Here is a 461,373-nt window from a genome sequence, read left to right on the forward strand (position 1 = left end):
GAAGTTGTTTAAGAATTAACCCATATAATTAACCACATAGAGACCTAGAATTTGTTTAAGCATAAATAAGATGTGACAGTTTAAACACTTGATACTAAGAAAATATTGAGGTAAAAACAGGCTACAAAAATGTAAAACAGATTTATAGAGGACTTAGTTTCGCAATTGCTTCAATGGCATATAGTTCTAAGGCATATAGTTCTAAACTGTTTCAATAAACTAATTTTTAAACAACTTCCAGGCGTAGCATTTAAAATTAAACTGTTGTTTTAAATTTTGTTTTAATTAGTTTTGGGCTTTCCAAATTTATACATTTGCTCTAAAGTACTTTGGTTAATACTTACGGGGTATTTAGTTTTAAGGTTTTTAACCCATTCTTCTTCTAAAGTCCGCTGAAAGTCGGATATTACAAAACCTCGTGCCTCGTTAAGTTGTTTGGGGCCGGGGGGTATAATTGTTTTTATTTGTATAAATTTAAAGCTTGTACCTTCTTCAATAATTTCGGAAATGGCATTTTCTTTCCATTCCATTTTGTCTAAAAGTGGTATTTGGCCTTTTTCGTTAATGGTTTCGTGGGCGGTGGGGTGTTGTATTTTGGTGTCGTTGCTTGGCGGGGCAATTTTGGCAATAGTTTCGTTGGGTTTTTGGTTGGGGTTAGCCTTAACGGCGGTTTGTAGTTGTTGGGCTTGTTGTTTGGTGTTGGCGGTAAATTGTATTATGCTGGCGCGTTGTGGCCATTGGTAGTTTTTTTGATTAGCTTGGTAAAAGGCTTCCAATCCGGCTTCGTCTTTTTGGGCTTTTTTCCATACCTGGTCAATGGCTTCAAACAGTATGGTGCCATCTCTAAACTCTTTTAGCAAGCGGGCATATTCGGGTTTTGTATATACCATTTGGTGTTTTTCGGCATCGGTTAAAATAGTTTCGATATACATTTTGTAGAGGTTCGAAAAGGTTTGTTCTTTGCTTGCACCGCGCCCGCGAGCTTGATTTTTTTCGATGTAATGGGCAAAATCTTGTTGGGTATAGCTTTGTTTTTGGGCATTGCCTTTGCCGTCGGCGTTGGGCAGAGTTAGCTCGCAAATAACGGCATTTAATCCGGATAATTCGATGGCTAAAAATTTTCCGGAATTAATATTGGCACTAATTTTACGCTCCATTTCTTTGCGGGCATCGCTCATCTCTTTAAGTTTATACACCTCGCGCATTTGTTGTATAAACACCTGTTGGGGTATTTTGCTTCGGTTACTGCGTTCAATGCGGCTTTTTATTTTGTCGTGCATTTCTTGGTAGCTGCTTAAGGTGTTGCGTTTAGTTAAATGGATAATGTACCAGCCTAAATCTGTTTTTATAGGTTTCGACACTTGGTCTATTTTAGTGAGGGCAAAAAGGGCGTTTTCAAAGTCGGGCAAGGTGCTGCCTACGGTAATTGGCTGGTCAAATTTGCCTCCTTTTGCTGCTGTTTCTTTGTCTTCGGAGTTGGTTTTAGCTGTTTCTTCAAAAACAGATAGGGGTTGTTTTTTTAGTTTTTTGTAAAGAGCTTTAATTTTTTTCTTGGCTGCTTCTTGTTTGGCGGCATCGTCTTTGGCAGTCGATTTTATAAAAATGGTGGCTGCCTCAACACTTTCAACATCTAATTTTTTTACATCGGTTACCTTTATTAAATGGTAGCCATACTTGGTGCGCACTGGTTGCGAAACCTTCCCCACTGGGGTATTGTAAGCGGCTGTTTCGAAGGCGTAAACGGTGCTAAAGGCGGTAATATAAATGCCCAGGTCGCCCCCTGCATTGCGCACGCTTTCGTGGTCTTGGCAATGTTGTTTGGCTAATTCGGCAAAGTCGGCGCCTTGGTCTATTTTTGTTTTTAGGTCGCTAATAATTGTCCAAGCGTTTAGGGTATCGTTTGGGCCTGCGTTTTCGTCGCATTTAATTAAAATATGGCTTACGCGCAGGCGTTTATGCAGGCGGTCGTATGCCTCGCGAATAAGTTGTTCGTTAATTTTATCGTCACGCATATAACTCGACTCAAGCTGTGCCCGGTACTTGTCTAAATCGGCTTTAACCGAGGGTAAAGTGTCTAAGCCCATGGCCTCGGCCTCGCGCACCTTTATTTTAAAATTAATATAGAGGTCTAAATAGTCGTCAATTGATTTTTTGCTGTATAAGTTAGCATCGTTGGCATTTTGTTTTTCGTAAACGTGTTTAAACTCTGACAATGTAACCGATTCTGAACCATAATTAAATAAAACCGGACCGTTGTTGCTATTATTATTGGCTGTTTTTTGGGCAAAGGTGTTGGTAGTGTTAGCACCAAACAAAAAAACATTAAACAACAGCACAATGGCGTAAAATTTTAAATGACATTTCATAACTTACTATTTTTTATAAATATATATAGATAAACAGATTTAATGGCTTAGAATTAAGTTGTAAACAAAAATATAGGATTTGTTTTTATCCGGATATTTTGACGGGTTGAAACTAAATCAGAATTTAAGTTTAAATAGCCGGCAAAATTAGCTATAATTATAAGTATAATACCCATTTTATTTGGGTTGGCAAAGTCATTTTTAAACAATATTAACAATTAGTACAAAGCGATACTTTATTTTATTAAAGTTACAAAGCTATATTTTAAGGTTGTTTTTGGTATTTTAATTAGGTGTGGGCAAACTATAGAGCATAAAAATAATTTAAACGAACTACCTCTTTAAAGCCTTGCTGACAAGCCTTTTTGCGTCTTTACCTGCCATTTTTTTTAAAAATTGCTGCGAAATGTGCTGGCATTGGCAATATAAAATATTGTACTTTTGCTGCATCAATTATAGTTAAACACACGTATACACTTGCTCAAACAAGTTTACAAACATGAAACTACCACTACAACACCTTATTGCCCGTGCTTATGCCACTTTATTATGCTGCTTTTTGTTTTTTGCCCCTTCGGCTGGGCAGTTAAAACTTTGCGCACAAATAATTCCCGACCAAACTGCCGTAACCCCAACAGACGAAGTAGTACCTAAAAGTTTATCTATACCACCCACGCCCGCCTTTGCTTTATTGGGCATTACCCCCTCGGAGGTTATTAAGCCCGGCACCGTGCGCGATTTTAAAGTAGATTGGAGTCTTAAAAGCTATAGATTAGCGCCAAACCTTGCTTTAGAAGCACAGCCTCTTTGGTTATTGTACCGCTATAATTTAGACCGTTACAGTAAAGCGAGTTGGATAGAAAAAAGTCTTTCAACCCTTAGTGTTTCGGCAGGCACAAATGTAAACACCTTCACAAACAAAATTACAAAATCAGACAGCTTGGTATATCAACTGGCTTATGCTTTAAAATTAAATCTTTTCCACGAAAAAAATAAATTAGTCGAAAAAGTTTACGTTGATTCACTGATGATGGCCTATAAAGATGCTCGCAAAAATTATAAATTGAAAGAGCGCGAAGTAGCCAAACAACTCAAAAAAACACGCGATAAAAAGAAAATTTTTGAACTTGAAACAGAGTTGGCATACGCTAAACGCGAAATGAAAGAAACCCGTAAATCTATTAGCGACGAATACCTTAGCCATGCCGACGACTACTCGAAACGCCGTTGGAATGCCTCGATGTTAGAAGTTGCCGGTGGCCAAGTGTTTAGTTACCAGCGCGAAACTGTTGATAGCCTAAACTTAAAACGTGCCGGATATGGTGTTTGGCTAAATGGCGGCTATGGCGTTGGCAATAATTGGTATTTTACAGGCATGTTAAAATATGCCGCTTTTCCGAAAACCGACACCTTGATAGTATCATTACAGCCGGTAAAAGATATTTTAGCCGGCATAAATATACGATATGGGTCGTTAAAATATAATTTTTTTATGGAGTGGTCAATGGACACCAAACTGTTTGACCCCGACCTTGAAATTGATGGTTTACGCCGCAACTCGCTTAGTTTTGGCGGCGACCTTAAAGTATCGCCCATTGTATTGCTTAGTTACGGCATTAGAACCGACTTTAATAAAAAACTACAGTTTAAAAATTTTATTCCAATAGCCAACGTTACTTGCCTTATGCGATAATTGATACTGTATTTTGAGCCCAAAACCAAAGTTTACAGGCGCTAATATCCGGATAAAATAAGTATAAATTCCACCGCTTGAAATCTTAAATAAATCCGGATATTAAAAAACATAATAAAAAAATAAATATCAGATCCGGTTTAAACAAACAAATAAAAAATAATCAAACAAGTTAGCACTTTTTTTTCTTTTTTAATTTTTCAACTTAAACATACCAAAACCAAACATGAAATCACTTACAAAAACAACTCGCGCATTTGCCTTTTTACTAATGTTTTCCTTGGCAAACTTGTATTTTTTTACTTTTAAAGCGGCAGCTCAAAATAAATCGCGGGATATTGCCCTTGCCGGCGATGTCAACAACGACAAAATTGTTAACCATTTAGACTATTTGCAGGTAGGTTTGTACTTTGGGCAAAAAACGACACAAACACCTCCGGCCGATAATGCTAACAACAACAACAAGGCCAAACTTCAGGCTATTATTAAAGCCGACCTCAATAAAGATGGCACGGTAAACGCCGCCGATACGAGTTTAATAAGCAAAAACTACGGAAAAAAATTAAATTTTTCGACTAAAGCACCTAAGGGCAAAACTATTAATTTTGGCGGGGCAAAAGCCCGGTTATTAGGCTATGTCAATACCAATAATGCAGCCCCTTTTAACGTATTGCCTACGGCAAAAAGCGCCGACTTGCCTATGGTTTTTGAAATTAAAAACTTAAAACAGCAAAATCTTAAAGATGTGTATGGACTGGCTTTTTCGGTAAAAGTAAATACCGATTCGGTTTTACAATTCATGCCTAATTTTAGCAACACGTTTTTGGCAAAATCTGAAAACGAAAATATTTTAACTGCAACCAAAAAAACATCGGCCAATAGTTGGGATGTGGCAATAGTGCGCACCAATCAAGAGGGAGTTTCGGGCACGGGTGGTCAGGCTTTTAGGGCATCGTGTATTGTAACGGTAGATTTTGGCTTACCGCAAAACCCCGGTCCGGCAGGTTTGCCCCAGCAGCAAAAAATTGCTTTTGAAGTAGAAAATTTGCAATTAATCTCAAGCGAGGGTATAATAATTCCTGTTGAGCAACCCAATATTGAAGTAACCATACAAGCCGCCGAATAATAATATTGGCATACTTGTTTTACTGCTTGCCAAAATACAAAATAACAACCCATATAACAAACAAACCCATTTATGAACGTATCAAAATTAAACCTCATAGTAACGGGCTTTATTTTACTGCAATTAGTAGTTGCTTGTAGCCAAACCAACAATACAAATACTAAAACAGAGGAAAAGCCAACAACCGCAACTATTGAACAGCAACAACCATCGCAAGCGGCTACCGCACCAGTACCCGACAGCACTTACACAGACGAAGATGGCAACGATGTAGCAAAATTTAGCGATTATAACGATGCCGCCGACCATTCTATTAAAGATATGCCTCGTACAACATTGACCGTAGTAGGAGGCAACGAGTACGATTTTGGCAAACACAAAGCCGGTAAAGAATTAACACACGTGTTTAAAATAAAAAATACCGGAAACGAGCCACTTGTAATAAGCAGCGCTCGACCCTCATGCGGTTGTACCGTTCCCACTTTTTCAACCGACCCCATCGAACCGGGCAAACATGGTGAGGTAAAAATAGCCTTCGACACCTATAGCCGAGATGGAATGCAAGTAAAAACAATACGGTTAAACACCAACGCCACGGATAACCCTACTACGCTAACCATTAAAGCCGATTTAGAGTAGAAAAATCCGGATGAACTTAGGTTTAAAATAAATCCTAATTATTTGCTTACACTTGTTTTTATGGCAATACTTACTCCGGATACCTAATTTTAAAACAAGCAAATGGTTAATTTTTAAATTCAACTAATACACGCAGCCAGTCAGCTAACAAATCAAATGCTTTGACGTTTTAACACACCTATTTTGTTATGATTATATTTCGACCGGTGTATATGCTTATAATAACACTAACTGCCCTATTTGGTGTTAGTAGCTTTTGTTGGGTGTTTTCCAAACCATCGGATAATACGACTTATGCTACGCCGGCTGAGGTTAGCATTAATATCCCTCCGTCTTTACCATTAATTAAAATGTTGCCCGATCAATTATACGATACGGTAAAACAAACCAACAGTTTTGCCTTTGTATTTGCCCACTCAAACAAATGCGTTAACTGCCAATACTTTTATTCTAATTTTAGCAATATTGAAGAAAACAGTTTTTATAAAAAGCATTTTATAAATGCCGAGTTCGACACAAATACGCCCGAATTATTATATTTCGACAAGCTATTTCAACTTGAAAACAACTCGAAACTTTTTTACATGAACAGGCTTGGTTTTTTTCAAATATGTTATATAATGCCAAATAACACAATTGATTTAAAAAACTTAGCCGAAAATTTTACTTATATTAACGATAGGCAAAACGCCGATACGTTGGCTGTGTATGGCAATATGCGTACTAGGTTTATTAATAACACCTTAAGCCAAAATGATTTAAGAAACTTTTTATATTTATCGTATAAATTAGGGCAGTCGTACCGAAAACCTGCCGAAATGTATTTTCAATCGCTTACCGAGCAACAAATTTACCAGGCCAACAACGTAAACCTGTTTTGGAAAATAGCCATTAACCCCGAAGCTTTCGATTTTAACCAACTCCTTCAATACCAAGAAATTTACAAACTAACAGCAGCTTTACCCCCGAAGCGGTAAATGATGCCATTATACTGTCGTTATACAATGGCACTATGCTGGCAGCCATGAATCCCCAAAAAACTGCGTTTTGGAGCGATATTAAAGGCCATTTGGAAAGCATTCCTATGGAACAGCGCCAAAACGAAATAAAATTTTGTTTAACCGCCGAGTACTACCGTTTAACCAAAGATTGGCTGAAATTTGCCCAATTAAACGAAGCCTATTTAAATATAGTAAAAGACGACCCGCGTTTGTTACACGATATATCGGCTATTTTTTATAATAATTTAAAATTTAACCGAAGCAGTTTCCGCCCCAAATACCTCCGGAAAGCTTTTGAATGGACAAAACAAGCCCTTGACCGCGCAGGCACCGGCTCGTACTATGCAATAACGGCTGCTAAAATTGCTATTGAATTGCGCGACTACGAGGCCGAAACATTTGATATGTTAGACAAGGCCTTAAAATACGCCGAAGATAACAAAGATGATGACAAGGTGAAAATTGTTGAAGATTTACGCCAACAATTTTACGAAGTTTTGAGCATTCCAAGATAGCCGCTGCACATCAAACAAACAACAAAAAAAATTAAGCCCTATCTTTGCAGAGTTATTTTTTTAAAATTAGCGCGAGTTGCGTAAATAGCTCAACTTATGGCAAACTTACTTGATAAAAAGAACCACTTGTTTTTAGTAGCATATTGGTTTTTTTGCGTTATGGTAATAGTAGCCAATTATGTGCCTTATTTTAGTAGCGCGGTATGGATGTTTAAACCTCTTCTAATGCCCTGTTTGGCAGTTTGGTTGTGGCAAAACCTAAATCACTACCAAACTAATAATATACCAAAGACTTTTAAATATTACCTTTTTGCTGCCCTGTTTTTTTCGTGGGTGGGCGATATTAGCCTGATGTGGTCAGCTACAGAATCCGGATTTTTATCCGGATTAGTTGCTTTTTTAATAGCACAACTTATTTACATCGTGCTGTTTAATAAAACAAGTCGCCCTTATCGAAAATCAGAACTACATAAAAATCCCTGGAAAGTTTTTCCGTATATTGCCTACGGTTTAGGGCTAATTTATTTTTTATACCCCAATTTAGTGAAAAATAATTTACTTTTGCCTGTTATATTTTATGCCGTTGCCATTTTAACTATGGCTACTATGGCTGTTAACAGGTATGGGCGCGTACCATATCAAAGTTTTAAATTTTGTTTTGTTGGTGCGGTTTTATTTGTTTTTTCCGATTCGATAATTGCTGTTAACAAGTTTTACGCACCCTTTGACTTTGCAAATATTACCATTACCTTAACCTATTGTTTAGCACAGTACTTTATTATAAAAGGCCTGATTTTACAATTTTCGCTTAAAATAGCCAATTAATATTTATACATTATAAAAACTGAAACCCATGAAACGTCTTTTTATAACACTTATAAACAAACTGCTTGTATTGGCAATGCTATATGCCCTTACAAGTTTTATGACCATAAGCCATCAATTCTTAAAAGCCCAAATGGTTTGGACGGCTTATGCCGACTCAGTTAGCTGTTTTGGTTCGCCCAAGGCCCACGACCTTAACAAAGATGGTACTGACGATATAATTTTTGGGGCTGGCGTTATAGATAGTGTTCGTTCTAACGGCGTTTTGGCTTACGATGGCGCAACCGGAGAGCTTTTGTGGAATGTACCCGCACATACCCAGGTTTTTGGCAACCCACTATTTAAAGACCTAAATAATGATGGCACCGACGATGTAATAATAACTGGACGGCATGCCCTGATGTGGGCTATTGACGGCAAAACCGGCAACAAAATTTGGGATTTTTACCCCCAAAGTGCCTTAATTGACCCTGCTAAAGACACTATTTTTAATTTTTTTAGTCCACAGTGGGTACCCGACCAAGATGCCGACGGTTTTGATGATATATTTTGTGTTAATGCCGGCAACCACTACGCCTCTCCGTTCGACTCGCTCTCGCGCCCACCTGCCCGACTAATGATTATTAGCGCAAAAACTGGCAAAACACTATTTCAAATGCGCTCGCCCGATGGCGAAGAGACCTATATGTCGCCATTAGTTAATGATATTGACAACGATGGCGTTTTAGACATTATTTTTGGCACCGGAGGTGAAACTTTTGGTGGCAAACTATGGCGTATTACACTTCCAGACTTATTGTCGGGCGACTCAACCAAAGCTATTGCCTTGGTTTCCGGAAAGAAAAAAGGATTTATTGCGCCTCCCAGCCTTGCCGACCTTAACAACGATAGCGTGCTTGATATTATTACTTGCAGTTACGATGGGCATACTTATGCTATTGATGGCCAAACCAATGCCGTTATTTGGCAACACACCTTGACCGGCTGCGAAATGTTAGCCAACCCAACCATTGGTCGTTTTTTACCTAACGATTTTTTGCCCGATGTATTTGTAACCTACGCACATGGCATAGGCCCTGTTTTCGACAAGTTTGTACAAGTAGCACTTGATGGCACTACCGGAAAACCCTACTGGCAAGATACACTTGGATTTTTTGAGTTTAGCTCGTCATTGGCTTTTGATTATAACGCCGATGGCTTCGACGAAATATTAACCATGATAAACCTTGCTGGCGGAACCTTTAAACACGATATTTTATTAATTGACTTTGCCAATAAACAAATGGCTTCGTTGATAGGTGGGCCACAAGAGGGTAGTAATCTATCGTCAACGCCACTTTTAGCCGACCTTGATGAAGACGGCAAACTCGACCTTATTTATGTTGCTAATAGTAATGGCAAAGAGTTTAACAGTATTAAAAATATTGCCACCCGCCGCGTTGCCTTAAACACGGCTATAACCGAAACAACAATTGCCTGGGGTGGCTATATGGGCACCAACACAAATGGTGTTTACACCGAGCCAAACACTACTTGCCTTAGTTTTAAAGGTGTTTTTTTAACCAATAACCCTACTTGTAACGACTTAAATAATGGCAGTATAAACGGCACCATATCAGGGGGCGCCCCCCCTTACGAGTTTTCGTATAATGGGGGTACCTACAAAAAAACAACGGGCAACGTTATTGCGGTGCCGGGCTTAGTAGCTGGCAGTTATACCCTTGCATTTAAAGATGCAAACGGTTGTATTATAAGTTGGGAGCATGTTTTAACCGACCCAATTGGGGCATGGCTGGCAAATATTACCGACTGCTCAAACGCCTCAACAAACGATGGCAGTATTACCCTTGCTACCGATGGCAAACCTTATACTGTAACATGGAGCCACGACCCCAATCTTAAAAGCTTGACAGCCGATAATTTGGTACCCGGCACTTATTCAGTTACCCTTGCCGACACCACCTTAAACTGCAGTATTACTTTAAATGCCAGTATAGCAGTGGTAGGAATAAACAACCCATCAAACAACGACAACCAACAATTGATAAATATAAGTTACAATAATTTTGGCGAAGTGCTGCTTAGTAATTTATCCGGATTAGCGTTAAAAGCAAGCTTGTTTAATATACAAGGGCAACCTGTTTTTACCCAGGTTTATCCCAGCGGTATATCAATATTAAACGCAAATGAGCTAAACTTACCTGTTGGTATGTATTGGTTAGTAGCAACGCATCCGGTAACGGGTAAAGCTGTAGCGCAAAAAATAATACGCCTTTAAAGCAGCACAGCAACAAAAATATGCTGCCTTAAATCTCGCAAGTTGAGCTAAAAATAATACCGCTTAGGGCAATATCTAAGGCAATTATGCAATGTAGTTGCCTTTATGTGAATCCGATTCTTATTTGAGATAAAGTTTTTTTATTCTCCGGATAGGCCCTGGGCATTTCTGTTGATGACATGCAATGCAGGTATTTACCATTCGATTGAAATTTTCTTTGCTGTTCTCATTTTCAGAGAAAACACGCTGTTGGGCGGTAATAAAATTATTAGCACACTCCTTAAAAATATCGTCCATATCAGAAGGGTCTGTTAAAACTGCAGAATGAATTTTCAAATAATCTGTAGGGAAGAACCCTAAATTGGAATTTCCTTGTTCGATTTGTTCTTTGATGATTTTATTTTCAAGGAACATACGTTGCATCAAAGCAGACATCTCTGACCTAAGGGGCTTCTCTAACTCCTTCTTACTTTGGTTTTCAGTTTTTGGAACTTCCTGACAACTGAAGATGAGTGTTGAGATAAACAGACATACTAAGAGTTTTTTCATTGTTATTTGTTTGGTTCAACAGTAAATTTACGCAATTAACTTAAAATAAAAACGATTGCTGTAATATTTTTTTGTAGTTAAAACGTGAATTCGGAAGATATTGTTGAGGAAACTGTTTAAGAATTAAACCATATAATTAACCACATAGACACATAGAGATTGTTTAAGCATTAAAAGGTGTGGCAGTTTTAACTCAGACAATAAGTTTTTAACTTAAACAGTTATTGAAATACTGTCTAATTTTTAAACAACTTCATTTTTAGAGCCGGCTATTTAAACAGTTTTTACATTTGCCAGCAAAGTAAGGTAGTAGTGATTTTTGGATAGTTTGCTTTTAAGCCACACCATATAACTTATAAACTCATTTGAGCCGGGCCTAAATACAGGCGAGCTACTAATATATTGCTCAATTTTTGCCTTAATTTTTGGATCGTTAAAAGGTTCGTAGGCCATACTAAAAATAGATAATAGTTTAATAAATTGAGCTTCGTGCTGGTAGTTTGCTTGTTTCAATAGGGCTTTGTTGCTTTGTTTAATATCGCCTAATCGGTAGGCAACATATTGCCAGTCGTTATTATCGAGGTGTAAAATAACTTCGAGCAAAGAAATACGCAACTGCAACTCGCCCGATAGCTTATTGTAAATATCTTTTGTCAGCAAAGGGGTAATGGCTTGCATTGCCAATGGCAACTGTTGCCTGCAATACAAGATAACAGCCAAGTTTCCGTGTATAAAAACTTTGTAATACATATTGGTTGTATCGTGGCGGGTTTGAGCCAAGTTTTCGAGCAGCAAAATACCGTCTTTAAGGTGGTTGGTATAAAAATACTGCGCAACTATGCATTGGTAATAAGTCCATTCGAATTGCGGATAAAAAAGTTTATTGTAGGCAAGTAAAGCCTCGTAAAGTTGTTGTGTGTAGGAGGGCATAAGGTTAATTTTGCCATTTCGCAGCAAGGTATTAATTAGCCACACCAACTGCACTATTTTATTTTGGTGGGTATCGCGTTTATACATTTTACGCGCTTCAAACTCGGCAAGATTTGCTATTAAAAAACTTTCGAGTGCTTCGTAATCATTGTTTTGGAGCAAAATACGCCGTATTGTATTGCTAACATCAAACTGAACTTTGGGCGCAGTGGCAACTGTTTTATTAATATTAAGTTGTTCGCTAATTTGTTGCAGGGCGTATTCAATGTCGGTGTTATGCCGTTCGTAGTTGGTTTGTAATAGTGCATGAACCGTTTTATGAATAAGTTGGGCAATACTTATGCGGTCGGTGTAATTTGTTAAGTTTTGCCGTTGTTTTTTAAGGTAGTCTTCAATGTTTATTTCCGGATGATAAAAAGAAATACTAATTATACCCGCATATATATTTGTAAGCATATCAAAATTGCCACCTTTTAAACCAATTTCTTCTGCTTCAACCAGGGTTTGGTAAGCAAGTTTGTACAGCGATTTTTTAGTATATATTTCGGCCAAACGCATTAAATTGCTCATTATTGCGCGGTCGCTTGCAGTATGATGAAGAAGCAATAAACTTTTTTCGAGCGATTCGAGCAACCGGTTTTTTAGGCGATAGTAAGCGTTTTTATTTTCCGGATAAAAATACTCGGCTATTTCATTTTCTGTTTCAAATTGTTTTTTGTTTATGGCATCAAATAAATTGACAACCAAATTTTCGCCTTCGTAAGGTGCTACCCGATTTAAGTATAGTTTAAAGTGGCGCTTTTCTGCTTTATTTAAACCCGCAATAATTTCGAATAAATTTTTCATTTTTTAATTTTGAAAGCGTAAGATACGACTAATTTTTTATTAAACGCAACTTAATAGCATAGCCTATTTTTGCATTAGTTTTTTAACGGGCAACAGCAAACGCATTACAATTACCAGCTTTGGCTTTTGTTTTGTTGCCTTATTAAAATGCCATAATTATTATATACTATTTTTTAACTTTTTAAATTAAAACTACTTGTTTATGTTACAGAAAAATTTTTTAGTATTGCTTGCCGGATTTTTTCTTGGGGGTTTTGTTTTATTGAACAATGCCTGTAAGGACGAAACCGAAACTTTAAATGCCGATTGTGCAGGCAATACCGCTACTTACGATACCAATGTTAAAGTCATTTTGCAAGCAAAGTGTATGCCCTGCCACACCGCAGGCGGCATTGGGTTAGCATCGGCAGATTTAACCAATTACACTACCACTAAAAAATTAGCTGACCAAGGGAAAATTTTTGAAATCCTCGAAGCTAAATCTATGCCCCCAACAGGTATGGGTGTTGACCCGCTTACTGATGTCGAATGGGCCAATTTAGCTTGTTGGCACAACCAAGGGTACCTCGATAAATAAAAAAATTAAGGGCAATTTTTCCGGATATTTTACTTTGTTAGTCGGGTATCCGGAAAATTTTAAAGCTTAAATCCGGAAAATAAAGTTTTGAAACCGTAAGAAATGCCTTTAAAATAATTTGCAATGCCCATATCAACCGCCGTATCTTTGCACTATCAAAACAGTAAAACAATTTTAATCACCTCGATTATGAAAAATATATCAATCTTTTGTTTAGCACAATTTTTATTGTTAGTGCTATGCTTTCAAATAAGCTGCACCAAGGAACCCATTGTTTTAAACAACCCTACAAACAGCAACTCAAGTAATGCATGGAACAACCAATTTCCCGATGCTATTAATAATTATGTGGCAGCAAATTACCCTTCGCTACCTATTAAAGCAGTAGAGTTAAAAGATGGCACCACCAAAATGTGGGTGGCCGAGCTAAGTAATGGCACTATTTTATATTTTAATGAAGATGGAAGTTTTGCTTATATTGGGCAAGACACAAATATTTCGGCTGCCGAATTGCCAACCGTCGCCACTAACTATATTACAACCAATTACCCAACTGCAACCATACAAGAGGCAAACCATAAAGCTAACGGCAATTATGAGGTAAAACTAAACAACGATTTAGAGCTAAATTTTAGTCCACAAGGAAACTTTTTATTTGCCGACATGAGCGGTAACGACGATGGCACCGAAATAAACTTTAGCCAACTGCCAGGTAATGCGCAAAATTATATCAACACAAATTTTGCCAACGAAACAATAGATAAAATTAGAATTTTAGACGACAACGGCAACTATTTTGTAAAATTTGACAGCGATACAAAACTGTGGTTTAGCCCAACTGGCCAGCATTTGTTTACCGATGTGGATGAAGTTTTGCTGCCCGAAGAAATACCGGATTTTGTTTTAAATTATATAGCTACAAACTATCAGGGCGCAACCATAATTGAGGCCGAACTTAAAGATAATGGCATCATAAAAATTGAATTATCTAACAATATTAAATTGTTTTTTACCCCAAGTGGCGAAATTTTATACGACGGCGAAGATGCAAGCGGGTTGGGCATTAATACCATCATAAATACAAGCAATCTTCCGGATAAAATTGCAAATTATATCGAATCAAACTACCCAAGCCTAACGGTTGTTGAGGCAAAAACAAAATCTAATGGCGATTATGAAATTAGACTTGAAGGCGGTATAAGATTGCGTTTTGATGCGCAAGGAAATTTTTTGTACGAAATTACCGAGTTTGAACTTGAATTTACAGACATCGTTTTTCCGGATACAGTAAAAATTGGCGAAACAGTTGTGCTTTCGGGAAAAGTTCGCAATGCAGGAATTACCCCTGTTCAAAACAATCAAATTGCACTTAACATAGGCATAGAAGATGTTATGCCAACCGAGTTAAAAAATGTAGAAACTGACGGAACAATTATTGCCATGCCTCAAACGGAGGTGTTGTTGCCCGCCGAAAGTAAAAACTTTGCCCTATCTATACAAGTAACGGCGGCAAGGTTTAACCCTTCGACAAAAGATATTGCCGTTGTTTGGCCAGACATACCTACTTGTTTAAAACCCATTATTACCTCGCCCAATAGTGGAATTATTACCCTCGAAACTTTTGTAAAACCGTAGTAATTTACTACTACTAACAATAGTTTATCTCCGCGCTGACTGCTTATTTTTTTAAAATTCTTGCCACTAAACAGGACAAACCCTATTGCTATGCCTTTAAAATACAAAATGCTGTAAAAACTAAAAAATTCTTTTGCTTTTGTTATAAAAATCCTGTTGCAATATTATTAACAATTAAATTATAAAGTATCATGAAAAAATTATTTGTTTTATTGATGGTCGCTTGTTCGGCTATGTTTTTTGTTGCCTGCGAGCACAACGTAATAGATGACGATTTGTTATCCGGGCACAACACTACCAATTCGGGTGATGATAATATAACTCAATACCCCGATGCTATTAATAGCTACGTTGCGGCAAATTATCCCGGCGCAACTATTACCGAGGTCGAAAACGAAAACAGCCCCATTAACCCAAACGTGGCATTTAAAGTGCATCTTAGTGATGGCAACGAACTTTATTTTGATGCTAACGGAGGCTTTTTATTTGCAGACGACAACGGAACCGATGACAATATTTTAATATCGAACCTGCCTTCAGTTATTATAACTTATGTGCAAACCAATTACCCCGGTGTAACCATAACCGAAGCCGAGCAAAACCCTGCCACCTTAATTTATAAACTGCATTTAAGCAACGGTTTAGAGTTGTATTTTCAAGGCAATGGCACATTTATTGGCGCCGATACAGACGACAACGGTAGCGGCGGAGGTAATAATATACCAATTGCTGATTTACCCCAAGCTGCCTTAGATTATATTGCCGCAGTTTACCCATCGGCTACTATTGTTGAGGCCAAATTGTTAAATAATGGCAATTATAAAGCCGAACTTAACACCAATATAGAACTCATTTTTGACCCCAATGGGCAGTTCTTATTTGTTGACGACGATACAAACGGCAGCGGGTCAGGCATTCCAATTAGCGAGCTACCTGCCAATATTATATCGTACATTGAAACAAACTACCCAACTGCTACCATTGTAGAAGCTGATATTGAAGACAACGGATTTTATAAAGTACACCTAAACAATGGCATGGAACTAATATTTGATGCAAATGGCAATTTTATCGGCTCAGACAATGGCACCTTGCCCCAAGTAATTGTAGATTATATTGATGCCAATTATTCCGGAATTAGTATTGTTGACAACGAACAATTTGCTACCACCGTTTATAAGGTAGATTTAAGCAATAACTACACTTTGTTTTTTGAAGGCGATGGCACCTTTATTTTTGAAGATGCCGAAAATGACGTAAATATTTCGTTTAGTGCTTTGCCAACGGCTGCACAAAACTATATTAACAGCAATTTTGCAGGCGTACCCATAGACCAAGTTAAAAAATGGAACAACAGTAACCACTACCGCGTAAAATTAGACGATGATGAAGGTACGCGCGTATATTTTCGCCCTTCGGGCGCGCATTTAGGCACCGATAATTAAAGTGGCAACACGCCTATATGGCAATTAGCATAGGAATTCAATCCGGCAGTAGATAATTGGTTGTTAAAAAATCAAACTGCTGCCGGTTATTTCAAACCCAAACCAAACTTAAAGCAAACAATAAATCTAAATTACAGACAATAAAAATGAAACACTTATACCATAAAATTGGGCTTTGTGCATTATATGTAGTGCTTTTTTCAGTAAAATTAAGCGCGCAATGTCATTTGCAACCCCTTAGTTTAAAAGAAAGGGTACAAAGTGCCGATTTTGTTTTTGAAGGTAAAGTTATCTCCAAATATAGCTTTTACGATACTAATCAATCGCATATATATACAGCCCACGAAATTGTTGTTTTTAAAGATTTTAAAGGCAATTTAACTTATAAAACTATTCAGTTTGTAACAAAAGGCGGTATAATTGATGGCGCTGTAGAAGTGGTAAACCCTAACCTGACAATAGATTTAGGAGAAACAGGTGTATTTTTTGCCACTGCGCCCTACGCCATGGACCCCAATAATATGATGCAAAACAAGGCAGTACTGTCGCCATACGCCGAGGCGCAAGGAATGGTGAAGTATGACGAGCCAACAAATACAGCCTATGATAATTTTAACGAATATGGAGGTGTTGAATCCGGATTGTATAAAGCAATTAAAAAATATACCGCCACAAATTTTATTGTTATATCGGTAAAAGAAGAAATACCTGCACCAAAGGGGCTTCCTACAATTTTATCGTTTACCCCTACTACTGTTGAGGCCGGAAATAATAAATTTATAACCATTACCGGCGATGATTTTGGCCCTTACACCGGATTAGCTACTGTTCAGTTCCGGAATCCGGATTACTACGGTTTAACTGTTGCCTATCAAAATGTTGCCTCGTCTAAAATTGTTCAATGGAGCAATACTTCTATTGTTGTTTATATTCCCGGAAAAGACCTGGCCTTAGGAAAAGCTGGCGCAGGCACCGGAAAATTTAGAGTGGTAAACAGTATAGGTGCTTATGGCGAAAGCGAAGAAGACCTAAACATTTTATACAACAAAACTAATATAAACAACCGCGAAATTGATTTGGTAAATGACAATGGGTCCGGAGGTTACACCCTTGCCTATAGCACCAATTTTACGAACACAAATGCCAAATTAGCTTTTGAAAACGCGCTAAACAATTATCATTGCCATATTGGGTTAAATATGTTTGTATCAAATACAACATCATCCAAAAAATGCCCGGCCAAAGATGCCGTAAATATTATTGCCTACGACAATGCTACTTGTCCATTGTCGGCGGGTCTGTTGGCGCAATCTACGCAGTGGTATATTGCCTGCGCTAATGGCGATGCTTATTTTGAAGAAATGGATTTAATTTTTTCAAGCACTGCGCAGTGGCATTATTTACAATCGCCTCCGAATATTGACAAAAAAGATTTTGAATCTATTGCTGTGCACGAAATTGGGCATTGTATAGGCATGGGGCACGTTTTAGATTATGGCAAACTAATGTATCCTTCCTTAACAGATGGGGCTTATATTCGCCATTTAGACACCGACGCTATAACCTGCGGGCTGGCAATTAAAGCCCATTCAACCGAAAATAATTCTTGTAATGGCAGCACAGCCATGCAACCAACGACAGCGTGTGATGTTAGGGTAAAAATTAAAATGTTTCTCGAAGGGCCCTACAACGGGGCTGGGCAAATGAACACCAATTTAGTATCGGCAATGCCAAAATCACAACCTTTTAATACCACACCATGGAATTATGCCGGAAACGAAACTACAACAACCATTCCTGCCAATATAGTAGATTGGGTTTTGGTTGAAATACGCAATGACGCAACTATTGTAGAACGCCGTGCTGCCTGGCTTCGCAAAGATGGAATAGTAGTTGAATTAGACCAAAGCGAAGGCGTAAAATTAGCATTAACAGCAGCAAACTATTCAATTATAGTGCGTTCGCGAAACCATTTGGCAGTAATGTCTAAAAATCAGGTAAGTTTGCCCAACAATACCCCTTTTGATTTTACCTGGGCACTAAACGTAAAAGGAACAGCGCAGGTAAAAGCGGTAAGTGGTGGGTATTATGCCTTGCATGCCGGCGATATAAACGCAGACGGCGTAATTACTGTTGCCGATTTTAATTTATATTCAACAGAAACGAGCAAAATAAACGTTTATTCGCCTGCCGACCTTGATATGAACAAAAATGTAACTGTTGCCGATTTTAATTTGTATAAGGCAAATTCAAGTAAAATTGGTATCCCCGAAATAAAATATTAACAGCTTGTTTTAAGATTTATTGTAAGTTTGGTGCCCCGCTTTTTATACAAAGGCGGGGCTTTGTTTATTTAGTTGAGCCTTAAAAGGGCTTCGGAGGTTTAAAAACCTTGGCTTGTTTGTTACCTTTTTCTGTTAATGACCTTCTTCTTGTGTTTGTGCAGAAGCCTGTGGGTCTTTTACCTTTGAGAAAAAGTAAGCACCCAATAAAAATAGTATAGAAATAACGGTAATACTCATGCGCGAGGCTGTATCATCCGGATAACCCATTTTTAAGAAGGTTAATCCGGCAAAACCCATTAAGGTTGGGCCAATTACGGCTGCAAATTTGCCAATCATATTGTAAAATCCAAAATACTCGCCCGATTTTTCTTTAGGTATTAAGCCGGCAAAATACGCCCTGCTTATGGCCTGAATACCACCTTGTACCAAGCCTATTACAAACGCCAATACATAAAAATGCCATACTTCGCTTATAAATGCGCCAAACATTGACAAGCACAAATAAATAAAAATAGCCAGGTAAATGGCCTTCCGCGAGCCTATTTTTTGAGCTAAAAAACCAAAGGCAAAAGCTGCCGGAAAACCTACAAACTGCACCATTAACAAAGCTGTAATTAAATCGGTGGTTTCAAAACCAATACTTTGCCCATATTTTACGGCCATGGTAATAATGGTATCGATGCCATCAATATATAACCAGTAAGCCAGTAAAAATAAAAATATATTTCGTTGCCCTCGTATTTCAGCAAAGGTTTGGCGCAATTGGTTAAGCCCCGCTTTTACAGCCTGTAAGCCGGTTTGCGGGTTTTCTTCGGGGGGCTCTTTAACGTTAAGCATAAGCGGCAGGGTAAATAAGCCCCACCAAACAGCCACCATTACAAACGAGTATTTTACAGCTTGGGCAGCATCGGCCAAACCAAACCAGGCAGGCTGTAGCGTCATGGCCACATTTACCGCCAATAGCAAACCACCCCCTAAATAGCCCACAGAGTAGCCATAAGTTGAAATTTTATTGTACTCGCTTTCGTTGGCTGCAACGCTGGTAAGCAGCGAGTCGTAAAATACAATAGACCCCGAAAATCCAATGGTAGCCAGTATATAACAAAAAGCCGCCATTTGCCATTCGCCTTGATTAATAAAAAACAAACCAAACGTCATAATTACCCCTAAGGCGCAAAAAAAGCCCAAAAATCGTTTTTTCGACATGCTGCGGTCGGCAATAGACCCCAAAACAGGTGCCAACAAGGCAATTACAATAAAAGCAAACGAGTTGCTAAAGCCCAAACGAGCCGTGCTAACTGTTTCTTCGACCCCCGAATTCCAGTACGAGCCAAAAAATACCGGAAAAAATGCCGAAATAACAGTTGTATTGTAAGCTGAGTTTGCCCAATCGTACATAGCCCAACTTAGTACTTCGCGGCGTTTATATAACGACTTTGACATAAATATTTAGTTTAGAATGATTGAAATGAGATGCAGTGGCAGAAAAAACAGTTTTGCGTAAGGCGCAAAGTTAGCAATATTATGTTAGGTGGTAATTTTATCCGGATTTGTTTGCCTTTTCCGGATAAAAAAACGTTGTTCAACTCTTTGGCCAAAGTATTAACTCTTTTTTAACCTCATAATTAGTTTACTGGTCTTAATTGCTTCAAAAAATGTATCTTTGTTGCTAAATTTACCATATATTATTGCAATACTGCATGTCGAAAATTAATATACAAATAAAAAGAAATGAGTAAAAAAATAAAATCGGTTACAACATTTACTACCGAAATGGCAAACCAACAACCCGCACACACCTATAAAAGCGACTACGAAGAGTACGACCTAAACAGCAACGTAATTAAAGATATATTTTGGGACGAGATGGGGCATGTGCTCTCATCGAATAGTTTTTTATACGATAGCGAGGACAATTTACTTGAAGAGTCGAGCTACGGCGAAGAAAATAAATTAATTATGCAAGTATATTACTACCGCAACACCAACGGCAAATTAGAAGGCTGCGAAACAACTTATGAAGATGGCTCGAAACTGTTTACCAAATATAGCTACAGCGCCGATGGCCTGAAACGCACCGGAAAGGTAACTACTGAAACCGGCGAATCGGACGGCCACGACGAAGAATGGCTTGACGACCGCGGCAACGTGCTGCAACTTAATCAATTTGACCCCGACGGCCACTTAGAGTACCGCGAAGAAAACCGCTACGACCAAGAGAGCCGATTGTTGCAAAGCGAACAATATGACGAAGACAGCAAACTAATGAAACGCTTAGAATTGCAATATGATGAACATGGCAACTGCACTTCGGAAATAACCAGCAACCCCGACGGCGATGTTTTAGAACGCATTACCCGCAAATACAACGATAAAAACCTGCTGGCCGAAGAAACAGCCGAAGATTTTGGCGTTGGTACCCAAACAGTAATGGAACGCACTATATACAAATACAACGAGCAAGGGCATTGCAACAAAGAAGAAACCTATAACGAACATAACCAAATTATTGCCAGCCGAATTAATGACTACAACGCCGACGGCCAAATTATTGCCGCCGAAAGCTTTGAACGTGGCTACCCCTACAACCTTGAGCCGGGAATACCGGTTAGCACCGATTTTCAGCATTTGCGGTTTACTTACGAATATGAGTTTTATGCCTAACAACGAATAAGCTTGGCCCGGCTATAAATAAATTTTATTCTTTTCCGGATGAAAATATAGGCCACACCAACCTAAAATGGCCAAATAGTATGCCTACGTACTGTTTTTATAGATGTTTGGCGACTCTAACTAATTTGTTATTTACAATAAATTTTATTTTTTATTTAATTGTTAATTGCCGTGCCTCCCGAAACAACAACTTACGACTACAAATTGGCCAAACTTATTGACCATACCTACCTTAAACCTAATACTTCGCTTGCCGACATAAATCGCGTGTGTGCCGAGGCAAAAAAATTTGATTTTGCCGCCGTTTGCGTGCCGCCCTGCTACCTTGAACGCTGCACCGAAATTTTATTGGGCACTAATATTGGTATTGCTACTGTTATTGCTTTTCCGATGGGTTATGCCGATGGCGTATCAAAAATTGCCGAAATAAACTTTGCTGCCGACAAAGGAGCCACGGAGGTAGATGTAGTTATTAATTTAGGTTTTGTTAAAGACGAACGCTGGAACGACCTTTTTTCGGAAATAAACACCCTTTGTGCCTTTGCTTTACATAAAAATTTGCTACTTAAACTTATTATTGAGGCCGGCACTCTAAATCCGGATGAATTATTGCGGGTGTGCCAAATTTGTACGCAGGCTAATGTGCCCTACGTAAAAACCTCTACCGGTATGAACGGCCCGGGCGCAAACCCCGATATGATACAAACAATGCGAAATGTATTGCCTTCGCATATACAAATTAAAGCATCGGGCGGTATTAACAACCGACAACAAGCCCTCGACTTGGTTTATGCTGGCGCTAACCGCTTGGGCTGCTCGCAAAGTGTAATGGTTATAACTGCCAACTAAATAACTCGGCAGATAAACAAAATAAAAATCAACAATGCCCCAGCTACTGCCCACCGATTTTTTATTAATTGCCCTTTTTATGGCATTATTATTAACGGCGGGTTATATTATTAAGCTATGGCGGTATCAAAATAATGCGGCAGGCAAATATTTTATGCGCCTGCTGGCTTTAAAACTTGTAGCCTCGTTATTATATGCGGGCATTTACGTGTATATATATGCCGGCGATACAGTTTCGTATTATCAACACAGCACCTTGTTGTACAACGAAATTTTAACCGACAATACCGGAAAAGCTTGGCAATTATTATATACTTCTAATTACCAACCCCAGTTGGCCACCAAACAAACCACTTTAGCCTTTAAGAACGGTTTTAAAGCGTCCAATACCTATATGGTTGTTAAAACAGCTACGCTTTTAAGCTTTTTATGTTTTAATAATTACTGGGTTTTGTCTATGATATTTGGTTTTTTTGCGTTTTTAGGGCTATGGGCTATGTATAGAGTTTTTTATTTACAGTTTTGGCAATTAGATAAGCATAAAACTATAATGGCAATTTTTTTAATGCCATCGGTGTTTTTTTGGGGGTCGGGCATAATGAAAGATACGCTAACGCTTGGAGCCTTAGGGTGGTTATTATGGGGTATATTTAACGCCTTTATTTTACAAAAGCGCTTTTTAATAAGTAGTATGGTTATGCTGCTTAGTTATTATACGATTGACACACTAAAAGGCTATGTTTTATTGGCTTTTATACCCTTTGCCTTAGTTTGGGTAGTTTTACATTTTTTTAAGTACAATGGCACGCGCTATTTGAGGGCAACGGTTTTTATGCTTGTTTTTGCCGTAGCCAGTTTGTATGTTTACCAAAATGCAAATATAATTACTAACGCAGGGAATATAGTATTAGAAAAAATTATTGACATGGCAATGGGTTACCAATCGTGGCACGAGTTTTTGGCTAATACCAAAGGCCAGTCGGGTTATACATTAGGAACAATTGTTTGGACAATCCAAGGCGTAATCAGCAAAATACCCGCATCTATTGAGGTGGCCTTATTTAGGCCCTATTTTAACGAAGTGCGAAACAGTTTTATGCTATTACTTAGTATTGAGAGCACTTTAGTACTGTTATGCACCATTTGGGTCGTATTTAGGGTGGGGCTGTTATACATCATCCGGATAATTTTTACCAACCCATTTTTGCTGTTTTGTTTGGGTTTTTCGTTAAGTTTTGCCTTTGCTGTAGGTTTTACCAGTTATAATTTTGGCGCACTGGCTCGTTATAAAATTCCGCTGCTGCCTTTTTACATGTTTTTTCTGTTTGCAGTATATCATTATGGAAAAAAACCCTCAAAAGCACAAGCTTTTACGGCTAATAGACCAATTTGAACCAATTTGTAATTTTAGTTAACAGTTAAGAAGTAACACTAAATCAAAATACCTCGACTTGTTAAATGGTAGTGCACGAATTATATGTTTAAAAACCCGCTATCTTTTTCCGGATATTAAGGCGGTAATTAAACCAATTACCAAGCCATTGATTGCACCCGTACCTAAATCGTCCCAAATATTTGTTCGGTCAATAACGGCAACATATATAATTGCCCCTAAAAACAGCCTTGCCAACAACAAGCCAATAGCCACCTGAATACGCGGCTGTAGCCAACCCAAAACTGCCCCAATTACAAGGCAGGCTATTGAAACATCGGTAATAATAAGCTGCGCCGGGCTGGCATTGGCCTTAAACATAAACGACTCGGCTACGCCTATTACAAAGCCAACTAAAATTCCAATAAAAATACTTCTCATAAAAATTACTTCCTTTTTTATTTATTTATGGTGTTTACATTAACAGTGTTTATCTGGTAAACAGTTATTTGTTTGGCTAAAAAGTGCCGCAAGTTAAGTAAACATTTGCGAAACAAGTTCATCTTTTTTTACCTCAATATGTGGCGGAACCTCATACTTCCAGTGTTGCATGGCAAAACCCCATTCGGCAAGTAGGCGGTCAAGTAGTTTTTGCGCCATAAAAAACTGGTTTTTTTTGTAGGTTTTTTGGCTGGTGGCATATTTTTCAAAAGCAGGGGCAGCTTGGTCAAAATTAGGCAGGTTTAATTGATGGTAAATACGGTGCATTTCGGCGGTAGGGTTTTGTTCAAAATCTTCAAACCGTACCTCAGCAAATTGCCCCGGCGGAATTAAATTCCGGGTATTTAAATACTTGCGTATTAATTGATTATAAACCAAAAATATATTGTTTGATATTAGTTCTGCCGGGGCATCTTCTAACTGCAAACTGGGTATCATACTGGTAATAAACTTGTAAGTCGAGAGGTAAACATCAACCGGATTGCGGTAAATATATATAAACCGCGCCTTAGGAAACATTTGCAGTAACAGCTCAATCCGGCCGGTATTGGGTGGGTTTTTTGAGACAAAAATTTTACCATCTGTATTGAGCAGTGCTTTTTTAATGAGCCGAACATATTCTGTTTTCCATGTATTCAATTCATCCGGATTAAGATTTTTAAAATCAATATACCGGTCGTAGTATTGCTGCGTGCGCGTAGGGAAATACCAAAAATTATAATAACAAAGTGCGTGTATATTGCCTAAAGCAAATTCTTCTTCCTGCGGATAATTGGCATCCATTACCACATTATCGCCTTGTCGTTTTTGGGGTAAGGCAAACCGCATAAATTTTTCAACTAAATATCGGGCAGGTTGTGCATATAACATATCTGGAAAAGCCGATTGGTAGGTCGAAACAAAACCCATTTGAGGGTCGAGGCCAAAAAAATTATGCAAATGGGTGGTGCCGCTCCGCCAATGTCCAATAATAAAAATAGGTGCGTTTTCAATCGGCTTTTCATCAAAAAAACGGTTGTAACGCAAGCGCTCATACGTTTTAAAAGGCTGTGTAAGCGCACTCAACAAAATACTTATAAAAAGGCGGTTGTAAAATTTAGGCTGCACCTTCCCCTGACGTATGGTTTTAAGCAAGGCACTAAAATTTCCGCCCACCATGGCAGGCAACGCAATTTCTTTTTTGTAGTTGGCAAAAGATTCTAAAAAGCTCATATAGTATAAAATTAATATTGTATTAATAGGTGCAAATTCGCCTTGTTTCTACCTATTCGATGATACAGATTAATTACTACTGTTGGCAGCAAAACTAACAATTTTGGGTTGTTAATTAGCTATATTTTTCAAAAAAAGAGTAGCGGTAATATATTTTTGCAATTTCGCGCTTGCTTCAAAAATAAAATAGTATTTTTGACGGCACGCAAACGGGTAAATTATTTCATCAAACAAAAAGACAATAAAAACAGCTATGCCGCCCAACCAATTTCCGGATGAATTTGAACAAGAACTTCATAATTTTTTAAAAACCTTTGGCAATTTTGAATCCGATATTACCGAATCAACAACAAAACGGCAGTTAAATTTTTCCGGATGGGGGGGCAACGAACAAGGAGGCAATAATAGCTCGTTTTATCGCAAAGCACCCAATACTCCGGTGCCCGATACCGTTCAGGCACGAATCGAAAAATTAAAAGCCATTATTCAGGCTATCGAAAAAAAATCGGAACAAACGCCCCCAGCCGAAATTCCACCTGGCAAAACATTTAAGCTCAACTACACTGGGCATTTAAACCCCAGCCAATTAGCTGCCGTTACCAATATTAAAGGCCCAATGCTTGTTATTGCAGGGGCGGGCAGTGGTAAAACCCATACCGTTACCTACCGCGTAGCCTATATGCTCGAAAACGATATTAGTGCCGAGAACATGCTGCTGCTAACCTTTACCCGCCGCGCTGCCCAACAAATTATACACCGCACCAACCGCTTATTGCAAAACACCCAAGCCGAGCAAATAATGCGCGGCACTTATCACGCTTTTGCCAATTATAGTTTGCGCCGTTATGCCAACCTCATTAATTTGCCTTCGAACTTTACCATTGTTGATGTGCAAGACTCGGAAGATATTATTGACCTCATCCGGAATGAATTTAAATTTGATGCCACCACCAAAAAAGCTTTCCCTAAAAAAGGCCGTCTGCAAGAAATTATTTCAAAAGCCCGCAACTGCGATATACCCATTGCCCAAGTAATTGACCGCGAATATACCGGCCTATACGAATATATTGAACCCATTGATAAAATAAGCAAAATTTACGCCCAATACAAAAAAGCCAACCGCATTTTTGACTACGACGACCTAATGGACGAACTGCGCAATGCCCTGCGAGACCACAAAACATTTAGGCGCAAAATGGGGCAGCAATACCAATATATTATGGTCGATGAGTTTCAGGACACTAATACCGTTCAAAAAGATATTATTGACCTTATAGCCGCCGACCATCAAAACGTAATGATTGTAGGAGACGATGCGCAAAGTATTTACGGCTTTAGAGGTGCTAATTTTGAAAATATTTTGCTTTTTCCGGAAACTTACCCCAATTGCCGGATTGTAAAATTGGAACAAAACTATCGAAGTACGCAACCCATACTCGATTTTAGCAATATTATAGCTAATAATGCCCGGATGGGCTACCAAAAGCACCTTTTTTCAGTACATAAAAGCCCCAATAAACCCACTATAACCCGCCTTGCCGACCAAGAAGACGAGGCCACTTATATTGTTGATAAAATAATGGCGCTGCACCAGCAAAACATTCCGTTTAGCCAAATGGCGGTTTTGTATCGCTCGTCGTACCATGGCAACTATATACAAGCCGAGTTGTTGCGGCGCAATATTCCGTACATTGTGGTAGGTGGGGTAAAATTTATTGAGCGGCGGCACGTTAAAGATATAATGTCTTTGTTGCGTTTGGTGCTAAACCCATACGACCCCGTTGCCTGGAACCGAAGTTTAAACTTATTGCCCGGCGTAGGCAAAGTAACCGCTAGCAAAATTTTAGCAAATATACGCAGCAACCAAGGACAACTAAACCCCCACGATTTTGAAAAAACTCGCTATGCCAGCTACTTAGAAGACCTCAAACAGGCACTTACCGCTGCCGCTAACCCCCGAAGCAGCGTAAGCAGCAAAATTGCCCGCCTGCGCCAATACTACCAACCTTTATTGCTGCAGTTAGAAGATGATGCCGAAACCCGTATAGCCGATTTGGATGTGTTAGAGCAAATGGCCTTAAAATACGAATCGCTCGAAAAATTTTTATCAGAGTTTGCCCTTGACCCCCCCTCAACACAATTTCAAAACCAAGCCCGCCCGCTTATTGACGAGTCTGAAGAGCCGCCGCTTACCCTCTCAACCATCCACTCGGCAAAAGGTTTAGAGTGGTACGCCGTTTTTATACCCCACCTGCTCGATGGCTTGTTTCCGAATGCACGCAGTATGCGAAGTTTTGAAGCCATTGAAGAAGAACGCCGGCTGTTTTACGTGGCCTGTACCCGCGCTAAAGAGCAATTATGCCTCACCATGCCCGCATGGGTAAGCAGTTTTGACGAGTATTTTAGTATGCCCTCGCGATTTGTTAGCGAAATACCCGACAATTTATACGAACATTAAGAGCAAAAATATTGCCGGCCATAGTTTTGACTTTTTTTTGATTGACACGACTTCTTTTCCTAAATTTTATCCGGAAAATGCTTAGAACTGCCCGGTTTTTCAAATAAAAAGAGCTTTTATTTCAATGCTTTGGTTTTTCCGGAATAAACCGCTATGTTTGTGGAATTGATAAAACATGATCCGTGGTTTCGGGCACATTATATTTACACTTTCTTTCATGTCCAATCCCAATTTTAAACAAGGAGACCAAGAAGAGGCGCAACAAAAATCTTCAAATTTTATAACCGATTCGGGCATACCCATTGCCCGCGTTTACCCGCCCCTACCTCCCGATTTTGAACAGCCGGGCGAGTTTCCGTTTACGCGCGGCATACATCCAAGCATGTACCGCAGCAAATTATGGACTATGCGGCAATATTCCGGATTTTCGACCGCCGAAGAAAGTAATCGCCGCTACCACTACCTGCTTTCGCAAGGAACAACCGGGCTGTCGGTGGCCTTTGACCTGCCCACCCAAATTGGCTACGACAGCGACCACGCCATGGCCGAAGGCGAGGTGGGCAAAGTGGGCGTAGCTATTTGTAGCCAACATGATATGGCCGCTTTGTTTAAAGGTATAAGCCTGCAACAGGTTACTACCAGCATGACCATTAACGCAACCGCTTTTATTTTACTGGCCATGTATGTAGTGGAAGCGCAAAAACAAGGCGCTGACCTGAAAAAAATATCCGGAACGATACAAAACGATATTTTAAAAGAATATGCCGCACGCGGTACCTATATTTACCCGCCGCGCTCCTCTATGCGCATTATTACCGATATTTTTGCGTGGTGCAGCCGCGAACTGCCGCGCTGGAACAGTATTTCAATATCGGGTTACCATATACGCGAAGCCGGAAGCACCGCCGCCCAAGAATTGGCTTTTACCCTTGCTAATGGCAAAGCGTATTTGTTGGCAGCGCAAACAGCCGGCTTAAATATAAACACGTTTGGCAAACGCTTGTCGTTCTTTTTTAATGCCCACAACCATTTTTTTGAAGAAATAGCTAAATTTAGGGCTGCGCGCCGAATATGGGCAAAAATTACCCAAAGTATGGGTGCTACCGATGCCGATGCCCAAAAACTGCGGTTTCATACCCAAACCGGCGGCTCGACTTTAACGGCGCAACAACCGCACAACAATATTACCCGCGTTACTTTGCAGGCTTTGGCAGCCGTTTTAGGCGGCACACAAAGTTTACACACCAATGGCTTTGACGAGGCACTGTCGTTGCCTACCGAAGAGGCCGCCCGTATTGCGCTGCGCACCCAACAAATTATTGCCTACGAAACTGGCGTAACCCAAACTGTTGACCCCTTTGCCGGCTCGTACTTTATAGAAACCTTAACCAACGAATTAGAAGCCGCCGCCTGGGCTTATATTGATAAAATTGATGCTATGGGCGGCTCGGTAGCTGCTATAGAACAAGGCTATTTACAAGACGAAATTGCGAATGCTGCCTACAAATGGCAACAACAGGTTGAGGAGGGCGAAAAAATTGTAGTGGGCGTAAATCAGTTTACTATGAATGAGCCTCCTCCGGCTAATATTTTCCGGATAGATGACAGTATCCGGAAAATACAAAGCGAACGATTAGCTCAAATTAAAGCAAATCGCAACGCAGCTAACGCAAAAAATGCTATTGATACAGTGATACAAGCCGCTAAAAACGATACTAATTTAATGCCGCCGGTAATTGCCGCCATTCAAAATGATTGCACACTTGGCGAAATTGCCGATGCCCTGCGAGGTGTTTTTGGCGAGTTTTAAACAATGGATTAGCTACTGTTATTTTATTGGTACAATTTCTATTCTATCCGGATATTTAAAGTCAGATATCCTTATTGAGCATCCGGGCAATATATTTTCCTAAAATATCGAACTCTATATTAACGGTATCGCCTGTTTTATACAGGTTAAAATTAGTGTGTTGGTAGGTATAGGGTATAATGGCCACCGAAAAATGCGAGTCGGTTGGCTCAATAACGGTTAAACTTACCCCCATCTATGGCTACCGAGCCTTTTGGAACAAGCAAATTTTTAAAGTCCGGAGGGTATAAAAAAGTAAACAACCAACTGCCATTTTGGTCGGCAATATTTACTATTTGGGCAGTAGTATCGACGTGGCCTTGTACAAAATGCCCATCGAGGCGGCCATTTGCCGGCAAGCAACGCTCTAAATTTATTTTGCTGCCAATTGTTAGTTGGCCCAGATTGGTTTTCTGCAGGGTTTGGTCAATGGCGGTAACGGTGTGTGTTGTTTGAGTTTGCGCTAAAACGGTGAGGCAAACGCCATTATGTGCCACACTTTGGTCTATATGTAATTGATTGGCTATTTTTGACGCTACGGTTATTTGTAGGTTTTGTTGCTCTTGCCTTAGTTGGGTTATAATACCACTTGTTTCAATAATGCCGGTAAACATGGTGCTAATTTGCTTTGTAGATATATTTTGTTTTTGAGGGCAAAAATACAGGTTTGCCTTGTATTTATTTTACTTCATCTTATTAATGTACTTGTAACGAAACATAACGTCTTATTTTGGATGTTGTTTATTTTGCTTGGTTTTTATTACTTTTGTACTGTATTTTTAAATTGCATTTATAACCACTAATACTATATCTTTTTTAAATTGATTGAAAAAATGAATAAACAAGTTTTCTTATTGAGTTTTGCTTTAATTACCTTGTGCTTTACATTTACCGGCTGTGGCACTGACGAACCTTCTGGCGACTACCCCGTAACGTACAAATTTAATAAAGTTGACAATGTTGGTAATCAAAAAACTACTGTTTCGGTTGCTGGCGCGCAACAACCAGTAGCCAACCCGCCCAGCAGTGTGGTAAATAACAAAGTATTTACCGAGCTTGCTACTGCCAATGCGGCCTACACAAGTATTGTGCTAACAAGTGCCGCTAACGCTGCCCTTACAAATAGCGACACTACTATAAATATTACCTATACTGTTGATGCCAATGGAATACATACTTTTAAAGTTCCGCTTTTGAGTGGTTTTAAAACCGTAGAGGCGCAGCTAACCGGCAATGATTTGAAAATGCCCATGATTGCTGCTGCCTGGTATTTAAATAATGGCAGCACCCCCTCAATTTTATCGGCTTATGGCATTACAAATAAAATTGACCCTTATGAAGGTATTAAAGATGGCGAAATTACCTCGTACAAACTTGCCGACCACCTATATATAAAAGATTAAGAGCGAAAAACAAGTTCAAAACAATAGGTGCTGTTGGTTTCTTTATTTATTTATTGTACCGTTTGCCGGCCAATACTATAATAAAAAAAACTGTGTTGCTGCATATCTTGAGGGTTAAACACATTGCGACCGTCAAAAATGGTTTTGGTTAATAGGTGTTTTGCAATGGTTTCAATGGGTATTTGCTTAAACTCGTCCCATTCGGTTAAAATTAGCAGGGCGTGGGCTTTGTCAAGTGCGGCTATGGCGTTAGAGGCAAACGAAATGCTGTTTTTTAAATTCGTTTGTTGTTTAATGTTTTCTATGGCTTGTGGGTCGTAGGCAGTAATGGCAGCACCTGCTTGTAAAAGGGTTTCAATAATATCAATAGCGGGGGCTTCGCGTATATCGTCGGTATTGGGTTTAAAGGCTAAGCCCCAAACGGCCAGTTTTATACCTTGTAGCTGATGATTAAAATGGGTTATTACTTTCTGTGCAAAATCTTGCCGTTGTGCTGCGTTTACGTTCATTACAGCCTCTAAAATCCGGAAATTGTAGTTGTTTTGGTTGGCCGTTTCTGACAGTGCCAATACATCTTTAGGGAAGCAACTTCCGCCGTACCCAATTCCCGGAAACAAAAATTTTGGGCCTATTCGAGTGTCCATACCTATACCCAAGCGCACCCAATCAATATTTGCACCTACTATTAGGCAAAGGTTTGCCATTTCGTTCATAAACGATATGCGGGTAGCTAAATAAGCGTTGGCGGCATATTTGGTAAGTTCAGCCGAGCGAATATCCATACATAAAATATCGGTTTCGGCATTTTTTACAAAGGGCGCGTATAGCGTTTTTAATAAATTGGCGGCTTTTGAGGTGTCGGTGCCAATTACAACCCTGTCGGGCTGCATAAAATCTTCAACGGCTGCCCCTTCGCGCAAAAATTCGGGGTTCGAGGCCACATCAAAAGGTTGTTTGGTAATGCTGGCAATTAAATTGGCTACTTTTTGGGCGGTATCAACCGGCACGGTACTTTTATTAACAATCAGCTTGTAGGATTTCATGTGTTCAGCTATTTGCCGGGCTGCCTGAAGCACGTATTTTAAATCAGCCGAGCCATCTTCGGTAGGTGGTGTTGGAAGTGCTAAAAATATAATATCGGCAAAATCAACGGCTTGTTCAAGGTCGGTTGTAAAGGATATTTTGTTGTTTTTAAGACACTGTGCCAGCAAGTTGTCAAGCTCGGGTTCGTAAATAGTAATTTGGCCCTTTTGCAGGCGTTCAACTTTGGCGGCATCAATATCAACGCCCATTACCTGATAGCCTTTGTAGGCAAAGCAAATACCCGTTACCGAGCCTACGTAACCTGTTCCGATGACGGCAATTTTCATATTAAGTAAAAAAGGGCTTAACCACTTGTTAGGTGGCTACAAATAAGCCAAAATGTAAGAAAACAAAAAGAGAAGAAATACTGAAACTTGTATGTTTTTATACCACAAAGGTACAACAATTTACAAAAAAATTTCCCGTGCATTTTGCTTTACTAACTAAAACAGGAGCGGAAAGAGTATAGATGTCGGCATTTATCCGGAAAACAAGTTTAAGAATAACTTATTGTGCCTTGGTTTTTTCTTATCCGGAGAAATACAGCGTCCCTGTCTTAATAAAATATGGGAGGCTACATAAAAAAGATAGTTTTAAAGTACTAAGTTTTGCCCTACTACAATGGTATTGCTGCGCAAGTTGTTTATTTGTTTTATCTCGTGCAGGGGTATATTGAACCGCTTCGAGAGCGAAAACAAGGTGTCGCCGGATTGAACGGTATAGTTGCCGGTGTATATTTCTTGGTTTTGTGAGAGTTGTTTTTTGTAGTTTGGTTGCTGTTTTTTAGCAGGCCGTACCTGTGCATAATAGGTTTGTTGGGGCTGGGCGGGCGAAGTGCCATAAAAAACACTTGGCGTATTGATTCCGTAAAGTTGGGCAATATCGCCAAGCCCGTCGGGGCGATTTTTGTAGGTGGGCTGGGTTGGGCTAAGGCGTTGAATTTTTGCAGGCGATTCGATAAATATCATTGAATTGGCCGGAATGATGTCTTCATCAACCAAATCGTTCCAGTCTTTTAAAAGTTCGGGGGCCAAGCCATAGCGTTTTGTAACATAGTCGAGTGCTATATCGCAGTTGAACATAATAATTTTAGCGCCTCTAAAGTCGGCCATCATGCCCATTACTACCTCCTCGCATTGGTCGCCTTCTTTCATAAAAATATCGAACTCGTAAAGGTCGTATTTTTCAACAATATCAATCAGGTACGATGCGTAGCGGTTATCTGTGGCATATCCGGCTTTTTTTAGCCCCTTAGCCCAGTTTCGGTAATCAATTTGCTGGCCTTCAAATAAAAAACTGTATCGGTCATTTCTTTGTAAAAAATTGGTATGGTCAACAAACGATTCGTAGTCGCTGGCGTATTTTCTAAAACATTCTTTTGGTTTTTCGTCTTTGGCGTAAATGCGTGGGCCTTGCCAGCTTCGGTGGCATTTAATGCCAAAATGGTTGTTTGCGTTAAGGGCAATATTGCTGTTACCCATTTGCGACTCGAGGATACCTTGCGCTAAGGTAATGCTTGCCGGCACCCCCGACCGTTGCATTTCGGTAACGGCTATACCTTTGTATTTTTCAATGTAGGTTTTTACTGCAGTGGGGCCGGTGGTGGGTTTTTGGGCTAAGGCGTTCAGGTTGTTAAACAATAAACAAAACAAGGCCAAACATAATGCTGCCAATACGTTGGTCATTTCTTTTTTCATAAAAGTGGGGTACTAAAATAGAGCTGTATGTGGTTTAAAAAAATAAGTTTTTGTGTTAGAAATTGATTTGAATAGGTATAAAATGTTGTTTTATTAGGATGTCTAATTTGTTTCTTATTTAATGGACTTAATCAATAATTGCTGGCCATTGCTTATTGGCGAGTTGCCTAATTTGTTTAATGCTCTGATTTGTTGTGGAGTAACGCCATATTTTTTGCCAATTTCGTTAAGGGTTTCGTTGGGTTGTACTGTATGGTATATATTGGCATTTATTAAATGATTAACTTCACTTTCTGTTGGGTTGGGGTTATTGGTTGTTGTAGGGGTGGTTGTATTTTCGGTGGGCAAGGGTTGGGTTAGGTTTGCAGATTTATTGTTGTTAGCTGGCAAACTGATATTAGCGGTTATAAGTGGCGCTTTTTTAGCTGATTTACGAAGTTGCAAGGTTTGCCCAGGCAAAGGTTGGTCGGTGGGGTTTAGTTTGTTAAGAAGGGCTAACTGATTAATACCCATACCATATTGTTGTGCAATTTGCCATAAGGTTTCGGCTTGCCTAACGGTATGCTTTTTGTGGTTACGTGCTGCCTTGTTTTTCTTTGGCTCTAAAAACCAAATTGTATTGGAGGGTAATAGCAAGTCGGGGGTGTTTATTTCGTTAAAACGGCATATTTCGGCAAGTGGTATATTGTAGGTTGCCGCTATTTGTGCAGCGGTAGTTGACTGGTAATAGCTTATGCAATGTAGGTTGTTAATAATAGTTTTTTGTTTAACCGTCAATTTTTGTGCCGAATTTGTAGCTAAAGGACTTGTTAGCGTATTTGCTTTATATTTTGAGCCAGCCGCCATGGCACTAAAATTAGCAGTTGGTTTGGAGTGTATCTTTCCGGAGGTCGTGGCATTTGCTTGTTCTTGATGGTATTTATTGTTGTTGCTGTTATTAATTGTTTGCGAGTAAACAGTCGCCTCGTCCGGAGGCCAGCTGATTTTGCCAATTAATGCAGACATTGTATTATTTTCGGGTTTACCCGAATAAATGAACGATGGCACATCAACGCTATTGCGGTTTATGGACTGGTTGTGATTTGAAAAAGAAACAGGTTTATAAACACCTTTATTACTTGATTTGATTTGGTTTTGTTTTTTAATCATTGCCTGACTAATGGCCTCGTCAATCGATTTTAGGTCGGTAATGGGTATGCCCGATGCCGCAACAGCGCGATGTTGCTGCGGTTTTATACTACCTTGGGGGGCATTTGCCTCTTTTCCTTCAGCAGTGGTGGCGGCGGCGGGCTTGTTTACCAGCGAAGATTGGCTATTTGTTGCTTGTATTGACTCGTAAGTCGGAATAGCGGCATATTCCGGAATTAGGTCGTATTGGTTGAGGTTATACCGTTCAATAATCATAATCAATTTTTCCGGATAATTGACGGCGGTGGCGTATCCGGCCATTTTTAGCCCATTTGCCCACGCTTTATAGTCGGTTATTGGCAATTCAAACAGAGCGGCATATTTTTGTCCACTGCGCAAAAACAACGACCTGTCTCGGTACGAATCTAATACGGTAGCGTATTTCCGGAAACATTCATTTGGGGCATCATCATCTTTATATACCACTTCTCCTTTCCAGTCGCTTTTACATTTTACCCCAAAATGGTTATTTGCTTTAAGGGCTAACTCGCTATTGCCAAACCCCGACTCGTACATGCCCTGAGCCAGGGTAATACTTGCGGGTATGCCGGCCTCGTGCATTTGCAAAACAGCCAGTTCGTTGTAAGTAGCAATATAGGCACGGGCTTGTTCGTCGCGGCTGGTTAGCAATTCTAAAAATGAATTGTCAAACGATTGCCAAAAGGCCATGAAGCTAAGGAGCAAAAGTTTCATAATAGTAGTTTTTTATGTTGCTATGTAGTAGAATATAGTTGGTAGGTGCTTAGTATTGTAAAACGGGTGGCTTTTTATTTGCTTTGGTTGTTTTGTTGTTTTTGCGCGATTTGTTTTTGCCACGTAAATATACTTTTTCGCCTTCGGTTAGTTTGTATCCGGTGGGCATATAATTGCGTTCAGCTAATTTTATTAAGTCAACGCCATAGTGTTGCGACACATCCCATAGGGTTTCGTTTGGGGCGGCATGGTAATATTTGTAGTTGCGTTTAGTTTTATTGCGTTTTGGTTCTAAAAAAATAGGTGTTCCGGTTGTAAACTGGTTTCCTGCCGACAGGTTGTTGTATATATATATTTGGGCTACGGTTAAATGGTATTTTTTGGCAACTTCGTTGGGGCTAACGGCGGCGTTACACTGTGTAACTAAACAATTATTAATTTGGCGTTCAAACCATACTAACCGAATTGGTTTTTGAGAGGGTTGTTGCTCGGCATTAGCGGCAACAGAACTTTTGTTTATTAATTGGTTGGAGTTTTGCCTTTGTGCTGTTGTTGTTGTTGGCTGTTGATATATTTGGTTTGGTTGGCTTTGTTGGTTATTGCCCTGTGCTGTTGGGGCAGGTAAAATGGCTATAAATTGGGTATTATTGTCGTTGATGTATTGCTGATTTTGCAATTGTGCTAAAGTTTCTTCGTTGTAAGCATCATATTTAGCTAATTCATAACGGCTAATTAAACTAATTAAAATTTTGTCGTAATTGGGGTTGGTGGCATAGCCTGCCTTTTTTAGCCCTATGGCCCATTCTTTGTAGTTGTTGGCTGGCAGTTCAAACAGCGAGGTATAGTAGCCTTTAGGGTGGTTAAATAAAAACTCTGAATGGTCGGTGTACGATTCGGCTACCGAGTTGTATTTTCTGAAGCATTCATTCGGCGAATCGTCTGTTAGTTGTATGGTGTCTCCTTGCCAATAGCTTTTACATTTAATACCAAAATGATTATTTCCTTCCGTCATGAGGCGGCTTCGGCCAAAATCTGTTTCAATTAATGCTTGTGCCAGGGTAATACTGGCCGGAATTCCGTACCATATCATCTCTTGAATTGCGTATATTTTATGGCTTTCAACGTAGGCATTTGCGCGTATATCTTTGTCGTTGTTGTTATTATTATTGTTATTGTTATTTAAATAATTGTAATGGGTAAAATTAATAGTTGTATAAATAGGGCTGGCGGAGCTTTCGAGTGTTAAAATAGTAAGAACTATAGCAACTGTAAAAAAATTTTGCCGCGGCAAACAAGTGTTTACAAGTAATATTAGCCTGTCAACAGGAAGTAAATAAAATGGGTTGGGCATGAAAACTTAAAATGTGTAATAAATTTAATAATTTGACTTTATGTTTATATGAAAAATGAATATTATGCGCCTAACTAACAAAATTGCAATACGTTTAATAACTAAAATAAATCCGGCAAAACCTATATATAAAATGCACCAACTATGTTTTTTTACGAATTAATGTCATTCCATCCCGAAGCGGCAACATTAAATTTTCTACCTGAGGGTCGGCTTGAACGGCATCATTAAATTGGCAGATGGCCAACGTGTCTTCATCGTTTGGTTTGGGGCTTAGCACTTTACCGCTCCACAGCACATTGTCAGCAATAATTAACCCTCCGGGCCGCAATTTGTCAATTACTAATTTATAATAATTTAGGTAGTTAATCTTGTCGGCATCAATAAAAATAAGATCAAATGTTTCGTTTATAGCAGGTATAAGGTCTAACGCATTGCCAGTTAATACTTTAATTTGATGTTTGCACCCTGCTTTTTCAAAATATTGCTCTTGAATTGGAGCTAGCTCTTCGTTAATATCAATAGTATATAAAAGCCCATCCGGATGGTTTAGCCCCTCGCATAAACAAATAGCCGAGTAACCCGTAAAAGTACCTATTTCAAGCACGCGCTTAGGTTGCACTAATTTCGACAACATGGCTAAAAACCTGCCCTGTACCTGCCCCGATAACATTTGAGGTGCTAATACTTTTAAATTGGTTTCGCGGTTTAAAGCTTGTAAAACGGCATTTTCGGGGCTTGTATGTTGCTTTAAGTAGGTATCAATAGCTTCGGAAACTAAATTCATATAAAATTAAAATATAATAATAAATATACTGTTCGGTTTAAAAATAACGAGCAAATTTACTAAAAATATCATTAAAACTAAATTTTGCCTTAAAACCATGCCTATTAATTATACAACAAAGACCTAAAATGTTACAATTTGCCTGGCTTGATTTTATCTTTAACTAAAGCAAAACTTTGCAAACTGTTTCTCCAGGGTTAAACAGCTCATCAGCAAAGTAAACACCCAAACATAGTAGCGTAAATCTAAATAAATTCTAAAGTAAATCTAAATAAAAACCGAATTAACATTTATAACACAACTATTTTACAATCTATTGCGTTATCTGTTAAATTTTGTTCAAAAAAATGCTTATTTTTCGAGCTAATTCAACTCATTAAACCCTTTCATAAATTCTGCATCTAAAAAAAAACAAAGGTAACCTGCCTGGCCAAATAAATAAAAAATTAAAAGTTGGACATAGATATAGCTGTGTGCGAAGCCCAAAGTAAAATTTGGGCTTTTGCTTTTTTTAGTCCTAATCAAAAGCGACCTGACAAATAATATTGCAGTTTAGTTTATTTATTGCACTGCTACTTTTACCGTGTTGCCATATTTGCCACCTGCTTGTATATAGTAAATGCCTGCGTTTAGGTTTTGGTTAGGCAATTGAATAATGTCGTTGTTTTTTGGGTTGGCAACTTCGTATTTTTGTATCAACTGCCCTTGCGCATTACTTACCGCAATAGGCAGCGTAAAGCTCGAATTAGTGTTGTTTTGCCCATACTTGTCGGCAATTAGTAATTTGAGCGCAATGTTTTGCCCCCGCGCCACATTAACCGGATTTTGTAAAACCACCCCTTGCACCGGCTCCATATTATTAACGCTGCTATATTGGTTTGCTATCCCGGTTGTGAACGCTTCGGCACAAAGCCAAACCTTATAATTACCTGCATTGGTTTGAAGACTTAGGCTGGCATCAAAAACGGCGTTGCCGGGCGGGTAAAAACGCACTTGCAAATTATAGGTTTGCCCTGGCGGTATAGTTATTGGCTCGTTTGCCCAGTTGTCGAACAAAAAAGCATAGCTTACAATATTGAGGTTGTTTAAAATTAAATCGGCGGTGCCGGCGTTGGTAATGGCAATGGTTTTTATTTCGCCCAAATCATCTAAAGGCAGTTGTACGGGCTTAAAGCAAAGGGTGTCGGGGGTAATTTGCGCCACAGGTTGGGCGGGGGTGGCGTTAATAGCGTATTTATACAAAGTTTTGTAGGCATAAGCACTTGGGCCAACACGGTCGGCAATTAGCCAAAGGTATTGCCCGTCATAATGAAGCCCTTGTGGGCGTTGGTCGCCGTCAGGGTCGGCAAGTGGCCAGGTAAACAGCGTGTCTTTTTTGGTGCGCGAGTAGGCCCATATCCGTTCGGGGTCGTCATCTAAATTATCGGTAACATAAAAAATGGTATCGCCCTTGGTGGCTATGCCATAAACCTGTTTGCCATACAGCGGAATGGTGTCGGTAATTTTTTCGGTAGCCAAATCAATCCGGTAAGCATGGTTGTAGGGGTACACGTCAAAATCCGGATAATAAATTGTAAACCACAAGCCATTGCCATCGGCATCAAGGTCGCCCACGCCGCTGGGTTTCCCTTCAATTACATTGGGCAGTTTAAGTGTATCGGTTGTTTTGCCATCTTGGTTTACGGCATACAAGGCTACGCCCTGAGTTTGGTAGTCTTGTGCCAGCCAAAATTGGTTGTTTACCCATGCTAAGCCGTGGTTAAAATCGAAGGCTGTTTTTATGGTTTTTATAGTGTTGCCAGCTTCGTCCATTTTAAGGATGCTGCCCGTAAAGTCCGAGCCTAAGTATAAAAAACCATCGCTAAGGCGGGTAAGCCCCCAAGTGTAGGTATATTCGTTTTGGCTTGGCAACGGTATAGTGTCTATTAAAGTTTGAGCAATACCATTAACACTAAAGACAATAAAAAAAAGGGCGGCTATAATTGTTGTTTGAAGGGAGTTTTTCATGCGATTTAAAATAATATGTGTATGCAAATAGTTGTAGGCCGTAGTTAGTATTTATCCGGATAAATTTATATGCCACCCGCGCTCAAACCATTAAAACTTTGTACTATATTTAAGGTATTTATTTATCCGGATTTTCTTTTGCGTCATCTTCCTTTGTTTCAGATTTTGGTGGCGGAGCGTGTAAATTGGTGTTGTTTTTATAAGTATCCGGAAAAATTAACACCCTGTGCGGGTACGGAATAAGTATATTATGTTGTTTAAAAGTTTTAAGCAGGGTATAGTTCATGTCAAAAGTAAGGTCAATGGCATCGTTATTATTGGCTGTCCATGCCCAGGCGCGCAGGCGTATGCCCGACTCCTCGAGTTGAATTATTTTTACCCGCACTTTGGGTTTTCCTTTTACAATGTCGTCGGCATTGCGGTTGTCAATACAAAGGGGGTGGTTGGTTATAATTTGCTGTATCAATTGCATGGCAAGGTCAACATCTTCGTTATAGCCAATGGTAATTTCAATAAATTTACAAATTTTTAAGTCGTTAAGTTGGGCGTTTACAATTACCTGCTGGCTTATTAACGAGTTTGGCACTACCATCCGGCGGTTTTCGGGGGTGCGCAATATGGTGTGGCGCAGGGTAATATCTTCAACAATGCCAAAAATATCGCGGTCAATAAACAAATGGTCTTTAACGTTAAAGGGCTTAAAAACAACAATAAACAGCCCACTGATAATATTTGACAAGGCCTGCTGCGAGGCTAAACCAATAGCCAAAGCCAATATGCCCGCCCCTGCCAATAACGATTTTGATACGTTGCGCAGCGCCGGGATATGGTAAACGGCCACCATAATGCCAATAACATAAATAATGGCTCTAAGGCTGTGCTTTATAAAATGGTACGAGCTGGTATTTAACAAGTTCGTTAAACGCGAGATGCGCAAAATGCCGTTAAAACTTTGGTTGACAATGGCCGCCACTAACCAGGTTGAAAGCAAAATAAATGCCTCGAACAGCAAAAACCAAGGCATTTCTAAATAGGTTTTTTGCTGGTAAAACTCAGTTAAATCTTTCCAAAAATTTTGCAGGGCATCCATAAACAGTTTTAAGCGGGCAATAAATGCGGGTAGCGTTTTTTGCGTTTGTACTGCAAAGATAACATAAAACCAAACACTATTTGAGTTACAAACCTTTTGTGTCCTTTGCGGTAAAACACTAACCGCAGAGTTCGCTAAGATTTCAACCGCTAAGTTCCGCTAAGCCCTTTTGTGTCCTTTGCGGTAAAACACTAACCGCTAAGTTCGCTAAGATTTCAACCGCTAAGTTCGCTAAGTCCTTTTTTGCCCTTTGCGGTAAAACACTAACCGCTAAATTCGCTAAGATTTCAACCGCTAAGTTCGCTAAGTCCTTTTGTGCCTTTTGCGGTAAAACACTAACCGCTAAGTTCGCTAAGATTTCAACCGCTAAGTTCGCTAAGCCCCTTTGTGCCCTTTGCGGTAAAACACTAACCGCTAAATTCGCTAAGATTTCAACCGCTAAGTTCGCTAAGTCATTTTGTGCCCTTTGCGGTAAAACACTAACCGCAGAGTTCGCTAAGATTTCAACCGCTAAGTTCGCTAAGCCCTTTTTTGCCCTTTGCGGTAAAACACTAACCGCTAAATTCGCTAAGATTTCAACCGCTAAGTTCGCTAAGTCCTTTTGTGCCTTTTGCGGTAAAACACTAGCCGCTAAGTTCGCTAAGATGTCAACCGCTAAGTTCGCTAAGCCCCTTTGTGCCCTTTGCGGTAAAACACTAGCCGCTAAGTTCGCTAAGATTTCAACCGCTAAGTTCGCTAAGTCCTTTTGTGCCTTTTGCGGTAAAACACTAACCGCTAAATTCGCTAAGATTTCAACCGCTAAGTTCGCTAAGCCCCTTTGTGTCCTTTGCGGTAAAACACTAACCGCTAAATTCGCTAAGATTTCAACCGCTAAGTTCGCTAAGTCCTTTTGTGCCTTTTGCGGTAGAACACTAACCGCTAAATTCGCTAAGATTATACTCCATTAGCTACACGTTTTATTCCTTGCTTTAAAAGTGCTACATTAAAGTTGATGAGCAATCCCAACTTAAACTCACCCAGCTTCAAATAGGTTAGGGTTTGTGCAAGATGAACATCATTTAGTGCTTCAACGCTTTTTACTTCAATAACTACTTTATTTTCTACCAGTAAGTCCATTCTATAACCACAATCTAATTTCACTTCTTCAAATACCAATGGCATAGGCTTTTCCTTTTCTACCTTCAGTCCTTCTCTCTGCAAAACATAATAAAGGCACTCCTGATATGCACTTTCAAGCAAACCAGGACCAAGCGCCGTATGTACTTTAATCGCTGCACCAATTATTTTATTTGATATTTCATTTTCTGTCATACTTATTTATATTATTCTTTTTGTTTACTTTGCGAAAACCTTTGTGCCCTTTGTCGTACAACAAAACGACAAAGTTACACAAAGTTTATTCTTTAACAGCGGTTAAACTTAAAATTTCAGGTTAAACGCATTAAAATAGTGGTTGGATTAATTTGAGGAGATACATATCGTTCCAAGCGGCGATGTGTCTTCGTTTTTTAATACTGTTTTTGTCGTCATTTTGGGTTAAGATTTGTAGGGCTATTTTTCTGAGAGTAGCAAAGTTTTCAGCAGCATATTTGGTTCTGCTACGATTATGGTCTTCATTAAAGACAACATCGAGCATCCAGTGTAGGTTGTTTTCAATACCCCAGTGGTTTCGGCAAATTGTCAAAGCGTTTTGTGGACTTATATCGAGACTGGTGAGGTAATAGCGAACTTCCTGAGTAGTTTTTTCGGGTTGGTTTTTCAAAGTTCGCTCGGCAATAATACGAATAATTGATTGGCAATCCTTGAATTTTGCAGCCGAATCGACAAAAAACAATTGATTTAGCACCGTACAGGTGCGTTTTTCGATGCGTCCGCCGTTGTACTCCACTTTTTCGAAACTTGGCAGTTGAGCAGCTAATGATGAAAATCGGCTGACGGTTTCTTCAAACAAAACACCTTGGTTCTTTTTCAGTGCCAGTACATAATCTGCCTTTTTATTACGGATTTGCTCGGCTATATGGGGCTGACAAGCAATGGCATCTATACTAACTATGCTGCCTGCCAGTTCGAGAGCATCCAAAAGTTCGGGGATTGCCGTCTTTTCGTTGCTCTTTGCTGCCACCTTTTGCTGCCCCAACACCAAACGCTGCTCACACGCCCAAGCAGTTACAATGCATATACCGCTTTTTTTTGACCCTGAACGGTCGGTTCCGCATAAAACCTTGCCATCAATACAGACCTGTTTGTCGGCTAAAAAACCTAAAAGTTCCTTCGACCAACGATATAAACTTGACGAAAACGCATCTTTGTCTAAGTGCTGAAATACTCGGTTGAAAGTGTCGTGAGAGGGAATGCCGTTGGGTAATTCCATAAATGTCTTTAAAAAAGACAATTTTTGACGACCATACTCGGCTATTTCCTCAAAATCCTCCGCACCACTTACCACTGCACATAAACTAATAAGCAATATCTCAGGCAGGCTATACAACTTCTTGCGGTTTATACGAAAATCCTTTACTTCGGCGAAAAATTTAATTGTTTCCATGCCGCAAAAATAATTCCTATCTGGCTTTCTTTTATTTTTAATGCGTTTAACCTGTTAAAATTTCGTCAATCTCTTTTTGATTAAAAATTCCTCTGATGCCTTCGGGATGGAGCATGGTAAAAAGAGGTTCAATCAGGTTTCGTTTGTTCACATCGCCTTTATTAGCTGTTAGGCATTGCCTTCAAGATGCACTAACGAAAACAACCTAAATTCCGGAAGCTAAGTTTTTCCTCCGGAAAGCTAAACAAACCACCCTCCGGAAAAAAACAAGAAAAATTTTGTCCCTGTCTGTGCAACCTTTTAATTAACAACTCACCTTTACGGCATACAAAGCACTGATAATTGTTGCGCAACGTTTTTTTATTTTATGATAGATAATAGTGCTGTAATAAACCACATTAGTTCATTTAAGTTAAAAAAAGTAAAAACAAAATTTGTATGAAAAAACTATTGATTGCCCTTTTTGTAGCAGCCACGTTTAGCTTGCTATGGGCGTGCCAAAAAGATTCTTTTTTGCCGAACAACAACGACGCTGCTGACACCGAATTGATGACCGAAATTGCCAACACAAGCCAAAAAACCGAGATTGATGTAACCACAATGCCAAACGAACTTAAACAATTTGTAGCAATTTATTATAACCCAATACAGGCCGCTAATGCCTATATAGCACCTCAGTTGGGTTACGAGCTAATTTTAGAAGATGCCACAACTGTTTATTTCGATTTAAATAGCAATTTTTTAGGCAACGACACAAATTACAAAGGAGGTAAACCCGACTTGTTAAAAAATGGAAAAGGTTGCCACTGCTTAAAAGGCGACTCGGTAGCACTCGAAACCCTTCCCGCCACTATTACCGATTATATTACAGCTAACTATCCTAGCCAAACCATTGTTGCTGCCGTAGTAAAACCAAGCGGAAAATATGGCATCAAATTATCGGGCGGCGACGTACTGCTTTTCGATGCCGAAGGCGGTTTTGTTAAAGTGTGTGGCCCACCACCCGGCGACCACCCCCACCACCCCAAAGATTCGACCGTTGTTATTAACCACTGCTTAAAAGGCGACTCGGTAGCACTCGAAACCCTTCCCGCCGCTATTACCGATTATATTACAGCCAACTACCCCGGCCAAACTGCGGTATCGGCAGCCACTAAACCCAACGGCAGCTTTGCGGTGCTAATTTCGGGCGGTCAGGTGCTTATTTTTAAATCCGACGGCAGTTTTGCTTTTGAATGTACTGCCATGAAACCCAAATGACACGGACCCGGACACGGCGGGCATGGGCACGGACATGGAAAAGGTAAGGGAGGCTAAACCAATAATTTTAGTCTTAACTCATCAGTTGCCTTGTAAATTTAAGACCAATCAAAAAATAAAAAGAGATAGCATTTTTTAGGTGTAGCACTAACAAGGGATTTTTTTAGGCCTGTCGGGATAAAAACCGCAGGCCTTTTTTTATTCCGGAATATTATTTTTAGAAATACCGAAATTTAGTTGGCTTTTATCCGGATAATTAGCTGCAAAATACCCAAATTTGCAACTTGCTACCTTTTTAATTATCTGGAGGTAGTTTTAACATTTATTAATCATTATTTATTTTGTGTGTATGTCCAAAAAATTACGCTTTTCGTATTATAGTGTTGCACTATTTGCCCTTGTTTTGTTAACCACTTTTAACGCCCAAGCCCAAATACAAGGCGAGGTAAGTGGCATTTGGACAGCCGCCGAAAGCCCAATTTGTGTTACCGGCGATATTGTGTTGCCAGCCGATAAAACTTTAACTATTGAACCAGGTGTAGAAGTGGTTTTTCATGGCAACTACGCTTTTAATATTGATGGCGCACTAAACGCCACAGGCACCGCGCAAAACTGGATAAGTTTTGTACCCGTTGATACCGAAGAAGGCTGGGGCGGTATTCGCATATCGGGGCTACCCACCGATACCCTGCAATTTGCTTATTGTTATATTGCCTATGCACGCCAAACAAGTCCCAACAAAACAGGGGGCGGCATGTTTGTGGGCTGCAAATACATTGCACTTGACCACTGCTGGTTTGACCATAACTACGTACAAACACATGGCGGCGGAATGCAAATTACCAACAACCTTTCGGATGCTTATTGCACCATAAAAAACTGTATTTTTAGCTTTAATACTGCTATTGATGATGGCGGCGGCATAGCTACCATGCACGGCCATAATATTGTCATTGAAAATAGTTTGATTTACGGCAACTCGGCTGGCGACAAAGGCGGAGCAGTAGGCGGCGGCGGCATTAGGTTTCATGGTTATGGCAGCCCGGTGGTAAAAAACTGTGTTGTTACCAATAATTATTGTGTGTCGGGCGGAGCGGGCATAAGCTCGTACTGGAACACCAACCCTATTATTACCAATTCTATTATTTGGGGCAATAATGGCGACAATTTGTGGGAATCCAGCCCGCCAGTTGTAAGCTATTGCTGTGTGCAAGGCGGCTGGCCGGGCACCGGAAATATTAGCACTAACCCCCAATTTATTGATGAAACCATTAATAATTTTGCCTTGATGCCCTCAAGCCCCTGTATTGACTCCGGAAACCCCGATTTATATAGCGCAACCGATATTTTAGGCTTCGCGCGCCCTGCCGGCAACTATCCCGATATGGGTATTTACGAAACAAGTGCCTCGTATTTTGGTATCTTGCTGTTTCCGCAGCTTAATACCTGCGCCAGCGCTTGTAATGGCTTTATAGATGCCATTGTTACTGGCGGCACCGAACCTTATGACCTTGTTTGGAGCGACGGCAGTACCGGAGCGCAACTTTACGATGTTTGCCCTAACGAATATACCCTTACTGCTACCGATGCTGCTGGTTTGGTGGCAACTTATACCTTTACTATGGACTATATTTTGCCTAATCCGCAAGCATTTTTTACTACCAATAGCACGCAACAATGTTTGCAAAACAATAGTTTTAGCCTGCAAAACCAAAGTACTATTAATTGTTTGGGTACACTTAAATATAACTGGACTTACGGCGATGGCTTCGACTCGGATGCTGAAAATCCCATCTACCATTATACCACGCCGGGCAATTACAATATTGCCCTTACGGCTACAAGCAACGAATTCGGCTGCTCAAACACTTATACCATGCCTGTAACTGTTGCGCAGCCCACCCTCGACCTTGGCCCCGACACGGCCCTTTGTGCCCCCGATGTTTTGTTGTACGACCTATCGCAAACTCCCGCCGATAGCTATCTTTGGAGTAATAACTCGGCCAACCCTATTTTATACATAGATACGCAGGGGGTTTATTGGCTTACAATTCAATGGCAAGGATGCACCACCACCGACACCTTAGTAGTAGCCAATAACTGCAAGCCGATTTTACCTGTTGAATTATTGTATTTTTCCGGATTTGCCCAAGCCACCACCAACGAGTTAAGCTGGGCTACAGCCAGTGAAACAAATACGCAACGCTTTGAAGTGTATGCTTCATCAAACGGCCATAATTTTACACTTTTGGGGCAAGTGCCGGCACACCAAAACAGCAGTACGCAACAGTTATACTCCTTAACCCATGCTTACCCGCCTGTAAATACTTACTACCAACTGCGCGACGTTACAACCGAAGGTATTACCCAAATCTTGCAAACAATATTTATTGACAGGAAAAACACATTAACGGCAACAAACAATACTTCCGGATGGGATTTAACAGCAAATACCGATGCTAAAGCAAGATTAGGCCAAACTATTAGCCTTTCAAACTATACGCAGCAAAGTCTTCGTGTTTTAATAAAAATATATACTATTGATGGCCGTTTGGTAGTCAATAATCTAATAAATGTCGAACCGGGGCAACAAAACTTAGACCTACCCTTTTTAGCAAATACTTTGCCCGGCTATTATTTTATTACTGCCACCGATGGGCAAACTAATCCCAAAACAATTAAATGGATAGCACATTAACAATAAAAAAAGTAGCAACTTATTTAGATGGTTTGCCTTTAAGTGAAACTTAATAGCGTACTTTTGCGGCCAAATCAAACTGCTGCTTATTTATAGCACAATCTAATACAATATCCGGTACAAATAACCTTAATTAGCCCTAATTTCAGTGAACCAAACCATGATGAACCAAATTTGGCAAAGTTTGGCTTATGACGGCAATAACCCCATGATTTTTAATAGTGGGCAGTTTTTGTTGTTTTTTTTGGTATTTATGTTGGGCTATTCTTTGGTTTATAAACATCAACTGCCTAAAGTAGTATTTATTACGGCGTTTTCGTTGTATTTTTATTATAAGTCAAGCGGGGTATATGTGGGTTTGTTGTTTGTTTCAACGGTTGTTGATTTTTATTTAGCCCGCGCCATACATGCCGCGCAACATAAAGTAGTGCGTAAATTTTGGTTAGTAGTAAGTTTGGTTGCCAATTTAGGCTTATTGGGTTATTTTAAATATACTAATTTTTTTGGCGAAATTTGGTCAAATTTATCCGGAGGCAATTTTATGCCTTTGGATATATTTTTGCCTGTGGGTATTTCGTTTTTTACTTTTCAGTCGTTGAGCTATACCATTGACGTTTACCGAGGCGAGTTAAAGCCCATAAATAGCTTGCTCAATTATGGTTTTTATATTTCATTTTTTCCGCAGTTAGTAGCCGGGCCTATTGTGCGCGCCCGCGACTTTATACCGCAAATAACCCAAGTGCCGCATGTTACGCAGGCAATGATGGGGCGTGCCGTGTTTTTAATTGCTGCCGGCCTATTTAAAAAGGCAGTTATCAGCGATTATATTGGGGTAAACTTTGTTGACAGGGTATTTAGCACGCCCCTGCAATACACCGGCCTCGAAAATTTATTTGCCATTTATGGTTATGCCTTACAAATTTATTGCGATTTTTCGGGTTACTCAGACATGGCCATTGGCATTGCTTTGCTGTTAGGATTTCATTTCCCGGCAAATTTTAACGCCCCTTATCAAGCGCGCAATATTGTCGATTTTTGGCGGCGTTGGCATATTTCTTTATCAACATGGCTGCGCGACTACCTCTATATTGCTTTAGGCGGAAACCGAAAAGGCAAAGTCCGAACCTATATAAACCTTTTAATTACAATGTTGCTGGGCGGACTTTGGCATGGTGCCTCGTTTAAATTTATAATTTGGGGAGGCCTGCACGGTTTAGCTTTGGCGGCACATAAATTTTATCATCACAACAAAAGGGCTATTTGGGGCAAAGCCATTGCATCAAATCATACTAAAGCCAATACTAATAGCGCAATAAAATATTTGAACCATTTTTTAGGTATGGTGGTAACGTTTAATTTTGTGTGCTTTTGCTGGATATTTTTTAGAGCGCCCGATTTAGAAACGGCACGACAAATAATAGAGCAAATACTATGGCAATTTCATCCGGAAGTTTTTGTTGAGTTTTTATCCGGATATACTCATATCTTATTGTTTATGGTATTGGGGTATTTTATTCATTTTATACCGCAACCTATTGAACAGTATTACCAAGATAATGTCACGCGGTGGCCATTAATAGCACAAGCATTATTATTAGTAGCCGTTATTTGGCTGGTAGTACAAGTAAAATCAGCCGATATACAGCCGTTTATTTATTACCAATTTTAGTTTTGGTTGGTTAGTTCGCCGGTTATGGATGGCGTTAATTAATTATCCCAAAACACTGCGAGCAATAACCATACGTTGTATTTCGCTGGTGCCTTCGTAAATTTGGGTAATTTTGGCATCGCGCATTAAGCGTTCAACGTGGTACTCTTTTACAAAACCATAGCCGCCATGTACCTGAACGGCCTCAACGGTATGGCGCATAGCAACCTCGCTTGCGTATAATTTAGCCATAGCAGCGGCTTCTGCATACGATTTTTGCTGGTCTTTTAAGTAGGCAGCTTTAAGACAAAGCAATCTTGCCGCTTCTATTTCGGTGGCCATGTCGGCTAATTTAAATTGTATGGCTTGGTGTTTAGATATTTCAACGCCAAATGCTTTGCGCTCTTTCGAGTATGCTAAGGCAAGTTCGTAGGCCCCCGATGCAATGCCCAACGCTTGCGAAGCAATGCCAATACGCCCGCCGTCTAAGGTTTTCATGGCAAATTTAAAACCAAAACCATCTTCGCCAATCCGGTTTTGTTTAGGTACACGCACGTCATTAAACAACATGGTATGCGTATCGCTGCCGCGAATGCCTAATTTATCTTCTTTTTTACCAACTACTACACCGTTCCAGTCGCGCTCAACAATAAAGGCGTTAATGCCCCGGCTGCCTTTGCTGCGGTCGGTATGTGCAATTACCAGGTACACCCCGGCATGGCCGCCGTTAGTTATCCAGTTTTTAGTGCCGTTAAGCAAATAGTAATCGCCCATATCAATGGCGGTAGTGCGTTGTTGCGTAGCATCCGAGCCTGCTTCGGGTTCAGACAGGCAAAATGCGCCAATTTTTTGGCCGGTTGCCAAAAGTGGTAAATAAGTTTGTTTTTGCCACTCTGAGCCAAATGTTTCAAGGCCCCAACAAACCAACGAGTTGTTTACCGACATAATTACCGAGCACGAGGCATCTACCTTCGATATTTCTTCCATAGCCAATACATACGAAATCGTGTCTAAGCCAGCACCACCATATTCGGGCGAAACCATCATGCCCAAAAAGCCCAATTCGCCCATGCGGTGCATTAGTTCGGTGGGGTGTTTTTGCAGGTCGTCTCGTTCAATTACACCCGGTTTACATTCGTTTTGAGCAAAATCGCGGGCTGCCTGCCGTATCATCAAGTGTTCATCGGTAAGGGTAAAGTTCATAAGCGGTAAAGGATGGCTAATTATTTAGGAACTGATTTGTTTATTTGTTAGGCCAACAAATTGAAGCTACAAAGGTACAAAAAAAACACAAAACAAGATGATGAAATTTGTTTTAATATTATTGATGGGCCATTAGCAGCAAGGCGACGGTAAGGCAGAGTGGTTTAGGCGATATTTTGGCCGGAGCTATGAATTTGGGGTAAATTTAAAGTCCATTCCGGAAATTGCTGGGTGTAAACTTTTAGGCTCTTAAAGGCCTCAAACAGATAGTAAAAACAATACGCCCTGCTAATTGTTATTAGATGTGTATGCTTAAAACAACCGACCTAAAGTTTTCTTACCCCAGTTCAAAGACAAAAACCAAAGATTCGACTTTGTTTGCTTTTCCGGATATTTTTTGTGCCGGAAAAGAGGCTTTGCTTATTTTGGGGCCTTCGGGATGCGGAAAAACAACCTTGCTCCATCTTTTATCCGGATTATTAACGCCACAACAAGGTCGCATCGAAATAGGTCAAACACCCATTAATACTTTGTCGGCAGCAGGTTTAGATCAATTTAGAGGGCAACATATTGGATTGGTTTTTCAGAAACCACATTTAATAAGCGCCTTAACTATTACCCAAAACTTATTGCTGGCACAAAATTTGGCAGGTATGCCCCAAAACGCGGCACAAATTGCCAAACTACTCGAACAATTACAATTAAGTCATAGAGCCAACGCCAAGCCGCAAGCACTAAGTCAGGGCGAGCAGCAAAGGGCAACCATAGCCCGCGCCGTGTTAAACCGCCCCCAATTGCTGTTGGCCGACGAGCCCACCGCCCATTTAGACGATGCCAACTGTTATGCCGTAGCACATTTACTTAAAAACCACGCCCATAATGCCAATGCTGCGCTGGTAATTGTAACCCACGACACCCGGCTAAAAAGCATTTTTACAAATCAGTTATTGTTAGCGTAATTTGGTTGTATTTTATGGCATAATATTGTATTACTATGCCATGCTATAACTATACCAACATTCGCATAGGATTTTCGAGCATTTCGCGCAAACTTTGCAAAAATTTAGCCCCCGTTGCCCCATCTACTACTCGGTGGTCGCACGAGAGGATAAGTTTCATATGGTTGGCAATTTTGATTTCGTTATTGACAACGGCTGGTACTTGGGCAATTTTACCTACGGCTAAAATGCACACATCGGGCGGGTTAATAATGGCGGTAAACTCGTCAATATCAAACATACCCAAGTTCGAGATGGTAAAGGTATTGCCTTGCATTTCGTCGGGTTGTAATTTTTTTGTTTTAGCTTTTTCGGCTAAGGCAACCGTTTGGGTCGAAATTTGGCTTAACGATTTTTGGTCGGTATTGGCAATTACGGGTACTAAAAGACCGTCTTCAACCGCCACGGCTACACCAATATTTATATTACTATGATACCTAATAACATCGCCTAACCACGAGGCATTAATTGCCGGATGGTGGCGCAGGGCCATGGCTGCCGCTTTTACAATAAGGTCGTTAAACGATATTTTAACGGGCGACATTTCGTTTAGGGTTTTGCGGGCTGCCATTGCCGCGTCCATAGTTACGGTTGTTTTGAGGTAAAAATGGGGGGCAGTAAATTTGCTTTCAGCCAATCGGCGGGCAATGGTTTTGCGCATTTGGCTTACACGCTCATCGCGGGCATTTGCATCGTTAGTGGCGGCGGGTGCAGCAGTGGTTTCGGTTTCGGGGGTGGTGGTGGTAGTTTGTTGTTGTTGGGTTTGAACAAATGCTTCTACATCGCGCTTTACAATACGGCCTTCGGGGCCGGTGCCGGCAATTTGGTGTAAGGGTACTTCACTTGCTTCGGCAAGCCGTTTGGCAAGTGGCGATACTTTAAGCCGTTCATTACTTGTTGTTGTTGTTTCGTTGGCAGGCGGCGACACCGTGGCAGGCGTAGCAGCAACAGCAGCGGGGTTTTCAGTAGTTTGGGTGGTGGTGGCAGGGGTAGGCGGGGTAGCTGTTGGTTGCCCGTTGGCAAACGAGGCTACAATAGCGGCTACATCTATGGTTTCGTCGGGTTCGGCAATAATAGCCAACAGCGATTTTACCTTAATTGGCTGCCCTGCTTCGGCATGATACAGCAAAACCCCATCTGAAGGCGCTTCAAAATCGAGGGTTGCTTTATCGGTTTCAATTTCGGCCAACAACTGGCCCGATTTTACAGTATCGCCCACTTTTTTATGCCAAATGGCTACAACACCCTCAGTCATGGTGTCGCTTAAAAGGGGCATGGGTATAATTTCAGGCATATTTAACAAAAAATAAACAAACGGTTATTTTACTATATTATATTGGGTAGTAAGGGTAATTTGGGCAAAGATAGGGCTTAATTATTGTGTTTTATAGTGCGTAGTGTAAATATATTGTACTAAATTGACAAAACTTGCCGAAATTTACCCCTTGAAAGCCAAAATTATGCCGGCTTTTGTGTTGTGAACGCAACCACGTTGGCAAAACAACCATCTTTTTCATCCGGATATTTTTATTATGGATACATTGTTTTAGTATCTTTATTTTTTTATCCGGAACAAGTTTATTTTAATCTCGGTATTATAATTTTAACCATATTACCGGTAAGCAAACTCACTAACCCAATAATTATTTTCATTTGTTTTAAAAAATGTCAGTCGAAATACAGCTTCCTGAGTTAATAGACAGTTCGCGTTTGCCGCAGCATATTGCTATAATTATGGATGGCAATGGCCGTTGGGCAAAACTACAAGGGCAAAACCGAGTTTTTGGCCATAAACAAGGGGCAATTACCGTGCGCGAAATTACCCAGGCTTGTGCCGAATTGGGAATAAAATACCTGACGCTTTATACTTTTTCGACTGAAAACTGGGGGCGACCAAGTTTTGAAATTACCGCTCTAATGGAGTTGTTGGTACAAATGCTGCGCTCGGAAGTAAAAACCCTGCGCAACAATAATATAAGGCTTAATGCAATTGGCAACCTAACACTGCTGCCCGACCGCATTCAGCGCGAAATTGACCAGTCTATACGCACTACCGCCTCGAACACCGGCATGGTGCTTACCTTGGCGCTCAGCTACAGTGCGCGGTGGGAAATTACCGAAGCGGCCCGCCAAATTGCCCGCGACGTGGCTGCCGGCGAACTTAAACCTGCCGATATTAACGAAAATATTGTAGGCAATTACTTAACCACCCGCAATATGCCCGACCCCGAACTGCTTATACGAACCAGCGGGGAATTGCGCATTAGCAACTACCTATTATGGCAAATTGCATATACCGAGTTATATTTTACACCCCAGTTTTGGCCTGCCTTTGACAAAATGGCCCTCTACGAGGCTATTTATGATTACCAACAGCGCGACCGCCGGTTTGGCAAGGTGTAATTATAATATTGTTATTCCTTTGCAAATATTAGCTTGGGGGTTTGTTGCGTTGCAGATTGTTGTATATTTGTTAAAAAAATCACCGTTTGTTCAGTAAACTATTTTACCCTAAGGAAATAAAAAATGATTGTATTGCGCTACTTGTTTACGGCTTGGGCTTTTTTATTGTTTATAGCCTTTATTTTGGTAGGTATTGTTGTTTATTTTTTTCTGTCTATATTTAAGCGGCAACATGCCCAGCGCGGTTACATGGCGTACAACCGCTTTTGGATGCGCTCGTGGGCTTTTTTGTGCGGTGTGCGTTTAAAAGTAGTGCCAAACCCCTTGATTGACCCCAACCGGCAATACATTTTTGCCCCTAACCATACTTCGCTGGGCGATGTTGTAATGGGGCCAGCCGCTTTTGGCGGTGCTTGTACTGCATTGGGTAAAATTGAGCTAAAAAAAATCCCTTTAATGGGGTATTTATTTGCTAAATCTTGTATTTTGGTTGACAGAAACGACCCTGAAAGCCGCCGGAAAAGTATTGAGCAAATGCGCCAAATAGGTAAAGATAATATTTCGGTTGTAGTTTTTCCGGAAGGCACCCGCAATGCTTCCGGATTTCCGCCTTTGCTCGATTTTCATAGTGGTGCTTTTCGTATTGCTATTGATTTGCAAATTCCGTTGGTACCATCCGCCATAATTGGCGCACGCAATTTAATGCCCAACGAAAAACCCCCGCTTTATCCTTGCCAAATAACCTGTATGTATGCCAACCCTATTGACACTGCCGGCCTCACCCACGATGATTTGCCCTGGCTGTCAAACAAAACCTATAATGCTATTTTACAACTGTTGGCAGAGCACGACCCTTTGTATGCACCACAAAAAGAGCAGATTTTAGCGCAATACCACAAAAAAAACGATAAGCCACCTATAAAATAAGCGCCTTAAATTTACTTTGCATATTTAATTACCAAACCCTAAAATTATTCTACTACAAATTTACCATTGCCAATAATTGTATTTTCGCTAAGCAAGGTAAAGAAGTAAAGTCCGGATGGCAGCCCTGAAATTTCAAATTTGGCCGCTGTGCCGGTTATAGTTTTGTAAGTTTGCACTTTTTGCCCCAAAGCATTATAAATTTGAAGGCTATGAAGGCGGTTTCCGGCATTTGAAAAGCTTAATATTGTAGTGTTTTTTGCCGGGTTAGGGTGTACCTGAAGGGTGCCCTCCGGATGATTTTCAGCAAAATCGGAAATGCCTACTGTTCCAAGTTCGCACAAGGAGGAAGTTCGCCTGATGTTTCGTTGAAACATCAGCCAGTCGGGGCCTGCGCCAACGCCTATTGAAAGGGCATAAGCTCTGCCATAATTATTCTGAAAGTCGGGGTATTTGGTGTCGCCGCCAATAATAAAAAGGTCAAGAATGCCGTCGCCATCAAAATCGGCAATTATTGGGGCATGGTTGATATCGAGGGTGTCGCCGTAATGTGCTGCAAGGTCAATAGACCAAATTGGCGCTCCGGTAGTACCTTTCAGGGCAATAACTGTTCCGGTGCTGGTGCCAAAAATCACATCGGGTTTATTATCGTTATCTACATCTGCCAAGGCGGCCCCACGAAATGCGCTTGCATAATCTGGAATTGAATATTGCCACAAAATACTGCTGTCGCTTTGCAAGGCTGTCATTTGAAACCATGCTGCAAAAACGACTTCACACGAGCCGTTGTCGTCTAAGTCGGCAATGGCGGCAGGGCAGCCGATATAGTAATCTTTGGGGGCGGTATGTGTCCATAATTCGGTTCCGTTTTCTCCGTTCAAGACGTGGAGTTTTCCGCTGTAATCGCCAATAACCAGTTCGGGTCTGTTGTCGCTGTCGAGGTCGGCTACGGCTGTTCCGTGGTAAACAACGTCTTCAACCTTGTGTTTCCAAAGCAGGGTGTGGTCATTACCTCTGTACGCATATACATAATTAGTATCTTGAGAAAATGCCCAGCTTGCCACTACAAAATCAAGTTGCCCATTGTTGTCAAGATCTACTATAGTGGGAGCGGTTTGTATCCACGAATTGCTGTTTACGGTTATTTCCCAAGCTACAGAGCCATCTTCGGCGTTAATACATATTACGTATCCGCCAAATTCGCCATGCAGTATTTCGGGTTTGCCATCCTTGTCAATATCGGCAATTGTAGGGGGCGAGTCGCTGCCGTGCGTAGTTGTTTGCCATTTTACCGCCCCGGTTGCGCCGTCAAAACAATAGGTTTTTGCATTGCACGAGCTTGGAACAATTACTTCCATGCTGCCATCATTATCTACATCGTAAATAATAGGTGCTACGTCATTGCAGCCCTCAAAACCTTCGGGGTGGGTATTGTATTTCCAAAGCAGGGTTCCGTTTTCGGCATTCAAGGCATACACCGAGCTGTCGTTGCGGTAGCACCCGAAAACCAGTTCAAGTTTACCATCGTTATCTATATCGGCGGCGGCAGTTTGACCAAATGAGGCATCATTTAAATTGTACCACCATTTAATTGTGGGTGTTTGGGCGGAAACCTTAGCCGAAAGGCAAACAGCGCAAATTAAGGCAAATAAAATTAATACTTTATTTGTTGGCATATAGTTTAGATTGAAACACAAATATAGCAATAAATCTTCGGTCAAATATTCCGGAAGTTTACTACTATAATGCCTCAACTCAATATTTTTTAGGTCAAGAATAAACAGTATTTTGAATAAAATTTTATTCAGTTCCAGACGGCTCGATTTCTACCGCTTTCCGGAAATTGTAAAGTATTAGCAGTGTCGATTTATAATATTTGTTTAGTGCGGAAGTTTTTCGCTAAAAAATCCGTAAACCCAAACTCCGGCAATGGCACTCAAAAGTGTAATAACAATAACTGTTACGCCGGCTCCGATTTGAGCAAAAAAAGGTCCGGGGCAGGCCCCGGTAATTGCCCAGCCAAAACCAAAAATCAAGCCGCCATAAATTTGTCCTTTATTGACTGGTTTGGGTGTAATGACGATGGGTTCGCCATGAATGGTTTTGATTTTAAATTTTTTAATCAGGAAAACGGAAATTATACCAACTATAACGGCAACGCCGATTATTCCGTACATATGAAACGACTGAAAGCGAAACATTTCCTGTATGCGAAACCAACTTATTATTTCGGCTTTAACAAGTATAATGCCGAATAGAATGCCTACAATCAAATATTTTAAATTATGATACCATTTAGGCGCTAAGCTGTTTTCGTTTGTTGGCGTTGCGTTTAATTCAGTGTTTGCTAAGCCTTTTTCTGTGTTTATGCTTTGTTGCATTTGTTTTTTAGGGCTAAAGTGAAAGAATAAGCGGTAAAATAAAATTTGCCATAATAAAGCCACCAAGCATAAAAAATATGGTTGCTATTAAAGAGGAAGGTTGTAAATTAGACAATCCCATAATCGAATGTCCGCTGGTACAGCCATTTGCATAACGTGTGCCAAAGCCCACTAAAAAGCCACCAACTACCATAATTAAAAAGCCTTTGAGGGTAAAAAGAGATTGCCAACTGATAATGTCTACCGTCACTAAATTATTGTAGTTTGTAATGCCGTAGGTTGTTAACTCTTCTGTTAATTTTGGGTTGATTTCAACGGGGTTTGGGTTGGCAAATAGGGCAGCGGCAATTACCCCGCCTAAAAATATGCCAAAGACAAAAAATAAATTCCACGCTTCTTTTTTCCAATCGTATTTGAAAAATGAAATATTGGCGGGTATGCAAGCCGCACAAATATGGCGTAAAGATGAGCTGATGCCAAATGGTTTATTTCCTAAAATCAATAAGGCAGGAACAGCTAAACCTATTAATGGCCCCGCTACATACCATGCCCAGGGTTGTTTTAAAAATTCTATCATGTTTTAGTTTTATTATAGGCTTTCGTGAATAAGTCGTTCTAATTCGTTTGCCGGAAAAACGCCAGCTTGTCGCCAGCGAATTTCTCCGTTTTTAAATATAATAATGGTGGGTACAGCGCGTATATTATAGGTGTTTGCGACTTGCGAGTCCTTGTCTATATCAATTTCGATGATATTTGCCTTGTCGCCCACCCGATTTTTTAATTCCTCTAAAACAGGTAAAATCTTTACGCAATAGCCGCACCAATTGGCTGAAAAATTTACTAATACGGGTTTATTTTGATTGATTAGCTCCTGAAAACTCATAGCGCTTTGTTTTTATCTTTCTGAAAAATTGAAAATAAAAGTCCGCCCATAACTGCACCATAAAGGGTGCTGTTTACAGGGTTTGACGTAATAGCGCAAGTGCCCGAACTACAACCTATAAATTGCCAATAGAAATAGCCCGCTGTTGCTCCAAGTAAAAGACCTATGATGCTTAGTAAATATTTTTTTAAAAAGATTTTCATTGTTGTTTGTTGATTTTTATTTTCCACATGCCTCTTAAATCGCCCATTTTGTAACCAGTGGCTTTATCATCCGGATATTTTTGGGCGATAATTTTTTGCGTGCTCTCAATGATGTCGGTCTTGTTACCGTGGCATTTGATACAAGTTGGCATGGCAATGGAAATTGGTTTGAAATAAACTACTGCTCCATCTTTGTCTTGTTCAATAAAGTGAGTTTTTTCTGTTTTTATTTTCTCCCAAGCCAAACTGTCTGCTTGTGTTTGAATAGTATTTTCCGGATTTCTGTTTTTATCACTCAAGCGCTGGATTTGCACTTTAAAATTTTTAGCAATGCTATCGGTAAGTGGCATGGCCCTAATATTACAAAACTCAACGGCAAAATCTGTTCCACCTTTTTGTATAGCTCCGGATACATTTTTTAGCAGTGTGTTTTGCATATCAACAGAAATACTGTCGCCCAAAAGTAGCCATGTATTTTTTTCTTCTTGAGATAAAAGTTTTTGTTTGTTACTGCTACACGAAGAAAATACAATTAGCGCCAACGAAAAAGCGATGCTTTTCAATAGTAGTTTTTTATGGTAGTTCTTCATAGGTTATATCATTAGTTTTCTTATTGCTTTTTGCTATGGGTGTGTTGCAACCCGAAGTACTACAACAGCCCATGTTTAGTAATGGCATTAATGTTAATAGCGCGCCCATTGCAACAAATATCCACTCTTTTGATAAAGCACCTTGCACCATAATAATTATACCTAAGGCCAATCGAAGTAGGCGCATAAAATTCCAATTTTTGAGATAATTGTCCATTATTTCATTTTTTTTAAGGTATTGATACCAAAAAGCAAATACAACGGGCAAAAACTAATGAAAGACGTGAGGGCAAGTACGAAGGCAAAAATGCCCAATACTATGGCTAATGTTCCGGAAATAGTGTTTGTGAAATATAAAACAACTATTAAAATTGCTATTAATATCCGGATTCTTTTGTCGGTTAATCCTATGTTTTTTTTCATTATTTTTATTTTTTTAATGATTAGTTAATTAATTGGTTTACATTTTGCCAGGTTCCGCCATTGATTACATTTTGAAAGCCGTTTTGTTCCAAAATACTTTTTGCCTGGCTGCTTCGGTTTCCGCTCCGGCAAAAAACAACGATGCTTTTTTTATTTTTAAATTTTGATAATTGCTTTTGTACATCGTCTAACGGAATGTTTACTGCGCCGTTTATGCTACCCCCCGAAAATTCGGCAGGCGTGCGAACATCTACTAAAAACGCACCATTTTTTAAAGCATTTTTCAGTTCGTTGTTGTCGGTTGGTGCGAATATATTTTTAAATAATCCAAACATTGTTAATATGGTTATTGAGATGAAAATTAGTTTAATACTTTGCTTTGACATACAAAATTGGTTGTTGGAATATTAGTTTTGGCAATGGCGTTAAAACCGCCGTCCACTTCGGTAAAATTGCGGTAGCCACGTGCCTGTAAAATACTTGCGGCAATCATGCTGCGGTAGCCGCCTGCGCAATGCAGGTAAAAATGTTGCTGCGGGTTTATGTCTTTAACCCAGTCGTTAATATTGGCCAATGGTTTGCTGTAAGCCTGTTCAATGTGTTCGGCGGCGTATTCGCTTTCTTTGCGCACGTCAAGGATGGTGTTTTCGGGTATTTTTACTTCGCTGGCAAATTGTTCGGCAGAAATACGGTTTACGGTATCAATTTCTTTTCCGGCATTTTTCCATGCGTCAAAGCCTCCGGCCAAATAGCCTAAGACGTTGTCAAAGCCCACTCGGCTAAGGCGGGTAATAGCTTCTTCTTCGCTACCTAAGTCGGTAACAAGCAAAATTGGTTGTTGCACGTTGGCAATAAGTGCGCCCACCCAAGGGGCAAAATCGCCGCGCAGCCCTATGCTTATAGCCTGTGGAATAAAACCATTTGCAAAATTGGTGCTGCTGCGCGTGTCTAAAATTAGTGCGTCTGTGGCCTCGGCGGCGGTTTCAAATTCGTGTGCCGATAGTGCTTTCATGCCTTGGCTCAACACGTTTTCAAAACTTTCGTAACCTTTTTTGTTCATGGCTACGTTCATGCCAAAATAGGCAGGCGGCGGCAACAAACCGTCTGTAACGGCTTTTATAAATGCTTCTTTGTTTGGTTGATTGAGGGCATAGTTCATTTTCTTTTGATTGCCCAAGCTGTCCACCGTTTCTTTCATCATGTTTTTACCGCAAGCCGAGCCTGCTCCATGTGCCGGATAAACAGTTATGTCGTTGGGCAAGGGCAAAATTTTGTTGTAAAGGCTTTCGTAAAGTAAGCCCGCTAATTCTTCTTGTGTTAAGTTGGCGGCCTTTTGTGCGAGGTCGGGTCGGCCTACATCGCCCAAAAATAAGGTATCGCCGCTAAATAAAGCGGTTTCTTTTCCGTTTTCATCAATTAATAGATAGCAAGTGCTTTCCATGGTGTGCCCGGGCGTGTGTAAGGCTTTAATTTTTATATTGCCCAATTCAAACACCTGATTATCATGGGCAATGATGGCTTCAAATTCGGGATTTGCCGTTGCGCCGTAAACAATGGGTGCGCCTGTTTTTTTGCTCAAATCTAAATGTCCGCTTACAAAGTCGGCATGAAAATGGGTTTCAAAAATGTATTTGAGTTTTGCACCGTCTTTTTCCAAACGGTTTAAATACGGTTGCGTTTCGCGCAGGGGGTCAATAATGGCTGCCTCGCCATTTGAAGTGATGTAATAAGCACCTTGCGCCAGGCAGCCTGTATAAATTTGTTCGATATTCATGTTAATTTACTTGTTTTATGGTTGTTTATTTGTTTGAGCTTACAAAATTCGGATTAGATTTTTTGGGTTCAGCTACTGTTAGTTACAAAATTAGTTAAAAGTTTAAAAATAGATATTTAAAAGTGTTTTTAATATCCGGATTTTTTAGTTTTTTCTCGTTTAATTCAACGAGTAATTTAAGGTGGATTCTGTTTTCATTGAATTGGTAACAAGGCATGCAGATTTAGCTTTTTCGGCTGCACGTATTGCTTTTTCGGTATCTTTTTCCGGATTTGCCAATTTAATTATGGGCAAAATTTCGGCCTGTGTTATTAGGTATTTGCCTTCTACCATTTCTAATTTTACAATGGTTTTGCAATTGAAATCTTCTAACTCTACCTTTAAGTTGTTGGCAATTGCCAAAAATGTTGCCATATAACAGCTATTGATAGCCGCTGCATACAAATGTTCGGGCGACCATATATTGGGTACGCCGTTAGGAAATTCGGGCGGCGTAGCACATTCGATGGTTGATGTGAGTGATGGGGAAGATAATTCGCCAATTCGCCCTTCTTTCCATTGAACGTTTACTTCGTAAAAATGTGTTTGTGACATAAATGTTTATTTAAAAAAGTTTATAATTTATTATCAATTGAGTAAGGTTTCTTTTATGATGATGTAAATGCCCATTACCAATACAAACCAACCAAATGCGGGCTTAAGTTTTGAGCCGTCAATTTTTTTAGCCAAAGCCATGCCGATAAAAATTCCGGTTATGGCAAAGGCAGTAATTTTTGCCAAAAAAAGCCAGTCAATTTGGGTTTCACTGCTTTCGCCCAAAAAACCAATCAATGATTTTGCGGCAATAATTACTAATGAAGTTCCAACGGCTTCTTTCATGGGAAGTTTGCTTAACACTACCAATGCCGGAATAATTAAAAATCCACCGCCCGCACCCACTAAGCCTGTAAGCATACCAACAACAATACCTTCAATAAAGATTAACGGATAATTGAATTTTTGTTTTTCCGGAGCTTTTTCGGTTGGTTCTTTCTCTTTTTTAATCATATTGTAGGAGGCAAAAATCATCAGCACAGCAAAAAGCAGCATCAGCAATATACTTTTTGTAACGATAAAGCTTGCGATGGTAAAAATTTTAGCCGGAATAGCTGGAACGATAAGTGCCCTTGTGAGAAAAACGGAAATGATTGAGGGAATACCAAAAACGACAGCAGTTTTGATATTAACTAACCCTTTTTTGAAGTAAGAAAATGAGCCTACAACACTTGTTGAGCCGACAATAAAAAGAGAATAGGCAGTTGCCAAAACCGCATCTACATTGAAAAGGTAAACTAAAACAGGGACGGTAAGAATACTGCCACCGCCACCGATTAGCCCTAATGCCATACCAATAAAAATAGATGCTAAACAGCCTGCAATATCCATAGATTTTTGAAATTGATGCTGCAAAATTACACTGTATCAAAAATCTGTACAGCTACTTTGGTTACACAAGGGTTATTTTATTTCGGCCTAATTTAAGTATCTTGTTTTCTTCAAGCTGTTTTAGCAGCCGGGAAACAACAACCCGCGCGGTTCCTAATTCATTGGCTAATTGCTCGTGGGTTGTTTGAATGGTTTTTGACTGGGCTAATTCGGCCTTCTTTTTGAGCAAATTCAATAGCCGCTCATCTACTTTTTTAAAGGAAACTGCATTGACAATTTCTAACAATTCTTCAAAGCGTTTATGATACAAACGGAAAATATAATCTAACCATTGTGGGTATTCTTTTATGAACAAGGAAACTTTATCAACGGGCAAAAACAAAATTTCGGCATCTTCTTCCACTTCGGCTCTTACTTTGCTTGTTTCGTTGTGTATGCCGCCCAAAAAAGACATAATACAACTTTCGCCTGCTTTGATGTAATAGAGTAATATTTCTCTGCCGTCTTCTTCTGTCCGGATAACTTTTAAGGTGCCTTGTGTAACAATGGGAATAGAGCGAATAGGTGCATTTTCGTTAAGTATTACGCTCCCGGACTGGTAGTTTTTTTGAATACCGTATTTGTATAGTTTCTCGACCAATTCGGGCGAGGATTTAAATTCGGTTATTTGGCGTAAATCTTCCATTTAGCGTAAAAATTAAAGGGGAGGCATCGCCATAATGATATAATGCAACATAAGGTCATGATGAGTGGTTTCTTTGACTATACTGTTTATTGTTGTTATATTTGGGCTGCTTGGTATTTTTTTTTCTCTTAAAACCCATGATGCAGGTTTTGCGGGTTTGAGTTTTAATCCGGTATGTTGTGTGGCATACCTTGAAATATGTTCTATCACTTCATCCGGATTATCGGAAAAAAGAATGAGGTTCAAATCTTCCTCACTAATTGCTTTTTCGTGCCACATGCGGTCAATATGGTCTTTAATGTGTTTGTAATATTCTAAGCCCATAACTACAATAGGCATTTTTTCAATTTTTTTTGTTTGAATGAGGGTAACGGTTTCAAAAAACTCGTCTAATGTTCCGAACCCACCCGGAAGGATGATAAAGGCAAAGGAATATTTGCGCAATAATTCTTTCCGGACAAAAAAATAGTCGATGGTTACAACTCGGTCTAAATAGGGGTTTCCTTTTTGTTCGTGCGGCAGTACTATATTGCAGCCAACAGATACGCCTCCGGCCTCTTTTGCCCCTCGGTTGCCTGCCTCCATAATTCCGGGCCCGCCGCCGGTCATAATTGCAAATCCTTGTTTTGCTAATTGGTAAGCTACTTTTCGTGCCAACTCGTAATACTCATTACCTTCGTTAAACCTTGCCGAGCCAAAGATGGTAATTGTAGGTCCTAAAAAATGCAAAACGCGAAACCCTTTTATAAATTGCACAATTACGCCTAGGGTGTATTTCAGTTCGGCCCAACGAGAGCGCGCACCTTTCAAAAAATCGCGTTCTTCTCTTACAAATGGATTTTGTTTAGTCATTAGAATTGATGTTTTTTTTTAATTGGTTTTCTTATAATTCAAAATTGCAAAACTGTTTAAAAGTACGGCAAACCCAATCATTATTAAAAAATGATTTTTGATGTCGGCAAAACTGCTTCCTTTTAGTACAATCATTCGCACCACTTCAATAAAATAAGTTACCGGGTTGCCTTTTGCTATCCTATAAGCCCAGTTGGGCATTCCGTCAATGGGGGTAAATAAGCCGCTCATTAACATAAATATCATCACGAAGAAAAATGCTACAGACATTGCCTGTTGCTGTGTTTCGGCAAAAGTAGAAATAAGTAGGCCAAATCCCAAAAGTGCAATTAAATAAATTGCCAAATAGCCATACAGCAGCCCTAAACTGCCAACAGGAACGATGCCGTAAACAAAACGCGCAACAAAAAACAAGCCAATGCTAAACACAAACATACCAATTACCCAAAACGGAATGAGCTTGCCCAATATAAATTCATATTTTTTAATAGGGGTAACGTTTATTTGTTCGATGGTGCCGACTTCTTTTTCTTTTACTATATTTAAGGCGCACATGTAGGAGCCTATCATTGTTACTAATATTACTAAAATTCCCGGAACCATAAAAAACGCATAGTCCATAGTTGGGTTAAACCAGTTTGATGAGGCGATGGAAATAAGGGGTGTGGCGTTAAATTTAGTTGGCTGCATCCATTGTAAACGAATATCGGCGTTGTAGGCGGTAATAATTTCACTAAGATAGGCGCCACCTAAGCCTGCTTTTACGCCATTGATGGCATTGATGGCAATAAATAATTTTTGCTCGTTTTCGCGCGTTAAATTTGCTTCGAAACCCTGGGGTATTTCTAAAATTAAATCAGATTTATCTTTTTCAATTTGTTTTAATGCCGAGGTAAAAGATGGGCTAAAATCTGCTAATTTAAAATATCCGGAAGCAGTTATTTTTGAAATTAGCTGTTGCGAATACGTTGAATGGTCGTGGTCAACTATTGAAATATTTATGTTTTTTACTTCGTAGTCGGCGGCCAGCGGCAGTAAGAGCAACTGTACTATTGGCACAACAAAAATCAATGGCAACAGCGCTTTGTTGCGGAATATTTGTTTGAATTCTTTTTGGAGTAAAAATTTTAACGTTCTCATGCCAACCGGATTTTAAATTTTTTGAAGCTCACTACCAATAAAAAGCAAGTCATGCTTAAAAGTACTAAAGTTTCTTTCCATATAGCACTAAACCCCAGCCCTTTAATCATAATTGATTTTACAATGGTGTAGTACCATTTTGCAGGAATAATATTGCAAATAAGTTGTAACGGAACAGGCATATTTTCGATAGGAAACATAAAACCTGTAAATAAAATAGTAGGTACTAACATGCCCATCATTGAAATAAGCATGGCCGTTTGCTGCGACTCTGTTACGTTTGAAATAAGCAAGCCCAAGGCCAGTGCCGTAATTATTAATAAAATACTCTCGGCAAACAGCAATAATACGCTGCCGTTAATTGGCATAGCCAAAAGGGTAACGCTTAAAACAAGTATTACACTAAGATTAATTAGCGATAAAAAAAAGTAGGGAATAGCTTTTGAAATGATAACCATAATAGGGTTAAACGGCGAAACCAAAAGTACTTCCATGGTGCCCATTTCTTTTTCTTTAACAATAGAAACAGCGGTCATCATTACACAAACCAACATCAAGACCAAGGCCATAATTCCCGGAACAAAATTTGTTGCCCCTTTTAATTCGGGATTATACAACATGCGAAGTTCGGGAACTATCCGGAGTGGCAGTGTATTGTTCTCCATCAACTCCCGCTGATAATCCATAATAATATTGGTGGCGTAGCTTGTTAAGGTATTAGCCGTATTTGGGTCAGATGCGTCGGCAATTAACTGCACTTGCGCCTTGTTTAAGTGTAACAAATCTTGGTTAAAATTAGCCGGAAAAATAATTGCTAATTTTATGTTTTCTGCTTTAAATGCTTCCTCAATTTGTTTGTGGCTCATTAATGTTTTCGTAATTTGAAAATTTTTACTTGCTGCAAATTTGCCAATAATTTGTTGTGTGGCTTCATCTTTAGCATAGTCGCAAATTACAATTTTTGAATTTTTTATTTCGTTAGTCAAGGCAAAACCAAACAAAACAATTTGCACAATGGGCACACCAAATAGCATGAGCAAGGTCCTGCTGTCTCGGAAAACGTGATAAAATTCTTTTCGTACAAATGATAGAAACTGTTTCATATTGTTGGCTGGTGGCTATTGGCTATTGGCTATTGGCTGATGGCTATTGGCTGATGGCTATTGGCTGATGGCTATTGGCTATTGGCTGTTGGCTGGGGGCTATTAGTCGCTGGCTCTTTCCGCGCCTCGGGCTAATTCATAAAATACTTCACTCATTGAGGTGGCCGAGTATTGTTGTTTTAAGTTTGCAGGCGAGTCTAATGCTTTTATTACGCCGTCCACCATCATAGAAATGCGGTTACAGTATTCGGCTTCGTCCATATAGTGTGTGGTTACAAAAATGGTTATACCCCTGTCGGCTGCTTGGTAAATTAAATCCCAAAACTGCCGCCTTGTTATTGGGTCAACGCCGCCGGTGGGTTCGTCTAAAAAAACAATTTTTGGCTCGTGCAAAACGGCTACCGAAAAAGCTAATTTTTGCTTCCAGCCTAAGGGCAACGAGGAAACTAATTTTTTTGCTTCGCTTTTTAGACCTAATGTTTCAAGGAGTTCATTGCTTTTTTCTTTCAACTGCTTATTGGGTAAACCGTAAATGCCGCCAAAAAAATGTATATTTTCTATTACCGTTAAATCTTCGTACAATGAAAATTTCTGACTCATGTATCCGATGTTTTTTTTGATTTTTTCGGTTTGCTTGTAAACATCAAAGCCTGCAATGGTTGCCCTTCCGGAGGAGGGTTTAGAAAGGCCGCAAAGCATTTTCATAGCAGTTGTTTTTCCGGCACCATTAGCGCCAAGAAATCCAAATATTTCGCCGGCATAAACCTCAAATGTAATTTCGTTGGCAGCTATAAAATTGCCAAAGCGCTTGGTAAGTTTATCTGTTTTTATTACTATTTCGTTTGTCATGGTTAACTATTTGCTTATAGTTGGTGGTTATTGGCCATCAACCCAATGAAACAATCTTCAATACTTGGTGCAATTTGTTTTAATTCAACGTCATAAAAATCATTATTGCGCAAGGTTTGTAATAGTTCGTTTTGCGTGTGCTCGTTGTCATTTTGAAGGGTTATATGATGAAAGTCGCCAAACGAAAAACAAGTTTTTATTTGAGCGTTGCTTCGCAAGACAGCAAGAAGCCTGCCCATATTTATTGCCTTTATTGCAAATAATTTATCCGGAAACTGCTTTACAATAATATCGGGCGCATCAATAGACATTATACTGCCGTTTTGTATCAAGGCAATGCGTTCGCAAAGGGTAGCTTCGTCCATATAAGGTGTAGAAACCAAAATGGTAATGCCCTGCTGCTTTAAGCCTTTTAGCATGTCCCAAAACTCTTTTCTTGAAACGACATCTACGCCTGTGGTTGGCTCGTCTAAAAATAAAACCATTGGCCTGTGAATTAAGGCACAACACAAGGCTAATTTTTGTTTCATGCCACCCGACAATTTTCCGGATTTGCGAGTTTTGAACGGCTCTAACTGAACATAAATGTCTTTTATTAAATCGTAATTTTTTGCTATGCTTGTGTTGAATAAGGTGGCAAAAAAGTTTAGGTTTTCTTCAACGGTCAAATCTGTATATAACGAAAATTTGCCGGGCATATAGCCTACGTTTTTGCGAATAATTTTATAATCTTTTACCACATCGCAACCATTTACCGAGGCCGTGCCGCTATCGGGTAAAAGTAAGGTGGTAAGTATCCGGAAAATGCTGGTTTTGCCCGCCCCGTCTGCCCCAATTAAGCCAAACAGCTCGCCTTTGTTTACTTCAAAAGAAACATTATTTACTGCTTTTACTTGGCCTTTATTGTAGGTTTTTACGATATTAGATAATACAACGTCTTTCAAAATTGACAAAGTTCGGTTTGGAGTTAATAATTATATATTTATTTGTTGAATATTATTTTTAACCACTCTGCCTCAAAACCAAAAGTGAAGTAACGAAAAAGTATTTTGTTTTCGCTTATAAACTTTCATTTTTTTCGTTTCAGCCATTTATATATTTCAAACCATAACACAACTGCCGATGCAATACCTGCCGCTAAGCCCAATTCCCTGATATGTAATTTAGTTAGATGGAAAAAGTTGGCAAATGGCGGAACATAAAGAATGGCAAAAAGTAAGACCAGCGTTAAGCCAATGACCATTAAAAATAAGTAATTTTTGTTTTTAAAACTTTCAAACATGCTGTAATAGAACGAACGATTGGCCAAACTCAACAAAATATTAGCAAATATTAAAGTTGTAAATACTATTGCCCTTGTTTTTTCTTCGCTGCCTCCATTTTGAACAGACCATTGATAAGCAAATAACACCCCTGCAGTAATCATTAAGCCCTGAATAATACTAATAGCAAGTTCTTTCCGGTTCAAAAAAGTATCGGTCATTTTTCGGGGTTTTTGTAGCATGGTGTTTTTTTCCATAGGTTCGTTTTCATAAACAATAGAACAGGTTGGCCCCATTATCAACTCGAGAAAAATAACATGAACGGGTGTAAAAATTTGCGGAAACACCCATCCCAGAAACAAGGGCAGAGAAACCGTAAGTATAATTGGTATATGAATAGAAATAATGTACTGAACAGCCTTTTTAATATTGGCATAAATTCTTCTCCCGGCGGCAATTCCAATAATTAGTTTTTCCAAATCGTCATTAGTAATTACCAAAGCAGCGGCAGCTTTTGCTATTTCTGTGCCTTTACTGCCCATTGCCACGCCAATATGAGCTGCTTTAAGGGCGGGGCCATCGTTTACACCGTCGCCAAGCATGGCAACCACTTCACCGTTTTTTTTCAGCGCATTTACTACGGCAAGTTTGGCTTCGGGAAACATTCTTGTAAACAATATCTTTTCTCCGGATATTTGCTGTACTTGTTCTTCTGAGTAGTCCATAATTTCTTTACCTTCAATGGCATCGGCAGTATTTATAATTCCGGCCTGTGCTGCAATGCTTTTTGTGGTTTCAGTATTGTCGCCCGAAATTACTTTTACTTTTATTCCGGCATCGTAAATTTGTTGAAAAACCTTTTTAATACCTTTTTTGGGAGGATCGTAAAACACTACTAAGCCAAGAAAATCAAACTTAAAATCCTGTTGCGAAGCTGGAAACTTATCGCCTTCAAAATTAGATTTGGCTACACCTAAAACCCGAAAACCTTTCTGCCCAAAAGTTTTAACAAGGCTTCTTAGTTTGGTTTTTTCGTTCTCAGATAGGGTAGAAACATTAAGAATGGCTTCGGGAGCACCTTTTGCCGCAATAATCCGTTTTCTTTCCGGATTTTCAAAAATATGTGTCATCATGGGAGGCCTACCTTCTAACGGGTATTCATAAAACATTTGGTAGTTTTTTCGCTCATCATATTTCTGTGTTTGTTCATATACTTTGTGCAGTATTTTTTCCATGGGGTCAAAAGGAACCGGCTCGCTACCCCACATAGCGTAATTAATCAGCATGGAAAGGGTAGGGTCATCAAAATTATTTTCATCGAAAACCTTATCGGTATTGTACGCATAAAGGTGCTTTAATTGCATGGTGTTTTCGGTAATAGTGCCTGTTTTATCGGTACAGATAACTGTTGTACTTCCTAAGGTTTCGACAATAGTACTTCTTTTTATGATGATGCCTTCGCGCATTAATTTCCAGGCACCCAAGGCCATAAAAGTTGTAAAGGCTACCGGAATTTCTTCGGGTAAAACAGACATGGCCAGGGTAAGACCTGCCAATAAACTTTTAAGAATATCGCCCGATTGTAAATAACTAAAGCTCCAAACTAATAAGAAAACAACAATTCCAATAATTGCCATTGACCGAACAAATTGTGTGATTTGTTTTTGCAAGGGCGAAATTTCCTCTTTTATATTTTGTAAAGATTGCCCGATTTTGCCTATACGGGTATTTTTGCCAATTTTTTCTACTTGAAAAACAACTAACCCCGAAACAACTAAGGTGCCACTATATACATTTTTATCGGCTGTTTCGGGATTTTTAAAAACAGGCAGGCTTTCTCCGGTAAGCGAGGCTTCGTTGACCGAAAAATCATTACTTTGTATAATAAGTCCGTCAGCGTTAATCACTTTCCCTTCTTCGGTAACGCAAAAATCGCCGACAACAATTTCGTGTGTGGGTATTTGAATTGATTTGCCATTTCGAATGACGGTACTTAGCGGCTCATTCAGTTTTTCCAAGGCTTCTAAGGCGTTCTTGCTCCGGTTATCCTGATAAAAAGAAATCGCTGAAACGGCAATAATTGCCAAAAACATAAATAATGCTTCGCCGTAATTGCCAACAATTAAATAAATACTCGATATGGCAAAGAGCAAAAGCAGCATTGGCTCTTTTAAGGTCTCTAACAGCAATTTTAGCCAACTGGCTTTATAAGCGGCTTCCATCCGGTTGTCCCCATATTTTTTACGGGCAGTGGCGACCTCGCTGTCATTAAGCCCTACAAGGTGGGAAGCAATACTGTTTTGCATAGCTATTTATTTCAGTTTTAATCGTTTTTTGTTTTAATTGTTGGGGTTCAAAATTTCATTTTTTGTATTCTTACTGCGTTTAAAATAGCCAATAAAGCCACACCAACATCGGCAAAAACGGCCTCCCACATGGTTGCTAAACCTCCGGCACCAAGCGCCAAGACAATTGCTTTTACCGCAAAAGCCATTACAATATTTTGCCATACAATTTTTTTCGTCTGTTTGCTAATATGTATTGCCATTGGAATTTTACTCGGCATGTCGTCTTGTATTACCACATCGGCAGTTTCAATGGTGGCATCGCTTCCTAAGCCACCCATGGCAATGCCTACATCGCTAAGGGCAACAACAGGCGCGTCGTTTACGCCGTCTCCTACAAAGGCTACGGTTTCGTTTTTTGCTTTTATTTCTTTTACCTTGTTTACCTTGTCTTCGGGCAGTAAGTCGCCAAAGGCATGGTTAATGCCCAATTTTTCGGCCACATATTTTACTACGCTCGATTTGTCGCCACTCAGCATGACGGTTTTTACCTGAAGCGTTTTCAGTTCGTCAATGGTAGCTTGTGCGTCTTCTTTTATGCTGTCGGCAATGGAAATATAACCGACAAATTTTTTATCGTAAGCCACCGCAATTGTAGTGTAAACAATGCTGCTGGGGTCAAGGTCGTATAGAACAGCAAACATGTCCATTAACTTAAAATTTCCTACCAATAACTCTTTTCCGTTTGCTTCGGCTTTTAATCCGTGCCCCGATATTTCTTCTATATTTTGCAGTTGGATATTGATATTTGTGCTACCAACATATTGATGGATGGCTGTTGCTACCGGATGCGAACTGTGGCTTTCCAGCGCATCTACCATTTGCAGCATTTCTACTTGGTTAACTGTTTTGTCAAAAACAATTTCTTGTACTTTAAATACCCCTTCGGTTATGGTGCCAGTTTTATCCATCACCATATTTTGCACTGTGGCAAGTATATCTAAAAAGTTGCTTCCTTTAAACAAGATACCATTTTTTGAAGCAGCGCCAATTCCGCCAAAATAACCTAACGGAATACTTATAACCAAGGCACAAGGGCAAGATATAACTAAAAAAATCAATGCACGGTACAGCCAGTGGGCAAACACATAATTAGCTGTCAGAAAGTACGGCAATACGGTAATTAAAATTGCCAAGAGGACTACAATTGGCGTATAAATTTTTGCAAACTTCCGGATGAATAATTCCGTAGGTGCTTTTTTAGTGGTGGCATTTTGAACTAATTCTAATATTTTGCTCAACTTGCTATCTGTATAAGCAGTTGTAACCTGTATGTGGGCAACGGTATTTAGGTTTATCATGCCTGCCAAAACCGTTTCGCCTTTAGTTTTAGTGTCGGGTGTACTTTCGCCGGTAAGTGCTGCGGTGTTAAACGATGCTTTTTCCGATAGTAATTTTCCGTCTAAACCTAATTTTTCGCCCGGCTTTAATTGTATAATTTCGCCAATTTTTACACTTGCAGCATCTACTGTTTGTGGCTGATTGGCAGCGTTTAAAATTGTTACTTCATCGGGTCGCTGGTCAAGTAACGATTTAATATTTGATTTGGCTTTTTTTACAGCCAAGGTTTGCAGCACTTCGCCAACAGCATAAAACAACATTACGGCAACGCCCTCGGGATATTCACCAATGGCAAACGCTCCGATGGTGGCAATGCCCATTAAAAAAAATTCCGAAAAAACTTCTCCTTTGATAATGCTTTTGAACGCTTCTTTAATAACAGGAAAGCCAACCGGAATATAGGCCAATACATACCAAACAATTTTTAACCAGCCAGCAAACCATCCGGATTTTAGAATATGGTCAAAGCAAATGGCGGCAAGTAATAAGGTTAAGGAAATGATACTTGGTAAAAACATCTTTATCGTACTACTGTCGCTGTGCTCGTGGTCGTGGTCGTGTCCGTGATGATGATGATGATGTTTTTCTTTTAATAATGCTTTTGCTCCGGCATTACTGTATATCTTTTCTTCCTGCGTGCAACAAAGTTGTTTGCCTTGCGCATCGTACGTGTGCTTATGATTTTTATCTGCATTTATCATTTAATCTTATTTAATATGTTTGCTTGATATTTGTTGCCACAAAAGTAAAAAAAATGTACCTTATAAAAACTAAATAACAAGGTTGCTGTCCTTTGTTACTTGGATACGCCAAACAAAACAAACTGTTAATAGGGCTTGGTGTATGTTTCGATGCTGTTGAAACTATACCACTTAATTTGAAGCAAGGAGTCATAATTTTTTTTTAGGGGCCATGGCCAACGGGGTAAAATATAGACATAGACGCAACCGATTATTGTTTGCTAATATGTTAATAAAAAGCATTTAACATTATTTCACAATTTATTTCATCTTATTAAAACAAGCCTGTATATTTGCCGGTAATTATTGTATCTTATAAAATAGGATATTTACTTTGTGTTCTTTGACCATCTAAAACAACAATTTTCAACTTTTCCGGATAATAGAAAATAGCAACGCCCCCGTTCAGACTGAGCCTTTGGCTTACCATACTGATATAGCAAGCACCCTTGGATGAAAAAAAAAGAAGACCAAGCAGCCAACCCATACTTGCATATAGTTGCCTACCAAAACCGAGTATAGTTAGTAAATTGTACCTATAGTGCAGCAGAAACTAGTGGCAGTATCCATATTATATTATTTGTAAACTTATTTAACGGGTACAAAGCCCATTGGATAGTTTATTTAATAACAAAAACGCGAAATAAATTGCGCATAAATAATAGTTGGCATCGATACCCCCTCCTAAAAACAAGACGCGCGTAGTTTGCAGGGGACGGGAGTTTAAGCCAACGGCGGGAGTTTCATCAGGATTGCGAACCGCCTTTGAATGTACGAACTTGGCACAGATAGCCGAAAATGGATTTAAGAGTAGGCAGGTTTAAATTATTTTTTTATGAAAAAGCAACTACTTTTGTTGTTTTGCTATTTGTTTGTTTCGAACAATTTGCTTATGGCACAACAACCTGCCTTATTTTCAGATAGTGTAACCTACCATAAACAACCAGTTGACTTGCAAACAGATAGCTTACTAATGGTTTTTAGAAACCCCATCCCTTTGACAACCTTGCAACTAAACAGCATAGGCAATATACAATATGTAGAATCGGTTGCCACAATAAACAATAACGACAATAGGTACGCTGTACGGTTTATGGCCGTTGCAATGCAAGCAAATATCGACCTGGCAAAAACACAAATAAAGCAAATAGCTCCACAACTAACAGAGGCACCTGTACTATTAAACTATGTACCCGATAGTTTTGCTTTGGCACGGCACAATTTTTATCCGGAAATGTTACACTACACCGAAGCCAAAAATAGCGTACTTGCCAATAATCACCAACGGCGATTTTTACCTGCCAAACGCTATACCATTGAGCTTACACCCATTGAGGGCATCGACGATTATAGCGCGGCATTTACAACCTTAGCGAACACCTATAATTTAACAGCCATAACCGACACCAACAATATTTTACCCGCTAATGTAAAGATATTCAATTTCGTTAGTTTGCAAAATTACATGGCATTTGCAAATACGCTAAACGCCATAAATAGTTTGCCTCAGGTAAACAATGCCTACCTACAACTCGAAAACGACAATGTTTATACCGAAAACAAACCTACCCTACCCGTAGGCACAAACACTTGTAGCCCCCAAAACGAAGGCTTTGTGTGGCACAACGATGCCAACGGCAAAATAGGCTCGTGGGCTATTGGTGCTAACGACCTGCAAATAGGTTTCGATAGCGACGGCGATGGCACCGACGAACTACTTAGTATTGCCGACAATGGCTGGGCAACCATACAACGTTATAACGAAGATGAATGGGAGTATGTTTGGAGCAATTACGGCAATTGGTGGCTTGGCGAGGTCGATTTAGGACGTTTAGCCGGATATGTAGTAATGCAAAATGGCGACTCGCAAGGCAAGGAACATATCTTGTTTCTTATGCATCCGGAAGGAGGCGGCATTGGGCAATTTAATAAATTAGTAGCCAAGCTATTGCGCTTTGGCACTACTAAATGGACAACGGCCGCATGGAGTTCGGGCTTGCAATTCTACGACATCAATAATAATGGACCCTACCAAATAAACATAAACCCCCGTTTCGCCGCCTTTGACCACGACGGCGACGGCAAAGATGACCTTTTTTACTTAGATGCCCAAGGCAACCCCATACTTTGGTATTTTACCCCCGGCAATGCCGGTAAATGGCACTTAAATACCCGCTACAACGGCAATGGCAATACTTTGATTGGCAATACCGACTTAAGCAATATACAAGCCATTTATGCCCTAAAAGCCGACTCTTTAGATACCGCAGACGAATTGCTTTGTATTAATACACTGTGGGCAAATATGGAAAACTACAACGCTAATTCAAATACTTGGACACAAAAATATACCAACCAAGGTAGTGGGCATTTAGATGATGTTGTAACAGATGTTCATACGCCCCGATACCATAAACTAAGTGATTTAGATTTTTATTTAGTTTCAAACTTAGATGGTAATGAAGTAGCTGAAGAAATTTTCAGCTTCGAGAAATATGCTAATAATAATTGGATTCAAATACAATCTTTTAATACACATCCAGTAAGAATTAAAGATGGGTTTAGCTTTAAATGGTGTAATTGGGGCGAAGGTAGCATTTATGATATATTTAAACTAAGTGATAGGCTAAACATTGTTTCTATTAAACTTTGTAGTTCGACAAATAAAGATTTAACACTTTTCTGGAGTTCGGAATCATATACAAAAATAAATGTTTTCCCTTTTACTTTTACCAAAAAAATTAAAGGTGCTGCTACTATTTTCAAGGTTTCTGATAAAGTTCATTATTACCTCAGTCACAAAACAAATTATGCTGAGTATGCTAACACTTTAATAAATAGCAATATTTACCCAAACCCTGCTATTAACTACACTAAACTAAGTCTATCTACTACGGTTTACATAAACGAAATGACTGTGCAAATTGCCAATTTGAGCGGGCAGGTATTGGTTAAAAAGACAATACCCATAGACCTACACCCCAACGAAGAGGCTACCTTTGGCTTAGATGTTAAAAGCTGGTTACCCTCCGGAAACTATATTATGAGTTTGCACTACCAAAACTATACCGTTGGTAGTCATAACTTAGTGGTTTTGTAAATTTTGTAATAAAAAACATATACAATAATGACTACAAAGGTATTTCTACCCCTCGGATTTGTTTTGCCTTGCATAATATTGCTTGCTTCAATAGCGTGCAATACACGTAGCAACCGCCAATCGTACTTAAATATACCCTGCGACAACGACAATTTAAACTTTGTTTCGCCCGAAGATAGTATAGCCGTTTTTAAACTAATGGACGAATTGGGTATTCCACGAGTTTCTAATATTAGAAACCCAGATGAACAATATATAGGTTTTGCCTTAAATTATTTGCTGCCTCGAGTTAAAAATGCCGATAATATTAATAAAAAAATTTATGATAGTGTAGCTCGCTTGTATTTACCATACAATTATACAATGTTTAATAAGACAATGTATGACTTAACGGTTGAAAGGTTTTTTACTATAGCAAACGCTGATGCGGTTTTTATCGGAAAAGTAATAAATATTACTGATACTTACGACACTATTAACTGTAAACATTTTAACTTAGACTATGAGGTTGCCATTGAAGAGGTTTTATATAGTAATAATAATATTGTTTTAGGCGATAAAATTGTTATAAAAAATACCTGGGGAAAATCGGCAGGATGTGCTAATGATAGGTCTGGTTTTAATAATATTACAAGGGCGGCAGACATTAGGTTAACAAAAAAAAACGATAAAAGACTCTTTGCTATTAATCTAAATGAATCGGCAAGATTATTTACCTTATACAAACTATCGGGCAGAATACCTCATAAATATAAAGATAAATACTGCGAAACAAGATTTATCCGCAATCATTTTTTAATAGAAAACAGCAATAGCGATACAATTAAAAATGTTAAAAAATTATTAAATATAATACATTTAAAATGAAATACAAATTCTTATCAATTATAGTTTTTTTTTCGCAATTAGTTTATGGACAATGTGATTATGAAATAGTTACCTCTGACCACGATGCTTTTTATATAGGAAGATGGGTTGATAGAACAGACCCTATAATGAAAAACTTTGGCCATCTGCAAATGCCTACAGTATAGCATTCTCAATTCATGAAAATTTGCTCTTTCCAGATAATTTTATCGAAGCAATAGACCGAGCCATGCAAAAATGGAATTTTGCAATTTATGATGGCGAGAAAGTGGCACCGAATTTAATTAGAAATTCGCCTACTGTTCAACTCAATGACTTTGTAAATGATTCAGATGGATTGAATATTATAGGTATAGACAATTTCGAAGAAGTTGAATGGATAGAATTTGATCCGGAACCATTAGCAATTTGTCATACTAAATTAAACAAGTGTGGCGAGTCTGATTTTGCCCCTGTCATTACAGACGCTGATATATCGTTTAACCCAAAATTCTACTTTCAAATTATGCAATCTATAATTATAGATGAATGTGTTGATATTTATGATTTCGAAACTGTATTGATACATGAACTGGGACATAGTTTCGGTTTAGGACATATTGAAAATATAAGTCTAAATTACACAGTTATGAATCCTTCTACTCGAAAGAATTCAATTAATTCTGATTTGTGGGGGGAGGATTTATGTTTTGCTTATGTTCTACATAATCACAATATACCCTGCGAGGATTTTGGTGACCCAGAGATAGACAAAGCTGAAGAACCCTGTGTTTGTAATTTACCCACTTGCAAATCTGGATATGCTGCTGCCTATAGTTCCAAAATTATTAGTGCTATTTTATACTTCGAGCGCAAATACCTCAATAATAAAATCCCTAAAATCAAAAAAACAATATTATACAATATAGACGCGTTAGAGAATACAATTTACAACACCTCGCCGCAAAGTAAAGCTTTAGCTACTAAATTAGATTCCTTACTATATAGTTACCTCGATAATGTAACCGAAGCATTCACAACAACACATAAAGGCGGTCTTTTAAACGAAAATGATATCGCCATTTTATACGATTTCTTGTATTCGCTACAACAACAAACTAACAATACCGAAATTATAGCCGCTTGTGAGTATATTATTAACTACCTGCCATATTTAAAAGGTAAGCCACTTAAAGAAGCACTTATTATTTTAGATAAAGGCGAAATACCCAATAATATTGGCTTTAAAGACCCCATTACTATTGTTGGCTTGCTAAACAACCATGTCCGCAGTACAACGCTATATTTAGATTATTTTTTAAACACCCAAGGCGAGTTTAGCTATCAAATTATAGACCTTAATGGTAAAATTGTAAACTCGTTTACCGAATATCAATATGCTGCCAAACACAGCCAACCCATAAGTATAAACAATTTGCCCAGTGGCATTTATTTTATACAGGTATCGCATAACAATAATCCGGTAAATGCTAAAAACAACAACCTACGCTTTATGGTTTCTAAGTAAGATAATTACCATCCTGTTTTTCATGTCCAATTTTGCAAAATGGTTACCACAGCAAACAGCCGATTGGTATATGTTTATGATGGGAGTAGCGGCATTTGTTAGTAGTTGTTTTTTACTTTGGTACCTAAAATATAGGCTAAACAAGGGCGTAAACCCAATTGCTGTCTTTGGTGTAGTTTTTATTTTAACAGCTATTGGTTTTATTGGCGCAAGGGTTTATTCGGTATTAGAGGATGTTGTTTTGCATGTAATAGATGGTAATAGAATTACAACCTACCCATTTTATGACAAACTTGCCAACAACGGTGGTTTTAGGTTTTATGGGGGGGTGCTCTTTGTTGTTTCGTTTTTACTTGTATGTTCTAAATGGTTCTCTATTATTAAAATTTTAGAACTATTAGATGCATTCGCTATAACAATTTGTATTGCCAGCATTCTCGGTCGTGTTGGCTGCCAAATATCCGGAGACGGTTGTTATGGCACCTATACCACATTGCCATGGGGTATGCACTACACAAATGGTGTTTACCCCAGTCTTTTACCTGTTCACCCCGTACCAATCTACGAAATGATTATAAGTTTTGGCTTGTTTGTTTATTTGTTTAGGCTCGAAAAACAGAAACAATTTGCCGGACAATTATTTTGCCTCTATTTAATCTTTAGTTCTATATCGAGGTTTTTATTAGAGTTTATACGCAACAACACCTCAATAGCTTTTGGTTTAACATTTACCCAATTAACTGCCCTACTATTTATAGTTTTGGGAACAATGCTATTTACACGTTTAAGTAAATTTTTAGCTCATTAGGGGTATATACATCATAAGAGTTTACCCCAACGAGCAGTTGGTAAAAAAATCAGATATTAACAAAAGCGACACCGAAAAATACCTATATTAAATGCCCGAATAAAAAACATTGCACAAAAGCCTTATCAATCCCATAAAAATTACCGTATATTTGTAGCACTAAACTTCTAACAAAAAACCCAGCAACGCTATCATAAAAAGAATAATAAGAACCTGCTGCAACAATCCGATTGAGCATACATGCTGCCCCCAATTTGCCGTATTTTAATTTGAAGCATTTTGTAAGGAAAACGAAGGGAAAAGGTCGCGTTTTCAAGCGTTTTGTAGAAGGAAAACTAATACCTCCAAAAATCCACACCGCTGCCAACAATGGCTTTGCGGTTAGGCGGGGTGACGTGTTTTTGGAGTGAAAATTTTTTAATAAAAGTTAAAAATGTATTGTAAATTTGTACTTCGTAAACCGCCCAACGCAAAGCCCGGGCATTCGCCGATAAATTAGCAGAAATTTTAGACAACGTAAACTATTTACATCCATTCAGAAAAGGAAACGGAAGAACGCAAAGAGAGTTTTTAAGACTGTTGGCATTGGAAAAAGACTTAACGCTACATCTTAACCCACCAGACAGCAAATTAGTTTACTACCTTAAATTAATATCTCAACTCCAATAAAAAGTTTTTCTGATTTAAAAAAAGAGTGCAAGCCACTTGATTTGTTTTACAAATATGATATTAAAACTATTGAAAATAAAACATATAACACATAAAGCAAGAATCATTGCTTTTTTGTTGGCAGCAATTTTTATTTCCGCCCATCATGCCGGCGCACAAACGTGGTGCCCTAAGGGGGCCGAATGGACTTATAACTTTTATAGTATGGCGCTTTCGGGCTATCAGAAATTAGTTTACGAGAAGGATACCATCATTTCATCTCAGCCATGTAAAAAAATTGTTGGAAACCTGATAATTCCTCATTACGATACATGGGATTCTCCACCAACAGGCGTTGATACGATACCAGTAAATCCGGTTTTTACTTTTTCGCAAGGCGACACGGTTTTTATGTTTTCTAACAATTCATTTCAACCTGTTTATTACTTCAATGCCCAAGTTGGCGACACCTTGCCGTATTACAACATCATGCTGCCCAATTTCACGGGCTGCGATACAATTCTAAGGCAAGTAGTAGATGACGCAGGAACGATTAGTATCAATAATGAAACATTGCGTTTTTATATAGCCCGGTTCATTGATTTTGATGACTATTTTTTCAGTCCTGAAACTGTTGCCGTTATTGAACGATTGGGGGCAACAAATAACTTTCTTATTCCGGAGTTTTATTGTTTTACAGATGCAGAGACGTACACACTTCGTTGCTATGGTGACGACAATTTCGAAACGTATCAAACAAAATCTACAACTGCTTGCGACTATATTTATACAGGCCTAACAGACCTTGAAAAGAGCACTATAACCATTAGCCCAAACCCTACACTCAATATACTAAATATTAGCAGTTCGTATAACACGAGCATTGAGCACATTAACATTTATAATATTGTTGGGCAATTACAAAAACGAATGAGTACCGGTAGCGGTCAAACAATTTTAACTATTGATGTTAGCAAGTTTCTATCCGGAATATATTTTATTCAACTTGTTACAAGAAATGGACAAGTAATGACAACAAAATTTATTAAACAAACACCTTGACACAAATAAATAAAACTGCCAACCGCTAATGCCGGATAACCATTTCCTTGTATCGTGTTTATTTTTTTATCCGGAAAATGTGTTGTTTTTTATGTTATTACTGTTTTAACACCGAGCATACTTTTTCCAAATCGGCTTCGGTTATATCTAAATGGGTAACTAAGCGCACTGTTTTAGGGCCAAACGCAATGGCTTTAATTTGGTTTTTTTGTAAATAGACCAAGAAGTTTTCGAGGGCTAATTCTGAGGCAAAATCGGCTACAATAATATTTGTTTCAACGGGGTGTATAGCAACAATATCCGGATAATTTGCCAATACCTGCCCCAAAATTTTAGCTCGCCTGTGGTCGTCTGTTAAGCGGTCAATATGGTTTTCTAAGGCATAAATGCCGGCGGCTGCCAATATGCCTGCTTGCCGCATACCGCCCCCATAACCTTACGCAAACGCCTTGCTTTTTTAATAAATGCTGCTGTACCTAATAACACCGAGCCTATTGGCGCGCCCAACCCTTTAGACAAACAAACCGAAATACTGTCGAACAGAGGGCCAACTTGTTGGGGTTTGATGTTTTGGGCTACCATGGCGTTAAAAATGCGTGCGCCGTCTAAATGGGTAGCCAATTGTAAACGTTTGCTTTCATTGCTAAGGGCTTGCATTTGGCTTAGGGTGTAACAAGCGCCGCCTGCTTTATTTACGGTATTTTCAAAACAAATTAAACGAGTAGCAGGCAGCCAGTCGTAGTCGGGGTTAATGGCAGGTGCTAACTGATGTGGCTGTATGCGTCCGGCGTTTCCGGAAATTAATTTAAGCGCCACTCCCGAATGGAAAGCGTAGCCGCCGGTTTCGTGGCAATGTATATGCGAAATTTCGTGGCAAATTACCTCATCTAAAGGTTGAGTATGTGTTTTAATGGCAATTTGATTGCACATGGTACCTGAAGGGCAAAACAAGGCCGCTTCTTTATTAAAAAGGTTGGCTATTTTGGTCTCTAAGGCATTAACAGTGGGGTCTTCGCCAAATACATCATCGCCTACGGGGGCAGCCATCATGGCTTTTAACATGTTGGCAGTTGGGCGGGTTACGGTGTCGCTTCGCAGGTCTATAAACATGTTTATTTAAGGGTTAAAGTTGTTGTTACGAGAAAAAGCTAAAAATGGTGGTGCCGTAGTTGCGGGAATGGGTAAAACGGGGATGCGCTGTAAATTTGTGGTTGGGGTTGTGTTCTAAAATAAAAAGCCCATCGGTAGCCAATAAACTGAACTCAAAAATTAAATCGGGAAGGGTGGCCAGTTGGGGCATTGCGTAGGGTGGGCCGGCAAAAATAATATCGTATTGCTGCTGGCAATTGCCAGTCCGGATAAATTTTAGCACATCTTGGGCCACTATTTGAAGTCCAAGCTGATATTTTTGGTTGTTGTTGTGTATAAATTTAAGGTTGCCCTTGTCAATTTCGACTAATGTAATATTGTTGCACCCGCGCGAGGCAAACTCGTAGCTAATGCTTCCGGTGCCACCAAACAAATCTAATACACGCAGGGCGCTAAAATCGTAGGTATTGTAGAGCATGTTAAACAGCCCTTCTTTAGCCATATCGGTAGTTGGGCGTGCGGGGGTATTTTTAGGTGGGGTAAAGCGATGCCCTTTTAGTCGGCCTCCAATTATACGCATGTATTTGTGTTAATTTTATTTTATTTTTATTGCCGTTATTTCCGGAGAAAAAAACAAGGTCAAATCTTGTTAACTACTCTTTGAAAAAAGTATGGTAGTTGGTAATAAATTTATCCCAGTCTTGTAACGAACTGCTAAAGGCAAACTGTGTTTGCTTATGGATGCTTGCAATATTTACATCTTTTATAAACGGATAAGCAAATTTAAGTAACTCGGTTATATTTCGTTCAAATTTAAGCGAGGGCAGGCACAACAGCAGTTGGTTGGCGGTAAAACAATGGCGTGTTATATTGTTTCTAATAAAGTCCATGCGCTCAAAATCAAATGTTTTTTTGGATAGTTCCTCTAAAAAAATGGCCATTTCTTTTTCGGAGAAAGGGTTTTGGCAGTTATTGCTATTTGCTATTTCCAATGGTTGTTTGGGCGCTGTGCGCAATTGGCGCACCAACCTTGTTGCTTCCTCTGGGGTAGTGGGTGCTTTTATGACTGGATTGCCCGTAGTTTTGTCGTTACTTGTGTTTGTTGTTGTGTTTTTTAATAAGGGTTGGTAAATTGTTGCGGCTCTGTTCGGCGGGGGGGCTAAGCCAGCTCGCCCGCGTACACGCCCGCGCGATATTGTTTTTTCGGCTACAAATACTAACTGCAAAGGGCCTTCTACGGCTTTGTGTTGAATTTTGAATTGCCAGTTACTGCCTTCTTTGATATACAACCGCTGAAACAATACTTCCGGATTTGGGCCATTTACAACTAACACAATATCGCAAAATGGGGCGGGTATATTGCGTATTACTATGCTGTCGTTGGGTGCATTGCCTTGTAATGCCTTGTTTACCCAAACATCAAACAACGGAAGGTCCTTTTCGCCACTTACAATCGTTAGGGTAGCTAAGGGCTGCGGCCCAAGCGATACTGTTTTTGCCCATGCCGGTAAATTTAATTGCCACCCCAAATATACTAACACTATTGTTGATACTACTAAAAAACGAAACTGCATACCTTGTTTTATTATTGTTAATAACAAACTTCAACAGCAAAATTAGGGCAATTTGCGGTAGAATTAATCATAACCCCATAAGCTAAACAATAAAAATGTACTGCCGTAAATTTAAAGGGCAAGGCTTATACTTTAAAAACTTATGGAAGCACCAATTAAAAAAAGTTAATTTTTGTGGTTTGTTTAACTTTCGCATGAACATTTTAAACAAATATAACGTTAAACAGAGCTAAATTGGTATTTAACCAAAAATAAAAATTATTATATTAATATTTTAAAAACTATGTTTAAGAGCAAAAAAAATCTTTTAGTTCCTTTTTTATTAGCAATTTTTGTATTAACAGCCTGCACACAAGCCCCCGATGCCCCAAAAGCAAAAGGCAGTGACCCACAACCAGTTGCCAGCACAACAACACCTGCCACAGCTACCCAAGCCACCTATAAAGTTGATTTGGCAAAAAGTGTTGTAAACTGGGTGGGCACAAAACCCACAAGCCGCCATAATGGCACTATTAATATTAGCGATGGAAGTTTTAATGTTGACAAAGGCGAAATTAAAACTGGCTCGTTTACCCTCGACATAAATAGTATTGCTGTAACTGACTTAACCGGCGATAAAAAAGCTGACCTCGAAAGCCATCTTAAAGATGCCGACTTTTTTGACGCGGGTAAGTTTCCGGCTGCCAAATTCGAGATTACAGGCATTACAGCCCAACCTTCAGCCGATAAAAAATATACCCATAATGTATCGGGCAATATGACAATTAAAGATATTACAAAAAATATCAGCTTTCCGGCAAATATTAAAGTTTCTGATACTGAAATCTCTGCTCAATCGGAGTTTAATATTTTGCGTACCGATTTTGGTATGACTTACAAGAGCGATAAATCTTTGGGCGATAAATTAATTAATCCGGAAGTTAACTTGGCTTTAAATATTACGGCCCGCAAATAAATTGAAGGTAATAGCTTGTTTCTTTTTTATTGGCAATAATAATATCTAGCTAAAATTAAAGAATACCTCGTTGAAAAATTAGCAGATTAGCCCTACCCGTCTCTTCGGGTACGCCATAATTTACTAAACCAATTCGCATCCTTTAAGCCTTGATTTCAAGTTTAAAGGATGCTTTTTTATTATATTCTTATGCTATAAGTTGTCATTACCTTACTGTTCAGACTTTAATAAAAAGTACTGCCATTGTAAATTAGCCTGTTGGTAATTGTTTATGCTTTGTAAAAATGCAACTTTTATGGCAAAAGCATCGCGCAGGGTTTGTAAATACACCAGGGCATCTGTTTCTCCGGCCATAAAAAAGCGGGTGGCCATAGTTGCAAGTTCGGCGGCATTTTGGTTGCCACTGCTTAAATAATAATTTAGCTCGTTTGCGCTTTGTTGTAATTGGGTTTTAATTTGAAGCTGGGCAATTTCAAGTTCAGTTTGGGCGGCAGCGCTTTGTTGTTGGGCTATGGCAATTTGGGTGGTGGCAGCCTGTATATTATTTTTGTATTGTCGCCACCATAAAGGCACACTAAGCCCTAAACTAAACCGGTTTTGTATGCTTGTATTTTTATCGCTTGGGTTTAGGTAGCCTATGCTAAATCCGGGCAATGCTTGCTTTTTGGCTAATTTTTTCTGCCAGTTAGCTAATTTAATATTTTGTGCGTGTAATTTAATTATCGGATGATATTGCAACGAGGCCGAGTCGGGGGGGTATTGCTGGGCATCGGGTGGCAGAGATATAGCAGTATCCGGAATAACCAATGGTTCAACGGCTTTTATTTCAGCTAATCCGGTATAAACGACCAAAACGGTTAAAGTATGTTTAACCTCGGCTTGTGCTGTTATTAATTGGTTGTGTATTTTGCCATATTCGGCAGCAGCATAGGTTTTCGCTAAAGCGGTTATTTGCCCCGCCTCGAATTGGCGGGTGGTGTTTTCTACAATTTTTTGGTAAATCGAGTCGGTGGTGCGGTATAACTCAACCTGTGCCTGCGCAAACTGGGCTTGCAAATAAGCAATTCTAAGCATTAAACTTATTTGCGCTTGGGTAACTTGCTTTTGAGCAGTTTGAATAGCTATTTGCTGTTTTGCTAGTTTTTTTTGCGTTTTATAAACTGTTGGCAGTTGAAACGCCTGACTGACCCCAATGGTATAAAAATCTCCGGTTGGGTTGGTAAAAGTGATTTCGGGATTTTGTAATGCTGCCGCGGCTTTAGCTTGTTGCTGACTTTGTAAAATGGCCAAGTCGGCGGCAATTATTTCCGGATGTTTTTTTAAACACAATTCTAACGCATTGGCTAAACTTAATGGTTGGGCGTTTGCTACCAAAATTTGAAATGATAAAACAAATATCAATGGCAACAATCTGAAACGAAAATATATTAATAAAAAATTATATTTGCTACTACTTTTAGTATTCATGATGCAAAATTAAATGGGTTTGTGCAGCAAATGGCATAAAATTTGACCTTTTTTTGTTCAAAACAGCGCGAATGACTGCAACATTGTTACAGGCAAGGAGCAAAAGTAAATATTTAATTGGTATGCATAATCAACTATCCGGAAATAAGAACACATAAACGGCTGTTTCGTTTATTGCTTATTTGAATAGTTAATTGGGTGTTTAGGTTTTCTTTTTTCTTATAAAACCCTTGGGCAAGGTTAAGGTGTATTCAATACCCCAAACATGTAAATAGGTTAATTCTGGTTTATTCATATTGCCGCTTAACTGGTAAAAAGTTCGCAGTTCGTTTTGCCTATTAAATATATGCGCCGCACCTAATTGATGTCTAAATTCGTCGAAGCCAGTTTCGCCTTTGTATGTGTTATAAAAATATTCTATACGCATATAGGGTTGGGTTTTTAAAGATTTTGGGCTATAGCGCACTATCAGGGTGCTTCGTATATGTGTTTGGTTGTGTGCCTCAAAGGGCAGTTTAAGGCCGTATTGAAACAGTTCGCGCAAACGAATATCTAAATTAACAGGTTTAATCCGGTGTTTAAGCGTAGCACCAACTCTAAATTGATGCGAGTTAAAATAAACATCGTTTTTTACCTTGAGACCAGTACGGTAAATTGCATGTAAAATTAAGGGCTTAACCGGATTGTAATTAAGGCTAAAATAATGGTAAAAGTTTTTTACTTGCGAAACGTTTTTGTGTGTCCTGAAATCGACTTGGTAAGTAGCGGTAAACCTGTTATTAATGGGCTTGTTTAAATAAAAGCCCGTCCAAACGCCAAAATCATTATGAATAGTTGTGCTTGTTTGGGCATTTGCCAAGGTATTAGCAAAAACGAGCGCACCTATTACAACAACTACAAAGCAAAAAGCTGTAGTTTTTGTAAAAATTGCCATAAAGGTTTAGAGACTGTCTAAAAATTAAAAATTGGCATGCCAGTCCTAAAAATTGATAGGAAAAAAGTTATTAAAAGAGATGTGAATAAAAGACTATCAGTTTGACGTTTAAATAATAATTCATAGCTTTATGAAAATCAAACACATAAAGTAAAATGAAAACCTACCCAAGCAGTCTCACCGATAGTCAATGGAGTGCAATATTAGGCATTTTAGACGACAAACGGAAACGAAAACACAGTTTAAGAGAAATTTTTAATGCGCTGTTCTATTTGCTTAAACTGGCTGTCAATGGCGCATGCTGCCGTTCCATTTTCCGTCATGGAAGCTTGTTTACTACTATTTTACCAAGTGGAAGAAGGATGGGACGATAGAACTCATCCATGAAATACTCAGGGATAAGACTCGAAAGCAAGCAGGCAGGGCTTCATCGCCAAGTGTTGGTATAATTGATAGCCAGAGCGTAAAGACAACAAGCGTCGGAGGCTTGTGCAGAGGGATTGACGGGGGTAAAAAGTTAAAGGCAGAAAGCGGCATATTATTGTAGATACAATGGGACTACTTTTAGCGGTTGTGGTTCATGCGGCAAATGAGCATGACAGTAAATCAGCCCCAATGGTTATAGCTGACCTCAGAGGCAGGTTTTGCAGATTGGTAAAGATAGTAGCTGATGGCGGGTATAGAGGCGAGTTAATTGAAAATACCCGCAAAACGTTTGGGTGGGTGGTTGAGGTTGTAAGTAGATCGAATACAGCCTCGAAATTCGAAGTATTGCCAAAAGATGGATTGTTGAAAGAACTTTTGCATTGCTCGAAAGCTATCGAAGATTGAGTAAAGACTTTGAGTTCCAAACCGAAACGAGCCAGACAATGATCCAACTTGCCATGATAAAATTGATGCTTAATAGAATTAGAAAATAAAATTTAGACAGGCTCTTAATTTACAAAGTAAAAAATTATTTAATAAAGAAGCAAATTTTGTTGCGGTATTATTGCTTACTTAACCAATAGTGCCTTAAAAACGTAAAATAAAAAGGCTGCCCCCGAAATACATACCGGAAGCGTTAAAACCCATGCCAGGGCAATATTGCGTACTGTTTTAACCCGCAGGTTTCTTAGTCCGCCTTTGGCTACCATAGTTCCGGCAACCCCCGAAGACAAGACGTGGGTAGTGCTTACCGGCAATTTAAAATTAGTAGCCAGCCCAATAGTCATGGCGGCAACAATTTCGGCACAAGCGCCTTGTGCGTAAGTTAAGTGTTCTTTGCCAATGCGTTCGCCAATGGTAACTACAATACGTTTCCACCCAACCATAGTGCCAACACCTAGCGAAACCGAAATAAGCAATACTATCCAAAACGGTGCAAACTCAACATAAGGTTTAAGAAGTTTAATGTCGGTTTTTAATAATTTTGTTTCGTCGGCATTAAGGGGCAATATTTTGTCTTTTATAATTATATCTAATTGTTTGCGCAATACACTAATATCTTTGCGCATCGTATATTTATCGCGCGGCTCTATATTGGGCTTTTGCAATACGGTTTCCATTTCGGTAACAACTTTTAAGGTCGTTTGGTAAGTGCCAATTTGCTCCGAACTTAATGTGCTTGCATCAAATTTGGTTAAAACGGGTTTTATTTCGGCCATAATTTTGCCCACCTCTTGTATGTTTTTAGTGTGATTAAGGGCGTAAGTACCCGGCAAAAAACAAATTAAAACCAATAAAGCTAAACTAACCCCTTTTTGCCCATCGTTTGAGCCATGGAAAAAACTAACCAACGAGCAGGTGGTAATTAAAATGCCCCTAATCCATTTGGGGGGCGTTGAGCCATCCTTAGGGCTTTGAAAAATTAAATGCGCCCGCCCCAATAACCGTTTTAAAATAATCATCAGTAGCAAGGCCATACTAAACCCAAATACCGGAGATAAAAGTAAGGACAGAAAAATCTCTTGGGCTTTTTCGGTATTAACTTTTGAGAAACCATCAAAATAAGCAAACGAAAAGCCCATGCTTGCCCCTATAAGCGAGCCAATAAGCGTATGCGAACTTGAACAAGGAATACCAAAATACCAAGTGCCTAAATTCCAAACGATAGAAGTAATAAGTGCTGCTAAAATTACCGATATACTAACCATTACACCCGTATCGAGCATATCGTTTACAGGCAATAACTTAATAATACTGGTAGCAACGCCTATACCTTCGGTAAAAACACCTTCGTTGAACGAGTTTATTAAAATTTGAAACCCTTTGTACGACAACATGCCGCCGGTAATTACACCTAAAAAATTTAAAAACCCCGACCATATAACGGCTGTAGTAGGGTGCAACGATTTGGTATAAATTACAGTAGCTACAGCATTGGCTGTATCATGAAACCCATTAATAAATTCAAAAAAACAAACACAAATCAGGCAAAATACAAGTAAAATAGCTAACCCGGTAACAAGTCCAAACATATAAAGTAATTAGTTTATTGATAATATCACGTGCAAAATTACGAGGTATTAAAAATACCTACTTCATTGCGCATATTAAGTTTATGTTAAGAAATACCTTTGGAGTATTGTTGCCCTGTTTTGCAATTTGGCGTTTAAAGGATAGTATGAACTTGTAGCCGCAACATTTTAATCCGGATATTTTTTAAGCAAGACCAAAATTAATCTTATTATGGTTTTTTCTATTTTATCCGGAATAAAGGAATTTAACAATTAAAAACGCTCCAAGTTTTTTCTTAATTCTTGCTACTTCATCTGTACCTTTGCACTATATTTAATAAAAAATTAGTGTTTTACTAACTTTGATGTTTTTACATGAAAATTACCCAACATTTGTTGCGCCGGAAAGGCTCACTGTTCTCCTTTGAAATTTTACCCCCCCTAAAAGGCAAAAGTATTGAAAGTTTATACCGGATTTTAGATATTTTAATGGAGTTTAAACCGCCGTTTATAAATGTTACCTTCCATAGAGCCGAACAAAAATTCAGACAATTAGATAATGGCTACTACGAGAAAGTTTATGTGCGCAAACGCCCCGGAACCGTTGGTATTTGCGCCGCCATCCAATACAAATATGGCATAGATGCCGTGCCTCATTTGGTTTGCGGTGGATTTAGCCAAATGGAAACCGAAGATGCCCTTGTTGACCTTAATTATTTAGGTGTTGATAACGTTTTATTGCTGCGCGGCGACCCCGTTAAACCCGATACCCGCTTTGTACCCGAACCCGACGGCCACCAAAACGCCTTAGAACTTGTTAAACAGGCTGTTGCCCTAAACCAAGGACACTACTTAGACCCCGAACTATCAGACGGAGGCAGTAAAACCGATTTTTGTATTGGTGTGGCCGGCTACCCCGAAAAACACTTTGAAGCGCCCAATATGCAACACGACCTTGAATTTTTAAGGCAAAAAGTTGAGGCAGGTGCAAATTTTATTGTAACACAAATGTTTTTCGACAATAAATATTATTTTGACTTTGTTGCTGCTTGTCGAAACGCCGGTATAGAAGTGCCAATTATTCCCGGAATAAAACCTATTACCAGTGTAAACCAAGTACAAAATTTGCCCAGCACGTTTCATATAAATATTCCTAACGATTTAGCCCAAACTATGCTGGCTTGCGCTAATAACAAAGAAGCTGCCGAGCAAGAAGGTATCAAATGGACAATTAACCAATGTCAAGAACTAATAAAAGCAGGCGTGCCGTGTATCCATTTTTATACCATGAGTAACCCAAAACCTTTACAACTTATTATGCAGGGGCTTGCATAAATATTGGTTGCAATATTAACAAAATGTAATAAATTAGTGTTAACTATGTCGTTGCCGCCTTTGCCGCCTGCTATCACTATAAAACCTGCCAAACGAATAGGTTTATTCTTTGGCTCGTTTAACCCTATTCACATAGGGCATTTAATTATTGCCGAAACCGTAGCACAACAACCCAATATAAACGAAGTTTGGTTTGTAATATCGCCTCAAAACCCCTTTAAAGACGACTATAGTTTATTAGATGCTTATGACCGCCTGCATTTGGTAAATTTAGCGATCGAAGATAATCCAAAATTGCGGGCTTCAAAAATTGAATTTGATTTGCCGCGCCCCAATTACACCATTGATACGCTTACCCATTTGTACGATAAATACCCCAATTACGAGTTTGTATTAATTATGGGCGATGATAACCTACAACAACTACATAAGTGGAAAAATTACGAACAAATTTTGTTGCATTACCATATCATTGTGTATCCAAGAATTGGCCACGCTACCTCGCAATTTGACGAGCACCCTAAAATACAACGCTTGGCGGTGCCGCTGCTTAATATTTCGGCAACTTATATCCGGCAAGCCTTAAGCCAAAACAAATCGGTTCGTTATTTGGTACACGATAAAGTTTGGCAATATATTCAAGCATCGGGTTGGTGGAAAAGACAACAAAAAACCAAGAAACAAAAAACCGATTAACTAATATTTGTTTTTTCATTAAATAGATTCGTTGATGGGTACAGGCTTATTTAACCACCATTTTGCTGTAGCCAAGCCCTTTTTTATTGCCCAATTCAATTTGAAGCACGTAAACGCCTGGCAGTAATGCATCCGGAAGATATAACTGCTCATAACACAAACCCATTTCTTGTGGTACAATTTTTTTGCTGAATACTGTTTTTCCCATCACATCTTTTAAATAAATATTGCCCGCCAAATTAGGCTGGTAGCGGTAGTACTGCACATATAGTTTTGTGGTAAAAGGGTTTGGGTAGGCGCCTAAAATTAACACTTGCGGTTGCGCTTGTTGTGAAGGCGAATTTATGCCGGTATATCCATAAGGGTAAACAGGTGGTATAATGGCTAAACTGTTTGGTGGTGGTGCCAAAGTGTCGGCGGGTTGTAAATGGCTTTGATTTTGGGCTACAAAATAGCCGGCGGCATAATATCCGGTATCACTGGGGCTTGCAATAGTATTAACATAATACCAGTCGCCTTGTGCGCGGTCGGGGTTAAGGTCGAGTAAAATATAGCCGTGCTGGCTTAGGTTAGCGTATTTAATATGTGGGTTGAGTAGTTTGGCCAAGCCCTCGCCTCCCGGAATAGGCATTCCGGGCGAGGTTATGCTGGTGGCTACCATTTCAACGGCTACCGAGCCTTCTCCGGTTGCGGGCACATAGGTCGTATCATTTTTATAGGGCAAATCGTTGGCAAACGAAGAGTGTATATCGCCTGTAAGTACCACAACGTTTTTTACATTATTATCTAAAATAATATCGTAAAAGCGTTTTCGGTCGGCGGGGTAGCCATCCCATTGGTCGGGGTTTAAGCCAACGCCGTTAATACCTAAGGGGGCCATCATTACTTGCTGGGCAATAATTTTCCATTCGGCCTGGCTATTGGCCATTTGGTTGGTTAGCCAGTCTAATTGTTGTTTGCCTAAAATAGTTCTATCTTCTAAAAGTGCTATGGAGTCGATGGTAGTTGGCGCTTGCATATCTCGGCCTTCTAAACGGGTGTCAAGCAGTATAATATCGGCCAATTTTCCGTAGTTGGCAGTGCGGTAAATTCGCTCTTCGTCTGTTTGGTCGGGTGGGTTAATGGGCATCCACTCGTTATAGGCTCTAATGCCTGCGCTTTTGCGTTCAAACCAGTCGCCTTCGGTATCGCTATTATGGTTGCCAGCCCCGCCGTACCATGAGTTGTTGGCCGTTTCGTGGTCGTCCCAAATGCTCATAAACGGGTATAACTGATGGAGGCGGCGCAAATCGGGGTCGAGTTTATAATGCGAGTGCCTTATCCGGTAGTCGTCTAAGCTAATAATTTCGGTTCCGGGCTCAACCATCCGGATATTTCCGTATTGGCCATCGGCATACTCGTACAAATAATCGCCCAAGTGGATAATAGCATCTACATCGTTGCGGTTGGCCAAATGGCGGTAAGCATTAAAATAACCCTGCCCAAACCCCGCACACGATACTACACCAAAACGCAGTTGTGTTACGTCATCGGCAGTACTTGGGGCAGTTTTGGTGCGCCCTGTCAGCGACCAAGCATTTTTATGTTTAAAACGGTAATAGTAGTAAGTGTTAGATGCAAGCGAGGTTATAGCAACCTTTATACAATAATCGGTTTGGGCGGTAGCATTTACAGCACCTTTATCAATAATATTAGTAAAAGCGGTGTCGGTGGCTATTTCCCAACTAATTTTTTGGCTGGCAGTATCGGTTGTGGTTAAGCGCGTCCAAATGATAACGCTGTTAGCGGTTGGGTCGCCCGATGCTACGCCATGATAAAACGGTGCTAAGGCGGGGTCGGGGTCAAGGCGGTCGGTGCGATATTGAGCTTTTGTTTGAAAGGACAAAAAAACTGTTAGCAACACTACAACAAAAAGTAAGCGAATTGGCAACATAACACAACTATTTTTTTAAGAAACAAGTGTAGCAGCAAGCACAAACTTAAGCTTGGTTGTTGTTTATGCTTCTAAAGGCTAAAAGTACAATTTTACCCTAACAATATTGTATTTTTAGCTCACTTCTTTTTTTTGCATGTAACAAACTTATCTTGCATTTAAAACTCGCCCGTAGCCAACATAACAAGTGTGCAGGCAATAACTGGCACAATACCGTTTTGAAGGGCAATTTTTTCTAATTCAGGGTTTTCGGTTCCGGGATTAAAAATAATGCGCTTGGGCTTTACACTCAAAATAAAAGGATAAAATTCGGTTTGGTTTTGGGCATTAAGGTAAAGTGTAATGGTGTGTATAGTAGGGTTTAATGGTAGTTGGGGTAATTGCCTCATAATGGTAACGGCACCCATTTGCCCCTCTCGTTTGCCAATGGCAATAACTGCATGGCCATATTGTTGCAATTTTAGCGCAGCTTTATAGGCATATCGTTCGGGGTTGGGGCTTGCCCCTAAAACTATGGTGGGTTTTGACATTTTATATCTAATTTAATTATCTACTTAATTGCGAGAGGTAGCAAAAGCCTGCTACTATGTTTAATGCTTTGTCTGTAAGTGAAAGAAACAAAATTGCAACCTCAAAAGTTGTGAAACCATGATTGTAGTTAGTTTTTAACTCATTTGCCTTATCTTTGCAGCCACAATTTTAATCCGGATATTTTTTTTGTAAAATCTTAAATTTTGAAGTTCAAACATATTGTACACCATTAATACATGGAAATTTTAACCGAATTATTTGGCATCGAACCATACAGAGCGCTGCTTATTATTGTAAACTTAATTATTATAGAAAGTGTTTTATCTATTGACAATGCTGCAGTAATAGCCACTATGGTGCTTGACTTGCCCAAAAAACAACGCGGCAAGGCTTTAAAATATGGCATAATTGGGGCGTATGTGTTTAGGGCTATTTGTTTAGTTTTTGCCGCCTGGCTTATTGAGTTTTGGTGGCTTAAACCATTAGGGGGGTTATACTTATTATACTTAGGTATAGATTATTTTAGAAATCAAAAGAAAAAAGACAATCAAGCCGAAACCATTAAAGAAAAAAAACAAAGCTGGCTATACCAAATTACCTTAGGTAAATTAGGGCGGTTTTGGGCAACCGTCCTTATGGTCGAAATTGTTGATTTGGCGTTTTCAATTGATAATGTGTTTGCCGCCGTCGCCTATGTTGAAAATGTACCCCACCCCTACAATTTGCGTATTGTAATGATTGGCGTATTTATTGGCATTTTAGCCATGCGTTTTGTAGCACAAAGCTTCGTAAAATTATTGACACGCTACCCCACCTTGGCCGACTCGGCATTTTTGGTAATTGCTTTGTTAGGGTTAAAACTACTTATTGCCTTCCCGTGCCATTTTTTCGACAACTCGCAATGGTGCCAAATAGCGCAAAGCGAACATGCCGACTTAGGCGTCTCTATCATTACGCTTATGCTGTTTTTGTACCCAGTATTTCGGCAATACCTCTTCGATATTCCTAAAAAATAAGAACCTGCATTTTGCCGGCAAGTTAAACTGTTTTCAATTGATTTTTGATGAACCAAAATTTAACTATTCGAGCTCTTGGTAGTCTATTCCAAGCAGGTAAGGTCTGTAAACTTATACTATGGTTAATGTTTTTCCGGATTTTTCCGGATTATTAGCTAATTTTCTGTCTGTTTCAGCCCAAATCATAATAAATAAAAAATAAATTCTATACTACTATGCAAAAATCCTTTTTTTTGTTCTTCGTTCTTGTTGCCACCGTTGTGTTTGGCTGGGGGTGCTCATCGGCCAACCAGTTACTTAAAAATGCCGAAGACGTGTTAAATCAGCAAACCAACGGCAAACCCGTTACCAATTCCGAGATAATAATGGGCCTAAAAGAAGCCCTAAATTTAGGTATTGGCAAAGGTGCCGATATTGTATCGAAAAAAGATGGCTATTTTAAAAACGCAGCAATAAAAATTATTATGCCCGCCGAGGCGCAAAAAGCCGAAAAAACCCTGCGCGACCTTGGTTTTAACAAACTTTGCGATAATGCCATTGAAAGCATGAACCGCGCCGCCGAAGATGCCGCCATTAAAGCTAAACCAATTTTTATTGATGCTATTAAAAAAATGACAATAACCGATGCCCTAAACATATTAAAAGGTCAAAACAATGCCGCCACCGAATATTTGCGCAAAACTACCAGCAACTCCTTAACCAACGCCTTTAAACCCGTTGTAAGCGCCTCGCTTAAAAAGGTAAATGCCACCAAATTTTGGAACGATGCCTTTACCGAATACAACAAAATACCAATGGTAAAAAAGGTAAATCCCGACCTTGAAGACTATGTAACCCAGCGCGCCCTCGATGGCCTGTTTCACATGATTGCCAAAGAAGAAGCCAAAATAAGAAAAGACCCCTTAGCCCGCACAACCGAAATTTTAAAACGAGTTTTTAAACTACAAGATAATTAACACCCCCCCCCAACCTCCATCCGGAAGAAAAAGAAGAGGCTGCCCCAAAAGGATAGCCTCTTTTCTTTTTTGAACATTTTTTAGCCGTTATGCTGCAACCATAAAAAATGCCTAATTTTGTGGCTTCAAACAAATAAGCCAACAAACAAATTTTTGACGCTGCCGATTTTGTTAAATTTATTCCGGAAGAAAAAAGCAAAATAAATCGTTTGCCCAACGGTTTCCTTACCTCCAGAAAAAACTAAATCTTACTTGTTTCATTTTTAACTGCTTATTGTCATTTATTCCATTTACTTTATTTTATATACATGTACACCACCCCGTTTACCCATCTACATATAGCACTTGGCGCTAAAATGGCCGAGTTTGCCGGCTACAATATGCCTATTCAATATACTGGTATTACAGACGAGCATCTTTGCGTGCGCCAGCGTGTAGGCATGTTCGATGTGTCGCACATGGCCGAGTTTATTGTGCGAGGCCCCAATGCCCAAGCCTTTTTGCAATATGTAAGCAGCAATGATGTATCTAAACTTTACGAGGGAAAAATACAATACTCGTGTTTAATGAACGACCAAAACGGAATTGTTGACGATATGCTGGTGTATAATTTGCAACCTAATAGCTATATGTTGGTAGTAAATGCCTCGAACCGGCAAAAAGACTGGGATTGGCTGCTAAAACACTGCCCCGACCAAGGCGTTGAAATGATTGATATTAGCAACAGAACCGCTTTGCTGGCCGTGCAAGGCCCTTTGGCTGCCCAAACATTGCAAGGACTAACCGATATTGACCTTGCCAATATGGAGTATTACACGTTTAAAAAAGGTAAATTTGCCGGAATTGATAATGTTTTGGTGTCAGCAACGGGTTATACAGGCGCCGGCGGCTTCGAAATTTATTTTGATAACGAACACGCCGAGCTTGTTTGGAACGCTATTTTACAAGCAGGCCAGCCCAATGGCTTACAATTGGCCGGATTAGGTGCCCGCGATACCTTACGATTAGAAAAAGGCTACTGCTTGTACGGCAACGATATTAACGATACTACCTCGCCCCTTGAAGCCGGTTTGGGCTGGGTGGTACAACTTAATAAGCCCACCGACTTTTTGTCGAAAGGTTTATTGCAAGCCCAAAAAGCAGCCGGCCTTAGCCGTAAATTAGTGGGCATTGAGCTTACCGATAAAGGTGTTGCCCGCCACGGCTACCCCATTATTAACGAACAAGGCGAAATTATTGGCGAGGTTACCTCCGGAACCCAATCGCCCCTGCTTAAAAAATCAATTGCCTTAGGTTATGTAGCTACCCAGTATGCTAAAACCGGAACCACAATTTATATCGATATCCGACAAAAACCAATAGCTGCCGTTGTTACCAAAATACCATTTGTGTAAACACTAAACAAAATTTAATATTAGTTTAACATTTGCCTAACGTTTTAGTTAAGTTGCTGCCCTACCTTTACATAAAATTTACCTTAGCCATATTTAAATTGTTTAGTGAACCCGCAACAAATAAACATACTTATTGCCGACGACGAGCCCGATACGCTTGAATTTATTGGCTATAATCTTCGCAAAGAGGGCTACAAGCTTGCTACCGCAAATAACGGAAACGAAGTTTTAACCATCGCACCTATTTTCAAGCCTCATTTAATATTATTAGATATTATGATGCCCGAATTAGATGGCATTCAAACTTGCGCTGCCCTGCGCAAATTGCCTGATTTTGAAAATACCCTTATTGTGTTTCTAACAGCCCGAAATGAAGAATTTACGCAAGTTATGGCACTTGACACAGGCGGAGACGACTTTATTAATAAACCAATTAAACCCGGATTATTACTTAGCAAAATAAAATCAATATTGCGCCGACTAGACCAGAAGAATACTGCCGCAACAGCTAACAAAAATAATGCTACTAATCAGTCAGAGGCAAATAACGAGTCTGCTACTATTTATTTTTCCGGATTGGAAATTAACCGCGAGCGTTTTGTTGTAATTCAAAACAATACCACCTTTGAATTGCCTAAAAAAGAGTTCGATTTGTTGTACTTATTAGCAACAAAACCCGGAAAAGTATTTACAAGGCACGAAATATTGCAAAAAATTTGGGGTAGCGAGGTCATTGTAACCGACCGTACCATTGATGTGCATATTCGAAAACTGCGCGAAAAATTAGGCGAAAAACTTATTAAAACAGCAGCAGGAGTAGGTTATAAACTAAACGTATAATGTTTTTCACAAACCTAACAATCTCGAAGAGATTTGAGGTTTATGGAAAAAACATAGCTTAACAAGGGGCTGGCTGTCCAATTAAAGAGACATTTGCCGTTTAAACTCGCTGGTTGTATGAAAAACAATATCCGGATTGTTTTCTTGCTCGTTTTGCAGCATCCAAGGCGATGGTGCTAAATATACCCAGTTATTGTCTTTATCGGTGGCAATATTGCGGATTTTACGTTGTACAAAAGCATCTAATTTTTCGGGGTCGTCGCAGGTAAGCCAACAAGCCTTATAAAATTCAACGGGCACAAAGCGGCAAAGGGCTTTGTACTCAAACTCTAAGCGATATTGAATTACATCAAACTGCAATTCGCCAACAGTGCCTACAATGCGTTTATTGCCAAATTGTTTTTGGGTAAACAGTTGGGCTACGCCCTCGTCGGTAAGTTGTTCAATACCTTTGTCTAACTGTTTGGTTTTCATGGGGTCGGCGTTGATAAGTTCGCGGAAAATTTCCGGAGAAAAACTTGGGATGCCCTGAAATAAAAATTTATCGCCTTCGGTTAAAGTGTCGCCAATTTTAAAATTCCCCGAGTCGTACAAACCCACTACATCGCCCGGAAAAGCCTCGTCAATAATATTCTTTTTTTGTGCCATAAAGCTGGTAGGGTTGCTAAAACGCACCTCTTTGCCCAGGCGCACGTGGTAGTAAAACGTGTTGCGCTCAAACTTACCCGAGCATACACGCATAAAGGCTATGCGGTCGCGGTGGCGCGGGTCGAGGTTGGCATGTATTTTAAAAATAAAGCCGCTAAATTCTGCATCGCTGGGGTTAACTGTGCCTTGTGTGGTAGGGCGCGGCGTTGGCCAGGGAGCAATTTGGGTAAAGGTATCTAATAGCTCGCGCACGCCAAAATTGTTTACAGCGCTGCCAAAAAATACAGGTGCTAAATTTCCAGATTGGTAGGCTTCTACATTAAACGCATCGTAAACCGAGGTTATAATATCGGTTTCATCTCTAAGCACCTGAGCATCGGGTTTACCTATGGCTTTGTCAATTTGGGGGTCGTTAATATTGGTGGTGGTTAAAAGGTCGTCTTCTACACGCTGCGAGCTGGGCCTAAACAGCAATAACGACTGGTTAAACAAATTGTAAACCCCTTTAAATCGCTGGCCTATGCCAATGGGCCAACTTAAAGGGCGCACTCTAATTTTTAATTTGGTTTCTAATTCGTCTAAAAGGTCAAAAGGGTCGCGGCCTTCGCGGTCAAGTTTATTGATAAAAATAATTACCGGCGTATGGCGCATCCGGCAAACCTCCATTAGGCGTTCTGTTTGCTCTTCAACGCCTTTTACGCAGTCAATAACCAAAATTACACTATCTACGGCGCTTAGGGTGCGGTAGGTATCTTCGGCAAAATCTTTGTGGCCGGGGGTATCTAAAATATTAATTTGAAGGTCGTTGTATTCAAATGCCATTACTGAGGTTGCTACCGAAATACCGCGTTGTTTTTCAATTTCCATAAAATCGCTGGTAGCGGTTTTTTTAATTTTATTCGATTTTACCGCGCCTGCAATTTGAATTGCCCCCCCATACAGCAGCAATTTTTCGGTAAGTGTTGTTTTTCCGGCATCGGGGTGACTAATAATGGCAAAAGTACGCCGCTTTTGTAGCTCGGCAGCAATAATATTTGATGGTGAGGACGACATAATTTAATTTGTAGCTGGGGTTGTAGTAGTAGGTGGCCTTAGCATTGAACTGTGAAGGCCGTTTTGTCCGGATTTCCGGATAAATAAGGTGTTAATTAAATGGTTTCCGGAGCTAAAAAACAAATCCGGATAAAAAATTATGATGCAAATAGCTGGCAGGGCTTATCATTGCCTAACCCACCATTAATGTTAGGGCAGTTTACATGCTGCCTACCAATTTAGCAGCCATGCAAAGATGAGCGGCGCAACAATGGTAGCATCGCTTTCAACAATAAATTTTGGGGTATTAATATCGAGTTTGCCCCAGGTAATTTTTTCGTTGGGTACAGCCCCCGAATACGAGCCGTAGCTGGTTGTCGAGTCGCTTATTTGGCAAAAATAGCTCCAAAACGGAATGTCTTCCATTTCCATATCTTGGTATAACATGGGCACCACACAAATAGGAAAATCGCCGGCAATACCGCCCCCAATTTGAAAAAAGCCCACGCCTTGCCCGCCGCTGTTTTTAACGTACCAATCGGCCAGCCAAGTCATATACTCAATACCGCTGCGCATGGTAGTTGGTTTAATATCTTTTTTAATGCAATAGCTTGCAAATATATTGCCCATTGTGCTGTCTTCCCATCCGGGAACAATGATGGGCAGGTTTTTTTCGGCTGCGGCCAACATCCACGAGTTGCGCGGGTCAATTTGATAGTATTGCTCTAAAACACCGCTTAACAGCATTTTATACATAAACTCGTGCGGAAGGTAACGTTCGCCTTTGTTGTCGGCATCTTTCCAAAGTTGGTAAATATGTTTTTGAAGCCGCCTGAAGGCTTCTTCTTCGGGTATGCAGGTGTCGGTAACGCGGTTAAAGCCGTGCTCTAACAATTCCCATTCGTCTTGGGGGCTAAGGTCGCGGTAGTTAGGCACACGTTTATAATGATTATGGGCTACAAGGTTCATTAAATCTTCTTCTAAGTTGGCCCCGGTACAGCTTATAATCTGTACTTTGTCTTGGCGTATCATTTCGGCCAGCGATTTGCCTAACTCGGCTGTTGACATTGCCCCGGCTAAGGTAATCATCATTTTACCGCCTTTTTCTAAATGGGTTTCGTAGGCTTTTGCGGCATCAACGGTGGCGGCAGCGTTAAAATGCAAATAATGCGTTTGCATGAATTGGCAAATGGGGCCGGTTTTAAGGCTCATAACTTTACTAATTAATAGATTTGTTTAAAATAGTTGGCAGCGCAACAAATAAATAGAAACAAGTTAAAACAAAACAAGCCGCAAAATTACAACGATTTTGGGGGTATTTAGCAGGTTGATAGGATAAAATTTACCGGCACTCATATAGGATGCTTCCTTACTATTCATTTTTTAAATCATCCGGATACTATTGGCAAAAATTATTTTCAAGTTTGCCTTCCAATCATTTAGATTATGTTTTTGTCTATCAATAACATTTTACTCGAATCGGCAAAATCAATACCGGCCTCAGTAAGGGCAATATAAGCTGCTTCGTACAAATCGGTTGTAACCGTCGAGCTTGTAGCCGGTAAAATCCAGGGGCGCATAACCAAGTTTACCTCGCCGCTACTTATTCGAATAACCACTACCTGGGGCGGCGGGTCTTTATAAACCAACGAGTTTTTATCCATTACTTGTAGTAGTATTTGGCGCGCTTTTTCAAAATCAACTCCAAGTGCTAAATTAATGGGCAGTTGTAAGCGCAAAGTGCCAAAATGACTGTAATTTATCATGTTATTATTAGCCAGTTCGCCGTTTGGTATGTAAATGGTTGCCTTGTCGTTTGTTTCAAGTATGGTTACCAATAGCTGAATTTCTTTTACAAACCCCTCTTGACTTTGGGCTTTAATGTAGTCGCCCACTTTAATTGGCCTAAAAATCAGCAATAAAAAACCACCAGCTAAGTTCGATAGGCTGCCTTGTAAAGCCAAACCTACCGCTAAACCCGCCGAGGCCAATACGGCTAAAAACGAGGTTGTTTCTATACCCATTGTAGAAGCTACGGCCAAAAACAACAATATTTTTAACAATATAGTTGTAATTGAAGTAATTATAGGTTTTAGCGTAACCTCTAATTTGCTTCTGTTAAGGACATGAATTAATCCCTTCCGGATAAAACTAATGACAAGCCAACCTATTAATAAAAGGGCAAAGCCACCTAAAATTCTAAAACCGTATTGTGTAGCTAATTGGCTAACGGTATCCATAGCTTTTTCAAATGATTGAAACATAGTATTTTACGGGCAAAGATAGGTTGTTTTTCGCTAATGTTTATTCTTGAGTGCCCACCTTAAAAGCAATATTTCTGCCAACCTGAATTACTTCATAGCAATAGTTAGCTGTATAAAAAAATCTTTCAATAGGGTTTTACCCACATAAAGCCTTAAATTTGTGCCATGTTATTAACCGAGCTTACTGCCATTTCGCCTTTAGATGGCCGCTACCGCCGTCAATTAACGCCTTATGCTGCGTTTTTTTCGGAGTTTGGCCTTATTAAATATCGCGTTTGGGTTGAAATTGCTTATTTGCAAGCCCTTATCCGGATACCGTTACCGCAGTTACAGGGTTTTCCGGATAATGCCTGCGAGCAACTAACTCAAATTTATACTTCTTTTACTATCGAAGACGCATTGGCTATCAAACAAATAGAAAAAACGACAAACCATGATGTAAAAGCCGTTGAGTATTTTTTAAAACAAAAACTTACCCAATTAGGCTTAGAAAAATGGGTCGAGTGGGTGCATTTTGGGCTTACCTCGCAAGATATTAATAATACGGCAACACCACTTTTGTTGCAACACGCCATAACGCAGCTATTATTGCCGCAATTAAACACCCTAATTGAAAAACTGCAAACACTTGGGCAAACATGGGCTAATATTCCAATGTTGTCGCGCACACATGGGCAGCCCGCCTCGCCAACCTTGCTGGGTAAAGAAATTTTAGTATTTGAGCAACGCCTGCAACAACAAAAAAAAATGCTGTTAGCCATACCCTACACCGCTAAATTTGGCGGCGCGGTGGGCAATTTTAATGCGCATTATGTGGCTTTTCCGATTATTAACTGGCATGATTTTGCTCACAATTTGCTGCAATCCTTGGGCTTAACGCGCACCCCATTAACAACCCAAATTGAACCCTACGATAATTTGGCAGCCTTTTGCGATGCTTTAAAGCGCATTAATACGATTACTATTGACCTTTGCCGCGATGTTTGGACCTATATTTCGATGGACTATTTTAAACAGCAAATTAAATCCGGAGAAATTGGCTCGTCGGCTATGCCGCATAAGGTAAACCCCATTGATTTTGAAAACGCCGAGGGCAATTTGGGTATAGCCAACGCATTATTAGAACACCTAAGCGCAAAACTGCCAATTTCAAGGTTGCAACGCGACCTTACCGATAGTACCGTATTGCGCAATTTAGGCGTACCTATAGCACAAAGCCATTTAGCTTATGCCAACGCACTTAAAGGCTTAAACAAACTTATGCTTAACCAAACTGCCCTAAACCACGACTTAGCGAACCACTGGAGCGTGGTAGCCGAAGCCATCCAAACTATTTTGCGCCGCGAAGCCTTCCCTGAACCCTACGAAGCATTAAAAAATTTAACGCGCAAAAATGAACAAATTACCCAACAAACTATTATTGATTTTATAGCAGAATTACAAGTTCCCGAAAAAATTAAACACGAACTTCTCGAAATTTCGCCTTTTAACTACACCGGAAAAATGCCGGATTTTAATTAATTATTTGCTACAATATTTAAAAATGAACCTGCCTAAACTTATTGAAAATATACATTACTATATTGACAAAGAAACGGGCTTACTTACATTTACCGAACTATACTTAACCGAACGCAATTATTGTTGTAAAAATGGCTGCCGGCATTGCCCTTACGGATACAAAAAAACAAGTTCGGGCAAAATTAATGACAACAAAAATAAAAGCAAAGAAACCGAAAACGAGCCAACTAACTAATAACAGCTATTTTGGCTACTTGGGTTTGTTGGCCGGTGGCATCCACGCTAAAAACTAAATAAATACCACTTTTAACGCGCCGGCCTTGGTAGTCGGTGGCATACCAAACAGCTTGCGTGCCAAGTGCGTAAGTTTCATAAACTAATTGGCCATTTACATCGGTTATTTTTACATTGGCATTGGCCGACAGCCCATTAATGGCTATGGGGCCTATGTATTGGGGCCTCACCGGATTAGGGTAAACCAACACACCACCGGGGTTTATGGCGCCCTCAGTGGCATCACTTTTAAAAGATATAATGCCTTTGTCGGTAGCAATAATTACCTCGCCCGAATTTGGCTCAATGGCAATTGAAAAGACATAATTTGAGGGTAGCGGACTATTATCGGTGGTGTAATGGGCTATTTGTTGCGAGCCATCGGCGTTTAGTAAAAATAAGCCGCGCTCGCTGCCTATCCATTTGCGGTTAGCGCCGTCAACGGCAATGGCGGTTACGGTTTCGTTTTCCAATAAATAGGCGGGGTAGCCATCAACCTCAATAATGGGTTTTACTGTTTCGCATTTGCCTTCCATAACGGCGTAAGGGCAGTAAATAACACCCACCCCCGATGCCGTTCCGAGCCAAATAGCTCCGTCTTTATCTTTGGCCATGCAGTAAACTATGTCCGAGGGCAAACTGCCTTGGTCTTGCACATTTGTAAGGACGGCATAGTTATCGTCTGTGGTATTTTCAAGGCTTGTGCCGTGGTTAAATACAATAAGGCCTTTGTTGCGGGCAACCATCCATTTTTGGTTGTAGTCATCAACCAACATGCCATACACGCTGTTAAGGCCGGCGGCATCGTCTGCTAACTGATACGATTGCCAATTGCCGTTTGCTTTTTTACAGGCGATAATGCTATAGGCGCCAAAATTTGTAACCCATAAATTGCCTGCCGCGTCATAGTCTAATCCGGATATCCGGAAAGAGTTTGGGTCGCCCAAGGCAGATTCTAAAGTACTCCCTTCGTTATTGGTTATTACTTTAAACTGTATATCATCCGGATTTGCATAATTACACTCAACCAAGCCCCATCCGTAAGTGCCAAAATAAGCTATAGGGCGTGCGGGGTCAAAGGCGGCGCAAATATAGTCGTAGGTGTTTTGTAAGGTGGGCGTTAAGTTTTGGTTATAGGCAGTCCATGCGCCGTTGTTATACCTAAATATGCCCGTTGGGTTAAAGGTGTAGTTCCAACCCGAAGTAATACTGCCACCAACCGTCCAATAGTTTTTGTTGTGTGCATAAACGGCATATACCGAGTTGTTTAAGGGTCCGGGTGGATAAATGCGGTTGCCATACGAGCCATCTTTGGTAACAAATATTAAACTTGCCCAGTTGTCGGCCACCCAAAAATTGCCATCGGGTTGGCGGTATAAACTTGCCGGGCGTTGCATTAACCAATGGTAAGTGGTATCTGCTTGCTGGTTTTGAGGGTTTAGGGTAATTAGTCGGCGGTTTATCACGTCTTTGCCTTTATACAGCCACTCGGCCCAGTAAATTTGGTTGTTAGTGGTGTCGGCGTTTATTATTTTAATGGTGTAGCCCTGTTTCGATTTGTATTGACTGGCCCAAAGTTGTAATTTAGGGTTGTAACTAACTACGTTACTACCTATGGCTGTCCAAAATAAATTGTCAGAAAAGGTAACGCAATGTGAGGTTTGGTTTTTAGTAGTATCTAAAGGGCAGTAAACAGTTTGCCAAACATTAAAATTGCTTAGGTTAGTGCTGTTTAAATTAGCCCTATAAAATCCGTTAGCGGTAGCCGCCCAAATTTCGCCCCCTCCGGTTGCAACGTTTTCAATAGGCAGCGGCATATTGCCATCGTACAAAACATAGGTGTCTTTAAACTCTTGTTTTACCAAATCGAACACTACAATTCCAAAATTAAACGATAAATAAGCAAAATCGCCCGAGGGGTGTACGTGTGCTAATTTTTTTTGAGGCGCTATGAACGAGCGTTTTATGTCAGAAATATTCCGGATAGTGGCGTTGTTTTGCAGTAAGTCAATATTTCCGGAGTCGTAAACAATTAGCAATGTTTTAGTTGGCTCGTGCCAGTTCAGGCCAACAATATTCATTTCTGAAAGGCCTTCAACGGTCGAATAAGTTGTTATTTCGTGGGTGTTAATGTCGTAGCTAAACAAGCCTGTTTGCGTGCCAGCATATACCATTTGGTTGGTAACGGCAATGGCATTTACCAAGTCGTACGCTAAGTGCGAGCGCCATTGCCCAATTTTTAAAGGCTGTGCGGGCAGGTTTAAAACGGTAAAGCAGCCGCCAAAAATTATAAAAATGGCAATATAGCGAACTAAATGTGCGACAGTTGCGCTTGTTTTTTTCGAGCAAAAAAGTAATATCATAAAATACAGAATAGCCAACAAAATTACGGAAAACTACTAAGTTTGGTTTGGTTTAGTTTTTTTCAAGGATGCAATGTAAATACAAAACGTTGCAAATTTGCCCCCTTGTTTAGTTTTTTGTGGCCAAACTGCTTGCTGATTATTTAAATCCAAACCCGGCAAAGCTTAGTTTACCGCAATAAAGTAAGATTGCCTTTTTGTATTTCGGTTAATCCGGATAAAGGATTGGGGTAGGTCAGCATATAATCATAGCACACTTTTACCCAAGCGTGGGCAATATTTCTTTCTTTTTTTGTAACCTTTTTGTTTTTCACTTACTCAAATGGGGTATCAACAAGAAAATTATACGAATAAGGAAAATCAAATACATTTTTATAAAACAAAAAATAATAATTTAAATTCAACATGAAACACTTTAAATTTATTGCACTTCTTGCATTTGTATCGTTAATTTTTTTACAAGGTTGCAAAAAAGAAGAAGCCATTGACCCACTTACCACACCCGCTTATTATTCTTTAAAAGATGCCATGCGCAAACTATGGGGCGACCACATGAAGTGGACCTACTCAACTGTTGATGCCTATTACCACAACCAAAGTGGGTTGCAGGCACAACTTGACCGCCTATTGCAAAACCAAAAAGATATAGGTGCTGCCATTGTGCCTTATTACGGGCAGGCTGCCGGCGATGCTTTAACTGCCTTGTTAACCACCCATATTCAACAGGCCGTTCCTGTACTGGCCGCCGCCCAAGCAAACGACCAGCCCGCTTTAGACAAAGCCCTTGCCGATTGGTACGCCAATGCTAAAGAAATTGCCAACTTTTTAACCGCTGCCAACCCAACAAACTGGCCGGCAGCCGATATGGAACACGCCACCAAACACCATATAGAGCAAACCACCACTTATGCCGTTGATTTGCTGAAAAGCGACTATACAAACGCAGTAACCCACTATGATGAAGCTTTTAACCACATGATGGACACTGCCGATTTGTTGGCAAAAGGAATTGCCCTTCAGTTCCCCGATAAGTTCTAACTCATTCACCTACTCACGTTTATATATCCGGAGGATTTCCGCTGCAAAAAAGAAAAACTCCGGATACTTTTTTACCTCGCAAAACCCAGCTCAAACAAAAATAAATAATCGTTCAGAAAAAAAATTAAAATAATTACAAATGAATAATGCATCTTTAACCCAAACCTTCAACTTATTGAAATATACTTTTGGTATTGTGCCCATTGTGGCCGGCACCGACAAGTTTACCAATTTGCTTACCAACTGGGAGCAATACATTAACCCTTCTATTGCCAGCATCTTACCCTTCTCGGCCTCTGTATTTATGATGATTGTAGGTGTTATTGAAATAATTGCCGGCATTATAGTACTCATAAAAACCGAAATTGGCGGCTACATAGTTGCTGCATGGCTTACCGTAATTGCCTTAACTTTGCTGGCCGGATTTAACTACTTAGATGTAGCCGTAAGAGATTTAGTAATGGCTATTGCGGCTTTATCTATGGCTCGATTATCAAAAATTGTAGCATAATAAATTATGAACACCTATTCCAAATTAACAGAAATAGAAATAATTTCGCGAATTTTACAAGGAGAAAAACCGCTTTACGAAATTATTGTAAGGCGGTTTAATCCGACCTTGTATAAAATTGGACGCTCGTACAACTACAACCACCAAGACACCGAAGATTTAATGCAAGACACCTTTGTTGATGCTTATAAAAACCTTAAACAATTTGAAGGACGTGCCGATTTTAAAACATGGATAATCCGGATAATGATGAATAATTGTTTCCGGAAAAAACAAAAATATAGTTTTAAAAACGAATTATCAACCGATTATAACGAAACCGCTATTCCTATGTTTAACAACTCACAAAACGACGGACACCAATCATTTCAAAATCGCGAATTAGGTTTTATAATTGAAGATGCTTTGGGTACAATTCCGGAAAATTACCGGATGGTATTTTCTTTACGGGAAATAAACCAATTAAGTGTGGCCGACACCGCCACTTTGCTCAATATTAGTCAGGCAAATGTAAAAACACAACTTAACCGCGCTAAGGCTATGTTGCGAACCGCAATAGAAAAATCGTATTCGGCGAACGAAATTTTTGCATTTAACGAAATTTATTGCAACGCCATGGTAAATAGGGTAATGACAAAATTAAACGATTTAGATGGCCAATAATTTTTAAACTCGATAACAATATTAAAAATGAAACAAAAAACAGAAACAGATCCGGAAATAAAAATTTACCACAACCCGCAATGTAGCAAAAGTTGCAGCACGTTGGATACGCTACACGAAAAAGGCATAAATCCTCAAATAATAGACTATTTAAACCATCCACCAAGTAAAGAAGAGCTATTGGAAATACTGGCCATGCTTAATTATAAACCCTTGGCATTGATTAGAACAAACGAACCCCTGTTTCAACAAAAATACGAAGGGCATACCTACACAGACGAGCAATGGATTGACATAATGCTACAACACCCCGAATTAATAGAGCGGCCTATTGTAGTTGCCAACGGCAAAGCAATTATTGCCCGCCCGTTAGAAAAATTGTATTCTTTATTGCAATAAACGCAAGTCCTTGTAGCAAATGCCGCTCTAATAGGTTAAAAACACACCATTTGTCAAAAAAAATTAGTTTTTTTGAAATTTTATTTGTTATTGTTAGGCATCCTAACTATATTTGCACCGGCAATATTGCCACAACCCACTTTAATATTTAATATATAATGACAAAATCAGTTTTTTATCATGCAGGTTGCCCTGTTTGCGTAAGTGCCGAGCACGATATTATTACCCTTATTGGCGCTAACAACGTTGAAATAGTACATATTGGCGAAGCTCGCAGCAGAATAGACGAAGCAGAAAAAGCAGGTGTAAAATCAGTTCCCGCTTTGGTAACACCCAACGGAAATGTGTTGCATATTAACTTTGGCGCTTCTTTGGCCGATGTAAAAGGTTAAAAAAAATTTGCCCCATTAAGTTAGGACAACTACCTTTGTGGGGCATTTTTAATTGTTTATTGTATTTAAATCCAAAAATTAAATTTACCAAAATGAAAGTAGCAGTTTGGGACACCTATGTAACAAAAAAAGACAGCACAATTATGCACTTTGACATTATTGTGCCTGCCGAAACAGAAGATTCGACCGTTATTTACAACTACGGCAAAGAATACTTGAAAACCAAAAACCAAGAAGGGCAACCTCTTACATCAAAAGAATGCAAATTTTGCCACATTCAAGCAGTAAAACCTCAATGGGAAACCGAAATTATTGAAAATGGGTACTTTATTTATGAAATGGAAAATTGTGGCTAACAAAAACCACTTAAATTACAATAGTAGTAAATTAGATAGCGTGCAAAATTAAACCCGGATATGACAAAGTCGGACTTTGACTTAACACACCAAAACCAAACTATAGAAAGCAAAATTATAGCCTCTTTAGAAAGGATAGCTCAATCTTTTAGGGTTTTGTTGTGGCAACAAAGTATAGCGTTTTCGTTAAGCCCTATTCAGGTGCAGGTTTTGATTTTTTTGTTGCACCACAGCACCGAAAAAAGAAAAGTTAGCTACCTTGCCGACGAGTTTAACATGAGCAAAGCCACCATTAGCGAAACCATAAAAACCTTAGAACAAAAAGAACTTATAGCCAAAGAATACGAACAACACGATACCCGAAGCTATATTATTAACCTTACCGCAAAAGGCAAAATAATTGCCTCTAACACCTCGCTGTTCACAAAAGAAATCCGGATACCAATAGACAAATTGCCCCAAAGCGATAAAGAAAATTTATTGCTAAATTTGTTCGATATTATACACCACCTAAATCAGTCGGGTATCATTACCATTCAGCGAATGTGTACGACCTGCTCTTATTATCATCCTGCAGAAAACCAAGAGCAGCAACATTTTTGTAAGTTGTTAAACCGCGAACTGTTTGTTAAGGACCTCCGGATTGATTGCCCCGAACACAACCTCAAAACATGGACGATATAATTGCCAATATCAATCAAATAAATAACCGGATTGAGCTTGCCTGTCAAAAATCCGGACGAAATCGCAGCGAGGTAAAATTGCTTTTAGCTACCAAAACAGTTTCGCCCCAAAATATAAAAATTGCCTTAAACGCCGGGCAAACATTAATTGCCGAAAACAAAGTGCAGGAGCTTAAAGATAAATTTGAAGCCCTTAAAGAAACGCCGCACACCACTCATTTCATTGGCCATTTACAAACCAACAAAATTAAAGATGTTTTAAAATGCAACGTGTCGTGTATTCAATCGCTTGACCGCATAGACCTGGCCGAAAAACTACACCAACGTTTGCAATTTGAAAACAAAACCATAGAAGTATTAATACAAGTCAATACATCAAACGAAAAAAGTAAATTTGGAGCCAGCCCCGACCGTGTTATTGAGTTGGTAAAGCAGGTAGCCCAATTTGAAACCCTAAAAATAAAAGGTTTAATGACAATAGGTTTATTTAGTGCCGAAACCGAAAAAGTGCGCGCATGTTTTAAACTGCTAAAAAATATTCAACAACAAATTATTGCCTTAAATATACCCAGCGTAATTATGGAGGAGTTGTCAATGGGTATGAGCGGCGACCTCGAAATAGCCATAGAAGAACAAGCCACCATTATAAGAGTGGGTACTGCTATTTTTGGAGCGCGGGTTTACCCCGACTCTTATTATTGGAATGAAAATAAAAACTAAACCCGGATTAAATTATTTGGCACTATTGAAGCGGTGGTTATTATTTTACCAGCTAAATAATGGGAAATTACCCATAAAGTCGTTGATATTGTTTCTAATATCGGCCAAAAAGGCTTCATCATCCGGATTTTGAAGCGCGGTATCAATCCAGTCAACTATTTGAGGCATGTGCATTGTCTTAAGCCCGCGCGAGGTTATGGCCGAGGTTCCAATTCTAATTCCGGAGGTAATCATGGGTGAGCGTCCATCAAATGGCACCATATTTTTATTTACGGTAATATCGGCCTTGCCAAGCGCAATTTCGGCCTTTTTTCCGGATATATTTTTGTTGGTCAAATCAATTAGCATCAAATGGTTATCAGTACCACCCGAAACAATATGGTAGTTGCGCTTTAGCAGTTCGCTGGCTAATGTTTGGGCGTTATTAATTACCTGTTGGCAATACTGGGCGTACTGGTTGGTAAGGGCTTCGCCAAAGGCGATGGCTTTTGCGGCAATAACATGCTCAAGGGGGCCGCCTTGCGTTCCGGGAAAAACAGCACTATCTAAAAGGGCGCTCATGGGTTTGGTTTCGCCTTTAGGGGTTGTTTGCCCCCAAGGGTTATCAAAATCTTGCCCCATTAAAATCATGCCACCGCGCGGGCCGCGCAAGGTTTTATGTGTTGTAGTGGTAATGATATGGCAATATTGCAGCGGGTTACTAAGCAGCCCTTTGGCAATTAGGCCAGCGGGGTGGGCAATATCGGCCATTAATAAAGCCCCAACCGAGTCGGCAATAGCTCTGAAAGCGGCGAAATCCCAATCGCGCGAGTAGGCCGAGGCGCCACAAATAATAAGTTTCGGCTTTTCGGTGCGGGCTTTATCGGCCACCATGTTTAAATCAACGCGGCCTGTACTTTGTTCAACGCCGTAAAATGTTGGGCGGTATAATTTGCCCGAAAAATTGACTGCCGAGCCGTGCGTTAAGTGGCCGCCATGCGAAAGGTCGAAGCCCAAAATAGTATCGCCGGGTTTTAGGCAAGCCAACATAACGGCTGCATTTGCCTGCGCTCCTGAGTGGGCTTGCACATTGGCGTAAGCAGCGCCAAACAAAGTTTTTGCCCGCTCAATAGCTAAATTTTCAATTTCATCAACTACTTCGCAACCACCGTAATAGCGCCGCCCGGGGTATCCTTCGGCATATTTATGTGTTAGCACCGTGCCCATTGCTTTCCGGGTTTGTGGGCTAATAAAATTTTCTGATGCTATTAGTTCAATACCGCGTATTTGTCGTTCTTCTTCTTTCGAAATTAAGGAGTAAATTTGGGTGTCGTAAAACAATTCGTTGCTAATTTGCATAATACCTAAGGGGGGCCGGCAAACGGCAATTTGGTGAAAATTATGATGGGTTTATTTGGTGCTTAGTTATTTTTAGGTTTTTGTTGCTGGTTTTTGTAGTTTTCGCTATTTGGTTGTTGTTGGCCATCTTTTGGGGTGTCGCGCATGTGCTCGGGCAGTGTAACAGGGGCTTTTTCAATGGCGTTTTGACTTTTTTTATTTTGTTCTATATCAATAATAGTTGATTCGGCCTCATTAGTGTTTTTATCTAACGACTTTTGAACCGTTTCCAATTTAGTTTTCATTTCGTTTAGTTCCTTTTCAATTTGTGCTATTTTAACTTTCATTTCGTCTTGTTCTTGTTTTATACTTTTACGCTCGCGTTCAAGTCGGTACAAGGCCATGCGCGACTCGTGCAAACGTTCGCTAATTACTTTAAGTGACGATATCCGGGCAAAATTAAAGACATAAGTTGAAAAAGTATTAAATTGCTGGGCATGTGCCATTGGTTCTAAAAATGCGCCACCTAAATCAACATAAATGCGCATAAAAACTCCTTTTTCTAAAGGCCCGTCTGAAAAAGTAGTGTACACATCAAATTCGTGGTCGCTAACTTTAAGCATCCGGCAGTTGTCGGCAAATAGGTAGTTGCCCGATTCGTGTTTTTTTGTGGTTGTTCTTCCGCCCATGGTATCTAACACTTCGTTCCATTGGCTTAGCACCTCCTCTATATTACCTAAGGGTACATTTACCTGCAAATATGGCTGCACACCTTTTATCATGGCACCCTTGCCAATAGTCATTTCAATAGTTGGTGGGCTTTTAAGTTTGCCTATTATGCTCTCGGGCAAGGCCTCGGTTTGTTTTGTTTGGGCTTGTATATTGTTATTATAAGTGTTGCCTATTGTATATAACACCATTAATGTTAACAGCTTACACATTAACAAACAATAATTTTTAACTCTAAAGAACAACATGGTATATTGTAATTAAATTAAACGTGTTAATGACTAAAAGAAATTGGTTTTTTCGTATGATTATTTTTTTTAAACGAGGTAAAACCTATTATAAAACAGTAGGAGAAACGGGTGTAAAGTTAAGTAAATTACTATAATTTGTTTCTTCAGTGATATGTTTGGTTAAAATTAATAAATAGCAGATGGCAAAAGTGGTTTTATCCGGATGGAGATATTGGCAAACCATTTGCGAAACAATTATTAATTCTTAAAATACATCAAAAGTTTAACTATTCTGCTTTTAAGCTCACTTCGGGGAACTATCATGTCTAAAAATCCATGGTCTAATAAAAATTCTGCCGTTTGAAAACCTTCGGGCAAATCGCGTTTTATTGTTTCTTTGACCACACGTGGGCCGGCAAACCCAATTAGTGCTTTGGGCTCGGCCATATTAACATCGCCAAGCATGGCAAACGAAGCCGATACACCGCCGGTAGTGGGGTTTGTCATTAACGAAATATAGGGCAATTTAGCATCGCTAAGCAGGGTTAGCTTTGCCGAGGTTTTGGCCATTTGCATTAACGAAAACGCCGACTCCATCATGCGCGCGCCCCCCGATTTAGAGATAATTAGCAAAGGTAATTTATTTTTAAGGCAATGGTCTATTGCCCTCGATATTTTTTCGCCAACTACCGAGCCCATTGAGCCGCCAATAAATTCAAAATCCATACAAGCCACTACCAATCCATGCCCTTCAACTCGGCCAACGGCTACTTGCATTGCATCATCTAATTGGGTTTTTTGTTTGGTTGCTACTAAACGCTCGGCGTAAGGTTTTGAATCGTTAAACCCTAAAAAATCTACAGGTTGTAAATTGGTAATAATTTTCTCGCACGATTTTTCATCAAAAAGTATTTCAAAATAGTTGTCAGAACTAATTTTATCGTGGTAGCCACAATGCTGGCAAACAAACAAGTTAGCTTTTTGTATGCGGTACATTGTAATTTGCCCGCAGCCATCACATTTTATACTCGATTTGTCGGGAACACTTTTGCGTTCTTCGGCACGGGTGAAAATATTTTTTTGTATGCGTTTATACCAGCTCATAAATTTTACTTTTGGTTTTTACTTTCAGCTAAATGGTGCATTGGGCTAAAAATAGTTTTGTCAATATAAAAAGTGCCAAAGGGCAAAAAGCACGAAATTAACACTTTTATCGTTGTTTTAAAAAATGACCAGTTTTGAAGGGCTGCAAAACGCAGCACGTAAACAACAAAAAGTATTACTAAGGCGCCATGGATAGAACCTATCACTTGCACCCATTTGGGATTTTGCCATATATATTTAATTGGCATGGCAACGCCTAATAATACCAACAACGATAAGCCTTCTAAAAATCCAAGCAGACGCAAACGTCCAATCGCTGAGTTAAAATATCGAATCATTAATTATTTCTTTCAAGATTGAGAATAAAATGTAATTTAATTCTTATGTGCTTTAAATCTTCACAACAATCCGGATATTGGAAAAAAAATTGGCTTTAGATTAAATCACACAAAAAAACCTGCAAAAATACGAGCATCGCGCTTTGTTTTGTTACGAAACGGCAAAAAAATAACAAAATCAGTTAATTATTAGCTTTTTTGCCCTAACAAACTCAAAATTAAGGCAATATAGCTTAAGTTTTACAAGCTGGCACAATATTTTTAGACTACATAAAACATTTGTTTCATTAAAAAGGTTTATTTTTTTAGTCCAAAAGCAAATTACCGTACTTTTACCTTATGAATAGTACTTCTAAACAGCACAAATCTTCGTTTTTTGACCAAGTGTATATGGTTGTCCGCCTCGTGCCTTATGGCAAAGTAACAAGTTATGGGGCTATTGCGCGGTATATTGCTTCGGGTGGTAGCAGCCGTATGGTTGGATGGGCTATGAACAGTGCCCATACTGTGATTGCAAACCCTGTTCCGGCACACAGAGTTGTAAATCGAAATGGGGTGCTTACGGGTAAACAGCATTTTGGGCATCCGTTGGCCATGCAAAATCTACTCGAAAGCGAAGGTGTAAAAATTGAGAATGATACCGTTTGTCATTTTAAACAAATTTTTTGGGACCCATGTGTAGAGTTGCCGCCTATTGAAACCTTAAACAATTAAATAATATACTTTTAACCTACAACAAGAAGGAGATAGGATAATCTAAAACCCAAAGACTTTAGCACTTAACCTTAATCTCAGGGTTATTTTAGCGATAATTTTATCCGGAAAACAGTTTTTTTATATCTTTGTAGGCAATTAATTGCATTTGTTTTCATTTTACCAATTGTACCTTATGCACACTGCACCCGATTCTTGGAACCAAACCGATTTTTTGGCCTTTTTATTGGTTTATGCTGGCCACACCGACTTTGAGTTTTCGGCACGCGAACAGCAATTTGTTATTGAGCAAACCAACGAAGAAGCGTGTATTAAAGCGCTTAATTTATACCGCCTTCAATCTGACTACGATAATATTGAAACGATTGAGCTTAATATAAACCGTTTTTACACCACACAAAGCAGTCGCGAGCAGTTGTTTACCCAAATAAAACAGCTATTTGAATCTGATGCAGATTTTTCGACTATAGAGAAAAATACCTGGCGCATATTGCACCATATTTTAGACGACGAATAAGAAGAAGAAAAACAGGTAAAACGAGTAATACCCACCAAATAAAGCGTTCGCTTAGTTTTTCAGTTAACATAACTTTACTTAACATAGCACTTTAGTATAGTTGTACTATGCTGCGTTATCTTTGCAGTATCAATACAAGCTAACATAAATTATTGCTATGGCCAATGCCAATATACCTAACCCCTTGTTGCCGCCATTGCACCCGCCCCAATACCTGCTACTTTTCGAGCGATTACTGAGCCGGCTGGCACAACACAACGAAGGGTTTATTATTGGCGTTGATACGCATTTGCGCATTCATAATTTATTAAATGCCTTAGCCGATAAACCCACCACCACTTATCAGTTAAAGTACCTGTTGTCGCCAATTTTGGCTACCAATCCCGCACAACAAATTCGGTTTTACCAAATTTTCGACGAAGAGCTTCAAAGCTACAACCTGCATGTAAGCTCTAACGCCCCTGCTGCTCCTCAAAACAACAATTTAAACTATAATCGTAGCAATAATAGTAAACAGCAAGATGCCAATAAGCACTGGTTTGAAAGAATAAGCAGGTTGATACCCAACTGGCGGCAATTTTTATCCGGATTTGGCATTGCTGCCCTGTTTATAGCCGTGCTTTTTTTTGCTTGGTGGTTGTTTTTTAAAAACACATCCGAAAATCCAAACGAAAATCCACTCAATTTAACCAAAGGCAGTACCGCCAATAAAACCACCCTCGAACCACCCCCCAATACCGTACAAAAATTGTTTCATATTGAAGGCATTAATACTGACGATTTTGTACAACACAACGAGTTAGCCGATTTAGATAATAATACTTTTCATAGGTTAAAAAAATATTTTCCTTATTTAAAATGGCTAATTTTATCCGGATTATTGATTTGGTTCATCCGGCGCGAGTTCAATCATTTTAAAAACCGCAAACTTTTAATCAATATTAAACCACATACACGGCATTTGCCCACAGAAGGGCAGGCAGCAAACCACACCAAATCCACTACTGCACAACCCATACAATACCCGCCAGCAGTTTTGCAAAATAGTTGGCCTTCATTTTTTACCCTCGCACAAAAAATGCGTTTAAGGCAACAACACCCCTCCAATCAGTTTGCCATTGAACAGAGTATTGCAGCCACCATAACCCATATAGGATACCCGCAATTGCGTTATAAATTAGGAAGCCGACAAACCGAGTACCTAATTTTAATAGCTCAACAACCCAATACAAATAATAACCACAACAACGACCATTTGCATCATTGGTTTGGGCTGTGGTTGCAACAATTAAACGCAAAACAGGTTTTTTTTGAGACCTTTACTTTTAATTACCAGAACCCACTATTTTGCCAATATGGGCAAAGCGCATCAAATAATAATAAACCCAGCCAATATTATTACCAAACCAATACTATTGCCCTGGCCGAGCTTTGTTACCGCTACCCACACCACCATATTTTAGTGTTAGCTAATGCAAGTCTGTTGTTTAATGAGCCTGTAAGCACAATAGTGCAATGGGCCGAACTATTGGCAAACTGGCCTCAAGCCGCCATTTTAAGCCCAATATGGACGCAACAAGCCTTGCAAACCGCCGCCAAATGGCAACTACCTGCCTTACCTGTACACCCTAACGCGTTGGCATGGCCACATCTGCCCGTACCTAAGGCCATTTTAACGCCAAGCAACCAAGCTTATATACTAAACCAACAACCAAACGCAGAAAGTTTAGAACAGTTAAAACAGCAATTTCCGCCCTTTGTTTTTGACGTTTTATGTGCGTTGGCAATACTTCCTCAATTAAATTGGCAATATTTTAGGCCCTTGGTAAACTTAATTTCAACGCACCATGATAACAATGATAATATTGAGATTAAAAAAAGTGACGAAGCGGCTATTTGGCAAAGCCTGCTGCCTTTGGTTAGTTTGCCCTGGTTGCAGCAAGGCAATATTCCGGAAATTTGGCGTTTGGCGTTGGCACCGCAGCTACCGGTGGAGTTATCGCAATTAGTGCGGGCAAATTTAATCTTATGGCTGGCTCCCAATAAAAACAAGACAGATGAGGCAGAAGGAGCACCAAATTCAACAACCCATTTTTTCAACCATAATTGGTTAATTACAAGCGCCGCAGGTAAAAATCCGGATGCAGCAGCTACCAATAATGAAACGAACCATGAAAATAGCAATTCTCCATCATCATCACCTTCATCATCGGCGGCTTACCACACAAGTTTTTATTCAAATAAGAAAGCCAATAACAATACTTGGGCATTGTTACAATTTCGGTATCTTACGCCATGGTGGTCGGTAAAAAATAAACGCATCAACTGGCCTTGGCAACAGTTGGCGCATTGGTACCGCCAGTATTTTCCGCAGTGGTGGCAGCGGGTTAGCCTTAGAACTGGCTTGTTTTTAGTAGTTTTGGCTTTTATTTGGCAAGGCTTTTCATGGATAGAAGATGGTCCGGCAAAAATTGCTGCCGACCTCGCCAAAGCAGAGCAATTATACCTCAACAATCAATTCGACAAAAGTTTGGCCTATATGTATCACCATCGCGAATCGCCATTTTTTACCAGTTATGCCAACTATTTATGCGCCGATATTTTACTCAATGGTTACGGCAAACTTCCCGCCGACACAACAAGTGCCCTGCCTTTTTTGTTAAAAGCAGCCCAAGCCAACAACCCCGAAGCAGCTTATTTATTAGGAACATGGTTGGCTGACGGCATACATTTTCAAGAAGACCATGTGCAAGCAGATGCCCTGTTTGCTATAGCTTTTTCCGGATTGAGCGAAAAGGTTGGCACCTCGGCTATTGCAGCCAAACTCCTGACCGAAATGTATTTGCGAGGCAGGTATGGCTACGTTGACCAAGAGGCAGCATTGCAAACTTTACAAATTGCAGTAAGTAAAAATTACGCCCAAGCACAGTATTTATTAGGTCGGTTGTATTACGATGGTTACGCCGTAAACCCCAGCGAAACCGAAGCATTAAACTGGTTTACAAAAGCCGCGCAGCTTGGCTACCCGCCCGCAATGCAGGCTTTAGGTACTTATTTAGGAATGGGTATTGCGGGTAAAAAAAGCAACGAAGAAGCCATTTATTGGTTAGTAGCCGCCTTAAAAGCCGGAGACGAGGGGGCGGCAAATGCACTTAGCAATTTTATGCAACAGCATTTAGCTCAAAATGCCAACAACAACGAAGCCCAAATTACGGCCTTATTTGCACAAATTGCCAATGCAGGTTTTGCACCCGCACAAAATAAAATGGGCTTCGCCTACGAAAAAGGGATAGGCGTTGATGCCAATTTAAAAACCGCATTTGACTGGTATCTAAAAGCTGCTGAACAGGGCTATTTGCCTGCTCAAATGAACTTGGGCTATTTTTATAGCCATGGGCTTGGCATTACGCAAAATTATACCGAAGCTTTTAAATGGTACAATCAGGCGGCGGCGGCGGGCAACGCCGAAGCACAAAATAATTTAGCCTATTTATACGACATGGGTTTGGGGGTAGCAAAAAACGACCAACTGGCACTAAATTGGTACATGCAAGCAGCCACACAACACAACGCAGTTGCCCAATATAATTTAGGGCATCTATATTTGCGGGGCAAAGGTGCTGCCTACAACGCCAAAGAATCGTTTACTTGGTATAAAAAAGCAGCCGAGGCGGGTTATGCACCAGCTTTTACCGAAATTGGGTATGCTTACGAGTATGGAATTGGAGTTGAACCCCAATTTGACGAAGCCATAAACTGGTATAAAAAAGCAAAAACAGCCAATCAACCGCGCGCCGCTGCTTTATTAGACAGCCTGACAGAAAAAGTTAATCAAGTGCGGCAAGATGAAACACCAAACTAATTAATTGCCGGATATTTAGCCGGATATTTATTTGTTTAACCACAAACCGTTGCAATTTCGAACCGGTTGTGAACAAAATTATCGCGCTTATTTATTTTATTTAAACTGCGCAACAAAACCAAAAAAAACACCGACAACACGCTAAAAAATAAAATTGCTATTTGCCAACTTGCCGTGATACTTGCGCTTGAAACAGCCATCAATACAGCGACAAACAGCGCCATAAAACAAAGGATAAAACATATAACCAAACAAACTTTTAAGGCCTTACCCGCGTAGGCAGCAAACATTTGCCAGGCCAATTGCCATAAACCCCATACCGAGTAATTTGTTTTTCCGGCCATACGTGGCGTTTGCTCTAAATCTAAAATATGGCTTTTATAACCTTGCAACAAAGAAAGCGCAGCTCTAAAATTAAATTTTGCCCCAGGCGGTAATTCTGTTGTTTGTTGTATTAAATCTTTTATTACTTTTTGGCTATACCAACCAAAATTTGCAAGGTTGGGGTTTTGATTTGTACGTGTTAAGGCGGCAAATAAAAAATAAAAAATTTGACCCCCTAATTTCCTGTATTTATTAACTGTCCGATGCTGCCGGCTTACCCAAACCCAATCAGATGCCGTGTTTTGAGCCGTTTGGTGCAGCAAGGGCAAATAAGCCGGATTGTCTTGTAAATCGCAATCAATAAGGGCAACCCAAAGGCCACGCGCCTGCGTAAGTCCTGTTAAAATAGCGGTATGTTGGCCTACATTTTGGGCTAAGCGAATGCCGCGCACTTTTCCGGGATATTGTTTGCACAGCGCTTCAATTACAGCCCACGAGTTGTCGGGACTATGGTCATCTATTAAAATTAGCTCTACTAAAGGGTTAATTTGGGTGGCGTAGTGTAAAGTTTCGCGTACTAATTGAGGTAGCATTTTAGCACCATTATACACGGGCGATATGACAGTTACAACTAAACCCGATTCAGATATATTGACCATTGCGGGTGCAAAATTGATAAATTTCGGGCATAAAATATCCGGATGGGCTTATTTTGGCGCATCCGGATAAAAAAAATGACAGTGATGATATAATTAAAAAGGCATCATAGGTTAACAGTATTATGTTCTAAAAACCTATGGTAAGGTAAGCAAAAAGCCAATGGTAAAATTGGCATCCCAGTCAAAAACAAATTGTTTGCAATTAGTAGCATCGGCAATAGCTTTGTAAATATTTACGCCGGCCTTAACTTTAGCTGCCGTTTCGCTTGTGTAGGCATTGGGCAGGTTTAAAACGGTATAACGTTCTTTGCCGTTGCGAATTTTTTTGGCCAAGTCAAAGGGCACGCCGCCAATAATAAAACAGGTAGCGCGCTGCCCCGAAGGTATTCCCATAGATTTACTTTTTACTTCACTGTAAACCGTTTCATCGGGGGTATTACTTTGAAAATATTTTGACCCCGACGCTTCAATTGTTTTTATTTTGCCGCCCTCGCTCCAGGCAATTTTAGTATTAGCCGAGCCAATATCAACCGCAAATGATTTGGCGGCATAAGTAGCGGGCACAACGCTTTTGTAGGCCAACTCAGCCTCTTTTTGTGGGGTAACTTCGTTTACAAAATAGCCCATACCTTTTAGTACTTTGGTAATTTTTGTCGTAACATCGGCTTTGGCAGCTCCCGAGCTTACAACAAAATGAATGTCTTTGCCGCTTACACCAAAATCAAGCATTGTTGAAATATATTTTCTTAATCCAGACTTAATGTCCTCGTCAGTTGCCATGTTTTCGTGTACTAAGCTGGCGCCAAACTCCGATTTTTTAAGCTCCCAGTTTTTTTGAGCATCAACATTAATAATAAACGAGTTAAAGCCAGTCGAGCCTAACTCAACAACGCCCTTTAATCGCCCGCCCGATGGTGCAGCGGGGGTATAGGCAAATGGTGTACCGCGTTGCTGTTGCTGCGCAGCTGTGCTGCCGCCGCCTGCATCAGTAGTAGTGGTATTATTGGTAGTAGTAGTTGTGGTGCTGCTTCCCGTGCCTGTTGGCGAGCCTGCATCTGTTGTGGAGTTTGCACCACTGCCGTTAGTTTGCTCGGTTTTTGGGGCACCGACTCCACTTAAGATATTTGGAAAGAATTTGCGCACCAAAAAGAACAGGCCAACAACAATAGCTACAAAAATTAAAAGTTTTGATAGGGGGGTTAAACGACTCATATTTTTTTAGATTTAATTTAAAATACATCCGGAAGTTTTTTCCGTAAATACGCTATTAATTTCCGGATATTGCAAATAGTTCCATAAAAACTCCGGAAAGATACGAAAAATATTCAGGTTAAACCTTAGCTGGGCAGATAAATCTATGATTTAAGCTAAAGAAAGGCAATTTTCTATTTGCCAATACAAAATTTTGAAAAAATAGAGCCTAAAATATCATCCGGAACAATTTCGCTGCCGGTTATACTTCCTAAATGATAAAGTGCATCCCTAAGGTGGTGGGCTAACAAATCGGTGGTGAGTTTTGCCTTGATACCGCTTTGTACTTCGTTAAGTGCTTGGCTGGCGCGTAAAAGTGCTTCGTAGTGGCGGGCGTTGCTAATTACCATTTGGCTGGCATTATTTAAGGATTGATTTTCTAAAACAAGATTGTATAAAGTTTGCCGTAGTTGGCCAAGCCCTTGGTGATTAAGTGCCGATATTTGCAAAAAAACGTACTCAACTGTTTTTTCGGCATTGAGGTTCGTATTGCTTGTTTGCGGCAGGTATTTTAAGGGGTCAATGGCGGCGTTTTGGGGGTATTGCTTTTGCCAGGCATCTAATTTGTTGGCAACAACCAAACATTTTAGCCCCGATACTGATTGCGGCAAAGGTAATTGCATTAAATCGTCTTTTACTTGGGCGGGTGTAGTTAGCACGGCATCAAAAAGGTAGATTAAAACGGCAGCTTGTTCAATTTTTTGGTAGGTTTTTTGCACGCCCATTACTTCAATGGCATCTGTTGCTTGCCTAATTCCGGCAGTATCTATTAGCCTAAACGAAACGCCATTAATGTGCAGTACCTCTTCGATGGTATCGCGGGTAGTTCCGGGAATATCGCTTACAAGGGCACGTTCTTCGTTAAGCAGGGCATTAAGTAAGGTTGATTTTCCGGCATTTGGCCTTCCGGCAATTACGGTATTGACACCATTTTTTAAAGCATTACCCAAACTAAACGAACTCCGTAGGTTTTCAATATTTTGTTGCAAGTCGGTTACTAACTGTTTTAGTTGGGTGCGGTCGGCAAAGGTTACGTCTTCTTCGGCAAAGTCTAATTCAAGTTCAATTAAGCTGGCAAAATGTATTAAACTTTGGCGCATAGCTTGCAGTTGAAGGGCAAACCCGCCGCGCATTTGTTGCATGGCTACGGCGTGTGCCCCTTCTGACTCGGCGGCAATAAGGTCGGCAACGGCTTCGGCTTGTGCAAGGTTTCGTTTGCCATTTATAAAAGCCCGCAGGGTAAACTCGCCCGGCTCGGCAAGGCGGGCACCTTGTTGCAGTATGGCAGCTAAGGCTTGCCGTAAAATGTAGGGCGAGCCGTGGCAGCTAAACTCTACGGTATCGTGGCCGGTATAGCTATGGGGTGCTTTAAAGATGGTGGCAAGTGCTTCGTCTAAAATCTGCCCGTTAGCACTCATTAACAAGCCAAAATGTACCGTATGCGAAGGCAGTGCCGATAGTTCCACGTTTTTTTTGGAGTTGGGCAGTTTAAAAATGGCATCGGCAATAGGCAGGGCTTTAGCCCCCGACACTCGCAAAATGCCCAAAGCGCCTATTCCGGAGGGAGTTGCTATGGCGGCTATTGTATCGTCGGTTAAATTGTGGTAGGCCGGCATATTTTAAAATAAAACAGGGCGAGGTGAAGCATAAAAAATAAATTGACACCAAATATAGAAATTATTGCTTAAAAAGTGTGCAATTCTTTCTGGATAGTTTGTTCCACACTTTACGCTTCAATCAATAAGGTTTATGCCTTATAATAAGGTTATTTGCTAACTAAAGTGCCTATTTTTTCGCCTTGTATTACTTTTCTTAAATTGCCTTTTTTGTTCATGTCGAAAACTATAATCGGTACGTTGTTTTCTCGACAAAGGGCAAAGGCGGCAGCATCCATTACTTTTAAGTCTTTATTTAGTGCCTCACGAAAACTAATATTAGTATAGCGCGTTGCATCGGGAAATTTTTCGGGGTCGGCGGTATAAATGCCATCAACGCGGGTAGCTTTTAAAATTATATCGGCATTGATTTCGATGGCACGGAGGGCAGCGGCGGTATCGGTTGTAAAAAAGGGGTTTCCGGTACCGGCGGCAAAAATAATAACTCGGTTTTTTTCGAGATGGCGCACCACCCGGCGGCGTATGTACGGCTCGGCTACTTTTTGCATTTCAATAGCCGATACAAGACGAGTATATAATCCTAATTTTTCAAGAGTTGCCTGCAAAGCTAATCCATTAATAACTGTGGCTAACATACCCATATAATCTCCGGTAGCCCTTTCGATGCCCATTTTTTCTCCGGATATGCCTCTAAATATATTGCCACCGCCAATAACAATAGATAACTGAATTTGGTCAAATTTTACCACCTCTTTAATTTGCTCGGCGTATTCTAACATGCGCTCCGAGTCAATACCAAATTGCTGACTACCCATAAGTGCTTCGCCGCTTAGTTTTAACAATACGCGCTTATATAAGGATGGCGTGATGTTAGGTAACGATGTGGAGTTTGTGCTGTCCATAAATAGTAAAAAAACAGTATAATGATTAATGATGAATTATAAGTTAGAAAGAAACGGCCAATTAGGCAATTAAATAGTATATTTTTTTATATATTAATATTGCGCCGAACAAAGTAAAAGCAAATTATGCCGGATGATTAAAATGATGACTTTGGCCAATAAACTTAATAAATATAAAAAAAAGAGAACCTGCTTCGTTGTTTGCAGGTTCTCTTTTTAACTTTTTCTATATCAATAAATAATCAGAAATGAAATAAAACAACTTGTTTTGGTGGGTTGGTTCCATTTCCTTCATTCGGATTATTTTTTTAATTACGAGCCAATGGCTACACGGCAAAATCCAGTAGCAGCTAAATCTTTGTCTATGGTTTTTAAATATTGTCGTACTGTTAGCTCATTGTTTTTCACAAACTGTTGGTTAAGCAAGGTGCTATCTTTAAAAAACCGTTGTAATTTACCTTGGGCAATTTTGTCTAACATGTTTTCGGGTTTACCTTCTTGGCGGGCTTGGTCGCGGTAAATTTCCAGTTCTTTTTCAATAGTTTCTGGTGTAACCAAACTTTCATCTAAGGCTACTGGGCTCATGGCGGCAGTTTGCATTGCTATATCTTTACCGGCGGTTATAAATGCATCATTACCTTGTTTGTTTAGTGCAACTAATACGCCTATTTTGTTTCCGGCATGAATGTAAGGCACTACCAATTCGCCTTCTAAACGTTGGTATTTTGATACCTCTATTTTTTCGCCAATTTTGCCAACTTCGGCGGCAAGGCGCTCTTCAAGGCTAATTGAGCCATCGAACGAGGTGGCTAATAGCTCTTCTTTGGTAGCGGGGTATTTTTCTAAAGCCAATTGAGCCACTTGGTTGGCAAAAGCCACAAAGTCGGCATTTTTAGCTACAAAGTCTGTTTCGCTTGTTACAACCAAGGCGATACCCCGTTTGCCGTCAGCAGATGCAAGGGCAATTGCAGCGCCTTCTTTAGCTTCGCGGTCGGCGCGTTTTGCGGCCACTTTCTGGCCTTTTTTTCTTAGATATTCAATTGCCGCCTCAAAATCGCCCGCCGTTTCTTCAAGGGCTTTTTTGCAATCCATCATACCTGCACCGGTGGTTTGGCGCAACTCGTTGATTAAGGCAGCTGTAATTTTAACTTCAGCCATTTATATTTATCTTTGTTTATGGTTATTTTGCTTAATTAAATAAAACTGTTTTTTAGCATTCAAATTGATAGCTTGTTTCCGTCTGTACCTTATTATTAGATGGTTGTTACTATAACATTACTGCCTACTAACCGCGTGGGGGCCTTTTGCCGCCACCACGGTTACCCCCCCCTTGGCGGTCGTTGCTGTTGTTATTGTCTCCGCCACTACGTCTGCGGTTGCCACCTCTGCGGCGGTCGTCTTTTTCGTCGTCTTTACCACGTTCCGAAAAGCGTTCGTCCGAAAATTCCGCTTCAACTTCCTCGTTATTAGGGTTGTCAATTTGGTCTTGTTCGCGTTCTTTAAGGCCTTCCTCAATAGCAGCAATGATATAGTTGGTTATAATTGAAATTGATTTTGAAGCATCGTCATTTGCGGGTATGGCATAATCAACCAAAGTTGGGTCGGCATTTGTATCAACAATACCCACCGTAGTGAGGTTAAGTTTGTGGGCTTCGGCCAAGGCCAAATGTTCGTGCGATATATCAACAACAAACAATGCCGAGGGAGTGCGGTTTAGGTTGGCAATACCGCCCAAAACTTTGCTTAACTTTTCGCGTTCGCGTTCAAGCATTAAACGTTCTTTTTTTACCAAACCCACAGCACCTTCGGCAAGGGCTTTGTCTATTGTGTTCATTTTTTTAATAGACTTGCGTATGGTCGAAAAATTTGTTAACATGCCTCCTAACCAGCGGTCGGTAACAAAGGGCATGTTAATGCGGGTTGCGGCTTCGGCAATTATATCTTTTGCTTGTTTTTTTGTCGCCACAAACATAATTCTCCGTCCCGAGCGAGCTAACTGTTTAAGGGCTGCTGCGGCACGCACTAAACCTTCGTTTGTTTTGGCAAGGTCAATAATATGAATGCCTTTGCGTTCCATAAAAATATAGGGCAGCATTTTAGGGTTCCATTTTTTGCGTAAATGGCCAAAATGAACGCCAGCGTCTAACAACTCTTGTTGTGGTATGCCTTGAGGTAAACCTTCCATGTTATTTTATATAATAAATCTGAAATGACAGATATATATGGTGTTACAAATACGGTTAATAATAAAAAATTATACTAAGCAATGAAATTTGCCAACGGGCGGGGTTAATTAAACAGGCTAACTAATTAACTGTTTGTGAGGTTTTGTTTTTTTTGAAGTACTATACAATTTTTCCGGATAATCAATAATAATATTCAATTCATTGTTGTTTTATCCATCTTGGATTGCACTTTCGGTGTTACAGTTTTTATTCGGGATATATTTATTCTCCGGATAGTAAAAAAGTACAAGGCACAGCACAATATGCTTTTTGTCTGGCGTATTGTATTAGCGTTTACTGTACTGTTCTCTTTTACGTGCTTTGCGCAAGCCCGATTTTTTGCGTTCCACTTCACGGGGGTCGCGCGTCATTAAACCTTTGCTTCGCAGGGCGGGTTTAAGTTCGCTGTCCATAGCTACCAAAGCGCGGGCAATGCCTAAGCGAATGGCTTCGGCCTGGCCTTTAATACCACCGCCGTTAACATTTACTTTAACATCATATTTTCCTTCGCCCTCTACAGTGCGTAACGACTGCATTACGCTTTCGCGAAGGTAGTTAATGGGCATAAACTCTTCAAAAGTGCGGTCGTTAATAATAATACTCCCCGAGCCTGGCGATAAAAATACGCGGGCAATGGCAGCTTTACGACGACCTACGGCTACAAATTGTTCCATAATATAATAGGTGCAATAATTATTTATTTACTTATTTCAAAAATTTGAGGTTTTTGGGCTGCGTGTGGGTGTTGCTCGCCGGCATAAACAAACAGTTTTTTAATGATACGGCGGCCTAAACGATTTTTAGGCAACATGCCTTTAACGGCGTGCTCAATAACAAAATGGGGCTTGCGTTGCAACATTTGAGCTGGGGTAGCAAAGCGTTGCCCACCGGGGTAGCCCGTGTGCGACACATATTCTTTGTCGTGTAGTTTGCTGCCGGTAAAGCGAACTTTTTCGGCATTAATTACAATTACATGGTCGCCGCAATCAACGTGGGGAGTAAACGAGGGCTTGTTTTTGCCCCGTAAAATAGTAGCAATTTGGCTGCATAAACGGCCTGTTACCATGCCGTTGGCATCTATAATCCACCAGTTGGCTTTAACGTCTTCGGTACGAATTGATTTCGTCTTATAACTTAATGTATCCATTGGAATGAGGAAGAAAATCTATTTTTTTATTTCGGGCAGCAAAGATACAACTTTTTATCCGGATTTGTATCTGCGAAATGCCATTTTTTGAAATCTTTTTTTATAACTGCTTGATTATCAGGCAAATTTTGGCTAATTTTTTTTCAACCTATTAGGTCATAAGCTTTTTTTTATCCGTACTTTTGGGTAAATGCCTGCATTATTTCAGTTAAGTATTGCACACTTTTTAAAGGTATGGCATTGTAAAACGAAATCCTAAACCCACCAATGGTTCGGTGTCCGTCAATACCTGTAATTTGATTTTGAGCGGCAAATTGGGCAAAAACAGGTATTAAATCCGGATTTTTACAAGTAAAAACTGCGTTCATTTTTGAGCGATGCTGTGGGTGGGCATGGCCTTCAAACAAGGGGTTTTCATCTAACTCGGTATAAAAAGTTTGAGCTTTTAGCTGATTTTGCCGGGCAAGTTGCTCTAAGCCTTGTTGTTTAACCCATTGCAACATTAAATACGTGCAATACACCGAAAAAACGGGAGGGGTGCTGTATAAAGATTTGGCTTTTATATGTGCTTGATAGTTGAAGATATTAGGTAGTTGTTGGTTAGTTTGCGTTCCGGATTTTTGACTTTGCTGCAAAAATTCTTTCCGGATAGCTACTAAGGTAACACCTGCAGCGCCAATATTTTTTTGCACGCAGGCATATATAAAGCCTAAGCGTTCTATATTTTGCAGGGGTGCAGCCAATAAATCGCTCGAGGCATCGGCTACAATTGGGCAGTTTACAAGGGGCAGGGTTGCCCACTGCGTGCCATAAATGGTATTATTGGTAGTTAGGTGAAGGTAGGTGTATTGTTGTTTGTCGTTAAAATTTTGCGGCAGTTGGGGAAGGCATCGGTATTGTTGTGCTTCGGCACTATCAATTATTTGGCAGTTGGGGCGTATGCGTTGTGCTTCTAAGGCGGCCAATTTTGCCCAATGCCCCGATACTAAATAAGCGGCCTGCCCTTGAGGGTGCAGCAAATTTAACGGAACCATGGCAAACTGCTGACTTGCACCGCCAGGCAAAAGCAGTAGCTCAAAATCGGCGCTGGGTAATTGCAATAACTCTCGTGCCGTGTTTAGTGCTTCGTAAAGTATGGCTTTAAATGCTTCGCTTCGGTGCGATATAGATAAAATGCTAACACCGGTATTGTTAAAATTGGTAATTGCGGCTGCGGCTTGTGCATAAACCTGGGGCGGAAGGGCTGCCGGCCCAGCACAAAAATTATGAGACTGCATAAACTTGGAACAGGTAGTTGCAACTAACCGAATTAAGGACTTTAGATGAGTTGTAAGAAAGTGCCAGCAAAATTAAAGCATTTTTTTGAGCTTCTTAGAGGAGCAACCCGTTAAGATGTTTTATTTAAATCTAAACTAAAAAATAAAAGCCGAAGATGAAATTTATCATCTTCGGCTTTTATTTTTTTCGCTATTTAAATTCCGGATGTTTCCGGATAATAAATATTGTTTTGTAGTTCAGGTAAAAGAGCATCAAAATGCTGGCATAAATTATTTACCGGCAGGGGCTTTGCCACCTGGTTGAACTTGAATTTGCGGAGCACCACCAGCAGGAGCAGCAGCGGCAGCAGGGGCGTTAGGATCTGGAATAACGTTCGATTTGATGGTTAAGCGGGTTGGGTTAGGGTCGGTGTTGGCATTAATAGTAACGGTTTTGGTTTGTTGGTTCTTTTTGCCTTTCGAGTTAAACTCAACTTTAATTTCGCTGGTAGCGCCGGGGGCAATAGGTTCTTTGGGGAACGAAGGAACGGTGCAACCGCACGAGCCTTTAGCGCTGCTAATAATTAGGGGTTCTTTACCGGTGTTTTTAAATTTAAAGGTGTGGTTTACTACTTCACCTTCTTTAATATTGCCCCAGTCGTGTTCCATACCGCCTTCAAACTCAATAGTAGTTTTAGGCAAATTGGGGTCAACAGCATCTTCGGCGGGGGTAGCGGGGGGGGTAGCAGCGGTTTCGCCGCCGGGGGTAGTGGTGTTTTGTGTAGCAGCAGCATCGCCAGTTTTTTCTCCGCTCGATGCACCCGATTGGTTACAAGCAACGGCAAAAATGGCAACAACGGCCAATACTAAAAGGCTGAAAAATGATTTTTTCATGGTTGAAAAAAAGAAAATAAAAAATGATTTTGAAAATTGTTGTTAATAGCATAAAAACCGCACTAATTATACTTTGGTTCGGTTTCGTAGCACAAAGGTACGATGAGATTTTGGTTTTTCAACTAATCTTTTAGTTAAAAAACTATAAGAAGATTATTTTTTTCAAAAACAGCATATTTTTAACGATAATTAACAAATGAAACAAACTGAATTCCATGTGGTAACGTACAACGCGGGGCTGCTTCCGGAGAATAATAATTTCACTGTAATCACCTCCGGCTTAAACCGGCTTTACTAACAAACATCCGCTTCAACAGCCGTAATTTCTTAAACACAACCTTAGAAATTACCGCTGCTTGAAAAATTTATTTTCAAACCAATAAAAGTATTTGTTTACTTTTATTAAATATTGCCGTATCTTTGTGCCCGTACAACAAATTTATCATTTCAAAACAATAAATTCAATGGACACAATTGAAGCAGTAGCCAACAACGTACTTAACGTAACCTTATTAGAACCAAGAATGAAGCACCCAACCATTTTTGCATGGTTCGATAAACTTAATGAGGGCGAAGATTTTACCATCCATAACGACCACGACCCCAAACCGCTCTATTACCAATTGCTGGGCGAACGCGGAAATATTTTTACCTGGGAATACCTTGAACAAGGGCCAGAATGGTGGAAAGTAAAAATTGGCAAACGCAAACTCCACGATAACGATGAAACAATTGGCCAATTGGCTGCCAAAGATTTGCGCAAAGCTCAAATTTTTAAAAAATACGGCTTAGATTTTTGCTGCGGTGGAAAAAAAACAGTGAAAGAAGCCTGCAACGAAAAGGGTTTAGATGTTACCTTAATTGAACAGGAATTACAGCAGGCCGATAGAGCGCAAGACTTCCGCCCACTGCCCTACAATGAGTGGAATCTTGATTTTTTGGCCGACTATATTATTAATACCCACCACGCTTATATCCGGAAAAATCTTCCCGATATCAGAGCCTATGCCAACAAAGTTTTTCGTGTTCATGGCCAAAGACATCCCGAATTGGCAAAAGTATATCAATTAGTTGAGGCAGTAAACGCCGAACTTACAACACACCTACACAAGGAAGAGCAGATTTTATTTCCCTACATCAAACAGTTGGTGGCAGCCAAAAATAAGGTGCAAAACTTTGAACAAAGCCCCTTTGGAACGGTGCAAAACCCAATTAATATGATGGAAATGGAACACGAAACGGTTGGAAACGATTTAAAAGAATTGCGCCATTGCACAAATGATTTCGAACTGCCCGAAGATGCCTGTGCAAGTTACAGTTTGTTATACCGGATGCTCGATAAGTTTGAAAACGATTTGCATTTACATATTCACCTCGAGAACAATATTCTTTTTCCAAAGGCCGTTGAACTGGAAAAATCATTCGGCAAAAACTGATTTTACTTGTAAGCAATGGGCAAAATAAAGCATGTTTTTACAAATACAGCGTCTTTGTTTTGCCTATTGCCTGCTTAAAACAAAACTAAATGCTTTAATATGGACACAATAAATGCCAATACAAAAATTGCCACTATTTTGAAACAACACCCCGATGCTTTAGAGGCCATCATCAGCATTTCACCTAAGTTCAACAAACTCCGGAACCCATTGATGCGCAAACTAATTGCCTCGCGGGCTTCCATTTCTATGGCCAGTAAAATTGGTGGCTGCACAGTGGACGATTTTTTTAAAAAACTTCAACCACTTGGGTTTAGTGTAGATAAAACAACCACCGCCGATGATAATACCGAAATGAAAGAAATGCCCGGATTTATGAAAAACGCCTCTGCCGATAATATGGTTGAATTAGATGTGCGCAGCGTACTCGAAGGCGGTAAAGACCCGTTAAAACTTATTCTTGAAAAAACCAAGCAACTAAAAGCACAGCAAATTTTAAAGCTAATAAATAGTTTTGAGCCGATACCGCTTATTCAGTTGTTAGAAAAACAAGGCTACGAAACTTACTCCGAAGCCATTAACGACAATTTGGTTTATACGTATTTTTTTAAAACAGCAAATTCAAATAATGAAACGCCACAACTGAATAATAATTTCCTTGACTGGGATAAAATGGTAGCAAAATTTGAAGGAAAATTGGTAAATATTGATGTGCGTGCGCTTGAAATGCCTTTGCCTATGCTTACCATTTTAGATGAACTCGAAAAACTGCCATCCGGATACTGCCTGTATGTTTACCACAAACGCATCCCCGTTTTTTTGCTGCCCGAGTTAAAAGAAAGAAAATTTGAATATCGTATCAACGAAATAAGCGATGACGAGGTGCACCTTTTAATTTTCCGCACGTAAAATGTTTGCACCACAAATAGGAATGCCTACAACTAAAACTACTTCGTATAAAGTTATACTGCCGTTTTACCTGTATGCTTCGCTTTCGTTTTTGGCCGGATGTGTTTTGTTGTTCACCTCTAACCAAGCTTTTCTAAATCACTACTTCCACCCGCATATATTGGCCATTACACATACCATGGCCTTGGGCTGGGCCACCATGATAATATTAGGCGCAAGCCATCAGCTTGTACCGGTATTAATTGAAGGAAGGCTTTACAGCGAAAAACTTGCCTTTATTTCGTTTGTTTTTGCCGCAATCGGTATTCCCTTGCTTGTTTATGGATTTTACGTGTTCGATATGGGCACGCCAGCAAAATGGGGGGGGCATTTTATAGTACTTGCCGTGCTTACCTATCTTGTAAATATAGTGATAAGTATCCGGAGGGGTAAAAGCGAAAATGTTCATGCCATGTTCGTTTTTACGGCAACACTTTGGCTGTTTTTTACCGTGCTGCTGGGACTTTTGTTAGTTTATAATTTTACCACCCCAATACTTAATAAAGATTCGCTGCATTTTCTTTCCTTACATGCTCATGCCGGAATAGTTGGGTGGTTTTTGTTGTTAGTTGTTGGGGTTGCTTCGCGGTTAATTCCAATGTTTTTAATTTCAAAATATACCAATACCCGTTTGTTGTGGCGCATTTTTTATTTGATTAACGCCGCCATCGTCCTTTATTTGTTTGTTTTTTATAATGATTTTGGCGTAAAAGCAATTATTTTTGTTCCCGGATTGCTTGTGTTGAGCGCAGTTGGGCTGTTTATTTACTACTGCCGGATGGCCATCAAACAACGACTTCGCAAACAAATAGACGAGCAAATGAAAATGTCCCTAACATCGGTTGCCATGCTTTTGCTGCCGGTTGTGCTGTTGTTTATTTTTATTGGCATCTTGTTTTTTACTTCCGGAAACAAAATAAATCTGATTACAGCTTATGGCTTTTTAACCTTTTTCGGTTGGCTTACGGCCATCATTTTGGGCATGACCTTTAAAACATTGCCTTTTATTGTATGGAATAAAGTTTACCACCAACGCGCTGCATCCCAAAAAACGCCCAACCCCAAAGACTTGTTTAATCATCCGATATTCAAAATAATGAGTATCGTTTATCTATCCGGATTTTTACTTTTTGTTGTGGGCATTTTAGCATCGTGGCTCTTATTTTTAAAGGCAGGCTCCGTTTTTTTAATCGTAGCTGCCGTACTCTACAACTTGAATGTTTTTAAAATAATCACACATAAAGCCGTTATATAATGAATGTAATTACCAATTTTGAAATTAAGTGCAATATAGCCCTGGCAGGGTTAGAAAATGTTTACGACCCCGAAATTGGCCTTAGTGTTGTTGACCTTGGGCTAATCTACGAAATAAATTTTGAGGAAGACGGCAAAAAAATAATTTGCACCATGACGCTGACCACGCAGTTTTGCCCTATGGGCGAGTCAATTACCGATAGTGTCCGTCAATCTTTGCAGGCCTCCTTTGCTGACTACACCATAGAAGTAAACTTAAGCTTTGACCCCCCTTGGGATTACGAGCGAATTTCAGAAAACGGTCGCATATATTTAGGCAGATAAGCGTATGTTGAGTTTAACCTGTAAAGCCGCTGTTAAGGCAGTCGTATATTTAGGCGCTAAAACCTATCCGGAAAACAAAGCGAGCATAAAAGAAATAGCCGAGTACATCAATGAAAATGTGCATACAGTTGGTAAACTTTTACAAAAATTAGTAAAAGATGAAATTATATACAGCGTAAAAGGCCCATCCGGAGGTTTTTACATTACACCCAAGCAAAAAGAGCTGCCCGTAATCAATATTATTTATGCCATTGACGGTAAAGACGTTTTTAAGCAATGCGGTTTGGGGCTAAGTAAATGCAGCGAAATAAGGCCCTGCCCTTTTCATAACGACTTTAAACCCATTCGCGAGCTTTTTGAAAAAATGTGCACCGAAAAAAAAATAAGCGACCTGTGCGAAAATATTAACAGTGGGCTTGCCTATTTAATTGGATAAATTTTCGCCGAAACAAATAATCCTTCCGGAATTTGTTTGTTTGCCGGCATAAACACTTGTTCTCAGAAGAAAAAAAATAGTTTTACCTGAACCGACCCCACGTCGGCAATTTTATCTGAAAACTGAACAAAGCAAAAACGCATATTCAAAGCGGGCTAACTATAAAACAACCATCGTGCTGGCAAGCACATAACTATTGGTTTTAACGCTTACTTTGTAAGTGCCGGCTGTTAATGGCTGCGCAAGGTTTATAGTTATGCTTTGCTGCTGTGTGCCTCCAGTATTGTTTATATTTTGGGTGTAAATAATGCGCCCTGCCGAGTCAGCTACCTGTAAAATGGCCATCTGTGGTACGGCAGTAGCGGGCAAGCTAATATTTACGGCAAATTGCCCGTTGTTTGGGTTGGGTTGCACCTGTAAATAGCCTTGTTTGTGGCTGTTTGTATTATTGTTATTGGGTGGTTGGTTTAAGGCCGTAAGGTTTAAACAATCGTTAGGGGGCATGGTTAAAGTATCGGTGCGGTTGGGGTCGTTTATGGCTAAGGTATATTCGCCAAATTGCAACGAGGCAACCGTAAAACTGCCCATTTTGTCGGTTGCGCTGCCGCCTTTGTTAAGGGTGGCCGAGTTTAGTTTTTGCCAGTTAGCCGCGGCATTAGGCCTGTATAACAGCATTAGCGAGTTTTCGTTTAAGCCGCCAAACAAGGCAGCATCTAATAATCCGCCGTTATTAGAGCCATTATAATAAAAGCTGGCCTTTGCTTTAAAACTGCCCAAATTAACGCCGCCTATACGCCAATAATGGCGGTCGCTTAAAATCCATCCGGGCGGGGGTGTTTGTGGCCTGTCGGGGGGTGCCCAAATATGGTAAACATGCAGCAAATTAGTGTCCGAAACGGCATTAACCTCTAAATCTACTTGTGTATTGGGCAGCGTATAGTTGCCTGTTTTGGTTATCCAGCGTTGCGCTTGCAAACCTGCTAACGACAGCGTTTCGTTGGTATCAATGGCGGCGTAAATGGGGTAAAATGGCAGTTCAATATTTTGGGTAAAACTACAAGCCCCGCTCGAAAACACGCGGCGGGTAGTACTGTTAAGGTTTTGGTCGTAAAAAGTAATATCAACGGGTATGGCATTAAAATAATGATTTGTTTGATGCGTGTGCTGCCGCAAATAAACGGTAGCTACGGCATTGGTTCCTGCAAATTTAACGGCCATACTGTCTAAGGTTACGGCCACAAATCCGGGCTGAAAAACCCAGTCGTCAAAAAAATCGGTCAAATCCATGCCCGAACAATCGCTTAAAAAATCGCGCAGTTGGTAGCTGTTGGCGTTTTTAAGTGCAAAGGCAGCCGTATATTCTTTTAAACATTTAAAAAAGGCTTCGTTGCCCATATAGCCCCGCAGGGCATTTACCACTACGGCACCTTTGCGGTTAACGGTATTGCCATACGTGTACTCGGCAGGCACGCCCGCAACAGCGCGGTAGCCGTCGTCGGCAAGGTGGGCTTGGCGCAGCACATCTTCAAGGGTGGTGCGGCAGGCATCGCGGTAAGCCTGTGGCCCATAAACAAGCTCGGTAAAATAGTTTTCGCACCAGCTTGCCCACCCTTCGTTAAGCCACATATCGGCGGCAGTTTCGCAGGTTACTAAGTCGCCCCACCAATGGTGCGATAATTCGTGCGCCATTATAGCAGCTTCCCAGGTTAGGGTGCCATCAACAGCAAACAAAGGGTAGCCAATATTGGTGGCATGTTCCATAGCACCCGCATTAAAAGGTACTACGGTAAAACCTACGCGGGGCCAAATATAGGGGCCAAATGCCTGCTCGAAACCGCTGAACGCTTGGGGCAAATTTTGAAACGAAATTTTTGCATCGTCTAAATTTGCATCCGGAGCGGCAATGATGGCAGGAATTTTTCCGTTCATGCCCTCGTATTCGCTTTCAATGGTCGAAAAAGCACCTACGGCCACCGAAGCCAAATAAGTTGGTATGGGTACATCTAATTTCCAATGGGTAATTTTGGTGCCATCGCCCAATAAATCAATATTTTGAAGGGTGCCATTACAAAAAGCACTCATATTGCCTTTGGTGTGGATAGAAAATTGGTAAGTAGCGCGGTCTATAAAATTGTCGAGACAGGGAAACCAAGCACGCCCAAAATTAGGAGGGTCAATACCAATGCCTACGCCCATATTATAGGCGGTATTATTGCCAAAATAAAAGCCACCATACGTAGCAGTAGCGGGTTTGCCTTGGTACGATATGATAAAAGTAGCGGTGTCGGCGGCGTTTAGTGTTTTTTTGGTAAATATCCGGAGGAGTTCGCCTTGCTGCTCGTAATTTTCCGGATTTGTTTCATTGCCCCGGTAAACAGCACTAACGGCAAGGGCTTTAAGGTCGAGCAATATGGTATCTAAATTATTTATTTTTGAAGCCAAATGCACGGCGCAGGTTCCCGAAAGCTCTTTGCTGGCAAGGTCGGTCAGGTTTAAATTAAGGTGATAGTTTACTATATCGAGCGTATCGGAGCGCGAGGCGGCTGCCTGGGTTTTATTTGACTGGGCTGTAAATTTATGGTGGTTGTAAGCCGCAGAATTTTGATGATTGTGCTGGCAAGCGCCGGATATTGTTTGTGCATTTGAAGCGGTTAAAGCAAGCAGCAAAAATCCGGAAAAAAGGGCGGTAAATAGCTGTTTTTTCATGTAATTACATCTAAGTGTACGGTGGGCTGGCAAATTACGGTATTTTTTTGTTGTTCAGCCTATAATACTTGGTATTTGCGGGTATTTTTTTCGTTCAAAATTGCACTAACTTTGCGCAACATACAAATCAATTCCTTAGCTATAACTACTATTCAATTAATCAATAAATTAACGATGTACTTACTGCTTGTTATTATTGCTATTATTTTGGTGCAGTTTATTGTGCATAGTTGGCTTACGCGCCTAAATTTTAAGCATTGGCAGCCGCAGGTTCCCGAGTCTGTACGCGATGTATATACCTCCGAAGCCTACGGGCGGGCCCGCGAATACCAAGAAGACAACTATAATTTAAGCCAAAAATTAGGCTTTTTAAACTTGGCTTTAATGTTGGGCATGTTGCTTACAGGTGGGTTTGGCTGGTTAGACCAAATTTTATTAACCCAGTTCGGGCTAACTAATGAATTGCTGCGCGGGTTGGTATTTTTTGGTCTTATTGGGTTGGTAAGCGCAATTATATCGTTGCCGTTTGAGTGGTATAGCACTTTTACCATAGAGGCAAAATATGGATTTAACCGCAGTACGCCCAAATTGTTTTTTATGGATAAATTGCGTGGTATAATTATAAGCATTATAATTGGGCCTGCTATCTATTATTTACTGTATAAGTTTTATTATACCGCCGGCAATTTGTTTTGGCTCTACACATGGGCAGCTGTTACCATTTTTAGCTTGTTTATGTCTGCTTTTGGAGTAAAATTGTTTTTGCCCCTGTTCAACAAACTAAGCCCTTTAACCGACGATAATTTAAATACCTCCATTGAGCAGTATGCCAAAAAAGTACAGTTTCCGTATGGTAAAATTTTGGTTATAGACGGCTCGAAGCGCAGCACCAAGGCCAATGCCTTTTTTACCGGAATGGGCAGCACCCGCATGATTGTATTGTACGACACGTTGTTGGCCACCCAAACACACCCCGAAACCTTAGCCGTATTAGCCCACGAAGTGGGGCATTACAAGCGGTGGCACGTGTATAAAATGTTGTTAATAAGCACCCTTACAACTGGTTTTGCTTTGTTTGTTTTAGGTTATATTTTAAACAATTCGCAGCTAAGTACAGCCTTAGGGGCTGCGCAGCATTCGCTGCATGTAGGTTTGTTGGCTTTTGCTTTATTGTATAGCCCCATAAGCGAAGTGCTTAGTATTATTAGCAATATTTGGTCGCGGAAACACGAGTTTGAGGCCGATGATTACGCCAAACAAACTTATGGTGGAGAGGCTTTGGCCAGTGCGCTCAAAAAATTAACCGTTACAAATTTGGGCAATTTAACACCACATCCGGCATACGTTTTTGTACACTACAGTCATCCGCCGGTTGTGGCACGGCTGGCTGCTTTGGCAAAATAAAAAGAGTTGTTTGAATTTATATTATGGCCTATAGTTGTGCCCTATAAAATTAGGTAATATAATAAGTAGGCATCTTTTTTCCATTATCCAATAAATTATAATAACCCAACCTGTTGTTTACATGTAATTTTCAGTATTTTTGACAAATAATGAAATTATTTCAAAAAAATAAGAGCCTGTCTAAATTTTATTTTCTAATTCTATTAAGCATCAATTTTATCATGGCAAGTTGGATCATTGTCTGGCTCGTTTCGGTTTGGAACTCAAAGTCTTTACTCAATCTTCGATAGCTTTCGAGCCATGCAAAAGTTCTTTCAACAATCCATCTTTTTGGCAATACTTCGAATTTCGAGGCTGTATTCGATCTACTTACAACCTCAACCACCCACCCAAACGTTTTGCGGGTATTTTCAATTAACTCGCCTCTATACCCGCCATCAGCTACTATCTTTACCAATCTGCAAAACCTGCCTCTGAGGTCAGCTATAACCATTGGGGCTGATTTACTGTCATGCTCATTTGCCGCATGAACCACAACCGCTAAAAGTAGTCCCATTGTATCTACAATAATATGCCGCTTTCTGCCTTTAACTTTTTTACCCCCGTCAATCCCTCTGCACAAGCCTCCGACGCTTGTTGTCTTTACGCTCTGGCTATCAATTATACCAACACTTGGCGATGAAGCCCTGCCTGCTTGCTTTCGAGTCTTATCCTGAGTATTTCATGGATGAGTTCTATCGTCCCATCCTTCTTCCACTTGGTAAAATAGTAGTAAACAAGCTTCCATGACGGAAAATGGAACGGCAGCATGCGCCATTGACAGCCAGTTTTAAGCAAATAGAACAGCGCATTAAAAATTTCTCTTAAACTGTGTTTTCGTTTCCGTTTGTCGTCTAAAATGCCTAATATTGCACTCCATTGACTATCGGTGAGACTGCTTGGGTAGGTTTTCATTTTACTTTATGTGTTTGATTTTCATAAAGCTATGAATTATTATTTAAACGTCAAACTGATAGTCTTTTATTCACATCTCTTTTAATAACTTTTTTCCTATCAATTTTTAGGACTGGCATGCCAATTTTTAATTTTTAGACAGTCTCTAAAGGTAAGTTTGCACTTTTTGTAGCATTTTTACAATACAAAATCATATTTGTTCGTTTACCTTGGCAAAATATATTTAATAATTGCAAAATAAATCATATTAATTTGTTAGGCGAATAGCAAATAATTTCGTAAAAAAGAAGGCTAAGAATTGTATTTTCAATGTAAAAAAATTGTCATTATTTTGTCCTAAAAACAGGTCAGATGAAGAAAAAATCCGGAAGTTTTTGAACTAATACTTTCAAAATAATGTTTCCCTTTAATAGCAAAATGTTCAAGCTTTTTATTTTAGATGATATATTTTATTGATTATCTTGGAATCACGTTTTTTGGTATGTTTTTTGATGTAATAAATAGAACACAAACACTATAATTTAATACTCACAACTCTATTTTATTAAAACCTCCACAAGATTTAAATACATCGCAGTATGCAAAAAATATTTAGAAATAATGCTTTTTTAATGGTGCTTAGTTTTTTACTATCTCAGCCATTTTTAAGTGCCGACTCGCTTGAGTTGGCAAAGGAAAAGCATAATACCATGGCAGAACAATCGACAGCAAACATAGAAGTGTATAGTCATGTGGTAGTGGGTAGGGTTTTAGATATTGTAACAAAAAAGCCGGTAATGAGTGCATCAGTTGAAATTAAAGACTTTTTAAGCGATAATAAACAAGTTGCCTACTCGGATAAGTCGGGGCAGTTTACCTTTAGGTTAGAAGGCGGCAAACAATACCGACTAACAACCTTAAATAATACGGGCGAAATTGAAGATGCAAAAACTATAAGCACAATTGGTGCCGAACCTATAATTCAGGTTTTATTGTTTTGGAAAACCAATATCGAACAACCAGTTGTTTTAAAAAGAGGTACTAAAAACGAGATTAAATCTGATAATACCGCAAGCCCAATAAAAAAAGAAACGGAAAAAGTAAAAAAAGAAAAAGTAGTGTATAGAATTCAAGCTGGCTCTTTTTCAAAAGGCGGTCACAATTCAGCGGCAGCACGAATTGACAAATCTTTGACTATTAAAAGCGAAACAACAAACGGCGGCATGATTAGGTTAATGGTTGGCGAATTTTCAAATGTAAGTGATGCCCGCAAACTTTCGCACGATTTACAGAAAAAAGGCTTTGCAAAAGCATTTGTAGTTGTTTACGTTGATGGTTTGCGCACCAACCTAACTGCAACCCAAGCCGAACAAAAATATGAAAATAGATAGATAAAAGGAATATGTTAAACGAATCCGGATGAAACACCTTGTTGTTTTCTCCGGATTTTTTTATGTTACAATCTTTTGTCTAATTTTGTGGGTATGCTTAACACGCAAATTCTGCTTAACACGGCTGTATTGCACTACAATCAACCAAATTTTATTAATACCGACCCCATTTCGGTACCACATCGCTTTACACTTTTACAAGACCGCGAAATAATGGGATTTTGGGCAGCTATGTTAGCTTGGGGGCAACGGAAAACCATAATTGACAAAAGTTTAACCCTGGCCAACCTTATGGACAATGCCCCCTACGACTTTGTGCGCAACCATACCGCCAACGACCTAAAACCCTTTTTAAACTTTAAACACCGCACCTTTAATGCCACCGATGCCCTGTATTTTATAGCCTTTTTTAGCGATTACTATAAAAAAAACACCTCCCTTGAAACAGCATTTAGCCAATTTTTATTGCCGCAAAGTAAAACTATTGAGCCGGCCTTAATTGGTTTTCATAATTTGTTTTTTAGCCTGCCCGATTCCCCCGCCCGTACCCGCAAACACATCTCTACCCCCGCCCGCAGGGCTGCCTGCAAAAGACTGTGTATGTTTTTGCGCTGGATGGTACGCCGCGATAACCATGGCGTTGATTTTGGCCTTTGGCAGCAAATTAACCCTGCCCAATTATTATGCCCCTTAGATGTGCATGTTGACAGGGTTGCCCGTAAATTAAACTTATTAAACCACCCTAAAACAAATTGGCAAGCAGTACTTGAGCTAACCCAAAACTTGCGACAATTTGACCCCACCGACCCAGTAAAATACGACTTTGCTTTATTTGGCCTAAGCATTAACAACGAAATAATCTAAGAACAAGTTTTTTTCTCACATTAACAGTTGAAAAAGCAAACAAATGGCCAGACAAAAAAATTTAAAAAAGTCCCCATTAATGGTAGTTGGCAAACACCAAAATCGAAGAATATTTTGTTACAATTTTGTACCTTTGCTTGACAGATATTTTTTATCCAAAAACCTAAGAAAACCCTTAACCAAAGCACACCCATGAGCCATTTGCCCACCCTTATAGAAGAAACAGCACAATACCTTATAACCCAAACCAATAATTGGCAACCACGCTTTGCCATTATTTTAGGTACAGGTTTAGGTGGCTTGGTTCAGCAGGTTAAAATTGAATATAGCATAGATTACGCCCAAATTCCGCATTTTCCCGTTTCAACAGTCGAAAGCCACCACGGGCGCTTGGTATTTGGTTGGTTAGGTGGCCACAAAGTAGCTGTTATGCAAGGCCGGTTCCACTATTACGAAGGCTATAGTATGCAACAAGTAACTTTTCCGGTGCGCGTTTTTAAACGGCTGGGCATCGAAAAACTATTTATCTCAAACGTGTCGGGTAGCGTTTGCGAAGATTTGGATATTGGCGACTTTATGATATTGACCGACCACATCAACCTACAGCCCGAAAACCCTTTGCGAGGTGTTAATTATCCGGAATTGGGGCCGCGTTTCCCCGATTTTAGCCAGCCCTACGATCAAACGCTTATAAACAGGGCGCTTAGTATTGCCCAACAACAAGGCATTCCTTGCAAAACCGGCGTATATGCCAGCGTTAGTGGCCCAAATATCGAAACAAAAGCCGAATATATATGGCTTAACCGAATAGGGGCAAATGCCGTTGGCATGAGCACGGTTCCCGAGGCAATTGTAGCCGTACACACCGGATTGCCAATTTTTGCGGTCTCAATTATTACCGACGTAGGCTACCCACCTCACCGCGTAAAATCGCTTAGCCTCGAAGATGTTGTAGCCGTAGCCGCCCAAGCCGAGTCTAAACTTTGTATCCTTATGGAACAACTAATTGCCCAAGAAGAACCAATATAACTTTAACTTAATCGGTGCAACACCGCCAATACACCCTTGCTTGATTAAAAAAATAAAATGGAACTTTTTTAAACAGTTTTTTATTATACCATTTGTCCTTAAACAAACACAACATAATACAAGCAAAATTATTTGATTTATTGACAAGATGCCGATAAAATCATTCACTTTTTTTCCGGATATTTTTTTCCGGATGATTGAATGTGTTATAGGACCTGGTTTTCATTATTTTTAAAATATATTTTTTATTCAACCATAAAAACAAAATTATTCAAAATGGGATTTTTTGACAAATTTCGAGGCGAGTTTATTGATATAATCGAATGGCTCGACTCATCGCAAGACACTATGGTGTACCGTTTTGAACGCCACAACAACGAAATTAAAAACGGGGCTAAATTAGTGGTACGCGAAACACAAATTGCCGTTTTTGTTGACGAAGGCCGTATTGCCGACGTTTTTCAACCAGGTACACACTCGTTAGTAACTTCTAATTTACCAGTTTTATCAACGCTGCGTGGTTGGAAGTACGGCTTTGAAAGCCCCTTTAAATGCGAAGTTTACTTTGTAAACACCAAAATATTTACCGACAATAAATGGGGCACCAAAAACCCCATTATGATGCGCGATGCCGAGTTTGGCATGGTGCGTTTAAGGGCTTTTGGCAATTACAGTATGCGTATCCAAGATGCCCCCAAATTTATTAGCGAAATTGTAGGCACAAATGGCCATTTTACGGTAGAAAATATTGCCGAACAACTGAAGAATATTATTATTACCCGGTTTACCGATACAGTTGGCGAAAGCAAAATTCCGGTACTTGACCTTGCTTCAAATTACGACGATTTATCGAAGTTTATGGAGCAAAAAATTTGCCCCGAATTTGAAGTCTATGGGCTTGAATTAACTAAACTATTGGTCGAAAACATATCGCTGCCCCCCGAAGTGGAGGAAGTGCTTGACAAACGCACCAGCATGGGCATTGTTGGCGACTTAAGCAAATACATGCAATACCAAACCGCCAATGCAATGGAAAAAGCCGCCGAAAACCCCGGAAACGCCGGTATGGTTGTAGGCGTTGGTATGATGGGGCAAATGATGAACCAGGTAAATCAAACAAACCAGCAACAACAAAACACAAACGAGCGCAGCACAACACCACCCCCATTGCCCACTAAAAAATACCATCTTGGCATAAATGGCAATACAGCAGGCCCCTACACCATGGAAGAAATTGCGGTAATGGTAAAAACAGTTTCCAATTTTGAAATTACCCCCCAAACTTTAGTATGGACACAAGGTATGGAAAATTGGGCAGCCGCCGAAACAGTCCCCGATTTTCAGGCGTATTTTGCCAGTTTACCACCCCCATTACCACCACAATAATAGTGATACGTTAGTAATACGCTGCTATTTAGTTTTAATGCCTCCGGATAAAAACAGTAAGTTTCTTCCGGAGGCATTTTTTTTTACAAAAATCAAAACAATTTTTTAAATGTTTAAATAATTAAGCAACGAGTCGTACCGTTCTTGAAGGTCGGTATTAAAATTGCTTTCGGTATAAGCACCGTTAATAGTAATATCGTGGCGCTCAAAAGCAGCTAAAATAGCAGAAATATCTTGTGCATTAACTTTTAACGTAACGTTTAAAAGCATGGTGTCGGGGTTGGTTGTAGTGTAAGCGCTAATAACGGCAGCGCCGCACTCTTCAATAATACGAGCCAAATAAGCCAGCGAATAATCGCGTTGGTGCATTTCAACAACAATAATAGGGCCGGGCTCGTAAGCTGCGGTTAAATTGGCAAAATAATCTAATACTTTTTCAATAGTAACACAGCCTAAGTAGTCGGCATTTTGACTTAAAACAGGTACGGCTGTTATCCGGTAATCAATAAAAACTTTTAATAACTCACTTATAGGTTGATTTTCTATTACAAATGGGCGCAAATTGGCAAAATTCAACTCGGTTAACAAGTGGTGTTCGTGCAAATGCTCTATATCAATTAAAGCGTGTTCTTCAAGCAAGCCCAAATATTGCCCATTTTCGTCCACAACCGGTAAATGCTGCACATGAAAAGCAGTCATTGTTGCTAAGGCTTGTTCAAAATTATCGAGTGGGTTTAGGGTGGGTAAATTGCCAACTATTAAACTTTGTGCGTACATTTTTTGTTTTATTATTAGTTAATAGTAGTTTAAAATTATTGATTGTTGCGTATTATTAACTTAAAAATAGTTGCTTTTAGTGTGTTAAACTGAAAAAACAACAGCTTAATAACACGCACATCATTATGTTATATGTGATGAAAATGTTTATGTTTAAAAGTTAAAAATTAACCATATTTATGGCTGTCAATTAAAAAACATGCTTCAAATATTTTGCCAATAGCTGGCAAATTAGGAAAAATAGCTGGGGCTGCCAAGTAAACTTCATTTTATTTGATACAACAACTACCAAAATAAAAAGTTTTTTTTTCCGGATAGAACCCAATAAATAAACGAATGTACTAATATTATTTCAAACTTAACAATAAACATGACAGACAATTCAAAAAAGGGAAAATGCCCGGTTATGCACGGCGCAAACACCGACACAAGCAATCCTGTAACAAACTGGTGGCCAAATGCGCTTAATTTAGACATTTTGCACCAGCACGACACCAAAACAAACCCAATCGGCGAAGGCTTCAGTTACAGAGAAGCATTTAAACAATTAGATTTAGAGGCCATTAAAAACGACCTTAAAAACCTAATGACAGACAGCCAAAATTGGTGGCCAGCCGACTGGGGGCATTATGGCGGCTTGATGATTAGAATGGCCTGGCACAGCGCCGGAACCTATCGCTTAGCCGATGGTCGTGGTGGTGGCAATACCGGCAATCAGCGTTTTGCACCGCTCAACAGCTGGCCTGATAATGTAAGTTTAGACAAAGCCCGCCGACTATTATGGCCTGTTAAGAAAAAATATGGCAACAAAATTTCTTGGGCAGATTTGTTTATTCTTGCCGGAAATATGGCTTTAGAATCAATGGGTTTCAAAACTTTTGGGTTTGCAGGCGGACGCGAAGATATTTGGCATCCGGAAAAAGATATTTATTGGGGTGCCGAAAAAGAATGGTTGGCAAAAGAAAGATATGCCGACATGTCAAACGAAGAATCGCTTGAAAACCCCTTAGCAGCCGTTCAAATGGGCTTAATTTATGTCAATCCCGAAGGTGTGAACGGAAATCCTAACCCTTTAAAAACCGCCGAAGCCATGCGCGTTACATTTAAACGAATGGCCATGAACGATGAAGAAACCGCTGCCTTAACCGCAGGCGGCCACACCGTAGGAAAAGCACACGGAAATGGCAATGCCGCCGCCTTACAACCCAGCCCCGAAGGAGCACCTATTGAACACCAAGGACTTGGTTGGTATAACCCCAACGGAAAAGGAAATGCCGAGCACACGGTAAGCAGTGGCTTAGAAGGCGCTTGGACAACTTACCCAAACAAATGGAACCATACTTATTTTTATTTGCTGTTTACTTACGAATGGGAATTGAAAAAAAGCCCCGCCGGAGCTTGGCAATGGGAACCAATAAACATGAAAGAAGAAGATAAACCTTTTGATGCCCATTTACCCGGAATTCGCCGAAACCCAATAATGACCGATGCAGACATGGCTTTAAAAATAGACCCGGAGTACCGTAAAATAGCAGAACGTTTTTATAATGACCCCGAATATTTTGAGCAAGTATTTGCCAAAGCTTGGTTTAAACTCACTCACCGCGATTTAGGTCCCAAAAGCCGCTATTTGGGCGCCGACGTACCAAACGAAATTTTAATTTGGCAAGACCCAATTCCGGAAGTTAACTATACCCTGACCGAATCAGAAATTGAAACTTTAAAAACACAATTGCTAAATTGCGGCTTAACGGCCTCTGAACTCATCAACACGGCTTGGGATAGCGCGCGTACCTATAGAGGCTCGGACTACAGAGGCGGCGCTAATGGCGCAAGAATACGACTTGCCCCACAAAAAAACTGGGAGGGCAACGAACCGGAAAGACTTAATAAAGTGCTGGCAAAACTTAGCGAAATACAAGCAACGTTAACTAAAAAAGTAAGCATTGCCGACTTAATCGTTTTAGGTGGAACTGCCGCCATTGAAAAAGCAGCACAACAAGCAGGTGTAAATATTAAAGCTCCGATTACCCTTGGAAGAGGAGATGCAACCCAAGAAATGACCGATGTTGAGTCGTTTGCAGTGCTTGAACCCATACATGATGGCTACAGAAACTGGCAGAAAAAACAATATGCCCCCAAACCGGAAGAGATGCTGCTTGACAGAACACAATTAATGGGGCTTACAGCACCCGAAATGACCGTTTTAATTGGTGGAATGCGTGTTTTAGGAACAAACTACGGCGCAAGCAAACACGGTGTTTTAACTGACAGAGAAGGTGTTTTAACTAACGACTTTTTTGTAAATATTACCGATATGCGCTACAAATGGTTACCCATTTCGGAAGACTTGTACCATATTGTGGACAGAAAAACAGAAGAAGTGAAATGGACAGCTACAAGGGTTGATTTAATTTTTGGCAGCAACTCAATTTTACGCGCTTATGCCGAATTTTACGCACAAGACGACAATAAAGAAAAATTTGTACACGACTTTATTAAAGCTTGGGCAAAAGTAATGAACAACGACCGCTTTGATTTATTAAAATAAATTATGAAAACCAATCAAAGCTAAACTAATTTTGTAAATCATGGATCATGGCGGGGCATAGCAAACGTATTTACGCGCTACGCCCCGCTTTTGTTTCACCTCGCATTTTTCTTAGTAATTAAGGGAGCAAAATTTGCCGTTATTTATATGCTCCGATGATTTTTAGTATGCTATTCCGCTACGTAGTCTGCCGTTTCGTTTTCTATAAAAGGTATTACTTGTACGGTAGCTTGTGTACCCAAATAGCGCTTAACCACTTTTTCCATTAAATGGTGGTGGTTGCGCTTGGGCAATGCCTCGGCAATGGCATAGGGGGTATTAAGCCAGTTGGGATTAAAATAGCCAAAGGCCACCACAAGGCCATCTTGCACCAATACAGCCGATTTTTCATCGAAACTGCGACCTTCGTCAATAACTATAAAATTAATATCTTGAAAAAACTCGCCTCGCAAAGCCTTTTTTAAGCGATGGTTGTAAATGCGCGCTTTTTCTTTGCCACAACAAGCACCTAAACAATTCCCCAAATGAAAACTACTGCACCCCGACTTTGAATTTAATGGCCGCTCGAGGCCACATAAGGCCGGGCACAAATTGTGCTTTTGCACTTTTCGCTCTAAGTATTTTACGGCATCGGGGCGGCGGTTAAATTGCTGTAACGCTTCTTGCGGGCGGGCGGCCTTGTCTAAGGGCGATATTCTTAACTGGGTGTATCCAAACGAGTTGGTAGATTTAAAAATACCAAAATGCGGCATATTTGTACCCATCCGGTTAAAACTTGGCTGATGCTTGTTAATTTCTTCTAACTGTTCTAACTCGGCAATTAAAGTATTACCGCAAACCTCCCAACTTATTTCATTTACATGTTTAACAATATTTTCGCGGCGTTGCGCTTTAGGGTTGCGAAATGTTTTAAACGTTTCGCGGCGAATATCGGCGCTGGCATCAATATATATAATTTTACCTTTTTGATTATAATAGTAAACTTTGCCAGGCTCTTCGGGTATTTGGTTCAAATGTTGTGCCGAAATTTGGGGGGGCAATTTTTGAAAAACACTTTGGCTAAAAACCAATTCGTTTACCCAATGATGCGCTTTTTCGTGTGCAAATAAATATTTTAAAAGATGCAGGGTAGCTAAGGCATCGCTATAAGCGCGGTGGTGGTCGTCTAAGGGTATAGCAAGGTCGGTGCAAAGGGCATCTAAGCCAAAAGTAGTGCGGTGGGGCAACAACTCGCGCGATAGTTTTACCGTGCATAGTTTGGGCATGTTAAAGGCAATACCTAATCGTTTAAACTCCGAGCGAATAAAAGCGTAATCGTATTGGGCGTTATGGGCAACTAAAATGGCATTTTGCGTTATATTTAACAACTCTTGCGCTACTGCATCAAACGTGGGGGCGTTGGCAACCATTTCGTTGGTAATGCCGGTAAGCTGGGTTATAAACGGCGGAATTAGTACAGACGGATTTATAAGCGTGCAAAACTGTTGGGTAATAGTGTTGCCATTAAAACGGTAAACGGCAATTTCGGTAATACGGTCGCGTTGGGCGCTACCGCCCGTAGCCTCAATATCAACTACAGTAAATTCGTAATTGTCAACAAAATGCATAAAGATTTTTTAAAACGGCAAATTGTTTTGCTTAAAATTGTGTTTAATGAACAGGTAATAATGCAAAGGTAGCCAATGTTTTGGGCTGAACTATGTAAATTTTGTATTTTATTTTCAGAATTATAGTTTTAAACTATTTTTTAAATTAAGAGACGGCTGCCTGTATTTAGTTTTATCCGGAAAGATTTTAAAAACCTGTTATCCGGATAATTTTTCTCTGTTTTTACTTGGTATGGCAGCTCGTTTTTTTCATCTTGTTTAATTTAGGTATATTTGCCCAAAATAAGCCCCCACCTTTATTAATCTAATTGTTGTTTGTTTTATGAACGAAGCATTTTTAGCCTATATTTGGAAGTTTGGCTTGTTTGACCGGGCACATTTGACCACCACATCTGGAGAACCCTTAGTTATTGAACACCCCGGATGGGAAAACAAAACGTCTGGCCCCGATTTTTTTAATGCCCGTATTAAAATTGGCAGTACCACCTGGGCCGGAAACATTGAAATACACGTCAATACCTCCGACTGGTTTAAACACGGCCATCAAAACGATGCTGCTTACCAAAATATTATTTTACACTTGGTATTTAATGCCGATGTACCGCCCGTAACTAACGTACAAGGTCAGTCTATACCTACGTTAGCTTTAGAGGGGCGTATAAATCCCAAAGTTTATGCCCGTTTTCAGCAATTACATACCGCAAAAACAACTATTCCGTGCCAAAACCTGTTTGCCGAAATACCTGCTATAAAACGCCTGCAATGGACAGAGCGCCTACTGATTGAAAGATTAGAGCAAAAAATGGAGCCTTTACAACAAAGTTTGCATTTAAACCAAAATAACTGGCAAATAACCCTGTTCGAAGCCATTGCGCGCGCCTTGGGGGGCAACCTTAATGCCCAACAAATGGAAATGCTGGTGCGAAGTGTACCGTATCAGACTTTATTGCGGCAACAACCAACCCAAGCACCACAATTAGAGGCGCTATTATTAGGGCAAGCGCAATTGTTGCCGCCCACAGCCGCCACTACCCGCACCGACCCTTACGTTGCCTTATTGCTGCGCGAATATGAAGCCTTAAAAAACAAATATCAACTAACGCCGTTAATGCCTAAAATTTGGAAAACCAAAGGTTTGCGCCCACTTAATTCTCCAACCATACGCATAGCCCAGTTAGCCGCTTTAATACAACATGAACCACAACTTTTTGATAAAATTATTGCCGCCCAAACAATACAAGAACTATTTGAATTATTAGCTATTGCTCCCAGCGAGTATTGGCAAACTCATTACGTTTTGGGCAAACCAAGTGCCGCCAAACTTAAAACGCCCGGACAAGCCACTCTCGAAATTGTAATAATTAACGCCTTGGTTCCTTTGGTCTTTTTGTACGGTCGGCTTAGGGCAATGCCGCATTTAGAAGAACGCGCCCTAAATTGGCTACACCAACTGCCCCCCGAACAAAATCATATTACCCAAATTTGGCAAAACTTAGGCTGGAAACCTACTAACGCCGCCGACTCGCAAGCCATGATCCAACTAAAAAAGTATTATTGCGATACCAAAAAATGTTTGCACTGTGCCTTTGGGCATCAAATAATTAATTACAACCCCGCATTGGCATAACCGCCGGTATGTAGCAACACCAAAGAACTGTTTTTAGCAAAATAGCCTTGTTGCGCGAGTTGCAAAACGCCGTAAACCATTTTTCCGGAATAAACAAAATCGAGCGGAATGGCATAAGTTTCCTCAAACAGGCGCATAAAGTTCAATAACTCATCGTTTGTTTTGGCATAGCCCCCAAAAGTAAACTGGTCAAAAATAGTGAAATCACAGCCTTTATTATTGTAACCCAGCAATAGCGCATCAACTAAAGATTTTAAATAGCTACCATCATTAAGCACTGCAATACCAAGGGCACGGGTAGCAGACTGATGGCCATCAAGTGCAGTGGCCAAGCCGGCCAACGTGCCGCCCGTACCTACCGGACAAACAAAATAATTAGGGCAAAATCCTAATTGCTGGGTAATTTCGGGTATTAACTCGGCGCAGCCCTTAACCGCATAATGATTTGAGCCTCCATCGGGTAACCAATAGGGGTTAAAATTTTCCGGAATTTGGGCTTGTAGCTGGCTAAAAACATCCGGATAATATTTTTGGCGGTAAGTAGCTCTGTCAATATAAAAAAGCGTCATGCCCGCTTGTTGGCAAAACCTTAAATTTTGGTTTATAATTGCGCTGGGTTCGCCGCGCACAAAGCCAAAAGTAGCCAAGCCCAAGCCTGCACCTGCTGCCGCTACCGCCCTTAAATGGTTTGAGTAGGCGCCGCCAAAACTGGCTAAAGCGTTGCAGTTTTGTTGTTGTGCTGCTTGTAAATTGTATTTTAATTTACGCCATTTATTGCCCGATATGTTTGGGTCAATTAAATCGTCTCGTTTTATGTGAACGGTTAATTGGTGTGCGTCAAAAATGGGGTGCGTCAATAATTGTATTGGCGAGGGCAAATTTAACGACAACATATTATTTTATTTGCAAAAATACAAGCATCGCTTTAAATACAAGTGTTATTGCTTGCTTTTTATCCGGATGTTTTGGAGCGGCTTTGTTGTTTTTTGCTGTTCTTCAGCGAATAGCGCTAAACTAACTGCGGTTAAGCCTCTAAATATAAGGTTTAGTTAATTTACGGCTGCGTATGCTTGTTTGCGCTCGGCAGCTAATTTATTGGCACGCAAAGTATTTAGCAAAAGGGCAGCCACCGTCATGGCGCCAACCCCTCCGGGAACGGGTGTTATATAGCTGCAAAGTGGGGCAACGGCATCAAAATCAACATCGCCTACTAATTTACTACCATTGTCGTCAGTATTTATGCGGTTAATGCCTACATCAATTACTACGGCACCGGGTTTTACGTGTTGGGCGGTAATAAAATTAGGTTTGCCAATGGCGGCAATTAAAATATCGGCTTGTTTGGTGTATAAACTAAGGTCGCCCGATTTGCTGTGGCATAATGTAACAGTACAGTTGCCCGGGTTGCTGCTGCGCGATAGTAAAATGCTCATGGGTGTGCCTACTATATTGCTGCGGCCTACAACAACACAATGTTTTCCGGATGTTTCGATATTATAGCGTTTTAAAAGCTCTAAAATACCCATTGGTGTTGCCGGTATAAACGAAGGAAGCCCCAGCGTCATGCGGCCAATATTTGCCGGATGAAAGCCATCTACATCTTTATCGGGGTTAATGGCTTGTAAAACGGTGTCGGCATCAATATGGGCGGGCAGGGGCAGTTGCACAATAAACCCATCTATATTGCTTGCTTGGTTAAGGCGCTCAACTTGTGTTATTAGTTGGGCTTGAGTGGTGGTTTGGGGCAGCCTGATAACGGTATGCTCAAAACCAACTTCTTTACAAAAACGCACTTTGTTATTAACGTATGCGTGACTTGCGGGGTTGTCGCCAACAAGAATGGCACATAAATGTGGAATTTTTCCATCTTGCCGGGCAATATCGGCTACTGCCTGGCGCAACTCGTTTTTTATATCGTTTGATATGGCTTTGCCATCGAGAATTTGCATAAATAAAGCGATGGTTTTTTTGTTGTTTTGTTAAGTAATCAATTAAATAGTTGTTGGTGTAAAACGCACACAAAAGTACAACAAAATAAGGCAAAATTTACACTCGTTTTGCTTTTTATTTTATGATACAGGCCGAGGGCTTAAGGAGCAAAAAAATTGTGCGGCAGCTTTGCTGCCCAACTATAATAAAACCGGCCCCTGCCCCAGCACATTAGCCAATACCGTTTCGGATTGGCATAAGGGTTGTAAATTTGTTTTGATGAACGATTGAACTTCGGCGGCATAGGCATCCGGATATAAAACGTGTAAATTAGGTCCGGCATCTAAGGTAAAACAAACCGGAATTTTAGTATCACTCCTAAAATTGCGCAGTAAATTAATCATGCTTAAAGTAGTAGGCTCAAGCAAAATAAACGATGGGTTCGAGGTCATCATTAAAGCGTGTAGCATTAGGGCTTCGGCTTCGGTAATATTTATAAAAGTATCTAAATCGCCATTTTGCAGCGCTTGGCACAGCAAGGCCATGTTTTGCTCGGCCAACTGGTATCTGAGCGGTGCGAAGGGGTTGCCTTCCATTAGGGCGTGGCCGGCGCGGCTTGATACTTTTTTTTCGGTGCGGCTGGCAATTAAAATATCGTCATGAAAGCTGGTAAAAATAGGTGCTAAGGCGTGGCCATAAGGCACAGCATACTCGTTATGTGCTGGCTGGCAGGCGGCTGTTTGCCCCCATATAGCTGCCAAACCGTAAACCGACCTGCAAGCACTGCCCGACCCTAAGCGGGCTATATAACTTGCCTGCTGTAAAAAGGCAGCCATGTTTTGGCTTTGGTTTTGATTGTCATTGCCGTTGGTTTGCCCTGCTGTTATTACACGCTGCGCCAAACTGCACAAGCACAAAGCCAACGCGCTTAACCCCGATGCCGAAGAGGCAATGCCCGACGAATGTGGAAAAGTATTATGGGTTTCGATGCGCAGGTCTAATCCGGATAAAAAAGGAAAATAAGGCAGCATCTCCGTTAAAAACTGCTGTATTTTAGTGGCAAACTTTTCGTTTGGTTGCCCATCAAAACTAAACGCTAAGCTAATACCATCTTTGTTTGAGGCTTTGGGGCTATAATATAAAGTGGTATCGGTAATGGCCTGCGACAGGGTAAAACTTACCGAGGCATTGCGCGGCAATTGTTGCCCATATTTGCCCCAGTATTTAACCAAAGCAATGTTCGAGGGGCTTTGCCATCGTATAGCACCCGGCGGTAATTGTTGTATGTGTTTAGCCGATAAAAACTCGGATGAAATATTAAATAGTGGAAAATGCGATGAAACCATAATAAAAATTTTCGCGACAAAGGTACGTTTTTTACACCGCATAATTTTAATATTGCCCATCTGTGTAACAAATGGATAAGTCTTATCCTTAATTTGCTGCAAAAAAGCATTACTTTTGCCTTCGCATACTAAAAAACAAACCAATCTCCCCTCAAAACCACTTTCACTTTATACTAATGATGGTTTTTTTGCGCCTTATTCGATGGCCAAATTTGGTAATAGTGGCTGCTGTTCAGTTGCTAATACGTTACTGTGTAATTTTGCCTTTATACCAGCCTTGGATTAGCAACGAGGCACAACTAATTATTGCCGAACCTTCTTTGTCGGGGTGGCAATTTTTATTATTAGTACTCTCGACTGTTTTAATAACTGCTGCTGGCTTTTTAATTAACGACTATTTCGATTTTGAGTCGGATGCCACTAATAAGCCATATCGCAGTTTAACATCCGGAAAAATAACGGCTAAAACCCTATTCATTTGGTACTGGATTTTTAACGCCATAGGCATCGGTTTTGGTTTAGCCTGCGCCTTGTTTATGGGCAAGCCTATATTGGTAACGGTGCAGTTATTAACCGTTGCCCTACTTTGGTTTTATAGTGCTAAACTTAAAAAAGTGCTGCTTTGGGGCAATTTTTTAGTGGCGGGCGTTATAGCCATGTCTATATTTATGGTTGCATTTTACGAGATTGAACTGTTGCGGTACTTAAAATTTGATTTGATGGGTATGTTGCGCACAGGATTTCAAAATTTAACCGGATTGGAGGTGCAAGCCGTTAACGCTACCAAAATAAAAGCCCCCGAATTTTCGGCCTTAATTATGGAAATTATCGCCGGGTTTTCCTTTTTTGCCTTTTTGGTAACGCTTGCCCGCGAGTGGATTAAAGATGCCGAAGACTATGAGGGCGACTTAAAAGCCGGATACAGCAGTTTGGCCATTAAATATGGAATTCCTATTAGCAATTTATTGACCTCGGCAGTATTGATATTTGTTATTTATTTGCTGTTTAAGTTTCAGTTGGCGCAAATTAAACTACAACAATATGGAGCGGCTGTTGTGGCTTTGTTTGGGCAGTTTATTTTGGGCTATGTAATATTTAAGTTGCGTACGGCGCGGCAAAAAGATGAGTTGCGCAAATTAACACACTGGCTTAAAGCGGTTATGTTTTTGGGGCTGCTGTACTTACCCTATTTTAAAACTACCATTAACTACCAGCCCGGAACTATTGAACTGCCCAAAGGCGTACATGTGGACGATGTTACCGTAGGCTTTGACAATAATAATAACCAAGGCAATAATACACACCAAACAGACACAACCGCCAATTTAGACTCGATAATATTTAACACCCAAGATAAATTAGAAATAGAAGTTCCGGCCGAATCTATTCAATCTATTAATCGGTTTTTATTTAACGGTGTTACCGACTCTTCGCAAATTAAAAAATAACAAATCAGTAGTATATCCGGAATTAATTTTTTTGTTCGCCCATGGCCTTATCACCCCCCCCACCCCTTTCGCCAGTCATTACAACCTATAATCCGGCACAGTTAGAAACCCCCCAACTTTACGCCCTGCTTACCAGCACCATTGGGCCGCGCCCTATTGCCTTGGTTAGCAGTATAAACAATGCCCAGCAACCCAATTTAGCCCCGTTCAGCTATTTTAATATATTTAGCGCCACCCCCCCAATTTTAGTTTTTTCGCCCAATTTATCGGGGCGCACCGCCGCGCCTAAAGATACCCTGTTAAATGTGCGCCAAGTACCGCAGGTTGTTATAAATATGGTGAGTTTCGACATGGTCGAGCAAGTGTCGTTAAGCAGTTGCATGTACCCTGCCGAGGTAAACGAGTTTGTAAAAACCGGACTTACACCTGTACCCTCTGAAGTGGTGCAGCCTGCGCGCGTTGCCGAGTCGCCGGTTCAATTCGAGTGCCTTGTGAACGATATTATTGAATTAGGAAATAAAGGCGGTGCCGGAAACTTAATTATTTGCGAGGTAGTGCGCATACATTTAGCCAATTATATTTTGTTTCCGGATGGAAAAGTAAACCAGCACGCACTTCAGTTAGTAGCGCGGTTGGGCAGTAATTTTTACAGTAAAGCCTACGGAAATGCCTTGTTTGAAGTTACCCGCCCAGTTGGGCAAGGCATTGGTTTTGATGCCCTGCCTGCCAGCCTGCTGCACAGCAATATTTTAACAGCCAATAATTTGGCACAATTAGCCGTTGTAGAGGCCAACCTTTTGCCCACCCCGCCCGATGTTGATATATATAGCCAAACACCACAAGGGCAGGCAACCATAGCACAAGCCAAACAAAGCACAACCGCACTGCACCAAGCCCTTAAAACCCTGCTCGATGCGGGTAAAAACCGCGAGGCATGGCTGTTGTATTATAGTGTTACTAATTTTATTACAAGCAACTAAGTACCCAATTTTCTTATAAATTGCTAAAATTATTTTATATGTGGGCACTTAAATTGCATCCACTTTTCGAGGGTTTTAGCAAATGGAGGTAATAAACCCTATTCGTAAGCTATTCTGATGAATATATTAGCGCACTATAGCCAATTTCCGGATTTTTTTACCTCTACTCCTCCGGATTTATTAAACACAAAAAAACATTGCCTCAAAATTGCCCCTACTTCAAACTGATTACCTAAATTTGTCGAAAATTAACACTCTTTTCCAGACCCTTGTAATTTTGAAATGGATAAATTAAAGATACAAAATGGATAAGTTTCAACAAAAGCTAAATTTTGATTTCAAAACTAATCAGCAAATCGTCAAGCTGATAAGTTTTACCGATTCTTTTAAAGGAAAATGGAACCTTATTGAAAAAAAAGAAAATATTTATTTAAAGGAACTTAGGCGGATTGCTACTATTGAAAGTATTGGCTCATCAACACGAATTGAAGGGGCAAAAATGAGTGATTCGGAAGTAAAAGAACTACTTGATAATATTAAAATTACAAACCTAAAGACTCGCGATGAACAAGAGGTTCTTGGCTATTATGAAGTTCTGGAATTAATATATGAATCATTTAAAGATATTAAACTTACACAAGGACACATACAACACCTTCATAGTGTATTATTAAAATACAGTAAGAAAGATGATAGACATAGAGGCAGATATAAGAATTTGCCAAATACTGTTGTGGCAAATTACCCCGACGGAACACAAAGGATAATTTTTAATACGACTGCCCCTCATTTAGTAGAACCAGAAGTGAATGATTTGATTAATTGGGCGAATGAGCAATTTATATTAGAAGAAATACATCCGTTAATAGTTATAGGATTATTTATTTATGAGTTTCTGTCAATCCATCCATTTCAAGATGGCAACGGCAGGTTGTCGAGGTTATTAACAACCTGTTTACTACTAAAACAAGATTATCAATTTATTTTGTACGTATCTTTTGAAAGCCTTCTGGAACAGAAAAAAAAGCTTTATTACGAGGCTTTAATGGATGGCCAAAAAGATAGGTACAGCGAGAAGGAACGAATAAATTTATGGCTTTTATTTTTTTTACAATCATTAGAAATATTGATACAGCGATTAGAAAAAAAATATGATATTTTTAAAACTCGTGGCGGATATTTAAATGACAGGCAAAAGCTTATTAAGAAATATATAGACGACAATGAGCCAGTAAAACTTGCAGATTTAGATATAGCTTTTCCTGAAATATCCATCAATACCATAAAAAAAGATTTGATCTATTTAAAAAATGAGAAAATGATAAATTCGATAGGAAAAAACAGAGGAACCATATATATATCAATAGAAAAAAAAGAATAAACTTCACTGCTTAGCAACCTTTGGTACCTACACGCAGCTCGTCAAATTGCCTAAAAACTGCGATTTGGCAGCGTAGAAATGGCAAAAGATATTCCCCCCCAACCTCTCTTTCCTCCGGATTTTATAAAACCCAAAAAAATAATATGGTAGCAGAAGGAACAAGCGCAAACCCATTTATGATACATCCAACAAATAATGATTTTTTAACCTAAAAGAAGGGAGGAGAATGTTAATCAGAAAGGCAAAAGTCGAAGATTCTAATATCATTGCTGCTTATATTTTATTGGCAATGAATGACATAATTTATCATTTCATAGGAGAAAACTCCTCCGTAAAAGCTGTCAATTTTTTGAATTGTTTAATCCAAGAAAAAGGCAATCAATACTCGTATGAAAATTGCTGGATAGCAGAAACCGAAAATGAAATTGTCGCTGCTGCAATTGTTTATGATGGCGCAAAACTAAAAGAACTAAGGAAACCAGTTGCAAACACAATAAAAGCAATGTTTAACAGGGATTTCGCGCCTGAAGATGAAACGCAGTCCGGTGAATATTACATTGATTGCATAGGGGTCAATCCCAATCAACAAGGAAAAGGAATCGGCACTAAAATATTACAATTTTTAATCCACGAATATGTCAATCAAAGAGATAAAACGCTTGGTTTACTTGTGGACAAAAACAATCCTAAAGCTAAGCAACTGTACTTGAAAATAGGATTTGAAATTGTTGATGAAGTAATTTTTGTTGGTAAAGTTATGGAACACCTTCAAATGAGAAATAAAAAGCCCCGAAATTGATACATTCAATACTTTTGCCACCTACCGTTCCTCGAGGCCGACTAATTTTTTGTAGGCGTTTTGTTAGGCTTTTATCGCAGTTTTCTTTCCGGATTTTTTCCTCTCAAATCCTATTCCTCCGGATTGTTTAACCATTTAACCGCCACCACGCTTTAAGCCATCGGTTAGGCACATCGTCTTGGCAGGCCTGTTCGTAGTCGGCATACGAGCATGGCACATAATGAAAAACTGTTTTCCCCTTGTTTTTTATCGGTATTTTTAACCACCATCTGTCTGTGCGTTTACTTTTAACAAATAATAAGCGGTGGTCAGAGTTTTTAAAGTGGACAATATACTCTAAAAAATCGTGCTCGTTAAGGGCGTTGGGCGTATCGTTGCGCCGCACACTAACGCCTTCGGCAAAATACCAAATCATTTGCGCTGCTAATTGCGCAGTAATTGGGTGGGTTGGGTTTTCGTTGGGTGGGTAAACATCGTAAATACCAAATGATAAAACGTCGTCGCTTAATCCGGCATAACGCGCCAGGCGGCAGGCATCTTCACTGCTAAATCCATGTGCATAGCTATTGGCTACTGCGGGCGCATCTATTTGCTGTATGGCGGCCATATTAAAAGCTACCATTTGCGCGTGGCGTATTATAGGCTCGGCCTCTTCAATTTGTTGGCGCAAGTGCCCCAGATTATAACAATCGAAATGCAAATTTTCGAGTGTATCTATTACCTTAGGGTCAACCAAATGGCGCTGATAGCCCAAAATGGCAAAATTAAATAGATTGTTGTTTTTAGCTGTTAGCACATCGAACAGCCATGTTGGTTCGAGATTGCCTTCGGCGGGGGTATCTTCAGGAAAAACAGGTGCATACAACGCAATAGTTTCATCAAAAACAACCATATTTAATAACGATTCGTTTTGATGCCCCATAAATTGTCCGGATGTGATATGGTTTGTACCCCCTAAAATTACGGTTATTATATTTTGCACAACTAAGTGAGCTACTACTTCGCGCAAGGCAATTTGGGTGTCGCGCAGGGTTTGGCCGGGTAAAATATTGCCTAAGTCGGCTATTTTAAAATTAGGCAGCCAGTTATAAAACTGGTAAAGTTGCTGGCGTATGGCGTTGGGGGCATCGTGGCATCCGGCAGGGTTGTTAAAGCGGTCGTCGCAAACGCCAACAATGGCCAAACGTATGTTTTCTTGTTGAATTATATGGTTTAAATCATTTTCGTTGCGGTGTAAAATTAGCTGCCTGCCCCATTGATTGATAGGAAGATTATTGGCTAAGTTTACTAAGTGCGCAGGTATAGGCGATAATAATGTTTGAAACATGGGGCAAATTTAATCCGGAAAATGGTAATGCGGGCAAAAAATATGTGTGGCAGCTAACAGGCATTTTCTCCGGAAGTATCATATAAACGGTCAAACTGTTATAAAAGGTCTATATTTGCTTTAATTTGTTTTATCTGAAAAAAACCAATGCCCAAATTACTAAAAAACTGTTTAATAGTATTTGCCCGCAACCCCGTTTTAGGAAAAGTTAAAACCCGTATTGCCGCCACTCAGGACATTCACAAGGCATTACAAGTTTATAAAACCTTATTGGATTATACTTTAAATATGGTTGCCGAATGTAATTTTATTGATACCCGGCTACTGTGCTTTGCCGGAGGTTTTCCAAACCAAGCTTTGCCCCAACCACCCTTTGCACTTGCCCAACAAATACCGAACCCTAATTTAGGCGCGCGTATGCAGGCTGCTTTCGAGCAGGCATTTGCCCCCAATAACCAACACCAACGGGTTTGCATTATTGGCAGCGATTGCCCTTATTTAACACCAAATCACTTGCAACTTGCTTTTAAGGCGCTGCTTACACACAAGGCAGTTATAGGCCCCGCCGCCGATGGCGGTTATTATTTACTGGGCATCAACGGCAGTATGCCAACAGAACAGTTGGCGATTTTATTTAATAATATACCGTGGGGCACAGCTGTCGTTTTTGAGCAAACCCTACTGCGGTTCAAACAGCTAAACATAAAACCTCACCACTTGCCTACGCTTGCCGATATAGACACTTGGGACGATTGGATACAGTGGACAGGGAATGAAAAAGAAGAAGGAGCGTAAGCAAAAATGCCAACTTATACCAATTTGGTAGTTAAGAAATAAATAAATAAAGAGGGGCTTTGTTTTTTAAAACTCATCATCGGTAATAAAAACCTGCTTGGTGGGGTCGGTGTTTACGCCTGCTTTTTTATACTCCGATACCCTGCGTTCAAAGAAATTGGTTTTTCCGGGCAAACTTATCAACTCCATAAAATCAAATGGGTTGGTAACGTTGTATAATTTTTTGCAATTAAGCGCATACAAAAGTCGGTCGGCAACAAAACAAATATATTGTTTCATTAAGTCGGCGTTCATACCAATTAACGATACCGGCAGAGAGTCGGCAACAAATTCGTGTTCGTACTCAACCGCTTCGGCAATAATTTTATGTACTTCGGCTTCGGGCAGGGTTTGTTTAAGCATACTATAAAGCAAACAGGCAAAATCGCAATGCAGGCCTTCGTCTCGGCTAATTAGCTCGTTCGAGGTGGCTAAGCCCGGCATTAGTCCGCGTTTTTTGAGCCAAAAAATAGCACAAAAACTGCCGCTAAAAAATATACCCTCTACGGCGGCAAAGGCAATAAGCCGATGCGCAAAAGTAGGGGCCGACTCAATCCAGCGCAATGCCCATTCGGCTTTTTTAGTTACACAGGGCACGGTTTCAATGGCATTAAACAGGTAGCGGCGCTCGTCGGGGTCTTTAATATAAGTGTCAATTAAAAGGCTGTATGTTTCAGAGTGGATATTTTCGATGGCTATTTGAAATCCATAAAAGCAGCGTGCTTCGGGTATTTGCACTTCTTTCATAAAGTTTATCGTCAAATTTTCGTTTACAATACCGTCGCTGGCGGCAAAAAAAGCCAATACGTGTTTTATAAAATGTTGTTCTTGCTCGTTTAGTTTAGCCCAGTCGGTTAGGTCTTGGGCAAGGTCAAGCTCTTCGGCTGTCCAAAAACTGGCTTCTGCTTTTTTGTAAAATTCCCAAACATCGTCATATTTTAAAGGAAACAGTACAAAACGCTCTTTATTTTCTTGTAATAGTGGTTCGTTTTGGTTGTATCCTTCAAATGGGTTGGCGTTACTCATTGATAGTATTGTGTTAAAAAAAAATTAGTAAAATGGCCGGCAAATTTAGAACAAAATACCAATATTTTAAACTTAAACAGATTTTTATCCGGGAAGAACTTAGTGGGCGCAAAGGCACCCGGATAAAATAAATAAAGGCAAAGTTTTTTTTCCGGATATTGGTTTTCACATTAAACGTCTCCAAACAAAAAATTATCTAATATTGGCTTGAGAATTGTTGAAGCGGCAGACTTATGGTGCAAAAGTTAAATATATAAACAACTGTTGACCCTAGCACAAGTGTTTTACAGTAGTACTTCTGCCGTTATTTTGGCAATACCCTTGATATCGGTAGTGGTTCTTTCGGTCGTGTTGTTTTTCGTGTCGTGTTGTGCGTTTGTTTGGTGGTTTTTTTGCATTTTTAGTTTGGCTTTGTGCGGTTAGAAAAATGCAAATGTGCTACCAAAACCGTTGGCTGTCGTATCGTTCGTTAATTATCATTTCAAAAGTTTAATATTTTTGTTTGGTGTCTGTCTGCTTGGGTGCAAGTTTATACACTGTAGGAAATTTTGTATTGCCCTCAATTTTCGGAATTAAATTTCTCAATGCTTGATTAAAAATTCCGATTGCCCATTTTTTTCTGTCGGTAATGCGAAAAATAAAATCAACTTCGTCAGGTTTCCAAGTTGTTGGTGTGTTTGATTTTACGCCAAACGCTACGCCAATAATTATATTCCTAACATTGTCGTTTTTATCAATTACTTGTGCAACTACCAAAGTTTCTTTCAACGCTTCTTGCAATTTCTTGTCCGTTTTGTAACGCAAGATTTTTGCGGTGTCGTTTTCAATGACGGCTTGTCTGAACATTCCTTTACTTTCGTTTAGCAGCACATCAATTTTTGCGTTTTTACTTGGTGGCAAAGCAATAATGTCGGGATATTCACGAGGTTGTGCTTTTCCAAGTTTGGGATTGGGCAAAATTGCTCCGCCACCTTGCGAACCCGGATAAGAAATTGAAACAATTTTAAACTTGTTTGGAATTAAAACTCTGTGAGCAATCGCATACGTTACTTCATCTTCATCAACTTCGTTGCTTTCTTCAACAAGTGCGGAAGCACTTGTAAATTTTGTAGATGAAAAATAAGTTTTTAGTAAATCAAGCATTTCGCCTTTTCCGTTACCTAAAAGTTTTCGTCTGTCCCAAATAAGTTTAATTCCGTTGTGATTGAGATACATTCCGTCTAACAAAAACGCAATTGTAGCAACAACTTTGTTGTCCGAAATTTTGTTTTTGTGTTTTTCCCAAACCGATTGAAAGTTGATTGTTTCGTTTTGTGTTTTTGCACCTTTCGCAGCTTTAATCAACTCCTCTGTAAACCAACTTGGAACACCACCACTGTCTTTGGAAATCGCTTCTTTTAATTTGCTTCGTAGTGTTGCCAAACTATCCAAATCTTTTTTCAAAATTTCATTTCCTCTCGGACGAACCAAAGCGTAAATGCCGAAAATTTTGTGCGTTTTTGAAAACACAAACGAAATAAAATTCAAAATTCCCCTGTCAGGATCCATTGCGTGGCTGAAACGATTGATTTTTGCACCAACCCAATCTTTGTTTACGAAGTAACGCAACTTGTTTAAGTTGGTTGCTCTCCGGTTTTTCCACGTTTCCAATAATTCCTTTGCACCTGTTGCTTTATCAACTGCTTTACGATAAGTTTTGTAAGTTGTAGTTTGTTTTAATTCTTTGATTGAATTTTCAAACCAATTTTTCTCTGACTTCAAAAACGCTTTTACAATTGCTTGAATTGTGCTTTTTAAAATCGGAATTTCGGGTGGGCAAGATGGAAAATTTGGATTTCGTTGCAAAGTAAATTTGTTGTTTATTTCTGTTCCCCAGTCTGCAATAATGTAGCCTTCATAACCGAATTGGTCAATCAATATTTTGGGTGTTGAAAACGGGTTGTATTCTGCTCCGCCAAAAGCTTTTTCACTTTCTTTATATCCCGAAATTTTGATGTAAAAAGTTTCGGAAAGATACGATGCTGTCGCCCCATAGCTGCGTTGTAGTTCGTGGTCTTCCGTTTTTACGCATTCGGTAAATTCTATAATTGCTAACGGATATTCAATTCCGTTTTTTACTGCTATAATTAAAGCGTCTGGCGTAGTGAAAGACATTATTGAAAACAAAGCCCCACTTGGAAATTGGTTTGCCTTCTTTGGTCTTTTCACAAGTTTGATGTTCGTTCCTCTTGGAACAACTTCGCTAATCATTGGCAACAAATAATCATTGCCCTGTTCCAAACATTCGTAATAAAGCCTTATTTCATTCATTGTTTTAATCATCAATTAAACCAAATTGAAATTCATTGATTTTATAATCAACATTTTCTATTGGTAATATTTCGCCTATAAAGTCAAAACGCACTTTTAAGGCTTCTTTAATTTCGTTAATAGAAGAAAAAATGCCTGCGGGATTAGCAACACCATTGCTTAACCAAGACAACAAATAAACTTTTGATAGTGTATCCATAATTTTAAACTTTTTGTAAAATAATTAAATGTTCTTTTTTGCCTTTTTGGGCGTAAGTAGGATTAAAAATTCTTGAATGTTTTGACAAATCGGAAGATAAAATTTCATTCACTTTAAATCCGATTTTCGGTGCAAAGTCGGAAATTTCTCTTTCAATTTTTATCAATTCCTTTTTTATTACACTGTCGCCAATTACGATAAACGCAAAATGATTTGGTTTCAAAACTCTTTGCATTTCTGCAAAACATTTTATCAAATCTTCATTCCATTTTTCTTTTTTCTCTTTTAAACTTGAATACTCACGCCTTGAACCAATCTCATTGTATTGTGCAAATTTTACGTCAAGGTCAAGCCAACGTTTGCGGAATTTGTGATACAAATAGTAATCATAAGTGTTTGCATAAGGTGGTGATGTAATAATAATGTCAATGGAATTGTCAGGAATAAAATCTAAATTTCTACTATCTGCATTGTGTAAATGCAATTCTGTCGTATCGTGAACAAGCTCTGAAAATTCAGCCATTCGGGAATTATATTCTTTTGCTTTTTTACAAAATGTGTCAAGAGTGTAGCCGTTAGTAATATTTTTTTCAATGGCTGCAAATCTTGTATCGCTGTCTTGATTAGAAACTCTTACAATGATTGAAGACAAAACAATTTTCAAAAAATTCTCAATATCGGTATCTGTTTGTTCTGAGATTTCGTTAAGCAAAAAAGTTATTTCTTCCGAAACATTAGATTGAAACCAGTGCTCTTGCCCCTCAATTTCTTTAATTTTTATTTTTGGTCTTTTTTCAGATTTCCATTTCGGAATTTCGTTTTCAATTTTTGAAATAAACTCTTTTACCATTGAAAATTGTTGCTTGGTTAATGGTGTGGCTTTCACTTGTGAAAGCAAAACAGAAAGCCCATTTACATCAACACCGATTGCGTTTGCTCCAAAAATTCTTGCTTCAACCAACGTAGTTCCCGAACCGCAAAAAGGGTCAAGAACAGTTTGTCCTTTGAAAGCATAATCTTTCAAAATTTTTTTCGGTAGTTGTGGCGGAAACTTTGCAGGGTAAGGGTGCAAAGAATGTGTTAGATACGAAGTATCCTCGCCATTAAAACTAAACTGTGTTTCTCTTGTTTGTGGCATCATTATTTCGGCTTTCTAAATACTACAATAAATGAACAATTTTGATTTACATAAAATACGCTTGGATAGCCAAGCAACACTAATCTTCGTTGCCCTGTTTGGTCCCAAACTATTAAATCTTGATACAACCAACCCGATTCTTCTCCAACTCTTGCAAGGTCGGAGTGAAAAGGAATGTAAGGAATTTTGTTTTTTGTATCTCTGTAATCTTTCACAACCCAACACGAATAACCACCTGCTTTTGTAATTTCTAAATTGTCTTTGAGAATTTTTTTGATGCCTTTTAAAAAATCCTTGTATGGCAAATTACCAAAATCGTTTTCGTGTTCGCTGTATTGTTTTACAGTGCTGTTATTTTCGTGTTTGATAATTGATGTTTTATGAACCGTTGCACGGTCTTTCAAAGATTTTTGAATAAAGTCTGCATAAGGTGGCGAAGTAACTGTAAGTTGAATTTTGTCTTTGCGAATATGTGTTAGCATATTTCGGCAATCGTCATTTATTATTTTATAGTGGTGGTTGTTTGCAAAAAGTCCTTGCACATCGTCAAGCCATTGTTGGGCAATGTTTGCGAATTTTGGATTGAGTTCTGTCCCAACTCCGTGTCTATTCAATCCTTGAGCTGCGATAATTGTAGAGCCAATTCCCAAAAACGGGTCAAATACTGTGTCGCCCTCTGCCGAATACATTTTAATTAGTCGTTCCGCAAGTTTTACCGGATAAACTGCTCCGTGTTCAAGTTGGTATTTATTTCTTGGCGATGAAAGGTCGTTCCAAACAGGATTTAAAACGTCATCTTCGCACACAACATTTTTTGAAAGCAAAGCCCATTCACTTGGTGTTAGTCCATTAAAACCAAGCTTGGTTTTCTTTTCTTCTTTTTCAATTTCTCGTTTAACCAAATAGGGTGATTGTGGTTCTGCAACTATGTTCGTTTTATGTTCTTCATGAATTTTTTCAACGAAATTGTCCCAAATATCATTTTTAATTATTCGTCTTGCCCCCCCAATTTTTACAGATGGAATAACTTCTTTTGAAATGTATCGTTTGACAGAAATTTCCGAAACTTTCAGCAATTCGGCTGCTTCTTTTATAGTCAAAAGTTCTTCTCCATGTTCTGCTATTGCTTTTTTGTAAGCCATATTTTGTTGTTTTTATAAAAGTATCAAATAGTATCACAAAGATAATACAATGATACAAATTGATACAAATTTTTTACAAAAATTTTAAATAAATTTAGGGCGTGGAGGGTTTTGGTGCTGTTGGGGCAAAATTAAATGGGGTGAAATAGCGTTGGCTTTAAGTGTTTGCTTGCAACTCGTATAATTTTGTTACAAATAGCTAATCGGTTTTGCCGCAAGTTGTCAGGTGCTCAATTGTCTATTCAAAATTTTGATATGAGAACAGTCGCATACCACACCCAATATCACCTGTTTTGCTTTGGGTTATTGCGCTTTTGCGGTATAAATTATTTAAACTGCCGTTTTGCTACTGCATTCGTAAGGCTAATTTTGCAAGCTAAAATAAAGCTGTATGGGTATAGCCTTGTTAGCCTGTGTCAAAAAAATTGTAACTTTGCCATACATTATATAATATGTAGTGTAACTTTTAGTACCTAAACTTATTAACTGGTTTTGGAAGCGTTGTCAGATGTGCCTTTAGGATGGGCGTTTAGCCCTAATTTGTCCTATCATTTACCTATAAATTTAGCTTGGTTTTACTACTATATTTGGCCCGGATGGTGGATTGCCGCTTTGGTGCTGCTGCTGTTTAGTACTGCCCTTGCTTTTGCCGAAATTGCATTTTTTGGCCTCTCGCCCTATGTGCTTAGGCAACTGCGCAAAGAGCCAACCGCCGAAAACGAAACTTTGCGCTTGCTGCTTGAAAAGCCCTACCGCCTTTTAGCTAATTTGTTGCTTGCGCAGTACCTTTGTAATGCCGCTTTTGCTGTGTTGTTGTTCGAGGCGTTAGCCCTTTCAAATCCTTTACCTTTAAATTGGTATAATTGGGTGCTTTATGGCCTTATTGTGGCCGCTTTATTGGCATTGTTTACTAAACTATTGCCTCGGCTGTTAGCTGCCAACCAATCGGTACATTTGCGTTTGGCGCAGGCGGCAGCCAATCCGGTATTAGTAGTTAGCAAAATTTTATTGCCTTTTGCTGCCCTGCTCGAAAAAGCCATGCAGTGGGCCGAACTTCGAATTAATAACGCAATGGCCAACGAACCTTTAGACATTGATTCAACCTTAGACCGCGTTGCCGGAAGCGAAAACGTAAACCCGCAAAATATTAATTTACTAAAGGGTTTGGTAACCTTTAACGATATTTATGTGGCACAAATAATGCGGACACGTACCGAAATGTTTGCCCTTGATACCAACCTTAATTTTGAAGCGCTGCTGGCCGAAGTTGTGGACAATAGCTACTCGCGAATTCCCGTTTACACCCAAAGCCTTGACCATGTTACCGGCATTTTATACGCCAAAGCGCTGCTCGACCACCTGTCCGAGCCTCCCGACTTTAATTGGCATGTCTTGTTGCGCCCTCCGTTTTTTGTACCCGAAACTCAAAAAATAGCCGACCTGCTGCGTCAAATGCAACGAAACCATATTCATATTGCCATTGTAATAAACGAATATGGTATTACTTCGGGCTTGCTAACCCTCGAAGATATTTTAGAGGAAATTGTAGGCGATATAAACGACGAATTTGACGTGGCCGAAATTAAACACAAACAAATAGACAGCAACACCTTCGTTTTTGAAGCCAAAACTTCGCTGCAAGATGCCGCCCGAATTATGAATATTGATAGAGCCGAGTTTGACGACTTGGGAGGCGACTATGAATCGGTAGCGGGCTTGGTACTGCAATTAGCCGGATACCTGCCCGAACCCAACGAAACGTTTACCTACAAACAATTTAAATTTACCGTTTTAGAAAAATCTGAAACCCGAATTTTGCGCCTTAAAATTAAGATAAAAACGGCTAAATAATTAGCCGTTATCTTTTCTTTTTAAGGCAAGCCAAGCCATAGTTTTTACAGTAAAAACCCATTTATGAAAAACCGTTTCCTTGTTTTATGTATATTTTTTTTAATGGCCACCGCTATTGCCAGGGCGCAGGTAATTACGGTACAACCCGCTTTTCCAACTGCCAATGATGCCGTTGTAATAGTTTTTGATGCCAGTAAAGGCAGCGCCGGACTTAAAAATTATTCCGGAACCATATATGCACATACCGGCGTAATTACTAACAAAAGTGTTAATAACAGCGATTGGAAGTACGTTAAAACCTCGTGGGGGCAAAATACACCCGCTACCCAGCTAAAGAGTATTGGCAGCAATTTATGGCAGCTAATTATTGAACCCGATTTGCGCACCTATTACGGCGTACCCGCCTCGGAAGATATTTTGCAAATTGCCTTGGTTTTTAGAAGCGGCGAATTGGTAGGCAACGGCTATTTAGAGGGCAAAGGAGATGGCGGTACCGATATTTTTTATCAGGTTGAGCAAAACGCTAAGTTAAGCGTAAAAATTACCGCCCCTTATGCCCAGCCTACAATTGTTGAGCCAAATACCACCATTAATTTAAGTGCCAGCGCCTCGTTTGCAAACAATTTGCAGCTATTTTTAAACGGCAACCTGCTTGACAAAACCACAAACAATACCCTAGCCCAAACTTATGCCGCCGCCGAAAACTACGGACTACACTGGTTAAAGGCTGTTGCCCAAAACGATACCGCTACCGTAACCGACAGCATCTCGTTTTACGTGCGCCCACCTGTTGCCAACGAAGCCATGCCCGCCGGCCTTCATCAAGGGGTAAACTACCTAACCGATACAAGCGTAGCTTTAGTACTTTATGCGCCCTACAAAAACCATGTTTTTGCCATTGGCGAGTTTAATAACTGGGTAGCAAGCGATTATAACTATATGAAACGCCACACCGACGGGTTTACCTGGTGGACAATTTTAACCAATTTAACGCCCCAACAAGCCTACGGCTACCAATTTTTAATTGACGGAAACCTGCGCGTTGCCGACCCTTATGCACAAATGATTTTAGATAAATGGAACGATGGCGCCATTGATGCAGCAATCTATCCGGATTTAAAACCGTATAATTTTACCAAAACATCCGGATTAGTTAGCGTGTTACAAACCGCACAACCCGTCTATAATTGGTTGTATCCCAATTTTAAGCCCAAAAATCCACAAAATATGGTGGCTTACGAACTGCTAACCCGCGATTTTACCACCGAACGCTCGTTTAAAGCTATTGAAGACACCCTCAACTATCTGCAAAACTTAGGTGTTACGGCCATCGAACTAATGCCGGTTATGGAGTTTGAAGGCAACGATAGCTGGGGCTATAATGCCTCGTATTTTATGGCTTTAGATAAGGCTTACGGCACACCCAACGCTTTTAAAAAATTAATAGATGCCTGCCACCAGCGCGGTATAGCTGTAATTTTAGATATTGTGGTAAACCATGCTTTTGGGCAAAGTTCGCTGGCGCAAATGTGGTACAACGGCGATAAACCCGCCAATAACAACCCCTATTTTAACGTTACTCCCAAACATGATTTTAACGTGGGGAACGATTTTAACCACGAAAACAACTGCACAGTTACCTATTTTGAGGCGGTTTTAACCCACTGGCTCACCGAGTTTAAAGTGGATGGGTTTAGGTTTGATTTAAGCAAAGGATTGACTCAAAAAAATACCTTGGGCAATTTAAACGAATGGGCTAAATATGACGAATCCCGGATAAAAATTTTGCAAAACTACGCCGATACTTGCTGGGCAATAAACCCCAGTGCTATATTAATTTTAGAACATTTTGCCGAAAACAAAGAAGAAAAAGCCTTGGCCGAGTACGGTTTTTACTTGTGGGGCAATATGAACAGCCCTTACAACGAAGCGACAATGGGCTATAATAACAGCGGCAAAAGCGACCTTGCCTGGGCTTACTATGGGCAGCGCGGCTGGGCTAACCCCAATTTAGTTACCTACATGGAAAGCCACGACGAAGAACGGCTAATGTATAAAAACTTACAATACGGGGCAATTTCAGGAAACTACTCGGCTAAGGAAATTGGCACGGCATTAGCACGTATGGAGGCCGCAGCAAGTTTATTTATGGCCATTCCGGGACCAAAAATGATATGGCAATTTGGCGAGCTGGGCTACGATTATAGCATTGAATACGATTGCAAACTTTGCCCTAAACCCGTAAAATGGGATTATTTTGCTGAACCAAAACGTAACCGCTTGTACCAGGTGTTTGCCGCCCTTAACCATTTGCGCCAAACCGAACCGGCATTTAGCCCCGAAGCTACCGTGCAGCAAAGTGTTTCGGGGGCATTAAAGCGCATCAATTTAAACCACGCAAGTATGGATGTGGTGGTAATAGGCAATTTTGATATAAAAGTGGGCAATATTGTTCCTAATTTTAACCAAACAGGCATCTGGTACGACTATTTTACCGGCACAACTATAAACGTAACCGATTTAACGGCTACTATAACCTTAAATCCGGGCGAATACCATATTTATACCACTAAAGCTTTGCCCGTTCCGGAGATTAGTACCGGCATAACCATTTTTCCGGATAAAAATAAGGATGTCGCTTTGGGCATCTGCCCATGTACTTTGCAAATATCAAACAACAATAATAGAGCGTGGGAGTTGCAAACATCGGCATACTTGCCTACAAAACCTATATTTGCAAAACTACAAATATATAACCAATTAGGGCAAACAGTTTTTAGCCAAAACTTACAATTACAACAAAATACAAGTACTGCTTTAAACAATATTGAGTTGCCCGCCAATGGTTTTTATACTTATGCAATATTTGCCGCAGAGAATAATTTTCGGTGTAGCGGCCAATTTTTTATTTGGGGCGCCGGACAGTAATTTACAACAAAAACCTAATAATAAAGGGTAGCACTACGAATGGGGGATTATCCATCGGAGAAATAAATAAATCAATCGCCAGAGGTATCGCTGTAGGGGGTTTTGTTGCTACCGTCTGTGGTGGTGCGCGATATAGATTCGCGCATATTGGTATCGGCTTTTAGGTTTTGCAGGCGATAAAAATCAAGTGCACCAAGTTGGCCTTTTCGCAGGGCTTCGGCCATTGCCAGCGGCAGTTCGGCTTCGGCCTGTATTACGTTGGCACGGGCTTCTTGGGCTTTTGCTTTCATTTGCTGTTCTAAGGCTATGGCTTCTAAGCGCTTTTTTCGGCTTGTGTTTCGGCTTCTAAGCGGGCTACTGCATCGGCTTCGCGGCGAAGGCGGGTGCCTATATTATCGCCCACTTTAACGGTTGCAATGTCTATTGATAAAATTTTGTATCCGGTATTTTTATCACAAAAATAATCGCGCTCAACAGCATCGGCAATAACTTCAGGGCTTTCAAGTACAGTGCTGTGGCGCTCGCTCGAGCCTATTTCGCTTACGATACCTTCGGCAACCCTGGCAATAATGGTTTCTTCGCCCGGCGCGCCTAAAAAGCGGGTAAGTTCCGCGCGGATAGTAACTTTTGCTTCTGTGTTTAGCTCAATACCATCTTTGGCAACCCCTCGCACTGTTGTAGTCAAAACTACTTTTGGTTTAATGGCTGTTTGCACTACTTCCAACACATTATGCCCGGCTAAATCAATGGCTTTTAGTATTTCAAATAAGCGTAGCTGCGCTTGGTATTCGGTAGGCAAACTAAATTGTTGTTGAATTTGCCCTATAATATTAGCACTTTTTGCTGCCACCATAGCACTTACCACTTTATCTACGTCTCCTTTTGCCTGGTGGTGACTTTCTAAAGAAGAGCTGGTTATTTCATTTAATCCGGCTTGTTTTGCAGTAATAAGGCTTCGCACTATTTTATCGGGCGGTACGCCTCTAATACGCATACTTAACATACGCAGCGGCGAAATATTTACCCCCGACATAAATGCTGCCAGCCACAAACCCATAGGAACATAATAAAAAAGCACAAACACAGCTAAGGCAATAAGCAAAATGGGTAGGCCATAAGCAAGTAGTAAATTAACAATATTATCCATGGGTTTATGTTAGAAATGTTAACGTTTAGGAAGTAAACAAAAAATTATAGAACCCCTACTTCGTTTTCGACTAAAACAGTGCCATCGGGGGCAATTTGGTGTAAGCCCACGGTGGTGATTTCGTTTACTAAAAGTGGGTCGTAAGGGGTGGTTATTTTAATATAATTGTCGGTAAAGCCGTTCATGGTTTGGCCGTCTGTTTCGGCCTCGAAAAGTACCGGGCGAGTTGTTTTAAGGTGTTGTTCATAAAAAAAGCGGCGTTTTTTGTCGCTTAAAATATGCAACATTTGGCTGCGTTGCTGGCGTTGGCTGGCGGGCACTACCGGTTTTAAGGTTAGTGCGTGGGTATTGGGGCGCTCGCTGTAGGTAAACACGTGTAAATACGATACGTCTAACTCGTTAATAAAATTATAGGTATCTAAAAAATGTGCTTGTGTTTCGCCGGGGTGGCCAACAATTACGTCTGCCCCAATGCAGGCGTGTGGCATTTGTTGTTTAATGCGGGCTACTCGCTGCGCATAAAGCTCGCGTTGGTAGCGGCGGCGCATAAATTGCAAGATTTGGTTGTTACCTGCTTGTAGCGGAACATGAAAATGAGGCATAAAGCACCGCGATTCAGCTACAAAATCAATAATTTCGTCGGTTAATAAATTGGGTTCAATAGAAGATATCCGGATGCGTGGAACCGGCGCTTCGGCATCTAAAGTTTTAATTAAATCGAAAAAATTAGAGGACAATACTGCGGCCTCATCCGGATTTCCGGAAAAAACAGCATGGCCATAATCTCCAATATTTACACCGGTAAGCACAATTTCTTGTACGCCCATTGCGGCAATTTCGTGGGCATTTTTAATAATATTAGCTACCGAGTCGCTGCGGCTGCTGCCACGTGCTAAGGGTATGGTACAAAAGGCGCATTTATAATTGCACCCGTCTTGTATTTTTAAAAATGAGCGGGTGCGTTCGCCAATCGAAAAGGCATCGACAAAAAAATTAGCTTCGGTTATATGGCCTGCTACGGCGCGGCCTTGCCCTTTTGGTTGTTTGGTTAAGGTAGTTAAATGAGCAGGCAAGTTAAATTTTTCGGCGGCGCCCAAAACCAAATCAACCCCTTCAATTTGGGTAATTTCGGTAGGTTTTAGCTGGGCGTAACAGCCTATCACTACTATAAAGGCGTTGGGGTTGTATTTAAGCGCTTCGCGCACTACTTTTCGGCATTTTTTATCGGCATTATCGGTTACCGAACAAGTGTTAATTACATATACATTGGCCGCCTCATGAAAAGCAGCAATTTGAAAACCCGCCTGGTTAACCAACCGTCCTAACGACGAGGTTTCGCTGTAATTTAGCTTACAGCCCAAAGTGTAAAAAGCTATGGTTTTATGTTGGTTGGCAGTGTGCATAGTAGTAGGCACAAAAATACGGTAATTTTGGTGGTAGCAAACCATTAAGGGCGGCTATGCAGGCAAAAAAAGCGTATCTTTGTTTGTTTTTTATAAAAAAACCGGGCAAAAGCCACTATGAAGCCTAAAACTGATAATTTAAAGCCAATAGCAATCGGAATTTTTGGTGTAGGACACTTAGGCAAAATACACGTTAAGTTATTGAAAGAAATGCCGCAGTGGTTCCGGATATCCGGATTTTACGACCCCGATGAATCGGCTTCACAATATGCAAGCCGCGAGTTGGGGCTACACGGCTTTAATCATCCACTTGAATTAGTACAAGCTGTTGATGTCGTTTTAGTGGCATCTCCTACGGCTACACATTTTGACCTGGCTTTGCTATCCATTGAAAACAATAAACATGTTTTTATTGAAAAACCGGTGTGCGCCAACGAAACACAAGCCGCCGCTTTGTTGCAGGCAACCGAGGGTAAAAACTTAGTAATTCAGGTGGGGCATGTTGAGCGGTTTAACCCCGTATTTACTGCGTTGATGCCGCATTTGGGCAGTTTTAAACCCCAAAAAATGGTGGCGCAGCGCATTGCCCCCTTTACTCCGCGTGGTGCCGACGTTTCGGTAGTGCATGATTTAATGATTCACGATTTAGACCTTGCCTTTGCCATAGCGGGTAAAACAGCCGAGGTGGTGTTTATTGAGGCCACCGGCGAGGCCGTAGTAACGCCCACCCTTGACATAGCTCATGTACGTTTAATTTTTGATACCGGTTTTGAAGTCAACCTCGAAGCCAACCGATGTGCCCAGCACCGCGTTAGGGGTTTTAAATTAATGGATAACCAAACTTGTTTTAAGGCCGATCTACTGCATCAAAAATTGAGTTACTGGCATTTAACCGGTAAAAAACCAAATACGCATACCCCGGTTGAAGTAAAAATTACCAACCACAATGCTATTGCCCAAGAGTTAACGGCTTTTGCCTGCGCTATTGCCAACCAACACGAGCCGCCTTTGGTCAATTTGGCAACTGCCTATAAGGCAATGCACCTTTCAGACCAAATTTGCCAAATAATTTCGCAACAAAACCAAGTGCAACCATTGGTGTACAATTAACGTTTAATAATATTCTAATAGCAATAATAACTGAATAAAATGCTTGAAACCAACCAAAAAGTCTTTGAAGATGTAAAGGGAAGATACTATTTTGCCCCTATTAAAAAGAATTTTGAGCAAAAAGTGAAAGAGGTAGGAGCAGAAAAAGCCATCTCGTGTTTGACGGATATAATGCAAAAATCAACTGCGGAAGTTGAGAAAATTATCCAAAAACGTATCAAAAGTGGCGAAATAAATGACGCTTCACAGACGAGAAAAGCGGTTGCAGGAAATGGTTTTCAATGTTTAGTGGCTTATGCGTTAATTTATTTGCAGAATGAAGGTTTGATAAACAAAGATTTGGTGATAACACTTAAACCCAAAAAACATAAACTCATAGAAGATTACGCCACGATACAAGTAGGCGATGACGTTCAAAAACCAGATGTGGATTTGATGATATACCACAACAAAAAATTAGAAAAAGCACCTGTATTAATTTTCTCAATGAAAACATCTTTGAGAGAAAGAGTGGGGCAAACCTACAAATGGAAACTTTTAATGGACATTGCAACATCAAAGGACTGTATGCAAATCAAACAAAAATACGGTTTGAGTTTTGAAGTAAAAGCGGATTTTAGGGTAGGTTTCATCACGACTAATTTTTATGACGAAATTACGCAACCGCAGCAAATAGGAATGTTGAATTTCTTTGATTTTGTGTATCTTACCAAATCGGGTAAGTTCAAATCGCCTATCAACGAGTTTTCAAAAATTGTATCAGACCTCAAAACACTTTACAAATGATACTAACCGAGAAAAAATATACAGATTTTTCGTGGGACTTTGTAGGGGCAAATACCAAGCAATTTACGCATTGCTACCACAACTACCCCGCTATGATGATACCACAAATTGCAGAACGTATTTTGTCAAAATACGGTGAAGATAGTCATTTGCTTTTTGACCCTTATTGTGGTACAGGAACGAGTTTAGTAGAAGCCAATTTGAAAGGAATTAACGCTATTGGTACAGACTTAAACCCATTGGCAAGACTTATTGCAAAAACAAAAACGACCAAAATAAATCTACAAATTTTAGATTTGTATCTCAAAGATTTTAATGATTATATGTTTAGCTTGTTGTTTAATTTCAATACGGTAAGCGTAGTAGTTCCTGAAATAAAAAATATTGATTTTTGGTTTGATAGGGCAGTACAAGAAAAATTAGCTATTATTAAAACTTTCATTGACAAAATAGAAGAGCAAAGCATAAGCAATTTTTTTAAAATAGCATTTAGCGAAACCGTAAGAGAAAGTAGCTTTACACGCAATAGCGAGTTTAAACTTTTCAGAATGACCGCTGAACAGATGCAAAGATTCAATCCGGATGTATTTGGCTTAATGCAGAGCAAATTAGCTCGAAACCATAAAGGTCTAAATGCATTTTTAGGACAAGAAAAAAATGCAAATTCACAAATCTATGATTTTAATACAAGTAATGGAGTGCAGCATATTGAAAGTGAAAGTATTGATATTGTTGTAACTTCACCGCCTTATGGAGATAGCCGCACAACTGTTGCCTATGGGCAATTTTCACGACTTGCCAACGAATGGTTAGGTGTAGAAAATGCCAACCAAATTGACAATAACTTAATGGGTGGTAAAAGACAAAAAGAAGTTTGTAATTTTGACAGTTTGGCACTTAAAGAAAGCCTTGAAAAAATTGCATCGGCAGACGAAAAAAGAGCCAAAGAAGTTTCTTCGTTTTATTGCGACTATCAAAAGTCTATTGAAAACGTAGCCAAAACTATCAAAAAAGGTGGTTATGCTTGTTATGTCGTAGGGAATAGAAAAGTAAAAGGTGAAGTTTTGCCGACAGACGAAATAACCAAAGACTTTTTTGAAAATCAAGGTTTTTTACATATTGAAACTATTATTCGTAATATTCCTAATAAACGTATGCCAAGCAAAAATAGCCCTACAAACGAAACAGGAAAAAAAGACGAAACAATGAATAACGAGTATATTGTGATAATGCGAAAAGAATAAAAAAACAGCACAGGCAATTGCATTAAAAAAAAATTTAAGAACCCACCTGCCGCATATATTGTTATTTGATTTTACGAAATAACATAAATAATTTGCTGCACCGAAACTAAGACCATGCTAACCACAATACCATTTTTTATCCGGATAAAAAAAACACTGACCCCCGTTGCCTTTTTGTTGCTGCTGCTATTGCTAATTTTATGCCTGCCGCAATGTACGCCCAACGAAGACCCTCTGCCGGCGTATATAAAAATTGATTCTACCTTGTTTACCGCCGAACCCACACAAGGCACCGCCCAACAAAAAATAGAAGCGGTTTGGTTGTATAATAACAACGTATTACAAGGTGTTTACGAACTGCCAGCTACCATACCCATTATTGAAACCGGAAACCGCAATATTATTATCCAAGCTGCCGTAGCCAATAGTGGGCGCAACGACTGGCGACTGATTTACCCGTTTTTTACCGCTTGGGAAAACACCGTAAGTTTAACACCGCTTGAAACGGTTACCTTAACGCCAAATTTTACCTATAATAATTTTCCGACTTATTTTGATTTTTTGGGCGATTTTGAATTGGGTAACGATTTTCAAACACTTAATGATAGCGTGCCGCTTTTAATAACTGAAAATCCCAACGAAGTATTTGAAGGTAACCGAAGTGCCAAGCTAAGCCTAAACGCCGCAGCACCCCCAATTTGTAATTGCTACCATTGATAGCTACAATTTGCCCGCCGCCGGAAAACCTGTTTTTTTAGAATTACACTACCGTTGCGAAGCTCCTTTTCAAATATCCTTAATTTTTTTCCAAAAAACGGGCGATGTTGACAATTATCCGGTAATGTTTGTAAACGATAAACTTACTTGGAATAAAATTTATGCCAATATGGGTAACTCGGTTACTGATGTATTGGCTAATGGCGGTAAAAACATCCGGATAGCGATAACGGGCAACCTGCCTGATAGCCTATCAACTGCTAATTTTTATTTTGATAATATTAAATTAGTGCATCAAAACTAAGTCTTATGATGGTATTTTGTGTGTGTTTAAACTAACCATTTTTGCCAGCAGCCTTGTTGCTTTGCTAATATTGACGTGAGTTCGGAGATTTACTTAGTAAATTTTAGCAAGATCTACTTGAGGTTTATTGGGGTAAAACTGATAGGCTACCAAGCTAGCGACTATATGGACAAAAGCATTCTGTGGTTTTCTGTGTCTGGTATGTTCTAAGTCAAAAACCGAGGGTCAAAATATCATTAATGGCTTCAATCATAGGTCTTTTTTTCAATAAGAGCCTTTCTTCTAAGGACATTAGTCTGTTTTTCATATTCTTTTTGACTTTGGTAATTATTTTTAGTCCTTTTTCAAAAAAGTTGTTCCATAAGGTAGTCAAATAGCCTTTATCGCCAAACAATGTGCCTGATATTTTCTCTAATAGCTTGTTTAAGAGGTCTTTACTATTGTCTGCCACCTGTCCTGTAGTCAAAGCAAAGTCCACGATTTGTCCTTTGTGATTGACTATCAGGTGGAGCTTAAAGCCGAAAACCACCCCATAGAAGATTTTCCTTTCGAGGCGGTTTGAGCAAAAACTTTATGTTGCTTGGCTCGCAGCATGTCACAAACAGGTAGCGCTTTGGCATCTATGTAATAAATTCCTTTTTTTTCTGCTTGCTGGCAGGTTAATTTGGCTAAAATCGCCATAGGAAGAGCAACCCGTTCTATTAACTCTATAAAATAGTTGTAGGATGGGGCAGTAGGAAAATAGGTCTTTAAGTCATTCAAAACCAATGCTTTATAGTAATATTCAAAACATTTATAGCCCGAATAGTGGTAGAAAATCAGAATCGTAAGTATCTCACTTTCCGAAATTTTGGGCACACTACGAGGCCAGGCATTGTTTTACCTTCGCTAAGCCAATGCTGAGCAACCCATTGTTGCATCAGCAAACAGGCATTATCTACAAAAAAATAATTCAAATAACATGGACACATCAAATTTTGTATCTTTTGACTTCATAAAAACAGGGGGTAGTATTGTTTGCAGTTTTGGACACTACAAAGATAACTATGCTCCTGTTTTTATTCCTATCAACTATACTAATCCCCCTATTTTTTATAGCTTAGCTCCGAATTCACGTTAATATTGACAAGATACACTACCTTTGCTTTTTATTTATTAATTAATTAACTAATTATTGTAATTTAACACAAATCATGCCCTTTTTTAATCAGTTTTATAAAAAAGTTTTTTTATTGGGACTTGGCGTATTATTCATTTTTAGCGGCTGCGACCCCACCGCTACCACAGACGACACCTGCACCCTTAGTCTTAAATCGGTAACAATAAACCCCAGCACGGTTGCCGCCGGCGGCGATGTTTCAGCTACCCTTACCCTTTCGGGGACTGCCCTAACAAACGCCAACGACAATGTTATAAAAAGCTCAATTTCGGTTTACTTAGACAAAGATGGCAACCTAAATACTAACAGCGACCCTCAATTAGATGCCTTTGCCCCCGGCGCAATATCGGGAAGCGGGCAACTGTTTTTTGACCAAATTGTAATACCTTTTGGCACAAGTTCGGGAAGTTATAGCCTTACTTTTGTACTTGAGCCAGTAAGTTGTGGGTCGGGCAATTTATCATCGAGCGATAAAATATCGAAAAATGTTACCGTAAATTAACGAACTAAACAGGGCTGTGTTTAAGTAACACAAAAGGGACTAAACTGTGCCTGCCTTATTAGTTGTTTGCCTCTCTCTCTCGATTAAATTAAAATTATACTTATATTTTTTGATTTATTTTGCCTCCGACCTGCATTTAGGTAGCCCCAACCATGCCGAAAGCCTTGTGCGCGAACAACTTTTTGTACAATGGCTGCAAAAAGAGGTTGCACCTAACGCTACCGAGTTGTATATTGTGGGCGATTTGTTCGATTTTTGGTTTGAATATAAAACAGTAGTGCCGCGCGGGTACGTGCGTGTGTTAGGTGCGTTGGCACAACTGCGCGATGCTGGTTTGCCTATTTTCTTTTTCTCTGGAAACCACGACTTGTGGATGTTTGGCTATTTTGAAAAAGAACTGAACATACCCGTTTCTTCGCAACCGGTTATTAAAACCATTGGCAATCATAATTTTTATATTGCGCACGGCGACGGGCTTGGCCCCGGCGATACTGGCTATAAATGGATTAAAAAATGGCTTTTTACCAACCGTTTTTGCCAATGGCTTATGCGCGTGTCGCATCCGGATATTGCTATTGGGCTGGCCAATTTTTTTTCGACTAAAAGTAGGCAGCATAACCAAAAAAAAATTGAACAGTTATTATCTGCTGAAAGCAACCGATTAATAAATTATGCGCAAACTACTTTACAAACAAATCCGCACATTCATTTTTTTGTATTTGGGCATCAACACCACCCACAAACAACAGTTTTAAGCCCAACTTGCCAATACATTAATTTAGGCGATTGGATAACCCATTTTACTTATGCTGTTTACAATGGTCAAAACTTGCAACTATATACCTACAAGCCATAAAGCAGTTTTATGGTTTTGATTTAAATAAATAATAACTTTGTACTGAATATTTTTAATACTAAATATCATGAGAACCATTTTTTTCCGGATGCTTTTAGTAAAATACCTTTATTTGGGTGTGGCAGTTCTTTTTTTATCCGGATATAATTTAGCCGCAGGTAGTGATTCTTTTGCCTCAACACAAAAAAATACCGTCATGTCGGCTATTAATATCGGCAGTAATAATGGCAATAGCAACAGCAGCAATAACGACGAATTTAAATTAATAAATACCGTACCGCTAAAAGCTAATTTTATTACGACCGATTTTTTAAAAAACGCCTATTTTATTACGTCTAAAAACCAAGTAATGCGCTACGACTCAACGGGCAACGTAACCGGCGTGTACAGCGAAACCCAATACGGCCCCGCAGCTTTTGTAGATGCCAAAACCCCCTTTAATATTTTGGTTTTTTACAAAGAATTTGCTACCGTAGTTATGTTAGATATGCGCATGAACAACAAACGTATATTTAAACTGCCAAATATTGGTATTAGTAGTGTATCGGCGGCTTGCTTGTCAGATGACAACTATTTTTGGGTGTTTGACCAAAATGAACAACGGCTTAAAAAAATAAATAACAACTACGAGGTTATTCATAAAAGTATGGATTTAAGGCAATTATTGGGTGTAACCCTTAACCCGAATTTTTTAACCGAAAGCAATGGCTTAATTTACCTAAATGTGCCCGAATTGGGTATTTTAATGTTCGATATATTTGGCACGTTCTACTCGTCTATTTCTAATACCGATATTGATGTGTACGACCTTAAAGGTTTTCAGGTAATTAACGATAAATTAGTGTTTTATAATAACGGCGAACTTACCATTATTTCTCCCGCTTCTTTGCAGAAAGAAATTGTACCCATACCCCGAAGCAACAATGTAATAGATGTGCGCTTAGAAGCCGGTAATTTATACCAGCTTGAAAATAACGAAGCTAAATTTTATATGATAAGCAAGTAATAAAAGCACAGCCGGATAATTAGTTTGGCCTCAGCAGGCAAAAAAATATAAACACGTCTATTAACAGTTAAGTGGTTCGCTAAAATTAGTTTATACTACTGTTTGTGGTAAGTGCCTGATAATAAACCACTTCACTTATTGCATTATTCATTGTTAATTATTAATTGTCAATTACTTTAAACGCATCATTTTTGTTTATGCAACCAACCAATTGCCCAAGCTGCAATAAACCGGTACCATTCGAAAATATAAATATAAACACGGGATTTGGCAAATGCGACAACTGCCACTCGTTTTTCAGGCTCGAGCAAGTGTTGCCCCCGTCAGCAAGCCCAAGCGCACCGCTACAACGCCTCGAAGTTTTTTTACCCTTTGGCCTCGAAATTTTAAAACTTACCAACGAGTTAAATTTATATTTTTCGTGGCGTAAATCCATATCAGTTTTTTTGGTGCTGTTTGCCCTAATTTGGAACGGCGTATTGGCTATTTTTGTTGCTGCCGCATTGTTTACCGGCGAATATATTATTTTTGCATTTATTAGCATTCATCTATTGGTTGCAATAATTATAGACTATTACCTTATAGCCAGCATGGTCAATACCTCAACAATTTCGATACGCAGCAACGAAATTACCGTAGTACATGAACCCTTGCCCTGGATAAACCGAAACAAAACTTTTGATGCACGCGATATTACGCAATTATACAGCGAAACATACGAAATGGGAAAGCAAAACAATAATCCGGTATATGCTTTTAGGGTAATGATGCAACTAAAAGATGGCAAAACAACAAAACTATTATCCGGATTAAAAAATGCCGAACAAGCCTTGTTTATTGAACAGGAAACCGAAAAGTTTTTACGCCTTAAAGACCGGTCTATGCCAAACGAACTACCCCGGTATTAAGCCAATAGCCATCAGCCATCAGCCATCAGCCATCAGCCATCAGCTAACAGCCACCAGCCACACCAGCTATAAATTAATGTGCTACCAATATTTTTTGAGACCAGTTGCCAACTTTTATTGCGTACACCCCCGAAGGCCAATCTTGGGTATTTACGGTTAAGGTTTGCATTGGCAAATAGGGGTTACTGTATAGGATTTGGCCCAATACATTTACAATTTGAATATTTGACTGCTGATTTGTACTGGCAGTTTGCGTGTTTGTACTATTATTGGCTTGAGGTGTTGTTATATATAACACTTGGCCAGCCGGATTTGGGTAGGCTGCTATTGGTTGGCTCTCGTCAATAATAGTTAGTTGCGGGGCATCGGTTGAGAGTTGCACCGAGTAGGCATAAACGTTATGCTCGGCACCTGGCGGGTTATAGCTAACCGTATTGTAAGTATTGGCGGCTATTGCGGCCACATAAAAACGAACCCAAGTACCTGCCTCTTGTTCGGGTATTGTTGCGCCAAAAATTCCATCATTTGCCTGTAAATCGTTGTGCATACCATCGTCAAACATGGCGGTTTTGGTAAAATTACCTACTACATTATTACTGTAATACAGCCAAACTCCGTCAATATCGTCATCGGTTGCTGTTACTGTTGCCAGTACTGTTACGGTTTGTGTATTAGTGGGCTGTTGCCATAAATAATTATTAGTGTATGCGGCCACATCGGCAATGGCTGGGCCTTGTTGTTTTAGCTCGGTATTGCCCATTAAATAATCACGGCGGTCTTCAACAAATTGTTTAAGAGATTTAACCTCGCTTGTAAACTGGGTATAGGAATATAATTTTTTTGTATCGTCTTTAACATATTGGTCAATTCTTTGGGCGAAGGCATCCATATCGGCGGCGGCTTTGTCGGGGTCAAAAGATGTCTCGAGGATGGTGCGCATGTGTGCCAAATAGCGTTGGCGCAAGCTTTTAACATTTAGCAAACGGTTAAGTAGCGGATAATTTTTGTTATTAACATTATAAAAAGGCCCCCATTTATCAACTGCCTCTTCAAAATAGGCGCTATTGCCATCGAATTCTAATGGGGTCATCCGGCCGGTTTCAACATCGTGGTATAAGTAATAATCCATTTTTCCTTTATATACATAGCTATCGTCATCGGCAAAAACAATTTCGCAAGCCAAAAACCAAAGCGTGCGGTCAAGGTCAAAGTAGTTTGCCAAAACTGTTTCGGCATTATTGTTTTTAACGGTATCTAAAACATGGCAGGCGGTTACTAAAAAATCCCAAGGGTCCGTTTCCTCGGTGCTTTTTAGGGTATAGTATTTTTGATATTCGGTGGTATCGTTGCCTAAATAGTTAAAAGCGGCGGTGCCGTCTCCCCACGCAGGAAAGCCGCCCCCCATACCGTCTGGAACGTCGGCGCGCCAATTGGTGCCATTATTGGTTAAAAACCACTCTTTAAGAAACTTTTTGTTGAGTTGTTGCACATTGGGGTAAATGCCCCAGCTTTCGCCATTAATATACAGTTGCACGTAATTGGCCTTGGCTGCAGGGATATAATTCCGGATTTGGTTTAGGTAAAATGCTTCGCGCATCATCGAAGGGTCTTCGTAGCAGTTGTTTAGGTTTAGGGTGGTATAGCCCATTAAATCTTGCTTATCATCGGCGTAGTCTATGCTAAGGTTAAACGATTTTTTTTGTTTATTTTTAATTTGACTATATGAAGTTTGCCCTTTAAAGCGCACACCAACGCTATCGTAAACTTGCCCATTTACGGTTAAAGTAGCCGTAAGGTCAATTTTATTTTTATAGTTATTGGTTAAAGTTGTCCAGTAATTAGCTTGGTCAAACTGAAGGTATAAGCTGCGGATACTGTCAATGGCATACAAGCCTTCGGTAGGCGAGGCTCCGCCGTAGCTAAGGGTGTGTTGGCTGGAGTTATAAATTAATTCTTTAGGCCATTTTTGAGCCAAAACATTGGTTGTAGTAAAGATATTTAAAACAAACAAAGTGGCCAAAACATATAAAATTTGTTGCTGTTTGAACATAAGCATTATTTGATGAATTTATTTAATATTTTTGATTTTTTTTCTTCCGGATGAAAAATGAGGGCGTGTATGCCTCTGTGCGGTGTGGTTGGTTTGAAAAAGGGTAAATATAGTTAAAGTTAGGGTTGCTCTTGCTTTATTTCTTATATTTTGCCAGGTCTGTCAATAACACTACAGACCCAATGTTAAGCCCAATTGCCCACCCCAAGCCCATTCGCGAAGGTCTGTAAGGCTGTTGGCATTGTTGCGTTTTGTTAGGTTGGTGGTAAAAACAGGCGCGGCCTCAAGCGAAAGGCGCTTGGTAATATGCCAGTTAGCGCCCACCGAGGCTGCAAAGCCAATATCAACTTTTTTTGCTTCATTTTTGTATGCCTTGGTGTAAAAATATTTTTGATTGGCAATTAACTCGTTGTTTTCTAAGTTTGGCGTTGTTACTTGTAAATTGTTTTTAAGTAAAATATTGGCAATAATTCCGGTTTTAAGTAGAACGCCAAGTTTATGCCCTTGTAATTGATAGCCCACCTGTAACGGAATGCTTAAATTTTGTTGTGTTTCTTTTGTACTAAGGTTCATTTTTATGGGCAAATTTTCATCAATATCTTGGTATGGAGTTTTTTTACTGGCGTAAATATTAACATCAACTGACCCGCTTGGTGTAAACAACTCGTAATCAAAACTATAAACGTGGTAGCCATACGGATAATACCAGCTTTTTTTTCGGTCTTTAAATTTAAGTTGCGGCGTATGGTTTTTTTCGTAAACAGTTTGGGTTAAATTGCCACCCGTTTCAACAAAAAAGTTGTGATTTTTATTTTCTTTTGGCGCAAAATTATACCGTGCAAATACGGCAAACCCATATTTTTGTCCGGTTATTTTATTAGCCGCCAACAGTTTGATTTCATTGTGGTGGTGATGTTGTGGTTTACTTGTGTCTTCTTGGCCTCCGTCGTTGCTGTTCTGTTCATTCATAATAAACTTAATGTTTGGTGACATTGTTTGGGTAGTTTGTAATACTTGCCCATACACGCCTAATTGCCAGTTTGCTTTTTGTTGGGGGGGCAGCTTTGCAAAAACCACATTTTTATTTTCTGAACTAACCTCATCAGCTACGGCCTTTGTTTTATTTTCGGACAAATTGTTTGTTTTTTCGTTGTTGCTACTTACTGTATTGTTGCCGGTACTTGTTGCTGCTGCATTTTCAGTAGTTGTTTTATCAGTTTTCTGAGTTATTTCGTCTAAATTGGGCGTTGCCGGTGTTTTTTCGGGCAGTGTATTGCTGTTTGCTGCTGGCTGGTTGCTATTTATTGAAATGGCATCAGCGTCAATTTCCGGATTTGTATTTGCGGCCTTGTTATTTGACTCGTTTTTAACATTATTGTCTTTGTTTGAGGTGTTATTTTTATTCGAACTGTCGGTACTTATTGGATTGGCAGTTTGTTGTGCTGCCGCAGCCTCGTAATTAATATTAGGTTTTATATTTAGAGGGCTGTAATTAGTAGTTGTTTTTCCGGATTCGGCGGGTGCGAACTGATTTTCTTTGTTGTAATTAGTGTTTTTTAGTTTTTTATCATTAGCCGGATTTAAGAGTTGGGCGGCAGTTGTGTTTAAACCTGTAGTATTGTTGTCGTAAAAGTTGGTTAAGGTTGGTTGTTGTGCTTGCGGGTAGTTTGCTGCGGCAGGCTGTTGTAGCTCGTTTGTAAATGTGTTATTGGGTACATTTTGTTGGCTGGCACTAATACTTTGTTGTTCTTGTTGATGTTCTATTTGTGTTTGTAAATTGGCAATTTTTTGGTTCAAATACACGTATTGTCCCACAAATACGGCTAACACAGCAATAGTACTACCCGCAAGCCATGCTTTGGTTGTGCCAATGGCCTGCCAAACTGGATTATTCGGCACCACATTAGTAGCAGGTGTAGGGGGCAAAAAATCTAATCCGGCATCTATACGGTCCCAAACATCGGCGCTTGGGCTTTGGGTATAGTTTTCTATGGTTTTTTGCAAAAATGCCTCTAACCTGTCAGTTGGCATATTAGAGTTAAAATCAGAATTATTGCTATTGGGCATATTTTGTAAATTATCGTCCATGTAGTTGATTTAATAGTTGTAGGAATTAATTAGTTAGCGATTTATGCAGCGCCTCGCGCAGGTGTTTTTTTGCGCGGTTTAACTGCGATTTAGAGGTGCCAACCGAAATTTCTAATTGGTCGGCAATTTGTTGATGCGTGTAGCCTTCTAACACATATAAGTTCAATACCGTCCGGAAACCTACCGGCATGTTTTGCATTAATTGTATCAATCCTTTTGCCAAATGTTCGTTAAAAAGGTCATTTTCCTGTTCAGTTTGGGTGTCCTCCCAATTGTTGTTGTCCATAAACTCGTCTTCCGATTCAAATTTTAGTTTTCGCTGTTTTGTTACATATTGTAAGGCAACATTTAGTACTACTTTCCGCATCCATCCTTCTAAACTTCCGGCGCCTTTATATTGGTGTAAATCTCTAAAAATTTTAATAAAACCCTCTTGCAAAATATCTTCGGCATCGTCATGGCAATTAGCATAGCGCAAGCAAAGCACAAACAGTTTGTCTTTAAACTGCAAGTACAGTTGTTTTTGGGCGGTGCGGTCGTTGCGCAGGCAGGCTTCAATTAAGTGCAGGGCATTATTCATGCATTTTGATTGCTAAATAACTTCGTCAAAGGGATTTTTTTTGCCAAACAAGTAAACAAATTGCAACTTGTTTTGTGCCATAAAGGTAGTATTTTTAAAAAATGGTTGCATCTCGTTCCTAAAAAAGTATTTCTTACACGAGGCAAAACCGAATAGCACATAACTAGTAAGGCAATGTGTTTCGTTAACTGCTTGTTTTACTCGTCGTCTAACGGTTGGTTATCTAAATTTTGCGAGCGCAGTACCTGTTCAATAGCAGCTATTGCTTCGGCAGTTGCATAACCTTTGCCTACCAAAAAACGCAATAATTTAAGCCGTTTTTGTGCTGTGGTGTCGTTGGTTTTATTTAACGACTCCCATTTTTTTGTAGCAAGTAGTGCTATATTGTTTTGTGTATCGGTTTGTTGCACCACTTCTTCTAATGCCTCCTTAATTAAGCTGGCAGGTAATTTGTGCATTTTTAGCGCTGCGGTAATTTTAGCCGGTCCCCATTTTTTTAGCTTAAAATGCCCGCGCGCAAAGGCTTTGGCAAATCGTTGGTTGTTTACAAAGCCATCGGCTATTAAGTCTCGTAAAACTTGTTGGGCTATTTGTGGGGGCGCATGTAACAGTTTAAGTTTGCGCAAAACCTCATCTTCTGAGCGTTCTTGGTAGGCGCAATATTTTTGCAGCCGTTGCAGTAAATAAGGGTAGGTTGGGATGGTTTGCTGGTGATGATTAGAATTTAGCATGGCGGTAAACAAACAATAATCCGGATATTTTTTAAAATTGTTTCAGCTTAAAACAAGGTTAAAAGGACATCCGGATTAAATTGCGATTTAGATATTTCTTAGAAACAGTTCATCTTTAGAAACAAAAAGCAGTTCTCAATATCAACTTATACAACTACCGCAATAAATACATTTTGCCGTAGCCTTTGGTAAAATAGTCATCGGCAGAGGTTTTATAACGCTCCATATTTTGGCCATTTAATTTAGATATGACGCGGTACAAATATACCCCATTGCCCAGCGGGTCGCCGTATTGGTCGGTGCCATCCCAAGCAAATTCGGTTATGTTATGGCCTACTGCAATATGGCCTAACTCGTTGCGGTTAATTTCGCGCACTACGCGGCCACTGATATTCAATATTTGCAGGCTTAGGTTTTCAGGAACTTCTGAGCCGGTAAGTGTAAATACAAAACGGGTTTGGGTAGTAAACGGGTTTGGGTAGTTTACTAAATTGCTAATACTTGCCTTGGTAATTATCTCGAACAGTGTTTTGTAGACATTTTTTCCGGCAAAAGCGTTATTGGTGCGGTCTTTAGCCCTAACTACGAGGCCGTATTTTCCATCGGTGGTAAACTGTGGGTTAATTTGTATAGAGGCTATATTATTGCCTTGCCCTGCTTGGCCGGGGTTGGCGGGGGTAAACAGCAGCATGGGGCTGTTAAACGGCACTAATTGCTCAATAGTTGGCGTACCATTAGCATCGGGGTATAGCAAAACAATTTCGTAGTCGGTAGTATCATTTAAGGGCAAAAATAGATTTTCGTCTTTCATCCGGATATCAATTTGGGGCTTGGCCGATACTAATTCACCGTTTAAAATATGGCGACCATCAAACGTAATATCAATTACCGGATTTATTTTGTCGGTGGTAACAAAAAACGGCAAATATATAAGGTTGTTAAATTTAAACTTTTCGAGTTGGTTGCCTTCGCCTTCGGGGTTTACCTCGACCATTAATATATTACTACCTGCAAAGCCCTCGGTACTGCACTCAAAATGGCTTATTAAGGTTGTTTTGGGGGAAATGGGTGGTTGTTTAGGGTATTTTACTACGTGCGGCACATTATTTTGGTCTATAATGGTGTAGCGCACCCAAACGCTGTCGGCAGCCGAGGCCGAGGCGTTGGTAATGCCTAAATCGAGTTTAATTTTTTCGCCTTCTTGTACTGTGTCGTTGTAAAAGCTAAGATGTTTTTGGGCATCAACGGCTAATTCGGCGGCCATATCGTAATGTACGCGCCAATGGTTTAATTGCGGAGCGCTGCCTGCAAGGGTGTCGGCGGTGCGCAAAGCTAAGCGCATAAAGGGGTATTGCTCGGCATTTATTCCAGATAAACTTTGCGATTGTGCGCTTGTGTTAAGCAATAGCTTTTCTTGGCCGGCAGTATCAACACCAAAAACATCAACACTTACAATATCGTAATTTACATTGCCCTCTAAATTGCTGTAATCAACTTTAAGGTCGTGCCATTTTTTTGCTGGGCCAATAACGCTGGCGTTCATACTGCCTACATTTAGCCCCCCGCTAAAGGGTATATCCGATTTTACCATCCAAATAGTGTCGTTGCCTTTTTTGCCAAAATACTCTTTTTTTAAATTAACATGCGCGTTATACAGGTAGTTTTTGCGGCTAAAAAACACAAAGGCCTCGTTAGGTTTAATGGTATCAATGGCGGCGGCATTAATATTTAACTTTGTTTTAAAAAAGTTAACTATTTGCGAGTTGTAGTTGTAGAGGGGCTCCTTGTTATCTGTTGTATTAAGGCGGTGATTGCCTACGCTGTACGCCAATACATACCAACCGTTAGGTATTACATTGTTTACAAAATTTAGCATGTTTTCAATTTGGGTGGCATCGCTGGTATTCCATTCAAAAACGTTCACTTCTTTTAAATTGCATTGCAAATTGCCATAAGTGCCTATGCCATTGCATCCGGCAGTTAGGTTTTGGTTTTTAGTGGTCATGGGCAGCGCGTACTCGTCGGGGGCAAAAGCGGCAAACACTATGCCGCCGTTACACGTGTTTACTAAACACGAGCTTGTAGCTACCGAGTAGTTCACGTCAAGGTCAACTTTTATCAACCCAGGCGAGCCATTAGCAACAGGGATGCGCACCGCCAAAACGTGGTCAATATTTTTGTAGGCAAATTTACGGGTATCTGCGTTTAACTCTAATTGCTTTAGTTCATTATTTGTATATTGAAAATAATGTGATTGATTCCATCCGGCGGGTTCTTTTTCTTTGTATAAAAACGAGTTTACAATCCAGTTTGGCTCATCTCCGGGCGAGGGTTCTTGGGCTGCCCGCCATAGTAAACGGTATTATTTTGTAAGGTCAGGTTGGGTTTCCATTGCAATACCCCCGCCGAGCTGGTAATAGAGGTCGTTTTTTTAATGGTACTATTAAACAAGGCAGTACTATCAATTTCTATAATATAGGCTAAGTTTTCGGCATCGGGTTTGCCCGTCGAAGCCATAAGTGTTACATCGGGTTGGGCAACAATACTGTAATTACAAGGAGCAATAGGCACTAATAGTTCCGAAAAAACAAAACCGCTTTTGGCTACAAAATTATTGTCGTAGCAATCTTCAGTAACGGATTTATTGCCGTTTATATAAATGGCAAATTCGTTTTTTCCGGTTACAAGTTCGGGTTTTCCGGTTTCAAAATAAATTTGTAAGGTATCGCTTAATATTACCGGAGGAAACATTTTAGTTTTCTCTTGTTGTGTGCCGTTTGGCAGGGTGCGTACTACGGTGGCCGCCAGCGAGTCGTTGGTGGCTTTGCCTAAGTTGGTAACAACTATATTAACAGCAAACGAGTCGATGTTTGTGTTAAGATTAAGCGGTGTAAAATACACATCGTTATATTGGTCGTTCGATTCTATTATATATTCCGGATTGGGCGAGTTACCTAATTTTATGGCTGGGTCGCCTATGTAGGCAAATCCGTGCGCTGTAATTTTTATGCCGTCAACTTTCGGAAAATAGGTTTGCAACGAGTCTAAAGCAACTTTTATACAGCTACCTACTGGCTGGTAATACATGTTGCGGCAAAAGTTTTTATAAAACCGGCGCACGTAATCGTCCATATAAGTAGGAAACCCCCACTGCACAGGGGCAATAAAGCCAATACTGCCTAAATTGTCGGCCAGCACATAATCTTCAGACATGGTGCGTTTGTAGTCGGGCGCAAGTAGGGGGTTGTAAACATCGCCCACAAAGCACGAGCTTGCGATAATAAACGGAAATTTGCCGTAGTTTTTGTAGCGGCTTGGCGGGCCAATATCCATATCCCAATAAGAACCGCTAGCATGGCCTACAAAACTAATTAAGCCTAAGCCCTTATTAATTAAGGTGTCTAAAATTACGATGTCAATAGGGTCTTCGGTGGCCTTAGTGTAGGTGTGAATTACTTTTCCGGCAAAAGTACTGTCTTCGTAAATTTGCTTGTACTCGTTTAGGTTGTTTAAAAAAGAGGTTGCCTCTTTAATTTCTTTGCCGCCTGCAATATGAACCGCATTTTTGCGCCAAAGCCTGTCGGCGCGAGTACAAGGCAGCGGTGTTTCGTGTATTTTTACCTTTGCCAAGTAATAGCCCACTTCGGCGGCGGTGCGGGCTGGCACCCGCCCTGTGGCTAATTTTGGAACATAACTACCGTAATCGGCGGTAAACAGGCCATCGTTGGGCATGTGTCCCCAGGTAGGTACTAAATTTTGGCCATAACGATTGGGGTCGGTGCGCTGTTGGTTGTAGCTTAAGCCTTTGCCCAGCAGTAGTAAATATTGTGGTTTGTTCGTCCATTTTTCGAGTGCGTAATTTATAAACCCGCGTATAGCCATTGGGTGCGAAAAAATGCCATAAGCATATTGCCCGTATAAATCGTAAATATTGGCAACAACGGTTTTGTAACCTCCTCCGGCATCGCTAGCGCGGTACAACGCATACTCGGCTACGTTATTAACATCTCCTTGCATTAAAGTAGGATGGCTAATAATAATATAATTGCCTTGGTTTTCGGGCTTCGAAAAGTCGGTGAAATTAAACCCTTGCAGGTCGTTTTTAATAGTTGAGTGATATTTTACGGCCAGCGTATTAGTTGTATTGGTAAAAAACAGCGTTCGTTTGCTGCCGTTGCCACTTACCGGATGTAATAAAAATTGATAGGTACTGCCATTTTTTACGGGGGTAATACGCAGTTGATTGGTTAAGTCAAAAAGGATGGGAGCGGTGCCGCCGTCAAAATTGGTAATTTCGAGGTATTGCGAGGTGGTATTGTCTATGGTAAATTTATACGAGCGTTGGTTGTTAAAGTCAAAAGTATGGGGGTATTCGATGGTGGTATAAACCAAAGCACAGTTGTCAATGGTGTAATCGGGTTTTCCGGGTACGCCGGGGTCGCTGGTTTTCAGCACAATCGAGTCTTGCCCTAAAACCATATCTTCGGCGGGCACTAAAAACGAAAATTTGTAGTTTTCATTCCCTTCAAAAATGGTATCGACGTAGCTAATATTGTGCATAATAAGTTCCATGCGGTGGTCGGGTATTTTGGCGTAATTGTCTGACTGCCCTACTACAGATACGGTTAGGCGCACATCTCCGGCTCCGGAAAAAACAGAGGGAGTTTTTATTTTAAAGGTTTTAGGTTTGTCTAACTGAGCATTCAGGCTGATAAAAGTTTCGCCACTTTCAAAATCGCCGTAGTAATTGTTTAGACCACCTACTTTCCGGAAGGGTTCGCCCGGAAAAAACTGGTTAAAATAGGTTTCGGTAAACTGATAATCAAAATGCGTTTGCGCCGGGGGCGGGTTGTCAATAATATTGTCAGTTTTTAGGTAACGCATGTGTTCGCCGTAAGGCACAACAGCTAAAAAATAAATAGATGTATCGGTAAAAAGGCTGCGCTTGTCGGCCAAATGATATTCGGGTTTCAGGTATAGTTGTTTGTCAAAACTACCGTCGTTAATTTCGCCGTAAAATTCAATATAGTCGTTCTTGTCTAATGGCGTGTTCGATACATAAATAGGCACCTGTTTGCCATTTTTAAACAAGGCGTATTGGCTGGCATCTAAGGGTAATCCAATTTTTTCGAGGGTGTCTTTAACAATACGGTGCAAACCATTATTGCCTACCTTAACAGCGTAGTAGGTTAGGTTGTAGTCAATCCACTCGTTGTAGTAGGTCGTTTGTGCGCGGGTTTGGGTGCAAAAACACAAAAAAAACAACACAGATATTGTAGTATAAACGTATTTGCTAATGCTCATATAAACAAAAATATTTTTAAGTAGATGCATTTATTTGGTTGTAAACGAAAATAATAATTAATTTAGCAGGTAAACTAAAAAATTGTAACGGCAGGGGCGCAAAACAGGTAATTGCCCTTGAAAATAAGGCGGTCTGCTTGGGCAAAAGGGGTAGGGTTTATGGTTCGTTAGCTTAATTATAAAACACCAAACAAGAAATTAAGACGCAAATAAAGTGTATTTGGTTGGCAAAAATTTGGCACAAAAAAAATAAGGTTGCAAGTCTTAAAACAAATTTAACCGGCTGTTTGTTGCCCATACAACTAACAAAGGTAGGTATAAAATGGAAAAAAATGGAAAAAACAAGGATTGAACTTTTTTTCGGCTCAGAATATTATAAACCATATTGGCAAAATAGTATTGCCACTGTTTAGTCGCTTCTCCGGAAAATAAAACCGCCGCCCCACAACACATACCCAATGTTTTAACATCAAATAATTATAAATATCCAGCAATGAAAAAATCTGACATTAAACAAATGCCCCCCTATTTTGACCGGTATATTAATTTGGCAAAAGATGTTCCCCTGTTAGAATCGTTAGAAATAAGTTTATATGAGTTGGAACAAGCACCCATTGAAAAGTGGAAAACCTTGGGAAACAAAGTGTATGCCGAAGGCAAATGGACAATTAAAGACATTTTACAACACACCATTGACACCGAACGGGTATTTGTTTACCGGATAACAGCCATAGCACGCGGCGACAAACAAACCATGATTGCTTTTGACGAAGAGGCCTACGCCCAAAACACTACCGCCAACACCCGTACCATTGAAGACCTTTTGGCCGAGCTGATTTTAGTCCGAAAAAGCACTATTGCCCTGTTCAAATCGTTTAACGAGCAAATGCTCCACCAGTTGGGCAATGGTTTTAATGGCATTCAGTATAGCCCACTTGCCTTGGGCTTTATGTTGGCGGGGCATCAACGTTGGCATTTTAACGTGATTGAACAAAAATACCTGCCCTTGCTGGCAGCAAATTAGGCCGACAAAAGCAAAGATTGAACTTTTTGCTTGCTGCCCAACCAATACTCCGGATATATTTTTGCCAAATTTTATTCCGATTTGGCAGGTAATGATAGAAATTATCCAAAATTTGCTTGATTTTTACAAAATAATGCTTAAATTGCCTAACGTTTTTAACCTGTTTGCGTACAACTTTAAATGGAAACACGATTCTTAATTTTTTAACCATTTGTCCCTTTTACCAGACAACAACGACCTTAACATATCGCAACTGCACGATATTGTTAGGAACAAGGTGCTTATATTTTTAGCAAAAAATAAGCCCTTTTTAGAAACCGATTTAATAACTACTGCCGAAGAACTTACTTCGGAAGGCATTGCTTTATATTTAAAGCGGCTCAAAAAAAAAGAACTAAAACTAAAAGCGCCCCCCATTGGCTACGTTTTTAAAATTTGCCGCAACACATTTATCAACCAATACCGCAAACAAAAGAAATTACCCACAACAATAACCGATGATTTTTCGGCGTTTAAATATAATGATGCTAACCACGAAAATACGAATCCCGAGCTACAAGACGTAATTGACAGTTTACAACAAAACCTGCTTAAATTATTTAACGAAAGCCTGACCGACTCATGTAAACAACTTTTTTATTGGCGATATAAATGCGAATGGGATTTTGCCACCATTGCCCAAGTTTTAAATATTACCACAAATACCGCCCGGCAACGCCATTTCGCCTGCAAAACCAGTGTACAAAAACAGTTCCCAGAACATTTACAAAAAATAATTTACGACATAGCACCGCAAACCCTACCCGAACTACTTGAAGCCACACGGTTTTTAGATGACTGGGCAAATGATTTTAATCTTTAACCGATGCTTTATTAATCCACTATCTCAATTTAAGAACTCACATTTTTTAACCTGTTTAATCACCACCTCATTCAGCAATGAATATTGACCCTAAAGATGGCACCTTAATAGAAAAATATATTGAGCAAGCCATGACCCCTAATGAAAAAACCGATTTTGAAGAGCGTTTATCTAATAATACCGAGCTACTTAAAACTGTATTTATGGCCAAATTAGTTTCGGCTATATTTAAGCACCCAAAGGGCCAGCAATATCAGCAGCAACAGCGTTGGCAAAATACGACAACTATAGAATTACCCTATCCAACAAGTATAGCAACCTATACCCCCGATGAAATTAAGGCTATGTTTGCCCCCTTAGAGCACTTAGAAGGTGCATCGGCAACCCGTAATAACAGTGGCGGTGGCATTCAACAACAACAAAGTTTATTAGGTCAGCACATTATTGCCCCACCTAACAATACTAAAGTGGTAAACAAACCGGTGCAATTTGTTTTAAACCAGCCAATAAATTACGCCTTGACACTTATTGTGGTAAACAATACTGAGGTACTACAGTTTACCCAAACTATTCCACCCAATACCTTGGTTTTTGATGTTGATACCACTAATTTAAAACCAGGCCGCTATTATTGGCATTTGCGACTGGCAACCGATACACCCAGCGCAACAAGGCGGCAATATGGCTCGGCTTATGGCTCGTTTTTAGTAATGGGCAACTTGCCTTTATAGTAAAAACAACAATAATTATAGCAGCACAAGAATAGCTTAGGGGATTTGATTTAAAATTAAGTTCCAAGCAATACGTACCCCCCCCATTTTACCGGAGGCTTACCTTGGGCAATAAGGGCGCACTTGGCTTGCCGTAATGCTTCGGGGTAGCTGTATCCGTTGCTTAAAACCAATTCAAAAAAGGTTTTACAAAGCAAATACGATTCGTGGTCGTAAACTTTAAATAAGGTAAACAGTACATTTTGGGCTCCGGCAAATAAAAACCCTCTGTTTAACGCCATAACCCCCTCTCCAACAGCAGTTTTGCCAACACCGCTATCGCAGCAACTTAGCACCACTAAATCGGCTTTTAGCTGCAAACTGTAAACCTCGTTCATATATAGCAACGGATAAGTGGTTGTTTGTGCGCCTGTATAATCGTTGGTAGGGTGGTTTGCGGTATTTTCGTCGGCGGGCGAGAACATAATGCCGGTAAGTTCGGGGTATTGAGGGTTAATATTGCTGTGGCCGGCAATATGTAGGTATTTGTAATGTTGCGCCAACTGTTTAAACTGGTTAATAGTAGCTTGTTGGTGCAGTACCGTTTGTGTTTGTATTCTATGTTTGGTAAAAACCTCGCTAATAGCCATTACTTCGACCTCAGAGTAAGGCAGGGCAACACAGGTTTGCTCATTCGTTTGTAGGGGCGGCAAACCGATATTATTGTCTGCAGTGTTATGGCCATTAATGTTATTGTTTAAATTATAATAAACGGGTGCAAAGCCCACAAAACTTGGCTCGGCGGCGGCTTGGTAACTTTGTTTTTTTGCTTGATTATGCCAAAGCGTTGCCGAGTAATGGTACGATACTGCATATTGGCGCACCAAATAGGGTAGCGCTGCGTACGGCTTGGCGCTTGAAGGGCTTGTAAGTAATAACTCGAAGGGCAGTTTGGCTAAAATATCATCCGGAATGATGCGCAACAAACTATTTGGACTCGGGTTAAAATCGGCCAAAACGCCTGCTAATAATAGGTCATACAACTCGTACCCTAAAGTTTCAAAATCGGTTTTTATCCGGTCTTGAATGCCAAACAATAAAAAATCTTCAATGGCATCGGTTAGTTGGGCGGTTGTAAGGAGGTGCGAGGCGTAATTTTGCCGGTAAAACTGGTATTTTCCGCGTGTTACGGCAAAAATATATAAATAGTCATTAGTTACCTGATAAGTAATAAGTAGCTCGTTAGGTGGTATTGTTGTTAATAGTTGGCTTAAACCAATTGGCTGAGTTTGGTATTTAAGCAGGTAGTAATCGGGGTATTGGGTTTCAAAAGTGGTAATCAGGTGGTCAAAACTTTGTTTGGCATCAAAAAACACGCTTTGCAGCTCAGTTAGTTTAGCTGTTAGTTTTTCGATGGTGGCGGCATCTGTTTGCTGGGCTACTTTTTGTTTGGTTTCGTTAATAGTTTTTTCTAAATAGTTTAGCTCGACTTGTAAATTATAGGCGCTGGCTTGCAATTCATCCGGAATATTGGCGTTAATTTTTGCCTCTGACTCTTTAAACGAAGCTAATAATAAATTGGCTTTGCTTTTTTCGAAGAAATGAAAGGCAAGTTCAGTAGGATTTAGGTTTAAAACATAGCCTAAATTTGTTGCTACGGTTTGTAGGTTTATTTTTCCGGATATTTTTGTTGTTTGTATTAAATTTTGTGCCTCAAAACAAGCTAAAACAGCATGAGCATACATGTTTTTAGCGGTATGGGCCAATAATAGTTTACTGTCTTCGGTGCGAAACGATTGCCTTATTTGACTTACTAATTCATCAGCGCACTGGTAGTGGGCAAGAGCGGCCACTAAGTAATTTAGTTGGTTGTCTATTGGTTGGGGCTGCTGCTGTTGCTGGCATTGTGTATAAGCTAACCATAAAAAATGGGCTTTTGCGCTTAAAACTTCTAATAATGCCGCTTCGTTTTGATACTCGCTTATTGGGGGCAACTGCCATAACGAGCTAAACTGTATTTGTGGATTGCCAAGGCTTAGCAGTGCTTTTTGCTGTGTTTGCAAAATTGTTGTTATTGCCACCGCTGTTTGGCTTTGTATTTGCGCTATTTGCTGGTAAATGGCAGCAGTTTGAGGGTGATAACTGCCAAAATTAGCCTCTCCAATTGTTAATGCTTTTTCGTAAAAAAATATTGCCTTTTTGTAATGCTTTTTTTGCGCCAAACAATTGCCCACAAGTCTGTATGTATTAAAGCTGTTAGCATAATTATTGTTTGGTGCTTGCAGCGACTTGTGCAGGTATTGTAGCGCTTTTTTTACACAGCCCATACTTTCTAAAACGCTGCCAATTTTTCGATAGGCAAACGTTATTTCGGGGTGTTTTGCGCCAAAAATATTAATTTTTAAGGACAAACTTTTTTTATAATAAGTTAATGCCTCGGCATATTGATTTGTATTTATATAATAGCCGGCAATATTATTGTAACCAAAGGCAAGATGCAGGGGCGGGGCGTTGTTTTTTTGATAAATAGTAATGCCTTTTTGCAGGTAAAGCAAGCCCATTTGATAGTCGCGGCAGTATAAATACGATACGGCTATACTAAAAAAGCAGGCGGCAATATGGTTATGCTCGGGGCCAAGTAGGGCGCTATAAATTTCGATGGCCGATTTATAATAATTTTGGGCTTCTTTATGGTTGCCTTTGCGGGTATTAACTCCCGCCAAACTATAATTAAACTGTGCAATTATATCGGGCATTTCGGTCAAATGCAGTTTAGCCTCTTCCAAGCCTTTATTTAAAAAAGTTAGGCATTGGTTGTAATCTTCGATGGTTTTAAAATACAAGCCATGCACGTAGTAACAATTTACATAGTCAAAATCGGTTGGGTTTAGCCGTAATTGCGCCGTTTGCAGGGCAATTTGGGTATAATGGTAGCCTTGGGCAGGCAAGCCGTCATTAAAATAACACTCGGCAATATCGTTTGCCAATTTAACCCAAAGTTGCCAGTTTTGGTGCAACTCGTACACATACCAAGCACTTGTAAAGGCATCAATAGCGGCGCTATAATTGCCTTTTGCGTAGTAAGAGGCGGCAATATCGTACCAATTATCGGCTTCGTCAATGGTTATTAAGTGCAAATTAAGCGGCATATTGCTTTGCAATAATAAGAAGAAGCAACAAAGGTAAAAAATATAGAATTTTTTTAAAAAAAGTTGAACTAATTTTTAAAGAAAGTTCAATTCCGGATTTTGTTTTCTTTAATTAACAGGTATTGGCAGTTAGCTTAGTGCAAGATACTGCGAATAACATTTAAAATATCCGGAAAATAAAATAAAAACACCCGTAGATGGATAGAATTTGTAAATTATTTACATTTTTTGAACCTAAAATTTGTTTTTTTGTTCTTTTTATTCGTAAATTTGCCAACCACTTACAATATAAAAAAGAAAAAAATGATTATAAATTTTAGTATTCAAAATTTTGGCTCCATAAAAGACAAACAAATACTCTCTTTTGAGGCAGACAAAACAACACATCTTGAAGATACCTATATTGTAAATATTGGTGGGCATAGACTTTTAAAACTCGCCTTGATTTATGGCGCAAATGCATCCGGAAAAACAACGATACTTAAAGCACTTGATTTTTTGAGGAAACTTGTTATTGCCCCGCAAGAGAAAAAAACGAATATATTAAACTTTGAACCTTTTTTATTTGACCCCAATACGCCTAAACAACCTTCCGTTATTTCAATTGAGTTTTTTCAAAACGAGGTAAAATACTACTATGAAGTTGAATTTATAAAAAAGGCGATTTTGTCTGAGGAATTGTATTATTACAACCCCAACAAAGCCAATATTTTTAAGCGAAAAACCAATTTAGAGAATCAGGTTGCCAAAATAGAATTTGGCAGCAAAATTTCTATTGACAAAACAACAAAAAAAATACTTGAAGCCAATACAATTTGGAATAATACTGTTTTGGGTGGGTATTTGAAAACAAATATAGACCTTAAAGAATTGCAAGAAGTTAGTGATTGGTTTAAAAATTATTTATTCAAACTAATTGTTCCGGAAGATACTTCTTTGTTGAATAATTTTGTAAAAAGAATGATTCTTGGGAAACAAATCTCAAACGCTGACGTTGTTTCAATTTTAAAGAAAGCGGATTTTAATATCTCTGCTATTGATATTATAGAAAGAGACATAAGTGTTTTTGGTAATAAATTATCGGAGTTTCTCCTCGAAAGAAGCAAAGAATCCATGTATTATTTTGAAGTTGCGCACACAGTAAACAACACTAAATATACTTTGCCATTAGAGCTTGAATCGCAAGGAACCAACCGTTATCTCGGCTTTGCCGGCTTATTGGCTTATATAATCAAAAAACCAACAGCATTGCCTATTGATGAATTGGAAGCCTCTTTGCACCCCGATTTGTATTTGCATTTTTTGCTTAGTTTTCTTTTAAATGCCAAAAAATCTCAACTTATAGCAACAACCCACAACAGAGAAATTTTAGACAATAAAGACATTTTTAGAAACGACGCAATATGGTTTACCGATAAACAAAAAGGTAGCGCTACCCAAGTTTATTCTTTAGCCGATTTCGACAGCACGGTTATTCGCAACACCACAAATATTTTAAACGCTTACAAAACTGGTAAACTAAGCGCTACTCCTAATTTGGGCGACACTTTTATAGATTTAACCCATGAGAAAAACCAATAGAAACGTACCCAAAACAATCCCCGCTTTTGCCGTTGTGGTTGATGGAGAAACCGAGGTTTGGTATTTGCAAATGCTAAAACGAAACGAACGGGATATTCGTGTAAGCATAAAACCAGAAATTCCAAACAAAAAACGTGTAAAAGAACAATACGATTTAGTTTGTGATTTAGAGCCTGTCTAAATTTTATTTTCTAATTCTATTAAGCATCAATTTTATCATGGCAAGTTGGATCATTGTCTGGCTCGTTTCGGTTTGGAACTCAAAGTCTTTACTCAATCTTCGATAGCTTTCGAGCCATGCAAAAGTTCTTTCAACAATCCATCTTTTGGCAATACTTCGAATTTCGAGGCTGTATTCGATCTACTTACAACCTCAACCACCCACCCAAACGTTTTGCGGGTATTTTCAATTAACTCGCCTCTATACCCGCCATCAGCTACTATCTTTACCAATCTGCAAAACCTGCCTCTGAGGTCAGCTATAACCATTGGGGCTGATTTACTGTCATGCTCATTTGCCGCATGAACCACAACCGCTAAAAGTAGTCCCATTGTATCTACAATAATATGCCGCTTTCTGCCTTTAACTTTTTTACCCCCGTCAATCCCTCTGCACAAGCCTCCGACGCTTGTTGTCTTTACGCTCTGGCTATCAATTATACCAACACTTGGCGATGAAGCCCTGCCTGCTTGCTTTCGAGTCTTATCCCTGAGTATTTCATGGATGAGTTCTATCGTCCCATCCTTCTTCCACTTGGTAAAATAGTAGTAAACAAGCTTCCATGACGGAAAATGGAACGGCAGCATGCGCCATTGACAGCCAGTTTTAAGCAAATAGAACAGCGCATTAAAAATTTCTCTTAAACTGTGTTTTCGTTTCCGTTTGTCGTCTAAAATGCCTAATATTGCACTCCATTGACTATCGGTGAGACTGCTTGGGTAGGTTTTCATTTTACTTTATGTGTTTGATTTTCATAAAGCTATGAATTATTATTTAAACGTCAAACTGATAGTCTTTTATTCACATCTCTTTTAATAACTTTTTTCCTATCAATTTTTAGGACTGGCATGCCAATTTTTAATTTTTAGACAGTCTCTTAGCAAACAAAGAGTTTACAAAAGTTTTTTGGATAATTGATTTCGATACGGTTATTGACGAAGAAAAAAAAGGACCAAAAAGAGAAAAATCGCCACTAAAAACGTTTGAAGAATATAGAACAAACCTCTTCACCAAGTTTACAAACGTTGTTGTAATAGTAAACAATCCTTGCCTTGAGTTTTGGTTTCTGCTTCATTTTGAGAAAACATCAAAATTTTTCTCCACTTGCAAAAGTGCAGAAGCTGCCTTAAATAAACACATACCAAATTACGAAAAAACGCAAAAGTTCTATACGAAGCAAAACGACGATATTTATTTAAAATTAAAACCCTTCCTTTCAACCGGTTTGGCAAACGCGACTGCCCTTGGAAATTTTGACGAGGAATACCCTAAAAAGGCACTGTGCGAAATGGAGTTTTTATTTCACGCAGCCGAACTGAAAAAATACTTTGAATAAATGTCGAGCCTTATTACTTATCTCTTGATTTTGCAAGCAGCCTTAAAATTTCGATGTATAACCATATTATGGTAACCATTAGTCCAAAAGCGCCATACCACTCCATATATTTAGGTGCTCTTCTTTCGGCGCCTTGTTCTATAAAATCAAAATCAACTACTAAATTCATGGCGGCAAGCACCACCACAAACAAGCTAAAAATTATGCCGTTTATATCGTTTTGGTGTATAAATGGCAACTGAACACCCCAAAATGAAAGCCCCAAACTTACCATATAATATAAGGCTACGCCCATAGTGGCCGAGGCAACAATGAGTTTAAAGTTTTCGGTTACTTTAATAATTTTTAATTTGTAAATGACGAGTAAGACGGCAAAAATACCAAACGTGAGCAAAAGCGCCTGCATAACAATTCCCGGAAATTTGGAATTTACAAGCGCCGAAAGTCCACCCAAGTAAAGCCCTTGAAGCACTGCATATATCGGTGCTAAATATGGCGACCAGTCTTTATTAAAAACAATCACAAAAGCAAGCACTAAGCCGCCAAGGGTACCCGTCCAAAAATAGGGCATAATTGACGAAAAATCGTTGGTGGCAGTAAAAAGATTCCAGGTATAAATTGCCGGTACAATAACGGCAATTAAAAGTATTGCCGATTTGTTGACGGTGCCTTGCAGGGTCATTACATTATTGTCTTTGTAGGCAACCCGCTCTAAATTGTCGAAGGTGTCGGCGGTAAGTGCCGGGTTACCCGATTTGAATAGTGCCATAGTATTGTTATTTTTTAATTGCGTTTGCTTTGCTTGTGCTTGCTGTTTTGATGAGTGCTTGCGCAAAATTAGCAGGTGGCAAACATATAAATAAAATTGGTTAATGTTGAACTTATATTGCGCAGTCGGTATTTTTTGGATTTTTAAACCATTTTTCGGCTTTTGGCCTTCGGTGGGGGCATCCGGGCCAGCAGCAGGGTTGCCTTATTCCTTGTTTCAACTCTGCTATCATGCGGTCAATGTGTTCTGTGCGGGTTTCAGCTTTTTTGACGATGGTAACCCAGCAAATCCACTCATTGCGCTGAATGGAGGTAAGTTTATTCCATCTTGTAATAATATCGGCATCTAACCCCAGTGCGGCTTGTATATCATCCGGAATTTGGTGCAATATACCATCTAAAGGTTTTATTGTCATATCATATTGTGTTAATCAAAATTTTTCTTGCCGTTTATTTGGCTGGTTTTGCTTTGAATCAATTAAAATTCATTTCTTCGATAAATGTTTCTACAAAGTTAAGAATTTTACTCAAAATTCTGTCGCTAGTTTTTTTGTTGGGTTTAAAGTTTAAGCAAATTTATCCGGATAAATTTTTGGGGCGGGGCGGGTTTGTCAAGTTCTAAACCGGATGCAAAAAAATAATCCCTTGTTTGGGGTAGTTATGGAAAATAATATTACCTTTGTGTTTGTCATGAAAACATATTTTTGCAATATTTATGGCCGCTGGTTTTTTATTAGCTGGTTGGTAGCAACCATATCCCTAACCTATGCTTGTAATACCACTCGCGACAACACCCCGCAAACGGCAGCACAAACAAGCACCAATGCCAAGCCCAATATAACTACTAAAAATACCAAAAGCACCGATGCCGTTGACGATATAATTTTTGGCCAGCTTGACCCCTACCAACAATGGTTAAGTCTAACCCCCTCGCGCCGCAACTATATCCGCGAAAACTTGAACGATTTTCCGCAATACCGCGATTTTGCCTTAGCCGACCCAAACCTCGAAGCCGACGAAACCCAACAAACAAACACCCATAACGCCCTGCCCGATACTTTTGTAGCGACTTACAAAAATAAATTTGCCGACCGCACCCCCGCCGACTGGTGGAACAGTTTTAACGAAGCACGCAAACAACATATTCGCCAAAATATTGACCTGTATCCGGAGTTTAAACCCTTTGTCGAAAAAAAATAATCCGGAAACAGACATGAATAATATAAATGTTGCCACACGTTAATACACTAATTCAAGTCAAACGAAAAAAAACATAGTATCTATACAAGTAATTATCAAATAATAACAAGAAACAAAGGCCAAAATACTACTTCGTGCTAATTTTATCCGGATGTATTTGTTATTTTTGCCCAATAATAAATTTTTAAGTTAAAGTAAAATGAAAAAGTTTATACAATTAATCCTCATTTTTTGCCTGTCGAGCAGCTTGTTTGGCGTTGCTAATATTGCGGCGCAAGACTGCGCATCGTACTGTACATCGTACCCGCCCCCTTACCCCGAAGATTACCCCTGTATGCAAACCTTTTTGGCAAACTATACCTTTTGCTGCACCGATGTATTTGACGATTATTGCTATAACCAACTGATAGGTTTTTGCGATGACGGCAAAGCCTGCACCCTAAACCAATGCACTGTTGACGGGTGTAAAAATTTATACATGCCAAAATGCCCAAATATTTGCAACTCGTACTACAGCGATATGCCGCCACCCGGCCCCAACCCACCTATAGACCTCGAGGGCTTAATTGTGCAAGTAGTTTGGGTTGATGGCTATTGCTGCCAAACCAAATGGGACGTAATTTGCCAAAAACGCGCCGACAGTATTGCTGTTTCTATTTGTAACGACAAAGACCCCAATACTATTGACGGCTGCTCAACCGAACTTGGCTGCACCCACACCCCCAAAGTTAGTGGCTGCAACAACCCGGTATATGCCAAACTTAGGCTTTTGCTCGAAGGCTGCTATATAAGCGGCACCGGCACCATGCGCACCGACCTCCGCGACAAAAAACTATTGCCAACCAAACAACCGTTTAACAACTCGCCTTGGCTATACACAGGCAGCGAAAAAGTGGAGTCGGTAGATGCCATGCCAACCGATGTGGTGGACTGGGTATTGGTAGAACTGCGAAAACCACTAACCAAACAAACCGTTTTTAAACGAAAAGTGGGCGTTTTGCGCTCAAGTGGGCTTATAACCGATTTAGATAATAACGAAGCTATATCTTTTAGCGGTATTGACCCCAATACAAATTACTATGTAATTGTAAGGCCGCGCTCGCACGTTGATGTTATGAGCGCCATGCCTATATACTTGCCCAACCTTACTCCCTACGATTTTAGCGTGGGCGCGTACCAAGCCTTGGGCTATAATGCCGGCGACCAGGCTTATAAATTGGCATCTATTGATATTGATACTTTTAGCGTAAAACCTAGTTTTTGCCAATTTGGGGGGCTATTAGCGGCGATATGAGCGACGACGGGCGTATTGTAACCGGAGATTATAATAACCACTATTTGCCCAATGCCTCAAAATTAAACAAATACTTATCTGCCGATGTTAGTTTTGACGGCAATGTTACTATATTGGACTTTAATATATATAAAAAGAACGCGGGGCACATAGGTTATAGTGCTGTTTTATACTAAACTAAAGCCAATTGGTTTTTATTTGTAAAAGGAAATGAAAACGAGAGATGCGTTTATTTAAAATAACGTATCTTTCGTTTTTGTTTTTTTATCCGGATAATTTTTTGATTTTATGACTAATTCAGACGAAAATTTTATGCGAGAGGCAATTGCCTTATCTGTTTTAGGAATGACAAACAACGAAGGCGGACCTTTTGGTGCTGTTGTTGTTAAAGAGGGCAAAATTGTTGGCCGTGGCAATAATAAAGTTACCTCAACCAACGACCCAACCGCCCACGCCGAGGTGGTGGCTATTAGAGATGCTTGCAAAAATTTAAACAGTTTTCAACTCGATGGCTGCGTTTTATACACCTCGTGCGAGCCTTGCCCTATGTGCTTAGGTGCAATTTATTGGGCCCGACCTGACAGAATAGTTTTTGCCTGCACAAAAAATGATGCAGCGGCAATAGAATTTGATGATGCCTTTATTTACAAGGAAATAGAACTACCCATTGAAAACAGAAACATAAAAACAGAACAAATACTTAGAGAGGAAGCATTGGTGGCATTTAAAATGTGGGCAGAAAAAACGAACAGAACCGAATACTAAAAAAACACCGACACTATTTAAAAAAGATATATATCTCTTTAAAAACCCTGCCAGCTATCGAAACCCAAAATTAAACAGCCCATAAGTAATTGATAATTGATAATTAACAATGAATAATGCAATAAGTAGTTCATTATAAAGCATTTACCACAAAAAACTAATTTTAGCGAACCACTTAAAATAATTTGTTTCTTGCCGTTCCTCAAGCAATTTCCAAAATTAATATAGAAGTTGTTTAAGAATTAAACCATAATAATTAACCACATAGACACATAGAATTTGTTTAAGCATTAAATGGTGTGGCAGTTTTAAGGACTTGATACTAAGAAACTATTGAGATAAAACAGGCTGTAAAATGTAAAACAAATATATTGACAACTTAGTTTTGCAATTACTTTAGTAGTACATAGTTTCAAATTAGTTCAAGAAACTAATTTTTAAACAACTTCATACTTATACTTATACGGGAACCCCTTTGTTAAAAATATTCCGGATGAGTTACTTCATGGAGACGTAGCGTCTATTCGCCATTTTTTAAAATCTTTACCTTAAAAACTGTTCGCCCCTTTTGATGGCTAAACCGCTGGCCGTAGGCGCGGGCTATTTAAATTTATTTAACTCCTTTCCAAATCTTTCGTTGCCTTTAAATTCGTATTTTTCGCTGTATTCAAAACCATAAAATTTGCCATATACACGCCTATTTACATTTTTGGTCTCTACCGTATCAAGTGTAATGCCCCAATCGGTGTACTCATAAACAAGAATTGGCACGTAAGGCATTTTATGTCCATTTTCGCCCCCCATTTGATAATAGCTCATTATTCCGGCCAACTCAGGCTTGCCGTCAGCATCAACGTCTTTTGGTACCATTTCAAAATATGGAATCATGGCTTGTGAGGCAACCGTGTTGTTGTATATTTTTAGCAAAAGCAATTTATCAATATCAGGTCGGTCATTTACAAACAAAAGCATCTCGTAACCATTGCGTATTTTTCGCAGAGACGGGTATTTGTCTTTAACCTCAAACTCGGTTATAGAATCATTAAATAGGAGTGCATCGTCTTTGTACAGTTTTGTGTCCCAATAAGTCTTAAAATCGGTGTAATCTTCTGCCTGCCCAAAGGTAATTTTGAATCCATGTCCCAAATCTATCGAAGTTAGGGTGGTATCCGTATTTGCATTTGTTTGCGCAGTTTTATTTGGGTCGGACTTAATTAGGTTGCAGGATATCAAAATCAACCATCCGAAAATTAGAATCAGCTTATTCATAATTTTATTATTATTTTGGATGTTATAAAATTAGCTTACTAACAGATAAAGTTTTTGCCTTAGTACGGTTTATTAGGCAGAAAGGCAGAATTTATTAATTCCGGAAATAGGGGCAATACAAAATTAAGGTTTTTTTCGGGGGTAATTGTACCGGATTAAAAATTTGGGCTTAATGGACAAAAATGATGCTAAAATCGTCTGGAAAGCTTAATATTATTAGCTTTGAGGACAATCAAAGGTTATGAATAAAAAAAGTGCTTTTACTGCGGTAGTTCTGTTACCAAGAAAAATGGGTTAGTAAAGGTAAACAGCGATATAAATGTGCCTGCTGTAATAAACAATTTTTAGGTGGGCAACGCATCAATAACGAGCAAATATGGGAAGAATACAAAAGTGGTAAACAGACCTATTTGCGGTTAGCTCACAAGTATAATTGTTCTGTTAAAACGATTCAAAGGCGGTTAGACAAGATTAAAATAGTGGCTAGGAAAAAACAGGTAGAGTAGTCGTTGTATTAATGGACACCACCTATTGGGAGCGGGGTTTTGGCGTAATGCTTTTTAAAGATGCCTACACCAAAGAAAACCTTTTGAAATATTATGTGAAGACAGAGACAAATGGGCTGTATATAGAAGGAATTAAGGAGTTAAAAGGCGAGGTTTTACTATTTCGGCTATTGTTTGTGACGGAAGAAAAGGCTTAATTGCGTCGTTTAAGGGGTATTCCTGTTCAAATGTGCAGTTTCATCAAGCAGCAATAATTCGAAGATATTTGACCCGTAAGCCAAACTAAAAGCTGCACAAGAGCTGATGGATGTTGTAGATTTGATGAAGCAAACAGACAAAGAAAGCTTTGTCGGAGCATTAGGGCTATGGCTTGAAAAATGGAAAGTGTTTCTAAACGAGAGAACTGTAAATCCGACTACAAACAAATCGTTTTTATACGCATAAAAGGCTTAGAAGTGCTTATCGTAGTTTGAAGAATAATTTCGCCAGGTTGTTTACTTGACACGATAACAGGGACTTCAAATACCTAACACAACCAATGCTATTGATGGACATTTCGCAGATTTAAAAAACAAATTAAGAAACCATAATGGCCTATCAATGGGAAACGGAAAATGAAATTTATAGATGGGTTTTTAAAGGTATAAGGGCTTTCTGAAAATATCAAAGGCTTACAATATACAGTAAGCCTTTGATAAGTTATTCGTCAAGCATCTGTTTTATCCTGACAAGTTGCTCCCCAGCAGAGCTTGTTTCCGTTTTTACAGACATGCAAAGAAATAAAATATTCAAGAATAATGTAAAAAAGTGAATAAAAAAACAGCATTAAAAATGTCCACTTGAACCAAGCGTCTAAAAAATAGCATTAAAAATGTCCATTACTCCAAAATTTGCATCAGAGGTGTTATTTTTCTTTGCTGTTTTGTTTTACATTAACATAGTAAGTCTCCGGAAAATTAAAAAGCCGAAAACCCTTGCCATTTGTTTAAGGATTTCCGGCTCAAAAAAAATAGGGTTGTATATAAAATTACAAGTCCTTTTTTCTAAACTTTTTAAGCGAAATAATAAAAGGAATAATTATCCATAGTGCCAATATCCCGAATGATAGGAGCAGACCTCCGCCGCTACCAAAATTATCTTTAAAAACAGCTCCTGTCATTCCCAGCATTGCGGCTACATCTAAACGCAATAAAATTAAAATTCGGCACATATCTACCGGACTTAAAGCGCTTAAGCCAACTACAATTTTTTCGATGGGGTAGTCGGCAAACTGAAAGAACAGAAATAAAACCAACCCATCGAACAACAAAGAAAAATACAGCCATACAATAAGCGAAATACCCACTCCTTTGGCTTTGTCGCGTGTAAGGATGCTGCATAAAAATGCCACTGCCACAAAAATAATACTTAGCATTGAGCCAGCCACAATCATCATTAATGCCGTGCCTAAGTCGGCAAAAATTAGCAAAGGAATACCTGCCCCAACAATATAAGCCAATACCAAAGCCAATGATAAGCCTATGAACAGCGCAGTCCAAATTTTGCTTCGTTTAATGGGCTGGCTAACCAAAAGCTCAATAAATTCGCTGCTGTTGTAAACATAAATAGTAGAGAACAATACAGATACCAAAGGTACGGTCAGCAAAATAATATTTAGCAGGGTCAAAATGCCTTTTGCGGCATTGTCTTCAAGGCTAAACGCGCTCCATGCAAATAAAGCCAACATAACGGTGTAGGCAATTACGATTTTATTTTTCAGAATATCTAAGGCGGCATATTTCAAAACTTTGTTCATGTTTTTTGTGCTTTTAATAAATGAACAATAGATTTTGCAATGGTTTCTTGCCCGGTATAGGCGCGCAAATCGGCGGTACTTTTGTGCAAAATCAGTTTTCCCTCTTGCATAAATACTATTTGACTTGCAATGCCTTCTAACTCGCTTAATATATGAGACGTGATTAAAACCAAGCAGCCTTTTTTCTTCGCATCATTTATTTTTTCTTTTAGAATTTCGGAAGCTACGGGGTCTAAGCCTGCTGTTGGTTCGTCTAAAATGAGCACTTGGGTATTGAACATAAAAGCTAAGGTTGCACTTACTTTTTGTGTAGTGCCGCCACTTAAAGTCCTCATTTTTTTATCTAAGATTTTGCCTATTTCAAATTGCTGGTATAAATCCAAGTCTAATTTGTTTGGTGCAGACCGTATGCTTTGAATCATTTCAATAACATGCCCAATAGACATATTTTCGGGGTATCGCCCAATTTGTGGCATATAGCCTATTTTGCTTCTGTAGTTATTGTCGGCTTTTATGCTTTTTCCGGCAAAAAAAATGGTGCCCTCGTCGGGTAAAACCATTCCTAAAATAGATTTTATCAAAGTCGTTTTACCGCAACCGTTTGGTCCTATTAAAGCAATACATTCTCCAAGGTTCAAATTGAGGTTCAGTTTATCTATTGCGGTAAATTTTCCAAATCTTTTTGTCAGGTTTTTTATTTCTATCATAAGGTATATGGCAGCATTCTTGGCGTTTTGTCAACAAAATTTTCGGGCGTAAGTGAGGGTAAAACTTTCTCCGATTTATCTAAAAGCGAAATCATAAAACTTTGGTATAATAGCATTGCCGGAGGGTTTTTTTCTACAATAACGGCATACAAACTTAATGGATGATAAGGAACATCGCCAATAATGTCTTTGTTCAAATCGTAGCCCTGATATTTGTCCCAATAATTTTCGGCAAACTGGCTAAGCATTAGGGTTCCATTGGTTGTTACATCAAAAATATTTCCTAAAAAATTATTATGTTCTATTTTATTGTCCATACAATTTGCCTGCATGCGCAAGGCCCACCCGTTGCCTTTAAAAAGGTTTCTTTCGGCCACAATTCGGTTCGACCCATCAAAGAAAATACCCGTTGTATTTTTATAGAATATATTGCCCGAAAGATAGCAGTCTGACAGTTCTTTAAACAGTACACCATAAGCAGCATCGCCCCAGTTTTCTTCAAAGGTATTATTCATAAATACCACTTTTTTAGTAAACATTACGGCAACGCCGGCACCATTATTTTTAAAATAATTTGTAAAATAGGCGTTATTGTGTGCAAACATAAAATGCAGCCCGTAACGCAAATTGTTGTGGGCAATATTCCTCCAAATTACCGATCCGGTTACAAATTCGAAATAAATGCCATCGCGGTGCCCAAAAATTTTATTCCCGATTATTTGCAGGCTATCACTTTTCCAGCAGTGAACACCATTTCCGGATAAATATTCTTTTTCTTGCGAAGCAAACAGGTTGTTGTTTTTTACTTGGCAATTAGAGACATATTGAAGATAGATGCCAAAAAAGTTATTTTCCAACTCATTGTTTTCTATCCGGATATTATTGACGTTATATGCCTTTACCGCAGCCGGGTCGGTCATTGCCGACCTACCGCTATTGATAAGTTTAAGTCCAGAAATGGTTACGTTGCTGCATTTTATCGAAATGATTTCGTGTGCTAATTCTCCGTCTATTACCGGAAAATCTTTACCCATTATGGTTAAGGCTTTATCTATAATAATATTGCCTTCTTTGTATATGCCTTTGTAAATATTTACGGTATCTCCTTCTTGGGCACTTGTTAAGGCCGGTTTTATTGCAGTAAATAATTTACCGCTGCCCACATCAATTGTTTTTGCTGTTGTTATATGGCTGAACGCTATTGTAAGGCAGAACAGAAAGAATGTTTTATAAATGACATTCATTATTTTATTTTGGTGTTTCTTTCGCGGGGGCTGAAGATTTTATATCATTCCAGCTTTTTATTTGCGTTTGGTGCTGGGCCGCTAATTTTTCGGCTGCAGCCTTGTCGGCAAAGGCAGCAATTTGGCCACCCATTGGGCTACTAATATTTTCAGATTGCACATACCATGCGGTAGTGGCGTCAATTAATTCGTTTTCTTTGGTATAATCACCTACGTAAAAATTTGCTCCTTCTTCGCCTGCGTTTTCTTTGATGTGATTTTTTAAACAAAACATATCATCAAACTTATATGTCCTCCCTTTTTTTGTAATCAATTCAGCGGCAAAATTTCCTTGAGATATTGACATTTTGCAACTGCTACAAGTGTCTTTGTTTAACTGAATAGGGTCGGGGCCTCTATTTCCGCAAGATTGGAGCATAAAAAATAAAAGAAACATTGCTACAGTTCCTATTGTTTGTTTTTTTCCAAATTTTTTCAAATAGCCCCCTTCGTTCAATACGGCAATGATCAAAAAAATACCGACTCCAGAAAGCAGCCAGCCACCAACGTCGGGCATTGCAAATGCGCCGAAATTTAATAGCTTTTTATAGCCTATTAACGGCGGCTGATAAGCCATTCCGGGCACTTTAATGGCAGCATTCGGGTTAAGGTCATGGCCATAGTCATATTCCCATTTCCAAAAATCTATTATTGAAACAATGCCAAATGTTATAAATGACCAAAAAACGATATAAAGTAATTTTTTTCGTCCGATAAATGCAGTAGCTAAAAATAAAATGGCAAACCCCACGAGGAAGTAAGGAAGAACTTTAAACTCTATAAAATCCTCTACACGCAAGGTTTTCATTCCTATATAATGGTTAAGACCGTTAATTACATCAATATTGCCGGTTAAATTGTTTGCCCAAATCTGCAATTTTAGACCTTCGGGATATTGTGGGGCATCTAAATAAATAGTCCAAAGAGGAACAAATAAGGAAGCGACTGCAGCAACTGCAGCCATGATTAAAAGTCCTTTAGTTAAAGTTGAAAATTTCATTTATATATATTTTAAAGTTTGTATGATTGTGTGTGCTTGGTAAAAAAGGGCAAACAACTTTAACCCTAAAGTCGTCTGCCCTTACAATTAAAATTTTAATACTATAAACTACCAGTTTTATTTGGCAGACGACTTATCTCCTAATTTATAGGAAATTGGAACTTTACTGCCCTTGGGCGATACTCTTAGGTAGCCTGTCATTTCTTGGTGTAATGCCGAGCAGAAGTCGGTACAGTAGTAGGGGAAAATGCCAGCTCTATCCGGAGACCATTTCAAGGTAACTGTTTCGCCGGGCATAATTAATAGTTCGGCGTTGTTTGCTCCTTTAATGGCAAACCCGTGCGGCACGTCCCAGTCTTGCTCTAAATTGGTAACGTGGAAGTACACCTCGTCTCCAACCTGAATACCCTCAATATTATCCGGAGCTAAGTGCGAGCGAACGGTTGTCATATTTACATGTACTTTGTTGCCTTCGCGTACTACTTTTGTTTTGTCTTCTCCTTTTGCGGCATAAGGGTGGTTGTTGGCATTGATGTCAAAGATTTTCAATTGCTTGTCCATAATTAAACTTGCCGGTATGGCTTGTGCATAGTGGGGCTCGCCAATAGTTGGGAAGTCAAGGATTAGTTCCATTTTGTCGCCGCTGATGTCAAATAATTGAGCACTTTGCGACAGCTCGGGGCCTGTTGGCAAATAGCGGTCTTTGGTAATTTTGTTATAGGCTACAAGGTATTTGCCAATTGGTTTTTTGGTATTTCCGCCTACTACCATTAAGTGACCTACCGAGTAGAAGGTGGGCTGACGGTCTAAAACTTTCAAATCTTTAACATTCCATTTTACTACTTCTGAAGAAACGAAGAAAGAAGTATAGGCGTTTCCTTGGTCGTCAAATTCGGTATGCAAGGGACCTAATCCGGGTTTTTCTACTTCGCCGTAAAGGGCAGCTTCGTATTTTATTACGGGTACACCGCCAAATTTATCTTGTTCGAAAGTATTGTCGGCAATTGCTTTTTGGATTTTATCATAGCTAAATACAGGTAACAACGCAGCTAATTTACCGCTACCTACAATATATTCTCCGGATGGGTCAACATCACATCCGTGAGGCGATTTTGGACAAGGAATAAAGTAGGCAATATCCGGAAATTCTGTTATATCAAGTACAGTAACTTCATTTTTTATGGTAGATGTTGCGGTATGGGTATGCTCGTCAAATTTGTTGTGTGCATACTTTACAGTTTGTTTTTTGCCTTTACCAGCTTTAACGTATTCTTCGGCTTTTTTCCAGTTTACAGCCATAATAAAGTCTTTGTCGTTTTTAGAGGCATTAACCTCAAGTAAGGTATTAGCCTGCTCGGTATTGTAGCAACTAAAGAACATCCAGCCGTGCGATTTTCCTTTGCCTGCGCGCGCTAGGTCAAAGTTTACGCCGGGTGTTTTTAATTGAAATGCTAAATTCATATCTCCGCTTTCTTTATCAACGCTTACAAAGCTGATATGGCCTTTGAAGTTCTCTTTGTACGACTCGATTGGCACATCGCTGTTGGCATCTTCGGGAACGCTGAAGCGTGTACTGGCAACAATATATTCGGAATTTTCAGTGCCAAAGGGCGAACTGTGGTTTCCGGCACTATTGGGTAATTCTATAATTTCGGCAGTGCGGAAGGTTCTCAAATCTACACGGGCAAGACGCGGTGTATTATTTCCGTTGCCAAATGCCCATTTGCCATCTGCTACGCCGTTTGTCATTGACATTTCTACGTGGTGCAAATCGTCCCAAGGCACAAAGCCATGCGAAGTGTTTAACATGGGTTTGGTTTCTTCGCTGTAACCCCAGCCTTTTTCGGGGTCAACAGAGAAAACGGGGATTACGCGAAGCAGACGGCCACTTGGCAAGCCATATACGCTCATTTGTCCGCTAAATCCACCTGAAACAAAATTGTAAAATTCATCGTATTTGCCGGGGGCTACATACGCCTTGGCAGCGCCACCACCGCTCACAGCTTCGCTGGTGCCTTTCGGCTTACAACCAACAATAAGAATGCAGGCAAAAACCATTGCGGTAATTGCTATATTTTTGAATGTGTTCACGATTAAAATATTTTATTATTAAATAGATTTTATGATTTAATTTTTATTTTGCACCATCATTTTGGCGCATAAATTCAACAATTGACCGTGCCTCATCATCGGCAACATTTTGGTTAGGCATACGCACCAAACATATTTCTAATTGGGCTTGTACTGCGGGGTCTTTATCAATCATGGCATCTGGATTGGTTATAAAATTCATAATCCAATGTGGGGCTCTTCTTTGGGTAACGCCTTTCCAGCCTGGCCCAACTAACTTTTCGTCGGTAAGTCTGTGGCAGGCAAAACACTTTGTTTCGGCAGCAGTTTTACCCTTGCTGGCTAATGCAGCATCAAAACCAGCAATTTGTACGTTGGTTGCGTCAAACTTGCCTTCGCCTCTTTCAGGGTCATACGCGGGAGGGGTTTTAGCTTCGCTAGTGGTGCTGGTTTTGTCGTTAGTTGCAGGTGTTTCGGTATTTTTGTTTGTAGTATTATTACCGCCCCCTTGGCAAGCCACAAAAAGAAGTATGGGCAAACTAAGCAAGAAAATAATTGCTATTTTTTTCATATTGATTGTTTTTAATAAAATGTTTAATTAATATTGTGTAAATTTTTTATCAAATAAGAGTTCTACTAATTAAGTGTGATTAATAATTTGCTTTTTTTTATGAGTATTTCGACCGAGAGATTCAATAATTTTCTCTCTAATATAGCAGTATTTTATTTTTTCCTAAGCCTTGCCACAAAATGCCATTTCAATTCATTCATTCTATGGTAATTTCACATACAAAGGTCGGCACTTCCGGTCTAAGAAACAATGATATTTGTCATGTGGGAATGAGATTTTTATCAGTCGTTAATTATTGTATTCAACCGATAAGAATGGGCAAAAGTACAAAAAAATAACGTAATAAAATAATATAGGTAAATTTTATAAGAAAAGGAGCGTAAAACATGTAAATTTATGTTGTGTTTCTATTTCATTTTTAATTTGACAGCTAATCTACTGTGATTAATGCAATGAAACTAAAACCCTTAGGACTACTACTCTTTTCATTTTGGTATTAGCCGTGCTAGTATAAAAGCAAAAAAGTGCGAAACTTGCGTTTCGCACTAATGCTTATATGTTCACCCTATAAAAACTACTGCACTTTTATAGACGCAGGCTTTAAAAAAGGTAACCGCTTTTTTTAAATTATCGCGTTAAATTTTCTATGCTTCGCGCAACAAAATCGGTAAGTTCTTTGCCTTTTAGTAGATTTTGTTGCAAGCGGGCTAAATCGTACAAATATTGGCTGGCTTGGTTTTGTGCTTGCAAATCGGGAGTGGCCATTAGTTTTACAACAGCCGGATGATTGCCGTTTACAACAACGCTGTACATATCGCCAAACGAGTCGTACATGCCGGCATTGCCTGTTGTTTTGCTCATTTCCTTCATGCGGCGCATAAATTCGGGGCGGGTAATAAGCACCGGCGCGGCATCAGGCGGCAACGATTTTATTTGCACTGTAACCATTTTATTATCAATAATTTGGTTAAACAAATTTTGAATGGTTTCTTGTTGTTCGGCACTAATATCGGTGGCATTAGCATCGGGCTTTTCAATTAGCAGTTCGGGCGTATCGGCATCAACCCGTTTAAATTGCAATTTTTCTTCTTGTTGTTCAAGGTGTTGAATAAAATGAGGGTCAATCATAGTATCAAATTGCAACACGTCGTAGTTGTGGGCTTTAACGGCTTCAATAAAGGTATCGTGGTGCCCGTCTGGGGTGGTGTACAGGCAAATGGTATTGCCATTTTTATCGGTTTGATTGGCGGCAATTTTTTCGCGGTATTCGCTAACGGTAAAATAGTGGCCATCAATATTTTCGAGCAGGCAAAACGAGTCTTCTTTAGCTTTTTCGCGAAATTTATCGTTGCTTAGTACGCCATATTTTACCAGAACGCCAATATCTTTCCAACGTTCTTCGTAAAGCGTACGGTCTTTTTTAAATTGTTCAGCAAGTTTATCGGCCACTTTGCGGGTAATATGCTGGTTAATTTTTTTCACTTCGGGGTCGCTTTGCAAATAACTGCGCGATACGTTTAAAGGTATATCGGGCGAGTCAATAACGCCGTGCAGCATCAATAAAAAATCCGGAACAATTTGCTCTACTTGGTCGGTAACAAAAACCTGATTGCAATACAAATGAATGCGGTCTTTTTTTACTTCAAAAGTATTTTTAAGCTGTGGGAAGTATAAAATTCCGGTTAAATTAAATGGGTGGTCAACGTTCAAGTGTATCCAAAACAGAGGGTCTTCGGCATACGGATACAAGGTCCGGTAAAAGTTCAAATAGTCGTCGTCGGTAAGGTCGGCGGGCTTTTTTTTCCATGCCGGATTTGGGATATTTATAACCGTTGGAACTGTTGAGGCTGCGTCTCCTTCGCCTTCGGTATGGCTACCAAACCGGATGGGCACGGGCAAAAAGCGGCAATATTTTTCGAGCAGTTGTTTAATTTTATGGGTATCTAAATAATCTTTGCCATCTTTGCCAATATGCAGTACAATATCGGTGCCGCGTGTTATTTTGTCGCAAATATCCATTTCGTACTCGGTGCCGCCGTAGTTTGTCCAGTGGGCAGCGGGCGCATCGGGTTGGTATGATTTGGTAAAGATTTCAACCTTGTCGGCTACCATAAATGCCGAGTAAAAACCAAGGCCAAAATGCCCAATAATAGGGTTTGAGTCTTTGTATTTTTCTAAAAACTCATTTGCTCCCGAAAAAGCCACTTCGGCAATATAGCGTTGCACTTCGCTGGCGGTCATACCAATTCCATGGTCGCTAATAATAATTGTGCGCGCTTCGGTATCAAGTTTAATTTCTACAAATAGCTCGGATTCGTCAATAGCTACCTCGCCGCGGTTGGCCAATACGCGCAATTTTTGCGTCGCATCTACTGCGTTCGATACTAGTTCGCGCAAAAATATTTCCTGGTCGGCGTATAAATATTTTTTAATAATGGGCAAAATATTATCGGTATGAACACGAATACTACCCTTTTGAGCCGTATTAGCGTCGGCCATGTTTTCTGTTTCAATCATGCTAAATAAATAAAAATAAATGTTGCTGTAAGTAGTTAAAAAACCTATATACGCAAAGGGCGTGCCATGCCCAACGTGCTGCCAAATTGACAGTTTTTTAAAAAAACTAAGGCGTAATGCCATAATATTAAAATCCGGATATTTTTTTTATTTTCATCCGGAAGGAATAATTGATTAACCGAGTTTAAGTTCAAACATTATCGGTTTTATTTTCGGTTAAAAAATCGAGTATTATTTTTGTTACCAATTCGGGTTGTTCTTCTTGTGGAAAATGCCCGCAAGTGTCGAGTTGTTTTACCGTTGCCTGCTTAAATCCGGAAATAAATTTGTTTAAATAATGTGGTTTGATGACGGGGTCTTTCATGCCCCAAATAAACAAAATTGGCTTGGCAGCTATTGCCTCTTTTTTGTCCCAAAGTTGGCCAAACCAAACTTGGTCGGTTAGTAATGATTTGGCAAACGCCAAGGTGCCGTTGCGCTGAGTTTTGTTGGTAAATGGTTTGGTGTATTGGGTTAATAACTGCTTTGAAATTTTGTGGTCGCCAAACGAAGCTGGCAAAACGTATTTTGCCGAAAAATTAAAATGCCGATACAAAAAAGGCAAAAATGGGTTTTTTAATATTTTGCTGAACTTAATAAAATCTTTATCGGCTGTGCTGTCCCAAAGCCACGAATTAAGGACAACTATATTTTTAACTTTTTCGGGAAAACGAAGGGCAAAGTTTAGGCCAATTGGGCCGCCAAAATCGTGTACCACTAAGGTTATATGGTTTAAATTTTTGTGGCTAATAAATTTTTCGAGTGTTTTGCTGTGGTTTTGTGTTGAGTAGTCGTAGTCTTTGGGCTTGCTCGATAGGCCAAATCCAATATGGTCTATGGCGAGGCAACGAAAACTTGATTTTAAGGCTTTAATAATATGGCGAAAGTCAAAACTCCACGAGGGGGTTCCGTGTACAAATAATATTGTTTGGCCTTGCCCCTCGTCAATATAATGAAGTTGTTGGCCATTAACCTCAAAATAGTTTGGTGCAAATGGGTATTCGGTTTTATCGAGCCAATGGTTTGTCATAAGGGTTTTGTTTTTTTTTTGCAAAGTTCGCAACTGCTTTTCAAACAAATCTTGGTCTATACCAATATTAAAACCTTACATTATTAAACAACTTGCTAAAATTAGTGGGGTCAATACCCAAATAGGAGGCAATATATTTATGCGGAACAAGCCCAAGCAAATGCGGGCTTCGTTGGCAAAATGCTTTAAATCGCTCTTCCATGGTCAGCGAATGTAAGGCAGTATGTCGGTCAATCATTCCGGCCAGTAAAAACTCGGCTACTCTTCTAAAAAGCCGTTCTAACTGCTGCGACTGGTCAAATAGTTGTTGAAGTTCATTAAACGTGATGTATTCTAACTCGCTATTAGTCAGGCAAGTCAAAAAATATTTAGACGGTGTTTGAAATAAAAACGACTCAGGTATTGCACACAAGCTCGGAAAATAAGTAAATGCAATAACCTGTACTTTGTCTTTATTAGTTTCGAGGTATGACATTTGCACCCCAGTTTTTACAAAGTAAACTTCGCGTTGAATTTGTTCCGGAACAATTATTAAATCGCCTTTTTTAAAGGTTTTTACTTTAAGCTTTTTAGCAAGCAAGTCAAAGTCAGCCCTATCTATATCGTGAAAAAGTTTGAAATACTCGTATTGTTCCATAATTTACACCGGTAAAGATTTGTAGTTATACCGCTATATTGCTAAAAGCTGCCCAAACAGCATCGTTTGCGGGCAGGGGCGCTTCAATAAGTAGTTGTGTGCCTTGTACGGGGTGGACTAATTTTATTCTCTGGGCGTGTAAATGAATACTGCCGATGGCGTTGCTGCGCGGGTAGCCGTATTTTAAATCGCCCCGAATTGGGCAGCCCATTTGTGCTAATTGTACCCTTATTTGGTGATGTCGGCCGGTAAGTGGCTTTACTTCGAGCAAAAAATACCGCTCAGAGGCGGCCAACAGTTTGTAATGCAACTGCGCTAATTTTGCACCCGGAGTTTGGGCCGCCACTACCCTCGATTTATTAGTAGGCTCGTGTTTAAGCAAATAATTGGTTAAGGTGCCTTGTTCGGCAGGTGGGTAGTTGCCCACCACCGCCCAATAGGTTTTTTCGATACTTTTTTGCTTAAAACCTTCGTTAAGCCGGGCTAAGGCTTTGCTGGTGCGGGCAAACACCACCACCCCCGAAACAGGGCGGTCTAAGCGGTGGGCGACCCCCAAAAATACGTTTCCGGGCTTTTTATATTTGGTTTTAAGATAGGTTTTAATATATTGCCCTAATGGGTCGTCGCCGGTTGCATCGCCTTGCGCCAATAATCCGGATGGTTTATTAACAACAATCAGGTGATTATCTTCGTACAAAATAGCGTTTTGCAGCCAGTCGTCAGTCGCCATAAAAAGAACGAAATAAAAGAAGTAGAAGATTATTATTGCACTAAATACGTTTCGTAAGGCTGGCGTTTGGCAATAGAGCGCGCAAGGGTTAGCTCATCGGCATACTCTAACTCGCCGCCAAAAGCAATTCCTCGCGCAATGGCGGTAATTTGCACCTGTGGGTGGTTTTTAAGTTGCCGCGACAGGTAAAATATTGTTGTATCGCCCTCCATAGTAGGGTTTAGCGCCATAATTATTTCGCAGGTGGGCAACTGTGCTACGCGGGCAAGCAGCGAGTTAATATGCAGGGCATCGGGGCCAATACCGTCAATAGGCGAAATTACCCCGCCCAAAACATGGTAAACGCCGTGGTATTGCGCCGTTGACTCGATAGCCATTACCTCGCGAATGGTTTCGACAACGCAAATAGTTTGTTGGTCGCGGCGGGGATCGTTGCAAATATTGCAAAGCGCAGCATCTGAAACATTATAGCATTGTTGGCAAAACTGAATATCGCGCCGCATATTTAAGACGGCATTGCCTAATTTTTCTGAGGCTTCGGGGGTTTCTTTTAGTAAATGTATAGACAACCGCAAGGCCGTTTTTTTGCCTATGCCGGGCAGTTTCGACAGCTCGGTTACCATTGACTCAATTAGTTTGGAGGGGTAGTTCATGGGCAACAATTAACAAATACAAGACCTAATATTATGCACTATGTTATGGTGGTTGGCTTCGTTTTTTGCTTTAAACAGAATAAAAAACACAATAAAGCCCACAAAGATACAATTTTAAACGAGTATGCCGCTTGTTAAAGCAATACAATTTGAGGTTTGTATTTTTTATTTATCCGGATGAAACAATACAAACGCAAAAACAAAAAAGATTTTAATTACCCCACGCCAAAGTAGATTGAACATTTCTTATTCAACCTACTTCGCGGGCGTATTTTTTGAATTTGTGTAGCTTATCGAAATTATTTCGAGTAGGATTTCATGTCTAAATTAACTGCTACGGTTTTCCAAAATTTAATTTGTTTTGTTTCGGTTTTAAGGGTGCTATCGTATTTAGTATGCCCTTCGCTTAGTATTTTTCGCATATCAACAATTACCTCTATGTCGAAATATGCAACGCCTGTGCTGTTATTGGGGGCAAGGTAAGCTGCCTGAACAGGTAAATACAATCCTTTGCCCAAGGCTGGGTCGGTTAAGCCATACACATCAAATCCGTAATAGTTATCGAGGGTAAAAGCACCAATGAAGCCATCCCAAAAGTTTTGCCATTTTTCTTTATTGGTGGCATCTTCCCATTTTGAATAAGGTTTTAGTCCGCCCGATTCGCCGTCGTAGCAACCCGTCATGCGAATATTATGTGTTGCCGTATTGCCGTTCATGGTAGGTGGGTCTAAGGTATAGCCTTTTACGGTACGCGTAAATGTTTTGTTTTCGGTTTTGGTAAGGCCAAGGCCACCGGTTAGTCCTTCGTAGCTGGCATTAAGGTTTACGTTAAAAGTATTTTCGAGGCTCGATGTCATTTCTCCTGTCTCGGTGTTTTGCACGTTTGGCACTTTAACCAATTTTACATTGTTTGAGTTAACAATATTTACCTTAACGTTTTCGTAAAACCAAGCTCTTTCTTTTTTATTGTTTACCGTTAAATTGCCCGAATTTTCTCTTAAAATAGACCCGTCCATATCAAAAACTATTACTTGCGAGCCACTATTGCTTATGTGCATATTGGGTGTTACGGTTAGCGATAATTTTGTTTCTTGATTGCCCACCATTGTATTTTTTTGATTAAAAACGAGTGGGTCCATAAAGGCGTGTACTTCATCGGCAGAGCGTTTTCCGGTGGACATATTTTCAATTTGGCTTCCTTTTTGTATAAACGAAACTTCTTTTTTATAGGCGGCATCTTCGGTTCGGGGGGCAAGGGTTAGCAATGCGCCAGATTTTATAAAATGGTTGGGATAGTTAAACGCTTCGTACGAATTGCCCGTGCCTGCCAAGCCTGCAATTTGCCTGAAAGAGGCATCTGCCCGGTCTAAATCATTTGCAAGGGTTGTTAGCCTTATGTCTCCATTTTGGTGCCGCAAATAATGCCCAGGTTTGTTAACCGACTCAAACGAAATGCAATCGGAGCAATTAGCGCTAACACCTTTTACTAACAAAAAAGTGGCATCGTTTTTTTCGTTTTTATCTTCAATTTTGCCAATTCTAACCGCACCCGTAGGCAAATGTTTAACAAAAAAAGCATCGGGGTTGCTAATATGTGCCAACGAAACAAGTTGTTGAACCGGCGGAACAATGTAATTGTATTTTACATTATTTTGAGCAACAGGTGCGGCTAAAGTCCATTGAGCACTCCACCAACCCGGAGCACCTAAACTACCCGCTTCAAGTTTGCCGTTTTCGTTGTGTAAATATTGGTTTGTCCAGCGGTTTATAATTTGGGTGTATCCGTCAATGGGAGCAAGCGCCCACTGAGCACTCCACCAACCTTGGTCAATAGCTCCCGCGCCTAACTCTTGGTTGTTTTCGGTGTGTAAATAGGTGCCGGTAGCTTCGTTTTTCAGCCGCACAAAACCAGGTTCTGCCGGTTCTATTACCCAGTTATCGGTAGCAGTAGTAGCGCAATAGGGGGTTCCGTTTTGTAGCCCTATTTTATCGCCCGTCCAACGGTTTATAATAGTGGTTTGTGCTTGAACATTTAAGCAAATGAGCAAAACAGCACATAAAGCGAGGCAAGTAAGTTTGTCGAGTTTAAAAAAAATACTCATAAATAGTAAGTTAATTAATTTGTTAATGGTATTGTTTAAAAGTAACTAAGTTGTTTTTTGATTTATTGAGAAACTGCCTTTTCAAGTAAATTTGTTTGAAATACAGCTTCTTTTTTTGATGACACAAAATTACAATCACCAGTATCCGGATAAAAACCACATTTATACCTACTTTTTAAGCAGTATTTTAGCAATATGCTCTCTTTATTTTAAATAACAAACTGATAATCAATCTATTGCATGTTAAAATAAAGTTAAAAAACTATTGATTTTTAAAATAAACAAACCTGATATTTTAAAACTTATCTCATGTTTTATTTTTTTTCTTGAATTCACACAAATTATCCTAACAAAAATCTGTTTTATTCGTGTAAATATAGCGAACTTATATTTTTCCAAAACCAAAACTTCAAAAAAGTTTGTTTTTATATGTATATTTTGTTTTTTTGGTTGATTAATCTTTGCTGATTTGGCATTTAAACACTTGAACTTGGAACAAAATTTTCAAATATATTTGCCCCACTCACCTCTTCGGTTTCTTGCCTTGACGATACGGTTTTTTCGTTCACACCATTAAATCATACACTTACGCCAATGACCAACCGCATTCGACTACTACGCCCCGATGACCTACTTTGCTTAGAAATTGAGCCCATAAACCTTGAACTGCAAAACAATGCAGATTCGGGCTGGGGTTTGCAGCGTACAATTCCAGAGCAACCTGCCTTTATAATTGTTCATTTTCCGCCACAGGCTTTAGCCGAAGAGGCTTTTATGAAAGGCGAGTTTGGCAATAATAACACTCCAGAACCTTTTGAACATGAAAAAGTTAATAGTAAAAACAATAAACCATGCCCCGACTCTCCACCTCCTTCCAACACACCGGATGTGAATATTAATAATATAAATTTTGGTGATAAATTAATAGGTATTGTTAAACATTCTATTACTGAGGGAGGCTTGCTAAAATTAGAACTTGCCTATAAAAACAAAGAGCCTATTGCCCAATCAATACTAAGCGGACCAAGCAGGCTGGTTTTTAAACTGCCAGACGACCCCAGTTATACCATACCCTATACCATTGAAGGGCTACTTAACTGGCAAGATTTTACCTTAGTTGTTACCCCCGTTGCTGCCCTTGCCCTAAGCCCCAGCCAGCAGGCAATTGACCAGGCAGGCAGCACCCGCGCACCCCAGCCAACCGAAACCGCTATTGAATTTCCGTACAGGCTTATAATTTCGCCTAATAATTTGGTCCAATGGGCACACGCTAAACAGCCCATTACCCATGACGGCATTACCGAGCTTTGGCATACGCGCCTGCTAAAACCAATAAACGAACAAGAGCTTACCAATTTAAAAGAGTTGTCAGCCAAAAACAAAGCCCCGTTTAGAGCAGTTTGGTCGCCCGATTTTGAATTTAAAGAAAGAGATTTTAGTGATATATTGAACGACACCCCACCCAAACCAAAGTCAGGAATGGGGGTGGAGCATCCTTTCCGGATGTCGATGAACGCCTACGACCGGTTTTCAATTGTATTAAACACCACCGCATTTAGCAATTATGTAACAGAAAATAGCATTTTCCCTTATAAACCAGAACCTTTTTATGCCGAGCAATTTATCTTATCGCCATTAGGGGCATATATGCGCTCGCGTGGTAACTGGGAATTGCCTTATTACTTACAACGGCCAAAAAAAGAAAAACCGTTTTTTATCGAAGAATTAAAATCGAACAAAAAGATAGCTCCTCTCTTACAAAAAAGTATTACTAATTTCATAAAAATCCAAGAACATCATATTGATGATAACTCAATACCTATAATAATAAAAGCAGGCGAACGAGCTAAAGACTCCACCACCTCGCTCTCAGAATGGGTACACAGGGCAAGTTTAGGCCGCGACCACTACGTGCGTATTGTTTACGAAGGGTTTTTATACCCTTTTGGGCACAGAGCAGCCCTAATAAAAGTAACCGAACGCAAAATTGGGCCCATTAGCAATAATAATACCAACAAAAAACTATATGCCTATTTAGAACAAAGAATGTTTATTGTAGTGCGCGAGCCCGTTAAAGACTACACTAAATTAGATGGACATATTAATACAGGACTTAATACCGATTTTGTAAGGCATTTTCCGTTTAAAAACATAAAACTAACCACCTTAGTAACGCCCGATATTTCTAATGACGCAAGTGTAAAAATTGGCGATTTTTGTAAAGGTGATTTTGCTATTTGGATACAAAATACCAAAAACGAAGACATAAAATTTAACGCTATTGCCCAAGACTACAACAACCAATATATAGATTTTGCAGCCACGCTTATTTTTGTTGCCGCCGACAAAGTAGAAGCGACTAAGTCAAAAGTTGTCGCAACCTATGGCAAAGAAAAACAAAGCAGAAAAGTTTGCATAATAAACGGGCAAAAAATTAATTTTGTACCCGCCGAAACCAATAGCCAGCAACAAAATACCAATTTAGAGACCCTCGAATTACAGTTTCACGCTTGTGAATTTATTAACAACAAACCTAACTATAAAGGCTTTGCGCCCATATTACATACCGCCAAGGTAAACCTTGCCTCGTTAGAATCGGTTATAGGTCAGCGAAAACAAGTTACCATAAAATTTAACGATGACTACCTATTAAATGGGCTAACAAACGCCGGAAAAGTTTTTGCCGGCCTTGTAAAATACGAGGGCGATACAAAAACAGATGGTAGCGCCGCAAACCTGCCAAAATTACTCCCACAAATAGAACCTGCAACCTTTGCCGCCAAACAAGCCGGAGGGGTTGCTACCCCAAATTTTGATGTTAGCTGCCTTTCGCAAACCCAAGGTACCGCCGGCGGAAAAATACAAGACGCAGCAGCAAATAATTTTTCTCCAGCCGATTTTTTTAATGGACTTGATACAAAATTGTTTGGTACCATTGACCTTAAAGATATTGTGCTTGCAGGCATAAGTACCCAAGCACCAATAATAACCCGCAATGCAGGTGGCGAGATTAAACTCGTTTGGCAACCCAAACTCCAAGGCAACCAAAATTTTGTCTTACTAAAATTTAACGTTACCCCCGATGTTACAACTTTGTTAATACAAACAACTATAAACCGCGCAACTGCTAACAACCAGGCAAATAACGAGGTAACAGGTAGTTTGCAAAACTTTCAATTGGTATTTATTGGCGCTATCGAAATTAATTTTAAACAATTCAAATTTGTTGCCAAAAATGGCCAAAAACCCGACTTTGACGTACAATTAACAGACGAAACTCCACTACAATTTATAGATGACTTAGCGTTTGTTGAAGACCTCCGGAAAATTATACCGAAAGGTTTGTTTGGCAAAGGTGCAAGCCTCGACCTGTCGCCAACAGGTATCCGTGCCGGATTTTCGTTTGCCGTACCACCCGTTGCTATTGGTGTTTTTGCCCTTAAAGATGTTACATTGGCAGCCTATTTAAGTTTGCCTTTTACCACCGGTAAACCCACTTTCGATTTTGCCGTATCAGAAAGGCATAAACCCTTTGCAGTGCTGGTGGCATTTTTTGGCGGGGGCGGCTTTTTTCATGTACAGTTAGATACCAACGGGCTGCAACTATTAGAAGCCAGCATAGAGTTTGGTGCAGCTATTAGTATTAATCTCGGCGTTGCCAGCGGCGGTGTTTATGTTATGGCCGGAATTTACTACGCCTATAAAAATAAAAAATCATCACTTACCGGATATTTTAGATGTGGCGGCGAGGTGTCGGTGCTTGGTATTGTTTCAATCTCCATAGAGTTTTATATTTCGTTTACCTATACAGAGGAAGGCAAATGCAGCGGAAAAGCCAGCCTTACCATATCTATTGAAATTTTATTCTTTAGCTTTAGCAAAACCCTTACAGTCGAAAGGGGGTTTGGCGGCCAATCGGGCGACCCGGTATTTAAACAGGTAATGCCCACCCACAACTACTGGGAAAACTACGCTTTGGCTTTCGCATAGTAAACCAAGCATAGCTTATTTACTTGCAATTGTTATTTTAAAACCAATATTTTTTACACCACTCATATACTTTTTTTTTATATGCACCACACCATACTCTTTACCATTATACCACGCGGTATTACTACAAATTCAAGCACCCTGCCTGTTTCAATAACTGTTACACCCCGTTTATTTGACGGCAAATATTTAGGCAAATTCCCCGATTGGTTAAATTGGGCACAACATATTAAACAAAACGGGCTAAGCTTTGTAATTAAAGCCCAAAACGAATATTTTGAAGCGCAGGTAAACACCGAACCACTACAACCCGAACTATGGGAAAAACTTTTTAATGCCCATACCCCCGTAACACCGTACGAATTTCAAGATTACAGCGACCGAAATGTTTACTCGTATCCGGTTCGTAACGCTTTATCTATTATTAAAAACACCTACCAACAAGCAGCCGTTAGCTTGGCTTTACCCATTGATGACGACAATAAAGGGCAAAGAAAAGAAGGTGGTTTGCGTTTAGTATTAGATAAACTGTTAGGCAATTATCTCCCCGATCCGGAAATAAAACACAAGCGAGAGTACTTTGCCGTCAGTACTAAGGATATTGATAGCACAAGCATAAAGGATATTGGTAAGGAACATGTTTATACTAAATCAGCCCAACTCCAAAAGGAAGATTTAACCGCCGACGGACTACTAAAACCGTCCGCTATTGCCGAAACTAAACAAAAAGAAACACTCAACGCTTTTGCCGCATTTCAAGGAATGCCACAACCCGAACAAGAACGCTATAAACCACTAACCAAAGAAGCCCAAGATTTTGAAAAAACTTTCGATTTTCATCAGGCAATTGCCTCCCTGCAAGATTACCCCGCCTTGCAACGCGCCTTGGGCTTGGTTTTCGATATCGAAATCCCGGAACATTTAATTCCAACCACTGCAAATACTTTGGCAACAATGTGTGTGTATAAAGTTATGCCAGGGTGGGGCTGGGAAGTAGAACCCGAAGTGCCCGAACTTCATACCGCCTATTGGTATTTTAAACAAAACAAAGAATCTTATTTTTTAACCGCCGTTGATATTAGCCGTAAAAATTTAGGCGTTGGACTATTACATTTAAACCCCATGCAGTTTGGTATTGCCCAAATAGATGTTGATGGTGGCTTGCACAAACTTATACAGCAAGCCGAGTCGTTCCGCTCCGGAGATATTGAACACGGTTTGCACCAAACCCTTTTTGATAATACGGCTACGTTGCCAAGTTTGCGCTCGGGGGGTATTTCGTTGTTTGCCGATGAACGCGCTTTACAACTGCTTACAAAAATTACCCAAACCAACCAACATCAGCAAGACCTAACTACGCAAGGCAGTACCAATATTTTTTATGCCCAAGACCTTTTTAAAGGATACCGATTTGATATCTGGGACGATTTTACAAAAAAATGGCAATCCTTACATCAACGAAACGAGATATACACTTTTGGCGAAACCCCCAATCAACAATTACAATACAAAGCTATTGATCAAGAAGGCTACGTGCAACTATCGGCTACAAGCTCGGTGGTTGAAGCCGACAAGCAGGCATTTTATCTTCACGAAGCAATAATGCGCTGGGCCGGATGGAGTTTAAGCGTGCCATTTCCGAGTTTAGCTTTAAACAGCAGTGCCGACCCTAAAAAAGTCTTAGACCCGGAAGAGAAAAACGAAATGGCCACTACTTTTAAAATGCAGCCCCAGTTTTCGGTGGTGCCAGGTAGTTTGCCCGCTTTGCGTTTTGGACGAAGATACAAACTACGCGCCCGCTTGGTAGATATTGCCGGCAATAGCCTGCCCTTTGACCACCCGTTAACCACACAGTTTGCCAATATTTTTGCTACCCCAACTTTAAAAAATGCGTTGCCTTATTTGCGTTTCGAGCCAATTGATGCCCCTATTGTGGTTGTGCGCAAGGCCGAAGCTATTACGGGGGCAGGCTCGAAGTTGCTACGCATTGTAATACGCAGCTTTAACGACAGCCCCGAAAAAGACACAACAGTTGCCCCCGATTTAACCGCTAACGACAGGCTAATTTTACCCCCCCGAACAAGCGTTGAGGTAGGCGAACGTTTGGGTATGTTTGACGACCTTGTTACCGGCAAACTGCGCGCTGATGCTCAACTATATCAACTGTTGGCCACCCGCGATGGTGCCGAACTAAAAACTAAAAGAGTGAAAATAAACGGAGAGAGAAAACAAATTCCTTTTGAAGCCAACCCTATCATAAACGAATTGCCCTATTTGCCCGACATAATGGCACGCGGAGCCGCTTTCCGGAACCTGCCAGGCGCACCCGAATCTACTATTGGCAAATCAGATGAAGCACCACCAACAAGCGAAAACCCTATTCCCTATCAAATTTTATCCGGAGCCAACCCACGCAAAGGCTCGGCCACACTAATTTCATATAAAAACACCGCCGACTGGAAAAACAACACCCTTCCGTTCCGTATTGCTTTAAACGAAGGCAACCAAGCACCCTCATGGGATGAAAACAACCGCCTACTTACGGTTTATTTACCCAAGGGGCAACTAACCCGCAGCCTTGTAAGTAGTTATGCCCTGCCCACCGACCTTGAAAAAATGGGTATATGGCACTGGCTTAAATCGTATATTAACGATTTAACCATAAATAGCCCCGAAAATACTACCTTGAACAACAAAATTTCGATGGATAAAATTGAGCATATACTTCAACGCTGTGTTGAAGGAGGTCATTGGATGCTAACCCCGCCGCAGTTCATTACTTTTGTTCATGCTGTGCAACAACCCATTGGCACACCAAGTTTTGAGCAGTTACCCCTTTGTATTAATGACGGGCATCGTTATATTAATATCAATAAAGATGATGCTCATATTCTTTCCGGAAAAGCAAACCCCGTTTTATATGCCTGGCGCGAAATGGGGGCAACCGATTTATCGTTAGTGGGCGGCTTAAAACTACATTTGCAAAGCAGTGCCAAAGTTGAGATTTATGCTACATGGACAGACCCCATTGATAACCCAAGCAATGCAGCACCTACAACGGAAGTATTTAATGATATAGCCGATGAAATACCTTTGCAAGAGATTGAAGAAGAAGAATATATAAATAACGCAGCCATACCCACGCGACGCGTTGGGTATTTATTGCCCAACGAAGATTTAATAATTTGGGCTAAAGAACATTACTATTTGAAACATTACCAAAAAAATGAAATGCCTTTCAAGTTTTACTATTCGGCTACACCACAGCACCAACTAAACGATACCAAACACCATTTAATTACCTACACCGCTAAAGCTGCTTCGCGTTTTAAAGAGTATTTTGAAAACGCCGACCCCAACGATAAAAACTTTTTTACCCGCACAAGCGCACCCGTTACCATTCACGTTCCGGCTACATCACGCCCGGTGCTTCCTCAAATTTTATATATCATACCTACTTTTGGGTGGCAACGCCAGTTCGACACCGATACCAAACGTAGTGTTAGGTTTGGTGGCGGTTTACGCATCTATTTAGACCGCCCTTGGTTTTCATCGGGGGCTGATGAATTGCTGGGCATTGTTCATAATTCGGGAATTTTGCCTACCGCCGAAAACTTAGAAACTTATAAGCCTTTTATTACACAATGGGGGGGCGACCCGGTATTTACTGCCGTTAATAATTTTTACAGCTTACCAAGCCAAACACATTTTGTAAACTCGCACACAACCGAAAATGATTTGTATTTGGAGGAATTAGCAACAAAAAACCTAAACCAAACGGTAAACGTATCGGCTTACCAGCCACAGTACGACGAAACCCGCCAACTTTGGTATTGCGACATTACTGTTGATGTGCTTAGTGCCTATATGCCTTTTATTAGACTGGCATTGGCAAGGTATCAGCCTTACGCCCTACCCCAAGCTAAACTTTCGCAAGTAGTTATAGCCGAGTTTATACAAGTAATACCTAATCGCTCGTTGGTATTAATTAAAGACTCGTTTAATACAAACCTTACCCATTTTACTCTTTCGGGGGTTGCCCCCGATGGGCCTGTGCCTAACAAATCAAAACTAGTAACTAAAAAATTAAACTTCCCGCATCAATTGTTTGTTTCACTACAAAAATATAACCCCAATTTAACCGGCGAACTTGCTTGGGAAGATGCCCCTGCCTCTGATGGTATAGTTGTTGTAGAAACACCGATAAAAGCAGATGCAAGTTTTGAAGGTGTAAAAATATGGAAAGGTAGTGTAAATATTTCGGGCAATCTAAGTAATAATTACAGGCTGGTTTTTGAAGAACGAGTTTACCACGAAGGCGAACCAGTTTTAAACAGTAAAGGCGAGTTGGAATATCCAAGCCGAACTGTTTATTTAGAAACCATACCTTTGATGTAAAACTTAAAAACCCCACTTTAATTGAGCAATCATTAATTGATTTAAGACGCTTATTGGCTTTTTTCTATTTGTTCCGGAAAAATATTCTCCGGAACAAATAGAATATTGTGTCTATAAATTTAAAACCGCCGCCCTGTAAGTTGCTGTTCTAATATCCGGCAAAAAATATGCCCACCTTGGTTTATCTTGTAGTTTCCGAGGGTAACCATTGCTGATCAAACAGCCAAACTCTTTGCTGATATTGACTTATGAAGCTGCCTTATGAGCTAAAGATAATCAAGATAAAATAAAACATCGCGCTTAAAAAATAAAGTGCAAAGCAAACCTTGTTCCCTATTTTTTGTTTTGCACAGGTAAGCATTATTAAGTAATTTTGCCTGCTTTTACGACCTAACTTTATTTAAAATTAATGTTTAACTTTGCAAGGACGCTGCTGGCAATCGCACTAATAATAACAATAACAACAATGGTGGGCAGTGTTGTTGGCGGCAATAATAGCCTGTTTGCCCAAAATATTGCTACGCAATTTAACAACAGTGGCCTGCAAAAAGTAGCCCAAAAAGATTATACCGGTGCCTTAGACGATTTTACCAAAGCCATTGAGGCCGACCCCAATTACGCCCAAGCCTATTACAACAGGGGCAACGCATATTTTGACCTGAGCAACCTTACCTCGGCCATTGGCGATTACGGCAAAGCACTTACTCTTGACCCCAAATACAAAGAAGCCCTAAACAATATTGGTTTGGCCTATTACCAAACCGGGCAAATTGAGCAGGCTAATGCTTACTACGAGCAGGCTTTACAATTAGACCCCCGCTACGACAAAGCTTTATGTAATAAGGCCGACCTGCTGCTGCGGCAAAAAAATTATCCGGATGCTTTAGCTAATTACCAGGCAGCTATAGCTATAAATCCCAATTTTGCCAACGCACATTTAGGCTTAGGTATTGCTAATTATCAGCTTAAAAACTACGCTGCCGCCCTCGATAATTTTAATACTGCCGAGCGTTTGGCAGCCACCACCGCTACACCTTTGCAACGCCTGTATTTTTATCGAGGATCGGCACAACTTGCCCTTAAAAACTATACCAACGCCATAACCGACTACGACCGCGCCTTAGCCGAACAACCAAAAGATGCCGCTCAAATTTATTACTACCGGGGGCTGTGCTACCAACGCAGCCAAAAAACCGACCGCGCCATTGCCGACTACTCGCAAGCTATAAACCTACAAGCCGATTTTAACAAGGCCATTGCTGCCCGCGCTAATGCTTACTACGAAATTGGCCAATATGCCAAGGCCGAAAACGATTATACTACCCTAATTATAAGAGACCCCAAATTAGACGAAGCATGGAATAATCGCGGCAACTGCCGTTTTAAGCAAAATAATTTTGAACCCGCCGCCGCCGACTATACTAAAGCGCTTGAACTAAACCAACAAAACGCTAACGCATGGTATTACCGCGGCTATTGTTTTTTGCTTTGGGAGGATTACAACGCCGCACTAAACGATTTTAACCGCTGTATTGAAATTGACCCCAAAAATGCCAATGCTTACGACAAACGCGGCGATATAAAATTTAAACGAAAAGAATACAAAGCAGCCATTGCCGACTACGACCAGGCCCTTCAACTAAATCCTAAATTTGTAACTGCATGGTATAACAGAGGCTACTCGAAGTATTTATTACAACAATATAGCTCGGCCATAACCGATTTTGATAATTGTTTGGCACTCGACAGTAAATTTGTTGAGGCTTACAATTACCGGGGCAACTCAAAATATTTTTCCGGATTATTAGAAGAAGCCGAAGTCGATTATAATGCCGCCATAAAAATTGACCCACAATACCCTAAAGCTTACAGCAACCGCAGCATCATAAAACGCAAACTATACTTCGACTGGAGCGGCGCCTTAGACGACACCAATAAAGCCATAGAACGCAATGCGCAATTAAAACAAGCCTATGTAAACAGGGCTATTGTGTGGGCACACATGGGCCGCAACGCCGATGCCGAAGCCGATTTTAAAAGCGCCATAGAAATTGACCCCGATTATGCCGAAGGGTACGGCGCACGCGGCGAATACTATTTTAACGAAGGCCGTTTTGAAGATGCCTTGCGCAATTTAAACCGCTCAATTGATTTAGACCCCCTAACCTCCGAAACGTATTTTTGGCGAGGTATGGCGCTGGTGAAACTTGGCCAAAAGAGCCGCGCTTGCGAAGATTTTCAGCAGGCAACTATTTTAGGTTATGGCCCGGCAGCCAGCAAATATAAAGAGACTTGCCAATAAGAGGTTAATTTGTAAACAAACAATAAAAATAAACAACAGTTTTGTTTTTTACTATCTTTACTACAATAGCCCTCGTTTTAGCATTTTTTTATGCCGGTATTTTGTTGTGGTATGTTTACGGATGGGTAAAAACGCCCGAGTTTAAGCTATTACAAAACTTTGAACCCCAAACAACAATTAGTATTATTGTACCCGCCCGCAACGAAGCGGCAAATATTGTAGCTTGTTTACAGGGATTATTGGCACAAAATTACCCCAAGCATTTATTTGAAATTGTACTTATAGATGACCAGTCAGAGGATGAAACGGTTAATTTGGCAACGGCATTTTTAACGGCTAACAAGCAGCTACAGCATCCGGATAATCAGGACGGCAGAGTGCAAATTATAAAAATACCTGCTGATTTGGCAAAACCCAGTGGCAATCAATCATCCGGAGGAAAAAAAAATGCCCTAACACTTGGCATTGCCGCAGCCAAATATCATTTAATAGTTACCACCGATGCCGACTGTCAGCACCCGCCTACGTGGTTGCAATATATTGCAGGTTTTTATCAGCAGTATCAACCGCAAATGATAGCCGCACCTGTAGTGTTTAAGCCTCAAAAGGGGTTGTTTATGGCATTTCAGACGCTCGATTTTATAGGTTTAATGCTAACAACCGCCGCCTCGTTAAAATTTAATATTGGCAATATGTGTAATGGCGCAAATTTGGCTTACCCACGTCATTTATTTAACGCTGTTGGTGGTTTTGAGGGGCAGCACCATTTGGCATCGGGCGACGATATGTTGTTGATGGAAAAAATAAGGCAGCAACAGCCAAAGGCCAAACTATTATTTTTAAAAGCTAAACAAGCAACGGTGCAAACCAATCCAACACCAAATTTAAAACAGTTTTTTTGGCAACGTGTTCGTTGGGCTTCAAAAACAACAGCCTACCGAAATTTGCGTATACAGGTAATTTTAACCTTGGTTTGGCTTTTTAATTTTAGCATAGTGGCCGGCATGTTTGCGCTTTTAACTGTCAACCGCCATGTTTGGATGCCTGTTTTAGCCCTGCAATTTGCCCTAAAACTATTAGCCGATACTGTATTTTTATACACCGGAGCTGCCTATTTTAACCGAAAAAAATTATTGTGGCAATTCTTACCCGCACAAATAATGCATATTTTTTATATTGTGGTAGTGGGTGTGGCAGCAAACTTTAAAAGTTTGCCATTTGTATGGAAAGGCCGAAAAATACGCTAACTAAACAGCAACTAAATTAGTACTTTAACCTGTTGCACGTATTTTATCCCTAAAAAAATAAACTAATTTGCCCCAGCACTACTAATTTTGCACAAAAAACAATTAATTATTCAAATTTATTACACATGTTTAGGCGTTTATTGGGTTTAATTTGGGGCTTAATCTGGGCGCTATCTGTTCAGGCTCAGGCTAATTTTACCATTTTTACCGATACGGTTTCGGCATTTCCTAATTTGGCAGCATTACAATCGTTTGCCCTTGCCCAGCACAATGGCTTATGGCTTTTAGTGAGCGGGCGTACCGATGGTTTGCATCATCCATTGCCATTTGCGGCTTTTAAACCCGACCAGGCCAACGCCAATTTATGGGTCGTTGACCCTAAAAACTGGCAAGTTTGGAGTAGTGACCTTAGCAGCCTTAGCACCGATATTGCCGAGCAGTTGCAGTCCACTAACGCCCAATTTGTGCAGCGCGGCAACTATTTATACCTTGTTGGGGGGTATGGCTATAGCACATCTGCCGAAAAATTTGTTAGCTACCCCTACTTAACCGCCATTGATGTGGCAAATATAATACCGGCAATTAAAGACCAAACGGCCAATTTAGCACCATTTTTCAGGCAAACACCACCCGACACACTGATGGCTGTATGCGGTGGGCAAATGGGCATTATTAACAATGTATTTTATTTGGTAGGCGGGCACCGCTTCGACGGACGCTATACGCACAGCAAGGCCGGACAAGGAAGCGTGTTTTTTCAAACTTATACCAATGCCGTAAGGCGTTTTACTATTGATGACGACGGTATTAATTTAACTATTACCTACGACACCCCATGGACGGATGAGTTGCATTTGCACCGCCGGGATTTTAATTTGGTACCCCAAATTTTTCCGGATGGCAGCTCCGGATTTACCCTGTTTTCGGGGGTTTTTCAGCCGCAAAAAATAGGCGACCAAGAACACGTTAATATGCCCTACCTATATCCGGTCGATATTACAGCCAATGCCTACACCCCGCAACCCGGATTTAACCAGTATTTAAGTCAGTACCATAGTGCAAAAATTGCCCTTTTCGATTCGGTAGCAAATCAAATGCACACCCTGTTTTTTGGCGGCATGAGTCAGTTTGAATTTAATACCGACAACGAATTAACGCAAAATGACAGTGTGCCGTTTGTTAAAACCATAAGCCAAATAACCCGAGCCGCCAATGGCGAGCTAACCGAACTTAACCTACCCATAACCATGCCCGGTCTCCTTGGTACCAACGCCGAGTTTATACCTGCCCCCAATATAGAAAACGCTCTTGACCAGCAAGGTATAATTCAAATTCATAAACTTACCGCCGATACGGTTTTGTTAGGCTATATTATAGGCGGTATAACAAGCCCTAAGCGAAATCCGTTTTTGCTGTTTGCCACCGAAGAAACCGCCGCCAGCGCGCAGGTACACAGGGTTTACATGCACAAAATGCCCTATACCGGAGGGGTACAACCATTACCGGCTACTACAACAAACCGCGCCAATGTAATGACGCTGATGGCACTGCCCAACCAGTTACCCAAAGGCAGTTTGCAGCCAGTTAAAGTACAAACCAATTTGCCCGAGGCTGGTTATATTAGTTTTGTTTGGCAAAACGAACTGGGGCAAATAGTGCGTATTGATAAACAAGGAGAACGCCCCGCAGGGCTGCATGATTTTTTGTTGGATGCAAAAAATTTAGCATCCGGAAAATACGTGTTGAGCGTTACCTGTAAAGGCAAGTATTGGGCATCGGGCAAAATAATAATATGGTAAAACACTAATAAAAAAACAAATCTGAAAATAAAATGGGCTTCAAGAACATCCTCACCAAATACTGCAAAATTTCATTCGCTGAAAGAGATAAGGGCGATAGATTTGAACGGAAATAACCCGCAGGTAAGACCAAAATGATTTATAATAAGTATAGGAACAAAATTAGCTTATAGTATTATATCTGCAAATGTTCGATGTTTTGCTTTTTACCTTGTTTCATTATTATAAATAAAGACCACCCCTTATGAAACAAAAAACCTCGCCCTTATTAAGAGCGAGGTTGCATTTAAACGATAATCAATGTTTGTAGCTTGTGTTTTGATTGCGTTTTGTGGGTGGTTTATTTGCTTACTACCATTTGTTTGCTTTCAACGGTTTGGCCGTCAATAACTAAACTGTAAATATAAGTGCCGTTGGCAAAATTATTGGTGTTTATGTTTACGCTGCCTGCACCGTCGGTAATATTTACTTGTTGTAGGGTGCGGCCTGCCATATCGGTAATTACTATTTGGGCATTGGCAACATTTTCGTCAATTGCATAACTAATGCTGGTTACATCTTTGGCAGGGTTTGGGTGGTTTTGGGCTACCGAACCTTTGGCAATTTTAGCAACTGGGGCTACTGTGGTTTTGGTGTTTTCTGCTTTTGTAGGATTATCGGCGGGGGTGGCAACGTTTAATAAGGCTTCTAATTTGGCAAGGCGGGCTTCAAGTGCTTCGTTTTTGGCTTTTTCTTCTTTAAACGCTTCAACAAGTACGGGTATAATTTCGGTGTAGTTTACGGTTTTGATATCGGTACCGTCTAAGGGTTTTACTAATTCGGGCAACACACGCTCTACTTCTTGTGCTATAAAACCAAGGTGGTTTTGGGTGTTTGCAGCCATACGCTCGGCATTTTCGGGGGTATATCCGGGCAGGGCTTCGGGTATGTAGTCATAGCTAACACCACGTAGAGCTGCTATTTTGTCGCTGGCACTGTCAATTTTAACTACATTTGTTTTAGTTTTGGCATCGGAGGTTATTTGAATGCCCCCTACAAATAAAGAGTTAAAATGTCCTTCGAAAAAGCGGTTTGTAGCGTTGCCAAGTTTGCCAAAATTGTTAGCAGTGGGTCGCATCATTGGGTCTATGCTACTTGCTTCTACGATTAAATTATTTGCCGTACCTGGTGTGTCAAAAGTGGTAGTGCCAACAAGAAGAGCGTTTCCGGCAACGTGTAGGGTTTGAGTAGGCGCGTTAGTGCCTATACCTACGTTTCCGTTGGCTTTTATGCGCATTTTTTCGCTGTTAGAGCCTGCACGTAAAATTAGGTCGTGGTTTGTCATTACCGAAACGATACCGCCTGTTGCATCTGCACCAATTAATATTTCGCGGGTACCGTCTTTTATGTTGGCAAATGCTGCGCCCGCTTTTTCAATAGTTAGCTCGCGGTTGGGTGCAGTTGTGCCTATACCCACGTTGCCATTCTGTTTAAAAGTTACCCGGTTGGCAGTAGTGCCGTTGTTATCAGAAATGAAGGTAAGGTCTTGCCCGGCGTTAAGTGTGCCTAATTTGTAGCCACTTGTTGTTTGCCCTATACGTAAACTACCTAAAGCCGAGTTTATAGACACGTTTTTATTAAAAACGCTGTTACCGTTTACTTCAAAATCGCAAACAAAACCGCCCGTACTGCCTAAGGTATATTTGTTGGTTGCACCTGCAGCAAAAGTGGCAAACGCCCCGCCGTTGTTTTGAATTTTAAGCGAGCCGCCGCTTGCCAAATTTATAAAAGATGAACTAGTGGTGCTGGTGGTGTTGAGCAAAAAGCGGTCGCCATCGACGTGTAGTTTTGCAATAGGTGCAGTAGTACCAATGCCTACATTATCAGTATTGGTGGCTAGTCTAACAGTTGTGCCAGAATCAAGCCATTGAGCGTTGGCGTTAAAAACGTTAAAGAAAGAGCTAATAAGAGCTACAAGAACGAAAGTGTTTAATAAGTTTTTCATTGTAAAAGATAAAAAAATGGTTAAAAAAAATTGTAATTGATTTGATTGTTTGTAATTAAAAGCAATTTTGTTTTGTATTGCTTGATGACACAAAAGTACAATGGCCAGCAGGGCAACTAAAACCACATTCAAAGCCAATTTTTAAACCATTATAAGCATAATTTTTTTTCTCTAAAAACAAATAAGTAGCTGATAATCAACACATTATGATATTTAAAAGAAAAACACAGTTGCCTTGTTTTTAAAATAATACCTAGTTTTTTGTTTTAATTTGCCTAGTAAGTACAAGTAAAAACGGGTATTCAAGGCAAATAATCTTCTAATTAAAACAACAGGGTTTTAATTAAATGAAGCGAAACATAAGATAAGGTAACAGCAAAAAGAGTTCACTCAAAACTAAAAGAGAGTTAACTACCCCTTATAGGATTTTGAATAGGATTTTGCGAGGCAAAGGCAGCGAAAATTTATTCCGGAAAAAATAAATATCCGGATTGGGGCCAACGCATGCCACAGATCTGAGTAAGCCGGCTATTTTGTTTATATCGGCTCAATCTTAATAATTCCAACCGGGCAATTATTTGCCGCCCTAAGGTTTTGGTCGTATTCTTCTATGCCAACCAAAATCCGGTAAATTCCTTTTTTTTCTTTTCCGTTTATAAGATTACACCGGCCATCTTTTTTAGAGACGCGCCATCTTTCGGGGGCTGCTTCTACACAGGCATTGCAACCAATACATTTTTGCCGATGAAATATTATTTGAAACATTAGGCGTTTACAATTTTATATAGTTTTGAAGAAGGCCGTACAATTTCATTTATTTTTATCGAAAATATATCGCCTTTTATTACAGATTCGACGTTAAGGCCATCCACTCTTATTTCTTGGATTTCGGTTTTTACTACTCCGGTAGCTGGTCCGGTAACCATTATTTTATCTCCTCGCTTTAGGGTATGAGATTCCATTTTAAACTCACCCACGTTGCTTTTTCCGTAGTATTTAAGTCCTCGCGCAACAAAAATCTTTTTCTCTGTTGCCTTCGAGCCATACGAGTCGTTCCATTCGCCCATTTTGCGCCCTAAGTAATACCCATCCCAAAACCCGCGATTATATACCGTTGCCAGTCGTTTTGTCCACTCTTCAATTTTATCCGGTGTATAATTGCCTTCGTGCAAAGCCGTAACCGCCTCTTTGTAACAGCGCACAACCGTATCTACATAATCGGCAGAGCGGCCCCGTCCTTCAATTTTTAAAATATTTACGCCCGAGTTCAAAATTTTGTCTAAAAATCCAATGGTGCATAAATCTTTTGCGCTCATAATGTATTCATTGTCAATTTCTAATTCAACACCGTCTTCTTTATCTGTTACAATATATTGTTTTCGGCAATTTTGTATGCAGGCGCCTCTATTGGCAGAGGCATTATTTGAGTGTAAACTTAGGTAGCATTTTCCGGAAACAGCCATGCAGAGCGCTCCGTGGGCAAATATTTCTAATTTTACTAATTCGCCGGATGGCCCTTTAATTTGCTGCTTTTCTATTCCTCTCGATATTTCGGCTACCTGGCGCAGGCTTAATTCTCGAGACAAAACCATGACATCGGCAAATAGGGCGTAAAATGCAACGGTTTCTAAATTGGTTATATTGGCTTGCGTGGATATATGCACAGGCATTGAAACCGATTTGCAATAGGCCATAGCGGCATGGTCGGAGGCAATGATGGCAGTTATTCCATTTTCTTTAGCCTTATTTACTATTGTTTTCATCAGGCTAATATCGTGGTCATATAACACCGTGTTAAGGGTGAGGTAGGTTTTTACTGCCCGCTCTTTGCAAATACGGCTAATCTCTTTTAAGTCGTTTAAGGTAAAATTGACAGCCGAGCGGGCGCGCATATTGAGTTGTTCAATTCCAAAATAAACAGCAGTACAACCGGCGTTTAAGCCCGCCATTAATGCCTCGTAAGAACCCGCCGGAGCTAAAATCTCAACTGGTTTGAAATTCATTATTTAACCGTATGGATTTGGTAATTAAATATAGATTTGGTATTTTGCGAAAAAGAATACGGATTGTCCAAAATGCAAGAGTAATTTAAAAGTAAAGAATGCTATTGTGCAAGGGTTGCAACGGTTTAAATGCAAAACCTGTGGCAATAATTATAGGGTAGCTCAAAAATCAACAGCAGAAAGAAGACTTGGCTTGATGATGTATTTAGAGGGATTATTAGGATTTCATTCAATTGGAAGACTGCTTGGGTTCAGCCATGTAGCCGTTATCCAAGGGATTAAGAAGTATGGTAGTCAATTGGAGGGTATTAAAAATGAAACCTCTGTATCTATAATGGAAATGGATGAGATGGCGCACTTATATAGAGTCAAAAAAACTATTACAAACAAAAGCAGAAACCTATACTATTGGGAGCTATGATAGCAGAATCAGGCACTATTTGGCAAGATTTCGCAGCAAAACAAAATAATATTACAAAAAAATATACCTGATTAGATCTAACTTATCATTGTTGTTCCTAAAATTAAGCAATGAACTATCTATACTTAGTTACCAATGCCATTAATTCAAATTGGTTAGTAGTTATTATTAAAGGTATCAATACTTTCTTTTAGCGGGCAAAGCCAATAGCGCGTTTTTCGCGGATGACGGTTACTTTAATTTGTCCTGGGTATTGCATTTCGTTTTGTATTTTCGACGATATAAGCAGGGCTAAGTCGTCTGCACGTTCGTCGGTTACGTCGGTGCTGCGTACAATTACGCGCAGTTCGCGGCCTGCTTGTATAGCAAAAGCTTTTTCAACGCCTTCGTAGCTTTGGGCAAGGGTTTCGAGTTCGTTAATACGGCGCAGGTACGACTCTAACATTTCGCGGCGTGCGCCGGGGCGTGCCCCCGATATGGCATCGCAGGCTTGTATAATAGGCGAAATGAGGTGGGTCATTTCAATTTCGTCGTGGTGAGCGCCAATAGCATTTATTACGCCGGGGTGTTCTTCATATTTTTCGGCTAATTTCATGCCCAGCAAAGCGTGCGATAGCTCGGTTTCCTCTTGGGGCACTTTGCCAATATCGTGCAACAGTCCGGCGCGTTTAGCTAATTTAACAAGGTTGGGCTTTAAGCCTAATTCACTAGCCATAATAGCGCAGAGTTTGGCGGTTTCAATAGAGTGTTGGAGCAAATTTTGCCCATAAGACGAGCGGTATCTCATGCGACCTACCATCCGGATAAGCTCGGGGTTAAGGCCATGTATGTTCAGGTCTATTACTGTGCGCTCGCCGGTTTCTACAATTTGTTGATTAATTTGTTTGGTTATTTTGGCAACGACCTCTTCGATACGCGCCGGATGGATACGACCATCGGCTACTAAGCGTTGTAACGAAAGGCGGGCAATTTCGCGGCGCACCGGGTCAAATCCGGATATTACAATGGTTTCGGGGGTGTCGTCCACTATTAGTTCTACACCGGTTAAGGCTTCAAGCGTTCGAATATTTCTGCCTTCGCGGCCAATAATTTGCCCTTTAATATCGTCGCTTTCGAGGGCAAAGACCGAAACAGTATTTTCAATGGTATGTTCGGCAGCGGTGCGTTGTATGGCCTGAATGACAATTTTTTGCGCTTCTTTGGCGGCTTTGTTTTGTGCTTCGGCCATAATATCGCGCACATAGGCCATTGCTTCGGTTTCGGCTTTTTGAATTAAGCTGTCAATTAACTGCTTTTTGGCTTCGGCGGCGGTAAGTCCGGCCACTTTTTCAAGTTTTGCTTGCAATTCACTTTCAATTTTATTTTTAAGTGCATTTGCATCGGCCAGCATTTGTTCTATTTCTTGTTGTCGGGTGTCTAAAGCAGTGCGGCGTTTATCGAGTTGGGCAGTTTCGGCGGCGGCGGTAGCAACTGTTTTATCTACTTCGCTGCGGCGGCGTTCAAGTTCTTCTTTGCTGCGTTTTATTTCGTTTTCGCGCTCCGAAATGGTTGCATTGCGTTGGTTTAGTGTGGCATCGCGCTGTTGTATGGCTGACTCTCGTTGTTGTAATTTTTGCTGGGCATCTTCAATTTTTCGGCGGCTGTTGTTAACATACTGGTCGGTTTCAGTTTTTCGCTTCGAATTTTTTTCTTCTGCTTCGCGGGCGGCCTGCTGTTTTATGCTCTCGGCTTGTTCGTTGGCAGAGACAAGTATTTTTTGAGCCTGTATTTGTGCATCGGCTACCTGTTGGGTGGTTTTAGCAGCAGCAGCACTTTTAGCAATAAAAAAACCAAGGGCACCCCCGGCTGCTAACCCCACAATGGATAGTATAATAATTATTGTTATGTTCATGACGTTGTTTAATGAAATTCATTTTAATATATAGATGTAATATTTTTGTAATAGTTATGAAAGTGAAAAGATGAGGGTTGAAGATTACAATTTAAGTTTTTTTAGATTAGGTTTATTAAAATATCCGGAAAAAGATGGGTTTCATCCGGATTTACTTAGGTTCAGGATTTTAAAAAATCTGCTAAAATTTGGTCTAAATGGTCTATTTTATGTAGTAGTCCGGTATCGGCAACCGAGGCAATTTCTTCTTTTTCAAGTAGTTCAATGGTAGTCAATAGCGCACACATGGCTAAGTAGTCTTGTTTGTCTTTTGCTTCGTAAATTCCTTGCAGTTCAGTTAATTTTTCGCGCACCATATTGGCAGCTTTCCGCACTCGAATTTCATCATCGGGCTGCACTTGAAGCCGGTAGTTGCGGTCAGAAATATTTACGCGAACGTTAATGGTATCGGAATTTGGTGTAGATGGCATTTAATAGTATTAAGGTAAATTTTTAATTAAAATATCAGGCTTTTAGCTGGGTTATACACTGCTCAATTTCTATCAACAAATCATCGAGCAGTTGCCGCATATTGTTTTTTTCGTCAGGACTCATATCAATTTGCCGGGTCAGGGCTAACAGTTTTATTTTTTCTTCTAAGTAATCAATTTGTTGTTTTTGCTGGGCGGTTTGCTGTATTAACGCATTATGTGCCTCGGCAAGTTCAATATACTCTTTTTCAAGCTGAATATAGTCGTCTAAAATGGCGGTTATTTTGGCTATAACGCCATCCATTTTGCGCGATGCCGAACCAGTAGTTGTATAAGCATCTAAATCGAATAAAGGTAATTGGCCGGGTAATGACATTGTTAGTAGATTAGTTTAATTAAACGCCATTTAAGCCCTGATTTCGGCATTTAACTGGTTTTTAAATTGGTGAATAATTTGATTGACAACAGTTTCTACATCTTTGTCGGTAAGGGTGCGGTTGGCGTCTTGAAAAAACAAGCTAATAGCATAGGATTTTTTGCCTTCACCTAATTTTTGGGCATCTACAAAAATATCAAATAAATTAACTTGTTTTAGTAATTGTTTGCCTATTTTGATAGCAATATTTTCTAATTGTACATAGTCAATATTTTCGTTAATAATTACTGCAAGGTCGCGGCGCATACCCGGAAAACGGGGCACCTCGCTGAACCTGGGTTTATGGTTTGTAACTAATTGAAGTACTACGTCCCATTGAATATCGGCATACCAAACTTCGTTTGTTTTTATACCAAATTGTTTTAACAATGTAGGATTTACCAAGCCCAAAACAGCTAGTGTTTTGCCGCCTTTAACTTCAACGCTAAGGCCATAAGCCAAATGCTTTGCATCGGGCAGAGGGCAATTTGTTAGGTCGGTATTTGTTTTCAAGTTGTGCACCCCCATTGCTTTTAACAATCGCAGAACAACTTCTTTTAAGTCGTAAAAATTAGTTGGAAGGGTTTTGCCCTGCCAGCTTTCGGCTGATAGTTTGCCGCAAAGTAAAAGGGTTAAATGAGGGGTATGTGGGTAGTTTTTAACGCTTTTGTTTCCTGTGGCTTGTGTTTGTTGGTAAGTTTGGCCAAATTCAAACAGTTTTAGGTCGGTATTTTTATGATTTTGGTTGTGTAGTACAATTTCAAGGTTGCCCGGCAGCATACTTTTGCGCATGGCATCCATGTTGGCATTCAAACTATTTAGCAAAAGCACTAATTCGGGGTCGTTTTGAGGGTAATAATTGGCGTTTGTGATAGCACTGCATAACACTTCGTTAAAACCCATTGCCGATAGCAGTATAGCGGCTTGTTTTTGTAGCGCCACTTTATCGGGTACAGGTGTTGAGGTAAACGCTACTTGCTGGCCTTTAGGCAGTGGAATCCGGTCGAGGCCATAAATCCGGATAATTTCTTCAATTACATCCACATCGCGCATTACATCCGGACGGTTAGTGCCAACTAATAAAATCAACACATCGGGCAGTTCGTTTTCAATTTGTATATCAAGCTGTTGCAAAATCAGGCGGATGTCTTGCGGTTCAATGGTTACACCGGTTAATTTGTGCAGTTTTGCCAGCGACAAATTAATACGTGTACGTGCTTTGGGGTTTGGGTAAATATCGGTAACTGCCGAGGCTATTTTAGCCCCAGCTAACGATTGCAATAAAAGACTTGCCCTTTGCAGTGCGTACAAAGTTAAATTAATATCGGTTGTTTTTTCGAAGCGCTGGGCGGCATCGGTGCGCAATAAATGTCTAAACGATGTTTTCCGGATGTATTTGGCATCAAAAAAAGCACTTTCTAAAAAAATACGGGTAGTTTGTTCGGTTACACCCGAGTTTAAGCCGCCAAACACGCCTGCAATACACATAGCTTGTTGCTGGGCATTGCATATCATTAAGTCGTCTGCATGTAGTTTGCGCTCTTTGCCATCGAGGGTAACAAATGGGGTATCGGGGGCAAGGGTGTTTACCACAATGGCGTTTCCGGCAATTTTATCGGCATCGAAGGCGTGGAGGGGCTGGCCTAATTCGTGCAATATAAAATTGGTAATATCAACAACATTATTAATGGGGCGCACACCTATGGCTTGTAGGTTTTGTTGTAACCATTTGGGCGACTCGGCAATTTTTACCTCCTCTAAAAGTATGCCCGAATAGCGGGGGCAAGCATTGGCGTTTAATACTTGTACGGGGTAGGCCGGCGCGTTAGCTGGGGCGGCAAACGAGGCTACCGAAGGTATATTTAATGGTACGGGTTGGTTGTTGCGGATAGCGATGGCTGCTGCCAAGTCGCGGGCTACGCCTATATGCGAGTAGGCATCGCTGCGGTTGGGAGTTAAACCAATTTCAAATATATAATCGTTGGGTAAGCCAAGGACTTGCGCGGCGGGCAGGCCAATTGGGGTATGGTCGGGTAATACTAAAATGCCGTTGTGGCTTTGGCCAATTCCAAGCTCATCTTCGGCACAAATCATTCCTTCTGATTGTTCGCCGCGAATTTTAGCTTTTTTTAGGGTAATTGGGTCGGCATTAATGGGGTAAAGAGTGGCACCTACTAAAGCCACCACAATTTTTTGCCCTACGGCAACGTTGGGTGCGCCACAAACAATATTCAAAAGTTCGGCTTGGCCAATATTTACTTTGGTAAGCCTTAGGGCATCGGCGTTTGGGTGTTTTTCTACTTGTACAACTTGCCCGGTAATTACGCCTTCTAAACCTCCTTTAACGGCATGTATGGTTTCAACACCTTCTACTTCTAATCCGGTTGAGGTTAGCAAATCGGCAACTTCATTAGGGTTTGGCAGGGGTTGAGTAAAGTAATTTTGAAGCCAGTTATAGGATATTTTCATGCGATTTTACGAAAAAAATAAAAAACTTAATTTAAGTTCAATGTTAAAGAGCAAAGGTAATGAAAATTTTAATCCCACTATGTCTTAATGGGTAAAAAGGCAACAAATTATAAATAATAAGAATAATTTTTGTTATTGTTTGATGGTGTTAATTCGTTGTGCCGATTTAATGTAGTTTTTTTATTAACACATCCGGATAATATTTTTTGAAGTACACGTTTCCATAATTAACTCTTATATGCAACAAATTAGTCTAATTTGGTGTTTGTTGTAGTTTGTATTAATTTCAAAAAATATCAGCTTCAGGTGCATCGGCAGCATGTGGCGAAAAAACGAAACTTCGTCTTATCAATGGCAGGCATTTTGTTAAAGCTGTTTATGTTTAAGAATTAAACCATATAATTAACCACATAGACACATAGAAATTGTTTAAGCATTAATAATGAGATGTGGCAGTTTTAAACACTTGATACTAAGAAACTATTGAGGTAAAAACAGGCTACAAGCATGTAAAACAGATTTATTTACGATTTAGTTTCGCAATTACTTCAATAGTATATGGTTCAAAACTGGTTCAATAAACTAATTTTAAACAATTTCGTTGTTCTATCTAAATGAACCCAAACCAAGCCAAAATAAAAAACTTAAATACTGTTTTAAACTAACTAAACCGTTTTGTATCAAAAACACTGTAGCCCGCAAATAACAGTTTATTGCATATAACTACAATCCAAATTTAAAAAACAAATAAAAGCAAAACAAATTTTAATAAAATTACAATGAAAAAACTTATCGCCCTATTAGTAATTGCGCTTCTTGGTATTTCAGTATCACAAAATACTTTTGCCCAAAATTCCATGACCCGCGACACGCCCAAAAAGGAGGAAAGAAAAAACTCCGATAAAAACGACAAAAAAAATACCGAAGAAAAAGTTATCAGAAAAGGTAAAGTTAAAAGCGTTGAAGGCACCCAAGCCATGACCGTTGAAGAGCGCGCTCAAGACTACGCTAACTACTTAAACCAAAAAATTGGTTTAACCCCCGACCAGGTGCAGCAAATACAAAGTATTAACATTGATTGCGAAAACAAACTTGACAATGCAAAAGCTAATGTAATTACCGCTAAAAGCACCCAAAAAGAGTTTAGCAAATCTTCGCGTGCTGCGTTAGATGCTCGTGAAAATGCCATTAAGGCCATTTTAAATAAAGAGCAAATTAAAAAATACGACCAAATGATTAAAGAACTACGCGCCATGCGCAACTAATCAGTTAATTAATTAGGTTCGACCTGCATTTTGTAAGGCATAATTTTACAAATTCTTCATATACCGCCAAAGGGCTTGCTGCTAAAACAGTTAAGCCTTTTGGCTTTTTTGTTTTGCCAACTCAACAAAATTTATTAGTTTTTTAGGTTTATACACTAATTTTGTAGGCTGTTTTACTAAACCCAACAGAATAATTGGACCTAAAAAAAATATCGGTGGACAAAAAATCATTAGCCAACTTGTATTGCTCTTTACTTGGATGCCTTTTAACGACATGGCTTTTATTATCCGGATGCAGTTATAGCACCGAATGGCAAACAACCACTTCGGCTGATAATAACTTTCAAATAAGTTTGCCCGCTTATTTATCAAATGTATCGGCAAAAAAAACCTTACATCCAACTGCCCAACTGCAGTTTTTAAATTATTTCCGCAGTTTTTATGGCTTGGTACTCGACACGGTAGCCACTACAAACAAACCTAATTTAAGGAATGAAAATTGGCAAACCAATCAATACAACCAATTAGTGGGCAAACTTATTAAACCACAACAAATAGACAGCGTACAGCAAACAATAGCGGGCTACCCCGCCACCAAAATACAAGTAACGGGCACTGTTGGCGGCGAAGACGGCATTGAAGAGCGTATTTTTTACCAACTAACCTTTATAAATACACCCACACAACAATACGCCATTATTATTTGGACTTTAGACAAAAACCGAGAAGATTTTTTAGCCGATATAACAAAAATTCCGGAAACGTTTACCCTAACAAGTTCAAATAAGCCGAATGAAGTGCCCGAAATGAAAAAAAAATAACCTTTTTTTTTATTGGCAGGCAAGCTGTAATTTTGCCTCTTCCTTACCTAACCTTCAAACCCATATACTTATTTATTTATGCCTACAGCAATGCAACAAACATTAGCCGCGCCCATCCAATTCGAAGGCGTAGGCATACACACCGGAAAATCTGTTGCCATAACCCTGCAGCCCGCCCCCGAAAATCATGGCATTGTGTTTTGCCGTACCGACTTGCCTAACCAACCCTTAATTCCAGCCGATGCCGATTTGGTTGCCGATACCACCCGCAGCACCACACTTCAAAAAAACGAAGCCAAAGTAAGCACCATCGAGCATTTATTGGCAGCCCTTACTGGGTCGGGCATTGATAATGTGCTTATTAACACAAATAGCGCCGAAATGCCCATAATGGACGGCAGCGCACAACCATTTATACAAAAAATAAATGCCGTAGGTGTAAAAACCCAAAATACCGCCCGTGTTGTTTTTAGTCCAACCGAGCCTATTTATTTTCAAGACGAAGCCAAAGGCGCACAATACACCATTTTGCCGGCCAACAACCTGCATATTACTACCATGGTCAACTACCAGTCGAAAATATTAGGTATGCAGTATGCCCAAATGGATGGGCTTGAACAATTTAACGCGCAAATTGCCCAAGCCCGTACCTTTTGCTTTTTACACGAGTTACAGGCAATGTTGCAGGCAAACCTACTAAAAGGCGGCACGTTAAATAATGCCATTGTAGTTGTCGAAAACCCCGTTGACGATACGGCTTTGGCGCCGCTGGCAACAGCATTTAATTTGCCCCAGTTAAAAGTAACATCGGCGGGCTATTTAAATAATACCGAGTTGCGCTACATCAACGAGCCTTCGAGGCATAAACTGCTTGATTTAGTAGGCGATTTGACCTTGGTAGGATGTGCGTTAAATGCACATATTATTGCCAATAAACCCGGACATGCCAGCAATGTAGCCCTTGCAAAGCACTTAAAAAATATCCGGAAAAAAGCGGCTACCCCACCCGCACAACAACCACCGGCATACGACCCAAACGCTACTCCACATTACAATATCATAGATATTCAAAATACACTACCCCACCGCGCTCCTTTTTTGTTGATTGATAAAATAATGGAGCAAACCGACAACCACGTTATCGCTATAAAAAATGTAACCTTTAACGAGCCGTTTTTTCAGGGGCATTTTCCCGGACAACCCGTTATGCCCGGCGTGCTAATTATAGAGGCACTGGCGCAGGCAGGCGGCATGTTGTTGCTTAACACCGTGCCCGACCCTCAAAATTATGTTACCTTTTTTTTAAAATTAGACGAGGTTAAATTTCGCAAACCCGTTGTGCCCGGCGATACTTTAATTTTTAAATTAGTGCTATTAGGCCCCATTAGGCGCGGTATTTGCCAAATGAAGGGCGAGGCATTTGTGGGCAAAAACTTAGTAGCCGAGGGTATTTTAACCGCCCAACTGCAACGCCGAACAATCTGAGCTTTCTAATTTGTTGAGAATTTAACTTGCCTTCAGCATCCGGATGATATAAAAATTTGTACCAGGTCGGAGCAAAAATGCTATTTTCTATCCTCCTTCTCCGGAAATAAAATATCTACCTCATCGCGGCGCACATGAATAATGGCCTTGTTATTAGTAATTTTTTTGCCGTTCTCTAGTTTAAGAACACCGCGCGGGCAAACTGCTGCACAAATACCGCACCCTACACATGCCGCCCTCACTACATCTTGGCCGCGCTGCGCATAAGCGCGCACATCAATACCCATTTCGCAATAGGTGCTACAGTTGCCACAACTGATGCACTGCCCGCCATTGGTGGTAATACGAAAACGCGAAAAGTATTTTTGTAAAATACCCAAAATAGCCGCCATGGGGCAACCAAACCTGCACCAAACTCTACTGCCAAGCAAAGGGTAAAAACCCACGCCAATTACCCCCGAAAAAGCTGCTCCGATAAAAAATCCGTACCAACTGCTCAGTTTGTGCGAGTTTAAAAACCAAAGCGTTGCTTGTCCGGTAAAACGTGTATATAGCACCATTGCGGTCATTATAAAAACAAATATCAATACGCCATGAATTAGCCAGCGCTCAAGTCGCCATGCGTTTAATTTTTTGTTGCTTAAATGCCTGAATGGGTCGCCGGCAGTTTCGGCAAGCCCCCCGCAGCCACATACCCAAGAGCAGTACCACCTTTTGCCAAAAAAATACGTTAAAACAGGGGTTAAAACGATAATACTAAAAACACCCCAACCCAGCATAAACACACCTAATTTCCCGCTGCTTATAAGTTGGTCTATATGCCAATCGAAAAAAAAGTAGTAGTTAAGCGGCCATATATTTTTAAAGTCGAAATAGGGTTGTTGAAGGCGTTGCAATACCTCGGGCAACAAAAAGGCAAAACCTGTTTGAAAAAACATCACCGAAATTGTCCGGATTATTTGGTAGCGGTTATGTTGGTATTTTAGAATAAATTTTACACCCATTATAAAAATAGCCAACGTGTATAAGGTTCCGTAAACAAACCATTGGCTGGCAGGCTGTTTTTTTAAGGTCAAACTTAAGGGGTCAAAAAAGCCAATTAAGCCTGTGTTGGGTAGTTGTTTATTAGCTGCCAGCCCTAAATACTGCGGATACCAATACAACAAAACATAAAAAAACGTAAGCAAAACTGCCGTTATCCATGCTGCTGCCCCACGCGCCGTTAACGAAGCAAATATAAGTCCATTGTGGGGGTGCTTACCGCTAAGATTGCGCTGTTTATAGTAAAAAAAGGCAAAACCTATACCACCTATCATTAAGCTACCTAATGCAAATATCAAGTTTGAAATGCCTGTAACGAGGCCAAACCCAGCAAAACCCAATATCAGCAAGCCAATTGCGGTAAGCGCCAAACAAAGTTTTTCGGGTAGGGTTAGTGGTTGGGTGCTTGCATCGGTAGTTAATGCCATGCCTATGTTTAGCCACGCTTTGTTTTGTTGGTCAAATGCAGGTTTATTAGATGTGGACGGCATTACAAAGTAAAGAAATTAATAATAGTTTTTATACGTATGCCTGTGCGGGTTTAAGGGCAAAAATAGTATTAATTTATTCAAACAGTAACATAGGTTTTATTTGGTACAAAATTATTCGCTGTATATAGCTTATTTTTGTTCCTTCAATTCAAAAGGCACTTAATAAAATTTACCTTGTTATCACTCATTGAAAAGCCAACTTTATTGTTAAATCCTGCTATTGCCCAAGCAAATATTGCTGCTATGGCAAAAAAAATACAAGCAGCCGGGGCAGTTTTTCGGCCTCATTTTAAAACCCACCAATCGGCGGCGGTAGGGCAGTGGTTTAAAGCCAACGAAATTGGGGTAAAGGCCATTACCGTATCGAGTTTAGAGATGGCCAGCTATTTTGCCCAATCCGGATGGAAAGATATTTTGGTAGCCTTTCCGGTAAATTTGAGGCAAATAAACGTCATAAACTCCTTATTAGCTCAAAAAGTGCAGTTGCAAGTATTAGTCGAGTCGCCAAAAACCGCCTTGCAGCTTAACCAAGCGCTACAACACCCAATTACGGTTTGGATAAAAATTGACACTGGCTACCACCGAACAGGAATTGAAGCCGATAAATCTCCGGAGGAGCTGGCGCAGTTGCTAAATATAATCTCGGCGTGTAAAAACCTGAATTTTTCCGGATTTTTAACCCATGCCGGCCATACTTACACCGCTCAAAACGCCCAACATGCTACTACACTTGCGCAGCAAAGCCTTCAAAAATTATTAGCCCTTAAAAAAAACTACCCTAATGCGCTGCTATCGGCAGGCGATACCCCCACGTGCAGTTTGTTGGATAGTTTACAACATAACGGCATTGATCAATGGCGTCCCGGCAATTTTGTATTTTACGACCTTCAGCAGTACCGGCTAAGTGCGTGCAACCTATCACAAATAGCCCTATGTTTAGCCTGCCCGGTAGTGGCCGTTCATGCGCACCGCAACGAGGCTGTTTTATATGCTGGCGCTGTTCATTTATCGAAAGATGCTGCCGTTTTGCCCCAAACACAACAGTTGAGTTATGGGTTGGCTGTAGCTTTGAATGATGACGGCACCTGGTTTTTTCCGGATGAAGTAAATCCGGAGGCTAACTATATACGCGCCCTTAGTCAGGAGCACGCAGTTTTAGTGGGTAGCAGCCAGTTCATTAAATCGTTACAAGCTGGGCAATTAATCGGTATTTTACCCGCGCACGCCTGCTTAACGGCACAAGCAATGGGGCAATACATTTTAACCCAAAGCTTTGAAACCCTCGCAATGATGCGGTAATAATAAGGCGAAGGAGGGTTGTGTGCAACCCCGTTGGGTTCGAATTGCTTGTTAATTGGTTTTTTCTGTCAACATGAAATCCCTTCAGGATTGATTGGGCATGTTCAATTTTTGCGTTTGAACAAGTTTGGCTGTTAATAAAAAAAGTATGTTAAAATAAAAAATTTACTTAGTGTAATTATTACGTGAACTTTTGTTGCTATCTTTGCGTTTACTTAGTGTAATTAATACACAAAAACTAATTTTCACCATCTTAAACAAAGATAATTTACCATGCGCAAACAAAATGCCCTTTTAATTATTGATGCCCAGTACGATTTTTGCCACCCCAACGGCACTTTATATGTGCCCGGTGCCGACAAAGACATGGTGCGCCTTCAACAGTTTATTTTAAACAACCACCAAAACTTAGACCATATATGCGTTACCTTAGACTCGCATCCGGTAAACGATATTTCGCACCCTTCGTTTTGGATGGATAAAAACGGGCAATTCCCTGCTCCGTTTACCCAAATTACCTTATCTGACATTGAAGCTGGAATTTGGGCGCCGCGATTTTCGCCGATTGAAGCCACTAAATACGTGGCCGATTTGGAAGCCCAAGGCGAGTTTCCGCATTTTATTTGGCCAGAGCATTGTTTGATTGGCTCGAAAGGAGCATCGTTAGATGACCAGTTAATGGAAGCTTTAAAAGTTTGGACCCGGCCCGGCAAATGGTATCAAGCTGTAACCAAAGGCACCTACCCGTTAACCGAACATTTTGGTATTTTTATGGCTCAAGTACCCGTTGCCGACCGCCCCGAAACCCAATTAAACCAAGCCCTGATTAAAACTTTAGAAACCTACCAAACCGTTTATTTGGCTGGCGAGGCTAAATCGCATTGCGTTGCCACAAGTTTAAAGCAAGCGATGCAATATGCACCACAATTAGCCAATAAATTGGTTATTTTAGAAGATATTATGAGCGATGTTCCGGGTTTGGGGCACCTTGGGCAGCCTATTTACGCCCAAGCACAAAGCCGCAATATACGTTTTGCCAAAAGTACCGATGTGGTTTTGTAAACTGTACAAAAGGGGCAGCTTTATTAGCCTGTTAATAACCGCCGTTGAAAGCTAAAACCAAGTAAAAATTTTCCGGATTTTTAATTTGTTACGGCAAAGCTGCCTCTTGCTTTTTAAGCCTTTAAAACATTTTATCTGCTACTATTAATTTCTATTTAAACAAAATTCTTATTTATTTTAAAAAACATAAAAATATCATCATGAATAATCCTTTTTCAGACATTGACTTTAATATGTCGTTCCATAATTTTAATCCGGATGAAATACAAACCGACGAAACTATAAATTGTGTTTTTATTGTTGACGTTTCCCCTTCGGTAAGTTCTTATATTAAAGATCTTAATTTGGCTTTTGCCGATTTTATTGCCAGTCTGCAAAATTCACATTTAGCACACTCGTTATTGGTTTCGGTGCTTGAATTTAACGAAAATGTAAAGCCCCGCACCGGATTTCAACCCATACAGCACATAAAAAACATGCAATTTACCCCATCTGGCGGGGGCACCGCCCTATACGATGCCAGTTTGGCCGGACTTAAAAATGCCCTTAGCTACCGCAACACCTTGCTAACATCGGGCGTACAAACCAAAACTTTGATTTTTATTATTACAGACGGCGAAGACAACAGTTCGAGCTGTACTGCTGCCGAGGTAAAAAAACAGTTGGATGCCGTTATGGCTAACGAGCAAAATGCCTATTCGGTTTCGACGGTATTATTTGGGGTAGGCTCGGCGGCTAATTTTCGAAGGGCACAGCAAGAGATGGGCATTAACCATTTGGCAACAGTTGGCACATCGGGCGCTGATATAAAAAAGATGATAGGTTTTATTAGTCGCTCTATATCAAGTACTGCCGGCAACCAAGCCTTAGTGTTTTAGTGTGCAAACCTTAAGTGATACCACAACACTACTAAACCAATAATTTAAAACAGGGGCATTTATTATTACCACGACTTGTAAAGGCAAAATGCCCCTGTTATTTTATACCAAACTACACCTATAATGTTTAAAAATGAAAATATATAGCGCCATAAAACGCGGTTACTTACACGCCCAAACCTGCGATGACTATGCTTGCCATTATACAACTGCCAATGGCTTAGTAGTTGGCATGGTTGCCGATGGCTGCTCAAGTGGCGAGGACTCTTTTTTTGTATCGGCTTTGTATGGAAAAATAATTAGTATGCTGGCGGCAAAATTGCCTGCCCATTTACACCACCCTAACGAGGCTGGCGATTGGTTACTAAACGCATTTGTATCTATTTGCCGGCAACAGGCACAACAATTACAACTTACAACCCACCAACAATTAGCTACCTTGCTGTTAATGGTTGTTTGCCCTTTGCAAAAACAAGCTTGGGTAAATGTGTTGGGCGATGGCGTACTTGCTTGTAATGACCAAATTTACACTATTGACCATAATAATGAGCCCGACTATTTAGCCTACCACTTAACACAAGCTAAGCAAAGCCCACAAAATAAACTACAAAATTACCTTGCCAAACAAGTTTACCAATTTGATGCGGTAAATACCCTAAGCATTGCCACCGATGGGCTTACTACTTTTAATGTTTTACCCACAAATACCAACAAAACAATTTTTGATACCACCATAATAGAAGACAAGCAACCTAAAATTTTATCAAATGATGCCCCTCCATATTTATTATTCGATAAAACCATGGCCATTCACCAAGGCATGTTAAAACGCAAACTGTTGCGTTTAGAAACCCAGTTTGCCCTTGTACCCTTAGACGACTTGGCCATCCTGCGCGTAGATTTGGATAACTAATTTAGAAGTAAACAAAAGAACGAAGAAGCAAAAAAGGCAAAAAAAATAAAATAAATACAGTAGCACCCATCAAAAGTCCAAAACCAAACTAAACTAATTAACCACCATGAAGTACTACGCCCAAAACGGTCAAAATTATACCATTGACGACCACAACGAAATACATCGGGGAGGCGAGGGGCGCATAATGTTGTTGCCTAACAGCAATATGGTTGCTAAATTGTATTTTACAGGAGTGCAAACCTTACAGCTAGGGCATTTTAAGGCTTTGCAAAACCTAAATTCAGCGTGGTTTGCAACACCTAATGACTTGCTTTATGCCGACAAACATTTAACACAAATAGCCGGATACACTATGCCCTATTTAGGTAATCAAATGCAGCCTTTGGCAGCGTGGTTTAGTGCGGCGTGGCGGCAACGGCAGGGTCTGGGTTTGCCGCAGGTTTGGCAATTAGCCGAACAACTAACCCAAATTGTAGCACATGCCCACACACAAGGCATAATAATTGGCGATTTAAGCCCATACAATATATTGGTAAGCCCTAAAAACGAGTTAAAATTAGTAGATACCGACTCGTACCAAAGCGCAGCGCACAAGCACACAGGTATTCTTTACGACGAAATACGCGATTATTTATACAACGGGGTGGTAAACAAAGAAAGCGACTATTTTGCCCTTGCCGTACTGATTTTTCAGTTGTTAACAAATGTACACCCGTTTAAAGGGCAGTGCGCCCAATACCCCGCCTTGCGCGAGCGAATGATTCAAAAATTGCCAATTTTTGCCTCCAATATTAAAATTACTGCTCCCAAATGTTATGTGCCGATTAGTTTTCAGTTTTTACAACAACAGTTTGATGACTTGTTTTTACAAGGACACCGGGCACCGCTACAGTTTACTCATCCGGATAATATAAATAAAACCTTTAGTGCAATTACAAATCAAACTCCGGCAATACCCACCCTCATTACTTCCGGAAATTTATTGGCAAAAACCATTTATCAGCCACAAAAAAACGAGGTCATCCAAAAGATTACCGCTAATCAAAATCAGTTATTAATAAGCACTAATTTAGCCTGGTTGGTGTACAATGTAAGCGCGCAAGGTTATGCCCGCTTGTTGCACCAGTTTGAGCGAAGTTTGGGCGACGACCTTTTTATTGGGGAAAATAATATTTTGTTGTTGCGCAATAATTTACTGCACTTGCATAAAGAAAACGAGCTATTTAAAGCTTTAAAAAATGGGCAAATTACAGCTCGGAGCAGGGCAATATGTTGCAACAATTTATTAACCGTTGTTGATGATGATGTTTTTAAACAAATTTATATTGATGAATGTGTGGGCGGGTTTGTTCGCACTGAGGTTACACCTGTTTTTGGTGCCGGATTTAAAGCTGCCGCATCATCTGGTGCCGGATGGTTGCAGTTAGCAGGGGGGCAATCTTATTTGTGGTATCAATTAGGGCAAAAATTAGCCACTTTGCCTCTAAATGGTTTGCCCTGCCAAAATGCCTTTGTTTGTGGCGATGTGGGCATATTGGCCTTGCGCGATTTGGTTACAACAACAAACGCTGCAAACACACCTCAAAACATTATGGCCGCTACTAGTATGCGTTATGTATTTTTTAAAGCTAACGGTTTGCAGCTAAGGCTTGATACTAACCAAACCAACACCCCTCAACAACTTAAACATATAACACACCTGCCACATGCCCGCTTACTGCTTGAGCCCGCCGACAATGCCCTTTTAATACGCCGTACCGACGATTTTGCTCTTGTGCAGCAGCTAAATTGCCCCCTCATTAGCAACGACACCTGTTTATTTTATACTTCAGCTGGCATAGTTGCTTTAGAAGAAAATTGCTGTTATTTGCTAAACACAAATACAACCTAAACAACACAAAACAAGCAGCGAATTACTCCTTGTTTTGGCTTAAAACATTGCCATTTTTGGCGTTAAAAAAGCCTTAAACATGCTGGTTTACAATAATAATATAGTCAAGCATTTTATTTTTTTTGGCTATTATCCGGAAAAGGTTTGGTGATTTTAAAAATTAATTTGTCATTATTTTGTCATTTGAGGGTGCGATTAGTTTTGCTTGCTTTATCCGGAAAAGCTTATTGTGCAAGGGTTTCGACAAAACATTTAGGTCTCAAATATTATAAGTTGCGAAATTGGTTTTTTCCTCAAACTCCTTGGTTTTTAAATTTTGGCATCAAGTTTGACTATTTTCCTGCAAGCACCTACCCCATTTATGTTTTGTTATTTAAAATTTTATACAACAAACAAACTTGTTTGCTAAAAAAAACTAAGCATTGCCAACAAAACATAATAATATTTACTCAGCAACCATCTGACAAAGCAACTACCGATGAATACCTTTTTTGTTTTTTCATTACAAATAAAAAAATGGTCAGGCCGTTATGCCTTGGCTAAATTTACTGCCTGTTTATTATTTTTAATAGTAGTAAATTTAAGCGCCAGTTTATTGGCATGGGGGCAAAATAGCCCGCCAACCACCGAGTTTTATACTACCTGCACAACATCAATACCCATTAAACCAATTACCTTGTGTTTAACCGAAATAACCGACCCCGATGGCGATGCCTGGCAGGTAACAGAAGTTCATAGCACTTTCGATTGCAGCTTAAAAATACTAAACGATAATTGTGTAAAATACACCCCATTGCCCGGATTAGAAGGCGTTGATACGGTAAAAATAACTGTCTGCGACAAACAAACCCCTCCGGCTTGCTCTGAATCAATAATATTGGTTTATCTTGGGTGTTATGCCCCCAAAGCTGTTGCCGATGAGGTATTGTTTACCAAAACTGGTGTTATTTTTAATGGCAGTTTGTTAAATGCCAACAATAATTATAACGATGGCGCTTATTTGGCCGTTACCCAAAACGATGACGCTATTTGTGAGGCTATAGACCAAATAGCAAGCATTGTTAAAGCTCCGGAGCATGGTAGCTTTTCAATTCAAAATGGTGTTGAGGTATTTTATAAGCCCACCACCAACTATTACGGCACCGACGTTTTTGAATACGTTGTTTGTACCAATACGGCCACTTGTAATAAATGCGATACCACCCTTGTTAATATTACAATACAAGAACCCGATGCGCCTTGCAATACCGACCTTTACGAGTGCATTACCCAAACCGGAAGTGTTGATATTTGCCCGGCCTTTTGCACCCTGCAACCGAACGAAATTACCAAACAAAGTGCTACTACTAAAAAAGGTATTGTAAACCAACCTGTCTTAGGCTGTGCTACTTATTTTGCCAATCCATTTTTTACAGGTATTGATACCGTTGTATTTATAGCTTGTAATGCTGCCAACAGTTGCGACACCACCTTGGCTATTATTACCATTGACCCAAATTGCGGCACAAACCCACCCGTAGCCGTTGACGACCAAGCCACCACCGACCCTAACGTGGCCGTAACCATTTACGCGCTTAAAAACGATTACGATTTGGATGGGAACACCTTCTCGATTAATAAATTTACCCAACCAGCAAACGGGGTGGTAACAAAAACTGCCGATGGCTTTTTGTACCTGCCCAATCCGGATTTTATTGGCCAAGACTTTTTTACTTATACTATTTGCGATGCCAACAATATATGCGACGATGCAACAGTTACCATCTACATCAACCAGCCTTGTACTAATTATTACGAGTATTGTACGCCCAAACTAACGCCGGTAACTTTTTGTGCAGCGTTTTGTAATATTGCCGATTCGGAATCAAAAAAAATAATAGATGCCTCAACCACTTTTAATTGCAGTTTGCATATTTTAAGTGATACCTGTATTAAATATATTCCATTGCCCGGATTTGAAGGCGTTGATACCGTTACAATTATTGCCTGCGATACCCCAACCAATATATGCGACACCGTAAAAGTTGAAGTTAATGTAGGCTGTATAAAACCAACCGTTGTTGACGATGCAGTTGAAATAAATACCGCCCAAACTCCCAACGCCTCGATACCGGTTTTAAATAACGACTTTGATTTTTGTGGCTACAATTTAGAACCAACCATTATATTAAATCCTAAAAATGGAATTGCCAACGTAAATGCCGATGGAACCATAAAATACACACCAAACAGTAATTATATCGGAACCGATGTACTGCAATACATTGCCTGTAGCGATTGCAACAAAATAACCCCCAAGTGCGATACGGGTACCGTTACCATAAAAGTAGTGCATACGGCCTCGCAAACCGATGCCAAACCCGACGTAGTAACAACAACGCTTAATACTCCTCTTACCATAGACGTTAAAAACAATGATGTTTTTGAAGCCCCAGGTACTATTACCCTAAAAACTGCTCCAATGAATGGGTGGGCTACGGTACAGCCCAACGGCAGCATTAATTACGTGCCTAAAACCGGATACGCGGGCACCGATGCTTTTGTTTATATTTTATGCAACAGCGATAATGTTTGCGACGAAGCCTTGGTAAGTATAACCGTTTTAGACGACGGCAGCAACAAAAAACCCAACGCAATAAATGATGTTGCCAACACCGACCTAAATACAGAAGTAATTATTAATATTATGGGCAACGACAACGACCCGGAAGGCGATGTGTTAACCCTGCCCGAAATTATCGAAGTACCTAAAAACGGGCAATTAACTATTAACCCCGATGGCTCGGCAACATACAAGCCCAACAATGGCTATATTGGTACCGACCAATTTACCTACAAAGTTTGCGACCAGCAAGGCTTGTGCGATGATGCAGTTGTTGTTATTGCCATAGGTCAACCCTTGCCTAATGATGCCCCCATAGCTAACGACGACGTAGCAGCAGGCGCACCTAATGAATATTTGACCATCAATATTTTAAGCAACGATACCGACCCTAATCCACAAGACAAGCTAACGCCAAGTATAGTACTACAACCACAACATGGCACCGCTACAATTGACCCGCTAACCCATAACTTGGTTTATTTGCCTGCCGAAAACTATCAAGGGCCCGATGCAGTTACTTATATGGTGTGCGACAACGGCCTTCCCTCGTTGTGCGATACCGCTTATGTTCAAATTAGTGTAGGTAGTGTAAACGATGCCCCCATTGCCGTTAACGATACCGCTTTTACCGTAGTTAATCTTGCCGTATCGGTACTTGTGCTCGAAAACGACATGGATACCGACAACGATAAAGCCGAATTAACCATAACTATTATTACTCCGCCGGCAAATGGCAGCACTAAAATAATTGGTCAATTAGTTGTTTACACGCCTAATGCCGATTATATGGGTAACGATATTTTTACCTACTCAGTTTGCGACCCCTTAGGCGCGTGCGACACTGCTATTGCCTTTATTTATATGGCCGAAAAACCAAATGCTTTTCCGGATATTTACTATACCTTAAAAAATAATCCGGTAAGTTTTGACCCTATATTGAATGATACTGGCGAAATGATTTATATCAAAGCAACCGAAAAACCCACACACGGCAAAGTAGTTGAAAATCCGGATGGAACCCTTACCTATACCCCCAATCCGGATTATATAGGCTCGGATTATTTTATTTACGAAATTTGTGACCCAACCAATAACTGCGATAAATCATTGGTGACTGTAATTACCTTAAATCCGGATGCCAACGAACCTCCCGTTACGGTAAACGACCTGTATCAAACTAATCCGGATGAAGCGATAAACTTAGACGTTTTAGCCAACGATGCCGACCCCGAAAACGAGCCGCTTACACTTTCAAACCTCAATAACCCATCGAATGGCAATTTGCAGCAAAACGGCAACTTACTAATCTATACGCCCAACCCCGGCTTTACCGGCGAAGATATATTTACCTACGATGCCTGCGACCCACAAGGGCTTTGCACTACCGCTATGGTGGTGGTGCTGGTAGGCGACGGTACTGCTAACACCCCCCCAACGGCCAACGATGATGTAAAAACTACCCTCCCCGAAACACCCGTTAATATAGAACTGTTAAACAACGACACCGACCCCGACGCTGGTCAAACCCTAAGTGTAACGTTCATAACCAAACCCGTTAACGGATCGAGTATTTTGCAACCTAACGGCACAGTGAAATACTATCCTAATATAGGTTTTGAAGGCAATGATTATTTTGTTTATACCGTTTGCGACAACGGCAACCCATCGCTTTGCGATACGGCTTATGTTACAATTTATGTAGTTAACAGCAACCAAAATATAGATATTTACGCCGAAACTCCGGAAGATACCGATATTGAACTTTGCATAGATGCCTACATGACCTTACCCTTTGTAAGCGATACCATTATAGTACAAAATATGCCCCAAAACGGTTTCCCATATTTTCAAAACAATGCCAATAATTGTATCACCTACTCGCCAAACGCAAATTATAAAGGCAACGACGAATGGGTAATTATTGCCTGCGACGAAACTTTAACCCTTTGCGACACAATTAATATAAATATAAAAGTATTGCCCACTCCGGATGCTCCAACAGCTAACCCCGATGAGGCAACCTTAGAACAAGACACCGAAATTCTAATAGACGTATTACCCAACGACACCGACCCCGACGGCGATGTACTAACTGTGGACAGTATTACCCAGCCCACTAACGGACAAGTGGTAATTGAAAACGGTCAGGTAAAATACACCCCTAACCCCGGATTTATAGGTATTGACACCTTTACTTATACCATTAAAGATGAAAATGACAGCACCGCAACAACAACGGTAATTGTAACTGTAACCGAAAAACAACCTTCATCTGTTATAGTAATTGCCGAAGACGATTCTGTTGCTACCAAAATAAATAAACCTATTGATATTGAAATTTTAGAAAACGATACCTATAATGCCGACATGGCCTATGCCGTTCAAATTTTTGCCGACCCTATAAATGGCATCGCCGAGTTTGACCCTATAACAAACTTAGCCACTTACACCCCTTACATTGATTTTATTGGTATTGACTCGTTTAAATATATGCTGTGCATAGGCGATGTTTTCGACAAAGCAACCGTAATTGTAAACATTACTAAAAAAGACCAAACCAACGGCGGCGAAGATACTTTGTTAGCCATACCTAATGGCATATCGCCAAACGGCGACAATATTAACGACGAATTAATTATTGACGGATTAGACAATTATGATAATGTAAACTTATTTATTGTAAACCGCTGGGGCGATGCAGTTTATAAAATTGCCAATTACAACAATAATTTAGCATGGAAAGGACAATGGCTTAAAAACAATTCGCCAGTTCCCGATGGCACTTATTATCTTGTATTAGAGTTAATTAAAAACGGGCAAGCCCCCGAAAAGCGGAGTGCCTTTGTTGAAGTAGTAAGGTAAGCAAAGAAACATTTTTATAAAATTATATTCAGGGACGATTTATAATACAAAAACAGTCCCCCCACAAATTTGAGGTAGTGCTTTTTTTCATAGTTGCTTGAACTTAGCCCCAGTAAAATGGGGCTAAGTCTTTTTTGGGGAAGGTTTTAACAAGGGTAAGTGCCAAGCGGGTTGTTTTAGCTATGCTTTTGTAGTTAATAGATGCCACATTTTTTGAGCAACTCGTGCAGATGCACCCTCACCGCCTAAGGCTTGCCGTAATTGGTGGTAGTGTGCCAGTTGTTTTTTCCGGATGGGGTTATCCGGATGTAAAAGTGGTGTTAAATTATTTTTAATAGCATCAACGGTCATCTCGTTTTGTATAAGCTCGGGCAAAACAGGGGCATCGGCTATTAAATTTACCAACGATATATATTTAATGCCTCGCACTAACCACCGGGCAATTTTAAAGGTAAGGGCATTAGTTTTGTAACAAACTACTTGCGGGGTGCCAATTAGGGCGGTTTCTAAGGTGGCTGTGCCCGACGTAACCAAGGCAGCGGTAGCTATGTGTATCAACTCGTAGGTTTTGCCCTGTAAAATTGAAACAGAGCAGTTTTGGGGCAAAGTCTCTAAAAATTGTTGGTAATACGTAAGGGGCAATCCGGGAGCAGCAGCAATGGCAAAATGAAGGTCTTTAAAATAAGTGGCTGCTTGTAACATAACGGGTAGTATGCGTTGTAGCTCTTGTTTGCGGCTTCCGGGAAGCAGTGCTACAATAGGTTGGTTAGCAGGCAAATCCAAACTTTGGGGGCTAACTGTTTGTGACGAAGGCAAGCGTTGGGCAATAGCATCGAGCAGGGGGTGGCCACAATAAGTTACCTGCCATTGCCAATTTTGCTTGTAATATGCCTCTTCGAAGGGCAAAATAACAAACAAATGGTCAATATGTTTTTTCATAGCCTTAACACGCGAGCTTTTCCAAGCCCATACTTGCGGCGATATATAGTACAAAACTTTGTATCCGGCATTTTTGGCAAATTTTGCTATGCGCAAATTAAATCCGGGATAATCTATAAGTATTACAACATCGGGGTTAAACGCTTTTATATCTTGCTTGCAAAAGGTCAAATTTTTTAATATGGTACGCAAGTGCAGCGCCACTTCTACAAACCCCATAAAAGCCAAGTGGCGGTAGTGTTTTACTATATGACCACCGGCAGCCTGCATTAAATCGCCGCCCCAGCACCTAAATTGGGCGTTGGCATCGAGGGTTTTTAGTTGGTGCATAAGATTGGCCCCGTGCAAGTCGCCCGATGCCTCGCCCGCGATAAGATAGTATTTCATGGCTGTAAATGGTTTTTGGCTGGTGGCTATTGGCTGGTAGCTATTGGCTATTGGCTTTTAGCTATTGGCTATTGGCTGGTGGCTATTGGCTGGTGGCTTTTGGCTGGTGGCTATTGGCTATTGGCTGATGGTTTTGGGCTAATTATAAAATATAAAAACAATTAAAAATCAATTTGTTGGGGAGGAGGTGGCAATGCGCCGGCATTATCAGGCGGGGGTTGTGGGGTGGGCAGTTGTGGTGGGTTTAATTTTTGGTTGAGTTGGTGGCGTTGGGCATCGCGGTTTGTTTTTTTGGCAAAATTGCGGTGTGCGGCCTCCGTAAGGTCAATTCCGGTTTGGTTGGCAATACAGGTAAGTACAAATAATACATCGGCCATCTCGTCTGCTAAATTTTGGAGGGGCGCCTTAGCCGTATCGTCATTAGGTTTGAACGATTGCTCGCCGTGAAGCCTTGCCATAATACGAGCTACTTCGCCCACCTCTTCGGTTAAAATAGCCATATTGGTTAATTCGTTAAAATATCGAACGCCGGTGCTGGTAATCCACTGGTGTACGCTTTGCTGGTATTGGCGCAGGGTAATATCGTCGCTTAATATGGGCATGGTTTAGTTTTGAATTTTGAGTTTGGTTTGATTTTTTTGTTTCGATAGGTATATACGAGTTAAGCGGGTGCCTACGTGCGACAGCTTATCCGGAAAAATTGCTAACTATCCGGATGAACCAAAAAAACAAATAATTAATCATTTAATTGTCAAGGCAAAGGTAAGTTTTTTGTTTTGGTTTTAATCTTAGCTGCCTATTAGCTTTAAAACAAACAGGCAATTTTACGTGCTGATTAAGTTAATAAATTAAATATCTTCTGGTATTTGCCCTTTGGTGTTTATGTTTGCTAAAAAATATTGAGCAAAATACTATTTAGCTGAGGTGTTTTATGTAGTTTTGTCGCAACAACCAACTACTGCTAATTGTTTTGCGTTATGTACCATTAAATTAAGCCCTGTTAATATTCGCAATTGTATTAGTAGCTAAAAAAAATGTATATCGGACGAGTAAAACAAAAATTAACTTGCAGCACTTAAAAAAAATGTATCATTTAGTTTATAAAAAGGTGAGGTTGTTGGTAATAACACTTTTGTTAATGTGGTTGCCAACCGGCTTTTTTAATGCCGTTTTAGCACAAACATTACAATACTCGCGCCCGCAAAGCCTTTCGGGGCGTATTACCGATTTTGATGTTTTGGGCGAAACTGTCGAGGGTATTTTATTACTTAAATGGGGCGAACGCCAACAAATAATAGAAGCTTATGACCCAATTAGCCTTGATTTGCGCTGGCGCAAAGAGTTGCAGTTTGAACACAAAAGACTTCAGGTGGTGCAGGCAAACCTTACCGCCGAGGGCAACGTGCTGCTGTTTTTTACCACTACCCAACGCAAAAATAAAATTTTACACGCCTGCCTGATGCGCCCCGACGTACTGCCTATTATACGAGACGTAGCCATTGATACCGCCCTAATGCGGTTTGGCATAACCCCTACGCGCTACGAAATAACCGTTTCGCAAAACAAACAACATTTTGCCATCATCCGCTCGAATTACAGTTTTAGCGGCTTAGACAACGTAGAGGTATTAACCATTGACCCTGCAAACCTAACCCTTTTGCAAAGGCAAACAACCACTATACCCGAAAAATACGAATTTTTAGAGGTTTTTGCCAACAATAAAGGAACTGTATTTTTAACAAAAGCACAGGTTAGGCACACTATTTTAGACGATACCCGGCAATACAATAACCTGCAATTAGCTATTTTTGAACCTGCCGGCCAAAAAAAAGAAATTGAAATTGAAAAAGGCGACTATCAATTAACCGATATACGTTTTAAACCCGATAACAAAAATAACCGCTTAGTAGCCGCCGGATTTTACTCGGAAAAAAACCAAAATTATAGCAATGGTTATTTTTATATGTTTATTGATTTTGACAATTACACCCTAAGCCAAAAAATTTTTATGCCCTTTAAAACCGACCGCATAAACGATATACGCGATAAAATTAGCGTAAAATACCGCGACAGGGGCAAAATATACAGTTTGGCAATTAAAGATTTGGTATTGCGCAATGACGGCGGCGTTTTACTTGTCGGCGAATCGTTTTTTACCTCGCAGCAAAACCTGCCCCGCTCTACGTTCGACAATTACTATTCAAGGCAATCTATTACCATAACCAGCTATTATTACGAAGATATTTTTATTTTTTCAATAAATCCCGATGGCAGCGAACTATGGGACCAGGTACTTTTTAAAAAACAATACTCCGAGAAAGATGGCGGCTACTACTCATCTTTTGGGGTGGTAAATACCCGAAAAAACCTGCAACTATTGTTTAACGAAGACATTAACAGCACCACCAATTTAAACAGCTATCAATTAACCTATAAAGGCGACTATAAAGTGCTAACCCTGCTAAATACCCGCGAACGCAGCCTTACCATTGCGCCAAGGTATGTGCGTCAAATATCTGACAGCGAAGCCATATTGCCCGCTTTTACAAACCGAAACGAGTTGCTATTGGTTAAAGCAACCTTTAACAGCCCGTAAAAAAAACAACCTAATAAAAAAACATACCGACTGACTAAATAATATGAGAATTATTTTTTTTGAAACCAAGTTGTTTGATGGTTATAAACTCCGCAGCATTTATCTATCCGGATATATTGCCCCGGCCATTGCCCTGACAACTGTGTTTTTTATACTTGCTATATCCGGATTTGGATGTGTTAAACCCGAAACTTTTCCTGTTGAGCCAATTATCACGCAGGTCGAAATTTTGCCCGATACCATTAAACAAACACCCTTTGCCACCAACGAGCAAGAAACCAAATTTACTATCAGAATACATTTTACAGACGGCGATGGCGATATAGGGCAAATTTGCCCTAACCCGCCCAACCCCAACGACCCGCCCTGCCCCGAAGACAATACCTTTATTACCGACAACCGTACCGAGTTTACTTTTAAGTATAAAATACCGTATTTAACCCCTCCGGGCAAAAATAAAACCCTGCAAGGCTATATAGACATTGAAAAAAATGACGGTAGTTGTTGCCTTCCGGTAAACCCCGACGATGTGCCTTGCTCGCCAATAACTGAAGTGCTGTACCCGCCAGCCGATACTATTCATTATACCGTTCAAATTAAAGACCGGGCCAACCATTTTAGCAACCTTTTTAAGGCCCCACCTTTGGTATTAATTTGCAAATAAGCAGTTCTTAATCCATTTCGTTCAATTGGTATAATTATAAAAATGGAAATTGATAAATCAAAATTTAAAGTTTGGACTTGGAAGCAGCCATTAACGCTTCTTTGGCTTATTAATCCGGTAATTGCAATCAACGAATTATTTTTAGGGCAAAGAATCCCGAAAATAATGTTGGTAGAAAAAAACTCTTCGAAACTATTAATAGAAAAAACGAAAGTTCCCTGCCCTCACTGCAAAACTATTCATTCGGGGCTTAAATGGTCAACAAAAAATAACGCCTTCAAAAATTGGTTTGGGCTTTACTGCGATAATTGCGGCAAAACAATTCCTTGTTTGACTAATTTTACAAGTTACTTGCTGCTCGCCTTAACTTTTCCAATATGGATTTGGTTCAAAGACAAGTGGAAGAAGGCTTGGCTTAAAAATCAACCTGAAAGGTATAAAAACTTAGATTTAGAAAATGTTCCAAGCCCATTTGAAGGCTATGGCTGGGTGAGAAAAGGGCTTAACTGGGGCCTGTTTATGTTTATTTTTATGACCCTTATAGCTCCTTTAATTTTCAGCGAAAGTATTACCTTAACAAGCACAATCATTAAATTTTTTGGCTGGGCAATTGCCGGACTTATTTATGGATATACAATGAAACTATTAGCCAAAAGAACCAACCCCAAATAAAACCATATACCGGATTAGGTGTCATTTCAAAGGAAGATTTTAGGATGAAAAGCGGCAATAAATTGTAATTTTGCGCTTTGTAGTATTGCCCAACGCAAAATCTAGGCGTAAATTTAAGACCAACCACACTAAATAGTATTTTGTTTATTTGTTTATATTGTTTTTTACTTTATCTATGTCCACAACAACAACATCATCATCTTTAACAAACGAGCGTGCTGCTTTGCTACAAAGCATTGACCAAAAATACGTGGCTATTGACCAAAACACCGACACCCACTTAGAGGGGCTACTTTGGGCAAAACCTATTACCTATTGGGACTATATTTTAACCGACTCGTTGCTTAACCTGCAAATACAACGCACCACCCTACCCGATGAAATGGTATTTATTATGTACCATCAAATTAACGAACTGTTGTTTAAAATGATTTTGTGGGAAATTGACCAAATAAGCAATACAACCCAGCTTGAAGCAGCGTTTTTTATAGAAAAACTGCGCCGCATAAGCCGCTATTTCGATATGCTATCGAACTCGTTTGATATTATGGGCGACGGAATGGAAATTGCCCAATTTTTAAAGTTTAGAAACACCCTTACGCCCGCCAGTGGTTTTCAAAGTGCACAATACCGGATGATTGAGTTTGCCTCGACCGAGCTTATAAATTTAATTGATTACCGTTTTAGAGCAACCATTGACCGCAATACTCCCTACGAACATGCCTACGACCACCTGTACTGGCAAGCCGCCGGAAAAGACCACGCAACAGGCAAAAAATCGCTTCTTATTACTAATTTTGAGGCAAAATACAAAACCCTGTTTTTAAGCAAAATGGAGGGGTATAACACCACCAACCTCTATACCAAATACAAAACACTGCCCGAAGCCACCCGCAATAACCCCGACCTAATTGCCATGATGCGCCACTACGACTATACCGTTAATATAAAATGGGTTATGGCGCATTACCACGCAGCCTATAAATATATTGGCGGTGGGGAAGCCACCGGCGGCAGCGATTGGCGTAAATATATGTTGCCTAAATACCAAAGACGTATCTTTTTCCCAAGTTTGTGGAGTGCCGATGAATTGGCAACCTGGGGCGAAAACGAAGAAGCATAAATTGTAGCGCAGATAAAATAATATCCGGATAAACTAACCCAAGCACATTCGTACTGCATTAATTTTTATCCGGATAAAAAAAATTGGCTATTCTTACTTAAAGCACCTGTAAGCAAACAAGCCTAACAAGCAAGGTTAAAACTCGTGCACAACTAAACCGCTTCGCAGTTTAGGCTCAAACCACGTTGATTTTGGGGGCATTACCTGTCCGGTATTGGCAATATCTATAAGTTGTTTAATGCTAACAGCCGGCACCGAAAAAGCACAAGCCATTTCGCCGCTGTCAACCCTTTTTTGCAGTTCGGCCATACCCCGTATTCCACCTACAAAATCAATACGCTTATCGGTTCGCTGGTCTTTAATGCCCAAAATTGGCGCTAAAACATAGTTTGATAAAAGTGTAATATCTAAAGCGGCAATAGGGTCTTTGTCGTTATAGGTGTGGGGGTAGGCTTGCAGCTGATACCATTGTTTGTTCATGTATAAGCCAAACATGTGTTTTAAGCTTGGCTTAAAGGAGTTTGTCATTTTTTTTACGGCAAAATTGGCATCGAGCTGCGCTAAAAATTCATTGGGACTTAAACCGTTTAAGTCTTTAATTACGCGGTTATAGTCCATTATTTGCAATTGATTATCAGGGAAAAGTACCGATAAAAAATAGTTGTAAGCCTCAGTACCGTTATGTTTTGCATTTAGTTGTTTGTGTTGTAGTGCCACTTTAACCGACGAGGCTGCGCGGTGGTGGCCGTCGGCAATATAAATAGCAGGCACTTGGGTGGCAAACAGGTTTTCGAGCTGTTTTATGGTGTTTGGCTGGTCAATAACCCAAAGGTGGTGTTCAATTTTATCGGCAGTAGTGAACGAAAAAGCAGGCGGTTGGGCTGTTGTTACCTGGTTTACAATAGCGTCAATAGCCGGCAAAGCTTGGTAAGCCATAAAAATAGGCTCGCTGTGTAGTTTGGTGGCCATCATGTGGTTAATGCGGTCTTGCTCTTTTTCGGGGCGGGTAAATTCGTGTTTTTTTATCAAGTCGGCTTCATAATCGGCAACACTGTTAAGGCCGCAAATACCCGTTTGTGTGCGGCCATTCATAGTAAGCGCATATACGTACAAGCAAGGCGTGGCATCGCGAGTTAATATTTTTTGGGCTACAAAATTTTCAAAATTTTTCCGGGCTAAGGCATATACCTGGCTATCGTAAGGATTGGTGTCGGCGGGCAGGTCAATTTCGCTGCGGCTAATATGTAAAAACGACCATTCATTGCTTTCGGCTTTAGCTTCGGCGGTATTTAACACATCGTAGGGACGTGCGGCGACCTGGCTGGCAATGGCATCGCTTTGGGGGCGCCATCCGGAAAAAGATTTTAATACAGTCATAAATTAATTTTTAGGTTATTACTCCATCCATATTTAAACCCGGCACTTTATACAAGCAAGCAATAGGGGGGCAAAATATTTTAAACAGATGTGTTATATTATAAATGTTTCATTGTTAAAACAATAAAAATACAGTTTTGTTTTGTGTTTGTGCAATGTTTAGTTATTTTTGCCCTTCTTGTTACAGGACAAGGCAAACAAGCAACAAATAGTTTCATTTTTTTACTACCTATGGTGTTTAAAGGCCGCTACAATTACAGAAATACTTTAAGCACAGATACAGATTCAGATGCCAGTTTGTGGTATCCGGGATTTGTTGATTTATTTGCCGCTGCCTTTATAGTTGCCTTGTTTATGTTGGTATATCATTATTTTGCATCGGGTAGCACGCTTGAGTTATTGGGGGTGCGCGCCAAACAAGCTCAATTTTTGCAACTTTTTGAGCGCGAATTTGCCGCCGAAATTGCCGCCAACCAAGTAAACTGGCAGCTAAATGGCAATTTGCAACGCCTTAATTTTGGCGAAGAATTGCTTTTTGAGGTTGGCCAAGACACACTAAGCCGCCGCGGTATGTTGGCCTTAGATAGGTTTTTACAAGTGGTAAACAAAACATCCGGACAACTGCCACAACAACAGCTCACAAGTAGCACCGAAAATACCACGGCACTTTACCGACATATTCAGGTTGAAGGGCATACCGACTCGCTAACGGTGCATTACCACCCCAACAGCCCCTTGTCGAAGCGCGGTATTAAAGATAACTGGGACCTGGCCGCCGCACGCGCTAATAATGTTGTGCGATATTGCTTGCAAAAAAGTAAAACACTGCCGCCCAGCCTATTTTCGGCCTCTTCGTACTCGTGGTATCAATGGCTGCAAAATCCCGAACAGCCCATGTACCAAAACCGAAAAGTAAGCATTGTTTTAGTCTATACTTTGTAAATTTAAGACAAGACAGGGCAAGGCAATTTTTATTCATATCTATATACATCCGGAAAATTAAAAACAATCCGGACGCATCAAAATTAAATATCCGGATTTTAAAAACAATAAACACCTATTTTGTATTGTTACAAAATCATAACTTATAAATTGTTATTCTTTTTGTATGAAACGAACCTTAGCACAAATTAAAAACCTTAAGCGGCAGCGGGTATTGAAAGATAGTCTTTTTATTTTGGCGGGAATTGGCAGCGCAAGTATAGGGCTAAAAGGGTTTTTATTACCCAATAATTTTTTAGACGGCGGTGCTACGGGGGTTTCGTTGTTACTCGAAATGATAACCAAAATTGACGTCTCAATTTTACTTATTCTTGTAAACATACCTTTTATTTTTATTGGCTATAAACAGTTCTCAAAAGAATTTGCCGTTAAAAGCAGTTTGGCCATTTTGGGCTTGGCTTTGTTAGTACATTTTATTAGCTTTTGGACTATTACCGCCGACAAACTTTTGATTGCCGTTTTTGGTGGCTTTTTTTTAGGAGCGGGCGTTGGCTCTGCCATTAGAGGCGGCGCCGTTATTGATGGCACCGAAGTATTAGCGGTAGCCGTTAGCCGGAAATCGACCTTGACGGTAGGCGATTTTATTACCATTTTTAATGTAATTTTATTTTCTTTTTCGGCCTTTTTGGTAAGTGTCGAAACGGCCATGTACTCTATGCTAACTTACCTTTCAGCATCAAAAACTGTCGATTTTATTATTAATGGTATCGAAGAGTATATAGGCGTAACCATTGTGTCGTTGCAACACGAGGCGATACAAGTAGAAATTACCCATACCTTAGGGCGCGGCATTACCGTTTATCAATCCGAGAGTGGCTACGGCAAACAAGGTAGTGTTGATAATACAAACCGAAAAGTGTTGTTTTGTGTGGTTACACGCCTCGAGGTTAGCAAACTATTGCTCGAAATTGAAAAAATTGACCCCGAAGCTTTTGTGGTACAACACCCCATTAAAGATACCAAAGGCGGCATGATTAAAAGACGCCCCCTTCATTAATGCTCTAAAAAAGACCTTAGACCTTTAATTGTAGAGGCGGCGGGGTCAATCGCTCCCAAATAGTCATTTCAAAAGGGTAATCGTTTTTTTTATCCGGAGGATGGTGTTGGCTAAACGTTTTATGCCAAATAAGTTTGTCGTCTATTTCCGGAAAAAAAGTATCGCCATTTGGCACATCTACCGCTACTAAACTAAGGTAAAGTTTATGAGCATAAGGCATGGCAGCCGCATATATTTGTCCACCACCAATAATAAACACTTCGGTTTGCTGTAAGTTATGGGCAATTTTTAAGGCATTATTTAAATTATTGGCCAATAAACAATTGTTCGGCATTTTATAGTTTGTTTGCCGGGTAATAATTATGTTGGTGCGTTTGGGCAATGGGCTACCGTTGCCAAAGGTTTCAAAAGTTTTGCGCCCCATTATCACACAATGTCCCAAAGTAGTTTGTTTGAACCATTTTAAATCGGCACTTAAATGCCAGGGCATCTCACCCTCCAGCCCTATCACCCGGTTTTTTGATACTGCTGCAATTAACGAAATTAGCATGGTTAAAAATTTTGTTTCTAAGTTTGGCCTAAAATTAGTAAAATTGCGTCATCAAACCCACACTTTACATGCCCAAAGCCAAAATTGCCATTGTTTGCCCTTACCCGCAAGGTATTTCTCCGGGGCAACGGTTTAGGTTCGAGCAGTATTTAAATTATTTAAACCAGCACGATATTAACTACCAAATATTTGCCTTTTTAACACCCGATAGTTATGCCGTTTTATACCAGCCGGGCAACTATTTTGCCAAAGTGATGGCTGTTTTGCGCGGCTTTTTTATCCGGATATTGTTGCTCTTCAAACTATACCAATTTACCCATATTTGGCTTTATCGCGAGGCCACGCCGTTTGGCTTTCCGTGGTTCGAGTGGGTGGCAACTAAAATAGCGCGCAAACCCCTTATTTTCGATTTTGACGATGCCATTTGGCGGCCCCAATTTAACGACAAACAAGGGGCTAAAATAAACCAATGGTTTAACTGGTTTCGATACCACGCCAAAACAGCTAAAATTTGCAAATGGGCAAGTATTGTAACCTGTGGCAACCAGTTTTTATGTAACTGGGCTATGCAATACAATAAAAATGTGCGCCTTATACCCACAACTATTGACACAGACAACCTTCACCATCCGCAAAAAAATCATACCCAAGCACAAGCACCGCAGCCGCTTGTTATTGGCTGGACGGGCACACATACCACCCTATATTTTTTAGAGCCGCTTTACCCCGTTATAACCCAGTTGGTGCAAAAATACCCACATTTAAACCTGCAACTGCGCATTATTGCCAACACGCCTCCAAAATTTACTGCCCCATGGCTGCAATTTGTGAAATGGCAAAAACAAACCGAAATTGCCGACCTTCTTAGCTTTGATATTGGGGTAATGCCCTTGTATAACACCGAATGGGAACAAGGGAAATGCGGGTTTAAAGCCTTGCAGTATATGGCGTTGGGCATTCCGGCGGCGGTTTCGCCAGTAGGGGTAAATAATCAAATAGTAAAACACCAACAAAACGGGTTATTGGCACAAACTCCTGAAGAGTGGTTTAATTGCCTCGAAGCCTTAATTTTAAACCCACAAACAAGGCAAAAATTAGGGCAAGCCGGCCGGCAAACTGTTTTACAAAATTATTCGGTTCAAAGTAATAAAAATAAATATTTATTGTTGTTTACCAAGGAGTATATATAGCTCAATTTAACAAAAACTATAAATTTAAAACAATAATTTTGCCCCCAAAATAATTTTAGAACAAACTTAACACATTTTACATTACATTAATAACAAATAAAATAATGCGTATATACAATTATATTTTGTTTTGCTGTTTTTTTGTTGTTTTGCACCAAACTGTTTTGGCGCAAACTTTTAAGGGAGGTGCCATAATTGGCAGCAATTTTAGTCAAATAGATGGCGACGGCATGGCTGGTTACAACAAATTTGGGCTTCAGGCGGGGGTAACGGGGCAGTTTAAAATTAAAGGCAACTGGTCGCTGGGGCTTGACGTGTTGTTTACCCAAAAAGGCAGCGCTACCACCTTAATTGGCGCTAATAAATTTGGCCATAGTATGCTTAAATGGCATTATGCCGAGGTGCCGGTGTGGGTGCGCTACCACGACGCTAAAGGAGGGTTTTATTTTGGTGGTGGCTTGGCCTTGTCGCGGTTATTGTCGTACCAATATTTAACAGATGGCGAAGATTTTAGCGAGTTGTTTTACACACCTACCACGCCCAAAAAAATGGAAATAAGTTATTTTGCCGATGTGGCTTACCATTTTAAACCGTTTTTGGGTATTGGTTTTAGGTATCAGTACAGTTTGTTTCCGGCGGGGCGCATGTGTATTTATCCTTTCCCGCCTGAAAACGAACGCCAGTGCCGGCAGTTTAACAATTTGGTTTCACTGCGACTGATGTTTATTTTTAGCGCTTTGATGAGCAAATAAATGAACCAATATACCTAAAAAAAACACTGCCTATCCTTAGGCAAGCAAAGGCAGGCAGCGAACTGTTAATTTTGAGTAGGTGTTTATTAAAAGTAACAGCTATACAATAGTTTGTTTTTTACAACTTATTATCTTCCCGAACTTTCGCGCAGTAACTGCATAAATTCTTCTTCTGCTTTATAGAGTTTGGCAACTTTGTCTTCGCCAATTATAGATTTGAATTTGGCGTTATATTTGCGTTTAATTGTCAAACGTTTTTCTTCTTTAGCTATTTTTTTATCTGACTCGGCAATATTGGGGTCATTGTCAACCTCTTTGCGGGCTTTGCGCATTTCATCGTAATATTGGTCGTACACAGGCCAAAATTGCTGTGCTTCTTCGGCGGTAAGGCCAACTTGTGCCGTTATATAACTTAGTTTCATGGCTTTAATGCGCTCTAAGTCGTCTTGCAGTTGGTCGCCCTCAATAAAAACACAATTAGCAAACATGGTGCTGCCCGATGCGTAGTTGTTGCCATTACCAGCAAAAACAGTATAGTTGCCTACGCCTACATAAAGGGTTAAAAGCAGCAAACACATCCGGAAAAATATGGGAAAATTGATGGTGTGGTTTTTCATTGTAGTCATAAGGTCTTTTTTTTACTTAAATTTCGTCTAAAATTGCTTCGATGTTTTCTTCTTTTAAGACTTGTTTAATGGCATCCGGATTAATATCGGTTGGAATTATTTTTGATTTCAATTTATCCGGATTTGTTTTGCGCATTAATATATCTTCTGTTTCCCAATCTGTTTCGCCAAATTCCTCTAAATAAGTATCGATAGCATCTTTTGATAAAGTTGCCATTTGCATAACAAGTTCGGGGGGTATATTCGGCGAGAAATCGGCATTTGAGATGTCGGCTATTTGTTCGGTATTAGATTGGGTTGAATTGTTGTTATCGTTATTATTAAAAAACTGAATACCAAATACAAACATGGCCAGCATTGCCGCCGCCGACAGGCCATAACGAATAACTCGGCTTTGCCAAATTTGGCGTATAGGTACAATTTTGCCTGCTTTACCCACTTTATTTGGGGATTCGCTTTTTTGTTGTTGGCCTATACCAGCGGTTTGTTGTAAAATTTGGGTTTCTAATTGTTCAAAATAGTTGGCGGGGGTGCTAAATGGGCTTTTTTGGGCGGCATGGTTTAGCAAGGGGGTTTGTGGCTGCTCAAGCGCATTTAGCTGGGCTAACAGTTGGGTGGCAAACTCGCCATTAAAATAGTTAGCGGGTGTTGCAAATGGTTGTGTTTGTTGTTGCTGGTCTTGTTGTAATGGTTTTACAATGGCATCAATGGTTTTGGTGTCGGCATCGAGGTCGGCTTCGTTCAGCAAGTTTTGTTGTAGTTGGTTAAAGTAGCCGGTGGGGGTAGCAAATGATTGTTGGGCGGCAATTTGGGCCACTTCATTTGTTAGTTGCGCGGGGGCAGTAATGCCAACGGCAACAGCCACGTTTTGTTGTAACTGGTTAAAATAGTCGGTTGGCACGCTAAACGGCTGCTTATTATCGGCAGTTAGCAGTTCGGCTAAATAGGGCGTATTTTGTAGTAACTCGTTGTGTAGCGATATATTTACATTGGCTTTCATTTCTTAATTTCTTTACTCTTGCTTTGATGTTTTTTTTTACATAAGGTTTAAACTTCTTTCATGTATTTTTCAATTTTTTTAACTGCATGGTGAAATGATGCCTTGAGTGCGCCAACCGAGGTATCTAATACTTCAGACATATCTTCGTACTTCATTTCTTCGTAGTAGCGCATTAAAAATACCATCCGTTGTTTTTCGGGAAGGCCTGCAATAGCAGTTTGCAGTTTAATTTGCAGTTCGTTGCCATCAAAGTAAGGGTCGGCTTGTAGTTGGGCGGCGTAGTCGTACTCGTTGGTTTCAAGCGGGGCGGTATCGCGGCGTTTGCGTTGGTTCATAAAGGTAAGCGACTCGTTGGTGGCAATACGATACAGCCAGGTATAAAGTTTTGAGTTTTGCTGAAACGTGTGCAAATTATTCCAAACTTTAATAAATATATTTTGGCAAACATCATTTGCGTCTTCGTGGTCAAGCACAATACGCCGCACGTGCCAATATACCTTCTCGTGATATTTGTTTACCAAGGCTGTAAATGCGGCAGCTTTGGTACCATCGTGTGTAAATTTTTCTAAAATTTCTTGGTCGCTAATAAATGCCGACATGAGGTGGGTAGGAAATAAAATTATAAATAATGTATAAACAACTGCTTGGGCGCGAGGCTTCTTAGTCTAAAAACGGCTTAAAGGTACAGCTTTTTACTAATAGTTGCCATCTCAAATTAGTTCGCTTATTTATTATATTACAATTTTTAATTTCGCCAATACAAAAGGTTGTTGTGTTTGCAAAGCTGATTAAGATAAATAAAGTCCTTTTATCCGGATAGCGTAAACATTACCATTCAAATATTAAAAATATGCAATATACAATTTATTAACAATCATTATAGCCATTCACCGCCTTGAAAGGTGGAGTTAATAGGTAGCGCACACTCAAACGCTGTCCTTTAGTTCGGAGATACGTCAAACAAGATAAAAGGGGGGGCTTTAGTGCCGAGTAAAACAAAAAAAATTTAGACGACAACCTTGCGTAGTTACAAGTAAACTACGCTTATACCTATCTACCCACCCACCAACAAAATTTTACCCACTATTACAGGTTTTTTTTCCTTCTTCCGGATGATTGGGCGTGAAATGGTAATAATACATGCCTTGGGCTAAATTATTGGGCAAATTGTAAGCATTATATCCGGATGGAATAGCGACAACCGACCAAACCAACTGCCCCAGAGTATTGTACAAAGCCAACTGCCCTGCTTGGGGCGCGTGTATATTAACCGAACCACCCGCCGCAACTATGTTTGGAAACAAAGCCCACCCATCCGGCGGCTTGTAGCGCGTAGCCCTTTTACGGGTTGGTAGCCAAAGGTGTCTTGGGGATTGGTGGTGGTATCTTGGGGGTACATTTTTTTACAGTTAGCAATAGGGTATCGCTTAACACAAGGCTATTACATTTTTTATTAGTGGCATAAACCACATAATAGGTGTTTTCTGTGGGACAAACCGTAACCCCCGATACGTTTAGATTATTGCTATACCCTTCTGGAATACTGCTCCATGTAATGGTGTATAAACTTTTATCGAAACTATTTGAGGGAACCCATATTATTGTGCAACTGTCTTTGCAAATAGTGGTGTTCTCTGCTTGTAAATCAATAGCGGGATTGGTATCTATATAAATGGGTGATAAATTATCAAGCATTACTGCTGACGTTATGTTGGGGTCTACCTCACCTGCCTCAAATAGCATATAGGGGTAGTGTTGGTTGGGTATAAAGGTAATAGTATCTTTATGCCACATACTGCTTTCTAAACTATAACCCGATTTTGCGCCCGCCCAAAGCAGTTGGTCTTTAGCGCAGGGCTGCATACCCCCCCATAAAAATAAATTGCCATTTATAAGATTCGACGATTTCCCGGTATAATAGCGAAAGACATCTACATAAAAACTATGTTGACAGTGGGCAACTAAGGGGCAGCTAAGTTTTTGCATAAAACTTTCGTTTCCCCAATCAGGAAAATAAGCAATTTGAATATAACAAAGCCCATCTGTTGGCTTAGATAATGCAAAATCATAATATCCTACTAAATCGGGGGTTGGCATACAAACATCCCAACCTAATGCTATAGTGCCCTCCCATATCTCATTTTTTGGAACACCCTCAAATGATGGGTTTATAAACGGAATACTGTATTGCCAAAGCAATAATAAAAATAATTTCATAATAATAAGAATTTTTGCAAACACAAATTCTTATTTGCTTGCTGTAAACAGCAAGCAAATAAGAATAGCACTAAATGTTTATTGTAATATTATTTTTCCAGTTTCAACTGTATTAGTAGCAGTGTGTATTCTATACCAATACAACCCATTGGGCAAATGGCTTAAATCGATAGGCATATCGTTTAAGGTGCTTTGGGCTACTTTTCTGCCCAAAGCATCAAAAATTTCAAGGCTATTTATTGTAACAGCTTGTAAGGTATGTATATATAGTTGCTTATCAATTACCTTTAAAAGAATAGGCGAAGAATTGTTTTGCTTCGTACCAGTGGCTTTGTCTGAGGTATTGTAACTGCATAGAGATATATCGTTAAATGAAGTATTCGTTAAAGCCGCTGCCATATAGATGGCAGGCCCAGCCTCAAAAGGGCAGGTTTGGGCTATAGTCATTAACGTTTCTTTGGTTTCAACACTTAACTCTTCGTTATTGTTCTGTAGGGATTGCAGCCATGCACTAGATACATATTGTAAATTTTCTTCTTGTTTATTGCTCGGGGTTATAGCGGACAATGAATTACTAAAATTTTCAAAATATGTATTATCATATTGACTGCTTAAACTTTGCATTAATTGAGTTTGCCATTCGAATAGCTGACTAAGTGGACGTTCTTGCAGCGATAGGTAATAGTTGGCTAGTGTTTCGCTATAATTAACTAACTGGGGGCGTAGGCTCATTAGTTGGTAACTTTGCCAATCATCCCACCATGTTTGCTCGGCCTGGTATAACATATAGTTTTGTTCGTTATTAGCATAAATAGTTAAAGTTTCAGCCCATTTTCCGAGGTTCAATGAATCGCTTTCGGTGCTTATTACGCCATCAATTTCATTACATACATTACCAGCATAGGGCAATGGGTAAAACACCTGATCTATAACGAACAATTGAAATTCAGCTATTGCTATACTAGTTCCATCTGCACCAATTGGATTGGGGTTGTGCCAAGGCAAATCATTAAACCAAAAAATAGTAGATAAACTGCCATCTGTAAAAGTATGCGCATAACAATCTAAAGAAGCATTGGTTTTCCATTGATTAAAAGATGGATGCGATGGTGCAGAGCCTTGAGGGCCAATATTACCAGAAAAACCAAGCACTAGTCCTATAATATTATCTTGCATAACATTTACAAAAGTGTTTACTAGTCCATTATTTCCCCATCCGGCAAAACCCGCACCTAACCCTTTCATTTCATTATTTTTAACAAATCCACCTACATTTTGAACCATTTTTATGCCTGTAGATTCCTCAGAGTTAGAGTACAAACTATTGCCTGTTATGTAATTAAAGTTAATAGCCGGTGTTGTGCAACTTACTACTTTAATACCATCTAAAATAGTTGGCATTACACCACAATTTGAATTTATGTAAATTTCGTTCCCGTTTATTAATGGTGAGGTTAATGCTGCGCATAAAATATTAATTTCGTAATCAGTTACCTCATTGGCTTCTATGGTGTGCTTAGCACTGCCGGTCAAACCTAAATCTATTATACCATATTTAGATCCGGCATTGCAAGGGTCTGATTCGATTAAAGAATTACAGATTATTGAAGCTGTTGAGGTTCCACAGTTGTTAATAGATATACCATTAAATGCATTGACAAAGTCGTTCCGTTTTATTAAAATTGTATTTGCAAATATGCTTGAGCAAATAATACCAATATTATCGATGTTAAAAAACTCATTCAAATTAATTTCTACCATAACGGGGCGACTTATGTAAATGCCGTTATAGGAGTTGTTAAAAAAATTGGTAGAATTCTCTTCACCGCTGCCAATTAATATTCTTGAATCGGGTAAACTTCCTCCATCTGCTTCAGCTTTAATTGCTGCTTTTTTATCAAACAAAGGGTCGTTTACAATATCAGGATGAATATTATCAAATTGATTGTTGCGAATTTCTATTTGCGAATTTAGCGCGTAAATACCTATTTCTAAATTGTCGAAAACGTTTAAGTATATTGATAGTGTTTCATCGCCAATTACCACATCATTATCAACATTATCGCACTCGATACCTATGGTTGTACGCTGTAAAGGAAACGGATTGCTGCTATGTGGTACTATTAAAAACACAGCAGGAAAACCAGGGTGTAAACTTGCCGGAACTAATGTAGATTGGAAGGTATTAGTTCTTAACGTTACTGCTCTAGGTTCGGTGTAATTTTGAAGTTTTATATGTCTAAAGTTATGGTCAAACACATTTTCTTCAATGTATATGGCAGCATCCCCTTTAGCATAAACGCCAATTTCAGCATCATGTAGATTCGAGTATTTCATACGAAGCGAAGTAAGCGCATCGGCTGTAATTCCCTGCCACATTTCGTTTGTACATGCATGTAAGGTACATTGGGTAATTGCCAAATCACCTGCTCCTATTATTCGTATTTCAGCATTGGGACTTAGTTTTAAAGTACAGTTGCTAAAGGCTACGCCACCCGTAATTGTTAATATGCCATTAACCCCAATATCCATGTTTGAAAAAGAACCTCCAGAAATGGTGTGGTTTATCCAAACGGCATCTATTCCGGTGCATTGCCCCTTTGCCGTTGGGCTACTGCCCATAAAACCAATAAATAACAACATATATAAAAGGTACTTATACCCCCCCCCCATATATGTAAAAGTGAATAATGTGTTAGTTAATTTACCAACAAACGCCTGGCTGTATTGAAACAGCTTTTTGTTTTTGTAACACATAATTTTTAAAATTTAAAATGAAAATTATATTTAAACAGCGGCAAATTTAACGCATTTTTTATTTAGTTGCAAGGGGTGGTGATAAAAATATCCGGAAATATTGTTTGCCTAACGATAGTTGTTTATTTATGCGAAGTACGGCCTTAGGCAGGTAAAAAACATCCGGATAAAATGGTACAAAAATGAAAACTACCCATTATTATGTGTAATTTTGCGATTAGATTAGTAGGTATCAACTTGCTTTATCCTATCTATTCTTATGTTCATTATGTAATCAAAAAAAAACACTGCTGCTTTATGATGAAGAAAAATACATCTCTGCCAAATACCTTTTTGTGGTTTTTTATTTTAATATGCCACTTATTGCTTTTTACTGCTTGCCCAAGTAGCAAAAAAACCCAAACCAAGGCCAAACTTAGCGGTAAAAATGACGGAAAAATTGAAGTTGTATTGCTACAAATGAACGATGTTTACGAAATTACCCCCCTCGAAAATGGCAAAGTAGGCGGTATGGCACGGGTAGCACAACTGCGCAACCAGCTAAAACAAAAAAATAAAAACACCTTCACTATATTAGCTGGCGACTTTTTAAGTCCATCGGTATTAGGAACGGTAAAAAACGAAGGCAAACGTATTGCCGGGGCGCAAATGGTTGATGTTATGAATACCATGGGCGTTGATTTGGTTGTTTTTGGCAACCACGAGTTTGATATTAAAGAGGCCGACCTCCAAAGCCGCCTTAACGAATCGAAATTTGTTTGGGTGGCCAGCAATGTAAAACACGTACCCTCTGGAAAAGACCCGCAGCAGCCATTTGCCAAAATAGACGAAAACGGAAAAGCCACCCCTCTGCCCGAAGTTTATGTAATTGAGGCCGCCGATGCCGACGGCACCACCTTGCGCATTGGTGTTATTGGTGTTACCCTGCCTGCTAACAAAGCTAATTATGTGCACTACGACGACGCTTTTGTAAAAGCCCGCGAAATGTATAAACGCTTAGCTAAACAAACCGATTTTGTAATTGGCATAACCCACCAAAGCATTGAAGAGGATATGCAAATAGCGGCTCAAATACCCGAAGTTAAACTATGGCTTGGTGGCCACGAGCACCAAAATATGCTGCACAAAGTTGGCACCGCAAGTATTGCCAAAGCCGATGCCAATGCAAAAACAGTTTATATACATACCTTAAGCTACAATAGAACAAACAAAACCTTGCAAGTACGCTCAAACCTGCAAAGCATTACCGACAAACTATCTGACGACCCGGCAACAGCAGCCGTTGTAAATAAATGGGTTCAGATTGGCGAAGCCAATTTTGCAAGCCAAGGCTTTAAAACCGACGAAGTAGTAGCCGTTATACCCGAAAATGCCCCCCTCGAAGGCCGCGAAGCCTATGTGCGCATACAACCCACTAATTTGGCAAGCATTATTGCCAATGCCTTTTTAAAAGCCTACCCTACCGCCGATGCCGCTTTGCTTAATACCGGCTCAATACGCATTGACGACCAACTTGTAGGCAAAATAACCCAATACGATATTTTACGGGTTTTGCCCTTTGGCGGCGGCATCTCGGAGGTTGAAATGAAGGGCAGCCTGCTAATAAAACTACTTGATACCGGCGAAATAAACAAAGGAAGCGGCGGCTATTTACAATACGCCCAAATTGAAAAACAACAAAACACCTGGCTTATTAAGAAACAACCTGTTTCTGAAACTGCAACTTACAAAATTGTAGTTCCGGACTTTTTGCTTACCGGAGGTGAAAAAAATATGGACTGGTTTACCGAAAAAAATCCGGAAATAATAAAAATTAACAAGGCCAATACCGACATTACCAACGATACCCGCAAAGTTGTAATAACTTATTGGTAAAAAAATTCCGGAAGAATAAAATCAAACTGCCAAAACCATTTGCCATTTTATTTTAACTGTGCGCTCGGCTTGAACTTGTTAATTCAAACTGCCGCCAATAGGCTGCTTATAATATTATGCAACATATATTAGGCCATACTGCCATTAAACAGCATTTGGCAAACTCGGTGTTACGAGGGCGTATTAGCCATGCCCAGCTATTTATTGGCCCCGAAGGAAGCGCCGCTTTGCCTTTAGCCATTGCTTACGCAAGTATGGTAAACTGCCAAAATCCACAAACAACGGGGGGCTGCGGCAATTGCGATGCTTGTTATAAAAGTAGCAAATTTATACATCCCGATATTCATTTTTCGTATCCAACCGTTGGCACAAAGGCAAAAAGTACCGACTTTATTAAGCCATGGCGCCAAGCCCTTAGCGAAAACCAGCACCTTAGCACTTTTAATTGGCTGCAAACAATAAACGCCGACAATAAACAAGGCAATATTAACGTAGAAGAATGCGAAGACATTTTTAGAAAACTTAGCTTTACCGCTTTCGAAGGAAAATACAAAATACTAATTATGTGGAGACCCGAATTTTTAGGAAAAGAGGGCAACCGCTTACTTAAATTATTAGAAGAACCACCTGATAATACTTTGTTTATTTTGGTAGCCGAAAATCCGGATGCACTATTAAATACCATTGTTTCGCGCACACAAATCCTCCGAATTCCGGGCTATACCGATGCCGAAATTGCTCAATATCTGACTCAGTTTCACCAAACCTCGCCACAACAGGCAACACTTATTGCTGCCGTTGCCGAAGGCAATTTAAATACGGCCATCCACCTTTTAGATGCCCCAGAAAACGACTATCAAAACTTACTGCTGCAATGGTGGCAAGTATGTTTAAAACCCGATGTTGCCGGCATGTATAAAACCGTTGAAGCATTTGCCGAACTTGGCCGCGAAGCACAAAAACATTTTTTACAGTATAACCTATATTTTTTCAGGCACACCTTAACGCAAATATGGGGGCAAACGCAAGGCCCCGCATTAAATACCGCCGAGTGGCAAATGGCCAACCAAATTTCCCTAAAACTTAAACTCAATACGCAAGCCCCACAAGCGGTTGCTCAACTGTTAAATCAGGCTATTGGCCATATAGAGCGCAACGCTAATCCACGCATTTTATTTATGCACCTGTCGTTAATGTTGTATAAAACCTTTAAACCATTAAAATAATTGGCCTATATTTGTACCCAAATAGCATTTTGTTGAGGCAAAATGGCATTTTTATCTTATAATACTTACAAAACAGGGCTTTGCCCTATATATATATACATATAAATAATTATGGCTTGTGGAACCTGTGGTTCGGGGTGTGGCACCGGATTAAGCAAAGTAAAAGGCTGCAATAGTGGAGGATGCGCAACGGGTGGATGTAACCGTTTAAATACCTTCGATTGGTTATCAGATTTACCCTACTCGGCCTACAACGAACGTTATCGTATTGTAGAAGTAAGTTTTAAAAACGGCACCCGAAAAGGCTTTTTTAAAAACACCGCTAACCTTGATATTGTAACGGGCGATACCGTTGTGGTTGAAAGTCAAACCGGCGGCTACGATATTGGCCGGATAAGCCTTAGCGGCGAATTAGTGCGGCTTCAGATGCGCAAAAAACAAATGCAAGCCGAAACGGACGAAAACCCTCTCCCACGTATTTTGCGCCGCGCTGCCACCAACGATTACGAGCAACTACAAAGTATGAGGGCGCTTGAGTATGGCAGTATGCTAATGGCACGTGTTATTGCCCGCAACCTACAACTGCGCATGAAAATTAGCGATGTTGAATACCAAGGCGATGGCCGAAAAGCTACTTTTTATTATACCGCCGACGAACGTATTGATTTTAGAGAGTTAATTAAAGAGTTTGCCCGCGAATTTCAGGTGCGTATTGAAATGCGGCAAATTGGCATCCGCCAAGAAGCTGCCCGCGTTGGTGGGCTTGGCACCTGTGGCCGCGAGCTTTGCTGCTCAACGTGGATAGCAGATTTTCAGTCGGTTTCAACAACAGCTGCCCGCTACCAAAACTTAGCCCTCAACCAGTCAAAATTGTCGGGGCAGTGTGGCCGGCTTAAATGCTGCCTTAACTACGAGCTCGACACGTATTTAGATGCCCTAAAATCGTTTCCGCGCAACGCCGAAATTTTAAAATTGGCACAAGGTGCCAAAGCCCGCTTAGTTAAAACCGATATATTTAAACAATTATTATGGTATGTTGGCCCCGATAGCCCCGCGTATATTCCGCTTGAAATTGACCGGGTAAAAGAAGTGCTGGCTATGAACGCACAAGGCCAATACCCCGAAAGTTTGCAAGCCCTGGCTTTTGTAGAAAAAGAAACTTCAACCGTTGGCTTTCATGACGGGGTAGGGCAAACCAAATTAGAAGATATATTGCCGGCAAGCAAACGGAAAAAAAAGAAAAAAACCAACAAAGAAAAAAATAAGCCCTTAACAACTAATACCGAAGGTAACACAACCGTTACCCCTCCGGAAAATACAAAAACGCCGCCACCACCACCACCACCAAAAAATAACAATACAAATCCAAACCATCCACCAAAGGATAAAAATCCAAATCGGCCAAATAAAAACGACAACAAGAATTTTAACAAAAAAGATTCTACACCGCCTTCTTCACCACCACCGCCACCGCCGCCAGTAGGGTAAAAATAATAGTAAAGGCTAAGGGCTAATAGCTAATGGCTAAGGGCTAATGGCTAACGGACATTGGAATAGCGATTAATTTAACTGACAAATGGAATAAACCTCCGGAGTTAAAAAATGAAACTTCTAATATGTTTTCGTCCCTTACCAAATCCGGAATTTTACTTAACCAGCAGTATCTTACAACCTTTTTTGTTGCCGCATCATCTATCCATCTATCTATTTATTAGTTAGGTAATTACACAACAAATCACCGCTTAAAACAAAACTAAGTTTATAAAACCATGCCGTTTCACAAGCATATAAAAAAAAGCATTACGTGTTTTTGGGCTATTTTACTATTTGCCGGTGTAACCATTTTTGCTGCCTGCGATGCCAACCGCGTATTTGAGCAAACACAAAATATTAACAATACCGCCTGGCTTTACGAGCAAATACCACAGTTTAAGGCAAGCATTGCCGATACCAACCAATTGTATAACGTTGATTTACAAATAAGGCACAACGCAAGCTATTTATACAGCAATATTTACTTGAAACTAACCACTACCTACCCATCGGGCAAAAAAAGTACCAGCCAAATTAATTTGGTACTGGCTGAAAAAGACGGAAAATGGAAAGGTAGCGGTATGGGCAGCACTTATACTTTGCCTTTTAACATCCAACAAAATGCAAAATTCCCTGAAAAAGGCGATTATACTTTTGCTATTGAACAAGACATGCGCGACAACCCGCTTGCAGGTGTTATGGCCGTAGGCATCCGGATAGAAAAGGCAGTGAATAAATGATTGGAGCTGGCTATCATTCAAACACAAGAACAACAGGTAAAGAAAATAAATTTAATCCGGATAAAAAACCCTGAATACCCTAAATGGATGACCAAAACTCTTACCCCTGCCTTTCTACCTCCAACTAATCTAATTCTAAAAAAATGAACTACGTTTACCGCAACACTCTAGTTTTAAATAGCTTGGTTTTGGCCTTTGTTTGTTTGGTTATAAGCTGCGCAAAAAGCAACGACATAGCTATTACCGATTTGCAACCGCTTGAAATGCCCGACTGTTTTAACCCTAAGCAATTTGAAGTAGTAATTGACGATGTGCAAACCTATAATAGTTTAATTGAAATAACCTGCCAAGGGCAACAATTGCCCTATATTAAATTTGGACAGCAAACACTTTTGGGTAATCAAACATCTGTGGCGGGCTGCACCGCTTTTTACACCCGCACCTTAACTGCCGACAGCGAAGCCAAATTATATATTTACCACATTACCGTGAACGCCGAAGGCAGTTGCGAAAAAATACTAAGCCATAAGAACTGGGTGTTAGTGCCAAAACTTCCCGAAGGCTATACCGTTAAATTTGAGGTAGAATATTTATAAAATAGCAGGTTGTAATCTTTCGGGGGCAACCAAGGGCAAAGCGTTATCTTGGCAAAGTTCGGTAAGTACCCCATTGCAATTTTTAGGGTGAATAAAGCAAATCCATTTGTTATCTGCACCAGGTTTAGGGCAGGGGTTAAGCAGGGTAAACCCTTGCGCACTTAATTGCAGCATAGCCTCTACAATATTTGGCACGGCGTAGGCTATATGATGTAGCCCCTCGCCGCGTTTGGCAATAAAATTAGCAATTGGGCTGGTTGAGGTGGTAGCAGCTAAGAGCTCAATTTTAGTATTTCCGACCATAAAAAATAAAGTACTAACCCCTTCACTTTCAACCTCTTCGTGCTTGTAGGGCGGTGTATTTAGTAATTGGGTATAAACAAGACGGGCGGCAGTCAAATCTTTAACGGCAATGCCTATATGTTCAACATGGGTAAACAAATTAGTAGTTGGCATTTGTTTTTTTACTTTGTTTTGATTGAAGAATGAAAAAGTACAGTTTATGCACTCTTTTTGTAAAATTGAAAATATGCGCTTCGTTATAATTAAATTATGCCTAATTTTGTTGGCAGTTTTGCCCGCACGTTTTATTACTGCGCCTATAGCTATGCAAAATTTAACAAACAACTAACCAACCCATTTAGTTTTTTTAGCGTCAATTTATGCGGTGCCAGTTTATTTAATTTACCTGCCGCGCTTACTTGGTTAAGGTTTGATTTGTTTATTACTTAAGATTTTTTACACATGAGTATTGTTTTTTTGAATAAGTCGTTTTTTACTTCGCTTTTATTATTTCTGTTTTTATTATTAGCAACAGCCTCTCAGGCGTTGGCACAAAAAAACTTGCGCAAATATAGCAACGATTTTTTAAGCATAGGCGTTGGTGCGCGGGCTGCCGCCATGGGAAACACCCAAACTGCCACTGTCAATAATGTTAATGCCGGTTATTGGAATCCGGCCGGACTTACCCAGCTAAAACATTTTCAACTTGGGTTAATGCACAACGAATGGTTTGCCAGCGTAGCAAAATACGATTATGTGGCTTTTGCCACTCCAATTACCAACAATAAACGCGCCATAGGCTTTAGTGCCATTCGGTTAGGCGTTGACGACATACCCAATACCCTAAATTTAGTTGCCCCCGACGGCAGTATAAACTATAATAATATTACCACTTTTTCGGCAGCCGATTATGCCTTTTTGGTGTCGTATGCCCAAACACTTAAAAAAATTAGTATTGGAACAAATGCCAAAGTTATACACCGGGCAGTGGGTAAATTTGCCAAAGCCTGGGGCGTAGGCTTAGACGTGGCTTTATTATACAAAACCAAAAAACTTAATGTTGGCGTTACCGTTAAAGACCTAACCTTTACGCCAGTTCGCTGGAGTACAAGTTTTACCGAAGAAGAGCAAACACAACTGCAATTATCCGGAAATTTGATACCGCTGAACACCACCGAGTTGGCCGGACAAAAACTTAGCGCCGGCATAGGTTATAGGTTTCCAATGGGCAAAAAAGCAGGGCTAACCCTTGCCGCCGATTTTGACTTTACCTTCGATGGCAAACGCAATACCTTAGTAAGTTCTGACATCCTTAGCATTGACCCCCACGCCGGCCTTGAGTTTGACTTGAACAATATTGTATTTTTACGCGCCGGAATTAACAATATACAAAAAGTAATGGACGACGCCGGCAACCCACAAAGCACCACAGCCGTACAACCCAATTTTGGTGCGGGTTTTCGTGTTAAAGAAATTCAAATAGACTACGCCTTAGCTGCCAATCGTATGGCCGAAGGGATATACTCGCATATAATTTCGTTACAGTTAGATATTTTTAAAAGAAAAAATAAGCCCGCTGCGCCAAAAGCTGTACCCCTGTTGCAACAACCAAATCCGGAGCAACCCCTTACCCCCACTGATACCACCCCCGAAAACGACGACAACAAATAGAAAAAATATCGTTTTTTATCTGGGTAGATTAAAAAAAAGGCGGTAATAGTATTGTTATTGTTATGTTTAAAAGGCAAGTAAATTTTTGGCATTTATTTAATTGCTGCTTGCTTGTGTTTTACGTGCTCTTACCGTTGCTGCTAAAATGAAAATATTACTATTTTTTAGGGTTTTACTGCTGTGGCCTTTTGCCCAGTTGTATGGATTAGGGGTTTGGCTGCGAAACTATGCTTATAAAAAAGGCTATTTTGAAACTCAAAAGTTTGCCATACCTACCATAGTAATAGGTAATTTAATAGCGGGCGGATCCGGAAAAACGCCACATGCCGCTTGGTTATTAGCCCAATTACTACAAGCAGGGCTGCATCCGGCTCTGTTAAGCAGAGGCTATGGTCGGGCAACCAAGGGGTTTGTGCTAGCCTCAAAACAGAGTAGTGCTGCCCAAATTGGAGACGAGCCTTTAATGATATATCAACGATTTGCCCAACAACAACCTACAAGTCCCTTACCCGTGGCTGTTTGCGAGCAACGTACCGAAGGCATAACCCAACTATTGCAACACTACCCAAACTTAAATGCAATAGTTTTAGACGATGCCTATCAACACCGAGCTTTGGAAGCACATTTATACGTGTTGCTAACCCAATATAACAGGCTATTTACTGCCGATTATTTGCTTCCGGCCGGAAACCTGCGCGAGCCTGCCTGCGCTGCTAACCGCGCTCAGGCAGTAATTGTTACTAAATGTCCAAAAAATTTATCGCAGCACAACAAACAAAAAATTATACAACAATTGACTCCCTTTTTAAAGCAAAGGCAGCCCGTATTTTTTACACGGTATGTATATGGACAACCTTATGCTTTGCATCCATCATTAAACAACAATAATAACCAACCTGTTTTTAAAGGCTGGCATAACTACCAAGCAATATTATTGGTTTGTGGCATTGCCCAACCTAAGCCCCTACTACAATATTTACAAAGCCAACTGCGATTAAAAAACAAGCAAGGGCAACAAGTTTTTATCCGCTTTTTTGCCGACCACCATGTTTACACCTCAGCAAATTTTGCACAAATTGCTCATTTTTGCCATAAATGGCAGCTAAACAACCCCAAGAACCAACAAATTGCCGTTGTTACTACCCAAAAAGATGCCGTAAAATGGCAAGAGGCCACTTGGCCACAAGGCTTTAATTGCCCGGTTTGGGTACAACCAATTGACCTGCTTTTTGATGATGAACAAGAAGCCGGGCAGCTAACAGAAATGGTTTTAAATTGTATCCGGAAAGCAAATTATTAAGTATGGTTTTTTACTTCATCCGGATAATAAATATTGCCAAGAGTAGTCGTTAAAAACACTATTAGTTTCTAATAATTAAAGAAGTTATTGCTACAAATTGTTTAAAGCCTGCCGTATCAGCGTTTCAACATTGGCAATAGCGGGGTTTGCTTTTAGCACTTTTTGAATGGCTTGTACCGCAACTGGTTTGGCAATACCTAAATTAATAAGTGCTGCCAGTGCTTCGGCTTGAAAATTGTTTGTAGCGTTAGCGTTGCTGCCTCCGGATATTGGAGTAAGGGTTGCCAAATTGGTATCGGCAAAGGCTTTTCCAAGCTTGTCTTTTAGTTCAAGTACAATACGTTCGGCAGTTTTTGCGCCAATCCCTTTTATTCGTTTTAAACTTGTATGGTCGCCGGTAGTAATGGCAGTAAGCAATTCTTGGGGGCGCATAAATGATAGCATAACTTGTGCAGTACTTGGCCCAACGCCATTTACCGATACTAACTGTAAAAACAAATCGCGCTCGGCTTCGTCAAAAAAGCCATATAAAATATGGGCATCTTCGCGCACAGCTAACCAGGTAAATAGTTTGGCCTCGTTTAAATTTTGGATGGCGGTAAAGGTATTAAGGCTAATATGTAGCCAATATGCCACGCCGCCGCTTGTTTCGATAATAATTTGCGCAGGCGATTTAAACACTAACGCGCCCTTTATATATGCGTACATAAAACTAAATAAGCGGTTAAATTAGCAAGGGTTACTTTATGTGTTTACTTAATTTTTAAGGCTGCCTCTAAATCTTTGGTCAAAAGCGGGTCGCTGGGTCGGCGGGCATTGCCATCGTATAATTTGCCATTGCGGTCAATAATTACAAAACGCGGGATACCCGATATTTGATACGCTTCGTTAATACTTTTATTTGTTCCGGCCCAAATATGTGTTCCGCCAAATCCTTTTTCGTTGTCGTTTAAAAATTTTAACCAAGCATTTTTATCTTTATCAACCGAAGTGTATAAAAATACAATATCTTTATTATCTTTATATTTTTTTACTAATTCTTTCGAGTGCGGCATTTCTTTTCGGCAGGGTCCGCACCAGGTAGCCCAAAAGTCTAAATACACTACTTTTCCTTTAAAATCGGCGAGGGTAACCGTTTTTCCGGTACTGTCTTGGGCTGTAAAGTCAGATGCTGCTGTACCTCTTGCCATTTTTGCTGCTCGTTGGTAATATACATCCGTTATTTTAAGCAATTCGGCCGGAGGATTTGTTTTTTGAAGGTCGTCGTAATAGGGTAAAATATTATCGGGTTTGCCGTTGGTAATACCTTCAATAAAAACTCGCGCCAAGGCGTACTGTAAGGGTGCTCCTTTAAGCAAACTAATAGTAGATTTAGCCATATCGGCGTAAAAATCCGATGCATCGTATTTTGGGTTATTATCTATTTTTTTACCTACTTCGCTTAGCATATAGGTTTGCAAATAGTTGGTATAGCTTGGGTAATAAATCATTTCGTCATTGTGCAGCGGTGCTTCGGCATTATTTTGAAAGGCATAGTAGTTCACGTTCATATTGGTTTTTAAACCTTTATTTTTAGTGCTTCTTGCGTGTAAATAAGGGTATCCGGCAATGGCTGCGCCATGTGTGTAGTGTAAATCGCGTTTAGCAATGCGCTCAAAACCTGGGCTAACTTTATTGGTGGCAAAAAACGAAATTGCATAGTTTAGCTGAATGGTCAACAAACTATCGGCATACTTTTTATAATCGCCATAAGCAAGCGTTAATTTTTCGGGGTCTTCATATTTTTTTATCGTTGCTAAAAGGCTGCTTTGCTGTAACAAGTATATTTGCTCGTTAGCACTTGATCCGGTAAATTGTATATTGGTATTTTTTCCGGATGCTGGATGCATTGTCAGGTATAAACTATCGCCCGGAGCGGCATATATTGGCAAGGCACGCCCCTGATTTACAAACAATATTTGCATTGGCAGCGGTATTGTCGTTTTAATACAAAAATTGCCTTTAGCATCCATATTGTCTTTAACCTGTGTTTTTTGTGTTGGGCTAAGCGGATTGGTGGCCATTTGCAGGCTAACTACGGTATCGGCTGCATTGGCAATATTGCCGCAAATAATAAAATTGGGTGCTATGTGTTGATGTTGTTGTTGGTGGTCTGTTTTACTGCTGACGTTTGTTTTTGCAGTTACAACCGGTGTGTTTTGCGCGTTTGCTATAATTATGCTACAATAAGTTGTTAAGGTAAAAAAGGCGATACATTTGGTACCGGTATTTATAAATATGCGCTTAATAAAATTAAAATTAAAATGAAAATGAAACATTGACCTATAAGGAGATTTTTAACCTAACACATTAAAACTGTGTCGAGCTTTTTGGCAGAAAAATTTATAATTTAAAATAAAACGCAAAATTAAATTCTGTGTTTGGGTAAAACAAAGTTTGAGCTAACAAAATGGTAGTTTTAGCAAATTTTAGCAAAATATCGCTTGGATTTTATCGCACTTAAACACAGCAATCGTTATTTATCCGGATTAATTAGCAAAAAAGCCGGCTTAAAAATTAGCCGGCCAGATATCATTTTTATTCTTGCACTATGCCCTATTTGTTATTATCGGCCTATGCTTAATATTTCTAAGCGCAGTTTACCCGATGGAACAGCTATTTCTACTACGTCGCCTACGGTATGCCCTAAAATGCCCTGCGCAATAGGTGTTGAAATAGCAATTTTACCCAATTTTAAGTCGGCTTCTTTTTCCGAAACCAACATATATTCAAGCTCTTTGTTTATGTTGAGATTTTTAAGGCGTACTTTCGACAAAATCATCACTTTGGAGCTATCTATTTTGCTTTCGTCAATTAAACGGGCATTAGCCAACTCGGTTTCGAGGGCGGCAATTTTCATTTCCAACATTCCTTGTGCTTCTTTTGCGGCATCATACTCGGCGTTTTCCGACAAGTCGCCTTTGTCGCGTGCCTCGGCAATTTGACGGCTAATTTCTATCCGGTCTTTTGTTCTAAGTTTGTGTAGATCTTTTTTTAATTTTTCTAATCCTTCGGGGGTAAAATATTTGATAGTCATGTTTGGTTTTGGTTAATTTAAATGTTTAAACTTGTATTGTAGGGAAAAAGGGAGGGAGAGTTAAATTGATTAATATTTAGGTGTGTTAAATTTAATTATACATTCCGTTTATTATGTCATATAGTCCGGAAATGCAATCAATTTAAGAATGGGCACTGCATCTTTTGCATAGCTGTATAAAAAATAAAAACATTCGCCTGCTGTGGGAGGCAGGCGAATGTCGCATTTATAAAACGATTAATTAGGCTAAATAGTTCGCGTTTTGCTCAAAATTTGCCTTTCAAGTGCAAAGGTAAGGCATTTTTAGTAATTTACCAAATGAACCTACTAAATTAAATTTCAATACGCACCCCAATGGTATGCGAGCCACTGTAGGGGTTGGTGTGGCGGTAACCGTAATCAACACCAATTGAGGGGCCGTCGGTTTTAAGCGGTAAGTTTAGGCTTAATCCGGCACTTAATCCGGTATAAACAGTCATCCGGCTTTCGGTGCTAAAATCGCCCATACCGCCGGTTTCGTATTTATAACCACCTCGTAGTACTAATATATTTTTAAAAGCATATTCTAAGCCGCCGCCAAGTTGATCGCTGCTAAATGCGTTCGAGCTAAAATTGCCCATTATACTTAAACGGTGTTGCTCGGCCATTTTAATATCGTAGCCAGCTCCAATATTCAATTGGGTAGGCAATTCAAAGGATTCGGTGCGAAGGTTAAAAATTAGGTTACTGTTATTTGCCTGGGCTTGGTAGGTTAAGCCGTCTCCGCCAAACTGCAAGCCAGTGCCTACGTTGCGCAATGAGATACCAAAATGTATATTGTCTTGCGGGCCGGTAACATATTGTATGCCCATATCCATTGCAACCCCCGAGGCCGAGACGTTTGCTATGGACTCGTTGAGCAATTTAAGGCCAAAACCCACGTGAATACTGTTCGAGAAAGAGCGGGCATAACATAAGCCAATATTTAACAACTGAGGGCTAAAACTAGCACCCAACTCGGCATCGGGGTCAGAAACAAGCGTAACGGGTATATCGCCAAAACGCACCGATTGGATGGTTAAACCCAGCACATTTTTGCCATCTTCTCCGCCTAATTTAGCAGCCAAACCCAAGCCACTAATATTTACACCGCTGCCTTTAAGCCATTGGGTATTGGCAAAGGCAATATCGAGTTTTTTGGTAAAAGCTAAGCCGCCGGGGTTAAGGCTCATAGCCTCGAGGCCGGTAATATTGCTGGTAGCCATACCATGCAACCCCGACAAACGCCCCCACGACTGCATTTGCAACTCGCCAGCACCCGATTGGCCAGCGCGGTCTTTATTGCCTGCTGTAGCTGTTGGCCCCATTAAGCTAATTAAGCAAAGGGCGTACATACTTAGTAGCAGGTTTTTTACTAAAAATTGGAAATTTATGTACATAAAATTATTTTAACAAATTAAATGGTTGTTTACATTTTTTCCGGATATTTAACTTAAGTGATAAACTTTGTTTCATCCGGATGTTTTTTAGTGCTATTAACAAACAAAGCAGTTGATTTTTCGCACATTAATATTTTTTTACACTGATGTAAAAATCAACTGCTTGCTTGTTTGTCTTCTACTTTAATATTAGTCTATACTTCTTTGTTTATTAGAAAATATCTAAGTCAATTGGCCTTGTAATGCAGAACCATTTGAGGGTTACCTCTTTGCCTAAATCGGGTGCTTCAATATGAATAAGGTAAATACCGCTGGCAATAGGCACCCCTTTAAAGTTTTTCATATCCCAATCAACCGAGTTATACACTTTTTTGCCCTCTTTGTCTCCGGCGGCTGTATCTTGCCCGCCATTATCAACCTTAATAGTGCGCACTAAAGTGCCATCAACAGTAATAATGTTAATATTTGCTTTATTGGGCAGGTTGGTAATGCGCACGCGATTGTCTAACTGGCTTTGTTCGTAGGCCGAGTAGGCATAATACGGGTTGGGAACAATTCTAATTTTATCTAAAGCGGCTTCGGCAATGGCTTTTTGGTTCGTTTTTGGCACATAATTGTCTAAGTTAAAGCGGTACTTCAACTCGTTCGAATCGTCGCAAAGTTCGTAGGGGCGGGCAACATTTACGCTTACAGTAGTTTTGGTTGGTATTAAACCGTCTTTTAAAGATTTCAATTCAAATCCGGTAACACCATAAGGTAAAAACACCCACATGCCATCTTTCCAAACGCTGTTTTTAAGCGTAACCTTCTCTGTAGGGCTTTCGCTTATAGTTGAGGCAACTAATTGGTCGTGGTAGTATTGGCCGCCATCGTAGCGCGAGTTCATTACATACACAAAATGTTCGCCACCTAATTTAAACGAGAACGAGCCTGGTTGTACCAAGGTTGTGCTGGGGTTCCAAATCATATCTTTGCCATTATCGCTAATGAAAAAGCTATTTTCGCTAAAAATGAGGTTTAGTCGCTCGCCGGTATCGTGGTTAATGGCGTATCCGGGGAACCACGAATAACCAATTTTGTCGGTAGTAAATAGCTCGGCATTATTATTTAAGGTTGCGCTGGTAGCTTGGTCAATATCTTTGGCTATAAACATATTGTTTGCCAAACGTTGTACAGTAGCACCTTTATTATCGGTGTAGGTAATATAGGAGCTTGAGTTGCCACGAATATAATATTTTTGTCCGGGTTGCAAAGTATTACCTGCTGGCGAAGCATAAACGGGCTTGCCGTTGCCATCAATCGCGTTGGGGTCTTCCCAAGATGGGGCATTGCGCAGGCTGTTTTTAACTGCTTTTCCGTCAGCAATGCTGGGGGTACGTGCCATTTCGGTAACCACGCATTTTGTCCAAAGGGCTTTATTGTCGGTAAAAACTACTTCAACGCTGGCCATATTGTCAAGCGAATAGGTTGGGCTTCCGGTAAGGCAGTCGCTACAAGCAGGGTTAAGGCGGCCACCTTTTTCGTCAGAGCCTTGGTTGTTTACCAAACAATAGGGCGCAATAGTGCCACCTAAAATACTTTCGTAAACTCCTTGAGGGTCATAAAAATTATCCGGATTCCAGTAGTTATCTGCATACGAAGCATCGTTGTTTTCATCTACATTGTCGCCCGACCGAACCCAGTTAGTAATACTAGTACCTTCGCCATCATTTAACATAGACATCCAGGGTAAAAAGTTGTTTTCAAAGCGAAGCCCCGCCGATATTTTTACATCAACATCGCCCGAAGCTTGGGGTTGCTGGCGCATACTAATGGTAAAGCCTAGCGAAGGGTCGCCTAAACCGCCCATTAATTGCTCATCGCCTAATTTAATATTGCTTTCTGATTTCCACGTGTCGCCCGTGCCAATATTAGTAAGGGTCCAACGGGCAAACGGCGACAAAAAGTCCGACTGAATATCGCCTGTGTCGTTATCGCGTACAGCCAAAGCAGTTGAGGCGTTAGCAGGTACGGCCACCATGTCATCGTTGGCAATTACTGCATTAAAACCTAAATAAGGCAATTTATATACATCTACACTAATAACACCTTGGCTTACCGAGTCAATCTTTGCATCGGGGTTTTCAATGGTATAGGTTATGCGGTCAATGCCTATAAAGGCGGGTTTAGCGCGATATTTAATAGTTTTATTAACAGCATCAATACTAACGATAGTGCCGTGCTGTGATGTAGCAGCAGTAATGGTGGTATTAGCGCTTGTACTTACATCGTTAACCATTGGAGAAATAACAACAGTTGGGTAAGCACTAACATCGGCTTCTATTTTGGCAATCCACTCAACAGAGTAGGTGTCGTTATATGCTTTAACAGTGTCAATTTTAGCTGTACCAACTTCAAGGCGCACAAAGCCAATATCGGTATTACAGTTTACGTCGCTTACTTCGTAAGTAAAATAATCAAAGCCTTCAAATCCAGATTTGGGTGTGTATGTTAAAATACCTGTGTTTTGGTCAACCTGTATGGTTCCATTTTGGGGCTGGCTGTACGATGGGTAGATATTGTCTTGAAAACTCAACTCATAAGTACCACCTTTAACACTTAGCGGGTCAACAACTTTTACATCAATAGGGCCAGCGCCGCTTTGGTAAACGGGGTCGGCGGCAATATGGTTGGGGCTGGCTAAAATTTCATTTACCGTGGTTTCGGTTAGTTGAACGGCATTGCCACCATTACCTTTGCCACAAATAGCTGTAATTTCGGGGCCATCGCCATAAATACTTACTGGCTCAACACCGCCAAACTGTGGATCTTCAATATGTGGTACGCCCACATAAACGCCAATATTGCCACGGCCTTCTAAATACGGTTCAAATTGTGCTGTGGGGCTTGGCTCTAATTGCTTGTAGGGTTCGTGGGCATTATAGCTATACGATTTCACTGAAAAATAATACGGTAAATTGTTTGTTAGACGCTTGTCGCCGGTGGCAAATAAATCTTCAGTTATCCGGAAGCTTTTTTTGATACCACTATTTTTGGCATCTACTTTTAATTCCGGAACTAAAAATCCTGTGGTGCCATCAATAGACCAATTTATTAATCGGGTAACATCATCTTTAATATCTACTACTTCAACAATGCGGGCTTTGTCGGGATCATTATACTCAGAGGCCGAAACGAGCGGGCTTTTTAGTTGATAAACAACATATCCCTGAAAGTTATAAGTCGAATCCGGAAAACCTTGTTTGGCCAATACGGGGTCAATTTCTTGGTATAATTCAAAGGCGTTGTTCGATTTTAGCGAGTCATTATAAATGGTTAAAATTAACTCTCGGTTTAGTTCCCTTATAAATACATTGGGGGCATCGGGGCCATCTTTTAGTTTAAAATTGTTATCAAATAGGGCCTGAGCTTTTTTATCGGCGCGGGTTATGCCATCAAAACTGGGGCAGGGATATTGTAAGCCTTCGCCCGGTATCCATACCACACCAACAATTACTTCGTTAAAAGCACCTGGGTCAAGTCTGAATGGCCCTGCAGATTGTAAGAAGCGGCGGTCGGCGGGTTTGTTGTTTTCTGAGCATTCGCTCCATGCTGGTTTCGACAAGGTTGGGTCGCTTGGAAACATAAAGTCGCAACTATTGTCTGTACCGCCATACGCATTACCACCACAGGTAAATGGCGAGCCATCTTTCCATACACCGGCTAAGTAGCCGTAAAAGTGCGAAGCAATTTCGGGGTTTCCTATCACAGACCAGTCGTTATTATAATAAACAAATGCCGACATATTAAGAATTTCATAAGTAGGATTGCCATCTTTATCAACGCCATTTTGTTTGCGCGGGCCTTTAAAAAAGTCCACACACAACATTGGTGGGTTAGCACCGTATAGTTCGTCGTTTGCATCACCATTATACACAATACCTATACCCTCGCTGGGTACGCAACCTACATAGTCGTCGCCATAGTTACCAAGGTCGGGGTCAACCCATTGGCCAAAAAACACACTGTCTAATGGTTGCGTAGCCTTGTTTTCAATACCATATTTGTAAAAGGTCATATTATTTACTTCGTCATTAGTGGCAAAGGCAAAGGCCAAAGCATTAAGTTGTAAACCAATAGCTTCGCCGCCGGTTTCGCTATGCACGTCTCCCTTGTCGTTAAATACCCACCAAATCATTTGGTCGGCATAAACACCTTGGGTTTTCGAGTCAATTACCGGATAATCGCCTTTTGTGGGGTCGTAGTCGTTATCGCCGTCTCGGTCCCAAAATGGCGCTAAGTTTTTATCTTCCGGAAGCGAAATATCGGCGTAGGCATTATTGCGCCCTGGCCATTTTAATATGCTAAGTGGTATTGATCCAGCCGGAATAGTAACATCTGCACTGGCGTCGCCGCCATCTTGTGCTGAAACCAAGGCTAAGTAATCATCAATATCTTTTGACCGAACTTCCCAAAAGCGGTCAAATTGGCCGCAAACTTCGTCGTTAGTATTACCATCGTCGTCTAATGGGCCTGGCCAAAAGTCATTACCAGTTTGTCGATAGGTTTGGGCGGCAACTTTTAATTGGCCTAAGGCATCAATGCCACCAATCCAAAGCGCACCGGCAAATAACGAGTGGATAGAGGGACGCCCCGATCCTGGTTCAACTTTAGGTACTTCGTACCTCGCATCTTGGAGGTTCCACCACATATCGCCTGCCGATAACAGGCGGGTTCGAACATTGTTCACGTTCAGCTCAATGCTAGCTGTTGCCGGCGAACAGGCTGCCGCTGTTTTTCCCGAAATTGGTATTGGTTTTTGGGTTGGCAGGCCATTATTTTCGCGTGCTTGAGCAGTTGCGGCACTAAATAGCGTTAATACCAACAGCCATAACCAAAAATTTGTGTACTTGCTGTTCATGTTTTTATATAAATTTATTTATTATTATTTATTTGAATGTTATACAATTTGGCTTTCTAAAGTTTGGGTAGTATCGTTGTCAATGTTTTTGTTTTTTACCAATACTACCCATATTTTAGTGTTGCTATTGTTTTTTGTTAAAAATTAATTGCCATACCTAAACGTAGTCGGCGCGGTGCGGCATAGTTACCGGGTGTATTGTTGTAAATACCATACAAGTCGCGGAAAGCGCGTTCGCTGGCCAACTGGTTAATGAAGGTAGCAGCTTCGGGCGAGTTTAAATAGCCGTCATTTTCGGCACTGCCCGTAAAGGCATATACCCCCGATACGTTGTCGGCATCTAAGGCGTTCAATATTGTTAAGTAAACATTTAGAATTAAAGGTTTTTTGCCTTCTTTTTTGTTTGGATTCAACAAAAAGTCTTTATCTAAACGGGCATCTACTTGGAAGTTCCAAGGCAAGCGCGAGCCATTAATTGTGCCATCAAGGTCGGCGCGGGTTACAACGCCAAACTGCGCAGTTGGGGTTGGATTTGCCTGGCGGGTGTAAGGTGCACCTGAGCGGCCACGAGCGGTAACGTTAAGTCCTAAACCTGCTAAAATATTGCGGCCTTTAATGCGTGGACCGTTATATTTGCTGGCGTCGGTTGCAAAACGATAGTCAAACGACAGGTTAATCATATGCCGCGAGTCGTAGCTAAGCGGTATAATATTGCGCAAATTAGGCACACCAAAACTAATAAGGTTGGCTTGTGAGGCATCGCCCGAGCCGGTACCTTCGGCGAAAGACATAGTATAAGAAGCCAATAAGCGCACGTTTTCGGTTCGGCGAAGGTCGTAGGTCAATTCAAAACCTTTTGCGGTGCTAAAGTCCAAATTGCGGAAAGTAGAATAGGTAATGGGGTACGAGAATGTTACATTTGAAATTTGAACCATGTCGCGGCCTTCGCGGTAGAAACCGCTAAGGGTTAGTGCCGACTTGTCGTTAAGTTTTTGCTTGAAACCAATTTGATAGTCAATGGTTTTTTCGGCGCGTAAATTGGGATTATTATAAGTAGCTACGCTTTTGCCGGGCATATAATACCAATCATCGGGCAAGGTTAGCAAACGACCTTGAGGGCGTTGCGCCAATACGTCGTAGTGGGCAAAAAATATGGCCTCGTCAGATATTTCAAATGAGAAAGCAATACGAGGTTGTACTGTAACTTCGGGTTTGTAGTCTTCAAAAGCAAGGTCGGGGTTGTAATTTTTGTCGCTCACATCATTGCCAGGGTTATCATCCAATGGGTTTACCAACCAAGGCAAAATTTCGCCTCCGGTAGCCAACACCTGTGGGTCGCGCACGTAAAGGCCGTTGGCATCGTACCAGTCGTCTCCGCGGCGGAAGCCTTTAATGGTGCTTGGATTTACTTCGTTGTCCACGTAAACGGTATAATCGCTGCCTATTGTAGAAGGGATATTGAATTTGCTTTTTACCTCACTATCGCCGGCGTTATGGGCAGCATATAGTGGCGTGTAAATATCTTTGGGTACTTTTAAGTTGGCATCGAAGCGGTCAACACGAACACCTAAGTTAAAAATAAGGTCTTTCAATTGAAATTTGTCTTGAATATATCCGGCAACATAAATTGGCCTGAACGAGCCAAGCAGGCGGGTATATTCTCCGGTAGTTTCGTCTTTAGCCGTAAAAAAGTCGTTAAAAGCAGGTTGTTTGCTAAGTTTATTGCCTAAGTAGTCGTAGCCATAGCCGCTTACAATAGCTCCCCCGTCGTTTAGCAATTCATCGGGCGAAAACATATCGAGTGAGTATTGGTCGGGGCTAATGGCATGAACGTTCATAATGTCAATAGGGCTAAGTCCAAATTTTTTCCGGAAAGTTTTGTCAAAAAAGCCTTGTTCGCCCGTACGTACAAAATTATATTTAATAGTGTCATTTTCGCTAAAAATCATAGTATTGCCATCGTATTGGCTAAATGGAATTTCTTGGCCATCTATAACCAAAATGGGGTTAAGCAAGTCGCGCTCAATTTTGCTATTACTCACGTCTTGTAAGCCATCCATTAAGTTCCATAGGCTAAGGGGGCTAACGGTATAACTGCGGTCGTCTCGTTGTTCGTATTCAAAACCAAATTCAATAGCGTGTTTGTTAAGTTCGCTGGCCTCGGGGCGTTTAAGGTCAAACGAGCCATTAAATACCAAACGATATTGGCTGGTTTCGTTTTTGCGCCAAACGCTGTAAGCGGTTCCGGGCACATACCATAAGCTATATACGGCTTGGTACGAGCTACTTGGTGCGCCGTTTAAAAATCCGGTTAAATTGTCAAGGGTGGTTATTTTGCCGCCATAGCTTTTTACGTAATCAATTAGTTGTTGGGTGCGGTTAGCAAATCCGGGATTATTGTCGCTGGGTGTAAATACCAATGCGGTATCTTGCATACCTTGTAGGGTCCATCCGCGCAAATTAAAAGGTGTACCTGCTACATCTTCCATAAATACGTTATTATAAAGAGGGGCGCTGAAGACATCAAATTTACCTATATAACCATAATTGAACAAGTTGTCGCCATACACAGGGTCTTTATCGAGATAGTTGGTACGGTTAAAGTCGAATTGTAAGGAGTAGAAAGCGTTTTGCAAATACGAGCTTTGAGGTTTTGCATCTTCGGCATTGGCATTAACCGATTTATTTGCTCCAAAACGTTGGGTAAGGCGGGCAAAAGCGCGAAAACTGCGGCTGTTGTAGTCGCCGTTATGGTCAGAATTAAACAGCTCGAAGCGGCGTACATAAGCATTACCACTATCGTTGGTAAAGCTGCTGCCAAGGCTTAAGTTTACGCTGGGTACTGGTTGTATGTCAATTTTTCCGGTAGCAGTTATAAGGTTGGTTGCCGCATCAGGGCGTACAGATTGTGCCTCTAAGCTATCAAGACTCATATAGTCAATTGCTTTTAAAAAGCCGCCCTGGTCTGTAAATACTAGGGGGTTATCAACCAAGCGTTTATGAATATCGTCTTTTACTTTGTAAATTTGAACTGCCGAGGGGCTTGGGTCGTCTTGGTGGGTAATTTCGCCGGCAATAAAATAGCCAATAACGCTGCGTTCGGTGGTTTCGCTAATTTTCTTTTTAAGAATAGGGCCTGTTAAATTAAAATTCAATTGATGGAAACCATACGGTTCAAGGGCAACGGGTTTTACTCCGGATGTTTCGAACTGAAATCCGGCGCCAAATTTTTGCGAGGGGCCGCGTGTGGTAATGGCCGTTATACCTCCGGTTGCATCGCCATATTTAGCAGGCAAACCGCCTGTAATTACGGTTAGCTGTTCAATGGCGTTCGAGGGCAGGGCTAAACTTCCGCGCACTTTAATGCCGTCTATATAGTAGTCGGAAGACTCGGCGCGTGCACCTTTGATATTAAGGCCACCATCTTTGTTTTGATAAACGCCGGCGGTAGTAGATGCCAATGAGTTTACATCTTTGCGTGCCATTTTATCAATTTCTTCTTTGGTTACGGTTCCGCCTGTAGAGGTTTGGTCTTTTTCGAGGAGCGGAACTTTGTAGCTAACAACTTCAACGGTTTGAAGCACGTTGTCCGAGGCTCCTAATTGAATGTCTAAGCTGGTAACTTTATCGGCTGTTACGCGCACATTGTCAACCTGTTTAGCGGTATAGCCAACATACGAGGCGGTAACCGTGTACTCGCCCGGAGGTAGTGGTTTAACGCTATAAGCTCCGCTAAAATCGGTTTTTGCACCAATCAATGTACCCCCCACGTTTGTGGTTACATTGGCGAATGCAATAGGTTCTCCGGTTTTTGCATCGGAAACCACACCTTGTATTTCGCCAGTTTGCGCCCTTATTATTATCAGGGGGCTTCCCAGCAAAAACAAGGCTGTTAGTAGTAATAATCGAATCATACGAATAAGGTTTTATTATTTATAGTTGTTGTTTTTATTTTTTGTTTAGTTGGTTTATAATTTTAGTTGCCAAAACAGTTGCCATTTTAATATATGCTTGGTGGGTTACGCCGGCAATATGGGGCGTAAGCAGTACATTTGGTTTGGTTTGCAGTTGCTTAAACACGTTAAACCATGCTTGGGGTTGTGTGTTAGTGGCGGGTTCGGTTTCAAATACATCGAGGGCAAGTCCTAATATTTTTTGTTGTTCCAGTAGGGGTAACATCTCTTGGGTTAGCAGCACCTCGCCCCGCGAGGTGTTTATTAAATAAATAGGTTTTGTAAACTGTTTTACCCAGTTAGTAGTTACTAAATGGTGTGTAGTTTTGTTTAAAGGCACGTGTAAACTTACTATATCTGCTTGTTTAAAAATTTTTGCCATAGTTGCTTGTTTTGCCCATTGGTTGCCGTAGTTTGTTTTGTATTTATCATAAGCAAGCACTTGCGCATCAAAGCCTTGCAGTCGGCGGGCAAAGGCCATGCCTGTATGTCCATAACCTATAATGCCAATAGTTTTATTTGAAAGTTGGGTGCCAATATTTGCTTGCCTTTGCCAAATATTTTGCAGCATTTGAGCATTAGCTACGGCAATATTGCGCAGTAAACTTAGTAATAAACCAACAGTATGTTCGCCAACGGCATCGCAATTACCCTCGGGCGAGCTAAGGCAGGTTATACCCTTTTGGGTGGCATAAGCCATGTCTATTAATTCCATGCCTGAGCCTAACCGGCCAATAATTTGCAATTTTTTTGCCTTACTAATCAAAGAACGATCTGCTTTTATTTTGCTTCGCAACACTAAAACCTCGTAATTGGCTATTAAACTTTCAACTTCAGCTTGTGTGGCCTTTGGCAGGCAATGGCAAGTGCAGCCATGTTGGGTCAGCATTTGTGCCAAAACGGGGTCTATTTCCTCTACTACTAAAACATGCACCTTCGTAAACTTTTAACCAAACATTATAGTTTCACTCAATAAATAATCCTAAAACGAGCCTCAAAAATAGTGATTTTTACTTGTCTTTAACAGTATTTAACGCCTGACACTTGAAAAAACCTTAAAACAATTAAAAAAGAGCGTAAAACCGAAAAAAACATAGTAGTTATAAGTTTTACCGAAAGGTACAGCGCATATTTTAATTCAGTTGCATACTATTTTCATAATTTATCGTTAAAAAATTGCTTGAATACAAACATAACAGTCAGAAAATCAATTAGTTACAAACAATTCTAAAGTGTGCGTTTTCTTAAATTAGGTTAAATAATCCGGATAAAAAAGAACTATATACAGCCTGTTTCTATCAAATTCAAGGTAAAAAGTTGGGCATTATTGGTTTATTGTTACATTCGGGTAAATAACGTATCTTTGTCGCATTACTAACTATTTTATGTAGCTTGCACCCGATTAACCATCCCTTTTTAAATTACAATACGCACAAAAAAAATATGCCCCTAAATTCTAATATATCCAGAGAAACAACATTAACAAAAAAAACAAGTTCAAAAACAACAGCGGCCAAAAGCAAAGGTAAAAACAACCATATCGAGGTAACACCACTGCACAAGCATTTTTTACAAGCCTATCAAATTATGTGCAGCGTAAAGGCCATGTCTGATTTGTTTGACGAGCAAAAACTCATTGCCGCTAAATATGTACATGCCACCTCGCGCGGGCACGAGGCCATACAGTGTGCTACCGGACTACAGCTATTGCCCTGCGATTGGGTTAGCCCATACTACCGCGATGATGCCTTGTTGATGAGCATTGGTTTTACACCCGCCGAGCTAATGATGCAATTACAAGCTAAAGCAAACGACCCTTTTTCGGGGGGGCGCAATTATTACTCGCACCCGGCCAGCAATTTAACCGACCGGCCACGAATGGTCAATCAATCAGCGGCCACGGGCATGCAAGTTATACCAGCTACGGGTATTGCACAGGGCTTATTGTACCGCGAGCAGCAAAACCTAAACCCCAACAACACCACCGACCGCCCCGTTGTAGTTTGCTCGTTAGGCGACGGCTCAGTTACCGAAGGCGAAGTGTCGGAGGCTTTTCAGTTTGCAGCCCTAAAACAACTGCCCATCATTTTTTTGGTGCAAGATAACGAATGGGGTATATCGGTTAGTGCCGATGAAAGCCGAAGCATGAATGCCTACCAATATGCCGCCGGATTTGTTGGACTTAACCGGATAACCCTCGATGGCACAGACTTTGCCGCCTGCTATAAGGCTATGCAGCAGGTAATTGCCAACGTGCGCCAAACCCGGCAACCTATTTTAGTACACGCCAGCGTGCCGTTGCTAAATCACCATACTTCGGGGGTGCGCAAAGAATGGTATCGAACCGAAGATGACCTGAATGACCACCGCAAACGCGACCCCTTGCCCAAACTGTTTAGCTATTTACTCAAACAGGGTCAATTTCCGGAAAAAGAATTGACAAAAATAGCAAACAACATCGCACAGCAAATTAGTATTGATTTTGAAAATGTAGTAGCATCGCCCGATCCGCTGCCCGAGACTATAATGGAGCATATTTTTGCGCCAATACCCATAACCACCGAGCAAGGAGAACGCAGCCCCGCAAATGGTCAAAAAACAATTATGGTTGATGCTGCCCTTCATGCCATTGACGAAATTATGCGCCAATACCCCGATGCCGTTTTTTATGGCCAAGATGTTGGCCGGCGCTTGGGCGGGGTGTTTAGAGAAGCTGCCACTTTGGCCGAAAAATATGGCGACAACCGGGTGTTTAATACCGCTATTCAAGAGGCATATATCGTAGGCTCGACCATTGGCATGTCGGCGGTTGGTTTAAAACCAATTGTTGAAATACAGTTTGCCGATTATTACTATACCGCCATGAACCAAACGGTGGTCGAAATGGCAAAATCGTGCTATTTAAGTTGTGGCAAATACCCCATTCAAGCCTTAATTAGGGTGCCAATTGGGGCGTACGGCAGCGGTGGGCCTTACCATAGCGGAAGCATTGAAAGTACTTTGGCCACTATTAAAGGTATAAAAGTGGTGTATCCAAGCAATGCCGCCGACTTAAAAGGCCTGCTGAAAGCCGCATTTTTAGACCCAAATCCGGTAATAATGTTAGAGCATAAAGGCTTGTATTGGTCAAAAGTACCAGGAACAGAAGCGGCTAAAAGCATTGAGCCGGATGAAAATTATATCATCCCAATAGGTGTTGCCAATATTTATCAAGCCGCCGATGCCGAAAAAATAGCCGCAGGCCAAACAGCCGTAGTTATTACCTACGGTATGGGTGTGCATTGGGCGTTGAATGCCAGCAAACAACTGCCCGGCCAAATTGAAATTTTAGACCTACGAACAATCGCTCCGTTAGACGAAACAGCAATTTACAAAGCAGTTCAACGGCACGGAAAAGTTTTAATACTTACCGAAGACACCATTAGCAACTCAATAGCGCAGGCAATTGCCGGCCGTATAGCCCAGCACTGTTTTACTTATTTAGATGCGCCCGTTCAATGCTTGGGTGCTTTAGACGTGCCAGCTATACCCCTAAACACAGACCTTGAGCAAGCAGTATTACCCAACGCCAATAAGGTGGCAGCGGCCTTGCAAGACTTGTTGGCATGGTAACGGCGTAAAATGCACTCCTTATAGTACAACAAGACAGCTGCCACAATTAATTAATTAATTAATTCACTCAAGCACATGAAACAACAATACTACGCAAAAACAACACTTTTGCTCTTGTGTTTTTTAATAATTACAGGATTTTTGACCGGCTGCTCGCTAACAACATGGGCACAACAAGTTACTAATTTTAAAGGCAGGCTATTAGATGCCGAAGGGCGTGGCATTGGCGGCGTGCGCGTGGTAATACTTGGGCAGGGCGAAGGCACCAGCAACGATGAAGGTTTTTTTACCGTACCTATACAACAACAGGTTGAGGAGATAGAAATTAATCTTCCGGATAATTGGCTGCTAATTAGCCCTCGCTCAAAACGCGCCTTAGTGCCGCGCGGCAACCGAAGTGTTGAATTTGAAGTGAAAAAATTTGAACGCGATGACAGCGAACTTCGCAGGCAACTACAGGCAGCGCGGCAACAAACCGAGAAGTTAAAGCAAGATGGTCTGTTACAACAAAATCAATTAACTGCCCTTAAAGCCGCTTTAGAAGATACCGTAGCCGCCTGGGAAAACAGACACAACCTTGTTTTAAAAGAATTAACAGTTACCAATACTTTAATTGACCGAAAATTAGGTAAAACCGATAGCTTAGTTGCCGAAAACACACGTTTAAAAATACAAATTGCGCAGCTAACTAAACAACTACAACAATATATTGAGCAGCAACAAAACGAATATATTTTTCAAAATCAAGAAACAGCCTACGCACAAACATTTAAAGAATTTGACGTGTATTTAGACCGTCTTAAAACTACGCAACAGGCTTTAATTAGAGTTAAAGATGCGTTTTTAAATCCCGAGGCAGCCAAAAATTTTAATCAAACAATTGCGAAATATAATACCGCCCGCGATAGTTTAATACAAAACCAAAGCCAAAGACTTAGTCAAAACAGGCTATTTTGGAAAGACCCCGTAAAAGAGCTATTATTGCAATCCCTCTACAAGTCGGCAATAGAAGGTATACACGAGCAGCATATTTTACCGCTAAATCAAACAGTTATGGCCCCCATGAAGGCAGCCGCACTTGGCGAAATGCCCCGTATTAAAGCAAGCAAACAAGCAAGCAAGGCCGCGGCTATTACTTATAATCAGTTGCAGCACCCTATTGCCACTTTATCGGCTGATATTAAAACGGTATCCTTGCAACTTAAGCCGGTTAGGTAAGGCATGGCTAAATAAAATACCAAGTAACAAGCAAAAAAAAATTCTTTCTTTGTATTTTTAATGTTTTTGCAACTAATTTGCGTGTAAAATGTGTTTACAGCCTAAATTTAAGTTGGCAACAAATAAACAGTTTTAACGGTCAAACGTTTTACTTCGAGTGCAAGTTTTTTACTTCGAATTTTAATTACCCCTCCTCTAAGCACACAACAAATTAGTAGCTTCACTAGAATGGTAAAAAAGTTACTGTTTGATTGATTGATTAACCTAATTAAGTAAGATGCAACACAAAAATAATTTGCGCCAGTGGCTGGCTGCCGGAGAAGGCCCTACCCTCGATTTTAAGCAACATATTACCGCACCCGATAAAATTGCCCGCACTTTAGTAGCTTTTGCCAATAGCCGGGGTGGCCGCATAATAGTTGGCGTTGAAGACCACGGCCATATAATAGGAGTTGATGTTTACGAAGAAACCTATGAGTTAAACCGCGCTGCCACTTTGTATTGCCGTCCACAAATTGAATTGCAATACGAGGAGTACGAGACACAAGGCAAAATGCTGCTAATTGCACACATCCACGAAAGCCATATAAAGCCCCATTACGCCCTAGATAAAAAAGGTAATGCCACCTTGTATATTCGTGTTGCCGACCAATGTATTGTAGCCCCCGATTTTATTGCAGCCGCCCTAAAACAAGGCGACCTAAGTAGTTTATTGCGGCAACCTTATTTTTATTTTCAAAGCCAAAATGAACTGCTGCAGTTATTGCAATTACAAAAACACATTACCATTGACCAATATGCCAATTTAAAAAATGTATCAACACGCGCCGCACGCCGTACCCTTATTGATTTTTTGTTCGACGGCACTTTAACACTGCTTGATGATGGTTATACATTTGCGGCATCAAACCACCAGTCCTCCGGAAACAGCTATCATAAATCCGGAAAAATATTGTAGCTAACCCACAGCGCGTATCTTTTTTGTAACTTTGCCCAATCTTTTTACTGTTTTATTTTATTGCTACCAAACTGTTTAATTGCTTCGTCTGTCTGTTGGTCGAGTAACCAAATAAAACCCTTTTTCTTTTTTTTATTTAATCTTTGTGCGTGGAAAACAAGCCCTTATTGCCACAAACCCCTTTAGCTACACCAAGCACCCGGCGCAGCCCACGCGCTCAGGCATTATTACAAACAGCTTTAGTGCTGGCAATTATTTTTGCCCTCAATTTGCTGGCAACCCGCTTTTACCACCGTTTTGACCTTACCAAAGAAAAACGATTTACTTTAACATCGGCTACTCAAAAAATGTTATCGAACTTAGACGATGTGGTGTATGTGCGTGTTTTTTTAGAAGGCGACCTGCCCCCCGGATTTAGAAGGCTGCGCAATGCCACACAAGACATGTTAGACGAATTTAGGTCGTATGCACCTATTGAGTACGAATTTATTGACCCTACCGCCGATAACGATACCGCCCTGATAACCGATATTTTAAAAGCCGGACTTAAACCTACTCCGCTTATACAACAAAAACAAGGCTACTCCGAGCAATATATTTATCCGGGTGCATTGGTAACGTATAAGGGTCGTACTTTGGCCACCGATTTGCTCCAGCAACAATTAAATCGCGGCCCGCAAGAAACCCTAAACAATTCAATAGGCTTGTTAGAGTTTAATTTGGCCAATGCTATTAACAAAATTCAGCAAAACGACCGCCCTAAAATAGCCTTTTTGCGCGGCCAAGGCGAACTGCCCAACCAATACGTACAAGATATTGGCAACGATATTTCGAGATTTTATGTTTTAGATACATTTGACCTCAATAAAAACGATTTTATTCCAAAAACCTATCAGGCAATAATAATAGCCAAACCCACCCAACCGTTTAGTGAATTAAACAAGTTCAAATTAGATCAATATGTAATGAACGGCGGCAGAATATTATGGTTGGTAGAAAATGTACAAGCCAATATAGATAGTTTGCAGCGCGGCAGTTTGGTGGCCACTAACTACGAGCTAAATTTGGAAGACTTGTTATTTAAATACGGCGTAAAACTAAATTTCGATCTAGTAGAAGATGTACAATCGGTAACCGTACCTTTTATGGCCGATGCCACTAAAATGGTGCAACTGCCCTGGCCCTACTACCCGCTTGTAAGTAACCACAACAATGAGCACGTGGTTAGTAAAAACTTAGATGCTGTTTTGTTGCGCTTTGCCGGAACCATAGATACAACCACAAAGCTTAAAAACCCGATAAAAAGAACCCCCCTGCTAAAAACAACACCTTATACCCGGATAAAAACTGCGCCCATAGAAATTAACGCTGAAGAAAGCCGGCAAAAACCAAATCCGGCAGATTTTAACGGTGGCGAGCAAACGGTGGCAATGGCTTTAGAAGGCTCTTTTCCATCATTGTTTAAAAACCGCCTCGATGCCTCTACCCAACAAATTATAGACAACAATCCAAATTTAACCCGCCGCGAAGAAAGCCTGCCAACCAAAATGATAATAGTAGCCGATGGCGATGTTATTGCCAACGATTTAGACCGGCGCAATAACCGCAACTTGCCCTTGGGCTTTTACCGCTACACCAACCAAACATTTGCCAATAAAGAATTTTTAATAAACGCAGTCGAGTGGCTTACCGATGATTATGGCATTGTTGAAGCCCGAAACAAAGAAATAAAACTGCGCCTGCTCGATACCCAACGTATCGAAGGCGAGCGCACATTTTGGCAGTTTGTAAATTTGGTACTGCCTGTGCTTTTGGTACTTGTTTTTGGTGTAGCATATTATTTTTGGCGGCGAAAAAAATATGCGCTTTAATTTCGGTAATATTGGATGGAGTGCCTGCAAATAGGTCAAAAAAACTCGACACTACTAAAAATATCCGGAAACTAAAAAGCAAACAAACAAAAAACAGTGCAAGTTTTAGTCGTTTTTCCAGGTTTTATAAATGGAAGGCCTCCTCTGCTTTGTACGCTCTAACGACTGCTCGAACCGCCATGCTTCAATTTTAACATGGTTGCCCGACAACAAAATTTCGGGCACCTCAAGCCCCCTAAAAACCTCGGGACGGGTATAAACTGGTGGGGCAATTAAGTCGTTTTGAAAAGAATCATCTAAAGCCGATGTTTCGTTATTTAACACGCCCGGAATAAGCCTGCCCAAGGCATCTACCAATACGGCTGCCGCCAACTCGCCCCCCGACAATACATAGTCGCCAATAGATATTTCGCGGGTAATAAAATGTTGCCTTACCCGCTCGTCAATTCCTTTGTAATGACCACATAGCACTAATAAATTTTCTTTTAACGACAAATAATTACACAAAGGTTGGTTTAGCAATTCGCCGTCAGGACTCATGTAAATTATATCATCGTAGGCATATTGCAATTTCAATTGTTCAATACAATTTACAATCGGTTCCATCATCATTACCATTCCGGCGCCCCCCCCGTAAGCATAGTCATCAACTTGTTTATGGGCATAGGTGCTGTATTGCCGTAAATTATGGCAAGTTACCGTCAGTAATCCTTTTTCGTTTGCGCGTTTTAATATTGAGTGCTGAAAAGGTCCCTCCAGCAATTCGGGCAACAGCGTAATAATGTCTATGCGCATAATAACAATAAATAAATAGCGCGTTGTGTTGTTGTTTATTTATGTGTTTTATTATTACGGACGTATTGAGTTATTAACGTCGGTAGTAATATAAGCCGTATTAACACTGCTGTTGTATATTAGAAACAGTCTTTGGCTGGTCCGGCAAATAGTGTTGATGTCTTCAAAGGCATCCCAAGGGTAATACACATGAAGTAAATCGGTTTGTAAATTAGCAGCTTGATAGGCTAAGGGATTATCGGCAGCATAAAAGTGCAAAATAGCAAATTTATTGTCTTTGCCCGATGTATAAAGGTTTAAAGTAGCTATTTCTCCGGATGAGGCACTGCCCAAATAATCAATTTTATAGGCATTGATAGAAAATTTTGCCTCGTCGGTATTTAATCTAATGTCTGACTGAGTTTGCCAATTCTTGGGATTTACCTTTTGTACTTTGCCCGAATTTTCTAACTGCCGAATTTTTGTAGGGTCAATCATTTGTGCCGGATTTTGTGTTGCCGGCTTGGCGGGTTGTGGCTGGGTTTGGGCTTTGGCTAAAAATGGTATGCCAAGTAGCAAACCAAGTAATATTACAATTACACTTATTAATAAACGCATAGTTATGATATATATGGCAAAATATGTTTATTTTGAGTAGTTCATACACAAAGATACAAAAATAAGGTATGGTTTTATTGCGCTTTTTATTTTCAATAAATTAGTTTAGCTCAAATTTTGTTATTGTTGGTGTTTAATGCACTGTAAAATAGCCTCTTTAAGTTCGCCTTTGGTAATAGGTGTGCCTTGTATTTTATTATATTGTTGTATAGGCAGTAAATACAAATCGCGCAATAAGCGTGCTAATTGGCCATTGTTTATTTCGGGCACTAAAACAGTTTTATAGTTAAGCAGTAGTTGCCCTAAATTAGCTGGCATGGGTCTAATATGTCGTAAATGTGCGTGGGCAACGGCGTAGCCTTCGTTTAGCATTTCAATAACTGCCGATTGAATTGCGCCATACGTTGAACCCCATCCTAAAACCAGCACGTCGCCTTGTGGTGGGCCACTCAAAATGGTTTGTGGTGGCAGGTGTTGGGCAATTCCGGATATTTTAGCTTCGCGTATTTTAACCATATACTCATGGTTGGCCGCATCGTAGCTAACGTTGCCTGTTCCATCTTCTTTTTCTAAGCCACCAATGCGGTGCATAAGTGCGGGCGTACCAGGTAAAGCCCAAGGGCGTGCCAAATATTGGTTGCGCTCGTAGGGCATAAAAGGCTGTTCTAAATTGCCTGTATCGGGGTTTAGGTTGGGTTGGGCAAACTGAACGGGTATTTCGGCAATTTCGCTTTCATCCGGAACTTTCCATGGTTCGGCACCATTGGCAATATAGCCATCGCTAAGCAATACTACTGGGGTCATAAATTGGGTTGCAATGCGCACTGCTTCTATAACTGTATCAAAGCAGTCGGCTGGCGAAGAAGTGGACAAGACAGGCAGGGGGCATTCGCCGTTTCGTCCGTACAGTACTTGCAGCAGGTCGCTTTGTTCGGTTTTGGTGGGCAATCCGGTGCTGGGGCCGCCGCGTTGCACGTCAATAATTAGCATGGGCAACTCAAGCATAACGGCCAAGCCCATTGCCTCGGCTTTTAGGGCTATGCCCGGCCCCGATGTGCCTGTTACACCCAAGCACCCTCCATACGCTGCACCAAGTGTGGCACAAACGGCTGCAATTTCATCTTCGGCCTGAAAAGTGCGCACATCAAAATTTTTGTAGCGTGCCAATTGGTGTAATATATCCGAGGCGGGTGTAATAGGGTAGCTGCCATAAAACAGCGGCAAACCGCTTTTTTGCGAGGCGGTAATTAAGCCCAGTACAATGGCTTGGTTGCCCATAATGCCGCGATAAGTTCCGGGGGCTATTTTGGCTGGTTCAACTTTATAGCGGGTGGTAAAAGTTTCGGTTGTATCGCCAAAATTATATCCGGCCTGTAAAGCACTTAGGTTAGCATCTAATAAGTCGGGTTTTTTAGCAAATTTTTGGGTTAAAAATTGTTTGGTCGAGGCCATATCGCGGTTATACATCCAATACAAAAAGCCCAGCACAAACATATTTTTTGAGCGGTCTTTATCTTTTGTGCTAATGGTATGATTGGCCAAACACTCGCGTGTGAGGCGGGTAATATCGAATTGAAAAACCTGGTATCCGGATAAAGTATCGTCTTCGAGCGGGCTAATTGCCCCATCCGGATATTTAGCCAGGCGCATATTTTTTTTATCAAATCCGGCAATGTCGGCAATAATAATGCCCCCTCTTTTTACCCGTTTTATATTAGATTTTAAGGCGGCCACGTTCATGGCTACCAAAACGTCAAAAGTGTCGCCGGGGGTTAATATAGATACGCTGCCAAAGTGCAATTGAAACCCCGATACGCCTGCTAAAGTGCCTTGTGGAGCGCGAATTTCGGCTGGAAAATCAGGAAAAGTGGCAATATCGTTGCCTAACAATGCGCTATTGTTTGTAAATTGGTTGCCGGTTAGTTGCATGCCGTCGCCGCTATCGCCAGCAAATTTTATGGTAACTTCTTCTTTGGTTTCAATAATGTGCATAATGGCAGGTAAAAGTAGTATTTAAGTTTATTTGTTCTGATGTGTTTCTTTTAGAGTGGGGTAGTAAAAACGACATGCAAAGTTCGGGTATTTTTTTCAATTGAGGGCTTTTTTCGCTTTGAAAGCTTGAACTGAGCAAATACAAACAAGCGTAAAAAAGCAGAGAACCACTTTTTAAAGAAGCAATTCTCTGCTTTTTATTTTAAACATGTTATGTTTTGATTTAAGAATAAGATTATTTAACGATAATTTTCTTTATCACTACGTCTTCAACGGGGCGGTCGCCGGCGGCTGTTGGGGTGTTTGCAATGGCATCAACAACCTCTAAGCCTTTTGTTACTTTGCCAAATACGGTATGGCGGCCATCTAAATGAGGGGTGGCGGCGTGAGTAATAAAAAACTGCGAGCCGTTGGTGCCAGGGCCAGCATTTGCCATTGATAAAATACCGGCGCCGGTATGTTTAAGCGAGGGGTCAAACTCGTCTTGAAATTTGTAGCCTGGGCCGCCGCGTCCGGTACCGGTGGGGTCGCCGCCTTGTATCATAAAGCCTTTAATAACCCTATGAAAAATTAGGCCATCATAAAAACCGCGTTTGGCTAATTCAACAAAATTGCAAACTGTTTTGGGTGCTTTGGTGGCAAAAAGAGTAATTTCAATATCGCCTTTGTTAGTTTTCATTACTACATTAATATCCTTGTCGTATTTTGCATTGGCAATAAGCGTTTGCATTTCGGCGGGATTAATTTTGGCGGCATTACCGGTAGCTGCGGGCGGTTGCTGCTTTGGAGGGGCGGAGGGTGGCGGCGGCGGTGGGGTGGCAGCAGTAGTAGCTGTTGTTTTGTTTTCGGTGTTTTTTTCAGACGAGGCACTTTTTTTATTGCACGCACCTACTGTTAAAAGTACAGTTGCGGCTAATAGCACCATAAATAAGCGATACATAGTTTAATAAAGTTTGTTTTTTATTATATATAAATTCTATTTTTGTTTATAGATTGGCACTGTTGAGCAGGGTTCGCCGTACATTAAAGTTTTAACAACGGGTTGCAATAGACGGGTAATTTCGGCAAAGGCGGCAGCTGGTATGGTTTTGTCGCCGCAGCCTTTAACAACTACTCGTTTGTCGCGGTAAGTTTCGGGGTTAATTTGCTGGCTTAGGTTTTGAATAAAAATCAAGTCAGTTAAAACTTGTGTATTGGCAACAACGGCAAAATAATTAGCATATTGGGTAAGGTAGTTAGCTACTAGCATATAAGCCCAAAGCGGTATGATGGCATTGGCAGAGCAAGTTATTGCAATATTTTTACCTTGATATTGTGTCCAGTCGTGTTTGGTTAGAGCTTCTCTAAAATCTTTTTCTTTTAAAATTAAGCCCATAAATAAATAGTCTTTTAAGTCAAATAAAATCGCCTCGTTGTTGGGGTAGTAAGCCTCAAGATTTAAGGTAACAATACCGCTTTGGGCAACGCGGTTTACTATTGGTGGCTCGGTAGTGGGGGGCGAAAGCATAATTTAATTTAATAAAATTGATTATTTGGTTATTTTCTGCATTTATTTAATTCCGGAAAACTTTTATGACCCATACAACACAGTGCAGGCTATATCCGGATTAAGTTACAGACCATAAAACAGTCTTTATTTCAAATTATCCAAAATAATAAATTGTGTTATTTGTTTTGTTTTTTTACTTATAACATTTCGGCCTCTACCTCCTGTACTTCGGGCACCATGCGTTTAAGCAGGCCTTCAATACCTGCTTTTAGGGTTACGCTACTCGATGGGCAACCGCTGCACGAGCCTTGCATGCCTAAACGCAAAATGCCGTCTGCGTATGACCTAAATACAATACTGCCACCATCCATTGCAACGGCAGGCTGCACGTATTTGGTTAGTATATCTTTAATTTTGCGCACCGTATCATCGTCATCATCGGTAACAACATTGGTGTTTGTGGTAGATGCCTGTGTGTCCATTTGTTCGGCCAGTTTGATGGTATAAACAATGGGCTGGCCTGCCATTACATAGCCGCGCAAAAATTCGCGCAGTTCAGAGCTAATATCTAACCAATCGGCATCGGTGGTTTTGGTTATGGTAACAAAATTGTTCATTATAAACACCCCTTTTACCGTTTCGAAATACTCAAACAAAGCAGTTGCCAAGGGCGCTATCCCTTCGGCGCTGGCGGCAGTCGGAAAATCGGCGCTGTTTTGTGGCAATAGCATGTGGTTAAGCACAAATTTTTTGGTTTCGGGGTTAGGAGTATCTTCAATATATATGCTTACTATGCGGGGTTGGTTTTGCATGGTTAGTTTTGAATTTAAAACAGATAATTTATTTATTGTATTTTAGCACCAAAAAATTGGTTGCCAACAATAAACAACACCACAAAGATACGTTTGGTTTGCTAAGAATGCCAAAATAATATGTTAAAGTCAATAAAGCAAGTAAAAAAGATGCGAGCTAAAAGCTTAAAAGCTTTTAGCTCGCATCTCTCCGGATTAATTGTAATGGTTGGTTTTAAATTCCCGCACCTATTCCAACTTGAATTAGGGGGGCGTATTGTTGCGAGGGAAACTTATTGACGCCAAGGACTGCCTGCGCAAATAAATGTTTCCCAAAAATAAACCGTACCCCCGCCCCTCCAAAGGCAGAAACAGTTTGGTTGTCTTTTTCGGGCTCGTTTAGTTCCATGGCAACACCTTCTAACTCGGCATTAAATTTTGGTTTACCTAGTACCGCCAACTGAGCACCTGCCGTAAGAAACGGGCTAATTTTGCTTGACCAAAAATAATACGTGCCATTAGTGTTAAGCAAAAAATAAGATGCTTCTGATGCGATTGTTCCGTATTCAATGTGTTGTAGCGTTACCCCAAACGGAGTAACTGTTACCGGAAATGTTCCATTCCATTTTTGTTTTATAAATTTTACACCCACGCCGGCTTCAAAATTTTTGCCTATTGATTTGCTGAGTTGAGAGCCGAGTATAATTTTAGAAGAACTGCCCTCTAAATTAATGGGGTTTGAGGTGTTAGCGTAAAAAAAATATCCGGAAAATTTTTCAATTAAAATTGCATGTATTGAATCATCATTTAAAGCGTTGAGTACATCTTCTGGATTAACATGGTCGCTTTGTGTTTTTGCCACTGTAGTAGCAGCATTTACTGAAAGCGTAAAGCGAAGCCAATGAGGGGTTTTCAATACTTTTGCTTCTTTTGAGGCAATATCTATTTGATTCCAGTTTACTTGTGCAAGGCAAGGAAAAGATATTAACAGAAAGATGAGTATTAAAACTTGTGCCTTGGGTAATTTAAAATTATTCATAACTATAATTTGTATTAAAGTGATTCATAAATAATTATTTGCCGCCCTGGTTTTTGTATATTTTTTTAAATGTCTCTGCCCATTGCTTTCTTTTATCTTCCCAGACAAAAGCCTCTTTCATGGCTTTTTCGTGGCTACTGCCAAGTGCTCGGGCTGCCGCGTATTTCTCGTAACCCGGTTGAATGAGTATGGGCAATTCGTCTTCTTCGTCAATTTCATCTTCTTCATCCTCTCCCGAAATAGTTATTACTTTTGCCTCTACGCCAACAGCTTCAAAAGTGTTCCAAAAATTGGTAACTCCTGTTTCTACGTTCGATTTTGTTTGGGATGTAGCGGCATTAAAATTTTGCCCTCCTGCCTCAAACTGTTTGATGGTATTATTCCGGAAATCATCTTTTTCATAATCTTTTCCCTCCAAGGCGGCGGCATAAATCCAGAATGTTTGTTGAATTACCGCCTCTTTTTCTTTCTCGGGGTTTCCGGAAAAAGGAGTAGTAATTAGTCCTTCGTTTTTAAGCCCATCAAAGGTAGATGAAATAACTTTTATTGCTTCAAATAAAACCGGGGCTGCTTCTAACGGTTGTTTATTTACATTTATAGTGTGGCCTAAAGGAAGAGTATTTACTGGGTTTAAGGCAACAACATCGTTGGGCAAATTGCCAGCAGGAATGGGTATCCAGCCATTAACCGTATTAGGTTGCCAACCCGAAGCTATTGGGCCGGGTGTAATCCACTCATTTACCGGAGGAAATGCTTGCCCATCGGGTACGGGTGGCGTATGAATATCGGTGCAATAACCAAAAATTTTTGTGTTTAAAGAACCATTTGCCGGAACTATTACTTCGGGAATAGATGGAACAATATAAGGTTGATATTTCCCCGATGATGGAATAAGATACGGGCCTAATTCTACGGCAACATTTTCGTTTGATGTGTTTTTTATACTAAGGTTGGCAATATTCCCAGTAGTGCGCCCTGTCCCTGTTGCTTTGCAAACAAGTGTCTCGTCCGTTGGAAGTGCCATTGCTATAATTTTTATATCCGGAGATTTAGCGTCTTTTTTTGTGCCTAACCATATTGGCTTGGTAACATCGTTGTTTGTAAACCCTTGCGACCAGCGCCAGCTCTTTACTTCCGGAGTTGTGCCGTCATATGTTACACAAACTTTTACAGAGCCACCTCCGTTTGGAACGGTTCCGTCGTAATAGGTTTTATTGTTCGAGCCGTCTCCATGCCTTTGCTCGAAACTGCCGCTTACAGCACCGGCTGCGTTTTTTATTTTGGGGTCTTCTTTAGTTGGGCACGAGCCTTTGTTTAATTCAATATGAAGGTCGGTAGCTGCTGCATTCTCGTTGTTGGTAAAGGTAAAACACTTTGTTGAAGTTGAAGAGGCAAAAGCGGTAGAAGAAGTGATAAAAAGCGCAATAATTAGCGCAACAAATGATAAATGAACTAATTTTTTCATGGTGTTTTTTTTAAAAAATGTGAAAGAAAATAAGTAAGATGATAGTGTTGGACCATGATACTAATAGCTGTAATGTATTTTTATTTGCATTTAGGGCTAAAAAAAGTTTTCCGGATAAACTTTTATTTTCGCTGTAAATACTCTGTTTTCCTAAATATATTCCGTATTTTGTTTTGCAAAGACAAAGACTTCCTTGGCAAAGACTTATTTGCCTTGCTTTTCTTTGTGTCATCAAAAAATTGCCTTATTAGTTAGCCGAAACAAGTTTATTTGCGTTTGTCGGCTTGTCTGTAAAATCAGTCTAAAACTTGTTGAAGTGTAGAGTCTTAAATCTTAAAAAGGGTTGCCTGTAATCTTAAAATATTTATATGCGTATCAATAAAGCGCTTATACTAAGTATAACGGCAAAGGTATTTGAAAGGCTGCCTCAAAACACAAAAAATGTCAAAATTAAAAAAACAGCATATTAACAATAATTTTGTATATATATTTTCAAACAACAGACGAGTGTAATTGAAATGGCAATGCAAGGTTGGGAAACAAAAATCGCACAACGTTGTGGAGGCGGAGTTAAGAAACTCCGGAAACTTTAAACTTAAGTCCGGAAATTAGAAAGCATTATGTTGGGCTGTTTTACCTCTCAAATTAGCATAAATTAGAAATCCCATGCCAATATTTAAAATTAATTGACATGGGATTACTTGTATAGGTTAAATACATTTTATTTTTGTTGCCAAGCTTTGTTCATCCAAAAAACCAGGCGTTGCATTTGCAGCCACAAGTCGCCCGAAAAATAGTAGGGGGTATAGTCGGTTTTAGTTTGCCGGTCGTGGAAATAGTAGCGGTAGGCAAAATACGACACGTCTTCGACAGTATTTGAAGCGGCATTAAGCACCTTTTTATTGCCAAAAAATGGCTCGCGGCGCAATATATAGCGGTATTGCTGCACATCGGGGTATAGTTTGTTTATTTCGCCGGGGGCGCTCATGGCGTATTTATGATGGTAGGTTTTAAAAATGGCATCGGCTTTTTCATTGTAATTGTCGAGGTTTAGGTTTGTGGTATTTAAAAATTCAATTTTACGGGCTTCGTACTCCTCGTCCACATCGTCAAGGGTGTATTGTGGGTCGTAGTATTTAAATTGTTCAATAATAAGGGTCGTTGTTTGCAGGTCTTTCGGAATCCATGATTGCGCTGATAAAAGCTGGGTAAGAAATAAGAGAGGCGCAATGAAAAATATACTGTTTTTGTGCTGAAACATAAGGAAAAAATAATGTTAGTACAATTAAAATGGGTTGCAAAGATAAGGCTAAAACTATTACACCTGCTTAAAAAACCAAATAAGGCAAGAAAACAAGGCGCGGGGGCGGTTAGGCCTTGAATAAAATGATGTAATGGTTTTGATGTAATTAACACCCCTAAAGTTTAAACGCCGGATTTAATTTTTAATTTTACCTTAACCCTGTTTAATTTAACGATTGACGGTATAATTGGTTGCCAATTGCGAAGCAGTTCCGCGTCAAGTGCAACTACGCTGTGCTACGAACTGTACCCCTCGAAGGCGTATTACAGCGGCAATTAGCTAACGCTGCATATTAGGAGATTAGGTGCCTTGATTTTTGAGGTTTAATAAATCCGGAAGAATGGCGTTTGAGGCAGGAACAGCAAATAGGGCGTAAATTTATCCGGAAAATGGCCAAAATACAATTTTATCCGGAAGTATCGGACTTTGACAAGTCCAATCTAAGGCATTCAATAGTTCAAAATTGAGGTTTGCCTAAAACGCGGCAAATGCAGCTATGGCGGGCAGTTTAGCCCAAAAACTACCTTTGTTCATAAAGTCTAATATTTATGTTAGGCGTTTTGATTTGTCGGCAGCTTTAGTAAGCCCCATAAATAAAATAAATGCTAAAACTACGGCAAATGTCAACTCAAAATAGCTAAGTGTTTCCCATAGCGAAAACCTATCTATTATTTCTTGGTTTATGGTGTTTTCATATTGAATTGTTGTAAGTGATACTATTTCAGACGAGAAATAAAGAAACGCTGCTACTGCAATTAATACGTAGCCAGTCATTGCTATTAAAACATTTTTTTTTCGTTCTGTTTTCCAGCTTATGATAAGATTAATTATAAATAACAACAATGTTATTGGGTGAATTATCCTCCAAAATAACCCGGGATTAAGTTTATAATCGCCCTGAAACATAGTCAAAGATTTTGGTGGAGCTGCAAATGCGTTTGGCCATACTGCCAGATGCTCGTAAACTGAAGCTCCAAGAATAATTGAAAAACTTAGGCACAGTAAAAAATAGAGTATGTTTTTATAGTTTGTCATTTTAATAATAATTTAAAAGACAAAAATAAGCCTGCAAAGAGGTTCAAAATTGTATTTAATAGACATTTTCAAAGAGGTGTCCTTCGACATGGCTTTTGCGTTGCCTATACTCTTTTGGTGTAAGCATAGACAAGGACTTAAAAGTCTTAATAAAATGAGACTGGTCGTAAAAGTGGCAATCAAAAGCAATGCCAGTGAGTGACAATTCGGAAGATTGCACGAGGTGAAGCGCCTGCAAATACTTTTTGTAAAGCAAAGTCTGCTCTGTGTTTAGCCCAGTAAGTTCATTCAGCTTTCTTGAAAGTTGTTTTGATGAGTAGCAAAACTGACGTGCTATTTCTGAAACCGATAAATGGAGATTTGTATGCGAGGATAAGAAAATATTAATTGCCTTTTCTCTTTCGGTATATTGTAGCGTTCTCTCCATCAGCCATGCTGTAAAAATGGTTGTTCTAGCCTCAAAGGTAGTTTGTTCTCCCAACCGATGCCATAAATCATAAAAGGTAGTATCTATTACAGTTAAATCCACAACACAATTGTTAAACTCGGCAAGCTGAAATTGACAAATGTGTTTTACCGCAGTTGGTTTCAAGACAACACCAAAAAAAGTTTGTTGCCCCGAAAGGTTCAGGTGTATTGGAGAAGTGCTATATCCTTGAATAAAACACTTTGGAACGACTATGGCTTGCTTGTTTACTTGCGCATATAGTTTTTGGTTTTCAAAACTGAAAATTAGTTCGACAACTCCATTCGGAATTATAGTTTCATGTACAGCGGGATTATTTTGTCTGCGAACTTGCCATAATGAACAAACAGTGCCTTTGATGAGTGGTGAATGAGGTGTTGTAAAATAATTTTCCATCTATCTGCTCTACTGTGAAGGTTGTCAAAAGGTTTCTACCACCGGCAGCTTGGCAAAAAACGCTTAATTTTCAACAATTAAATAAAATAATCAGTTTCAAATAGAGGCGATTTAGTGGTTTAATCCGGAGGAATGGCGTTTCAGAGATGAGACTACACGCAGTTGAGAACTACGCAGGTATTTTTCTTCTCAATCGGGGGCAAAAAACTGTCCTTTGGAGCATTTTCCCGGCAGTGGCAAGCGCAGCGATTTAGTTTGTTGAAGCTAAAAAAATAGCTGCCCAATTTTACTTGGCTGGAGTAAATTTTTCTACTTTATTATTAACCGGACTAAGACTTTGAAGATAGTTGTATATTGCCGTCAGGTCTTCAGTATCCATGCCGGCGTACATAGTCCAAGACATAGTTGTTTGAAATTCTTTGGGTTTTACCTGCGGATTAATATAGGCACTGTCGGCATAGGTTTTGAAGCGACCTACAAATTTTTCAACCGTCCAGTCGCCAAGTCCGGTTGTTTTATCCGGAGTAAGATTTGCCGACCTTACAACTGAGCCATCCGGAAATTTAAATTCAAAACCTCCGGCATAAAGCTCCCCTACAAATTTACCTTTTTCTTGTTTAGTGTGGCAGCCCATACATGCCGAAGCTGTAATAATATATTTTCCGTAATTAAGTTTATCGGTTTTGGGTGGAATAGTAGTAAAAGCAGCTTTTTTAGGAATGGTATTAATGATAAAGTTCATGGGAAAATCGGAGCTTGAAATTTCATTTTTGCTTTCTATAGGCTTCAAACTTCTAATATATGCAATAACTGCCTCAATATCGTTTTTATCGAGCTGCCCGTAAAGGTGGTGCGGCATTATCGGAAACAAAGCTCTGCCATCTTTTGACACCCCTTCGGTTACCGCATGGAATATTTCCCCATCTGTCCAATCTTTAAGATGAAAAGGGGTTAAGTTGGGGGCAATATATCTGCCCGGAAATCCAAGATTTTGGTCAAAGACCGCGCCCCCTTTTCCCTCTGTGCCCGGCACCATGGGGCCTGAAAAAGAAGTCCAGTCGCGTGTAGAATGGCACTCCACGCAAAGCATTACATGATGCGCAAGATAGCTGCCACGCGCTATTTTTTCGGGGGTAATTTGAACCGTTAAATTGGGCGGAGGGCCAAGATTCGGTAATGCAAATTTTACATAAGAAAGCAGCGCGGCAATTACTACAAAAATAATTACGGCAACGTAGGCAAGGTATTTGAATACTTTTTTCATGAGTGTGTATTTGATTTTAAATTTATTTATAACAAATTACTACGCCAAATCCGGGTGCATTCAGCTTTTTTAAGCTTGCGCTTTTAAAGCCCACTTTTTGGGTAAAACTGTCTATTTCGGCTTTTGAATAGGTTTTACCGCCTGCTTGATGTAATAAATTTAATGCCATGTAGGAAGTGGTAGCCTTTGACATTTGCGAACTTCCGCCAATTCCTTTAATTTGGTCAAGAATTACATAAATGCCGCCTTCATTGAGCGAAAGGTATGCCTTCTTTGCCAATATTTCATTCTCTGAAGGATTTAGACCATGTATTATATTAAATGCAAGAATAACATCAACTCCTTTGGGGAGTTCGTCTTTCATAAAATCGGCGGGCAGGAACGAAACATTATTCGATGCGTTATTTTGTGCGACACATTCATCGGTATATTTTTTTACCGGAGGCAGGTCAATTACAGTAGCATTTAAGTTTGGGTTTCGCCTGCAAAGTTCAATACTGTATAAACCATGTGAGCCGCCAAGGTCGAGCATTTTTGTTGCTGTTTTTGAAACCGGAATTTTTCCGGCTACTTCTTTAAAATTCGTCTTTGCAATATCAATCATTGCTCTTGAAAATAGCTCCCATTCATAGTCGGTCATCTCTTCGAGCATATTAGATTGAGGTCTTTTCCCCAAGCGAATAGTTTCGTCTAAATTCAAATAGCCTTTGTATAAGAAGTCGCAAAACAAAATAAAATACCTGAAATTATCCGGAGATTGTGGCGATAAATTTTTAAAACCCCTTTTTGAAAAGGCATACTGGTTGCCATTTTTCTTCACATATCCCAAAGCATCAAGGCAGTCAAGAATTAATTCGGCACCTATCTCGCTTACATTTGCGTCTTTGGCAATTTGCTTTATATCTTTAAAATCTGTGGTTAGTTGGTCGGCTATTTTTAGCTTTATGGCACTTCCTAAAGCAAATCCAAGCCCAACAGAGGAAGAAGCATCGGCAAATGGATGGGGAATAATATCGTTCGATAAAAGAATTCTTTCGATTAATGAGAATTTGTAGATCATGATGTTGGCAATTATCGTTGAATAAATTCACAAAATTACTTCTCCCCAAACACAAAATAATTGTATAATTCGGACATTTTATACGCCTATCAGAATATGTCCCATATATTCAGTATTTGCTTCTCTATATTGTTTAGGTGTCATATCTGTAAAACACCTGAACCCGTGAATAAAATGCGCCTGATCATAATAGCCCGCATCTAAACCTATTTCGGTGAGGCTTTGCCTTGAATTGTGAAGCGCGTGTAAGCATTTTAAATATTTGCAGTAGCGAATAAATTCTTCTGTTTTCATCCCTAACCAATCCTGTGAAAAACGTCTGAGTTGCCGGTCGGAGAGGCAAATTTCCTGGCTGAGTTTTTTAACAGTAAGGTCATTATAGTACTTACAGCGAATTAATTTTTGAATCCGGTCAATTGAATTTTGAAATTTTTTGGTCGAAATTTTTTCTCTAATCCACGATAATATTATTTGAACCTGTTGGTTGAACACACTTTCGTGAAACAATTCATTTGCAATATCATCAAGTTGGGAGCATATTTCATTTCCGGGACAAACTATATTGTTAATTTCCTTGGCCGAAACGTCAAACAGCAGCCGAAGCCCTAAGCTATTCAATTGAATCCCCAAAAATTCTTGTCGTCCGGTTTTAATAAGCTCGAAGGGTTTAAAATTTAATCCGTTAACAAATGTGGCCGGCAAATTTTGGAGAACGTGAGAGGTAGGATTGAAGTAGCAAATCTTATCAGAGAAGTTAAAAATAATTTCTATTGTTCCTTTGGGCAGTATTATTTCCCTTCGGCAACACAAATCATCGTCCGATAGTCGCCAAATACTATTGATGAAGCACTTTTCGGGTTCACTTGTTGGGAAATATATGTAAGTGGACTTTGCCATACTGATAATTACATGCCGTCATTTCGGTTTTGCGTAAAACAGCCATTTTTTGCCCTAATTAGACAGCTTGTAAAGGGCAAAGTTATACTTTATTTCAAGTTTTATCATAAAGTTCTTCCTCTGAAATAATACTTCTCTTCACATTTTAACAAATTCGGTACAAAAAGCTGCTGTTTGGCAGCGGGTTGGTTTTGGTTCTTCTTAGTTTTACCTCAACTAAATGCTTGCTCTTCGATAATTTTAACGTTGAAGTTGTTTAAGAATTAAACCACATAATTAACCACATAGACATATAGAAATTTGTTTAAGCATTAAAAGATGTGACCGTTTTAAACACTCGATACTTAAAAACTATTGAGACAAAAACAGGCTACAAAAATGTAAAACAGATTTATAGATGACTTAGTTTCGCAATTGCTTCAATGGCACATAGTTCCAACCTGGTTTAGCAACTAATTTTTAAACAAGTTCGTTGTAAATTTTCCGGAAAAAATGGCCTATTTGTTTTCCCGACTTGTCCGCCTTTTAGATTTTAGAAAAAAAAGGTATTGATAATCAATTAGTTACGGTTTAAAAGCGCTAATTTTGTCGTACTAAGGATAAAAAAACTGCTTAAAAAACTCAGGTTGTGCACTTGTGCTGAACGTGTTGAGGTAACGGTTGCTCTTTGGTTAGCGGTTCGTGTTTTTCTGTCCACAAATAAGTTTTGTATTGTGTTTTCAATTTATCGGATGTCAGCACACTGTTCATATCCTCTCTGCGATAAATAGTCCACCAAATGTTGCGGTTACACAAAGCAACACAGTTCCAAGAACATAAAGCACAGAAGTTAAATTATGTCCTTGTTGGAAAAGCGTCAAGGTTTCGCTACTGAAGGTTGAAAATGTGCTAAAGCCGCCACAAAAACCAACTGTCAAAAATAATTTTGCTGTCGGAGAAAGCATTTGTCTATGGTCTGCAAGTCCGATTACTAAACCCAAAGCAAAACAGGCAACTACATTAACTATAAAAGTTCCGTAGGGAAAATGTTGGCTATGCCAACTATCAATCCACCTTCCAAGTCCAAACCGTGTCAGCCCACCAAGTCCACTACCTATAAATACTGTTAATAATTCTTTCATTATATTTTGGCTGTTGTTTGCTAATAATTTAGTTTTTGTCAGTTTATTTTTCTTGGTCGGTGGTCGTTACGCTGTCGCCATGCGCATGCTTGTAAGGTTAAAAAGTGCATTTTAATTGAAAATGGATTTAGGCTTCCATCCGGATTTTTTTGAAATTGTAGTTAAGTTAATTGGTTGATGCAAGCGGTCTTTAGGTGTTCAGGTTTTGGCATAGTCCTAAGCATCCGGAATTATTTTTATTTGGCTGTATCCATTCCCTACCCTTTCAAGCAGTGTTTGTACTGGCAGCCGCTCTTTCAATAGTTCAACGTGCGATATAATGCCAATGGTTTTGCCGTCTGCCTGTAGGTTTTCGAGGGCATTAAGGGCTGTTTCGAGGGTATTTTGGTCGAGGGTGCCAAAGCCTTCGTCAATAAACAAGGTTTCTATGCGCATACGGCTTTGGCGGGTGCCGGTAGCCAGGTCGCTAAGCCCTAAGGCAAGGGCTAAACTTACTAAAAAGGTTTCGCCCCCCGAGAGGCTGCGCACAGGCCGGGCGGTATTTGCCTGCCAGGTATCAATCATTTCAAGGTCAAGGTCGGTGTCTTTGCTTTCGGTGGCTTTGCGCAGTTGGTAGCGGGCATTAAGTTTGGTTAAGTGTTTATTGGCAAAACCTATTAAATGCTCGAGGGTAATACTTTGGGCAAAGCGCTGGTATTTTTGCCCGTCGGCGGCACCAATTAAGGCATTTAGTGCCTCCCAGCGCTGCTGCTGGTGTTGTTGGTTTTTAAGCTGTGTTAATAGTTGTTGGTGCTGGTGTTGCAAAGTATCGTCGTCGGTTAGCTGTTGTTGTACCGAGCCTATTTTTTGTTGTTGCTCGTTAAACTGCGTGTTTAGCTGGGGCAGCAAGTCGGTTTCGTTGGGCGAGGCGGGTGTAGCCGCCTTGTGCTGGTTTAGCTGGTTGTTTTTTGCCTGTATCAAGGCTTCGTTACTTGTTTGGGTATTTTGCAATTCGTTACTTGTTTTTTCAAGTTGCTCGGCTTGTTGCGGGGCAGTAATGTAGGCATTTTCAAGGTCGGCAAGGGTGGCAAAACCTGCCAATTTGTATTGTGTCAGCAAATTGTTAAATGCTTGGGTTTCAATATCATTTTTGTTTTGCAGGTCATTAATTGCGTTGTGGAGGTCGATTTTGGCTTGGTCTATTTGTTGTTTTAGGTTTTTAATATGCTGTGCAAACCGGGTTTTAAGTTCGGAGGTGGTTAGTACATTTTTTTGTAAGCGTGTTAAAATAGTTTGGGGTGCTTGGGTTGACTCGTTTTCGATTTGATAGGGTGCTAAAATTTGGGCAATTTGCTGTTGTTGGGCGGTATGTTTTTGGGTATTATTTGTTATTTCGTTTTCTATCCGGATTTTTTGTTTTTCTTCATTTTCAATATTGGTTTGAATTTTACCCATTTTTACTTCTATTTCGTTTAGCTCTTTTTCTAATATTCCTTTTCGTTCAGTGGCTTTTTTATGCTTTTCGTTGTAAGTTTGTAATGCCGTTATAATTTGGTTAGGTGCTTGTTGGGCATCTAAATCCGGATGAAAATACGATTTGTAGGGTTGGGTTAACTGGGCAAACTCGTTTTGTTTTTGGGCAATTGATGTTGTCAATTTTTCTATTTCGCTATTTAAGGTTTGTAGCTGTTTTGTAGCATTGTTTTGACGTTCGCTACTTACCGACAATTCTTTTTCAAGCTCATTTTTTGCCTGTTGTAATTTGTTCAATTGTTGTTGTACTTCTGCTATATTTTTAGTAAGGTTTTGGCGGTCGGCAAGCTGTTTATTAGCTGCTGCTTCGGCGTGGGTAGCTTGGGTTAGGGCTTGTTGCCAGCCGTCTAAATTGTTGAAAGGCAGGTGTAACAGGTTTAATTTTTGTGCTGTTTCGGTAAAGTTTTGTTCTTTGGTTTGCAGTTCTGTATTCAATTCAAGCAGCCGGTTTTCGTTGTTTTGGATATTGGTTTGGGCTTCTTGCAGTTCTTTGTTTTTTGTTTCCAATATTTGCTGCAAACTATGGTAGGCTTGTTTTTTTTGTTGCAAATTGGCCTCCGTTTCTGTTAGGTTCTGCATTTTTGGGTGTTGGCTACTGTTGGCATTATGCAGGTATGGGTGTTCGGTTGAGCCGCAAAGCGGGCAGGGGCTTTTGGGGTTAAAACTTGGCGGTCGTGCTCGTATTTGGCAATTAGCAGCTCGGCTTTTTGAAGTTTTTCTAAATCGTTTATATGCTGTTGGGTAATGGTTAAACTGTTTGTCTCAAGGGCAATTTGTTCGGCTAATTGCGAGGCAATTTGGCTATAATGCGTTATGTTTTTAGTTATAGTGTTTGCGTTGGTTTCTAATTTCAGGCATTCATTTGCCAAGTGAGTTTGCCTTTCGATGCCGTTTTTGCGGTCAAGGGTTTGTTGCCAAATTGTTTTATCATCGGCATTGTTGGCCTCCGGATGATTGTTTTGTTGTAGTAGTGCTTGTTCTAAACTTTCTAATTTTTGTTGTAAAGCTGTTAAGGGGGGTTCAATTTCGGTGTTTAGCTGGTTATTTAATATTTGCGCCTTGGCCTGCGTTTCGTCAATTAATTTTTGACCCTCGTTGCGGGCATTAGTTTTTTCGTTGCGGGCGGTTTTATCTGTTTCAATATGGCTGGCCAAAGTGGTTAGCTGTGGCAAAGCATCGGCAAGTTCGTTTAAAACTATGTTTTCGGCAAAATATTCATCTGCTTTTTGTAGCCTTTTTGTCAATTCGTTTTGTGCTTGCCCAGTTTCAGTTTTTTTTGTATTTATGTCGTTGATTTGTTTTTGATTGTTTTCTTGTTCTTCTTTTAGCCCGTCAATTTGCTGTTGCAGCAGGTTGGCTTTGGCTGCCAACGCTATGGCTTCTTGCAATTTAGGATTGGCATCGTCAAACAATTTTTTGGCTTCATTGTATTGCCTTATGGCATCGTTTTCGAAAGTACAGGCTGTTTTTAGGTCGTCATTTAGTTGCGGAATTGTTTGTTTTTCCAATATTTCATTTTTAGCCTGTGCTTCGTTGTTTTTTTCTTTTAGCTGTTTCCATGCTAACCATTCGGGTCTAATTTTTAAGGCTTTTCTGTGCTGGTCTAACCTAAATTGTTCGGGTGCAAAGTCTTCAATAGCGGTATTTATAGCTGTTTGGTTCTCTGTTAATTTGGCTAATTCGGTTTCAAGCTGGGCTAATTTTTCTGACCAGGCAATGTGTTCTTCGGCCTTATTTATGCGTGTTTGTAGTTCTTTTACTAATATTTCAACGATAGAAAGTTGGGTTTCTAATTCTTTTCGTTCTTCGATATTTAGCGGTGTTTTATATCCAATTTGGTTTTGCAGTTGTGTTGTTTTTTCTCTTTCTAATTTAAAGCGTTCAAAGGCTGCCTTCGATATGTCGCGGTAAAGGGCTGTTCCGGTAATTTGTTCTAAAACGGCTGCTTTTTCATCGGGTTTTGCTTTTAAAAATGCGGCAAACTCGCCTTGTGCCAACAATACGGCGCGGGTAAACTGCTCAAAGTTGAGGCCGGTAAGTTCGGCTATTTTGCCTGGCACTTTCGACACTCCGCTTTCGAGTACTTGCATGGTGGGCAGTTGGTACAATTCCATTTCGGGGGTTTGCAGTTCGCCTATGGTTTTACCTTTGCCTGGGCGGGCGCGGCGCATCATCCATTTCGACTGGTATTGCTGCCCGTTAGTTTCAAAGCTAACAACTGCCTTGCATTCGGTGGTATGGCGGGTTAAAATTTGCTCGGGGGTTTTGCCTGCTCCGTAGCGCGGTACCCGCCCGTACATGGCTAAGCAAACGGCATCAAGCAAGGTGCTTTTGCCCGCCCCGGTTGGGCCGGTTATTAAAAATAGCCCTGCCGAAACCAAAGGCGGTGCATTTAATGCTATGCGATGCTGCCCTTTTAACGAGTTTAGGTTTTCTACTTCTATTGTAAGAATACGCATTTTTTACGCCGTATTATTTTGTTTGTTCGTTTTGTTTATTGAAAGATGATGCCTCAAGTTTAGCCCCCAAATATCCGGATAAAAGGCGATTAAAAAAACTTTAATAACGCATGATTACTGCCTGCCCCCCGTCGTCTTACTTTCTTCCTCCGGATAAATAAATTACAAATTAACGGTCTCATCAATAATATAATATCAATTTTTAAAAAAACTTATTATAACTTTGTTCGTGGTTATAATTCCAATACTGCACTTGGTTCAATCAAAAAAGTTGGTATAAACGCACAAAAATTCAACCCTTTTTACAATGAAGTTGTTTAAGAATTAACCCATATAATTAACCACATAGGTACATAGAATTTGTTTAAGTATTAATAAGGTGTAACAGTTTTAAACACTTGATACTTAGAATCCATTGAGATAAAACAGGCTTCAAAAATGTAAAACAAATTTATAGAGGACTTAGAGACTGTCTAAAAATTAAAAATTGGCATGCCAGTCCTAAAAATTGATAGGAAAAAAGTTATTAAAAGAGATGTGAATAAAAGACTATCAGTTTGACGTTTAAATAATAATTCATAGCTTTATGAAAATCAAACACATAAAGTAAAATGAAAACCTACCCAAGCAGTCTCACCGATAGTCAATGGAGTGCAATATTAGGCATTTTAGACGACAAACGGAAACGAAAACACAGTTTAAGAGAAATTTTTAATGCGCTGTTCTATTTGCTTAAAACTGGCTGTCAATGGCGCATGCTGCCGTTCCATTTTCCGTCATGGAAGCTTGTTTACTACTATTTTACCAAGTGGAAGAAGGATGGGACGATAGAACTCATCCATGAAATACTCAGGGATAAGACTCGAAAGCAAGCAGGCAGGGCTTCATCGCCAAGTGTTGGTATAATTGATAGCCAGAGCGTAAAGACAACAAGCGTCGGAGGCTTGTGCAGAGGGATTGACGGGGGTAAAAAAGTTAAAGGCAGAAAGCGGCATATTATTGTAGATACAATGGGACTACTTTTAGCGGTTGTGGTTCATGCGGCAAATGAGCATGACAGTAAATCAGCCCCAATGGTTATAGCTGACCTCAGAGGCAGGTTTTGCAGATTGGTAAAGATAGTAGCTGATGGCGGGTATAGAGGCGAGTTAATTGAAAATACCCGCAAAACGTTTGGGTGGGTGGTTGAGGTTGTAAGTAGATCGAATACAGCCTCGAAATTCGAAGTATTGCCAAAAAGATGGATTGTTGAAAGAACTTTTGCATGGCTCGAAAGCTATCGAAGATTGAGTAAAGACTTTGAGTTCCAAACCGAAACGAGCCAGACAATGATCCAACTTGCCATGATAAAATTGATGCTTAATAGAATTAGAAAATAAAATTTAGACAGGCTCTAAAGATAGCGAGCAAAAATGGTTTGGTGGCGTTTTGGGTGGCCATGTTGGTATTGAGGGAGACAGCAACAAAATTGTAAACTTTTTGCCAAGTGGAGAATTTCATTGGTTTGCCAAAAAAAACAATAGGCATAGCAGGTATGCGGTTCATGCTGCCGACAATTTTTATGCAATTTTTGGCGGCAACCCCGATAGTGTAAAAAAGGCGGTTGTTTATATTCCGGTAACCATACAACAAAGGCAAAAGTTTGACAGTCTAACAACAGCTTACTTAAAGCAAACGCCTTACGATTATGCTTTTTTTGGAATGCGTTGTGGTGCGGCCACGCACGACATTTTAGGTCAGTTAAACATTTTACCCAATTACAGTTACAGCAAGACTTACAAAAAAATATTTTACCCAAAAAAGCTGAGAAAACGGCTGTTTAAAAAGGCAACGGCAAATGGCTGGACGATTATAAGGCAAAATGGCTCAACTAAAAGAAAATGGGAAAAAGACTAACAGAAAAATTTTTTCATCCGGTTTGTTATACTTTGTAGGCAAACTACGGCAAAAGAGATCCCAAATAATTCTTAGAAATAAATATTTCTGTATTTCTAACAACTAAACTTTTTTGGTTGAATTTTTCTATTTTGGCTTTATTTACTATATACGCCCGGTGTACCTGCACAAAGTTGCTGTCAGATAGTTCTTCTAATACTTGCTTAACGGTAGATCGCTGTTTGTATATTTTTTTATCGGTGTAAAACAGCAAATAATTCCCGTTTGACTCTATATAGTTAATTTCATCGGTGGAGAGTTCTACATTGTATTCTCCGTCTTTAACTAAAATTTTTGGAATATGTTTTTTGCCCGACTGTTTGAAGGCAATTTCTACTGAAGTAATCAAATCTAAGTTTTTGAACGGTTTAGTCAGATAAGAATAAGGTGTAGTGGCAACAGCTTTGCCTCTTACTTGAGGGTTGTCGTAGGCCGTTAAATAAATAAACGGAACAGACAATTTATTACTTATATGCTGCCCAAGCGATATTCCATCTTGTTCATTTTCGCCGAGGTTGATGTCGAGAATGGCAAGGTCAACAATTTCTTTTTTCAGGATTTCCAAAGCTTCGTGGGCATTTTTTGCCTCTAAAACCTTGTAATTATTCTCTGTCAATGCTTTTTTAGAAAGCCGTCTATTGAGAAAGTCATCTTCTACCAATAAAATTACTTTTTGTTCCATCTTTATTTGTAATTATTTAAAACATATAGTAAGTTCAAAACCGTTATTGCGTTTGGCTTCTACATTTCCACCTAATTGGTCAATCAGTCCTTTGATGATTTCTAAGCCCAACCCCTTTTCATTTACTTTATAAAAATCAAAACCAACTCCGTTATCTGCATAATATATTTGGTTTCCCGTTTCGTTTTTGGTTATTTCAATGCTAATAATTCCGATTTTTTGTTTTTCGAAGGCGTATTTCATACTATTGCTTACAAGTTCTGTAATTATTAAACCGATAGGCAAGGCTTTTTCTATAGAGATTGTTTCTATCTCGCATTTTACGTGAAGACTGACCTTCTTTTTGATGTTGTCGTATGAATCTTTAACTAATTCGGCAAGTTCGGAAATGTATATTTTCAAATCCACATCATTTACATTGTCTGTAACACTCAACTTTTTATGAAGCAAGGCCATTGAATGGATACGGTTCTGGTTTCCACGGATAAGCTCTTCTATATTGTTAAAATCGGCTGATTCCTTCTGAATTTCAAGAATACTGATGACGTGCTGTAGGTTATTTTTTACCCTATGCTGAAACTCAGATAAAAGTACTTGTTTTTGTTCCAATGTTTTAGAAAGTTCTGCCAATTGTGTTCTTATAACTTTGTTTTGTTCGTTAATTTGTCTGTTTTTTATGATTATTAAAACCGAGGCCACAGCAATTACGGCAAGCAAACTGCCTATAAAAATCAACTGTTGCTCTTTGTTTCTAATAATTGCTTCATTTTTGTCATTTTGGTACTGCTCCTCTAATTTTTTTGTTTTTACTTTCTCGTTTTCCCCTGCCCACTGTTGGTAACAATCTACATGTTGTTTTAAGTTATAATAAGACGAGTCTTTATTGCCCAAGGCTTCATATATTTTTGATCTTATTTTAAAAAAACTGCTATTATAGCTTAGGTTCGACGTTTTAAATACAATAGATGAGTCGCTATATTGCAATGCTTTATTAGTATTTCCCATTTTCAAATAGGTTTGGGCAATATTGTTGTAATAAACAAATATAGAGAGGGTATCGCCATTTTTCTTTTCTAAATTTAATAATTTTAAATAGTATCCTAACGTCTCTATATAATTCTTATCGCTGCTTGCCGCTGCCCCCAGCAAGAGGTACGAATCGGCCAAGTCTTTTTCGTTGCCGTATTTTTGGGCAAACACATTTGCTTTTTTTGCATAATACAGCATAGAATCAAGGTTGTTTGTGAACCGGTAATACGAGCTTATTCTGATGCAGTAAGTACTGTAAATACTTTCCAAATTATGCTCTTCATATACCTTGTAAGCTTTTTTTAAATAGTCGCGTGTCAATTCTAAATTATCAGATTTTTCGTAGCATAAGGCCATCAGCAAATAAACATGGTAAGAAAGGGAATACAAACGCGCCGCCTCAACTTCATCTATCATGTCTATCAATATTTTAAGTGACTCTGCCGGCGACTCCTCCTGCCTATCAATTATAAGTGCTTGCCGGTATTTTAGCTCTAATAATTGCGCTTTTTGCTCTCCGGTTTTTTGCAGGGCTAACTGTTTGTATAAACTGTCGGTTTTCCTTTGGGCAGTAGTTAATTGACGGCTTTGAATCAAACTGTCTATTACCTGTATTTCCTTCTCTGCAGCAAAATCCTGCGCTATTGCAAAATAGCTCAAAGCCAGCAAAGATATAAGAAACAAACACCTCATAAATAACTAAACGAATAAGCCTCAAAATTATAAAATTAAGTATATTGGCTGGTAATTGTAGGGATAAAAACCCATTTTGAGGGATATAAAATAAAAAAACTTTCAGGTTTTAACGCTGAAAGTTTTTTTTGTTGTACTATTAAAAAATGCAACCTACTCCTTACATTTTATTGTAACATGTTTATTAACTGCTATTATTTTCTTTCTACTCTAATTGATGAGGTAAAGTCATTGAAGTTTAAATTCTCAAGGGTGGGTGTGTCGGCGGTCAATACAAGCGGGGTTCCGGTAAACCTCCAATCGGCAAAAAGTGTAACTTTATACCCATTTAAAATTTTAACCGAACTGATGAGGTCATTAAATTCAGTCTCCGTAATATCGTAATCGCCTAAGCCAAAAGATTTTACTTTTCCGCCGTAGTTAATATGCTCGTAAACATTAAGTATATTGGTGCCACCTGTGCGACCTTGGGTTGGGGCAGTTGGAACAGTTGGGGCAATTTCTCTGCCGTTTACTTCTACCCGTATTCCGGAAATATTATTTTGGTTAGCGCAATCATCAAATTGAACCACTACAATACGGTTGTCGCCACGTACAACTTTATCTTTAAGGTTATGCGAAGAGAACTTTGCACCTTTGCCCACTAAATCTGAATTTGGGTCGAAAGTACCACCTAAAAAACTTTGATTAAAAAGATAAATCCTTGCTCCGTCATCGGCATTGTCGTAAGATACTTTAAAGTCTGTAACCATAGTATTTGCCGGAATATTAACATTGATTTCGAAATACGTAAAATCAACCTCCTGCTTGCATTTTACGGTAGAGCTTCTGCTCATAGACACATACCCGTTTTGGTCTAATGGCGCTGTTTTCCAACCGGCGTCAGTTGAGGCAGGAATAGTAGCCAACCTGTAAGCTTCAGGGTTTCCATTAAAGCTACTGTTAAAAGGTATAACGCCTTCGCTCCCTTCGTGTATGCGCCATGTTCCTACGGTTTGGGCATTGCTTGTTAATGCACCGAAAAAAATAAACGAAATTAAAAAAAATGTTGATAGTTTCATTACGTTATGTAAGTGAATATAATTTTATGCCTACTCTATAATAGCATTTTCGGCTTCCTGCGTTTGTAGGCACAAAGAAACCACGCTATTTTTTAAGGCTAAAATTTTAGGGATAAAATGCCAATTTTAGGGATAGAAAGTAAAAACCAAAGGAATTTTTCTTTTTTTATCCGGAAAAAATTAAGGAGACCATTTTAGAATCTTATTCATCCGGATTTTATTAATCTCCCGCAAAATAATCCGGCATTTAAAACGTATTTCCTAAATTTGTCGAATATTAAGGGTTTTAAATAAACTGCCGTTGGTGGTACAATAATATTTTGCCAAACATAAACCTAAACAACCCGGCAAACCCGCCCCCCTTTGCGTTTTATGCCCCCTGCAATTAATACCAAACCCACGCCCTTAGTAATTGGCATAACAGGGCATCGCGATTTAGTTGAAAACGATATACCAGCACTTGCAAATGCCTTTAAGCGCCTTGTTTTGCACTTGCAGGCAGCCAATAATAATGCGCCTGTAACAATACTTAGTTCGCTTGCCGCAGGTGCCGACCTCCTCGCTGCAAAAATGGCAATGTCTATGAAAATGGAGGTAATTGCCCCCCTGCCCTTACCCGTAGAAGATTACCTCAACGATTTCGATACCGAAAAAGATAAGGCAGATTTTTTAGAAGTGCTTAACCGCTGCAAGGCCCATTTTGTAGCAGAAGAGGTTTTGCCACCCCAAAATACAAACGGCAAACCTATAACAGCCCGCGATTTAGCCTATTTTTCGGCAGCGTTTTATGTGGTTGCAAATGCAAATATATTAGTGGCTTTCTGGAACGGAGAAGACAACGACTATTTAGCCGGAACGGCAAAAACCATTAAAATGATGATAGAAAAATATGTGCCCGTCAAACAAATAATACCAAATAATGAACCGTTTGCCCCCGAAATATCCGGATTTGTTTACCACATTAGCACACCACGTAAAAAAAGCAAAGTACTTACCCTGCCCGCATTCTCCATTATAAAACTATCTAATAGATAAATTTCGCTTTTGGGGCTAACTGGCTGCAAGACAAAACTTAAATTTAATTTGTCAAAATTTTACGACCTTTGCAAGGTAGGGCAGTAAACAAAACCTATATATTATTGAAGATATGTGCTTTTTCAAGATTAGTTTATATATTAAACTTGCAAATTTTCGCTTCCTGCCCTTGAGCGAAAATTTGCGCAACTCCGGAAAAATTAACCCACCCCTGCCCCTCCGAAGGAGGGGAATTTAATTGCTTCCGGATGCTTTTTACAGCTTGTTGTCTGAAATTCAAATAGTAATAGAACTAAAAACAAACTAAATTAAATTAAATCGCAACCTATTAACAAGCGCTTAAACCATGAACCACTTACTCGAACGATTAACAAAACCAGGACCCAAACGCATACTAACCATTGATGGCGGCGGTATAAGAGGGGCATTAGCAGTAGGATTTATCGAAAAATTAGAACTTATGCTGCGCCAGCGATACGGCAAACCCGATTTGCGGCTATGCGAATATTTCGACTTTATTGGCGGCACAAGCACAGGCGCCATTATTGCCTCTACCTTGTCGCTTGGGTTATCGGCAGCCGAAATTAAAAAATATTACCTCGAGGTTGGCAGCTATATTTTTGGCATAAAACGAAAAGTAAACAACCTTAAAGACTGGAAATATATTTGGCGAGGGCAGCAATACGACTACCAGCCCTTAGAAAAAACCCTCAAAGAGGCATTTAACGATATAAAAATTGGCGACCCCCAAATAAAAACCGGATTGTGTATTGTTGCCAAACGTGCCGACACACAAAGCACCTGGCCCATAATAAACCACCCCAACGGAAAATTTTACCCCCTAAACAAAGATATTCCCCTTTGGCAGGTAGTTAGGGCAAGCACTGCTGCGCCGGGCTTTTTTCGCCCCGAAATGATGCAGGTGGGCAACAACGAACCAGCCGTTTTTATAGATGGCGGAATGAGCATGTTTAACAACCCCGCTTTTTTGCTTTTTTTAATTGCCACCCTTAAAGGTTTTCCGTTTCAATGGCAAACCGGCGACGACAATTTGCTGCTCGTTTCAGTCGGAACAGGCATGTTTTCTACTAAACGAAATATTAAAAAAGCCTATAACCGAAAGGTTTTGGGAATTTTTAAAGACCTGCCAGCCATTTTTTTAAACGATGCCAACAAACTCAACCAAACGATACTGCAATACATTTCTAACTCGCCCACCCCACTCGAAATAGACGGCGAAATGGGCTACCTCGACAACGATTTGCTAACACCCAATCCCGCCCTTCATTACCTTAGGTACAACGTAAAATTAGAAAAAGATGCCCTCGAAAGTTTTGGCTTAAACTATCCGGCAAACGAAATTTATAATTTCAGAAAAATAGACAATATAGCAAGCACCTCAGAACTTGCCAAAATAGGCGAAATTGTGGCAGACAAAACCGTTTTACCCGAACATTTTCCTCCCCATTTCGATATTTATTAATTGCAGTTTACAAACAAATTTGCTACCTTTTTACCATGTCAAAAACAGATGTAAGAGTATTTTTATCCTCTACTTTCCGCGATTTGAAAAACGAGCGCGAAGTTTTGATGAAAAAAATATTTCCGGAAATTAAAGCCATTTGCCGCGCTAAGGGCATCACCGTAACCGAAGTAGATTTGCGCTGGGGAATTACAGACGAAGAAGCCATTTTGGGCAAAATTGTGCGTACCTGTATGGAAGAAATAGACCGTTGCCGCCCCTATTTTATTGGCTTTTTGGGCGGGCGCTACGGCTATATACCCGACTATGTAGAAATAAGCAAAGACGCCCACCTCTTAGCCGACTACCCATGGATAGAAGATGCCATTTTCGACGAAATGTCTATTACCGAAATGGAGTTTCGCTACGGCGGCCTCGACGACCAGGCAAAATACCCCAGAACCGAAGCTCTGCGCCCCAATCCTTTGTTTTATTTTAAAAAAACAACCGAAACAAACGAAGATACCCCCCGAATTAACGACCTGCGCAACGCAATTTTGCAAAAACAAATACCCGTTAAAGAATTTGCCGATGCCGAAGAGTTTGGCAAAATGGTTTACGACGAATTTTTAGCCCTGATTGCACGCGATTTTCCGGATGCACAGCAAGAAACCGACCTCGACCGCATAAGGTCGTACCACCGCGCTTTTGCCGAAAGCAGACGCCGCTCGTATATTCCTAATATGCAATATATAAAAGCACTTAACGAGTGGGCTAAGCCCGTTAATTTACCGCTTGAACTAAACAAAACTGCATATTCTCAAAACATGGTAGTTCATGCTGTATCGGGCACCGGAAAATCGGCCTTATTGGCTTTTTGGACAGACCAGTTTCGCCGCCGCAATCCGGATGTTTTAATAGTAGAACATTATGTAGGAATTGGTGCAAATACCGAAAGTCAATACGAAGCCATCACCCATTTACTTTCTGAAATAAAACAATATACCCAAATTGAAACCGAAATCCCAAAAAATCCGGGCGAATTAGAAAGAAGTGTGGCACAATGGCTTGGCTATTTAAAAAACAAACCAACATTATGGGTCTTAGATGGTATTGACCAGTTGTCTGAACATGCCCAACAGCTTGGTTGGCTGCCCCAATTAATTCCCAATAACATAAAAATACTGCTTTCAACTACCAATACGGCTACCATAGAACAGCTCAACAAGCAAGGCTGGGTGCCACTTGCCGTACAACCGCTTTCAGAACGCGAGCGCGAGGCACTAACAGTTCGCTACCTCTCGGAATACAGAAAATCATTAAGCCCCGAACTGATAAAAGAAATTGCTGCCAACGAAAAAACCGCCAGTCCGCTTTTTTTATGTGTTCTTTTAGAAGAGTTACGCCTGCATGGGCAACACGAAAACCTTACCGAAATAATTCAAAAACTTTTAAGCAACAACAGTATAGACGATTTGTTTCAAGATGTTTTGCACCGCTTAGAAAATTCGTTTAACGCAAGTGCCATCAAAAAAGTAATGACAAATTTGTGGGTATCTCGCTACGGTTTAAATGAAGAGGAACTGTCTGAGGTGTGTCAAATTTCCCGGATACGGCTTTCGGGCATTATTTCTGCTTTCGACTACCATCTTCACCGCAAAAATGGCATGTTTTCTTTTTTTCATGACTACCTCCGAAACGCAGTGCATAAACGCTACCTCGCCGAACAGGCTGCCGTTACAATGGCAACCCGAAACCTTTTACAATTTTTTGAACAAAAACTCCACAATATATTAGCTAACCGTATAAACACAGTTATCCCAACTGAAAGCACTTCTTTAGATTTGCGCATTTTAAGCGAAACTGGTTGGTTATTGCTTGAACTGCACGAGTATGAGCGTTTGGCGCAGTTTTTAGGTAACCTCCGGATTATGGAAATATTGTGCATTCAAAGTGATTATGATTTTATGCGGCTTTGGAGTCATTTAGAGCAAAATAACTTTAAATATTTCGACCATTATGCAAAAAGCTTTAAGGCAGAAGGCGTTGATATTACTGGCCAAGATAAAGACGGCAGGGCAAAAAGCCTTGAAATACTATTGCTACAACCAGCACTTGCAGACGTACTTCTCCTATTTCTCGAAACGCTATTAACTCGTAGTTTAGATTACAAATCAATACCTATAATTGAAATACTTTGCTCTTATTATCAACAAACAAATCAACCAAAAAAACTGATTGCGCTCTATATCAAATATGCCAGCGTTTTAATTGCTATCTCAGAAATAGAGGAAGCAGAAAAAAACACCAATATGGCTTTTGATTTGCTGACTGAAGAACCCGACTTGAATTTGTTATTAAACGCCTACACTCGTGCTGGTGATATTGCCCTAAATAAAAACCATTTAACAGCGGCAATGACTGCATTTTCTACAGCCTTTGACCTTGCCAAGCAGACCAAGAATGAAAAAGACATAGAGATGTGTCGTAAAAATATTGGCTTTGTTCATTATCGTTCAAAACGACACACAGAAGCATTAGATTGTTACCAACAAAATTTAGCTTATGCCCAAAGAGTAGGCGATAAGCGCAGTTTAGCCGAAGCACTCGCAAATATTGCCACAATTCAATCTGAAAAAGGGCTTCAACAGGCCGCAATTACAAGCAACGAGCAAGTAATAATTATTGCCCAAGAGCTTGGCGCGCCTCATGTAGTAGCACTTTGTAAGGGCAATTTAGCCTCTATATATTATGAAATAGGCCAAACTGAAAAAGCTATCGAATGCCACAACGAAAGCATTAAAATATTAAAGGCATTACAAATGAAAGAACATATTATTATTATGTTAATTCAGCAATCGTCCTTTATGTTAGGTATGATAGAAGCCGACAGGGAGGCAAACATGGTATTAATTGAAAAAATTGACCAAAACCTATCCGAGGCAGTAAGATATGCAAACGAAATAAAACGTCCGGATTTTGCTGCCGATGTTGAATATTTGTATTGGAGGGCAAACTTGTTGTTTAACCTTCCGGATGAAGCCGAAAAACACCGTCTTGCCGCCTTAAACCAACTGCTCGAAATAGGTGAAGAAAACCTCCGGATAGAACAAAAACAAAGAATTACAGAACTAACAACAAAAATAATAACACCACTATAATTGGCATTTATTTAGCTTGGATGCAAATAGTTTATTTCCGGATTAGGGAAATTTCAACCAGTATTTATTACCCCCATAAAACGTTTTCCGGAAAGTGTAAATTTAAGCAGCGGGCAGGTTTTTTACCAAGGTGCATACGGTTTGTTTGCCTTTGGGGTAATAGGTTACCTTATCCATAATGTGGTGTATAAGGCTAAGCCCTAAGCCACCGCGCTGGCGTTTTTCGGTAAAATCGGTAATATTGGGCTCGGTAGGTGGGGTTTGGTTTTTAGGGGCTATTTTGCCGGTGTCGCAAATATCAACTTGTATATAATTGGCAAAGGCGGCAAATCTTACTTGCAAAATATGGTGAGCGTTACACTTGTTGCCGTGAATAATGGCATTGGCGCAGGCTTCGTCAACGGCTAAAATAATTTTAAATTTATCGGTGTCTGAAAGGGGCAGGGCTTGTAGCTTAGCCTCCATAAAATGCCGTATTTTCGACAAGTTTTCGCAGCTACAAGGAATAGTGTAACTTTCTATAACCATAGCGTGCTTTTAAAGTTAGCGGTAAAAACCAAATATTTTTTGCCTTTACAACAAAGGAATTACAAATGTACAGTAAACCGCACCCTATTGCAAGTTTTTTGTACAAACCATAGCCAATTATTATACATTTATTTTTATTAAATACATAGAGCGCTTATTTCCAATATTGTTAGCTTTTGTTTGCCTCTTGTGTTAAAAACAGTTCGATACAATGATTTAACAGGTTTTCGCGCTGCAAAATATACTCAACAAATTCGCGGAAAACGCCTTGCCCACCTTTTTTTGATAGGGTTATATGCGCGTACTTGCGCACATACAAGGGCGCGTTGGCTGGGCAGGCCGAGAAGCCAACGGTTTTTAGCATTTGTATATCGTTAATATCGTCGCCAATATAGGCTACCTGCTGTGGGTCAATACCTAATTGCTGGCACAGTTGGCTTAGGTTTTGTACTTTATTTTTACAACCTAAAAATACATGCTCGATACCTAATTTTTTAGCCCGGCGGCTTACAATTGGGGTGTTTTCTCCGGTAAAAATGGCAACGGGTATTTGCAATAATTTACAAAAAATTACGCCCACCCCATCTGAAACATTAAATTTTTTAAGTTCGTTAAAATGCTCATCGTAGTACATGCCGCCATTGGTTAGCACGCCGTCAACATCGGTAGCTATTAGTTTGGGTAACATGGTTTTGTTGTTTTTGTGGAGGTGTTTATTTTGGTTTGAGTTTATTATTTGTTTGAATACAAGCAGCCCAATTTTAGCAGCACAAATGTACTACCTATTTTTATGTAATTAAACAGTGGCGGTAGTTTTCTTCCTCCGGAAAAGGTCAAAATGACAGTCTAAATTTGGCCTTATCCGGAAATAAAATGTATTACTGTTTTATAGGTCAAGCCTCAACTTCATTCTTTCTTCCTGATAGTCTAAAACCAACATCTTTTTATGAATGATTTCTTCATCAATTGTTGGTTGCGTCTTGTTTATTTGAATGAGATGATTTCTTTGCAAGTCTATGAGTTTGCAGTATATTTTTCCGCTTGACGCATCTAACTTAATTTCATCTTCTTCGTATAATTGCTCTTTCAAAGTGGTAACAATAGCATGAAATCTTTTACCTTTTTGATCGTCTTTAGAGAAGGTTTCATGGAGATAAGTCAATGATATTTTAAATAATTCTTTATCTAAAGCTACAGCGACTTTATGCTCTGGCTCAGGGTAATCTAATTCTTTTAATTTAGCTTTTTTAATAAAAAACGGAAGCGTTAATCCTTGAATGGTGAGCGTTAAAAGAATTACAATGAAGGTGATGAACAGAATTAAATTTCTTTGCGGAAACATTGCGCCATTGTCTAAATAAAGTGGAATTGACAAAGCTGCAGCAAGCGAAACAACGCCTCGCATTCCTGCCCAGCCAATGACTAAAGGGCCTTTGGTGCCGGGATTATTGGGGTCGGCAACTTTTATAAAATTCCGCAGAATTAGGGTAGTGCCTACTGCACCAAATGAACTGATGATGCGGATCAACATCACCACAATGGTTACTAATAGTCCATAACCAATGGCTGTTGATAGTTTAGTATCGCCTAATCCACCGGCAATTTGCGGGAGGTCAAGTCCAATAAGAATAAACACAATACCGTTAAGAAGAAAAATAAAACTCTGCCAAACATTAACGCCTCTAACTCTTGATGTTGAGTCTAAAAATTCATATCTTTTTTGAGATACGAACAAACCACCGGCAACGACTGATAAAACACCAGAGCCATGTACTTCTTCTGCTAAAATATACATTAAATAGGGTGTAATAAAGGTTATAATTACATCCATATTGGCATCTGTTGGCAATATTTTGTGCAGTTTGGTAAACACGTAACCTAATAAAACGCCGCACCCTACGCCACCTATAACCATCCATAAAAACTTAAGCAAAGCTTGGGGGGCATCAAAATTTCCGGTAGTAACGGCTATAATTGCAAACTGCATAATGATAAGCGAAGTTGCATCATTCAGCAAGCTTTCACCTTCTAAAATGGTAGAAAACCGTTTGGGAACTTTTACAAACTTTGTTATAGCATTAACACTTACTGCATCGGGCGGAGATACAATACCGCCCAATAAAAAACCCAAGGCCAAAGTAAACCCCGGAATAAACCAATAAGCCGTAAAAGCCACACTAATAGCGGTTATAAAAACTACTATAAAAGCAAAGCTGAGAATGATTCGACGCCATTTAAACAACTCTCTGAACGAGCAGGCCCAGGCTGCTTCGTATAATATAGGCGGAAGGAAAAGAAGGAAAACAATTTCGGGTTTTAATTCTATTTCAGGTAAGCCCGGAATAAAACTGATGAGTAAGCCTGTTATTACCAATAATACCGGATAGGCGACTTTTATTTTTTTGGCCACCATGATGATGCCAATAATGATTAGCAGCAAGAATAGAAATAGTAAAAATTTGTCAACCATGCTGAGCGTTTAAAATTGAATTGTTGTTTTAAATTTTGTTTTAATAAAGCTTTTAAGCTTCTTGTAATATACAGTTTATAATTTTAAAATGGGTTTAACACCATTGTTATTGGATTTGTGTTTACAGAGCACCAAGATGTTTACAGCTATAGAAGTGCAATAAAATAAATTAGGTGCAAGCGAAATTACCGTTTCTACAAAGTTGTTGTCCACCAAATATTGCCTGATTTTTTGTTCGGCACCGCCACGGTAAAAAATTCCGGGGAAACACACGATGGCGGCTCTTCCTTTTCCGGAAAGATAGCTCAAGGCATGGAGTACAAAGGCAAAATCGGCTTTTGATTTAGGAGCGAGTACTCCGGCAGGGGCAAAACGGTCGTCGTTAATCAAAGTTGGGTCGTCGCTACCTATCCAATTGATAGAATACGGTGGATTGGAAACAATGGCATCGAAAGGTTTTTCATCGCCCAAACCCGGTTGCAATAAAGTGTTGCCCAGCACAATATGGAATTTATCGTAATTGATATTGTGCAAAAACATATTCATACGGGCAAGGTTGTAGGTAGTGTGGTTTACCTCCTGCCCATAAAAACCTTCTTCAATATTATGGTTGTCGAAATTTTTTTTGGCTTGCAAGAGCAAAGAGCCCGAACCACAAGCGGGGTCGTAAATTTTGTTGACAGCGGTTTGCTTGTGCATTGCCAATTGAGCAATGAGTTTGGAAACCGTTTGTGGTGTAAAAAACTCGCCGCCGCTTTTTCCGGCATTGGCTGCGTAGTTGGAAATCAGAAATTCATAAGCATCGCCAAACAGGTCAATTTGATTGTCTTCAAAATTGCCGAAGTTCAGTTCTTCTACGCCTTTGAGTACGGCAGCCAAGCGGCTGTTTTTATTTTCAACGGTATTGCCCAATCGGGTACTGGTGGTGTCAAAATCGGCAAACAAACCTTTTATGTCTTGTTCGGATGGATAACCATTTGCCGAGCTTTCAATGGCATCAAAAATGGCTTTTAAATCGGTGTTGAGATTTTTATTGGTATTGGCCGTTTTGGCAATGTTTACAAACAGTTGCGAAGGATAGATGAAATAACCTTTGCTTTTGATGGCATCGTCTTTAATTTCGGGAGTGATGACATTATCTGGTAAGGTTGCATAGTCAATGCTATCATCACCCCCTTCAATGTAGTTGGTAAAGTTTTCGCTAATGAAGCGATAGAACAATGTTCCCAGCACAAACTGTTTAAAGTCCCAACCGTCCACCGAGCCACGCACATCGTTGGCTATTTTCCATATTTTGTTTTGTAGTTCTTGTCTTTGTGCTATGCTTGTCATTTTTTATTTTTAATAATTCTTGTGGATTAACTCCTAATATTTTTGCAATTTCAAAAAGCAATTCAAGTCTTGGCTGCTGTCTATTTTGCACATAGTCGTTGGCCATGTTGTAACTTTTGTCTAGTTTTTCGGTTAGCCAAGCCTGTTTGAAATCAGCCCGCTAAGATAGATTTAATTTTTCGACTATCTTGTTTTTCAATATAAAAACTGTTTGATTTATTGATGGTCTGTGCGGAGGCAAAAAATGGCTTTTTTTGGTTTGCGAAGGGTTGTTTTGTGTGTTGGGCAAAACCAAATGTGCTAAATGCGTGGTTGGCTTTCAGGTCATTTTTCGTTTGTTTAATGGTTGCACTGTCGGTTTACAATGACCGTTGGCGGTTTGGGTATTGGCGAAGTGGGGTTTTTTATTACAAAAGTTGAATAGAAGCAATTCTGCCGCCATTTTGGCAAACTGCTTGTTAGCGGTAGGTTTTATTGGTCATTTTAAAACCTGTCTTTGGATGCTCCCAATTTCCATATTTTGTCATTAAGTTCGTATTCAGCAAATATTTTTTTCGCATCGTCTATTGTCCACTTTGTCCATTCTGGGTTTAGATGATTTCCGTACCATTTTTTAGAAAAGTTCCAAATCTTTTCAATTGGCTGAATGTCTCCTTTTGGTATATTATGTTTCTTTGTCCAAGTGTCAACTTGTTGATGGTTTTCAAAAACCAACATATTGCTACACGTGTAAATTACATTGTCCCAAGCATTGGTCATTGGGATTGGAAAATGTATGAAGTAATTCTTTTCTTGTATTTCTCCGTCAATGATGTTGATTTCAACTTGTTTTGTTTCTGCTCCAATTGTTGTCGTGATTTTTACATTGTCATTAAGCAATGCTGCCACACCTAAAGAACACCAAGCACAATTTCCCCACCATTCTCCTTTGTTAGTTTTGACATAAAAGTTTGTCGGTGCTAACGAAAATGGATGTATTACCCAAACTTTTGGTTCGTTAGGATGCAAAACTACTCCGTGATATTCTTGCAAATCATACAAGCCTTGAATTACATATTGTTTGTCTTGGTCCAAGATTATTGCAAGGTCGTCTGCACTTGGCGCAAATCCTTTGTCAATTATGTGTTTGATTATAGAATAATGAAGGTTTGAATTTGTTACCATAATTTTTTTGAATTTAGTGTGGTTTAAACTTGCCGCTGACGTGGCGACGGATGTGCGAAGAAGCGGATTTCGGAGTACAAAACTGTCAATATACCACAAAAGTTGATGCGAGGTAGAATGTTCAATTAACCATTGAACCCGCTTTTTTGCAAACTCGCTGTTATGCCTTCGTTGTTCTTTTTCAGCAGGTCTTTCGTCTGCAATTCAAGTGATTTCATTATTGTTACGTCCGATTCAAAACCAAAAAGTCGGCTTATTCCTGTTTCTCTTGTTTGGATTAAGATTTTCTTTTTATAGTCTTTATCATAAGAAGCCTTTTCTAGTTTCTCAATTGCGTCTTCTATTGTTTCATATTCTCCTTGAATTTTTACCGGAACTGGCATACCTTCAAAATGGTCTTTTAAAAATCCGTCAATTCCGCTATTTCTTTGAACAGGAAAAGCATTTATGTTTTTTAAAATGGCTAATTCTTTTTCGGTTTTCTCTTGATATTCGTTTGTTCCCTTGTTTAAAAGATTGGATTCAGAAATTACCATTTCTTCTAATCTTGAATTTGCAAGTTCAACAGCGTCTTTTGAAATGTCAATTCCGATAAATTGTCTATTTAAAGATTTTGCAGAAACACAAGTTGTTCCGCTTCCACAAAATGGGTCAACAACCAAGTCGCCTTCGTCTGTAACAATGTTTAATATTTGATTAAGTAATAAAACTGGTTTTTGGGTTGGGTAACCTATTCTTTCCTTTGCTTTTGGATTTAAGTATGGGATTTCCCAAACGTCAGAAAGAGGCACACCTTTTTTCTCTTTACCTAAAATCACATTTCCGTTTTCATCTTTTTTATACACAGATTTCCCGTTTTCATCACGCGCTCTGTCTTGTAAAATTTGGTCAAGATTTGTTGTTACTGAATAATCTGTATAAAGAGTATTGAATTTAAAATCTTGCGATTTAGAATAAAAGAAAATTACTTGATGTGCATTTAACAGTCCTTTTTTGGCATTAGACCATCTTTTGTATGACCAAATAATTTCACTTTGGAAATTTTCACGTCCAAAAATCTTGTCCATTACAACTCTAATATTGTGTGATGCCGTTTTGTCGCAATGAAGAAATACACTTCCTGTGTTCTTTAAAACCCTTTTTGATTGTTTCAAGACATCTTCAACCAGTTCTAAATACTCTTCAATTGAATTGTATTTATCGTCAAATTCATACGTTTTAGAATTGTCTTTATTCGTAAGACTGTGTTTACGTTGGGTAAAAGGTGGGTCAAAGTAAATCAAGTCAACTTTGTTGGCTTCAATTTCTTTGAGTTTTTCAACACAATTTCCGTGGTAGATTTTATTAGTTTCCATTTTCGGGTGTCCTTTCGTTAGCAATCTGTGTCAAAATAGCTTTTAGGTCAACTCCTGAATAAGCCTTTAAGTATTCCCAAGCTTCATCTCCACCATAATATTCTCCTTCCACACCGGCATAAAGTGTTTTCAAAGTTTGTTGAATTCTAATGGCTTGTTCTCTTTGTGGATAGTAGAACATTATTCGTATTGGTTTGTGACCGTGAGCTTTTATTACTTGAACCCTTGTGTGCTCTTTGGTAATATGGTCTCCATCTGTCGTTGCATCACGCCATTTTACTTCAATGGCATCATTTTCATTTAGGAAATCAATCTCAAAAGTTTTTGGTTTCTGTCCAATTGTATTAACTACTTTGGTCTTTTCACCATCAGGAAATTTATATTTTAAACAAAGAGTTGCAGCTTCTTCAAGAAATGAACCCGCATACTTATATAGGAATCGTCCAACATTTTGATACTCATCTATTAACTGTCCTTCTTTTGTTGCAATACCCAAAACTCTATAAATGAGGTAATGAGAAGTATCGTCAGCCTTCATTTCTTCTTTTCTCTGCTCTATTTGGCTATTCAAATTAGCGGAATAAGTGTCGGCAAGGTATTTTAGTTTCTGTATTAATTCGTCCATTTATTTTTTGTCATTTTTCTGTTGCAAGATACAAAATTTCATTCGGTTGTCGGTCGCCCCTACAACGGTTTGCAGCTACCCGAAGGTGGCGATTTCGGAGCATAAAACTGTCAACCAAGCAAAAACTTTGATAGAAGCGCAAAGCTAGATTTAACAACTGAACCGCCACTTTTGGGTAGGTGCTGTTATAGGGCGTTTTTCTTGTCATCTTTTACTTGCAATTATGTCAATCAATTTTTGAGTTTCACTGTAGTCTTGGTTGTTTTTCTTTGCTATGTCAATTGTCTTTTTAGCTTGTTTAATTGCTTTTTTCTTTTCTCCTGACTTGTATAAAAGCCAAGCATAGGTGTCGTTGTTTGCAAAGTTGTTATCAAGTTCTATTGAACGGATCGAACATTTTATTGCAGTTCTAATTCTTTCATTATCATTGTGCTGAGGCTGTTCATAAACACCCCACGCAAAATTATTTAGTTCATCCGGATCATCCCATATCTTTGAAATATATATTTCTAATGTTTTAAAATAATTGGATTTGTCACCAATCTTTTCATAGTAATGAAGCATCGAAGAAAGAACAAGATTTTTACTTGTTATCATTCCCGTAATTCGTCCGTCCATTTCTTTAAAAAGATATTGCTCGCCATTGTCATACTCCTTTAAAGCTTTAAGTGCTTGTTTAAATGTTTCTTCATCTTTCTCTTCAATGGCCTTATAAATTGCATTGTTTAGTATCCATACAATTCTCGTTTTAACTTGATTGCTGTCAAGATATTCGTAAAACAGTTCTTTGTTGTTTACCAAGAAATTAAATCTCGGATTGTTATACGGTAGGAATATTTTGAAATTGTGAGAGACTGTCTAAAAATTAAAAATTGGCATGCCAGTCCTAAAAATTGATAGGAAAAAAGTTATTAAAAGAGATGTGAATAAAAGACTATCAGTTTGACGTTTAAATAATAATTCATAGCTTTATGAAAATCAAACACATAAAGTAAAATGAAAACCTACCCAAGCAGTCTCACCGATAGTCAATGGAGTGCAATATTAGGCATTTTAGACGACAAACGGAAACGAAAACACAGTTTAAGAGAAATTTTTAATGCGCTGTTCTATTTGCTTAAACTGGCTGTCAATGGCGCATGCTGCCGTTCCATTTTCCGTCATGGAAGCTTGTTTACTACTATTTTACCAAGTGGAAGAAGGATGGGACGATAGAACTCATCCATGAAATACTCAGGGATAAGACTCGAAAGCAAGCAGGCAGGGCTTCATCGCCAAGTGTTGGTATAATTGATAGCCAGAGCGTAAAGACAACAAGCGTCGGAGGCTTGTGCAGAGGGATTGACGGGGTAAAAAAGTTAAAGGCAGAAAGCGGCATATTATTGTAGATACAATGGGACTACTTTTAGCGGTTGTGGTTCATGCGGCAAATGAGCATGACAGTAAATCAGCCCCAATGGTTATAGCTGACCTCAGAGGCAGGTTTTGCAGATTGGTAAAGATAGTAGCTGATGGCGGGTATAGAGGCGAGTTAATTGAAAATACCCGCAAAACGTTTGGGTGGGTGGTTGAGGTTGTAAGTAGATCGAATACAGCCTCGAAATTCGAAGTATTGCCAAAAGATGGATTGTTGAAAGAACTTTTGCATGGCTCGAAAGCTATCGAAGATTGAGTAAAGACTTTGAGTTCCAAACCGAAACGAGCCAGACAATGATCCAACTTGCCATGATAAAATTGATGCTTAATAGAATTAGAAAATAAAATTTAGACAGGCTCTGAATACTGAATTCATAAATTAATTTGATATTCTTTTCAAGTTTATATTCGTTGTCATTTGTTACATCTAAGTATTGATTAACAACAGTTGAGTCTAATTCGTTTGCGTTACGTAACATATAAACATAATCAAACAAAAAGTCAGGTTGCCTATTTCCTATATTGTATAATCTTTTGTAGTTTGTCAAATTCTTATTAGAAAGTAAAGCGTTATAGGCTTGTCGATAGAATTCTTCTGGACTAAACACGCCTACCATTTTGTGTAATTCATTTCCTTTATTGTCAAAGAATAAGAAAGTAGGATGTAGTTGGACGTTGTATAATTTGTTAACCTCAATCCCTTTCCCTTTTCGGGTGTTGATTTCAAAATTGATAAAGTTTGAGTTGCAATAATCAAACACATTTTTGTCTTTGAAAGCCGTCTTTTCCATTGTCACACAGGCTCCACAACCGTCAAAGTGAAAATAAAGCATAACGCCTTTATTCTCTTTTTTTGCTAGTTCAAATAAGTCGGAATAGTCAACTTGTCGGAAAACGATTGTCGTGTCGGATGCTAAAGTAGTATAACTCCAAACAAAGAACATCAGTATTGTTAAAACAGGTTTCATTGTCGTCTTTTTAAAATGCCCTACATCGGTTGTATAAACGCAACTTTGTGTTTATTTCAGCAATATCCGGATGGTTTTGAACGAACCAAAACAATAATTTGCAATTTTTTGCAGGCGCGCGCTTTGATTTAACCCTATTGATATATATCCGGATTAATTAAACTAACGCAAAACTAAATCTTAATTCCTATATATCCAACTTATCCAATGGATTTTTTATTTGGTCAAATCCTTTGGTGGTTACATGTGTATAAACCTCAATTTTTAAGTTGGCAAGCTAACTAATTTGAAGCCACAACTAAGTCAAAAACATGTCTTTGCTTTCGTTAATAGCGTAGGGCAAACCTTCGGGATTTTTACCGCCTGCGGTAGCATAAAAGGGCTGTCCGCCGCCGCCGCCTTGTATATGTTTTGCCAAATTGCGTATAATTTGGGTTGCATTTAAGTTGGTGCTGGCCACAATTTCATCGGCTATCATTACGGTTAAATGGGCTTTGCCGTCAATTTCGGCACCCAATACAGCAATTAAGTTCGATACTTCGTTGCGCAGTTCGTAAGCTAATTTTTTTACCAAATCGGCGTTGGGCAAGGCAACTTGGGCGGCAATTAGCTGGTATCCGGCTGAGGTGGTTTGTGCCTGGCTAATAAGTTCGTTTTTAATGGCTACTGCTTTCTCGGCCTGCAGTTTTTCTAATTCTTTTTGTAAGCGGTTGTTTTCGTGCAATAGTTTTTGTGTTGCCTCGCTTATACTGCTGGGGTTATTTAACAAATGGCGCACGGTTTGTAGCTCGTCAATAGCGCTGTTTACCATTTGCGCAGCAGCTTGGCCGGTAATAGCCTCAATGCGGCGCACCCCCGCCGATATACTGCTTTCGGCGGCAACAAAACACAGGCCAATCTCTCCGGTTGCTTTTACGTGCGTACCTCCGCATAGTTCTTTCGAGTAGTTGGGGTCAAAAATTATAACGCGCACGCTATCGCCATATTTTTCGCCAAACAAGGCCATGGCTCCAAGTTGCATAGCTTCGTCAAGGGGCATATCGCGGCGTTCGTCTAAGGGTATATTTTCGCGAATTTTTTCGTTTACGCGGTTTTGTATGCGCTGTAATTCTTCGTCGGTAAGTTTGGCAAAATGCGAAAAGTCGAAGCGCAAATAGTCGGGGTGTACCAACGAGCCTTTTTGTTGCACGTGCGTACCCAACACTTCGCGCAGGGCGGCATGTAGCAAATGGGTTGCCGAGTGGTTGCTGTTGGTGGCTTTCCGGCGTTGGGTATTAACAATAGCATGGCAATCGGCTTGCATATTTGTAGGAAGCTGGGCTACTAAATGCACAATTAAATTATTTTCTTTAAGGGTGTTTAACACCGCAACCTTTTCATCCGGATGAAAATGCAGAAAGCCGGTATCGCCCACTTGTCCGCCGCTTTCGGCATAAAATGGGGTAATATTTAGCACAATTTGGTAGCCTGTTTCGCCTTTTTGTTTTACTTGTCGGTATTTTACAACGTGTGCGTTAGCCTCTAATTGGTCGTAACCTACAAATAAGGTGGTGCCGGCTTGTGGGTCAAGAATTATCCAGTCGCCGGTTTCAATTTTGCCGGCGGCGCGGCTGCGTTCTTTTTGCTGGGCAAGGGCGGCGTTAAATGCGGGTTCGTCTATAGATAAACCGCGCTCGCCAGCAATTAAGCGGGTGAGGTCAAACGGAAAGCCAAAGGTGTCTAAAAGTTCAAAGGCGTTTTCTCCGGAAATAATTTTTCCGGATGTTTGATTTTCAATTTGGGCAAATCGTTTTAAGCCGCTTTCTAAGGTGTGCAAAAAGGTTTGTTCTTCTTCGTGAATTACTTTGGTTATAAAGTTTTGCTGTGCGGTTAGCTCGGGAAAAACGCTGCCGAGTTGTTGGGTTAAAACGGGCACTAACTGGTATAAAATGGGTTGTTTGTAGCCTAAATAACTGTAAGCGTATCGAACGGCGCGGCGCAAAATACGGCGCACCACGTAGCCGGCTTTATTGTTAGAGGGTAGTTGGCCATCGGCAATGGTAAAGGTAATGGCGCGAATATGGTCAGAGAGTACACGGATGGCAATATCGGTAGGTTCGGCGCTGCCGTAGGTTATGCCGGTAATGGCTTCAATTTTCCGGATGATTGGGGTAAAAATGTCGGTATCGTAATTCGATTGTTTGTTTTGTAATACGCGCACCAAGCGCTCGAAACCCATGCCCGTATCTACGTGTTGCGCCGGAAGTTTTTCGAGGCTTTTGTCGGCTTTGCGGTTAAATTCAATAAACACGTTGTTCCATATTTCAATTACCTGCGGGTGGTCGTTGTTTACTAAACTGGCTCCGGGTATTGTTTGGCGCTCGCTGTCTGTGCGGCAATCAACATGAATTTCAGAGCAGGGGCCGCAGGGGCCGGTGTCGCCCATTTCCCAAAAATTATCTTTTTTGTTGCCTTTTAAAATGCGGTCGGGGGCGGCAAATTGCAGCCAGGTATCGTAAGCTTCTTGGTCGAAGGGTATATTATCGTCGGCGCTGCCTTCAAAAACGGTAACATACAGGCGGTCTTTCGGAATTTTATAGACCTGGGTAAGCAGTTCCCAACTCCAGGCGATAGCTTCTTTTTTAAAGTAGTCGCCAAAGCTCCAGTTGCCCAACATTTCGAACAGGGTATGGTGGTAGGTGTCTTTACCTACGTCTTCTAAGTCGTTGTGTTTGCCGCTAACGCGCAGGCATTTTTGGGTGTCGGCAACGCGGGGCCAGGGGGCTTGGCTATGGCCTAAAAAATAATCTTTAAACTGGTTCATCCCCGCGTTGGTAAACATTAGCGTGGGGTCGTTTTTAATTACAACGGGTGCCGAGGGTACTATTTGGTGGCCTTTGGCGGCAAAAAAATCAAAAAATGCCTGACGTATTTCTTGGGCGGTCATATATGTGTAATCGTTTATGTTTTATTTGATTTTGTTTGAAAAAATTTAAACTTGTTAACTTGTTAATAGGTTATCTCTTTAATAGTTTCGCCGTTTTTATATTCGCCAATTACTTTAAGTTCGCCTTGTTCGTTCCAAACTTTGTATTCGCCGTTGCGTTTGCCGTTTTTATAATGAATTGCGCGGCGTTTAATTCCGGTTTCGTAATAATCTTCGGTAAGGCCTTCTTTTTGGCCATTTTTAACCATGCTTACGGCCTGTAATTTGCCGTTGGCGTAGTAGGCTTTCGATTCGCCGTCTCGTTTGCCATTTTTAAAATTTACTTCAGATTCAACTTGTCCGGTTGGGAACCAGGTGCGGCCTATGCCCTCCTCTTTGCCCATTTTGTAAAAAACTTGTTTGCGGGCGCGGCCATTTTTATGTTTTTCAAGGGATTCTCCATCTTTAACACCATGCTCCCAAAATTCAATTTTTTCTTCAATTGGTTCGGCGCCTGCATCGGTGTAGTAATAGGCTAACCATTGGCCGTGTTTTTTGCCACTCAGGTAATTGCCTTCTTCTTCAACCACGCCGTTGCTATAATATTTGGTGTATTTGCCATCTTTAATGGTATCGTTGGCTCTAACAAAAAAGGTTGTTTGATACTGGCCGTTTGGATGGTAGTTTATTACACGGTCGAAAGTGGAAAAATTGCCAATTCCTTTAAAAAATTTTCCTTGTGCGGTTTCTTTATAAGGTGTTTTTTCGAAAAACTGCATGGCCTGTTCGTTGGCATGGGCGCGTTTTTGTTCGCGCTCGGTAAGTTGGCGGTTTGGGTTGGCTGGCTTTGTAGTATCGGCGGCAGTAGAATTGGCTGTTGCTGTTTTAGAATTGCCTTGCTGGGTGTTTTGCGAGCAAGCATCTAACAAAAACAAGAAGGCACAGCCTAAAAAAACAAGAAAATATGCTTTTTTTGTTCTTTGGGTAATTAACGAAAATATCATTGATGTAATAAAATAAGCTGCAAAGTTACGCAGTTTTTAGGTAAGTATTTACTTTAAGTTTTAGCTAGTTTGCAAACCATTTTTAACCGGAGCAAACCATCCGGAAGTTTTGTGTTGATAAAAGCCTTAACTTTACAAGTTCATCCGGAAGCACGGATGACGTATTTTTTTATTTCATTTTTTTATTTTTAAATCTACTTTTAATGACTTCTTTAAAAATTATTCGTCTAATTTATTGCTTGCTTTTTATAAGCATTATTGCCATTTTTACTACCGGATGTTTTACTATTACCGACGAAGTGAGTATTAAAAAAAATGGAGCAGGAACAATGACTACAACAGTTGATTTTAGTACAGCAATGAGTATGTTGGGTATGTTTATGCCCGACTCGGTAAAAGAAGGCCTTGATACTGGCCTTGACGAGGTGGTTGACCGCGACCTTAATGCTTATACGTCTATAAATGGCATTACCAACGTATCAATTACAAAGCCCGACCAATATATAATGCGCATAAGTTATGATTTTGCAAGTATTGACGCGCTGAATAAAGTGTTAAACCAAAATAAAAATGCAGCGGGAAGCATTTTAGGAGGCAGTACTAAATATAAACGAAAAGGCAATAAATTAGAACGTGTTACAACTGTAGAATTCGAAAACGGAGAATCGCCCATAGCTGCTTTGTTAGAAGGAGGAGATGAACAAACAGCCGAGTTTATGAAAATGATGCCTCCACCTACCTACAAAATTGTTTACTCGATGCCAAACAACGTTAAAAAAGCTACTATTAAAGGCATGGCCGCAAAAACAAACAAACAAACAAACACCTACGAGGTTGAATATAATGTATTTGAGTTGCTTAAAGGAAATCAAAAATTAGAACTCAAACATTGCCTTAAATATTAAAACACTCGCCTAATAAAAATTTGAATTTACGCTATTGTATGACAAAAATTTATTTATAGAATTGTTTATGAACAACGGCAATAATGGCAACTATAAATCGTTTAACAGTTAAATGCCATACAATAGCGCCTAATTCGCTACCTGAAACAAGTTTAAAATAACAAAATAAAACCTTGTTTTTGCAGTTTTTTAAGCTTAAATGACCGCTAATTTATTAGCAAAATATACCGACCGAAACCCACCCCGCAATACCCCAAATTAGCAATTTATTTTATGACAAGAGTTTTACTCCGCCTTACGAGTAGTATCTACGGTGTTATACCTGCTGCCATTGCTAGAAAAATAGTCAGTTTTTTTATTTTTTTGCTTTTTACCCTACTGACAGCAAAGGCAAACAACATAACAAGCAACGAAAACAACCAAGAGTTTATTGATTTTATTAATGGTGTAAAAAAAGCTGCTATTGAATTAGACTACGCTGACCAAAAAGAAGTTGACAACGGCAGTAGCAAGTATTTAGAAGCTTTTTCTGACTATCTTAAAAATGATATGGGCTTTGAAACGGTGGCGTTTACCAGCGCGGCCAAAGAAGAAATGTTTAGCCAGGTTGCCTCATTTTGCGAGGTAGCTCGCGTTAAGCCTAAAATTGAATATTACAACAACCTCTTTTTTACCAATTTTAAAATAGACTTTATAAGCTGCTTAGACCAAACATTTTCTTATAAATCGCAGGATACTATTTATTTATCTGAAAGTAGCAATTTATATGAAAGCTTAATACAGACGTGGGCAAAAACCTGTAACATAAAAAACAAAAAATACAATACTGCCAACCAGTTTAAACTGCCAATTGATGCTACTGGTTGGACGAGGGAAAAACTATATGCCAGCTTCGAGAACTTGCCGCCCGACGATGAACTTGCCGGAATTTATACCCAAAACCCCGAAGCACAATCAACCCAAGAATACCAAGTTGCCCTTGTACCGCTAAAAACCAATAAGTACCAAATTGTTTACCTCGATGGGGCTTCTAATTATTTAGACTGGCATGAAGGCGAACTGATAGGCGAAATAATAGCCTCATCTGTTGATAAAATATACAATGTAAGATGGCGCAAGCCAAATAAACTTAGCGACGAAACAGTTACCATCTCGCTTGACCCAAATGGAATTACTTTATTAACGAACGAAAAAAGACAATTAGGATTTACTAAGGCTTTTCCTAAAAAATCATCTTTAAACGACCGACCAATATCAACCGGAACCGGCATAGCTATCAGCACTGATGGCTATATCCTTACAAATACACACGTAATTGAAGGCGGCTCGCGTTTTGAATTCCAAATAACCGATGCTCAATCCGGAATAACCTCCATCTATAATGGCGTTTTAGAAAAGACAGATCCGCAAAACGATTTAGCCATTTTAAAAATTGTCGATATGTCGTTTAAGCCGTTACTTCCTGTACCGTATAAGTTTAACACCCAAATGGCCGACATGGCCGAAAAAGTTTATACCCTCGGCTACCCGCTTACCCAAACAATGGGTACAAGTGTAAAATTTCAGGATGGGACCATATCGGCATTAAACGGGTATAATGGCGATGCAACTACTTACCAAGTGGGTATGTCTGTTGAACCCGGAAATAGCGGCGGCCCACTATTTAATGAAAAGGGCGAACTTATTGGCATTATAAAAGCCCGCCACAGTAAAGCGCCAAATGCTACTTACGTCATTAAAATCAGGTATGCTGTTTCGTTAATACAGCGCCTTAAACACCCACCTACCCTTACCGAAGACAGTGCGCTTAGCTTGCTTAGTATTACCGACCAAATTAAAATACTGCGCCCTTATGTGTTTTTAATTAAGGTGTACGACAAGTAAGTAAAGAGCTTTTGTTTTCACGATGCCTAAATTAGCAAACTAATGCTAACTCGTCAACTAAAAAGAAAACTCAGCTAAGTTAAGTTCCGGAAAAAACAGGTTTGCGTTTTTCAACAAAAGCTGTTACTCCTTCGCGATAGTCGTTGCTTTGCCCGGCAATTTCTTGGCAATAGGCTTCGTATTGCAGTGATTCTTCTAAACTGCTGTTTGCACCTTTAGCCAACATTTTTTTAATCATACCGATAGCTTTAGTGGGCGCCGTGGCAAAATAAGCAGTTACCAACTCAACTGCGGCATCTAATTCGGCAGCAGGTACCACCTTATTTACCAAGCCCAATTGCAGCGCTTCGGCGGCAGTAACGGGGGTGGCCATAGCAGCCAGCTCGAAGGCTTTTTTTAAGCCAAGGCTGCGCGGCAAAAAATAGGACGACCCCGAGTCGAGCACCAATCCGGCATTTACAAACACCTCAATAAGTTTAGCCTCTTCGGCAGCAATTATCATATCGCAGGCCAAAGCCAGCGAGCATCCCGCCCCGGCGGCAACACCGTTTAGCCGGCAAATAACGGGTTTGGCGGTTTGGGCAACCTGTAAAATCATGGGGTTATATCGCTGTACAACCGACTCGCCAAGGCTGCGCTGCCCAACTTGCCCCTGAATATCTTTTAAATCTTGCCCCGAGCAAAAGGCTTTTCCGGCACCCGTAATAACCACAACGCGCACTTTAGTATCTTTTCCGGCCTTTTTAAATGCTTCGGTAACTTCTTGGTTCATGCCATCAACAAAAGCATTAAAGCGCTCGGGACGGTTAAGTGTTATAGTGGCCACACCGTTAGCAACTTCGTATAAAATATAGTTAAACATGTATAAGTTTTTATCTTTAATTCAAAAATCTAATTTAAGAGGTGCAAAAATAGCAAGATTAACACTAAACTATACCGCTTTAACCAGCAATTTAAAAATAAAAAAGGCGGTGCTACAACAATAACACCGCCCTTTGAGATGAAAACAGGAAGCAATTAGCCAATAACTGAATTGTCACGGGCATAAGCACCTGCATACATGAATGCACCACCAGCTATCATTAGATCTTTAATAAGCATACCCATGCTATTTTGGTCGCCACCCATTAAATTGGGTAAATGAAGGCCCAAGGCAAAAATTAATATCATAATGCCCAAAAGTGTGCCGGCTAATTTATCAAATTTGCCAACAAATACACTTACTATAAAAGCAAGCATAGCTAAACCGGTTAAATAAACCCAAATAGCGCCGCCGGGTATTGGCACCATGCCGGCCATAGCATCGGCACTGGTAAAATGGCCATAAACAAAACCAAGTAGTGGCAAGGCAAATAAGTATTTGCCAATTTTTAATAATGCGTTCATACTGTATAGTATTTAGGGAGCGTGAAAAGATATATTGTTTTTAGAATTGATTGAATAAGAGACGTGGAAAATATAGCACTTAAAACTATCTTTGTTGCTGGTTTTGAGGTTTGCGCCGCCAAGTTAAAATGTTTTTTTCAAATCCTGAAGGTTTTCTGAAGAAATTTTTAAAAAAAAAATAAAAAATTATATTTACCACCGAAAATGACTGCCTTTTTATCCGGATTATTTAAAAAATGGGCAAATATGCCTCCCGAAACAATTCAAGCCTTGCCCCCATCGGCATCGTACAGGCAATATTACCGGCTTAGCGCAAAAGGCAGTACCGCCATAGCCGCCATAAATGCTAACCAACCCGAAAACAACGCCTTTTTATATTTAGCCCAGCATTTTAAAAATGTAGGCTTGCCGGTGCCCGAAATTTATGCCAGCGACCCCAAAAATAATACCTATTTACAAGAGGATTTAGGCGACGAGTCGTTGTTTGAAATGATTAATACCTCCATATTAAAACATCCGGAAACTGACCCATTTCCTCAGCATTTACTTTCTGCCTACAAAGCATCTTTAGAGGTTTTGGCAAAAATGCAAATTCTAAGCGCTAAACACCTCAACTTTGAAAAATGCTACCCTAAACCCAATTTTGATGCCCAAACTATTTTATGGGATTGCCAGTACTTTAAATACTGTTTTGTAAAACCGCTGCAAATTAATTTTGACGAAGCAGAATTAGAACACGATTTTGAACAATTAGCGCAGTTTTTGCTCAACACCAACACTAGTTACTTTATGCACCGCGACTACCAGGCGCGCAATATAATGTGGTATAACCAACAACCCTACGTCATTGATTTTCAAGGAGGGCGGCGTGGCGCATTACAGTACGATGTGGCTTCGCTGCTTTTTCAGGCGCGTGCCCAATTGCCCTCGCCTATTCGCACCGAACTTTTAAACCACTATTTACAATTTGCCCAAACCTTAACCCCAATAAATACTACCGAATTTTTGCAATATTACAATGCTTATGTGTTAATACGTTTGTTGCAATTATTAGGTGCTTATGGCTTTAGAGGCTTGGTTGAGCGCAAACAGCATTTTATAGACAGCATTGTTTATTGTGTACAAAACTTAGCCTATTGGTTAAACGCTATGCCGATACCTATAAATTTGCCTGCGTTAACTAATGTATGTCGGCAAATTGTTGAACATACCGAACTTAAACTTCCGGATAAAAAATTAGCCCAAACAGCCCCCCTAACGGTTTCTGTTCATAGTTTTTCGTATAAATTAGGCATCCCTAATTACCAATATCCAAATGGCGGCGGATTTGTGTTTGATTGTCGTTCTTTGTTGAACCCCGGACGTTTAGCCGAATATCAATATTTATCCGGATTAGATAAGCCCGTAGCCGATTTTTTGCGCGCTCAATCAAACGCCGATGCCTGGCTTAGCCACGTAATAGCACTAACCGATACGGCTGTAAAAAATTGCCTCACAAATAATTTTGACCAGCTAACCATTGCCTTCGGATGCACGGGCGGCCAACACAGGTCGGTTTATTGTGCCCAAAAAATAGCCGACCGATTAGAACAGTTTTTTGGCGTAAAAGTAGTGTTAGAACACACGGCCAAAGCGCAATGGAAAAAATGCTAAATAATTAGCAAAATTGTTGCGCCAACTGATTTTAAGCCTTGCGTGTTTACCTTGAGCGTATGCCCTTGCGCTTTTCAAAGTCTTTATCGAAAAGGCTGGTTGTGCGATGATTTTTTTTCTTTTTGCTTTCCATAGCACTGGCATCGCCAGCAGGGCAGCCGTATTTTGCTTTGCAGGCAGGCGCTGCGGCAATTAAAAAAATAGCTAATAAGGCTAAAGCAAGGTTTTTAATGCGAAAACTAAACATGTTGTTAAACGTAATATAATAATGTGTTTTAAAAATCAATTGGTTTGTTCGTTCGATTTTACCGTTACCAATAAATCACTGTTGAAAATGGCAGCTGGCGAAATTACTGGCTCGTTCATTGGAATTTTATTGCCATAACGCTCTTTTATTTTTTTCTTAACCACTTCATTTGTCAAGTCAAAATCGCTAAGTTGTTCAAGTTTGCCAATTTCAATTCCGGTAGCTTGTTGGTATATTTTCCAAATTAATTCCGAGCAATAAATTTTATCATCAGACCACTCAAAAGTTAGATCGTAGTTTTTTCCGTTAAACTGGCTGCCAATTTGTTTCATTTTGGCAAGTGCGGAAGGCGTTAAAACCTGGTCGGCATTTTTGAGGCGTTTGATTATATATTTCCCTTCTTGACCGCGGGCAATCCACTTGTCGAGCGGTGTTTGTTTAACTGGCTGTATGGCTTCAAAAACAAAAAATTTATCTCCGTCTTTGTAAATAAGTCCGCAATGCGAATATTTTGATTTTGTTGCAAGCTGAATGGCTTTGCTTTGTTCGGAAACTGAGGTTTGAAAAATAAGGTCTCCATCTTTTATTTCGCTTGTATTGGCAGCAAGCTGTTTTACTGCCGTTTGTGAAGGCTCAAGCAACGGTTCCGGATGATACGACTTTTGCCGGGCGTAAAGTCCGCCTAAAATAGTTAGCCCTAAAAACCCAAGTATCCATATTATTTTATTCATTGTTGTTGTTGTTTCTGCGTTTAGTTTGGTTTTGGGACTATTTGGGGTTGTAAAGTTTGTGGCGAAGTTTAAAATACTAAGAATAACAAAACTTAGACCAAGTAAATTGGCGTTTGTTTATTTTTTGAAAACGGTGTTTGAGGCATTTTATTATGGAGTATAATCCGGAATAAATACAATAACCGCCCAAAGTTATAAAAGTTGTGCCATATATTATTATTTCATCGGTATTGAAAACAATTTGTTATAATGGCTGCTTGCCCAAAAACGACCATAGTTGCCGCATAGCCAACCCACGATGACTAATGGCATGTTTTTCGCTGTCAGTTAATTGGGCAAAAGTGCGAGTGTGCCCATCGGGAATAAAAACGGGATCGTAGGCAAAACCGCCGTTGCCAATAGGTTGGTGGGTAATTTGCCCTTGCACCTGCCCTTGAAATAGTACTGGTGGGTTATTATTATTTAATACAAGGGCAACTACCGCCCTAAACCGGGCTTTGCGGTTGGTAATGCCTTGCATTTTTTCGAGCAAAAAAAGCGGATTAGCTAAACTGCTGCCATGTAGGGCGGCATAGCGAGCGGTAAATACGCCGGGCTGGTTGTTTAAAGCTTCCACTTCAAGGCCGGCATCTTCGGCAAAACAAGGCAGGCCGTATTGCTGCCAAATTGTATTCAGCTTTTCAAGGGCATTGGCTTCTAAAGTGTCGTGTGGTTCGGGTATATTGTGGAGGTAGCCAATATCGTGCAGGCTAATTATTTTTATGCCGGGCGGGGCGGCAATTTGAGCTTCGTGAACTTTGTTTTTATTGTGGGTTGCAAAAATAAGCTGCATATAAAAAGAAATAAGTTAATTGATAAAAAAACTAAACGGAAAACAAATTGTGCCAAAGCTTTTTGTGCCTATACAAGCGAAAAAATTTGGTTATTTCCCTTTTTTGTTGAAACTTTGTGCTGTATTTTTAAGTTTTCAAAATTGATTTGTTAAAATTACACCTATCCGGAGAGATGCTGGAGTGGTCGAACAGGCACGCCTGGAAAGTGTGTAAACGCCAAAAGCGTTTCGAGGGTTCGAATCCCTCTCTCTCCGCCACTTATTACCCCGTTACAGACGGCCAAAAATTTAGTCGTCATTCCAAGACCGAATTCCTTGTTCGTTTAAGTTTTTTAACGCCTGCTGCATGGCATCTACTTGCTCGGCAGTGTGCCCGCTCCAAATAGTTACCTCGCCAACAACTTTAAATGGCCACAACGACCGGTAAGATTTTGTAGGGTTGCCCTCAAATTTTTTATCTGTTAAGTCGGGGTCGTCTTCTATGGGGCCGGTTGGTTCAACCAAATAAATTCTTTGGCGTTCATTGCCAGTGGCAAGCTCGCCCCCCCAAATAGCCGCGTCTAAGGTAGCAGTTAAAAAAATGTATTTTGAGGGCTTTTTTTGTCCATAGTTGGTGGCAAAACCTGCTTCAATAAAATCGCCAATTTTTAAGTCGGCTTTTGTGCCATGAAAATAGGTTTGTGCAAACGGAGTTGCGCCATTTGAACCTCCGGATGATTTTTTAGCCGTTTCATTTTCTTTCATAGTATTAAACTTGCTTGTACTGAAATAAAGTGCGAAGTTAGCAAGAAGTGTTCATGTCAGCATCCGGATAAGCAAAGCATCCGGATAAAACCTTTAGCCAAAGCGCACTTGCTACGCCTAAAAATCGTAATTTTGTGCCTATATTCTGTTTTGTTCCCCTAATTTCTTACATAAATTAGATTAAAAAAATATGGAATTTCAAACCTTATCATATTATAAATACATTAACCTGCCCGATGCGCCTCAAATGGCTGCCGACCATTTGGCTTTTTGTGTACAACTTGGCGTAAAAGGCCGCGTGTTTTTTGCCGATGAGGGTTTAAGTGGCACGGTTTCGGGAAGTGTTGAGCAGTGCAACGCCTACAAGCAGCAGCTAAACAGCCTGCCACCCTTTGCCGACCTTGAATTTAAAACCGACCCCAGCCAAACGCACTCCTTCAATAAAATTCATGTGCGATACCGCCCCGAAGTAGTGCATTTTGGCCACAATATTCGCCTTAACCCAGCGCAAGAAACCGCAAAACACCTTAGCCCGCAAGCGGTACTACAACTTAAAGACCAGCCCAACGTAGTGTTTTTAGATGCCCGCAACAAATTTGAATGGATAGTTGGCAAATTTAAAAACGCGGTTACCTTAGATATTGATACGTTCCGCGATTTTCCGGAAAAATTAGCCGAATTAGAGCCGCTCAAACAAAAAACAGTTATTGCCTATTGTACCGGAGGTATTCGGTGCGAAAAAGCGACTGCCTTTTTATTGCAAAATGGATTTAGCCGCGACAAACTTTTTCAAATTGACGGCGGCATTATTAACTATGCAGCCCAAACAGGCGGCACCGATTTTGACGGCAAGTGTTACGTGTTCGATAAGCGCGTTGTAATTGATGTAAATACCGTAAACCCAACCGTTGTTTCGACGTGTGCTACCTGCGGAAGCCTTGAGTCGAGAATGGTAAACTGTGCCAACCCCGAGTGCAACAACCATTATGTGCAGTGCAAAACCTGCTCAGACACATTAAATGGTGCTTGTAGCGTGGCTTGCAGCGAGCACCCGCGCATACGCCCTTACGATGGTACCGGCTATTATGCCCAAAGCGGCAAACAAATTTTTACTAAAAACACCAAGCCAAATTATCAGCAGCAGCAGCAGCAATTGTAGTAGTAGTAGAATTTGCAAAAGTAGTAAAACAGCCATTTACCCTACCTTTAATTAGCGCGCTATGCTCGAAATTATTTTGCTGGCGATGTATATTTTAGTCAATTTTTTGGCCTTGGGCTTTGCCCTATCCGGATTGATATTGGCTTGGCAGTGTCGCAAAGAAAGTTCAGCTAATGCTTTGCCCAACAAAATACAAACCTTGGCGGATTTGTTTCCGGATGAAAACCAATATCCGGAGATAACGGTACAATTGCCTATTTTTAACGAGTATTTTGTGGCAAAACGGGTTATTGATGCAACGGCAGCCCTGCATTATCCTAAAAACAAACTTCAAATACAAATTTTAGATGACTCGACCGACGAAACGGCTGCCCTAACGCAGGAATTAGCGCAAAATTATATGCAGCAAGGCTTTAAGGTGCAATGGCTACACCGCGCTAATCGGCAAGACTTTAAGGCGGGTGCGCTGCGCGAGGCTTTAAAAACGGCAACCGGCCAATTTATAGCCATTTTTGACGCCGATTTTATTCCAGATGTGCAATTTTTACAACAAACCCTGCCGTATTTTTATAGCCAACCACAAACAGGCGTAGTGCAAACGCGCTGGGCGCATATTAATGCCCGGCAATCGCTGCTAACAAGGGCGCAGGCTTTATTTTTAGATGCTCATTTTGCCATCGAGCAGTACGGACGCTTTGCCGGAGGCTGGTTTTTAAACTTTAATGGTACGGCAGGAGTTTGGCGCAAGACTACTATTTTTGAGGCCGGCAATTGGCAGGCCGACACCCTAACCGAAGACCTTGACCTAAGTTACAGGGCGCAACTTAAGGGCTGGAAAATAGTATTTTTAAGACATGTTTTATCGCCAGCCGAGTTGCCACCCAATATGGCTGCTTTTAAATCGCAGCAGCACAGGTGGGTAAAGGGCGGGGCCGAAACAGCCATTAAAATCTTACCCAAATTAAATAAATCGGAGTTTGGCGGGGTGAAAAAATTTATGGCTGCCGTGCATTTGCTTAGTAGTTGCATGTATTTGGTGGTTTTGTTTTGTTTTTTGCTGGGCTTACCCCTTATGCTTTTGCGAAATACTCAAATTATGTTTAACTACAGCCCTACTTTGGCCATCTTTTTACTGACAACCATTATTATTACTTCAATTTTTTACAAGGCACACCTTCTTACAGATTGGCAAACAAGTAAACGTCCCAGTTTTTGGCTTGCTTATTTTTGGTTCATGCTTATTGCTTCCGGATTGTCGCTGCACAACAGCTTAGCTGCTTTGCAGGGCTTGTTGCGGCAGAAGTCGCCATTTGTGCGCACCCCTAAATATGATGTTCAAACAACAAACCAAACAATTAATACACGCAATATCCACCAGACTAAACATAAATATAAAATAAGTACTAATAACTGGGTGGTTGCCGGCGAATTGCTGCTAACGGTATATTTTGCTGCTGGAATGGCATTGTGTTTTTATTACCTGGATTTTACTTTTTTTGCCCTGTTTTTATGGGCATTTTTGGCTTTCGGCACCGTAGCAGCGTATAGCTTGAGGACAGTAAAAATATAGCTCCTTTCTGTTTTTATTTTATGCGATATTAGAGACTGTCTAAAAATTAAAAATTGGCATGCCAGTCCTAAAAATTGATAGGAAAAAAGTTATTAAAAGAGATGTGAATAAAAGACTATCAGTTTGACGTTTAAATAATAATTCATAGCTTTATGAAAATCAAACACATAAAGTAAAATGAAAACCTACCCAAGCAGTCTCACCGATAGTCAATGGAGTGCAATATTAGGCATTTTAGACGACAAACGGAAACGAAAACACAGTTTAAGAGAAATTTTTAATGCGCTGTTCTATTTGCTTAAAGCTGGCTGTCAATGGCGCATGCTGCCGTTCCATTTTCCGTCATGGAAGCTTGTTTACTACTATTTTACCAAGTGGAAGAAGGATGGGACGATAGAACTCATCCATGAAATACTCAGGGATAAGACTCGAAAGCAAGCAGGCAGGGCTTCATCGCCAAGTGTTGGTATAATTGATAGCCAGAGCGTAAAGACAACAAGCGTCGGAGGCTTGTGCAGAGGGATTGACGGGGGTAAAAAGTTAAAGGCAGAAAGCGGCATATTATTGTAGATACAATGGGACTACTTTTAGCGGTTGTGGTTCATGCGGCAAATGAGCATGACAGTAAATCAGCCCCAATGGTTATAGCTGACCTCAGAGGCAGGTTTTGCAGATTGGTAAAGATAGTAGCTGATGGCGGGTATAGAGGCGAGTTAATTGAAAATACCCGCAAAACGTTTGGGTGGGTGGTTGAGGTTGTAAGTAGATCGAATACAGCCTCGAAATTCGAAGTATTGCCAAAAAGATGGATTGTTGAAAGAACTTTTGCATGGCTCGAAAGCTATCGAAGATTGAGTAAAGACTTTGAGTTCCAAACCGAAACGAGCCAGACAATGATCCAACTTGCCATGATAAAATTGATGCTTAATAGAATTAGAAAATAAAATTTAGACAGGCTCTAAATAAAATAGTATTTTTTATCAAAAAGATGACATTTTTTAGGCTTTTCCGGATTTTTTATACTTCCGGATATGCGTTTTGCGTTAAAAAGGTTTTTTAATGTCTTAAATTTAGCCCCTCCCATCATTTAGTTAATTAATTAATTGATTATAAAACAAACTAAAGCGTTAAAACAAGCTTTGTTTTTTTGAATTTATATTCTGCAAACACCTATGAACTGTTATTTTTTACTTACCCGGGCTTTTTTTGGCCTTCTGCTGCTATTTATTATTACCAATATTTTATATGCCCAAGAACCCTATTTAGAGCCGGGCAGCCCCGTACCCCCCGAAGAAAAAAACACTTCAAAAAACCCCGAAAATATTTCTATTGCGCAAGAACAAGCCCAGTTTTACAGCCAGTTTGCGGCTGAAACCGAAAACGAAGCCGACTATGACCACGTTCAGTTTGACGTGTTGGGCAATGTTCGCACTGGTTTAGTGCCGCGCACGTTGCGCTCGCCCAATTGCCGCCTCAATAAAATTGTTTACGGCTATCACCCCTATTGGTACGGCCCCGAAATTTACCAGAATTACGATTTGGGACTAATTTCAACGCTAAGTTATTTTTCGTACGAAATAAATCCGGCAACCGGAGCTTATAAAACCGTTCACAACTGGATGGATACCGAAGTTATTACCCAAGCGCAAGAAGCCGGATGTAAAGTTGAGCTTTGTATTACCAATTTTGGCGGCGACAATAACTATAAGTTTTTTAGATACAAAGGCACTTGGCAACGTTTAGCCAGCAACGTGGTTAAATTATTAGATGCCCGCGCTGCCAATGGCGTAAATATTGATTTTGAGCATATCCGGAAAAGCGACAAGGCTTATTTTATTAAGTTTGTACAATATTTACACAATTATTTTGCCCAATATCGTCCCGGCACCACCATATCTGTTGCGGTGCCCTCGATAGATGAAGACGGCATTTGGGATTTAAATTTGCTTGACCCTTATGTTGATTTGTTTGTAATAATGGCTTACGACTACCATTATGCCAACAGTAAAACTGCAGGCCCCGTTGCCCCCGTAAATGGCGGTTTGTTTTCAATAAAAACTACCCTTGACCATTATACCAGCTACAGCGTTTGCCGCGATAAAATTGTAATGGCCGTGCCCTATTATGGCCGCGAGTGGCAAACACAGTCGGGGTATGTGCCATCGGCTACTACGCAGCATTTGCAAGCGGCTACTTATGCAAAAATTAAACAATCGTACATGGGGCGTTACAGCCAACGCTGGGATGCCAACAGTGCATCGCCGTTTTATATTATGGGCAAAAAAGGCAATTTTAAGCAATGCTGGCACGAAAACGAAAAAAGTATAGCGGCAAAATACAATTTAGCCATGCAATACGGCTTGGGAGGCGTGGGTATTTGGGCTTTGGGCTATGATAATGGCCACCAAGAACTTTGGGATGTAATAGAAAGTAAATTTATGACCTGTGCCGATGCCAACACCTACTCCTCATCCGGAAGTAACGCTTTTCAGTCGCACGGCGCTTCTATCAACCCGTTTTACCAGCGCATTGTTGATGCCACTAAACAAATAATGCCCGCCGACAAGCCTAAAGCTGCCCCCGCTGTTGCCACCCCTAACGGAAAATCAGCTATTTACAACGGCAATAAATAATTATTAGCCCAAGCAAATAGATGGGTCTGAAGCGCAAACTTGCCAAACAATATCCGGAAGGTATCGATGCAATATTTTCCCTCAAAAAGTTTATTTATCCGGATTTTACCAACAAAAAACAAATTAAGGTATAAATTTGTTGAAATTTGAGTTTTTAGAAAGACTACTGTTGGCGGTCATTATAACGGATGACACAACCAGAAAACAAAAAATATAAATATGGACATGGTAACAACAACAAGCGACAGTTTGATTTTTAAGAACGGATATTCTGAGGTGAATGGACTTAAAATGTATTACGAAATTTATGGACAAGGTAACCCACTTGTTCTGATACATGGAGGTGGCTCAACTATTCAAACAAATTTCGGGAAGCTAATCCCTTTGCTTTCAAAAAATAGAAAAGTAATTGCTGTTGAACTACAAGCCCACGGAAGAACCAACGACCGCAATACTGACCTTACATTTGAGCAAGATGCTGACGATGTAGCTACGCTTTTAAAAAATTTAAAAATTGATAAAGCCGATTTTTTAGGGTTTAGCAATGGAGGAACAACAACCATACAAATTGCTATCAGACACCCTGAAATTGTGGCCAAAATGATTTTATGCTCTGCACTTGCAAAGCGAAACGGTGTTCCCGACTGGTTTTGGGGATTTATGGCACAAGCAAAATTGGAAAATATGCCTAAGCAACTGCAAGATGGCTACAAAAAGGTTGCAGCAGACACAAGCGGTTTGCAAAGAATGCACGACAGAGATGCAAAGCGAGTAATTAACTTTAAAGACATTCCAGACGAACAAATAAAGGCTATAAAAATTACTACCTTAATTATTATAGCCGACAAAGATATTATTACACCGGAACATGCCATTGAGCTTCGCCGACAAATTGCCAACTCAGAATTGGCCATCGTTCCCGGCGTACATGGACAATACATTGGGGAAATAACAACAATAACCCCTGATTTCAAAGAAAGCGACCTGGTGATTCCAATGATTGAAAAGTTTCTTTACAACAAGAGCGAATGAAATGATTGCTTAAACAAAAAGGAATACTAAAGAAAACCTTAACCAAATGGCAGCAACAAATATCAAATCTTTTAAATCCAAGAATACTTGGCGGAATTGGTTGGATAAAAACCAAGACTTGCCAGAGGGAATATGGCTTCAAGTGTTTAAAGTTGATTCAGGCATTGAATCCGTAACCATCGTTCAAGCATTAGAAGAAGCATTGTGTTTTGGTTGGATAGACGGACAAAGAAAAAGCTATGATGAACAATCTTATTTGCAGAAATACACACCTCGCAGAGCACAAAGCATTTGGTCAAAACGCAATATTGGTATTGTGGAAAAACTTATAGAAGACGGAAAGATGACCCCAAGAGGTTTTGCAGAAATTGAAAAAGCCAAAGCTGATGGGCGCTGGGCGAGGGCTTACGATTCACATACTACCATGCAAGATGCTGAAGATTTGCTGCAAGAATTGGCAAAAGACAAAAAAGCTGAAATCTTTTATCAATCGCTTAATAAGACCAATAAATTTGCCATTAATTTTCGGCTTCAAACAGCTAAAAAACCCGAAACAAGAGCCAAGCGAATACAAGAGATTGTGGCCATGTTAAAGGAGGGAAAAAAGCTTCATTAAAAATCAGATTAAAACCTACGATATAAGGTTTAACAGAGTAAGATAAATATGAACAACAAAATAACGGTAACTGCAACCATAAATGCAGACGCAAAGAAGGTTTGGGACTTCTACACCAACCCAAAACATATTGTAAATTGGAATTTTGCCGACCCAAGTTGGCATTGCCCAACAGCCACCAACGACATGAAAGTTGGAGGTGTTTACAAAGCAAGAATGGAGGCCAAAGATGGAAGTTTTGGTTTTGACTTTGAAGTCGTTTATACAGAAATACACCAGGGTGATAGTTTTACCTATGAGTTTGGTGGGCGGCAAGCATCTGTTGTGTTCAAAGAACAAAGCGGGCTAACCACAGTTACTGTAAAATTTGACCCTGAACCACAAAACCCAATTGAAATGCAACAGCAAGGTTGGCAAGCTATTTTGAATAACTTTAAAAAATACACCGAAACTAACTGACGAGCAAGAACAACGAACCACTAACGATGGTAACCGTTGCACAACTCAATTTTTTTCTAAGTAACTTTGGGGCTAAACTGCCCGTAGCGACTGCATTTGCGGCGTTTTAAACAAGCTTCAATTTTGAATGCCTTAGATGGAACTTACCAAAGTCCGATACTTCCGGATAAATTTACGCCCTATATTTTTATCCGGATAAAATTAAGGCAATCCCCCCAACCCGCTTATTTATCCGGATAGATTAAATAAAAAAGCCAATAAAATAGCCGCTGTTTAAAATTAATTATGTAAATTTGTTGAAATGTTAAAATTGCAAACCATGAAACACAAAATTATTGTATTATTGACCCTCCTAAATGCAATTAACAGAATTATCCGGATAGGTGGCGGAGATAATACGGCAAAGATTTAACATTTAAAAACGAGTTAAACAATTTTTAGAGCACCGGACGGGAAAACTAAAACTTATAACAGATTAACTTTTATAAAAGTGAAACCACAACAGATACTTAACCTCGAAAAACACTTAGGCTTCGAACTTACACCCTGTAGCTGGGGGCATACCCGATATGCCAGTAAAAGGTGTGCTTTTGATACGCAAAATAGAATAATTGCATTAAACTTAAGTCAATGTAATATTTCGGATATTTCTTGTTTACAAGGTTTGACGAGTTTGGAAGAGTTGCATTTAAATAATAATCAAATTTCGGATATTTCTTGTTTACAAGGTTTGACGAGTTTGAGAGAATTAGATTTACATTATAATGAAATTTCGGATATTGCTGGTTTGCAAGGCTTGACGAGTTTGGAATTTTTGCATTTAGGTAATAATCAAATTTCGGATATTGCTGGCTTGCAAGGTTTGCGGTGGTTGCGCATCTTGCATTTAAATAATAATCAAATTTCGGATATTGCTGGTTTAGAAGGTTTGACGAGTTTGAGAAACTTGTATTTACATAATAATCAAATTTCGGATATTGCTGGTTTACAAGGTTTGACGGGTTTGGAATGGTTGTTTTTAGGGCATAATCAAATTTCGGATATTGCTGGTTTGCAAGGTTTGACGAATTTGACAGTGCTCGGATTAGAGAATAATCAAATTTCGGATATTGCTGGTTTGCGAGGTTTGACGAGTTTGGAAGAGTTGAAATTACATAATAATCAAATTTCGGATATTGCTTGTTTGCAAGGTTTGACGAGTTTGAAAAACTTGTATTTACATAATAATCAAATTTCGGATATTACTTGTTTGCGAGGTTTGACGGAGCTGAGGACATTGTTATTACATAATAATCAAATTTCGGATATTGCTGGTTTGCAAGGTTTGACGGAGTTGAGGACATTGTTATTACATAATAATCAAATTTCGGATATTACTTGTTTGCGAGGTTTGACGGAGTTGAGGACATTGTTATTATATAATAATCAAATTTCGGATATTGCTGGTTTAGAAGGTTTGACGAGTTTGGAATTTTTGTATTTAAATAATAATCAAATTTCGGATACTTCCTTTTTAGACTATTTACCCAAGCTGAAAAAAATATATTTAGATGGCGAGGAAATTACGGATATTTCTTCTTTACCCGAAATCTTAAAAAGGAAAAAACGCTAATAAAGCGCCACCAAGAGCAAATCATTCCCTTTTTTAAGCAAAGCGATGATGAAATTTTGGCCTACCTGTTACAATATAGACCAAAGTCAAAACTTTTCAATTTCCGGAAAAAGGTTTTGCCTAAATACAAAGTCATCAATACCACTATCCGCGCCTTAGGGCTGTTGTAGGTTTACAAACGGAAAAACCGTTAAACAACAGGTCGCAGCACTTGATTTTTTGTTACTACTGCTTCGCAGGTTCACTTCACAACCTTGCCTTCGCAAGTTTGCCCGTTCATATAAATAAAAAAGATATAATAAAACAAAAGCCATATATTTTGTTCTTACAACAAAATAAAGCAATTCAGTTTAAGTTTATTGGGCTAATTATTTATTCATTTTGATGAAATACATTTGCCAAGTAGAATTTACAGTGCCACAATTAGTACAGAAGGCAGAAGAAAAAAGACCATCAAACTAATTGAGGTATAAACCTTGCTTAACAGTGCGGGCGATATAAATCTGTGTGTTTAAAGCGAATCCCCCCAACCCGCTTATTTATCCGGATAGATTAAATAAAAAAGCCAATCATCAAAATAAAGAACTCACTCAACAGTTTCTTTAAGGGCTTCGGGCAACATCAATAAAAACGGCAAGCATCTATCCCAATACAGCACATAGTAGTTATAGCCCAAAGCAATATTTTGATAATATTCAGGACGATTATCCCAATAATATTTTTCTGAATTTATAGACCAAGCCGACATGCCAAGTGTTGCCACTAAAAACCATTTTTCAAGTAAACGTGCAGAACGACCATTGCCATCCATAAATGGGTGGATTTTTGCAACCCATAAATGTATCATTGAAGCATAATAAAAAACTTCCTTGTGTGATAATTTGCGTTGCAAAAGTTCTGAAATATCGGCAAACAATTTGCCCAATTCCTCCTTTACGAATTGCGGCTCAACTGCCAAATAAACAGGTTTTAGCGTTTTAGAATCTCTAACCCCCACTTGCTCTTTCCTTAACTTTCCTCTTAAACCTACCGCCAATAAAGTTTTTGATAAAATTGCGTGCGCTTTCAAGAAATTGGTTTTATTCAAATTGTTTTCAGAGGCAAATTTGTATGCCTTTACCAAATCTTCAATTTCTTGCACCTCCTTTTTCTTAGGAAAACTTTTGTTTCCCCTGTTTCTAAAAAAACTGTTTGCATCGATGGTATTACCCTCAATCTTAGAGGAATAAAGTGATGATGCGATTATATAGTATTCAAAATCGTCTGCTGTGAATATTGATTTTGCCCGTAGTTTGTGAAATACCGCCAACCAATTTATTTTGCACGCTGACGAGTATTTTTCAAGGTATTTGAAAGAGATGAATTTTAAATGTTTACCCATAGTACAAATTTACGATTTTAAAGTATAATTATCGCCAAAGATTATACGGCAGGGCAAAAACCAATGCCCAAAGCAGTACATTTGCAACCCACCCAAAGCCACACCGAAACCAAAACCTACCATAAAATTGTTTTGTTGCCGAAGCTTATGAAAATTTCCGTGTAAATTTCAGAACTTAGCGCAAATAATCAATCCCCATGAACGAAAAAAAGCTATCTGAATTACAGAAAGAATACAGAATCTTCTTTTTAGAAAAGATGGAACGTTATGGCGTTAAATCACCTGCCGAGCTAACAAAAGAAGGAAAATATAAGTTTTTTACCGAAATAAAACAAGATTGGGCAGAATATAAACTAACGAAAATACGAGAAAAAGAAAGAAAACTCCAGCCAACCCCCACTGTAGAAGAGCCGGTTGAAAGCTATAGAAAAACCGAAAGTAAAAACAAGCAAACAAGTCCTAAAAAAGATTTGCCCGAACAAAAATCTATAAGCCAGCAGACGAATAATGAAGATAACCCGCGCTTAACCCAAAAAACACCTCAGCAAGAGGAGGAGGAAAAACCAAGGGAGTTTATAAGCCAAATAATTATGTCTGAACCCAATGAAGAACAAACAGATGATTTAAGAATTTTATTTGCCCCCAACAGTTATTTTGCACAAACAGAACAATACTTATATCCGGTAGTAAAAATGCCAAAACAAAATGCGGTGCTAAAACTTCCAAGGGCTGGTCGTTCAAACCAAAGGGGGTACACCGAAAATGGCTTTTTTAATCAGCTTAAATTATACATATCCGACCTTGAAATTACAAACAATGTACATTTGGTAATACCAAATTTTAAAAAACCCTACGAGCCAGATATTGTTTTGTTTGATAAAAATTTAAACCTCTATATTGATATTGAAATTGACGAGCCTTATGACGGTTATTACAGATACCCAACACACTATATTAATCCGGAAGATGAGGCAAAACAAGATAATATCAGAGATTTGTTTTTTACCGAAAGTGGTTGGATTCTAATACGGTTCACAGAAAAACAAATTCATTGCCAACCATTCGACTGTATTGATTATATCAAAAATGTTCTCAACTCAATTTATAATAGAAAATTCGTTATTGGTGCGGCTTGCCAAAGAGAAAACCAATGGGATTACAACCAATGCATACAGTGGCAAAAGGCTTATTACCGGGAAAAGTATTTAGGTATTGAAAGATTTAAAAAACAATTTAGCAACAAGGAAATAGCAATAGACACAACCCAACCCGAAAGCATAGAAAATGTAATTGAGAGAACCAAAAGATTCAAATTTGATAACTGGAGCAGCAATATTGCCTTTGACGAAGAATCGCATAAATACCTTCACCCAAAAGATGAAACAGGAAACGCCGAATATATTTCGGTTACAACGCTTATTGAACGTTTTTTTCCGTTTGATTTAAACAGGTATATCGAAAAAAAAGCAGAAGAGGAAAACAGACCGGAAGAAGATGTTTTAGATGAATATCTTTTAATGCGAGATGAAGCTGCCGAAAAGGGAACATACCTGCATAACCAAATTGAGCAGTTCCTGAAAAATACCGCTTTTGATCCGGATTCAAAGGAGTTTGCCTTGTTTCTTGATTTTTACCATAAGGAAATAAAACCAAGAGGTCTTAGGTTTTTTGATGCTGAAAAAATGATTTTTTCTGATAAATATCTTGTAGCCGGAACAATTGACTGTCTTTACAAAAAAGAAAACAAAGATGAGTATGTTATGCTCGACTGGAAAAGAAGCAAAAAACTCATTATTGATGGGCATCCGAGAATTTTTGGCTATGGCTATGCTTTATCAGAATTGAGCAATTTAGACAATTCGAGCTTTAACAGATATTGCCTGCAACAAAATATTTACAAGCATATTGTAGAAACCGAGTATGCCCTGAAAATATCTTCAATGAAACTGGTTGTTTTACACGAAAACTACCCCGACTATTATATTGTTAATGTACCGGTTATGAAAAAAGAAACACAAATAATTTTAAACTCATTAAAAGTAAAAATATAAAATGGACGTACTAAACGAATTTCAGGCAGCTATTGAAATTGAATTTGCAAAAAACCTTCAAGAATTTGAAGAACAACAAAAATTGCCCTTAGATGAAAGGGTTGCCAAAGGGGTAACAATGTCTAATTTGAAAGTTGAAATAGAATTTTATGACGGTTTACCCGATCGGTTTTGCCCTCGTTTACCAGAACCACACGAATACATTTATGCGGTAAAAGTATTTTGTAAAAACAACATATCGAAATTTAAAGAAGGCAATTCTGTTGTTTTAAGCAATGGCTCGTATCGTTTCGAAATGGAAATTGAGGAGGACAGTACGGAAAACTTTATACTAAAACCCAATGATTTTAACGTTAAGAATTGCTATATTGATAGTGTAAAATACCCCGAAAACAACTGGGAAATAAACGCAGTAAATACGAATATAAGCACAAAACTTTTACTAACTGCTGCCGAGGTATTAAAAGACGATACTACAATCCTTCGCAAAATTGAAAACTTCTTAAACGGCAGAACCCAAAACACCTACCAAGGTTATTCGAAAAAAGTTGGTTATTTAAACGATTCGCAAAACACGGCTTACCTTAAAGCCATAAATGCAAGTAATTTCTGCCTTGTTCAAGGTCCTCCTGGTACAGGTAAAACAGAAACCATTGGTAATATGGTAAAACATTTTGTTGATTGTGGGCTAAAAGTTTTTGTAACGGCACCAAACCATACCGCTATCAACAACTGTTTAAATGCCGTTGCTTCAAAAATTAGAGACAAATCTAAAGTTGTAAAAATTGGTGAAAAAGCGAACAACAAAGAAGTGCAGGAAAATCCTTTTGTGGCAAGGAAATCAAGGGTATCTTACTCGAGTTATAAAATTAATGCTAACTACAGTCAAAAAGGAATTGCAATTGGCTCAACCGCCTATTCGCTATGCTATCCGGGAAGTAAAAAATTAGATGGTTGGCTGTTCGATGTCTGTATTATTGACGAAGCCGCCCAATTAAGTATTCCGTTATCTGTTGCTGCAATGTGCCGAACCGGAAAGTATATTTTTGTAGGCGACCACAAACAACTCGACCCAATTATACCCAAAAAGACGGGTAATAAAATGTTTGCCGAGTCTATTTTTAGTAGATTGGCACGCATTTATCCAAGTGAGATTAACCTTTTGAACACCTCTTATCGCCTCAACGAATCGTTGATAAAAATACCAAATACGTTGTTTTACAACAACCTGCTTAAAGCTGCATCAACTACTCAGGAGGATAATAAAACCTATCAATGCAACCATCATTCCGGATTGCTAAACAGCGAATCGCACAAACTTATATTGCATAATGTTTTTGATTCGAACGGTCGTTCTCCGCACGAAGCAAAAATTGTGGCTGAATTGGTTTCAGACCTTATACAAAACGGGGTGGACATTAAAGATATTGGCATTATGTCGCCCTACCGGGCACAAGTTAGAGAAATTAAAAAAGCAGTTAAACAAGTCCTGCCCAATTCTATCGATAAGCCTTTTGATACATTGCTGGTCGATACCGTTGACGGAATGCAAGGGCAAGAAAGAAATTATATCATTTACAGTTTTGCCAATGCTCACCCTCTTGAATCAATGAGGCGGTTAGACTTTTTCTACAGCCCAAACCGATTAAATGTAGCAATAACGCGAGCCATTAAAAAATGTTTTGTTATCTCTAATTATAAGGTGTTCGACATTATAGATGAAGACCTAAAAGACCACGAAGAATACGACGAAATAAAAGACAGTTTAGATGTTTTTAAGCGGTATAAATCAATGGCTTCCATTGTAGAGATTAACCAAACTGATGATGATGAATGGTAAATGATTAAATCCACAAGCAAAGACACTGGGTTTTATGCTTTCCCACCTCACCCCCCCTATTCAATCCGGATTTTTTTAAGCGCAAAACCCACTAAATCGCCTGTTTTTCAAGCCTGTTTCCTAAATTTGCCAAAAGTTAAACGGCTATTAAACCGGCTGCCGTTGGCATCAATAAAAAATGCAAAAAAAGTTTAATTCTATTTTAGCGGTTTGCCTCGTATTGCTTACATTCGACGCCTGTAAAAAAGACAATCATGCGCCAGATGACCTATTCGCCCCTATGAACGTGCTCAACGACAAGTCAGGACGGGCAGCGGCAAACCCGATATTGTGGGCAAAGACAATTTTCTGAAATTCGGCACCATCTTGAACCTAAAAGTCTTTGAAGGCAGAGTTTACCTCGCCATTGGCAACAGACAAATAGGGGGCACTTTGCAGCAGATTTCGTTCCTGCGGGAAAAGTAAAATTTAAACAGGAGAAGGAATTCAATATAGAAAACCAACTTAAAAACAATAGCAAATAATGTCAACTAAATTTTTTACAAACAAGAGCGAACGAAGCATGTTCGAAAAATTCAAAGGAATTATCGATTATATGAAAGATTTGTATGCCTTTCATGCTGTTGTTGGCTATTTCCGTTCATCGGGCTACTTTGCCCTTCAAGATTACCTTAAAAACTTAAAAGAAATTAAAATTTTGGTTGGTATTAATGTTGACCAAATGTTTGCCGAATCGCAACGCAAAGGGCTTTTATACTTTGGTGATGCAGAAAAAACCAAAGAAGAATTTTTAAAATGGTTTATACAAGACATTAAAGAAGCCAAATATTCTAAAGTAGTTGAAGATGGTGTTTTAAAGTTTGTAAACGACTTAATTAACGGAAGAATTGAAGTGAGGGCACACAACTCAAAAGCCATGCACGCTAAGTTTTATTTGTTTTTACCCGAAAAACACAGCGAACATTCAGACGGGTGGGTCATTATGGGTTCGTCAAACCTAACAGAAGCAGGGTTGGGCAAAAAAAAATCTCCTAATTACGAGTTGAACATTGCGCTGAAAGATTTTGATGATGTTCAATTTGCTAAAGATGAATTTTCCATGTTATGGGATGACTCAGTACCTATATTACCTACCGACATTCAACAGTTTAAACAAAAAACGCATATAGGGCAAATTTTTACACCATACGAATTATACATCAAGTTTTTAATTGAATACTTTGGCAAAAATATAGACTACGACCCCGATACAGTTGGCGATTTGCCAAAAACCTACAAAACACTTTCCTATCAGGTTGATGCCGTAAACCAGGGTTTTCAAATGTTGATGGACCATAACGGTTTTTTTCTATCAGACGTGGTTGGCTTGGGCAAAACCGTGGTTGCCGCCATGATAGCCAAGCGGTTTTTGATAGCAAACGGCACTTTGAACACCAGAATTTTGGTAGTATTTCCACCGGCTTTGGAAAAAAACTGGATTAATACTTTCAGGCAATTTAATATTGATAAGCATTGTAAATTTATAACGAACGGGAGTTTAGATAAGATAGTTGAAGGAAAAGACCCTAAATACTGGGCAAAAGAAGATTACGACCTGATTTTAGTGGATGAAGCACACCGTTACAGAAACCACAGTTCGCAATCTTTTGCCTTTTTGCAACGCATTTGCAAATCGCGTAGAAACGGGGAAGGTTTGGTTCCGGGAGAAAAGAAAAAAGTAATTTTAATTTCGGCAACACCACTCAACAACCGCCCCCAGGATTTATACTATCAATTGCTTTTGTTTCAAGATGCAAGAAGAACTACTTTACCGATTGCCAATTCTAATCTACAGGCATTTTTCGGACCCATTATCCGGGAATTTCAGGAAATAATGAAAAAGAGTCAACCGGATATTAAACGCATCAGTGAACTGTATTCAAGCATTCGCGAAAAAATTATTTCTCAAATTGCCGTTCGCAGAACAAGGAGCGATTTAAGAAACTACCCGAAATATTTAGAAGATTTAAAAGCGCAGGGCATTGAGTTTCCCGATATTGCCGGCCCCAAACCAAAAATTTATACATTTGATACCAAATTGAGCAAACTGTTTTATCATACCGTTTTCTATCTTACAGACAGCGATAAAATTCAGTATTTTCGTTATCAAGCTATCAAATATTTGAAACCAGAACTGCGCGAAAACTATTACGAACAAGCCGTTTTGGTTTCGCAATCATTGGCGGGCATTATAAAAACCTTTATGATAAAACGTTTAGAAAGCAGTTTTAGGGCTTTTAAATCTTCTTTAAAAAATTTTACTACCGCCACCGGCAGAATGATTGAAATGTTTGACAAAGGCAAAGTTTTAATTGCCCCCGATTTAAGTGTAAACGACTTGATGGAAAAAGGCTTCAGCCTTGAAGAAATTGAAGAGAAAATAGCAGTAATTTCTATTGAAAACCCAAGAAACAACGTTTTTTCTCCGGATGATTTTGAAAGCAATTTTATTGAAGGTTTGCGAAAAGACTATCGGCTTTTGCAGGAATTGGTAAAAGAATGGAGCGAGATTGAGCAAGACCCCAAATTAGATACATTTCTACACGCTTTGAAAGAAGAATTTTTCAATAAACAAATCAACCCAACCGGAAAATTAGTTGTTTTTACCGAAAGCGCCGAAACGGCAAACTATCTAACAGAAAAAGTGGAGGCGTTTTTGAAAACCAAGGTATTGAGCGTTTCCAGCCACAACCGAAACAAAATTTTTGAAACCATTCAGGAAAATTTTGACGCTAACTACGATAAAGAACACAAAAACGATTACAACATAATTATTACTACCGATGTATTGGCAGAAGGCGTAAACTTACATAGAGCAAATGTAATTGTTAATTACGATACCCCTTGGAATGCCACCCGATTGATGCAACGAATTGGGCGGGTAAACCGTATTGGCAGCTCAGCAGATGTTATTTATAACTACAATTTCTACCCCTCGCAACAAGGCGATGAAGAAATAAAATTATACCGCAACGCTTTGGTTAAACTGCAGGGTTTTCATACTGCCTTTGGCGAAGACGCAAAAATTTATACCCACGAAGAAATGCTGGAAGAATTTGAACTTTTTAAAGAAGGCTCACCCGATGAGGAAGACAAACGCCTGTACTACCTGCGCCGCATTAGGGAATTTAAAGATAACTTCCCCAAAGAGTTTAAACGAATTAAAGCGTTTCCGTTAAAAGCACGTACTGCCCGTAAAAATAAACCAGATGGTACGAAAAACGGAACAATTGTTTTCCTAAAATCGGCTTACAAAACAGAATTTTACCATATTGATAACGAAGCAAAAGTACTGCCATTGACTTTTTTAGAAGCTGCCCAAAATTTTGAAGCAACCCCTGCCGAATTGCCTTTGCCCTTGCCCGAAACGCATTTCAAGCATGTGCAGGCTGCCCTCAATTCGTTTGAAGAAGACTTTTTGGGCAGCGTTGCCGAAAAAGTTACCGCTACCGACAAATCCGATGCCAATACCAAACAGGCATCAAAATTCTTGAAGGATTGGAAAAACGTAACGCACCAAAAAATAGTAAAAGATATTTGCCAAAACCTCATACCCATTGTTAATGACGGTATCTATACGCCATTAGCGCTTGAACTTGTAAAACTTAAACGAAAATGGGATAAAAAGCAAATCAACGTTGCGCAAGTGGAGTATTTGCTGATTGCCATGGCAAAAAAATATGATGCTTTTTCTGAAGTGGAAGAAGAACAAATAGCAGAAGAAATTGATGCAAATATTAATCCGGAAATTGTGCTTTCAGAAACATTTATTGATGGACAATAGTTGTTGCAACCGCTCGTCTCAAATTCTCTGGGGGCACAACTGCCTCATTGTTTCAAAAATAGCGTTACCGAAAAAATTTAAATCGCAGCTGCCTGCCTTGGGCAGTTAAAAAACCAACTAAACAAAAAAGAAAAAATGAACAACACAGCACTAAAAGAACTATTTTCTAAACCCTTCGACCTGCAAAACTGGATAGAAGTTTTACGAACTGTTTTTAGCGTAAAACACCTGTACCGGCTACCGCAAGCCATTCGCTTGCCAAACAACGACAAAGCCGAAGCCGCTTTTGAGTTGGGTAATTTTAATACCATTGACGACCGCCTTATTGGTCTTTACCATATAAAAATAAAACCAAATATACGGCTTGAACGCAACAAAGTAGGTTTGCGGGAACTGCTCCACAATATTTACAAAAATGATGTGGACGGCGCTATTATTGTTTTTGAGCAACAGAACAAATGGCGCTTGAGTTTTGTGAGCGATATTAAAGTGCGAAACAACGAAGGCGAAATTGTAACCCAAACCACCGAACCCAAACGCTATACCTATTTATTGGGCGAAGGCGAAAAAGTGCGCACACCTGCCGACAGGTTTTCTGCCCTAACAGGAAAAAAACTACACCTCGAAGATATCCGGAAACTCTTTTCCGTTGCCACACTTACCAAAGATTTTTACAACGAATTATTTAAATGGTACGAGTGGACACTATCAGACGAGGTAGGTGTTACTTTTCCTAAAAACACCAATACTCCCGAAGATAACCGCGAAAAATTAGAAGAGCAAATTATTCGCCTCATTACTCGCTTGCTTTTTGTGTGGTTTATCAAACAAAAAAAATTAGTCCCCGATAATTTGTTTAGTGCAAACGCGCTCAAACCAATACTTAAAAACTTTAAATCCAATGATGCCCAAAACGGTAACTATTACAACGCCATTTTACAAAACCTGTTCTTCGCCACACTCAACAAAACCATTACCGGGCGGGCTTTTGCCAAAGAAGAAAACACACGCGATATAAAAAATTTATACCGCTATGCCGAAATGTTTTCGATAAGTGAAGACGAAATTATTGAACTGTTTAAACCCGTTCCTTTTTTAAACGGCGGCTTGTTTGAATGTTTAGACAAAGAAATTTCTACAGACGGCATTAAATACCATTTAGACGGTTTTAGCCGAAATGATAAAAAAGTAAAAGAACAATTCAGCCACCGGGCATTTATACCCAACTGCGTGTTTTTCGACGAGCAAAAAGGTATTATTCCCCTATTAGAACGTTACAATTTTACCGTAGAAGAAAACGCACCCGAAGAGGTACAGGTAGCACTCGACCCCGAATTATTGGGCAATGTATTTGAAAATTTATTAGGCGCATTTAACAGCGAAACCAGAGACTCAGCACGGAAACAAAGTGGCTCCTTTTACACACCACGCGAAATTGTGGACTTTATGGTAAACGAATCACTATTAGAATACATCAAGAGTGCAGTTAGCATCCCTGCTGACATAAAAAGTACTTTGAGCATCCCTGCTCAAACTAAAGAGCAAGATACTTTTGAAGCATTTTTCAACCCCTACAACGAAATCGAAATTCACCAAGGCAACCTGCCACACTGGCAACAAGAAGAAGTTTGGTATTTCATCACATTTCGCTTAGCCGACTCATTACCTAAAGAAGTGGTAGAAGAAATAAAAATCAAAAGAGAAGAATGGCTTAAAAGGAGGAATGGTTTAAAGCCCGAAAACCTGTCTATTGAAGAAAAGAAAGAATATTATCGTTTATCTTCAGGTCGCATTGAAGAATTGCTGAGTGCCGGAAAAGGCTCATGTATTTTGAAAGAACCTAAGATTGCCAAAATTGTTGCCGATGCTTTACTGCATTTCAACAACAAGCGATATGTATTAGACGAATGGGTAATAATGCCCAATCATGTCCATATATTAGTAAAACCCTTGGCAAACCATAAGTTACCGGATATTCTTCATTCGTGGAAATCTTTTACTGCAAATGAAATAAACAAAGTAACTGGTAATAAAGGGCAATTATGGATGCACGAATCGTATGACCATATCGTAAGAAATGAGAAAGCCTTAAACGCTATCAGAAATTATATCAGGCAAAATCCGGTAAAGGCTAAATTAAAAGTGGGTGAATTTTTATTGAATGAAAGTAAGGATATGCTTGTAGTCAGAAGCAAGGATGCTTCTGGAACATTTGAAGCTCGTTTACGGGAGTTATTTTCTTATACCGAGACACCTAATACTTTTGACGAAAAAGAAACAAAAGCTATAATTGAAGCCATTAACAACTGTAAAATTCTTGACCCCGCCTGCGGTTCGGGGGCTTTCCCTATGGGTATCCTACACAAAATGGTGAATATACTTCAAAAACTCGACCCCGAAAACAAATACTGGAAAGACCTGCAACGCCAAAAAGCAATTGAAGAAACCGAGGCAGCTTTGAAAATTGGCGACAAAGAAGAAAGAGGCAAACGACTGGCTGAGATAAACGATGTATTTGAAAACAATGCCAGCGATTACGGACGTAAATTGTATTTAATAGAAAATTGCATTTATGGAATAGACATACAAACCATAGCCGCACAAATTAGCAAACTGCGTTTTTTTATATCCCTGATTGTAGAACAAGGCGAAATGGATTTTAATAAAGAAAATTATGGTGTAATTACCTTACCCAATTTAGAAACTAAATTTGTAGCCGCTAATACCTTAATTAGTATTGGTGCCGGAAATAGCGACCCACTCGATTTAAACAAAGCAGAATTGCTTAATATGAAAGCAGAACTTTGGAGTATTCGTGAAAAACATTTTTACGCCAAAGGTGCTAAGGAGAAAAAAAGTCTGCGCAAAGAAGATGAAAAATTAAGAGAAAAAATAAAAACTTATATTTGCGAAAATGCCTACAAACCCAGAGAAGATTTTATAGCCCTTTACAAGGAAGAAATTAGCAAACAGGAAGCAGAACGCAAAAAATATGAAGGGGAAAACTGGGTAGAAACAACCGAAAACAGTACCCAGGGCGATCTGTTTGAAGCACTACCAAAACAACAAATTCCTTTTAAAACAGACAAAAACAAAGAAGAAAGAACCCGTATTGATAAATTAATTAATAATTTAAAAGATAAAATAAAGTTGGAATATGAAAGAGAAAAACCAAAAGGCTTTGAAGAAGAAATTCAAAATTTAGCCGCCTGGAACCCCTACGACCAAAACAGCAGCTCGCCTTTTTTTGATGTAGAATGGATGTTTGGCGTAAAAGATGGTTTTGATATTGTAATAGGTAACCCGCCTTATGTACAATTGCAAAAAGAGGGTGGACGACTAGCCCAAATGTTTGAAAAAGAAGGATACCAAACTTTTGCACGTACCGGAGATATTTATAGTTTGTTTTACGAAAAGGGGCACGAACTATTAAAAGGCAATGGTAATTTATGTTTTATAACTTCTAATAAATGGATGCGTGCAGGCTATGGTGAAAACACACGCCAATTTTTTGCAGAAAATACCAACCCTGTTTTATTGATTGATTTTGCCGGGCAAAAAATATTTGAAAGTGCTACTGTAGATACCAATATTTTATTGTTGTCTAAACAAAAGAACCAACAAAAAACATTGGCTTGTATTGTAAAAGAAAAAGTGTTAAATGAATTGAGCGTTTTTGTTAGACAAAAAGGTACAGAATGTAGTTTTACCACTCAAGAAAGTTGGATTATTTTAAGCCCAATAGAACAAAGTATAAAACGCAAAATAGAAGCGGTAGGTACACCACTCAAAGATTGGGATATTAATATTTATCGTGGAATATTGACGGGATACAACGAAGCTTTTATAATAAATGGAGAAACCAAAGACAGATTGATTAAGGAAGATGCAAAATCTGCTGAAATTATACGACCTATTCTTAGAGGGCGTGATATAAAGCGGTATGGCTATGAGTTTGCAGACCTTTGGTTGATTGCCACATTTCCAAGTCTAAAAATTGATATTGATAAATACCCTGCGGTAAAAGCTCACTTACTTTCTTTTGGAATGGAACGTTTAGAGCAAACAGGTAACGAGCATTGGTAAATGGAGAAAAAATAAAAGCACGAAAAAAAACCAATAACAAATGGTTTGAAACGCAAGATAGCATAAGTTATTGGGAGGATTTTTCTAAACAAAAAATAATGTATTCTGAGATTGTTCGTGAACCTCAGTTTTATCTTGATAAAGAAGGAAAGTATTTTCCTGAAGCAACGAGTTTTATTTTAACTGGAGAAAATTTAACGTATTTGTACCATTTATTGCATAGTAAAGCAGTAACCTATTTTTTTAAAATGTTTTATGCAGGAGGTGGGCTTGGTGAAAGCGGTTATCGTTACAAAAAAGCATTTCTTGAGCTTTTACCTGTTCCAAAACCAAAGAACAAAATATATTTTAACGACAAAAATTTGGACACCGAAGTATATAAAATTTATCAACTGACAGAAGAAGAAATCACGCTTATTGAGAATCAATAAAAGCTATTTCTTCTTTCGTAAAGCCATATAAATCGTTTACAATTTCGTTGATTTTGGATTCAAGTTTAATTGTGCTTTCGACCTTCGATTTATCATCAATAATTTGCTGAACAAGTTTAGTGATTTGTTCGTTTTTATCAGGAATTGGAATTGGGATACTACTTAACGATTGAATATTCAACATCACATCACCTGCACCTGTTGTATCGCTATTATTCAAAATGTAATATTTTGCAAAAGAGCTGCATAAAAATCCAAGTAAATACAAATTTTGATTTGATGTAATAAATGAAGCGGGTGCAGTAATAAAAGAACCTTCTTCCAGCAATGAAAAAGCTAAATTTCTTCCAACGGCTTTCCAAACGATTTTCTGTTTAAAAAAATCCTCCATATAAGCACAGTTTCTTAAATTGTAAGGTGTTATGCCTTGGTCGGCACGTTTTTCAATTTCTTTCCAATAGCCATCTAAATGTTTTTTTATGGCTGGGTAATCCTTTATATTTATAGGTTTTATGCCTTTTTCCTTTATACCATTATGGGTATTTATAAGCCACAAATCGGCAAAGTCATAACCGTATCTTTTGATGTCTCTGCCGCGTAAAATCGGTCGTATAATTTCATCACTTTTGGGGTCTTGTTCTATTAATTCCTTACGTTTTGCACCGTCAATAATGAACGCCTCATTAAAACCTGTTTTTATACCGTAATTTATTTGTATGTCCCAGTCTTTTAAAGGCGTACCTATGCGTTCAATTTTTTCTTTTATGCTTCGTTCAATATCCGATAATATTACCCAACTATCTGCGGTATTAAAAGGGCAAATATTGCCGTTTTGTCTAACAAAAACGCTAATAATAAATATAAAATAATGGTCTAAGTTTTTTCTGTACGGTTTAGGTTTAAATTAAACAGCAATTTTTAGTATTAATTTAAACAAACAATTAAGTATGATTTACGGCTATATTCGGGTAAGCACCGACAAGCAAACAGTAGAAAACCAACGCTACGAAATTAACCAGTTTTGCCAAACCCATTTACATATTGTATATAAATGGATAGAAGAAACCATATCGGGCACCAAAAGCCTGCAAGACCGAAAATTGGGTCAACTACTCAAAAAAATGAAGAAAGGCGATGTTTTAATCTGTTCAGAGTTATCGCGCTTGGGCAGAAATTTATTAATGATAATGGGCATACTCAACGAATGTATGAACCGCGATATACAAGTATGGACAATAAAAGACAATTACCGCTTGGGCAGCGATATTAGTTCAAAAGTATTGGCATTTGCATTTGGTTTATCAGCAGAAATTGAACGCAATTTAATATCACAACGCACCAAAGAAGCCTTAGCTCGTAAGCGAGCTGAAGGGGTTATTTTAGGCAGACCCAAAGGAAGAAAATCAAGCAGAACAAAACTCAGTGGTCAAGAAGCGAAAATCAAAGAATTATTAAAAAAAAAGTTTCCTATTCCGCTATCGGTAGAATTTTGGGTGTGCATAGATTAACGGTTGCTTCTTTTGTAAAAAATACTGAATTAGGTGCAAAATTTTAATCCCATATTTAGGTTATCATTTAACGCATTTTCCGGATAAATTTACGCCCTGTATTTTTATCCGGATAAAATTAAGGCAATCCCACCTCAACCCCCTTATTCAATCCGGATTTTTTTAAGCACAAAACCCACTAAATCGCTGCTATTTGAAGCTAATAGCGTAATTTTGTCGAATATTAAGCGTTTTTTTAGACGCATTGCCGCTACAAGCAGGCGTAAAAGAAAAGACAATAACTTGAAAATTTACAAAATAAAACCAACTAAATTATTTGTAAATACGTCTATTTATCTATTAATGTATTTTTAAAACCCTGTTTTGCCATGAAACCCTCGTTTTTTAAACCTTGTCTTTGCCTTTTAATTGCCATCTTTACTTTAAGCACAACTTGGGGATGCGATGATACACTTTTCCCCGAAGGGCTGCAAAAACTACAAATAAGCAGCGACATACCCGTTAGCGACCCTATTGCCATTTCCAGTGCAATGGCCAATGGCTGCTGTTTGTATATAGAAGCAGGTTATAGCTGCGGCTGTAAAGAACACGAATTTGAGCTTTATTGGAACGGTAGCTGGAATAAAACCAATCCGCCAAGTGTTAATTTAAATTTTTACCATAATAGTAACGGCGAACTATGTGAGGCGTATTGTTTGCAAAAGTTTATGTTTAATATTGAAGCGGTAAAATATCAGGGCGCCGATAAAATTATCTTAAATTTATCCGGATATAATAAGCCCATAACTTATGTTGTTCAATAGTAAAATCAATAGTACGCCTTGGTTTTTAATATTTTATTTCGGCATCCTATTGTTGTTGCTAAGTTGCCGCTCAACCAACACAACCAACTCGCGCAATTTAATGTCAAACCAACAACAGGTAACACACCTCGATTATACCGATGGCAATGGCAATAATTATTATATTGGCCAAAACGAATTAATTTATAAACCTATTGAAGTACACGAAAGCTCATCGGGCGTGTATAGCGGCGGGCAGCCTGCGCAAATCCCCCTCGACCCTTCCCAATATGCCCAGCTTATAAAGCAAGTACAAGGCATGGAAACGGCCACCAATACGCATATACAAAACCGCCCCAAAGGTTCGGGGGCTTTTTCCATTTATCACAACGGCAGTACAAAATCAAAAACTCAATTTATAGTTCGGCCTAATAATCAGTTACTAAAGGCGTGGAACAACACCCTGAAACAGCTATTACAAAAGCCTTAAATTAAATCAACTGTTCAAATAGAATGGCCCAGCCAATAAAAATTGTTGGCTAATAGTTTACTTGCTTCGTGGGCGGTTAGCTATATTTTTAAGCGTTGCAGGTTTTAAAATGCGGAGTTTTGCCTTCTTAAAAATGCCATTTTTCACTTCAATTCCGCGCCATGTTTGGTTAGGGCAAAGGCAAGTTATAGTGCTGCCATATAATAGCAAAGTGCCGCCGGGCTGTACCAATATTTTACTGTTAGGAGGCATGTTTAAATGTGCATTTTGCAGTATCAAACATCCATTTTTAGCTATTACAATATCTCTTGGCATATCAACAAAACGGTTTAGGCGCAAGGTATCGCCGGCATAAATAGTTACAGTTTCGTTTGGGTTTTGGTTGCACCAGTTTGGTTGGGTGTATTTGCGTTGTGGGCTGTTTGGATTGGTAAAATTAGCGTGCATCCGGCCAAGTTGGCAAGGCGTTAAGGCTTCGCGCAGGGCGGTGTAGTCCATATAATTATTGCTTGGTGCATGGTCGGGGCAAACATCCCAGTTCCAGCATTGGGTATGTTGTGGCGTGTCGTCGCAGCCGTCGTTGGTATTCCAGGTATGCCAAAGCCCCAACGAGTGCCCCAGTTCGTGGCATAAAAGGCTCGATGCTTCGGCGGCAGTATTTTCTAAGGCATTGGGGTCGTTGGCATTAAGCAGTTTAAGGTAGGCGTGGTAGCTATTGGCCAATTTCACGTGGTTGGTGTAGCCAATTCCATCGTTCGAGGCTTTGTAGGTGCGGCTTTTAATGCTGTCGGGGTGGTGTTCAATCAAAAAAATATTTAACACCGAGTCTTTGTTTACCCCGTAGGTTTCAAACAAGGTTTTGTTATACAAACTTTTATCTTTTTTGTTAAACCAATAAAGCGAGTCGTTGGCATGAAAATAAATACCCTCCTCATTTTTTGCTTGATTAGTTTGCCCGGCTAATTCAAATTGAATTAAGATGGGCAAAACCGGGGTTTTATTTCCACCTTCCGGAAGGTTCATTTTTGTGTTTTTACTCCAGCGATAATTGACGTAAAAAATTAGCCGTTTTACAAATTCGCGGCCTGTTTGTTGGGTAAAATTTTTAGTGCTGTCGGTATTGTTTACTAGGTGTACATTTACGCGCACCAGCCGAGGGGGGGTAAGCCAAAGGCGCTGTGTGTCGGGGGCATATAGTGCCCAATTATCTAAAAAATTAGAGGATGACGATGTTGTTGTTGTTGCCGCAGTCGGTTGTGTTTTTTGCATTTTGTTGGCCAATTTGGCTGCAATATCTGCATTTTGTTTGGGCAGCGGCAACTGCGCCGTAGCGGTGTAATAGTGTTTGGTACAACCATATCCGGATAAAATGAGCGCAACCCAAACCACAATCAAACAGTAATAATATACAAGGCGATTATTATGAATAGTAGTGTTTTTCATACTGATTGATTGGCTGCGGATAAAATAAAATTTCCGGATTTTACGCCACCATAAGCAGCAACAAATCCGGAAATAAAAATGGTGTTTTTGTTTCTAAAAAAAACAGCGCAGAGCTTAATTTTTCTTAGGTTTATTTGTGTTTTTTGCCTTTTTCTTTTTCATCAAACTGTTTGATGCGCTCAAGTACGCGCTGCCGGCTGGCTTCTTGTTTTTGTTTTTGTTCTTCTTTTATAATTTCTTTTGCCTCTTCGGTGTCTTGCTCTAATTTGCGGGCATTAGCATTGTAGGCATATACCTGCGAGCAAAGCACATTTATCCAAGTTTTGCCGTCAACGTAGGCAAATTGGCAAGAGGGGTTTGTTTCGCATTTTTCTACTTTTACCGGTACTTCGCCCCCATCGGGGTTTATGGCAAACAACGAGTACGCCTTGATGGATGGGTTTAGGTAGGCTTTAAATTTTACTTTTGTTTTTTCGTCAACGTGCAATTCGTTTTCGCCGGCATTTAAGCCCATATAGTCAAGGTTAAAGTTTACAATTGCCCCGGCGGTTTCGGCGTTAGCGGGCGTTGGAAACTCGTTAATAGGAATGCCATAGTCAAAAGAGTCTTTCATGTTTGTTTTGCTGTCGGCTGCCGTGTTATTTTGGGCAGCGGTCATAAAAGCTACAAACGTGCATAAAAATAACGAAAAACAAATTTTGGAAAGATTCATGGTGTTAAGTTGTATAGTTAAAAAGTTTATTTTGTAAAATGTAAGTGCCAAATTGAAGTAACAAGAATGCGCTTTAATTGTTTGGCTTGCCAATTAGTTTATTTAGACACAATATTAATCCGGATGTTTAATAATACAGACGGCGAAACTTTGTTTTGTTACCTGTTTTGATTTTAAAATCTTTTAGGTTAGCTAAAAAACGAAAAACGCCGAACCTTATTATATCACTTAATTGATTGCTTGAAAGACAATATTTTAGGGCATCCGGAATAAAACTAAACCAAAACATGAAATTATAGTTTAGTTGTCTCTTTATTTTTAACATTCTTTAAAGAAGGTAGGCTTAAATCGAAAAAAATTCAATTTGGCAAGAGGTTTGTTAGAAAATACTATTCAGAATTGCGAAAAAACACTCAAATTAGGCAAATTTTGTTTTTTTTGACAAAATAATGACTTCAAAGTGAACGTTTATTCATTTTTCCGGATTATTTTTGCCCCCTTGCATTAAAATTACAATTTTTATTTTAAAACCACATAGTTAATATTAAAATCAAACACTAACCGAATTATGAAGTGTTCATTTACTTTTATTGTTGCTTTGTTTGTTAGTTTGCTTGCCATACAAGTACAAGCACAAACACAGCGCAATTGTAGCGCAAACGAAGTGCGCGAACGGCTATTAGCCGAAAATCCATGGCTGGCCGAAGCTTGGGAAGAAATTGAGCATCAAACGGCTCATTTTATTGCATCGGGCGCTGCCGAACAAAGCCGGGCGGTAATTACCATTCCTACGGTTTACCACGTAGTTTACCGCACCAGTACCGAAAATATTACCGACTCGCAAATTGCTTCGCAAATGACGGTTTTAAATGCCGACTTTCGCAAATTAAACGCCGACTGGACAAACACCCCCAGCGTATTCCAATCTTATGTTGCCGACTGCGAGATAGAATTTTGCATGGCTCAACGCGACCCTACTAACAACGCAACCACCGGAATTACACGCAAATATGTAAACAAAACCTCGTGGGGAACAAATGACGATGTAAAAAAATCCTCAAAAGGAGGTGTTGACCCCTGGAGTGCCGCTAATTACCTAAATATTTGGGTTTGCAATATTGGAGGCGGCATTTTGGGCTATGCTCAATTCCCAGGCGGCCCGTCCTCAACTGATGGCGTGGTTATTGACTACCGCTATCTTGGCACCGAAGGCACTGCTACCTATCCGTTTAACAAAGGCCGCACGGCCACCCACGAAGTTGGCCACTGGCTAAATTTATACCATATTTGGGGCGATGCTACTTGTGGCTCAGACTTGGTAAGCGACACCCCTACCCACAACACGGCAAACTATGGATGCCCAACTTACCCACACTACAGCACCTGCTCGGGCTCGCCAGTTGAAATGACCATGAACTTTATGGACTATACCGACGATGCCTGTATGTATATGTTTAGCACCGGGCAAAAAAACCGGATGCGCGCCGTACTTGAATCAGGAGGCTACCGATACAGCCTGCAAAGCTCGCAAGGCTGTGTTCCCGTTGGCGGCGGCGGAAGCTGCGGCACCCCCACCGGCCTAAATACTACCGGCATTACTAATACCAGCGCAACCTGTAACTGGACTGCTGTTTCGGGAGGCTCTACCTACAATTTACAATGGAAACTAAACTCGGGCAGCACCTGGACAACCGTTAGCGGCATTACTAGCACTACTTACACTTTATCCGGATTGACCGCAGGCACCACCTACAACTATCAGGTGCAAGCCGTTTGCTCAGGCACATCGGGCACCTACTCAAGCCCGGTTAGTTTTACTACTACCGGAGGCTCTTGTACAGATACCTACGAAAATAATAATACTAAAACTAAAGCCAAATCTATAGCTGCCAATACCACAATTAACGCAAAAATTGGCACCAACACCGATGTTGACTGGTTTAAATTTAGCAATACCAGCTCGCAAAAACATATTAAAGTTACCCTAACCAATTTGCCTGCCGACTACGACATGCAATTAGTTAGCAGCAGTGGCACTGTTTTGGCTACCAGCGAAAACGAAGGTACTACTGACGAGCAAATTATTTATAACAACGGTTCGGTTAAAACTTATTATATAAAAATTTACGGATGGAATGGCGCTTACAGCAATACTGCTTGTTATGCCTTAACACCAAGTATTTCAAGTTCAACTTGGCGCACTTCGGGAGAAATTGAAGAAATGAAGCCCGCAGCGCTTCCGGTTCTTACCGAATTAAGTGTTTCCCCCAATCCGGTAAGTAATGGCCAGGTAAATGTTAATGTTCAGCTTCTTGAAACAGAAATAAACGCCACCATAGATATTATTGACTTAACTGGCCGAGCCCTTGTAAGCCAACGACAACTATTAACCAAAGGCAATTCAAAAATTACAATGGATGTAAGCCATTTGCCAGCCGGCATATACATGGTTCGGGTAGCAGACGGCACAACCTCACGCATGACCCGACTTGTGGTTAGCCAATAGCGTAAAATAAATATTGAAAAATATTTAGCAAAATAGCCCGCAGATTTAGTTATCTGCGGGCTATTTTTTGTTGGTGAAGCCATTTTTTGCCTCAAGTTAATTTGCAAGCTAAATAGCTGGCTAATTTTTATTGTTCTAATACTTGTTTTACCTTTTCGGCGGCTTCGCGCAGCAAAATAGCCGATTGTACTCGCAACCCCGACTCGTCAATAATTTGTTTGGCAAGGTCGGCGTTAGTGCCTTGAAGGCGCACAATTATGGGTACATTTATTTGGCCAATTTTGCGATAAGCCTCTACAACACCATTGGCAACCCGGTCGCAGCGCACAATACCGCCAAAAACATTGAGCAAAATAGCTTTTACGTTGGGGTCTTTTAAAATTATTCTAAATCCGGCTTCAACAGTTTCGGCGCTGGCTTTACCTCCTACATCTAAAAAATTAGCGGGTGCACCCCCTGCCAATTTAATAATATCCATAGTAGCCATAGCCAAACCTGCACCGTTTACCATGCAGCCCACGTTGCCGTCAAGCTTAATAAAATTAAGGTCATATTTATCGGCCTCAACTTCGGTTGGGTTTTCTTCGGCTAGGTCGCGCATAGCGGCCAGTTCGGGGTGGCGATATAATGCCGACTCTTCGATGGCCATTTTACAATCGACAGCTAAAATACGGTCGTCGCTGGTTTTAAATAAGGGGTTAATTTCAAGCAACGAGCAATCTGCACCGGCATAGGCAGTATATACTTTTTGTAAAAACTGTTCCATATTAGTAGCAGCCACTCCGGTTAAGCCCAAATTATAGGCCATTTTACGAGCTTGGTAGGGGCGCAGAACGTCTCCGGGCTGAATCCACTCTTTAAACAATTTTTCCGGATGATTTTCGGCCAGTTCTTCAATATCCATACCGCCTTCTGCCGTATAAATAATAACGTTACAACTTTTAGCTCTGTCAAGTAAAATACTCATGTAAAACTCTTTTGCTTCCGAGGGGCCGGGTGCATAAACGTCTTCAGTAATAAGCACTTTCCGGATTAGTTTTCCTTCGGGGCCTGTTTGTCTGTTGTACATGGTCATGCCAATAATAGCGGCAGCTTTTTCGCGCACTTCGTCTAAATTTTTCGCCAATTTTATTGCCCCAGCCTTACCGCGACCTCCGGCATGTACCTGGCCTTTAACAACATGCCATTGTGTGCCGGTAGCTTGGGTTAGCAGTTGGGCAGCAACTACTGCCTCATCGGGGGTTGTAGCCATTATGCCACGTTGTATGGGTATGCCAAAACTTGCTAAAACTTCTTTGGCTTGGTATTCATGCAAATTCATGATATATTTTGATTGGATAAAACGTTTACTAATAAAAATCCTATTTTAAATGGGTATTGCTCCCAAAAACGGGGACAAAGGTACGTTTTTTACACTTTCCTTGTAGCTATTTGATTAAGTTGTTGTGCCTGTTTTGCTTGTGCTATTGCCTTGTTTTAAAAAGGCGTTGAAAATTAGGAAGCACCAGTTCTTAGTTAAAACCCTAAAGCAGCACCTTCACCGCGGGGGTCGGTTGCCCCTTCGAGCAGGCCATCAGCTGGGCGTTTTAAAATGGCATCAACGCGGCCTATAGGTTTGCGCGGTATAGGGTTATGCCCCATTTTTTTAAGCTGCTGTAAAGTAGTGTCGGCAAAGTGGTTTACTTCGTAAAACAAGGTGTCGGGCCGCCATTGATGATGGTAGCGGGGCGTATTGACTGCCGTTTGAAGCGTCATATCAAACTCATAAACGTTAAGTATCGTTTGAAGCACGCTTGTAATAATTGTAGAGCCGCCGGGCGAGCCAACTACCATATATAATTGTCCGTTGCGCAATATAATGGTCGGCGTCATGGAGCTTAACATGCGTTTTTGTGGAGCTATGGCGTTGGCCTCGCCACCCACTAAGCCGTACATATTGGGCACACCGGGTTTTAGGCTAAAATCGTCCATTTCGTTATTCAGCAAAAAGCCTGCGCCGCCAACTACTACTCGGCTGCCATAACTGTCGTTTAAGGTTGTGGTAATGGCTATGGCATTGCCAAACTTATCAACGATACTAAAATGCGTGGTTTCTTCTGACTCAGTGGGCGTTTTGGGCAAATTTGTGTTTTGCAATTTTTTAGTTCCTTTTTCCGGATGAAAACGGTTGTCGGTGCTGGTTGTGTCGCCGGGATTTCCGGGCAATATTTGATGGCTTAGCGTAGCTTTATCCGGATGAAATAAAGCCCAGCGTTGCGATAGATAATCAGGATTTAACAAGCCATCTACCGGAACCGGATAAAAATCGGGGTCGCCTAAATATTTGCTGCGGTCGGCATATACAAGTCGCTCGGCTTCGGCAATCAAATGCATAATTTGCGGGTCATGCACTTGATTTTTGGAATGTTTTGCAGGTAAAAAAGGGGGCAGATTTCGTTCAAGCAGCGTTAGCAGTTGTAGCAAAGCTACACCACCGCTCGACGGGGGCGGCATGGTAATTAGTTGTAGGTCTTTATAGTTGCCCACCAAGGGTTTGCGCCATTGTGGCTGGTAATTGCCGAGGTCGCTTAAAGTAATTAAGCCGCCACGCCGTTGCATTTCGTTGGCAATAAGTTGAGCTGTTTTACCTTGGTAAAAACCATTTGCCCCTTGTTGTTGTATGCGCAATAAGGTTTGGGCCAGGTCGGGTTGGCGCAGGGTGTCGGTAGGCAGCCATTTAACGCCGTTGGGTGGCTGTAAAAAAGCGTTGGGCTGTGTGTTATACTTAGTTATTTCGCTGGCTAAATTATTAAGTTCGTTTGGTATGGTAGCCGATAAAAAAGGCACCCCGTTGGCAGCCATATTAATTGCCGGTCGAAGCAGTTCAGACCAAGGCATACTGCCGTATTGTTGGTGCAAAGCCCACATACCTGCCACCGAGCCCGGCACCCCCGATGCCAAATGGCTATACAAGCTCAACTGCGCAACGGGTTGCCCCTGTGCATCTAAAAACATATTGCGCGATGCTGCTGCGGGTGCTTTTTCTCTGAAATCCAAAGTGGCAGGCTGCCCGTTTATTGGTTTGTAAACGGCAAACCCACCACCGCCAATATTTCCGGCAACCGGAAAAGCAACAGCCAATACAAAATGTACGGCTATGGCGGCATCAACAGCGTTTCCGCCGCGTTGTAGTACTTCTAATCCTGCCTTCGATGCTAATGGGTGCGCACTTACTACCATTGCATTTTTAGCCAAACTGCCCGTAGAAGGTGGTGGCACGGGGCTGGCAGAACTCAAACTTATACCCTGTTTATGGCTACGGCAAGACCATAAACTTGAAACGAATATTAGCAATATAAAATAACTCAACAAAACCTTTAGGTGTTGAAAACGCGATTTTTTACCGGAAATATTGTTGTTGTTGTTTGGCATAGTTTAATACATGCTGACAGGTGCTGATAAAAATAGACTTTTCTTAAAATGTTTTACCAATTCCTGCTATTTGTCCGTCTGCTAATGCTAATGCTCTTGCTCTTGCTTTGTTTCATTTAGCCATTTACCTTTAATTAATAAGCAACAACTTGGTCTTCGATATGGTTAGGCAAGGTGCGGAATTGATAGTGCTGGTTGCGCAGTTGTGGTGTAAATCCGGCCTCGCGTATGGCTTGCTGTATGCCCGATGCAGTAAATCTATGGGGTGCGCCGGCTGCCGACACTACGTTTTCTTCTATCATAATGGAACCAAAATCGTTAGCCCCCGCATGAAGGCAAATTTGAGCGATACTACGCCCTACTGTTAGCCAACTTGCCTGAATATTTTCGACATTTGGCAACATAATTCGGCTTAGGGCTACCATGCGCACGTATTCATCGCCGGTAACGTCGTTGTTTACCTGGCGTACCCGTTGTAAAGTAGTGCCTTCGTCTTGGTAAGGCCAAGGAATGAACGCTAAAAATCCTACTGCATCGCTGGGTTTTTCGGCTTGTACTTCGCGCACACGCGCTAAGTGCTCCATTCGTTCTTCAATAGTTTCGACTGTGCCAAACATCATTGTTGCCGAGGTAGTTAAGCCTAATTTATGTGCTTGGCGCATTACATCAAACCATTGGTTGCTGTTGCATTTGCCTTGGGCAATAATACGGCGTACCCTATCTACTAATATTTCGGCGCCGGCACCCGGAAACGAGTCGAGGCCTGCAGCTATTAACTGCTGTAGTACATGTTGGTAAGTATGTCCTCCAAGGGTGGCTATATGGTGTATTTCGGGGGGGCCAAGTGCATGTAATTTGAGGTCGGGGAACTCGGATTTTAAAGTTGCAAATAAATTGGTATAAAACGACAGGCCCAAATCGGGGTGATGCCCACCCTGAAGCAGCAGTTGCTCGCCGCCAAAACGGTATAGCTCGGCAATTTTTTGCCGGTAGGTGTCCATATCGGTTATATAGGCTTTGTGGGCGTGTTTTTCGGTTGGTGGCACAAAAAAATTACAAAACTTACAATTTGCCACACAAACGTTTGTGGTATTGACATTGCGGTCAATTATCCAGGTAACGATATTGGGTGTTTGCCGCTTATGATGTTTGCGCAATAAATTGCCCACATTGGCTAATGCTGCCGTTGGGGCGTGGTTAAAGAGGTAGGCCCCTTCGTCAATAGTGAGCCATTCAAGTTGTAAGGCTTTTTGTAATAAATGATTAACTTGCATGACTTTTTACTTTTATCATTCTTGTTATTATTATTCTTTATTTTGGTTGCAATATTAAGAGACTGTCTAAAAATTAAAAATTGGCATGCCAGTCCTAAAAATTGATAGGAAAAAAGTTATTAAAAGAGATGTGAATAAAAGACTATCAGTTTGACGTTTAAATAATAATTCATAGCTTTATGAAAATCAAACACATAAAGTAAAATGAAAACCTACCCAAGCAGTCTCACCGTAGTCAATGGAGTGCAATATTAGGCATTTTAGACGACAAACGGAAACGAAAACACAGTTTAAGAGAAATTTTTAATGCGCTGTTCTATTTGCTTAAACTGGCTGTCAATGGCGCATGCTGCCGTTCCATTTTCCGTCATGGAAGCTTGTTTACTACTATTTTACCAAGTGGAAGAAGGATGGGACGATAGAACTCATCCATGAAATACTCAGGGATAAGACTCGAAAGCAAGCAGGCAGGGCTTCATCGCCAAGTGTTGGTATAATTGATAGCCAGAGCGTAAAAGACAACAAGCGTCGGAGGCTTGTGCAGAGGGATTGACGGGGGTAAAAAGTTAAAGGCAGAAAGCGGCATATTATTGTAGATACAATGGGACTACTTTTAGCGGTTGTGGTTCATGCGGCAAATGAGCATGACGGTAAATCAGCCCCAATGGTTATAGCTGACCTCAGAGGGCAGGTTTTGCAGATTGGTAAAGATAGTAGCTGATGGCGGGTATAGAGGCGAGTTAATTGAAAATACCCGCAAAACGTTTGGGTGGGTGGTTGGGTTGTAAGTAGATCGAATACAGCCTCGAAATTCGAAGTATTGCCAAAAAGATGGATTGTTGAAAGAACTTTGCTGGCTCAAAGCTATCGAAGATTGAGTAAAGACTTTGAGTTCCAAACCGAAACGAGCCAGACAATGATCCAACTTGCCATGATAAAATTGATGCTTAATAGAATTAGAAAATAAAATTTAGACAGGCTCTAAGTGAATTAACCAAGAAAACCAAACTAATTAGTTGAGTTTTGTAAGGCTTCAATAAATTAACAAAGAACGGATTTATTTTGTTTTTGCTTTATTTTGCTTGGCATAGTTTTTTAATCCGGAATAAAAAATTTTACTTGCAGTAATATCATCCGGAAACAGGAAGGAGGAGTTATTTAACTATGATACTTTTCCCCACAAAAAACATCTTTATCGTCTTTATCATTTTTATTATTATCCGGATGAAAACCGGGTAGTTTATTTGTTTGTAATTAAGAAAATAAAATTTCAAACCAAGTAAGCCTTATTTTTGCCATCTCAACGAAAGGTAAACTATTAAAAAAATATGCCCAAATTTAATACATTAACTATTTTATTGCCCGCACAAAATGCCGAAAGCCATATTATTAGCATTTTACAACGAGTTTGCCGGGCAAATTTACCCGGATACGTTCAAAAGCAAATTATTATTATTGACAGTGCTGCGGCTAACGACAATACCGAAACTTTAACGAAAGATTTTATTGGCAATGGCTGGCGACCCGAAGCTGAATTTAAATATTTAAAATTACCAAATGGGCATAATTTATTTGAAGTTTGGCAAGCGGTGCTTCCTTTTGTTAAGGGCGAGTATATTTTATGGCAAACACCCCATCAAAACTATCATCCGGAGGAGTATTTGAACGAGGTAGTTCGGGCAGCTTATATCCAAGGCGCGCAATTGGTTTTTACCATTCGCGGTCAATATAAACCAAAGGTATTACCACAACTATATGGTGGTAAATGGGCTTATGACCTGACTAAACTGGCAGCCAACTTCTTTAGCGATTTGCCCCTCATTGACCCCAATACGGGTTGCCTTTTGTTAAATACAGAGTTGGCCAAAAATTTTGTTCGCGATGCCACTGATAAAATACGCGCCCTAAACAAACAGTTAGGATTAAATTTATATTTGCATCAATATTTTATTAGTGAGCAGCATAATAGCGGCAATGACGGTACTATTTTTGAAGTGGAAATTCCTTATACGTTGCCGATAAACAGTACTGGTAGGGTAAAAAACAAAATGCTTTAAAACCGGATTAACCTTGTTGACACTTTATGGCAATTATGGCGCAGTTAAACCAGGAAACTATCTTAATTGGATTGATTTTTTAGGTGTGTGAAAACCGCCCTACGCCAAATTTGTTTTTTATTTCGTCAAAAACGTTTAGAATTTTATTCAGGTGTTCGGGTTCGTGGCTGGCCATATAGCTTGTTCTAAGCATTTGCCTTCCGGGTGGGGTAGCCGGAGCAATAAAAGCATTTACAAATACGCCGGCATCATACAAAATTTTCCACATTCTAAAAGTCAGTTCGTCGTCTCCTATGATTATAGGCACAATAGCCGAGCGGCCTTCGGGAACGTTATAGCCCATATTGCGCAAGCCAGTGCGAATTACCTGGGCATTTTGCACTACTTTTTGCACCAAATTGGGGTTGTCTTCTAAAATATTTAAAGCGGCAATGGCGGCTGCAACTGAGGCAGGTGTAGGCGAAGCACTAAAAATAAGTGCCTGCGAGGTATGGCGCAGATAGTTAATTACGCGCTCTTCGCCGGCAACAAACCCGCCCAACGAGGCCAAACTTTTACTAAACGTGCACATAATAAGGTCTATATCGGCATCGAGGCCAAACTCGTTGGCTGTACCTCGCCCGCCTTGTCCAATAATACCAAAGGCGTGGGCATCGTCTAATAAAACGGCGGCATTATATTGTTTGGCTAAATGGTTTAGTTCGGGCAGGTTTACAATGGTGCCAAAAGTGCTAAACACCCCATCTGATACGATAATTTTATTGGCCTCGGGTGGGGCAATTTGCAATACCCGCTCAAGGTTTTTCATGTCGTTATGCTTGTAGCGCACCACTTTGCAGCCAGTAGCTTGGCCCAATAAATTTCCGGCAACAATACTCGCATGGTTATCTCGGTCTGAAAAAATAATATCGCCGCGGCCAACTAACGGAAACAAAACGCCTTGTCCGGTTTGAAATCCGGTACTAAACAGCAAGGCTGCTTCTTTGTTTACAAATTTAGCTAAGCGGGTTTCTAACGCTACGTGCAAATCTATGGTGCCCGTTAAAAACCTCGAGCCCGAGCAACTTGTGCCATATTTAAGCAAGGCTTCAACGGCGGCCAATTTAACATTTGGGTGGGCAGTTAAGCCCAAATAATTGTTTGAGCCAGCCATAATAACCTCACGGCCTTCCATTTTTACAATAGGCCCTTCGCTTTCTTCTACCGTTCTAAAATAAGGGTAAATACCCAGTGCTTTGTAATGGTCGGGTACGGTATATTCATAACACTTATTAAAAATACTCACTGTTTAAATGGATTGATTTTAAGCCAAATGCTATTGGCAGGCTGAAAAATAAATGAATAACTTATTCAAACAAATAAAAGAAAAAGAAGCTATTGGCTATTTTCCGGGTTATATATCCGGAAAACGTACACAATATTAGCGTTTAATTTATAAACATCCTAACTTGCGGGTCAATTTCGATAATTAATTTATTTAAATCTGAATTAATTCTGAAGGCGCAAAGTTAAGTTTTTCTTATTTTGCGTTCAAATTTTTGGCCATGAATAGCAATAATTTCGATAAAATTGCGCTTATAACGGGTATTTCGGGTTTTGTTGGCAGCCATTTAGCGCAGCAGTTAGTAGCGCAAGGTTGGCAGGTTCGGGGGCTAATTAGGGCAAGCAGCAATTTGCGCTGGATACAAGATTTACCCATTACTTTATACCAGTGTGGTTTAACAAATATTGAAAGTTTAGAAGGGCCGCTACAGGGTGTTACCCATGTTTTTCATATTGCAGGTGTAGTAAAAGCCAATAGTTTGCAACAGTTTGAGGCGGGCAATGTTGCCACAACTGCTACCTTATTGCAGGCCATTAGCAAGTACAATAAAAACATACAACACATTGTGGTTACAAGTAGTTTGGCTGCCGCCGGCCCCACAGTACCTAATTTGCCGCTTATCGAAGCTATGGCCGCCAAACCCGTTAATTGGTATGGCAAAAGCAAATGGGCACAAGAACAAGTATGCCTAAACTATACACAGCAACAGCAGCAACAACCGCCTTTGCCCATTACCATTATAAGGCCACCGGTAGTTTACGGCCCCCGCGAAACCGATGTTTTGCTGTTTTTTAAACTTATTAAGCGCGGTATCTTACTGCAGCCCACAGGTAATAAACAAGTTTTGAGTTTAATTTATATTGACGATTTGGTAAACGGCCTAATTGCCGCCGCACAAAGCAAAAACACAATAAATCAAACGTATTTTTTAGCCCATAACCAAATCTACATATGGCACGATTTAGCCAAAACAACAGCCCAAATTCTACAGAAAAAAATAATTACTATAAGTTTACCTCGCTCTTTTATTAAAACTATGGCTATAATTGCACAAGGTTGGGCAAAACTGCGTGGGCGAACTGCCACAACCCTAAATACCCAAAAGATAATAGAAATGGAGCAAGCTGCATGGATATGTAGCCCTGCTAAAGCATATAATGATTTTAATTTTGAAGCCACTACATCTTTGGCATCCGGATTAAAAACAACACTTAACTGGTATCAACAACATGGCTGGTTATAAGAAAACACAACAACTTGCCTTTTTCTTCTGTTTACTTGTTCTTAGCAAGCTATATTATTTTAACTTGAAACACTGCTATTTAAGTAACGAACTAAACTAAACTAAGGGGCTAATCTTTGTATTGTCCAATTACTATCAGCAGTTCTTGATGTATTGGTTTCGGGTGGATCGTTAATTAGTAGGCTGTAGGTAATACGGTCGTGTAGGCGGTTAGGCCTGCCTTGCCAAAACTCCACATAATTAGGCTGTAACCTGTACCCTCCCCAATGTGTGGGGCAAACTACGGGAGCATTAGGCGCAAATTGTTGTTGGGCGGCATCAAAAAGGGCTTGCAATGCCTGCTGATTGGCAACAGGCTGACTTTGGTGCGAGGCAACAGCAGCCAACTGGCTTTCGCGCGGGCGCGAGGCAAAATACTCCACCGACTCTTGCGCCGATGTTTTTACTACAATTCCCTCAACCCTAACCTGCCGCTCAAGAGACGGCCAGTAAAACAAAATACTTGCTTGCGGGTTAGCGGTTAGTTCGTTTCCTTTGCGGCTTAAGTAATTGGTATAAAAAACAAAACCATTCTCATCAAAACCTTTTAACAATACTGCCCGCACCGATGGTTTGCCGTTTGGCGTTGCAGTAGCCAAAATCATGGCATTCATATCTATACGGTTAGGGTCTTGTGTTGTTGCCCATGCTTCAAACCAAAGTGCAAAAAGTACTAAGGGGTTGGCAGGCAAAGGCGCATCGGGTAAACTGTGGCGGTTATACTGTTGCCGCCAGCTTGCAATATCGGTTAAAAACGACATAGTTTGGCACGTTGTTTTGTTTGATTTAATAATATTGATTACAAACCGGCGGCAAAATTAATAAAATGGTATGGTTTCCGGATAAAAACAGGCCGACAATAACCCCAATACCACTCTGAAAGACCGAGTAAATATCTCCAGAACACAAAGTTGTTAGCAAGCAATAATTTTCAACCTAAAACCCAAGCAGCCCCAAATGCAACTAAAGCCCTATTTTTAGCGTTAAACAAACTGAAATTAATATTTGGTAGGCGGTAATATATTGCGCTGATTTACAAATTGTCTTTGTTTTGTGCCCAAAAAGCTTGTTTTTTTAGTTTCCTTGTTTATACCTTGTTTATTAATTTGGACAGGGCTGCAGTTAAACGCACAAACAACCGCCAAAGATAGCTTAGTTAAACCAACAGATGCGCGTTTTAACCTTTCGAACCTTAGGCAAAAATGGATAAAAATTGGGCTGGGCACCGATACGATTACCTTAGATACTCTTTCCGTTTTTCCGGATACTTTTGCCTTGTTTTACCCCAACGGGCAGCCCTTTACCGATACTGCCGCTTATAAACTTTATCCGGCGCAGGCAAAAATCATTTTTCGGCACTCAATATTATCAACTGCTGCTGCCAGCACACCCCCGCCCGACAGCCTAATGGCTCGTTACCGCGTAATGCCATTCTACTTAGCACAAACCTTTAGGCATAAAAACAAGCAGCTAAACACGCCTTTTGGCGAGCTGCCTTATACGGGTAATGCCTACCAGCTTAAACCCACCACCGCCACCTCGTTATTCGATTTTGGCGGCTTAAACTACAATGGCAGCCTAACGCGCGGCATTGCCATTGGCAACAACCAAGACCTAAGTGTTAATTCAAATTTTAACCTTCAAATTGCAGGCAAATTGCCCGGCGATATTAGTATTTTAGCCGCCTTGAACGACAATAATCTGCCCATACAGCCCGAAGGCAATACCCAGCAATTACAAGAATTCGACAAAATATATATCGAACTAAAAAAACAAAACCACAGCCTATTGCTTGGCGATTTTTCACTTACCAACCCTGCTAATGGCTATTTTATGCGGGTACAGCGCAATTTATTAGGTGCCAAATACCAAACCAATTTTAATATTAATAAACAAGCCGAAAAACAACGACAGCAGCAATTAACGTTTGGGGCGGCTGCGGCCATAGCCAAAGGAGCTTACCAAAGACAAACCTTAACCCCTGTTGAAGGCAACCAGGGACCTTACCGATTGGTAGGAGCTAACGGCGAAAATTTTATTGTTGTACTTTCGGGCAGCGAACGGGTTTATGTTGATGGCCGTTTGCTGACGCGCGGCGCTACCAACGATTATATAATAGATTATAACACTGCCGAGTTGGGCTTTACCCCCAAAATGCCCATTACCAAAGATGTGCGCTTAGTAGTTGAGTTTGAATATACCGACCGCACCTATTTGCGCCCTGCCTTATTAACCCATGCCCAATGGCAGCAAGGCAAAACTCAAATAAGGATAGCCCATTTTTACGAAACCGACAGTAAAAACCAGCCTGTAAGCGATTACACGTTAAGCGACGCGCAAAAAAATGCCCTTAAAAATGCCGGCGATAACCCGTTGAGTGCCATTGTATCCGGAATTGACAGTGTAGGCTATTCGCCTCAAAGTTTAGTACCTTTATATGCTTTAAAAGATACTACTGTTGGCACTCATTTTTATCCGGATGTTTTAGTACAGCGAAACGACACCACGGCAAGCTATGCGGTGCGTTTTAGCTATGTAGGGCAGGGCTTTGGCGACTATATCCCTCAAACCGAAAACCTAAACGGCAGGGCTTTTAAATGGGTTAGTCCCGATACGGTTACCCAACAAAAAACGGGTAGTTATGCACCCGTACAACAGTTAATTACCCCCAAGCAGCGGCAGTTATTAACGCTTGGTGCGCAAACGCAAATAGCCAAAAACGGTATTGTTAACGCCGAATTAGCGCTAAGCCAACGCGATGCCAATACTTTTTCGGAAAAAGATGATGCCGATAATTTGGGACTGGCGGCAGCCCTAACCTGGCAAAATAGCTGGGCATTAAGCAACCGTTTGCATTTTGAGCAGCAATTGCGTTACGAGTTTGCCAACAAACAGTTTATTCCGGTTGAGCCATACAGACCAGTGGAATTTGCCCGGAATTGGAATTTGCCGGCTACCTCTTCTGTCATTACCGGATCATCAGGTATTGGGGGGGGGCTGCCCGCCTATGGGCAACATTTGGCGGCAATAAAAATGGGCATTAAAGGTGCAAATGGCCTAAATACCACCTACGATCTAAGTTGGTTAGCCACTACCGACACTACTTATAGGGGTTGGCAACATGATTTGCAAAATCAAACTTCCTTAGGCAAAGGCTGGCTATTTAAAATAGGCGGTACCTGGCTGCAAACCAAACAGGGCAAAGGCAGTAGCAGCAGTAGTTTTATAAGGCCAGTTAGCAGCCTCGAAAAAAAACTGAGCAAAGGCCGTTTGCGAGGCTTTACTTTTGCCATAGCTACCCAAGCCGAAAAAAATGCGCGCTGGCTACTCGATAGTCTTACCCCGCAAAGCTTCGCTTGGTACGATTGGAAATTAATGGCAACAAATAGCGATACCAGTCAAAAAGCGCTGCGTTTATCGTTTGTACGGCGCATAGATTTTGGCCTTAAAAATCAAACTTACCGGATGGCTTCGCAAAGCCAAACCCTTGATATTGGCGGCACCTGGGCTGGCAATAAAAAGCAACAGCAATGGGCATGGCAGCTAAACTGGCGGCGCTTAGCCATAACCGACTCGGTGCTGATAGCCGCCAATAATAAACCTGCCAATAATTTATTAGGCAGTTTAACACATCAAGGCGGGTGGTGGCGCGGTTTGCTGCGCAGCACCACGCAGTACGAAATTGGGTCGGGACAAGAGCAAAAAACCGAATATTACTATCAGCCGGCTACCAATGGCCCCGGTGCTTATATTTGGAAGGATTACAACACCGATGGACTACAGCAAACCGGCGAGTTTGAATACGACCCTCAAGGGGCCGCGCTATCTGACACAACTACCTATAACCGCTTGCTTTTACCTACGGGCGATTATTTGCGCACAAACAATGCCTTATTGAGTCAAACTTTATACCTTACGCCTAAGCTTGGCTTAAACACGACTTCAATATCCGGAAGAAAAAATAACTGGCGCAGTATCTTAGCACTTGTATCAACGCAGCATACTATTAGTTTAATGCGCAAGGTGGCCACAACGCAACAAGCCCGGTGGTTGGCTTGGCTGCCCTTTGGCCGCGACACGCTACTGCAAACCATCAGCGAAAACTCGACCTGGCAAAACACACTATACCTTAATCGCAGTAACCCCGCTTGGGAGCTAATGCTGCAGAGCATAAATATTGCCACTACTGCCAATTTGGTAAGTGGTGCCGACCGCCGCACGCGCAACGAGTATTTGGCACAATGGCGGCAAGGATTAGGCAGGCGTTTTACCGCTATACTTAAATATGGCAGGGGCAACACCACATCGGCATCAATGGCGTTTGCCAACCGCAATTACCACCTGCAAAACCAACAAATTGAGCCTCAGCTAACAGCCATTATTAGCAACAAACAGCGTTTTATACTAAGTTATCGGTATAAACATGCGTTTAACAAACCAAATAATCCACCTGCCAACCCACCCGAAACCACCCGCGAACACCGCCTTACCGCCGAGCATACCCTTGCCGCTGTTGGACAAAATAGTATAAACAGCCGGTTGTCGTGGGTAAATATTGCCTATTTGGGGCCTACCAATACGCCAGCCGCTTTTGCCTTGCTTGAGGGTTTGCAGCCTGGCCAAAATTGGCTGTGGACATTAAATTATGGTACCCGTTTGCCGGGCAATTTGCAGCTTAATTTACAATACGAGGGGCGAAAATCGGAAAACAGCCGCGTAGCACATGTAGGGCGTATGAGCCTGACAGCCTTGTTTTAAAGCCCTTACTTGGGGGCAGCATACAAATATTTTTTTATTTTACTTGATTTTTGAACAAACGGCAGCTATATTTGTGCGATAATTATTGTATTTGTTTTTGTGGATATGAATATTCAAACTTTCCACTTTTTTATAAAACGAAGCTTGAGTGACGGGCGTAATAGCTTATCCGGATGTGGATATAAGTTAAAGCTAAAATGTCTGTTGAAATAAAACCAGCAAATGAAATAATGGACATCGCTAATATAAAAATTCATTTTAAATACTTCCTAATCATTTTTGGAATGTTTTTTTCCTGCACTCTTTATTGTCAGCCCAAAACTGATGATGAGCTATATGCCACTTGGAAAGATAAATCGAAACCTGAAACGGTAAGATTAGAAGCAATTTGGGAGAGATTGAACATGGATTTCATGCCCAATCAAGAACCAGCCTGGTGGAAGAAATGGAATAAGGAAATTAATGAAGCTATAGAGCTATCTATAAAAAATAACAAAAATGGATACTTGCCGCTTTTATATATGCTTAGTACAGAAACTTGTGAAGGCAATATTGAGTGCAAGTGTACAAATGCTAAAAAAGTAATAGAAAGTGCAAAAGTTGCCAATGATTCTAAAATGCCGGTTGTTTTTGTGGCGTTCTTTAGTTTAGCTTTTGAATGTAACGAAAAAGTGAAAGAGGAAGACTTGACTAATGAATTCAATAAAATGAAAAGCAATTTATCAGATAGTCCCACTAACCATAAAGAATTACGGGAAATAACTTTTGCTTTAGGTGAATGGTACAGTCAGAAGGAAAAGTATCCAAAAGCGTTAAGTTACCTTTTGGAAAGTCAAAGATTATCTGAAGAATTGAAATTAATAGATTTTTCTTATGCCCGAAATAACCAAGCAATTGCTGGCATTCATGCCCAAATAGGAAATTATAAAGAAGCAGAAAAATACATTGATAAAAGCCTTGAGGTTGCTTATTCTTTGAAAGATACCTTCCAACTGGGTAGTGCATATCTTGGCAAATCTAATTTAATGTTGAAATTAAAAGAAGAAGCAAAAGCCCAACACTACATAGATTCTGCCATGTACATTATGAAAAATGTTAAACGCTGTGAGCCTTGTTTTAATATTGCAAAAACGCTAAACGCCGGAATTAAAAATTTATCCAAAAACTATTCAGGAGCGTTAACTGAACTAAATGAAGTAGCGGCATTTTATAAAGGAAATAAAGAGCAAAAGCCAGACCCCATTTTTTTTACAGAAAAAGCAAGGGCTTATTTGGGGCTGAAAAAATATACCCATGCCATCCAAACAATTAAAGAAGTAAAAGTATCGGAGCAAACGTATAATAAAAATATTTCTGACAACTATGATATACTTTCCAAAGCTTATGAAGCCATTGGGGACTATAACAATGCTTTGAAAAATTATAAATTACATGTACAGGCAGAAGATACATTAGCCGTTTGGAGAAATAGCAGTGAAGTAACAAGGTTGGAGTTAGAGAATCAATTCACCCAACAACAACTTAAATCAGAGCTTAATTTTCAAAGTCAAATCAACAAACAAAAGTCAACCAGAAACTGGATTTTATTCTTAGGAATTTCGGCTTTGATACTTTCAATAGGATTATATACCAGACTTCGATATACCAGAAAAACTCAAAAACTACTACAACACAAAAACCAAATCATCGAAGCCGAAAAACAAAAAGCCGAAGCCAGTGAAAAAGCCAAGCATCTGTTCCTCGCCAATATGAGTCATGAAATTCGTACACCTATGAATGCTATAAAAGGCATGACGGATATTCTCATAAGAAGAAACCCTAAAGATGATCAGAAAGAGTATCTTGAAGGTATAAAACAATCTTCAGATTCTTTATTGGTTATCATCAATGACATCTTAGATATTTCTAAAATTGAATCCGGAAAAATTGAATTAGAGCATGAATCATTTTCTGTAAATGAATTGTTGAATAATGTCCACACCATCATGCAATTCAAAGCCGAAGAAAAAGGACTTGAGTTGGTTAAAGATATTCCCAATCAAGAATTAAATGTTCAAGGAGATGTTACCCGATTGCGACAAATTTTAATCAACCTGATTGGAAATGCCATTAAGTTTACTGAAAAAGGAACGGTTACTACTTCAATAAAATCAGAGCAAGATGGTAATAAACTTAGTCTTCATTTTACCGTATCGGACACCGGAATTGGTATAGATGAAAATAGAATGGGTAAAATATTTGAATCATTCGAACAAGCTTACAGCGATACTACCCGGAAGTTTGGAGGCACGGGTTTGGGTTTAAGCATCTCAAAAAAATTAGTAGAACTACACAATGGAAAAATTTGGGTAGAAAGTGAAAAGGGTAAAGGTAGCCAGTTTCATTTCATTATTCCCTATGCTGTAGCCGATGCTAAAACAGAAATAATGCCGGCAGATGATGCTCAAACCAATATCGCTGATGCACTTAAAGGAATAAAAATTCTATTGGTAGAAGACAATGAATTCAATGTAGTTGTAGCTAAGGAAGAGTTAGAAGATGCCATTGAAGGTGTTTATGTTGAAGTTGCAGAAAATGGTTTAATTGCCGTAGAGAAATTAAAATCATCTACATTTGATATTATTCTTATGGATGTTCAAATGCCGGTAATGAATGGCTTTGAAGCCACCCAAGCCATAAGAAACCTCGATAGTGAAAAAAACAATACCCCAATCATTGCCATGACGGCCAACGTACTTAAAGAAGAAGTAGATTTGTGCTACAAATCAGGTATGAATGATTTTATTGGGAAACCGTTTGAGACGGAAGAATTGTTGGCGAAAATTAAAAACTTGGTAACAAAATGAGAGCATGCCTTTTTCATATAATCATTTCTTTACTTGGCAGTTCTGTTTGTCTTGCTCAGCAGCAATACACGTTTACAAAATACTCCGAACCCCATGGGCTTACAACGAGTAGTATGTGGCAAATGTTTAAAGACACGACAGGCTACTTGTGGATTTATAGTGAACTGGGTATTGCAAGATTTGACGGATATAATTCAAAATTATTTCGGCACAATTCTAATGACGCTAATAGCATACTCGACAATCCTGTGGAAGAAGCGTTTTTACTGCCTGATGGAAATATTTATCTTGAAACATTGGAAGAAGCACGCCTTTATGATCCCCAAAAATTAGCCTTCAATAAGTCCTTTGCTTGCAAACTTGGCACAGGCTATATAAGCTATAGTTATAGGTTGAAGAAGGATAACAATGCATTCTTTTTTTTTACAGAGGAAAAACTTGTTCGTGTAAGTAATGCTGAGTGTGATTACTTTCAACTGCCTGAGGATTGGCATTTTAGGAACACAACTGCCGCGAGTGACTCATTAAGCAATATAATGTTAAACGTGTCTGGTAGGGTTTATGTTTTTAAATCCAATGTCAAAAGGTTTGCCCAAATAAATTTGTATGATCGCTTCGGCAAATTGGATACCAGCGTTTTTTCTGTTGCTTATAGTTCGGTAGCGCATAATTTTATTGCCATCAGTAAAAAGCATCTTTACCGATACGATAAAAATACTGACGAGTTCCTCCCTGGTCTCGATTTGCATCAAGCAGGTACTGTTCAGCAAAGGTATGAAGATGACATACTTTTGCACCAAAACAACTATTTTGCTTTTACAAGAGATGGAAAGCTTTACAAATTAAATATTAAAACAGGAGTTGAAAAAATTGTTCAGCTCAACAAAAAAATTCCTGAAATTGAAATAGACGGTTTAAAAATGGGTCTCATTGATAAAAACGGAATACTTTGGATATATTCTAGCTATATGGGTTTTTTTCGTTACGACATCCTCAGCGACCAGTTTGAGCAGTTTGTTCATGAACCAGGACAGGAGGGAAGTATTCCTACTAACAATATTATAACAATAGTACCTGATGATGAAGGAATGGCTTGGATTGGATGCGGTGTAAAAGGCTTAGTAAAAATGGAACCTGTGATGAAAGTTATGGAGCACTTGAGTCCTGGTGAGAATAAAAAGAAGATAGTTTATAATAACGATGTCATAAACGTTCGTTCGTTCCTCGAAACAGAATCGGGATATTTGGTAGGGGCAATTCAGGGTTTTTTCCGGTATGATGTGGCTAAAAAAGAATTCTTTTTGGAAACAACACCCTATAGTCATTACAAGAGTTCGGTTTCCGCTATGACAAGGGATAAATCAGCTAATTTCTGGTGTGGAACATGGCAAGGGCTTATAGGTGTAGTTAATTCAAAAAGTAAAAAGGAAATAAAGTTCAAAATCCAAATTGGAGCTACTGAAGTTCGCACCTTGTTTTGTGATAGCAAAAATACCATGTGGATTGGAACCGGAGCTGGAAAAATTTATACAGTTAAGGTAAATGAAATTGATTTTCAAAATCCGGCTTCACTAAGAGCCTGTCTAAATTTTATTTTCTAATTCTATTAAGCATCAATTTTATCATGGCAAGTTGGATCATTGTCTGGCTCGTTTCGGTTTGGAACTCAAAGTCTTTACTCAATCTTCGATAGCTTTCGAGCCATGCAAAAGTTCTTTCAACAATCCATCTTTTTGGCAATACTTCGAATTTCGAGGCTGTATTCGATCTACTTACAACCTCAACCACCCACCCAAACGTTTTGCGGGTATTTTGGAGTAATGGACAAAAATTAGGCTATTTTTTAGACGCTTGGTTCAAGTGGACATTTTTAATGCTGTTTTTTTATTCACTTTTTTACATTATTCTTGAATATTTTATTTCTTTGCATGTCTGTAAAAACGGAAACAAGCTCTGCTGGGGAGCAACTTGTCAGGGATAAAACAGATGCTTGACGAAAATGTCTTATCAAAGGCTTACTGTATATTGTAAGCCTTTGATATTTTCAGAAAGCCCTTATACCTTTAAAAACCCATCTATAAATTTCATTTTCCGTTTCATTGATAGGCCATTATGGTTTCTTAATTTGTTTTTTAAATCTGCGAAATGTCCATCAATAGCATTGGTTGTGTTAGGTATTTGAAGTTCCCTGTTATCGTGCCAAGTAACAAACAGGTAAATTATTCTTCAAACTACGATAAGCACTTCTAAGCCTTTTATGCGTATAAAACGATTTGTTTGTAGTCGGATTTACAGTTCTCTCGTTTAGAAACACTTTCCATTTTTCAAGCCATAGCCCTAATGCTCCGACAAAGCTTTCTTTGTCTGTTTGCTTCATCAAATCTACAACATCCATCAGCTCTTGTGCAGCTTTTAGCTTTGGCTTACGGGTCAAATATCTTCGAATTATTGCTGCTTGATGAAACTGGCACATTTGAACAGGAATACCCTTAAACGACGCAATTAAGCCTTTTCTTCCGTCACAAACAATAGCCGAAATAGTAAAACCTCGCCTTTTTAACTCCTTAATTCCTTCTATATACAGCCCATTGGTCTCTGTCTTTACATAATATTTCCAAAGGTTTTCTTTGGTGTAGGCATCTTAAAAAGCATTACGCCAAAACCCCCGCCCCAATAGGTGGTGTCCATTAATACAACGACTACTCTACCTGTTTTTTTTTCAGCCACTATTTTAATCTTGTCTAACCGCCTTTGAATCGTTTTAACAGAACAATTATACTTGTGGAGCTAACTGCAAATAGGTCTGTTTTACCACTTTTGTATTCTTCCCATATTTGCTCGTTATTGATGCGTTGCCCACCTAAAAATTGTTTCCCACAATGAGCACACTTATACAATTGAACTCCTTTTACAAGTCCGTTTTTCTTTACAAACCTTTTACCACAGTAAAAGCATTTTTTTTATTCATAACCTTTGATTGTCCTCAAAGCTAACAATAGTAATGCTTTCGAAGGTTTTTAGCCTAAAAAATGTCCATTAAGCCGGTATTTTCAATTAACTCGCCTCTATACCCGCCATCAGCTACTATCTTTACCAATCTGCAAAACCTGCCTCTGAGGTCAGCTATAACCATTGGGGCTGATTTACTGTCATGCTCATTTGCCGCATGAACCACAACCGCTAAAAGTAGTCCCATTGTATCTACAATAATATGCCGCTTTCTGCCTTTAACTTTTTACCCCCGTCAATCCCTCTGCACAAGCCTCCGACGCTTGTTGTCTTTACGCTCTGGCTATCAATTATACCAACACTTGGCGATGAAGCCCTGCCTGCTTGCTTTCGAGTCTTATCCCTGAGTATTTCATGGATGAGTTCTATCTTCCCATCCTTCTTCCACTTGGTAAAATAGTAGTAAACAAGCTTCCATGACGGAAAATGGAACGGCAGCATGCGCCATTGACAGCCCAGTTTTAAGCAAATAGAACAGCGCATTAAAAATTTCTCTTAAACTGTGTTTTCGTTTCCGTTTGTCGTCTAAAATGCCTAATATTGCACTCCATTGACTATCGGTGAGACTGCTTGGGTAGGTTTTCATTTTACTTTATGTGTTTGATTTTCATAAAGCTATGAATTATTATTTAAACGTCAAACTGATAGTCTTTTATTCACATCTCTTTTAATAACTTTTTTCCTATCAATTTTTAGGACTGGCATGCCAATTTTTAATTTTTAGACAGTCTCTAAAATTCATTCCTGTTGAATATATTCAAAACAATGATGCTGGCATTTCAAAAATTGTTTTTACTATCACAGAAGATGCGGAAGGCAATATTTGGGCTGGAGGTAATAAAGGATTATATTGTCTGAAGTCCGGTGAAAAAAAATGGGTTCACTATTCAAATATTCCCGGCGATGAGAAAAGTATTCATGATAATAATGTGCGCTCTTTAGCTTTCGACAAAAAAGGTAATTTATGGATTGGAACCAATGGCGGAGGCTTGAACCGTTACAATAAATCAACTAATAATTTTACCCATTTTACTACAGAGAATGGATTGCCCAACAATGCAGTTTACACCATCCTCTGCGACAACAGCGGGATGTTGTGGCTGGGGACCAACCATGGTTTGTGCCGCTTTAATCCGGAAGATTATTCGTGCAAAAATTTTACAATGAAAGATGGTTTGCAGAGTTATGAATTTAATACCAATGCAGCATTGCAGCTGAAAGATGGAAGATTGCTTTTCGGAGGAGTGGACGGCTACAATGTCATTGACCCTACGAAGCTGGATAATTCAAAATCGCCTCCGCCAACCGTGGTCATATCTTCTATCAAAGTTTTTGATCGTGAAGTTCCGCCGGGTAATGGTCATTTAAAACTAAAATATAGCGAGAATAGTTTAGCATTTGAATTTGCAGCACTCAGCTTTTACCTCAACCAGGATAACCGGTATGCGTACAAAATGGAAGGCGTTGATCCTGACTGGATTTATAGCAACGACAGGAAATTTGTGACCTACTCCTATCTCGAACCCGGAAAGTATATTTTTAAAGTAAAAGCATGCAATAGTGATGGCGTTTGGAATGAGGAGGGAACGCAAATAATCATAACTATAACTCCACCATGGTGGAAAACATGGTGGTTCCGCACAGGGTTTGCGCTGTTTGCTATATCGACGGCGTTATGGTTTATAAGGCGCAATACGGCTTCCCTACGCAAGCATAAATTAATTCTCGAAAAAACAGTTGAACAGCGAACTGCAGATTTGCGTACACAAAAAGAAATTGCAGAACAACAAAGAACACGTGCAGAACAATCGGAAAAAGCCAAACATCTGTTCTTGGCCAACATGAGCCATGAAATTCGTACACCTATGAATGCCATAAAAGGCATGACGGATATTCTCATAAGAAGAAACCCAAAAGATGATCAGAAAGAATATCTTGAAGGTATAAAACAATCCTCCGATTCTTTATTGGTTATCATCAATGATATACTTGATATTTCTAAAATTGAATCCGGAAAAATTGAATTAGAGCAGGCATCTTTTTCTGTAAATGAATTGATAAATAATGTCCACACCATCATGCAATTCAAAGCAGAAGAAAAAGGACTTGAGTTGATAAAGACATTCCCAATGAAGAATTAAATGTTCAAGGAGATGTTACCCGATTACGACAAATTTTAATCAACCTGATTGGAAATGCCATTAAGTTTACTGAAAAAGGAACGGTTACTACTTCAATAAAATCAGAGCAAGATGGTAATAAACTAAATCTTCATTTTACTGTATCGGACACCGGAATTGGTATAGATGAAAATAGAATGGGTAAAATATTTGAATCATTCGAACAAGCTTACAGCGATACTACCCGGAAGTTTGGCGGTACCGGCTTAGGTTTAAGTATTTCTAAAAAATTAGTAGAACTACACAATGGAAAAATTTGGGTAGAAAGTGAAAAAGGGAAAGGTAGCCAGTTTCATTTCATTATTCCCTATGCTGTAGCCGATGCTAAAACAGAAATAATGCCGGCAGATGATGCTCAAACCAATATAGCCGATGCTTTAAAAGGAATAAAAATTCTATTGGTAGAAGACAATGAATTCAATGTAGTTGTAGCTAAGGAAGAGTTAGAAGATGCCATTGAAAATGTTGTTGTTGAAGTTGCAGAAAATGGTTTAATTGCCGTTGAGAAACTAAAATCATCTACATTTGATATTATTCTCATGGATGTTCAAATGCCGGTAATGAATGGCTTTGAAGCCACCCAAGCCATAAGAAACCTCGATAGTGAAAAAAACAATACCCCAATCATTGCCATGACTGCCAACGTACTTAAAGAAGAAGTAGATTTGTGCTACAAATCAGGTATGAATGATTTTATTGGAAAACCTTTTGATACTAAAGAGTTATTGCAAAAAATTCATGGCTTAAAAGTTAAAATATCAGGATGAAGGCTTTTATCAAAATAATGCTACTCGTCGCAGTAGGATGTTCGTTTGTAAATGTGGCTCAAGGGCAAACCCAAAAGACTTATTTCAATGCTATAACGATAGAAAATGGATTGCCTTCTTCAGCTATTTTATCATATACACAGGACAAATATGGATATCTATGGTTTGGCACCGAAAATGGTTTGGTCCGCTACGATGGCTACCAATTTAAGAAATATCCTTTCAAAGATAGTACAGGAAATACTATTTCCCTATGTTTAATATATTCTTTACATGAAGATAGTCATGGGACATTATGGGCATATCTATATAATGAAGGTATCTATACCTACAATATAAAAAAAGATGCTTTTGAAAAAACAAAAATTGTACAAGAGAAGAAATTATATGAGGTTTTTGACATAGAAAGAAAATGGGTAGAAGATAAAGATGCATTTTGGATAAGCCATACTACACATCAAGCTGCAAAAAACCCAAAGTTGATTTGGTATGACCCCAAAAAACAACGTATGGAAACATATAGTGCTGAAGAAAAAGGAAAGTATCACTTACCAGCCTATAAACAAAGAGACCTTGTAAAGGATAAGAAAGGCGTAATATGGGTAACATCAGATAGCTTGATAAGCTACTATGATACGAAAAATAAAAAATTTACTCCTTGTTTTGTGCTTTCTGGATTTCCCAAAAATACCGTTTTTGAAAAAATGGAGATAGACCCAAATAATCACGATATTATTTGGATAACAACACGTAATTATAAAAATCCGGAAAATCGATTTTATAAAAATGTAGCACAATTTAATACCAAAACTAAAACACTAAAAAAGTATAGCCATGATAAAAAAATTAAATCTTCACTATTAGACAATGCCTGCCTTTTTGTGAAAGCTGATGCGATGAACAGATTGTGGTTTTTAACAAAAAAAGGATTGTCATTATATAATCCATCCACCGATAATTTTACCAATTTTGAATTTGACCCAAATAACAAAATACCATTTTCGATATATCAATTGGCATCAGACAAAGAGGGCAATATTTGGATTGGTGGCAGTTTTTTAGGCTTGTGGCATTTGAATGTAAAAACTGGAATAAGTACTTTATATAGCCACACAGAAGAAGAAGGTAGTTTGCCTTACTGTCCTGGAGGAGTCAATAATATATTTTTTGACAAGGCACAAAATTTATGGCTTACCTTGCCTTGCACCGGCATCGCCTATGAAAACACTCAAAAGGCTTTTTTTAGTATTTTAAATCCAAACTTAAAATATAAAGGCAAAGAAGTAAAAATTAGTGACCCAAATTATTTCATTATATCTGAAGTTGATGATCAGTCTTTTTTTATTTATGACCGTAAGAATCTCTTGAGTTGGAACACAACGCTTAATACGCTTGAACCCATTGACCTGAAAGTCCCTGCTCGAGACACAACTATAAATTATATCTATAAAGATAAAGTAGGTTTACTCTGGATAAATTATTGGGATGAGAGATTGCGATGTTATTACCCGAAAACACATAAGTATGTAGATTATAAAAATGACCCCAAGGATAGCACTACGATTGGCAGTACAAATATTACTAAAATTGTAGAGGATAAAAATGGGACAATTTGGATAGGTACAAGAGGCAATGGTCTTAACAGTTATGACAAAAAAACAAAAAAATTTACCCGATATCCATTTATAGATTTAGGCGGGGCTCGTGAGACAAAGGACTCACTCGATGACAAAGATGTAATGTGTTTATTAATCGATGGTGATGGTACATTATGGATTGGTACACTGAATGGTGGTTTAAACCGAATGGATGCTAAAACAAAAAAATTCAAATCCTTTCACAATTTAAAAAAAGGGTTTTATAGTGTTACTCAGATTCAGGAAGAAAGCAAGCATCGTTTATGGCTTGGCACCTCTGGAAGTGGCATATATTTATTTGATAAGAGGACAGAGACCTACATTAACTACTCTGAAAAAGAAGGTATGCTTTGTAATAGTATTATGGATATGCAAAAAGACCACGAAGGTAATATTTGGACTACATCAAATCGAGGTTTGTCGATGTTCAATACTAAGACTAATAAATTTGTGAATTATACCACAGCAAACGGACTTCCAACAAATACACTTTGGAATATCTATAAAAGAGCAAATGGCTTGTTTTATATTGGGTGCATGCATGCTACCAAAGCAAAATATATCACTTTTGATCCAAAAAAGTTGGTTGGAAGCAATACTCCACCACTTACCATTTTAGAATCCATTAGCTATCATCCAGCACATTACAAGGACATTAAAAAAGATAGTGCTATTATTACAACAGAAATGAAAAACGTAACCTTTGCCTATAATGAGAATAAATTAACTTTCTATTTTACTAGTTTACATTTTGTGAATGCTCCGCTGAACCAATACGCCTATAAATTAGACGGATATGATGCTGACTGGCTTAGTAACGGCACTCAAAGGACAGTTACTTATACAAATTTATCACCAGGCGATTATACCTTTCACGTAAAATCATCGAATAGCGATGGTATTTGGGATGAAAAAGGGACTCAAATCAAAATATCCATTCTGCCACCTTGGTACCAAACTTGGTGGGCATATCTATCGTATGCTTTAATGCTTCTTTTAGCTTTAAGAATATTCAGCAAATACAGAGAACGTCACCTAAGGGCAGAAAAAGAAAAGTTGGAAAAAACAGTTGACCAAAGAACCGCAGAATTGCGTACTCAGAAAGAAATTGCTGAACAGCAAAAATTGCGAGCAGAAGAATCTCAAAAAGCAAAACATCAGTTCTTAGCAAACATGAGTCACGAGATTCGTACTCCAATGAATGCTATAAAAGGCATGACGGATATTCTCATAAGAAGAAACCCTAAAGATGATCAGAAAGAGTATCTTGAAGGTATAAAACAATCTTCAGATTCTTTATTGGTTATCATCAATGACATCTTAGATATTTCTAAAATTGAATCCGGAAAAATTGAATTAGAGCAGGCATCTTTTTCTGTAAATGAATTGATAAATAATGTCCACACCATCATGCAATTCAAAGCAGAAGAAAAAGGACTTGAGTTGGATAAAGACATTCCCAATGAAGAATTAAATGTTCAAGGAGATGTTACCCGATTACGACAAATTTTAATCAACCTGATTGGAAATGCCATTAAGTTTACTGAAAAAGGAACGGTTACTACTTCAATAAAATCAGAGCAAGATGGTGATAAACTAAATCTTCATTTTACTGTATCGGACACCGGAATTGGTATAGATGAAAATAGAATGGGTAAAATTTTTGAATCATTTGAGCAGGCTTACAGCGATACTACCCGGAAGTTTGGAGGCACAGGTTTGGGTTTAAGCATCTCAAAAAAATTAGTAGAACTGCACAACGGAAAAATATGGGTGGAAAGTGAAAAAGGAAAAGGAAGTCATTTTCATTTTATCATTCGTTATACTATTGCAGAATCGAAATCTGATGTATTATCAACAGAAGATTCAGATTCCAATATAGCTGATTCCCTGAAAGGGATTAGAATTTTATTGGTAGAAGACAATGCTTTCAATGTAGTAGTTGCACAGGAAGAGTTAGAAGATGCCATTGAAGGTGTTAAGGTTGAAGTAGCAGAAAATGGTTTAATTGCCGTAGAGAAATTAAAATCATCTACATTTGATATTATTCTTATGGATGTTCAAATGCCGATAATGAATGGCTTTGAAGCCACCCAAGCCATAAGAAACCTCGATAGTGAAAAAAACAATACCCCAATCATTGCCATGACGGCCAACGTACTTAAAGAAGAAGTAGATTTGTGCTACAAATCAGGAATGAATGATTTTATTGGAAAACCGTTTGAAACGGAAGAACTACTGAATAAAATTTTTAACTTAATAAATAAAATATCGTGAACAAAAACAATTCAACTATTTTCATCGTAGATGATGAGCCATTACTAACCGAAATGCTGACCGACTATTTAAAGCAGCAATATGAAGGCTTTCAAATCAAATCCTTTCCCACCGGAGAAGCTTGCTTATTGTGTTTAGAGGAAAAGCCAGATGCAGTGATTTTAGATTATTATCTAAACTCAAAAGAGAAAGATGCAGCAAATGGCATAGATATTCTAAAAGAAATCAAAAAAAGAAACAAGACATTACCAGTCATCATGTTATCCAGCCAAAAAAGCTATGGAACTGCCACAAAAACCATCATGTATGGTGCCGTACATTATGTGATAAAAGGACAAGATGCTTTTGAAGAAATTTACCAATTAATTAAAGCTAACGTATAGATGGTTGATTTAACTTTTTTAAAAAAATTTACGAAAGGCGATTCTCAAAAGATGAAACGCTACATTACACTCTATCTAAATGTAGCACCAAAAACTTTTGACGAAATGCAGAACAACCTAAAAAACAGTGATTGGGAACAACTTCGTATCAATGCACATTCCTTAAAGCCGCAAGCCGATTTTATGGGGATTGATAGTTTAAAAAAGGAGCTTGTGAAAATAGAAGATGCTGTGAAAATGAAAAATTTTAGTGCCATTGAAAACCTGCTTAAAACATCGCATAAAATTGCCATGGATTCTGAGGTGATACTTAAAGAGCTTTTAGAGAAATTATAAAAAACGATTAACAAAATGCTATGGGCAAAATTGCAGCAAACAAAATGGAAATAATATTGACTTTTTTTGCAAACCTGCTTTAATGGTGTTTTGAAGGAAAACAACAGCCAACAAGGGCAACCCTTGCACGGCTCAAACATTTTTTGCTCGTTTTTGTGGCCAAACCACCCGCTGCGCATGCATTTACCGCGGTTCAAACAAGCTTAGTTAGAATTTTTAATGCCTTAAAATGAGCCTGTTAAAGTTCATTACTTCCGGATGATGCCGTATTTTGGGCGATGGTTTTGGGTTTTTATCCGGATTTATTAAACCCCCAAAAAACAATAAATCTCTAAATAGCCTCTGTTTAAGGCTTATTCTCTTTAAACAACCAGCCAGTAATGGCAACTCTAACTAAGCCGTACGCGAGAAACAAAATTCAGCAAGTTTCGGATTTTATAACTGCTCTCTTGTTCCTACCTTTGCATTATAAAATTTGAAAAAATGGCAACACAAAATCAAATTCATTACAACCGAATTGCAGCAGCAATCGAATACATCAAAAACAACTTCAAACAACAGCCAAATTTGGACAAAGTTGCCGAACAAGTGCATTTAAGTCCGTTTCATTTTCAGCGTTTGTTTAGCGAATGGGCAGGAACAACACCCAAAAAGTTTTTGCAATACATCAGCATCGAACACGCCAAAAAATTACTGACAAACAAACAAGCCACACTTTTTGATGCGGCATTTGAAATAGGACTTTCGGGCACAAGTCGTTTACACGATTTATTTGTGAATATCGAAGGAATGACACCCGCCGAATATAAAAACGGCGGCAAATACTTACACCTTAATTTTAGCTTTGCCGAAAGTCCGTTTGGAAATTTGATTGTTGCTTCTACCGAAAAAGGTGTTTGCTATATGGCATTTGAAGACAACGAAGAAAAAGCATTAAACAACCTGACATCAAAATTCCCGAACGCATCGTTTCAACGAAAATTGGATTTAATACAACAAAACGCTTTGTTTATTTTTCAGCATGACTGGAGCAAACTGCCCGAAATAAAATTGCATTTAAAAGGAACGGAGTTTCAACTGAAAGTTTGGGAAACACTTTTAAAAATTCCAATGGGGCAACTATCTACTTATGGCAATATTGCAGAGCAAATCGGAAACGCAAATGCTTCAAGAGCAGTGGGTACGGCAATCGGTAGCAACCCTGTTGCGTTTCTTATTCCATGCCACCGTGTTATTCAATCATCTGGGAATTTTGGCGGTTACATGTGGGGGAATACCCGAAAAACTGCTATCATTGGTTGGGAAGGAGCAAAAACAAATTCTTAAATATAAAGACAAAAAAATGCAAGATATAAGCAGGGGAAAAAATAAAACGGAAAAAACCGTAAAGAAAATAGGCGTAGAAAATACAGTTTGAGCGAAGGTAGCAGGTTAAAAGCATAATAAAATTAAATGATAGAATGTGCTTCATAAATGGAAACAAAAACAAAAGGAGATTACCTTAACTAATTGGACTGCTACTTTTTTCACTTTGGTGTTATTTGACAAGTTAAATGGACACTCCAAATCGGTAATATTCTATTTCAGAGGTAATAGGCAAAAAGCAAAAAATTCCGGATAATAGTTGGTTATTACGTAACACCATTATCCGGAATTTAATAAACAGGCAAATTCAGTGCTGCCTATTTCTTTTTTCTATCCTTATTGCCGTTGTTATTGCCAACAACTAACGAATAAGTTTAAAAGTATGAGTTTGCTGCCCAGTAGCATTGCGCAACTGCACAAAATACAAACCATAATTAGACCAGTTTTGCAAATTTATTGATTGTGTTAGCTGGCAGCCATTAGTAGCAGCATTAATAGTTTGGTTGGCAACCATACGGCCTTGTGTGTCGTAAACGCGCAAATGGCCATTGGCAAAGGTTTCGGGTAGGTTTAAATAAGCCACATCATGGTTGGAGTTTAACACAATATTTGGTTGTATATTTTCTTTATTGCCAAGGTTAACGGCAACAATATTACTGTATTGCGTGTAGCCGTTGGCATCTGTCCACGAAAGGCGGTAGTAAGCCGTGCCACATAACGAAGGTGGGGTATGCAAAGCACTGTAGGCATAAACCTCGTTGGCAGTACCTGCCCCCTGTATAGTGGTAAAAGGTTCAAACTGTTGGCCGTTGGCCGAGTAATACAGTGTAAAATACTGGTTATTTATTTGCGCCGCTACCGAAAACTGTAGCAATACTCCTTTTTCTTGTTGCGTGGCGTTAAAGTTCAACAACTCAAGCGGTGTTTTTTCGCAAATAATATCTTCCACAAAATTATCTCCTGGGCAGCCGTATGGATCACTTAAAATAAGCATGTAGCTTGATTTTTCGCCCTCTTTAAAGAAAAGCGAGGGCAATGTTTCGCCATAAAATGGTTGGTAAATAAGGTCGCCGCTAATATTGTACTGGCTGTTGGCATCCCATTGTGGGTAGCCACCTTTAGCCGACAGCACTACGGTATAGTCGCCGGTTGACCAATCGCAAGTGCCATTTACAGTTAGCTCAACGGGTGCTAAAAATACAATTTCAACAGGGCCAGCGCTGTCGTAGCAGGGGTCGCTTAGGTCGGGGCTGCCATTGGGGGTGGTTTTGGCAGCATAGGCCGTTATATAATAGGTAGTATAATATTTTGCACCTTCATCTTTAATGGCATCATAAGTAAACTCGCCGGTAGTATTGATGGCTAATATTGAACCAAGCGGGTCGAGGCTGTTGCTGTGCAATACATAAACGACCTGTTGTCCTTCGCCCAATACCACATCAGTTGCGGCGGTTGTACCTGTTGCGCCGGCACAAACCGGTTCAACCGGAGTGGGGCCGGCCAAATTGGTTATGCAGCAAAGCGGGGCATTAAAACTAATTTCTTCTACGCATCCGGTTAATAATCCGGTACAAACAACAGTATATTGGCCTTTTCCATCGCCTTTAAATTCAAACGAGGGTTTATCTCCGGTGTTAAAAATGCCCAAGGCATCGCCACTAAGCTGGTATTCTTCTTCTTCGCCAAAAATTTCAAAGGTAACGCTAAAGTTTTCTGTTCCCGCAACACATTCGGGGCCGGCTATAAGGTCAATCAAATTGTCGGGGCAAGGATTACAAACGGGCAAATTAAAGCTTAGCGAGCCAGTACAGCCCGAGTCGTTGCCAATGGCATTTACCAAAACCGTACTTCCATCTCCCGGAAGTTCTAAGGTTAGCGATTCGCCATTTTTAAGCTGGGCATTTACACCACCGCTTAGGGTAAAAGTTTCGTCTTCGCCAACTACGTCAATAGTAAAGGTGGCATTTTTGGCGTTTGGTATGCAATCTACATCTTTTACCGTTAAAACGGGGTTATGATAAACGGTAACATTGTAAAATGCGGTATCAATGCCATTGCAAGTGCCTGTTTTTTCGGCCACCAAATAAGCCAAGTATTTTCCGGGCTTGTCGTACAGTTTTACGGGGTCGTTTTCTTTACTGGTGGTGCCGTCATCAAAATACCAGGTAAATTGGTCGGCATTCAGGCTTTTATTTTTATAAAACACTTTTATTGATTTGCAGGCTTCAATTTCTTCGGTGGTAACAAAATCGGCAATAACGGGGGTTAGTTCGAAGGCAAATTTTATAGAACCAAGGTTACAGTTTGTAGAGTTGTTGGTTTCTGACCACGCGCCGGGGGTAGTAGGAAACAAATCGGAGCCGCCGCAGCCTGCACAAACAGCCTGGTAAACAACGCCATCTTTGCTAAATCGGCTGGTGCCACCGTCAACGTGTTCTCCGGTGCCGCTTGGCGCACCAAAAAAGGTGGCAAAGGCAATATCTTTACAATCTTGGCTAAAAACAATAAAATAAAAGTCGTTGCCATCGGTAGTGCTTTGGTAGGCATCGGAGGTTACTGGCAAACCAAGGGTTGAAAGGTTGGATACGCCACCTACGCCTGCCGACCCCCATCCGGAAACATAAATTTGGTTACATTTATCTACTAAAAAAGCGGTGGGCGAAATGTCGGGGGTGCCATCTCCGTTGCCAAACGCCATTGAAAAAATGGTTGCGTCTAACTGTGGCGATAGTTTATGGATATACTGGCCACCGCCGTCTATATTATATACATCGCCAACTTTGGGGTAAGCGCCTTGTGTTTGGCCAACGGTATAAATATATCCATCGGCATCGGTTTCTATAAAATAGCTTTGGTCGTACGAGGTGGTACCTAAATAGGTGCTTTGCAACAGTTGGCTGCCGTCTTTATTTATATGTGCAACAAAGGCATCGGCAGTGCCACCAATGGCAGAGGGAAATAAGGTGCCAGCAGTTGTGGGGAAGTCTTTACTAGTAGTGCCACCACATATATAAATAGTACCATCCGGATATGGTTTAACTGAGTAAACAGCATCATCTTTAGTGCCGCCAATATGTGTACCCCACATCAATTCTGACAGGTCGGGGTTAAATTTAAGCACAACACCTTCTTGGCTGCCATTGCTATACTCTTGAAACGAGCCGGGCGATGCCGGAAAGTCGGGAGATTGCGTGGTGGAGGCAATGTATATATTACCATCTTTATCAAAAAATACTTCGCCGCGGTGTTCGTCGGCATAGTTAAATTTAAGCGGTGTTACGGTGTTAATACCATCGTTGCCAATACCCCCAATAAAGGTTCCGGCTAAAAGTGATGCGCCATCGCTGCTAATTTTGGCTATTACAATATCTGTTCCCTCGATATAATGCACCGAGTTAATGCTAATTTCGGCACCACCATTGTGCGAGTCGTCGTAACAGCCCGGCGAGGTTGGAAAGTCGGTAGAGGCCGATGTGCCATATATAATAAGGTCTCCTTGGTCATCAATAACTATACTGTGTGGCACCTCGTTGCCTAACGAGCCGCCAACATAAGTTGAATATACCAAACCTGTGCCATCGGGGGTGTATTTGGTTATACCCATATCGGCAGGGAAATAGCTGCCCGATGACCCTCCTTGGAACGACTCTTGAAAAGCGCCTATAGTTGTTGGGTATCCGATGTCAAAAACCACGCCACCGGCAAAAAGATGGCCTTCAAAATCGTAAGCAGCCGTAAAGCCCCAGTTGTCGGCAGTTGAGCCGGTATAGGTCGAGAAAACAAGGGTGGGGTCAATAATTAGTTCGGCATTGGGGTTATAGCCCGAGGGAAAATCGAAGCTAACTTTGTTTCCGGATACTATAAAATTACAGGGCACTTCTACCATCTTGCCATCAATATATTGGTAGGCAAAGGGTTTTTGGTCTATTAAGGTGTTTACTGATGTTACGGCGTGTAAATTGCCATCTTTTACAAATAATTTGTCTAATCCATCGTAGCTTAGTTTAATTTGATCAATATTGGCATTTGGCTTCACAATAAAATCGTATTTCATGGTTGCATCATCTCCATATATACGCATGGTAACACCGTTCCACAGTTCGGTATAATCTATTTGCTGGTACAAGCCAACATGCGAGCGCCACTTGTCTTTTTTGCCTATAAAATAGTTGCGGTAGGGCTCGGTCAGGCAGGTTGCTGCCGGCATTACATTGGTATTGGCATTTTCAAAATTTACCCTAAACGCGTGACAATTGACCAAAATGTCTTCGCTGTCGGGGGTGTGGTGTGCCTCGTGAATGGCATCAATATCATCCGGCGAAACCAAAACGTAGGTAAGGCGGTTTTGCTCCAAAAAAAGGCGTGCCGAGTTTAATTCGACTTTGTATTTAATAATATCATTCCACTGGCCCTTGTTTTCAATAAAATTTAAAACCGTGGGGGGCAATGTATTACTTTGGCAGTCGCCGGCATGTGCCGGCATAGTTTTTGCCCATGTTATTAAAAACAAGCATAACAGGGCTGCCAAACGTCTTAAAAAGGGGTTAAAAAAGCGCATAAATAAACACATTATTTGAGATTTTTAAAAAATTTATAGTCAATTGGCTTAGCTTGCTATAAATTAAGCTTAATTTAAACCGGTTAAGGTAATACTTTTTTGCTTAACCCTATTTAATAAATCACAAAAATATTTGGTTGAATCGTATTTTTTAGATAAAACTAACCGTCTCCTGCTGTATTTTTGAACTTTTTATCTAAAAATCTATATTTTTAATATCCCTTGATGATGGATAGTGCATATTATGCCCCCGATTTGTTTAAGCATAAAACGGTATTAATAACCGGAGGTGGCAGTGGCATAGGCAAAACTATTGCCCAGCATTTTTTATACTACGGCGCACGTGTGTTTATTGCCTCGCGCAAGCCCGCACGCCTTGAAAAAGCCATTGACGAGTTGCGGCAATATGGGCCTGTTGAGGCTGTTGCCGCCGATGTACGCAATACCCAAATGATAGCCGACTTAGCCCACCACATACAATCGAATACCGGTCAACTCGATATATTAATAAACAATGCGGGCGGGCAGTTTCCGTCTCCAGCGGAGTTTATTTCGGAAAATGGTTGGAATGCCGTTATTAACACCAACTTAAACGGCACCTTTTATGTAACGCAGCAAATGGCTAAAACTTTTTTTATCCCGCAAAAAAGTGGCGTTGTAGTTAATATAATTGTAGCTATTTACAAGGGATTTCCGGGCATGGCGCATACCGGTGCGGCGCGTGCCGGGGTTGATAATTTAACCAAGTCGTTAGCTATTGAATGGGCTAAAAATAATATCCGGATAAATGCCATTGCGCCGGGCGTCATTCATTCTTCCGGATTAGAAAACTATCCACCCGAATTACTTACAGGCATATCGTCAAAAATACCTTTAAAGCGGCTTGGCACAACCAACGAAGTAGCGCATTTGGCTTTGTTTTTAAGTAGCCCATTAGCCAATTTTATAACCGGCGAAACTATTTATGTAGATGGTGGGCAACGCCTTTGGGGCGATTTATGGGAAATTCCGGGATGAAGTTCCGGAAGGCAGTAGAATTTAGGCTAATAAAAGAATTGTTATCCAACAAAAAACAGCACTATTAAAAAAAAACAGTAATTTTACACTTTCGTTTGCCTTAATTAGCCATAAATTGCACTCGTTATAAGTGCATAAATTTACCGCTCACTTCATTTTTATTAATTTTATGAAACCACTTTCGACTTTACGGCGATTATTTCCACCGTTTTTGCGCAATAAATATGGATTTGTAGGCGTAAGTTTTTTGATTTGGATGCTTTTTTTTGATACCAACACCTTGTTTTCGCAGTGGCAACTGAGCCGCGACAATGACAGGCTGCAAAACAAGCTTACCCAATACCAACAAGAGATTAAAATAGTTGAGCAAGATTTAAACGAACTTAAAAACAATACTTCGTTAATTGAAAAAGTAGCCCGCGAAAATTTTTACATGAAAAAAAATAACGAGGACGTTTTTATTATTGAAAGCCAACCCAATAAATAATAACAAGCCTTTACCTTATTAACTTCAGGCAGTTGCTACACCTAAGCGCACCCACAGGGCGGGTAATTAATGGTAGGGTTAGTTTGCCCACCTCAAAAAGTATAACCAACCGCGTTTTTATTATTCAAGCCTTGCTTGGGCAAGCCTTTGCCATACAGCAGGCAGCAGTTTGCGCCGATACCCAAGCGATGCAACAAGCCCTGCAGCAACAAAAACAAGCGCAAAAAAATAGTGGAAATTACACCCACCTAACTGTAAATGCAAATATTGGCCATGCAGGTACAGCTATGCGCTTTTTAACGGCTTATTTTTGCCTCCAGCCACACACCACCATCCTTGACGGCAGCGAACAAATGCGGCAACGCCCCATTGCCCCATTAGTGCAAGCCCTACAGCAGTTAGGCGCACACATTACCTATCTTAACCAGCCCGGTTACCCACCCATACAAATACACGGCAACCTCAAACCCTTAGAAGGCGGGCAAATTACCATTGATGCAAGCATTAGCAGCCAGTTTTTAAGCGCAGTTTTGCTGATTGCACCCGCCTTACCCAAAGGACTTATTTTAGAATGGAAAGGGCAATTGGTATCGCAAGGGTATATAAATATGACTTTACAAGTGATGCAGTATTTTGGCGTGAAGGCTCAGTTTGGTTCCGGATTTATCCGGATAAAGCCCCAAACCTACCAGCCTCGCCCCATACATATTCCGCCCGATTGGAGTGCAGCCTCGTATATCTACGCTTTAGCTGCCCTTTCGCGCGAGGCAAGTATAAAACTACCCAATTTAGCCCTGCACCCCAACTGGCAACCCGACGCTATTATTAAAACATGGATGCGGCAATTAGGCGTACGCACCCAACCCTGCGAAACAAACCCCCAAACCGACCTAATAATTACAAAAAAGGGCTATGGCCATACCCCTCCTTTGCTTCAACTGCCTTTTTTAAACAGCCCCGACCTTGCACAAACAATGGCCGTTGTTTGCGCCGCCTTAAATATTGAGGGGCATTTTACCGGCCTTCAAACGCTACGGCATAAAGAAACCCAAAGGATAACAGCACTACAAACCGAATTAGCAAAAATTGGCACAAATTTTTTACCAACCAACGCTACAAATTATAATTCGGCAACACTAAAACCTGCCCCTTTGCCTAATCATATATTGCCTTGTTTTGCCACTTATAACGACCATAGAATGGCTTTGTCGCTATCAGGGTTAGCCATGGTAATGCCCCGCGGCATTCAAATAATGCAACCCCAGGTAGTTGAAAAATCGTTCCCTACATATTGGGAGGTACTACAGAATTTAGGGTTTTTGGTTAAAAATTTGGGCTAAAACCTAATAAAACAAGATTTTTTTATTTTTTTTGCTAATTTTTTTTGCAAAAATTTGTTTTTTTGATAAAAACACCGTACATTTGCCAAAGATTTAGAAAAAAAGAAATCAGTAATCAGAATTTTATTTTTTAATGTTTTATTTTTAGTATTTTATTATGACGAGTTTAAACCGAGTAATGTTAATCGGTCGTTTAGGAAGCGACCCCGAAATTCAACGATTTGAGAGTGGAACTGTAAAAGCAGCATTTAGATTAGCAACCAGCGAGCGTTACACCAACCGAGACGGCCAAAAAGTAGAAAAAACAGACTGGCACAGTATTATTGTATGGGGCAAACTTGCCGAAGTTGCCGAGCGTTTTCTTAAAAAAGGCAAGCTAATATTTATTGAAGGTCGCCTTTCGACCCGTACATGGGAAGATGCCAATGGGCAAAAACGATTTGTGGTTGAAATTGAAGCAAATAATTTTCAAATGTTATCAAAAGATGAGCAAGGCGGCGGAGAGCATAGCGCAACAAGCGCCTCCGGACAAAAAGGCGGATATGCCAAACAAGACGACGACCTTACCCCCCCCAATGAAATGCCAAAAATGAATGACGGCAATCATGACGATGCTGACGATTTGCCATTTTAATTTGCCATACAGCTTAAAACTGATCTAGTAAAGAAATAAATCGGCTACCACATTTATTTATAGCACTATAATAATAAAATAAGTAGTCGCTTACTACCCCAAACCAAAGCTTAAATATTTTGCCTTTGGTTTGGGGTATTGTTTTTTGCTTGTAAATATTAAACTTTATTGTACCCTACACTGTAAGACCAAATTGAAAAAATAGCTGTAAACGAACCAATCCGGAATTGTTACCTGCGAAACCATAGCCAAACGCTCGGTGAATTGGCTCAAACCAACGAGCAGTTAATAATTAATTGACAACGCGAAGATGTTTTGTGATAACCGCTTGTTTTGTGCTAAGGCATATACCCGTCAAAACCAAAACAAGTATTTTCAATTTGCCGCATTAAGGCATGTTTTGTTTTATGGTTTCGTGTTTTGGCCGCTTTATGGCTTCCAAACAAATTGCCGAAATAAAATCCGGTAGCCAACGAGCCGAAAATCCAGCCATTTACGCTTTTAACACCTTTTTTCGAAAAACCATTATAAGCCTGCCAGGCATTACTGCCTACGATAATAAAAGCTATTAATCCGTCTTGCCAATTGCCGGTATAAACCTTACCTAAGCCCGGCACCACCGCCGACATGCCCACCGCCAAAGCAGGACTTTTGTAGCGCAAACTTTGCCCTTTTAAGGCGAAGGTATGATATTGGTTGGCTAATGGGTGTACGGGTTGTGCTGCCACCAAGGCACTGGCAGCATATTGTTCGGCCTCTTGCCATTTTTGCTGCAACAACAAACTTCCGCCTTGTAAATAAAACTCATCGAGGGGCAACAATCGGGTGGGCTTGTTTAGTAAAGTATCTAAGTTGGCAAAATTGGGCAATCGAAGCAATAGTTTGCCATACTGAGCAGCAATTTCGGGCGGCATGGCGCGTGCATTAGGGTATTTGTTTTGGCAACGGGTAATACCTTGTTGATACTGCTGCCCCAGTTCGTATGCTTTTAACAGCTGCAAAAAAATACTGTCGTTAGTGGGTTGCATAAAAACAGCGCGCTCGTATTCGGCTATTGCGGCCTCAAATTGCTGTGAATCGAGCAAATACTGGGCAAACGCCAACGAGTGCGGCAGGTCAAAAATATTTTGGGCTACAACAACAGTTCTTGCGGTGTCGGTTTGTTGTTGGGTTTGGGCGTTAATTGCAATGCCGACATAAAGTTGTAGCAACAACAACAATAATAGCATTTTAATATTAACGACAGAAGTAATAGGTGTGGGCAAAATAAATTTAATTAAAGGAGCAGTATTTTTTTAGGTAGTATCCGGAATAACGACAGGTAAAAGCATATCCGGAAGGAAAATAGCAAAGGCGCAGCTTAGCGTTTGGGGCGGAACTTAAAAAGCGGCAGCTAAATTTAGCATAAAAGTCTAAGAGCGGCAATAAGCCATTAGTCAATAGTAAAACTGTAGGTTGTTGTTGTGTAGTTAAACTAATTGCTTTTAAAACTGCTTGTTTAAATTATGGTAATCTATTCGCGACATATATGGAAAATACGGCAAAGATTCTATATATTCTATCGCCTTGTTTTCGTCAATATTTTGAAATATTAGAACCGCATCTTTCTTTGAAACTGAAATGAAAAAGCTCTCTAATATGTTTTCGTTTTTCCATTTGTTTACAAATTCCATTTCCTTTATGGGCAATTCCGGAGTAGATTTGATTGTTTCTATTCCAACGTCAGAAAGTGTTATTACAACCATTATTTTATTCATTGTGTTATATTTTTAAGTTTATATTATATGTTTATTAATTTACCGGATCTATTTGTAATCCGGTATCGAGTTGAATTTCGTAATGTCGCGGGGCAAGCCGGTGGCAGCGGGTAAGGCGGTCAAATCCGTATAAAAGACCCCTCGCAACGCCCTTTTTTTGTACCGCCTGCATAGCATAGCTTGAACACGAAGGGGAAAAACTGCATCGTTGGGCATCTTGCGACGAAAAAAAGTTTTTATACATTAAAAACAAACCTGTAAGCATTAATTTTACCTCGTTTGTAATATTTTGTTTAGCAAACGCGTAATCGGCGTGTGGTTGGTTGTAAAATTGCACCTCGGCCAAGCGGGTCAAATCGGTGGCGACAACCGTAGTTGCGGGTTGTGTGTAGGGCTGTGCAGCAAGGTAAAAACTACTCGTAAAACTTATGGTTATAAGCAGCAGCGTTGCCTGTTTCATTAATTACAATGTTTTTTAGTGTAGTAGTGCGATAAATTTCTTTGCCCTCCCAAAACGATACTTGCGTAATTTCGGTGGGTATTTGCAGGCCTTTAACAGTTTTATAGTGTTTAAAAACCTGTTTGTTTACAATTTTTTGGGTTGGGTCAATAAAAACAATGCCCTGTAATTGCCCATTTTTTTGCGAAATAACTACCTCGCCAACAATATTGTCTAATTGTTTTGGGGGCAGCCAAGTTGTAATTACCAAACCTTTGTCTTTGCTAACCTCTTTAATGGTAAATGGCGATTTGTTGAGGCCAAAATTATTTAAATTACTGCTTAAACACATGTGAAAAAATGACATGGCTGAAAAATGCGGAATTGTTTCGCGCAGCACTAATTTATTGTTGCTAAACTTTTGAATAACGGTATCTTTTAGTACCCACTCTTCGGGATAAGGAAAGCTAAGATTGTAGTATATTTTTTTATGATTGGTATCGTAATATACTTTTCCGGATACTAATTGCCCAACCTCATCGCAATCGCTTGTTTCTTTAATTGTAAAATCGGCTTTAATACGAAAAGCCTGCTGCCCATGCGCTAACACAGGTAGCAGGCTAAACAGTAAAAAAGCAATAAAGCGTGTAAAACTGGTTAGTAACAGCCATATTGTTTTTTATTTAATCTTGTCTTTTTTAGGGTGGCAATATTGTTTAAATGTACCACCATGGGTTGGCAGCCCAAAGACCAAACCATAGCACCGTCCAAATAACAGCCGATGCAATACAACCAAACAGTGCTTTTTTGGTTTCGCTTTTGTCTTCGTCAGTTAGCAAATAAACTACAACCACGCCAACAATACCTAAGCAAAAGCCCCAAATAAAGCTGGGAATACCCAAGGGGGGTTCGGCGCCAAACGAGCCATTAATTAAGTTTAACGAGCTGTTTTGGGCATCAATACTGTTGGCAAGTTCGGCATTTTGAGCTTTGAGGGCATCAAAACTCATTCCGGGGTTAGCATTAAGCATTTGTTCAACCTGATTTAAGTTGTTCATTTTTTGCTCAATGCGTTGTTCGTCAATGGTAAAAAGGTCGGCATTATGTGCGTTGGCAACAAATTGCCCAATAATGCCAAGCATTAAAACAAATAAAAATTTTTTCATAAGGTTTTGTGTATTAAAAAATAAGCGATATGTTTTTAGGCTTATTTGGTTGTGCTAATGATATGCCACAATACAAATAAAGCCCAAAGATAGACAAAAATTGTAAATCCTGCTATTTCAAGTCAAATTTGCTACTTTTTTTTTAACTAATTAGCGTTTACAACACACAAATATCAATTTTTTTAAAACACATATAGTTTATCTGCATTTTAAATGCCTTTTTTAGTAGAAAGACATCAGCATATAATTTAGTCATAATTACAAACAGACGAAAAAAACACGTAGTAGCTACGTGTTTTTCTTAAGCTTCATTCCGTGTTTTTATCCGTGGTTTTCCTTCGTGTTAAATTTTATACCCCATCGACAAACCGCCATAGTACGGTATAAAAAACTCTTTTCTAAATATTGGGCAAAGAAATATCCGGAAGGTAAGACCGCCATCGGGTGGTTCTATTCTATAACCAAAAATTCCATGCCCAAACGTAGTAGAAAACATGCCAGATGAGGAGCCATCACCGCCAAATGTAGGTGTAACACCAAGCCCTACTTCAAAAAAGTTTTTGTTATCTTTACTAAAAAGATAGTTTACTCCGAGCGGCACAAAAACTACTCCTACATCCTCAATTTTAAACCCGCCAACGCCAATTCTGCCTCCTAAGCCTCCGCTGTTTTTAGTAAATCGAGCATCAATGTTAAACGATGCTATGCCAGGCCCGCCAAGTTCGGCATATATTGATTGAGCGCTGAGGTTTAATGTTACTACTAAAGTTAAGGTAAAAACTAAAAATAGTTTTTTGAATAAACTTTTCATCTTTCTTGTATTTTAAACAGGTTAATAAATAATGATAAATTTTATTTTAATAATTATTGCACTTGAACGATCCAACTTGTTTGAGTTTGCGTATTAAATAGACGATTCAATGAGTTAGAATTGGCGAAATAGGGAGTTATTTTTGTAGAGCATTTGTAGGCTATTAGGTTTTTACCCGCATCCGGAGTTTAAAAAATTAAGCCTTTCTATTTGCTATATTACACTTTATAGTTATTATTCTTTGTTCTAAAAACGTGTTATATTTGCACCAAACTTACAAAAAACACCATTAATGACACTTTCAGCAAATAATATTACTATTACACCATTTGCAAAATTATCTATTATAATTCCGGCCTATAACGAGGGCAAAACCATTCACCGCATTTTAAACAAAATTGCCGCCGTAAATTTAATACACAATATTCAAAAAGAGGTTATTATTATTAACGACTGCTCGAAAGATAATACCGAAGAGGCCATTTTAGCCTACCAAGAAGCCAACCCCAATTTGCCCATAACCTATTATAAACACGAGGTAAACAAGGGTAAAGGTGCCGCGCTACATACGGGCATCACCAAAGCTACTGGCGAATATTTAATTATTCAAGATGCCGACTTAGAATACGACCCCCAAGAGTATAATTTATTGCTTCAACCTATTTTAGATGGGTTTGCTGATGTGGTTTTTGGCTCGCGGTTTGCCGGAGGTAACCCTCACCGCATTTTATTTTTTTGGCATACCATTGGCAACAAGTTTTTAACATTTTTATCGAATATGTTTACCAACCTAAACCTAACCGATATGGAAACTTGCTACAAAATGTTTAATTCCAAAATGGTGCAAAGCCTGCGGCTAAAAGAAAATCGTTTTGGTTTTGAGCCCGAAGTAACAGCTAAAATTAGTCGCATACCTAACGTGCGCATCTACGAGGTGGGCATATCGTACTACGGCCGCACCTACGCCGAAGGCAAAAAAATAAACTGGCGCGATGGCTTCAGGGCAATTTATTGTATTTTAAAATACAATTTGTTTAGCAGGTAAAACACTTTTTGCCGCAAGTAAACAATTAAAAATAAAGCGCAATTTTACCTACATAATTGCCCGCGCGCACCACATAAACCCCTTGAGGTAACTGGTTAATTTTTACCGACTTGTTACCATCAATTTTTTGCGAAAAAACAACCTGCCCGTTTAAATTTGTAATAATGGCTTGCAGCGGAAGCGCTGACTGCATTTTTTCCGGAAAAACAAACCGCAGCAAACGATCTTCCGGATTAAACGAAATTATAATATTGTCGTTTATAGTGTTGTTTGATGCTACACCGTAAACAGCCGTTGCCGGATTGGCCTCAATAGCGCCAATTGAGGGCGGATTGGCAAATTTTTGCTGCAAATAATCAAATTTTGGCTCTGTCAATAACATGCCTTTGCCGGCGCCGGCACTACTTGGGGGTATCGAAAAATCTTCAGCATCGGGGTTTTCAAGCAATGGATTTTGGTTAATTATTTGATTGGTTTCGGCAACCGGAATATCGGGGCCGTTCCAACTTGTATTATCTACATTAAACCACAAATTGTTTGAGAACGCAAACGTTTCGGGGGCGGTATCTGGGCCAATATTGGTTATAACCGAGTTTTTATTAGAGAGGACAACTATATTATTCCGGAAAAAATTATCGCCGCAAGGTAAAAATTGATTAGGGTCAACTGTCTCTTGTAAAATCCGGATAGCCCATTTATCCGGAAAATAGATGGTATTGTTGGCAACATCTACTTCAACAGCGCCAACATAGGCAATGGGTGCTATCGAGCCAATCATAATGTTACAATAAACCTGTATTCGTGCTGCTTCATAATGCGCCGTGTCGGGTCTAAAAAATTGCAAACCTGTACTGCCGCCAATATTTAGGGTTCGTTGGCCAGCGTTTTTAAAAAAATTGCCTGCAATATGCACATATTCGCTGCCGCCCTTACATTGAATAGCGTTTGACCCCATGTTTTCGAACCTGTTGCCTACAATTTTTCCATGATGGCAACCCACCATATCAATTCCGCTACCACCTTCGGCACCGTTTTCAAACAAGCAGTTGCGCACCTCAAAATAGTCAAGCCCCGACAATTTAAGCAGGTCGTTATTGCCCGATGCCGACATATCGCGAAAGGTGCAGTTTTCAAAAATGATGTCGTGGGCGGGGGTGTCGTAGGTGCCACCGTCGTCTAAATTTACACCGTTCCCCGTTTGGTATTGAAAAATTAACCCCGAAAAGTGCAAATATTCGGGTTCAACAAAATGAATAGCATTGCTACCCCCTTCAAAAATAACCGTTTGGTCGGGGGCATTTTTTATGGTTATCCATTTGCTTGCTGTTCCTTTTAAATTCTCAATAAATAAGCCGCCGGGGTAGGTTCCGCCATAAATAAGCAAAGTGTCTCCGGGTTTGGCCGCGTTTGCTGCTGTTTGTAAATCAGTGTAAGTTTGCCCAGTTCCAATTTTTAAGGTAGTGGCGGGCAGAGTTAGGCAAAAGCATAGTGCCGATAAAATAAAAACAAATGCTTTCATGTTTGCGTAGGTATTAAATTTGGTATAATAAAAGTTTTACCGTTTAAACAAGCTAAATCCGGGCCCAAGCAGTTTCGTTTTAAGCCGCCAGTTTTGTGGCGGCTACTTGGCTTCGCCATAGGCGCAGCAATAAAATTTCGAGCAATAAAAATAGTAAGCACAACATTACACACCATTGCCAAAGCTGAATACCTTTATCGGCCTGTCCAACTTTTACCGAAAGGTCGCCATCGGCATCAAACAAATTAACGTTAGGTTGGTTAAACTGGGCTTTTAATTCATCGGGTGTAAAATAATCTAACAACGACTCTAAGCGGTTATAATTAAAGGCAAAAAATTGTTGTGGTTTTTCTTCGCCTAAAGATAGACCGTATATGCCTGCCTGTTTTAATTGGTTGTTTAAGCTTAAAAGCAGTTTATTGTTAAGGGTTTTTTGTCCCGGAATAAACTCTTCGACATCGCTTTTTAATTTAAAAACTGCGTCTTTTTTGTCGGTTCGGATATCTGTTTCTAAAACCTCATCTTTTCCTATAGTGTAGGCAATACGCTGCGATTTACCACCTAATAAGGCAATTTTATAAACCATTGGCACAAAAACCGCATGGGCGGGTAGGTTACTGTCTTTGGTGTCGAGCGAGGTGGCGCATAAATACAGTTTGCCATTACCGCCCACCCTAAATTTACTTAAAAACGAAGCGCCGCCGCGGAGCCTAAGTAAAACTTCTTCTCCGGTGTTGGCCAACGAGTTCAGGTTAAAACAACGCTGTACGCTGGGCAGGTCAATATTGTCGTTTAGGCGTTCAAATACATCGCTAAAAACGGCTTCGCGGGTGTTTATATAATCAACGGCGCGTGGCTCGGAGTTTAAGCTGCCGTAGGTGGCTGTGCGCAGGGGATGTAAAAAATTATTGTAAGTTTGGGTATTCATATTGGCATCGGGAAAAACCAATACCGAGCCACCATTTTGTAAATATTGTTGTAACGAGGCTGCTAATCCGGATGAAATTTCGCGCAATCCATTTAAAATTACCAATTGGTTTTGCGGCAGTTTGGTATAATCTATTTGGTTTACGCCCTGGTTTTGAAGTACAAAATTATCGGTTCCTTTTAATAAGGCATTCAAATAAACACTGGGGTTGTTTTGATTTATAGCCAATAAATTAATTTGCGGCGCCACCTCAAAACTAAAAAAGTAATTATTATCAAATTCAATGGGGTAATCTTGCAAAATAAGTTCGGCTTTGCCCCATCCGGTTTCGGTTACGGCAAAATTTAGGGTGTCAACTATTTTATCTTTAGCGGGTACCGATATGTTTTTTACCGCCTTGCCTTGTTGGTTAATATTTAGCGTTAATTTGCTTGACTCAACCGCACTGTTGCCCGTGTTTTGTATGCGCACCAACAAGCGGTTAGGCTGGTTTAACATGCGCACTGGCACCTCGAACCAAACCGAATCAATAAATACATTTTGCTGCGCAGCGGTAGTTAAAGGCACTAAATTAAAAGTAACTGTGGTATCGTCATTGGCTAAATCGACCATATTTTTTTGAAAATCGGATACCATAAACAAGTTTTTTTTGTTCACTTGTTGCTGCGAGGTGGCAGTATTTAGCGCTTGTTGCTGCCGCATTTTCACTTTGTTTAGTGTTTGCACGTTTGGGCTAAGTTGCACCTCGTCAAGATTGGCTAAAAACTCGTCTTTGCCTACTAAGCGCTGGTGTTTGCCTTCAAAATCGTTGGTTAGCAGCTGAAAACGGTCTTCGGGGCCATAAGCGTTGGCAATTTCGCGGGCTTTAAGTTTGGCCTTATCTAACAGTTGCACGTCGTTTTGGGTGCGCGCCTGCATTGAAAACGAGTTGTCAATATATACACTTACCGCCCTGCTGCCTTGTGCTACGGTATTGGCAGTTTGAGGCAAAAACGGCTGGGCAAAGGCAAAAACCAAAAAAGCTAAGGCCAATAAGCGACATAGCAATACCAATAAATGTTTTAACCTGTTGCGCGCAGTAGTTTGCTCTTTAACCTCGCGCAAAAACCGCACGTTGGTAAAATACACCCGTTTAAACCGCCTAAACTGAAACAAATGTATTATAATTGGAATGCTTAATGCGGTTAATGCCCATAAAAAAGCCGGATAAATAAAACTCATACTACTTTCAACTAACTAAATAAAGCGCTTTGCTATTAATTTTTATCCCTTTTAATTAATTTGATACAGATTTTAAACTAAACAAGCTATAAAAGCTAACTTTACCTTAAAATTTACCCCTATCATCCGGATAAATAAAAATACATTATTTAATAACCCGGCAAAGTTACTTGTTTTTAAGCAATTAAGCCTTAACGAATTGCTATTCAACCACCTCTAAATAGGTTAAAAAAAGCTAAACACAGCCAGCAAACTAATAAAATACACTCGAAGTTAATTTATAGTTTTGTCGCAATACAAAACATACAGTTTATTTGCATTAAAATATATCCTCATTATCATTTATGTACTTTAATTTTCACACAATCATTTCTTGTTTATTAATTGTACTGGTTTTTACCTTATTTATTACGCAGCCAACAAAGGCACAGCCGCCTTATTATTTTCCGCCCACAAATGGCAGTAATACCTGGGAAAAGGTAACAATAAATGAGCTGGGATGGTGCCAAGCCGAATTAGACACCTTGGTTGCATTTTTAGATACAACGAACACCAAAGCATTTATAGTGCTAAAAAATGGCCGGATTGCTATTGAAAAGTATTTTGGCACTTTTACAGCCGATAGTAATTGGTATTGGGCATCGGCAGGCAAAAGTATGACCGCTTTTTTAATAGGCATAGCACAACAACAAAACAGTATAAACATAAATAACACCTCGGCAACCTATTTGGGTAATGGCTGGACGAGTTGCCCCGCCGCAAAAGAAGCAATTATAACGGTAAAAAATCAAATTTCTATGACTACCGGCTTAGATGACGGTGTTCCCGACAAAGATTGCACCGACCCATCCTGTTTGCAATACTTGGCCGATGCCGGCACTCGTTGGGCATATCATAATGCCCCCTACACCCTGCTCGATGCGGTAATTGCCAACGCCACTGGCCTAACACTAAACCAATTTTTTATTGCCAACGTGCGCAACCCAATTGGCATGAACGGTGCTTATTTTAAATTAGGCTACAACAACGTACTGTTTACAACCCCCCGAAGCATGGCGCGCTTTGGCTTGTTAGTGTTAAACAAAGGCAGCTGGAATGGTACACCTATTTTGGCCGATTCAATTTACTTCCACAACATGGTAAATACCTCGCAAAACCTAAACTTGTCGTATGGGTATTTGTGGTGGCTTAATGGTAAGGCCTCGTTTATGTTGCCCGGCCTGCAATATGTATTTGATGGGCCGCTAAACCCCCATGCCCCCAATGATGCTTTTGCCGCCTTAGGTAAAAACGGGCAAATTATTTATGTTGTTCCAAGCCAAGATTTAGTACTGATACGCATGGGCAACAACCCCGACAATTCCCTTGTTCCGGCAACCTATAGCAATGATATATGGCAATATTTTAGCCAGGTAGTTTGCCCCTTACAATGTGGTAATCAATCGAATGTAGTTATTTCAGGAAGCGAGGTGGTTTGCAATCATTTATCCGGAAATACCTATATTTATAGCGTTGCCCCAGTTAATGGCAGTATTTATATCTGGACAGTAACCGGCGGAACAATAATATCGGGGCAAGGAACAAGCCAAATTACCGTTTCGTGGGGGCAAAACAGCACCGGAAGTATAAGTGTAGTGCAGGAAACACCATAGGGTTTTGAGGTTAAAAGAAGATATTCCTTTGTTTTTGCCTTAAATTCCGGATAAAAAAATACGGTAGTGGGGTAAAATGTATAATAGAAAAAAGCGCAATGAAACGCCTATCTTTGTTTATCCATGTGCGAAATAGCTAAACTTGTTTGTTGCCCCTATTGCGCAAGTACAAAAGTAGTAAAAAATGGTAAAAATCGAATGACAGACAAAATTTCAAATCTAAGGGAGGTGGGACGCATTTTCAAGCTACCTATCTTTACATTTGCAACAAAAATACTAGTTATTATTTTTGTATTTCCATTTGTTTAGTTGCTTAAATTGGTTTAATGTTTATATCATTATTTGTGCTGTTATTCGCTATCGTCTTCGGCGGGTTCTGTGGGGGCAGTATTTGCTGTTGAAACGGTTGGGGCAGCTGCTAGTTTGTCTTGCCATTTTTGGGGCAGTTTTGTTATTAGCTGCTGTCGGCGCTCGTTTTCGGGGGCAATTTGCTGTAGCCAATAAACTGCTTTTTTAGGGCGTTGTAATTTTATTAAAGTCTCGGCCAAACTAAGTTTACCTTCTTCAAAAATTGAATTTATTTGTACCGACTGCAAATAGGCTATCCGGGCTTTTTCGTACTCGTTGTTTTTAAAGTGCATATCGCCTTTGCTGTTAAGCACCAAATAATGGTTAGGGTGGTCGGTTAGGGCGGCATTATAATAATATTTTGCCAAATCGGCGCTGTCGAGGGCGGCGTAGGCATTTGCCCAAAACGCTTGTATGGGGTAGCACGGCGGCGAAATGGTGTTCCACAGCGGGTGGTAGGCCAATGTGGTTGTGCTTATTAAGGCCTCCCAATCTTTGTTAGTGTATTCGGCAGCTAATTTATTGGTATAACTGCCCGCCTTCAAGTATTGCCAACTTGCGTAGCCGCCAAAAAAACTGCTAACAAGTACAAGTCCCCAAACCCCAAGATGCAAGCGCTTTGGTGGCGTTTTTGTTAAGTATTGGGCATAAGTGTTTACTAACCATGCTAACGGAAAATTTAATGCCAAAATAAGTTCAATACGCATACGCGGACTGGTAAACATGGCCATTAATACAAACGAGCAAACTGCGGCGACACAAATACAGGTAAACCAAATAATTTTTTGACGATTGTTATTGTTATCATTACCATTATCATTATCCGGAGGAAGTTTGCTTGCCCAACGCAAAATCCGGAGGCCATAATAAACCGGTAGTCCGCAAAATGATACCAACAGCAATAATCCGGGCCAACCTGTTTCGGCTCCGGCTAATAAAAATTCGTTATGCGGATGAACAAACGTAACGCGGCCTTCTTGCATTCGGGTAAGGCCATCTAAACCCAAACCGGGCATGGCAATTTTCCAGTTGTTAAGTCCGCAGCCGGCAAGTGGATTTTGCTGCATTAATTCAATAGTTTTTTGCCAAAGTGCCCCCCTTTCTATGGCTGTTTTTGAGCCTGCGTAATTGGCAATATTTAAACGCTCGGCCAGGTCGCCAACATTGTTAAGGCTAATTGCGGCAACTATTAAAATACTGGCAAAAATGCCCGCAATCCACAGCCATACCTTGCGCGCAGGCAGGGTTAATTTGCCGTTAACTATTACCCGGGCTGCCAAACTTGCTGTTAATAAAACCAATAAACCTAAAAAAGCGGTTCGGCTTTGCAGTATAACAATGGTTACTATATTTGCTATGCCTGCAAAAATGGCTAAAATTCGCCAAATTTTTTGTTGCCTTGTAATATCTTTCGTTTTAAAACTTATTGGCAACAGGCAAAGCGGAAGCAGTAAAACCAACAAAGATGCCGATACGTTTTTGTTTCCGCTAAAGTCGGCAATTCCAAAAATAGTGGTGCTGTTTATGCCACCGTCGTACTGCAAACTGTTAAGATAGGTTTGCAGTTTGGCTAAGGCGAAAAATGTATGAGCCGATAAAAACAAGCTTGTTATAACGGCAATTTTGCCTACTAAGCTAATCAGTTGCCCCTCGCCCGAGGTGCCGCTGTATTGTTGTATTAAGCCGCGCTGCAAATAAAACCACCACCATCCGGGCAATAAATACAGGTTCATTTTTAAGGCCTCCGAAGGATTTTGCGCCCAGGCAATGCTGGCAAAGTTGAACAAAACAATCATCAACCAAACGAAATCAAAACTTGTAAACCTAAAAACGGGTTGTTTTGCCCAGTTTTTGGCAACAAAAAACATAGCGGTTACTAAGCTAATATTCACCCAAAACAGTCTATATATCCCAAAATTAGGCGAAAATTGGCGGGTCAATACTACCCAAAGGCCTATAAACATGAAAACTAAAAAAACAATTAACCAGCGTGGCACTTGCGCGTTAACCATAAATAAAGAAGGACAATTTGTAAAACTCACTGCAATATCCGAATAAAAATAGCAATTTAGCGTAATAAATTGACCATATTTTAAGTTAAAGGGTTATAACACATCTTTACTTGGTTAAAAAAATACTAACTTTGCGGGCTGTTTATTAAAACACCATATTATTTAGCGCATTTTTGCATCATGATGAGAGATAAAATTGTAGCCCGAATTGAAGAACTGCTTCAAGAAGAGGGATTGACAACCCTACGCCGCGATATTTCCGGATTAAAGGAACAATACTATGCTGCTTCGAAGACTTATTTTACCAATCTAAAAAAACAGTTTGTCGAAGAAGGTGGAAATCCGGATGAGTTTACCGCACCCCAAGACGATATTTTTCCGCGCTTTAAAGAATTGCTCGCCGAGTTTTCTGAAAAAATGACGGTAATAAAAGCCGCCGCTGCCGCCCGCAAAGCTGAAGAAATAGCTAAAATGAAAATATTTTTAACCGAAAAAATAGCCATTTTAGACGAGCTAAAAGCCCTAATTGCAAACGAAGGAAATATAACCAAAGCATTTGAAAGCCTTAAAGATATTCAGGCGCGTTGGAAAAACGTTGGCCGGATAACTTTAGAGGAGTACAAACCCATAATGTCGGATTACAAATTTCAATTAGTGCAGTTTTTTAGCCAGGTTGAAATGTTGCGCGATTTTAGAGATTTGGATTCAAAGAAAAACCTTGAAGCCAAACAAAAATTAATGGCCGATTTACAAGAATTAGATGCCAGCGATTTGGCCCCGGCTCAAAAATCGGAAAAACTGCGCCGCATTCAAAGCGAGTGGAATAAAATTGGTCCGATTCCGCAAGACCTGCGCGAAACTTTTAATGCCGAATACCGCGCCCTTTCGGATAAGGTGTTTAGCGACGTACAAACCTTTTTTGAAGGCCGCCGAGAAGAACTTAAAACTAACCTTACGGCTAAAGAAGAGTTAATTGGTCAAATACAAGCCATATTAACCGAACAACCCCAAACTATGAACGAATGGGGTGCTTTGATTGACAAGGTTCAGGCAATACAGGAAGCTTGGAAAAATATTGGATTTTCGGAAAAAAACGAAGAAATATGGCAAACATTCAGAAATGCTTGTAACGAGTTTTTTGAAAATCGCAAACAGTTCACCAAAGGTATTGACCATGAACGCGAAGCAAACCGAGTAAAAAAACTTGCCCTTTGCGAAAAAGCCGAATCACTGCAAAACGATACCAACTGGCGCGAAACAACTCAAACATTAGTTGCCCTTCAAAAAGAATGGAAAACTATTGGCCCAGCCCCAAGAAGCCAGGAGAACAAACTATGGGAACGTTTTAGAACTGCCTGCGACTCGTTTTTTGAAGCTAAAAAGGCAAGTAACGAAACTTCAAATGCCGAACACGCAGAAAACCTAAAACAAAAAGAAGCACTAATTGAACGTTTGGAGGCCTTAGAATTGAGCGGTAGTACAGCCGACGACTTTAAAACCTTGCGCGATTTTAGTGCCGAATGGAATAAAATCGGCTTAGTTCCGTTTGAGCAAAAAGAGGTAATCAACAAACGTTATAATAAGGCTTTAGATGCAAAATATGCACTTGTTCGCGGCGAAAAAGTTGAAAAATCAACCAAAAACTACAAAACTAAACTTGAAGATATACAACATGGCAGTAACGCCAACCAAGTGTTTAGACGCGAACAGGCAATAATTAACTCAAAAATTGAAGCCCTACAAAAAGATATTACCCAATACGAAAATAATATGGGCTTTTTTAAAAATGCTAAATCCGACAGCCCACTTATTAAAGGTATTAAAGACAATATAAACCGGGCCAAAGAAGAAGTTGCCGAACTTATGGCCAAATTAAAAGCACTTGACGAGGTTAAAAACACCCCACCACCTGCTACAACAGCACCTCAACAAGATTTACCCGCCAACAACAATAATGAGAATGAGAATGAGAATGAGAACGAAAAAGGAGAGGCAACAATTGAGGCTGTTGAAACCGACAATAACAATACAAACGAATAGTTTTTTATCCGGAAAAGATAAAAACAATAGCACAAAGCATACTAATTAGTTTATTTATAGCGAGGCAGGGTTAAGCAACAACAACCTTGCCTCGCGTTTTTTTTCACACAACACAACTATTGACTACCTAAGTACAAAATATAAATAAGGTAATTTTTTTATGACAGCTAATCTTGCAAAATCAAACTTAAAATTAGGCATTATATCGGGTGGGCAACTCGGAAAAATGCTAATTCAAGAAGCAAGCAAATGGAATATTGAAACTTATGTTTTAGACAACGATGAAAACTGCCCTGCCCGGGGTATTGCCTCGCATTACGTTAAGGGCAGTAATATTGACTTTAACGCGGTTTATAAATTTGGAAAAATGGTAGATATTTTAACTTTTGAAATAGAAAACATCAATATAGAGGCACTTAAAAAATTAAAGTCAGAAGGACACACCCTATTGCCCAGCCCCGAAATATTGGCACTAATACAAGACAAAGGACTTCAAAAAATATTTTACCACCAGCACAACCTCCCTACTGCTCATTTTAATATTTACGAAACAACCGGCCAAATTTTATCGGCTCTTGATACGGGCGAAATAAATTATCCGTTCGTTCAAAAACTGCGAAAAGGCGGTTATGACGGGCGCGGAGTGGTGGTTGTTAATAATGAAAACGATTTAAATAAATTGCTTCCGGATGCTTCGGTTGTAGAAGAAAAAGTTGATATTGAAAAGGAAATAGCCGTTATTGTAGCCCGAAACCATGCAGGCGAAATCAAAGCTTATCCGGTAGTCGAAATGCTTTTTGACCCCAAAGCAAATTTAGTAGATTTATTAATATGCCCCTCGGCAATTACCAACGAGCAGCAAAAAAAAGCCATCAAATACGCCAGCCAAATCATTGAACTGCTAAAAATGGAGGGATTACTTGCCGTTGAGTTTTTTGTAAATATAAAAGGCCAGGTAATAGTAAACGAAATTGCCCCGCGACCTCATAACAGCGGCCACCATACCATCGAAAGTGTTGTAACCTCGCAGTACGAGCAGCATTTACGCGCCATTTTAAACCTACCTTTGGGAAGCACCAAACTTAAAACCCCATCGGTTATGTTAAATATATTGGGCGGCGAAGGTTACGAAGGCCCCGTTCTTTACGAAGGACTAAACGAGTGTTTGGCCATAGAAGGCGTTAAAATACATTTATACGGGAAACAAATAACAAAACCTTTCCGGAAAATGGGACATGTAACAGTATTAGCCTCTACGGTAGCCAGTGCACTGCAAAAAGCCGAAAAAGTAAAACAACTCGTCAAAGTAAAATCGTTATGAACAAAAATATAGTAGTGAGTATTGTAATGGGCTCTGACTCGGATTTGCCCGTTATGCAACAAGCCGCCGATATGCTTAACACCTTTGGCCTTGATTATGAAATTGATATTGTTTCGGCGCACCGTACCCCCGAAAAATTATTTGAATTTGCCGCCAACGCCCACCTACGAGGTATTGAAGTTATAATTGCCGGAGCCGGCGGCGCAGCACATTTGCCCGGAATGGTTGCAGCTATTTCGCCGTTGCCGGTAATTGGCGTACCTATAAAATCAAGCAATTCAATTGACGGATGGGACTCGGTGCTTTCCATTTTACAAATGCCCGGAGGGGTTCCGGTTGCTACCGTTGCACTAAATGGGGCTAAAAATGCCGGAATTCTTGCCGCCCAAATTATATCGGTACATCATAAAACCGTCCGCGATAAAATTATTGCCTACAAACAAAAATTAAAAGACGAAGTTACGGCCAAATCAAAAAACCTTACACCTAAAAGGTGATGCCTAAGATTTGTTTACACTGCTAATTTTTTACAATTCAAATTAAAGCCTTTAATATTAGTGTTATAAATACTGGTTAGTGTTAAATTTGCGCGGCGTTTATCTGAGAAACAAAATAAATACGGTAACTTTGCCTTGCCTATAAATATTAAATAGGCTTTATGGGCTAAATCCGTTTTTACTCCATAACTCCATATTTTTACCAATTTAATAATTTGTTCGTTATGCGTTTAGCTTTACAAGCATGTTTGTATTTTGTTTTTTTTAATGCTTCGTTGTGTTTATTTGCCCAAGCGCCCAGTGTGCCGCCCCCGGCCCCAGCGCAAACACAAGCTATTGCCATTGTAGGTGGCACCGTTCATGTTGGCAACGGCAAAATTATTAACAACGGAACAGTAGTTTTCGAAAACGGTAAAATTATTGCAGTTGGCGAGCGCAGCAGTATTGACACTAAAAATGCCCATATAGAAAATGCTTCGGGCAAAGAGGTTTATCCGGGTATTATTGCCGCAAATAGCGCTATCGGTCTTAACGAAATTGGGGCTGTGCGCGCCACTAACGACTTTGCCGAAGTAGGAGACCTAAAGCCCAACGTTAGAGCAGCGATAGCCTATAATACCGACTCGCGGGTGATACCCACCGTACGCTCAAACGGCATTTTATTGGCACAGGTTGTACCGCAAGGTGGCTTAATGCCTGGGCAATCGAGCATTATGCAGTTAGATGCTTGGAACTGGGAGGATGCAATTTATAAGGCCGATAATGCCATTTATTGCAACTGGCCATCGGTGGCAACTTTTACCGGATGGTGGGCCGAACAAGGCGGTATTGAGCCAAATAAAAAATATATGGAGGGCGTTAATGCCATCCGCACACTTTTAGACGAGGCACGGGCATGGTGCAGCAGCATTGATAATAACAACACTAATACCACCCGTGCAAAAAACTTAAAACTTGAAGCACTTTGCCCCCTTTTTAGCGGTCAAAAACAAATTTTTGTTAATGCCAACAATATAAAAGAAATTATAGACGCGGTAAACATGGCCCAAAATTATGGCCTTAAAATTGTTATCTGTGGGGGTAGCGATGCTTGGATGGCGCTTGACTTTTTAAAAACCAATAAAGTGCCCGTTGTTATAGCACGCACCCATAATTTACCCAACCGCCCCGACGAAGATATTGACCAACCCTTCAAACTGCCAAAAATGTTAAATGATGCCGGAATTTTATTTTGCTTGTCTGCCGGAGCTGCCGGCGATGCCTTTTGGGATATGCGAAACATACCCTTTGAAGCCGGCACCGCTGTTGCTTACGGCCTAACCAAGGAAGAAGCCCTTTCAGCAATTACCTATAACGCCGCTAAAATTTTAGGCATTGACCATCAAACAGGCACCATTGAAGTGAACAAAGATGCCAATATATTAATCGTTTCTGGAGATTTATTAGATATGCGCAGTAGCAAAGTAGAACAAGCCTATATTTCCGGAAGAAAAATTGATTTAGACAACAAACAAAAAGCACTGGCCCGTAAATTCGCAGGCAAATACAATATTGTCATTTCCGAATAAGTAAAGTAAGTCTAATTTATATTTATTTTGGTTTACATTTTAAACCAATTCCTAAGGAAGCAAATCATAGTAGTTTGTTGTTTTTTAATCACTACCCAATCAAAACAATAGCTATTAATTATGATATTATTCTACTTTAAATACATTGTTGCTTTAAGTTTGTTTGCTCCATTTGTTTATTTAATAGGAACAAAGCAGGTAATTTTGGAAAATTATCCGGATGATGCTTTAAATTGCAGCCGTGCATCACTTCAACATGCGCAGGTTTCAAGCTATCCAACACAAATATCGCCTACAAATTACGTTTTAAACTGGGAGGTAATGATTGACCCCGGCTATTATACCTATTCGCAATTATGTGAAAAAGACGTTTTTGCAGCTACGCAAATAATTATCGACAAAGAAAAAACCTCGCCTTTCCTATTGAACTACATTAGTTTGCCCGCAACCGAAATTGGCAACCCCGACCCCTATTTTGATCGGTCGGGCACAATTAAAAATGCCTTTTGCAACACCTACAAAAACTCAATATTGTTTAAAAGCGAAATTCAGTTGCCGCAGCCATTAGCTAGCGCCCAGACAGTTGCAGGTAAATTTGTTTTTACTACTTGCAACAAAAAAAGTTGCGACCCTACTACAACAGAATATTTCGAATTAACTATTGGCCCATAAAGTAAACTTATCCACACTCAATTCTTTAAAATTTGCCTTAAATTGGGCATTTTTGAGGATTTTTTCAAAGTTATGCACATTTTGCTTTTTAACACCACACGCTTTTTTATTGGGAATGTGCATAAAAAACAAGCCAAAATGATACATCGAAACAAAAATTGTATTACCTTTCGCTCTCGTTTCAACAATTTTAGTGTTTTCTTAGCCATATAGTGCTTTATTTTAATTAAATTTACCTCCTTGCTTTCACCTTAAATTTACCTTTTTTAATGGTTTTTTAGAGTTTGGCTAACACCTAAATTTATTAAAAAATGAACTCAGATGCTCCCCGAAAAAGCCGCCTTACTAGTAAACTTAGGTTGCCTTTTTTACTAATTTTATTTTTAGGATTTACTACATATACCTTATTTGCCGTTTCTAAACAAGAGCAACAAAAAACTGCGGCTTTATTTGGCAATAATAATAACAACAAAACTAAAAATCCAGTAAATTGGAATTTTACTTATCAGTCAGTTGGTAGCAATGAGTTTGTACTCAATTTTATTGCTGACATTGAAGACCAGTGGTTTATTTATTCAAAAGATACCGACCCCAAACCTGCCGTTCCAACAAAGGTTATTTTTAATAATAGCAACAACTTTGAATTAGTTGGAGCTGTTCAAGAGTCCGGAACTCGAATTGATTACTTCGACAAGGACATTGAAAAAGATATTAAAAAATATTCAAACAAACTTAAAATTACTCAACGTGTTCGCACACACCAGCCCACACAAACTATTTCGGGTAACGTGGAATTTATGGCGTGTAACGACCGCGAATGTTTGCCGCCCAAATTAAAACCTTTTACTTTTGAATTACAACAAAAAATAGCCGACGAAGACTACGCAGATTTTTTACCAACATCTAATAGTACAAGTTTTAAAAATAGTAGTTCAAAAATCAATACGACTGCTGCATCCAAAAAAAGTGCTTTAGATCAAGAATATGGCCTTTCTCAACGTAAAAATGTGGTTAATCGTGAGAGAGTTGAAGATATAGAAAAAACCAACGATTTAGTTGCCGCTAATATGCCAAGTTTTTTTGCTTCTAAATTAAATAAAACAGCAACAAAACAAAAAGCAGACAAAGAAGTTAAAGAGATTGAGGCCAAGACGAATACTACCAACGACGGTAGTGGCGTTGCCGGAACTGATTCTCAAACCACTAAAAAGCAAGATGAAAGCGAAGAAGAAACAGCGCAAACGGCAACAGAACTACCCGCAAATCCGGTTACTTGGTCCTTTCATTTACAGCCGGTTGCTGTTAATGCCGGAATTTATGAAATCCAAATTACAGGTCAACTATATAAGGGATGGTCTGTTTATGCCCCTAACATTAATACTGCTACTGAAAATAATTATCCATTGCAAGTTCAATTAGCGGCATCTCCAAATTTTCAATTAATAGATGCTCAACCAGTTAGTATTGACAATGAAGTTAATGCTAATGGCACACTTTTATCAGGCGATTTAATTACTTTAAAACAGCGGGTAAAAATTTTAGCAAACGAACCTTTTAATGGTGTTTTATCTTACGCCGCTACAAACGGAGAGGAAACTTTAAATAATCAAACCCAAGATTTTGTATTAAATGAGTTTGAATTAGTTATTCTTCCTTCCGAAACAAGCACAGCCGGATGGTGGTGGGTAATAGGCGCCGGAGTAGCCTTTTCAATTCTAATGGCTTATGCTTCAAACCGGTTAAAACCAGCAGTCAACTCAAATCATGCTACTAAAACAAACGAACAAACAGGCAAACATAAAAACATAGCATAGGTAATTTTTAATAAATGCTATTAATTAATAGAAAAGGCTGTCCGAAAACAAAAAGGGCAGCCTTTTCAAGTTTTGTACAAACACACAGAATCAAACTTAAATTATACCAAAGTGATAACCGTATTAGTCCAATTAATTCATCTAGCCTTGCTCAAACAGAATTTTATACGCCAATTTTCTTCACGGTTTTTCCGTTGATGAAACAGCCGTTCAAAAGCGGTGGGCTATGGTATTGATAGGTTGTCATTCAAAATAAGCCTTTTCCGGAAGTTTAAAGAATTTATCTTTAAACTATTTTGTAACTCAATTTGTATTAAATGCCAGCAATTACATAGTACACATCAGCGTTACTTTAGTCTGACGGTTTAGAGCTTAACCATGTGCCCGACTTAGAGCACAACACCATCACTAAATACAAATGTTTGATAGCAAGATACAGTGTATCTTTTACTATTGAGTGTAATATTTGAATAAACCTGTGCTAACGGGTGTATATCTTTTGTAGTTTGTTGTAAATTGTACCAATAAGAAACCCACCCACAACACCTAATGAAATGTGCCATGCAATGTCGCCAGTTATCACATTTGTCGGCCAACTAAATAAGGAAGCATTTATAAAATTCCAAGTCCCTGATGCAATCAAATTAGTTAGCCCCCCCGCAAAAGCAGCATTGATTAAATTAATTTTACCCGTTTGTCTCACACAGATAAAGTAAGTCATACCAAAAGTTAGAATAAAATCAAGTAATGCAACCCACAGCGGATTTACATCGCTCATTTTGCGAATAGCAGGTGCAAGGTGATTGAGATTGGAATCAAAGAAATTTGCTGCTAATTGTCCATGGAAAACACCATTAAGTCCAAATACAATTACGAAGGTTGGCAGCCAACAAATAAGGAATGTTTTAATTTTCATTTTTAAGTTGTTTTAGTTTAATTACATTTGTCAGATTAACTGACTACAAAAGTAAGAATATCTGACTAATTTGCAAAATTATTTTTATGAACATTGGTATATTACTTCGCAAACCGTTTCAGCAATTGGTCGATGAAATACATGAAACCCTTGCGATAGAAGGCTATCCTGAAATTCGCCCTGCGCAAGGTATTGTCTTTCAGTTTATTGGTAAAAACGGATCAAGATTAACGGAGTTAGCGATCAAGGCCCAAATAACCAAACAGTCGATGAGTTATTTGGTGGAATATCTAGAAAAGGAAGGTCATATTGAAAAAACAGATGACGAAACTGACAAAAGGGCAAAAATTTTTCGTCTAACCAAAAAGGGTTGGGACGTGGTTGCAATTGCCGAGAAAGCGATAGAAAATTTTGAGACCAATTGTAAAAAAAAACTTGGAGTTGTAAAGTATAAACAGCTGATCAACTTGTTAAATGAGTTGGATGATGTGGGGTCTTCCTAAACTTGTCATTAATCACCTGCCTACCATGTAAGGCAAAACGTTTACCTTCGGTATTTAAACACCAGACAATACTCCCAATCTCGTCAACTACTTCAGTCAAGGTCATAATATTTTACCTCAAGCAGTTTCTATTCGCAAAATAGATTCATGAAGTTGTTAGCTCCTATAAAAATAAACTAAAGTGCTGTTCGCACTTGGCGAATCGTGTAGGTTTAATACTAGAGCCTCGCTCATTTAGTTTTTTATGTTATTAAACAAACAAACAATGTCTCGCCTGTTCTCTCTCTCTCTTAGAATTTACGTTAAATCCAAAACGATTTTGTAAAATTTAATTGCTTGTTACATGTCGTTAACGGGTATTTCAAACCAAGAAATGACCACTTCTTTCGTAAATAAAATTAGTTGATTTATAATGTAAAGCGTTCTTATATGAATTAGCCACATTGTATTTATATTTTGTTTACAAGTATAAAGACAACAATAACAACAAAATTCTAAACAAAAAAGGTTGCCCAGTAATATAAAACATTTACATGGGCAAACCTCTTAATACATAAAGTACTAACTAAAATTACCCTTATTTAATTATTATGTTTTTCGACTAAATAATCGTATAATTCTATTTCAACCGGACCATACACCGGTATTTCTTCAACCTCTTTATTTTCGCGATACACTCCCCTGCCTTGTATATACAATAAAATTTGAGGCTCAAGAGCATTCGTTTGTACATACAATCGCTTTAAGAAATCGCCTTCATTTAACGCATTTGGTTCGTAATGAACGCTAATAAAACCTACACTTTGCGGAGCAATTGCACCTTGCGTAAAAGACACCTCGCCACATCCACATCCATCTTCAACAGTATTGATTTTTAGTGTTTCGTTGCCTTTGTTGTAAACAGGAAAATTAATTACAATTTCTTCAGACAGGTTTACTTCGCCTGCCTTGTAAATATAATATGGCAAGGAGGCTATTGCCGCATGTATATCCTCAAACTGCCCTTGTTCGTTGTAGCGGTATAGCCCGCCATTTTGCATATTTGAACTATTAGCACCAGTAAAACTATTTAACTGTGCATGAATCGGCGAAATGCTTAAGCTTAAGCAAAAACATCCAAACAAAAATTCCTTTAAACGCATAATAAGATAAAAAGAAATGGGTTAAAAATAAATTATATTGGGCGCTATACAATTTTGAAACAAGTAAAATTTTCTGAATAGAGACCGAGATAGAAACTCGGCGCTTGATGTGGATAATTAAAACTGCTGTTTTACTTTGCAGTTAAAAACTTAATTAGCTAAGGCCAGCCAAATCCGGATATTTAGTAAAATTATAAATTCAAACTTTATATCCGGATTTGTTACAAAACAATTTGGCACAACCTTTTTTTACACAACTAAACAAATCATTTTTAATTAATTTGTTTGCACTAATTAATCAACTTTGAACTGAAATGACACTAAGTTGTCGCTGGTTTTGATTATAAAACCGCGCGCACGCCACACCTCTTTTACATCATCTTCGATGCTCAATTCATAGTCATCGTAGATGGGGTTGTCTGAGCGCATAACCAATACACCTCGTTCGTTTATGTGATTGTAAACGCGCTTGTAAACAATACCCTCGCGTTGCGAAATCACCACATACGTGTGTCCATTTTTTATTTCCTGCCAACGCTCAACATACTCGGCAATTACAATTGAGCCAGTTGGTAGCGGTGGCATCGAGTCGCCTTTAATTTCAAAAGCTCTTAGTGTTACATCGTGGGGCATAAATGGCAGCCTAAAATTTGGCAGGGTCTCTACATATTCAGTATCGGCAAAACCATTTACATAACCTGCACTTGCTTTATCGGGTACCATAATAATATTTTCTCTGCCATCGGGGCCAACCGAGATGACTAATGTTTCGCGAAAAATTTCGCGCCAGCCCGTTACAGCGTGAGGTTCGGGCTGATTTTTGGCAAAATTGTGGTCGCTTAGGCTGAGTTTCCAAAGCTCATCTAAAGTATAACCCGAAAAATTGGACAAAGCGATAACTAGTTTTGAACTAGGATATTGCCAGGCACATTCAATCTGGCCAATCGTTTTTCCGGATACAGGTTTACTGCCAGCCTCCAAATGTGCCGACAATTTTGCCGCCATTTCATCTTGACTCAAATCATATTTAAGCTTTATGTAGCTAAAATTTTTGTGAATATTCTCAAGGCGATGCTCATTTGTTTTCTTTTTTTTAGGCATATAATTTAAATGTTTTATGGTTAGAGAATAATAATTAGTTATTGTAATACTAAACAACGATGCAAAGATACTACAAATTTTGGTATTTTGCAAACTTTTTGATGATTATTTTTGTTTTTTACTAAAATTTTTTTATTTTTGCCAAAAATTGCAACTAATGGATACCAAGCCTTTTATTTTACACCTCGATTTAGACTCGTTTTTTGTATCGGTAGAGCGGCTGCTAAACCCTAATTTAGTTGGCTTGCCCGTTGCCATTGGCGGAACAAGCAGGCGGGGCGTAGTGGCATCGTGCAGCTACGAGGCGCGGCAATACGGGGTTAGGTCGGCAATGCCCATGTACAAAGCTATGCAAATTTGTAAGCCGTTAGTGGTTGTAAAATCAACTCCGGGGGTTTACAGCCTTTATTCAAAAAAAGTAACCGATATTATAGCTCAAACAATACCTAATTTTCAAAAAGCTTCTATAGATGAATTTTATGCCGACTTAACCGGATTTGAACGCTATTTTGGGGCTTATAAAATTGCCACCGCCCTGCGGCAGCGCATTATAGCCGAAACAAACTTGCCTATATCTTTTGGCTTAGCCGCCAATAAAGTAGTGGCAAAAATAGCTACCGGGCGGGCCAAACCCAATGGCCAATTGTTTGTACCCCATGGCCATGAGCGCAGTTTTTTAGCTCCGCTGCCTATTAGTAAAATACCTATGCTGGGGCCTAAAACAGCCATTTTGCTGCAGCAGCACCATTTTTTTACTATTGATAATTTACAACAAAGCACCGAACAACAATTACAGCACATTTTGGGCTTACAACACGGAAGTTTAATTTGGAACAGGGCCAACGGCTTGGGCAGCACACGCCTTGCCGCCGACGACGAAGACAGCGAAGATGGCACTAACAGCTATGTTGCCAAATCTATATCGAACGAGCGAACGTTTATGGAAAATATTGCCAACGAACAACAACTTAGAGTTTATTTAATCCGGATGGTTGAAAAATTGGCTTTTAAACTTCGCCGGATGGAAAAACTAGCCGGCTGTATCGCCTTAAAATTCCGGCATCCGGATTTTACCACCTATGGCCGCCAAATAAGTATCAAACCAACCGATGCCGACTCAAACCTTATAAAAAACACTTTAGCTTTGTTCGGCAAAACTTATCAGCCTAATATGCCATTGCGCTTAATAGGTGTTCGGTTTAGCTCATTACAAAGCCGGCAGCAACAACTTACCATTTTTGAGGCCGACCAACACCTAAAACACCAATATTTATATACCGCCTTAGATAAAATACGGCAAAAACACGGCTTAGGTAGTATTGGGTTGGCTATATGTAAAGACTAAAAAAGTGGAGCTTAAAAAATCCGAAAGTTAAAGTGGCACCTTAAACTAAATAGTATTATTTATCGTTGTAGCTTTGTCTTTTATAAGCACCGCTTCCTTAATTATTTGTATGCAAACAAGCCCGCAGTATCCTGCACCTTTTATTATTTTGTTCGATGGGGTTTGTAATCTTTGTACTACCTCGGTTCAACAAGTTATTAAACACGACCCAAAGGAAAAATTTAAGTTTGCCGCACTACAATCAAAATTTGGGCAGCAATTTTTAGCGCAGCATCAATTGCCAACCCAAGCCTTTAACACATTTCTACTAATTGAACAAAACCAGCTCTATACCCGCTCAACGGCTGCTTTGCGCGTAGCACGGCATTTAAGCGGCTTATGGCCTTTATTATATATATTTATTTTAGTTCCGCCGTTTATACGCAATGCCGTTTATAATTTTATTGCCAAGAACAGACATAAATGGTTTGGCCAAAAAAATCAATGCTGGATGCCCACCCCAAAACTACAAGAACGTTTTTTGCCCAACTAATTAACACAAACCACCATAATAACATTATTTTTGCCCGCTCATTATGATTGTTAGTGGATTTACCTTTGTACGCAATGCCGTTTTATACGACTACCCCGTTGTAGAAAGCATTACCTCTATGCTGCCACTATGCGACGAAGTAGTGGTTTGCTTAGGCAACAGTACCGATACTACCGAAGCATTGGTGCGCAGTATCGACTCGCCAAAAATTAAAATCATCAACTCTGTTTGGGATGAAAGCCTGCGCAAAGGAGGGCGCGTATTGGCCATCGAAACAAATAAAGCCCTGCAAGCCATACGCCCCGATGCCGACTGGGCTTTGTACCTGCAAGCCGACGAAGTGCTGCACGAGCAATTTTTACCCCACCTAACCAACTCTATGCAAACACACCTCAACAACAAAAAAGTAGAAGGTTTGCTGTTTGACTATTTACATTTTTACGGCAGCTACCATTACATAGGCACATCGCGACGATGGTATAGGCACGAGGTGCGTGTAGTGCGCAACTTAAAGGGCGTTAGTTCGTGGGGCGATGCGCAGGGTTTCCGGATAAATGGCAAAAAATTGCAAGTAAAGCCCGCAAATGCAAGCATTTACCACTACGGATGGGTTAAACACCCGCAGCAACAGCAATTAAAACAACAAACTTTTAACAAATTGTGGCATTCAGACGAGTGGGTACAACAACACGTAGCCAACACCCCTAATTACAACTATCACCAAATTGACAGTTTGGCAAAATTTACCCAAACACACCCCTTGGCGATGCAAAAAAGAGTAGCAGCACAAAATTGGCAGTTTAATTTTGATACCACCCAACAACGCCTTTCCATAAAAAACAAAATACTGCTTTGGATAGAAAATAAAACCGGATGGCGCCCCTTCGAATACAAAAACTACACCTTAGTTTAATGAAACCAAAAGCTAACGAAGCAACAAAAAAAGTAAGTGGCCGGAGTAAAGAAACCCCGACCACTTAAAACCATTCCGGATATTTTTAAACGTATGGTTCTGAATGTTTTTATAACTCAAGCCATTAAAATATTTGAAACTGTATTTTACTACTTAACGGCTGTGTTTTATAAACTAACGGCGTGGCGGGCGGCGGTCGTTATGGCCACCTCTATTGTCGCGGTTGCGGTCGCGGTCGCGGTCGCGGTTATGGCCACCTCCATTATGCGGTGGGCGTTCTTTTTCTTCGTAGCCATCCGGACGGGGTAATAACGCCTTGCGCGACAGTCTAAATTTACCCGACCTTTGGTCAACCTCCAACAATTTTACCTGAATGGTGTCGCCAATATTAAGCACATCTTCAATTTTATCTATGCGCTTATAATCGTATTCTGATATATGTAACAAGCCTTGTTTTCCGGGTAAAAATTCAACAAAAGCGCCAAACGTTTCTAAGCCTTTTACTACGCCCTCGTAAATAGCACCTTCTTCGGGTGCGGTGGCAATACCTTGAACCCAGCGGGTTGCAGCACTTAGGGCTTCTAAATTTGACGAAAATACGGTAACTCTTGCGCGACCCTCGCCTTCAATTTCTTCAATACTAACTTGGGCACCCGTTTCGCGCTGTATTTTTTGAATGACCTCGCCACCTTTGCCAATAACTGCACCAATAAACTCCGATGCAATATAAAATGCTTCAATACGCGGGGCATGTGGTTTGTAGTCTTCGCGGGGCTGCGCAATCACTTCATCCATGTGTTTTAAAATATGCAGGCGACCATTGCGGGCTTGTAGCAAAGCTTGGGTTAAAACCTCGTAGGGCAAACCATCAATTTTTAAATCCATTTGCACGCCGCAAATACCCTTGGCTGTTCCGGTAACTTTAAAGTCCATATCGCCTAAGTGGTCTTCATCGCCTAATATGTCCGATAAAATTGCAAACCGTTCGCCATCGGTAATTAAACCCATGGCAATACCCGACACACTGGCTTTAACTTTAATACCTGCATCCATTAGTGCCAACGAGCCAGCGCAAACGGTAGCCATTGACGACGAGCCGTTCGACTCTAAAATGTCTGAAACAACCCTAACGGTATAGGGTTTTCGTCTTCGGTGGGCAGCACCTGTTTTAGCGAGCGCAAGGCCAAATTGCCATGCCCCACCTCGCGGCGGCCAACACCACGGATAGGTTTTGCCTCTCCGGTTGAAAACGGCGGAAAATTATAGTGCAATAAAAATTTGCTGTACGATAAGCCTTCGGCGCGGTCAATCAATTGTTCATCATCTTTGGTGCCAAGGGTTACGGTTGTTATAGATTGGGTTTCTCCGCGGCAAAATAAAGACGAGCCGTGTGGAGACGGAAGCCAATCAATTTCCATGTGGAGGGGCCTAATATCGGTGGTGGTACGGCCATCTAACCGGATGCCGTCTGTTAAAACTACGTCCCGTATAACTTGCTTTTCAACCTTGTAAAAACACTCTTTGACGGCTTTAAGCAAATCTGCATCTGGTTCTTCGCCAAGTGAAGCTTTGTGCTCGTCTTGAATGGTTTTTAGGGCTGCTTTGCGGTCTTGCTTAGACATGGCCGACTTTGCAATCGTCCGGATGCGTTCGGCAGCAAAGGTTTCAACTGTCTGATAAAGTTCCGAATTGTCTTCGGGGGCAGGTACTTCGCGTTTGGGTTTGCCAATTTCGGCAGCCATTTCGCTTTGTAGTTGGCACATGCGCTTAATTACTTCATGTCCGGCCTGAATAGCGGCAACTAAATCTTCTTCGCTACATTCTTGGGCCTCGCCCTCTACCATCATAATATCTTTTTCGGTTGCGGCCAGCATAATATCCAAGTCGGCATTAGCCATTTGGCTGCGGCTTGGGTTAACTACAAACTGGCCGTCAATACGGGCTACGCGCACCTCGCCAATTGGTCCTAAAAAAGGAATATCCGACAGGGTAAGGGCTGCCGAGGCGGCAAATCCGGCCAAAGCATCGGTTAGTACCTCCTCATCGAACGAAATAAGATAAATTAATATTTGGGTTTCGTTTAGGAAATTATCCGGAAAAAGGGGGCGAATGGGGCGGTCAACCAAGCGGCTAATTAAAATTTCGTAATCAGACAACCGTCCTTCGCGTCTTAAAAATCCACCCGGAATGCGGCCATTGGCTGCAAATTTTTCTTGGTAATCAACCGAAAGTGGAAAAAAAGAAGCCGTGGGTGATGCTTCGGGGTTCGAAACGGCTGTTGCTAATATTACTGCTTTGCCCATGCGCACTACAACTGCGCCATTGGCTTGCCGGGCTAATTTGC

361 protein-coding genes, 1 tRNA gene and 16 pseudogenes (1 of these 378 cut by a window edge) are annotated in these 461,373 nt (G+C 39.8%); 181 read left to right on the forward strand and 197 right to left on the reverse strand.

Going from position 1 to position 461,373, the window contains the following annotated elements; genetic code table 11:
• Positions 1-281: 281 nt before the first annotated feature.
• On the reverse strand, positions 282-2,366 hold the full coding sequence (locus tag IPI59_00270) for a peptidylprolyl isomerase (protein MBK7526008.1): 2,085 nt from the start codon (positions 2,364-2,366) through the stop codon (positions 282-284).
• A gap of 499 nt (positions 2,367-2,865) precedes the next feature.
• Between IPI59_00270 and IPI59_00275 the strand changes: the two genes are divergently transcribed.
• The 7 genes from IPI59_00275 (at position 2,866) to IPI59_00305 (ending at position 10,443) form a co-directional block, all read left to right on the forward strand.
• Entirely contained in the window at positions 2,866-4,059 is a 1,194-nt protein-coding gene (locus tag IPI59_00275; GenBank protein ID MBK7526009.1) for a hypothetical protein, read from the forward strand.
• Between the two features lie 226 nt (positions 4,060-4,285).
• A complete protein-coding gene (locus IPI59_00280; protein MBK7526010.1) occupies positions 4,286-5,185 on the forward strand; it encodes a hypothetical protein in 900 nt (299 codons plus the stop codon).
• Positions 5,186-5,257: 72 nt separating this feature from the next.
• The gene (locus IPI59_00285; GenBank protein MBK7526011.1) at positions 5,258-5,824 is read left to right on the forward strand and encodes a DUF1573 domain-containing protein; all 567 of its coding nucleotides are present in this window, start codon (positions 5,258-5,260) and stop codon (positions 5,822-5,824) included.
• Between the two features lie 188 nt (positions 5,825-6,012).
• Positions 6,013-6,801 carry a hypothetical protein gene (locus IPI59_00290; GenBank protein MBK7526012.1) on the forward strand — a complete coding sequence of 263 codons (789 nt, stop codon included), beginning with the start codon at positions 6,013-6,015 and terminating at the stop codon, positions 6,799-6,801.
• A 47-nt stretch (positions 6,802-6,848) separates the two neighbouring features.
• A complete protein-coding gene (locus IPI59_00295; GenBank protein MBK7526013.1) occupies positions 6,849-7,340 on the forward strand; it encodes a hypothetical protein in 492 nt (163 codons plus the stop codon).
• A gap of 96 nt (positions 7,341-7,436) precedes the next feature.
• A complete protein-coding gene (locus IPI59_00300; protein MBK7526014.1) occupies positions 7,437-8,165 on the forward strand; it encodes a lysoplasmalogenase in 729 nt (242 codons plus the stop codon).
• A 28-nt stretch (positions 8,166-8,193) separates the two neighbouring features.
• Positions 8,194-10,443 carry a PQQ-binding-like beta-propeller repeat protein gene (locus tag IPI59_00305; GenBank protein ID MBK7526015.1) on the forward strand — a complete coding sequence of 750 codons (2,250 nt, stop codon included), beginning with the start codon at positions 8,194-8,196 and terminating at the stop codon, positions 10,441-10,443.
• 120 nt (positions 10,444-10,563) lie between these two features.
• On the opposite strand, the gene IPI59_00310 is transcribed toward IPI59_00305, so the two are convergent.
• Positions 10,564-10,992 (reverse strand): hypothetical protein, encoded by a 429-nt coding sequence (locus tag IPI59_00310; GenBank protein ID MBK7526016.1) that lies wholly within the window; start codon positions 10,990-10,992, stop codon positions 10,564-10,566.
• A 273-nt stretch (positions 10,993-11,265) separates the two neighbouring features.
• Positions 11,266-12,768 (reverse strand): hypothetical protein, encoded by a 1,503-nt coding sequence (locus tag IPI59_00315; GenBank protein ID MBK7526017.1) that lies wholly within the window; start codon positions 12,766-12,768, stop codon positions 11,266-11,268.
• A gap of 202 nt (positions 12,769-12,970) precedes the next feature.
• Here IPI59_00315 and IPI59_00320 point away from each other — a divergent pair, with 202 nt between their 5' ends.
• From IPI59_00320 to IPI59_00335, 4 genes are all read left to right on the forward strand, one after another.
• On the forward strand, positions 12,971-13,345 hold the full coding sequence (locus IPI59_00320; protein ID MBK7526018.1) for a cytochrome c: 375 nt from the start codon (positions 12,971-12,973) through the stop codon (positions 13,343-13,345).
• A 123-nt stretch (positions 13,346-13,468) separates the two neighbouring features.
• On the forward strand, positions 13,469-14,980 hold the full coding sequence (locus tag IPI59_00325; GenBank protein MBK7526019.1) for a PepSY-like domain-containing protein: 1,512 nt from the start codon (positions 13,469-13,471) through the stop codon (positions 14,978-14,980).
• Positions 14,981-15,171: 191 nt separating this feature from the next.
• Entirely contained in the window at positions 15,172-16,425 is a 1,254-nt protein-coding gene (locus tag IPI59_00330) for a PepSY-like domain-containing protein (protein MBK7526020.1), read from the forward strand.
• A 146-nt stretch (positions 16,426-16,571) separates the two neighbouring features.
• Complete coding sequence (locus IPI59_00335; protein MBK7526021.1) at positions 16,572-18,710, forward strand: matrixin family metalloprotease; 2,139 nt, start codon at positions 16,572-16,574, stop codon at positions 18,708-18,710.
• A gap of 132 nt (positions 18,711-18,842) precedes the next feature.
• Here the strand turns inward: IPI59_00335 and IPI59_00340 are convergent, their stop codons facing one another.
• Positions 18,843-20,153 (reverse strand): MFS transporter, encoded by a 1,311-nt coding sequence (locus tag IPI59_00340; GenBank protein MBK7526022.1) that lies wholly within the window; start codon positions 20,151-20,153, stop codon positions 18,843-18,845.
• Between the two features lie 288 nt (positions 20,154-20,441).
• Between IPI59_00340 and IPI59_00345 the strand changes: the two genes are divergently transcribed.
• The 3 genes from IPI59_00345 to IPI59_00355 all read left to right on the forward strand — a co-directional run bounded on the left by IPI59_00345 (position 20,442) and on the right by IPI59_00355 (position 23,625).
• Positions 20,442-21,374: a hypothetical protein gene (locus tag IPI59_00345; GenBank protein ID MBK7526023.1), complete on the forward strand. Its 933-nt coding sequence runs from the start codon at positions 20,442-20,444 to the stop codon at positions 21,372-21,374.
• A gap of 180 nt (positions 21,375-21,554) precedes the next feature.
• A complete protein-coding gene (gene deoC, locus IPI59_00350) occupies positions 21,555-22,232 on the forward strand; it encodes a deoxyribose-phosphate aldolase (GenBank protein MBK7526024.1) in 678 nt (225 codons plus the stop codon).
• A gap of 34 nt (positions 22,233-22,266) precedes the next feature.
• Positions 22,267-23,625 (forward strand): hypothetical protein, encoded by a 1,359-nt coding sequence (locus IPI59_00355; GenBank protein MBK7526025.1) that lies wholly within the window; start codon positions 22,267-22,269, stop codon positions 23,623-23,625.
• 99 nt (positions 23,626-23,724) lie between these two features.
• Here IPI59_00355 and IPI59_00360 read toward each other — a convergent pair whose 3' ends face one another.
• Positions 23,725-24,045 (reverse strand): hypothetical protein, encoded by a 321-nt coding sequence (locus IPI59_00360; GenBank protein MBK7526026.1) that lies wholly within the window; start codon positions 24,043-24,045, stop codon positions 23,725-23,727.
• Positions 24,046-24,138: 93 nt separating this feature from the next.
• Positions 24,139-25,317: a sulfotransferase gene (locus IPI59_00365; protein ID MBK7526027.1), complete on the reverse strand. Its 1,179-nt coding sequence runs from the start codon at positions 25,315-25,317 to the stop codon at positions 24,139-24,141.
• 253 nt (positions 25,318-25,570) lie between these two features.
• On the opposite strand from IPI59_00365, the gene IPI59_00370 reads away from it, so the two are divergent.
• Entirely contained in the window at positions 25,571-27,775 is a 2,205-nt protein-coding gene (locus IPI59_00370; protein MBK7526028.1) for an ATP-dependent helicase, read from the forward strand.
• Positions 27,776-27,992: 217 nt separating this feature from the next.
• Positions 27,993-29,585 carry a methylmalonyl-CoA mutase gene (locus IPI59_00375; protein MBK7526029.1) on the forward strand — a complete coding sequence of 531 codons (1,593 nt, stop codon included), beginning with the start codon at positions 27,993-27,995 and terminating at the stop codon, positions 29,583-29,585.
• Between the two features lie 61 nt (positions 29,586-29,646).
• Here the strand turns inward: IPI59_00375 and IPI59_00380 are convergent.
• A pseudogene (locus IPI59_00380) lies at positions 29,647-30,238 on the reverse strand (riboflavin synthase).
• A gap of 219 nt (positions 30,239-30,457) precedes the next feature.
• Between IPI59_00380 and IPI59_00385 the strand changes: the two are divergent.
• On the forward strand, positions 30,458-31,027 hold the full coding sequence (locus IPI59_00385; protein ID MBK7526030.1) for a hypothetical protein: 570 nt from the start codon (positions 30,458-30,460) through the stop codon (positions 31,025-31,027).
• A 50-nt stretch (positions 31,028-31,077) separates the two neighbouring features.
• Here the strand turns inward: IPI59_00385 and IPI59_00390 are convergent, their stop codons facing one another.
• From IPI59_00390 to IPI59_00430, 9 genes are all read right to left on the reverse strand, one after another.
• The gene (locus IPI59_00390; protein MBK7526031.1) at positions 31,078-32,397 is read right to left on the reverse strand and encodes a UDP-glucose/GDP-mannose dehydrogenase family protein; all 1,320 of its coding nucleotides are present in this window, start codon (positions 32,395-32,397) and stop codon (positions 31,078-31,080) included.
• A gap of 306 nt (positions 32,398-32,703) precedes the next feature.
• On the reverse strand, positions 32,704-33,807 hold the full coding sequence (locus IPI59_00395) for a glucosaminidase domain-containing protein (protein MBK7526032.1): 1,104 nt from the start codon (positions 33,805-33,807) through the stop codon (positions 32,704-32,706).
• Between the two features lie 114 nt (positions 33,808-33,921).
• Positions 33,922-35,688: a LysM peptidoglycan-binding domain-containing protein gene (locus IPI59_00400; GenBank protein ID MBK7526033.1), complete on the reverse strand. Its 1,767-nt coding sequence runs from the start codon at positions 35,686-35,688 to the stop codon at positions 33,922-33,924.
• 49 nt (positions 35,689-35,737) lie between these two features.
• Entirely contained in the window at positions 35,738-37,039 is a 1,302-nt protein-coding gene (locus tag IPI59_00405; protein ID MBK7526034.1) for a glucosaminidase domain-containing protein, read from the reverse strand.
• 142 nt (positions 37,040-37,181) lie between these two features.
• Positions 37,182-37,826, reverse strand: a complete 645-nt coding sequence (locus tag IPI59_00410) for an O-methyltransferase (GenBank protein ID MBK7526035.1) — start codon at positions 37,824-37,826, stop codon at positions 37,182-37,184.
• A 561-nt stretch (positions 37,827-38,387) separates the two neighbouring features.
• A complete protein-coding gene (locus IPI59_00415) occupies positions 38,388-39,833 on the reverse strand; it encodes a T9SS type A sorting domain-containing protein (protein ID MBK7526036.1) in 1,446 nt (481 codons plus the stop codon).
• Positions 39,834-39,951: 118 nt separating this feature from the next.
• Complete coding sequence (locus IPI59_00420) at positions 39,952-40,923, reverse strand: mechanosensitive ion channel family protein (GenBank protein ID MBK7526037.1); 972 nt, start codon at positions 40,921-40,923, stop codon at positions 39,952-39,954.
• A 933-nt stretch (positions 40,924-41,856) separates the two neighbouring features.
• On the reverse strand, positions 41,857-42,234 hold the full coding sequence (locus IPI59_00425; GenBank protein MBK7526038.1) for a GxxExxY protein: 378 nt from the start codon (positions 42,232-42,234) through the stop codon (positions 41,857-41,859).
• Between the two features lie 130 nt (positions 42,235-42,364).
• Positions 42,365-43,468 carry an ISAs1 family transposase gene (locus IPI59_00430; protein ID MBK7526039.1) on the reverse strand — a complete coding sequence of 368 codons (1,104 nt, stop codon included), beginning with the start codon at positions 43,466-43,468 and terminating at the stop codon, positions 42,365-42,367.
• A 438-nt stretch (positions 43,469-43,906) separates the two neighbouring features.
• On the opposite strand from IPI59_00430, the gene IPI59_00435 reads away from it, so the two are divergent.
• The 3 genes from IPI59_00435 to IPI59_00445 all read left to right on the forward strand — a co-directional run bounded on the left by IPI59_00435 (position 43,907) and on the right by IPI59_00445 (position 49,095).
• On the forward strand, positions 43,907-44,728 hold the full coding sequence (locus IPI59_00435; GenBank protein ID MBK7526040.1) for a PepSY-like domain-containing protein: 822 nt from the start codon (positions 43,907-43,909) through the stop codon (positions 44,726-44,728).
• Between the two features lie 349 nt (positions 44,729-45,077).
• Positions 45,078-47,426 carry a T9SS type A sorting domain-containing protein gene (locus IPI59_00440; protein ID MBK7526041.1) on the forward strand — a complete coding sequence of 783 codons (2,349 nt, stop codon included), beginning with the start codon at positions 45,078-45,080 and terminating at the stop codon, positions 47,424-47,426.
• 160 nt (positions 47,427-47,586) lie between these two features.
• Complete coding sequence (locus IPI59_00445) at positions 47,587-49,095, forward strand: MBOAT family protein (protein MBK7526042.1); 1,509 nt, start codon at positions 47,587-47,589, stop codon at positions 49,093-49,095.
• A gap of 42 nt (positions 49,096-49,137) precedes the next feature.
• Here IPI59_00445 and IPI59_00450 read toward each other — a convergent pair whose 3' ends face one another.
• The gene (locus tag IPI59_00450; GenBank protein MBK7526043.1) at positions 49,138-50,277 is read right to left on the reverse strand and encodes an acyl-CoA dehydrogenase; all 1,140 of its coding nucleotides are present in this window, start codon (positions 50,275-50,277) and stop codon (positions 49,138-49,140) included.
• 308 nt (positions 50,278-50,585) lie between these two features.
• Between IPI59_00450 and IPI59_00455 the strand changes: the two genes are divergently transcribed.
• Complete coding sequence (locus IPI59_00455; protein ID MBK7526044.1) at positions 50,586-51,236, forward strand: ATP-binding cassette domain-containing protein; 651 nt, start codon at positions 50,586-50,588, stop codon at positions 51,234-51,236.
• 49 nt (positions 51,237-51,285) lie between these two features.
• On the opposite strand, the gene IPI59_00460 is transcribed toward IPI59_00455, so the two are convergent.
• A complete protein-coding gene (locus IPI59_00460; protein MBK7526045.1) occupies positions 51,286-52,569 on the reverse strand; it encodes a pyruvate dehydrogenase complex dihydrolipoamide acetyltransferase in 1,284 nt (427 codons plus the stop codon).
• A gap of 371 nt (positions 52,570-52,940) precedes the next feature.
• Between IPI59_00460 and IPI59_00465 the strand changes: the two genes are divergently transcribed.
• Together IPI59_00465 and IPI59_00470 are read left to right on the forward strand one after the other, a co-directional pair.
• Complete coding sequence (locus IPI59_00465) at positions 52,941-53,678, forward strand: isoprenyl transferase (protein ID MBK7526046.1); 738 nt, start codon at positions 52,941-52,943, stop codon at positions 53,676-53,678.
• Between the two features lie 123 nt (positions 53,679-53,801).
• Positions 53,802-54,605 carry a 1-acyl-sn-glycerol-3-phosphate acyltransferase gene (locus tag IPI59_00470; protein ID MBK7526047.1) on the forward strand — a complete coding sequence of 268 codons (804 nt, stop codon included), beginning with the start codon at positions 53,802-53,804 and terminating at the stop codon, positions 54,603-54,605.
• 44 nt (positions 54,606-54,649) lie between these two features.
• Here IPI59_00470 and IPI59_00475 read toward each other — a convergent pair whose 3' ends face one another.
• The 20 genes from IPI59_00475 to cadA all read right to left on the reverse strand — a co-directional run bounded on the left by IPI59_00475 (position 54,650) and on the right by cadA (position 72,559).
• Positions 54,650-56,278: a VCBS repeat-containing protein gene (locus IPI59_00475; GenBank protein MBK7526048.1), complete on the reverse strand. Its 1,629-nt coding sequence runs from the start codon at positions 56,276-56,278 to the stop codon at positions 54,650-54,652.
• 204 nt (positions 56,279-56,482) lie between these two features.
• The gene (locus IPI59_00480) at positions 56,483-56,983 is read right to left on the reverse strand and encodes a YeeE/YedE family protein (GenBank protein MBK7526049.1); all 501 of its coding nucleotides are present in this window, start codon (positions 56,981-56,983) and stop codon (positions 56,483-56,485) included.
• A gap of 13 nt (positions 56,984-56,996) precedes the next feature.
• Entirely contained in the window at positions 56,997-57,560 is a 564-nt protein-coding gene (locus tag IPI59_00485) for a YeeE/YedE family protein (protein ID MBK7526050.1), read from the reverse strand.
• A gap of 12 nt (positions 57,561-57,572) precedes the next feature.
• Positions 57,573-57,866 (reverse strand): thioredoxin family protein, encoded by a 294-nt coding sequence (locus IPI59_00490; protein MBK7526051.1) that lies wholly within the window; start codon positions 57,864-57,866, stop codon positions 57,573-57,575.
• Positions 57,863-58,069: a hypothetical protein gene (locus tag IPI59_00495; protein ID MBK7526052.1), complete on the reverse strand. Its 207-nt coding sequence runs from the start codon at positions 58,067-58,069 to the stop codon at positions 57,863-57,865. Before IPI59_00495 ends, IPI59_00490 begins: the two co-directional genes overlap by 4 nt.
• On the reverse strand, positions 58,066-58,632 hold the full coding sequence (locus tag IPI59_00500; GenBank protein ID MBK7526053.1) for a DUF3365 domain-containing protein: 567 nt from the start codon (positions 58,630-58,632) through the stop codon (positions 58,066-58,068). Before IPI59_00500 ends, IPI59_00495 begins: the two co-directional genes overlap by 4 nt.
• A 10-nt stretch (positions 58,633-58,642) precedes the next feature.
• Positions 58,643-58,876 carry a hypothetical protein gene (locus IPI59_00505; GenBank protein ID MBK7526054.1) on the reverse strand — a complete coding sequence of 78 codons (234 nt, stop codon included), beginning with the start codon at positions 58,874-58,876 and terminating at the stop codon, positions 58,643-58,645.
• Positions 58,876-59,082 (reverse strand): DUF2892 domain-containing protein, encoded by a 207-nt coding sequence (locus IPI59_00510; GenBank protein ID MBK7526055.1) that lies wholly within the window; start codon positions 59,080-59,082, stop codon positions 58,876-58,878. The genes IPI59_00505 and IPI59_00510 overlap by 1 nt, the downstream gene beginning before the upstream one ends.
• Positions 59,083-59,102: 20 nt before the next feature.
• On the reverse strand, positions 59,103-59,417 hold the full coding sequence (locus tag IPI59_00515; protein ID MBK7526056.1) for a rhodanese-like domain-containing protein: 315 nt from the start codon (positions 59,415-59,417) through the stop codon (positions 59,103-59,105).
• 26 nt (positions 59,418-59,443) lie between these two features.
• Positions 59,444-60,856 (reverse strand): MBL fold metallo-hydrolase, encoded by a 1,413-nt coding sequence (locus tag IPI59_00520; protein MBK7526057.1) that lies wholly within the window; start codon positions 60,854-60,856, stop codon positions 59,444-59,446.
• A 159-nt stretch (positions 60,857-61,015) separates the two neighbouring features.
• On the reverse strand, positions 61,016-61,450 hold the full coding sequence (locus tag IPI59_00525; protein MBK7526058.1) for an OsmC family protein: 435 nt from the start codon (positions 61,448-61,450) through the stop codon (positions 61,016-61,018).
• Positions 61,451-61,483: 33 nt separating this feature from the next.
• Complete coding sequence (locus tag IPI59_00530) at positions 61,484-62,281, reverse strand: sulfite exporter TauE/SafE family protein (GenBank protein ID MBK7526059.1); 798 nt, start codon at positions 62,279-62,281, stop codon at positions 61,484-61,486.
• Between the two features lie 61 nt (positions 62,282-62,342).
• Complete coding sequence (locus IPI59_00535; protein MBK7526060.1) at positions 62,343-62,966, reverse strand: Crp/Fnr family transcriptional regulator; 624 nt, start codon at positions 62,964-62,966, stop codon at positions 62,343-62,345.
• 12 nt (positions 62,967-62,978) lie between these two features.
• On the reverse strand, positions 62,979-63,818 hold the full coding sequence (locus IPI59_00540; protein MBK7526061.1) for a TIGR00730 family Rossman fold protein: 840 nt from the start codon (positions 63,816-63,818) through the stop codon (positions 62,979-62,981).
• Between the two features lie 18 nt (positions 63,819-63,836).
• Entirely contained in the window at positions 63,837-64,958 is a 1,122-nt protein-coding gene (locus tag IPI59_00545; protein ID MBK7526062.1) for an ABC transporter permease, read from the reverse strand.
• Complete coding sequence (locus IPI59_00550) at positions 64,955-66,061, reverse strand: ABC transporter permease (protein ID MBK7526063.1); 1,107 nt, start codon at positions 66,059-66,061, stop codon at positions 64,955-64,957. The genes IPI59_00545 and IPI59_00550 overlap by 4 nt, the downstream gene beginning before the upstream one ends.
• 102 nt (positions 66,062-66,163) lie before the next feature.
• Complete coding sequence (locus tag IPI59_00555; GenBank protein ID MBK7526064.1) at positions 66,164-66,910, reverse strand: ABC transporter ATP-binding protein; 747 nt, start codon at positions 66,908-66,910, stop codon at positions 66,164-66,166.
• Between the two features lie 14 nt (positions 66,911-66,924).
• Positions 66,925-67,854 carry an ABC transporter ATP-binding protein gene (locus IPI59_00560; GenBank protein MBK7526065.1) on the reverse strand — a complete coding sequence of 310 codons (930 nt, stop codon included), beginning with the start codon at positions 67,852-67,854 and terminating at the stop codon, positions 66,925-66,927.
• A gap of 125 nt (positions 67,855-67,979) precedes the next feature.
• On the reverse strand, positions 67,980-70,478 hold the full coding sequence (locus tag IPI59_00565) for a cation-translocating P-type ATPase (protein MBK7526066.1): 2,499 nt from the start codon (positions 70,476-70,478) through the stop codon (positions 67,980-67,982).
• Between the two features lie 47 nt (positions 70,479-70,525).
• Positions 70,526-72,559, reverse strand: coding sequence for a cadmium-translocating P-type ATPase (gene cadA / locus IPI59_00570; protein MBK7526067.1), 2,034 nt, complete (start codon positions 72,557-72,559; stop codon positions 70,526-70,528).
• A gap of 874 nt (positions 72,560-73,433) precedes the next feature.
• Between cadA and IPI59_00575 the strand changes: the two genes are divergently transcribed.
• The 7 genes and pseudogenes from IPI59_00575 (at position 73,434) to IPI59_00605 (ending at position 80,590) form a co-directional block, all read left to right on the forward strand.
• Positions 73,434-75,698 (forward strand): T9SS type A sorting domain-containing protein, encoded by a 2,265-nt coding sequence (locus IPI59_00575; protein MBK7526068.1) that lies wholly within the window; start codon positions 73,434-73,436, stop codon positions 75,696-75,698.
• Between the two features lie 198 nt (positions 75,699-75,896).
• Positions 75,897-76,565, forward strand: a complete 669-nt coding sequence (locus tag IPI59_00580) for a hypothetical protein (GenBank protein MBK7526069.1) — start codon at positions 75,897-75,899, stop codon at positions 76,563-76,565.
• Positions 76,562-76,732: a hypothetical protein gene (locus IPI59_00585; protein MBK7526070.1), complete on the forward strand. Its 171-nt coding sequence runs from the start codon at positions 76,562-76,564 to the stop codon at positions 76,730-76,732. Before IPI59_00580 ends, IPI59_00585 begins: the two co-directional genes overlap by 4 nt.
• Before the next feature lie 20 nt (positions 76,733-76,752).
• Complete coding sequence (locus tag IPI59_00590; GenBank protein MBK7526071.1) at positions 76,753-78,072, forward strand: T9SS type A sorting domain-containing protein; 1,320 nt, start codon at positions 76,753-76,755, stop codon at positions 78,070-78,072.
• Positions 78,073-78,094: 22 nt separating this feature from the next.
• Positions 78,095-78,880, forward strand: a complete 786-nt coding sequence (locus IPI59_00595; protein MBK7526072.1) for a prolipoprotein diacylglyceryl transferase — start codon at positions 78,095-78,097, stop codon at positions 78,878-78,880.
• 492 nt (positions 78,881-79,372) lie between these two features.
• Positions 79,373-79,549: pseudogene (locus IPI59_00600) on the forward strand (Fic family protein).
• Between the two features lie 54 nt (positions 79,550-79,603).
• On the forward strand, positions 79,604-80,590 hold the full coding sequence (locus IPI59_00605) for a T9SS type A sorting domain-containing protein (GenBank protein MBK7526073.1): 987 nt from the start codon (positions 79,604-79,606) through the stop codon (positions 80,588-80,590).
• Positions 80,591-80,687: 97 nt separating this feature from the next.
• Here IPI59_00605 and IPI59_00610 read toward each other — a convergent pair.
• The 3 genes and pseudogenes from IPI59_00610 to IPI59_00620 all read right to left on the reverse strand — a co-directional run bounded on the left by IPI59_00610 (position 80,688) and on the right by IPI59_00620 (position 83,253).
• Positions 80,688-81,700 (reverse strand): annotated as a pseudogene (locus tag IPI59_00610) (threonine aldolase).
• A gap of 25 nt (positions 81,701-81,725) precedes the next feature.
• Positions 81,726-82,259, reverse strand: coding sequence for an RsmD family RNA methyltransferase (locus tag IPI59_00615; GenBank protein ID MBK7526074.1), 534 nt, complete (start codon positions 82,257-82,259; stop codon positions 81,726-81,728).
• Positions 82,260-82,332: 73 nt separating this feature from the next.
• A complete protein-coding gene (locus IPI59_00620; protein MBK7526075.1) occupies positions 82,333-83,253 on the reverse strand; it encodes a DUF4476 domain-containing protein in 921 nt (306 codons plus the stop codon).
• Between the two features lie 283 nt (positions 83,254-83,536).
• Between IPI59_00620 and IPI59_00625 the strand changes: the two genes are divergently transcribed.
• On the forward strand, positions 83,537-84,208 hold the full coding sequence (locus tag IPI59_00625) for a YceI family protein (GenBank protein MBK7526076.1): 672 nt from the start codon (positions 83,537-83,539) through the stop codon (positions 84,206-84,208).
• 210 nt (positions 84,209-84,418) lie between these two features.
• On the opposite strand, the gene IPI59_00630 is transcribed toward IPI59_00625, so the two are convergent.
• A complete protein-coding gene (locus IPI59_00630) occupies positions 84,419-85,675 on the reverse strand; it encodes a TolC family protein (GenBank protein MBK7526077.1) in 1,257 nt (418 codons plus the stop codon).
• Positions 85,676-85,877: 202 nt separating this feature from the next.
• Positions 85,878-86,609, reverse strand: a complete 732-nt coding sequence (locus tag IPI59_00635; GenBank protein MBK7526078.1) for a DUF2490 domain-containing protein — start codon at positions 86,607-86,609, stop codon at positions 85,878-85,880.
• 155 nt (positions 86,610-86,764) lie between these two features.
• On the opposite strand from IPI59_00635, the pseudogene IPI59_00640 reads away from it, so the two are divergent.
• Positions 86,765-87,529, forward strand: a pseudogene (locus IPI59_00640) (IS5 family transposase).
• Between the two features lie 75 nt (positions 87,530-87,604).
• On the opposite strand, the gene IPI59_00645 reads toward IPI59_00640, so the two are convergent.
• Positions 87,605-89,068: an inorganic phosphate transporter gene (locus tag IPI59_00645; GenBank protein ID MBK7526079.1), complete on the reverse strand. Its 1,464-nt coding sequence runs from the start codon at positions 89,066-89,068 to the stop codon at positions 87,605-87,607.
• A 354-nt stretch (positions 89,069-89,422) separates the two neighbouring features.
• Between IPI59_00645 and metF the strand changes: the two genes are divergently transcribed.
• Positions 89,423-90,382 (forward strand): methylenetetrahydrofolate reductase [NAD(P)H], encoded by a 960-nt coding sequence (gene metF / locus IPI59_00650; GenBank protein ID MBK7526080.1) that lies wholly within the window; start codon positions 89,423-89,425, stop codon positions 90,380-90,382.
• Positions 90,383-90,427: 45 nt separating this feature from the next.
• Positions 90,428-91,078 (forward strand): nicotinate-nucleotide adenylyltransferase, encoded by a 651-nt coding sequence (locus IPI59_00655; GenBank protein MBK7526081.1) that lies wholly within the window; start codon positions 90,428-90,430, stop codon positions 91,076-91,078.
• A 46-nt stretch (positions 91,079-91,124) separates the two neighbouring features.
• Here IPI59_00655 and IPI59_00660 read toward each other — a convergent pair whose 3' ends face one another.
• Together IPI59_00660 and IPI59_00665 are read right to left on the reverse strand one after the other, a co-directional pair.
• Complete coding sequence (locus IPI59_00660; protein ID MBK7526082.1) at positions 91,125-93,011, reverse strand: alkaline phosphatase D family protein; 1,887 nt, start codon at positions 93,009-93,011, stop codon at positions 91,125-91,127.
• A gap of 158 nt (positions 93,012-93,169) precedes the next feature.
• A complete protein-coding gene (locus tag IPI59_00665; protein MBK7526083.1) occupies positions 93,170-93,541 on the reverse strand; it encodes a CoA-binding protein in 372 nt (123 codons plus the stop codon).
• Positions 93,542-93,778: 237 nt separating this feature from the next.
• Between IPI59_00665 and IPI59_00670 the strand changes: the two genes are divergently transcribed.
• The 4 genes from IPI59_00670 to IPI59_00685 all read left to right on the forward strand — a co-directional run bounded on the left by IPI59_00670 (position 93,779) and on the right by IPI59_00685 (position 97,748).
• Positions 93,779-94,558: a DUF475 domain-containing protein gene (locus tag IPI59_00670; GenBank protein MBK7526084.1), complete on the forward strand. Its 780-nt coding sequence runs from the start codon at positions 93,779-93,781 to the stop codon at positions 94,556-94,558.
• 215 nt (positions 94,559-94,773) lie between these two features.
• A complete protein-coding gene (locus IPI59_00675; protein MBK7526085.1) occupies positions 94,774-95,514 on the forward strand; it encodes a DUF4197 domain-containing protein in 741 nt (246 codons plus the stop codon).
• A 308-nt stretch (positions 95,515-95,822) separates the two neighbouring features.
• Positions 95,823-96,908, forward strand: coding sequence for a glycine cleavage system aminomethyltransferase GcvT (gcvT, locus tag IPI59_00680; GenBank protein MBK7526086.1), 1,086 nt, complete (start codon positions 95,823-95,825; stop codon positions 96,906-96,908).
• Between the two features lie 105 nt (positions 96,909-97,013).
• Positions 97,014-97,748 carry a response regulator transcription factor gene (locus IPI59_00685; GenBank protein ID MBK7526087.1) on the forward strand — a complete coding sequence of 245 codons (735 nt, stop codon included), beginning with the start codon at positions 97,014-97,016 and terminating at the stop codon, positions 97,746-97,748.
• Between the two features lie 81 nt (positions 97,749-97,829).
• Here IPI59_00685 and IPI59_00690 read toward each other — a convergent pair whose 3' ends face one another.
• The 3 genes from IPI59_00690 to IPI59_00700 all read right to left on the reverse strand — a co-directional run bounded on the left by IPI59_00690 (position 97,830) and on the right by IPI59_00700 (position 101,692).
• The gene (locus IPI59_00690; GenBank protein MBK7526088.1) at positions 97,830-99,449 is read right to left on the reverse strand and encodes a peptide chain release factor 3; all 1,620 of its coding nucleotides are present in this window, start codon (positions 99,447-99,449) and stop codon (positions 97,830-97,832) included.
• Positions 99,450-99,659: 210 nt separating this feature from the next.
• On the reverse strand, positions 99,660-100,640 hold the full coding sequence (locus IPI59_00695) for a deoxyhypusine synthase family protein (GenBank protein ID MBK7526089.1): 981 nt from the start codon (positions 100,638-100,640) through the stop codon (positions 99,660-99,662).
• A 227-nt stretch (positions 100,641-100,867) separates the two neighbouring features.
• On the reverse strand, positions 100,868-101,692 hold the full coding sequence (locus IPI59_00700; protein ID MBK7526090.1) for a mechanosensitive ion channel family protein: 825 nt from the start codon (positions 101,690-101,692) through the stop codon (positions 100,868-100,870).
• A 165-nt stretch (positions 101,693-101,857) separates the two neighbouring features.
• On the opposite strand from IPI59_00700, the gene purB reads away from it, so the two are divergent.
• Positions 101,858-103,213, forward strand: coding sequence for an adenylosuccinate lyase (gene purB / locus IPI59_00705; protein ID MBK7526091.1), 1,356 nt, complete (start codon positions 101,858-101,860; stop codon positions 103,211-103,213).
• Between the two features lie 22 nt (positions 103,214-103,235).
• The gene (locus tag IPI59_00710) at positions 103,236-103,448 is read left to right on the forward strand and encodes a hypothetical protein (GenBank protein MBK7526092.1); all 213 of its coding nucleotides are present in this window, start codon (positions 103,236-103,238) and stop codon (positions 103,446-103,448) included.
• Here the strand turns inward: IPI59_00710 and IPI59_00715 are convergent.
• Positions 103,441-105,849 carry a hypothetical protein gene (locus IPI59_00715; protein MBK7526093.1) on the reverse strand — a complete coding sequence of 803 codons (2,409 nt, stop codon included), beginning with the start codon at positions 105,847-105,849 and terminating at the stop codon, positions 103,441-103,443. The two genes, IPI59_00710 and IPI59_00715, sit on opposite strands and share 8 nt — an antisense overlap.
• A gap of 170 nt (positions 105,850-106,019) precedes the next feature.
• Positions 106,020-106,163: a hypothetical protein gene (locus IPI59_00720; protein MBK7526094.1), complete on the reverse strand. Its 144-nt coding sequence runs from the start codon at positions 106,161-106,163 to the stop codon at positions 106,020-106,022.
• A gap of 91 nt (positions 106,164-106,254) precedes the next feature.
• On the opposite strand from IPI59_00720, the gene IPI59_00725 reads away from it, so the two are divergent.
• The 8 genes from IPI59_00725 to IPI59_00760 all read left to right on the forward strand — a co-directional run bounded on the left by IPI59_00725 (position 106,255) and on the right by IPI59_00760 (position 110,611).
• Positions 106,255-106,887 carry a hypothetical protein gene (locus IPI59_00725; GenBank protein ID MBK7526095.1) on the forward strand — a complete coding sequence of 211 codons (633 nt, stop codon included), beginning with the start codon at positions 106,255-106,257 and terminating at the stop codon, positions 106,885-106,887.
• 139 nt (positions 106,888-107,026) lie between these two features.
• Positions 107,027-107,398 (forward strand): hypothetical protein, encoded by a 372-nt coding sequence (locus IPI59_00730; protein MBK7526096.1) that lies wholly within the window; start codon positions 107,027-107,029, stop codon positions 107,396-107,398.
• 6 nt (positions 107,399-107,404) lie between these two features.
• Entirely contained in the window at positions 107,405-108,061 is a 657-nt protein-coding gene (locus tag IPI59_00735) for a sigma-70 family RNA polymerase sigma factor (GenBank protein MBK7526097.1), read from the forward strand.
• 27 nt (positions 108,062-108,088) lie between these two features.
• Positions 108,089-108,460 (forward strand): arsenate reductase (glutaredoxin), encoded by a 372-nt coding sequence (arsC, locus tag IPI59_00740; protein ID MBK7526098.1) that lies wholly within the window; start codon positions 108,089-108,091, stop codon positions 108,458-108,460.
• A 158-nt stretch (positions 108,461-108,618) separates the two neighbouring features.
• On the forward strand, positions 108,619-108,852 hold the full coding sequence (locus IPI59_00745) for a thioredoxin family protein (protein ID MBK7526099.1): 234 nt from the start codon (positions 108,619-108,621) through the stop codon (positions 108,850-108,852).
• A 92-nt stretch (positions 108,853-108,944) separates the two neighbouring features.
• A complete protein-coding gene (locus IPI59_00750) occupies positions 108,945-109,208 on the forward strand; it encodes a DUF2024 family protein (protein MBK7526100.1) in 264 nt (87 codons plus the stop codon).
• 60 nt (positions 109,209-109,268) lie between these two features.
• Positions 109,269-109,892 carry a winged helix-turn-helix transcriptional regulator gene (locus IPI59_00755; GenBank protein MBK7526101.1) on the forward strand — a complete coding sequence of 208 codons (624 nt, stop codon included), beginning with the start codon at positions 109,269-109,271 and terminating at the stop codon, positions 109,890-109,892.
• Positions 109,880-110,611: a YggS family pyridoxal phosphate-dependent enzyme gene (locus IPI59_00760; protein MBK7526102.1), complete on the forward strand. Its 732-nt coding sequence runs from the start codon at positions 109,880-109,882 to the stop codon at positions 110,609-110,611. Before IPI59_00755 ends, IPI59_00760 begins: the two co-directional genes overlap by 13 nt.
• 45 nt (positions 110,612-110,656) lie before the next feature.
• Here the strand turns inward: IPI59_00760 and IPI59_00765 are convergent, their stop codons facing one another.
• The 4 genes from IPI59_00765 to IPI59_00780 form a co-directional block, all read right to left on the reverse strand.
• Positions 110,657-111,949, reverse strand: coding sequence for a serine hydroxymethyltransferase (locus IPI59_00765; protein MBK7526103.1), 1,293 nt, complete (start codon positions 111,947-111,949; stop codon positions 110,657-110,659).
• A 62-nt stretch (positions 111,950-112,011) separates the two neighbouring features.
• Positions 112,012-112,848 (reverse strand): hypothetical protein, encoded by an 837-nt coding sequence (locus IPI59_00770; GenBank protein ID MBK7526104.1) that lies wholly within the window; start codon positions 112,846-112,848, stop codon positions 112,012-112,014.
• A gap of 297 nt (positions 112,849-113,145) precedes the next feature.
• Positions 113,146-113,991: an acetyl-CoA carboxylase carboxyltransferase subunit beta gene (locus IPI59_00775; protein ID MBK7526105.1), complete on the reverse strand. Its 846-nt coding sequence runs from the start codon at positions 113,989-113,991 to the stop codon at positions 113,146-113,148.
• A gap of 5 nt (positions 113,992-113,996) precedes the next feature.
• Positions 113,997-114,329 carry a DUF3817 domain-containing protein gene (locus IPI59_00780; GenBank protein MBK7526106.1) on the reverse strand — a complete coding sequence of 111 codons (333 nt, stop codon included), beginning with the start codon at positions 114,327-114,329 and terminating at the stop codon, positions 113,997-113,999.
• Positions 114,330-114,668: 339 nt separating this feature from the next.
• On the opposite strand from IPI59_00780, the gene IPI59_00785 reads away from it, so the two are divergent.
• From IPI59_00785 to IPI59_00795, 3 genes are all read left to right on the forward strand, one after another.
• Complete coding sequence (locus IPI59_00785; protein ID MBK7526107.1) at positions 114,669-115,043, forward strand: MGMT family protein; 375 nt, start codon at positions 114,669-114,671, stop codon at positions 115,041-115,043.
• 175 nt (positions 115,044-115,218) lie between these two features.
• Positions 115,219-115,560, forward strand: a complete 342-nt coding sequence (locus IPI59_00790) for a hypothetical protein (protein ID MBK7526108.1) — start codon at positions 115,219-115,221, stop codon at positions 115,558-115,560.
• A gap of 157 nt (positions 115,561-115,717) precedes the next feature.
• A complete protein-coding gene (locus IPI59_00795; GenBank protein ID MBK7526109.1) occupies positions 115,718-119,422 on the forward strand; it encodes a sel1 repeat family protein in 3,705 nt (1,234 codons plus the stop codon).
• Positions 119,423-119,457: 35 nt separating this feature from the next.
• Here the strand turns inward: IPI59_00795 and IPI59_00800 are convergent, their stop codons facing one another.
• The 10 genes from IPI59_00800 to IPI59_00845 form a co-directional block, all read right to left on the reverse strand.
• A complete protein-coding gene (locus IPI59_00800; protein ID MBK7526110.1) occupies positions 119,458-120,339 on the reverse strand; it encodes a glycosyltransferase in 882 nt (293 codons plus the stop codon).
• Between the two features lie 201 nt (positions 120,340-120,540).
• Complete coding sequence (locus IPI59_00805) at positions 120,541-121,617, reverse strand: hypothetical protein (GenBank protein ID MBK7526111.1); 1,077 nt, start codon at positions 121,615-121,617, stop codon at positions 120,541-120,543.
• A 173-nt stretch (positions 121,618-121,790) separates the two neighbouring features.
• Complete coding sequence (gene mnmE, locus IPI59_00810) at positions 121,791-123,272, reverse strand: tRNA uridine-5-carboxymethylaminomethyl(34) synthesis GTPase MnmE (protein ID MBK7526112.1); 1,482 nt, start codon at positions 123,270-123,272, stop codon at positions 121,791-121,793.
• Positions 123,273-123,421: 149 nt separating this feature from the next.
• The gene (locus IPI59_00815; GenBank protein ID MBK7526113.1) at positions 123,422-124,141 is read right to left on the reverse strand and encodes a UMP kinase; all 720 of its coding nucleotides are present in this window, start codon (positions 124,139-124,141) and stop codon (positions 123,422-123,424) included.
• Between the two features lie 345 nt (positions 124,142-124,486).
• Positions 124,487-125,332 (reverse strand): elongation factor Ts, encoded by an 846-nt coding sequence (locus IPI59_00820; GenBank protein MBK7526114.1) that lies wholly within the window; start codon positions 125,330-125,332, stop codon positions 124,487-124,489.
• Positions 125,333-125,459: 127 nt separating this feature from the next.
• Positions 125,460-126,359, reverse strand: a complete 900-nt coding sequence (gene rpsB, locus IPI59_00825) for a 30S ribosomal protein S2 (protein ID MBK7526115.1) — start codon at positions 126,357-126,359, stop codon at positions 125,460-125,462.
• A gap of 327 nt (positions 126,360-126,686) precedes the next feature.
• The gene (gene rpsI / locus IPI59_00830; protein MBK7526116.1) at positions 126,687-127,073 is read right to left on the reverse strand and encodes a 30S ribosomal protein S9; all 387 of its coding nucleotides are present in this window, start codon (positions 127,071-127,073) and stop codon (positions 126,687-126,689) included.
• 23 nt (positions 127,074-127,096) lie between these two features.
• Entirely contained in the window at positions 127,097-127,546 is a 450-nt protein-coding gene (rplM, locus tag IPI59_00835; GenBank protein MBK7526117.1) for a 50S ribosomal protein L13, read from the reverse strand.
• A 170-nt stretch (positions 127,547-127,716) separates the two neighbouring features.
• Complete coding sequence (gene serC / locus IPI59_00840; GenBank protein ID MBK7526118.1) at positions 127,717-128,823, reverse strand: 3-phosphoserine/phosphohydroxythreonine transaminase; 1,107 nt, start codon at positions 128,821-128,823, stop codon at positions 127,717-127,719.
• A 270-nt stretch (positions 128,824-129,093) separates the two neighbouring features.
• Positions 129,094-129,696: a DUF1573 domain-containing protein gene (locus IPI59_00845; GenBank protein MBK7526119.1), complete on the reverse strand. Its 603-nt coding sequence runs from the start codon at positions 129,694-129,696 to the stop codon at positions 129,094-129,096.
• A 464-nt stretch (positions 129,697-130,160) separates the two neighbouring features.
• Between IPI59_00845 and ric the strand changes: the two genes are divergently transcribed.
• The 5 genes from ric to IPI59_00870 all read left to right on the forward strand — a co-directional run bounded on the left by ric (position 130,161) and on the right by IPI59_00870 (position 134,094).
• On the forward strand, positions 130,161-131,132 hold the full coding sequence (gene ric, locus IPI59_00850; GenBank protein MBK7526120.1) for an iron-sulfur cluster repair di-iron protein: 972 nt from the start codon (positions 130,161-130,163) through the stop codon (positions 131,130-131,132).
• Positions 131,133-131,231: 99 nt separating this feature from the next.
• Complete coding sequence (locus IPI59_00855; GenBank protein MBK7526121.1) at positions 131,232-132,041, forward strand: DUF2249 domain-containing protein; 810 nt, start codon at positions 131,232-131,234, stop codon at positions 132,039-132,041.
• Between the two features lie 22 nt (positions 132,042-132,063).
• On the forward strand, positions 132,064-133,335 hold the full coding sequence (locus IPI59_00860) for a cytochrome C oxidase subunit I (GenBank protein ID MBK7526122.1): 1,272 nt from the start codon (positions 132,064-132,066) through the stop codon (positions 133,333-133,335).
• Positions 133,335-133,658 (forward strand): metal-sulfur cluster assembly factor, encoded by a 324-nt coding sequence (locus tag IPI59_00865; GenBank protein ID MBK7526123.1) that lies wholly within the window; start codon positions 133,335-133,337, stop codon positions 133,656-133,658. Before IPI59_00860 ends, IPI59_00865 begins: the two co-directional genes overlap by 1 nt.
• A gap of 4 nt (positions 133,659-133,662) precedes the next feature.
• Positions 133,663-134,094 carry an Rrf2 family transcriptional regulator gene (locus IPI59_00870; GenBank protein MBK7526124.1) on the forward strand — a complete coding sequence of 144 codons (432 nt, stop codon included), beginning with the start codon at positions 133,663-133,665 and terminating at the stop codon, positions 134,092-134,094.
• A gap of 159 nt (positions 134,095-134,253) precedes the next feature.
• Here the strand turns inward: IPI59_00870 and IPI59_00875 are convergent, their stop codons facing one another.
• Positions 134,254-136,800 (reverse strand): M1 family metallopeptidase, encoded by a 2,547-nt coding sequence (locus tag IPI59_00875; GenBank protein ID MBK7526125.1) that lies wholly within the window; start codon positions 136,798-136,800, stop codon positions 134,254-134,256.
• A gap of 174 nt (positions 136,801-136,974) precedes the next feature.
• On the opposite strand from IPI59_00875, the gene IPI59_00880 reads away from it, so the two are divergent.
• Positions 136,975-138,204, forward strand: a complete 1,230-nt coding sequence (locus IPI59_00880; GenBank protein MBK7526126.1) for a M48 family metallopeptidase — start codon at positions 136,975-136,977, stop codon at positions 138,202-138,204.
• A 187-nt stretch (positions 138,205-138,391) separates the two neighbouring features.
• On the opposite strand, the pseudogene IPI59_00885 reads toward IPI59_00880, so the two are convergent.
• Positions 138,392-139,158 (reverse strand): annotated as a pseudogene (locus IPI59_00885) (IS5 family transposase).
• 578 nt (positions 139,159-139,736) lie between these two features.
• Here IPI59_00885 and IPI59_00890 point away from each other — a divergent pair.
• The 4 genes from IPI59_00890 to IPI59_00905 all read left to right on the forward strand — a co-directional run bounded on the left by IPI59_00890 (position 139,737) and on the right by IPI59_00905 (position 143,807).
• Positions 139,737-140,528 (forward strand): SPOR domain-containing protein, encoded by a 792-nt coding sequence (locus IPI59_00890; GenBank protein MBK7526127.1) that lies wholly within the window; start codon positions 139,737-139,739, stop codon positions 140,526-140,528.
• A gap of 93 nt (positions 140,529-140,621) precedes the next feature.
• A complete protein-coding gene (locus IPI59_00895; protein MBK7526128.1) occupies positions 140,622-141,392 on the forward strand; it encodes a TIGR02757 family protein in 771 nt (256 codons plus the stop codon).
• Positions 141,393-141,584: 192 nt separating this feature from the next.
• Positions 141,585-142,421 carry a purine-nucleoside phosphorylase gene (locus IPI59_00900; protein ID MBK7526129.1) on the forward strand — a complete coding sequence of 279 codons (837 nt, stop codon included), beginning with the start codon at positions 141,585-141,587 and terminating at the stop codon, positions 142,419-142,421.
• A gap of 276 nt (positions 142,422-142,697) precedes the next feature.
• Positions 142,698-143,807, forward strand: coding sequence for an SPFH domain-containing protein (locus IPI59_00905; protein MBK7526130.1), 1,110 nt, complete (start codon positions 142,698-142,700; stop codon positions 143,805-143,807).
• A gap of 105 nt (positions 143,808-143,912) precedes the next feature.
• Here the strand turns inward: IPI59_00905 and IPI59_00910 are convergent, their stop codons facing one another.
• Positions 143,913-144,584: a CBS domain-containing protein gene (locus IPI59_00910; protein ID MBK7526131.1), complete on the reverse strand. Its 672-nt coding sequence runs from the start codon at positions 144,582-144,584 to the stop codon at positions 143,913-143,915.
• 370 nt (positions 144,585-144,954) lie between these two features.
• Here IPI59_00910 and katG point away from each other — a divergent pair, with 370 nt between their 5' ends.
• Positions 144,955-147,135, forward strand: a complete 2,181-nt coding sequence (gene katG, locus IPI59_00915; GenBank protein MBK7526132.1) for a catalase/peroxidase HPI — start codon at positions 144,955-144,957, stop codon at positions 147,133-147,135.
• A 170-nt stretch (positions 147,136-147,305) separates the two neighbouring features.
• On the opposite strand, the gene IPI59_00920 is transcribed toward katG, so the two are convergent.
• Complete coding sequence (locus IPI59_00920) at positions 147,306-148,742, reverse strand: hypothetical protein (protein ID MBK7526133.1); 1,437 nt, start codon at positions 148,740-148,742, stop codon at positions 147,306-147,308.
• Between the two features lie 322 nt (positions 148,743-149,064).
• Here IPI59_00920 and IPI59_00925 point away from each other — a divergent pair, with 322 nt between their 5' ends.
• Positions 149,065-150,369: a DUF2851 family protein gene (locus tag IPI59_00925; GenBank protein ID MBK7526134.1), complete on the forward strand. Its 1,305-nt coding sequence runs from the start codon at positions 149,065-149,067 to the stop codon at positions 150,367-150,369.
• Here the strand turns inward: IPI59_00925 and IPI59_00930 are convergent.
• From IPI59_00930 to IPI59_00940, 3 genes are all read right to left on the reverse strand, one after another.
• On the reverse strand, positions 150,348-151,262 hold the full coding sequence (locus tag IPI59_00930) for a pyridoxal-phosphate dependent enzyme (GenBank protein ID MBK7526135.1): 915 nt from the start codon (positions 151,260-151,262) through the stop codon (positions 150,348-150,350). The two genes, IPI59_00925 and IPI59_00930, sit on opposite strands and share 22 nt — an antisense overlap.
• Before the next feature lie 156 nt (positions 151,263-151,418).
• Positions 151,419-152,318 carry a bifunctional methylenetetrahydrofolate dehydrogenase/methenyltetrahydrofolate cyclohydrolase FolD gene (gene folD / locus IPI59_00935; protein ID MBK7526136.1) on the reverse strand — a complete coding sequence of 300 codons (900 nt, stop codon included), beginning with the start codon at positions 152,316-152,318 and terminating at the stop codon, positions 151,419-151,421.
• A 180-nt stretch (positions 152,319-152,498) separates the two neighbouring features.
• Positions 152,499-153,644, reverse strand: a complete 1,146-nt coding sequence (locus IPI59_00940) for a diphosphomevalonate decarboxylase (GenBank protein ID MBK7526137.1) — start codon at positions 153,642-153,644, stop codon at positions 152,499-152,501.
• 176 nt (positions 153,645-153,820) lie between these two features.
• Here IPI59_00940 and IPI59_00945 point away from each other — a divergent pair, with 176 nt between their 5' ends.
• From IPI59_00945 to IPI59_00960, 4 genes are all read left to right on the forward strand, one after another.
• Entirely contained in the window at positions 153,821-155,092 is a 1,272-nt protein-coding gene (locus IPI59_00945; protein ID MBK7526138.1) for a geranylgeranylglycerol-phosphate geranylgeranyltransferase, read from the forward strand.
• A gap of 41 nt (positions 155,093-155,133) precedes the next feature.
• Positions 155,134-156,072 (forward strand): flavin reductase family protein, encoded by a 939-nt coding sequence (locus tag IPI59_00950; protein ID MBK7526139.1) that lies wholly within the window; start codon positions 155,134-155,136, stop codon positions 156,070-156,072.
• A gap of 304 nt (positions 156,073-156,376) precedes the next feature.
• Entirely contained in the window at positions 156,377-157,453 is a 1,077-nt protein-coding gene (locus IPI59_00955) for a Fic family protein (protein ID MBK7526140.1), read from the forward strand.
• Between the two features lie 226 nt (positions 157,454-157,679).
• A complete protein-coding gene (locus IPI59_00960) occupies positions 157,680-158,252 on the forward strand; it encodes a GNAT family N-acetyltransferase (GenBank protein ID MBK7526141.1) in 573 nt (190 codons plus the stop codon).
• Between the two features lie 127 nt (positions 158,253-158,379).
• Here the strand turns inward: IPI59_00960 and IPI59_00965 are convergent, their stop codons facing one another.
• The gene (locus IPI59_00965) at positions 158,380-159,579 is read right to left on the reverse strand and encodes an arginase family protein (protein ID MBK7526142.1); all 1,200 of its coding nucleotides are present in this window, start codon (positions 159,577-159,579) and stop codon (positions 158,380-158,382) included.
• 147 nt (positions 159,580-159,726) lie between these two features.
• On the opposite strand from IPI59_00965, the gene IPI59_00970 reads away from it, so the two are divergent.
• Positions 159,727-160,374 (forward strand): TIGR04282 family arsenosugar biosynthesis glycosyltransferase, encoded by a 648-nt coding sequence (locus IPI59_00970; protein ID MBK7526143.1) that lies wholly within the window; start codon positions 159,727-159,729, stop codon positions 160,372-160,374.
• A 66-nt stretch (positions 160,375-160,440) separates the two neighbouring features.
• Here the strand turns inward: IPI59_00970 and IPI59_00975 are convergent, their stop codons facing one another.
• The 5 genes from IPI59_00975 to IPI59_00995 all read right to left on the reverse strand — a co-directional run bounded on the left by IPI59_00975 (position 160,441) and on the right by IPI59_00995 (position 166,228).
• On the reverse strand, positions 160,441-161,439 hold the full coding sequence (locus IPI59_00975; protein ID MBK7526144.1) for a ribonucleotide-diphosphate reductase subunit beta: 999 nt from the start codon (positions 161,437-161,439) through the stop codon (positions 160,441-160,443).
• Between the two features lie 489 nt (positions 161,440-161,928).
• A complete protein-coding gene (locus IPI59_00980) occupies positions 161,929-163,749 on the reverse strand; it encodes a hypothetical protein (protein MBK7526145.1) in 1,821 nt (606 codons plus the stop codon).
• A 4-nt stretch (positions 163,750-163,753) separates the two neighbouring features.
• A complete protein-coding gene (locus tag IPI59_00985) occupies positions 163,754-163,948 on the reverse strand; it encodes a hypothetical protein (protein ID MBK7526146.1) in 195 nt (64 codons plus the stop codon).
• Positions 163,949-163,952: 4 nt separating this feature from the next.
• Complete coding sequence (locus IPI59_00990) at positions 163,953-165,089, reverse strand: hypothetical protein (GenBank protein MBK7526147.1); 1,137 nt, start codon at positions 165,087-165,089, stop codon at positions 163,953-163,955.
• Positions 165,089-166,228, reverse strand: a complete 1,140-nt coding sequence (locus tag IPI59_00995) for a helix-turn-helix domain-containing protein (protein MBK7526148.1) — start codon at positions 166,226-166,228, stop codon at positions 165,089-165,091. Before IPI59_00995 ends, IPI59_00990 begins: the two co-directional genes overlap by 1 nt.
• A 492-nt stretch (positions 166,229-166,720) precedes the next feature.
• Here IPI59_00995 and IPI59_01000 point away from each other — a divergent pair, with 492 nt between their 5' ends.
• Both IPI59_01000 and IPI59_01005 read left to right on the forward strand, forming a co-directional pair.
• The gene (locus tag IPI59_01000) at positions 166,721-168,079 is read left to right on the forward strand and encodes a DUF21 domain-containing protein (protein ID MBK7526149.1); all 1,359 of its coding nucleotides are present in this window, start codon (positions 166,721-166,723) and stop codon (positions 168,077-168,079) included.
• A gap of 63 nt (positions 168,080-168,142) precedes the next feature.
• The gene (locus IPI59_01005) at positions 168,143-171,007 is read left to right on the forward strand and encodes a hypothetical protein (GenBank protein ID MBK7526150.1); all 2,865 of its coding nucleotides are present in this window, start codon (positions 168,143-168,145) and stop codon (positions 171,005-171,007) included.
• Between the two features lie 71 nt (positions 171,008-171,078).
• Here the strand turns inward: IPI59_01005 and IPI59_01010 are convergent.
• Positions 171,079-172,154, reverse strand: a pseudogene (locus IPI59_01010) (flotillin-like FloA family protein).
• A gap of 44 nt (positions 172,155-172,198) precedes the next feature.
• Positions 172,199-173,557: a tRNA (N(6)-L-threonylcarbamoyladenosine(37)-C(2))-methylthiotransferase MtaB gene (gene mtaB / locus IPI59_01015; protein ID MBK7526151.1), complete on the reverse strand. Its 1,359-nt coding sequence runs from the start codon at positions 173,555-173,557 to the stop codon at positions 172,199-172,201.
• Positions 173,558-173,674: 117 nt separating this feature from the next.
• On the opposite strand from mtaB, the gene IPI59_01020 reads away from it, so the two are divergent.
• The 5 genes from IPI59_01020 to IPI59_01040 all read left to right on the forward strand — a co-directional run bounded on the left by IPI59_01020 (position 173,675) and on the right by IPI59_01040 (position 177,718).
• Entirely contained in the window at positions 173,675-174,667 is a 993-nt protein-coding gene (locus IPI59_01020) for a Gfo/Idh/MocA family oxidoreductase (protein MBK7526152.1), read from the forward strand.
• 39 nt (positions 174,668-174,706) lie between these two features.
• Positions 174,707-175,453, forward strand: a complete 747-nt coding sequence (locus tag IPI59_01025; protein ID MBK7526153.1) for a hypothetical protein — start codon at positions 174,707-174,709, stop codon at positions 175,451-175,453.
• Positions 175,450-176,697 (forward strand): DNA methyltransferase, encoded by a 1,248-nt coding sequence (locus tag IPI59_01030; protein MBK7526154.1) that lies wholly within the window; start codon positions 175,450-175,452, stop codon positions 176,695-176,697. The genes IPI59_01025 and IPI59_01030 overlap by 4 nt, the downstream gene beginning before the upstream one ends.
• 114 nt (positions 176,698-176,811) lie before the next feature.
• The gene (locus IPI59_01035) at positions 176,812-177,414 is read left to right on the forward strand and encodes a hypothetical protein (protein MBK7526155.1); all 603 of its coding nucleotides are present in this window, start codon (positions 176,812-176,814) and stop codon (positions 177,412-177,414) included.
• A 10-nt stretch (positions 177,415-177,424) separates the two neighbouring features.
• Positions 177,425-177,718, forward strand: a complete 294-nt coding sequence (locus IPI59_01040) for a hypothetical protein (GenBank protein MBK7526156.1) — start codon at positions 177,425-177,427, stop codon at positions 177,716-177,718.
• A gap of 211 nt (positions 177,719-177,929) precedes the next feature.
• Here the strand turns inward: IPI59_01040 and IPI59_01045 are convergent, their stop codons facing one another.
• Both IPI59_01045 and IPI59_01050 read right to left on the reverse strand, forming a co-directional pair.
• Positions 177,930-178,247: a transposase gene (locus tag IPI59_01045; GenBank protein MBK7526157.1), complete on the reverse strand. Its 318-nt coding sequence runs from the start codon at positions 178,245-178,247 to the stop codon at positions 177,930-177,932.
• Entirely contained in the window at positions 178,220-178,576 is a 357-nt protein-coding gene (locus tag IPI59_01050; protein ID MBK7526158.1) for a hypothetical protein, read from the reverse strand. Before IPI59_01050 ends, IPI59_01045 begins: the two co-directional genes overlap by 28 nt.
• Positions 178,577-178,911: 335 nt before the next feature.
• Between IPI59_01050 and IPI59_01055 the strand changes: the two genes are divergently transcribed.
• From IPI59_01055 to IPI59_01070, 4 genes are all read left to right on the forward strand, one after another.
• Positions 178,912-179,379, forward strand: coding sequence for a hypothetical protein (locus IPI59_01055; GenBank protein ID MBK7526159.1), 468 nt, complete (start codon positions 178,912-178,914; stop codon positions 179,377-179,379).
• An 82-nt stretch (positions 179,380-179,461) separates the two neighbouring features.
• Positions 179,462-180,235, forward strand: coding sequence for a UDP-2,3-diacylglucosamine diphosphatase (locus tag IPI59_01060; protein ID MBK7526160.1), 774 nt, complete (start codon positions 179,462-179,464; stop codon positions 180,233-180,235).
• A 67-nt stretch (positions 180,236-180,302) separates the two neighbouring features.
• Entirely contained in the window at positions 180,303-181,241 is a 939-nt protein-coding gene (locus IPI59_01065; protein MBK7526161.1) for a hypothetical protein, read from the forward strand.
• A gap of 197 nt (positions 181,242-181,438) precedes the next feature.
• The gene (locus tag IPI59_01070; protein MBK7526162.1) at positions 181,439-182,149 is read left to right on the forward strand and encodes a hypothetical protein; all 711 of its coding nucleotides are present in this window, start codon (positions 181,439-181,441) and stop codon (positions 182,147-182,149) included.
• A 73-nt stretch (positions 182,150-182,222) separates the two neighbouring features.
• Here the strand turns inward: IPI59_01070 and IPI59_01075 are convergent, their stop codons facing one another.
• The 6 genes from IPI59_01075 to IPI59_01100 all read right to left on the reverse strand — a co-directional run bounded on the left by IPI59_01075 (position 182,223) and on the right by IPI59_01100 (position 192,902).
• Complete coding sequence (locus IPI59_01075; GenBank protein ID MBK7526163.1) at positions 182,223-184,205, reverse strand: CotH kinase family protein; 1,983 nt, start codon at positions 184,203-184,205, stop codon at positions 182,223-182,225.
• 165 nt (positions 184,206-184,370) lie between these two features.
• Complete coding sequence (locus tag IPI59_01080) at positions 184,371-186,287, reverse strand: hypothetical protein (GenBank protein MBK7526164.1); 1,917 nt, start codon at positions 186,285-186,287, stop codon at positions 184,371-184,373.
• A gap of 25 nt (positions 186,288-186,312) precedes the next feature.
• Positions 186,313-186,867 (reverse strand): RNA polymerase sigma factor, encoded by a 555-nt coding sequence (locus IPI59_01085; protein MBK7526165.1) that lies wholly within the window; start codon positions 186,865-186,867, stop codon positions 186,313-186,315.
• A 197-nt stretch (positions 186,868-187,064) separates the two neighbouring features.
• Positions 187,065-187,598: a RecX family transcriptional regulator gene (locus IPI59_01090; GenBank protein ID MBK7526166.1), complete on the reverse strand. Its 534-nt coding sequence runs from the start codon at positions 187,596-187,598 to the stop codon at positions 187,065-187,067.
• Positions 187,599-187,752: 154 nt separating this feature from the next.
• Positions 187,753-189,759 carry a hypothetical protein gene (locus tag IPI59_01095; protein ID MBK7526167.1) on the reverse strand — a complete coding sequence of 669 codons (2,007 nt, stop codon included), beginning with the start codon at positions 189,757-189,759 and terminating at the stop codon, positions 187,753-187,755.
• Between the two features lie 137 nt (positions 189,760-189,896).
• Positions 189,897-192,902 (reverse strand): hypothetical protein, encoded by a 3,006-nt coding sequence (locus IPI59_01100; protein MBK7526168.1) that lies wholly within the window; start codon positions 192,900-192,902, stop codon positions 189,897-189,899.
• Positions 192,903-193,395: 493 nt separating this feature from the next.
• Here IPI59_01100 and IPI59_01105 point away from each other — a divergent pair, with 493 nt between their 5' ends.
• The 3 genes from IPI59_01105 to IPI59_01115 all read left to right on the forward strand — a co-directional run bounded on the left by IPI59_01105 (position 193,396) and on the right by IPI59_01115 (position 195,519).
• Complete coding sequence (locus IPI59_01105; protein MBK7526169.1) at positions 193,396-193,926, forward strand: DinB family protein; 531 nt, start codon at positions 193,396-193,398, stop codon at positions 193,924-193,926.
• A gap of 211 nt (positions 193,927-194,137) precedes the next feature.
• On the forward strand, positions 194,138-194,788 hold the full coding sequence (locus tag IPI59_01110; protein ID MBK7526170.1) for a sigma-70 family RNA polymerase sigma factor: 651 nt from the start codon (positions 194,138-194,140) through the stop codon (positions 194,786-194,788).
• A 77-nt stretch (positions 194,789-194,865) separates the two neighbouring features.
• Positions 194,866-195,519: a hypothetical protein gene (locus IPI59_01115; protein MBK7526171.1), complete on the forward strand. Its 654-nt coding sequence runs from the start codon at positions 194,866-194,868 to the stop codon at positions 195,517-195,519.
• 56 nt (positions 195,520-195,575) lie between these two features.
• Here IPI59_01115 and IPI59_01120 read toward each other — a convergent pair whose 3' ends face one another.
• A complete protein-coding gene (locus IPI59_01120) occupies positions 195,576-198,647 on the reverse strand; it encodes a CHAT domain-containing protein (protein ID MBK7526172.1) in 3,072 nt (1,023 codons plus the stop codon).
• A gap of 303 nt (positions 198,648-198,950) precedes the next feature.
• Between IPI59_01120 and IPI59_01125 the strand changes: the two genes are divergently transcribed.
• Positions 198,951-200,228, forward strand: coding sequence for an ATP-binding protein (locus tag IPI59_01125; GenBank protein MBK7526173.1), 1,278 nt, complete (start codon positions 198,951-198,953; stop codon positions 200,226-200,228).
• Positions 200,212-200,409: a hypothetical protein gene (locus IPI59_01130; GenBank protein MBK7526174.1), complete on the forward strand. Its 198-nt coding sequence runs from the start codon at positions 200,212-200,214 to the stop codon at positions 200,407-200,409. The genes IPI59_01125 and IPI59_01130 overlap by 17 nt, the downstream gene beginning before the upstream one ends.
• Positions 200,410-200,412: 3 nt before the next feature.
• On the opposite strand, the pseudogene IPI59_01135 reads toward IPI59_01130, so the two are convergent.
• A pseudogene (locus tag IPI59_01135) lies at positions 200,413-201,179 on the reverse strand (IS5 family transposase).
• 179 nt (positions 201,180-201,358) lie between these two features.
• Between IPI59_01135 and IPI59_01140 the strand changes: the two are divergent.
• Positions 201,359-201,784, forward strand: a complete 426-nt coding sequence (locus tag IPI59_01140; GenBank protein MBK7526175.1) for an RloB domain-containing protein — start codon at positions 201,359-201,361, stop codon at positions 201,782-201,784.
• Between the two features lie 13 nt (positions 201,785-201,797).
• Here IPI59_01140 and IPI59_01145 read toward each other — a convergent pair whose 3' ends face one another.
• Positions 201,798-202,553: a Bax inhibitor-1/YccA family protein gene (locus IPI59_01145; protein ID MBK7526176.1), complete on the reverse strand. Its 756-nt coding sequence runs from the start codon at positions 202,551-202,553 to the stop codon at positions 201,798-201,800.
• Positions 202,554-202,665: 112 nt separating this feature from the next.
• A complete protein-coding gene (locus tag IPI59_01150; protein ID MBK7526177.1) occupies positions 202,666-202,968 on the reverse strand; it encodes a YdeI/OmpD-associated family protein in 303 nt (100 codons plus the stop codon).
• 274 nt (positions 202,969-203,242) lie between these two features.
• Between IPI59_01150 and IPI59_01155 the strand changes: the two genes are divergently transcribed.
• The 4 genes from IPI59_01155 to IPI59_01170 all read left to right on the forward strand — a co-directional run bounded on the left by IPI59_01155 (position 203,243) and on the right by IPI59_01170 (position 205,811).
• The gene (locus IPI59_01155) at positions 203,243-203,752 is read left to right on the forward strand and encodes a hypothetical protein (protein MBK7526178.1); all 510 of its coding nucleotides are present in this window, start codon (positions 203,243-203,245) and stop codon (positions 203,750-203,752) included.
• Between the two features lie 199 nt (positions 203,753-203,951).
• Positions 203,952-205,046: a hypothetical protein gene (locus IPI59_01160; protein MBK7526179.1), complete on the forward strand. Its 1,095-nt coding sequence runs from the start codon at positions 203,952-203,954 to the stop codon at positions 205,044-205,046.
• Complete coding sequence (locus tag IPI59_01165; GenBank protein MBK7526180.1) at positions 205,013-205,222, forward strand: hypothetical protein; 210 nt, start codon at positions 205,013-205,015, stop codon at positions 205,220-205,222. Before IPI59_01160 ends, IPI59_01165 begins: the two co-directional genes overlap by 34 nt.
• Positions 205,223-205,334: 112 nt before the next feature.
• Positions 205,335-205,811: a nucleoside deaminase gene (locus IPI59_01170; GenBank protein MBK7526181.1), complete on the forward strand. Its 477-nt coding sequence runs from the start codon at positions 205,335-205,337 to the stop codon at positions 205,809-205,811.
• A 600-nt stretch (positions 205,812-206,411) separates the two neighbouring features.
• Here IPI59_01170 and IPI59_01175 read toward each other — a convergent pair.
• Positions 206,412-207,080 carry a hypothetical protein gene (locus tag IPI59_01175; GenBank protein MBK7526182.1) on the reverse strand — a complete coding sequence of 223 codons (669 nt, stop codon included), beginning with the start codon at positions 207,078-207,080 and terminating at the stop codon, positions 206,412-206,414.
• Between the two features lie 359 nt (positions 207,081-207,439).
• On the opposite strand from IPI59_01175, the pseudogene IPI59_01180 reads away from it, so the two are divergent.
• Positions 207,440-208,233 (forward strand): annotated as a pseudogene (locus IPI59_01180) (hypothetical protein).
• A 380-nt stretch (positions 208,234-208,613) separates the two neighbouring features.
• Here IPI59_01180 and IPI59_01185 read toward each other — a convergent pair.
• From IPI59_01185 to IPI59_01240, 12 genes are all read right to left on the reverse strand, one after another.
• Positions 208,614-209,381, reverse strand: a complete 768-nt coding sequence (locus IPI59_01185) for an ABC transporter permease subunit (GenBank protein MBK7526183.1) — start codon at positions 209,379-209,381, stop codon at positions 208,614-208,616.
• Positions 209,378-210,088, reverse strand: a complete 711-nt coding sequence (locus IPI59_01190; protein MBK7526184.1) for an ATP-binding cassette domain-containing protein — start codon at positions 210,086-210,088, stop codon at positions 209,378-209,380. The genes IPI59_01185 and IPI59_01190 overlap by 4 nt, the downstream gene beginning before the upstream one ends.
• Positions 210,085-211,332 carry a nitrous oxide reductase family maturation protein NosD gene (locus IPI59_01195; GenBank protein ID MBK7526185.1) on the reverse strand — a complete coding sequence of 416 codons (1,248 nt, stop codon included), beginning with the start codon at positions 211,330-211,332 and terminating at the stop codon, positions 210,085-210,087. Before IPI59_01195 ends, IPI59_01190 begins: the two co-directional genes overlap by 4 nt.
• Positions 211,333-211,336: 4 nt before the next feature.
• Entirely contained in the window at positions 211,337-212,371 is a 1,035-nt protein-coding gene (locus tag IPI59_01200) for a nitrous oxide reductase accessory protein NosL (protein MBK7526186.1), read from the reverse strand.
• A gap of 117 nt (positions 212,372-212,488) precedes the next feature.
• On the reverse strand, positions 212,489-214,429 hold the full coding sequence (gene nosZ / locus IPI59_01205) for a Sec-dependent nitrous-oxide reductase (GenBank protein ID MBK7526187.1): 1,941 nt from the start codon (positions 214,427-214,429) through the stop codon (positions 212,489-212,491).
• Positions 214,430-214,505: 76 nt separating this feature from the next.
• The gene (locus IPI59_01210) at positions 214,506-215,012 is read right to left on the reverse strand and encodes a cytochrome c (GenBank protein ID MBK7526188.1); all 507 of its coding nucleotides are present in this window, start codon (positions 215,010-215,012) and stop codon (positions 214,506-214,508) included.
• 627 nt (positions 215,013-215,639) lie between these two features.
• On the reverse strand, positions 215,640-217,511 hold the full coding sequence (gene htpG, locus IPI59_01215; GenBank protein MBK7526189.1) for a molecular chaperone HtpG: 1,872 nt from the start codon (positions 217,509-217,511) through the stop codon (positions 215,640-215,642).
• A 208-nt stretch (positions 217,512-217,719) separates the two neighbouring features.
• Positions 217,720-218,598, reverse strand: a complete 879-nt coding sequence (locus IPI59_01220) for an alpha/beta fold hydrolase (protein MBK7526190.1) — start codon at positions 218,596-218,598, stop codon at positions 217,720-217,722.
• A 67-nt stretch (positions 218,599-218,665) separates the two neighbouring features.
• The gene (locus IPI59_01225; GenBank protein MBK7526191.1) at positions 218,666-219,235 is read right to left on the reverse strand and encodes a Crp/Fnr family transcriptional regulator; all 570 of its coding nucleotides are present in this window, start codon (positions 219,233-219,235) and stop codon (positions 218,666-218,668) included.
• Positions 219,236-219,260: 25 nt separating this feature from the next.
• Positions 219,261-219,965 carry an RluA family pseudouridine synthase gene (locus IPI59_01230; protein MBK7526192.1) on the reverse strand — a complete coding sequence of 235 codons (705 nt, stop codon included), beginning with the start codon at positions 219,963-219,965 and terminating at the stop codon, positions 219,261-219,263.
• Between the two features lie 32 nt (positions 219,966-219,997).
• Positions 219,998-220,618: a recombination protein RecR gene (gene recR / locus IPI59_01235; protein ID MBK7526193.1), complete on the reverse strand. Its 621-nt coding sequence runs from the start codon at positions 220,616-220,618 to the stop codon at positions 219,998-220,000.
• 299 nt (positions 220,619-220,917) lie between these two features.
• Positions 220,918-222,720 carry an AbfB domain-containing protein gene (locus IPI59_01240; GenBank protein MBK7526194.1) on the reverse strand — a complete coding sequence of 601 codons (1,803 nt, stop codon included), beginning with the start codon at positions 222,718-222,720 and terminating at the stop codon, positions 220,918-220,920.
• Between the two features lie 594 nt (positions 222,721-223,314).
• Between IPI59_01240 and IPI59_01245 the strand changes: the two genes are divergently transcribed.
• The 5 genes from IPI59_01245 to IPI59_01265 all read left to right on the forward strand — a co-directional run bounded on the left by IPI59_01245 (position 223,315) and on the right by IPI59_01265 (position 236,456).
• Positions 223,315-226,710, forward strand: coding sequence for a hypothetical protein (locus IPI59_01245; GenBank protein ID MBK7526195.1), 3,396 nt, complete (start codon positions 223,315-223,317; stop codon positions 226,708-226,710).
• Positions 226,711-226,791: 81 nt separating this feature from the next.
• Positions 226,792-231,108, forward strand: a complete 4,317-nt coding sequence (locus tag IPI59_01250) for a hypothetical protein (protein MBK7526196.1) — start codon at positions 226,792-226,794, stop codon at positions 231,106-231,108.
• A gap of 409 nt (positions 231,109-231,517) precedes the next feature.
• Positions 231,518-233,410 (forward strand): tetratricopeptide repeat protein, encoded by a 1,893-nt coding sequence (locus IPI59_01255; protein MBK7526197.1) that lies wholly within the window; start codon positions 231,518-231,520, stop codon positions 233,408-233,410.
• A gap of 41 nt (positions 233,411-233,451) precedes the next feature.
• Entirely contained in the window at positions 233,452-234,657 is a 1,206-nt protein-coding gene (locus IPI59_01260) for a glycosyltransferase (protein ID MBK7526198.1), read from the forward strand.
• 125 nt (positions 234,658-234,782) lie between these two features.
• Positions 234,783-236,456 carry a hypothetical protein gene (locus IPI59_01265; GenBank protein MBK7526199.1) on the forward strand — a complete coding sequence of 558 codons (1,674 nt, stop codon included), beginning with the start codon at positions 234,783-234,785 and terminating at the stop codon, positions 236,454-236,456.
• Between the two features lie 340 nt (positions 236,457-236,796).
• On the opposite strand, the gene IPI59_01270 is transcribed toward IPI59_01265, so the two are convergent.
• The 3 genes from IPI59_01270 to IPI59_01280 all read right to left on the reverse strand — a co-directional run bounded on the left by IPI59_01270 (position 236,797) and on the right by IPI59_01280 (position 240,443).
• Positions 236,797-238,440, reverse strand: coding sequence for a tail fiber domain-containing protein (locus tag IPI59_01270; protein ID MBK7526200.1), 1,644 nt, complete (start codon positions 238,438-238,440; stop codon positions 236,797-236,799).
• Between the two features lie 537 nt (positions 238,441-238,977).
• Positions 238,978-239,205 carry a ferredoxin gene (locus IPI59_01275; protein ID MBK7526201.1) on the reverse strand — a complete coding sequence of 76 codons (228 nt, stop codon included), beginning with the start codon at positions 239,203-239,205 and terminating at the stop codon, positions 238,978-238,980.
• Positions 239,205-240,443, reverse strand: coding sequence for a U32 family peptidase (locus tag IPI59_01280; protein ID MBK7526202.1), 1,239 nt, complete (start codon positions 240,441-240,443; stop codon positions 239,205-239,207). Before IPI59_01280 ends, IPI59_01275 begins: the two co-directional genes overlap by 1 nt.
• A gap of 34 nt (positions 240,444-240,477) precedes the next feature.
• On the opposite strand from IPI59_01280, the pseudogene IPI59_01285 reads away from it, so the two are divergent.
• A pseudogene (locus tag IPI59_01285) lies at positions 240,478-241,009 on the forward strand (IS1 family transposase).
• 45 nt (positions 241,010-241,054) lie between these two features.
• Here IPI59_01285 and rny read toward each other — a convergent pair.
• The 4 genes from rny to IPI59_01305 all read right to left on the reverse strand — a co-directional run bounded on the left by rny (position 241,055) and on the right by IPI59_01305 (position 246,109).
• Positions 241,055-242,755 (reverse strand): ribonuclease Y, encoded by a 1,701-nt coding sequence (gene rny, locus IPI59_01290; protein MBK7526203.1) that lies wholly within the window; start codon positions 242,753-242,755, stop codon positions 241,055-241,057.
• Positions 242,756-242,916: 161 nt separating this feature from the next.
• Positions 242,917-243,225, reverse strand: a complete 309-nt coding sequence (locus IPI59_01295; protein MBK7526204.1) for a cell division protein ZapA — start codon at positions 243,223-243,225, stop codon at positions 242,917-242,919.
• 34 nt (positions 243,226-243,259) lie between these two features.
• Positions 243,260-243,601, reverse strand: coding sequence for a hypothetical protein (locus IPI59_01300; protein MBK7526205.1), 342 nt, complete (start codon positions 243,599-243,601; stop codon positions 243,260-243,262).
• 30 nt (positions 243,602-243,631) lie between these two features.
• Entirely contained in the window at positions 243,632-246,109 is a 2,478-nt protein-coding gene (locus IPI59_01305; protein ID MBK7526206.1) for a phenylalanine--tRNA ligase subunit beta, read from the reverse strand.
• A 779-nt stretch (positions 246,110-246,888) separates the two neighbouring features.
• Here IPI59_01305 and IPI59_01310 point away from each other — a divergent pair.
• The 3 genes from IPI59_01310 (at position 246,889) to IPI59_01320 (ending at position 249,680) form a co-directional block, all read left to right on the forward strand.
• Positions 246,889-247,374, forward strand: coding sequence for a hypothetical protein (locus IPI59_01310; GenBank protein ID MBK7526207.1), 486 nt, complete (start codon positions 246,889-246,891; stop codon positions 247,372-247,374).
• Positions 247,375-247,568: 194 nt separating this feature from the next.
• The gene (locus tag IPI59_01315; protein MBK7526208.1) at positions 247,569-248,195 is read left to right on the forward strand and encodes a hypothetical protein; all 627 of its coding nucleotides are present in this window, start codon (positions 247,569-247,571) and stop codon (positions 248,193-248,195) included.
• 90 nt (positions 248,196-248,285) lie between these two features.
• Positions 248,286-249,680 carry a bifunctional UDP-3-O-[3-hydroxymyristoyl] N-acetylglucosamine deacetylase/3-hydroxyacyl-ACP dehydratase gene (locus IPI59_01320; protein ID MBK7526209.1) on the forward strand — a complete coding sequence of 465 codons (1,395 nt, stop codon included), beginning with the start codon at positions 248,286-248,288 and terminating at the stop codon, positions 249,678-249,680.
• 80 nt (positions 249,681-249,760) lie between these two features.
• Here the strand turns inward: IPI59_01320 and IPI59_01325 are convergent, their stop codons facing one another.
• Complete coding sequence (locus IPI59_01325) at positions 249,761-251,212, reverse strand: 4Fe-4S binding protein (protein MBK7526210.1); 1,452 nt, start codon at positions 251,210-251,212, stop codon at positions 249,761-249,763.
• 174 nt (positions 251,213-251,386) lie between these two features.
• Here IPI59_01325 and IPI59_01330 point away from each other — a divergent pair, with 174 nt between their 5' ends.
• The 6 genes from IPI59_01330 (at position 251,387) to IPI59_01355 (ending at position 262,725) form a co-directional block, all read left to right on the forward strand.
• Positions 251,387-252,511 (forward strand): alanine racemase, encoded by a 1,125-nt coding sequence (locus IPI59_01330; GenBank protein MBK7526211.1) that lies wholly within the window; start codon positions 251,387-251,389, stop codon positions 252,509-252,511.
• Positions 252,512-252,784: 273 nt separating this feature from the next.
• The gene (locus tag IPI59_01335) at positions 252,785-253,573 is read left to right on the forward strand and encodes a nicotinamidase (protein MBK7526212.1); all 789 of its coding nucleotides are present in this window, start codon (positions 252,785-252,787) and stop codon (positions 253,571-253,573) included.
• Between the two features lie 200 nt (positions 253,574-253,773).
• Positions 253,774-254,451 (forward strand): VWA domain-containing protein, encoded by a 678-nt coding sequence (locus IPI59_01340; protein MBK7526213.1) that lies wholly within the window; start codon positions 253,774-253,776, stop codon positions 254,449-254,451.
• 133 nt (positions 254,452-254,584) lie between these two features.
• Positions 254,585-255,364 carry a protein phosphatase 2C domain-containing protein gene (locus IPI59_01345; GenBank protein MBK7526214.1) on the forward strand — a complete coding sequence of 260 codons (780 nt, stop codon included), beginning with the start codon at positions 254,585-254,587 and terminating at the stop codon, positions 255,362-255,364.
• A gap of 106 nt (positions 255,365-255,470) precedes the next feature.
• On the forward strand, positions 255,471-257,258 hold the full coding sequence (locus IPI59_01350) for a hypothetical protein (protein MBK7526215.1): 1,788 nt from the start codon (positions 255,471-255,473) through the stop codon (positions 257,256-257,258).
• A 478-nt stretch (positions 257,259-257,736) separates the two neighbouring features.
• Entirely contained in the window at positions 257,737-262,725 is a 4,989-nt protein-coding gene (locus tag IPI59_01355; protein ID MBK7526216.1) for a tandem-95 repeat protein, read from the forward strand.
• 180 nt (positions 262,726-262,905) lie between these two features.
• Here IPI59_01355 and lpxB read toward each other — a convergent pair whose 3' ends face one another.
• Entirely contained in the window at positions 262,906-264,051 is a 1,146-nt protein-coding gene (gene lpxB / locus IPI59_01360) for a lipid-A-disaccharide synthase (protein MBK7526217.1), read from the reverse strand.
• 15 nt (positions 264,052-264,066) lie between these two features.
• On the opposite strand from lpxB, the gene IPI59_01365 reads away from it, so the two are divergent.
• Positions 264,067-264,216 carry a hypothetical protein gene (locus IPI59_01365; GenBank protein MBK7526218.1) on the forward strand — a complete coding sequence of 50 codons (150 nt, stop codon included), beginning with the start codon at positions 264,067-264,069 and terminating at the stop codon, positions 264,214-264,216.
• Here IPI59_01365 and IPI59_01370 read toward each other — a convergent pair.
• Entirely contained in the window at positions 264,213-264,653 is a 441-nt protein-coding gene (locus tag IPI59_01370; GenBank protein MBK7526219.1) for a nucleotide pyrophosphohydrolase, read from the reverse strand. The two genes, IPI59_01365 and IPI59_01370, sit on opposite strands and share 4 nt — an antisense overlap.
• 536 nt (positions 264,654-265,189) lie before the next feature.
• Here IPI59_01370 and IPI59_01375 point away from each other — a divergent pair.
• From IPI59_01375 to IPI59_01390, 4 genes are all read left to right on the forward strand, one after another.
• A complete protein-coding gene (locus tag IPI59_01375) occupies positions 265,190-266,647 on the forward strand; it encodes a hypothetical protein (GenBank protein MBK7526220.1) in 1,458 nt (485 codons plus the stop codon).
• A 43-nt stretch (positions 266,648-266,690) separates the two neighbouring features.
• Positions 266,691-267,311, forward strand: coding sequence for a hypothetical protein (locus IPI59_01380; GenBank protein ID MBK7526221.1), 621 nt, complete (start codon positions 266,691-266,693; stop codon positions 267,309-267,311).
• 42 nt (positions 267,312-267,353) lie between these two features.
• Positions 267,354-267,983 carry a hypothetical protein gene (locus IPI59_01385; protein MBK7526222.1) on the forward strand — a complete coding sequence of 210 codons (630 nt, stop codon included), beginning with the start codon at positions 267,354-267,356 and terminating at the stop codon, positions 267,981-267,983.
• A 175-nt stretch (positions 267,984-268,158) separates the two neighbouring features.
• The gene (locus IPI59_01390) at positions 268,159-269,106 is read left to right on the forward strand and encodes a tryptophan 2,3-dioxygenase (GenBank protein ID MBK7526223.1); all 948 of its coding nucleotides are present in this window, start codon (positions 268,159-268,161) and stop codon (positions 269,104-269,106) included.
• 135 nt (positions 269,107-269,241) lie between these two features.
• On the opposite strand, the gene IPI59_01395 is transcribed toward IPI59_01390, so the two are convergent.
• Positions 269,242-270,483, reverse strand: coding sequence for a DUF1015 domain-containing protein (locus tag IPI59_01395; protein ID MBK7526224.1), 1,242 nt, complete (start codon positions 270,481-270,483; stop codon positions 269,242-269,244).
• Positions 270,484-270,633: 150 nt separating this feature from the next.
• Here IPI59_01395 and IPI59_01400 point away from each other — a divergent pair, with 150 nt between their 5' ends.
• Entirely contained in the window at positions 270,634-271,425 is a 792-nt protein-coding gene (locus tag IPI59_01400; GenBank protein ID MBK7526225.1) for an OmpA family protein, read from the forward strand.
• A 166-nt stretch (positions 271,426-271,591) separates the two neighbouring features.
• Positions 271,592-272,482 carry a YitT family protein gene (locus tag IPI59_01405; protein ID MBK7526226.1) on the forward strand — a complete coding sequence of 297 codons (891 nt, stop codon included), beginning with the start codon at positions 271,592-271,594 and terminating at the stop codon, positions 272,480-272,482.
• A 16-nt stretch (positions 272,483-272,498) separates the two neighbouring features.
• Here IPI59_01405 and IPI59_01410 read toward each other — a convergent pair whose 3' ends face one another.
• Complete coding sequence (locus tag IPI59_01410; protein ID MBK7526227.1) at positions 272,499-273,032, reverse strand: dihydrofolate reductase; 534 nt, start codon at positions 273,030-273,032, stop codon at positions 272,499-272,501.
• A 68-nt stretch (positions 273,033-273,100) separates the two neighbouring features.
• Between IPI59_01410 and IPI59_01415 the strand changes: the two genes are divergently transcribed.
• Both IPI59_01415 and IPI59_01420 read left to right on the forward strand, forming a co-directional pair.
• Positions 273,101-274,222: a glycosyltransferase family 4 protein gene (locus tag IPI59_01415; protein ID MBK7526228.1), complete on the forward strand. Its 1,122-nt coding sequence runs from the start codon at positions 273,101-273,103 to the stop codon at positions 274,220-274,222.
• A 104-nt stretch (positions 274,223-274,326) separates the two neighbouring features.
• On the forward strand, positions 274,327-274,974 hold the full coding sequence (locus IPI59_01420) for a PorT family protein (GenBank protein ID MBK7526229.1): 648 nt from the start codon (positions 274,327-274,329) through the stop codon (positions 274,972-274,974).
• Positions 274,975-275,102: 128 nt separating this feature from the next.
• Here the strand turns inward: IPI59_01420 and IPI59_01425 are convergent, their stop codons facing one another.
• From IPI59_01425 to IPI59_01450, 6 genes are all read right to left on the reverse strand, one after another.
• Positions 275,103-275,600 (reverse strand): hypothetical protein, encoded by a 498-nt coding sequence (locus tag IPI59_01425; GenBank protein MBK7526230.1) that lies wholly within the window; start codon positions 275,598-275,600, stop codon positions 275,103-275,105.
• Positions 275,601-275,616: 16 nt separating this feature from the next.
• Entirely contained in the window at positions 275,617-276,600 is a 984-nt protein-coding gene (locus IPI59_01430; GenBank protein ID MBK7526231.1) for a hypothetical protein, read from the reverse strand.
• Positions 276,601-276,647: 47 nt separating this feature from the next.
• Positions 276,648-277,199: an RNA polymerase sigma factor gene (locus tag IPI59_01435; protein ID MBK7526232.1), complete on the reverse strand. Its 552-nt coding sequence runs from the start codon at positions 277,197-277,199 to the stop codon at positions 276,648-276,650.
• 477 nt (positions 277,200-277,676) lie between these two features.
• On the reverse strand, positions 277,677-277,904 hold the full coding sequence (locus IPI59_01440) for a T9SS type A sorting domain-containing protein (protein ID MBK7526233.1): 228 nt from the start codon (positions 277,902-277,904) through the stop codon (positions 277,677-277,679).
• Positions 277,905-277,941: 37 nt separating this feature from the next.
• Positions 277,942-278,817 carry a hypothetical protein gene (locus IPI59_01445; GenBank protein ID MBK7526234.1) on the reverse strand — a complete coding sequence of 292 codons (876 nt, stop codon included), beginning with the start codon at positions 278,815-278,817 and terminating at the stop codon, positions 277,942-277,944.
• 78 nt (positions 278,818-278,895) lie between these two features.
• Complete coding sequence (locus tag IPI59_01450; GenBank protein MBK7526235.1) at positions 278,896-281,460, reverse strand: T9SS type A sorting domain-containing protein; 2,565 nt, start codon at positions 281,458-281,460, stop codon at positions 278,896-278,898.
• Between the two features lie 411 nt (positions 281,461-281,871).
• On the opposite strand from IPI59_01450, the gene IPI59_01455 reads away from it, so the two are divergent.
• The 5 genes from IPI59_01455 to IPI59_01475 all read left to right on the forward strand — a co-directional run bounded on the left by IPI59_01455 (position 281,872) and on the right by IPI59_01475 (position 287,544).
• A complete protein-coding gene (locus tag IPI59_01455; GenBank protein MBK7526236.1) occupies positions 281,872-283,449 on the forward strand; it encodes a bifunctional metallophosphatase/5'-nucleotidase in 1,578 nt (525 codons plus the stop codon).
• A gap of 116 nt (positions 283,450-283,565) precedes the next feature.
• A complete protein-coding gene (locus tag IPI59_01460) occupies positions 283,566-284,675 on the forward strand; it encodes a hypothetical protein (GenBank protein ID MBK7526237.1) in 1,110 nt (369 codons plus the stop codon).
• Positions 284,676-284,786: 111 nt separating this feature from the next.
• Positions 284,787-286,163: a hypothetical protein gene (locus tag IPI59_01465; GenBank protein MBK7526238.1), complete on the forward strand. Its 1,377-nt coding sequence runs from the start codon at positions 284,787-284,789 to the stop codon at positions 286,161-286,163.
• 281 nt (positions 286,164-286,444) lie between these two features.
• Complete coding sequence (locus tag IPI59_01470; protein MBK7526239.1) at positions 286,445-286,948, forward strand: gliding motility lipoprotein GldH; 504 nt, start codon at positions 286,445-286,447, stop codon at positions 286,946-286,948.
• A 143-nt stretch (positions 286,949-287,091) separates the two neighbouring features.
• On the forward strand, positions 287,092-287,544 hold the full coding sequence (locus IPI59_01475; protein MBK7526240.1) for a hypothetical protein: 453 nt from the start codon (positions 287,092-287,094) through the stop codon (positions 287,542-287,544).
• Here the strand turns inward: IPI59_01475 and mce are convergent.
• Entirely contained in the window at positions 287,539-287,985 is a 447-nt protein-coding gene (gene mce, locus IPI59_01480) for a methylmalonyl-CoA epimerase (protein MBK7526241.1), read from the reverse strand. The genes IPI59_01475 and mce overlap by 6 nt on opposite strands.
• Before the next feature lie 111 nt (positions 287,986-288,096).
• Here mce and IPI59_01485 point away from each other — a divergent pair, with 111 nt between their 5' ends.
• From IPI59_01485 to lpxK, 3 genes are all read left to right on the forward strand, one after another.
• Positions 288,097-288,276 carry a hypothetical protein gene (locus IPI59_01485; GenBank protein ID MBK7526242.1) on the forward strand — a complete coding sequence of 60 codons (180 nt, stop codon included), beginning with the start codon at positions 288,097-288,099 and terminating at the stop codon, positions 288,274-288,276.
• Between the two features lie 12 nt (positions 288,277-288,288).
• A complete protein-coding gene (locus IPI59_01490) occupies positions 288,289-289,497 on the forward strand; it encodes a PorV/PorQ family protein (GenBank protein MBK7526243.1) in 1,209 nt (402 codons plus the stop codon).
• A gap of 145 nt (positions 289,498-289,642) precedes the next feature.
• The gene (gene lpxK / locus IPI59_01495; GenBank protein MBK7526244.1) at positions 289,643-290,797 is read left to right on the forward strand and encodes a tetraacyldisaccharide 4'-kinase; all 1,155 of its coding nucleotides are present in this window, start codon (positions 289,643-289,645) and stop codon (positions 290,795-290,797) included.
• A 90-nt stretch (positions 290,798-290,887) separates the two neighbouring features.
• On the opposite strand, the gene ruvA is transcribed toward lpxK, so the two are convergent.
• From ruvA to IPI59_01530, 7 genes are all read right to left on the reverse strand, one after another.
• The gene (gene ruvA, locus IPI59_01500) at positions 290,888-291,505 is read right to left on the reverse strand and encodes a Holliday junction branch migration protein RuvA (GenBank protein ID MBK7526245.1); all 618 of its coding nucleotides are present in this window, start codon (positions 291,503-291,505) and stop codon (positions 290,888-290,890) included.
• Positions 291,506-291,549: 44 nt separating this feature from the next.
• Positions 291,550-293,115: a TlpA family protein disulfide reductase gene (locus IPI59_01505; GenBank protein MBK7526246.1), complete on the reverse strand. Its 1,566-nt coding sequence runs from the start codon at positions 293,113-293,115 to the stop codon at positions 291,550-291,552.
• A 287-nt stretch (positions 293,116-293,402) separates the two neighbouring features.
• Positions 293,403-293,873 carry a transcription elongation factor GreA gene (gene greA, locus IPI59_01510; protein MBK7526247.1) on the reverse strand — a complete coding sequence of 157 codons (471 nt, stop codon included), beginning with the start codon at positions 293,871-293,873 and terminating at the stop codon, positions 293,403-293,405.
• A 332-nt stretch (positions 293,874-294,205) separates the two neighbouring features.
• Positions 294,206-295,291 carry a PorV/PorQ family protein gene (locus IPI59_01515; GenBank protein ID MBK7526248.1) on the reverse strand — a complete coding sequence of 362 codons (1,086 nt, stop codon included), beginning with the start codon at positions 295,289-295,291 and terminating at the stop codon, positions 294,206-294,208.
• Between the two features lie 211 nt (positions 295,292-295,502).
• Entirely contained in the window at positions 295,503-300,191 is a 4,689-nt protein-coding gene (locus IPI59_01520; protein MBK7526249.1) for a hypothetical protein, read from the reverse strand.
• A 137-nt stretch (positions 300,192-300,328) separates the two neighbouring features.
• Positions 300,329-304,105 carry a carboxypeptidase regulatory-like domain-containing protein gene (locus IPI59_01525; GenBank protein MBK7526250.1) on the reverse strand — a complete coding sequence of 1,259 codons (3,777 nt, stop codon included), beginning with the start codon at positions 304,103-304,105 and terminating at the stop codon, positions 300,329-300,331.
• Between the two features lie 34 nt (positions 304,106-304,139).
• On the reverse strand, positions 304,140-305,078 hold the full coding sequence (locus IPI59_01530; protein MBK7526251.1) for a hypothetical protein: 939 nt from the start codon (positions 305,076-305,078) through the stop codon (positions 304,140-304,142).
• A 509-nt stretch (positions 305,079-305,587) separates the two neighbouring features.
• Here IPI59_01530 and IPI59_01535 point away from each other — a divergent pair.
• The 4 genes from IPI59_01535 (at position 305,588) to gldG (ending at position 311,803) form a co-directional block, all read left to right on the forward strand.
• Positions 305,588-307,756, forward strand: a complete 2,169-nt coding sequence (locus tag IPI59_01535; protein ID MBK7526252.1) for a tungsten formylmethanofuran dehydrogenase — start codon at positions 305,588-305,590, stop codon at positions 307,754-307,756.
• Positions 307,757-307,831: 75 nt separating this feature from the next.
• Positions 307,832-308,974 carry a carboxypeptidase regulatory-like domain-containing protein gene (locus IPI59_01540; GenBank protein ID MBK7526253.1) on the forward strand — a complete coding sequence of 381 codons (1,143 nt, stop codon included), beginning with the start codon at positions 307,832-307,834 and terminating at the stop codon, positions 308,972-308,974.
• Positions 308,975-309,251: 277 nt separating this feature from the next.
• The gene (locus IPI59_01545; GenBank protein MBK7526254.1) at positions 309,252-309,932 is read left to right on the forward strand and encodes an ATP-binding protein; all 681 of its coding nucleotides are present in this window, start codon (positions 309,252-309,254) and stop codon (positions 309,930-309,932) included.
• 149 nt (positions 309,933-310,081) lie between these two features.
• Positions 310,082-311,803, forward strand: a complete 1,722-nt coding sequence (gene gldG, locus IPI59_01550; GenBank protein ID MBK7526255.1) for a gliding motility-associated ABC transporter substrate-binding protein GldG — start codon at positions 310,082-310,084, stop codon at positions 311,801-311,803.
• Between the two features lie 105 nt (positions 311,804-311,908).
• Here the strand turns inward: gldG and trmD are convergent, their stop codons facing one another.
• The 17 genes from trmD to IPI59_01635 form a co-directional block, all read right to left on the reverse strand.
• Positions 311,909-312,598 (reverse strand): tRNA (guanosine(37)-N1)-methyltransferase TrmD, encoded by a 690-nt coding sequence (gene trmD, locus IPI59_01555; GenBank protein ID MBK7526256.1) that lies wholly within the window; start codon positions 312,596-312,598, stop codon positions 311,909-311,911.
• A 54-nt stretch (positions 312,599-312,652) separates the two neighbouring features.
• A complete protein-coding gene (locus IPI59_01560; GenBank protein ID MBK7526257.1) occupies positions 312,653-313,195 on the reverse strand; it encodes a hypothetical protein in 543 nt (180 codons plus the stop codon).
• Positions 313,196-313,315: 120 nt separating this feature from the next.
• On the reverse strand, positions 313,316-315,187 hold the full coding sequence (locus IPI59_01565; protein MBK7526258.1) for a 2-oxoacid:acceptor oxidoreductase subunit alpha: 1,872 nt from the start codon (positions 315,185-315,187) through the stop codon (positions 313,316-313,318).
• Between the two features lie 235 nt (positions 315,188-315,422).
• Entirely contained in the window at positions 315,423-316,127 is a 705-nt protein-coding gene (locus IPI59_01570) for a peptidylprolyl isomerase (protein MBK7526259.1), read from the reverse strand.
• Positions 316,128-316,163: 36 nt separating this feature from the next.
• Positions 316,164-316,694, reverse strand: a complete 531-nt coding sequence (locus IPI59_01575; GenBank protein MBK7526260.1) for a DUF2480 family protein — start codon at positions 316,692-316,694, stop codon at positions 316,164-316,166.
• Between the two features lie 179 nt (positions 316,695-316,873).
• Positions 316,874-317,488 (reverse strand): NifU family protein, encoded by a 615-nt coding sequence (locus IPI59_01580; GenBank protein ID MBK7526261.1) that lies wholly within the window; start codon positions 317,486-317,488, stop codon positions 316,874-316,876.
• 214 nt (positions 317,489-317,702) lie between these two features.
• Positions 317,703-318,506 carry a hypothetical protein gene (locus tag IPI59_01585; GenBank protein MBK7526262.1) on the reverse strand — a complete coding sequence of 268 codons (804 nt, stop codon included), beginning with the start codon at positions 318,504-318,506 and terminating at the stop codon, positions 317,703-317,705.
• Positions 318,507-318,540: 34 nt separating this feature from the next.
• Positions 318,541-319,971, reverse strand: coding sequence for a hypothetical protein (locus IPI59_01590; GenBank protein ID MBK7526263.1), 1,431 nt, complete (start codon positions 319,969-319,971; stop codon positions 318,541-318,543).
• 721 nt (positions 319,972-320,692) lie between these two features.
• The gene (locus IPI59_01595; protein MBK7526264.1) at positions 320,693-321,232 is read right to left on the reverse strand and encodes a hypothetical protein; all 540 of its coding nucleotides are present in this window, start codon (positions 321,230-321,232) and stop codon (positions 320,693-320,695) included.
• A 588-nt stretch (positions 321,233-321,820) separates the two neighbouring features.
• A complete protein-coding gene (locus IPI59_01600; GenBank protein ID MBK7526265.1) occupies positions 321,821-322,309 on the reverse strand; it encodes a hypothetical protein in 489 nt (162 codons plus the stop codon).
• A gap of 55 nt (positions 322,310-322,364) precedes the next feature.
• Positions 322,365-323,171, reverse strand: a complete 807-nt coding sequence (locus tag IPI59_01605; GenBank protein ID MBK7526266.1) for a helix-turn-helix transcriptional regulator — start codon at positions 323,169-323,171, stop codon at positions 322,365-322,367.
• A 286-nt stretch (positions 323,172-323,457) separates the two neighbouring features.
• Positions 323,458-324,435, reverse strand: a complete 978-nt coding sequence (locus IPI59_01610) for a c-type cytochrome (protein ID MBK7526267.1) — start codon at positions 324,433-324,435, stop codon at positions 323,458-323,460.
• A 22-nt stretch (positions 324,436-324,457) separates the two neighbouring features.
• A complete protein-coding gene (locus IPI59_01615) occupies positions 324,458-325,495 on the reverse strand; it encodes a hypothetical protein (GenBank protein MBK7526268.1) in 1,038 nt (345 codons plus the stop codon).
• A 78-nt stretch (positions 325,496-325,573) separates the two neighbouring features.
• Complete coding sequence (locus tag IPI59_01620; GenBank protein ID MBK7526269.1) at positions 325,574-326,392, reverse strand: helix-turn-helix transcriptional regulator; 819 nt, start codon at positions 326,390-326,392, stop codon at positions 325,574-325,576.
• 746 nt (positions 326,393-327,138) lie between these two features.
• Positions 327,139-327,513, reverse strand: coding sequence for a fluoride efflux transporter CrcB (crcB, locus tag IPI59_01625; protein ID MBK7526270.1), 375 nt, complete (start codon positions 327,511-327,513; stop codon positions 327,139-327,141).
• Between the two features lie 216 nt (positions 327,514-327,729).
• Complete coding sequence (locus IPI59_01630) at positions 327,730-329,604, reverse strand: hypothetical protein (protein ID MBK7526271.1); 1,875 nt, start codon at positions 329,602-329,604, stop codon at positions 327,730-327,732.
• Complete coding sequence (locus IPI59_01635) at positions 329,592-331,484, reverse strand: AAA family ATPase (protein MBK7526272.1); 1,893 nt, start codon at positions 331,482-331,484, stop codon at positions 329,592-329,594. Before IPI59_01635 ends, IPI59_01630 begins: the two co-directional genes overlap by 13 nt.
• A gap of 611 nt (positions 331,485-332,095) precedes the next feature.
• On the opposite strand from IPI59_01635, the gene IPI59_01640 reads away from it, so the two are divergent.
• Together IPI59_01640 and IPI59_01645 are read left to right on the forward strand one after the other, a co-directional pair.
• Positions 332,096-332,863, forward strand: a complete 768-nt coding sequence (locus IPI59_01640) for an IS5 family transposase (GenBank protein ID MBK7526273.1) — start codon at positions 332,096-332,098, stop codon at positions 332,861-332,863.
• Between the two features lie 49 nt (positions 332,864-332,912).
• Positions 332,913-333,380, forward strand: coding sequence for a hypothetical protein (locus IPI59_01645; protein MBK7526274.1), 468 nt, complete (start codon positions 332,913-332,915; stop codon positions 333,378-333,380).
• A 43-nt stretch (positions 333,381-333,423) separates the two neighbouring features.
• On the opposite strand, the gene IPI59_01650 is transcribed toward IPI59_01645, so the two are convergent.
• The 3 genes from IPI59_01650 to IPI59_01660 all read right to left on the reverse strand — a co-directional run bounded on the left by IPI59_01650 (position 333,424) and on the right by IPI59_01660 (position 336,884).
• Positions 333,424-334,101: a response regulator transcription factor gene (locus tag IPI59_01650; GenBank protein MBK7526275.1), complete on the reverse strand. Its 678-nt coding sequence runs from the start codon at positions 334,099-334,101 to the stop codon at positions 333,424-333,426.
• Between the two features lie 12 nt (positions 334,102-334,113).
• On the reverse strand, positions 334,114-335,790 hold the full coding sequence (locus IPI59_01655) for a tetratricopeptide repeat protein (GenBank protein ID MBK7526276.1): 1,677 nt from the start codon (positions 335,788-335,790) through the stop codon (positions 334,114-334,116).
• Positions 335,791-336,017: 227 nt separating this feature from the next.
• A complete protein-coding gene (locus tag IPI59_01660) occupies positions 336,018-336,884 on the reverse strand; it encodes a hypothetical protein (GenBank protein ID MBK7526277.1) in 867 nt (288 codons plus the stop codon).
• Between the two features lie 372 nt (positions 336,885-337,256).
• On the opposite strand from IPI59_01660, the gene IPI59_01665 reads away from it, so the two are divergent.
• From IPI59_01665 to IPI59_01675, 3 genes are all read left to right on the forward strand, one after another.
• Positions 337,257-337,919, forward strand: a complete 663-nt coding sequence (locus IPI59_01665) for a hypothetical protein (GenBank protein MBK7526278.1) — start codon at positions 337,257-337,259, stop codon at positions 337,917-337,919.
• A 346-nt stretch (positions 337,920-338,265) separates the two neighbouring features.
• Positions 338,266-339,402, forward strand: coding sequence for a patatin-like phospholipase family protein (locus tag IPI59_01670; GenBank protein MBK7526279.1), 1,137 nt, complete (start codon positions 338,266-338,268; stop codon positions 339,400-339,402).
• Between the two features lie 35 nt (positions 339,403-339,437).
• The gene (locus tag IPI59_01675) at positions 339,438-342,542 is read left to right on the forward strand and encodes a DUF4062 domain-containing protein (GenBank protein MBK7526280.1); all 3,105 of its coding nucleotides are present in this window, start codon (positions 339,438-339,440) and stop codon (positions 342,540-342,542) included.
• Positions 342,543-342,644: 102 nt separating this feature from the next.
• Here the strand turns inward: IPI59_01675 and IPI59_01680 are convergent, their stop codons facing one another.
• The 9 genes and pseudogenes from IPI59_01680 to IPI59_01720 form a co-directional block, all read right to left on the reverse strand.
• A complete protein-coding gene (locus IPI59_01680) occupies positions 342,645-343,070 on the reverse strand; it encodes an ATP-binding protein (GenBank protein MBK7526281.1) in 426 nt (141 codons plus the stop codon).
• A gap of 169 nt (positions 343,071-343,239) precedes the next feature.
• Complete coding sequence (locus tag IPI59_01685) at positions 343,240-343,803, reverse strand: HAD-IIIA family hydrolase (GenBank protein ID MBK7526282.1); 564 nt, start codon at positions 343,801-343,803, stop codon at positions 343,240-343,242.
• Between the two features lie 153 nt (positions 343,804-343,956).
• On the reverse strand, positions 343,957-345,540 hold the full coding sequence (locus IPI59_01690; protein ID MBK7526283.1) for a Na+/H+ antiporter: 1,584 nt from the start codon (positions 345,538-345,540) through the stop codon (positions 343,957-343,959).
• Between the two features lie 108 nt (positions 345,541-345,648).
• Positions 345,649-346,872, reverse strand: a pseudogene (locus tag IPI59_01695) (type I restriction-modification system subunit M).
• Positions 346,781-346,978: a hypothetical protein gene (locus IPI59_01700; GenBank protein MBK7526284.1), complete on the reverse strand. Its 198-nt coding sequence runs from the start codon at positions 346,976-346,978 to the stop codon at positions 346,781-346,783. The pseudogene IPI59_01695 and the gene IPI59_01700 overlap by 92 nt, the downstream one beginning before the upstream one ends.
• A gap of 377 nt (positions 346,979-347,355) precedes the next feature.
• Positions 347,356-348,036 carry an alkylmercury lyase family protein gene (locus tag IPI59_01705; protein ID MBK7526285.1) on the reverse strand — a complete coding sequence of 227 codons (681 nt, stop codon included), beginning with the start codon at positions 348,034-348,036 and terminating at the stop codon, positions 347,356-347,358.
• A 125-nt stretch (positions 348,037-348,161) separates the two neighbouring features.
• Complete coding sequence (locus IPI59_01710; protein ID MBK7526286.1) at positions 348,162-349,391, reverse strand: site-specific DNA-methyltransferase; 1,230 nt, start codon at positions 349,389-349,391, stop codon at positions 348,162-348,164.
• Positions 349,381-350,016: an ApaLI family restriction endonuclease gene (locus tag IPI59_01715; protein ID MBK7526287.1), complete on the reverse strand. Its 636-nt coding sequence runs from the start codon at positions 350,014-350,016 to the stop codon at positions 349,381-349,383. Before IPI59_01715 ends, IPI59_01710 begins: the two co-directional genes overlap by 11 nt.
• A 204-nt stretch (positions 350,017-350,220) precedes the next feature.
• Positions 350,221-350,817: a hypothetical protein gene (locus IPI59_01720; GenBank protein ID MBK7526288.1), complete on the reverse strand. Its 597-nt coding sequence runs from the start codon at positions 350,815-350,817 to the stop codon at positions 350,221-350,223.
• Between the two features lie 195 nt (positions 350,818-351,012).
• Between IPI59_01720 and IPI59_01725 the strand changes: the two are divergent.
• Positions 351,013-351,777, forward strand: a pseudogene (locus IPI59_01725) (IS5 family transposase).
• Here the strand turns inward: IPI59_01725 and IPI59_01730 are convergent.
• From IPI59_01730 to IPI59_01740, 3 genes are all read right to left on the reverse strand, one after another.
• Positions 351,675-352,400, reverse strand: a complete 726-nt coding sequence (locus IPI59_01730; GenBank protein MBK7526289.1) for a thioredoxin fold domain-containing protein — start codon at positions 352,398-352,400, stop codon at positions 351,675-351,677. The pseudogene IPI59_01725 and the gene IPI59_01730 overlap by 103 nt on opposite strands.
• A 298-nt stretch (positions 352,401-352,698) precedes the next feature.
• Positions 352,699-355,326: an alanine--tRNA ligase gene (gene alaS, locus IPI59_01735; protein MBK7526290.1), complete on the reverse strand. Its 2,628-nt coding sequence runs from the start codon at positions 355,324-355,326 to the stop codon at positions 352,699-352,701.
• A 62-nt stretch (positions 355,327-355,388) separates the two neighbouring features.
• The gene (locus IPI59_01740; GenBank protein ID MBK7526291.1) at positions 355,389-356,309 is read right to left on the reverse strand and encodes a toxin-antitoxin system YwqK family antitoxin; all 921 of its coding nucleotides are present in this window, start codon (positions 356,307-356,309) and stop codon (positions 355,389-355,391) included.
• Positions 356,310-356,512: 203 nt separating this feature from the next.
• Between IPI59_01740 and IPI59_01745 the strand changes: the two genes are divergently transcribed.
• Positions 356,513-357,214: a hypothetical protein gene (locus tag IPI59_01745; GenBank protein MBK7526292.1), complete on the forward strand. Its 702-nt coding sequence runs from the start codon at positions 356,513-356,515 to the stop codon at positions 357,212-357,214.
• 273 nt (positions 357,215-357,487) lie between these two features.
• The gene (locus tag IPI59_01750; protein ID MBK7526293.1) at positions 357,488-359,098 is read left to right on the forward strand and encodes a trypsin-like peptidase domain-containing protein; all 1,611 of its coding nucleotides are present in this window, start codon (positions 357,488-357,490) and stop codon (positions 359,096-359,098) included.
• A 79-nt stretch (positions 359,099-359,177) separates the two neighbouring features.
• Here the strand turns inward: IPI59_01750 and IPI59_01755 are convergent, their stop codons facing one another.
• Together IPI59_01755 and IPI59_01760 are read right to left on the reverse strand one after the other, a co-directional pair.
• Entirely contained in the window at positions 359,178-359,960 is a 783-nt protein-coding gene (locus IPI59_01755; protein ID MBK7526294.1) for an enoyl-CoA hydratase/isomerase family protein, read from the reverse strand.
• Positions 359,961-360,115: 155 nt separating this feature from the next.
• Positions 360,116-360,484 carry a DoxX family protein gene (locus tag IPI59_01760; GenBank protein ID MBK7526295.1) on the reverse strand — a complete coding sequence of 123 codons (369 nt, stop codon included), beginning with the start codon at positions 360,482-360,484 and terminating at the stop codon, positions 360,116-360,118.
• 204 nt (positions 360,485-360,688) lie between these two features.
• Between IPI59_01760 and IPI59_01765 the strand changes: the two genes are divergently transcribed.
• Complete coding sequence (locus IPI59_01765; protein MBK7526296.1) at positions 360,689-362,137, forward strand: phosphotransferase; 1,449 nt, start codon at positions 360,689-360,691, stop codon at positions 362,135-362,137.
• A 46-nt stretch (positions 362,138-362,183) separates the two neighbouring features.
• Here the strand turns inward: IPI59_01765 and IPI59_01770 are convergent, their stop codons facing one another.
• The 3 genes from IPI59_01770 to rdgB all read right to left on the reverse strand — a co-directional run bounded on the left by IPI59_01770 (position 362,184) and on the right by rdgB (position 363,947).
• Entirely contained in the window at positions 362,184-362,384 is a 201-nt protein-coding gene (locus IPI59_01770) for a hypothetical protein (protein ID MBK7526297.1), read from the reverse strand.
• Between the two features lie 35 nt (positions 362,385-362,419).
• Positions 362,420-363,115 carry a YiiX family permuted papain-like enzyme gene (locus tag IPI59_01775; protein MBK7526298.1) on the reverse strand — a complete coding sequence of 232 codons (696 nt, stop codon included), beginning with the start codon at positions 363,113-363,115 and terminating at the stop codon, positions 362,420-362,422.
• A gap of 244 nt (positions 363,116-363,359) precedes the next feature.
• Positions 363,360-363,947, reverse strand: coding sequence for an RdgB/HAM1 family non-canonical purine NTP pyrophosphatase (rdgB, locus tag IPI59_01780; GenBank protein ID MBK7526299.1), 588 nt, complete (start codon positions 363,945-363,947; stop codon positions 363,360-363,362).
• A gap of 167 nt (positions 363,948-364,114) precedes the next feature.
• Between rdgB and IPI59_01785 the strand changes: the two genes are divergently transcribed.
• Positions 364,115-364,205, forward strand: a tRNA-Ser gene (locus IPI59_01785).
• A gap of 30 nt (positions 364,206-364,235) precedes the next feature.
• On the opposite strand, the gene arr is transcribed toward IPI59_01785, so the two are convergent.
• Positions 364,236-364,691 (reverse strand): NAD(+)--rifampin ADP-ribosyltransferase, encoded by a 456-nt coding sequence (gene arr, locus IPI59_01790; protein ID MBK7526300.1) that lies wholly within the window; start codon positions 364,689-364,691, stop codon positions 364,236-364,238.
• Between the two features lie 190 nt (positions 364,692-364,881).
• Between arr and IPI59_01795 the strand changes: the two genes are divergently transcribed.
• The 8 genes and pseudogenes from IPI59_01795 (at position 364,882) to IPI59_01830 (ending at position 373,772) form a co-directional block, all read left to right on the forward strand.
• Positions 364,882-365,850, forward strand: a complete 969-nt coding sequence (locus IPI59_01795) for a rhodanese-related sulfurtransferase (protein MBK7526301.1) — start codon at positions 364,882-364,884, stop codon at positions 365,848-365,850.
• Positions 365,851-365,911: 61 nt separating this feature from the next.
• The gene (locus tag IPI59_01800) at positions 365,912-367,420 is read left to right on the forward strand and encodes a glycosyltransferase (GenBank protein ID MBK7526302.1); all 1,509 of its coding nucleotides are present in this window, start codon (positions 365,912-365,914) and stop codon (positions 367,418-367,420) included.
• A 177-nt stretch (positions 367,421-367,597) separates the two neighbouring features.
• Positions 367,598-368,364, forward strand: a pseudogene (locus IPI59_01805) (IS5 family transposase).
• Between the two features lie 228 nt (positions 368,365-368,592).
• Positions 368,593-370,053, forward strand: a complete 1,461-nt coding sequence (locus tag IPI59_01810) for a hypothetical protein (protein MBK7526303.1) — start codon at positions 368,593-368,595, stop codon at positions 370,051-370,053.
• A 219-nt stretch (positions 370,054-370,272) separates the two neighbouring features.
• Positions 370,273-371,085, forward strand: coding sequence for an alpha/beta hydrolase (locus IPI59_01815; protein MBK7526304.1), 813 nt, complete (start codon positions 370,273-370,275; stop codon positions 371,083-371,085).
• Between the two features lie 46 nt (positions 371,086-371,131).
• Positions 371,132-371,701 carry a YdeI/OmpD-associated family protein gene (locus IPI59_01820; GenBank protein ID MBK7526305.1) on the forward strand — a complete coding sequence of 190 codons (570 nt, stop codon included), beginning with the start codon at positions 371,132-371,134 and terminating at the stop codon, positions 371,699-371,701.
• A 48-nt stretch (positions 371,702-371,749) separates the two neighbouring features.
• Complete coding sequence (locus tag IPI59_01825; GenBank protein ID MBK7526306.1) at positions 371,750-372,160, forward strand: SRPBCC family protein; 411 nt, start codon at positions 371,750-371,752, stop codon at positions 372,158-372,160.
• Positions 372,161-372,833: 673 nt separating this feature from the next.
• Positions 372,834-373,772 (forward strand): leucine-rich repeat domain-containing protein, encoded by a 939-nt coding sequence (locus tag IPI59_01830; GenBank protein ID MBK7526307.1) that lies wholly within the window; start codon positions 372,834-372,836, stop codon positions 373,770-373,772.
• Positions 373,773-374,358: 586 nt separating this feature from the next.
• On the opposite strand, the gene IPI59_01835 is transcribed toward IPI59_01830, so the two are convergent.
• Entirely contained in the window at positions 374,359-375,153 is a 795-nt protein-coding gene (locus IPI59_01835) for a Fic family protein (GenBank protein ID MBK7526308.1), read from the reverse strand.
• Between the two features lie 197 nt (positions 375,154-375,350).
• On the opposite strand from IPI59_01835, the gene IPI59_01840 reads away from it, so the two are divergent.
• From IPI59_01840 to IPI59_01860, 5 genes are all read left to right on the forward strand, one after another.
• Positions 375,351-377,204, forward strand: a complete 1,854-nt coding sequence (locus IPI59_01840; protein MBK7526309.1) for a hypothetical protein — start codon at positions 375,351-375,353, stop codon at positions 377,202-377,204.
• A 1-nt stretch (position 377,205) separates the two neighbouring features.
• A complete protein-coding gene (locus tag IPI59_01845) occupies positions 377,206-379,044 on the forward strand; it encodes an AAA family ATPase (protein MBK7526310.1) in 1,839 nt (612 codons plus the stop codon).
• Between the two features lie 523 nt (positions 379,045-379,567).
• Positions 379,568-382,867, forward strand: a complete 3,300-nt coding sequence (locus IPI59_01850; GenBank protein ID MBK7526311.1) for a DEAD/DEAH box helicase family protein — start codon at positions 379,568-379,570, stop codon at positions 382,865-382,867.
• A 135-nt stretch (positions 382,868-383,002) separates the two neighbouring features.
• Positions 383,003-386,953 carry an Eco57I restriction-modification methylase domain-containing protein gene (locus IPI59_01855; protein ID MBK7526312.1) on the forward strand — a complete coding sequence of 1,317 codons (3,951 nt, stop codon included), beginning with the start codon at positions 383,003-383,005 and terminating at the stop codon, positions 386,951-386,953.
• A complete protein-coding gene (locus IPI59_01860; GenBank protein ID MBK7526313.1) occupies positions 386,947-387,384 on the forward strand; it encodes a hypothetical protein in 438 nt (145 codons plus the stop codon). The genes IPI59_01855 and IPI59_01860 overlap by 7 nt, the downstream gene beginning before the upstream one ends.
• Here IPI59_01860 and IPI59_01865 read toward each other — a convergent pair.
• A complete protein-coding gene (locus IPI59_01865) occupies positions 387,368-388,237 on the reverse strand; it encodes a class I SAM-dependent DNA methyltransferase (protein MBK7526314.1) in 870 nt (289 codons plus the stop codon). The two genes, IPI59_01860 and IPI59_01865, sit on opposite strands and share 17 nt — an antisense overlap.
• A 94-nt stretch (positions 388,238-388,331) precedes the next feature.
• On the opposite strand from IPI59_01865, the pseudogene IPI59_01870 reads away from it, so the two are divergent.
• The 3 genes and pseudogenes from IPI59_01870 to IPI59_01880 all read left to right on the forward strand — a co-directional run bounded on the left by IPI59_01870 (position 388,332) and on the right by IPI59_01880 (position 390,164).
• Positions 388,332-388,939: pseudogene (locus tag IPI59_01870) on the forward strand (master DNA invertase Mpi family serine-type recombinase).
• 321 nt (positions 388,940-389,260) lie between these two features.
• Entirely contained in the window at positions 389,261-389,695 is a 435-nt protein-coding gene (locus IPI59_01875; protein ID MBK7526315.1) for a hypothetical protein, read from the forward strand.
• Positions 389,682-390,164 (forward strand): hypothetical protein, encoded by a 483-nt coding sequence (locus IPI59_01880; GenBank protein MBK7526316.1) that lies wholly within the window; start codon positions 389,682-389,684, stop codon positions 390,162-390,164. Before IPI59_01875 ends, IPI59_01880 begins: the two co-directional genes overlap by 14 nt.
• A 57-nt stretch (positions 390,165-390,221) precedes the next feature.
• On the opposite strand, the gene IPI59_01885 is transcribed toward IPI59_01880, so the two are convergent.
• A complete protein-coding gene (locus tag IPI59_01885; protein MBK7526317.1) occupies positions 390,222-391,607 on the reverse strand; it encodes a hypothetical protein in 1,386 nt (461 codons plus the stop codon).
• Between the two features lie 130 nt (positions 391,608-391,737).
• A complete protein-coding gene (locus IPI59_01890) occupies positions 391,738-392,319 on the reverse strand; it encodes a hypothetical protein (GenBank protein ID MBK7526318.1) in 582 nt (193 codons plus the stop codon).
• 568 nt (positions 392,320-392,887) lie between these two features.
• Here IPI59_01890 and IPI59_01895 point away from each other — a divergent pair.
• Positions 392,888-394,825, forward strand: a complete 1,938-nt coding sequence (locus IPI59_01895; GenBank protein ID MBK7526319.1) for a T9SS type A sorting domain-containing protein — start codon at positions 392,888-392,890, stop codon at positions 394,823-394,825.
• Positions 394,826-394,952: 127 nt separating this feature from the next.
• Here IPI59_01895 and sucC read toward each other — a convergent pair whose 3' ends face one another.
• The 3 genes from sucC to IPI59_01910 form a co-directional block, all read right to left on the reverse strand.
• Entirely contained in the window at positions 394,953-396,146 is a 1,194-nt protein-coding gene (sucC, locus tag IPI59_01900; GenBank protein ID MBK7526320.1) for an ADP-forming succinate--CoA ligase subunit beta, read from the reverse strand.
• A 194-nt stretch (positions 396,147-396,340) separates the two neighbouring features.
• Positions 396,341-398,236, reverse strand: a complete 1,896-nt coding sequence (gene ggt / locus IPI59_01905) for a gamma-glutamyltransferase (protein ID MBK7526321.1) — start codon at positions 398,234-398,236, stop codon at positions 396,341-396,343.
• Between the two features lie 134 nt (positions 398,237-398,370).
• Positions 398,371-399,510 carry a CofH family radical SAM protein gene (locus IPI59_01910; protein ID MBK7526322.1) on the reverse strand — a complete coding sequence of 380 codons (1,140 nt, stop codon included), beginning with the start codon at positions 399,508-399,510 and terminating at the stop codon, positions 398,371-398,373.
• A 248-nt stretch (positions 399,511-399,758) separates the two neighbouring features.
• Between IPI59_01910 and IPI59_01915 the strand changes: the two are divergent.
• Positions 399,759-400,477: pseudogene (locus IPI59_01915) on the forward strand (IS5 family transposase).
• Positions 400,478-400,838: 361 nt separating this feature from the next.
• Positions 400,839-401,567 (forward strand): glycosyltransferase, encoded by a 729-nt coding sequence (locus tag IPI59_01920; protein MBK7526323.1) that lies wholly within the window; start codon positions 400,839-400,841, stop codon positions 401,565-401,567.
• Positions 401,568-401,646: 79 nt separating this feature from the next.
• Here the strand turns inward: IPI59_01920 and IPI59_01925 are convergent, their stop codons facing one another.
• Positions 401,647-402,852, reverse strand: a complete 1,206-nt coding sequence (locus tag IPI59_01925) for an aminotransferase class I/II-fold pyridoxal phosphate-dependent enzyme (GenBank protein ID MBK7526324.1) — start codon at positions 402,850-402,852, stop codon at positions 401,647-401,649.
• A gap of 259 nt (positions 402,853-403,111) precedes the next feature.
• Here IPI59_01925 and IPI59_01930 point away from each other — a divergent pair, with 259 nt between their 5' ends.
• The gene (locus tag IPI59_01930; protein MBK7526325.1) at positions 403,112-404,134 is read left to right on the forward strand and encodes an NAD-dependent epimerase/dehydratase family protein; all 1,023 of its coding nucleotides are present in this window, start codon (positions 403,112-403,114) and stop codon (positions 404,132-404,134) included.
• A gap of 101 nt (positions 404,135-404,235) precedes the next feature.
• On the opposite strand, the gene pdxH is transcribed toward IPI59_01930, so the two are convergent.
• Complete coding sequence (gene pdxH / locus IPI59_01935) at positions 404,236-404,934, reverse strand: pyridoxamine 5'-phosphate oxidase (protein MBK7526326.1); 699 nt, start codon at positions 404,932-404,934, stop codon at positions 404,236-404,238.
• A 292-nt stretch (positions 404,935-405,226) separates the two neighbouring features.
• On the opposite strand from pdxH, the gene IPI59_01940 reads away from it, so the two are divergent.
• From IPI59_01940 to IPI59_01950, 3 genes are all read left to right on the forward strand, one after another.
• Positions 405,227-408,931, forward strand: a complete 3,705-nt coding sequence (locus IPI59_01940) for a hypothetical protein (protein ID MBK7526327.1) — start codon at positions 405,227-405,229, stop codon at positions 408,929-408,931.
• Positions 408,932-409,128: 197 nt separating this feature from the next.
• Entirely contained in the window at positions 409,129-411,777 is a 2,649-nt protein-coding gene (locus IPI59_01945) for a response regulator (protein ID MBK7526328.1), read from the forward strand.
• Between the two features lie 122 nt (positions 411,778-411,899).
• Positions 411,900-413,378 carry a hypothetical protein gene (locus tag IPI59_01950; protein ID MBK7526329.1) on the forward strand — a complete coding sequence of 493 codons (1,479 nt, stop codon included), beginning with the start codon at positions 411,900-411,902 and terminating at the stop codon, positions 413,376-413,378.
• Here IPI59_01950 and IPI59_01955 read toward each other — a convergent pair.
• The 5 genes and pseudogenes from IPI59_01955 to IPI59_01975 all read right to left on the reverse strand — a co-directional run bounded on the left by IPI59_01955 (position 413,368) and on the right by IPI59_01975 (position 415,372).
• Entirely contained in the window at positions 413,368-413,565 is a 198-nt protein-coding gene (locus tag IPI59_01955) for a transposase (GenBank protein ID MBK7526330.1), read from the reverse strand. The genes IPI59_01950 and IPI59_01955 overlap by 11 nt on opposite strands.
• 267 nt (positions 413,566-413,832) lie before the next feature.
• Positions 413,833-414,626: pseudogene (locus IPI59_01960) on the reverse strand (hypothetical protein).
• A 173-nt stretch (positions 414,627-414,799) separates the two neighbouring features.
• The gene (locus IPI59_01965; GenBank protein MBK7526331.1) at positions 414,800-414,973 is read right to left on the reverse strand and encodes a transposase; all 174 of its coding nucleotides are present in this window, start codon (positions 414,971-414,973) and stop codon (positions 414,800-414,802) included.
• Positions 414,974-414,978: 5 nt separating this feature from the next.
• Positions 414,979-415,227 (reverse strand): transposase, encoded by a 249-nt coding sequence (locus IPI59_01970; protein MBK7526332.1) that lies wholly within the window; start codon positions 415,225-415,227, stop codon positions 414,979-414,981.
• Positions 415,139-415,372 carry a transposase gene (locus IPI59_01975; GenBank protein MBK7526333.1) on the reverse strand — a complete coding sequence of 78 codons (234 nt, stop codon included), beginning with the start codon at positions 415,370-415,372 and terminating at the stop codon, positions 415,139-415,141. Before IPI59_01975 ends, IPI59_01970 begins: the two co-directional genes overlap by 89 nt.
• 343 nt (positions 415,373-415,715) lie before the next feature.
• Between IPI59_01975 and IPI59_01980 the strand changes: the two genes are divergently transcribed.
• The 6 genes from IPI59_01980 to IPI59_02005 all read left to right on the forward strand — a co-directional run bounded on the left by IPI59_01980 (position 415,716) and on the right by IPI59_02005 (position 423,692).
• Positions 415,716-416,927: a hypothetical protein gene (locus IPI59_01980; protein ID MBK7526334.1), complete on the forward strand. Its 1,212-nt coding sequence runs from the start codon at positions 415,716-415,718 to the stop codon at positions 416,925-416,927.
• Between the two features lie 176 nt (positions 416,928-417,103).
• Positions 417,104-417,733, forward strand: coding sequence for a response regulator (locus IPI59_01985; GenBank protein MBK7526335.1), 630 nt, complete (start codon positions 417,104-417,106; stop codon positions 417,731-417,733).
• Positions 417,730-421,647 carry a response regulator gene (locus IPI59_01990; GenBank protein MBK7526336.1) on the forward strand — a complete coding sequence of 1,306 codons (3,918 nt, stop codon included), beginning with the start codon at positions 417,730-417,732 and terminating at the stop codon, positions 421,645-421,647. Before IPI59_01985 ends, IPI59_01990 begins: the two co-directional genes overlap by 4 nt.
• Positions 421,644-422,030: a response regulator gene (locus IPI59_01995; GenBank protein MBK7526337.1), complete on the forward strand. Its 387-nt coding sequence runs from the start codon at positions 421,644-421,646 to the stop codon at positions 422,028-422,030. Before IPI59_01990 ends, IPI59_01995 begins: the two co-directional genes overlap by 4 nt.
• Positions 422,031-422,366 carry an Hpt domain-containing protein gene (locus IPI59_02000; GenBank protein ID MBK7526338.1) on the forward strand — a complete coding sequence of 112 codons (336 nt, stop codon included), beginning with the start codon at positions 422,031-422,033 and terminating at the stop codon, positions 422,364-422,366.
• 483 nt (positions 422,367-422,849) lie between these two features.
• Complete coding sequence (locus tag IPI59_02005) at positions 422,850-423,692, forward strand: methylated-DNA--[protein]-cysteine S-methyltransferase (GenBank protein ID MBK7526339.1); 843 nt, start codon at positions 422,850-422,852, stop codon at positions 423,690-423,692.
• 400 nt (positions 423,693-424,092) lie between these two features.
• Here the strand turns inward: IPI59_02005 and IPI59_02010 are convergent, their stop codons facing one another.
• Positions 424,093-428,289 (reverse strand): T9SS type A sorting domain-containing protein, encoded by a 4,197-nt coding sequence (locus IPI59_02010; protein ID MBK7526340.1) that lies wholly within the window; start codon positions 428,287-428,289, stop codon positions 424,093-424,095.
• Positions 428,290-428,517: 228 nt separating this feature from the next.
• Between IPI59_02010 and IPI59_02015 the strand changes: the two genes are divergently transcribed.
• The 4 genes from IPI59_02015 (at position 428,518) to IPI59_02030 (ending at position 431,767) form a co-directional block, all read left to right on the forward strand.
• Entirely contained in the window at positions 428,518-429,306 is a 789-nt protein-coding gene (locus tag IPI59_02015; protein MBK7526341.1) for an SDR family oxidoreductase, read from the forward strand.
• Positions 429,307-429,475: 169 nt separating this feature from the next.
• Positions 429,476-429,793, forward strand: a complete 318-nt coding sequence (locus IPI59_02020; protein ID MBK7526342.1) for a septum formation initiator family protein — start codon at positions 429,476-429,478, stop codon at positions 429,791-429,793.
• 32 nt (positions 429,794-429,825) lie between these two features.
• Complete coding sequence (locus IPI59_02025; GenBank protein MBK7526343.1) at positions 429,826-431,133, forward strand: 3-phosphoshikimate 1-carboxyvinyltransferase; 1,308 nt, start codon at positions 429,826-429,828, stop codon at positions 431,131-431,133.
• A 157-nt stretch (positions 431,134-431,290) separates the two neighbouring features.
• Positions 431,291-431,767 (forward strand): single-stranded DNA-binding protein, encoded by a 477-nt coding sequence (locus tag IPI59_02030; protein ID MBK7526344.1) that lies wholly within the window; start codon positions 431,291-431,293, stop codon positions 431,765-431,767.
• Positions 431,768-432,105: 338 nt separating this feature from the next.
• Here IPI59_02030 and IPI59_02035 read toward each other — a convergent pair whose 3' ends face one another.
• From IPI59_02035 to IPI59_02060, 6 genes are all read right to left on the reverse strand, one after another.
• Positions 432,106-433,032 carry a hypothetical protein gene (locus IPI59_02035; protein MBK7526345.1) on the reverse strand — a complete coding sequence of 309 codons (927 nt, stop codon included), beginning with the start codon at positions 433,030-433,032 and terminating at the stop codon, positions 432,106-432,108.
• A gap of 219 nt (positions 433,033-433,251) precedes the next feature.
• Positions 433,252-433,524, reverse strand: a complete 273-nt coding sequence (locus IPI59_02040) for a hypothetical protein (GenBank protein MBK7526346.1) — start codon at positions 433,522-433,524, stop codon at positions 433,252-433,254.
• A gap of 34 nt (positions 433,525-433,558) precedes the next feature.
• Positions 433,559-433,789: a membrane protein insertion efficiency factor YidD gene (locus IPI59_02045; GenBank protein ID MBK7526347.1), complete on the reverse strand. Its 231-nt coding sequence runs from the start codon at positions 433,787-433,789 to the stop codon at positions 433,559-433,561.
• A 148-nt stretch (positions 433,790-433,937) separates the two neighbouring features.
• Positions 433,938-434,573 (reverse strand): hypothetical protein, encoded by a 636-nt coding sequence (locus IPI59_02050; protein MBK7526348.1) that lies wholly within the window; start codon positions 434,571-434,573, stop codon positions 433,938-433,940.
• A gap of 106 nt (positions 434,574-434,679) precedes the next feature.
• The gene (locus IPI59_02055) at positions 434,680-435,129 is read right to left on the reverse strand and encodes a hypothetical protein (GenBank protein ID MBK7526349.1); all 450 of its coding nucleotides are present in this window, start codon (positions 435,127-435,129) and stop codon (positions 434,680-434,682) included.
• Positions 435,130-435,472: 343 nt separating this feature from the next.
• Positions 435,473-435,940, reverse strand: coding sequence for a hypothetical protein (locus IPI59_02060; GenBank protein MBK7526350.1), 468 nt, complete (start codon positions 435,938-435,940; stop codon positions 435,473-435,475).
• A 292-nt stretch (positions 435,941-436,232) separates the two neighbouring features.
• On the opposite strand from IPI59_02060, the gene IPI59_02065 reads away from it, so the two are divergent.
• Complete coding sequence (locus IPI59_02065) at positions 436,233-436,985, forward strand: glycosyltransferase family 2 protein (protein MBK7526351.1); 753 nt, start codon at positions 436,233-436,235, stop codon at positions 436,983-436,985.
• A gap of 25 nt (positions 436,986-437,010) precedes the next feature.
• Here IPI59_02065 and IPI59_02070 read toward each other — a convergent pair whose 3' ends face one another.
• Both IPI59_02070 and IPI59_02075 read right to left on the reverse strand, forming a co-directional pair.
• A complete protein-coding gene (locus IPI59_02070) occupies positions 437,011-438,504 on the reverse strand; it encodes a right-handed parallel beta-helix repeat-containing protein (GenBank protein ID MBK7526352.1) in 1,494 nt (497 codons plus the stop codon).
• Positions 438,505-438,583: 79 nt separating this feature from the next.
• Positions 438,584-440,653 carry a BatA domain-containing protein gene (locus IPI59_02075; GenBank protein ID MBK7526353.1) on the reverse strand — a complete coding sequence of 690 codons (2,070 nt, stop codon included), beginning with the start codon at positions 440,651-440,653 and terminating at the stop codon, positions 438,584-438,586.
• Between the two features lie 344 nt (positions 440,654-440,997).
• Here IPI59_02075 and IPI59_02080 point away from each other — a divergent pair, with 344 nt between their 5' ends.
• Entirely contained in the window at positions 440,998-442,305 is a 1,308-nt protein-coding gene (locus IPI59_02080; GenBank protein ID MBK7526354.1) for a serine hydrolase, read from the forward strand.
• A 350-nt stretch (positions 442,306-442,655) separates the two neighbouring features.
• On the opposite strand, the gene IPI59_02085 is transcribed toward IPI59_02080, so the two are convergent.
• Positions 442,656-444,665 (reverse strand): O-antigen ligase family protein, encoded by a 2,010-nt coding sequence (locus tag IPI59_02085; GenBank protein MBK7526355.1) that lies wholly within the window; start codon positions 444,663-444,665, stop codon positions 442,656-442,658.
• Between the two features lie 180 nt (positions 444,666-444,845).
• Here IPI59_02085 and IPI59_02090 point away from each other — a divergent pair, with 180 nt between their 5' ends.
• The 6 genes from IPI59_02090 (at position 444,846) to IPI59_02115 (ending at position 452,577) form a co-directional block, all read left to right on the forward strand.
• Positions 444,846-446,705: a DUF349 domain-containing protein gene (locus tag IPI59_02090; GenBank protein MBK7526356.1), complete on the forward strand. Its 1,860-nt coding sequence runs from the start codon at positions 444,846-444,848 to the stop codon at positions 446,703-446,705.
• A gap of 160 nt (positions 446,706-446,865) precedes the next feature.
• The gene (locus IPI59_02095; protein MBK7526357.1) at positions 446,866-448,026 is read left to right on the forward strand and encodes a 5-(carboxyamino)imidazole ribonucleotide synthase; all 1,161 of its coding nucleotides are present in this window, start codon (positions 446,866-446,868) and stop codon (positions 448,024-448,026) included.
• Positions 448,023-448,523 (forward strand): 5-(carboxyamino)imidazole ribonucleotide mutase, encoded by a 501-nt coding sequence (purE, locus tag IPI59_02100; GenBank protein ID MBK7526358.1) that lies wholly within the window; start codon positions 448,023-448,025, stop codon positions 448,521-448,523. The genes IPI59_02095 and purE overlap by 4 nt, the downstream gene beginning before the upstream one ends.
• A gap of 224 nt (positions 448,524-448,747) precedes the next feature.
• Complete coding sequence (locus tag IPI59_02105; protein MBK7526359.1) at positions 448,748-450,091, forward strand: amidohydrolase family protein; 1,344 nt, start codon at positions 448,748-448,750, stop codon at positions 450,089-450,091.
• 120 nt (positions 450,092-450,211) lie between these two features.
• On the forward strand, positions 450,212-450,763 hold the full coding sequence (locus IPI59_02110) for a hypothetical protein (protein ID MBK7526360.1): 552 nt from the start codon (positions 450,212-450,214) through the stop codon (positions 450,761-450,763).
• A 311-nt stretch (positions 450,764-451,074) separates the two neighbouring features.
• Positions 451,075-452,577 (forward strand): hypothetical protein, encoded by a 1,503-nt coding sequence (locus IPI59_02115; protein ID MBK7526361.1) that lies wholly within the window; start codon positions 451,075-451,077, stop codon positions 452,575-452,577.
• Positions 452,578-453,058: 481 nt separating this feature from the next.
• Here the strand turns inward: IPI59_02115 and IPI59_02120 are convergent, their stop codons facing one another.
• A complete protein-coding gene (locus IPI59_02120; protein MBK7526362.1) occupies positions 453,059-453,493 on the reverse strand; it encodes a DUF2177 family protein in 435 nt (144 codons plus the stop codon).
• A gap of 86 nt (positions 453,494-453,579) precedes the next feature.
• On the opposite strand from IPI59_02120, the gene IPI59_02125 reads away from it, so the two are divergent.
• Complete coding sequence (locus tag IPI59_02125) at positions 453,580-453,996, forward strand: winged helix-turn-helix transcriptional regulator (protein ID MBK7526363.1); 417 nt, start codon at positions 453,580-453,582, stop codon at positions 453,994-453,996.
• A 581-nt stretch (positions 453,997-454,577) separates the two neighbouring features.
• Here the strand turns inward: IPI59_02125 and IPI59_02130 are convergent.
• Positions 454,578-455,138, reverse strand: a complete 561-nt coding sequence (locus tag IPI59_02130) for a DUF1573 domain-containing protein (protein MBK7526364.1) — start codon at positions 455,136-455,138, stop codon at positions 454,578-454,580.
• Between the two features lie 294 nt (positions 455,139-455,432).
• Positions 455,433-456,239, reverse strand: coding sequence for a S24/S26 family peptidase (locus tag IPI59_02135; GenBank protein MBK7526365.1), 807 nt, complete (start codon positions 456,237-456,239; stop codon positions 455,433-455,435).
• A gap of 157 nt (positions 456,240-456,396) precedes the next feature.
• Here IPI59_02135 and IPI59_02140 point away from each other — a divergent pair, with 157 nt between their 5' ends.
• From IPI59_02140 to IPI59_02150, 3 genes are all read left to right on the forward strand, one after another.
• Positions 456,397-457,584 carry a DNA polymerase IV gene (locus IPI59_02140; protein MBK7526366.1) on the forward strand — a complete coding sequence of 396 codons (1,188 nt, stop codon included), beginning with the start codon at positions 456,397-456,399 and terminating at the stop codon, positions 457,582-457,584.
• Positions 457,585-457,693: 109 nt separating this feature from the next.
• Positions 457,694-458,116, forward strand: a complete 423-nt coding sequence (locus IPI59_02145; GenBank protein ID MBK7526367.1) for a thiol-disulfide oxidoreductase DCC family protein — start codon at positions 457,694-457,696, stop codon at positions 458,114-458,116.
• Positions 458,117-458,159: 43 nt separating this feature from the next.
• Positions 458,160-459,029, forward strand: coding sequence for a glycosyltransferase family 2 protein (locus tag IPI59_02150; protein ID MBK7526368.1), 870 nt, complete (start codon positions 458,160-458,162; stop codon positions 459,027-459,029).
• A 174-nt stretch (positions 459,030-459,203) separates the two neighbouring features.
• Here IPI59_02150 and IPI59_02155 read toward each other — a convergent pair.
• Positions 459,204-461,373 (reverse strand): annotated as a pseudogene (locus IPI59_02155) (polyribonucleotide nucleotidyltransferase); it runs 67 nt beyond the window's last position.

This window comes from Sphingobacteriales bacterium (genome assembly GCA_016706405.1).
In the GTDB taxonomy this organism is placed as follows: domain Bacteria; phylum Bacteroidota; class Bacteroidia; order Chitinophagales; family UBA2359; genus BJ6.

Bases quoted from the DNA above. Each gene is read 5' to 3' on its own strand.
- IPI59_00445 (MBK7526042.1), top strand. From the start codon at position 47,587: ATGATGAACCAAATTTGGCAAAGTTTGGCTTATGACGGCAATAACCCC.
- IPI59_00605 (MBK7526073.1), top strand. From the start codon at position 79,604: ATGATATTAAAACTATTGAAAATAAAACATATAACACATAAAGCAAGA.
- IPI59_00955 (MBK7526140.1), top strand. From the start codon at position 156,377: ATGGATAAGTTTCAACAAAAGCTAAATTTTGATTTCAAAACTAATCAG.
- IPI59_01445 (MBK7526234.1), bottom strand. From the start codon at position 278,817: ATGAAATTATTTTTATTATTGCTTTGGCAATACAGTATTCCGTTTATA.
- IPI59_02070 (MBK7526352.1), bottom strand. From the start codon at position 438,504: ATGAAAGCATTTGTTTTTATTTTATCGGCACTATGCTTTTGCCTAACT.
- IPI59_01885 (MBK7526317.1), bottom strand. From the start codon at position 391,607: ATGAAAAACACTACTATTCATAATAATCGCCTTGTATATTATTACTGT.
- htpG (MBK7526189.1), bottom strand. From the start codon at position 217,511: ATGGCCGACGCTAATACGGCTCAAAAGGGTAGTATTCGTGTTCATACC.
- IPI59_01845 (MBK7526310.1), top strand. From the start codon at position 377,206: ATGGACGTACTAAACGAATTTCAGGCAGCTATTGAAATTGAATTTGCA.
- IPI59_00925 (MBK7526134.1), top strand. From the start codon at position 149,065: ATGAACGAAGCATTTTTAGCCTATATTTGGAAGTTTGGCTTGTTTGAC.
- arsC (MBK7526098.1), top strand. From the start codon at position 108,089: ATGAAACAAAAAACAGAAACAGATCCGGAAATAAAAATTTACCACAAC.
- IPI59_00305 (MBK7526015.1), top strand. From the start codon at position 8,194: ATGAAACGTCTTTTTATAACACTTATAAACAAACTGCTTGTATTGGCA.
- IPI59_01815 (MBK7526304.1), top strand. From the start codon at position 370,273: ATGGACATGGTAACAACAACAAGCGACAGTTTGATTTTTAAGAACGGA.
- IPI59_01005 (MBK7526150.1), top strand. From the start codon at position 168,143: ATGAAAAACCGTTTCCTTGTTTTATGTATATTTTTTTTAATGGCCACC.
- IPI59_00865 (MBK7526123.1), top strand. From the start codon at position 133,335: ATGAATGTAATTACCAATTTTGAAATTAAGTGCAATATAGCCCTGGCA.
- IPI59_02015 (MBK7526341.1), top strand. From the start codon at position 428,518: ATGGATAGTGCATATTATGCCCCCGATTTGTTTAAGCATAAAACGGTA.
- IPI59_01350 (MBK7526215.1), top strand. From the start codon at position 255,471: ATGAAGTACTACGCCCAAAACGGTCAAAATTATACCATTGACGACCAC.
- IPI59_01080 (MBK7526164.1), bottom strand. From the start codon at position 186,287: ATGGACGATAATTTACAAAATATGCCCAATAGCAATAATTCTGATTTT.
- IPI59_01370 (MBK7526219.1), bottom strand. From the start codon at position 264,653: ATGCCCATATTAAGCGACGATATTACCCTGCGCCAATACCAGCAAAGC.
- IPI59_01460 (MBK7526237.1), top strand. From the start codon at position 283,566: ATGCAACATATATTAGGCCATACTGCCATTAAACAGCATTTGGCAAAC.
- IPI59_00475 (MBK7526048.1), bottom strand. From the start codon at position 56,278: ATGCCAACAAATAAAGTATTAATTTTATTTGCCTTAATTTGCGCTGTT.
- IPI59_01340 (MBK7526213.1), top strand. From the start codon at position 253,774: ATGAATAATCCTTTTTCAGACATTGACTTTAATATGTCGTTCCATAAT.
- purB (MBK7526091.1), top strand. From the start codon at position 101,858: ATGTTATTAACCGAGCTTACTGCCATTTCGCCTTTAGATGGCCGCTAC.
- IPI59_00370 (MBK7526028.1), top strand. From the start codon at position 25,571: ATGCCGCCCAACCAATTTCCGGATGAATTTGAACAAGAACTTCATAAT.
- IPI59_00390 (MBK7526031.1), bottom strand. From the start codon at position 32,397: ATGAAAATTGCCGTCATCGGAACAGGTTACGTAGGCTCGGTAACGGGT.
- IPI59_00525 (MBK7526058.1), bottom strand. From the start codon at position 61,450: ATGTCACAAACACATTTTTACGAAGTAAACGTTCAATGGAAAGAAGGG.
- IPI59_00285 (MBK7526011.1), top strand. From the start codon at position 5,258: ATGAACGTATCAAAATTAAACCTCATAGTAACGGGCTTTATTTTACTG.
- IPI59_01375 (MBK7526220.1), top strand. From the start codon at position 265,190: ATGTGGTTGCCAACCGGCTTTTTTAATGCCGTTTTAGCACAAACATTA.
- IPI59_01265 (MBK7526199.1), top strand. From the start codon at position 234,783: ATGTTTAGGCGTTTATTGGGTTTAATTTGGGGCTTAATCTGGGCGCTA.
- IPI59_01170 (MBK7526181.1), top strand. From the start codon at position 205,335: ATGACTAATTCAGACGAAAATTTTATGCGAGAGGCAATTGCCTTATCT.
- IPI59_00675 (MBK7526085.1), top strand. From the start codon at position 94,774: ATGCAAAAATCCTTTTTTTTGTTCTTCGTTCTTGTTGCCACCGTTGTG.
- IPI59_00425 (MBK7526038.1), bottom strand. From the start codon at position 42,234: ATGACAGAAAATGAAATATCAAATAAAATAATTGGTGCAGCGATTAAA.
- IPI59_00765 (MBK7526103.1), bottom strand. From the start codon at position 111,949: ATGCAAATTAGCAACGAATTGTTTTACGACACCCAAATTTACTCCTTA.
- IPI59_00775 (MBK7526105.1), bottom strand. From the start codon at position 113,991: ATGAGCTGGTATAAACGCATACAAAAAAATATTTTCACCCGTGCCGAA.
- IPI59_00820 (MBK7526114.1), bottom strand. From the start codon at position 125,332: ATGGCTGAAGTTAAAATTACAGCTGCCTTAATCAACGAGTTGCGCCAA.
- IPI59_00310 (MBK7526016.1), bottom strand. From the start codon at position 10,992: ATGAAAAAACTCTTAGTATGTCTGTTTATCTCAACACTCATCTTCAGT.
- IPI59_02125 (MBK7526363.1), top strand. From the start codon at position 453,580: ATGAACATTGGTATATTACTTCGCAAACCGTTTCAGCAATTGGTCGAT.
- IPI59_00800 (MBK7526110.1), bottom strand. From the start codon at position 120,339: ATGCTACCTCAATTAGTACGCGAAACTTTACACTACGCCACCCAAATT.
- IPI59_01775 (MBK7526298.1), bottom strand. From the start codon at position 363,115: ATGAATAAAATAATATGGATACTTGGGTTTTTAGGGCTAACTATTTTA.
- IPI59_02030 (MBK7526344.1), top strand. From the start codon at position 431,291: ATGACGAGTTTAAACCGAGTAATGTTAATCGGTCGTTTAGGAAGCGAC.
- IPI59_01115 (MBK7526171.1), top strand. From the start codon at position 194,866: ATGAATATTGACCCTAAAGATGGCACCTTAATAGAAAAATATATTGAG.
- IPI59_01490 (MBK7526243.1), top strand. From the start codon at position 288,289: ATGAGTATTGTTTTTTTGAATAAGTCGTTTTTTACTTCGCTTTTATTA.
- IPI59_00545 (MBK7526062.1), bottom strand. From the start codon at position 64,958: ATGAGAACGTTAAAATTTTTACTCCAAAAAGAATTCAAACAAATATTC.
- IPI59_01025 (MBK7526153.1), top strand. From the start codon at position 174,707: ATGCTTGAAACCAACCAAAAAGTCTTTGAAGATGTAAAGGGAAGATAC.
- IPI59_01395 (MBK7526224.1), bottom strand. From the start codon at position 270,483: ATGACTGTATTAAAATCTTTTTCCGGATGGCGCCCCCAAAGCGATGCC.
- IPI59_01570 (MBK7526259.1), bottom strand. From the start codon at position 316,127: ATGTATCGCTTATTTATGGTGCTATTAGCCGCAACTGTACTTTTAACA.
- IPI59_01595 (MBK7526264.1), bottom strand. From the start codon at position 321,232: ATGTTTCAGCACAAAAACAGTATATTTTTCATTGCGCCTCTCTTATTT.
- IPI59_00295 (MBK7526013.1), top strand. From the start codon at position 6,849: ATGAATCCCCAAAAAACTGCGTTTTGGAGCGATATTAAAGGCCATTTG.
- IPI59_00450 (MBK7526043.1), bottom strand. From the start codon at position 50,277: ATGAACTTTACCCTTACCGATGAACACTTGATGATACGGCAGGCAGCC.
- IPI59_00595 (MBK7526072.1), top strand. From the start codon at position 78,095: ATGTCCAATTTTGCAAAATGGTTACCACAGCAAACAGCCGATTGGTAT.
- IPI59_00855 (MBK7526121.1), top strand. From the start codon at position 131,232: ATGGACACAATAAATGCCAATACAAAAATTGCCACTATTTTGAAACAA.
- IPI59_02080 (MBK7526354.1), top strand. From the start codon at position 440,998: ATGTACTTTAATTTTCACACAATCATTTCTTGTTTATTAATTGTACTG.
- IPI59_01475 (MBK7526240.1), top strand. From the start codon at position 287,092: ATGAACTACGTTTACCGCAACACTCTAGTTTTAAATAGCTTGGTTTTG.
- IPI59_01635 (MBK7526272.1), bottom strand. From the start codon at position 331,484: ATGCGTATTCTTACAATAGAAGTAGAAAACCTAAACTCGTTAAAAGGG.
- IPI59_00365 (MBK7526027.1), bottom strand. From the start codon at position 25,317: ATGAGCTTTTTAGAATCTTTTGCCAACTACAAAAAAGAAATTGCGTTG.
- IPI59_01895 (MBK7526319.1), top strand. From the start codon at position 392,888: ATGAAGTGTTCATTTACTTTTATTGTTGCTTTGTTTGTTAGTTTGCTT.
- IPI59_01715 (MBK7526287.1), bottom strand. From the start codon at position 350,016: ATGGACGAATTAATACAGAAACTAAAATACCTTGCCGACACTTATTCC.
- ric (MBK7526120.1), top strand. From the start codon at position 130,161: ATGGACACAATTGAAGCAGTAGCCAACAACGTACTTAACGTAACCTTA.
- IPI59_00340 (MBK7526022.1), bottom strand. From the start codon at position 20,153: ATGTCAAAGTCGTTATATAAACGCCGCGAAGTACTAAGTTGGGCTATG.
- IPI59_00385 (MBK7526030.1), top strand. From the start codon at position 30,458: ATGAATAAACAAGTTTTCTTATTGAGTTTTGCTTTAATTACCTTGTGC.
- IPI59_00930 (MBK7526135.1), bottom strand. From the start codon at position 151,262: ATGTTGTCGTTAAATTTGCCCTCGCCAATACAATTATTGACGCACCCC.
- IPI59_01435 (MBK7526232.1), bottom strand. From the start codon at position 277,199: ATGTCGGCATTTATTAGCGACCAAGAAATTTTAGAAAAATTTACACAC.
- IPI59_01910 (MBK7526322.1), bottom strand. From the start codon at position 399,510: ATGCAAGTTAATCATTTATTACAAAAAGCCTTACAACTTGAATGGCTC.
- IPI59_00645 (MBK7526079.1), bottom strand. From the start codon at position 89,068: ATGTTTGGACTTGTTACCGGGTTAGCTATTTTACTTGTATTTTGCCTG.
- IPI59_00960 (MBK7526141.1), top strand. From the start codon at position 157,680: ATGTTAATCAGAAAGGCAAAAGTCGAAGATTCTAATATCATTGCTGCT.
- IPI59_00870 (MBK7526124.1), top strand. From the start codon at position 133,663: ATGTTGAGTTTAACCTGTAAAGCCGCTGTTAAGGCAGTCGTATATTTA.
- rny (MBK7526203.1), bottom strand. From the start codon at position 242,755: ATGAACATAACAATAATTATTATACTATCCATTGTGGGGTTAGCAGCC.
- IPI59_01280 (MBK7526202.1), bottom strand. From the start codon at position 240,443: ATGAATTTCAAACCAGTTGAGATTTTAGCTCCGGCGGGTTCTTACGAG.
- IPI59_02020 (MBK7526342.1), top strand. From the start codon at position 429,476: ATGAAACCACTTTCGACTTTACGGCGATTATTTCCACCGTTTTTGCGC.
- IPI59_00330 (MBK7526020.1), top strand. From the start codon at position 15,172: ATGAAAAAATTATTTGTTTTATTGATGGTCGCTTGTTCGGCTATGTTT.
- IPI59_01770 (MBK7526297.1), bottom strand. From the start codon at position 362,384: ATGTTTAGTTTTCGCATTAAAAACCTTGCTTTAGCCTTATTAGCTATT.
- IPI59_01390 (MBK7526223.1), top strand. From the start codon at position 268,159: ATGTCCACAACAACAACATCATCATCTTTAACAAACGAGCGTGCTGCT.
- IPI59_00395 (MBK7526032.1), bottom strand. From the start codon at position 33,807: ATGAAAAAAGAAATGACCAACGTATTGGCAGCATTATGTTTGGCCTTG.
- IPI59_00625 (MBK7526076.1), top strand. From the start codon at position 83,537: ATGTTTAAGAGCAAAAAAAATCTTTTAGTTCCTTTTTTATTAGCAATT.
- IPI59_01105 (MBK7526169.1), top strand. From the start codon at position 193,396: ATGAAAAAATCTGACATTAAACAAATGCCCCCCTATTTTGACCGGTAT.
- IPI59_01100 (MBK7526168.1), bottom strand. From the start codon at position 192,902: ATGAGCATTAGCAAATACGTTTATACTACAATATCTGTGTTGTTTTTT.
- IPI59_02145 (MBK7526367.1), top strand. From the start codon at position 457,694: ATGCAAACAAGCCCGCAGTATCCTGCACCTTTTATTATTTTGTTCGAT.
- IPI59_01255 (MBK7526197.1), top strand. From the start codon at position 231,518: ATGTTTAACTTTGCAAGGACGCTGCTGGCAATCGCACTAATAATAACA.
- IPI59_01320 (MBK7526209.1), top strand. From the start codon at position 248,286: ATGCAACAAACATTAGCCGCGCCCATCCAATTCGAAGGCGTAGGCATA.
- ggt (MBK7526321.1), bottom strand. From the start codon at position 398,236: ATGCCAAACAACAACAACAATATTTCCGGTAAAAAATCGCGTTTTCAA.
- IPI59_01420 (MBK7526229.1), top strand. From the start codon at position 274,327: ATGCGTATATACAATTATATTTTGTTTTGCTGTTTTTTTGTTGTTTTG.
- IPI59_01275 (MBK7526201.1), bottom strand. From the start codon at position 239,205: ATGTTTCAAATAATATTTCATCGGCAAAAATGTATTGGTTGCAATGCC.
- IPI59_01155 (MBK7526178.1), top strand. From the start codon at position 203,243: ATGAAAACATATTTTTGCAATATTTATGGCCGCTGGTTTTTTATTAGC.
- IPI59_00405 (MBK7526034.1), bottom strand. From the start codon at position 37,039: ATGCCCAACCCATTTTATTTACTTCCTGTTGACAGGCTAATATTACTT.
- IPI59_01425 (MBK7526230.1), bottom strand. From the start codon at position 275,600: ATGACTACAATGAAAAACCACACCATCAATTTTCCCATATTTTTCCGG.
- IPI59_01225 (MBK7526191.1), bottom strand. From the start codon at position 219,235: ATGGAACAATACGAGTATTTCAAACTTTTTCACGATATAGATAGGGCT.
- IPI59_01295 (MBK7526204.1), bottom strand. From the start codon at position 243,225: ATGCCATCTACACCAAATTCCGATACCATTAACGTTCGCGTAAATATT.
- IPI59_00895 (MBK7526128.1), top strand. From the start codon at position 140,622: ATGCTTAACACGCAAATTCTGCTTAACACGGCTGTATTGCACTACAAT.
- IPI59_00695 (MBK7526089.1), bottom strand. From the start codon at position 100,640: ATGAGCCTTAAAACCGGCCCCATTTGCCAATTCATGCAAACGCATTAT.
- IPI59_00455 (MBK7526044.1), top strand. From the start codon at position 50,586: ATGCTTAAAACAACCGACCTAAAGTTTTCTTACCCCAGTTCAAAGACA.
- IPI59_01545 (MBK7526254.1), top strand. From the start codon at position 309,252: ATGCAACACAAAAATAATTTGCGCCAGTGGCTGGCTGCCGGAGAAGGC.
- IPI59_01700 (MBK7526284.1), bottom strand. From the start codon at position 346,978: ATGGCCAACGACTATGTGCAAAATAGACAGCAGCCAAGACTTGAATTG.
- IPI59_00495 (MBK7526052.1), bottom strand. From the start codon at position 58,069: ATGAAAATCTTTTTAAAAAAATATTTACTAAGCATCATAGGTCTTTTA.
- IPI59_00505 (MBK7526054.1), bottom strand. From the start codon at position 58,876: ATGGACAATTATCTCAAAAATTGGAATTTTATGCGCCTACTTCGATTG.
- gcvT (MBK7526086.1), top strand. From the start codon at position 95,823: ATGTACACCACCCCGTTTACCCATCTACATATAGCACTTGGCGCTAAA.
- IPI59_00435 (MBK7526040.1), top strand. From the start codon at position 43,907: ATGAAAAAACTATTGATTGCCCTTTTTGTAGCAGCCACGTTTAGCTTG.
- IPI59_00790 (MBK7526108.1), top strand. From the start codon at position 115,219: ATGCACACTGCACCCGATTCTTGGAACCAAACCGATTTTTTGGCCTTT.
- IPI59_00635 (MBK7526078.1), bottom strand. From the start codon at position 86,609: ATGGCAATTTTTACAAAAACTACAGCTTTTTGCTTTGTAGTTGTTGTA.
- IPI59_00725 (MBK7526095.1), top strand. From the start codon at position 106,255: ATGAAACACTTTAAATTTATTGCACTTCTTGCATTTGTATCGTTAATT.
- IPI59_01450 (MBK7526235.1), bottom strand. From the start codon at position 281,460: ATGTTGTTATTTATTGGTTTTATGGGCAGTAGCCCAACGGCAAAGGGG.
- IPI59_01850 (MBK7526311.1), top strand. From the start codon at position 379,568: ATGTCAACTAAATTTTTTACAAACAAGAGCGAACGAAGCATGTTCGAA.
- IPI59_01660 (MBK7526277.1), bottom strand. From the start codon at position 336,884: ATGAAACTATCAACATTTTTTTTAATTTCGTTTATTTTTTTCGGTGCA.
- IPI59_00745 (MBK7526099.1), top strand. From the start codon at position 108,619: ATGACAAAATCAGTTTTTTATCATGCAGGTTGCCCTGTTTGCGTAAGT.
- IPI59_00795 (MBK7526109.1), top strand. From the start codon at position 115,718: ATGGCCAATGCCAATATACCTAACCCCTTGTTGCCGCCATTGCACCCG.
- IPI59_00880 (MBK7526126.1), top strand. From the start codon at position 136,975: ATGTACTTACTGCTTGTTATTATTGCTATTATTTTGGTGCAGTTTATT.
- mnmE (MBK7526112.1), bottom strand. From the start codon at position 123,272: ATGCCGGCCTACCACAATTTAACCGACGATACAATAGCCGCCATAGCA.
- IPI59_00875 (MBK7526125.1), bottom strand. From the start codon at position 136,800: ATGAAAAAACAGCTATTTACCGCCCTTTTTTCCGGATTTTTGCTGCTT.
- IPI59_00465 (MBK7526046.1), top strand. From the start codon at position 52,941: ATGTCAGTCGAAATACAGCTTCCTGAGTTAATAGACAGTTCGCGTTTG.
- sucC (MBK7526320.1), bottom strand. From the start codon at position 396,146: ATGAATTTGCATGAATACCAAGCCAAAGAAGTTTTAGCAAGTTTTGGC.
- IPI59_00565 (MBK7526066.1), bottom strand. From the start codon at position 70,478: ATGCAAAACAGTATTGCTTCCCACCTTGTAGGGCTTAATGACAGCGAG.
- IPI59_00585 (MBK7526070.1), top strand. From the start codon at position 76,562: ATGAAATACAAATTCTTATCAATTATAGTTTTTTTTTCGCAATTAGTT.
- IPI59_01410 (MBK7526227.1), bottom strand. From the start codon at position 273,032: ATGCTAATTTCGTTAATTGCAGCAGTATCAAAAAACCGGGTGATAGGG.
- IPI59_02005 (MBK7526339.1), top strand. From the start codon at position 422,850: ATGGCAACACAAAATCAAATTCATTACAACCGAATTGCAGCAGCAATC.
- IPI59_01540 (MBK7526253.1), top strand. From the start codon at position 307,832: ATGAAACAACAATACTACGCAAAAACAACACTTTTGCTCTTGTGTTTT.
- IPI59_00975 (MBK7526144.1), bottom strand. From the start codon at position 161,439: ATGAGTAACGCCAACCCATTTGAAGGATACAACCAAAACGAACCACTA.
- IPI59_00460 (MBK7526045.1), bottom strand. From the start codon at position 52,569: ATGCCTGAAATTATACCCATGCCCCTTTTAAGCGACACCATGACTGAG.
- IPI59_00940 (MBK7526137.1), bottom strand. From the start codon at position 153,644: ATGGTTTCATCGCATTTTCCACTATTTAATATTTCATCCGAGTTTTTA.
- IPI59_00715 (MBK7526093.1), bottom strand. From the start codon at position 105,849: ATGATATTACTTTTTTGCTCGAAAAAAACAAGCGCAACTGTCGCACAT.
- IPI59_01965 (MBK7526331.1), bottom strand. From the start codon at position 414,973: ATGGGACTACTTTTAGCGGTTGTGGTTCATGCGGCAAATGAGCATGAC.
- trmD (MBK7526256.1), bottom strand. From the start codon at position 312,598: ATGCGCATAGACATTATTACGCTGTTGCCCGAATTGCTGGAGGGACCT.
- IPI59_00770 (MBK7526104.1), bottom strand. From the start codon at position 112,848: ATGGTGTTATATACAATAGGCAACACTTATAATAACAATATACAAGCC.
- IPI59_00515 (MBK7526056.1), bottom strand. From the start codon at position 59,417: ATGTTTGGATTATTTAAAAATATATTCGCACCAACCGACAACAACGAA.
- serC (MBK7526118.1), bottom strand. From the start codon at position 128,823: ATGCAGTCTCATAATTTTTGTGCTGGGCCGGCAGCCCTTCCGCCCCAG.
- IPI59_00440 (MBK7526041.1), top strand. From the start codon at position 45,078: ATGTCCAAAAAATTACGCTTTTCGTATTATAGTGTTGCACTATTTGCC.
- IPI59_00700 (MBK7526090.1), bottom strand. From the start codon at position 101,692: ATGTTTCAATCATTTGAAAAAGCTATGGATACCGTTAGCCAATTAGCT.
- IPI59_00630 (MBK7526077.1), bottom strand. From the start codon at position 85,675: ATGAATACTAAAAGTAGTAGCAAATATAATTTTTTATTAATATATTTT.
- IPI59_02040 (MBK7526346.1), bottom strand. From the start codon at position 433,524: ATGAATAAAATAATGGTTGTAATAACACTTTCTGACGTTGGAATAGAA.
- IPI59_00325 (MBK7526019.1), top strand. From the start codon at position 13,469: ATGCCCATATCAACCGCCGTATCTTTGCACTATCAAAACAGTAAAACA.
- IPI59_00665 (MBK7526083.1), bottom strand. From the start codon at position 93,541: ATGTCAAAACCCACCATAGTTTTAGGGGCAAGCCCCAACCCCGAACGA.
- IPI59_02135 (MBK7526365.1), bottom strand. From the start codon at position 456,239: ATGCCTAAAAAAAAGAAAACAAATGAGCATCGCCTTGAGAATATTCAC.
- IPI59_01875 (MBK7526315.1), top strand. From the start codon at position 389,261: ATGAAACCCTCGTTTTTTAAACCTTGTCTTTGCCTTTTAATTGCCATC.
- IPI59_01525 (MBK7526250.1), bottom strand. From the start codon at position 304,105: ATGATTCGATTATTACTACTAACAGCCTTGTTTTTGCTGGGAAGCCCC.
- IPI59_01130 (MBK7526174.1), top strand. From the start codon at position 200,212: ATGAGAAAAACCAATAGAAACGTACCCAAAACAATCCCCGCTTTTGCC.
- IPI59_01270 (MBK7526200.1), bottom strand. From the start codon at position 238,440: ATGAAAAACTTATTAAACACTTTCGTTCTTGTAGCTCTTATTAGCTCT.
- IPI59_01605 (MBK7526266.1), bottom strand. From the start codon at position 323,171: ATGGAAAATTATTTTACAACACCTCATTCACCACTCATCAAAGGCACT.
- IPI59_00920 (MBK7526133.1), bottom strand. From the start codon at position 148,742: ATGCATTTTGTTGACAATTACGAATTTACTGTAGTTGATATTGAGGCT.
- IPI59_01880 (MBK7526316.1), top strand. From the start codon at position 389,682: ATGTTGTTCAATAGTAAAATCAATAGTACGCCTTGGTTTTTAATATTT.
- IPI59_01745 (MBK7526292.1), top strand. From the start codon at position 356,513: ATGACTTCTTTAAAAATTATTCGTCTAATTTATTGCTTGCTTTTTATA.
- IPI59_01990 (MBK7526336.1), top strand. From the start codon at position 417,730: ATGAAGGCTTTTATCAAAATAATGCTACTCGTCGCAGTAGGATGTTCG.
- IPI59_00540 (MBK7526061.1), bottom strand. From the start codon at position 63,818: ATGACTAAACAAAATCCATTTGTAAGAGAAGAACGCGATTTTTTGAAA.
- IPI59_01065 (MBK7526161.1), top strand. From the start codon at position 180,303: ATGAGAACCATTTTTTTCCGGATGCTTTTAGTAAAATACCTTTATTTG.
- IPI59_00415 (MBK7526036.1), bottom strand. From the start codon at position 39,833: ATGAAAAACTCCCTTCAAACAACAATTATAGCCGCCCTTTTTTTTATT.
- IPI59_01800 (MBK7526302.1), top strand. From the start codon at position 365,912: ATGCTCGAAATTATTTTGCTGGCGATGTATATTTTAGTCAATTTTTTG.
- IPI59_00530 (MBK7526059.1), bottom strand. From the start codon at position 62,281: ATGGATATTGCAGGCTGTTTAGCATCTATTTTTATTGGTATGGCATTA.
- IPI59_01300 (MBK7526205.1), bottom strand. From the start codon at position 243,601: ATGTCATTACCCGGCCAATTACCTTTATTCGATTTAGATGCTTATACA.
- ruvA (MBK7526245.1), bottom strand. From the start codon at position 291,505: ATGTACGCATATATAAAGGGCGCGTTAGTGTTTAAATCGCCTGCGCAA.
- katG (MBK7526132.1), top strand. From the start codon at position 144,955: ATGACAGACAATTCAAAAAAGGGAAAATGCCCGGTTATGCACGGCGCA.
- IPI59_01665 (MBK7526278.1), top strand. From the start codon at position 337,257: ATGCCCCCTGCAATTAATACCAAACCCACGCCCTTAGTAATTGGCATA.
- IPI59_01520 (MBK7526249.1), bottom strand. From the start codon at position 300,191: ATGAACAGCAAGTACACAAATTTTTGGTTATGGCTGTTGGTATTAACG.
- IPI59_00990 (MBK7526147.1), bottom strand. From the start codon at position 165,089: ATGATGCCACAAACAAGAGAAACACAGTTTAGTTTTAATGGCGAGGAT.
- IPI59_01210 (MBK7526188.1), bottom strand. From the start codon at position 215,012: ATGAAAAAAATAGCAATTATTTTCTTGCTTAGTTTGCCCATACTTCTT.
- IPI59_02010 (MBK7526340.1), bottom strand. From the start codon at position 428,289: ATGCGCTTTTTTAACCCCTTTTTAAGACGTTTGGCAGCCCTGTTATGC.
- IPI59_01835 (MBK7526308.1), bottom strand. From the start codon at position 375,153: ATGGGTAAACATTTAAAATTCATCTCTTTCAAATACCTTGAAAAATAC.
- crcB (MBK7526270.1), bottom strand. From the start codon at position 327,513: ATGAAAGAATTATTAACAGTATTTATAGGTAGTGGACTTGGTGGGCTG.
- IPI59_01200 (MBK7526186.1), bottom strand. From the start codon at position 212,371: ATGAAATTTTCAACTTTAACTAAAGGACTTTTAATCATGGCTGCAGTT.
- IPI59_00580 (MBK7526069.1), top strand. From the start codon at position 75,897: ATGGACGAATTGGGTATTCCACGAGTTTCTAATATTAGAAACCCAGAT.
- IPI59_00730 (MBK7526096.1), top strand. From the start codon at position 107,027: ATGAATAATGCATCTTTAACCCAAACCTTCAACTTATTGAAATATACT.
- lpxK (MBK7526244.1), top strand. From the start codon at position 289,643: ATGAAAATATTACTATTTTTTAGGGTTTTACTGCTGTGGCCTTTTGCC.
- IPI59_00965 (MBK7526142.1), bottom strand. From the start codon at position 159,579: ATGTTTCAAACATTATTATCGCCTATACCTGCGCACTTAGTAAACTTA.
- IPI59_02085 (MBK7526355.1), bottom strand. From the start codon at position 444,665: ATGGTTAACGCGCAAGTGCCACGCTGGTTAATTGTTTTTTTAGTTTTC.
- IPI59_01020 (MBK7526152.1), top strand. From the start codon at position 173,675: ATGAAGCCTAAAACTGATAATTTAAAGCCAATAGCAATCGGAATTTTT.
- IPI59_01710 (MBK7526286.1), bottom strand. From the start codon at position 349,391: ATGGAAACTAATAAAATCTACCACGGAAATTGTGTTGAAAAACTCAAA.
- IPI59_00845 (MBK7526119.1), bottom strand. From the start codon at position 129,696: ATGAAAAAATCATTTTTCAGCCTTTTAGTATTGGCCGTTGTTGCCATT.
- IPI59_01120 (MBK7526172.1), bottom strand. From the start codon at position 198,647: ATGCCGCTTAATTTGCACTTAATAACCATTGACGAAGCCGATAATTGG.
- IPI59_00805 (MBK7526111.1), bottom strand. From the start codon at position 121,617: ATGAGTCGTTTAACCCCCCTATCAAAACTTTTAATTTTTGTAGCTATT.
- IPI59_00360 (MBK7526026.1), bottom strand. From the start codon at position 24,045: ATGAGAAGTATTTTTATTGGAATTTTAGTTGGCTTTGTAATAGGCGTA.
- IPI59_02150 (MBK7526368.1), top strand. From the start codon at position 458,160: ATGATTGTTAGTGGATTTACCTTTGTACGCAATGCCGTTTTATACGAC.
- IPI59_00535 (MBK7526060.1), bottom strand. From the start codon at position 62,966: ATGGAAGATTTACGCCAAATAACCGAATTTAAATCCTCGCCCGAATTG.
- IPI59_01585 (MBK7526262.1), bottom strand. From the start codon at position 318,506: ATGAATAATTTTAAATTACCCAAGGCACAAGTTTTAATACTCATCTTT.
- mtaB (MBK7526151.1), bottom strand. From the start codon at position 173,557: ATGCACACTGCCAACCAACATAAAACCATAGCTTTTTACACTTTGGGC.
- IPI59_01230 (MBK7526192.1), bottom strand. From the start codon at position 219,965: ATGGCGACTGACGACTGGCTGCAAAACGCTATTTTGTACGAAGATAAT.
- IPI59_01190 (MBK7526184.1), bottom strand. From the start codon at position 210,088: ATGATAGAAATAAAAAACCTGACAAAAAGATTTGGAAAATTTACCGCA.
- IPI59_01305 (MBK7526206.1), bottom strand. From the start codon at position 246,109: ATGAAAATATCCTATAACTGGCTTCAAAATTACTTTACTCAACCCCTG.
- IPI59_00900 (MBK7526129.1), top strand. From the start codon at position 141,585: ATGAGCCATTTGCCCACCCTTATAGAAGAAACAGCACAATACCTTATA.
- IPI59_01740 (MBK7526291.1), bottom strand. From the start codon at position 356,309: ATGATATTTTCGTTAATTACCCAAAGAACAAAAAAAGCATATTTTCTT.
- IPI59_01075 (MBK7526163.1), bottom strand. From the start codon at position 184,205: ATGCTTATGTTCAAACAGCAACAAATTTTATATGTTTTGGCCACTTTG.
- IPI59_01055 (MBK7526159.1), top strand. From the start codon at position 178,912: ATGCCCTTTTTTAATCAGTTTTATAAAAAAGTTTTTTTATTGGGACTT.
- IPI59_00860 (MBK7526122.1), top strand. From the start codon at position 132,064: ATGCCTACAACTAAAACTACTTCGTATAAAGTTATACTGCCGTTTTAC.
- IPI59_01505 (MBK7526246.1), bottom strand. From the start codon at position 293,115: ATGTTTCATTTTCATTTTAATTTTAATTTTATTAAGCGCATATTTATA.
- IPI59_01485 (MBK7526242.1), top strand. From the start codon at position 288,097: ATGCCTAATTTTGTTGGCAGTTTTGCCCGCACGTTTTATTACTGCGCC.
- IPI59_00620 (MBK7526075.1), bottom strand. From the start codon at position 83,253: ATGCAGTTTCGTTTTTTAGTAGTATCAACAATAGTGTTAGTATATTTG.
- IPI59_01220 (MBK7526190.1), bottom strand. From the start codon at position 218,598: ATGACAAACCATTGGCTCGATAAAACCGAATACCCATTTGCACCAAAC.
- IPI59_00690 (MBK7526088.1), bottom strand. From the start codon at position 99,449: ATGTCGTCCTCACCATCAAATATTATTGCTGCCGAGCTACAAAAGCGG.
- IPI59_01085 (MBK7526165.1), bottom strand. From the start codon at position 186,867: ATGAATAATGCCCTGCACTTAATTGAAGCCTGCCTGCGCAACGACCGC.
- IPI59_00375 (MBK7526029.1), top strand. From the start codon at position 27,993: ATGTCCAATCCCAATTTTAAACAAGGAGACCAAGAAGAGGCGCAACAA.
- IPI59_01535 (MBK7526252.1), top strand. From the start codon at position 305,588: ATGCCCCTAAATTCTAATATATCCAGAGAAACAACATTAACAAAAAAA.
- IPI59_01890 (MBK7526318.1), bottom strand. From the start codon at position 392,319: ATGAATCTTTCCAAAATTTGTTTTTCGTTATTTTTATGCACGTTTGTA.
- IPI59_00480 (MBK7526049.1), bottom strand. From the start codon at position 56,983: ATGCAACAAAGCATAAACACAGAAAAAGGCTTAGCAAACACTGAATTA.
- IPI59_01810 (MBK7526303.1), top strand. From the start codon at position 368,593: ATGAACTGTTATTTTTTACTTACCCGGGCTTTTTTTGGCCTTCTGCTG.
- IPI59_02055 (MBK7526349.1), bottom strand. From the start codon at position 435,129: ATGAAAAAATTTTTATTTGTTTTAATGCTTGGCATTATTGGGCAATTT.
- IPI59_01630 (MBK7526271.1), bottom strand. From the start codon at position 329,604: ATGCAGAACCTAACAGAAACGGAGGCCAATTTGCAACAAAAAAAACAA.
- pdxH (MBK7526326.1), bottom strand. From the start codon at position 404,934: ATGTCGTTTTTAACCGATATTGCAAGCTGGCGGCAACAGTATAACCGC.
- IPI59_02060 (MBK7526350.1), bottom strand. From the start codon at position 435,940: ATGAAAAGTTTATTCAAAAAACTATTTTTAGTTTTTACCTTAACTTTA.
- IPI59_00985 (MBK7526146.1), bottom strand. From the start codon at position 163,948: ATGGATACACTATCAAAAGTTTATTTGTTGTCTTGGTTAAGCAATGGT.
- IPI59_00910 (MBK7526131.1), bottom strand. From the start codon at position 144,584: ATGTACGCACAAAGTTTAATAGTTGGCAATTTACCCACCCTAAACCCA.
- IPI59_00945 (MBK7526138.1), top strand. From the start codon at position 153,821: ATGATGGTTTTTTTGCGCCTTATTCGATGGCCAAATTTGGTAATAGTG.
- rpsB (MBK7526115.1), bottom strand. From the start codon at position 126,359: ATGGAAGGTTTACCTCAAGGCATACCACAACAAGAGTTGTTAGACGCT.
- IPI59_00400 (MBK7526033.1), bottom strand. From the start codon at position 35,688: ATGAAACTTTTGCTCCTTAGCTTCATGGCCTTTTGGCAATCGTTTGAC.
- IPI59_00755 (MBK7526101.1), top strand. From the start codon at position 109,269: ATGACAAAGTCGGACTTTGACTTAACACACCAAAACCAAACTATAGAA.
- IPI59_01515 (MBK7526248.1), bottom strand. From the start codon at position 295,291: ATGTACATAAATTTCCAATTTTTAGTAAAAAACCTGCTACTAAGTATG.
- IPI59_00780 (MBK7526106.1), bottom strand. From the start codon at position 114,329: ATGATTCGATATTTTAACTCAGCGATTGGACGTTTGCGTCTGCTTGGA.
- IPI59_01125 (MBK7526173.1), top strand. From the start codon at position 198,951: ATGATTATAAATTTTAGTATTCAAAATTTTGGCTCCATAAAAGACAAA.
- greA (MBK7526247.1), bottom strand. From the start codon at position 293,873: ATGACTATCAAATATTTTACCCCCGAAGGATTAGAAAAATTAAAAAAA.
- IPI59_02045 (MBK7526347.1), bottom strand. From the start codon at position 433,789: ATGCTTACAGGTTTGTTTTTAATGTATAAAAACTTTTTTTCGTCGCAA.
- IPI59_01930 (MBK7526325.1), top strand. From the start codon at position 403,112: ATGAATAGCAATAATTTCGATAAAATTGCGCTTATAACGGGTATTTCG.
- IPI59_01245 (MBK7526195.1), top strand. From the start codon at position 223,315: ATGACCAACCGCATTCGACTACTACGCCCCGATGACCTACTTTGCTTA.
- IPI59_01590 (MBK7526263.1), bottom strand. From the start codon at position 319,971: ATGAAAAAATTAGTTCATTTATCATTTGTTGCGCTAATTATTGCGCTT.
- IPI59_00615 (MBK7526074.1), bottom strand. From the start codon at position 82,259: ATGCGTATAATTGGAGGCCGACTAAAAGGGCATCGCTTTACCCCACCT.
- IPI59_00670 (MBK7526084.1), top strand. From the start codon at position 93,779: ATGGAAATTTTAACCGAATTATTTGGCATCGAACCATACAGAGCGCTG.
- IPI59_01150 (MBK7526177.1), bottom strand. From the start codon at position 202,968: ATGACAATAAAACCTTTAGATGGTATATTGCACCAAATTCCGGATGAT.
- IPI59_01380 (MBK7526221.1), top strand. From the start codon at position 266,691: ATGAGAATTATTTTTTTTGAAACCAAGTTGTTTGATGGTTATAAACTC.
- arr (MBK7526300.1), bottom strand. From the start codon at position 364,691: ATGAAAGAAAATGAAACGGCTAAAAAATCATCCGGAGGTTCAAATGGC.
- IPI59_00410 (MBK7526035.1), bottom strand. From the start codon at position 37,826: ATGAATTTAGTTTCCGAAGCTATTGATACCTACTTAAAGCAACATACA.
- IPI59_01640 (MBK7526273.1), top strand. From the start codon at position 332,096: ATGAAAACCTACCCAAGCAGTCTCACCGATAGTCAATGGAGTGCAATA.
- IPI59_01615 (MBK7526268.1), bottom strand. From the start codon at position 325,495: ATGATCTACAAATTCTCATTAATCGAAAGAATTCTTTTATCGAACGAT.
- IPI59_00345 (MBK7526023.1), top strand. From the start codon at position 20,442: ATGAGTAAAAAAATAAAATCGGTTACAACATTTACTACCGAAATGGCA.
- IPI59_00490 (MBK7526051.1), bottom strand. From the start codon at position 57,866: ATGAGTTTTCAGGAGCTAATCAATCAAAATAAACCCGTATTAGTAAAT.
- rpsI (MBK7526116.1), bottom strand. From the start codon at position 127,073: ATGGAACAATTTGTAGCCGTAGGTCGTCGTAAAGCTGCCATTGCCCGC.
- recR (MBK7526193.1), bottom strand. From the start codon at position 220,618: ATGAACTACCCCTCCAAACTAATTGAGTCAATGGTAACCGAGCTGTCG.
- IPI59_01430 (MBK7526231.1), bottom strand. From the start codon at position 276,600: ATGAAAGCCAATGTAAATATATCGCTACACAACGAGTTACTACAAAAT.
- IPI59_01750 (MBK7526293.1), top strand. From the start codon at position 357,488: ATGACAAGAGTTTTACTCCGCCTTACGAGTAGTATCTACGGTGTTATA.
- IPI59_00660 (MBK7526082.1), bottom strand. From the start codon at position 93,011: ATGTTGCCAATTCGCTTACTTTTTGTTGTAGTGTTGCTAACAGTTTTT.
- IPI59_01795 (MBK7526301.1), top strand. From the start codon at position 364,882: ATGGAATTTCAAACCTTATCATATTATAAATACATTAACCTGCCCGAT.
- IPI59_00315 (MBK7526017.1), bottom strand. From the start codon at position 12,768: ATGAAAAATTTATTCGAAATTATTGCGGGTTTAAATAAAGCAGAAAAG.
- IPI59_01620 (MBK7526269.1), bottom strand. From the start codon at position 326,392: ATGGCAAAGTCCACTTACATATATTTCCCAACAAGTGAACCCGAAAAG.
- IPI59_01385 (MBK7526222.1), top strand. From the start codon at position 267,354: ATGGAAATTGATAAATCAAAATTTAAAGTTTGGACTTGGAAGCAGCCA.
- IPI59_01240 (MBK7526194.1), bottom strand. From the start codon at position 222,720: ATGAGTATTTTTTTTAAACTCGACAAACTTACTTGCCTCGCTTTATGT.
- IPI59_02095 (MBK7526357.1), top strand. From the start codon at position 446,866: ATGACAGCTAATCTTGCAAAATCAAACTTAAAATTAGGCATTATATCG.
- IPI59_00270 (MBK7526008.1), bottom strand. From the start codon at position 2,366: ATGAAATGTCATTTAAAATTTTACGCCATTGTGCTGTTGTTTAATGTT.
- IPI59_01090 (MBK7526166.1), bottom strand. From the start codon at position 187,598: ATGCTAAATTCTAATCATCACCAGCAAACCATCCCAACCTACCCTTAT.
- IPI59_01840 (MBK7526309.1), top strand. From the start codon at position 375,351: ATGAACGAAAAAAAGCTATCTGAATTACAGAAAGAATACAGAATCTTC.
- IPI59_01470 (MBK7526239.1), top strand. From the start codon at position 286,445: ATGCCGTTTCACAAGCATATAAAAAAAAGCATTACGTGTTTTTGGGCT.
- IPI59_01705 (MBK7526285.1), bottom strand. From the start codon at position 348,036: ATGGTAACAAATTCAAACCTTCATTATTCTATAATCAAACACATAATT.
- IPI59_01575 (MBK7526260.1), bottom strand. From the start codon at position 316,694: ATGCTTTCGCCCCCCACTACCGAGCCACCAATAGTAAACCGCGTTGCC.
- IPI59_00355 (MBK7526025.1), top strand. From the start codon at position 22,267: ATGCCCCAGCTACTGCCCACCGATTTTTTATTAATTGCCCTTTTTATG.
- IPI59_01920 (MBK7526323.1), top strand. From the start codon at position 400,839: ATGCCCAAATTTAATACATTAACTATTTTATTGCCCGCACAAAATGCC.
- IPI59_01855 (MBK7526312.1), top strand. From the start codon at position 383,003: ATGAACAACACAGCACTAAAAGAACTATTTTCTAAACCCTTCGACCTG.
- IPI59_01355 (MBK7526216.1), top strand. From the start codon at position 257,737: ATGAATACCTTTTTTGTTTTTTCATTACAAATAAAAAAATGGTCAGGC.
- IPI59_01195 (MBK7526185.1), bottom strand. From the start codon at position 211,332: ATGAATGTCATTTATAAAACATTCTTTCTGTTCTGCCTTACAATAGCG.
- rdgB (MBK7526299.1), bottom strand. From the start codon at position 363,947: ATGCAGCTTATTTTTGCAACCCACAATAAAAACAAAGTTCACGAAGCT.
- IPI59_00275 (MBK7526009.1), top strand. From the start codon at position 2,866: ATGAAACTACCACTACAACACCTTATTGCCCGTGCTTATGCCACTTTA.
- IPI59_02130 (MBK7526364.1), bottom strand. From the start codon at position 455,138: ATGCGTTTAAAGGAATTTTTGTTTGGATGTTTTTGCTTAAGCTTAAGC.
- IPI59_00905 (MBK7526130.1), top strand. From the start codon at position 142,698: ATGGGATTTTTTGACAAATTTCGAGGCGAGTTTATTGATATAATCGAA.
- IPI59_02115 (MBK7526361.1), top strand. From the start codon at position 451,075: ATGAACTCAGATGCTCCCCGAAAAAGCCGCCTTACTAGTAAACTTAGG.
- IPI59_01160 (MBK7526179.1), top strand. From the start codon at position 203,952: ATGAAAAAGTTTATACAATTAATCCTCATTTTTTGCCTGTCGAGCAGC.
- IPI59_01975 (MBK7526333.1), bottom strand. From the start codon at position 415,372: ATGAAAACCTACCCAAGCAGTCTCACCGATAGTCAATGGAGTGCAATA.
- purE (MBK7526358.1), top strand. From the start codon at position 448,023: ATGAACAAAAATATAGTAGTGAGTATTGTAATGGGCTCTGACTCGGAT.
- IPI59_01030 (MBK7526154.1), top strand. From the start codon at position 175,450: ATGATACTAACCGAGAAAAAATATACAGATTTTTCGTGGGACTTTGTA.
- nosZ (MBK7526187.1), bottom strand. From the start codon at position 214,429: ATGGTTTTTGCCTGCATTCTTATTGTTGGTTGTAAGCCGAAAGGCACC.
- IPI59_00735 (MBK7526097.1), top strand. From the start codon at position 107,405: ATGAACACCTATTCCAAATTAACAGAAATAGAAATAATTTCGCGAATT.
- IPI59_01405 (MBK7526226.1), top strand. From the start codon at position 271,592: ATGAAACGAACCTTAGCACAAATTAAAAACCTTAAGCGGCAGCGGGTA.
- IPI59_02120 (MBK7526362.1), bottom strand. From the start codon at position 453,493: ATGAAAATTAAAACATTCCTTATTTGTTGGCTGCCAACCTTCGTAATT.
- IPI59_00890 (MBK7526127.1), top strand. From the start codon at position 139,737: ATGCAAAAAATATTTAGAAATAATGCTTTTTTAATGGTGCTTAGTTTT.
- IPI59_01945 (MBK7526328.1), top strand. From the start codon at position 409,129: ATGTCTGTTGAAATAAAACCAGCAAATGAAATAATGGACATCGCTAAT.
- IPI59_00280 (MBK7526010.1), top strand. From the start codon at position 4,286: ATGAAATCACTTACAAAAACAACTCGCGCATTTGCCTTTTTACTAATG.
- IPI59_01985 (MBK7526335.1), top strand. From the start codon at position 417,104: ATGGGTAAAATATTTGAATCATTCGAACAAGCTTACAGCGATACTACC.
- IPI59_02140 (MBK7526366.1), top strand. From the start codon at position 456,397: ATGGATACCAAGCCTTTTATTTTACACCTCGATTTAGACTCGTTTTTT.
- IPI59_02090 (MBK7526356.1), top strand. From the start codon at position 444,846: ATGATGAGAGATAAAATTGTAGCCCGAATTGAAGAACTGCTTCAAGAA.
- IPI59_02065 (MBK7526351.1), top strand. From the start codon at position 436,233: ATGACACTTTCAGCAAATAATATTACTATTACACCATTTGCAAAATTA.
- IPI59_01600 (MBK7526265.1), bottom strand. From the start codon at position 322,309: ATGACAAACTATAAAAACATACTCTATTTTTTACTGTGCCTAAGTTTT.
- IPI59_00420 (MBK7526037.1), bottom strand. From the start codon at position 40,923: ATGGATGCCCTGCAAAATTTTTGGAAAGATTTAACTGAGTTTTACCAG.
- IPI59_00300 (MBK7526014.1), top strand. From the start codon at position 7,437: ATGGCAAACTTACTTGATAAAAAGAACCACTTGTTTTTAGTAGCATAT.
- IPI59_01675 (MBK7526280.1), top strand. From the start codon at position 339,438: ATGTCAAAAACAGATGTAAGAGTATTTTTATCCTCTACTTTCCGCGAT.
- IPI59_00575 (MBK7526068.1), top strand. From the start codon at position 73,434: ATGAAAAAGCAACTACTTTTGTTGTTTTGCTATTTGTTTGTTTCGAAC.
- IPI59_00555 (MBK7526064.1), bottom strand. From the start codon at position 66,910: ATGACAAACGAAATAGTAATAAAAACAGATAAACTTACCAAGCGCTTT.
- IPI59_00520 (MBK7526057.1), bottom strand. From the start codon at position 60,856: ATGAATATCGAACAAATTTATACAGGCTGCCTGGCGCAAGGTGCTTAT.
- IPI59_02105 (MBK7526359.1), top strand. From the start codon at position 448,748: ATGCGTTTAGCTTTACAAGCATGTTTGTATTTTGTTTTTTTTAATGCT.
- IPI59_00785 (MBK7526107.1), top strand. From the start codon at position 114,669: ATGAATAGTACTTCTAAACAGCACAAATCTTCGTTTTTTGACCAAGTG.
- IPI59_00430 (MBK7526039.1), bottom strand. From the start codon at position 43,468: ATGGAAACAATTAAATTTTTCGCCGAAGTAAAGGATTTTCGTATAAAC.
- rplM (MBK7526117.1), bottom strand. From the start codon at position 127,546: ATGGATACATTAAGTTATAAGACGAAATCAATTCGTACCGAAGACGTT.
- IPI59_01825 (MBK7526306.1), top strand. From the start codon at position 371,750: ATGAACAACAAAATAACGGTAACTGCAACCATAAATGCAGACGCAAAG.
- alaS (MBK7526290.1), bottom strand. From the start codon at position 355,326: ATGACCGCCCAAGAAATACGTCAGGCATTTTTTGATTTTTTTGCCGCC.
- IPI59_01465 (MBK7526238.1), top strand. From the start codon at position 284,787: ATGGCTTGTGGAACCTGTGGTTCGGGGTGTGGCACCGGATTAAGCAAA.
- IPI59_00760 (MBK7526102.1), top strand. From the start codon at position 109,880: ATGGACGATATAATTGCCAATATCAATCAAATAAATAACCGGATTGAG.
- IPI59_00335 (MBK7526021.1), top strand. From the start codon at position 16,572: ATGAAACACTTATACCATAAAATTGGGCTTTGTGCATTATATGTAGTG.
- IPI59_00320 (MBK7526018.1), top strand. From the start codon at position 12,971: ATGTTACAGAAAAATTTTTTAGTATTGCTTGCCGGATTTTTTCTTGGG.
- IPI59_01070 (MBK7526162.1), top strand. From the start codon at position 181,439: ATGCAACCAACCAATTGCCCAAGCTGCAATAAACCGGTACCATTCGAA.
- IPI59_00995 (MBK7526148.1), bottom strand. From the start codon at position 166,228: ATGGCTTACAAAAAAGCAATAGCAGAACATGGAGAAGAACTTTTGACT.
- IPI59_01035 (MBK7526155.1), top strand. From the start codon at position 176,812: ATGCTAACCACAATACCATTTTTTATCCGGATAAAAAAAACACTGACC.
- IPI59_01145 (MBK7526176.1), bottom strand. From the start codon at position 202,553: ATGGCACTATTCAAATCGGGTAACCCGGCACTTACCGCCGACACCTTC.
- IPI59_01560 (MBK7526257.1), bottom strand. From the start codon at position 313,195: ATGCGTTTATTAATAAGTGTAATTGTAATATTACTTGGTTTGCTACTT.
- IPI59_01690 (MBK7526283.1), bottom strand. From the start codon at position 345,540: ATGGTTGACAAATTTTTACTATTTCTATTCTTGCTGCTAATCATTATT.
- IPI59_00970 (MBK7526143.1), top strand. From the start codon at position 159,727: ATGCCCAAATTACTAAAAAACTGTTTAATAGTATTTGCCCGCAACCCC.
- lpxB (MBK7526217.1), bottom strand. From the start codon at position 264,051: ATGAAATACTATCTTATCGCGGGCGAGGCATCGGGCGACTTGCACGGG.
- IPI59_00550 (MBK7526063.1), bottom strand. From the start codon at position 66,061: ATGAAACAGTTTCTATCATTTGTACGAAAAGAATTTTATCACGTTTTC.
- IPI59_01325 (MBK7526210.1), bottom strand. From the start codon at position 251,212: ATGCCGTCCACATCTAATAAACCTGCATTTGACCAACAAAACAAAGCG.
- IPI59_01185 (MBK7526183.1), bottom strand. From the start codon at position 209,381: ATGAACAAAGTTTTGAAATATGCCGCCTTAGATATTCTGAAAAATAAA.
- metF (MBK7526080.1), top strand. From the start codon at position 89,423: ATGAAAATTACCCAACATTTGTTGCGCCGGAAAGGCTCACTGTTCTCC.
- IPI59_01565 (MBK7526258.1), bottom strand. From the start codon at position 315,187: ATGCACATTATTGAAACCAAAGAAGAAGTTACCATAAAATTTGCTGGC.
- IPI59_00485 (MBK7526050.1), bottom strand. From the start codon at position 57,560: ATGATAGAATTTTTAAAACAACCCTGGGCATGGTATGTAGCGGGGCCA.
- IPI59_00470 (MBK7526047.1), top strand. From the start codon at position 53,802: ATGATTGTATTGCGCTACTTGTTTACGGCTTGGGCTTTTTTATTGTTT.
- IPI59_01730 (MBK7526289.1), bottom strand. From the start codon at position 352,400: ATGAAACCTGTTTTAACAATACTGATGTTCTTTGTTTGGAGTTATACT.
- IPI59_01970 (MBK7526332.1), bottom strand. From the start codon at position 415,227: ATGCTGCCGTTCCATTTTCCGTCATGGAAGCTTGTTTACTACTATTTT.
- IPI59_01310 (MBK7526207.1), top strand. From the start codon at position 246,889: ATGAAAAAACTTATCGCCCTATTAGTAATTGCGCTTCTTGGTATTTCA.
- IPI59_01415 (MBK7526228.1), top strand. From the start codon at position 273,101: ATGCCCAAAGCCAAAATTGCCATTGTTTGCCCTTACCCGCAAGGTATT.
- IPI59_00655 (MBK7526081.1), top strand. From the start codon at position 90,428: ATGTCGTTGCCGCCTTTGCCGCCTGCTATCACTATAAAACCTGCCAAA.
- IPI59_01670 (MBK7526279.1), top strand. From the start codon at position 338,266: ATGAACCACTTACTCGAACGATTAACAAAACCAGGACCCAAACGCATA.
- IPI59_01175 (MBK7526182.1), bottom strand. From the start codon at position 207,080: ATGAATAAGCTGATTCTAATTTTCGGATGGTTGATTTTGATATCCTGC.
- IPI59_00290 (MBK7526012.1), top strand. From the start codon at position 6,013: ATGATTATATTTCGACCGGTGTATATGCTTATAATAACACTAACTGCC.
- IPI59_01765 (MBK7526296.1), top strand. From the start codon at position 360,689: ATGACTGCCTTTTTATCCGGATTATTTAAAAAATGGGCAAATATGCCT.
- IPI59_00980 (MBK7526145.1), bottom strand. From the start codon at position 163,749: ATGAATGAAATAAGGCTTTATTACGAATGTTTGGAACAGGGCAATGAT.
- folD (MBK7526136.1), bottom strand. From the start codon at position 152,318: ATGCAAATTCTCGATGGCAAAGCCATATCAAACGATATAAAAAACGAG.
- IPI59_01755 (MBK7526294.1), bottom strand. From the start codon at position 359,960: ATGTTTAACTATATTTTATACGAAGTTGCTAACGGTGTGGCCACTATA.
- IPI59_01950 (MBK7526329.1), top strand. From the start codon at position 411,900: ATGTTTAAAGACACGACAGGCTACTTGTGGATTTATAGTGAACTGGGT.
- IPI59_00750 (MBK7526100.1), top strand. From the start codon at position 108,945: ATGAAAGTAGCAGTTTGGGACACCTATGTAACAAAAAAAGACAGCACA.
- IPI59_00950 (MBK7526139.1), top strand. From the start codon at position 155,134: ATGGCCTTATCACCCCCCCCACCCCTTTCGCCAGTCATTACAACCTAT.
- cadA (MBK7526067.1), bottom strand. From the start codon at position 72,559: ATGATAAATGCAGATAAAAATCATAAGCACACGTACGATGCGCAAGGC.
- IPI59_02075 (MBK7526353.1), bottom strand. From the start codon at position 440,653: ATGAGTTTTATTTATCCGGCTTTTTTATGGGCATTAACCGCATTAAGC.
- IPI59_01455 (MBK7526236.1), top strand. From the start codon at position 281,872: ATGATGAAGAAAAATACATCTCTGCCAAATACCTTTTTGTGGTTTTTT.
- IPI59_00710 (MBK7526092.1), top strand. From the start codon at position 103,236: ATGAACCTGCCTAAACTTATTGAAAATATACATTACTATATTGACAAA.
- IPI59_01345 (MBK7526214.1), top strand. From the start codon at position 254,585: ATGAAAATATATAGCGCCATAAAACGCGGTTACTTACACGCCCAAACC.
- IPI59_01610 (MBK7526267.1), bottom strand. From the start codon at position 324,435: ATGAAAAAAGTATTCAAATACCTTGCCTACGTTGCCGTAATTATTTTT.
- IPI59_01580 (MBK7526261.1), bottom strand. From the start codon at position 317,488: ATGCAAAACCAACCCCGCATAGTAAGCATATATATTGAAGATACTCCT.
- IPI59_01820 (MBK7526305.1), top strand. From the start codon at position 371,132: ATGGCAGCAACAAATATCAAATCTTTTAAATCCAAGAATACTTGGCGG.
- IPI59_02110 (MBK7526360.1), top strand. From the start codon at position 450,212: ATGATATTATTCTACTTTAAATACATTGTTGCTTTAAGTTTGTTTGCT.
- IPI59_01335 (MBK7526212.1), top strand. From the start codon at position 252,785: ATGCGCAAACAAAATGCCCTTTTAATTATTGATGCCCAGTACGATTTT.
- IPI59_01650 (MBK7526275.1), bottom strand. From the start codon at position 334,101: ATGGAACAAAAAGTAATTTTATTGGTAGAAGATGACTTTCTCAATAGA.
- IPI59_00510 (MBK7526055.1), bottom strand. From the start codon at position 59,082: ATGAAAAAAAACATAGGATTAACCGACAAAAGAATCCGGATATTAATA.
- IPI59_02000 (MBK7526338.1), top strand. From the start codon at position 422,031: ATGGTTGATTTAACTTTTTTAAAAAAATTTACGAAAGGCGATTCTCAA.
- IPI59_01680 (MBK7526281.1), bottom strand. From the start codon at position 343,070: ATGGTTATAGAAAGTTACACTATTCCTTGTAGCTGCGAAAACTTGTCG.
- IPI59_01250 (MBK7526196.1), top strand. From the start codon at position 226,792: ATGCACCACACCATACTCTTTACCATTATACCACGCGGTATTACTACA.
- IPI59_01760 (MBK7526295.1), bottom strand. From the start codon at position 360,484: ATGAACGCATTATTAAAAATTGGCAAATACTTATTTGCCTTGCCACTA.